Below are 459804 nucleotides of genomic sequence, written 5' to 3'. Positions count from 1 at the left end.
GTTGATGCACAGCTCGGCGCCCAGCCGCTGGGCCAGTTGCAGCTTGGCCGAATCGATGTCCACGGCTGCGACGTGAAAGCCCATCGCGCGTGCGTACTGGACGGCCAGGTGCCCGAGACCGCCGATGCCGACGACGGCCACCCATTGCCCCGGCCGGGCGTCCAGTACTTTCAGGCCCTTGTAGACCGTCACGCCGGCGCACAGGATGGGCGCGAGGGATTCGAAGGACAGGCCGTCGGGCAGATGGCCCACATAGGCCGGATCGGCCAGCACGTATTCGGCGAAGCTGCCGTTGACCGTGTAGCCGGTCATCTGCTGGTGGTCGCACAGCGTCTCCCAGCCCGTCAGGCAGTGCTCGCAATGCCCACAGGCGGTGTGCAGCCAGGGCACGCCCACGCGATCGCCTTCGCGGATGCCGCGCACACCCGCGCCGACGGCGGCGACATGGCCGACGCCCTCGTGGCCCGGAATGAAGGGCAGCGGTGGTTTGATCGGCCAGTCGCCGTCGGCGGCATGCAGGTCGGTATGGCAGACGCCGCAGGCGGCCACCTTCACGAGGACCTGCCCGGCGGGGACTTCGGGGATGGCCACTTCCTCCAGGCTGAGGGGCTCGCGGTAAGCGCGGACGACCGCAGCTTTCATCATGGGCATGGCAACTCCTTGGACGGGACGGCGTCGAGGTATTCGGGTACCGAGGCCGGCCAGCCCAGGCCTTCCTCGATAGCCTGGCGCAGCGCGTCGGCGGCCTGGGGCTCGCCGTGGGTCACGTAGACGTGGCTGGGCGGGTGCGGCAGCGTTTGCAGCCAGGCCAGCAGCTGGGGTTGGTCGGCGTGCGAGGACATGCCGTCGATGGCGGCCACCTCGGCGCGCACGGGCACCCACTGGCCGTGCATGCGGATGCGGTCGGCGCCGGCCAGCAGGGTGGCGCCGCGCGTGCCGGCGGCCTGATGGCCGACGAAGACGATGCTGTTCCTGGGATCTGGCGCCAGTGCTTCCAGGTGGTGCAGCACGCGGCCGCCGGTGGCCATGCCGCTGGCGGCGACGATGACGCTCGGATAGGTGGGACGGTTCAGCGCACGAGATTCCTCCTCCGTGCGGACGTAGCGCACCTTGTCGACGAGGTCGCGGCGCTCAGGCTCGGTCAGCCTGTGTTCATCAGCATGGACCTGCACCAGGCGCGTGACCTGCGTGGCCATGGGGCTGTTGAGGTAGATGGGCAGGTCGGCGATGCGCCCGGCGGCTTTCAGGCGCAGCAAGGTGTGCAGGATGGCCTGGGCCCGCCCGACGGCGAAGGCCGGGATCAGCGTCGTGCCGCCGCGGGCGGCGGTGCGCGAGATGACGTCGCAGAGCTGGTCTGCGCTGGGCGTTTGAGAGTGCCGCCGATCGCCGTAGGTGGACTCGATGACAACGACGTCGGCCGCGGGCGCCGCGGCTGGCGGCAGCATGACGGTGTCGTCACTGCGGCCGAGGTCGCCCGAGAAGGTGATCGAGCTGGAAGCCGTTGCGAGGTGGACGCTGGCGGCGCCAATGATGTGGCCGGCATGGCTGAACGTTGCCGTCAGGCCGGGGACGGGTTCGAAGACTTGGCCGAAAGCGTGCCGGCGTACCTGCTTGAGGCTGTGCAGGGCCTGGGCCTCGGTGTACAGCGGCAGCGCCGGTGAATGCTTGCTGAAGCCGTGCCGGTTGGCGTAGCGGGCGTCCTCCTCCTGCAGCCGGCCCGAATCCGGCAACAGCACTGACAGCAGGTCGCTGGTGCCAGGCGTCGCGTGGATGGAGCCGCGAAAGCCCTCCGCCACCAGGCGGGGCAGGAAGCCGCTGTGATCGATATGGGCGTGCGTCATCACCACGGCATCGATGGACGCCGCCGGCACCGGGAAGGGGGCCCAATTGCGCAGGCGCAACTGCTTCAGGCCCTGGAACAGCCCGCAGTCGACGAGCAATCGCCGGCCGGCGAATTCGACGAGGTAGCGGGAACCGGTCACGGTGCCTGTTGCGCCGAAGAAGCGCAGTCGAAGCTCGTCCGTGCTCATGGCCGGTATCCCGGCAGCCGGTACACCGGGCCGTGGCCCACAAGCAGGCGGAGTGCGGGTTCCACCGATCCGACATTGATGACCATGGGGGCCTCCCGACCTGTTGAAGTCAGGTCCAGCGTAGGCCGGCGCACTGCCGGTGGCCTTGCGCTGGATCAAGCCGCGCGTGAACGGCCCTAGCTGGGCGTGGACGGGCGCTCGACGCCCCAGCGCCGGTACAGCTCGATGGCCGAGCCGGTGCGCAACCACTGTTCGAAGGCCTGGTCGTAGCGTTGCGACAGGGCCTCACCGCCGGCGCTGCGTGCAAAGGCCATATGCCCGTGCAGCACGTCCAGCGGTGGCGAGCAGCGCGCAACGGCGTCAGCCAGGCTCAGGCGTTGCAGCACCGGCTGGCAGTTGCGGTCGTTCGCTGCGAACAGCTCGATGCGCCGCTTCATCAGCATCTGCAACCCGGCGTCGACGCTCTGCACCCAGGTCAACTGGTTCATGCCCGTCTTCATGCGCTCGAAGCGGCTGCCGTAGGCCCAGCCGCGCACAGCGGCCACGGGGGCCTGGGCCAGCTCGCCGAACTCACCCGTCCAGCGCGCCTCCTCGCCGCGGCGGGCGTACCAGACCATGGCGTCCGAGTAGAAGGAGCGCACGCTGAACAGCATGCGGGCCTCGCGTTCCGGCGTGCGGTAGGGGCCGATGAGGATGTCCGCCTCGCCCTGCTCCAGCATCAGCTGCGCGCGCGGCCAGGGCAGCCATTCGCAGCGTACGTTGTCGCCGAACAGCATGCCCAGCAGATCCACCGCCAGGCCCTTGGGCGCCTGGCCCTCGGCGCCCTCGAAGATGCGCGCGAACTGCGAGCCCACCGCGCGCAGCGGTGTCGCGTGGGCCGGCCGCGCCAGCCCCAGCCCCGCCATCCAGCCCAACCCCGCCTTGCACCACACGCGCCGTGTCGTCATGGCTCATCCCTCCGTTGGAGACGCCGTTGATGATGCGCGCCGCGGAGGGTGAGATCAAGGAATGTCGATGTCGTGCAGCGCAAAGCCGCCACCCTGGCGGCGGTCTTCGAAAAAGCAACGCAGCGTCTCGCGTGTCGTCTTGAAGGCGATCTCGCCCCAGGGGATCTCTTCTTCGCTGAAGAGCCTGGCCTCCAGCGACTCCGGCCCCGGGTTGAACTCGGGCGAAAGCAGCCGGGCGCGGTAGAAAAGGTGGACCTGGCCCACCCGCACGACGTTGAGCACCGTGTACAGCGGCCCCATCTCGATGTCGGCGCCGGCTTCCTCCTGGGTCTCGCGCAGGGCGCCCTCGGTGGTGGTCTCGTTCAGCTCCATGAAGCCGGCCGGCAGCGTCCACAAGCCATGCCGCGGCTCGATGGCGCGCCGGCACAGCAACACGCGGCCGTCCTCCCAGACCGGCAGCGTGCCCACCACGTTCAGCGGGTTCTGGTAGTGGATGGCGCCACAGCCCGGGCAGACCGCGCGTTCGCGGTTGTCGTCGTCGGGGATGCGGTATTCCACGGCGGTGCCGCAGTTCGGGCAGTGTCTGAGCGGGCTGGGAAAGGGCATGTGGCCCAGTTTATGGCGAGCAGAATGACAGCCATGAAGCTCTACAACTACTTCCGCTCTTCCGCCTCGTGGCGTGTGCGCATCGGCCTGGCGATCAAGGGCCTGGACTATGACTACGCGGCCATCCACCTCGCAAAGAACGAGCAGTTCGCTGGCAGCTTCGCTGAGCAGCAGGTCTCCCACCTGGTGCCGGCGCTGGTGCTGGACGACGGCCCCTGGTTGAGCCAGTCCATGGCCATCCTGGAGTATCTGGAAGAGACCCATCCCGAGCCGCCCTTGCTGCCCAAGGGTGCCGTCGCGCGGGCCCAGGTGAGGGCGCTGGCCCAGGACATCGGTTGCGACATCCACCCGATCAACAACCTGCGCGTGCTGCGCTACTTGAAGAACGACCTCGGTCAGGAGCAGGCGATCGTCGACCGCTGGTACCGCCATTGGGTGGCGACGGGCCTGAGCATCGTCGAGCAGCGCCTGGCGGCCACGGCGGGGGAATACTGCTTTGGCGACACGCCGGGCCTTGCTGATTGCATGCTCGTGCCCCAGGTCTACAACGCCCAGCGCTTCGAATGCCCGCTGGACGACTTCCCGACCGTCATGCGCGTGAACGCCGCCTGCCTGGCCCTGCCGGCCTTTGCCAATACGCATCCCAGCGTCTGTCCCGATGCAGCCTGATCCGAACTGGCTGCGCCCGGATTGGCCGGGCGTGACGGCCTTCATGACCACTCGCGGTCCCAACTTCGGACGCAAAGCGGGCGACCCCGAACTGGCCAAGGCCAACCGCATCGGACTCGCCGAGGTGCTCGGCGCGCGGCCGGTCTTTCTCGATCAGGTTCATGGCGCCGACGTTGTGCGCCTGCGCGCCGACTGGCACGACGACAACGCGCCCAAGGCCGATGCAGCCGTGTCGACCGACCCCCAGCTGGCCGTGGCCATCCTGGTCGCCGACTGCCTGCCGGTGCTGTTCTCGGCGCCGGGCGGTGTGGCCGGCGCGCATGCCGGCTGGCGCGGCCTGGCGGCTGGTGTGCTGGAGAACACGGTGGCCGAGCTTTGCGACGCCGCGAACTGCGAGCCGCATGAAGTGAAAGCCTGGCTGGGCGCCTGCATCGGCCCCGCGGCCTTCGAGGTGGGCCCAGAGGTCGTCGCCGCCTTTGGGCGTGAGCCCATCGAGTGCGACCAGCCCGGCTTCGTCTACCGGCCCAACCCCGAGCCTCGCTGGCGCGCTGATCTGCCCCTGTTGGCTCGCGAAAGATTGATCTCGGTCAATATCACCCAAATCAGCGGCGGCACCTGGTGCACCCTGACCGATGATTCACTTTTCTTCTCGTTCCGGGGCGAGGCCGTCGGCCGGCCCCGCGGCCGGATGGCCGCCTGCATCTCCTTGCGCGGCTAGCTCGGCAGCACGCCGCCGACGCTTGCGGCCGGGCGTGCCGAGGATGTAGAGCAGCAGGCCCAGTGGAAGGACGCCGTAGAGCATCAGCGTGACGAAGGCACCGAACAGCGAGCCCTGAGGGCTGATCGCTTCTGCTGCCGCCATCATCAGCGCGACGTAGGCCCACGCGATGGCAACGAGGTACATGATGGGGGTGTCATTGGCGCGTCAGTGCGCAAGAGTACAAACAGGGTCTGCGAGATGTGGCAAGCTTATTGCAACGGATCGAGACAACACCGCTGACGCGGGAGCTCCGAGGAAGACATGGCCACACGCAAGAAGAACGACGCCCCGCCCGCTATGGAGGGGCCGGCTGTATTCGCGGACCTGATGCAGCAGATGGCGCATCTGCCGCAGATCTCACCCACCGCACTGGCCGAATTGCAGGCCGATTATCTGAAGCAGGCCACGGCGTTGTGGAACACGTCGCTGGGGCAGGGCGAGGCTCCGGCCATCGGCGACCGCCGCTTCGCCGCGCCCGAATGGCGGAGCAACCCGGCCGCCAGCTTCATGACCCAGCTCTACCTGCTCAACAGCCAGACGCTGGGCCGGATGGCCTCGGCCATCGAGGCGGACGACAAGACCAAGGCGCGCATCCGTTTCGCCGTGCAGCAGTTCGTCGATGCCGTGTCGCCCAGCAATTACCTGGCGTTGAACCCCGAGGCGCAGAAGCTGGCGCTGGACAGCCAGGGCGAGACGCTGACCCGTGGCCTGCAGCAACTGTGGGGCGACGTGCAGCGCGGCCATGTGTCGCAGACGGACGAGAGCGCCTTCGAGGTCGGCAAGAACGTGGCCACCACGGCCGGCAGCATCGTTTTCGAGAACGAGCTGTTCCAGCTCATCGAATACGCGCCGCTGACGAAGGAAGTGCACACGCGACCCTTCCTGCTGGTGCCGCCCTGCATCAACAAGTTCTACATCCTGGACCTGCAGCCGGACAACTCGCTGATCCGCTACGCCGTCTCCGAAGGCCATCGCGTCTTCGTCGTCAGTTGGCGCAACCCGGATGAATCCATCAAGCAGCTGGGCTGGGACGACTACATCGAGACCGGCGCCATCGAAGCCATCCGCGTCGCGCAGGAGATCTCGGGCCAGGACAAGATCAACACTTTAGGCTTCTGCGTCGGCGGCACCATCCTCGCCACGGCGCTGGGCGTGCTGGCCGCGCGCGGCGAACAGCCGGCCGCCAGCGTCACGCTGCTGACCACGCTGCTGGACTTTGCCGACAACGGCATCCTCGACATCTTTGTCGACGAGGCCATGGTGAGGCTGCGCGAGGCGACGCTGGGCCCCGAGTCGCCCAAAGGCCCGCAACTGCTGCACGGCCAGGAGCTGGCCACGACCTTCAGCTTCCTGCGCCCCAACGACCTGGTCTGGAACTACGTCGTCGGCAACTACCTGAAGGGCGAGCAGCCGCCGCCCTTTGACCTGCTGTACTGGAACGGCGACTCGACCAATCTGCCCGGGCCGATGTACTGCTGGTATCTGCGCCACACCTACTTGCAAAACGAGTTGAAGCAGCCAGGCAAGCTGACGGTCTGCGGCGAGAAGCTGGACCTCGGCGCCATCGAGGCGCCGGTCTACATCTACGGCTCGCGCGAGGACCATATCGTGCCTTGGACCAGCGCCTACCGCAGCACCCAGATCCTCAAGGGCAAGAAGCGCTTCGTGCTGGGTGCGTCGGGTCATATCGCCGGCGTCATCAACCCGCCCGCCAAGGGCAAGCGCAGCCACTGGATTGCCAAGGGAGCAGCCCTGCCGGCCGACCCCGAGGCCTGGTTGGCCAGTGCCGCCGAACACCCCGGCAGCTGGTGGCCGGACTGGTCCGCCTGGCTGGCCTTGCATGCCGGCGCCAAAAAGGCCGCGCCCAAAGAGCCGGGCAACCGCAAGTTCAAGGCGATCGAGCCCGCGCCCGGTCGCTATGTGAAGGTCAAGGCCTGATCGTTTTTAAGGAGACATCCATGAGCAAAGAAGACATCGTCATCGTCGCCGCCGCACGCACGGCCATCGGCAAGTTCGGCGGCACGCTCGCCAAGACGCCCGCCACCGAGCTGGGCGCTGCCGTCATCCAGGACCTGCTGCGTCGCACCGGCCTGGCCGGCGACCAGATCAACGAGGTCATCCTCGGCCAGGTGCTGACCGCTGGCGTCGGCCAGAACCCGGCGCGCCAGTCCGTCATCAAGTCCGGCCTGCCCAACGTCGTGCCAGCCATGACGATCAACAAGGTCTGCGGCTCGGGCCTCAAGGCCGTGATGCTGGCGGCTCAGGCCATCCGCGATGGCGACAGCGACATCATCATCGCCGGCGGCCAGGAGAGCATGAGCATGAGCCCCCACGTGCTCAACGGCTCGCGCGATGGCCAGCGCATGGGCGACTGGAAGATGGTCGACACCATGATCGTCGACGGCCTGTGGGACGTGTACAACCAGTACCACATGGGCATCACGGCCGAGAACGTGGCCAAGAAGTACGGCATCACGCGCGAGCAGCAGGATGCGCTCGCACTGGGCAGCCAGCAGAAGGCCGCCGCGGCCCAGGACGCGGGCCGCTTCAAGGACGAAATCGTGCCGTTCAGCATCGCGCAGAAGAAGGGTGATCCGATCGTCTTCGCCGCCGACGAGTTCATCAACCGCAAGAGCAACGCCGAAGCCCTGGCTGGCCTGCGCCCGGCCTTCGATAAAGCCGGCAGCGTGACCGCAGGCAATGCCTCGGGCCTGAACGATGGCGCCGCCGGCGTCGTCGTCATGACGGCCGCCAAGGCCGCGGCCCTGGGCCTGACGCCGCTGGCGCGCATTGCTTCCTACGCCTCGGCCGGCCTGGACCCTGCGCTGATGGGCATGGGCCCCGTGCCCGCGGCCCGCAAGGCGCTGGAGCGCGCCGGCTGGAAGCCCGCCGACCTCGACCTGCTGGAAATCAACGAAGCCTTCGCCGCCCAGGCCTGTGCCGTGCACAACGAGATGGGCTGGGACATGAGCAAGGTCAACGTCAACGGCGGCGCGATTGCGCTGGGCCACCCCATCGGCGCCAGCGGCTGCCGCGTGCTCGTCACGCTGCTGCACGAGATGGTCAAGCGCGATGCCAGGAAGGGCATCGCCTCGCTGTGCATCGGCGGCGGCATGGGTGTCGCACTCACCGTCGAACGTTGATACCCTCACCCAATCACAACAGGAGACATCCATGAGCAAGAAAGTTGCCTACGTCACGGGCGGTATGGGCGGCATCGGTACCGCCATCTGCCAGCGCCTGCACAAGGAAGGCTTCAAGGTCATCGCCGGCTGCGGTCCGAGCCGCGACTTCAAGAAATGGCTCGATGAACAGAAGGCGCTCGACTACGACTTCTACGCCTCCGTCGGCAACGTGGCCGACTGGGACTCCACCGTTGAGGCTTTCTCCAAGGCCATCGGTGAGCATGGCGCTATCGACGTGCTGGTCAACAACGCCGGCATCACCAAGGACCGCATGTTCTTGAAGATGACGCCGGACGACTGGCATGCTGTCATCGACACCAACCTGAACAGCATGTTCAACGTGACCAAGCAGGTCGTGCCGGGCATGGTGGAAAAGGGCTGGGGCCGCATCATCCAGATCAGCTCGGTCAACGGCGAAAAGGGCCAGGCCGGCCAGACCAACTACTCGGCCGCCAAGGCCGGCATGCACGGCTTCACGATGGCGCTGGCGCAGGAGCTGGCGTCCAAGGGCGTGACGGTCAACACCGTCAGCCCTGGCTATATCGGCACCGACATGGTCCGCGCGATCAAGCCCGAGGTGCTGGAGAAGATCGTGGCGACGATTCCCGTCAAGCGCCTGGGTACGCCCGAGGAGATCGGTTCCATCGTCGCCTGGCTGGCCAGCGGGGATTCGGGCTTCTCGACCGGCGCTGACTTCTCCTGCAACGGCGGCATGCACATGGGGTGAGAGCCGGGCGGCTCCCATCTGCAAAGCCGGCGCCAGCCGGCTTTTTGTTGCTTGCACCGCATTGGGGCGACACGGCAACAATTCCACGCTTGCCCGCGCAACGACCTGCGCTTGTGAACTTATCCCCTGAATCGGGAAGGCGGCCTGACTACATTCCGGCATCTGTGCCAAGCAACTGGCGCATTAGCAATGGGAAGAGCCGGATGAACCTTGTCTTTCTGCCTGCCGTGAGCCTGATGCGCCGCCTGCCGATGGCGCACAAGTTCTTCATCGTCTGCCTGTGCTTTGCGATTCCGCTGGTCTACCTGCTGGTGGCGCTGGCGGGCGATCGCTCGGACGCCCGCGACTTCTCGGCCAAGGAACTGGTCGGTGTTGCCCAGGTGCGCCAGGTCAGTGGGCTGCTGAACGCGGCCATGGTGCTGAGAGGGAGCTCCATCGGGGTGAGCGTCAAGATGCCGGGCGCCAAGGCCAGGCGCGACGAAGCCCTGGTCAAGTTCAACGCGCAGGCCCAGGCGCTGGAGAAGCATATCGGCGCGGAGCAGGACCCGCTCAAGCTCGGCGCCGGCCTGGCTGCCGCGCGCGATAAGGCCAAGGCGCTGATCGCCCTTGGCGCGGCCGAACCCGAGTCGGTCGTCGTGGCCAGCTTTGCGCTGACCGACGCGGTGCAGTCCCTCGTCGAGCAGGCCTCGTCCGAGTCCAACCTGGCCCTGGACCCTGACGCGGATACCTACTACCTGATGCTGAGCGTCACCGATGCCTTGCCACGGCTGCGGGATGCTGTCGGCCGCATGCGCGCCCTCGGCGCCGCCGCTGCTCAAATGGGCTCGCCGCCCGCTGGCGTGCTGCAGCGCCTGCACCAGGCCGACACGGTGACCGAGGAATACCTGACGCGCCTGACCGCCGCACTGAACCGGGTTGCGGCGGCCAATCCCGAGGCCGTGAAAGGCCTGGACGTGCAGCTCGTGGACCGGATCCGCAAGGACTTTCGCGAGAAGTTCGCTCAGGGCTTTGTGCTGGGCGAGCCGCCCAAGGTCGATGCGGCCGAGTGGTTCGCGCTGGGCACGGCGCAGATTGCCGCGTGCGACAAATTGGAGCGCGCCGCGGAGGCGAAGCTGGCCGAACTCGTCACCGCGCGGGTCCAGCGCCTGACGCGCGACCTGTGGACGGCCATGATCCTGGCCATCAGCTTTGTCACCATTGCCGCCTATGCGCTGGTGAGTTATTACCTGGCGTCGCGCAGCAGCTGCGCCGTGCTGGGCCACCGCATCGAGGCCCTGGGCGCCGGCGATCTCAGCGAGACCCCGGCCCTGGCCGGCCGCGACGAGGTCGTGCTGGCGACGAATGCCTTGCGCGAAGCCACGCTGCGCCTGAGTGGCCTCGTGCACGAGGTGCGCGCGGGCGCCGAACACATCTCCACGTCGGCCACGCAGATCTCGGGTGCCAACCAGGACCTCTCGGCGCGCGGCAATGCGATGGCTTCGGTCGTCGAGCAGACCAGTGCCAGCACCGGCGTGCTGGAACAGACCGTCGACCACAACATGAACAGTGCCCGCGAGGCCCATGACCTGGTGCAGGGCGCGGCCGAGCTGGCTGGGCGCGGCGGCGCCATCGTGCAGCGCGCGGTGAACTCCATGGAGGAGATCACCGCGAGCTCGCGCAAGATCGGCGACATCATCCAGGTCATCGACTCCATCGCCTTCCAGACCAACATCCTGGCGCTGAACGCCGCCGTCGAGGCCGCCCGCGCGGGCGAGCAGGGCCGCGGCTTCGCGGTTGTGGCGAGCGAGGTGCGCTCGCTGGCCCAGCGGTCGGCCGAAGCCGCGCGCGAGATCAAGACGCTGATCAACTCCTCCATCGAGACCGTCCACCAGGGCGAGGCCTATGTGGCCCAGGCCGGCGGCTCCATGGGAGAGATCGTGCAGGCCATCCACCGCGTGGCCACCATCGTGGGTGACATCAGCAGCCAGTCTTCCTCCCAGGCCGATCAGGTCCGCCAGCTCGCGGCTGCCATTCGCGAGGTGGATTCGACGACGCAGCAGAATGCAGCCCTCGTCGAGGAGACGGCGGCTTCGGCGTCGATGCTGGAAGACCGTGCCGGTCAGCTGCGCGAGGCGGCGGCGAGGTTCAGGACAGCGATGGCTTGACCGGGATCCGGCGTCGCTGCCAGTGGTCCACGGCATCCACGACCGCTTCCCAGGCGCGGCGGTCGTAGGTGACCGCGGCGAAGAGGTTGTCCGCGCTGGGTTGCTGGCGGACTGCGGTGAGGGCGAGCCGCTCCAGCGGCTCACGCGCCGCCGCGACGCAGCCCGTCAGATCGGCGAATCCCGCGCCGACCCTGTGAAACAGCACCGCGCGGCGCAACTCGGTGGCCTTTAACGAAGGTGACTCGAGCACCCTCAGGAAGATTCGCGCCTGGCCTTCGCCCCGCAATTCGACGCAGAACTCCCTGCGCCAGCCGGTCAAGGCCTGCTCCGCCGTCAACTCGGGCTGGAGGTCATCGATCTGTAGTGTCATCGGCTGCAGTCTGGGGCATCGAGCGGGCGCGCAAGGCGTTCATGTATCTCGATGCTTCCTTGCGGCGCTGGCCGATGCACAGGGACACAAATTGGCGGCCCGTCATCGGGCGCCACGGCAACGGCTTGCCGGGCCCGAAATCCCTGACGCCGCCGCACGGCGCCGACACCCGCATGTCGCCCTATCATCCAGGCCGTTTTTTATCGCCGGGAGGGCCACATGGCCATGGATGTTGTCGACTATGAGATCAAGGGTGCCGAGATGCAGTTCGTCGAGATCGAGCTCGATCCCGGCGAGGCGGCCATCGGCGAGGCGGGCTCGATGTTCTTCATGGACTCCGCCATTGGCATGGACGCCGTTTTTGGCGACGGCTCGGCCAACCAGGGTGGCTTCCTCGGCAAGCTGCTGGGCGCGGGAAAAAGGCTGCTGACGGGCGAGTCGCTGTTCACGACCATTTACACCAACAACGGCGCCGGCAAGCAGCGCGTGGCTTTCGCGGCGCCCTATCCGGGCAAGATCATCCCCATGGATCTGTCGGCGCTGGGCGGCACGCTGATTTGCCAGAAGGACGCCTTCCTGTGCGCGGCGCGTGGCGTGTCCCTGGGCATCGCCTTCCAGCAGAAGCTGTCCGCCGGCTTCTTCGGCGGCGAGGGCTTCATCATGGAGCGCCTGGAGGGCGACGGCCTGGCCTTCGTGCACGCCGGCGGCACCATCGTCCGGCGCAGCTTGCAGCCGGGCCAGACCCTGCTGGTGGACACGGGCTGCGTCGTCGCCTACACGCCCAACGTCAATTTCGAGATCCAGTACGTCGGCAAGATCAAGACGGCGCTGTTCGGCGGTGAGGGCCTGTTCCTGGCCAAGCTGACCGGCCCGGGCGAGGTCTGGCTGCAGAGCCTGCCTTTCTCGCGCCTGGCTTCGCGCATCTTTGCGGCGGCGCCGCAGATGGGCGGCCACAAGGAAGAGGGCTCGGTTCTCGGTGGTTTTGCCGGCGGTGGGCTGCTGGGAAGCATCCTCGGCGGCGACGACGAGTAAGCGCCCCGGTAAACTGGCGCGTTGTGGAGGGCGGCGGCTGCCGCCCTTTTTGCTTTTAAGGACTCCTGGAATGTTTCGTCGCAGCGCGTTCGCGCTCCTGATGGTCCTGGCCGGCCTGGCCCAGGCCAATGCCCAGGGCAATGGCCGCCCCCCTGTCTTCGTGCTGAACTCGCTGGACGCCGACATCTCCGTCGTCGACCCGGCCAGCTTCACCGTCATCAAGCGCATCCCGACCGGCAAGGAGCCCCACCACCTCTACCTGTCGCCCGACGAGAAGTCCCTCATCGTCGCCAATGCGCTGGCCGATTCGCTGACCTTCATCGATCCGCGCACGGCCGAGGTCCAGCGTGTGGTGCGTGGCATTCCCGACCCCTATCACCTGCGCTTTTCGCCGGACATGAAATGGCTCGTCACGGCGTCCAATCGACTGGACCGCGTCGACCTCTACCGTTGGCAGGGCAGCGTTGCGGCCGAGCCGCTGCAATTGGTCAAGCGCATCCCGGCGCCGAAGACGCCGAGTCACCTCAACATCGACACCAAGAGCACGACGCTCTACGCCAGTCTGCAGGACAGCGACGAGCTACTGGCCATCGACCTGGCGACGCAGACCATCAAGTGGAAGCAGGCCGTCGGCAAGATGCCGGCCGACATCTACCTGACGCCGGATGACCGCTTCATCCTCGTCGGCCTGACCGGCGACAAGTTCGTCGAGGTCTGGGACGTCAGCGGCGGAGGCGCACCCAAGCTTGCCAAACGCATCCTGACAGGCGCCGGTGCCCATTCCTTCCGTGCATGGGGCGACAAGCGCCATGTGCTGGTCAGCAACCGCGCCGCCAACACCATCAGCAAGATCGACCTGACGACGCTGACCGTCGTCGACCAATATCCGGCGCCGGCAGGTCCCGACGACATGGAGCTGCTGACCGATGGCAAGACGCTGCTCGTCACCTCGCGCTGGGCCGGCAAGCTCACGCAGATCGACACCGCCACGCGCAAGGTCGTCAGGCAGGTCAAGGTGGGCAAGTCGCCGCACGGCATCTGGACGCTGGATCACCAACCTCGTCTATGAAAGCCTGGGCCCTGGCGCTGGTGGTCACTGCGGCCACCGCGCAACCGTCTTGCGACAAGCCGGTCTACCTCACCTTCGACACCGGCCACATGGGTGTTGCGCCGCTGATCGCCGAGACGCTGAAGAAGCACAACGCGAAAGCGACCTTCTTCCTCGCCAACGAACCGACGCTGACCGGCGGCACGACGCTGGACGACACCTGGGCGCCCTGGTGGCGCGAGCGTGCAGCCGAGGGCCATGACTTCGGCGCCCACACCTGGGACCACGACATCTTCATGGAAGACGTGCTGGATGCCGACGGCAAGGTGGTGCGCTTCAAGGTGAAGACGCAGGCCGGCGTCAACCCGCCTGTCGTTCACGAGGTCACGCCCGAGCAGTATTGCGAGAGCCTGAAGAAGGTCGGCGAGCGCTTCACGGCCATGACGGGCAAGTCGCTGGGCCCCATCTTCCGCGCGCCGGCGGGACGCTCGTCCAAGGCCCTGCTGAATACCGCCAAGGCCTGCGGCTTCACCCATGTGGGCTGGAGCAGCGCGGGCTTCCTGGGCGATGAACTGCCCAGCCAGAGCCACCCCAACGCGCAGCTGCTGGACAAGGCGCTGCGCGACATCAAGCCCGGTGACATCCTGCTCGCCCACCTTGGCATCTGGGAACGCCAGGACCCCTGGGCGCCGGCCGTGCTGGAGCCGCTGATGACGGGATTGGAGCAGCGGGGCCTATGCTTTGCACTGCTGCGCGAGCATCCCCGCTACGCCCCACTGTTCAAGGCCGCCGACACCAAGGTCGCCCTGAAGATCGAACCCAAAACCTACGCCCGCAAGCCGTGATCGACTGGATCGCCAACGCCTTCGACAGCCTGCAGCTGTGGCTCTACGAGTCCGTCGTGCAGCCGGTCGTGTTCGGACTGGGCTTTGGCAACCTGCTGGAGGACGCCTTCGATGCGACCGGCTGGCTGCTACTGGGGCTGATCCAGATCGTCGTCATCGTTTTGGGCATCGGCATCCTGGAGCGGCGCTGGCCGGTCGAGCCGGTGACTGACCACGCGGCCGTGCGCACCGACGTCATCTACACGCTGATCCACCGCCTCGGCCTCGTTCGCCTGTTGATCTTCTTCAGCATCGAGCCGCTGTGGGACGGCATCGCTGGCGAACTGCGCATGGCGGGCCTGCCGACCTGGCAGCTCGACGGCATCTGGCCCGGCGTGACCGATGTCGCCTGGGTCAGCCTGCTGCTCTACCTCGCCGTCTTCGACTTCGTCGGCTACTGGCTGCACCGCGCCCAGCACCAGTTCAACTGGTGGTGGGCCCTGCACAGCCTGCACCACAGCCAACGCCAGATGACGATGTGGAGCGACAACCGCAATCACCTGCTGGACGACGTGCTGCTCGGCACGGCGCTGGCCCTGCTGGCCCGCCTCATCGGTGTGGAGCCGGGGCAGTTCGTCGCCATCACCGTCATCACCCAGCTGCACGAGAGCCTGCAGCATGCGAACGCGCGCATCAGCTTTGGGCGCATCGGCGAGCGCCTCTTGATCAGCCCACGCTTCCACCGCCTGCACCACAGCATCGGCATCGGCCACGAATCCGGTGGCCGCGGCACGCTGGGCGGCCACAACTTCGGCGTCCTGCTGCCGCTATGGGACCTGCTGTTCCGCACCGCCAACTTCGAGAATCGCTTCGACGCCACCGGTGTGCGCGACCAGTTGCCCGAGGAAGGTGGCCGCGACTACGGCGGCGGCTTCTGGCACCAGCAATGGCTGGGGCTGACCCGCCTGTTCCGCTCGTTCAGGAAAGCCGCTTGATGCAAAGCCTCGTCGACTCCTTCTGGCGCGCCGCCGCCTACTGCCTGCATCCGCGCGTTATCGGGCTGTCGTTGCTGCCGCTGCTCATCTGTGGCGTGCTGGTGTTCGGCTTCATGTTCTTCTTCTGGGAGGGCGCCATTGCCGCAGTGCGCGCGACGCTGGAGAGCTGGCGCCTCATCGAGAGCCTGCTGCAGTGGCTGGACAGCTGGGGTCTGCAGGCCTTCCGCAGCGCGTTGGCGGCCATCGTCGTGCTGGCTGGCGTGCTGCCGGTCGTCATTCTGATGAGCCTGCTGCTGGTCGCGCTGCTGATGACGCCGGCCATCGTCCGCCTCGTCGCCCAGCGCCGCTTCCCGCTGCTGGAGAAGAAGCGCGGCGGCACGCTGATGCAGAGCGTCGCGGCCTCGCTGGGCGCCACCGTCATCGCGCTGGTGCTCATCCTGCTGTCCATGCCGCTGTGGCTGATCCCGCCCCTCGTCATGGTGCTGCCGCCGTTGATCTGGGGCTGGCTGACCTACCGTGTCTTCGGCTTCGACGTGCTGGCGGACCATGCCTCCGCCGAGGAGCGCCGCGCATTGCTGAAGGAGCACCGCATCCCGATGCTGGCCATGGGCGTGGTCTGCGGTTATCTCGGCGCAGTGCCGTCACTGATCTGGGCCGTTTCCGGTGTGGCCGCCGTCATCTTTGCGCCCTTCGTCGTGCTGCTGGCGATCTGGCTGTACACCTTGGTCTTCGCCTTCTCGACCGCCTGGTTCACCCATTACGCGCTGGGCGCCCTGCAGGCGCGGCGGGCGGCGGAGCCGGTGGCTGAATCTGCCGTCCTCATCGAAAGCTGAAGCTATGCAAGTGGGTCTCATCATCATTGGCGACGAGATCCTCTCGGGCAAACGCCAGGACTCGCACCTGGCCAAGTTCATCGAGTTGCTGGGGCAGCGCGGCATGCAGCTCGCCTGGGCGCAATACCTGGGCGATGACCGTGAGCAGCTTGTCGGCAAGCTGCGCGAGGCTTTTGCGAGCGGTGATCTCATCGTCAGCTGTGGCGGCATTGGCGCGACGCCCGACGATCACACCCGCCAGTCCGCCGCAGCGGCGCTAGGCCGGCCGCTGGCCCTGCACCCCGAGGCGCGCGAGCTGATCTGGCAGCGCATCCAGCAGATGGCGGCCGAACAGGGCAAGACGGTGACGGCCGACGAGCCCGACACGCTGCGCCGGTTGGAGATGGGCGTCTTCCCGGAAGGCGCCGGCATCGTGCCCAACCCCTTCAACAAGATCCCCGGCTTCTTCGTGGGCAACGTCCACTTCGTGCCGGGTTTTCCGGTCATGGCGCATCCGATGATGGCCTGGGTGCTGGACCGCTTCCCGCAATTGCATCGCCAGGCCGGCGTCATCGAGCGCTCGCTGATCGTGCAGGGCGCGATGGAGGCCAGCCTGACGCCGCTGATGGAGGCCATCGAGGCCGAGTTCGCCGGCATCAAGGTCTTCAGCCTGCCGAGCGTCGACCATCCGCAATGGGGACGCTGTATCGAGTTGGGAGTGAAGGGGGAGGCGCAAAGCCTCGACGTCGCCTATGACGCCCTGAAGCGGGGCGTGATCCAGTTTGGTGCAACCATCGGCACCGAGCTGGTGCGATAGTTCTCGCGCTGTCACGGGCCCCGCCACATAATCCCCGGCGATGCCGGGCAGCAACCCATGTCGGTGCATCTGGCATGCAACCTGCTTTAAATCCCCCCGTGGCCGCTGGCGCGTGTGCGTCGGTGGCGGCATTCCACCCCTGTCCAGATCCCGCTAGGAGCTATTGATGGCCAAGACCGTCGCCGATGTGATGAACATCGTCAAGGAAAACGAAGTCAAGTTCGTTGACTTCCGCTTCACCGATACCCGTGGCAAGGAGCAGCACGTCTCCGTGCCGGTCTCCCATTTCGACGAAGACAAGTTCATTTCGGGCCACGCCTTCGACGGCTCCTCGATCGCCGGCTGGAAGGGCATCGAAGCCTCGGACATGCTGCTCATGCCCGATCCGAACACCGCCAACATCGACCCCTTCTTCGAAGAGCCGACGCTGATCCTGTCCTGCGACGTGGTCGACCCGGCCGACGGCAAGGCCTATGAGCGCGACCCGCGTTCGCTGGCCAAGCGCGCCGAGGCTTATCTGAAGGCTTCCGGCCTGGGCGACACGGCTTATTTCGGCCCGGAACCCGAGTTCTTCATCTTCGACAGCGTGCGCTGGGGCAATGAAATGTCCGGCTCGTTCTTCAAGATCGAGTCCGAGGAAGGCGCCTGGAACTCCTCCAAGGAATACGAGCACGGCAACTCCGGCTACCGTCCCACCGTCAAGGGCGGCTACTTCCCCGTGCCCCCGGTCGACAGCGGCCAGGACATGCGCTCGGAGATGTGCCTGATCCTCGAGCAGATGGGCATTCCGGTCGAGGTGCATCACCACGAAGTGGCGAACGCGGGCCAGATGGAAATCGGCACCAAGTTCAGCTCGCTGGTGCAGCGCGCCGACTGGCTGCAGCTGCAGAAGTACATCATCCAGAACGTCGCCCATGCCTATGGCAAGACCGCGACCTTCATGCCCAAGCCCCTGGTGGGCGACAACGGCAGCGGCATGCACGTTCACCAGTCCGTCTGGAAGGACGGCAAGAACCTGTTCGCCGGTGACGGTTACGCCGGCCTGAGCGAATTCGCGCTGTACTACATCGGCGGCATCATCAAGCACGCCCGCGCGCTGAACGCCATCACCAACCCCGGTACGAACTCGTACAAGCGTCTGGTGCCCGGCTTCGAAGCCCCGGTGAAGCTGGCCTACTCGGCCAAGAACCGCTCGGCCTCGATCCGCATTCCCTACGTCGCCAACCCCAAGGGCCGCCGCATCGAAGCGCGCTTCCCGGATCCTTCCGCCAACCCCTACCTGGCCTTCAGCGCGCTGCTGATGGCCGGCCTGGACGGCGTGGAGAACAAGATCCATCCGGGCGAAGCCGCCACCAAGGACCTGTACCACCTGCCGCCCGAGGAAGACGCGAAGATCCCGACCGTCTGCCACAGCCTCGACCAGGCGCTGGACTACCTGGACAAGGGCCGCTCCTTCCTGACCAAGGGTGGCGTGTTCACCGACAGCTACATCGATGCCTACATCGAGCTGAAGATGCAGGAAGTGACGCGCTTCCGCATGGCCACGCACCCGGTCGAGTTCGACATGTACTACGCGCTGTGATGGCCATGGGCAGCACACGCGCTGCCTGTGTCATCCCCGTGGAAGGGGGCCGCTGGTGCGGCCCCTTTTTTGTTGCCGACGCTGAGCCACAATCCCGCCATGCTGAATCGATTGCTGGCTCCGTTGTTCGTCCTGGCCAGCCTGGGCGCGCAAGCCCAGGGCACGGTCTATCGCTGCCCCGGGCCGCCGGTGCTCTACACCGATGCCTTGAGCGCGAAGGAAGCCAACGAGAAGGGCTGCCGCACGATCGAAGGCACGCCGATCACCGTCTTGCAGGCACCCAGGCCGCGCGCCAGCGCTTCGGCGGCACCGGTGGCCGAGGGGCCGCGCGGTGCTGAAAGCCGCATCGACGCCGGCCAGCAGCGCGTGCGCGACGACGAGCGCCGCCGCGTGCTGCAGACCGAGCTGCGCCAGGCGGAAGAACGCCTCGCGGCCGCGCAGCGCGAGTTCAACAACGGCCAGGGTGAGCGCCGCGGCGACGAGCGCAACTACCAGAAGTACCTCGACCGCATGGCCGAGCTCAAGGACAGCATCGCCCGCCACGAGTCCGACATCCAGGCGCTCAAGCGCGAAATCGCCAAACTTCCCTGAGGCGCAGAGCGCCTCCGGCGCTCCATGACCGATACCTTTTTGCTGCCGGCGGAATTTGCCGGCCTGGACTTGCTGGCGACCATGGTCGTTGTCACCAGCGCGGAGGGCGAATGCCTGTTCGCCAATGCCGCCTTCGAGAACGTCATGCGGCTGTCGCGCCGCAGCGTGCAGAAGGCCCAGTTGCCCGACTGGTTCGATGACGCCCAGCGCCTCACCGAGACCCTGGCCGGCGTTGCTGCCAACCATTACTCCAGCAGCCGCTTCGACGCCTTGCTGCGCCGCGGCTCCTGGGCCCACGAGGATGGGCTGCCCGTGCATGTCATCGTGTCGCAGATGGATGCGGGCGACGACGACGTGCCGCGCGTGCTGGTGGAGCTCATCGAGATTGCCCAGCAGGCGCGCCAGGACCGTGACGAGCGCAGCCTCGACCAGGTCCAGGCCACCAAGGAGCTGACCCGCAACCTCGCCCACGAGATCAAGAACCCGCTGGGGGGCATCCGCGGTGCAGCGCAACTGCTGGCGCTGGAACTGCAAGACGGCAATCCCGAGCTGACCGAATACACCCAGGTCATCGTGCATGAGGTGGACCGCCTGCAAAGCCTGGTCGACCGCCTGCTGGCCCCGCATCGCCGCGCCCAGGTCGTCGGTGATGCCAACATCCACGAGATCTGCGAGCGGGTGCGCGCGCTGGTGCTCATCGAGCATCCCAAGGGCCTGGTCATTCACCGCGACTACGACACCTCGCTGCCGGATTTCCGCGGCGACCGCGAGCAGTTGATCCAGATGGTGTTGAACATCGTGCAGAACGCCGCGCAGGTGCTGGGTTCGCGCATCGCGGCCGGCGACGCCCAGATCGTTTTGCGCACGCGGGTGGCCCGGCAGGTGACCATCGGCAAGCAGCGCTGGCGCTTGGCATTGGAATTGCATATTGAGGACAACGGTCCCGGCGTCCCCGCCGAGATCCGGGATCGCATCTTCTTTCCCCTGGTCTCAGGGCGGGAGGGCGGCTCGGGACTCGGACTCACGCTTGCGCAGACGATCGCCCAGCAACATCAGGGCATGATCGATTGCGAAAGCGAGCCGGGCCTGACGAATTTCCGAATCACGCTGCCCTTGCCTTGACGCCACAAGCCGACAGGATGGGCTGAGGAACCGCATGAAATCCATCTGGGTTGTTGACGACGACCACTCGATCCGCTTCGTGCTCGAGAAGGCCCTGGCCCGCGAGGGGCTGCCGGTGCGCAGCTTCAGCAATGCGCGCGACATGCTCGCTGCTCTCGACGACGACAGTCCGCAAGTGCTGGTGTCTGACATCCGCATGCCCGGCGGCTCGGGCCTGGAACTGCTGGCCAAGGTCAAGGCGCGGCTGCCGGCGCTGCCCGTCATCATCATGACGGCCTACTCCGACCTCGACAGCGCTGTGTCGGCCTTCCAGGGTGGCGCTTTCGAGTACCTGCCCAAGCCTTTCGACCTGCCGCGTGCCGTCGAGCTGATCCGTCGCGCGCAGGAGGAAAGCCAGCGCGAGGCCGGCGAGCAGGAGGCCGCCGCGCAGGTGCCCGAGATGCTGGGCCAGGCGCCGGCCATGCAGGACGTCTTCCGCGCCATCGGCCGCCTGTCGCAGAGCAACGTCACCGTCATGATCACGGGCGAGAGCGGCTCGGGCAAGGAACTGGTCGCCCGCGCGCTGCACAAGCACAGCCCGCGTGGCGAAGGCCCCTTCGTTGCCATCAACACCGCGGCCATCCCGAAGGACCTGCTGGAAAGCGAGCTCTTCGGCCACGAGCGCGGTGCCTTCACCGGTGCCCAGGCCTCGCGGCGCGGCCGCTTCGAGCAGGCCGACGGCGGCACGCTCTTCCTCGACGAAATCGGCGACATGCCCTTCGAGCTGCAGACGCGCCTGTTGCGTGTGCTGTCTGATGGCCAGTTCTACCGCGTCGGTGGGCACAGCCCGATGCGCAGCAATGTGCGCGTCATCGCCGCCACGCACCAGAACCTGGAAGACCGTGTGCGCCAGGGCGTGTTCCGCGAGGACCTGTTCCACCGCCTCAACGTCATCCGCCTGCGCCTGCCGCCGCTGCGCGAGCGCCGCGAGGACGTGCCCTCGCTGGCCCGTCATTTCCTGCAGCGCAGTGCGACCGAGCTGGGTGTCGAGGCCAAGCGCCTGTCTGACGCCGCCCTCGTCGTGCTGACCAATTTCGACTTCCCTGGCAATGTGCGCCAGCTGGAGAACATCTGTCACTGGCTCAGCGTCATGGCGCCCAGCCAGACCGTCGAGCCCAAGGACCTGCCGGACGAGGTGCAGCCCGGCTATGTCCCGGCGCCTTCCACGACGGCCATGACAAGCGTGCCGGCTGCGCAGTCCAGTGCCGCTGCGCCCCTGCCGGCCGCCGCGCCGGCCAGCACCAGCAGCGGCGAAGGTTGGCTGGCCGACATGGCTGCCGATGCGCGCGCAAGGCTGCTGGCGGGTGAACCTGACGTGTGGGATGCGCTGACGAAGAAGTTCGAGGCACAGCTCATCCTGACGGCGCTGGACATCACGCGCGGCCGCCGCATCGAGGCCGCCCAGAAGCTCGGCATCGGCCGCAATACCATCACACGCAAGATCCAGGAGCTGGGCCTGGACGTTTGAGAAACGCCGCTCCCCGGTCTGCCGGGGAGCCGCTACAGCGTGTCCACCATGATCGGCCTGCCGGTCAGATAGCCCTGGATCAGGCGAAAGCCCATCTCACGGCAGACCTGGGCCTCGGCCTCCTGTTCGACGCCTTCGGCCAAGGGCACCGAGCCCAGCTCCAGCACCATGCGCACCAGGTCGCGCACCATGCGTTGCTTGCGCTCGCTGGCCTCATGCAGGTTGCGCACGATGCCCATGTCGAACTTGACGAAGTGCGCCGGCACCTCGGCCAGCTCGTTCAGCCTTGCCTGGCCGGCGCCGAAGTCGTCGTAGGCGAATTCCACGCCGATGCCGTTCAGGCGCTCGGCCAGCTCGCGCATGCGGTCGACTTCGACCACAGCGCTTTCGTGCACCTCCACCACCAGCTGTGGCCGCGTGGGCAGGGCCAGCAGCCCCTGCAGGGCCTGGAAGAACTCTTCCGAGAAGGTCTCGCTCGGATGGGCGTTGACGAAGACGCGCATCCCCTGCGCCTTGGGTGCCAGCGCCGCTACGCCATGGGAGCGGAACGCTTCGCTCAACTCGGCCTCGCGCCGCAGCGTGGCGGCCATCCGGAACAGGTGCATCGGCGAGCCGGGCAGCTCAGGGTGCGTGCAGCGGCCCAGTAGCTCGTAGGCGAACAGCCCGCCCGTGCGCGCGTCGACGATGGGTTGCGCCGCTGCTGTCAGGCCTCGGCCGGCCAGGAACTCCAGGAACTGCGCCTCCAGGCGCACGAAGTTCTGGCTGAGGGGGTTCATGCCCGGTGAGACCACCATCGTGCGCATGGGCAGCGGGCCCGCCACGGTGGCCGCAGCAAGCGTCTCGTCGTGGGTCAGGCGGAACTCGGCGGTGCAGAAATGGATGATGTCGTTCGGTGCCAGCTGCCGCGGGCCCACCAGGCGCTCGTGGTTCACGAAAGTGCCGTTGGTGCTGCCCAGGTCGACCACCAGCAGGCCGCCCGCCTCGTCGGCCTGCAGTTCGGCATGCCGTCGAGACAGCCCCTGCGCCTCGATGGTCAGGTCATTGCCGGCATCGCGACCCACGCTGAACGGCAACCGGTCGATGCGATGCGTGACGCGCGATCCATCGGCGGCCACGCTCTCCAGAAACCACGGCGTACTGCCCATTCAAGCCCCTCCACGCTCCTACCGCCAACCTGCGGCGTACACACTTTCGGCGCGTGCTGCGGAATGAGCACATTCTGAAACACATTCACTGGGCAGGAGCACCGGTCCTTCCCTCGGTTGGGGGTCAGCTGCCGCTCAGCCTCAATCCCAGCAACACCAGCGTCGCCAGGCCGAAAACCAGCGTCAGCACGCGCCAGAACAGCAGCGGATGGCGCTGCTGCAGCGGCGTGCGGTCCCGGCTCATGAATTCGGGGCCGGGTGCATAAAGGTCATGCGCCAGCTCTGACAGTGCCTGCTGACGCCGTGAGGGTTGGGGATGCAAGGCCTTGCGCAGCACGCGGTCCAGCCAGTCGGGCAGGTCGGGGCGCCGGGTGCGCAGCGGCACGTATTGCAGCTTGTGCAGGTCACGGGGGCCACGCACCTGGGGCACCTGCAGGCCGTAGGGCAGGGCGCCGGTCAGCATCTGGTAGGCCAGCACGGCCAGCGAGAACAGCTCGGACACCTGCGTGCCGCCGTCGCCGGTGAAGTATTCCGGCGCGGTGTACTGCAGGCTGCCGGCGATGTCGGTGGCGCGCGCATCGCCCAGGCCCTCGTTCAGGCCCGCCACATGGGCCGAGGCGAGGTCGATGAGGATGACAGTGCCCTGGCGGTCGATCATCAGGTTCTCGGGCCGCAGGTCCTGGTGCAGCATTTCCTTGCGATGCAGGGCTTGCAGGCCACGGGCGATCTGGTCGACGAGCTGGCGCACCTCGTCGAGCCCAGGCTTCGGGTGATCGGTCATCCACTGGGCCAGGGTCTGGCCGGTGATGAACTCCATCGCGGTGAAGAGGTGCTCGCGGCGCTTCTCGGCCGGCGCGGCCTTGATGACGTGCGGGCTGTCGACGCGCCGCGCCACCCACTCCTCGATCGCGAAGCGGTCCAGGGCCCGGCTGTCGGTGCCCATCTCGGCGGAGGGCAGCTTGAGCGCCCATTCGCGCTCCTGGGCATCGACGGCCAGCACGACCTGGCTCCTTGCGCTCGCATAGAGCTCACGAATGACGCGGTAGCCCTCGAACTCCATGCGTGGGGCCAACCGTGGCGGCAGGCGCAGGCGCTCCCGCTGCACGGGCGGCGCGAGCTGATCGGGCAGGGATTCAACGCGCGCCAGCATGACGGTGGCGTTGTCCTGGCTGCCCCGCGCCAGCGCCACGGCCACGAGGGCCTGGGCGGCGGCCTGCAGCTCGGCGCCGTGGCGGCTGACGGTGCTGACGACGAGCGCCGGGTCCAGGTGCTCGTAGGCGCCGTCGGTGGCCAGCAGATAGGTCTCGCCGACTTCGGTGGGCCAGCAGGCGTGGTCGATCTCGAGATGCGGGCTGATGCCCAGTGCCCGGCCCAGATAGGTCTGGCCGCCGTCCAGGCGCACGCGGTGGTCGTGGCTCAGCTGCTCCAGCGCGGTGGGATGGATGCGGTAGGCGCGCGTGTCGCCCACATGCAGCAGATGCACCTCGCGGCCCTTGAAGACCAGGGCGCTGAAGGTGCAGACATGGCCGCGGTCCTTGTCGAAGCGGCCTTCGCCGAGCTGCGTCTGGGCGTGCAGCCAGCCGTTGGTGGCGGCCAGCACGCATTGGGCGGCGCGGCGCACTGTCCAGGCCTCGGAGGTGCCGTAGTAGTCCTCCAGGAAGCCGCGCACCGCCGCCGCGCTGGCGATCTGGCTGACGGGGCTGCTGCTGATGCCGTCGGCAATCGCCAGCGCAATGCCGCGCGAGCGGCGCTGCGCGTCGGTCGGCAGGGCTGCGCCGTGGAAGTCCTGGTTCAGCGGCTTGACGCCGGCCTCGGAGTGCTGGCCGACTGCGACCCGTAGAGTCATGCAATGACACCGGAGCGTTTCGGGCCGAGCGCCGGGCCGCTCCCAAGCCGGCCCGCTTTGGCGATGTGCTTGCGGCTCGATGCCGCAAGCATCGCCGTCCCCTCGGGGGACCGGCCAAGGTACTCCTTGGACGAGGGGCTCACACGATCACGCGTTTGGGAGCGGTCTTGTAGTGCGTCGAGTACAGCGACAAGCCGACGAAGGTCAGGCCGCCGACCAGGTTGCCGACCACGGTGGGAATTTCGTTCCAGATCAGGTAATCCATGATCGTGAACTTGCCGCCCAGCATCAGGCCCGAGGGGAACAGGAACATGTTGACGATGCTGTGCTCGAAACCCATGTAGAAGAACACCATGATGGGCATCCACATGCCGATGGCCTTGCCTGAAACCGAGGTCGACATCATCGCCGCGACCACGCCGGTGGACACCATCCAGTTGCACAGCACGCCACGGATGAAGAGGGTCAGCATGCCGGCAGCACCATGGGCCGCGTAGCCCACCGTGCGGCCTTCGCCGATGGTGCCGATCTTCTGTCCGACCGCGTTGGGCGCCTCGCTGAAGCCGAAGGTGAAGATGATGGCCATGAAGACGGCCACCGTCAGCGCCCCAGCGAAGTTGCCGAAGAAGACCAGCGTCCAGTTGCGCATGACACCGCCCCAGGTCGCGCCGGGCCGCTTGTCCAGCACGGCCAGCGGCACCAGCGTGAACACGCCGGTCAGCAGGTCGAAGCCCATCAGGTAGAGCAGGATGAAGCCGACCGGGAACAGCAGCGCGCCAACCAGCGGGTTGCCGGTGTTGACGCTGACCGTCACCGCGAAAGCCGCAGCCAGCGCCAGGATGGCGCCCGCCATGTAGGAGCGGATCAGCGTGTCGCGGGTGGACATCAGAAGCTTGGATTCACCGGCATCGACCATCTTGGTCACGAACTCGGTGGGTACGACGTAGGCCATGGTTTGTCTCCTCTTTCGCCAATCAAATAGTCAACGCAGCGCGACGAGCACGCGGCCGTCCTGCACCTGCACGGCATGGGCGCGCACCGACTGCTCGGGCGCTTCCAGGCACTCGCCGGTGTTCAGGTCGAAATGGTTCTTGTAGAGCGGCGACGCGACGACGATGCGCTCGCCCAGGTTGCCCACCAGGCCGCGGGCCAGCACGCTGGCGCCGGAGCGCGGGTCGATGTTGTCGATGGCGTGGAAGCTTTCCTGGCCGACGCGGAACACGGCCACGTGGTGGTCACCAACGCGAGCGGCCACGCCGGTGTTGGGCAGGATGTCGTCGACGCTGCAGATGGGGGTGTAGTTCATGTCGATTCCTTGATCAGGCCGTGGCTTCTTCTTCGCGCTCTTCGGCACGCGCCGGGCGGATCTGGCCGCGCTCTTCCACGAAGATGATTCGCTCGTCCGGCTTGTCGCTGTTGACGAAGGAGCGGAAGCGCTGGCGCACCTCGGGCGTCGTGACGGCCGTCTTCCATTCGCACTGGTAGGTGTCCACCACGGCCTGCATCTGCGCCTCCAGCTCGGCGGCGAGGCCCAGGCTGTCATTGATGACGACGTCCTTCAGGTAGTCCAGGCCACCTTCGAGGTTGTCGCGCCAGGTGCTGGTGCGCTGCAGGCGGTCGGCCGTGCGCACATAGAACATCAGGAAGCGGTCGATGTACTTAAGCAGGTCGGCCTTGCTCAGGTCGCTGGCGATCAGCTCGGCGTGGCGCGGCTTCATGCCGCCGTTGCCGCAGACGTAGAGGTTCCAGCCCTTTTCCGTCGCGATGATGCCGACGTCCTTGCCCTGGGCCTCGGCGCATTCCCGCGTGCAGCCGGAGACGCCGAACTTGATCTTGTGCGGCGCGCGCAGGCCCTTGTAGCGGTTCTCGATCTCGACGGCCAGGCCGACCGAGTCGTCGACGCCATAGCGGCACCAGGTGCTGCCCACGCAGCTCTTCACCGTGCGCAGCGACTTGCCGTAGGCATGGCCGCTCTCGAAGCCGGCGGCGATCAGCTCTTCCCAGATGAAGGGCAGCTGCTCGACGCGGGCGCCGAACATGTCGACGCGCGCGCCGCCGGTGATCTTGGTGTACAGGCCGTACTTCTTGGCCACCTGGCCGACGGCGATCAGGCCATCGGGCGTGACCTCGCCGCCCGGCATGCGCGGCACGACGGAGTAGCTGCCGTCCTTCTGGATGTTGCCGAGGTAGTAGTCGTTGCTGTCCTGCAGCGCGGCCAGCTTGGGCTCCAGCACGAACTCGTTCCAGCACGACGCGAAGATGCTGGCTGCCGCGGGCTTGCAGATGTCGCAGCCCAGGCCCTTGCCGTGCTTGGCCATCAGGTCGCTGAAGGTCTTGATGCCGCCCACGCGGATGAGGTGGTACAGCTCCTGGCGCGAATGCGGGAAGTGCTCGCAGATGTGGTTGTTCACGGCCATGCCGCGCTTGGCCATCTCGAACTTCATCACCTGGGTAACGAGCGGCACGCAGCCGCCGCAAGTCGCGCCGGCCTTGGTGCAGGCCTTGAGTGCGCCGATGGTGGTCGCACCGTCGCCGACGGCCGAGCAGATCTGGCCCTTGCTGACGTTGTTGCACGAGCACAGCTGGGCGCTGTCGGGCAGGGCGTCCGGGCCGATGCCGACCTTGGCCTTGCCGTCGCTGCTGGGCAGGATCAGGAACTCGGGGTCGGCCGGCAGCTTGATGCCGTTCAGCTGCATCTGCTGCAGCGTGCCGTACTCGGCGGCGTCGCCCACCAGCACGGCGCCGAGCAGCTTCTCACCGTCCTCGCTGACGACGATCTTCTTGTAGATCTGCTTGCGCTCGTCGACGTACTGGTAGCTGCGGCAGTTCGGCGTCTTGCCATGAGCGTCGCCGATGCTGGCCACGTCCACGCCCATCAGCTTGAGCTTGGTGGACAGGTCGGCGCCGGGGAAGGCGGCCTCGGCATCGCCCGCAATATGGCGGGCTGCCACACGGGCCATCTCATAGCCAGGGGCGACCAGGCCGTAGGTCTGCTCGTTCCAGGCCGCGACCTCGCCGACGGCGTAGACATTGCGGTCGCTGGTGCGGCAGTGGTCGTCGATGACGACGCCGCCGCGCGGGCCGATGGCCAGCACGCACTGGCGGGGCAGTTCGTCACGCGGGCGGATGCCGGCGGAGAACACGATCATGTCGGTCTCCAGCCAGGTGCCGTCGGCGAACACCATGCGGTGGCGGGCCATCGCGCCGTCGGTGATCTCCAGGGTGTTGCGGCCGGTGTGGACCTGCACGCCGAGGTCTTCGATCTTCTTGCGCAGCACGCGGCCGCCACCCTCGTCGATCTGCACGGCCATCAGGCGCGGTGCGAACTCGACGACGTGCGTCTCCAGGCCCATGTCGCGCAGTGCCTTGGCGCACTCCAGGCCCAGCAGGCCGCCGCCGATGACGACGCCGGTCTTGGAGACCGCGCCGCTGGCTTTCATGCCTTCCAGGTCTTCGATGGTGCGGTAGACGTGGCAATGCGGCCGATCGCGGCCGGGCACTGACGGCACGAAGGGGTAGGAGCCCGTGGCCAGCACCAGCTTGTCGTAGTGGACGACTTCGCCGTCGGCCAGCGTGATGGTGTGGTCGCGGCGCTCGATGGTCACGGCCTTGGCGGCCAGGCGCAGCTTGAAGCCGGGGTGGTTCTCGAAGAAGCCCTCGGGCACCAGGGACAGGTCCTCGGCCGATTTGCCCGAGAAGAATTCGGACAGGTGCACGCGGTCATAGGCCGGGCGCGGCTCCTCGCACAGCACCGTCACCTGCACGTCGGCGGCAGCGGGGCCCTCCGCGAGGGACTCGAGAAATTTCTGGCCCACCATTCCGTGGCCGATGAGGACGATGTGCTGCATGTGTGTTCAGGGCGAAGCAGGCTGCGCCGACGGGCTTGGAAAGGCCAGATCGGAGCCACCAGTAAGAAGGCCCCGAGAGCAGCGGTCTGCTCGGTCGGGGCCGGAAGATGAGGTTCGCCGCCTTTGGCGATGCTTCTGCGGAAGCAGAGGGCCGCGTCAGCGCAGCACCTCATCTCCTACGTCGCAAGGACCATGCCTGCGCCAGAAACGGGCATCGCCCATGAGCCGGCATGCACCACGCAGGGGTGGCACAGAGGCGGTGCGAGGCGACGCACCGCGGCGGGGCGCATCGCCCCGTCAGCGGGCCGGGCGGTCCAGCATCACCTCGAGGCCTTGCGCGTTCAGCTCGGCGTCCAGGGCCAGCCAGTCGGCGGCCTCGGCGTCAGCCGGGTGGCCGTGGCTGCGCAGGCGTGCGAGATAGCCATCCAGCAGGCCGGCCTTGAGCTGCTCGTGACGGCGCGGCGCGGCGCGCAGGGACTCGGCCAGCGCCACCATCTCGTCCACTTGCTCCAGCATCAGCGAGGCCAGGCGACGCACTTCGTCCACCGAGCCGCCGATGCAGCCGTAGTGGGTGACCTGCATTGCAAGCGGCTCGGCCGCCAGCAGCCGCGCGACGGTGGACTTGAGCGCTTCGGGCTCGAACTGCACCGGCGTGCTGGTCGGCAGGATCCAGGCGCGGCCGTCGACGTCGAAGGCGCGGTAGGACAGGCCGAAGGTGTCGCCCGTGAACCAGCTGCGGCTCCTCTCGTCCCAGATCGCGTGGTGATGCCTGGCGTGGCCGGGGCTGTCGATGAGGCGCAGGGGCCGGCCGGCGAGGTGGATGACCTGCTCGTCATGGCTGGCCTCGGCGCGTTCAGCCGGCACGGGCACGAGCTTGCCGTAGCTGCGCTGCATCTCGGCCTCGCCGTAGACGGCGAGCGCTCCCAGCCATAGCGCCTTGGGGTCCACCATGTGGCGCAGCCCACGCGGGTGCACCAAGGCGCGGGCCTGGGGCAGGGCCTCCATCAGCAGGCCCACGCCACCGGCATGGTCGAGGTGGACGTGGGTCGGGATCACCCAGTCCACTGCCTCCGGTGACAGCCCCAGCGCGTTCAATGCCGCCAGCAAGCGCGGCACGGCATGGTTGGTGCCGGTATCGATGAAGGCGGCGCGGCCGTTCTCGACCATCAGATAGGCGGCATCGAAGCGCGGGCGCTGGAAGCCGGTGTCGATGGCGTAGATGCCGTGGCCGAGGTCTTCGATGAAGTCAAGCATGAACGGGGCTTCCTAGAATCACCGATCACGATAGCCCAAGGAGGCCGCAGTGGCGGTGCACGAGATTTTGAAGATGGGCGACCCGCGCTTGCTGCGCGTGGCCCAACCGGTCACCGCCTTCGGCACGCCGGAGCTGAAAGCGCTGATCGCCGACATGTTCGAAACCATGGCCGCCGCCAATGGCGCGGGTTTGGCGGCGCCGCAGATCGGCGTGGACCTGCGCCTGGTCATCTTTGGCTACACGAAGAATGTGCGCTACCCGGATGCCCCGCCGGTGCCGCCCACCGTATTGATCAATCCGCAGATCGAAGTGCTGGACGGCGGGCGCACCGAGGGTTGGGAGGGCTGCCTGTCGGTGCCGGGGCTGCGCGGCGTCGTCGAGCGCGATGAACGCATCCGCTACACCGGCTTCGATGCCGATGGTGCGGTGATCGACCGCATCGCCGAGGGTTTCCATGCCCGCGTTGTGCAGCATGAGTGCGACCATCTGGATGGCACCCTCTACCCGATGCGGATCAAGGACTTCACTCGCTTCGGCTTCACGTCCGTGCTCTTCCCGGAGCTCGACCCCGCGTCCGACGACGATTGAGAGATGGAAACACTTGTAAGTGCGGTGCACCGCACCCGGAGCTTGTGCGTTGCGCAGGCGCAAAGGAGCATTGGCTCATGACCACGTCCATCGAATCCAAGCTTGTCCTGAAGCGCAACAGCTGGCGCATGCTGGCTCTGGCGCTGTTCATTGCGATCGCGCCTGCCGTCAAGGCACAGGACGCCGACCGTGATCCTCCGACCCGCGCGGCCCGAGTCGTCGACGTTGTCGGCGATGCCTGGCTGTTCGACCACGACACCCGCGAATGGACGCGGCTGTTGCGCAACCAGACCGTCGGCGAGGGCGATCGCGTGCGCACCGACGACCGCGCCCGCATCAGTTTGCGTTCCGGCTCGACGTCAATCTGGGTTGACGAACGCAGCGACCTGGAGCTGAGCCAGCTCGATGAGGGCCAGACACTGCTGCAGATTGACCGCGGCGACGTTGCCGTGCGCCTGCGCAACTCCGAGAACGCCGCCGAAACCCGGCTGCGCACCCGTGAGGGTACGGCGCAGCCCGAGCGCGAGGGCCTCTACCGCGTGGAGCAACTCGACCGCGGCAGCAAGGCCTATGTCTGGCAGGGGCGCCTGCGATTTGAATGGGCTCGCGCCGCCTCGCCCGTGACGCTGGGCACCGGCGAGCAGGCCGAATTCTGGTGGCCCGACGGTCCCCGCGCCGAGCGCAGCCCGCTGTTCAGCGACGGCTTTGGCGACTGGGTGCTGGCCGAAAGCCGCGAGGAAGGTGACCGCCCCGTCGCGCGCTACGTGTCTCCCGAGATGACCGGCGCCGAGGACCTGGACCGTTATGGCCGCTGGGAGACGGCGCCTGAGTACGGCACGGTCTGGATTCCGACGACCGTTGCCGTCGCGGACTGGGCGCCCTACCGCTATGGCCGTTGGACCTGGTCGCGTCATTGGGGCTGGACCTGGGTGGACGACGCGCCCTGGGGCTTCGCGCCCTTCCACTATGGCCGCTGGGTCAGCTGGGGCGGGCGCTGGTGCTGGACGCCGGGCGCCTATGTGCACCGCCCGGTCTATGCACCGGCCCTGGTGGGCTGGGTCGGCAGTGGCTCCGTCAGCATCGGCATCAGCGTGGGCAGCCGCCCGCCGCCGCCACGCTTTGGCTGGTACCCGCTGGCACCGCGTGAGGTCTATGTGCCGGCCTACCACCACAGCCCGCGCTATGTGAACCGCGTCAACGATCCGCGCGACGTGCGCGACCCCGTCACCGTGCGGCGCCCGCACCGATACCGCGATGCACCGGCGGCCGTCAGCACCTTGCCCGCCCCCGGCGCGGCCATCCAGCCGCTGCCGGTGCGTGGCCCCGACCGTCGCCCCGAGCCGGGCTGGAACCGCCCGCTGCCGACAGCGCCGGGCCGTGGGGACCTGGCAGCCGTGCTGCCGGCGGCACCCACCCGGCCGCCGGAGACCGAACTCCCGCGCCGCAATCCCCGCGCGCCGGAGGCCAGTATGGGCTGGCGCAGCGAGGGCAACCAGCGGCCCCAGCGCCGCGATCAACGCGGTACTGACGTGCAGCCGCAGGTGCCTGTGCCTGCGGCGGCACAGCCGGCCGTTCCGGCCATCGCCCCTCAGCCTCAGGTTCCCCAGCAGCAGCGCCCCGGCGTCGAGCAGCCGCAGCGCAGTGGCGACAACATGCCTTGGCGCGCGCAGCAACAGCAGCAGCAGCAGCAGCAGCAACAGCAACAGCAACAGCAACAGCAGCAGCAGCAGCAGCAGCAGCAGCAACAGCAACAGCAACAGCAACAGCTGCAACGGGAAGCGCAGCAGCGCGATACGCAGCATCGCGAAGCCCAGCAACGTGAGGTTCAGCAGCGTCGCGAGGAGATCCAGCAGCGCGATACGCAGCATCGCGAAGCCCAACAGCGTGAGACGCAACAACGCGAGATGCAGCAGCGTCGCGAAGAGCAGCAACGCCGCATCTCCCAGCCCGAGCCGCAGCGCCAGATCGAGGTGCCACGCCCGCAGCCTCAGCCGCAACCGCAGGCGCAACCCCGCGCACAGCCGCGCGAAGAAGGCCCGAAGCGCGGCCGCCAGGACGGCGTGCCGACGCGCGGCGACAAGCAGCCGCGGGACCCCCAGCAGCAGGAGCGCTGAAGCCGCGGCTTGGTACGGCCGCCTAGAGCAGCGGCTTCAACGCCGGCCAGACGTTGTCCAGCATCAGCGGATGCGCCTTGGCCAGCGGGTGGATGCGGTCGCCCTGGAACCAGTCCATCGCGTCCGCCCGGTCCGCCACGCCTTTGAGCAGGAAGGGCACGAAGGCCGCGCGGGCCTGCCTGGCGACCTGCTCGAACAGGTCGGCAAACTCCTTGCCGTAGGCCGTGCCGTAGTTGGGTGGCACCTGCATGCCGGCGATCAGCAGCTTGGCGCCGCTCTCCTGGGCGGCCCGCGCCATGGCCAGCAGGTTGTCGCGCGTGCTCCCCAGCGGCAGGCCGCGCAGCGCGTCGTTGCCGCCCAGCTCGAGGATGACGATGGCCGGCTTGTGCGTGCGCAGTGCGGCTGGCAGCCGGCTGCGGCCACCTGCCGTGGTGTCGCCGCTGATGCTGGCGTTGACGACGCGGTAGGGCTTCTTCTGTTCGGCCAGGCGCTTCTGCAGAAGGGCCACCCAGCCGTCGCCGGCCTTGAGGCCGTATTCGGCGGACAGGCTGTCGCCGACGACCAGGATGACCGGTGCCTCGGCGGCCGCGGCCGCACCTGAGATCCCTGAAGAAAAGCCGGCGATCACCCCCAGGCTAAAGTGCGCCAACACCCATCGCCGCCGCAGTCCCGACATGCCCGAAGCCCTTGTTCAAGTTGACCAGATCACCAAGCGCGTGCGTGACGCGACCGGGGAGCTGACGATTCTGCATGACATCAGCTTCGAGCTGACTGCAAGGGAATCGGTGGCCATCGTCGGCGCTTCCGGCTCCGGCAAGAGCACGCTGCTGGCCATCCTCGCCGGCCTGGACACGCCCAGCGATGGCTCCGTCACGCTGCGCGGCCAGGATCTCTTCACGCTGGACGAGGACCAGCGCGCCGCCGTGCGCGCCCGCGAGCTGGGCTTTGTCTTCCAGAGCTTCCAGCTGCTGCCCAACCTGACGGCGCTGGAGAACGTCATGCTGCCGCTGGAGCTGCGCGGCGACCGCGACGCGCGCGAGCAGGCCGCCGCCATGCTCACGCGCGTGGGCCTGGGCGAGCGCCTGGGCCACTACCCGCGCGTGCTGTCGGGCGGCGAGCAGCAGCGCGTGGCGTTGGCTCGTGCCTTCGTGTTGCGCCCGGCGCTGCTGCTGGCCGACGAGCCGACGGGCAGCCTCGACTTCGCCACCGGCGCCTCGGTGATGGAGCTGATGTTCGAACTCAACCGCGAGGCCGGCACGACGCTGGTGCTCGTCACCCACGACCGGGAGATCGCCTCCCGGTGCGAGCGCCAGTTGCGCATCGAGGCCGGCCGCCTGGCGGCTTGAGCCCCTCGCCCGCTCCTGCCCCGCTGAACGCGGGCATGCCCGGTCGGTCCCCCGAGGGGACGGCGATGCTGCCCGGTTCGACCGGCCAGCACATCGCCAGACGGGCCGGCTAGGGAGCGGCCCGGCGCTCGGCCCGGCAAACGAAGTCAGTCAGCGAGCGCCTGGTCGAAGTCGGCGATCAGGTCTTCGGGCGCTTCCAGGCCCACTGACAGCCGAACCAGACCTTCTGCGATGCCCATGGCGGCTCGCGCCGCCTGGCCCATCTCCCAGAAGATGGTCGGCGCCACCGGGATGATCAATGTGCGTGTGTCAGCCAGGCCGGTGGCCTTGAGCGGCAGGCGCAGCCGGTTCAGCACCTCGACGAGGCGCTCGGGGTCGCGCAGCTCGAAGCTCAGCATCCACGAACCGCTGCCGAACCAGTCGCGCGCGCGGTCGTGCTCGGGATGGGTCTCGAGCATGGGGTAGTGCACCTGGGCTATGGCCGGGTGGGCGGCCAGGTGACGGGCCAGCGCGAGGGCCGTGTCGCTGCTGCGTTGCAGGCGCAGCGTCAGCGTCTCGGTGCCGACGAGGATGCGGTGGGCGGCCTCGCTGGACAGCGTGCCGCCCATGTCGCGCAAGCCCTTCTTGCGGATCTGCTGCAGGCCCCAGCCGCGCGCGTCGCCCTGGCGGTAGGCCGGGAAGATGTTCGGGTAGGTCGACCAGTCGAAGCAGCCGGTGTCGGTCACCGCACCGCCCAGGGCCTCGCCATGGCCGGCCAGGGTCTTGGTCTGGGAGTTCATCACCAGGCCGGCACCGAAGCGGCGCGGCTGGCACAGGGCCGGCGAGGTGACGGTGTTGTCGACGACGTAGAGCAGGCCGCGCTCACGGCACAGCGTGCCAATGCCTTCGAGGTCGGGAATGCGGGTGCTGGGGTTGGCGATGGTCTCGACGAAGACCAGCCGGGTCTCGGGCCGCAGCGCAGCCTGCACCGCGGCGGCCTCGCCGGCATCGACGCGGCTGACCGCGATGCCCAGGCCCTCCAGCGTCTGGAAGAGGCTGTTGGTGTTGCCGAAGACGCGGTTGCTGGTGACGAGGTGGTCGCCCGCCTTCAGCAGCGTCAGGAAGAGGGCGCTCAGGGCCGCCATGCCGGTGGCGAAGCTGACGGTGCCGATGCCGCCTTCCATCTCCGTGACAACCGCTTCGAGCGCGGCCGTCGTCGGTGTGCCCTGGCGGGCGTAGTTGAAACTGCCTTTGCTCTTGCCCTGGAAGACGGCGATCAGGTCCTCCACCTTCTCGTAGGCGTACTGCACGGAAGGATGGATGGGCGTATGGACGCCGCCGAACTGGCGGTCGGGGCCGCTGGCGTGGACGAGACGGGTGCTGAGGGCGTCGGGCATGGTTTATCGGGTCCAGATGGCAGAAGACCCGCCGTAGCGGGTCTTGCAACAAGTGATCGGCGGGCCGGCTTACTTGCTGAAGGTGTAGTCGGTCTTGGCCTTCTTGATCAGGCTGTCCTGGAACTCGGCCATCTTCTGCTGCTCGATGCGCTGCTTGATCTGGGCCTTGACGTCGTCGAAGGCCGGGAAGGTCGCGGGGCGGGTGTCTTCGAGCTTGATGATGTGATAGCCGAACTGGCTCTTGACCGGTTCCTGCGTCATCTCGCCCTTTTGCAGCGCCGTCATGGCCTTGCTGAATTCGGGCACGAAGTTGTTCGGGTTGGCGAAGTCCAGGTCGCCGCCCTTTTCCGCAGAGCCGGTGTCCTTGGAGTTCTTCTTGGCCAGTTCCTCGAAACTGGCGCCGCCCTTGATCTGGGCGATCAGGGCCTTGGCGTCCTCTTCCTTCTCGACCAGGATGTGGCGGGCGCGGTATTCGTTGCCGGTGTTGGCGGCCTTGAACTTGTCGTACTCGCCCTGGGCTTCGGCATCCGTAACCGGGTTCTTGGTCTTGAAGTCGTCCATCAGGCCGCGGATCAGCAGCATCTGACGGGCCAGGTCCATCTGGACCTTGTAGTCGGCGGTCTGCGGAACGCCGCGCTTCTCGGCTTCCTGCATGAAGATCTCGCGGCGCACGACCTCGTCCTTGACCTGGGCTTCCAGCTCTGGCGAACGCTGCTGCTGGCCGCTCTTGGTGACTTGCTGGATCAGCGTCTCGACGCGCGCCTTGGGCACGGGCTTGCCGTTGACGGTGGCGACGTTCTGCGCGACTGCAGCAGCCGGCAGCAGGGCCGAAATGGTGGCCGCGACGACGGCGGCGAGCGCAAACTTCTTCATGGGTGGGGGAATTTGATTCAGGCTAAAAAAATCGCGCCCGGTGCCGGGCGCGCGGTTCTTCAATCACGCACGATCTGATCAGTGTTCACCCGGGGCCCGGGCGTCGATCGCCAGCGCGTGGATGCCGCGCTGCATCAGGTCGGACAAACAATGATAAACGAGGCGGTGCCGGGCCAATCTTTGCAGTCCGGTAAAGCGATCCGACACGACAGCCACGTGAAAGTGGCCGCCCTCGCGGGCACCGGCGTGGCCGGCGTGCTGGGCGCTGTCGTCGCGGATGCTGAGTTCCAGTGGCGCCAGCTCCGCGCGCAGGCGGGCCTCTATCTCTGCGCTGATCATGGCTTGCTGTCCTCTTCCGGCGGCAGGTGCTTGCTGAGATACAGGCCTTGGGCGAGTGTGAACAGCACGATGAGGCCCGTCACGCCAAAGACCTTGAAGTTGGCCCAGGCCGACGTCGAGAAGTGGTAAGCCACATAGAGGTTGAGCACGCCCATCGCGGCGAAGAACAGCACCCAGGCGCGGTTCAGCTTGAGCCAGATCAGGTCGGGCAGGGCGAGTTCGCTGCCGAGCATGGACTGGATCAGGTTCTTGCCGAACGCTGCCTGCGAGATCCACAGCGTCAGCGCCATGGCGCAGTACAGGCCGGTGGGCTTCCACTTGATGAAGGTCTCGTTGTGGAACCAGATCGTGGCACCGCCCAGAGTCACGACCAGCACGAGGCTGATCCACAGCATCAGATCGATCTTCTTGCCGCGCAGCTTCAGGATGGCCGCCTGCGCCAGCGTGGCGATCATGACGACCAGCGTGGCCAGCAGAACCGGCGCTTCCTGGGCGCCGACAACGCCGCCGGAGACCAGGAAGCCGAAATGCTCGGTCGAGAACGCTGCCGCTGCATCGGCGTGCCCTTCAGCGCCTTTGAAGACGATGAAGAAAAGGATCAGCGGAAGAAAGTCGAGCAGCAGTTTCATGCGCCGGGATTGTCTTTCACGAAATCGATGGAGGCGGAGTTGATGCAGTAACGCTCACCCGTCGGCTCGGGGCCGTCCGGGAAGACGTGTCCCAGATGCGAGCCACATTTGTTGCAGCGGACCTCGACCCGCACCATGCCGTGGCTGCTGTCGACGATGCGCTCGATGACTTCGCTGTTGACCGGGGCCCAGTAGCTCGGCCAGCCGCAGCCGGCGTCGAACTTGGTGTCGGACTCGAACAGCGGCGTGCCGCAGCCGATGCAGTTGTAGTGGCCGTCCTTGAAGTGATCCCAGTACTTGCCGCTGAAGGCGCGTTCCGTCCCCGCATGGCGGGCGACCTGGTACTGCGTGGCGTCGAGTTGCTCGCGCCATTCGGCATCGGTCTTCTGGACGGGGTAGGTCTTGCTGGAATCGTGGCTCATGATGAAAAGGACACTTCGGGGCTTGGGGCCCGGTCAGGCGGCAGGGCCGCGTCGCCGGGAAGAGCGGGTTCGTCGAACGGGCGACTCAGAACTTTCATCAGCCGGCCAGTTTAGTGAGAGGGCCGAAGGCCTCGCTCACCCGGGTGTTTCCCCGGGGTGCAAGGGTCGCGGTTGTGACGTTCAGGTGTTGGACCCGGGGGCTAGACTGGCCGGAACCTGTTCGCAGTCTCCCCATGGCGCCCGTTGCCCCGCAAAGGCAGTGGCTGCAAGACGCAAACCGCAGTCGGGCTGGTTGCCCGGCGAGGATTTGCAACGCCGCAGACGCTGCCTTTGCGGGGCAACCCGGAGGGCAAGGCAGCACAGGGCCGCACTCGGCGTTGCGCACCTGGGTCGGGCAAGAGCCCGACCGGCGGCGCGCGCCTTGATTGCGACCCTGTGCTGCCTTGCGGGCGCCATGGGGAGACTGCAAACAGGTTCTACAAGACCGCCAGGAGACAACCATGGCATTGATGGGCCGGATGATGTCGGATCCGCTGCTGATCTCGTCGCTGCTGAAGCACGCCGAGCGGCATTCGGGCGAGACCGAGATCGTCAGCAAGCGGGTCGAGGGCGACCTGCACCGCAGCAATTGGCGCGAGCTGGCGCGGCGTTCGCGCCAGGCCGCACAGGCTTTTGCACGCCTGGGTTGCGAGCCCGGCGACCGCGTCGCGACGCTGGCCTGGAATGGCCACCGCCACATGGAGATCTACTACGGCAGTTCGGGCTCCGCGCTGGTCTGCCACACGATCAACCCGCGCCTCTTCCCCGAGCAGATCGTCTGGATTGCCAACGACGCGCAGGACCGCATCCTCTGTTTTGACGCCACCTTCCTGCCGCTGGTCGAGAAGATTGCGCCGCTGCTGAAGAGCGTTCAGCACTTCGTGCTGATGACCTCGCGTGCCCACATGCCAGCAAGCAGTGGCATCCCGAACCTGCTGTGCTTTGACGACCTGCTGGCCGCCGAGACCGGCGACTACGCCTGGCCGCAGTTTGACGAGAACACCGCCTCCAGCATCTGTTACACGTCCGGCACCACCGGCAACCCCAAGGGCGCCATCTACAGCCACCGCTCGACGGTGCTGCATGCCTATGCCGCCGCGCTGCCGGACGCGATGGACTGCTCCAGCCGCGACGTCATCCTGCCCGTCGTGCCGATGTTCCATGTCAACGCCTGGGGCCTGCCGTACAGCGCGGCCATCGTCGGCTGCAAGTTCGTGCTGCCCGGGCCGCATCTGGACGGCAAGAGCCTGTATGAGCTGTTCGAGGGCGAGAAGGTGTCTTTCAGCGCCGGCGTGCCCACCGTCTGGCTGGGCCTGCTGAACTACGTCAAGGCCAACAACCTGAAGTTCTCGACCTTCAAGCGCACCGTCATCGGTGGCTCGGCCTGCCCGCCGGCGATGATGAAGTCGCTGCAGCAGGACTACGGTGTCGAGGTCATCCATGCCTGGGGCATGACCGAGATGTCGCCGCTGGGCACGCTGTCCAAGTTGACGACACGCCAGCTCGACCTGCCACCCGAACAGCAGCAGCGCCTGCTGGAGAAGCAGGGCCGCGTCATCTACGGCGTGGACATGGCCATCATCGACGACGAAGGCCGTTCGCTGCCCTGGGACGGCGTGAGCTCGGGCAATCTGGTCGTGCGTGGGCACTGGGTCATCGCCCGCTACTACAACCACGACGAATCCCCGCTGGTCAGTGTGGATGGCGAGCCAGGCTGGTTTCCGACCGGTGACGTGGCCACCATCGACGCCGACGGCTTCATGCAGATCACCGACCGCAGCAAGGACGTCATCAAGTCGGGCGGTGAGTGGATTTCCTCCATCGACCTCGAGAACATCGCGATGGCCCACCCGGCCGTGCACGAGGCCGCCGTTATCGCTGCCAGGCACCCCAAGTGGGACGAGCGGCCGCTGCTGGTCGTCGTGAAGAAGCCCGACGCGACATTGACGTGCGAAGAGTTGTTGGCCTTTTACGAGGGCCGCATCGCCAAGTGGCAGATCCCGGACGACGTTGTCTTCGTTTCCGAAATTCCGCATACGGCCACTGGCAAGGTGCAGAAGCTCAAGCTGCGCGACCAGTTCCTGAGCCACAAGCTCCCGACGGCATGAGCGCGATGACCGGTCAGGGGTAAGCCCGGGACTGCGGCGTGGCCGCGCTGGATTAACTTCCGTTCACATTCAGACCCACAACAGGAGACAAGCATGTTCGACATCACTTCGGCCCATGTCCCACGCCTAACGCGCGCATTCACGGCAGTCGCCGTGCTGGCCTTGGCGGCCGGGGCCGCCCAGGCGCAGAAGGGCGAGACAGTCAAGCTGGCCTATATCGACGCGTTGTCCGGGCTGATGGGCCCGGTGGGCCAGAACCAGGTCAAGACTTTCCAATTCCTCGGCGAGAAGACCAACAAGAGCAACCCCGCCGGCGTGAAGTTCGAGATCGTCACCTTCGACAACAAGTTGAGTCCCGCCGAATCGCTGAACCTGCTGAAGGCCGCGGCCGACCAGGGCATCCGCTACATCATGCAGGGCAATGGCTCCAGCGTGGCGCTGGCCCTGAGCGACGCCGTCAGCAAGCACAACGAGCGCAACCCGGGCAAGGAAATCCTCTACCTGAACTACTCGGCGGTCGATCCCGACCTGACCAACAGCAAGTGCAGCTACTGGCACTTCCGCTTCGACGCCGACACGTCGATGAAGATGGAAGCGCTGACGACCTTCATGAAGGACCAGGCCGACGTCAAGAAGGTCTTCCTGCTGAACCAGAACTATGCCCACGGCCACCAGGTCGCCAAGTACGCCAAGGAGATGCTGGCCCGCAAGCGCCCCGACGTGCAGATCGTCGGCGAGGACCTGCACCCGCTGGCCCAGGTGCGCGATTTCGCCCCCTATGTCGCCAAGATCAAGGCCAGCGGTGCCGACACTGTCATCACCGGTAACTGGGGCTCGGACCTAGCCCTGCTCGTCAAGGCCGCCAACGAGGCCGGCTACAACGGCAAGTTCTTCACCTACTACACCGGTGTGACCGGCACGCCGACGGCACTGGGCACCGGCGGCGCGGGCCGCGTCTTCCAGGTGGCCTACAGCCATTACAACCTGGGCGGCCAGGCGCAGAAGGACGCCGAGGAATACAACAAGAAGTTCAACGACGACATGTACACGCTCAGCGTGCAGCACATCTACTCGCTGCTGAGCCAGGCCATGGCCAACGCCAAGTCGACCGACCCGGTCAAGGTGGCCGCGGCGATGGAAGGTCTGACAGTCAAGAGCTTCAATGGTGAAGTGACGATGCGCAAGACCGACCACCAGCTGCAGCAGCCGCTGTTCATCTCGGTCTGGCAGAAGGCCGACGCCAAGTACCCCTACAGCCCCGAGAAGACCGGCATGACGCTGGCGCCGGTGAAGATGTACGACAGCTACGTGTCGTCGACGCCGACGTCCTGCCAAATGAAGAGGCCCTGAGCCCCTGGGTGCCTGACTCGACCGCGCCCCGCTCGCGAGCGGCGGCGCGATCCTCCTGACTTTGCCGGCCACCGCCTTGGATCAAGTCTTCATCAATCTGCTGAACGGCCTGTCGTCCGGCCTGCTGCTCTTCATGCTGAGCTCGGGCCTGACGCTGATCTTCAGCATGATGGGCGTGCTGAACTTCGCCCACGCCAGCTTCTACATGGTGGGCGCCTACATCGCCTATTCGCTGGTGGGCATCATGGGCTTCTGGCCGGCGCTGCTGTTCGCGCCGCTGGCCGTTGGCGTGCTGGGTGCAGGCTTCGAGAGGCTGGCGCTGCGGCGCGTGCACAAGTTCGGCCATGTGCCGGAGCTGCTGATCACTTTCGGTCTGTCCTATGTGGTGCTGGAACTGGTGCAGCTGATCTGGGGCCGCACGGCCGTGACGTTCACGCCGCCGGCGCTGCTGGAGGGGTCGGCCCTGACCATCGTTTCGCGCGCCCAGGAGGGCATGTCGCTGGTGCTGGGCAAGGCCTCGCCCGAGGTCTGCGCGGTGGCCAACTGCTCGACCTTCCCGGCCACCAAGGCCTTCATGATGTTGGTGGCCCTGCTGATGCTGCTGGCGCTGTGGCTGCTGCTGACACGGACCCGCGTGGGCCTGATCATCCAGGCCTCGCTGACGCATCCGGAGATGGTCGAGGCGCTCGGCCACAACGTGCCGCGCGTGCTGATGCTGGTGTTTGGCAGTGGCTGCGCGCTGGCAGGCCTGGCCGGCGTCATCGGCGGCATTACCTTCGTGACCGAGCCCAACATGGCGGCCTTCATCGGCGCCATCATCTTCGTCGTCGTGGTCGTCGGCGGCATCGGCTCGCTGGCGGGCGCCTTCGTCGGTTCCATCGTCGTGGGCCTGCTGCAGACGCTGCCCCTGACCATCAACGGCTCCCTCGCCACGCTGCTCGGCAGCCTCGGCTTCACCGTCACCCAGGCCACGCCGGGCTACCCGCTGCTGCGCCTGACGATGGCCGAGGTCGCGCCCATCCTGCCCTATCTGCTGATGGTGCTGATCCTGATCTTCCGGCCCAAGGGCCTGCTGGGCACGCGGGAAGACTGATCCGATGAGCAAGTCCAAGGATTTCCATTTCAAGCCCCACAACGTCGGGCGCTGGTTCGTCTGGGGTTTCTTCGCCCTCATCCTCTTCGTCGCCCCGCGCATCTGGACGACCGGCCTGGCGCAGACCATGCTGACGCAGATGGGCATCGGCGTCATCGCCTGCCTGGCCTACAACATCCTGCTGGGCCAAGGCGGCATGCTGAGCTTCGGCCACGCTGTCTACAGCGGCATGGGCGCCTTCCTCGCCATCCATGCACTGAACATGGCCGGCGCCGGCACGCTGGGCATTCCCGTCAGCCTGATCCCGCTGGTGGGCGGCTTGGCGGGCCTGGTCTGCGCGGCGCTGCTGGGCTACGTGTCGACGAAGAAGGCCGGCACGCCGTTCGCGATGATCACGCTCGGCATCGGCGAGCTGGTGTTCGCGCTGACGCTGATGCTGCCCGAGTTCTCGGGCGGCGAGGGCGGCGTGTCCAGCAACCGCGTCATCGGCAAGCCCTTCATGGGCATCAGCTTCGGCCCGCAGATCCAGGTTTACTACCTCGTCGCCGTCTACTGCTTCATCTGCACGGCGGCCATGTTCGCGCTGACGCGCACGCCGCTGGGCCGCATGCTGAACGCCGTGCGCGACAACCCCGAGCGTGTCGAGTTCGTCGGCTACGACACGCACTGGGTGCGCTTCATGGCCTTCGCCATCTCGGGCTTCTTCGCCGGCGTGGCGGGTGGCCTCGGGGCCATCAACGCCGAGATCGTCAACGGCAGCGACGTGCTGCACGCGGCGCGCTCGGGGGCCTACCTGCTGTTCACCTTCCTGGGCGGCGCGACCTTCTTCTTCGGTCCCATCATCGGTGCCGTGCTGATGGTCTTCTGCGGCGTGCTGCTGTCGGAGCTGACCAAGGCCTGGCTGCTGTACCTGGGCCTGATCTTCCTGTTCATGGTCATGTATGCACCGGGCGGCTTTGCCAGCCTCATCCTGATGAACCTGCGCGTGGCGGCCTTTGGCAAGTTGAAGAAGCTTTGGACCTCGTATCTCGCCCTGGCCGGCACGGCCCTCGCGGCCCTGGTCGGCGCGGCGACCATGATCGAGATGCTTTACCACCGCCAGCTCAATGAGGCGCTGGGCCCCGAGCTGCGCTTCATGGGCGCGACGCTGAACAGCGGCGGCCTGGACGCCTGGTTCGGCGCCGGCTTCCTCATCGTTGTCGGCGCGGCTCTCTTCGAACTGGTGCGCCGCCACTATGTGCACGAGTGGGGCGAGATCCAGGAAGACATCGAAAAAGAAATCAAGCGGAGGGAAGCGCTATGAGCTTTGCCCTCGAACTGCGCGACCTGCGCAAGAGCTTCGGCAAGAGCGAGATCATCCGCGGCGCCAACCTGGCCGTGCAGGCCGGCGAGCGCGTCGCCATCATCGGCCCCAACGGTGCGGGCAAGAGCACGCTGTTCAACCTGATCAGCGGCCGCTTTGCGCCGACCTCGGGCGAGATCCATCTGCATGGTCAGCGCATAGCCGGCAAGAAGCCCTACGAGATCAACCGTCTGGGCCTGTCGCGCAGCTTCCAGGTCTCCAACCTGTTCACGCGACTCTCGGTGTTCGAGAACATCCGCTGCGCCGTGCTGTGGAGCCTGGGCCACCGCTACGCCTTCTGGAAGTTCCTCGCCGACCTCGAGGATGCCAACGACCGCACCGAGCAGATCCTCGAGATGATCAAGCTCGACCGCAAGCGCGACGTGCTGGCCATGAACCTCACCTATGCCGAGGCGCGGGCGCTGGAGATCGGCATCACCATCGCCGGCGGCTCCAGCGTCATCCTGCTGGACGAACCCACGGCCGGCATGAGCAAGAGCGAGACCAAGCGCTTCATCCAGTTGATCCGCGACGTCACCGTTGGCAAGACCCTGCTGACCGTGGAGCACGACATGGGCGTCGTCTTCGGCCTCGCGGACAAGATCGCCGTGCTGGTCTATGGCGAGGTCATTGCCTTCGACACACCCGAGGCCGTGCGCGCGAATGCACGCGTGCAGGAGGCCTATCTGGGCTCGGTGCTTGCAGAAACTCAGGCGGCGGCGGCATGACCCAGCAGCGCATCCTCAAGCTGGACAACGTCCACGCCTTCTACGGCAAGAGCCATGTGCTGCATGGCGTCAGCATGGAAGTGAAGCCGGGGGAGATCGTCAGCCTGCTGGGCCGCAACGGCGCTGGGCGCTCCACGACGGTCAAGACCATCATGGGCCAGGTCGATGCCAAGGGCTCGGTGTGCTGGGGCGACACGGAGCTGGTGGGTCGCAAGGCCTACGAGATCGCCCACATGGGCCTGGGCTATGTGCCCGAGAACCGCGACATCTTCCCCAAGCTGACCGTGCACCAGAACCTGATGCTGGGGCAGAAATCCAAAGCCAAGAACCCGCGCTGGGGCTTCGAGGACATGTACAAAATGTTCCCGCGGCTGCGCGAGCGCCAGCACACCGAGGCCGGCGTGCTGTCCGGCGGCGAGCAGCAGATGCTGACACTCTGCCGCACGCTGATGGGTGACCCCGACCTCATCATGATCGACGAGCCCACCGAAGGCCTGGCACCCAAGATCGTCGAACTGGTGGCCGAGTACCTCAAGGAGCTGAAGAACCGCGGCATCGCCGTGCTGCTGGTCGAGCAGAAGCTGGCCATCGCGATGGAGATCTCCGAGCGCTGCTACGTGATGGGCCACGGCCGCATCGTCTTCGAGGGCTCGCCGGCGGACCTGCGCGCCAATGCCTACATCCGCAAGGAGTGGCTGGAAGTGTGAGGAGCGCTGCTCAGTCGCCCCCAGCCGCCGGCAGGTTCGCCCGCGCCGCTTCCGCCAGCTCGGCGCCGTTGCGCCCGGCCTGCGGGAACACGGCGGTGCCCAGGCGCACACCCACCTGCATCAGCCGGCCGTCGACGCCATAGGCGCCTCTGAGAGCCTGCCGCAGCCGCTCCTCGACGAGCTCAGCCTCGGGCGCGCCGGCCGCTACCAGCAGCACGGCAAAGCAGTGCTCTCCCATGTGCACGACCTCGTCCGCGCTGCGTACACGGTTGCGCAGGCGCAGGCTCACGGTCTGGATCAGGTTGTCGCGCTCGGCAGGGCTCAGGGTGTCGTCAGGCCGTGCCAGCAACTCGACCTGCAGCCACAACAAGGCCAGCTGCTCGCCCTTGCGGCGGCACTGCGCGAACTGGCGCGACACGCGCAGGCCGAATGCGCCGAGCGAGTCCACCTTGGGCACCTGCGTGAACGTGCCGGCGCGATCGGGCAGGGGAGGGTCGTCGGCGAGCTGGGAATGGAGCATGGCATCACGCGTTGGATTGGACGGCGCTGGCGGCCACCTGGCCGTTTCACAGCGGGGTGAGGAGCAATGAATGGGCGGCCCGCGGCTTTTGCCGGCTCCCTGGCTTGGCTTGGACATCGCTCCTCATCCTCTTAAACGGGGGATGACCGCCAAACCCGACATCGGGATGCAAAAAAGTTGCCGCTTACCGGCAGCAGGCTCGTAACCAACCCCTGCGCCGGCGTTACCAGCCGTTAGAGTGCGGCCGGTGCAAGCCATCACCCAATTGCTGCAGGCCGCCGGCCAAGGCGACCGCGCCGCCGCCGACCAGGTGGTGGCCCAGCTCTACGTCGACCTGCAGCGCCTGGCGCGCCGGCATGTGCGCGACGCGGGTCATCTGACGTTGCTCGACACGACGGCCCTGGTGCACGAGGCCTGGATGCGTGTGGCCGGCGCCCAAGGCGCTGACTTCCCGGACCGGCGCCACTTCCTGGCCTATGCCGCGCAGGCCATGCGTTCGGTGGTCGTCGACCTGGTGCGCGCCCGCCGGGCCGAGCGCCGTGGCGGTGGCGAGTTGCATCTGACGCTGGACACCGCCATCGCCGACCAGTTGCCCCATGGCGACGCCGACGTGCTGCGAGTGCACGAGGCTCTGGACGAGCTGGCCCAGGTGGAGCCCCGCCTGGCCCAGGTCGTTGAGATGCGCTATTTCGCCGGCCTGAAGGAGCCAGAGATCGCCAAGGCTCTCGGCGTGACCGAACGTACCGTGCAGCGCGACTGGCAGAAGGCCCGCCTGTTCCTGTCCATGAGCCTGGCGGGCTAGTCCATGGACAGGCAACGCTGGCTCGCCCTGAGCCCTTTGCTGGATGAGCTGCTGGACCTGCCCCCGGCTGCCCGCGAGCATCGCCTGGAGCGGCTGCAGACAGAGGACGCCGACGCAGCCGAGCAACTGCGGCGCATGCTGGCGCGCGCCGAGGAGTTGCAGCAGCAGGGCTTCCTGAGCGAGCCCGTCGTGGCGCAATGGCAGGAGGCGTTGGCCTCGGTGCCCGACGACACACCGCCGCCCGACCTGGCCGGCCAGGCCATTGGTCCCTATCTGCTGGAGCGCCAGCTGGGGCAGGGCGGCATGGGCACAGTCTGGCTGGCGCGGCGCGCCGACGGTCGTTTCGAGGGCCAGGTCGCGGTCAAGTTCCTGATGGCCGGCCTGTTCGGGCGTGGTGACGCGGGTCGCTTCGCGCGCGAAGGCGAGATCCTGGCCCGCCTGTCCCACCCTCACATCGCCCGCCTGCTGGACGCCGGCCTGCACCAGAGCCAGCAGCCCTATCTGGTGCTGGAGTACGTCGATGGCCAGCCCATCGACGTCTACTGCCGCCAGCAGCAGCTCGATGTCGAGGGCCGGGTGCGCCTGTTCCTCGACGTGCTGGGCGCCGTGGCACATGCCCATGCGCGGCTGATCCTGCACCGCGACCTCAAGCCCAGCAACATCCTCGTGACGCGCGAGGGTGACGTGAAGCTGCTGGACTTCGGCATCGCCAAGCTGCTGGCCGACGCCACCCAGGCGGAGCAGGGCGCGGCCGCCACCGAACTGACGCAGCGCGCCGGCAGCGCCTTCACGCCGCAGTTCGCCGCACCCGAGCAGGTGCAGCAGGCCGACGTGACGACGGCCACCGATGTCTATGCCCTGGGTGTGCTGCTTTATCTGCTGCTGGGCGGCCATCACCCGACCGCTGACGACACCCAGACGCAGCTGGACCGGCTCAAAGCCGTCGTCGACCAAGTGCCACGGCGGCTGTCGGACGTGGCGGCCAGCCAGGACGACACCGTCATCGCCGGCCAGGCGCGGCAGCTGCGCGGCGATCTCGACACCATCGTCGCCAAGGCGCTGAAGAAGGCCCCAGCCCAACGCTATGCGAACGCGCAGGCGTTGGCTGAGGACCTGCAGCGCTGGCTGGACCATGAACCCATCCGCGCCCGCCCGGACAGCCGGCTCTATGTGCTGAGCCGGTTCGTGCGCCGCCACCGCTTGGCCGTGGCGGCTGGCGGTGTGGCCGTGGCGGCCCTGCTGGCCCTGACGACCACCAGCCTGCTGCAGGCCCGCCGGGCGGAACAGGCCGAGCAACAAGCCCAGGCGCGGCGCCAGCAGGCGGAGGATGTGCTCAGCTTCATGCTGGGTGAATTTGCCGACAAGCTGCGCCCCATCGGCCGCCTGGAGTTGCTGGACAGCGTCGGCGGCAAGGCACTGAAGGTGCTGGACAGCTCCGGGCCGCTCAGTGCGTCTGATCGGCTGCAACGGGCCAAGGCCTTGACCGTGATCGGCGAGGTCAGGGTGTCGAAGCGGGACCTTGAGGGCGCGCAGGAGCCGCTGCAGACGGCCACCGAGCTGCTGCAAGGCGATCCTCCCGCAGCCGACATGACGGCGGCCTGGCGCAAGGCTCAGGGCGCTGCGGCGTTCTGGCAAGGCGAGGTGTTCTTCCGGCAGCGCCAGCTCGAACCCGCCGAGAAGCATTGGGCCCGCTACCGCGACGTCAGCGCGAAATGGCTGCGGGCCGATGCGAAGAACGCGGACGCGCAACTGGAGCTGTCCTATGCCGAGAACAGCCTGGGCAGCCTGTGGTTGAGGCAGGGGCAGCCTGCGCAGGCGGAAGAGGCGTTCCGGCGTTCCCTGCAGCTCAAGGAGGCGTTGCTGCTGCAGCGACCCGACGACGCGGCCTTGCAGAGTGACTGGGCGGACACCGTCAGCTGGCTGGGCGGGCTGCTGCAGCAGACAGGGCGCTATGTGAGTGCCGCCCAGGCTTTCAATCGCGCCTTGCCACCCGTTCAGTCACTGCGTCAGCGCCATCCCGCGGACCTCGAATGGCTGAAGCGCGAGACCGGGCTGCTGCTGAATCTGAGCGACACGCAGACGGCCGCCGGCCAGAGTCCTTTGACGGTCCTGAGCCAGGCCAGGTCTGCGGCGGATCAATTGCGGCGAGGTGACCCCGCCAATGTGAGCTGGGCTTTCCTGGCCCTGGAGATTGACGCCAACCTGCTGGCGCAACGGGCCGACTTGCCGCCAGCTGCCCGCGCCGTACAGGCCTTGGCCCTGCTGCAAAAGCTGGAGAGTCTGCGACCGGGCAAGCCGCCCCTGGACAGCTGGCTGCCTCGTTCAGTCCGGCTGTTGGAGCTGGCGGCCAGTCCGGCTTGTGCACACCCGGCGTGCGAGGCGCGCGACCAGGCGCTGGCGCGAGTCGAGCAGCGCTTGTCCGCCGTGATGGCCAAGCGCCCCGTATCGCTGGAAGCCTTGAACGCAGCGGTGCGGCTGCAATTGTTAAAGGCGAATCTGCATACCGCAGAGGAGCCCGCAAGACGGGCGGCTTGCGGGCAGGCACAGGAGCTGCTGCAGCTTCGCAGTGGCTGGTTGCAGGCGCATGCCGAGTTGACTCAACGTTGGCTCGAAGTGCAGAAATGCCTGGACCCGCGAGTCGTCGACCAGCCCGACTGGCAAGCAGGCCGTGCCTGGCTGCATCGGCAGCGTGACCTGTAGCTGCCACCTCTTTCCCACCACAACCAGAGAAGCCCCTATGTCGACCTTCGTTCCTCCCTACACCGTCACCGTCACCGGTACCGCCGGCGGATTGGCGAAATGCGCTTACGTCGATGGCAATGGCCAGCCCGTGCCGTCGGGCACGGTGCTCACCACGACGACTCCTGCGGGGCAGGACGGTGAACTGCCGTTCTCCTTCGTTGAAACGACAGTCGACGGCATGAGCCTGCGCCTGGTGGGTGCCGCGGTGAAGACGGTTGGCAACGATCCGACCATGAACCCCTACAACTACCTGGCAGCCAGCAGAACCGAGTCGGACGGCGCCTGGTGGGACGCCGTCACCATCCCTTGGTCGGCCGACACCTACACCCGGCGTGGCGTGGTGCTGTTGTTCGCCCAGGTCAGCAGTTCCGGCGACATGGTGAATTTCTATCCCAGCTCGGACCCGCAGACGCAGAACGACCAGTCGCAAGGCGATGACTGAGCCTGCGAGCCGCCGCCGGCAGCGCCAGGCTCAGCCCAGACCCAGCCCGGTCATGCGCTGGTAGCGCTTGCGCAGGAAGTCGGCGGCCATGCGGGCGTCGCTGCCGACGCGCTCGCCGATGTAGAGCTCCTGGCGGCGCTCGGCGATCTGGGTGCGCAGCCGCGCGGCCATGATGTCCAGCGGGCGCATGCCGCCGGTCTCTGCCCGTTCGATGGCGATACGCAGCTGGTGCATCTGCAGGTTCTGCAGCACCGCCGTCTGCGCCTGCACGATGCGGATGCGGCCTTGCACCAGGTGCTCGCACAGGCCCAGCCAGGCGCGCACCGCATCAGCCGGGCCGCCAATGACCTTCTCGGGCAGCTCGCCGGCAGCGAGCAGCAGCGTTTCCAGACGGTGGCGATCGCTGTTCGCGTAAGCCTCGTTGACGATCATCATGCGCTGCTCGCAGACCTCGCGCTCAGGTCCGGAGGGCGCCAGGTCGGGGTGGAAGCGCATCGCCGCGCGCCGGTACAGCGTCTTGAGGCTGGGCGGGGGCAGGTCGGTCAGGGGGCCCGTGGGTTCGGGCGGCAGGGGCGTCGCGTCGGGCAGGGCAGGCACATCGGGCCAAGCCTTGGCGCGCTGGGATGCCGAAACCGGGGCGTCGACACCCTGGCGCTTCAAGGCCTCGGACAACAGGGCCGTGGCCTGGTGCAACTGGGCGTCGATCTCGTCGAGCTCGCGCATCAACGGCCCCAGGGTCTCGAGATAGCGCTGGCGAAAACCAAACAGCTTGGCGCGGGCGCCGTCGTGGTCGGCCTCCAGCACGGCGAGGTAGCGCTGCAGATCCTGCAGTTGTTCGCGTCGCCGCGACAGCGCGTGCCTCGTGATTGCCATGCTCGCCATGAGCCGCGATTTTGCCTGGGCCAGACGTGGAAACGGCCCGAGAAGTCTGATTTCTCGGGCCGTTATGCCAGGGATTTACCTGGGTGTTACTGAGATGCGGCCGACGCGGGCATCTCCGCGGTGCTGGCCGCCGGTGCCGCCACGACAGCCGGGGCTGCGACGGGCTCGGGGGCCTTGCTGCCCGCAGGCAGCGGCAGCAGCGGCACGATCAACAGGGCCACGATGTTGATGATCTTGATCAGCGGGTTCACGGCCGGGCCGGCGGTGTCCTTGTAGGGGTCGCCCACGGTGTCACCGGTGACGGCGGCCTTGTGCGCTTCCGAGCCCTTCTTGTGCAGCACGCCCTTGTCGTCGGTGAAGCCTTCCTCGATCAGCTTCTTGGCGTTGTCCCAGGCGCCGCCGCCGGTGCACATCGAGATGCCGACGAAAAGGCCGGTCACGATGGTGCCCATCAATAGGCCACCCAGCGCTGCCGGGCCGAGGATCAGCCCAACCAGGATGGGTGCCACCACGGGCAGCAGCGACGGCACGATCATTTCCTTGATCGCGGCGGTGGTCAGCATGTCGACCGCGGCGCTGTAGTCGGGCTTGCGCTGGCCGGCCATGATGGCGCCATCGGCGAACTGCTTGCGCACCTCGACGACAACGGCACCGGCGGCGCGGCCGACGGCTTCCATCGCCATCGCGGCGAACAGGAAGGGGATCAAGCCACCGAGGAAGAGGCCCAGGATGACCTTGTGGTCGGACAGCGAGAACACCTCGTGCATGCCACGCGCTTCCAGCGCGTGCGTGTAGTCGGCAAACAGCACCAGCGCAGCCAGGCCAGCAGAGCCGATGGCATAACCCTTGGTGACGGCCTTGGTCGTGTTGCCCACGGCGTCCAACGGGTCGGTGACGTCACGCACGGAAGCCGGCAGCTCGGCCATCTCGGCAATGCCGCCGGCGTTGTCGGTGATGGGACCGTAGGCGTCCAGTGCGACGATGATGCCGGCCATGCTGAGCATGGAGGTGGCCGCGACGGCGATGCCGTACAGGCCTGCCAAGGCAAAGGCCGCGTAGATGGCCGCGCAGACGAAGAGCACCGGCCAGGCGGTGGACTTCATCGACACACCCAGGCCGGCGATGACGTTGGTGCCGTGCCCGGTGGTGGAGGCCTGCGCCACGTGCTGCACCGGGTGGTACTGGGTGCCGGTGTAGTACTCCGTCACCCAGACCATGGCCGCCGTCAGCGCGAGGCCGACCGCGCAGGCGCCGAACAGGGCCATTGCGCTCGTCGTGCCACCCGTGCTCAGCTCTATGGGGCCGGGGAACATCGCCTTGGTGACGAAGAAGAAGGCGATCAGGCTCAGCACGCCGGCCACGATCAGGCCCTTGTACAGCGCCGGCATCACGTTCTTCATGCCGGGGCTGGCCTTGACGAAGTAGCAGCCGATGATGGAGGCAATGATGGACACGCCGCCGAGCGCCAGCGGGTAGACGACGCCGGCCAGCGCGCTGCTGCCGGTGATCATCAACGCGCTGAGCGCCATCGCGGCGATCAGCGTGACCGCGTAGGTCTCGAACAGGTCGGCCGCCATGCCGGCGCAGTCGCCGACGTTGTCACCGACGTTGTCGGCAATGACTGCCGGGTTGCGCGGGTCGTCCTCGGGGATGCCGGCTTCGACCTTGCCCACCAGGTCGGCACCGACGTCCGCACCCTTGGTGAAGATGCCGCCGCCCAGGCGCGCGAATATGGAGATCAGCGAGGAGCCGAAGGCCAGGCCCAGCATGGGCTTGAGCGCCGTGCTGTCATGCCCGCCGCCGATGGCCATGTAGAAGCCGCCCACGCCCAGCAGGCCCAGGCCCACGACCAGCATGCCGGTGATGGCGCCGCCCTTGAAGGCGACATCCAGCGCCGGGCCAATGCCCTTGGAGGCGGCCTGCGCGGTGCGCACATTGGCGCGCACCGAGATGTTCATGCCGATGAAGCCGCAGATGCCCGACAGCACCGCGCCGATAACGAAGCCGATGGCCGTCGTCGTTCCCAGGCCCGACACCGCGATGGCGATGGCCAGCACGACGCCGACGATGCCGATGGTGCGGTACTGCCGGCCGAGGTAGGCGGCGGCACCTTGCTGGATCGCCGCGGCGATCTCCTGCATGCGGGCATTGCCCGCATCCTGACTCAGGATCCAGCTTCGTTGGATGAAGCCATAAAGAACGGCCGCGAGGCCGCAAGCCAGCGCGAAATACAGCGCCACTTCTGTCGACATGTATGAGTCTCCTGTTTAGCGTGTCATCTGTGGCCCGCGGCAGGGTATGCCGGGGCTCGGCGGCCGAGCTTAAGGGCCGGGTTTGACGGCCGGGTTGCACGTTTACCAGCGATGTTGGGGAAACCTAGAATGCGGGTTTTCCTTAGCCCTAAAAGACGACCATGAGCCTGCACAACGTGACCCCCGGCGCCAAGGTGCCTGACGAGTTCAACGTCATCATCGAAATCCCGATGAATGCCGACCCGATCAAGTACGAGGTGGACAAGGAGAGCGGTGCGCTGTTCGTCGACCGCTTCCTGACGACGCCTATGTACTACCCGTGCAACTACGGGTACATCCCCAGGACGCTGGCGGACGACGGTGACCCGGTCGACGTGCTCGTCATCACCCCCTTCGCGCTGACGCCCGGCGTCGTCGTGACCTGCCGCCCCCTGGGCGTGCTGATGATGGACGACGAGGCCGGTGGCGACGCCAAGCTGCTGGCCGTGCCCACCAGCAAGATCCTGCCCATGTACGACCACTGGCAGAAGATCGAAGACGTGAACCCGGCCCGCCTGTCCGCGATCCAGCACTTCTTCGAGCACTACAAGGACCTGGAGAAGGGCAAGTGGGTCAAGGTCAAGGGCTGGGAAGGCCCGGAGAAGGCCAAGTCCGAGATTGCTGAAGGCCTGGCGAATTACGCCAAGGACCTGCCGAAGTAAGAGCGGGCCGTCCGGCCGTTGAAGAGCGCCTGAGCGGGTCTGAGGCGCTCTTTTTCATGGCGTCGCCGCGGGGCTGAAGTGCTCGGCCAGCAAGGCGGCGGCGTTGACCGGCTTGTAGAGCGTGGCGTCGAACAGGCCCGCCAGTTCGGATGCGAGCGGGCGATCGACGAGGGCGATGCACCGGCGTGACGCACCGCTGGCACGCCAGTGCTGCACCTGTGCAAGGCCGTCTGCATCCAGCAGGCAGGGGTCGCACAGCAGCAGATCCGCCGGCGCAAGCAGCGCGCCGGGCGCGGGCCGCAGCACCTCGACGTTGGCGGCGAATAGCAGTTCGGCGACGCGGTCGGCATGGCCCTGCGGCGCGTCGATCAGCAGCGCAAGCAGGTCGGTCTCGGCGGTCTCGACAGGTGTGACGCCGTCGGCGGGCATCAGGACCTCCTCGGCGCGACCTGCGCTCAGCGGCAGCAAGAACGAGAAGCGGCTGCCCTGGCCCACGGCGCTGTGCAGTTCGATCTGGCTGCCCATGGCCTCGACGATGTGTTTGGCCACCGCCAGGCCCAGGCCCGAGCCAGCCTCGGCGCGCTGATTCTCTTGCGGCGGAGCTTGCCAGAAGGGTTCGAACAGCCGGGCCTGGTCCGCGGGCGCAATGCCGCTGCCGGTGTCAGCCACTTCGAAGCACCAGACGCCCGGCGCCGTACTGCTTGGCATGACGCTCAGTTCGATCTGACCGCCGGTAGTGAACTTGGCGGCGTTGGACAAGAGGTTGAGCAGCACCTGGCGCAGGCGCTTGGCGTCGGCCAGCACCACGGCCGGCAATTCCGGGTCTATGCCTGCCCGAAAGGCGTTGCGGTGCTGGCGCGCCAGCAGCTCGCCTTGCTTTGCCAGCTCGTGCAGCAGGCCGTGGATGTAGAGCGGAGCGGGCACCAGGTCCAGCTCATGCAGCTCGCCGCGCGAGAACTCGACGAGCTCATCGATCAGCGCCAACTGGTAGCCCACGCTGTGCTCCACGCTGGCGCGCAGTTGCTGGTCGCGCCGGCCGCCGCCGCCGAGCAGGCGCAGATAGCTCACCGTCGCGGCCAGCGGTGCGCGCAGGTCGTGGCCAATGAAGGCCAGCAGGCGGCTGCGCTGCTGGTGCTGGCTGCGGGCCTCCTGCAGCGCATCGCGCAATTCGCCGGTGCGCTGTGCCACCTGCCGCTCCAGCTCCTCGCTGCGCGCGGCCCGTTCCTGCAGCAGCTGCGCCTGCGCGGCCAGCTCGGCGCGGCGCTGCTGCACCACCTGCTGCACCAGGGCCATCAGCAGGATCAGGTGCGACAGCAGCAGCACGACGGGCGTGGTCAGCCACATCACCGGCCCCAGCTCCAGCCAGCCCAGCACATAGGCGTAACGCGGCAGCGCGCCCACCACCGCAGACGCCATCACCAGCGCGGCCCAGCCGGCCAACGGCAGGCGCCGCCACCAGGCCCAGCCAGCCAGCACCAGGGTCAGCAGGCCGCACAGCCCCGTCAGCGCGTTGACGAGCGGCGCCACGGCCCGGTAGTCGCCCCACAGCGCGGTCAACAGGGCGGCGCCGATGGCGAGCCAGGCGGCAGCCAGCGCCCAGCGCAGCGCCGCCGCGGCGCGGCGCAGTGGCAGGATGGCTGCCACGGCCAGCGAGTTCAGCAGCTGTGCCGTGCCCATCAGCACCACCAAGCTGCGCGGCGCCCAGCCGGTGGCGTTGGGCCAGAGGTACTGAAAGCTCAGGCCGTGCAGGCTCAGCTCGTAAAGGCCGTAGGCCGCCACCGAGCCCGCCATCAGCGCGAATGCCGCCCGGCGCCAGAAGAAGAACAGCAGCAGATAGCCGGCGGCGGCCAGCATCTGGTTGCCGGCCAGCACGGCGATGGCCAGGGTGGTGTCGCGGTTCTCAGTGAAGCAGTCGCGCGGCCGGCACAGCAGCGCGTCGAAGGAGGCGTAGGTGCGGCCCGACTCGCGCAGCATCAGGCGCAGCGGCCGGCCGGGCTCCGGGCGCAGCTCGAAGCTCACGTCGCTGGTGTCCAGCGGCCATTGCTCGTGAGGCACCCGCAGGCCAGCTTGCGTGTAGCGCCATTGCCCGTCGGGCGCCTGGACCCACAGCTGCGCGTGCTCGATGCGCGTCAGCGTCATCACCAGCCAGAGCGTCTCCGGCTGGGCGTTGGCGGGCAGCTCCAGCCGGGCCCACAGCGCGGTGCGCGTGTAGCCGGGGGTGCGCAGATGGCCGGTCGGTTGGTGGGGCTTGAACTCGCCGGCTCGCGCCTGTACGTCGTCCAGCGTCAGGGTGCCACCAGGGTCTTCAAGCAGCTGCCAGGCCGGCTGAGGTGCGGGCTGCGCGTGCAGCGGCGCCCAGGCCGCCAGGCTCAGCGCGATACAGAAGAATCGGTACAGCCAGCGCCGGATCAAGAGGCGCCGCCGTCGCGCTGCAGCTGGCGCCAAGCCTGCGGCGTCAGCCCCAGTCGCTCGCGGAAGGCGGTGGAGAAGTTGGACGCCGTGGTGAAACCCACGTCGAAGGCAATGTCCTGCACGCTCATGGGCGTGGCGGCCAGCAGGTGGCAGCCGACGCGGATGCGCTCCTCGCTGATGAAACCCGACACCGTCAGGCCGAGGTGCCTGCGAAACAGCGTGGACAGGCGTCGCTCGCTCAAGCCCAGGCGCTCGGCCAGGTCGCCCACCGAGGGCAGGTCCTCCAACTGCTCGCCAATGAGCTGGGTAGCTGCGTTGACGAAGGCCAGTTCGGGGTCGTGTGCGCCATCGCAGCGCCCCGGCGCGGTCTTGGCGCGCGGCAGATGGACGTAGACCCGCGCCAGCACCTCGTCGGCCAGAAAGGGCTTGGCGATGTAGTCCACCGCCCCCAGGCGCAAGCCGTCCAGCCGTTGCTGCGCGTTTGCCTGGGCAGAGAGAAAGATCACCGGGATCTCACAGGTGGCCGCATCGGCCTTCAGTAGCCGGCACACAGCATGCCCGTCCATGCCAGGCATCACGAGGTCCAGCAGGATCAGGTCGGGCCGCTGCGCCTGGGCGCGGTGAAAGCCGCCGAGCCCGTCGGCGGCATGGAGCAGCCGGTAGTGGCGGGCCAGCAGATCGCTGAGCTGGCGCAACTGCTCGGGCGCATCGTCGATCAGCAACAGCCGCGCCGCGCCTGGCGGAGCCATGTCGTCATGCGTGGCGAGAGCTTCACTCATCGCGGCGATTGTCAACCGTCTTTGCAGGCCGTTTACATCTGGTTATTTTTGCTAGACGACGAACCAGCACAGGTTTTCTGCGGTTTGGCAAAGGTGGGTTGGCCAGAGTGCGGAGAAAGTCACGCTGCACCGCTATCAGGGAGAGCCACCATGAAGACACGCCAGCCCGGCAAGACCCAGCCTGCCCGCCACCCGCACACCGTCCGCGTGATGCCGGCGCTGTCGCGGCTGAGCCTGCTGATCGGCCTGGGCCTGATGCCGGGCCTGGCGGCCCAAGGCACCACCCTCAGCGACCAGGTCAGCTTCAGCGCCACGGGCCAGAGCCTGTGGGGCAATGCCGGCGGCACGGCCACCGCGAGCTATGCGCTGCAGACCAGCTGGGGCACCTATGCGGGTGTCGCCGCGCAGGAGTTGTTCAACTTCGGCGGCTTCACCAACGTTTACGACCCGATCTTCAACACGTACCTGGGCCGCTACGGCGTCGCGGCCAGCATGCAAAGCTCGGGCCGGATCGGGCTGGAGTTCTCGGCCAGCGCGCGGGGTGGATCGATGGATTTCAGCCAGAGCTTCAACCCCGTGCTGACCCTGCCCGACAGTTTTACCAAGGGGCAGAACTTCATCGTCAAAGCCCGCGACACCCTGAAAGCGGCGGCCACCCTGACGCCCTATCTGCCCAGCGTGCAGGCCTCCGTGTCCGGTCTGTTCAATTTCGATGCCAAGGTCGCGGTGCAGGGCTGCTTTGTCGATTGCACCAGCACCAGCTTCGAGTTCGGGGTGAACCCGGGCAAGTTCTCGCTGCTCAACTTCGACAGCGCCGCGAGCGCCATGCTGACGGTCCTGGGCAAGCCGGTGGCGGTGCCGGCCCTGGGCCAGGATTTCCTGATCGGCAGCACCAACACCTTCATGCTCGACACCGTCAAGGCCGGTAACTGTTCGGCGCTGACGGGCGGCGCCCTGCATTGCGGCAACGAGGTGCTGCGTGGCGGCTGGGAGCTGGGGGCCATGCTGCCGCCCCTGTACGGCGTCGCCAACCCGCTGCGCTTCAGGGGCTCCGAAAAAGGCTTCAGCCTCGAGACCAATTTCCTCAGCGTGAATGCCGGCCCGTCCATGGGCATGAACTTCGACTTCGCGCCCACCGCGCCGGTGTTCGTCAAGCTGGTGTTCGATCAGCCGGTGCAAGAGGTCATCACCGGCGCCGGCGGCGCCGAGTCCTTCATCGACCATCTGGACGGCAAGGTCAGCTTTGCTCTGGGCAGCGACATCAAGCTGCGTTTTGCCGGCACCCCCGGCAAGCTGGTGGGGCGCAACTACTTCCTCGGCGACGCCAGCATCCAGACCTCGCTGAGCGCCGACCTGGACCAAGACCTGCGTGGCCACTACGGCTGCGGCTTCGAGGTCAAAGCGGTGGGCCTCAGCCTGGGCGACACCGGGCTGAACAACTGCCTGTACGAGAGCAACTCCAACATCAGCCGCGACACGCTGAAGGTCTATTCGGGCTCGACCACGCTCAGCGGCGTGCGCACCAGCCTCACGCTGGAGGGCAACCCCACCCGCATTGACGACCTGGTGGTCACCGGCACCACCGCCTACCGCGGTGGGTCGATGCTGAGCAACCGGGGGCGCGGCGTCCTGGCCACCTTCGCAGCCGGCAGTCGCACCGAAATCAGCGATGCCGGCAGCCGCATCGACAATGGCGACCATGCGCGAGCCCTGTTCGACAGGAGCTCCTCGGTCCTTGTGATGGCTGGCGGCCGCATTGACAACAGCGGCGGCGCGCAGATCGAGATCGAGCGCGACGCGGTGGTCAACGTGCTCGCCGGCGCTACGCTGTCCAATGAGAAGGCCTCGCCCGGCTACGGCGACAGCCTCATCAGCAACCGCGGCACGCTATCAGTCGCCGGCAAGCTCAGCAACCACGGCGTGATCGACAACCAGGGCAGCCTGTCCCTGGGGTCAGGCTTTGTCATGGACTCCGCCGGTGGCACCCTCAACAACGGCAACACGCTGGAGCTTCACGGCAACCTGGTGCTGGGTGCAGCCGAGGCCGGCAGCTTCAATCTGCTGGCCGGCAGCAGGCTCAATGTGTATGGCTCGCTGGGCATTGCCGCCGGCTACACACAGATCAACAGCGGCTTCCTGTGGCTGGCGCCCGGTACAGGCACGCTGAACATCCAGGGCACGCTTCAGATCGGCCAAGGTGGCAGCGATGGCCAGCTCAACGGTGACAGCACACTGGGCCCAGGGGGCAAGCTCGTCTTCAATCTCGCCGGCAACCAGGAGCATTTGAACCGGATCAGTGGTGAAGGCAGCGTGTGGAAGACGGGGCCCGGTACGGTGAACCTGAGCGCAGCCGGCCTTTACACCGGCTCCACCATCATCGACGGCGGTACGCTGCGGCTGAGTTCGACCACCCTGTCCCGCCAGTTCGACATCGGCACCAGTGGCGTGCTGGAGCTGAACCTGAACAGTGGCACGCGCGCGTTCACCAGCGACACCCGCTTCACCGGCAGCGGCGTGCTGAGCATCGTCGGCGGGGGTCAGGCGATCTGGCAGGGAAGCGCCGCCAGCTTTGCGATGGGCGCCGGCGGCCTGATCGATGTGCAGTTGGGCACCCTGGTGGGCGGCTCCTTCGGCAACGACGACTGGACCGCCAACCAGTCCCAACTGCGCGTCGGCACTTACGCGACCTTTCGTGGGGTGGAGGCGAATGTGCGGGTCGACACCCTGAGCGGCGAGGGGCTCATTCAATCGGGTTACCAAGGTGCCGGCTACCGCAGTTTTACCTTCGGCGTGGCCAACGGCTCGGGTTCCTTCGAAGGGGTGCTGGCCGACACCGACACCGCCCAAGGCCAGATCGGCAACTTCACCAAGGTCGGCAGCGGCACCCAGACCCTCCTTGGCAACAACAGCTTTACCGGCACCCTGAGCATCGAGGCCGGCACCGTGCGTGTGGGCGAAGGCGGTGTGCGCGGCTCGCTGGCCACCCGCAGCATCGTCAACAACGGTGCCCTGGTGTTTGCGCGCAGCGGCGACATCGGCTATCAGGGCGTCATCTCCGGCAGCGGCAGCCTGCACCAGCAGGGCGCCGGCATTCTGCGGCTGAGCGGCAACCAGAGCTACACCGGCGCCACCAACGTCGAGGCCGGCTGGTTGGTGCAGGAGGGCGCATCGCGTTCAAGCGCCTTCAACCTCAGCGGCAGTACGGTGCTGGAGTTGCAGGTGAATCAGGGCACGCGCGACGGCGCAGTGGACGTGAAATTCGCCGGCAGCGCCGCCACGCTGAGAAAGACCGGCGCCGGCATGGCGGTTTGGACCGGGTCCAAAGCCGTGTTCGCGCTGGACGAGTTCAGCACCATCGACGTGCAGGGCGGCACCCTGGTCGGGGGGTCCTATGGCAACGAGGACTGGAGCGCCAACAAGAGCCGGCTGAATGTGGCTGCTGGCGCTACTTTTGAAGGTGTGGAAGCCAATGTCCGCGTGGACTCCCTCAGCGGCGCGGGCACCATCAAATCCGGTTTCAACGGCGCGGGCTACAGCGCGTTCACGATGGGCGTGGCCAATGGCTCGGACGTTTTCTCCGGCGTGCTGGGGGGCTCCGGCAACTTCGTCAAGGAAGGAACGGGCTTCCAGGGGCTGACCGGCGCCAACACCTTCACCGGCCGCCTGACCATCAACGGCGGCATGGTGCAGATCGGCAACGGCGGCATCACCGGCTCTCTGGCCACCGCGCTGGTCACCAACAACGGCACGCTGAGCTTCGCCCGCAGCGACAACATCAGCTTCGCTGGCGCGATCGACGGCACGGGCGTTCTCGTCAAGCAGAGCGCGGGTGTGCTGACGCTGGGCGCGGCCAACACCTACACCGGCCAGACCCAGGTACAAAGCGGCGTGCTGCTGCTGCAAAACAGCACCCGCTCCGCTGAGTTCTTCATCACATCACCGACCGCCACGGTGGAGCTCAATGTGGCCAGCGGCACCCGCGCCAATGCCGCCGACACGCTGTTCTCTGGCAAGGGCACCCTGCGCAAGACCGGCGCCGGCGTGGCGACCTGGCAGCAGGGCAAGGCGACTTTTGCAATGGGCAGCGGCAGCCTGATCGACGTGCAGGCCGGCACTCTGGTCGGCGGCTCCCACGCCAATGAGGACTGGACCCGCAACCAGAGCCGACTGAACGTGGCCGCCAATGCCGTCTTCGATGGCGACGAGGCCAATGTCCGCGTCGATGCGCTCAGCGGCGCCGGCCGCATCAAGTCTGGCTACAACGGCTCGGGCTACAGCGCTTTCACGATGGGCGTGGCCAATGGTTCCGGCAATTTCTCCGGCGTGCTGGCGAACAGCGAATCCACCGGCAACTTCGTCAAGACGGGCACGGGCACGCAGACGCTCAGCGGCATCAACACCAACACCGGCACGACGCGGGTGCAGGCCGGCCAACTGACGCTCAACGGCTCGTCGCTGAGCAGCGCCTTCAGCGTCGACGCGGGCGCCTCGCTGGGCGGCAGCGGTGCACTGGGCAGCCTGGTGCTGGCCGGCAAGCTCGCGCCCGGCAACTCGCCGGGCCAGTTGAGCGTGGCGGGCAACGCGACGTTTGCCGAGGGCGCCAGCTATCTGTGGGAGATCGCCAATGCCAGCGCCGCCGCCGGGCTGGGGTACGACCTGCTGAGCGTCGGCGGCACGCTGAGCCTGGACGCCAGCGCGGCCAACCCGTTCACCGTCACGTTGAAGTCGCTGCTGGCGAACGGCGGCGCGGGGCTGCTGGCCGGTTTCGACGCCCGGCAGGATCACAGCTACACCCTGGCCTACGCGAGCGGCGGCATCCTGGGCTTCTCGGCCAAAGAGTTCAGCATCGACGGCAGCGGTTTCGCCAATTCGCTGATGGGCGGCCACTGGTCGGTGGCGGCCACCGGCAATGCGCTGAACCTGAACTTCACCGCCGCCGTGCCCGAGCCCGAGAGCTACGCGATGTTGCTGGCGGGCCTGCTGGTGGTGGGGCGGGTGGCCAGGCGTCGGCTGGGCGGAGTGGCTCGACCCTGAGATCGGCCATGGCCGGGTTCAAGGCACTGACTTGAACGGTTGGTGCTCGCCCAGCTCGTCGATATAGCCCGCCATCGCTTCGCCCTCGCGTGCCAGGAAGTCATTGACGGCATCGGCAAAGGAGGGGTGGGCCAGCCAGTGGCTGGACGCCGTGGGCGTGGGCATCAGGCCGCGCGCCATCTTGTGCTCGCCCTGGGCACCGCCCTCGAAGCGCTGGTAGCCGTTGTCTATGCACCAGGCCAGCGGCTGGTAATAGCAGGCGTCGAAATGCAGGTTGGGGATGTGCTCGACGGCGCCCCAGTAACGGCCGAAGGCGGCGCGGCGTTCGGGGTCCAGCGCGATCAGCGAGGTGGCGACGCGCTCGCCCGCCCGCAGCGCCGTGAACATCAGCCAATGCTCGGGCATGTCGCTGGCCATGCGGGCGAAGAAGTCGCGGCTCAGATAGGGCGTGCTGTGGTGTTCGCGGTAGGTCTGCTGGTAGCAGCGGTAGAAGAAGTCCCAGTCCTCGACGCTGATAGCGTTGCCGGCGTTTGCCTCGAACAGGACACCCGCTTCGCGCACGCGGCGCTGCTCCTGCTGGATCTTCTTGCGCTTGTCGCGCTGCAGGCGCGAGAGAAAGGCCGTGAAGTCGGCGTCGCCCTCGGCCGTCCAATGGAACTGCACGCCAGCCCTTGCCATGCAGCCGGCTGCTGAAAGCGCCGCCTGGTCAGCCTCATCGCCGAACAGCACGTGCAGGGACGACGCCTCAGTCTCCCTGGCCAGGGCCCGCAGCGCCTGCGCCAGCAGTGCCCGTGCTTCATCGTCCACGGCCAAGAGCCGGCTGCCCGGCACGGGCGTGAAGGGCACGGCCACCAGCAGCTTGGGGTAGTAGCTCAGCCCATGGCGCTGGTAGGCGTCGGCCCAGGCCCAGTCGAAGACGTATTCGCCATAGCTGTGGGTCTTCAGATAGGCCGGGCAGGCCGCCAGCAGCTCCTCGCCCCGCCACAGCGAAACGAACTGCGGCTGCCAGCCCGTGCCGGCCCCGGCGCTGCCGCTGGCATGCAGGGCGCGCAGATAGGCCAGGCGCATGAAGGGCGTGGGCCGCGCCTGGGCAGAAAGCAGGGCGTCCCAATGGTCTTGCGGCAAGGCGTCGGGTGAAGCGTCGACCCGAATGACAATGCTGCTCTCGTGTTCTGAATCGCTGTCGCCCATGCCCTCGCCCTTGAAGATTGCCCTGGCCCAGATCAATGTCGTCGTCGGCGATCTGGTGGGCAACGCGGACCGCATCATTGCCCAAGCGCGCGCGGCGCACACGGCTGGGGTTGATCTGCTCGTCACGCCGGAGCTGGCGCTGTGCGGTTATCCGCCCGAGGACCTGCTGCTGCGCCCGGCCTTTCTTGAGGCCTGCGACGAGCAGTTGCAGCGCATCGCAGCTGAGCTGGCGGGCTGCGAAGGGCTACATGTCGTGGTTGGACACCCGCGCGAGCGCGAGGGAGGGGCGGTGCGGGAGCGCAGCTGGTCTCTGCCACCCTGCCTGAACGTCGCCTCGGTGCTCGCGGGCGGCCAGGTCGTCGCCAGCTATGCCAAGCGCGAACTGCCCAACTACCAGGTCTTCGACGAGCGGCGTTATTTCTACTCTGGCAGAGATGCCGGGCTTGGCGCTGTCGTCGTCGACGTCAGGGGCCACCGCGTGGGCCTGCTGATCTGCGAGGACGCCTGGTTCGAGGAACCCGCCGCTGCTGCCAAGGCGGCCGGAGCCGAACTGCTGTGCGTCATCAACGCCTCGCCCTTCCACATCGGCAAGGTCGAGGAGCGCGAGGCCCACATGGCCGAGCGCGCCCGCGCCGCGGGCCTGCCGCTGCTCTACGCCCACCTCGTGGGCGGGCAGGACGAGATGGTCTTCGATGGCGCGTCCTTTGCGGTGCAGGCCGATGGCAGCGTGGCGGCCCGTGCGCCGATGTTCGAGGAGGCGCTGGCCATCATCGAGCTGGACGGCGGCCGGCTGCGTGGCGACATCATTCCGGTGCCGGAGTACGAGGCCCAGGTCTGGCAGGCCCTGGTGACCGGCGTGCGCGACTACCTCGGCAAGAACGGCTTCCCGGGCGCGCTGATCGGCTTGTCGGGGGGCATTGACTCGGCCCTGGTGCTGGCCATCGCTGTGGATGCGTTGGGTGCCGACAAGGTGCGCACCGTGATGATGCCTTCGCCCTACACGGCCGACATCTCCTGGATCGACGCTCGCGACATGGCCGAGCGCCTGGGGGTGCGCTACGACGAGAAGTCCATCTTGCCGATGTTCGATGCCTTCAACACCACGCTGGCCGAGGAGTTCAAGGGCCTGCCGCTGGATGCCACCGAGGAGAACATCCAGGCCCGCATCCGCGGCACGCTGCTGATGGCGCTGTCCAACAAGTTCGGCAGCATCGTGCTGACGACCGGCAACAAGAGCGAGATGGCCACCGGCTACTGCACGCTCTATGGCGACATGGCGGGCGGCTTTGCCGTCATCAAGGACGTGGCCAAGACCCTGGTGTTCCGCCTCGCCCGCTGGCGCAATGCGCAAGGCGCCGAGATCATCCCCGACCGCATCATCACCCGCCCGCCCTCGGCCGAGCTGCGCCCCGACCAGAAGGATGAGGACAGCCTGCCGCCCTACGCGGTGCTGGACGCCATCCTGGCCCGCTACATGGAGCAGGATCAGTCGATCGCCGAAATTGTTGCCGCCGGTTTCAAGCCGGAGGACGTCGAGCGCGTCACCCGGTTGATCAAGATCAACGAGTACAAGCGCCGCCAGGCGCCAGTGGGCATCCGCATCACCCACCGCGGCTTTGGTCGCGACTGGAGATATCCCATCACCTCCAGGTTCCGTGCGTAAACTTGGGTGAACCTCGCAAACTGGAGCGCTCGCAATGAAGCAAATCACCGCCATCATCAAACCCTTCAAGCTCGACGAAGTGCGCGAGGCGCTGGCCGAAGTAGGCGCGTCGGGCCTGACGGTCACCGAAGTCAAGGGTTTTGGCCGCCAGAAGGGGCACACCGAGCTGTATCGCGGCGCTGAATACGTCGTCGACTTCCTGCCCAAGGTCAAGGTCGAGGTCGTCGTGAAGGACGACGAGGTCGACCGCTGCATCGACGCCATCCTGAAGGCCGCCAAGACCGGCAAGATCGGCGACGGCAAGATCTTCGTGCTGCCGGTCGAGCAAGTGGTGCGCATCCGTACCGGCGAGACGGACGAAGCCGCCGTCTAACGCTGCGTCAGCGCGAGCTTCGCGCCCAGGGCGACGAAGGTCGCTGCAAAGCTGCGGCGCAGCCAGGCCATCGCGGTCTCGCTGCCGAGCACATGCTCGCGCATGCGTGCGGCGAACGCGCCGTAAAGGGCGAACACCCCGAAGGTCATGGCCATGAAGAGGGCCGAGAGCTGCAACATCGCCAGCGTCGGCGCTGCTTCGTCCTTGGCGATGAATTGCGGCAGGAAGGCCAGGAAGAACATGGACAGCTTGGGATTGAGCAGGTTCACGAGCACAGCGTGGCGAATGACCTCCCCATCGGATCGAGTGGTGCCATCGGCTTCGACCTTCAGCACCCCCTGTTCGCGCCAGGTCATCCAGGCGATGTAGAGCAGATAGGCCACGCCGGCGAACTTGACGGCCTCGAAGGCCAGGCTGCTTGCATGCAACAGCGCCGCCAGGCCCGTGATGGCCGCCAGCATGTGGGGCACGACGCCGAGCGTGCAGCCGAAAGCCGCGATGACGGCCATGCGCGCGCCGCGCGATAGGCCGGTGGCGATGGTGACGGCCGCACCCGTGCCCGGTGAGGCGACAACGAGCAGGGACACGGTCAGGAATTCGAGGTTCATGGGGCACTCCTTGATGGAGGCGCCATGCTGCGGCGGATGCGGCCAGTGGGTCTTGAACGAAATTTCAGCGGCTGCGCGCCAACGCCCCGGGCGTCAAGCCGAAGTTGCGCACAAAGCAGCGCGTCATGTGGCTTTGGTCCGCGAATCCGCTGGCCGCGGCGGCCTCTGCCAGCGACAGGCCTTGGCGCACCAGCCGGCGCGCGCGCTGTACGCGGCGCTGCAGCAGGTAGGCGTGCGGTGGCAGGCCGGTCAGGCGTGTGAACGCGCGCAGGAACTGGTAGCGGCTCATCGCCGCGTCGGTGGCCAAGCCTGATAGCGTCAGTACGGCAGCGGGATCGTCGTCAATGCGCTCGCGCGAGGCGGTGACACCGGCACTCACGGCGGGGCGCTCTACCGAAGAGGGCTTGAGAAGCCGCGCGGTCAGCGTCAGCAGTTCGGCGTCGGAGTGCAACGCGTCGTCCGTGGTGACCGCGTCGAACAGGGCGCGAAAGCGTGCCGTCATGAGGGCATCACGAATGACGGGCGCCTTGAACTCAAACGATGAACCTGGCGCGATGTCCGCTGCCGCATCCAGCAGCCGGGCCGGATCGACATAGAGCATGCGCCAGCACCGCCCGCTCGCATCAAAGGGCGTGCCGTCGTGCACCTCGCCGGGGTTGACCGTGATCAGGTCGCCCGCACCAGCCTCGACGACACCGCGCCCGCTGGCCGATTTCTGCGCGCCTCGCTCGATGAGGCCAATGCCGAACTCGTCATGGGTGTGGCGGCCGAAGGCCAGTGCCGAGTCGGCCACGACCACCTCGACGCCGTCGACGTGGCTGGGGATCAGCTTGAAACCGCGGGCCTGCATGGCCCGACTGTGGCATGTCAGTGCCGCCCGGCCGTCCGAAGGCGCTGACGCGCCCCCTCGGGGGCAGCTCATGAAATGCGCGTGGGGGCTGCGTTGCCTCAGCGCAGGTGCTGCCAGACGGCGGCGGCCCAGATGCCGCCAGCAAGCACCAGCGCCATCAGCACGGCGGCGCTGGCAATGTCCTTGGCGCGCTTGGACAGCTCATGCCGCTCGAAGGACACACGGTCAACAACCGCTTCAATGGCGGAGTTCAGCAACTCGACGATGAGCAGCAGCAGCAGCGAGCCCAGCAGCAGCGCCGCTTGCTCCCAGGTGTTGGCCAACCAGAACGCCAGCGGCGCGGCAATGATGCAGAGCCAGGTTTCCTGGCGGAAGGCGCTCTCGCCGGTGTAGGCGGCCTTGAGACCGGCCCAGGAATAGCCGGCGGCGTGGATGATGCGGTCCAGGCCGGTCCGGCCCTTGTGCGGGTTGGTCATGGGGCACCCTTAGGCCTGCGGCCTTGTCCCGCCAGGCGGGAGCGAGTTTGCTTGGGACGGCCCGGCGCTGCGCTCATGAGCGCACGGGAAGTTGGGTGATGACGCGCGAACCGCAGAGGGCGTCGTGCAGGAATTGTCGCTGCGGGTGCAGGCGTGCAATCAGCAGGTAGCCGGCGATGCCGGCCAGCAGGCTGCCGATGATGGCACCGCCGCCGTGCAGGCCCAGCGCCCAGACGCTGATCAGCGCCGGCAGGAACCACAGCCAGCTCAAGCAGTAGCGCAGCAACGCACGGCCCCAGCCCAGCGGCCGGCCGGCGGCGTCGGTGACGCGCAGATGCCAGGTCTTCATCGCCAGCGTCTGACCCGAGCGCGTCCAGAAGCCGACGAAGTACAGGCCCAGCACGGTGAAAAGGCTCACGGCCATGCCCGTGCGACCCTCCAGCGCATGCTGCTGGCGCGTCAGCACCGAGTAGAGGAAGCCGGCGAAGAAGACCACGCCGAACAGCAGTACGCCTTCGTAGAGAAAGGCCGCGAAACGTCTCGCCAGGCCCGCAGGCGCGGCGTTCGTGTCGACCAACGCCGTCATGTGCGCGGTACGGACGCGGGTGGCGCCTTCAGCGATTTTGGCAGCAGCGTCTTGGGGTCCACCAGGGCCGGATCGGCCACCACCTTGGTCTCACCCGCTGCGTGGTGGGCCGGCAGGACGAGGCCGCGCGTGATCAGGACCGTCGTAGCACCCGGCTTGGCCTGGATGAGACTGCCTGTCACGGGTGTCGGCGTGACGAGCTTGGGCGCCGCGGGCACGATATTGGACTTGGGCACCGCAGTCAGCGGCTTGGCCACCGGGCTGGCGGCCTTGGTCTGGGCCTGACGGCGCGCAACGGCCTTGTCGGCAAGCTCCTGGCGTTTTTCCTGGGGCAGCGCCTGGTAGGCCTCCCACTTGGCCTGACGCTGCTCGGAATCCACCTGTTTGGCCACCTGGAAGCCGATGCGGGCATCGACTCGCTCGCCCGGCGTCAGATTGGCCCAGTCACGCATGCGTTCATGCAGGCGGTTGAGTTCGGCAGGCGGCAGCACGGCCAGACGCGGCGTCGCATTCAGCCACTTGCTGCGCTGGTTGGGGCCGAGCTTGTCCCAGTCCTTCGCCAGCGGTGCGAGGAGGTCGCGCTGCGCTGGCGTCAGTGCCTGCCAGGTCGGTGCGGCGGCCAGCGCGGAGACCGGCGACATGACAGGTGCTGCCGGTCGAACTGCGGGAGGGGAGATGGCCGCGCTTGCTGCAATGGCATCTGGCGCCGAAGCCGCGTCTTGTGCCTGCGCAAAAGCAGAAAACCCCGCTGCGGTGAGCAGCAGGGCAATCAACGGGCGGAGAGGGGCGGGAGGCCTCCGCGCGGCTCGGCTCATGGGCATCCGGTCATTCTTGACCGTCTCTCAGGAATTCGGCGAAGCCCGGATCGCTGAAGGCGGAGGGCGGCAGGTTGTCGCTGAGCAGCGCCGTGTCCACCTCAGCGGCGGCGACGATCTGTTCATGGATCTGGCCTTGTTGCATCAACAGCAGCCCGGCCAGCAGCGCCAGCAGCGGGAGGGCGGACGCAAGCTTGGACCATAGGCCGTTGTTGCCGCCGGCACCGCGCGGGCCGCCGCTCAGGGCCAGCGTCGAACCCATCTGCACCACCCCAGGGCTGGCCGTGCTTACCGAGGTGCGCGCAGCGCGGGCCTGGGCGGCGCGGGCCAAGGCTTGCTCACGTGCGAAGCGCAGACGTTCGGACACGTCATGCGGCAGTGTGGCGTTGCGCTCGGTCAGGCCAGCAGCGACACGCAGGCCAAAACGCGTGACGCGAGCATCCAGGTCGGCAGGGAAGGTGGAAAATTTCGACGGCGACTTCATAGCGTGATCCCCTTGGCCTTGAGCGACTTCGCCAGCGAATGGACGGCGCGGGAACAGTGAGTTTTGACACTGCCTTCCGAGCAACCCATCACAGACGCGGTCTCTGCAACATCCAGTTCCTCCCAGTAACGCAGCAGGAAGGCTTCGCGTTGACGCGTCGGCAGCTGTTCGACTTCCGTCTCGATGCGCTGCAAGATCTGCGCCCGGCTGACCTCATCCGCGGCGCTCAAGGCGCCCATGGCGCCTTCCTGGGTTTCAAGGATCTCCAGCAGGTCGAAATCACCGTCACCATCGCCGCCGCCCTCGAACTCCGACATATTCGTCATGACGGCCCGGCGCGTCTTCTGGCGACGGAAGTAATCCATCGTCGCGTTCGACAGGATGCGCTGGAACAGCAGCGGCAACTCGGCCGCGGGGCGGTCGAAATAGTTCTCGGCCAGCTTGATCATGGCGTCCTGGACGATGTCCAGGGCGGCATCGTCGTCTCGAACCACGTAGGCCGTGCGCTTGAAGGCGCGGCGGTCGACGGTACGCAGGAAATCGTTGAGTTCTTTGTCGGTGGCCAAGGCGGGGAGGCAGGTCCGGGCGGCAGCTCGGATTATGGCATTCGTCTGATACGAAGGCTCACACGATTTTGCTCGGCATAATGTTGCTTCGCACAAAGAGTCAATGGTCTCTCAGTGGCCGCCCGACTGGGGCTCCATCTGTTGATCGCGCAGGTTCCAAATCCGCTTCACGAGAGCGAGAAGAGGGACACCAATGGTTTTTCGTTAGAGAAATTCACAAAGGTTCTAAAAATGGACATGTCTGCCGCGGATATCAAGCGCGCCGCCCTGGCGCAGCCGAATTCCCAATCCCCCAATTCCACCGCGGAGCTCAACGGCTCCGAGATCCTCGTTCGCTGCCTGCAGGCCGAAGGGGTGCGCCATCTCTGGGGTTACCCCGGCGGCGCGGTGCTCTACATCTACGACGCCCTCTACAAGCAGGAAAGCATCCAGCACGTGCTGGTGCGCCACGAGCAGGCGGCCGTACACGCCGCCGACGGCTTTGCCCGGGCGACCGGCGAAGTCGGTGTGGCGCTGGTCACCTCGGGCCCAGGAGTCACGAATGCCGTGACCGGCATCGCGACGGCCTACATGGACTCGATCCCGATGGTCATCATCACGGGTCAGGTGCCTAGCGCGGCCATCGGCCTGGACGCCTTCCAGGAGTGCGACACGGTCGGCATCACGCGCCCCATCGTCAAGCACAACTTCCTGGTGAAGGACGTGCGCGACCTGGCGCTGACGCTGAAGAAGGCCTTCCACATCGCCCGTACCGGACGCCCCGGCCCGGTCGTCGTGGACATTCCGAAGGACGTGTCGCTCGCGAAGACGACGTTCAGCTATCCGGACCGCATCGAAATGCGCTCCTACAACCCGGTCAAGAAGGGCCATAGCGGCCAGATCCGCAAGGCGGTCCAACTGCTGCTGCAGGCCAAGCGCCCTTACATCTACACGGGCGGCGGTGTCATCCTGGGTGAAGCCACGGCGGAGCTGCGCCAGCTGGTCGACATGCTGGGCTTCCCCTGCACGAACACGCTGATGGGCCTGGGTGCCATGCCCGGCACCGACCCGCGCTTCCTGGGCATGCTGGGCATGCACGGCACGTACGAGGCCAACATGACCATGCAGCACTGCGACGTGCTGCTGGCCGTGGGCGCGCGCTTCGATGACCGCGTCATCGGCAACCCCAAGCACTTCGGTTCGGTCGAGCGCAAGATCATCCACGTGGACATCGACCCCTCGTCGATCTCCAAGCGCGTGCGCGTCGACATTCCCATTGTCGGCGACGTGAAGGACGTGCTGCAGGAGCTGATCGCCCAGCTGAAGGAAGCGCAGGCCAAGCCGGATGCGGACGCCGTCAACGCATGGTGGAATCAGATCAATGAATGGCGCGGCCGCGACTGCCTGGTCTACAAGGGCTCGGACGAGGTCATCAAGCCGCAGATGGTCGTCGACACGCTGTGGAAGCTGACCCGCGACCGCGACACCTACATCACCAGCGACGTCGGCCAGCACCAGATGTGGGCCGCGCAGTACTACAAGTTCGACCAGCCGCGCCGCTGGATCAACTCCGGCGGCCTGGGCACCATGGGCGTGGGCCTGCCCTATGCGATGGGCATCAAGCTGGCCAAGCCGGAGTCGGATGTGTTCTGCATCACCGGCGAAGGCAGCATCCAGATGTGCATCCAGGAGCTGTCGACCTGCTTCCAGTACAAGACGCCGGTCAAGATCGTCTCGCTGAACAACCGCTACCTGGGCATGGTGCGGCAGTGGCAGCAGCTGGACTACGGCGGCCGCTACTCGCACAGCTACATGGACGCGCTGCCCGACTTCGTGAAGCTGGCCGAGGCCTATGGCCACGTCGGCATCCTGGTCGAGAAGCCCAGCGACGTCGAGCCCGCGCTGAAGGAAGCGATGCGCCTGACCGACCGTACCGTCTTCCTGGACATCCGCACCGATCCGACCGAGAACGTCTGGCCCATGGTCAAGGCGGGCAAGGGCATTTCCGAGATGCTGCTGGGATCGGAAGACCTGTGAGCGCCTGAAATCGGCAGCTCTGGCTGGCGTTACCGCGCCAGTCGGGGTTGCCGCTGAAAAGCGCAAGCAGTCCGACACCCGCAGCGATCCACTCCACTCGAACCCGCAGCCAAGGTCCGCTGGTTACCGCCAGCGGCACTGAAGAGCGCGAAGGACGAAGAACCCATGAAACACATCATTGCTTTGCTCATCGAGAACGAGCCGGGTGCGCTGTCGCGCGTCGTCGGCCTGTTCTCGGCCCGCGGCTACAACATCGAGAGCCTGACCGTCGCGCCGACCGAGGACCCGTCCCTCTCGCGCATGACCATCGTGACGACGGGCAGCGACGAGGTCATCGAGCAGATCACCAAGCACCTGAACCGCCTCATCGAGGTCGTCAAGGTCGTCGATCTGACTGAAGGCAACTACACCGAGCGTGAGCTGATGCTCATCAAGGTGCGCGCCGTCGGCAAGGAGCGCGAGGAAATCAAGCGCACCGCCGACATCTTCCGTGGCCGCGTCATCGACGTGACCGAGAAGACCTACACGATCGAGTTGACCGGCGACGCCGGCAAGCTCGACGCCTTCATCGATGCGATCGACCGTGCGTCCATCCTCGAAACCGTACGCACCGGCGCCAGCGGCATCGGCCGCGGCGAGCGCATCCTGCGCGTCTGATCCGCCTTCACCCCAACACACCACAGTTTTTTCCTGGAGCGACCCATCATGAACGTCTACTACGACAAGGACGCCGATCTCAGCCTCATCAAGGGCAAGAACGTCACCATCATCGGCTACGGCTCACAAGGCCATGCCCACGCGCAGAACCTGAATGACAGCGGCTGCAAGGTCACCGTCGCGCTGCGCCGCAGCGGCGCGTCCTGGTCCAAGGCCGAAGGCGCGGGCCTCAAGGTCGCCGAGATCGCCGACGCCGTGAAATCGGCCGACGTGGTCATGATCCTGCTGCCCGACGAGCAGATCGCCGACGTCTACAAGAACGAGGTCGAGCCCAATATCAAGCAGGGCGCGTCGCTGGCCTTCGCACACGGCTTCAACGTCCACTACGGCCAGGTGCAGCCGCGCGCTGACCTGGATGTCTGGATGGTCGCTCCCAAGGCCCCCGGCCATACGGTGCGCAACACGTATCGCCAGGGTGGCGGCGTGCCCCACCTGATCGCCATCTACCAGGACAAGACCGGCAAGGCCCGTGACCTGGCCCTGAGCTATGCCGCAGCCAACGGTGGCGGCAAGGCCGGCATCATCCAGACCAGTTTCCGCGAAGAGACCGAGACCGACCTCTTCGGCGAGCAGGCCGTGCTGTGCGGCGGCGCCGTGGAACTGATCAAGGCGGGCTTCGAGACGCTGACGGAAGCCGGCTACGCCCCCGAGATGGCCTACTTCGAATGCCTGCACGAGCTCAAGCTCATCGTGGACCTGATCTACGAAGGCGGCATCGCCAACATGAACTACTCGATCTCGAACAACGCCGAGTACGGTGAGTACGTGACCGGCCCGCGCGTCGTCACCGAAGACACCAAGAACGCGATGCGCCAGTGCCTGAAGGACATCCAGACGGGCGAATACGCCAAGAGCTTCATCCTCGAGAACAAGGCCGGCGCTCCGACGCTGATCAGCCGCCGCCGCCTGACGGCCGAGCACCCCATCGAGCAGGTCGGTGAGAAGCTGCGCGAAATGATGCCCTGGATCAAGGCCAACAAGCTGGTGGACAAGGCGAAGAACTGATCGCCAGCCCGCTCGCTACAGATTGAAAGGCCGGTGCCGAAGGGCGCCGGCCTTTTTTGTTGGGGAACCGATCCGCTGCTTTCCGTCACGAAGGCTGGTGATGGCAGGCGCGCCTGCGCCGACGTTCAACTGTGGAGGTGCCTGATCTTGGACAAGTCGCTCCCTGAAACGACCGCTGTGCGCGAGGTGCTGGAGTCGATCAAGAGCACCGAGGTCGTCGTCGATGAAATAGTTGCGCCCGGTGCCGTGTCCTTGAAGATCGAGGCACGTGGTGGCGGCCGGGTCGTGGCCGCGGAAGCCAACGTGCCACTGCGGCTCACGGTCACGGTGATGGGAGCAAGCGGGCCGATGGAGGCGGTCGCCACCGATGTCGTCCTGTCCTCAGACGGCAAGCTGTCCGGCGACGTGACGCTGCCGGCCAGCGCCTTTGCTCGCGGCATCGCCGATGCCCAGGTGCAGTTCACCGAGGCGGCCCAGGGCGTCACGCTCACCGCTCGAAGTGGCGACCTGACGGCTGTCACCGCCCGGTTTGTCGTGATGCCCGCGTTGGTGCCGTTCACCGGCCGCGGGCCCTTGGTGGCGAACAGAAACGAGATTCAGGGCAAGACCAGGAAGGCTCGCGCCGTGCTGCTTGAGCCGCCGCGCAACCCGGGGTCCGAGGCGCTGGCCATGCTGCGTGCCAGGCGGCCGATCGCTGGCCTGAATTCGGCCGGCCCCAACTCGAAAAAGTCAGAAGACGAACTCGGGGCAGGGCGGTCTGGCGATGCGGGAACGAACTGCCTGTGCTGCACGATGGGTGCGATCACGGGGCAGACGACGACGGCGCTGGTGCACGCAATGATCCGCGACAAGCTCGGCCCCGACATCCGGGCGGGGCTGGATGAATCGTGGAAGACCCAGGACAAGGAGCTTGTGGACGCCGAAGTGCAGCGGCGACTTGAAACGTTGATCGCCGATTACGGGACCATGCAGGACGAAAAGATCTGGTGGCGGCTGGAGAGCCTGAAGAACTTCATGACCAAGGCCTCGGACAAGGTGCCGGGCGAGGACGTCTCGGGGGATGCACAACTGCGCGGTACGCGCGGTCTGATGGTTTCTGAGGCCAAGCGCCGCAACGCGGAGGCTGGCACCGATGGCATCCGCTACAAGGTCGTCCAGGACGGGGTGGCTGACACCGACCCGTTGAAGAGCAAGACCTATGCGCTGGATGGCGAGATGCAGGCGCAGATGGGCAAGTATCCCGACGGCACCCAGTTCCAGGTGTTCGTCTATGGGTCGATGCATCACTGGCTGTTCGCGGAAAAATACAATGGAAAGGTGGTGATGGAGGACTACCAAAAGTCCAAACCACCGGTCGGCATCAAGGCCTCAGCCAGCGGACCGACGGGCTACACGGGTGACGACGTGCCGCACCATCCGGTCGCTCAGGAGCAGTCAGGCGTTTTCACGCAGGGCTATTTCCTTGCCATCTGCCCGGAGTCGTTCGACGCCAGCCAGGCCTGGGCCGGCAACAGGGACTGGCCGCAGGTCTCGATGTAAGGAACCGGCTCGCGAATCACCCCCGCGGGGCGCCGGCCAGCAGGCTCAACGTCGCCTCATCCCGCTCCCCGTTGTAGAGCTTCTCCAGCGTCCGCCCAAACAGGTGGTCCGGCTCGCCTGCCACCGACTCGAACAAGGTCAGGCAGGACTTGAACTTCATCGCGTCCAGGTCGCCCAGGATGCGCTCGGCCGACTTGCCCTCGTGAGCCTGCATGGCTTGCACACAATCACGCAACCGCGCGCCCAGCACCGGATGGGCGAGATAGGCCTCGGCTTCCGCGCGGCCTGCGATGCCGTATTCATGCGCCATGGCGCTGCGCCCCAGCCCGCGCAACTGCGGCAGCACGAACCAGATCCAGTGACCGGTCTTGCGGCCGGCCTTGAGCTCGGCCAGCGCCTGCTCGTACCGCCCCTGCTGAGCCTGAACGAAGCGGTCGAGTGTGCTCATGGCATGCCGTTGTGGGCTCGCAGCGCCTCGACGGCTTCATCGGGCAGCCAAAGCAGCGTGTTCAGATAGTCGTCCAGGCAGTCCACCAGTGCCGCACGCGGCCCCTCTCGCCAGGCAGCCGAGCCATAAAAGGCATCCTGCTGCGCAACCAGTTGTTCCCGGCTGTCGAACGCGCGGATCAGGAAGAAGCTCTCGTGCTCATGATCCGAGCGCCCAAAGGCCACGACGTCCATGCCGCTGGCGCGCACCAGCGGCAGCGCAGCCTGTACTGCAGGGACGAAGCGCTCGGCGCAGCTGGGTTTGAGCTTGTAGGTGCGGACCTCGATCAGTTTCATGGTCATGAGTTGGAGTGGATGCGCACTGCATGCTAGGCCTTCGCGAATGCCGAAGCAGGGCCCCCTGAGCTATCCTGCCGCCCATGATTCCCGAGCCCACCGAGGACGACGAGCCCAGCCTCGCCGTCCGCCCCCGCCGCAAAGGCATCTACGCTCTGCCCAACGCGATCACGCTGGGCGCGCTGTTCAGCGCCTTCTATGCCATCGTCATGGCCATGAACGGCCGCTTCGAGGTGGCCTGTGTTGCCATCTTTGCCGCTGCCATCCTCGATAGTCTTGATGGCCGCGTCGCACGCATGACCAATACCCAGTCAGCCTTCGGCGAGCAGATGGACAGCCTGTCCGACATGGTGGCCTTCGGTGCCGCGCCGGCGTTGATCGTCTACATGTGGGCGCTCAAGGACATGGGCAAGCCGGGCTGGATTCCGGCCTTCGTCTATATCGCCGGCGCTGCACTGCGGCTGGCACGCTTCAACGTCAACATCGGCGTGGTGGACAAGCGCTATTTCCAGGGGCTGCCAAGCCCCGCGGCAGCGGCGATCGTGATGGGCCTGATCTGGGCCGTCGTGGATCGGAAGGAGTACACCGGTGTCCAGCCCGGGGGTTGGGTCGCCTGGGTGGCTTACGGCATCACCTTGTTCGCCGGGCTTTCGATGGTGACGAACGCTCCGTTCTACAGCTTCAAAGTCTTCGACCGGCGGCGCAGCGTGCCCTTCATCGTGTTGGTTGTGATCATGCTTGGCATCGGCCTTGCCGCACTCGATCCATCGCGCGTTCTCTTCGGTGTCTTCTGCGTCTATGGCCTGTCGGGGTATGTCATCTATGGCTGGCGCAAGTCCAAGGGCAAGCCCGTCAGCGTCATCTCCACCAGCACCGACGAGCCGGATGAACGTGGCTTGCATCAATAGCCATTCATGCTAGATTCCCGACCCATGAGCCGCGCCACGCGAATTAGCCTGCTACTAGCCCTAGAGGAACCACGGGTTCGCTAGTCAGTCGCGCACGTACGCTCACACCTGACCCCAACGGCCCGTATGCAACCGCAGCGGGCCGTTCGTGTTTTCAAAGGCTGCTGGTTGCGCCACCCACCCTCGGATGGAACACCCATGTTGAAGCAACCGCAGCAAAAGTACCGCTCCTTCGCCCCGATCGCATTGCCGGACCGCCGCTGGCCCGATGCCGTGCTGACCCGCGCGCCGATCTGGCTGAGCACCGACCTGCGTGACGGCAACCAGGCGCTGATCGAGCCGATGGACATTGCCCGCAAGCTGCGCATGTTCCAGCAGCTCGTGAAGATCGGCTTCAAGGAGATCGAGGTCGGCTTCCCGTCGGCGTCGCAGACCGAGTTCGACTTCATCCGCCTGCTCATCGACGGCGGACACATCCCCGACGACGTGACCATCCAGGTGCTGACGCAGGCGCGTGCCCACCTGATCGAGCGCACTTTTGAGTCGCTGGATGGCGTAAGGCGCGTCATCGTCCACGTCTACAACGCGGTCGCACCCATCATGCGCCGTGTCGTGCTCGGCACGGACGAGGACGGCATCGTCGAGCTCGCGGCCTCGCACGCCCGCCAGATCAAGGAGCTGGCCGCCGCACGGCCAGGCGTGGACTGGCGCTTCGAGTATTCGCCCGAAATGTTTTCTGGCACCGAGCTGGCCTTCAGCAAGCGTGTCGTCGATGCGGTGACGGCGGTCTGGCAGCCGACGCCCGAGCGCAAGTGCATCATCAACCTGCCGTCCACCGTCGAGCACAGCACGCCCAATATCTTCGCGGACATGATCGAGTGGATGCACCGCAACCTGGCGCGCCGCGAATCCATCGTGCTGTCCGTGCACCCGCACAACGACCGCGGTACCGGCACGGCGGCTGGTGAGTTCGCGCTGATGGCGGGCGCTGACCGCGTCGAGGGCTGCCTGTTCGGCAACGGCGAGCGCACCGGCAACGTCGACCTCGTCAACATCGCGCTCAACCTTTACACCCAGGGCGTGGACCCGCAGCTCGATTTCTCCGACATCGACGAGGTACGCCGCTGCGTCGAGCATTGCACGCAGATCCCTGTGCATCCGCGCCACCCTTACGTGGGCGACCTCGTCTACACCTCCTTCTCGGGCTCCCACCAGGACGCCATCAAGAAAGCCTTCGCAGCCCGCCGGGAGGGGGAGATTTGGGACATGCCCTATCTCCCCGTCGACCCCAAGGACCTGGGCCGCAGCTATGACGCCGTCATCCGCGTGAACAGCCAGTCAGGCAAGGGCGGCATCGCCTATCTGCTGGAAGCGGAATACGGCCTGGAGCTGCCGCGGCGCCTGCAGATCGAGTTCAGCCAGGTCGTACAACGCGTCATGGACGACGCCGGCAAGGAACTGACGGCCGCAGACATCTATGCCATCTTTGAACGCGAGTACGGCATCGGTGACGCTGGCGCGGCCGTCGTGCAGCCGCAGATGACCGAAGTAGCGGGCGGCGCGATGCGCCTGTCGGCCGAAATCGTGTTGGGTGGCTGGATGGGCCATGTGCAGGGAGAGGGCAACGGTCCCATCGATGCCTTCGTCAACGCGCTGTCGACACGCCTGGGCCAAGAGGTGCGTGTGCTGGACTACCACGAGCATTCCATCGGCAGCGGCGCCGATGCGCGCGCGGTGGCCTATCTGGAGCTTCGCGTGGGCGACGTGACTCGCCATGGCGTCGGCATTGATGGCAGCATCGTGCGTGCGTCCATGCAGGCCATCCTGTCCGGCCTGTCTCGCGCACCGGTGGCCGTGCCCCAGATTCGAGAGGAAAACGTGCGATGACCGACAAACTGATCATCTTCGACACCACGCTGCGCGATGGTGAGCAATCGCCCGGCGCGTCCATGACGCGCGAGGAGAAGCTGCGCATCGCCCGCCAACTGGAGCGCATGAAGGTCGACATCATCGAGGCCGGTTTCGCGGCATCGAGCAATGGTGACTTCGAGGCGGTCAAGGCCATTGCCGCGGCGGTCAAGGACAGCACGGTCTGTTCACTGGCCCGCGCCAACGACCGTGACATCTCACGAGCGGCCGAAGCGCTGGCACCTGCTCACCGGGCTCGCATCCACACCTTCATCGCCACCAGCGAACTCCACATGGAGAAGAAGCTGCGCATGACCCGCGAGCAGGTGCTGGAGCAGGCCATGCTGGCGGTGCGCTTCGCGCGCAACCTGTGCGGCGACATCGAGTTCTCGCCCGAGGACGGCTACCGCTCCGACATCGACTTTCTCGCCCGAGTCTGCGAGGCCGTCATCAAGGAAGGCGCCGGCACCATCAACATCCCCGACACGGTGGGCTATGCCATTCCCGAGCTGTATGGCGACTTTCTGCGCCGCCTGCGCGAGAAGGTGCCCAACTCCGACCAGGCCATCTGGAGCGTGCACTGCCACAACGACCTGGGCATGGCGGTCGCCAATTCCCTGGCCGGCGTGAAGATTGGCGGCGCTCGCCAGGTGGAATGCACCATCAACGGCCTGGGCGAGCGCGCCGGCAACTGTTCGCTCGAAGAGGTCGTCATGGCCGTCAAGACGCGGCGCGACTATTTCGGCCTGGATGTCGGCCTCGACACGTCTCAGATCGTGCCGGCCTCCAGGCTGGTATCGCAGACGACCGGCTTCGTCGTGCAGCCCAACAAGGCCGTCGTCGGCGCCAACGCCTTCGCGCACGCCTCAGGCATCCACCAGGACGGCGTGCTGAAGGCGCGCGACACCTATGAAATCATGCGCGCCGAGGATGTGGGCTGGGCGGCCAACAAGATCGTGCTGGGCAAGCTGTCTGGCCGCAATGCCTTCAAGGCGCGGCTGCAGGAGCTTGGCATCCAGTTGGAGAGTGAAGCCGAGGTCAATGCGGCCTTCCAGCGTTTCAAGGATCTGGCCGACCGCAAGAACGAGATCTTCGATGAGGACATCGTTGCCCTCGTGATGGACGAGTCGGTCATCAACGACGCCGAGCACTACCGCCTGCTGTCGCTCGCCCAACGCAGCGAGACCGGGGAGCGCCCGCACGCAGCCATCGTCTTCGCCGTGGGGCTCCAGGAGCATCGCGCGGAAAGCGACGGCAACGGTCCGGTCGACGCGACGCTGCGCGCCATCGAGTCGGTCGTGCAGTCGGGGGCAGAGATGCTGCTGTATTCCGTCAACGCGATCACGGGTGGCAGCACGGAGTCACAGGGTGAGGTGACGGTGCGGCTGCAGCATGCCGGTCGGGTGGTGAACGGGGTCGGCGCCGACCCCGACATCATCGTGGCGTCGGCCAAGGCCTACTTGAGCGCACTGAACAAGCTGCAGAGCAAGGCCGAGCGCGTGGCAGCCCAAGGCTAGCCCGCCGTCGCGCCCAGAAGCGTCGAGTTTTTTGACAGTCGCAGCGCGGCATTGGCAGCGTCCTTTGCTAAACCGTTGATCGCTCTGAGTTTTTCCATCAATCTTGTGGATGGTCCGGAAATTGCGTGACGTCGGCGTCCGCATCCGAAACCCTGGAGTACCCATGTCGTCGATCGCCCGCCTTCTGAAAGCCTTCACCCTCTCCGTCGGTATCTTGGCTGGTAGTTTGGCTGGTGCAGCGCCCACGATCAGCTATTCGGGCGGCGTTGCAGTCGGCATCCAGGACCTGGAGGTCGATGGCCTGACCTATGACGTTTCCTTTGTCTTCGGGCCCTACAACACGGTCTTTGCCTCTGACGCCCCGACCTTCCTCGGCGACGAGGCGGCTGCGAATGAGGCGGCGGACGCCCTGCTGGCGGTTCTGGGGGCGCCTCCCACCGTCGTCATCGGCGACCCGTCGAGCTGCTGCGGGGTTCTTTGGGTGGCGTTCGCTGACCAGTTCCAAGGCAATATTGGCCAATATCAGGCAACGCAGACGGGCTATCAGGATGGCACCGGCGCCACCTGGCAGCGTTTTGGGTCGTTCGTGGACTCGAAGACGGCCAACCGCACCGAGAACAATTGGGCCTTTGCCGTGTTCACCCCGAACACCGTGCCTGAGCCGGGCTCGCTGGCCCTTGTTGGCTTGGCAATCGCGGGTCTCGGCGTCGCGCGCCGCCGCGCTTCCTGATCGGCTAAGGATGGCGCCACGCCGCGCCAACATCCCGCACCCCCATTGCTGCTGTAACCGCCGTGATCCCTGTCACGGCGGTTGCAACCGTTTCCATGTCCCCGTGGAATTTGGCGCGCAAAGCAGCCGCTGCTCCTGCTTCAAAAGGCAGCCTACCGCCCGAGAATGACGCCCTGAGGCACTCGCAGGCAACGAGCGGGTCGACTGAGCGGCAATCCTTGGTATTCGGGGCCGACCCGATTCCCAGACGCTGTCAGCCAAGGCCTACTTGCATGCGTTTGGAGCCCGTTGCGAAGCGAAGAGCCGGTGGCAAGCCCTGAGGTGACGGCCCGTCAATACGGGACAAGAGTTCACTTGAGGTATTTCACTTAAGTTCTTATCTTGTCGGTACTTTTGGCGTCACGTACACTGCCGCCTGCGTTGGGGACCTCCGTTGAAGACATTTGCCGCCGCTTTCCTGAGCCTCACCTTCCTGGCCGCGCTGCCTGGCGCCGCCACGGCCGCCGCCGACACGACCCAATCCAGGGCCATCCGCACTCCCGCCAAAACCGCCGCCGTGCCCACGCGCAAGGTGCGCTCGGTCGTGCTGCGCAGGGCGGTCTCACCCGTTATCTCGGCTGTGCCCACCTTCGGGCAGGTTGCCGGCCTGCACCAGGTGGATGACCCGCTGGCCCTGAAGTCCAGCGTGGCCTATGTGCTGGACCAGGACACCAACGAGGTGCTGTTCTCCAAGAATCCCCAGGCCGTGCTGCCCATCGCCTCCATCACCAAGCTGATGACGGCGTTGGTGGTGGTCGAGGCCGGGCTGTCGCTGGACGAGAAGATTTCGGTCACCGATGACGACATCGATACCGAGAAGTTCACCCGCTCCCGCCTGGCCGTCGGCACGACGCTGACGCGCGGCGACATGCTGCACCTGGCCCTGATGGCCAGCGAGAACCGCGCCGCCCATGCGCTGGGCCGCAACTACCCCGGTGGCCTGGACGCCTTCGTCGCCGCGATGAACGCCAAGGCCGAGAGCCTGGGCATGGCCGACACCCACTATGTCGAGCCCACCGGCCTGTCGAGCCGCAACCAGAGCAGCGCCGCTGACCTGGCCAAGCTCGTCAATGTGACCAGCCAAGTGCCGCTGCTGCGCGACCTGTCCACCTCCCGCGAAGCGCGCGTGGCCCTGGGCAAGCGCCTGGTGCAGTTCCACAGCACCAACGGCCTGCTGTCCAACCCGCTGTGGGACATCGGCCTGCAGAAGACCGGTTTCATCAACGAGGCCGGCAAATGCCTGGTCATGCAGGCCAGCATGGCCGGCCGCAAGCTGATCATGGTGTTCCTGGATTCCAGCGGCAAGGCGTCGCGGATCGCGGACGCCGAGCGCATGCGCAAGTGGCTGGCCAGCCAGGGCGAGACGGCGACCGCCTCTGCCAAGCTCTGAGCGGTTGAATCCAATGAAAACACGGCGCCTCGGCGCCGTGTTTTGCTTTGGCTTCAGACGCGGTGGCCCAGCGCCGACGAGATCTGAGAGGCCGTTTCCTTCAGCCGGACGACCCAACTCTCCTCCAGCCGGTCGGCCGGTGCTGAGATCGACAAGCCGGCCACCAGCTTGGCTTGGTCGTCATAGATGCCGGCCGCCATGCACCGCACGCCCAGCTCCAGTTCCTCATCGTCGCGGGCAATACCGCGCTGGCGCACCATGGCCAGCTCGCGCTCGAGTGAGCTGATGTCGGTCAAGCTGTTGCGCGTGTGACCCGACAGGCCGGTGCGCGTTGCGTAGGCGCGCACGCGCGGGCTGTCGTCGCTGGCCAAGAAGAGCTTGCCCACTGAGGTGAGGTGCAAGGGCGCGCGGCCGCCCACGGCGCGCACGACCTGCATGCCCGAGCGTTCGGAGTAGGTGCGTTCGATGTAGACAATCTCGTCGCCCTGGCGCACCGACAGGTTGACCGGCTGGTGGGTGAACTTGTGCAGCTCGCGCATGGCCGGCAGGGCGGCGTCGCGCACATCCAGCCGCGCCTTCACGAGGTTGCCCATTTCCAGCATGCGCATGCCGAGTCGATAACTACCGGCTTCGGGGCGATCCACGTATCGACCGAGGGTCAGGTCATTGAGAATCCGGTGCGCCGTGGAGGGGTGCAGCCCGGTGGCCTCGGACAAGGCCTTCAGCGACACCGGGTCCTGGTGGCTCGCCAGCACGTCCAGCAGCGAGAACATGCGCTCCAGCACCTGGATCGCCGGGGTCTGCTGGGCCTCTTTGGATTTCATGGCTTCATTGTGGGGGAGATTGCCAGTGTTTTGTATGGCGAAAGCGGGCTTCAGGAGGTGGCAAGTGGGCCTTGCCCTGGCGATAGCCAGCATGGGCGCAGCCCAGGCCGCGGAGCCGGCTTCTGCTGCGCCGGCCCCTGGCGAGTCACGTTGGGCCCGCGCGCCGCGGTTGTACGGCCGCATCACGGCCAATGAGTTGGGCCTCGTCATCAACACGGCCGACCCCTATTCCGTCACCGTGGGTGAGTACTACGCCAGGCGCCGCGGCATCCCGGCCGAGCAGATCCTGCGGGTGCAACTGCCGCTGCGCAACAGCCTGACGCGCGAGGAGTTCACGGCGCTCGACCAGGCCATCCGCAGCCAGATGCCCGAGCATGTCAACGGCCTGGCCCTGGCCTGGGTGCAGCCCTATGCCGTGGACTGCAATTCACTGACAAGCGCTCTTGGCGTCGGGTTGCAGCCCAATGTCTGCGCTCAGTCCTGCGCCGCCACGCGCATCAGCCCCTATACGGGTTACTTCGGCGCCAAGCCGTGGCTGGTCATCGGCGTGCGGCCGACGATGCAGCTGGCGGCCCGCTCAGTGCCGGCGGCCATGGCCATGATCGAGCGCGGCATCGCGGCGGACCACATATTGGCCGGCGGCGCGCCGGAGTCGGCCATGGCCTATCTCGCAGCGACACCGGATGCCGCGCGCAATGTGCGTGAGCGCCTGTTTCCCCCGGCCGGTGCCGTCCCGGGTGTGGCCGGCCTCGAGGTGGCTCGCGTGAAGAGCGATGCCTTGCCAGCGATGCGCCGCATCCTGGTCTATGAAACGGGCCTGATCCGCGTGCCCAAGCCACTGGGCGGGGAATGGCTGCCGGGCGCACTGGCCGACCATCTGACGTCTGCGGGCGGCCTGCTCGACAAACCGCCGGCTGATGAGGGGCAAATGAACATCCTCGACTGGATCGACGCCGGCGCGACGGCCAGCTACGGCACCGTCAGCGAGCCCTGCAACCATCTGCAGAAGTTCCCGCACCCGCAGATGCTGATCCAGGCCTATGCCCAAGGGGTGAGCGCGCTGGAAGCCTATTGGCACAGCGTGGCGTGGACGGCTCAGGGCGTGTTTGTCGGCGAGCCGCTGGCGGCGCCTTTCGCCGCCATTCCAGCCTCCGCGCCGACGCCCTGAGCGGCCGCCAGGCCTGCGCGCACGGCGCCTTCGAGCGTGGCGGGGTAGGGGCCGGCGATGTAGTCGCCGGCGGCCCACAAGCCCGGTGCGATGCGGGCCGGCGCGCGTGCCAAGCCGGGCGTGCAGGCAAAGGTCGCCCGCTTCTCTGTCAGCACCTTGTCGATGACAGGTGGCGTGGCCCAGCTCAATTCCCGCTGCGCCTGCGCGAGCACGGCCTCTGCGCAGCCACCTCGTTTAACCCAGGCTGCAGCGCCGCTGACGACAAAGGCAAAGCGCCCGGGCGCGCCGCCAAGGGCGCCATGGTCGAAGACAAACTGGGCTGGCGCGTCTGGCCCCTCACGCAGCGCCAGCATGGGTGCGGGCAGGGCGCTGCCGGGGCTGCTCAGGTAGACGGTGATGATGGGCTCAAAGCCCAGTGCGCCAGCAGTCGCCGACCAGGCGGGTGCGATGTCAGCGGTCAGCCGAGCTGCCTCGACGCTGGTGCAGGCCAGCACGACTCCGTCGAAGGCTTCGCCATCGACACGCCAGCAGGGCTCGATCTTCTGCACCCGTGAGGCCAGACGCAGCCGCTCGCCCAGCCAAGCCGTCGCCGGCCCGGCAAGCAGTTCGGACAACGGTCGCCGTGGCAGGAGCAAGTCCGCACTGCCGGCGCCACTGAAGAGCGCGTCCTTCAGCACACGCAAGAAGACCTGGGCGCTGGCCTGGGGCGCCGGCGTGTTCAGCGCGGCCACGCACAGCGGCTCGATGAGATCGCGTTTGACTGCGGCCGGGAGGCGGGCGCACAGCTCGGCGACGCTCAGTCGCGTATCGCAACGGAAGCCCCGCGCCAGCCAGCCGCCCGCCGCGGTGAGCAGGCCCAGACGCGCCGACAGCGGCCAGCCATGCTGCGCCAGCACGCCGCGCGCGAAGGCGATCAGTGGCGGGCCCGGCGGCAGTTGCAGGCCAGGCTCGCCCGGGTAAGGCAGGGCCAGCGGCAGGCGCTTCAGCACGGCGTTCGGGTCGATGCCCAGGCGGCGCATCAGCGCCAGGCTGTCGCGGTAGGCGCCGATAAGGATGTGCTGGCCGTTGTCGTACGGTGGCTCGCCCGCCACGCTGCGCGCGCGGCCGCCGAGCTGCGGCGCCATCTCGAAGACGGTGATGTCGTGGCCGGCATCGGCCAGCGCCACAGCCGCCGCAATGCCGGCCCAGCCGCCACCGACGATGGCGACGTGGCTCACCGCCCGCGCCAATTCGTTTTCATCGCGATCCAGAGCTTGCGCAGCGGCGTCAGCGCGATGCGCTGGTGCAGCACCTGGAAGTTCTCTCGCTCGATCTCCACGAGCAGGGCACGGTAGATGTTGGCCATCATCAGCCCAGGCTTCTGCGCGGCCCGGTCGACCTCGGGCAGCAGCGCCAGCGCCTCGTCGTAGAGCTGATGGGCGCGCTCGGCTTGGAACTTCATCAGCGCCGTGAAGCGGTCCGAATAGCCCCAGGGCTTGCTGCGCAGCAGGATCTCGCTGGCCTTGACGCCGAACTGCTGCAGCTCGTTCACCGGCAGGTAGATGCGGCCGCGCCGGGCATCGTCGCCGACGTCGCGGATGATGTTGGTCAGCTGCATCGCCAGGCCCAGCTTGTGGGCGTAGTCGACGGTCTGCGGCCGCGTCCGGCCGAAGATGCCGCTGGCGACTTCGCCGACGACGCCGGCCACCAGATGGCAGTAGCGCTGCAGTCCCGGAAAGTCGAGATAGCGCGTTTGCTGCAGGTCCATTTCGCAGCCTTCGATGACGGCGTTGAGATGCTCCAGCCGGATGTCATGGCTGGCCGTGTGCGGCATCAGCGCCTTCATGACCGGGTGGCTGGGCTGCCCGGCAAAGGCGCTGGCCACCTCCTTGCGCCACCAGGCCAGCTTGGTCGCCGCGACACCGGCGTCCTGCGTCTCATCGACGACATCGTCCACCTCGCGGCAGAACGCATAGAAGGCCGTGATCGCCGCCCGCCGCGGTGGCGGCAGGAACAGGAAGGCGTAGTAGAAGCTCGAGCCGCTCGCGGCGGCTTTCTCTTGGACGTATTGTTCGGGGCTCATGGTGCGGCCCGCATTGTCAGGGCGCGCCACAGCAGCCGCGGCAAGTTCAGAACCCCCAGGGCAGGGCGGTGCACAAGACTGTCGTGATGACGGGCCGCGATCTTGTCGAGGATGCGCAGGCCACCCTGGACGACCAGGCGCAGCTCCCAGCCCGCGCGGCCGGGCAGCGCAAGGGCCAGCGGTGCACCCTCGAGCATCAGCGCGCGGGCCCAGGCGCAGAGGTCGGCGATCAAGGCGCGAGCGGCAGGGCTGTCACGGCAGGCGAGCACATCCTCGGCGCTGATGCCATGGCGGCTGAGGTCGGCCTGCGGCACATAGAGCCGGCCATTGGGTCCATCACGACTGAAGTCCTGCCAGAAGTTGATCAATTGCAGGGCGGAACAGATCGCGTCAGAGCGGCGCAGCGACACGGCGTTGTTCACGCCATACAGGCCCAGCAGCAGCCGCCCCACCGGGTTGGCTGAGCGGCGGCAGTAGTCGAGCAACTGCTCGCGGTCGGCGTAACGCGGCGGTGTCAGGTCCTGCTCGAAGGCGTCGAGTAGGTCATGCAGCAGGGGCGGCTGCAGCCGGTGCATTTCTCGCGCCAGCGGTGCGTAGACGTGGGGCCAGCGCGACGACGGTGCCTGGCCGGCCACCACGGCGTCCAGGTCGGCCCGATAGTCGCGCAACGCCTGAGCGCGCTCAGCCGCGGAAGCGTCGCCCTCGTCGGCCAGATCGTCCGCCGTGCGTGCAAAGTGATAGATCGCGACGACTGCCGGCCGCAGCGCGGGCGGGCACAGCACGGAGGCAACAGGAAAGTTCTCGTAGTGGTCGACGCTGCTCAAGCTTTTTCTCAAGTTCCGCTTGCAAAGCCCGGATATGTCAACGAGGTTTGACAGTTGTCACAGGGTCTGAATACATTACTGACCCGCCGGTCATTAAATTTTAGGCCGGCCGTTCCATCTGCCGAGGTCTGCATGCCCCATCTTCTGCGTCTCGCTCCGCCCCTGCTGTCGGCAGCGCTGCTTTTTGCACTGTTGTCAGGTTGTGGCAAGCAGCCCGCCGCTCCCGAGCCGGAACGCGCGGTGCGCACACAACTCGTCAGCGCGGGCGCGGCCAGTGCCAGTCATGAGTATGCGGCCGAGGTGAAGGCGCGAGTCGAATCACGCCTGTCTTTCCGTGTCAGCGGCAAGCTGCTGAGCCGGGCGGTGAATCTGGGCGACACGGTCAAGCCGGGCCAGGTGCTGGCCCGCATCGATGCCCAGGACCTCAGGCTGGCTGAGGCTGCCGCGAGTGCTGCCGTCATGGCCGCTCGCACCAACCGCGATCAGGCCGGCGCCGACTACAAGCGCTTCGTCGACCTGCAGCGCCAGGGCTTCATCAGCGCCGCCGAACTGGAGCGACGCGACTCCGCCTTCAAGGCGGCCCAGGCCCAGCTGGAACAGGCCAAAGCCCAGTCAGATGTGCAGGGCAACCAGTCCGGCTACGCCCAGCTGACGGCCGATGGCGCCGGCGTCGTGACCGGCGTCAACGCCGAGCCCGGCCAGGTGCTTGCGGCCGGCACGCCGGTCGTGAGCGTGGCGCTGGATGGCCCGCGTGACCTCGTCTTTTCAGTGCCCGAGGATCAGGTCGCCCGCGTGAAAGCCGCCGCCGGTGTGGCCGGTGCGCTGAAGGTACGCCTCTGGGGCGCCGACAAGACCTACCCGCTGACGCTGCGCGAGGTGTCTGCCGCGGCCGATCCGGTCACGCGCACCTTCCTCATCAAGGCCGATGCCGGCAAGCTGGACGTCAGGCTGGGCCAGTCCGCCACCGTCGTGCTGGAGCTGCCGCAGATGGCCGGCGTCATCAAGCTGCCCCTCGCGGCCGTGCTGCAGCAAAGCGGCAAAAGCTCGGTGTGGGTGCTGGATGGCGCGTCGATGACGGTCAAACCGGTGGCGGTGCAGATCGGGGGCGCCGAAGGCAACGATGTTGTCATCGCCGGCGGGTTGACGGCTGGCCAGGAGGTCGTCGTCGCGGGTGTGCATGTGCTCAACCCGGGCCAGAAGGTCAAGCGCTATGTGCCGCCGCGCACCGTGAATGCGCCGGCAGCCCCTGCGGCCTCACGCTGAGCCGGGGCGCACATGAATTCCCCGATCACCAAGGAACTCCGCGTCGGCGGCTTCAATGTCTCGCGCTGGGCGCTGGAGCATCCGGCCCTGACGCGCTACTTGATGGTGGTGCTGATGCTGATGGGCTTCGTGGCCTACTTCCAGCTCGGCCAGGACGAGGACCCGCCGTTCACCTTCCGCGCCATGGTCATCCAGGCCTTCTGGCCGGGCGCCACGGCCCAGCAGATGGCCGACCAGGTCACCGACAAGATCGAGAAGACGCTGCAGGAGGTGAACCACGCGGACAAGATCCGCTCGTACACCAAGCCCGGCGAGTCGCTGACGGTCTTCCAGGTCAAGGACAACACGCCGCCCAAGGAGGTCGCCGACCTCTGGTACCAGACGCGCAAGAAGATCGGCGACATGCGCAGCTCGCTGCCCGCGGGTGTGCTGGGCCCCGTGTTCAATGACGAGTTCGGCGACGTTTACGGCTCCATCTATGCGCTGTCGGCCGACGGCTTCAGCCGCGAGGAGCTGCGTGAGCATGCCGACCGCGTGCGCCAGGCCCTGCTGCAGGTCAAGGACGTGGCCAAAGTCGAGATCTTTGGCGTGCAGCCCGAGAAGGTCTTCATCGAGATTTCGCAAAAGCGCCTGGCCCAGCTGGGCCTGGATTTCAGCCAGGTCATCAACCAGATCGGCACGCAGAACGCCGTCGAGGGTGCAGGGGTGCTGAACGCCGGCAGCGCCAACTTCCAGGTGCGGGTGCAGGGTCAGTTCACGACGGCCCAGGCCCTGGCCGAGGTGCCCATCCGTGCCATCAACCCGCAGACGGGCGTGGCCAGCCAGATGCGCCTGGGCGACATCGCCACCATCAAGCGCGAGTACGTCGACCCGCCAGCCACCAAGGTGCGCCACCAGGGCAAGGAAGTGCTGGCCCTGGGCGTGTCCATGGCCAAGGGAGGCGACATCATCGCGATGGGCAAGGCGCTGAACATCGCGCTCAAGGGCATCGAGCGCGAACTGCCGGCCGGCATCCAGCTCGAGCAGGTGCAGGACCAGCCCAAGGCCGTCACCACCTCGGTGGGCGAATTCGTGCATGTGCTCATCGAGGCTGTCGTCATCGTGCTGGCGGTCAGCTTCATTTCGCTGGGCCTGCACACCAAACCGCTGCGCATCGACATCTGGCCCGGCCTGGTCGTTGGCATCACCATCCCGCTGGTGCTGGCCATCACCTTCACGACGATGTTCTATTGGGGCGTCGGCCTGCACAAGATCTCGCTCGGGTCGCTGATCATCGCGTTAGGCCTGCTGGTGGACGACGCCATCATTGCCGTCGAGATGATGGTGCGCAAGCTCGAAGAGGGCTACGACAAGATGCATGCCGCCACTTTCGCCTACGACGTCACCGCCATGCCCATGCTGACGGGCACGCTGATCACGGCGGTGGGCTTCCTGCCCATCGGTTTGGCCAAGTCGACGGTGGGTGAGTACACCTTCGCGATCTTTGCGGTGACGGCCGCGTCGCTGATCATCTCCTGGGTCGTCTCGGTCTATTTTGTGCCTTACCTCGGCGCCTTGCTGTTGAAGAGCAAGCCGGCGGCGGACGGCGAGGTGCACGAGCTCTTCGACACGCCCTTCTACAACCGCTTCCGCGGCGTGGTGCGCTGGTGCGTGGAGAACCGCTGGAAGACCATCGCCATCACGCTGCTCGTGTTCGCACTCGGCATCTTCGGCATGGGCAAGGTGCAGCAGCAGTTCTTCCCCGATTCGAGCCGCCCCGAGGTGCTCGTCGACCTCTGGCTGCCCGAGGGTTCGACCATCCAGGAGACGGAGCTTCTCGCGAAGCGCTTCGAGGCGCGCATGCTCAAGGAGCCGGGCATCGCCAGCGTGACGAGCTGGATCGGCTCCGGTGTGCCGCGTTTCTACCTGCCGCTGGACCAGATCTTCCCGCAGGCCAACGTCACGCAGTCCATCCTGCTGCCCAAGGACCTGACGGCGCGCGAGGAGTTGCGCAAGCGCCTGCCGGCCGTGCTGGCCGAGGAGTTCCCGGAGGCGCGCGGCCGCGTCAAGCTGCTGCCCAATGGCCCGCCGGTGCCCTACCCGGTGCAGTTCCGCGTCACCGGTGCCGACCCGAAGATCGTGCGCGACTGGGCCGACAAGGCCAAGGACATCCTGCGCACCAGCCCCAATATGCGCGGCGTCAATGACAACTGGAACGAAAACGTCAAGATGCTGCGCCTCAAGGTCGACCAGGACAAAGCGAGGGCGCTGGGCGTCACGAGCCAGAGCCTGGCGCAGTCGGCGCGCACCCTGCTGTCGGGCAGCGTCATCGGCCAGTACCGTGAAGCGGACAAGCTGGTCGACATCGTGCTGCGCCAACCGCTGGACGAGCGCGCCGTCATCACCGACATCGCCAACGCCTATGTGCCGACCAGCACCGGCCGCTCCATTCCGCTGACGCAGATCGCCAAGGTCGAGTTCGACTGGGAGCCTGGCGTCATGTGGCGCGAGGGCCGTCTCTACGCCGTCACGGTGCAGGGCGACGTCGCCGAGGGCCTGCAGGGCGCAACGGTGACCAAGGAGGTCTGGCCCCAGCTCGACGAACTGCAGAAGAAGATGCCGGTCGGCTACGGCATCCAGATCGCGGGTGCCGTGGAGGAAAGCAGCAAGGGCACAGGCTCGATCGGCGCGGGCGTGCCGATCGCGCTCTTCATCATGCTGACGCTGCTGATGCTCCAGCTGCACAGCTTCGTCCGCGCGGCACTGGCATTCCTGACGGGCTTCTTCGGTATCGCCGGCGTTGCGTTCGCGCTGTTGGTGCTGAACCGACCGTTTGGCTTTGTCGCCTTGCTGGGCGTGATCGCACTGTTCGGGATGATCATCAGAAATTCCGTGATCCTCATCGACCAGATCGAGCAGGACCGTGCCCGAGGTGTGCCGGATTGGTCGGCCGTCGTGGAGTCGGCTGTGCGGCGTTTCCGTCCTATCGTGCTGACGGCCGCCGCGGCGGTGCTGGCCATGATTCCGTTGTCGCGCAGCGTCTTCTGGGGGCCGATGGCCGTGGCCATCATGGGCGGGCTCATCGTCGCAACTGCGTTGACACTGCTCGCGCTGCCGGCGATGTATTCCGTGGTCTTTCGCGTCATGCGCCCTGAGGAGCACAGCCGGCTGCACAGCCGCTTCGTTGACAGCGAAATTCCTGGCCAGGCCTGACGAGGCGCAAGCCTTTTCGTCAGGGTTTTGCCGCCCCGTGGACCGGGGCGGCGGGCAAGCCACGCAGGATCGCTACAATCGCCGGTTTGCCGAATCGCCTACGGGGTTGCTCTTGAGCAACCCAATCAGAACCAACCCGTTGCGCGGGTGGCGAAATTGGTAGACGCACCAGGTTTAGGTCCTGACGCCTTCACGGGCGTGCCGGTTCGAGTCCGGCCCCGCGCACCACTGTCAACAACCGTTCTCCCGAGTCCATCATGGCCGTCACCGTCGAAACCCTGGAAAAGCTGGAACGTCGCATCACCTTGCACGTCGCGGCCGCTGAGATCAACAGCGAAGTCGAAGCCCGCCTGAAAAAGCTGGCCCGCACCGTCAAGGCCGACGGCTTCCGTCCCGGCAAGGTGCCGATGAACGTCGTCGCCCAGCGCTATGGCTACTCGGTGCAGTACGAAGTCGTCAACGACAAGCTCGGCGCCGCCTTCAACAACGCCGCCAACGAGGCCCAGCTGCGCGTCGCTGGCGCGCCGCGCATCGAGCAGAAGAACGAAGCGCCTGAAGGCCAGATGGCCTTTGACGCGACCTTCGAGATCTACCCTGAAGTCAAGATCGGTGATCTGGCGGCTGCGGAAGTCGAACGCGTCACCAGCGACGTGACCGATGAAGCCATCGACAAGACCATCGAGATCCTGCGCAAGCAGCGCCGCAGCTTCGCCCAGCGCCCGGCGGCCGACGTGGCCCAGGTTGGGGACCGCGTCACTATCGACTTCGAAGGCAAGATCGACGGCGAGCCCTTCGCCGGCGGCAAGGCCGAGGGTTTTCAGTTCCTGATCGGCGAAGGCCAGATGCTGGAGCAGTTCGACGCCGCCGTGCGCGGCATGAAGTCGGGCGAGAGCAAGACCTTCCCGCTGCAGTTCCCCGAGGACTATCACGGCAAGGACGTGGCGGGCAAGGAAGCTGACTTCCTCGTCACGGTCAAGAAGATCGAAGCCCAGCACCTGCCTGAAGTGAACGAGGCATTCGCCAAGTCCCTGGGCATCAAGGACGCGACGGTTGAAGGCCTGCGTGCCGACATCAAGAAGAACCTCGAGCGCGAAGTGAAGTTCCGCGTGCTGGCGCGCAACAAGGGTGCCGTCATGGACGCCTTGGTCGCGGCCTCCGAGCTGGAAGTGCCGAATGCCCTGGTGCAGGGCGAAGCGGCGCGCATGGTCGAGCAGGCCCGTGAAGACCTGAAAAAGCGCGGCGTCAAGGATGCCGACAAGGCCGAGATCCCCACCGACATCTTCAAGCCGCAGGCCGAGCGCCGCGTGCGCCTGGGCCTGGTGGTTTCCGAGTTGGTGCGCGCCAACAACCTGCATGCCAAGCCTGCCCAACTGCAAGCCCACATCGAAGAGCTGTCGCAAAGCTACGAGAAGCCCGCCGAAGTCATGCGCTGGTACCTGGGCGACCGCGAGCGCATGGCCGAGGTCGAGGCCGTCGTCGTCGAGAACAATGTCACCGACTTCGTCCTTTCCACCGCCAAGGTGACCGACAAGGCTCTGCCTTTTGACGAGCTGATGGCCACCGGCAACTGAAGAGTCCTGGCCTCACGAAGGCGCCGTGCCGCAAGGCCGGCGCCTTTTTACTTGCATCGCCATAATCTGCCCCCATAACGGCTGTTACCGGTTTAGTTTTCAAGGATCTGAATGAGCGCTCTCGAAACCAGCAATCTGGGCCTCGTGCCCATGGTCATCGAAACGTCGGGTCGCGGCGAGCGCGCCTACGACATCTACTCGCGCCTGCTGCGCGAGCGCATCGTCTTCCTGGTAGGGCCCGTCAACGACGCGGTCGCCAACATCGTCGTGGCCCAATTGCTGTTCCTGGAAAGCGAAAACCCCGACAAGGAGATCTCGCTCTACATCAACAGCCCGGGCGGTAGCGTGTCGGCCGGCATGTCCATCTACGACACGATGAACTTCATCAAGCCGGAGGTGTCGACGCTGTGCATGGGCATGGCGGCCAGCATGGGCGCCTTCCTGCTTGCGGCCGGCGCCAAGGGCAAGCGCTTCTCCCTGCCCAATGCCAAAGTGATGATTCACCAGCCGCTGGGCGGCGCTCAGGGGCAGGCTACGGATATTGAAATCCATGCGCGTGAAATCTTGAAGACTCGCGACACCTTGAATCGCATCCTGGCCGAGCGCACCGGCCAGACCCTGGAGAAAATCCAGTCGGACACCGAGCGCGACTATTTCATGTCCGCTGCCGAGGCTCAGAACTACGGCCTGATCGACCAGGTGCTGGAACACCGGCCCTGAGTTGTGAGGGGCCGTAACTGCCCCCCGGATTCGCGGTGAAATCGGGGCCCTTATCCCTACGAGGGCCCCGAGATCGTTTGGACTATCATCATTTCAGGCACCCGCCTGTCCACTGGCATCCCCGAGCAGACCCATGGCCGACAAAAAAGGCACCTCCAGCGAAAAAGTTTTGTACTGCTCGTTCTGTGGCAAGAGCCAGCATGAAGTCAAGAAGCTGATCGCCGGTCCGTCGGTCTTCATCTGCGACGAATGCATCGAGCTGTGCAACGACATCGTCCGTGACGAGATCCCGGCGCCGGCCCCCGCTGCCCGTGCTGGCAAGTCCGACCTGCCCGTGCCGAGCGAGATCAAGTCCAGCCTCGACCAGTACGTCATCGGCCAGGACGTCGCCAAGCGCACCCTCGCCGTGGCCGTCTACAACCATTACAAGCGCCTGCGCCACATGGCGTCGACCAAGGATTCGGTCGAGCTGTCCAAGAGCAACATCCTGCTGATCGGCCCCACGGGCTCCGGCAAGACGCTGTTGGCGCAGACGTTGGCGCGCCTCCTGAACGTGCCCTTCGTGATCGCCGATGCGACGACGCTGACCGAGGCCGGTTACGTCGGCGAGGACGTCGAGAACATCATCCAGAAGCTGTTGCAGAACTGCAATTACGACGTCGAGCGGGCGCAGCGCGGCATCGTCTACATCGACGAGATCGACAAGATCTCGCGCAAGGCCGATAACCCTTCCATCACGCGGGACGTCTCCGGCGAAGGCGTGCAGCAGGCGCTGCTCAAGCTCGTCGAAGGCACGATGGCTTCGGTGCCGCCGCAAGGTGGCCGCAAGCACCCGAACCAGGACTTCCTGCAGATCGACACGACCAACATCCTGTTCATCTGCGGCGGTGCTTTCGACGGCCTGGAGAAGGTCATCCAGAACCGCAGCGAGAAGTCCGGCATCGGCTTCGGCGCGACGGTGAAGAGCAAGAGCGAACGCCGTGTTTCTGAGGTGTTCCGCGAGTGCGAGCCCGAGGACATCATCAAGTTCGGCCTCATCCCCGAACTGGTCGGCCGCCTACCCGTGGTCGCCACACTTGGCGAGCTGACCGAAGACGCCCTGGTGCAGATCCTGACCGAGCCCAAGAACGCGCTGCTCAAGCAATACCAGCAGCTGTTCCAGATGGACGGTGTCGAACTCGAAATCCGCAAGCCGGCGCTTGTTGCCATTGCTCGCAAGGCCCTTGCCCGCAAGACCGGCGCCCGCGGCCTGCGTTCCATCATGGAGCAGTCGCTGATCGACACCATGTTTGACCTGCCCGCGCTCGATGGCGTCGAAAAGGTTGTGCTCGACGAGCACAACATCGAGGACACGTCGGCACGTCCCTTGCTGGTCTACCGCGAGCAAAAGGCCAGCGCCTGAGCCCCTACTAAGCCCTCAACTTGCAATCGCCCCCTCAGGCCGCACATCGACCTGAGAAAGAGAGGTCTTCATGTCCGGACATCCCATCCTCCCCGCCGACCCCATCACGCTGCCGCTGCTGCCGCTGCGCGATGTCGTCGTCTTCCCGCACATGGTCATCCCGCTGTTCGTGGGCCGGCCCAAGTCCATCAAGGCGCTGGAAGCCGCGATGGAAGCGGGCCGCCAGATCATGCTCGTGGCCCAGAAGGCCGCCGGCAAGGACGAGCCCAAGCCCGAAGACATGTTCGAGGTCGGCTGCGTCTCCAGCATCCTGCAGATGCTCAAGCTGCCCGATGGCACCGTGAAGGTGCTGGTCGAAGGCCTGCAGCGCGCTACGACCCTGTCCATCACCGAGCCGGGTGAGCACTTCGTTGCTGAAGTCACGCCCATTCCGCCCGAGACCGAGCATGCGCCTGAAGTCGAGGCCCTGCGCCGCGCCGTCACTCAGCAGTTCGACCAGTACGTCAAGCTCAACAAGAAGATCCCGCCCGAGATCCTCACGTCCATCGGCGGCATCGACGATCCGGGTCGCCTGGCCGACACCATCGCCGCCCACCTGCCGCTCAAGCTTGATGCCAAGCAGGCCGTGCTGGACCTGGCCGAAGTGGCCAAGCGCCTGGAAAAGCTGCTCGACCTGCTCGAGCACGAGGTTGACATCCTGCAGGTCGAAAAGCGCATCCGTGGCCGCGTCAAGCGCCAGATGGAGAAGAGCCAGCGCGAGTACTACCTGAACGAGCAGGTCAAGGCCATCCAGAAGGAGCTCGGCGACGGCGAAGAAGGCGCCGACATGGAGGAGCTCGAGAAGAAGATCCTCGCGGCCCGCATGCCCAAGGAAGCGCGCAAGAAGGCCGACGCCGAGCTGAAGAAGCTCAAGCTGATGTCGCCCATGTCCGCCGAAGCGACGGTGGTGCGCAACTACATCGACACGCTGGTCAACCTGCCCTGGAGCAAGAAGACCAAGATCAAGCACGACCTCAAGAACGCCGAGGACGTGCTCAACGAAGACCACTACGGCCTTGAGAAGGTCAAGGACCGCATCCTTGAATATCTCGCGGTGCAGCAGCGCGTCGAGAAGGTCAAGGCGCCCATCTTGTGCCTGGTCGGCCCTCCGGGCGTCGGCAAGACCTCGCTCGGCCAGAGCGTGGCACGCGCCACCGGCCGCAAATTCATCCGCATGGCGCTGGGCGGCGTGCGCGATGAAGCCGAGATCCGCGGCCACCGTCGCACCTACATCGGCTCCATGCCGGGCAAGGTGCTGCAGTCGCTGACCAAGGTTGGCACGCGCAATCCGCTGTTCCTGCTCGACGAGATCGACAAGCTGGGCATGGACTTCCGCGGCGATCCGTCCTCGGCGCTGCTGGAAGTCCTGGACCCGGAGCAGAACCACACCTTCGGCGACCACTACATCGAGGTCGATTTCGACCTGTCCGATGTGATGTTCGTGGCCACGTCCAACTCGATGAACATCCCGCCGGCCCTGCTGGACCGCATGGAAGTCATCCGCCTGTCGGGTTACACCGAGGACGAGAAGGTCAACATCGCGCAGACCTACCTGCTGCCCAAGCAACGCAAGAACAACGGCGTGCTGGACGAGGAGTTGGATGTCACCGAGTCCGCCGTGCGCGGGATCATCCGCTACTACACGCGTGAAGCCGGTGTGCGTTCGCTTGAACGCGAGATGTCCAAGATCTGCCGCAAGGTGGTCAAGGGCATCCAGCTCAAGACCTACGAAGGCAAGGTCACCGTCACTGAGGACAACCTCAACGACTTCCTCGGTGTGCGCAAGTACGACTTCGGTCGTGCCGAGAAGAAGAACCAGGTCGGCCAGGTGGTCGGTCTCGCGTGGACCGAAGTGGGCGGCGATCTGCTGACCATCGAAGCCACCGCGATGCCCGGCAAGGGCAACATCATCCGCACCGGTTCGCTGGGTGACGTGATGAAGGAGTCCGTCGAGGCTGCTCGCACGGTGGTGCGTTCGCGCGCCCGTCGCCTGGGCATCAAGGACGAGGTCTTCGAGAAGCGCGACGTGCACGTCCACGTGCCCGACGGCGCAACGCCCAAGGACGGCCCGAGCGCGGGTGCCGCGATGACCACTGCCTTCGTGTCTGCACTGACCGGCATCCCGGTGCGTGCCGATGTCGCGATGACTGGCGAAATCACATTGCGCGGCGAAGTCACCGCCATCGGTGGCCTGAAAGAAAAGCTGCTCGCCGCTCACCGTGGTGGTATCAAGACCGTGATGATTCCGGAAGACAACGTCAAGGACCTGCAGGACATCCCCGAAAACGTGAAGAACCAGCTCGAGATCGTGCCGGTCCGATGGATCGAACGCGTACTCGAAGTCGCCCTGGAAGCCATGCCAACGCCGTTGCCCGACGAAGAGGTGGCCGTTGCCGCCGCCAAGCCGGAAGAGGCCGCGGCCAAGAGCACGGTGGTGCCGCACTGAGTGCGACTGGCTTGTCATCCGACCAAAAATTGGATTACAATGCCAGCTTCGCTAGATAGGCAGCTGCATAGCTGACTGACTAGAGAAATGAAGGAAACAAAGCGGGATTAGCTCAGTTGGTAGAGCGATACCTTGCCAAGGTATAGGTCGAGAGTTCGAGCCTCTTATCCCGCTCCAAGATTTTCCGAAAGGGAAGCCCAGGCTTCCCTTTTCCGTCAGGGTCGCACCAAACGACTCTGGCTTGGGTTTACGGCGGCGCGATAGCAAAGCGGTTATGCCCCGGATTGCAAATCCGGTTAGTCCGGTTCGACTCCGGATCGCGCCTCCAAAAAAGCACCATGCGGGTGTAGCTCAGTTGGTAGAGCGCAACCTTGCCAAGGTTGAGGTCACGAGTTCGAGCCTCGTTACCCGCTCCAAAAAATCGGTCGCACCGATGTTCAGCTGCAAGGCCGAATGAAATGCGCGGGTGTAGCTCAGTTGGTAGAGCGCAACCTTGCCAAGGTTGAGGTCACGAGTTCGAGCCTCGTTACCCGCTCCAATTCACGGGAGATTCGATCAGTCGGATCTCCCGTTTTCTTTGGCACTTTGCGCGCAGCCTCTGACACGCAGGGGTTTGTTGGCTGCATCTAACGGTACTCCGTGAGGCAACGCGCAAAGCGCCTGATCTTTTCTGCGGCCCGGATAATTCCGCTCGCCGCCCGGGTGGCGAAATCGGTAGACGCAGCGGACTTAAAATCCGCCTTCTGGAAACGGAAGTACGGGTTCGAGTCCCGTCCCGGGCACCAAGCCTTCAAACGGTCAGCGCGTGCTGGCCGTTTTTGCTTTCCGGCTGCCACGCCTGAACGGCTATGTCTTTCCAGCCCAGCACCTGCGCGAGCCACGCGCGCAGCGCCGCGGGGTTCCCACTCGTTTCGACGGCGAGGGACGGCTCTCCCGTGCTGGCTCCCCAGAGATCGGCCGCACGTCGCGCGACGGCGGTCTCGATGCGTAGCAATTTGACGGATGGACCGAGCGCCGCCTGCCACAGCGGCTCGATCAGCGGATAGTGCGTGCACCCCAGCAGCGCCGTGTCCACGCCGGCAGCGCGCAGCGGCGCGCAGTAGTGCTCGACGAGGGCGCGTAGCTCAGCGCTGGCGAGGTCACCAGCTTCGATGCGGTCGACGACGCCGGGGCAGCCCTGCACGACGACTTCGTGCGCACCGGCGTGCCGCTCGACCAGCGCAAGCAGCCGAGCGCTTGTTGCCGTGGCCGGCGTGGCCAGCAGGCCGATCCGACCATTGCGCGTCGCCGCAACCGCGGGTTTGATGCCTGGCTCGGTGCCCACGAAGGGAAGGGTGGGCCAACGCGCGCGCAGCGCCTCGATGGCGTGCGCCGTGGCCGTGTTGCAGGCAACGACGATGAGCTCGGCGCCGCTGGCGATCAGATGTTCGGCGATGACCAAGCTGCGCTGTTGGATGTCTTCGGGCGTGCGAGCACCGTAGGGGGCATAGGCCGTATCGGCGAGGTAGCGCAGGCGCACACCGGGCAGCAGCTGGCGCAGTTCGTGCAACACCGTGAAGCCGCCGACACCGGAGTCGAAGATGCCGATTTCTCGGCTCGGGGAGGGATCGATCTGCATGGGCGCGAGCAGTCTAGCTTCGCGATTCGAGAGGCCTCCCCAAAAAGAGTTCCCCCAGCGCTGTCCGGCGTCTGGCTAGAATCGAACGATCGTGCTTTTTTAAGCGCAGCTCTCCCGAAGAGCGCCCGTAGAATCTGGTTAACGTTTACGTCAATTCGAGCTGGAGTTTTCGATGAAGGTCTTGGTTCCTGTCAAACGCGTCGTCGACTACAACGTCAAGGTGCGCGTCAAGAGCGACGGCACGGGCGTCGACATTGCCAATGTGAAGATGTCGATGAATCCCTTCGACGAGATCGCCGTCGAAGAGGCCGTGCGCCTGAAGGAGAAGGGCGTCATCACCGAGGTGATCGCCGTGTCCTGCGGCGTCACGCAGTGCCAGGAGACGCTGCGCACGGCCATGGCCATCGGCGCCGACCGCGCCATCCTGGTGGAAGTGCCCGCCGACCTCGAACTGCAGCCGCTGGCCGTCGCCAAGCTGCTGAAAGCGCTGGTCGACAAGGAGGGCCCGAGCCTGGTCATCCTGGGCAAGCAGGCCATCGATGATGATTGCAACCAGACCGGCCAGATGCTGGCCGCGCTGACCGGCATGCCGCAAGGCACTTTCGCGTCCAAGGTGGAGGTGGCGGGCGACAAGGTCTCCGTCACGCGCGAAGTCGACGGCGGCCTCGAGACCGTGTCACTGACCCTGCCGGCCGTCATCACGACCGACCTGCGCCTGAACGAGCCGCGTTACGTGACGCTGCCCAACATCATGAAGGCCAAGAAGAAGCAGCTTGACATCGTCAAGCCGGCCGACCTGGGTGTGGACGTGACGCCGCGCATCAAGACGCTCAAGGTCAGCGAGCCGCCAAAGCGTGGCGCTGGCGTGAAGGTGGCTGACGTGGCTGCCCTGGTGAACAAACTGAAGAACGAAGCGAAGGTGATCTGATGACTGCCCTGGTTATTGCCGAACACGACAACGCCCACATCAAGGGCGCCACGCTGAATACCGTCACTGCTGCGGTCGCCACCGGCGGTGAAGTGCATGTGCTGGTGGCAGGCCACAACGCCGCCGCCGCCGCCGCCGCTGCCGCGCAGATCGCCGGCGTCACCAAGGTGCTGCATGCCGATTCCGCCGCCCTGGCCGAAGGCCTGGCCGAGAACGTCGCCGCGCAAGTCATCGCGCTGGCCTCGGGTTACAGCCACCTGCTGTTCCCCGCCACCGCTGCCGGCAAGAACGTCGCGCCGCGCGTCGCCGCGCTGTTGGACGTGGCCCAGCTGAGCGACGTGACCAAGGTCATCAGTGCCGACACCTTCGAGCGCCCGATCTACGCCGGCAACGCCATCGCCACCGTGCAGAGCAGCGATGCGACCAAGGTGCTGACCGTTCGCACGACGGGCTTCGACCCGGCCGCTGCATCCGGTGGTTCGGCTGCCGTCGAAACCGTGGCCGCCGCCGCCGACAGCGGCAAGAGCAGCTTTGTCGGCCGTGAGGTGACCAAGAGCGACCGCCCCGAGCTGACCGCCGCCAAGATCATCGTGTCAGGTGGCCGCGCGCTGGGCTCGAACGACAAGTTCATGGAAGTGCTGACCCCGCTGGCTGACAAGCTCGGCGCGGCCCTCGGCGCTTCGCGCGCCGCCGTCGACGCCGGCTATGCGCCCAACGACTGGCAGGTCGGCCAGACCGGCAAGATCGTCGCGCCGCAGCTCTATGTTGCCTGCGGCATCTCGGGTGCCATCCAGCATCTGGCCGGCATGAAGGATTCCAAGGTCATCGTCGCGATCAACAAGGATCCGGAAGCACCGATCTTCTCGGTGGCCGACTACGGCCTGGAGGCCGACCTGTTCACGGCCGTGCCGGAACTCGTCGCCGCGCTGTAAACCCACGCGCCACCGCACTCCGGGCGCCCCGACTTCGTCTGTCGCGGCGCCCTTTTTGCCTCTTTCAGGAGTAACCAATGAGTTACCGCGCCCCCGTCAAGGACATGCTCTTCAACATCCAGCACCTCGCCGGTCTGGAAACCCTAACGAAACAAGTCCCTGCCTTCGAGGACTTCGGCCTGGACACCGCCGCCGCCGTGCTGGAAGAGTGCGCCAAGCTGACGCAGGACGTCATCGCGCCGCTGAACTTCGAGGGCGACAAGAACCCGTCGAGCTGGAAGGACGGCGTGGTCACGACGACACCCGGCTTCAAGCAGGCCTTCCGCGCCTACGCCGAGGGTGGCTGGCAAGGCCTGGTCCACCCGACCGAGTTCGGCGGCCAGGGCGCGCCGAAGACGATCGCGGCGGCCTGCAACGAGATGCTGCAGTCGGCCAACATGAGCTTCGCGCTGTGCCCGCTGCTGACCGACGGCGCCGTCGAGGCGCTGCTGACCGCGGGCAGCGACGAGCAACGCTCGGTCTACATCCCCAAGCTGCTGGACGGCTCGTGGACCGGCACGATGAACCTGACCGAGCCGCAGGCCGGTTCCGACCTGGCTCTGGTGCGCACGCGCGCCGAGCCCCAGGGTGACGGCACCTACAAGGTCTTCGGCACCAAGATTTTCATCACCTACGGTGAGCACGACATGGCCGAGAACATCGTCCACCTCGTGCTGGCGCGTGTGGTGGGCGCGCCCGAGGGCGTGAAGGGCATCAGCCTCTTCCTCGTGCCCAAGCTCCTCGTCAATGCGGACGGCTCGCTGGGTGCCCGCAACGACGCGCACTGCGTGTCCATCGAGCACAAGATGGGCATCAAGGCGAGCCCGACGGCCGTGCTGCAGTTCGGTGATCACGGCGGCGCCATCGGCACCCTGATCGGCCAGGAGAACCGCGGCCTGGAGTACATGTTCATCATGATGAATGCGGCCCGCTACGGCGTCGGCCTGCAGGGCATCGCCGTGGCCGATCGCGCCTATCAAAAGGCTGCGGCCTATGCGAAGGACCGCGTCCAGTCGCGCCCCGTGGATGGCTCGGTGGCCGGCAGCGCCGCCATCATTCACCACCCCGACGTGCGCCGCATGCTGATGACCATGCGCTCGCTGACCGAGGGCTGTCGCGCGATGGCGAGCACGGCAGCGGCTGCATTCGACGCGGCCCACCACCATCCCGACGCGGATGCGCGCAAGCAGAACCAGGCCTTCTACGACTTCATGGTGCCGCTGGTGAAGGGCTACAGCACCGAGATGAGCCTGGAGGTCACTTCGCTGGGCGTGCAGGTGCATGGCGGCATGGGCTTCATCGAAGAGACCGGTGCGGCGCAGTACTACCGCGACGCCAAGATCCTGACCATCTACGAAGGCACGACGGCCATCCAGGCCAATGACCTCGTGGGCCGCAAGACGGCGCGCGATGGTGGCCAACTGGCCCGCGCCGTGGCCGGCCAGATTGAAGTGACGGAAGGCGAACTGGCCAAGCGCGACAGCGTCGCCGCTCGCGCTGTGCTGAAGGCCCTGCGCGCCTCGCGTGAGGATTTCCTCGCCGTGGTCGACTTCATCGCCGGCTCGGCCAAGAGCAATCCGAATGCGGCCTATGCCGGCTCGGTGCCCTATCTGATGCTGGCGGGCAACCTCGTCGCTGGCTGGCAACTGGCCCGCGCTTTGATGGTGGCGGAAGACGCCTTGGCGACTGACAAGGAATTCATGGCCGCCAAGATCGTGACCGCGCGCTTCTATGCCGAACACATCCTGCCGCGTACCAGCTCACTGCGTGCCGCCATCATTGATGGCGCCGACAGCGTGACGGAACTCAGCCTCGAAGCTTTCTGACGGAGTCCAACTTGGCCCTGCCTCCCATCCTGAAGAACCTGCCGCTGCCCGCCATCGGCTCGCCGCTGTTCATCATCAGCAACCCCAAGCTCGTCATCGAGCAGTGCAAGGCCGGCATCGTCGGCTCCATGCCGGCGCTCAACGCGCGGCCGGCCGAGTTGCTCGACGAGTGGCTGGCCGAGATCACCGAGACGCTGGCGGCCTACAACCGCGCCAATCCGGACAAGCCCGCCGCGCCGTTTGCCATCAACCAGATCGTGCACAAGAGCAATGAGCGGCTCGAGCACGACATGCAGGTCTGCGCCAAATACAAGGTGCCCATCGTCATCACGAGCCTGGGTGCGCGTGAAGACGTGAACAACGCCGTGCATGCCTGGGGCGGCATCGTGCTGCACGACATCATCAACAACAAGTTCGCGAAGAAGGCCATCGAGAAGGGTGCCGACGGCCTTATCGCGGTGGCGGCGGGGGCGGGTGGCCATGCTGGCGTGAAGAGCCCGTTTGCGCTGATCCACGAGATCCGCGAATGGTTCGACGGCCCGCTGGCGCTGTCGGGCTCGATGGCCACCGGCGACGCCATCCTGGCCGCCCAGGCCATGGGCGCCGACCTGGCCTATATCGGCTCGGCCTTCATCGCCACCGACGAGGCCCGCGCGACCGACGCCTACAAACAGATGATCGTGGCCAGCAACAGCGACGACATCGTCTACAGCAATCTCTTCACCGGCGTGCATGGCAACTACCTGCGCGGCTCCATCATTGCTGCCGGCATGGATCCGGACAAGCTGCCCGAGAGCGACCCGAGCGCCATGAACTTTGGCGGCAGCGCGGCCAAGGCCTGGAAGGAAATCTGGGGCAGCGGCCAGGGCATCGGCGCGGTGCGCGAGGTGCTGCCGGCTGCGGAGCTGGTGGCGCGGCTCAAGCGCGAGTACGCGGCAGCGCGGGCGCGCCTGGCGCTGAACTGACGCGGCGCCTGGCTTGCCACGACGGCCGCCTGCGGGCGGCCGTTCTTCTTGGTGGGATGGAGCCCACCAACCCTAGGCTCAGGCGCGGAGGTTCGTCGCTACCATCGCGGCCCCCAACCGTTTTCATCGATCCGCAGATGCCCTTGAAGCCCAAAGCCATCCTCGTCTACAGCGCCGCCCTCCTGTTCAGCCTCCAGGCCGCCGCCCAGGAGCCCCAGCCGCCCCAGCCTACGGAGGCCCCGGTGGCGGCTGCGGCCGAGCCAGCGGCAAGGCCCGCTTCGGCGAGTGACGCCAAGGTGCTGCCCCGCTTGGCCGTGCGTTGGGACTGCGGCGACTGCGAGCAGAACCCCAAGGTCGGCCCGCTGATCGAGCAGACCTACGAAGCGCAAGCGACGTCCAAGGGGTACAGCGTCGCCCCCGCCGAGAGTGCCGAGGTCGTCATCAAGGAATACCGCCAGCGTCCCCCGGCTGCACGCGTCATGCTGGGCATCTTTGCGGGCAAGGACAAGCTGGCCACCAGGCTGAGCTTTCGCGGCAAGGAATACGTCGCCAGCGACTATTCGGCCAATGCCTTCCAGGGCATGAACAGCCTGTGCGAATCCGTGGCGAAACAGGCGCTGGCTCAGGTGCTGTCGGCGATCAAGGAATGAGCGAGTTCCACTGACCGTGGTCTGCCACCTGATGTGACGGCCGCCCTCGGGCGGCCGTTTCCTTTGGTGGGTTTCCTGTCCCAGAAGCGGGCGACTCATGAAAACGTCGCGCACGGGTTTTCCATGAAACCGCTTTCTCGCCTCTCCCAGGAGGATGCGACGCAAATTTGAAAGCGCTTTCAATGCGCTTTTGAATAGCGACCTGACCCCGGGAGCGGCTGCATGCCGGGGCGCGCAGTAGGTCTTCGCAGTCGAGACACCGGCCAGGGAAGGGCCATGCCGCCCCTCCCAGCGTTGGGACCCCGAACGATCCGCCGATCCCCACGACGAGCGGGCAAGGAGACAAAGGTGAATCTTGTTTTGCGTTGCTTGCGCCTGCTCGGCGTTTGCTGGTTGCTGGCTATCTCAGGTCTTTGCCTGCTCGGCACCACCTCGGCCCTGGCCCAGGACTACACACAGGGTGTCGAAGTCAGCGGCACGACAGCCACGATCTGGTTCAAGTCCAACGTGTCGACCACCTGGGTCGACGCCCACTACACGGTCAACAACGGCCCGCAGCAGAACATCCGCATGACGGCCGCCAATGGCCGCCATGAGCAGAAGGTCACCGTCGCCACCGGCAACGTGATCGGCTACTGGTTCACCTACAACAACGGCACGCCGGCCTACGACACGCCCAAGTTCAGCTACACGGTGGGCACCAGCACGGCCGCCGGCCCCGTCTGCTTCTACGCCGATGTGAACTACACCGGCGACAGCTTCTGCGCCAGCGCGGATTCGAGCTGGATAGGCGCTGCCTGGAACGACCGCGTGTCGTCCGTGAAGGTGCAGGCCGGCTACCAGGCCACGCTGTTCAACGACGTCAGCTACGGCGGCGGCTCGCTGGTGCTGACGGCCAACGAGCCCAATCTCGTCAACCGCGGCTTCAACGACCTGACCTCGTCCTACCGCGTCGGTACCAGCACCAACACCGGCAGTTGGAACGGCCGCACCACCTTCAACATCGTCAACCAGACCGCCGGCCGCTGGCCCGATGACCAGGTCTATTGGGCCATCATCGGCAAGGACTGGGACACGGGCAAGTTCGTGCGCGTGGATGCCGCGGGCAACTTCATCCCCATGGCAACAAGCGACAACGGCGCGCTGACCAAGGGTGGTCAGACGTACACCAACTACTTCCACAAGCTCAGCAACACCCGCTCCATCACCATCCCGGCGCTGAACTCGGCCCGCGTGCTGATGTCGGTGGGCTCGCCGATGTACATCAAGGTCGTCGTCGACGGCAACGGCAACATCGGCTATGCCGGCGCCAACATCGAGAACCCGACCGACCCCAACATCGACGTCTACTTCGACTTCGGCGAGATGGCCATCATCCCGCTGGGCAAGCCGGACCAGGGCATCTTCATCAACACCACGCGTGTCGATCACTTCGGCTTCCCGCTGAAGCTGCGCGTGCAAGGCCTTGGCGGCTACGACCAGACCGTGGGCGAGGCCCTGGCCGAAACGCGTGACCAGCTCTTCAGCAAGTTCATCGCCGAAGTGCCGGCGCAGTTCAAGCCACTCGCGCAGGCGCCGTACTCGCCCTACCGCATCATGGCCCCGGCCCACGGCACCTTCAAACCCGGCCAGGCCAACGCCAGCTACCTGCAGCCCTATATCGACGCCGTCTGGGCCCGCTACCGCAACGAAGACCTGGTCTTCACGCTGCAGAACCTGGGCACCTTCCGCGGCCGTGTCAGCGGTGACCGCTTCACCTTCACCGGTGGCTCGCCGGCGGGCACCTTCTACATCAACGGCAAGCCCGACACGGCCATGGTGCTGCTGGGCGCCGGCCTGCTGGCGGACGCGAGCGGCAACCCGACCAACACGGGGACGCAGCTGCAGATCCAGGCCCAGATCTGCGCTGCGCTGAACCGCCACGTGATGGAGCAGCCGGCCAACTGGTATGTGCAGACCGCGCACTACCCGGCCGGCCAGCTGGGCAACTGGTACGCCAAGTTCTGGCATGACCACAGCATCAACAAGAAGGCCTATGGCTTTGCGTACGACGATGTGGGCGACTTCAGCCCGTCGCTGCACACGACGGCACCGACGACGGTGACGTACACGATCGGCTGGTAAACCGGTCGAGTCGGGCTTCAAGCCCGATCCGGCGGACGCCTCGCGCAACTGCGCAGGGTGTCCGCCTTGCATTGGGGAGCTGGAGCAGCGGCTTCAAGTCGCAAGCATCAGCGCTGCGACTCAGGGTCGTCGGCGATGCGATTCAGCAGTGGACCCAGCGTGCCGTCCGGGAAGACGCGCCGCCAGCCTTCAGGATCCGCCTTGTACATGGGCGGTGCCGGCTCGGCCATGAACTCGGGAACGTAGCCGACCGAACAGGTCTCGCAATACAGGCCTTGGATGAAGGGCCCCTGGTGGGCAAATTCGGGCTTCAGGTCGTCGACGGAAAAGCCCTCGCAGGCGCAACCGTGCCGCCAGATCGATGGCGACGCGTGGGGGTGGTCGTCGGCTGGGTTGATCAGCAAGAGTTTGTGACTGACGCGAGTGGCCAAGTTGCAGCGAGGGCAGGCTTCGAGTTGAAGGGCGTGCGCATTCATCGTGAAGTGCTCGTCGTTATCAGCGCTTCGCGTTGATGCGCCAGGCCGGCAGCGTCCAGCCCGTCCACAGGGCCAGGCCGCGCAGCAGCACCGCTGTCGCGGCCGCTGCGCTGATGACGACCCACTGCGGCGCGTCCAGCCGCACGGCCGCGACGAGCACCCAGCCGCCGACAAAGCTGCACAGCGCATAGGGCCGGTGGTCGTGGAACGCGGCGGGGATCTCGTTGCAGACGATGTCGCGCAGCACGCCGCCGAAGACGGCGGTGATGACGCCCATCAGCACGGCCACGATGGCCGGCATGCCTGCGTCCAGCGCCACCAGCGTGCCGTTGGCCGTGAACAGGCCCAGCCCCAGTGCATCGGGCCACTGGATGGCCTTCTCCGTCAGCGCCAGGTGGCGCCGGCGCAGGAAGAGCATGGCGGCGAAGGACAGTGCCATCAGCGCCCACAGCCAGTCCGCATGCTCGACCCAGAAGAAGGGCCGGCGGTCCAGCAGCACATCGCGCAGCGTGCCGCCGCCAAAGGCCGACAGGCCCGCGACTATGCACAGGCCAACGACGTCGAGATGCTTGCGCGCGCCGGCCAGCAGGCCGGACAACGCGAAGGCCAGGGTGGCCGTGATCTCGACGACGGACTGGATCGTCGAGAAGTTGATGATGGGCGGCTTGATCACCCCAGCGTCATCTTCCACCGGGGTTGCTTGCGGGCCGAGCGCCGGGCCGCTCCCTAGCCGGCCCGCCCAGGCGATGTGCTTGCCGGTCGAACCGGCAAGCATCGCCGTCCCCTCGGGGGACCGGCCAAGGTATTCCTTGGACGAGGGGCTTCACTTCACTGTGGCCCATTTGGCTTGCGGGGCATCGTTGGCCGAGTGCGGGATGGTCAGACCGGCCTTCATGGCCCAGGGGCGCACCTGGTGGTGGATGGGGATGAAGAGGAACTCGTCGCGCGTGCGCTTCAAGGCTTCTTGCATCAGCGCCAGGCGCTTGGGCACGTCGGTCTCGACCTTCATCTGCTGCACCAGTGCGTCGATCTTGGCGTCACTGACCTTGGAGAAATTGCCCTTGCCGTCGGCGCCGCCGGTCTTGGTGTGGACGATGTCCTGCAGCGTGTACTGCGCATCGAACGTCGTCACGCCCCAGCCGTACATGTACAGCGGCAACTCGTAGCGTTGCATGGCGGCCGAATGCTGGGTCATCGGCTGCGTCGACAGCTTGGCCTTCACGCCGATGCGCGTCCACATCGACACCACCGCCTGGCAGATCTCCTCGTCATTGACGTAGCGGTCGTTGGGGCAGGCAAGCGGCACCTCGAAGCCTTCGGCATAGCCGGCCTCCGTCATCAACTGCTTGGCGCGCGCCACGTCGGGCTTTTGCACCGTGTCCAGCTCGGCCGAGTGGCCGTAGGCGACGGGCGCCACCATGATGGCCGCCGGCACCGACAGGCCGCGCATCAGGCTGCGCTTGATGGCCTCGCGGTCGATGGCCAGTGACATCGCCTCGCGCACGCGCTTGTCCTTGAAGGGGTTCTTGCCCTTCACGTTGCTGCCCTTGATCTCTTCGCTGCCCAGGTCCAGCGCGAAGAAGATGGTGCGGTTCTCGGGCCCGTCGATGACCTTGAGCCGCGGGTCGGCCTTGAGCTTGGCGACGTCCTGGGGTGGCAGGTCGGTCAGCAGATCGAGGTCGCCAGACAGCAGGGCGGCCACGCGGGTTGCGTCGGACTTGATGGGCAGATAGGTCAGCTCTGAGATATTGCCCTTGGGCTTGTCCCACCAGTCCTTGTTGGCCACCATGCTGATGCGCTGGTCCGGCTGCCAGGCCGTGATCTTGAACGGCCCCGTGCCCATCGCGTTGCGGGAGGCATAGGTGTCCTCCTTGGCCTTGAAGTCCTGCGGGTTCTCGGAGCGGTTCTTGGTCGCCCAGGCCTTGCTGACGATGCGCACATAGGTCAGGTTGCGCGTCAGCACGGGGTTGGGGCCTTCGAGCATGAAGTCCACCGTGTGGTCGTCGATCTTCTTCACCTCCTTGATGCCGGAGGCATAGATGATCATGTTGCTGGCCGGGTGCTTGATGCGCTGCAGGCTGAAGACGACATCATCCGCCGTGAAGGGCGTGCCGTCATGGAACTTGACGCCGCGGCGCAGGTCGAAGCGCACCTGCGTGGGCGTCACAAAGGTCCACTTAGCGGCCAGTGCCGGCTCGACGTCGAACTTCTCCGTGTAGCGGGTCAGGCCTTCATAGGCGTAGCCGGTGATGGTGGACGTGGCCGAGTGGTTCTGCGAATGCGGATCCAGCGTCTGGATGTCGTTCTGGGCCGCCCAGCGCAGTGGGTCGGCCGTGGCGGTCAGCGCGGTGGCCAGCCAGGCGGCGGCCCAAAGGGTGGAGATTTTCATGAGCTTCATGGAAGGGTGGTGAAGCGGGCCTCGAAGGTGTCGTTCGAGCGGTGCAGGGTGTTGACGCCGGGTTTCATGGCCCAGGGCCGGATCTGATGATGCACCGGAATGAAGAGGAACTCGTCGCGCACACGCAGCAAGGCCTCGCGGATCAGCGCGTTGCGGGCGCTCGCGTCGGGCTCGAACTGGATGCGCTCGACGAACGTGTCCAGCGCCGCGTCGGCGAGGCGGTTGAAGTTCTGGCCGCCGTTGCCGCGCGCATCGCGGCTGTGGCCCCAGGCCTGCAGGCCCTGATGGGCGTCGTAGGTCGGCATGGAAATGCCGATCAGGTAGAACGGCGACTCATAGCGTTCCAGCGCCTGGATGTGCAGGCTCATCGGCTGGGCGTTGAGCCGCACCCGCACGCCGATGCGGGCCCACATCGCCACCGCGGCCTGGCAGATCTGCTCGTCGTTGACGTAGCGGTTGTTGGGGCAGCGCAGCGGCAACTCGAAACCCTGCGGGTAGCCAGCCTCGGCCAGCAGCTTGCGGGCCTTGTCGGCGTCGAGCTTCAGCGGCGTATCCAGCGCTGCGTCGTAGCCGGTGACGCCAGGCGGCACCATCAGCGCTGCGGGCACCGACAGGCCGCGCATGATGCTGCGCTTGATGGCCTCGCGGTCCAGAGCAAGGTTCAGCGCCTCGCGCACGCGCTTGTCCTTGAAGGGGTTGCGGCCCTTGACGCTGGAATCGCGCAGTTCCTCGCTGCTTTGGTCCATGGCGAAGAAGACGGTGCGCACCTCGGCGCCCTCCATCAGCTTGAGGCGCTTGTCTGTCTTGAGCCGCTGGTAGTCCTGCGGCGGCACGTCGGTGACGAGGTCGACATCGCCCGACAGCAGTGCCGCCACGCGCGTGGGCGCCGACTTGATCGGCAGATAGGTCAGTTCGGTGATGTTGCCCTTGTTGCTGTCCCACCAGTCCTTGTTGATGACCATCTGCACGGCCTGGTCGGGCTGCCAGCTGACGAGTCGGTAGGGGCCGGTGCCGTTGGCGTTGCGCGAGGCGTAGTTCTCCTCCTTGGCCTTGAAGTCCTCGACATGGCTGGCGTGGTTGCGCACCGCCCAGGCGCGGCTCAGGATGGCGAAGTTGACGAGGTTCTGCAGCAGCAGCGGTGCCGGTGCCTCCAGCATCAGGTCGACCGTGTAGTCGCCCAGCTTGCGGATCTCGCGGATGCCCGACACATAGGCCTGCATCGCGCCCTGCGGCTCGCGGATGCGGGCGAAGCTGAAGACGACGTCATCCGCTGTGAAGGGGCTGCCATCGTGGAACTTCACGCCGCGGCGCAGCTCGAAGCGCACCTGGGTGGGCGACACATAGCTCCAGCGCGTCGCCAGCGCGGGCTCGGGCTGGTAGTTCTCGCCCCGCCGCGTCAGGCCCTCGTAGACCTGGGCGGCAATGGTCAGCGAGGTGGTGTGGTTCTGCGAATGCGGATCCAGCGTCAGGATGTCGTTCTGCGCGGCCCAGCGCAGCGGGGCCGCGCTGGCGGACAGGGCGGCAAACAGCCCGCAGGCCAGGGCCGTGAGAACGCCATGTCGCGCCCTCACTTGATGGTGGTGTAGCGAGCCTCGAAATAGTCGTTCGAGCGGTGGATGGTCTCGACGCTCGGCTTCATCGCCCAGGGCCGGATCTGGTGGTGGATGGGCACGAAGAGGTATTCGTCGCGGATGCGCAGCAGGGCTTCCTTGATGAGGGCGTTGCGCTTGGGCACGTCGGGCTCGAACTTGATCTTCTGGATCAGGCCATCGAGCGTCGCGTCGCTGACCTTGCCGAAGTTGAAGTTGCCGTCCGCGCCGTTGGTGCGCGTGTGGCCCCAGGCCTGCATGCCGTAGAGGGCGTCATACGTGGAGACGCCCCAGCCCAGCATGTAGAACGGCGACTCGCCGCGCTGGAAGGTCTGGCTGTGGGTGGAGAAGGGCTGGGCGATGAGGCGCACCTTGACGCCGATCTTGGCCCACATCGACACCGCCGCCTGGCAGACCTGCTCGTCGTTGACGTAACGGTTGTTGGGGCAGTGCAGCGGCACCTCGAAGCCCTGCGGGTAGCCGGCCTCGGCGAGCAGCTTGCGGGCCTTGTCGAGGTCGGGCTTGAGCGGTGCATCGAGTGCTGCGTCATAGCCGTTGACACCCGGCGCAATCATCAGCGCCGCCGGTACCGACAGGCCACGCATGATGCTGCGCTTGATGGCCTCGCGGTCCAGGGCCAGGTTCATGGCCTCGCGCACTTTTCTGTCCTTGAAGGGGTTCTTGCCCTTCACATTGGACTCGCGCAACTCCTCGCTGCCCTCGTCCATGACAAAGAAGACGGTGCGGATCTCCGAGCCTTCCAGCAGCCTGACCTTGCCTTCTTCCTTGAGCTTGAAGAAGTCCTGCGGCGGCAGGTCGGTGACGATGTCGACGTCGCCCGACAGCAGGGCCGCCACGCGCGTCGGCGGAGACTTGATCGGCAGATAGCTCAGCTCGGTGACATTGCCCGGGTTCTTGTCCCACCAGTCCTTGTTGGCCACCATCTTGACGGCCTGGTCGGGCTGCCAGCTCACCAGCTTGTAGGGCCCGGTGCCATTGGCATTGCGGCTCGCGAAGTTCTCTTCCTTGGCCTTGTAGTCCTGGGTGTTGGTCGTGTTGTTCTTGGTCGACCAGACCTTGCTCATGATGGGGAAGCTGATGATGTTCTGCAGCAGCATCGGCGTCGGCGCCTCGAGGATGAAGTCGACGGTGTGGTCGTCGATCTTCTTGACCTCCTTGATGCCCGAGACATAGGTCTGCTTGGTGCCCTGGGGCTGGGTGATGCGGCCGAAGCTGAAGACGACGTCGTCGGCCGTGAAGGGCGAGCCGTCATGGAACTTGACGCCCTTGCGCAGGTCGAAGCGCACCTGGGTCTGGGAGAGGTAGGTCCACTTGGTCGCCAGCGACGGCTCGGGGCGGTACTCCTTGCCCAACCGCGTCAGCCCCTCGTAGATGTGCGTGCCGATGGCGTTGGAGGTGTTGTGGTCCTGCGAGTGCGGGTCCAGCGTCAGGATGTCGTTTTGTGCGGCCCAGCGCAGTGGGGCGGCAGTGGCCACTCCCAGCGTCAGTGCGGCCAGCAGGGGCAGGAGTCGGAGCAGAGATTTCATGCGGCTTTCCTTGAGAATGGCAGGACGGCAGAAGCCAAAAATACTAGCCGCGACCCCGGGGGTGCCGGCTACGGTTTTCCCTCGGGTTCTAGTGAGCAATCGCAACCGGCACCCGCGGCGATCCAGCGCTTCACCAGCCAGCCGCCCAACTTCCCGATGAAGCCGCTCGGTTGCGCCGCTAGTGCGCCGCACACATAGCGTGCGCCGTCCCAGCGCAGTGCGACGCATGCACCTTTGAGGCGCCGGCTCAGCACGACGCCCAGCGGGCAGGGCTCGGCCAGGCAGCAGACGCCGCAGCCGTTGCAAGCCTGGCCGAACGCGGGCTTGGGCGGCGCGTCGGGGTGGATTTGGATGATCCGTGTCTGGCCCATGGGTTGAATCATGGGCCAGAAGATGGCCCGGACCGCAGCGCCTGCCGCAATCGGCCTGCCACCTCGCCCGCCTGTTCGGTCCTGACATTGGTGAAGCCGATCAACAGGCCCTGGCCGGCCTCGTGCTGGACGGCATGGGCAGACAGCGCGGACGGCGCCAGGCCCTGAGCGCGGGCGCGCCGGACCAGGCCGGTGTCCGGCTCGTGTCCGGGGAAGCGGGCCAGCAGCGTGAGGCCGCCCTCGGGAGCCGCCAGCGCGATGCCGTTACCGAATTCAGCTTGCAGGGCGCGGGTCAGCGCCACGCTGCGTTCGGCATAGCGAAGCCGCATGCGGCGCAGGTGCCGGGCGTAGTGGCCACCGGCCATGAAGGCGGCCAGGGCGGCCTGTTCCTGTTGGGCATGGCCGCGGTGGGACAGTTCGCAGGCGGCGGCCGTGGCCTCGACCCAGGCCGCGGGTGCGACGAGATATCCCAGCCTCAGCCCGGGGAACAGCGTCTTGCTGAAGCTGCCGGCATAGAACACCCGGTCGCGCCGGTCGACGCTTTTCAGTGCTGCCGGTTTGCGGCCGACGTAGTGGAATTCGCTGTCGTAGTCATCTTCCAGCACCCAGGCGTCGGCGGCCTGGGCCCAGTCGAGCAGCGCCTGGCGGCGTTGGAGTGACAGCGCCACGCCCAGCGGGCTCTGGTGGCCAGGCGTGACGACGGCGAGCCGGGCGGCCGGGTGGTATTGCCGGGCATAGGCCACGTCCAGGCCGGCCGCATCGACCGGGATGAAGGTCAACTGCAGTTGCGCCGCTTCCAGCGCGCGCCGGGCGAAGCGGTAGCCGGGATCTTCGAACCAGACTTCCGTGCCAGGCGGCGCCACCAGGCCGACGACCAGTTGCTGCGCGGCCTGGTAGCCGGCCGTGACGAAGACCTGAGTGGGGTCGCACGCAATGCCGCGCGACACCAGCAGGTAGGCCGCGATGGCGGCGCGCAGTTCCGGCAGGCCGCGCGGGTCGGGGTAGCAGAAGCGCTGCGCGTCCAGACGCCGTGCCGCGCCGGCCGTCAGGCTGGCCCAGAGCGTGCGTGGGAACAGGTCCAGCGCCGGCAGGCCGCCGCGAAAGGGCCAGAGGTAGTCGTCGGGCAAGGTGAAGGCCGCTGCCCGCGCGATGGCAGGCGTCGCGCCCTGCATCAGGCTGCCCGGCTTCAGGTCGGGCGCCACCACGGTGCCGGCAGCGCCGCGCCCCAGGATGCAACCCTCACCGGCCAGCCGCCCATAAGCCGCGTCTACGGTGCCGCGTGCGACATTGAGCTGGGCGGCCAGGCTGCGCGTGGACGGCAGGCGCGCGCCCGGCGCCAGCCGGCCGTCGGCGATGGCCTCACGGATGCGCTGGTAGACCTGCTCCTGCAACGGTTGGGCCGACGCGGTTTCGAGGCGCAGCGCATCCAGCGGGGAGAGTGATGGCGGTGCGCTCATGGCCCAGTCAATTCGCGCGGATTTGGCTCTGTTGGATCGGGCCATTCTCCGGGAGAGTCTGGGTCATGGACACGCAGCTTCGATCCTCCACCGCCGACATGGGCGCCAGGGCACCGCTCTCCGCGGCCCGGCAGGCCCTCGCACTCGCGCCGGCCCTCGCGGCGATGAGCTACCCGTTCTGGCTGCGGGCCTTCCATGCCGTCGGCACGCAATGGCCTCTCGCGGCGCTGCCGCTGCTGGCCGCCTTCGCGATGCCACTGGTCGCCGCGCTGCTGTGGTTGCGCGCAGCCTGCGCGGCGCCCGGCTCGGTTTTCGAACTTCGGGTGCGCCGGCTGGCCCTGCTGGGCGTCGCGGCGCCGCCGCTGTTCGTGTTCTGCGCCTTCCTGTTGGGCGTGCTGGGCCGCCCGATCTCCGAGCCGCTGGCTTGGATGGCCGCATGGTTGGCCGCCGGCCTGTGGGCGTGGGCGGCCCCCGGTGGGGCCGAGCCCGTGACCGCCCCGCCGGCGGACATGACCGCGCGCGCTGCCCATGGCGTGGTGGCGGCGATGGTGCTGGCCTTCATCGGCTTTCACCTTGTCAACCACCTGTTCGGGCTGCTGGGCCCGCAGGCGCATGCGGCCGTCATGAAGGCTGGGCGCGGCGTCTACCGCATGCCCGCGGCCGAAGCCATGCTGGTGGCGCTGCTGTTGCTGCAGCTCTGCCTTGGCGCGTGGCTGGCCTGGCGCTGGAGCCGGTTGCGCATGGATGTCTACCGCGCCGTGCAAGTGATGACAGGTGTCTATCTCGGCTTCTTCCTGCTCACGCACATGAACTCGGCCCTGGTGTCGGCGCGCACCTTGCGAGGCATCGAGACCGACTGGGCCTGGGCCTCGGGCGCGCCGCAAGGCTTGCTGCTGGACGCCTGGAATATCCGCCTGCTGCCGCACTATGCGCTGGGCGTGTTCTGCGTGCTCGCCCACCTGTGCTGCGGCCTGCGCAGCGTGCTGCTGGCGCATGGCTGGCGGGCGGCGAGCGTCAACCGCGGCTGGCTGGCGGGTTTGATCGCCGCGGTCGCGGTATCGACACTCATCGTGGCCGGCTTGTGCGGCCTGCGGTTGCCCGGCGCTTGAGTCCACGCTGCGAGACGCTAGGCTCCACGCAGGCACCGTCCCTCCCACCACACCGCACGACAAGAGAGTTCAAGATGTCCAAGGTCAGAGTCGCGGCATTCAGCATTTCCATCGACGGTTTCGCGGCAGGGCCGTGCCAGAGCCTGGAGGCGCCGCTGGGCGCAGGCGGCGAGCAACTGCACGAGTGGATGTTCCCGACCCGCACCTTCAAGCAGATGGTCGGCAGCGAAGGGGGCAGCACCGGCGTCGACGACCGCTTCGCGGTGCGCAGCTTCGAGGGTGTCGGCGCCTGGATCCTGGGCCGCAACATGTTCGGCCCCGTGCGCGGCCCCTGGCCCGACGAGACCTGGAAGGGCTGGTGGGGTGCCAATCCGCCTTACCACGTACCTGTGTTCGTGCTGACCCACCACGCCCGGCCGCCACTGCAGATGGAAGGCGGCACGACCTTCCATTTCGTGACGGACGGAATCGAAGCCGCGCTGCGGCAGGCGAAGCACGCCGCCGCGGGCAAGGACGTGCGCATCGGCGGCGGTGCTCAGACGATCCGCCAGTACCTGCAGGCCGGTCTGATCGACGAGATGCACCTGGCCATCTCGCCGGTGCTGCTGGGCAGCGGCGAGTCGCTGCTGGGTGGCCTGGACATGCCGGCCATTGGCTGGCGCGTCACCGAGCACGAAAGCTCGGGGCAGGCGATGCATGTGGTGATGGCGAGGTGACGTGGCTTCAAGGCGCGGCGGCGACGCCGCAGGTCGCGCGAGCGTCGATGGCGACGTCCAGTGGAGCGGTCGCGCAAGCGGCTTGATGTGCCGCGCCCCAGCGACGGATTTCCTCGGCCACCGGCAGCACCGACAGCCCGTGCGGCGTGAGTGCGTATTGCACGACGGCCGGCACAGGCCCCGTGCGCTCGCGGCTCACCAGCCCGTCGGCCTGCAGCTCGCGCAACTGCTCCGCTAGCACCTTGGCTGATACATCCGGAAGGCTGCGCCGCAGTGCGGCGAAGTGCAGGGGGCCGTCGGCCAGCCGGTACACGACAAACAACTTCCAGCGCCCACCGATGGCCGCCAGCGCCGCCGTCAGCGCGCAGCCGCGGATGGCGTTGCCACGCGCCGGGCGAGGACGGTTACCTGCAGGTGCCTTCTTGGCAGTGGACATGGTGCTGCATAGAGTGAACCGGGTCAGTCTAGTCACCCATCCGAGTTCATGCCTTCCCAACACACTCGCCGCACCGCCGCCGCGCTCATGGCCACCGGTGTCAGCGCCATCGCCGCGCCCGCTTCCGCCGCCTCCGCGCCCCTGTTGCCTCCAACGCCGGTGGGCGCGCCGCAGGACTTCGAATTCGAGCACGGCAACTGGGACACGTCGCTGCGCCGCCGGCTGCGGCCACTGAGCGGCTCGGACGTGTGGGCGGAGTACGTCGGCACCACCCTCGTGCACCCGTTGCTGAGCGGCCGCGCGAATCTCGTCGAGCTGGATGTCTCGGGCCCCGAGGGGCGCATCCAGGGTCTGTCGCTGCGGCTCTTCGAGGTGCAGCAGCAGCGCTGGACGCTCAACTTCTCCAACGCAGCATCGGGCACGCTCGCCGCGCCGATGGTGGGCGGCTTCGGCGGCAGCCCGCGTGGCCTGTTCTACAGCGCCGAGGGCTTCAATGGCCGGCCTATCCTGGTGCGCTTCATCATCGAGTCCCTGAGCGTCGACCGCTGCCGCTTCGAGCAGGCGTTTTCGGCTGATGGCGGCGTCACGTGGGAGATCAATTGGATTGCGGTGGATACGAGGAGGTCATACTGAAGCGATGGAGAGACCCACGAGCGAACAGATAGCAGCGTTGCCGCCTTACCCCGCGTTGCCGCTCGACCGGATCCACGTGCTTCGCGACGCGGACCAATGCGACTTCGCTGAAGCAGAACTGCGCTTGGCCGGCCAGGTCGGCTTCGACACCGAGAGCAAGCCCATGTTTGTCGCTGGCGGTGAGCAGACAGGACCGCACATCGTGCAGTTCGCGACTGCGGGGCATGCCTTCATCGTACATACGGAAGCGCCGGAGACTGCAGGCTTCCTGCGCGCCATCCTTGAGTCTGAGGTCATCGTCAAGGTGGGGTTCGGCATCGTGTCCGACCGCGTGCCCTTGCACAGGAAGCTGGGCGTGCAGCTCAGCGGTGGGGTCGATGTTTCGCACATGGTGCGGCGACTGGGTTTCCAGCAGGCCGTCGGCCTCAGGGCCGCCGTCGCCATCGTGCTGGGCCAGCGCATGCCCAAGTCCAAGAAAGTCACCACCTCCAACTGGGCCACCCGCAAGCTCAGCCCCCAGCAGCTGCAATACGCGGCCAACGACGCGCATGCGTCGCTGCTGGTGTATCAGGCGCTCCAGGCGATGCCAATGGAGCTTGCGAGAGCTTCATCTCCATGAGTGGCCCTGCCAACGGCCACCCTCCAGCCGTCCGAGTTCTAAACTCAAGAGATGAAGCCGGTCCTGACTTGTCTGGTGGCGACCCTGTTCGCCAGTGCTGGACTGCAGGCCCATGAGACTCCCTGCGGGCCGTATCAAGTGGCCTTTTACGAAACGGGCTTGCTGTATTTCAAGAATGCCGCAGGCGACTACGTCGGCATCGACCGCGACGTCGTCGAGGAAGTCAGCAGGCGCACGGGCTGCTCCTTGGTGCGAGTCATGGAGTCCCGCGTGCGAACCTGGACGGCGCTGGCCGGGGGTACGCTTGACATGACGGTCTCGGGCATAGAAACGCCTGAGCGGCAGAGGTTTGCGCACTTCGTTCCTTATGTCCTGAACAATCGCAACTACCTGATCGTGCGCAACGAACTGGCTGCCACGACGAAGACCATGGACGAGTTCCGGGCGCGAAAGTTTCTGCGCCTGGGTGTAGTCAAGGGTTTTGTCCATGGCGCAACGCTGGACCCCTGGATCGAAGCGCTCCGTCGCGAAGGCCGCATCGATGAAGTGGCAGATCTGGAAGTTCTCGCCAGAGTCTTTGCTGTCGGGCGCGTCGATGCCTTCCTCAGCCAACCGGTGGTCTGGGCCCCACTACTCACGCGCAACCAGCTGGACGGAAAGGTCCAAATCCTCGACTTCGCGCCGCAGGACAACGCAGTCCTGGGGCTCGTGCTGTCGCGCCAGCGGGTTGCGGCCGTCGACGTCGACAAGATGCGCAACGCGATCGAGCTGATGCGCACCGACGGCACGCTTGAGACGATCTTTGCGCGCTATGTTGACCGGCCGACAGCCCGAGCGCTTGCAGCGCGACCCAGCGGAAAGTAGCGGCGGGCAAGCGCCCGTGGCGCCCTTTGCACTGAAGGCAGGCCTTCAGGTCTTCACGCCCAACTCGCGCAGCCGCTCGTTCAGATAGCTGTCGGCCGTATAGCGATCGCTCAGCACGACGTTGTCGCGCGGATGCAGGAACAACGGCAGCGACACGCGGCTCTTCTTCGCGCCTTCGCCGGTCGGGTTCACCACGCGGTGCTGGGTCGATGGGTAATAGCCCTCGGAGGCCTCCTGCAGCATGTCGCCGATGTTGATGGTCAACGTGCCGAAATCGCAGGGCACGTCGTGCCAGGCGCCGTCGGTGCCCAGTACCTGCAGGCCCGGCTCGTTGGCGGCGGGCAGGATGGTCAGCAGATTGATGTCGCCATGCGCTGCGGCGCGGATGGAGCCCACCGGCTCTTCGCCCGTCAACGGCGGGTAGCGCAGCACGCGCAGCAGGGTCTTGCTGCTGCCCTGGATCATGTTCGACAGCGGCTCGCGGTACTTGGCCGCGATCTCTGGCGGCGTGTAACGCTCCACCCAGCCCAGCAGTTCCTCCGCCAGCGCATTGGCTTCGCGGTAGTAGGTGAGGGCGTCTTCCTTCAACTGCTCGGGGATGCGGCCCCAGGGGTAGACGTGGAAATACTCCTTGATGTCCTTCTGCTTGGAACCCTTCGCGGTTTCCGAGATGGCGGTCGAGAAATACCCATCCTGGGTTTCCTTGGAAAACGCGTAGCCATGCTTGGCCTCGCTGTTGAAGAAGGCCAGCCAGTCGGCATAGATCTTCTCGACCAGGGTTTGGCGGATCGGGTGGTTGGTCAGCACGCCGAAACCGGTCTCGTGCAGGGAGCGGGTGAACTTCTCCGCGGCGTCGGGCGCGCGGTAGTCAACGACCTGGACTTGCATCTGGGATCTCCTGAATGTCCCTCGCGTTCAACCATTCAATCTCGGGGCTGGCGCGACCACCAAGTTTACGGGCCAGTCAACTTTGCTGCATCCCGGTGCGTGAACTTTGTCGCACCCCGTCCACCTTGTCGGGCAAACCCGGAGTGCTAGAGTCCGCCCCTGATACTTTTATTCCTTCCCGTCCCTTTTGCAGTTGCCCCTGGCAACAGCAGAGGTGGGTCGCAATCCGCCAACCGGTCGAGCCGTGTCGCGGAAGGTTCTTCAACCAGCCAACTCCCTGGAAACCGGGGCATGAGGTGAGCGAAAGATGATGCAGCAATACAGGTCCAACTCCTACCTGTTCGGCGGAAACGCGCCGTATGTGGAGGAGATGTACGAGGCCTACCTCGACAACCCGGGTTCCGTCCCGGACAACTGGCGCGCCTATTTCGACGCGTTGCAGCATGTCCCCGCGGTGGATGGCAGCGAGGCGCGCGACGTGGCCCATGCGCCGGTCGTCGAATCATTCGCCCAGCGCGCCAAGGCCAACGCCTTCGCCAACAAGGCTTCCAGCGCCGATCTGGCCGTCGCCCGCAAGCAGGTGCACGTGCAGTCGCTGATCGCGGCCTACCGTTTCCTCGGCAACCGCTGGGCCGAGCTGGACCCCCTCAAGCGCGCCGAGCGCCCCAAGATTCCCGAGCTGGACCCGGCGTTCTACGACCTGACCGAGTCCGACATGGACATCTCGTTCAGCGCCGTGAACAGCTATTTCGGCGGCGAGACGATGACGCTGCGCCAGATCGTGCAGGCCCTGCGCGAGACCTATTGCGGCTCGATCGGCTCCGAATTCATGCACGGCTCCGACCCCGGCGAGAAGCGCTGGTGGCAGGAGCGCCTGGAGAAGGCGCGCGGCAAGCCGACCTTCTCGGCCGAAGAGAAGAAGCACATCCTCGACCGCCTGACCGCGGCCGAAGGCCTGGAGCGCTATCTCCACACCAAGTACGTCGGCCAGAAGCGTTTCTCGCTGGAAGGCGGCGAGAGCTTCATCGCGGCGATGGACGAAGTGATCCAGCGTGGCGGCGAGCGCGGCGTGCAGGAAATCGTCATCGGCATGGCCCACCGCGGCCGCCTGAACGTGCTGGTCAACACGCTGGGCAAGATGCCTGCCGACCTGTTCGCCGAGTTCGAGCACAAGGCTGCCGAAGACCTGCCGGCCGGCGACGTGAAGTACCACCAGGGCTTCAGCTCCGACGTGTCCACGCCTGGCGGCCCGGTGCACCTGAGCCTGGCCTTCAATCCGTCCCACCTGGAAATCGTCAACCCGGTCGTTGAAGGCAGCGTGCGCGCCCGCCAGGACCGCCGCGGCGACAGCGAAGGCGCCCAGGTGCTGCCGGTGCTGGTGCACGGTGACGCGGCCTTCGGTGGCCAGGGCGTCGTGCAGGAAACGCTGGCGATGGCGCAGACGCGCGGCTACCGCACCGGCGGCACGGTCCACATCATCATCAACAACCAGATCGGCTTCACCACCAGCGACCCGCGCGACCTGCGCTCCACCTGGTACTGCTCCGACGTCGTCAAGATGATCGAAGCGCCGGTGCTGCACGTGAACGGCGACGACCCCGAGGCCGTCGTCTGGGCCACGCAGCTGTGCATGGACTACCGCGCCGAGTTCAAGAAGGACGTCGTCCTGGACATCGTCTGCTTCCGCAAGCTGGGCCACAACGAGCAGGACACGCCGGCGCTGACCCAGCCGCTGATGTACAAGAAAATCGCCGCCCACCCCGGTACGCGCAAGGTCTATGGCGACAAGCTGGTGGCGCAGAACGTGCTGCCGGCCGAAGGCCCGGACGACATGGTCAAGGCCTACCGCGCCGCCATGGACGAAGGCCGCCACACCGTCGACCCGGTGCTGACCAACTTCAAGAGCAAGTTCGCCACCGACTGGTCGCCCTTCCTGGGCAAGAAGTGGACCGACAGCTGTGACACCGCCATTCCGGTGGCCGAGTGGAAGCGCCTGGCCGAGAAGCTGACGACGCTGCCCAAGGACTTCGCGGCCCACAACCTCGTTGCCAAGCTCTACGCTGACCGCGCCACGATGGGTCGCGGCGAAGTCAACATCGACTGGGGCATGGGCGAGTCCATGGCTTTCGCGTCGCTGGTGGCTTCGGGCTACCCAGTGCGCCTGTCCGGCGAGGACAGCGGCCGCGGCACGTTCACGCACCGCCACGCCGTGCTGCACGACCAGAACCGCGCCAACTGGGACGCCGGCACCTACATCCCGCTGCAGAACGTGGCCGAAGGCCAGGCACCGTTCACCGTCATCGACTCCATCCTGTCTGAAGAAGCGGTGCTGGGCTTCGAGTACGGCTATGCCGCGGCCGAGCCCAACACGCTGACGATCTGGGAGGCGCAGTTCGGCGACTTCGTCAACGGCGCCCAGGTCGTCATCGACCAGTTCATCGCCTCCGGCGAAGTGAAGTGGGGCCGCTCCAACGGCCTGACGATGATGCTGCCGCACGGCTACGAAGGCCAGGGCCCGGAGCACAGCTCGGCGCGCCTGGAGCGCTTCATGCAGCTGGCCGCGGACAACAACATGCAGGTCGTGCAGCCCACCAACGCCGCGCAGATCTTCCACGTGCTGCGCCGCCAGATGCTGCGCATGTTCCGCAAGCCCCTGGTCATCATGACGCCCAAGAGCCTGCTGCGCGCGAAGGATGCCACCTCGCCGCTGGCCGATTTCACCAAGGGCGATTTCAAGACCATCATCGGTGAACAGGACGCCGCGCTGAATGCCGAGAAGGTCAAGCGTGTCATCGTCTGCTCGGGCAAGGTCTATTACGACCTGGTCAAGGCGCGGGCCGAGAAGAAGTCCGCCGACGTGGCCATCGTGCGCGTCGAGCAGCTCTACCCCTTCCCGCACAAGGCCTTCGCGGCCGAGTTGAAGAAGTACCCGAACGCCACCGACATCGTCTGGTGCCAGGACGAACCGCAGAACCAGGGCGCCTGGTTCTTCGTGCAGCACTATGTGCACGAGAACATGAGCGAAGGCCAGAAGCTCGGCTATGCCGGCCGTCCGGCCAGCGCCAGCCCGGCCTGCGGCTATGCCCACCTGCACCAGGAGCAGCAGAAGGCGCTGCTGGATCAGGCGTTTGCCAAGCTCAAGGGCTTCATCCTCACCAAATAAGGACCGCAATGCGCAGCGCCCCGATCGGCGCTGCGCTTGCTCGCGCCTGCACCATCACACCGAATAAAGAACACGGAGCCTCCCACCATGGCCATCGTTGACGTCCAAGTTCCCCAGTTTTCCGAATCCGTTTCCGAGGGCACGCTGCTGACCTGGAAGAAGAAGCCCGGCGAAGCTGTCACCATCGACGAAACCCTCGTCGAGATCGAGACCGACAAGGTCGTGCTCGAAGTGCCCGCACCTGCCTCCGGCGTGCTGGCCGAAGTCCTGGTGGCTGACGGCAGCACCGTCGTCAGCCAGCAACTGCTCGCCAAGATCGACACCGAAGGCAAGGCCGGCGCTGCTGCAGCCGCACCTGCCGCTGCTGCTGCCGCACCTGTGGCCGCCGCTGCTCCTGCTGCCGCCAACAAGGGCGATGTGGCCATGCCCGCCGCCGCCAAGATCCTGGCCGAGAAGGGCCTGGCTGCCACCGACGTGGCCGGCTCCGGCAAGGACGGCCGCGTGACCAAGGGCGACGCCCTTGGCGCTCAGCCCAAGCCTGCTGCCGTCGCCGCGCCGCTGGTCGTGCCTGCGTCGCCCGCGGTCGCCAAGCCGCTGCCCGCCGTGGCCGCGCCGGCCCAGCAGAACCTGGGCGACCGCCCCGAGCAGCGCGTGCCCATGACCCGCCTGCGCGCCCGCATCGCCGAGCGCCTGGTGCAGTCGCAGTCGACCAACGCCATCCTGACCACCTTCAACGAAGTCAACATGGCCCCGGTCATGGAGATGCGCAAGAAGTTCCAGGAGAAGTTCGAGAAGGAACATGGCGTCAAGCTCGGCTTCATGAGCTTCTTCGTCAAGGCAGCCGTCGCGGCGCTGAAGAAGTACCCGATCATCAATGCCTCGGTCGATGGCAACGACATCGTCTACCACGGCTACTTCGACATCGGCATTGCCGTCGGCTCGCCGCGCGGCCTCGTCGTGCCGGTGCTGCGCAATGTCGACCAGATGAGCTTCGCCGACATTGAAAAGAAGATCGCCGAGTTCGGCCAGAAGGCCAAGGACGGCAAGCTGTCCATCGACGACCTGACCGGCGGCACCTTCTCCATCTCCAACGGCGGCACCTTCGGCTCCATGCTGTCCACGCCCATCATCAACCCGCCTCAGTCGGCCATCCTGGGCGTGCACGCCACCAAGGACCGTGCTGTCGTCGAGAACGGCCAGGTCGTCGTGCGCCCGATCAACTACCTCGCCATGTCTTACGACCACCGCATCATCGACGGCCGTGAAGCCGTGCTGGGCCTGGTGACCATGAAGGAAGCGCTGGAAGACCCGGCCCGCCTGCTGTTCGACATCTAAGAAGAACAAGGAACGATCAGCATGAGCACCAAGCAATTCGATGTCGTCGTCATCGGCGGCGGCCCTGGCGGCTACATCGCCGCGATCCGCGCGGCCCAGCTGGGCATGAACGTGGCCTGTATCGACGAGTGGAAGAACGACAAGGGCGGCCCCGCCCTCGGCGGCACCTGCACCAACGTCGGCTGCATCCCGTCCAAGGCGCTGCTGCAGTCCAGCGAGCACTACGAGCAGCTCAACCACCACTTCGCCGACCACGGCATCACGGCGGACAACGTCAAGATGGACGTCGCCAAGATGCTGGCCCGCAAGGACCAGGTCGTGAAGCAGAACAACGACGGCATCGTCTACCTGTTCAAGAAGAACAAGGTCACGTTCTTCCACGGTCGTGGCTCCTTCGTTGCCGCCAAGGATGGCGGTTATGAACTCAAGGCTGGTGAGGAAACCATCGCGGCCAAGCAGGTCATCGTCGCCACGGGTTCCAACGCCCGCGCGCTGCCCGGCGTGCCGTTCGACGAAGAGAACATCCTGTCCAACGACGGTGCCCTGCGCGTCGGCTCCACGCCCAAGAAGCTGGGCCTGATCGGCGCCGGCGTCATCGGCCTGGAGATGGGTTCGGTCTGGCGCCGCCTGGGCGCTGAAGTGACCGTACTGGAAGGCCTGCCGGCCTTCCTGGGCGCGGTGGATGAGAGCGTCGCCAAGGAGGCCGCCAAGGTCTTCAAGAAGCAGGGCCTGGACATCCAGCTCGGCGTCAAGGTCGGCGAGATCAAGTCGTCCAAGAAGGGTGTCAGCGTCGCCTACACCGACGCCAAGGGCGAAGCCAAGACGCTGGAGGTCGACAAGCTCATCGTCTCCATCGGACGTGTGCCCAACACCATCGGCTTGGGTGCTGATGTGGTCGGCCTCAAGCTGGACGAGCGCGGCGCCATCGTCGTGGATGACGACTGCAAGACCAGCCTGCCGGGCGTCTGGGCCATCGGCGACGTCGTGCGCGGCCCGATGCTCGCGCACAAGGCCGAGGAAGAGGGCGTTGCCGTGGCCGAACGCATGGCTGGCCAGCATGGGCACGTGAACTTCAACACCGTGCCCTGGGTCATCTACACCAGCCCCGAGATCGCCTGGGTCGGCAAGACCGAGCAGCAGCTCAAGGCCGAAGGCGTCGCCTACAAGGCCGGCCAGTTCCCCTTCCTGGCCAACGGCCGCGCCCGTGCGCTGGGTGACACGACCGGCTTCGTCAAGTTCCTGGCCGACGCCAAGACCGACGAGATCCTGGGCGTGCACATCATTGGCCCGTTCGCGTCGGAGCTGATCTCCGAGGCGGTGGTGGCGATGGAGTTCAAGGCCTCGGCCGAGGACATCGCACGCATCTGCCACGCGCATCCGTCCTTGAGCGAAGCGACGAAGGAAGCGGCCCTGGCCGTCGACAAGCGCACGCTGAACTTCTGATCGCACGTAGCGAATCGAAAGGGGCGGCCAGACAGTCGCCCCTTTTTTTGCGATGACCTCAGTCACTGAGCTTTACCAGCAGACCCTCGCCGAGCGCGGCTTCACGGCCGACGCTGCGCAGCTGCGTGCCATCGAGGCCCTGCAGCGCTGCCAGGACGAATGGGCCAGCTACAAGGCGCGGCGCGCCAATGCCGTGACCAAGCTGCTGGTGCGCCCGCCCATCCCGCGCGGCGTTTACATGTACGGCGGCGTAGGCCGAGGCAAGAGCTTCCTGATGGACTGCTTCTTCCAGGCCGTGCCGCTGCAGCGCAAGACTCGGCTGCACTTCCACGAGTTCATGCGCGAGGTGCACCGCGAGCTGCAGGAACTCAAGGGCATTGCCGACCCGCTGGAGGAACTCGGCAAGCGCATCGCGCGGCGTTTCCGCCTGATCTGCTTCGACGAGTTCCACGTCGCCGACGTGACCGACGCGATGATCCTGCACCGCCTGCTGGACGCCCTGTTCCGCAACCGCGTGTCCATCATCACGACGTCCAACTTCCACCCCGACGGGCTCTATCCCAACGGCCTGCACCGCGATCGCATCCTGCCAGCCATCGAGCTGCTGAAGGCCAACCTCGAGGTCATCAATGTCGATGCCGGCACCGACTACCGGCGCCGCACCCTGGAGGACATGAACCTCTACCTGACGCCGCTGAACGAGTCGACGGAAGCGGCGCTTACCCAGGCCTTCGAGTCCCTCGCAGAAGCGCAGGACGAGGACCGCAAGCTGATGATCGAGCACCGCGCCCTCTACGCGCGTCGGCGTGCCGGCGGTGTCGTCTGGTTCGATTTCGCAACGCTTTGTGGTGGTCCGCGCTCGCAGAACGACTACCTCGAGCTGGCCAGTCAGTTCCATACCGTCATCCTGTCCGACGTGCCGGAGATGCCGGTGCGCCTGGCCAGCGAGGCGCGCCGCTTCACCTGGCTGGTGGACGTGCTCTACGACCGCCGCGTCAAACTCATCATTTCGGCCGCGGTGCCAGCGGAGCAGCTTTACACCGAAGGGCCGCTGGCTCACGAATTCCCGCGCACGGTGTCGCGCTTGCAGGAAATGCGCTCGGCCGAATACCTCGCCTTGGCCCGTCGCGAGGTTGATACTTCGCTCACATGAGGCCACCCCCTACTCGCTTCGCGCACCTTGCAGGCCGCGCCGACCCCGGAGGGGCCGACCCTTCGGCAGGCGCAAACGGCGTGCCGTTTGTGTCCGGCCTCAGCCCCCTTCGAGGGGGCGCCGCCAGTGGCCCGGCAAAGCCGGTTCCACGGCGGCCGCTTGATGTGGCCGCCGGCTGTCGCGGCGGCCTGCTGGTGGGGCTCTGGCTCGCGGCCGTGGTGGCTTGTGCGGAAGCACCTCAGCCGGCCACGCGTGCCGAGGTCGCTGTCCAGCGCGCCGCCATCGAGCAGCGCTTCGCGCAGGAAAAGCTGGACTGCGAGCAGCGCTTTTCCGTCGCTGCCTGCCTGGATGAGCTGCGTCGGCGCCGCCACGAGGCGTTGGCACCGCTGGTGCGACGGGAAAATGAACTCGCGGCCGAGGAGCGTCGTGCCCGCGCGGCAGCCCAGACCCAGCGCGTGCGCGAACGCGAGCTCGCCGCGTCTCAGGACGAGGGCCAGAAGCGCGAGCGCATCCTCACGGCGCCGCCGCCAGCCCCACCTGCGGTGGCCGCCTCCCGCACGCCCCGCGCGCTCGGCCCGGAAGATGCGGCACGGCGCCGTCAGCAGGCCGAAAACAAGTCCGAGGCCGAGGCGGCCAAGCGCCGCGAACAGGCTGAGGTGCGCGAGAAGCGTCAGCAGCAGCGCATTGCCGAGCACGAGGCCAGACAGAAGGCCAGGGCCAAGCCGCTGGCTGCGCCCCTGCCGTTGCCGGGCGCATCAGCCGCGTCGCGGTAGCGGCCGCTAATCGAGGTTCTCGAGCTTGACGATGGCGACGGACAGGTTGTCGCCGCCGCCCCGGGCGCGCTGGCGCGCCTTGCTCACCAGCAACTCGGCCGCTTCCCGCGGCGGCAGGCTGTAGAGCACGCTGCCCAGCTCCTGGGCGGTGAAGTAGTGCCAGAGCCCGTCGCTGCAGCACATCAACGTGTCGCCGACCTCCAGGTTCTCGAAGCGCTCTGACGTCGACGTCGGATCCTGCACCGTGCCCAGGCAGGCCGTCAGCAGATTGCTCTGCGGATGCGAGCTGGCCTCGGCCTCGGTGAGCTGGCCCTCGTCGACGAGGCGCTGCACATAGGAGTGGTCCATGGAGCGCTTGACCAGGCGCGCGCCGCGGAACCAGTAGATGCGCGAGTCGCCGGAATGGATCCAGTGCACGCAGCGGTCGCTGGTGATGACGAAGCCGGCGATCGTGCTGTGCGGTTCCTCCTCGGCGGAGATGGCCGTCAGCTTGATCATCAGGTGCGCCTCCGCCGTGATCTGGCTCAGCAGCTCGGCAGGCAGCTCATCCTCGGGCGAATAGCGCTCGAACAGCTGGTGCGCCGTCAGGATGACCTGGTCGGCCGCCTTGCGCCCGCCGCTCTTGCCGCCCATGCCGTCTGCCACGATGCCCATCATGCAGCCCGCTATGCGCGGGTGGGCGATGACGGCCACCTGATCCTGCTGATAGGCCCGGTCCCCGCGATGGGTGCCGGTGGCGGCGTTGAGTCGGAAACCGACGGCGGTGGGGGAGGGCATGCCGAAAACTATACTGGTCGGTGAGCTTGTGCCCGCATCGAACCGCCTTCGTAAACCCTTGGATGGATGAACAACTTCACTCGTTGCCCCGGCGGCTCATCGAGCTGCGCATGGAGCATGGCGACCTCGACGCGATGATCGACCGACTGGTCGAACAGTCGCCGGTGGACGAGTTGGCACTGCAGCGGCTGAAGAAGCGCCGCCTGGTTCTGCGCGACATGATTGCCCGGTTGGAGGCCGCCACAGAACCCGATGAACCCGCCTGATCTCGACGACTGGCTCGACGCCCTCGATCAGGCCACCCCTCCCGCCCCGCCCGCTGCTGACGAACTCGAACAGGCCGTTTTGGCCGCTTTCGACCTGGACGGCCCCTTGGCGCGCCTGGACCGGGGCTACAGGCCCCGCGCGCCCCAGTTGGAGATGACCCGTGCCGTCGCCCGGGCGCTCAGCCGCCGCCAGGCCCTGGTCGTCGAAGCGGGTACCGGTGTCGGCAAGACCTTCGCCTACCTCGTCCCGGCCCTGCTGGCGGGTAGCCGTGCCCTCATCAGCACCGCCACCAAGAGCCTGCAGGACCAGCTCTTCCTGCGCGACCTGCCGCGACTGACCAAGGCCTTGAACACGCCGGTGCGCCTGGCGCTGCTGAAGGGGCGCAGCAGCTACCTCTGCCTGCACCGCATGAAGGAGGCGCGCGTGTCCGGCGAGTTCCCGGACCGCCGCACCGCGCTGTCGCTGGCGCGCATCGAGCGCTGGGCCCTGGGCACGACGACGGGCGATTTTGCCGAGATCGACGGCTTGGACGAGCGCTCGCCCATCATCCCCATCGTCAGCTCCAGCCGCGAGAACTGCCTTGGCCAGGAGTGCCCGGACTGGAAGAGCTGCTACGTCGTCAAGGCGCGACGCGAGGCGATGGAGGCCGATGTCGTCGTCGTCAACCACCACCTCTTCTTCGCCGACATGACGCTGCGCGACACCGGCGTGGCCGAGCTGCTGCCCAGCGTCGAGATCGCCATCTTCGACGAGGCCCACCAGCTCGCCGAGGCCGGCGTGCAGTTCCTCGGCACGCTGCTGGGTACGGCCTCGCTGATCGATTTCGCGCGTGATGTGCTGGCCCAGGGCCTGGCCCATGCACGCGGCGTGCACGACTGGCAGGGCCTGCATGCGGGTGTCGAGAAGGCGGCGCGGGAGCTGCGCCTGGCCGCGGCCGGCCCGCTGGCCACCGCCGGCCGCGAGCTGCGCGGCACACTCAAGCTGGGCTGGAAGGAGAGGGCGAACCAGCCCGGTTTCGCCACGGCGCTGGCTGGCGTCGAAGTGGCGACGGCCAAGGCCTTGGAGGCCCTGACCGCCGTGCGCGAGGCCGCGCCCGATTTCGCGCGCCTGTGTGAGCGGGCCCAAGAGTTGCGTGAGTTGGCCAAACAGTTCGCCACCGACCCTGATCCGGGAGACGTGCGCTGGATCGACATCAGCCCGCATGCGGCCCGCCTGGTCGAGTCGCCCCTGGACATCCGCGACGCGATGCAGCAGCAGCTGGAGGGGCCGCCCAAGGCCTGGGTGTTCACCTCGGCCACGCTGGGCGACGACGAAGGATTGACGTGGTTCACCGAGCCCGCTGGCCTGACCGAGGCCGAGGTGCTGCGTGTCGGCAGCCCCTTCGACTATCCGACTCATGCGCGCCTTTACGTGCCGCGCGGTTTCCCAAAGCCCAGTGAGCCCAGCCATCCGCCGAGCGTTGCTCTGCTGGCGTCACGCCTGGCACGGGCGCTAGGCGGTCGCACTTTCGTGCTGACCACGACGTTGCGCAATCTGCAGACCGTGGCCGACGCGCTGCGTGAGCGCTTCGAGGAGGCCGGCGACGCGATCGCCGTGCTGCAGCAGGGCGCTGCCCCCAAGCGTGTGCTGCTGCAGCGCTTCATCGACAACCCGGCGTCGGTCCTGGTCGGCTCGGCCAGCTTCTGGGAAGGCATCGATGTGCCCGGCGACGCACTGCAATGCGTGATCATCGACAAATTGCCCTTCCCGCCGCCCAACGACCCGCTCGTGGAGGCGCGTGTGCAGCGCCTGGAGGCCCAGGGGCGCAATGCCTTCTCGGAATATTTCGTCGCCGAGGCGGCGATTGCGCTCAAGCAGGGCGCCGGGAGGCTGATCCGTACCGAGACCGATCGTGGCCTGCTGGTGGTGTGCGACCCACGCATGGCGGGCATGAACTATGGACGCCGCCTGCGCGCGGCGCTGCCGCCGATGACGGCGGTGGCCAACGAAGCCGAGGCCCTGGCCTGGTTGCAGTTGCTGAATGCAGAACGGGCGTGACGTGACGACCCCTCGCCCAACCTTGCATCGCTGAACGCGAGCAAGTCTGGTCGGTCTTGCAGACCGCGCAGCCGACGGGGCGGCTGCTCTTCGGCAGGCACGCCAAGTCCACAGGACTTGCCGTGTCCGGCCTCAGCCCCCGCGGGGACGGCGATGCTCGCGGCATCGAGCCGCGCGCACATCGCCGGTCGGGCCGGCTTGGGAGCGGCCCGGCGCTCGGCCCGGAATAGAAAACGGGCCTGAGCGGCCCGTCCAATTCAACTTACCAGAGCTGCCACCAGGGCTTCTTGCGGTTGGCGCCGTTGTTGGCGTACTGGCTGTCGGGGAAGTTCTTGTCGAGCACGCGGCGGGCGTCGTCACGCAGCTGGGTCAGGCCGAGCTTGTCATAGCTCTCGCCCATGATGAAAAGGCCTTCCTCGATGCCGGGCGCGTACTGGAACTCGGCCACGGCTGACTGGGCGCGGTTCGCCGCGGCGACGTAGGCCTTGCGGTTGAAGTAGTAGCGCGCCACGTGGATCTCGTAGGCCGCCAGCGTGTTGGTGATGAAGTTGATGCGCGTCGTCGCCTCGGCCGCGTACTTGGACTCGGGGAATTGCTCGACGAGCTGGCGGAAGGCCAGCAGGGCTTCTCGCGAGGCCTGCTGGTCGCGCTCGGACACGTCCTGGTTGGCCAGGCGGCCGAACAGTCCCAAGTCCTCGTTGAAGTTGACGATGCCCTTCATGTACAGGGCGTAGTCCATCGCCGGGCTGGACGGGTTGAGCTTGATGAAGCGGTCCAGCGTGGCAATCGCCTGGGCGCGCTCGCCCGTGCGGTAGTACGCCCAGGCCACATCCAGCGTCGCCTGCTGGCCCATCGTCGTGCCGGCGGCGCGACCTTCGATCTTTTCGAGCGCCTTGATGGCGCGGTCGTAACTGCCGGCGTTCAGGTCGTCCTTGGCGTCTGCATACAATTTGTCCAGCGCCGCCTGGGAGTTCGGATCCTCCTTGGCCGTGGAGCCGCAACCGCTCAAGCCCAGCGCGAACGCCATCAGGACAGTGCCAGCGACGACGCGGGCGGTCTTGAATTTCTCAACAAACATGTCTGAAGTCGACGGCGATGCTGCCGGCTGGTCACAGGGAACAATGGACGCGGAGTATAGGGTGGGGGGTCAGGACGAATTCGAGCCGGGGGTCGAAGAAGCCGGCGACGCTGAACGGCGCACGGCAGATGTCGATGCCGCCGGCCATGGCGAGCGCCTGGACCGCTGGCTGACGACACGGGCGCCGGAGTTCTCGCGCAACCATCTGCAATCCCTGATCGAGCGCGGCTGCGTGACGGTGGACGGCAAGGTGCTGGAGAAGGCCGCCCACAAGCTGCGCGCCGGCCAGCGCGTCGAGATCGAATTGCTGCCGACCGACGAGAGCCGTGCCTTCCGTGCCGAGGCCATGGCGCTGGACTTCGTCTATGAGGACGAGCACATGGCGGTGGTCAACAAGCCTGCCGGCCTGGTCGTGCACCCGGCCGCGGGCAACTGGTCGGGTACGCTGATGAACGGCCTGCTGGCCCATCACGCCGCCGCAGCGACGCTGCCGCGCGGCGGCATCGTGCACCGGCTGGACAAGGACACCAGCGGCGTCATGGTCGTCGGCAAGACGCTGGCGGCCGTCACGGCGCTGATGCGCCAGATTTCAGCGCGCGAGGTGCACCGCGAATACCTGGCTCTGGCCTGGGGGCGTGTCGAGGAGCCTTTCGTCGTCGACCAGGCCATGCGCCGCGACCCGGTGTCGCGCGTCAAGATGTCCATTGCCCCCGCCAACCTCGGCAAGCCGGCGCGCACCGATTTCTTTCCGTTGGGTGTCGGCGAAGTGAATGGCCGGGCCATCAGCGCGGTGCATTGCGTGCTGCACACGGGTCGCACCCACCAGATCCGCGTGCACCTGACGCACAGCGGCCACCCCATGCTGGCGGACGTGCTCTATGGCGGCGCGCCGGCCCTGGGCCTCACGCGCCAGGCCCTGCATGCGGCACGGCTGTCCCTCACCCACCCGACCACCGGCGAACCTCTGGTGCTGACCGCGCCGCTGCCCGCCGACCTGGCCTCCGCCTGGGCCCAGATCGGTGCCGCCGACCTGCCCGGCTGACAGGGCTATACAATGCACCTCGGTTGTCGTGGCAGCCAGCGCGCCAAATGTGCGCGACCCGTGCGGTTAGCAGTTCATCCGCCCGCCCGGTCAACCACCCCGATCGCGTTTCGCTGGAAGGCTGTTGAGCCCCACCGTGACGCCCGGACAGACCCCGTCCGCATTGCCTGCCGAACGCTGTGAGCGCCCAGGCCCGGACGGATTGCCAAGCCAGGCTTGATTGAGGGCGCGATTGCGTTCATGAACACCCAGGATGCCAAGCGCGTCCTCGAGACCGCACTGATCTGTGCTTCGCAGCCGCTGACGCTGCGCGAGCTGCGCAGCCTGTTCGCCGACGAACTCGGCGCCGATACCGTGCGCAGCCTGCTTGACGAGCTGAGCCGCGATTGGGAAGGCAAGGGCGTCGAGCTGGTGGCGCTGGCCTCGGGCTGGCGCTTCCAGAGCCGCCCCGAGCTGCGCGAGTACCTCGACCGGCTGCATCCCGAGAAGCCGCCGCGCTATTCGCGTGCCGTGCTGGAGACGCTGGCCATCATTGCCTACCGCCAGCCTGTTACGCGCGGCGACATCGAGGACATCCGTGGCGTCGTCGTCGCCAGCCAGATCGTCAAGCAGCTTGAGGACCGCGGCTGGATCGAGGCCATCGGCCACCGCGAGACCCCGGGCCGCCCGGCGTTGTACGCGACGACCAAGTCCTTCCTGGACGACCTGGGCCTGGCCAGCCTGGAACAGTTGCCCGCCCTGGACATTGGCGGCGAAGCCCCGCCAGCCTTCGAGGCGCTGCAGGGCCAGCTGCTGGACAACTCAGAAGACGCTGAGTTGCCGGCCGAGGCTTCCGCTGAAACGCTCGCTGAAACGCCCGCCGAAATCCCTGCCGAGCCGCCTGCCGAAGAGATCGTCCCGAGTCTGAGCCTGTTTGGCGACGACGGCACGCCCGCACTTCCCAATCCCGACCCCACCGACCCGCCCCCGCAACCCCAGCCCGAATCCGCATGAACGACGCTGCCGACCAAGACAAGTCCCTGCCTCCCGACGCCGACGCCGAAGCGCCTGCCGCGCCCAAGCGGCGCCGCACGACGGTCAAGGCACCCGCCGAGACCGCACCCGAGGCCGAAGCGCCCGTGGCGGTGAAGCGCACCCGCCGCAAGGCCGCTGAGGCGGTGGTGGAAGAGGCAGCGCCTGCGCCCGAGGCAGCGCCCGCCGACGAGGCGCCTGCGCCGGCCCGCAAGCGCGCGCCGCGCAAGGCTGCCGCCGCTGAGGGGGCGACCGCGCCTGCCGAAGTGCCCATCTTCACGTTGGCGGAAGAGGCGTCGGCCGCTCCGGCTGCGGCGAGTGGTCAGGCGGATGACGAAGGGAATGACGGCGAGGCGGGTGAGGACGGCGAGCGTGGCGGCCGAGGCCGCAACCGTCGCCGCAACCGCAAGGACCGTGCGGAGCGTCAGGACGCCCCGGTCGCGGGCGGGGATGAACTGCCTGGCGCGGTCGTGGCGCCAGAACTCGTCGAGGCCGCGGGGGCGCGCTTCGCCGATGTGCTGTCGGGCAATCTGGACGCCGAATCCGAAGGGCCGGTGGGCGAGCCACCACAACTGCGGCCCGAGGCTGACGAAGCGGTGGAGGAGGGTGCTGAGGGTGAAGCCAAGCGCGTGCTGGCGCCGGATGCCGATGCCCCCAAGCTGCAGAAGGTGCTGGCCCAGGCCGGTATCGGCTCGCGTCGCGACATCGAGGAATGGATCGCCGAGGGCAAGATCGAGGTGAACGGCGAGGTCGCCCACGTCGGCCAGCGCATCTCCTTCGGTGACCGGGTGCGCGTCAATGGCAAGGAGGTGCGCGTGCGCATCTCGCCGCCGAACCCGCGCATCCTGGCCTATCACAAGCCCACAGGCGAGGTCTCGACCTTCAACGACCCGGAAGGCCGCCCGACGGTGTTCCGCTCGCTGCCGCGCGTGCAGGGCCAGAAATGGCAGTCCGTCGGCCGCCTGGACATCAACACCGAAGGCCTGCTGCTGTTCACCAATTCCGGCGAACTGGCCAACCAACTGATGCATCCGCGCTTCGGCGTGGAGCGTGAGTACGCGGCCCGGGTGCTGGGGGCGCTGAGCGACGAGCAGCGCGCCAAGCTGCTCGAAGGCGTCAACGTCGAAGGTCAAGTGGCCTCCTTCAAGAGCATCGAGGACGGTGGCGGCGAAGGCGCCAACCGCTGGTACCGCGTCGTCATCACCGAGGGCCGCAACCGCGAAGTGCGCAAGCTCTTCGAGGCTGTCGGCATGGTCGTCAGCCGCCTGATCCGCATCCGCTACGGCACCGTCGTGCTGCCGCGCGGCTTGAAGCGTGGCGTCTGGGTGGAACTGGGCGACGACGACGTGCGCGTCATCCGCCGCCTGGCCGGTCATACCTCCAACAGTGGCCAGGGCCAGAACTTCGGGCAAGGGCAGGGCAAGGGCCAGCCGCAACAGCAGCAGGGCCAAGGCAACAAGAACGACCGCAACAAGCGCCGCAACGACGAGCGCCACAGCGGCAGTGGCGGCCCGCGCCCGAGCCGCCCGCCCGAGGCGCCGCAGCCGCAGCAAGCGCGTCCGCCGCGCGAGGAGCGCGCCGCGCGCCGTGACGATGAGGAGGATGACGGCTTCATTCCGCATCACGTCAACCCGCTGGAGCAGACCTTCGACCGCCGCCATGCGACGAGCGGCAAGCGCGGCCTGCCTCAGGGCTTTGGCGCCGGTGGCAGCCAGCAGGACAACAGGCAAGGCAAGGGCGGTGGCAACAAGGGTAATGGCCCGCGTGAACCCGATCCGATGCAGACCTCGGTGGGCTATATCGGCGGCGACGCCTTCCTGCGCCGCGGCGGTGGTGGTGGCCGCGGTGGCAAGGGTGGCGGTGGCGGTGGTGGCGGCGGTGGTGGTCGCTCCGGCGGCGGCTACGGCGGACGTCGCTGAAACCGGGCAGGCGATACAACTAGGGTCATCCCTGCCCGCTACAATCACAGGCTTTGTCCAATACAGCCCTTCAGGAGAACTCCATGGCGATCGAAACCACCCTGTCCATCATCAAGCCCGATGCCGTGGCGAAGAACGTCATCGGCCAGATCTACGCCCGTTTTGAAGGCGCCGGCCTGAAGATCGTGGCTGCCAAGATGGTGCACCTGTCGCGCGTCGAAGCCGAGCAGTTCTACGCCGTCCACAAGGCCCGCCCCTTCTTCAACGACCTGGTCAGCTTCATGATCTCCGGCCCGGTCATGATCCAGGCCCTGCAAGGCGAAGGCGCCATCCTGAAGAACCGTGACCTGATGGGCGCCACCGATCCCAAGAAGGCCGAGAAGGGCACCATCCGCGCCGACTTCGCCGACAGCATCGACGCCAACGCCGTGCACGGCTCCGACGCCGCCGAAACGGCCGCTGTCGAAGTGGCCTTCTTCTTCCCCGGCATGAACGTCTACGCCGGTCGCTGATCAAGCCCACCCCTACCGGCTGACGCCGGCCCCTCAAGGGGCACTGCTAGCGGCCTGGCAAAGCCAGTTCCGCTGCAGTCGCTAAGTAGGACACTAGCCGGCGACGGCGGGGCGCTTGGAGGTTTGCAATGGATACGGTCAACCTGCTCGGATTCGATCTTCCAGGCCTGGCCGCCTACTGCGAGCAACTGGGCGAAAAGAAATTCCGTGCGACCCAGCTGTTCCGCTGGGTCCACCAGAAGGGCGCGTCGGACTTCGACCAGATGTCCGACCTCGCCAAGTCCCTGCGCGAGAAGCTCAAGGGCCGTGCCCACATCGCGGCGCTGCCTGTCATTTCCGAACATGTCTCGACGGATGGCACCATCAAGTGGCTGTTCGATGTCGGCGCTGGCAATGCCGTCGAGGCCGTCTTCATCCCTGAGGATGATCGCGGCACGCTGTGCATCTCCAGCCAGGCCGGCTGCGCGGTCGGCTGCCGCTTCTGCTCGACGGGCCATCAGGGCTTCAGCCGCAACCTGACGACCGCCGAGATCACGGCCCAGCTCTGGTTTGCCGAACACAACCTGCGCAAACGCCTCAACACGACGGAGCGGGTGATCTCCAACGTCGTCATGATGGGCATGGGCGAGCCGCTGCAGAACTACGACCAGCTCGTGCCGGCGCTCAAGACCATGCTGGATGACCATGGCTATGGCCTGAGCCGCCGCCGCGTCACCGTGTCGACTTCGGGCGTCGTGCCCATGATCGACCGGATGCGCGAGGATTGCCCGGTGGCCATGGCCGTCAGCCTGCACGCGCCGACCGATCCGCTGCGCGACCAGCTCGTGCCGCTGAACAAGAAATACCCCATCGCCGAGTTGCTGGACGCCTGCAACCGCTACCTCGAGAAGGCGCCGCGCGACTTCATCACCTTCGAGTACTGCATGTTGCAGGAGGTGAACGATTCGCCCGAGCAGGCCTATGAGCTGGTCAGGCTGTTGAGGAACAAGGTCAACTGCAAGATCAACCTGATCCCCTTCAACCCCTTCCCGGCCTCGGGCCTCACGCGCAGCACGAATGCGCGCGTGCAGGCCTTTGCCGAGGTGCTGATCCAGGCAGGTATCGTGACGACGGTGCGCAAGACGCGCGGCGACGACATCGACGCCGCCTGCGGCCAGTTGGCCGGCGAGGTGCAGGACCGCACCCGCGCGCATATCCGCATGGTCAGGGCACCCGTCACGGTGGCCAAATCCACCTGATGCCCCCTGGTGCCACCTTCGAGGAATTGATGAAGCGACTGTTGATCGTTCTGGCCGCCGCCCTCCTTGCTGCCTGCGCCGGTACCACCGCGCCCAGCGCCGACCGCGAGATCAAAACCGACTCGGACCAGACCGACGGCGACCGCCGCGCCGCGATCCGGCTCGAACTGGCCCAGGGCTATTTCTCGCGCGGCCAGTTCAACACGGCCCTGGACGAGCTCAAGATGGCGCTGCAGCTCAAGCCCGACATGCGTGAAGCCGTCAACCTGCGCGGCCTCATCTACGCCGCCATGGGCGAGCACCAGCTTGCTGAGGAGGCCTTCCGCCGCGCCCTGGTCGTCTATCCCAATGATCCCGACACGCTGCACAACTACGGCTGGTTCATGTGCCAGCAGCAGCGCTGGCCGACGGCGGACTCACTGTTCGACCAGGCCCTGGCCCAGTCCACTTATCGCGCGCCGGCCCGCACCCTGCTCGCCAAGGGCGTCTGCGAGGCCCGTTCGGGCCGCATGCTGGTCGCCGAGAAGACGCTGGCGCGCGCCTTCGAGCTGGACCCTGGCAGCCCGGCTGTCGCCATGAATCTGTCCGATGTGCTGTTTCGCAACCGCGAGCTGGAGCGTGCCCGTTTCTATGTGAAGCGTGTCAACAGTCAGCCCGAGCAAGTCAATGCCCAGAGCCTGTGGCTGCAGTTGCGCATCGAGCGCAAGCTCGGCAACAGCGGCACGGTGGACGATCTGGCCATGCAAATGCGCCGCAAATACCCCCAGGCCCCGGAGACCCAGTCCCTGGACGCCGGCCGTTACGACGAATAAGCCGTGACTGCGGCGCACAGCAAGAACGAGACGATGGAACCCACCACCGAGGGACTCGCCAGCCAGGCCGCCACCGCGGGCGCCTGGCTCAGGAACGCGCGCCAGCAGCGCGGCCTGCACATCGCCGCCCTGGCGGTCATGCTCAAGGTGCCGCAGGCCAAGCTCGAGGCCCTGGAGGCCGACCGTTTCGACGAGCTGCCCGACGCCACCTTTGCCCGCGCGCTGGCCACGGCCATGTGCCGGGCGCTCAAGGTGGACCCGGCACCGGTGCTGGCGATGCTGCCGCGCACGCGCGATCGCGAGTTCGACGTGCGCCCCGGGCTCAACCAGCCCTTCCGTGAGCGCGGTGCCGGCCCCATTGATGGCGGCGTGCTGGGCCTGGCGACGAGGCCCGTCATCTGGGGACCGGTGCTGCTGCTGGTCGCCGCGGCAGCCATCTACTGGATCCCAGCGGGCTGGTTGCCCGAACGCGGCGCCAGTGTGGTGGCTCCAGCGGCGTCCGGCACCGTTGTCACGGCGAGCGCGCCGATCGTCGAATTCGTGCCCGCACCCTCCGCCTCCGAACCAGCAACGACGTTGCCAGAACCTGTGGCATCTGCGCCGCTGCAGGTGCGTGATGTTGCACCGCCGCCCGCCGCCATGCCCGCCTCTGCGCCGCCGGTGAAGGCGACGGTCACCGCTTCGCCCGGCAGCGCGCTGCGCGTGACGGCGACGGCCGATACGTGGATCGAGGTTGCCGACGCCAAGGGCCAGCCGCTGCTGTCGCGGGTGCTGCGTGCGGGCGAACAGCAGGAGTTCACGGGCGCCGCGCCCTACAAGCTGCGCATTGGCAATGTGCGCGGCACCCAGGTCGAATGGCGCGGTGCCGCCGTCGACCTGGCGCCGCTAGCCAAGGACAACATCGCTCGACTGGAGTTGAAATGATGAGCGAATGGATCATCCCCGAGGCCGCACCTGCGCCGCGCAGGAGCCGCCAGGCCCGCGTGGTCTGGGGCAGCCGTGTCGTCACGGTCGGCGGTGACGCACCGGTGCGCGTGCAGTCCATGACCAACACCGACACGGTGGACGCGATCGGCACGGCCATTCAGGTCAAGGAGCTGGCCATCGCCGGCTCGGAGATGGTGCGCATCACCGTCAACACGCCCGAGGCGGCGGAGCAGGTGCCCTACATCCGCGAGCAGCTCGATCGCATGGGCATCGACGTGCCGCTGGTGGGCGACTTCCACTACAACGGCCACCGCCTGCTGACCGAGCATCCGGCCATGGCCCAGGCCCTGTCCAAGTACCGCATCAACCCCGGCAATGTGGGCAAGGGCGACAAGAAGGACCGCCAGTTCGCCATGATGGTCGAGGCCGCTGCCAAGTACGACAAGGTCGTGCGCATCGGCGTCAACTGGGGCAGCCTGGACCAGGAGCTGCTCGCGCAGTTCATGGACGAGAACGCCAAGCGTGCCCAGCCCTGGGATGCCAAGCCGGTCATGTACCAGGCTCTCGTCGAATCGGCGCTGACGTCGGCCGCCTATGCCGCCCAGCTGGGTCTGAACCCCGACAACATCATCATCAGCTGCAAGGTCAGCGGCGTGCAGGACCTGATCTCGGTCTACCGCGAGCTGGCCCGCCGCTGCGACTACGCGCTGCACCTGGGCCTGACCGAAGCCGGCATGGGCACCAAGGGCACGGTCGCTTCCTCGGTCGCGCTGGGCATCCTGGCCCAGGAAGGCATCGGCGACACCATCCGCGTCAGCCTCACGCCCCAGCCGGGCGAGTCGCGCACCCAGGAAGTGGTCGTGGCGCTCGAGATCCTGCAGGCCCTGGGCCTGCGCCACTTCAACCCGAGCGTCACCGCCTGCCCGGGCTGCGGCCGCACGACCAGCACGACCTTCCAGGAACTGGCCAAGCAGATCGACGATTTCCTGCGCCTGCAGATGCCGGTCTGGCGCGACAAATACCCCGGCGTCGAGGAGATGAAGGTGGCCGTCATGGGCTGCATCGTCAACGGTCCCGGCGAGAGCAAGCATGCCGACATCGGCATCAGCCTGCCCGGCACCGGCGAGGCCCCGGCGGCGCCCGTCTTCATCGACGGCGAGAAGGCGCTGACCCTGCGCGGCGACAACATTGCGGCCGAGTTCCACGCGCTGGTCGAAAACTACATCGAGAAGCGCTTCGGCGCCACAGCCACGGCCTGAACCCGGATTCCATGAGCGAGACCAAGAAGTTGCAGCCGCTGCAAGCGGTGAAGGGCATGAACGACATCCTGCCGCCGGAATCGGCGCGCTGGGAGTGGCTGGAGGCCAAGATGCGCAGCGTGCTGCAGCGCTATGGCTACCAGAACGTGCGCGTGCCCATCGTCGAGCCCACGGCGCTGTTCGTGCGCGGCATCGGCGAGGTGACCGACATCGTCGAGAAGGAGATGTACGCCTTCGAGGACCGCGCCGACAAGCATGGCCAGGCCGAGCACCTGGCCTTGCGCCCCGAGGGCACGGCGGGCGTTGTGCGCGCCATGGTCGAGCACAGCTATCTGCGCGACAGCCCGCGTCGCCTGTACTACATCGGCCCGATGTTCCGCCGCGAGAAGCCGCAGAAGGGCCGTTACCGCCAGTTCCACCAGATGGGCATCGAGGCGCTCGGTTTTGCCGGTCCGGACGTGGACGCCGAGGTCATCCTGCTGGCCCGCACGCTGTGGCGCGAACTGGGCCTCATCGAAGGCCAGGACGTGACGCTGGAGATCAACTGCCTGGGCCAGCCCGACGAGCGCCGCGCCCACCGCGAGGCCTTGATCAGCTACCTCGAGCAGCACCAGGACGTGCTGGACGAGGAAGCCAAGCGCCGCATGTACGCCAACCCGCTGCGCGTGCTGGACACCAAGAACCCCGCCATGCAGGCCATGGCCGAGGGGGCGCCCCAGTTGCTGGACTTCCTGGGCCCCGAATCCCAAGCCCACTTCGACGGTGTGCGTGCACTGCTGGACTCGGTGGGCCTGGCCTACCGCATCAACCCCCGTCTGGTGCGCGGGCTGGACTACTACAACCTCACCGTGTTCGAGTGGGTCACCGACAAGCTCGGCGCCCAGGGCACGATCTGCGCCGGCGGCCGCTATGACGGCCTGGTGGAGCAGTTGGGCGGCAAGCCCACGCCAGCCGTGGGCTTCGGCATGGGCATGGAGCGCCTGCTGCTGCTGCTGGAGACGCTGGGCCTGCAGTCGCCCACGCTCGTTCCTGACGTCTACGCCGTCGTGCCCGACCCGGCCGAGTTGCTCCGCATCCTGCCCACGCTGGAAGCGCTGCGCGCGGCCGGTGTGGCCGTGCAGATGCACGCCGGTGGCGGCTCGTTCACGTCGCAGTTCAAGAAGGCCGACCGCTCGGGCGCGCGCTTCGTGCTGGTGTTCGGCGCCGACGAACTGGCCCGTGGCGAGGTGAGCGTCAAGCCGCTGCGCGACGGTGGTGAACAGCTCAGCCGGCCGATCGCCGACGTGGCCTCCTGGGCCGCCGATCTCCTCCCCGCATAATCCCGGGCCTCCCGAGACCCTTTCCTGAAGTTTTCCCATGGCTGCCCATCTCGACCTCGAAGAACAAGAACAACTCGAACAACTCAAAGCGTTCTGGAAGCGCTGGGGCAACCTCATCACCTGGGTGCTGACCGCCGTCCTGGCCGCCTTTGCCGCCTGGCAAGGCTGGAACTGGTATCAGCGCGACCAAGCTGCCAAGGCCGCCGCGATGTACGACGAATTCGACCGCGCCCTGGCCGCCCAGGACGTCGACAAGGCCGCCATCGCCGCGGGCGACCTGAAAGCCCGTTACGGCGGCACAGGTTATGCGGCCCAGGCCGGGTTGCAGGTTGCCAAGCTGCAGCTGGACAAGGGCAAGGCCGACGACGCCAAACAGAGCCTGACCTGGGTGGCCGAGCAGGGCGCCGAGGGCGGCCCCTACCGCGACGTGGCCCGCCTGCGCCTGGCCGGCCTGCAGCTCGACGCCAAGGCCTATGACGAGGCCGCCAAGACGCTGGACGCGATCAAGACGACCGAATTCGCCGCCCTGGTGGCCGACCGCCGTGGCGACCTGCTGCTGTTGCAGGACAAGCGCGACGCCGCCAAGGCCGAGTACCAGAAGGCCCTGGCCGGCATGGAGAAGACCCAGGACTACCGCCGCATCGTCGAGGCCAAGCTGGCGACGCTGGGTGTGCCGACCGCCATCGAAGCCGCCGGAGCCGCGCAATGAGGCGGGTTGCCCTGATCTCGCTGCTGGCGGCTTCGCTGACCGGCTGTTCCACGATCAGCTCGACGTGGACCTCCTGGTTCGGCAGCGAGAAGGACAAGCCGGCTGCGCTGGAGACCCTGTCCGGCCCGGCGAGCGGCCGCATCGTCTGGAGCGCCAAGGGCGACAACATCGGCTTCCCGCTCAGCATCGCGACGCCTGGTGACCGCTTCGTCGTCGCCAGCAGCGATGGCAGCGTGCGCGCGCTGGCCGCCGCCGATGGCCGCGAGCTTTGGCGCGGCGATGTGGGCGCCAAGCTGTCGGCCGGGATCGGCAGCGATGGCCGCTTTGCCGCTGTCGTCAACCGCGACAACGAACTGGTCGTGCTGGACAACGGCAAGGTGGCCTGGAAGAAGGCCCTGCCGACGCCCGTCGTCGCTGCGCCCTTGGTGGCTGGCGAGCGTGTCTTCACATTGACGCTGGACCGCCAAGTGCTGGCCTTCGACGTGCTGGATGGCCGCAAGATCTGGGAGCTGAAGCGCCCCGGCGAGCCGCTGACGCTGGCCAAGGCCGGTGTGCTGCTGGCCTACAAGGACACACTGGTGGTTGGCCAAGGCCCGCGCCTGGCCGGTGTCGACCCGGTCAAGGGCCAGTTGCGCTGGGAAGCCAGCGTGGCCACGCCGCGTGGCACGAATGAAGTCGAGCGCCTGGCCGACCTGGTTGGCCCGGCTGTGCGCCAGGGCGAGGTGATCTGCGCGCGCGCTTTCCAGTCCTCGGTGGGTTGCGTGAACGCCGAGCGCGGCAGCGCGCTGTGGAACCGCGTCGTCGGTGGCACCAACGGCATCGGCGCTGACGCCCAGGTCGTCGTCGCCGGCGACGCCTCCGACCGCCTGTCGGCCTGGAAGCTGGCCAACGGCGATCTCGCCTGGTCGGCGGACCAGTTCCAGCGCCGCAAGCTGTCCGAACCCGTGGTGACGGCCAAGCAGGTGCTGATCGGCGACTTCGAGGGCCAGATCCATCTGATCGACCGCGACACCGGCAAGACGCGTTCGCGCCTGGCCACCGACGGCTCGCCGGTCGTCACGATCGCGCTGCAGGGCGACACGGCCCTCGTTGCGACCAAGAGCGGCGGCCTGTTCGCGATCACCGCCGAATGAAACCTGTCATTGCCCTGGTCGGCCGCCCCAATGTGGGCAAGTCGACGCTGTTCAACCGCCTGACCAAGTCGCGCGACGCCATCGTGGCCGACTTCGCCGGCCTGACGCGCGACCGCCACTACGGCGACGGCCGCATGGGCGACCGCGAGTTCATCTGCATCGACACCGGCGGCTTCGAGCCCGACAGCAGCACCGGCATCGTCAAGGAGATGGCCAAGCAGACCAAGCAGGCCGTGGCCGAGGCCGATGCGGTCATCTTCGTCGTCGATATCCGCCTGGGTTTGTCGGCGCACGACAGCGACATTGCGCGCTATCTGCGCAGCGTCAACAAGCGCGTGCATCTGGCCGTCAACAAGGCCGAGGGCATGAGCGAATCGCCTTTGCTGGCCGAGTTCCATGAGCTCGGCATGGGCGAACCGCATCCGATCTCGTCGGCCCATGGCCAGGGCATCCGCAGCCTGCTGGACGCGGTGCTGGAGCCCTTCGAGGACGCCACCGAGGAATTCGGTGCCGGGCCGCAGCAGGACGGCGTCATCCGCCTGGCCGTGGCCGGCCGGCCCAACGTCGGCAAGAGCACGCTGATCAACACCTGGCTGGGCGAAGAGCGCCTGGTCGCCTTCGACATGCCGGGCACGACCCGCGACGCGATCTCGGTCGATTTCGAGCGCAACGGCCAGAAATTCAAGCTCATCGACACGGCCGGCCTGCGCCGCAAGGGCAAGGTCTTCGAGGCCATCGAGAAGTTCTCGGTCGTCAAGACGCTTCAGGCGATTGCCGACGCGCACGTCGTGCTGCTGCTGCTGGACGCGACCCAGGGCGTGACCGACCAGGATGCCCACATCGCCGGCTACATCCTCGACAGCGGCCGTGCGGTGGTGCTTGCGCTCAACAAGTGGGACGCCGTCGACAGCTACCAGCGTGAGACGCTGCAGCGCCAGATCGAGCAGCGTCTGACCTTCCTGAAGTTCGCGCCGATGCACAACATCTCGGCGCTGAAGCGCCAGGGCCTGTCGGCGGTCTGGAATTCGCTGGCCGACGCCTACGCCTCGGCCTACCGCAAGATGACGACGCCGGTGCTGACCCGCCTCATCCAGGAAGCCACGGAGCATCAGCAGCCCAAGCGCTCGGGGGTTTCGCGCCCCAAGATGCGCTATGCCCACCAAGGCGGCCAGAACCCGCCCATCGTCGTCATCCACGGCAATGCGCTGGACGGTGTCACCGAGGTCTACAAGCGCTATCTGGAAGGCCGCATCCGCGCGCACTACAAGCTGGTCGGAACGCCGCTGAAGATCGAGCTGCGTTCTTCGAAGAATCCCTTCGACGAAAAGACCTAGGCTGACCTCTGGAGGGCCTGAGACGCTGTGTTAAGGTCTTACCCGTAGTCCCCCATCCCCCCGAATAACTCGGAGCATACCGATGAGCAACAAAGGCCAACTTTTGCAGGACCCCTTTTTGAACCTGCTCCGCAAAGAGCATGTGCCCGTTTCGATCTACCTCGTGAACGGCATCAAGCTCCAAGGCCACATCGAATCGTTTGACCAGTACGTCGTCCTGCTGCGCAACACTGTGACGCAGATGGTCTACAAGCACGCGATCTCGACTGTCGTGCCGGGCCGTGCGGTCAACTTCCACGCCGGCGACGCTCCCGCGGACGCCTGATCCCCACCCCTTGTCCTCGACCTCTGCCCACGACGCGACGCCGCCCTCCGAGGCGGCGCGCGCCATTCTTGTGGGTGTCGATTTCGGTCGTCACCGCAACGCCCAGGGTTTTGACGAGAGCCTGGATGAACTGGCCCTGCTGGCGGAATCCGCCGGTGACACGCCCGTCGCCAAGGTCATCGCCCGCCGCCCGGCGCCTGACGCCGCCCTGTTCGTCGGCTCCGGCAAGGCCGACGAGATCAAGCTGCTCGTGCTGGCCCACCAGGCCCACACGGTGCTGTTCGATCAGGCCATTTCGCCGGCCCAGCAGCGCAACCTGGAGCGCGTGCTCGGCGTGCCCGTTGCCGACCGCACCGCGCTGATTCTCGAGATCTTTGCCGCCCGTGCGCAAAGCCACGAGGGCAAGCTGCAGGTCGAACTCGCGCGCCTGCAATACCTGGCCACGCGCCTGGTGCGGCGCTGGAGCCACCTGGAGCGCCAGAGTGGTGGCATCGGCATGCGCGGCGGCCCCGGCGAGGCTCAGATCGAGCTGGACCGCCGCATGATCGACGAGCGTATCAAGAAGACCAAGGAACGCCTGAAGCAGGTGCAGCGCCAGCGCGGCACGCAGCGCAAGGCGCGCTCGCGCAATGGCGTCTTCAAGGTTTCGCTGGTCGGCTACACGAACGCCGGCAAGAGCACGCTGTTCAACGCGCTGACCAAGGCGCGCGCCTATGCGGCCAACCAGCTGTTCGCGACGCTGGACACGACGACGCGCTCCCTCTACCTGGAGCAGGCCGCGGCCAGCGTCTCGCTGTCTGACACCGTGGGCTTCATCCGCGACCTGCCGCACAAGCTCGTCGAGGCCTTTCGCGCCACGCTGCAGGAGGCGGCCGACGCCGACCTGCTGCTGCATGTCGTTGATGCCGCCAGCCCGGTGCTGGAGGAACAGATGGCGGAGGTCGAGCGCGTGCTGGCCGAGATTGGTGCGGCCGACGTGCCGCAGATCCTGGTTTACAACAAGCAGGATCTGCTGCCCGGCGATCAGCGCCCGCGCGAGATCGTCGACGCCGTGCTGCGCGCCAATGGCAGTACCGAGCCGACGCCGCGAGTCTTCGTCAGCGCCCTGGATGGCAGCGGCCTTGCCGAGTTGCGCCAGCTGATTGCGACCGCCATGCAGGTCCAGCCCTTGATTCCCGACGAACGGGACCCACGTTTCGACACTGATTCGTCGGATCCCGAAACTTCTTCCTCAGACCCCTCCCAGGCATGAGCAGCACTCCTCACACCACGCCCCGCAGCACCTGGGCCCAGCGTCTGATGACGCCGGTCGCCCGTGCCGCGAGCCGGTTGCTGAACAACGGCCGCAACGACGGCCCGCCCGATCTCGATGAGCTCTGGCGCGAATTCAATCGCAAGCTCTCGGGCATGTTCGGTGGCAAGTCCAGCGGGCCATCCGGCCCCAGCGGCTCCGGTGGCTCGCCCGACATGAAGGGCGCCGGTATTGGCCTGAGCCTCATCGCCGGCGTTGTCGTTTTGGGCTGGCTGGCCAGCGGCTTCTTCATCGTGCAGGAAGGCCAACAGGGCGTCATCACTTCCTTCGGCAAGTACAGCAAGACGGTCGAAGCTGGTTTCCAGTGGCGCCTGCCCTATCCCTTCCAGGCGCATGAGATCCAGCCGGTCTCGCAGCTGCGCCAGGTCGAGGTTGGGCGCAGTTCGGTCGTCGCCGCCACCGGCCTGCGCGACTCGTCGATGCTGACGCAGGACGAGAACATCGTCGATATCCGCTTCACGGTGCAGTTCACCATCCGTGACCTGCGCGACTTCCTGTTCGAGAACCGTGACCCCGAGCAGGCCGTGCTGCTGGCCGCAGAGTCGGCGGTGCGCGAGATCGTCGGCAAGAGCACGATGGATTCGGTGCTCTATGAGCAGCGCGACGCTATCGCCGCTGACCTGGTCAAGTCCATCCAGGTCCAGCTGGATCGCCTGAAGGCCGGCATTCAGGTCGTCAATGTCAATGTCCAGAGCGTGCAGCCGCCCGAGCAGGTTCAGGCGGCGTTTGACGACGTGCAGAAGGCCAACGCCAACCGCGAGCAGTTGAAGAACGAGGCCCAGGCGTACGCGAACGACAAGATCCCGAGTGCGCGAGGCGATGCCGCCCGGTTGCGCGAGCAGGCCGAGGGCTACAAGGCCCGTGTCATCGCAACGGCCGAGGGCGATGCGGCGCGCTTCAAGAGCGTGCTGACCGAGTACCAGAAGGCGCCCCAGGTCACGCGCGACCGCCTCTACATCGACGCGATGCAGCAGGTCTACACCAACGTCAGCAAGGTGATGGTGGACAGCAAGAGCGGCTCCAACCTGCTCTACCTGCCGCTGGACAAGCTGCTGCAGCAAGGCAGCAGCGGCACCGTGACCGTGTCGGCACCGCAGCCGACCACCGTGCCCGAGCCGCAGACGCTGCCCAGTGCCAACGACCTGCGCAGCCGTGACAACCAGCGCAGCCGCGACGGCCGCTGATCGAGGACCATCCGAATGAACCGTATTGCCGCCATCGTCGCCGGCGCCATCGTCGTCCTGATGCTGCTGTCGTCGATGCTCTTCATCGTCGACCAGCGCCAGTTCGCCGTCATCTATGCGCTCGGCGAGATCAAGGAAGTCGTTACCGAGCCGGGCCTGAAGTTCAAGCTGCCGCCGCCGCTGCAAAACGTCGTGCTGCTGGACCGCCGCGTGCAGACGCTTGACAGCACCGAGTCGCGGCCCGTCTTCACAGCTGAAAAGAAGAGCCTGGTCATCGACTGGCTCATCAAGTGGCGCGTCGCCGAGCCACGCCAGTTCATCCGCAACAGCGGAGCCGACATGCGCAACGTCGAGAACCGCCTGGTGCCTGTCGTGCAGGCGGCCTTCAACGATGAAGTGACCAAGCGCACCGTCATCGCCGTGCTGGCCACCGAGCGCGAGAAGATCATGCAGGACGTGCGCAAACGCCTGGCCGACGAGGCCAAGCAGTTCGGCATCGAGGTCGTTGACGTGCGCATCAAGCGTGTGGACTTCGCGGCCAGCATCACCGAGTCGGTCTACCGCCGCATGGATTCGGAACGCAAGCGCGTGGCCGCCGAGGCCAGGTCCACCGGCTCCGCCGAGGGCGAGCAGATCAAGGCCGATGCTGATCGCCAGCGCGAAATCATCGTTGCCGAGGCCTTCCGTGATGCCCAGCTCATCAAAGGCGAGGGCGACGCCAAGGCCTCTGCCCTGTACGCCGAAGCCTTTGGCCGTGATCCCCAGTTCGCCCAGTTCTACCGCTCGCTGGAGGCTTACCGCGCCAGCTTCAGCAGGAAGAGCGACGTGATGGTGGTCGATCCATCCAGCGACTTCTTCAAGGCCATGCGGGGCTCCGGCGCCGCGGCCGCCGCCGCACCGGCGCGCAAGTGAACGAACTCCTCACCGCGCTCGCGCTGGTGATGGTCATCGAGGGGCTGATGCCCCTGCTCAGCCCGGCGCGCTGGCGCGAGGTCTTCAGCCGCATCCTGGCGATGAGCGATGGGCAGATTCGTTTCATCGGCCTGGCCAGCATCCTGATGGGTGTGTTCGGACTGCTCTGGTTGCGCTGATCTGAAGGCTGGGCCCGGGAGGCACCGGTAGAATGCCGTTTTTAACCGCCTGCCTTCGCCCATGTCCTCTGCTTGGCTGCTGCCCGAGCACATCGCCGATGTCCTGCCTTCGCAGGCGCGCCACATCGAAGAGCTGCGTAGAGAACTGCTCGACATGGCCCGCAGCTACGGCTGCGAGCTCGTCATTCCGCCGCTGCTGGAGCATCTCGACTCGCTGCTTTCCGGCACGGGCAGTGGCTCCGAAATCAAGCTCTTCAAGCTGGTTGACCAGCTCTCGGGCCGGTCGCTTGGCCTGCGTGCCGATACGACGCCCCAGGTCGCCCGCATCGACGCCCACCTGCTGAACCGCCAGGGCGTGACCCGCCTGTGCTACTGCGGGCCCATCGCGCACACGCGGCCGGATGGCCTCAACACCAGCCGCGAGCCCTTGCAGTTCGGTGTCGAGATCTATGGTCATGCCGGCCTGGAAGCCGACCTCGAGGTGCATGAATTGGCCTTGGACGCGCTGCGCCGAGCCGGCTTGAGCGACGTGATGCTGGACCTTGGCGATGCACGCCTGCTGCAAGGCGTGCTGGAAGGCATCAAGCTGGCTCCCGAGACGCTGGAAGCGCTGACGGCGGCGCTGGCCGCCAAGGACCTCTCCGCACTGGCCGCGCTGAGCACGGGCATGCCGGCCGTCACACGCGATGCTTTGCTGGCCTTGCCCAGTCTGTTCGGTGGCCGGGAAGTGCTGGCAGAGGCAGCGCGGCGCCTGCCGGATCACCCGCTCGTCAAGGCGGCCCTGGCCGACCTGGACTGGCTGGCCGGCCATCTGGCTGCTGTTCATCCCGAGGTCAGCCTGGGCTTTGACCTGGCCGACCTGCAGGGCTATGCCTACTACACCGGCATCCGCTTCGCCGCCTATGCCTCGGGCTGCTCCGACGCCGTGCTGCGCGGCGGGCGCTATGACGAGGTCGGCGCCGCCTTCGGCCGCCGCCGCCCGGCCGTCGGCTTCAGTCTGGACCTGAAGACGCTGGTGGCCCTGGTGCCGGCCACGCCTTTGCGCGCCGCCGTGCGCGCACCGTGGGGCGAGGATGCTTCACTGCGCCAGGCTGTACGGGCCTTGCGTGAGCAGGGCGAGACCGTGGTCTGCGTGCTGCCGGGCCATGAGCACGAGGCCGATGAATTCGACTGTGACCGCGAACTGGTTCGCGAGCACACTGACTGGATCGTCCGCGCGCTTTGAGCGCCGGCGGCCCTTCCCAATCCAAAGCTAGCAGGCAAACAAGATGCAGAGCCAAACCGCGCGTGGACGCAATGTGGTCGTCGTCGGCACCCAATGGGGTGACGAGGGCAAGGGCAAGGTCGTGGACTGGATGACGGATCACGCCCAGGGCGTGGTGCGCTTCCAGGGCGGCCACAACGCAGGCCACACGCTGGTCATCAGGGGCGTGAAGACCGCGCTGCAGTTGATCCCCAGCGGCATCATGCGCGACGGCGTGGCCTGCTACATCGGCAATGGCGTCGTGGTGGACCCCACCCATCTGCTGACGGAGATCGAGCGCCTGGAAGCGGCCGGCGTCGAGGTGCGTTCGCGCCTGTTCATCAGCGAGTCCTGCCCGCTGATCCTGCCCTTCCACGTCGCCGTGGACAAGGCGCGCGAACAGCTGCGCGAGACCAGCGGCAGCGGCAAGATCGGCACCACCGGCAAGGGCATCGGCCCGGCCTACGAGGACAAGGTCGCCCGCCGCGCGCTGCGTGCCCAGGACCTGAAGCACCCCGAGCGCTTCGCCAAGAAGCTGCGCGAGCTGCTGGACCTGCACAACTTCGCGCTGTCGGGCTATCTGAAGGGCGAGCCGCTGGCCTTCGAGCCCATCTTCGAGCAGGCGATGAAGATGGCCGAAGCCATCAAGCCCATGCTGGCCGACGTCGGCTACATGATCCACAAAGCGAGCAAGGCTGGCGCCAACATCCTGTTCGAAGGCGCCCAGGGCACGCTGCTGGACATCGACCACGGCACCTATCCCTACGTGACGTCCAGCAATTGCGTGGCCGGCAATGCCGCCGCCGGCGCTGGCGTCGGCCCGCAGATGCTGCACTACATGTTGGGCATCACCAAGGCCTACACGACGCGCGTGGGCTCCGGGCCCTTCCCGACCGAGCTGGACTGGGAAACGCCCGGGACCGTGGGCTACCACCTGTCCACCGTCGGCCAGGAGCGCGGCACCGTGACCGGCCGCGCGCGCCGCTGCGGCTGGCTGGACGCCGCTGCGCTGAAGCGCTCCATCATCATCAATGGCATCACCGGCCTGTGCCTGACCAAGCTGGACGTGCTGGACGGCCTGACCGAGATCAAGATGTGCGTGGGCTACCAGCTCGATGGCAAGCTGCTCGACATCCTGCCGCTGGACGCCGACGAGATCGAGGCCTGCGAGCCCGTGTTCGAGACCTTTCCGGGCTGGCCCGAGACGACCTTCGGCGTCACTGCCTGGGACAAGTTGCCGGCCAATGCGCGCAGCTATCTGAAGCGCGTGGAAGAAGTCATCGGCGCGCCCATCGACATGGTCTCGACCGGCCCCGACCGCGAGCACACCATCGTGCTGCGCCACCCCTATTCGTCCTGAAATTCGCCCGACACTTCAAACCTATTCGACGGAGACCCCGCCATCATGCTGACCGACGACGGCAAACACCTCTACGTGTCCTGGGACGAGTACCACCTGCTGACCGAGCGCCTGGCCCTCAAGGTGCACGCTTCGGGCTGGCAGTTCGACCAGATCCTCTGCCTGGCCCGCGGTGGCATGCGCCCGGGCGACGTGCTGTCGCGCGTCTTCGACAAGCCCCTGGGCATCATGTCGACCAGCTCCTACCGCGCCGAGGCCGGCACCATCCAGGGTCGCCTGGACATGGCCAAGTACATCACCATGCCCAAGGGCGAACTGGCCGGCCGCGTGCTGCTGGTGGATGACCTGGCCGATTCGGGCGTCACGCTGAAGGCCGTGGTGGAGCGCCTGCGCGGCATGCCGTCCATCACCGAGTTGCGCTCGGCGGTCATCTGGACCAAAAAGGTTTCTGCCTACATGCCGGACTACTACTGCGAGATGCTGGAAACCTCGCCGTGGATCCATCAGCCGTTCGAGGAGTACGACGGCATGGGGCCGGAGCTGCTGGCGAAGAAGTTCGCTGTTTGAGGGGAACGAGGGCGTGGCACGACAGAACTCGGTTTGTGCCACCACTCGCCGAAGCGCCCATCGAGGGCGCATCGGCGGGGACTCGGTCACCTCCGGCGACCCCGGCAGGCGGCTTCGCGCTTGCAAGCGCGAAGCCTTCATCGAGGCGTCGGGCAAGCCGCGGGGCTTGCCCTCGGTCCTCGGTGACGTGCCCTTCGAGTCCTCTCCTGGGCGCCAAAAGACAAAAGGCCAGCACTTGCGTGCTGGCCTTTTGTCTTTTGTTTTGGTGCCCAGGAGAGGACTCGAACCTCCACGGAGTTACCCGCTAGTACCTGAAACTAGTGCGTCTACCAATTCCGCCACCTGGGCTAGTTGCTCAAGACTTCAAACGAAGTGCCTGGGCCGTTTCAGGAAAGCAAGGATCATATCATTAAAAACTTGAAGAACTCAAACCCGTCGACTAAGGGCGAAGGTGCCGGCCTGCTCGGCGAAGTCGAAGGCACGTTGCAGGGTCATCGCGATGGCCATGGTTTCCTGATCCCCGACGACGGTGCCGCCGACGTCTATCTGTCGTCGCAGGAAACGCATGCCGTCATGCACGGCGACCGGCTGCGCGTGCGCGTCGTGCGCTTCGACAAGCGCGGTCGTCCGGAGGGCAAGGTGCTCGAGATCCTCGAGCGCAAGAAGCGGCCGCTGATCGGCCGCCTGTTGCTCGAGTCCGGTATCTGGCTGGTTGCGCCCGAGGACCGGCGCATGGGCCAGGACATCCTGATCCCCAAGAACGGCATCGCCAACGCGACCGCAGGGCAGGTTGTTGCTGTCGAGTTGACTGAGCCGCCGTCGCTGTACTCGCAACCTGTCGGTCGTGTCGTCGAAGTGCTCGGCGAGATCGACGATCCCGGCATGGAGATCGAGATCGCGGTGCGCAAGTACGACGTGCCGCATCGCTTCAGCCCCGAAACGTTGACGCAGAGCGCCAAGCTGCCTGAGAAGCTGCGCGCCGCCGATCTCAAGCACCGCATCGACCTGCGCGACGTGCCGCTGGTCACCATCGATGGCGAGGATGCGCGCGACTTCGACGACGCCGTCTACTGCGAACCCTTCAAGCAGGGGCGTGGCAAGAAGGCCGTCGAGGGCTGGCGCCTGCTGGTGGCCATTGCCGACGTGTCGCACTACGTGAAGCCCGGCGAGCCGCTGGACGCCGATGCCTACGAACGGGCGACGTCGGTCTACTTCCCACGCCGTGTCATCCCGATGCTGCCCGAGAAGCTGTCCAACGGGCTGTGCTCGCTGAACCCGTATGAAGACCGGCTCAGCATGGTCTGCGACATGCTCGTGTCCACCGATGGCACGGTCAGCGCCTACCAGTTCTATCCGGCCGTGATCTGCTCACACGCGCGTTTCACCTACACCGAGGTCGCGGCCGTCCTGGCCAACACCCATGGCCCCGAGGCCGCCAAGCGCCGCGAACTGGTGCCGCATCTGCTGCACTTGCATGAGGTGTACCGCGCGCTGCTGGCGGAGCGTGGCCGCCGTGGCGCCATCGACTTCGAGACCACCGAGACGCAGATCGTCTGCGACGACAACGGCCGTATCGAGAAGATCATCCCGCGCACGCGCAACGACGCGCACCGGCTGATCGAGGAGGCGATGCTGGCCGCGAACACCTGCTCGGCCGATTTCATCCAGTCGTCCAAGCACCACTCGCTCTACCGCGTGCACGAAGGTCCGACGCCCGAGAAGCGTACGACGCTGCAGAACTATCTGCGCTCGCTGGGCATTGGCATGGGTGTGTCCGACGACCCGACGCCGCGTGAATTCCAGGCGATCGCCCAGGCGACCAAAGACAGGCCCGACGCGCAGCAGATCCACACCATGCTGCTGCGCTCCATGCAGCAGGCCATCTACACCGGCACCAATTCCGGCCATTTCGGCCTGGCCTACCCGGCCTACACCCACTTCACCAGCCCGATCCGGCGCTATCCCGACCTGCTGGTCCACCGCGTCATCAAATGCCTGCTGGCGAGCAAGCGCTACACGCTGGACGCCAGCAAGATGAACGTGCCGCAGGCGCCCAAGCGCCCCGGCCGGCCAGCGCCGCCCAACCCGGCAGACGCCCGCAACGAGGCCGAGCGCTGGGAGGTCGTGGGCGCGCATTGCAGCGCCAACGAGCGTCGTGCCGACGAGGCCAGCCGCGATGTCGAGGCTTGGCTGAAGTGCCGCTACATGCGCGACCGTCTCGGCGAGGAGTTCGCCGGCACCGTCAGTGCGGTCACGTCCTTCGGCCTCTTCGTGCAACTGGATGCGCTCTACGTCGAGGGCTTGGTGCACATCACCGAGTTGGGCGGCGAGTACTACCGCTTCGACGAGGTGCGCCAGGAACTGCGTGGCGAGCGCACTGGCATTCGCTACGCGACCGGCGCCCGCGTGCAGGTGCAGGTCAGCCGTGTTGACCTGGACGGCCGGCGCATCGACTTCCGCCTGGTGCGCGACGCCGAAGACGCGCGCTCATCCGGGCGCGGCGGGGCATCCAAACCCACGGGCAAAGCCCCGGGCAAGACACCAGCCCGCAAGCGCGCGCCCAAGACGGCCGTCGAGACGCTGGACGATGTGCGCCAGCAGGATCGCGACGTGAAGAAGAGCCGCAAGGAAGTCGTCGCGTCCCTGCATCCGGTCAAGGCCGCACAGCAGGCCGCCAAGCGCGCCGCCAAGAAAACGGCTGCCAAGGCCGCGCCGCGCAAACGCCGCTGAGCGTCAGCGCAGCGCCGCCAGGCGCTCGATGAGCTCGCCGGCGCGCAGCACGCCGCCGTACTCGCCCGCGCGGCCGTGCGCGTCCACGCCGGTGCAGGCGATGGCGTGAGCCGTGGCGGATGGTTGCTGAGCCCACAGCCCGCCCAGCCAGCCGGCCAGCACATCGCCGCTGCCGGCTGTAGCCAGGGCCGGGCCGCCGCTGGCGCAGAGCGCCGGCCGTTCGGCCGGTGAGGTGATCACGCTGCCCGAGCCCTTGAGGACGACGGTGCAGCCCAATTGCAAGGCCAGTTCCTGCGCAGCGACGAGGCGGTCGGCCTGAATGGCGGTTGTGCCGCGATTCAGCAGGCGGGCGGCTTCGAGCGGATGCGGCGTCAGCAGCGTGGAGCCTGCTGGCCTTGTGCGCACGAGGGACTGCAGAGTTGTGTCGGCGGCGATGGCGTTCAGCGCGTCGGCATCGATGACGAGGCGCGGCAGCGTTTGCAGCAGTGAGGGCAAATGGGGTGTGATGGCGTCGCCAGCGCCACAGCCGATGACGCCCACTGCCTGGGGCAGCTCCGTGAGCCGGCCGCGCATCAACTCGAGCCAGCCGGAGTCAGCGACCTCGGCGGGGCCGAGCCCCAGCAGGTCCAGATAGACCCGTCCCGCGCCACACGCCAGGGCCGCGCGGGCGGCCAGCCGGGCGGCGCCCTGCATACCCGGTGCTCCGCCCACGACCAGCACCTGGCCGTGGCTGCCCTTGTGGCTGGTCGGGCTGCGATGCAGGGCAGCGCCCAGGCCGAGCAGGTTGGCCGTGGGCGGCTCGTCGGGTGCAATGCCCAACTCGTCGAACCAGATCCGTCCTGCGTGCGCGCGTCCCTCGCCGGTGAAGAGGCCGGGCTTGAGCGTCAGCAGTGTCAGTGTGTGATCGGCGCGCACGGCGTGTTCGCCTGCGAGTTGGCCGGTGTCGGCGAGCAGGCCGCTGGGCAAATCAACGGCGAGGACGGGCGCGCCGCAATTGCCCATTGCGACGATGGGTGCCAGCAGCTCGGGTGAGGGCGCGCGATTCAGGCCCAGGCCAAGCAGCGCGTCGATGACGAGGGAAGGGTACTGCGGCGCGTCGTGGCTCACGTGGGTTGGGACACCGACCTCGGCCAACCGTCGCGCGGCGACGTGGCCGTCGCCGCCGTTGTTGCCGGGGCCGCAGACCACCCATACTGGGCCGGCGCCCCGGCGCAGCGCCAGGGCGAGCTTGGCGACGGCCAGTCCTGCGCGTTCCATCAGGTCGGGCGAGTGGGCGAGCGCGCGCGCCTCGATGCGTCGGCTCGCTGCGACATCGAACAGCGGCAGCGTGGAGGTTGTGGGCAGCACCGGATGCATGCCCATGAGCTTAGAGCAGTCGTTGCGGCCCGAGTGCGGCGATGTCCAGCGCGGGTGCTAGCCCGGCGATCTGCTGGGCCAGGATCTGGGCGCTGCCACAGGCCAGGCCCCAGCCCAGTCCGCCTGGCGAGATGTTGAGCCACAAGCCCGCGCGACCGCCGCTGCCAAGCACGGGCAGGCCATCGGCCGGCAGCGCGCGGCGGCTCTGGCTCTGCTGCACTTGGCTGTGCAGCACCGAGCCAGGGAACCAGTGTTGCAGGCCGCGGTGCAGGGCTTCGAAGTCCGGGGTCACTCGGGTTCGGGCGCCGGCGACGGTGAGGCCGCCGGTCACGCGTACGCGCTGGCCGGTGCGGGCAATGGCCAGGCCCAGCGTCGGGTCGATCCAGCCAGCCTTGGGGCCCAGGTCGGGATGGGCTTCGAGCAGCCGCAGCGGTGCCGTGACCGAGGCTTCGTGCTGCGCCGCCAGGGGCAGGCGTTGGCCCGACAACGTGGCGGCGTCCAGGCCGTTGCACAACACCACAGCGTCGAAGCGTTCGTCCTGAGCGCCGGGCAGCTGCGGCAGGGTGTCTCCGGCGTCGCGCTCGGTGCCGCGGATCGGCGCCTCCAGCGGCGGTGTGTACTCGTGGCGCAGCATCAGGCCGGTGCCGTCGGCGGCGATGGCGATGGCGCGCACGGTGGTGTGGAAGCGAAACCCTGCGCCCAGGCGCTGGGCTTGCAGGCGCAGTTGCTGGGCGAAGAGGCGCGGATTGCCGGCACCGCCGCGGGCGAAGGCCAGCGCCGCGGCCAGCGGGGCGTCAGCGTTCAGGCCGGGTTCGCGCAGCCGAGCCTCGCCCGCCTCGATGAGCTCGACCTGCAGGCCCAGGGCCTTCCAACCCTCCAGTCGGGCCTGGGCGGTTGCGACGCGCTTGGCGTCAGTCAGCGCGACGAGAAGGCCATCGGTCGCTTCATCGTCCAAGCCCAGTGCGCGGCGCAGGTCAACGGCACGGGCCAGACCCAACTGGCTCAGCGCAACAAGTTGGCCTGCTGCGTCACCCGTGCTGCGCCCCGCGCGCCAACGACGAAGTCGAAAGGCCAGAGGTGCCGGTGACGTGGTGTCTGCCAAGTTGGGTGTAAAGGGCGAGAGCAGGGCGTTGCTGGCGAAGCTGGCCTGCTCGGCGACGCTGCCGCCGCGCTCGAAGACCTGCACCTGGAGCCCCAAGGCGGCCAGTTCGTAGGCCGTCGTCACACCGGCCAGGCCGGCACCAACCACCGCGACGCGGCGGGTCAAGCGCACACCCGGAGGGACGCCCTGACGGGCAAGCTTGCGGCCGCTGCAAAGCGGCGTCGGCTGGGAAAGGCCATGGGTTTGTGTATACTCTGCGGGTTTTGCCGGAGGTGCTGCGCTGTTTTAGGCGTTGCAAGACTCGGCAGAACGGTTGTGAGGGTGTTGTGGCTGAACTTCTCGGTCGCCACCGTCGCAACAAATCGCAAACCGGCCACTCAAAGGTGTTGTAGTTTGCGGCCTGGATTTCGCTTGAGAAACAAGCGTTTCCAGATGCTGCAACGCAATTCGGGCCGGATTTTAGACACAACCTTCGGAGTAAGACCCATGTCTGTCACGATGCGCGAGATGCTGGAAGCCGGCGTCCATTTCGGCCACCAAACCCGCTTCTGGAATCCCAAGATGGCCCCGTATATCTACGGCCATCGCAACAAGATTCACATCATCAACCTCGAGAAGACGCTGCCTGCGTTCAACGACGCGATGAAGTTCGTCCGCTCGCTGGCTGCCAAGCGCGGCACCATCCTGATGGTCGGCACCAAGCGCCAGGCCCGTGAAGTCGTCGCCCTGGAAGCCCAGCGCGCCGGCATGCCCTACGTCGACTCGCGTTGGCTCGGCGGCATGATGACCAACTTCAAGACGGTCAAGACCTCGCTGAAGAACCTGAAGGACATGCAGGCCCAGATTGACGCCGGCACCCAGCCCGCGATCAAGAAGGAAGCGCTGATGTTCCAGCGCGACATCGCCAAGCTCGAGAAGAACATCGGTGGCATCCAGGACATGACCGCACTGCCCGATGCCATCTTCGTCATCGACGTCGGCTATCACAAGATTGCCGTTGCCGAAGCCAAGAAGCTCGGCATTCCCGTCATCGGCGTGGTGGACACCAACCACTCGCCCATCGGCATCGACTACGTCATCCCCGGCAACGACGACTCGGCCAAGGCTGTGGCGCTGTACGCCCGCGCCGTTGCTGACGCCGTGCTCGAAGGCAAGGCCAACGCCACGAACGAAGTGCTGGCTGCGGTTGCTCCCGCCGGCGACGAGTTCGTCGAGGTCTCCGAAGAGGCTTAAAGCCCTTCCGCCCTGCATTTGAAAGGGGCCGCGAGGCCCCTTTTGCCAACCGAAATCTGGAGAAGAGAAATGGCTGCTATCACCGCAAGCATGGTGGGCGAACTGCGTGCCCGCACCGACGCCCCGATGATGGAGTGCAAGAAGGCGCTGACTGAAGCCGAAGGCGACCTGGCCCGCGCTGAAGAGATCCTGCGCGTCAAGCTCGGCAACAAGGCCGGCAAGGCTGCCTCGCGCATCACCGCCGAAGGCATCGTCGCCTCGGCCGTGGTCGGCGGCAATGGTGCCCTGATCGAAGTCAACTGCGAGACCGACTTTGTCTCGAAGAACGACGCTTTCCTGGCCTTCGTGAACGCGCTGGCCGGCCTGGTTGCTGAAGCCAACCCGGCTGATGTGGCTGCGCTGTCGGCGCTGCCGCTGTCCCAGGAAGGTTTCGGCCCGACGGTGGAAGACGTGCGCAAGGGCCTGATCGGCAAGATCGGCGAGAACATGTCGATCCGCCGTTTCCGGCGCTACAGCGGCACCAAGCTGGCGTCCTACCTGCACGGCACCCGCATCGGCGTGATGGTCGAGTTCGAGGGTGACGACGTCGCCGCCAAGGACGTTGCCATGCACGTGGCCGCCATGAAGCCGGCAGCGCTGTCCAGCGCCGAAGTCTCGGCCGACCTGGTCGATAAGGAGCGCCGCATTGCCACGGAGAAGGCTGCCGAATCCGGCAAGCCGGCCGACATCGTCGCCAAGATGGTCGAAGGCTCGGTGCAGAAGTTCCTGAAGGAAGTCAGCCTGCTGGACCAGGTCTTTGTGAAGGCTGCCGACGGCAAGCAGACCGTGGCGGCCTACCTGAAGTCGGCCAACACCACGGTCAAGGGCTTCACGCTCTACGTCGTTGGCGAAGGCATCGAGAAGAAGGTCGACGACTTCGCGGCCGAAGTGGCTGCCCAGGTGGCAGCTGCTAAGGGTCAGTAAAGACGCTTGCGAAATCGTACGAAATGAAGGGGCGCCAAGTTGGCGCCCTTTAAACTTGCGGCCCACCATAGGCCCCCCAAACCTGAGGACACCATGCCCGCGTACAAGCGCATTCTGCTCAAACTCTCCGGCGAAGCCCTGATGGGCGACGACGCCTATGGCATCAATCGCGCGACCATCGTTCGCATGGTGCAAGAGATCCGCGAAGTGACGCAGATGGGCATCGAGGTGGCCGTCGTCATCGGCGGCGGCAACATCTTCCGCGGCGTGGCTGGCGGCTCGGTCGGCATGGACCGCGCCACCGCCGACTACATGGGCATGCTCGCCACGGTCATGAACTCGCTGGCCCTGGCCGACACGATGCGCCAGGAGGGCATGACTGCCCGCGTGATGTCGGCCATCGCCATTGAGCAGGTCGTCGAGCCCTATGTGCGCCCGAAGGCGCTGCAATACCTCGAAGAGGGCAAGATCGTCGTCTTCGCTGCCGGTACCGGCAACCCCTTCTTCACAACCGACACGGCTGCGGCGCTGCGTGGCGCCGAAATCGGCGCCGAGATCGTGCTGAAGGCCACCAAGGTCGACGGCGTCTACTCGGCCGACCCGAAGAAGGACCCGACCGCCACGCGCTATGCGCGCATCAGCTTCGACGAGGTCATCACGCGCAATCTGCAGGTCATGGACGGCGCCGCCTTTGCGCTGTGCCGCGACCAGAAGCTGCCGATCAAGGTTTTCAGCATCTTCAAGCCCGGCGCACTGCGTCGCGTGGTGCAGGGCGAGGACGAAGGCACGTTGGTGCACGTCTAAAACCTTAGTCAGTTGGGGGCAGAGCTGCTTGCTGACGCTCGGGCGGTCTGTCCCGCAAATTCATAGGTATCGATCATGAGCATTGCCGACATCAAGAAGAACGCCGAGGCCAAGATGGCCAAGTCGGTCGAATCCCTGAAGAACGACCTGCACAAGATCCGCACTGGCCGTGCCCACCCCGGCATCCTCGACCAGGTCAGCGTCGACTACTACGGCGCCATGGTGCCGATCTCGCAGGTGGCCAACGTGACGTTGCTGGACGCGCGCACCATTTCCGTCCAACCCTGGGAAAAGGGCATGGGCGCCAAGATCGAGAAGGCCATCCGCGAGAGCGATCTGGGCCTGAACCCGGCGTCCCAGGGCGACCTGATCCGCGTGCCGATGCCGCCGCTGACCGAAGAGCGCCGCCGTGACCTGACCAAGGTCGTGCGCAACGCCGGCGAGGACGCCAAGGTGGCTGTTCGCAACCTGCGCCGTGACGCCAACGAGCATGCCAAGAAGATGCTCAAGGACAAGGAAATCGGCGAGGACGACGAGCGTCGCAGCCTCGATGAAGTGCAAAAGCTCACCGACCGGGTGATCTCGGAGATCGACAAGCTGATCTCGGGCAAGGAAGCCGAGATCCTGGCGGTTTGAGCGCCGTGCTCATGGCGCAAGACCGCCCGGCGCCGCCGCGCCATGTGGCCATCGTCATGGATGGCAATGGCCGCTGGGCCAAGAAGCGCTTCCTGCCGCGCTTCTTCGGCCACAAGGCCGGCGTGGACAGCCTCGTCAAGGTCGTCCAGGCCTGCATCGACCGCGATATCGAATACGTCACCGTCTTCGCCTTCTCCAGCGAGAACTGGAAGCGTCCGAGCGACGAGGTCTCGGGCCTGATGGGCCTGGTGCTGGCTGCGGTGAGCCGCTACCTGGCCAAGATGGGTGCGATGGGCGTGCGCATCCGCATCGTCGGCGACCGTGACGCCGTGTCCGACAAGCTGCGCAACGCCTGGAACGAGGCCGAGACCAGCACCCTGCACAACACCAAGCTGACGCTCAATGTCGCCTTCAATTACGGCGGCCGCTGGGACATCGTGCAGGCCTGCAAGGCCGCGATCAAGGCGGGTGTGAAGCCTGACGAGCTGACCGAAGCCAAGCTGTCGGAGTTCATGGCCATGAGCTATGCACCCGACCCCGACCTCTTCATCCGCACCGGTGGCGAGGTGCGCATCAGCAACTTCCTGCTCTGGCAGGCGGCGTATACCGAATTCGTGTTCTCGGACTGCCTGTGGCCCGAGTTCGGCGAGCGTGAGCTGGACGCGGCCATTGCGGCCTTCCACGAACGCGATCGCCGCTTCGGCGGCGTCAAAGAGGTGGTATGAGCCCACCCCGTACCGGCTTCGCCGGCCCCCTCAAGGGGGCACTGCCAGTGGCCCAGCAAAGCCGGATCCACGGCAGTCGCCTCGGCAATGCCTTGAAGGAGGCGTAATGCTTAAGACCCGCGTCATCACCGCCGTCGTGCTGCTGGCCGTCCTGCTGCCGGTGCTCTTCCAGGCTTCGCCCTGGCCCTTTGCCTGGGTCACGGTCGTCATGATGGGCGCGGCCGGCTGGGAATGGACGCGGCTCAACGGCCTGCCCGGCACCGGTGCGATCGCGGGCGGTGTGGCGCTGGCGCTGGCCTGCGTATGGACGCTGCTGCTCGGTGGCCTGAACGCGCCGCCGGCCTGGATCTGGTCGCTGGCCAGCCTCCTGTGGGTGCTGGGCGGCGCCTATGCCTTGCGCGCCGGCCCGAGCGGCTGGCCGCGCATCGCGCGCGGCGCGCGGCTGGCCCTGGGCGCCGTGCTGCTGTGGGGTGCCTGGCTGGCCATCGTTCAGGCCAAGGTGCATGGCGTCAATTTCATCCTGTCGGTGTTCTGCCTCGTCTGGATGGCCGACATCGCCGCCTATTTCGGTGGCCGCACCTTCGGCAAGCGCAAGCTGGCGCCCAGCATCAGCCCGGGCAAGAGCTGGGAGGGCGTCTGGAGTGGCCTGGCCGGCGTCATCCTGCTCGGCTTCATCTGGGTGCATGTCATCGACGTGAAACTGGCCGTGGATTCGCCCAGTCTCTACACGCTGCTGGTCCAGCGCCATGGCTGGGTGTCGTTGCTGGCTCTGGTCTTCCTCGGCGCGATGAGTGTCGTCGGCGATCTGTTCGAATCCCTCGTCAAGCGCGCCACTGGCGCAAAGGACAGCAGCAACCTGCTGCCCGGTCACGGCGGCGTGCTGGATCGCATCGACGCGCTGCTGCCCGTGTTTCCCTTGGCGCTTGCCTTGATCAGCTTATGAACCGTCGCCAACGCGTCTGCGTCCTCGGCTCGACCGGCTCCATCGGCGTCAACACGCTGGATGTCCTCTCATGCCACCCAGAGCGCTATGAAGTCGTTGCGTTGAGCGCGATGAGCCGAGTTGACGAGTTGCTCGCCCAATGCCTGGTGTGGAAGCCGCGTTTCGCCGTCATGCCCGAGCGGGACGCTGCTGGCCGCCTGCGCGAGCGGCTGCGTGAAGCCGGCAGCCGTACCGAGGTGCTGGACGGCGCTCAGGCGCTGGCCGACATTGCCGCCCATCCCGAAGTTGATACCGTCATGGCTGCCATCGTCGGCGCCGCCGGCCTGGCACCGGCCATCGCCGCGGCGCGCGCCGGCAAGCGCCTGCTGCTGGCCAACAAGGAGGCCATCGTCGTCGGCGGGGCCCTCTTCATGCAGGCGGTGGAAGAGGGCGGAGCCACGCTGCTGCCCATCGACAGCGAGCACTCGGCCATCTTCCAGTGCCTGCCTGAGGACCGCGCGGCCTGGCACGAACGCGTCGACCACATCGTGCTGACAGCCTCCGGTGGCCCCTTCCGCAGCCGCGACCCGAAGACGTTGGCCGATGTGACGCCGGCTCAGGCCTGCGCCCATCCCAACTGGGTCATGGGCCGCAAGATCTCGGTCGACTCGGCGACGATGATGAACAAGGCGCTGGAGGTCATCGAGGCGCGCTGGCTGTTCAACCTCACGCCCGAACAGATCAAAGTGCTGATTCACCCGCAGAGCATCATCCATTCGATGGTGGTCTGCCGTGACCAGTCGGTGCTGGCCCAGCTCGGCACGCCCGACATGCGCGTGCCCATCGCCTACGGCCTGTCCTTCCCCGAGCGCATCACGTCTGGTGCCAGCCGCCTGGACTTGCTGACGACGCCCAACCTCACCTTCGAGGAGGCCGACGCCGTGCGCTTCCCCGGCTTGCACCTGTCCTGGCAGGCCCTGCGCGCGCCGGAAGGCAGCACCACGGTGCTGAATGCGGCCAATGAAGTGGCGGTGGATGCCTTCCTGAACGGCCTTCTGCGCTTTGACCGGATCCACGCGATCAACTCGCAGTGTCTGGCCGACATCCAGCCGGGCGATTGCGCCAGCATCGAAGCGCTGCTGGCGCTGGACGCCCGCACCCGAGAGCATGCCAGGAGCCTGCTGTGACGATGACGTTGGGCATCCTGCTGGCGCTGGCGGTGCTGATCCCCATCCATGAATGGGGCCACTACCGCGTGGCCCGGGCGTGTGGGGTCAAGGTGCTGCGTTTCTCGATCGGTTTCGGCCCGGTGCTTTGGCGTCGTATCGGCCGCGGCGGCACCGAGTTCGCGCTCAGCGCCATCCCGCTGGGCGGGTATGTGCTGATGCTGGACGAGCGCAACGCGCCCGTAGCGCCGCACGAGCGCGAGCAGGCCTTCAATCAGCGCCCGCTGCGCCAGCGCGCCGCCATCATTGCGGCCGGGCCGTTGACCAACTGGCTGCTGGCGATCGTGCTGTTCGCCGTGGTGGCCTGGATGGGCATCGACCAGCCCAAGGCCTTGCTCGGTACCCCGACCAGCGGCTCCTTGGCGGAGCGAGCTGGTCTGCGTGCGGGTGACACCGTGCTGGCTGCCTCCGACACGGAAGGAGAGTGGCAGCCCGTCCGGTCACTGCCCGACCTGCAGGCGGCGATGCTGCGCGCCCAGGTGCTGGGCGAAAGCCTGCACCTGTCGGTCAGTGACGCCCATGGCCGTTCGCCGCGCAGCGTGCGCCTCGAGACCGAGCGCCTGGTGGGCCGCGCGCCGGATGCGCAGCTGATTGCGGACATCGGCCTGACGCCGTTTTCGCAGCCGGTGATCAGCCGCGTGGCTGACGGCGGCGCGGGAGCCGCGGACGGCCTGATGGCAGGCGATCGTGTGCTGACCATCGATGGCCGTGCCGTGCCCGACGCTGCCTTCCTGCGCGATGCCATCCGCCTGGCGCGCGATGGCGACACGCCGCGCACCATGCAATGGCGGATCGAGCGAGCCGGCCAGGTGCTGGAATTGGCAACGACGCCGCGCCTGGTGCAGGAGGCGGGCCAGCGCGTGGCGCGGCTGGGCATTGGCGTGGGGTCGCCGCTGGAGCGCGTGAGCATCAGCTACGGGTTGGTCGACGGCCTGTGGCAGGGCGTGACGCAGAGCTGGGACATGGCGGTCACCACGGTCCGGATGCTGGGGCGCATGCTGACCGGCCAGGCCTCGTTGAAGCTGCTCAGCGGGCCGCTCACCATGGCCGAGGCGATCGGCGATGCCGCCAAGGCCGGGCCCAGCTACTACCTGGAGCGGCTTGCGCAGATCTCGCTCGGCCTGGCGATATTGAACCTGCTGCCGCTGCCGATGCTCGACGGCGGGCACCTCATGTATCATCTTTTCGAGGGTTTGAGTGGCCGCCCCGTCTCCGAATGGTGGCAACGGCAACTGCAGCGCGCTGGCGCGCTGATCCTGATGCTGATGATGGCCTTGGCCCTTTCCAACGACGTCGCCCGCCTCGCGGGCTGGCACTGACACTCCCCGGTTCCCATGTCCTTTCCTTTCAGTTCGGGAGCGAAGCGTCGCCCCTTCCGCCTCGGCTTGCTGGCTTTGGCTGTCACGGGGATGTTCCAGTCGGGGCTAGCCTGGGCGGCAGATCCCTTCGTGCTGAAGGACATCCGCGTCGAAGGCCTGCAACGGACCGACCCGGGCACCGTGTTCGCGTCGCTGCCCTTTCGCATCGGCGACACCTACAACGATGAAAAAGGCGCTGCCGCGCTGCGAGCCTTGTTCGCCACGGGCCTGTTCAAGGACGTGCGCATCAGCATCGACGGCAATGCCGTCGTCGTCATCATCGACGAGCGGCCCATCATCGCCAACGTCAACTTCGTCGGCCTGAAGGAGTTCGACACCGAGGCGCTGACCAAGTCGCTGAAGGACGTCGGCATCGGCGAAGGCAAGCCCTTCGACAAGGCCTTGGCCGACCGTGCCGAGCAGGAACTCAAGCGCCAGTACCTCACGCGCAGCCTCTACGGTGCCGAGGTCACGACGACGATCACGCCCATCGAGCGCAACCGCGTCAACGTCAGCTTCAATGTGACGGAGGGCGAGCCGGCCAAGATCGCCGAGATCCGGATTCTGGGCTCCAAGGTGTTCTCCGAAAGCACGTTGATGGGCCTGCTCGAGCAGACCACCACCGGCTGGCTGACCTGGTACACCAAGACCGACCGCTATTCGCGCGCCAAGCTGAACGCGGACCTGGAAACCATCCGCAGCTATTACCTGAACCGCGGCTACCTGGAGTTCGCCGTCACCTCCACGCAGGTGACGATCTCGCCGGACAAGCAGAGCATCAGCATCGCCATCACGGTCAGCGAAGGCCAGCCCTACACCGTCACGGGCGTCAAGCTCGAGGGTGATTACCTGGGCCGCGAGGAGGACTTCAAGCACCTCGTCTTCCTCAAGCCCGGCCAGGCCTACCAGGGCGAAGCGGTGGCCAACACCACGCGCGCCTTCAGCGACCTGTTCGGCACCTATGGCTATGCCTTCGCCCGCGTCGACAGCCGCCCCGACATCAACCGCGAGACCGGCCAGGTCGTCGTCACCTTCGTCGCCGAGCCGCAGCGCCGCGTCTACGTGCGCAAGGTCATCATCTCCGGCAACTCGCGCACCCGTGACGAAGTCATCCGCCGCGAATTCCGCCAGTTCGAGGCGGCCTGGTACGACGGCCAGAAGATCAAGTCCTCGCGTGATCGCGTCGAGCGCCTGGGTTACTTCAAGGACAAGGAAGTCAGCATCGACACCCAGGAGGTGCCGGGCGCCCAGGATCAGGTCGACGTCATCCTGACCGTCGTCGAGCGCCCCACCGGCGCCATCACGGTCGGTGCGGGCTACTCCAGCCAGACCAAGCTGTCCTTCACCGGCTCCATCCGCCAGGACAACGTGTTCGGCTCGGGCAACTACCTCGGCATCGACTTGGCCACCGCCCGCACGGGCCGCCAGGTGCAGGTCAGCACGGTCGACCCCTACTTCACGGTCGACGGTGTGTCGCGCTCGCTCGATGTGTTCTATCGGACCACGCGCCCTATCAACACGCTGGGCGAGGAATACCAGTACGTCACCAAGGGCGGTGCCATCCGCTTTGGCGTGCCCTTCTCGGAAATCGACACCGTCTTCTTTGGCCTTGGCTACGAGCAGACCGACATCACGACGTCCAAGGGTCTGCCCAACAGCTATCTGCTGTTCGTCAACCAGTTCGGCCAGCGCAGCAATTCCATCCCATTCACCATCGGCTGGCAGCGTGACAGCCGCGACAGCGTCATCTCTCCGCTCAAGGGCAAGTACCAGCGCGTCAACGTCGAGACCAGCGCCATCGGCGACGCCCGGTTCGCGCGTATCAACCTGCAGTACCAGCAGTATTTCGAGGTCACGAACAAGATCACGCTGGGCATCAACAGCGAACTGGGTTGGGGCGTGGGCCTGGGCGGCAAGCCCTATCCCATCTTCAAGAACTTCTACGGCGGTGGCCTGGGCTCCGTGCGCGTCTTCGAGGCCGGCTCGCTGGGCCCTGTGGACCCGACCGGCTCCTACATCGGCGGCAACCGGCGCTTCAACACCAATGCCGAGCTCTACCTGCCGGTGCCCGGCAGCGGCAACGACAAGAGCTTCCGCATCTTCGGCTTCGCCGACCTCGGTGGTGTCTGGGGGCCGGACGCCAAGCTCAACTGGAACACGCTGACCAACGGCAAGGACAATGAGGGCCGCGACATGCTGCGCATGTCCGCCGGTATCGGCCTGTCCTGGATTTCGCCGATGGGCCCGCTGCGGCTGAGTTACGGCAAGCCCGTTCGCAAGGCGCGGACGGATAGAATCGAAAAATTCCAATTCCAGATCGGGACTGCATTCTGATGATGAGCAAGCTCTTGCAATCGATGGCCCTGGCCGCATCGATGATGGTGGCCACCACGGTGGTGCAAGCCCAGGAACTGAAGATCGGCTACGTCAACAGCGAGCGCGTGCTGCGCGAGGCCAACTTGGCCAAGGCAGCCCAGGTCAAGCTGGAGACTGAGTTTGGCAAGCGCGAGAAAGACCTGCGCGATCTGGAGACCAAGCTGCGCGGCGCTGCCGAGAAGCTGGAAAAGGACGCGCCCACGCTGTCCGAAGCTGAGCGCAACCGCCGCCAGCGCGACATCGTCGAGCAGGAGCGTGACTTGCAGCGCAAGCGCCGCGAGTGGCAGGAAGACCTGACCCAACGCAAGAACGAGGAGCTGTCGGCCGTGGTCGAGCGCGCCAACAAGGTCATCAAGCAGATCTTCGATGCCGAGAAGTACGACCTCATCCTGCAGGACGCGATCCACTTCAGCGCGCGTGTCGACATCACCAAGAAGGTGATCGACGCGCTGAACGCGCAGAAGTAAGTCGCCAGTTCCATGAGCTCGACGACCGTCGCGCTCTCCGAGTTGATCGCCGCCTTGGGCGGCGATTTGCTTGGTGGGCCCGACATGCGCATCACGCGTATCGCGCCGCTTGACGAGGCTGACGACACGAGCATCAGCTTCCTCGCCAACCCGCGTTACCAGGCCCAGCTGGCCACCACGGCGGCCGCCTGCGTCATCGTTGCGCCGGCTTTTGCCGAGGTGGCGTCAGCGCGTGGCGCGGCCATCGTTACGCCCGATCCCTATCAGTACTTTGCGCGGCTGACGCAGTGGTGGGCAGCGCGCACGCGCCCGGCCCCGAAGGCCGGCGTGCACGCCAGCGCCGTGGTGTCACCCGATGCAAAGCTGGGGCAGGGCGTCGAGATCGGTCCGCTGGCCGTCATCGAGGCTGGTGCCGTCATCGGCGACCACGCCCGCATCGGCGCTCACTGCGTCGTCGAGCGCGAGGCGGTCGTGGGCGCGCACACACGGCTGGCGCCGCGCGTCGTGCTGGGCTATGGCTGCCGGATCGGCGTGCGTGGCCTCGTGCACGGCGGCGTGGTCATCGGCGCCGACGGTTTCGGCTTCGCGCCCAGCAAGAGCGGCTACGTGAAGATCGAGCAGCTCGGCAATGTCGCCATCGGCGATGACGTCGAGATCGGCGCCAACACCTGCATCGACCGCGGCGCGCTGGCCGATACCGTCATCGAAGACGGCGTCAAGCTCGACAACCTGATCCAGATCGCCCACAACGTGCACATCGGTCGCAACACGGCCATGGCCGGCTGTTCGGCGGTCGCCGGCTCGACAAGGATCGGTGCGAACTGCACCATTGGCGGCGCGGCCAACATCATCGGCCACCTGACCATCGTCGACGGCGTGCACATCTCCGCCGCCACCACCGTCACCCGCAGCATCACCGAGCCGGGCGTCTACAGCGGCCCCTATCCCTTCGAAGAGAATTCGAGCTGGCAGAAGAACGCGGCCACCTTGCGACAGCTCAGCACCCTGCGCGAGCGCGTGCGCGCGCTGGAGAAGAAATAAATGAACGAACCGACCCAGACCTCGACCCAGACTCAGGCCACCGTCCCGACGACGATGGACATCCACGAAATCCTCAAGCGCCTGCCGCACCGCTACCCCATCCTGCTGGTGGACCGCGTCGTCGAGCTGATCAAGGGCGAGCGCATCCGCGCCATCAAGAACGTCTCGATCAACGAGCCCTTCTTCCTCGGACACTTCCCCCACCGCCCGGTCATGCCGGGCGTGTTGGTGCTGGAAGCGCTGGCCCAGGCCGCGACGCTGCTGGCCATCGAGACCGTGGGCATCGTGCTGGACGAGAAGTCGGTCGTCTACTTCGCCGGTATCGACGGCGCCCGCTTCAAGCGCCCGGTGGAGCCAGGCGACCAACTGGTGCTGGAAGTGACGCTGGGCCGCGCCAAGGCCGGCATCTACAAGTTCAATGCCCGTGCTCTGGTGGGCGGGCAGTTGGCCGCCGAAGCTGAACTGATGTGCACCATGCGCCGCATCGAAGCCTGAGCCTTTCAACGATGGCCATCCACCCCACCGCCATCGTCGACCCCGCCGCCGAGTTGGACTCGTCGGTCGAGGTCGGTGCCTATTCGCTGATCGGCCCGCACGTGAAGATCGGCGCCGGCACCAAGGTCGGCCCGCATGTCGTCATCGAAGGCCACACGACCATCGGCCGCGACAACACCTTCTTCCAGTTCAGCTCCATCGGTGCTGCCAACCAGGACAAGAAGTACGCGGGCGAGCCGACGAAGCTGGTCATCGGCGACCGCAACACGGTGCGCGAGTTCTGCACGCTGAACATCGGCACCGTGCAGGACCGCGGCGAGACGACGGTCGGCAACGACAACTGGATCATGGCCTACTGCCACCTGGCCCATGACGTCGTCGTCGGCAACGAGTGCGTGCTGGCCAATAACGCCACGCTTGCGGGCCATGTACAGGTGGGCGACTGGGTCACCATTGGCGGCCTGACCGGCGTGCTGCAGCGCATGCGCATCGGCGACCACGCCATGATCGGCTTCCAGGCCCATGTGGCCCAGGACGTGCCGCCCTTCATGACCGTGGACGGCAATCCGCTCGCGGCGCGTGCGGTCAACATCGTCGGCCTGAAGCGGCGCGACTTCAGCAGCGAGCGCATCGGCGTCATCCGCCAGATCTACAAGCTGCTCTACCGCAGCGGCCACACGCTGGATGAGGCCAAGGCCGGCATTGCAGCGCTGCGTGGCACGGAAGCGGGCGCGGCAGATGGTGACATCGACCTGATGCTGAACTTCCTCGCCGCCTCCACGCGCGGCATTGTTCGGTAGCCCAATGCAGACCGCGCCCCGCCTCGGCATGGTGGCCGGCGAGGCCAGCGGTGATCTGCTGGCCGGCCTGCTGCTGCAGGGTCTGCGTGCCCGCTGGCCGGCGCTGACAGCGCAGGGCATCGGTGGGCCGAAGATGATCGCCCAGGGCTTCGAGACCTGGTGGCCGCACAGCAAGCTCTCCATCTTTGGCTATGTCGACGCGCTGCTGAACATCCGCGAGCTGCTGTCCATCCGCAAACAACTGGGCATACGCCTCATCTCGAACCGGCCCGATGTCTTTATCGGCGTTGACGCGCCCGACTTCAACTTCGGCCTGGAAACGCGGCTGCGCGAGGCCGGCATCAAGACGGTCCACTTCGTCTGCCCGTCCATCTGGGCCTGGCGGCCGGAGCGGGTCGTGAAGATCAAGGCGGCGGCCGATCACGTGCTGTGCCTTTTCCCCTTCGAGCCTGAGATCCTGCACAAGGCTGGCATCGGCGCAACCTACGTGGGCCATCCTTTGGCGGATGCGATTCCGATGGAGCCACCACGCGCCGCAGCGCGTGAGGCGCTGGACCTGGCCGAAGCCGACACCGTCATTGCCCTGCTGCCTGGTAGTCGCAAGAGCGAGATCAACTACATTGCGCCGGCGCTGATCGGTGCGGCGAAGCTGCTCGCCGGGCCCGGCCGCCGCTTTGTCATGCCCGTCGTGCCGGGCCTGCGCGGTCTCATCGAGCCCATGCTGACGGGGGTCGACATCCAGCTCATCGACGGCCAGTCCCACACGGCCCTGGCGGCCTGCGACCTGACGCTGCTGGCCAGCGGCACCGCCACGCTGGAGGCGGCCCTGTTCAAGCGTCCCATGGTCATCGCCTACCGCATGAACGCGCTGAACTGGTGGCGCATGAAGGGCCGCGGCCTGCAGCCCTGGGTGGGCCTGCCCAACATCCTGGCGCGCGAGTTCCTGGTGCCTGAATTGATCCAGGACGCCTGCACACCCGACAACCTGGCGCGGGAGGCGGAAGGCCTGCTTGCCGATGCAGCGCGCCGTGCCGCCCTGCACGAGCGCTTTGTCCAACTTCACGAGCTGCTGCGGCAAGACACCGCGCAGCGTGCCAGCGATGCCATCGCGACGCTCATCCAAGCCTGAACAGGTGTCCCTCGACTGGACACCGCCCGGCCTCGTCGCCGGCGTGGACGAGGCCGGACGCGGGCCGCTCGCGGGCCCGGTGTTCGCGGCGGCCGTCATTCTGGACGACCTGCAGCCCATCAAGGGCCTGGCCGACTCCAAGGTGCTGACACCGGCCAAGCGCGCGCGGCTGTACGACGAGATCCGTGCCAAGGCGCTGTGCTGCTGCATCGCGCATGCGACGCACGAAGAGATCGACCGCATCAACATCCTGCAGGCCACGATGCTGGCGATGCAGCGCGCGGTGACGGGCCTGCGGCTCAAGCCAGCGCTTGTGCGCATCGACGGCAACCGGTTGCCGGTGCTGGCCGTACCGGCAGAGGCCATCGTGCAGGGCGACGCCACCGTGCAGGCCATCTCGGCTGCAAGCATCCTCGCCAAGGTGGCGCGGGACCTCTTTTGCGAGCAGATGCATGCCAGCCACCCGCAATACGGCTTCGCCGCGCACAAGGGCTATGGCACGCCGGAGCACCTGGCGGCACTGAAGGCGCACGGCGCCAGCCCTTGGCACCGCCGCAGCTTCGCGCCGGTGCGCGAGGTCTGCATTGACGTGACGATCAATCCGCTGGCATGAAGCTGGACCACATCACCTCGCGCGACAACCCGGCGCTGGTTCGGCTGCGAAAGCTGACGGCGGACGCCAATGGCTACCGCAAGACCGGCAGCGTCTGGATCGAGGGCGACCACCTGCTGCGTGCGGCCCTGCAACGCGGCTGGCAGCCGGCCCTGGTCGTGCTGACGGAAACAGCGATGCAGGAGGCTGCCCTGGCCGCGTTGGCCGAATCCGCACCGCGCGCTCTGGTCGTGCCGGTGGCGCTGTTCAAGGGCCTGAGCGGCCTGGAATCGCCGGCGCAGATCGGCGCCGAGCTGACGCTGCCCGCGGCCTCCCAGATCGACGCCAATGCCGCCAGCGTGGTGCTGGACCGCCTGCAGGACGCCGGCAACGTCGGCGCCATCCTGCGCAGCGCGGCGGCCTTTGGCGTGCGCCAGGTGCTGGCCCTCAAAGGCACTGCGGCGCTGTGGTCGCCCAAGGTCGTGCGCGCAGGGCAGGGCGCCCATTTCGGCCTGCGCCTCGTTGAAGGCCTGGCGGCCGATGACCTCGCGGCGCTGCATGTGCCCATGATCGCGACCAGTTCCCACACCGAGCATGTGCTGCATCGCGTCGCCTTGCCCTCGCCTTGTGCCTGGGTCATGGGCCACGAAGGCCAGGGCGTGTCGCCCGAGCTGATGGCCCGCTGCGCGCTGACCGTGGGCATCCCGCAGCCAGGCGGTGAAGAGTCGCTCAATGTGGCGGCGGCGGCGGCGATCTGCTTGTACGAGAGCGAACGGCAGAAGGGCTGAGAACGCGCGGAAGCTTTGCCTTGTGCCGGGAGCCACTGGGCTGACCCCTCGATTGCCGCTTGCAATCGAGAATGATTCTCATTACAGTGACTTGATGCTCACTGATTCCTATCCGCCAAAGCCTGCGGCACAGCCGGAAGCTGTGATCCTGGGCAGAGGCCAGGCCCGCCAGATCGACAGCGCCACGCTGCTCGGCCCCATGGGCGAAGTCTTCATCGTGCATCAACAACAGGTCTACCGTCTGCGCATCACGTCCCAGGGCAAGTTGATCCTGACCAAATAGCCCTCGCTCGTCATATCGCGCCAGCCAGCCGTCGCCCGCCCGCGCTTCTCCCCTGGAGATTCCCGAATGGCCGACACCTGCTGCGCCGCGCATGCCGCGCTCCCCTCCCTCACCGGTTCGCGCCGGCGCCGCCTGTGGGAGCTGGGCAGCCATGCCCATTGCCCCGTCATCGGCGTCTGCGTGCCGCTGGAACGCGTGCGCATCCTGGCCAGGAAGCTACTGGTGCTGCAGGGCGACGAGGACGACTACACGCTGCATTGCAGCCTCGTCACTGCAGCCGCGCGCCGCAACGCGGTGTCCGAGTCGTTGCAAAAGGATCTGGAGCAGCGCTTCGCGCTCGACGTGCGCAACGCCGCCCAGGCCAAATGCCGCGAAAGCCTGATGAGCTGGTGGCGCAACCGCGCCGTCCAGGGCGAAATTGCCGGCGCGCTGTGGGCCACGCTGACGCACGCACGGTGCGACGAATGGCTGGAGATGCGCGTGCTGGGCCAGGTGCACATGCTGCAGCACCAGGTCGGCGCCGCGCAGCGCATGGACTTGGCTGCCCACCGTGAGCTGTCTGCCGAACATCAGGCGCTGGCGCGCGACTATGCCGAGGTGCAGCAGCGCGTGACTGGTTGGAGCCTGGAGCGCGCCCGCGAGCAGCAGGCCTGGGAGCAGGAGCGCATGCAGTTCCGCGCCACGCAGATCGGCCTGCAGACCCAACTCGCCCAGGCGCAGGAGCAACTGCTGCATTGGCAGGCCGCGCGCCCCGATCTGCCCGAACGCGAGGCCCTGCGCGAGCGCCTGGCCGAACAGTTGGAGCGCAACCTGGCGCTGCAACGCGAGGTCAACCGACTCGCGTCGCGCACACCGGCGGTGGCGGATGCCGCCGAACCCGCCGCCGCATGGGTCGAACAAGAGGTCCGCGTTGAGACCGTGAAGCTGGAGCACCGGGTCGTGCTCTGCGTCGGTGGCCGCAGCGGCAGCGTGCCCCAGTACCGTCAGGCCGTGGAAGGCTGTGGCGCGCAGTTCCTGCACCATGACGGCGGCAGCGAGCACAAGCCAGCCCAGCTGGAGCCCCAGCTCGCCGCGGCCGATCTCGTCATCTGCCAGACGGGTTGCATCAGCCATGACGCCTACTGGCGCGTGAAGGACCATTGCAAGCGGCACGGCAAGCGTTGCGTCTTCGTCGAGACGCCCAGCCGCAGCGCGTTTGAGCGCGCGCTGGCCCTGGCGGCGGTCGAAGAAGGGGCAAATACGGCGGTCTGAGGGGAAGCCCCCAGCGAGGCGGCAAACTGCCTGCCGCAAACTGCAATTGTTTGCAGCCGGAGACTGTCATGCCCCCCGTCGCCTCGCCCCACCAGCTCGCGCGCCGCGCCATCGCCCTCGTCCTGGCCGGTGGCCGCGGCTCGCGGCTCAAGCAGTTGACCGATTCGCGCGCCAAGCCGGCCGTCTACTTCGGCGGCAAATTCCGCATCATCGATTTCGCGCTGAGCAACTGTGTCAACAGCGGCATCCGTCGCATCGGCGTCGTCACGCAGTACAAAAGCCATTCGCTGCTGCGCCACATCCAGCGTGGCTGGAGCTTCCTGCGCGCCGAGCTCAACGAGACGGTCGACCTGATGCCGGCCCAGCAGCGCACCGACGACGAGAGCTGGTACCGCGGCACCGCCGACGCGGTGTTCCAGAACCTGGACATCGTGCAGAGCACCGGCGCCGACTACATCGTCGTGCTGGCTGGCGACCATATCTACAAGATGGACTACTCCAGCATGCTGGTGGACCATGTCGCCACAGGGGCGGGTTGCACCGTGGGCTGCATCGAGGTGCCCAAGGGCGAGGCGAGTGCCTTCGGCGTGATGGCCGTGGACGACGAGCGTCGCATCACGGCCTTCAAGGAAAAGCCCGCCGACCCGCCCTGCATCCCGGGCCGCGATGGCGTCTGCCTGGCCAGCATGGGCATCTACATCTTCAACGCCGACTACCTGTACCGGCTTCTGGCCGAAGACCTGGCCGACCCCAGCTCCAGCCATGACTTTGGCAAGGACGTGATTCCCAAGGTCGTTGCCGAGAACCGCGCCGTGGCTCACCCCTTCGGCATGAGCTGCATCATGAATCCCAACGGTGCCACGCCCTACTGGCGCGACGTCGGCACGCTGGACGCCTTCTGGGCCGCCAACCTCGACCTGGCCTCCATCAGCCCCGAGCTCGACATCTACGACACCGACTGGCCGATCTGGACCTACCAGCGCCAGCTGCCTCCGGCCAAGTTCATCCCCGACCACAACGGCATGCACGGCATGACGGTCAACACCATCGTCAGCGCGGGCTGCATCGTGTCGGGCTCGCATGTCGTGCAGTCGGTGCTGTTCAACAACGTGCGCATCCGCTCCTTCTGCAACATCCACCAGTGCGTGCTGCTGCCCGGCGTCGAGATCGGGCGGCATTGCCGGCTGACCAAGGTCATCGTCGATCGCGGTTGCGAGATCCCCGATGGCCTCGTCGTCGGCGAGGACGCGGTGCTGGATGCCGAACGCTTCGAGCGCACGGAAAACGGCGTCGTGCTGATCACCAAGCAGATGCTGGCCAGGCTGTGACCAGAGTCTTACAGGTCAGCGCGGAGCTGTTCCCGCTGTTGAAGACCGGCGGGCTGGCCGACGTGGCTGGTGCGCTGCCCGCGGCGCTCGCTGCAGCGGGTGCCGAGCCACGGCTGCTGGTGCCGGGGTTCCCGGCCATCCGCGATTCGTTGACCCTGGAATGCGCCGTCGTTCCCGTCGCACTGCCATGGAGCGAAGGAAGGGCGGCGCTGCTGCGCGGGCGGCTGCCGGGCTTCGACATGCCCGTCTACGTGCTGGACGCTCCTGGTCTTTTCGACCGGCCCGGCAACCCTTACGCGGATGAGAGCGGCGTCGCATACGCGGACAACCACCGTCGCTTCGCGCTGCTGGGCCTGGCGGCTGCCCGTCTTGCCGAGGGCGTGGATGCTGCCTGGCGTCCGCAGATCGTGCACGCCCATGACTGGCACGCGGGCCTTGCCTGCGCCCACATCGCCGCCAGCCGCTCGCGCCGCCGCACCGAGGCGCGGACGGTCTTTACCGTGCACAACCTGGCCTACCAGGGCCTGTTCCCGGCCGACCATTTCTGCGATCTCGGCTTGCCACCCCAACACTACGCGGTCGAGGGCGTGGAGTTCTATGGCCAGGTCAGCTTCATGAAGGCCGGCCTGCATTTCGCGGACGCGATCACCACGGTCAGCCCGAGCTATGCACGCGAGATCCAGACGCCCGAGCAGGGCTGTGGTCTGGACGGCCTGCTGCGCCATCGCGCCGAGGTGTTGCACGGCATCCTGAATGGCGTCGACTACGGCGTGTGGTCGCCCGCCCACGACCGCAGCATCGCACGAGCCTATGACGTCGACAGCGCCGAAGACAAGGCCGTCTGCAAGGCCGCGCTGCAGCGCGAATGTGGGCTGGATGTGAAGGCGCAGGCGCCGTTGTTCGGCGTAGTCAGCCGCCTGACCGAGCAGAAGGGTCTGCCTCTGGTGATCGAGGCGCTGAACGACCTGATCGACGCGGGTGGGCAGCTTGTCATTCTTGGCAGCGGCGACGCCCGCCTTGAAGCAGCGTTTGGCGAAGCCGCCGCCAGGCACCCGGGCCAAATCGCCCGCCGCATCGGCATGGATGAAGGGCTGGCACACCGCATCTATGCCGGCAGCGATGTGATGCTGGTGCCCAGCCGCTTCGAACCTTGTGGCCTCACCCAACTCTATGGCCTGAGCTATGGCACGCTGCCGTTGGTGCACCGCGTCGGTGGGCTGGCCGACACGGTGGTCGACTGCACGCTGGAAGACCTCGATGCCGGCGCCGCCACGGGCTTTGTTTTCAACGCCTTCACGGCCGACGCCTACCGTCGCGCGCTGCGCCGTGCCTTTGCGCTGTGGAGCCGGCAAGAGTGCTGGGGTCGCGTGCGCTTGGCGGCGATGCGACAGCACTTTGACTGGAACGCCGCCGCGCAACGGTATGCGGATGTGTATCGCGGTGTGCTGGGTCATTGATGTGAAACTGGACTGCGCACAGACAAGCGACTTCATGCGAGGCCTGTCCCTGTTTCTCGGGCACCAACTCGACTCAATGACCGGTGATTTCAGGGACGGGAGCGTCACCTGCTTGATCGCCACGACGAGGACACGGCTGCTTGAGCACTGTGAGTCCTATGGCTGGACGGCTGCACATCTTCCAGGCATCAAGCCGACATCTTGCGTCGTGATTCGGAAGCCCAATATGCAACCGGAGTTGTGGGTGCGATCGCGATATCGCGGGTATCGAAAGGCCTTCCGGCTTTTCCTGTCCGAGTGGGGCGGAATCGGCGATGACGGCATCCCGCACAACCTGCAGGTGGATCACCTGCATCCGGCCTCGCGGTTCACGCCCAAGAACGATCACTACTTTGTGCGCCTCGCCCTCATCGAGCGAGGCGTCAATGCGTCGTACGGAGCGGGCTTCGAACGCTTGTTGTATGAGCGTGAGCGTGAGAGAGCGCTTTCCGGTGGCGTGCATATGGATTGGATGGCCTACCTGAAAGTGCGCGGTATTCGTTTGCCTGCCAAAACTGCAGGGAAGGCCGTTTGGAAGGCCTGGTCCTGGCAATGCGCCAAATCACTGGGTCCCGAAGGCTTCGATCCAGTTTTTACATACGTCGGGCTGACGACGATGCTCAACCTGGCCTTTCTGAACATCTGGCGCCCGCTTCCGCCTGACGACGCTTTCAGGCCCGAGGTCGAGGCGCACCCGTCCTATCCTTGCGCGCCTCAACTGGCAGAGGTTTGACGTGGTCGCGAGGTGCCATGGCGCGGCGTGTCACGATGCAGCCATTCCTACCGTCAAATGGCCAGCGCGATGACTCCAACCCCAATCAGCGCGGCGCCGGCGATACGCCAGCCTCGTTCGCCTTCGCCCAACAACTGCCCGCCCAGCAGCGCCGCAAACAGCATAGACACCTCGCGCGCTGGCGCTACGCGTGACAGCGGCGCCTCGCGCATGGCCATCAGCACCAGGATGTAGGCCAGCGGCCCCAGGCCTGCGACGGCAAGCACGCCACGCCATGAGCGGCGCAGCTCCGGCCAGAAGCTCTGCGGGTTGCGCAGCAGCGTCGGCAGTTGCAGCGGCACGCGCAGCACATTGCCGAAGTAGTCCAGCATCAGCGGCGACACGGCCAGCACCTTGACGGCATAACCGTCCAGCACCGTGTAGCCGGCGATCAGCGTGCCGGTGGCGGCGCCCCAATAGACGCCGCGGCGGCGGCGCATGGCTGCCTCGGCATCGTGGTCCACACCGCGGCCGATCAGGCGCGGCCCCATGGTGATCAGCAGGATGCCGCCGACGACGCCGGCCAGGCCCAGCGCGCCATAGACGCCCAGGTGCTCACCCAGCAACACGACGGCCGCAAGCGCCGACAGGAAAGGGCCGCTGCCGCGTGCGACCGGGTAGACGACGGTGAGGTCGCTGGCCCGGTAGCCGGCGATAAGGCAGTTGAAGTAGCCCAGGTGGACCACGGCGCTGGCGGCGACAAAGCCCCAGGCCAGCAGTGACCAGTGCGGCAGCTCATCCAGGCCGACCAAGAGCACAGCAGGCAGCCACAGCACCACCACACCGAGCGCACAGCTGAAGACGAAATGCGTGCCCCCGCCCCACTTCTTGGCGGCGAGGTTCCAGACAGCGTGGAGAAGGGCGGCGGTGAGGACCAGCGCGAGCGCGTGGAGCGGCATCAGTACATCAGCCTGTCCGGGCGGATGTCGCGCAGGATGGTCGTCGCGATCTCTTCGATGGACTTGTGCGTGGACGACAGCCAGGAGATGCCGTCGCGTTTCATCATGGCCTCGGCCTCGTTGACCTCGTAGCGGCAGTTCAGTACGTCGGCATATTTGCTGCCGGGACGGCGCTCGTTGCGGATGGATGAGAGGCGCTCGGGGTCGATGGTCAGGCCGAAGCACTTGCGCTTGTGCGGCAGCAGCGGTGCGGGCAGCTTGCGGCGCTCGAAGTCCTCGGGGATCAGCGGGTAGTTGGCGGCCTTGATGCCATGCTGCATGGCCAGGTACAGCGAAGTCGGCGTCTTGCCGGAGCGCGACACGCCGACGAGGATGACGTCGGCCACGTCGAGGTTGCGCGCCGACTGGCCGTCGTCGTGGGCCAGCGAGAAGTTGATGGCCTCGATGCGGTCGTGGTATTCCTTGCTTTCGGCCACGTCTGAGAAGCGACCCACGCGGTGGTTGCTCTTGATGCCGAACTCGTCTTCCAGCGGCTCGATGAAGGTGCCGAACATGTCCATGACGCGGCCCTGGCAATGCTCGCGCACGATCTTGAGCACGTCGCGGTCCACCAGCGTCGCGAAGACGATGGGCCGCTGGGCCTCGCGCACGGCGACTTCATTGATCTCGGCGACGACGGCGTGCGCCTTGTCGGCCGAATCGACGAACGGCCGGCGCACATGGCGGGCCTTGATCGAGAACTGGGCGAGGATGGAATTGCCGAAGGTCTCGGCGGTGATGCCGGTGCCGTCAGAGACGAAGTAAACGGTTCTGGCGGTCATGGCGGTATTCCATCGAGTTACGGCGCGGCCATGATAGCCAGCACCCTGCTTTCGCCCTGCAACCTCGGACACATGGATCACATCTTCCAGGTCGTGCGATTGATCTCCTGTGCGGTGGCTTCGTCGCTGCTCACGCGGGCATCGTGCACAGCCAGGGCTCCCTTGGCCTGACCCGCATCAGTCGGCCGTCAACGTTTTCATGCCACCCCGAAAGAGGGGACACGGCGCCGAGAAGGGACTTATTGCACATCCCCCCGCCGTACCCGGATGAAACCCGAGGCCTAGAATCCGCGGCAATTCATCGCGATCAGCCCATGCGCGCCTCCCTCCTCCTCAAAGAATCCAGAAATGGACGGAGCTGCGCCTGCCTTGAGCATCTTGGCTCGGCACTGGGCGTGGACGACGCGACGACACCGGTTTTTCAACCTCCCGGAGTTTCCCCATGTCCACCCTGTTCGAGGCGACCGCCCTGGTCGTACCGTTTGAGAACCTGAGGATGAGCGATGTCGAGGCAGTTGGCGGCAAGAACGCCAGCCTCGGCGAAATGATCTCGCAGCTCGCCGCCAGCGGCGTGCGCGTCCCCGGAGGGTTCGCCACCACGGCGCACGCCTTCCGGCAGTTCCTCAAGCACGAGGGGCTGGACGCGCGCATCGCGGCGCGCCTGGCCACGCTCAACACCGACGACGTCCGCGCGCTGGCCGAGGCCGGCGCCGAGATCCGCGGCTGGATCGAGAACCAACCCTTCCCGGCCGACCTGGAAGCCGGTGTGCGTGCGTCCTTCGCGCAGCTGACGGCCGACAACCCCGGCGTGTCCTTTGCCGTGCGCTCGTCCGCCACGGCCGAAGACCTGCCCGACGCCTCCTTCGCCGGCCAACAGGAAACCTTCCTGAACGTCGTCGGCATCGACGAGGTGCTGCACAAGATGCGCGAGGTGTTCGCGTCGCTCTACAACGACCGCGCCATCAGCTACCGCGTGCACAAGGGCTTCGCGCACAACGACGTGGCGCTGTCCGCCGGCGTGCAGCGCATGGTGCGCTCCGACCTCGGCTCGGCCGGCGTCATGTTCACCATCGACACCGAGAGCGGCTTCCAGGAGGTCGTCTTCATCACGTCCAGCTATGGCCTGGGTGAGACGGTGGTGCAGGGCGCTGTGAACCCGGACGAGTTCTACGTGCACAAGCCGGCGCTGAAGGCCGGCAAGCTGGCCATCATCCGCCGCAACCTCGGCTCCAAGCTGATTCGCATGGAGTTCGCGTCGCCCGAGGAAAAGGCGGCTGCCGGCAAGCTCGTCAAGACCGTCGACACGGTGCCCGAGCAACGCAACCGCTACTCGCTGAACGACACCGAGGTGACCGAGCTGGCGAAGTACGCCCTCATCATCGAGCAGCACTACGGCCGCGCGATGGACATCGAGTGGGGCCGTGACGGCGTCGACGGCAAGATCTACATCCTGCAGGCCCGCCCGGAGACGGTGAAGAGCCAAGCTGCAGGCCAGGTCGAGCACCACTACAAGCTCAAGGCCCACAGCGCCGTGCTGGCGGAAGGCCGCGCCATCGGCCAGAAGATCGGCACCGGCCCGGTCCGCCTGGTTGATAGCGTGGCCGAGATGGAGCGCGTGCAGCCCGGCGACGTGCTCGTCACCGACATGACCGACCCGAACTGGGAGCCGGTCATGAAGCGCGCCAGCGCCATCGTCACCAACCGCGGCGGCCGCACCTGCCACGCGGCCATCATTGCGCGCGAGCTGGGCATCCCGGCCGTGGTCGGCTGCGGCGACGCGACCGAGAAGCTCAAGGACGGCCAGCTCGTCACGGTGGCCTGCTCCGAGGGCGACACCGGCTATATCTACGACGGGCTGCTCGAGACCGAGATCAGCGAGGTGCACCGCGGCGAGCTGCCGTACTGCCCCATCAAGATCATGATGAACGTCGGCAACCCGCAGCTGGCCTTCAACTTCGCGCAAATGCCCTCTGGCGGCGTGGGCCTGGCGCGGCTTGAGTTCATCATCAACAACAACATCGGTGTCCACCCCAAGGCCATCCTGGACTATCCGAACATCGATGCCGACCTGAAGAAGGCCGTCGAGTCCGTCGCCCGCGGCCACGCCTCGCCGCGCGCCTTCTATGTGGATAAGCTGGCCGAAGGCATCGCGACGATTGCCGCCGCCTTCTTCCCGCGCCCGGTCATCGTTCGCCTCTCTGACTTCAAGAGCAACGAGTACCGCAAGCTCATCGGCGGCAGCCGCTATGAGCCGGACGAAGAGAATCCCATGCTGGGTTTCCGCGGCGCCTCGCGCTACATCAGCGGCGATTTCCAGGACGCCTTCGCGATGGAGTGCGAGGCCCTCAAGCGCGTGCGCAAGGAAATGGGCCTGAACAACATCGAGATCATGGTGCCCTTCGTGCGCACCGTGAAGCAGGCCGAAAAGGTCGTTGCGATGCTCGCGGAGCGGGGCCTGAAGCGTGGCACGGACGGCCTGCGCATCATCATGATGTGCGAAGTGCCGAGCAACGCCATCCTGGCCGAGCAGTTCCTGGAGCATTTCGACGGCATGTCCATCGGCTCCAACGACCTGACGCAGCTCACACTCGGTCTGGACCGTGATTCGGGCCTGGAGCAGCTTGCCGGCGATTTCGACGAGCGCGACCCGGCCGTCAAGGCCATGATCTCGCGCGCCATCCGCGCCTGCCGCGCCACCGGCAAATACATCGGCATCTGCGGCCAAGGTCCCAGCGATCACCCGGACTTCGCCGACTGGCTGGCCGAGGAGGGCATCGTGTCGATCTCGCTGAACCCGGACACGGTGATCGAGACCTGGCAGCGCCTGGCCGCCAAGTAAAGCGCCAAGCAAGTCTTCGCGATTGACGACCAGCCCGGGTTCTCCGTAAGGGGAATCCGGGCTTTTTATTGCCATGATCGCGGCCGTGTCCGCCAGCCCCCTGCGCCGCCGCTATTTCCTGTTCGCACTGAGCTTCATCGCCCTGGTGGTCGGCCTGGGCCTGGGCGAGCAGCGCGGCCTGCCCAAGGTCTGGATCGGCTACACCTTCCTCGGCGCGACTGTCGCCGTCTACGCCGTCATCGGCATCCTTTGCCGCACCACCGACCCGGCCGAATACTTCGTCGCCGGCCGGCGCGTGCCGCCGCTGTACAACGGCATGGCAGCGGGCGCCGACTGGATGAGCGCGGCCACCTTCATCGGCCTGGCCGGCACGCTCTACGCCAGCGGCTACGCGGGCCTGGCCTATGTGTTGGGCTGGACGGGTGGCTTCGTTCTCGTGGCGCTGTGCATCGCGCCCTATCTGCGTCGCTTCGGGCAATTCACGCTGGCGGACTTCCTCGCCGAACGCTTCGACAGCCGCGCCTTGCGGCTGGTGGGAGCCGGTGCCGCCATCCTGGTGTCCTTCGTCTACCTGGTCGCACAGATCTACGGCGTCGGCCTCATCACGACGCGGCTCACCGGCCTGGGCTTCGAGGTCGGCGTCTTCGTCGGCCTGGGCGGCGTGCTGGTCTGCTCCTTCCTGGGCGGCATGCGTGCCGTCACCTGGACCCAGGTGGCCCAGTACCTGATCATGATCCTGGCCTACCTGGTGCCGGTCATCTGGCTCAGCGTCAAGCAGACCGGCTGGCCCCTGCCGCAGCTCGTCTACGGCCAGCAGCTGCATCAACTGGCCGAGCGCGAGCGTGAGCTGATGCGCGATCCGGGCGAGCTGCAGGTACGCGCCATCCACCAGCGGCGTGCCGATGCAGCCGCCGCGCGCCTGGCCGACGTGCCCCAGGCGCTGGCCGACGAGCAGGGCAGGGCGGCCGCTCAGGTCGCCGCGCTAAAGGCCGAGGGCGCGCCGCTGGCCCGCATCCAGGCCGCCGAGAAGCAGCGCGCCGCGCTGCCGCGCACAGCCCCCGAGGCCGAGGAGCGCTGGCGGCGCGAGCAGGCGGGGGAGGCTCAGCTCGCCCAGCCGCTGTCCGGCCTCGTGCCCCATATGCAGCCCTTTGCAGGCAACCCCGACGGCAGCCCGCCCGAGCGCGAGCAGGCCAGCGCGGCACGCCGCAACTTCATCGCCCTGGCCTTTTGCCTGATGGTCGGTACGGCCGGCCTGCCGCATCTGCTGACGCGCTACTACACGACCAGCTCCGTCGCGACGGCGCGCCAGTCGGTGGCCTGGTCCCTGGTCTTCATCTGCCTGCTCTATCTGACGGCGCCGGCCCTGGCCGTCATGGTCAAGACCGAGGTCTTCAACAGCCTGGTGGGTACGTCCTTCGACCAGCTGCCTGCCTGGATACGCCAATGGCAGCGCGTCGACCCGACCCTGTTGTCGGCCGTGGACCTGAACGGTGATGGCCGCCTGCAACTGGGCGAACTGCGCCTGCACCCCGATCTCGTCATGCTGGTCATGCCCGAGCTGGGCGGCCTGCCCTATGTCATCTCGGGCATGGTGGCAGCCGGTGGGCTGGCGGCGGCGCTGTCCACCGCAGACGGCCTGCTGCTGGCCATCTCCAGCGCGCTGTCCCACGACCTTTACTACAAGGCCATCAACCCCGAGGCCTCGCGCACGCGGCGGGTCACGCTGTCCAAGGCCTTGCTGCTGGCGGCAGCGCTGGCGGCGGCGGCGGTGGCATCCAGCCGGCCGGCGGACATCCTGGCCGTCGTCACGGCCGCTTTCTCCATCGCCGGCTCGACCTTTTTCCCGGCCCTGGTCGCCGGCGTGTTCTGGCGTCGCGCCAACCGCGCTGGCGCCCTGGTGGGCATGTTGACCGGCCTCGTCGTCTGCCTGATCTATCTCGTCATCGCCCACCCCGGCGCGCGGGCTCTGATCGGCCTGCCCGGCCCGGCGACATTGATCTGGGGCATCCAGCCGGCCTCGGCCGGCCTCTTCGGCGTGCCCGCCGGTGCGCTGGTCCTGGCCCTCGTCAGCCTGCTGACAGCCGCGCCCAGCCAGCGCGATCGTGATTTCGTCGACAAGCTGCGCAGTCGGCCGGTGGCCTGATCAACGAGAGTGAAGGGGCGGCGATTTGGTCATTCACCCCTTCCGGGCTAGAATCCTTGGTTCCCCCTTGCCGTACCGCGTGTAGACGCCGTGGCGCGGCTTCCTCAGACCGGCAACCCTGTCGGGCTGGAATCCACAAGGAGTAAATATGCGTCACTACGAAATCGTTCTGCTGATCCATCCGGATCAAAGCGAACAAGTTCCGGCCATGCTGGAGCGCTACAAGGGCCTGATCACCACCGGTGGTGGTGTCGTGCACCGAGTTGAGGACTGGGGCCGTCGCCAGATGGCTTACCTGATCCAGAAGCTCGCCAAGGCCCATTACCTGTGCCTGAACATCGAGTGCAGCAAGGAAGTCCTGGCTGAACTCGAGACCGGCTTCCGCTTCAACGACGCCGTGTTGCGCCACCTCACCGTGGTTCAGGACAAGGCCATCGCGACCCCCTCGGTCATGATGAAGGCCGTCGAGCGCGAAGAAGCCCGCAAGGCGCCGCAACCGCAAGAAGCGGCCTGAGCACAGGTCATCGCTAAAGAACCAGGTTTTTCGAGCAGCGTGCCCCTGGCGTGAACCAGCTTCACCTCCAGGCGCAGATCCAGCAACTCGGACAAGTTCGCTACACACCCGCCGGGCTGATGGCCCTGGACGCAAGCCTCAAGGCCGAGTCCGAAGTCATCGAAGCCGGCAAGCCGCGCAAGATCTCGCTGGAGATCAAAGCGGTTGCGGTGGGCGAGGTGGCCAAGCAGTTGCAGGCGCTGGGAGTCGGTGGCATCGCGGTCTTCCGCGGTTTCCTGACCCATCAGCGCAACGGCCGGGGCTTCATCGCCCACGTCACCGTGATCGAACCCGCTGCTTCCTAGAACCCGGAATTGATTGAATCCGGATAGATTTAACAGAGGTCCTCTATGCCCCCGCCACGTGGTAAAGGTCGCTTCTCCAAAGACAAGAAGCCCAAGCGCAACCAACAATCGTTGCTGTTCCGTCGCAAGCGTTTCTGCCGCTTCACCGTCGCCGGTGTCGAGCAGATCGACTACAAGGACATCGACACGCTGCGCGATTTCATCTCCGAAAACGGCAAGATCACGCCCGCTCGCCTGACCGGCACGCGCGCCTTCTTCCAGCGTCAGCTGACGGTGTCCATCAAGCGTGCGCGCTTCCTGGCCCTGCTGCCGTACAGCGACCAGCACAAGGTCTAAGGAGCTGACGACATGCAAGTGATCCTGCTCGAAAAAGTATCCAACCTCGGCAACCTCGGCGACGTCGTCAAGGTCAAGGACGGTTATGCCCGCAACTTCCTGATCCCGACCAAGCAGGCGCGCCGCGCCACCGAGGCCGCGATCAAGGAATTCGAAGTCCGCCGCGCAGAGCTCGAAAAGGCTGCTGCTGCCAAGCTGGCCGAAGCCCAAAAGCTGGGTGAAGCCATCGCTGGCAAGACCGTGCGCATCGCCCAGAAGGCTGGCGTTGACGGCCGCCTGTTCGGCTCCGTGACCAACGCCGACGTGGCCGAAGCGCTGACCAAGTCTGGCAGCGCCATCGCCAAGTCGCAGGTGCGTCTGCCCAACGGTCCGCTGAAGACCGTCGGCGAGTTCCCGGTCCAGGTCGCGGCTCACACCGACGTCGTGGTCGAGATCACCGTCCAGGTGGTTGCTGAAGCCGAGTAACGTCGGAGTAAGCGCCCTTGCGCTGCGGCGTCTGACGCCGCAACATTGAAGAAGGCCGAGGCCCCACAGGGTTTCGGCCTTTGGTTTTTCTGGGACGAGTTTTCCCGCTTCGTCCACCGTCTGCTCCCAGTTCGTTCACAGCTTTATCCACAGGCATGTCCGCGATCTTTCCTGCTTCTTCTTCCGCAGCGCCGTATGACGATGAGGTCGCACGCCTGCGTGTGCCGCCGCACTCGGTCGAGGCCGAGCAGAGCGTGCTCGGTGGCCTGCTGATCGACAACTCGGCCTGGGACAAGGCGGCCGACTTGCTGACCGAGACCGACTTCTATCGCTTCGAGCACAAGCATGTATACGCAGCGGTCGGCAAGCTGATCAATGCGGGCAAGCCGGCCGACGTCGTCACCGTCTTTGACGAACTGACCTCGGTGGGGCGCGCCGAGGAATGCGGCGGCCTGGCCTATCTGAATGCGCTGGCCCAGAGCGTGCCGAGCGCCGCCAACCTGCGCCGTTATGCCGAGATCGTTCGCGAGCGGGCCATCCTGCGCAAATTGGTGGCCACCAGCGACGAGATCGCGACCGCCGCGATGAATCCGCAGGGCCGTGCCGTCTCGCAGATCCTGGACGAGGCCGAAGGCAAGATCTTCCGCATCGGCGAGGAGGGCTCGCGCAGCCGCCAGGGTTTCCAGAGCATGGACCAGCTCGTTGTGCAGCTGATCGACCGCGTCAACGAGCTGGCCGAGAGCGGCGCCCAGGACGTGACCGGCGTGCGCACCGGTTTCTACGACCTGGACCGCCAGACCGCCGGCCTGCAGGGCGGCGACCTCATCGTGCTGGCCGCGCGCCCGTCCATGGGCAAGACCGCGTTCGCGGTCAACATCGCCGAGAACGTCGCCATCAACGAAGGCCTGCCCGTCGTCATCTACTCGATGGAAATGGGTGCCGCACAGCTCGCGTTGCGTATGGTCGGTTCGATCGGCCGCATCGACCAGAGCCATCTGCGCACCGGCCAGCTGAAGGACGACGAATGGGGGCGCCTGTCGGAGGCCGTCGACAAGCTCGGCAAGGCCAGCATCTTCATCGACGAGAGCCCCGGCCTGTCGCCCAGTGAGGTGCGCGCCCGTGCACGCCGCCAGGCGCGCATCTGCGGCCAGCTCGGCCTGATCGTCATCGACTATCTGCAGCTGATGAGCGGCAATGGCGGCGGCAGCGAGGAAAACCGCGCGACGGTGCTGGGCGAGATCTCGCGCGGCCTGAAGGCCCTGGCCAAGGAGCTGAAGTGCCCCGTCATCGCCCTGTCGCAGCTGAACCGCTCGGTGGAGCAGCGGCCCGACAAGCGGCCGATGATGTCCGACCTGCGTGAGTCCGGCGCCATCGAGCAGGACGCTGACATCATCATGTTCATCTACCGTGATGAGTACTACACGAAGGACGAGTGCAAGGAGCCGGGCGTGGCTGAGATCATTATTGCGAAACAGCGTAATGGCCCGGTCGGGACAGTCAAGCTGATGTTCCAGCGCATGCACACCAAGTTTGAGAACCTCGCACCTGGGTATGTGGGTGTGGAGCGTGACGAGTACTGAGGCGCGCGCTATTTCTCGGCCAGATTGGCCACCAGCAGGATGAGCTCGGCCACGTCGAAAGGCTTGGCCAGATGGGCCTGGAAGCCGGCCAGCAGCGAGCGCTTGCGGTCCTCGGCCCGGGCGAAGGCCGTGAGGGCCAAGGCGGGGATGCGGGAGTTCCGCGTCTCGGTCGCCCGCAAGGTACGGATCATCTGATAGCCGTCCACGCCGGGCATGCCCACATCGCTGACGATGACGGTCGGCCGTGACAGCTGGACGGCCTTGAGCAACTCCTGCGCCGAGGCAAAGGCCACCACCCGGGCTCCCTGATCCTCCAGGATGCGGCACAGCAGGCTGCGTGTGTCCTGCTCGTCGTCCAGCACGAAGATGTGCACGCCGTCCAGCTTGGGGAGGGCGAGATTCTCGCTGGCCCGCGCATCGGCAGAGGCAGGATCCTCGTCACGCTCTCCGGCCGCCTGCAGGGCGGACAGCGGCAACCTGACGAAAAAGCTCGCGCCCCGGCCCTCGCCGGCGCTCTCGGCGCGGATGTTGCCCCCGTGCAGTTCGATGAGCTGCTTGCAGATCGCCAGGCCCAGGCCCAGGCCGCCGTGGGCCCGCGAGGTGGAACCGTCCTGTTGTGTGAAGCGATCGAACACCTGAGGCAGGAAGGCGGCTGGGATGCCGATGCCGGTGTCGCTGACACTGAATTCCACCTGGGAGTTGACGCGCTGCAGCAGCACCTGCACCCGGCCGCCCGCGGGCGTGAACTTGATGGCGTTGTTCAGCAGGTTCCACACCACCTGCTGCAACCGTCCGCTGTCACCGTTGACCATGGCCGGGCCGGTATCCAGCAGGGATTGCAGCTCCACCCCCTTGGCCGATGCTGACGGAGTGACGGTTTCGACGGCCGCCTGGATGACGTTGGCCATGCTCAGTTGCTGCAGGTCCAGCCTCAGCTTGCCGGTCATGATGCGGTTCAGGTCCAGCAGGTCGTCGATGAGCTGCACCTGGGCACGCGCATTGCGATCGATGACCTCGATGGCGCGCTGCAGATTGACGCGCTCATCGCCCGGCTTGGCCCGCAGCAGCACCTGGGTCCAGCCGAGGATGGCCGTCAGCGGCGTGCGCAGTTCGTGCGACAGCGTGGCGAGGAACTCGTCCTTGATGCGCGTGGCGCGCTGGGCGGCAATGCGCGCATTGCGCTCGGCGTCCAGGATTTCCTCGTGTTCGCGGTTGGCGATTTCCATGGCCTCGATGCGCATGCTGGCCGTCAGGTCGCGCGTCAGCTTGGCGTAGCCGATCAACTGCCCGGTCTCGTCCCGCAGCGCCGTGATGCTCACCTGGGCCCAGAAGCTCGTGCCGTCCTTGCGAAGCCGCCAGCCCGTGTCGACGAAACGCCCGATCTCCTGGGCCTGCTGCAGCTCGTATTCGGGCCAACCGCTTGCGCGCACTTCGGGCGGGTAGAAGATGGAGAAATGCTCGCCCAGGATGTCCTCGGCGGCATAGCCCTTGATGCGCTGCGCGCCTTCGTTCCAGGACGCCACGCGGCCATTCACGTCCAGCATGAAGATGGCGTAGTCGGCCACGCCCTCGACCAACAGCCGGAAACGCTCCTCGCTGCGCTTGAGCGCCTCCTCGTGGTTGCGCCTTTGCGTCAGGTCACGCGTGACCTTGGCGAAACCCACCAACCGTCCCGTCGGGTCGCGCATCGCCGTGATGACGACATTGGCCCAGAACAGCGAGCCGTCCTTGCGCACGCGCCAACCCTCGTCCTCGAAGGCGCCTTCGCGCGCGGCCATCTCGAGTTCATGAGCAGGCAGCTGCCGGGCCAGCGCCTCCGGCGGGTAGAACCGCGAGAAATGGCTGCCGATGATCTCGTCCGCCTTGTATCCCTTGAAGCGTTCGGCGCCGGCGTTCCAGGTCAGCACATGGCCGGCGGGATCCAGCATGAAGATCGCATAGTCGCGCACGCTGTCCACCAGCAGGCGAAAACGCTCCTCGCTGCGCTGCAGGCCTTCGTCATCGACTTTCAAGTTCGTCCTTCCGTGTTGAGGGCGGTCCAGGGGCAGGCAGTGTGCCCGTGTCTCGTCCGACGTCATGTGCCGGGCGGCCCTTCGTCCTTGTCCCGGCGGGCAGGCTTCTTCTCGTCGTATCGCAGTACCGACAACTTGCCGTCGCCCTCCAGGTAGGCCGCCCGCACCGCGCCGACGTCCTCGACGCCAGCCTGGCGCAATTGGGCCTCCAGATCCTCGCGCGTCAGGAACTCCTTGCGCAGATTGCGGCCCAGCACGCGCCCCGCCTTGACGAGCTGCAGTGGCGCAGGCTCGGTGAGCTTGTGCACGAGGGGCCAGCGGCAACTGGCCCAGTCCAGCGCATAGTTCCAGAACACCAGCGTAGCGACCAGGATCCAGCCCTCGGCCACTGTGTCGTAGCTGCCCGACATGGCGTTCTGCGAGGCATCTGCGATCACGACCACCATCAGGACGTCGGCGACGCCGAAGGAGCCGGGGTCGCGCCGCAGCACGAAGCGAAAGATCAGCAGCAGGAACCAGTACATCAGCGTGCCCCGCAGCATCAGCTCCAGTGGCGACACGTGGATGGCGAAAAGCCCCGAGACGTCCATGTTCACCTCCTCATCTTGTCGGGATTGAAGGGTTGGATGCGGACGCTGCTCATGTGATGGGCGATGGGCAAGCCGTGTGCCTGGCGGCGTTCCGAAGCGTTGGGCAAAAAGAGAACGCTCGACGCGAGGCGTCGAGCGTTCCGCCGTTGGCCTGTTGAGCGGCCTGTTGAGGCTACAGCTCCTGGCTTCCGACCGTTCAAATCTAGTCGCCGGCGCGTGGGCCAGCCATCTCGCCGAGGCCGCGTGGAGATGTAGGTCGTGGCCTACGCGTAGTCGGCGCGATCAACGCACCAACGTTTCGCGCGACTCGGGTTGCAGGCTGTCTCGCCGTGCCAGCGCCGGGAAGACCTTGAACCAAAGCGCGACGATGGCCACCGTGCCGATGCCGCCGAGCAGCACTGAGCCGACCGGGCCAAGCAGGGCCGCCGTTGCGCCGGACTCGAACTCGCCCAACTGGTTGCTCGCGCCGATGAAGACCGAATTCACGGCGCCGACGCGGCCGCGCATCTCGTCCGGCGTCTCGAGCTGCACCAGGGACTGGCGGATGACGACGCTGAACATGTCGGCCGCACCGCTGACGGCCAGCACGGCGAAGGCGACCAGGAAGGAGGTCGTCAGCGCAAACGCGATCATCGTCAAGCCGAACACCGCCACGGCGCCGAGCAGCCAGTGGCCGGCGCGGTGTGCGATGGGGTGGCGGGCCAGCCAGACGCCGACGACGACGGCGCCCAGGGCCGGGGCCGAGCGCAGCAGGCCCAGCCCCTCGGGGCCGGTGTGCAGGATGTCGCGCGCGAAGATGGGCAGCAGGGCCGTGGCACCGCCGAGCAGCACGGCGAACAGGTCCAGCGAGATTGCACCGAGCAAGACGGGCCTCTGCCAGATGAAACGGATGCCGGCCGTCAGCTGCGCCAGGTCGGGGGCCGCACGGCGCAACGGCGCAGCGCGATGGCGGATCGTCAACACGCTGGCTATCGCCGCGGCGAGCAACAGCAGCGAGACGCCGTAGACGATGGCCGCGCCCCAATGCGCCGCATCGCCGCGCGCGGCAGCACCCGTCGCCCAGGGCCCGAGCGCATAGAGCACGCCGCCCAGGGCCGGGCCCGCAATGATGGCCACCTGCATCGACGAGCTGGCCGCCGCCACGGCACGGGGCAGCAGCATGGGGGGCACAAGCGTCGGCATCAGGGCCTGCTGCGATGGCATCTGCAGTGCGCGGGCGCAGCCCAGCAGCACGGACAGCATCAGGATCATGTTCGGCCCCACCCAGCCACTGGCGCTGGACAGCGCCAGGCAGGCCGCGGCAACGAGTTGCAGGCCCAGGCTGGCGGCCAGCAGCAGGCGCCGGTCGTGCTGATCCACGACATGGCCGGCCGGCAAGGTGAGCAGCAGGGCAGGCAGGAATTGCGCGAGGCCGACCAGGCCCAGGTCCCAGGCGCTGGAGGTGAGGTCGTACATCTGCCAGCCCAGGGCCACCATCAGCATCTGGTTGGCTGCGCCGCCGGTCACGCGGGCCCCCAGCAGGCGCATGTAGTCGCGCTGATCGCGCAGTCGGGCGGGGGTGCCGGGAATCGCTTCGAGAGGCATTGGGCGGACGAGGGCACCTGCCAAAAGGGCAAAAGTCGCCAAGGGGAAAGCGGGCGGATTATCTCGGCCGCGTTCTCGCGGTCGCGGCTGCGTTTCAGGAGCCCGGCTTGCAGTGATCGCCGGTGAGTGTCCAGCGCTCGGTCAGCGTCGTCGTCCACGTCACGCCACTGCCGCCTTGGGCGGCTTGCAGGGCGGCCAGTTGCTGGCGCGCGGCGGCTGCTTCCTCCGGCTTGCCGTTGCGGATGGTGGCCTCGATCTTTTCGTAGACCGGCGCCATCGCGGCGGCCCGGCCCTGGGCCGAGGGCAGGGCCGCGATCGCCGCGCGGGCTTTGGCGGCCTCGGCTGGCGACAGGCCCCGCTCGACCATGGCCAGAGCAGCCGCGGGGTCGCTGCCACCGCCTCCCGGCGCGAGCGTGAGGCGCATCTGCCGCTCCCAGGTCTTGGCGTCGAGCTGCTTCCATTGCTCCTGCAGCCGGCCGGCCTGGCACTCGGCCTGCAGCAGGGTGCCGCCCTGTGCCGGCCACCAGCGTGTCTTGCAGCGGTCGGGCAACTGGTTGGGCGGCACCGAGGCAGCCGGCACGCACCAGGTCACCGGCTCGGTGCCGGCATAGGTCTGTTGGTGGGAGCGGCCGTCGGCCCGCGTGGTGATGAAGCGGTTGCCGTTGCTGCCGTCCCAGCGCTCGACGCGTTCGACCAACAGGGGGCCGCTGCCGCTGCGCATGGTGGCTTCGCCATCGATGCGGTAGTGCCCCGGGGTCGGCAGGGGTGAGGCGGCGCCGCAGGTCGCGGCCAGGGCAAGAAGCAACAGCGGCCAGGGCCGCGCAAGTGGATGGGGCATCGGGCGGACTCTACGCAAGGCGTGTCACGCCACCATCCCGAGGAGGCGCGGGGTTTGCCTGGAATATCGTCAAAATACTGTATATATTTACAGTATGTCGCCTGCTCCCACCCGCATTGCCGCCGCCCAGCCGGCCCTCGTCCCGATCGACTCCATCAAGGGCCGTGGCACGGCCACCGCCATGCCCCATCGCTTCGAGCAGCGCGAGCGTGAGCAGTACGACGACGGCTGGGGTTCGCTGGACCAGGAGGCCGGCGAAGAGCATGTGCCGGTGGCCACGCAGATCATCGAAGAGCACGCCAAGAAGATCGTCACCAGCAACCAGTCGCCCGACATCTCCTTCGACTACTCCATCAACCCGTATCGAGGCTGCGAGCACGGCTGCATCTACTGCTTTGCGCGGCCCACGCACAGCTATCTGAATCTGTCGCCGGGGCTGGACTTCGAGACCCGCATCGTGGCCAAGGTCAATGCGGCCGAGCGTCTGCGTGAAACGCTGGCCGGTGCCAAGTACGTGCCCAAGTCGCTGGTGCTGGGCACGGCCACCGATGCTTACCAACCGGTTGAACGCAAGCTGGGCATCACGCGCCGCATCGTCGAGGTGCTGGCGGAGTGCAGCCACCCGTTCTCGGTCGTCACCAAGAGCAGCGGCATCGAGCGCGACCTGGACCTGATCGCGCCGATGGCCGCCCAGGGCCTGGTGTCGGTCTATCTGTCGGTGACGACGCTGGACAACGACCTCGCCCGCATCCTCGAGCCACGCGCTGCGGCACCCGCGCGGCGGCTGCGCACCATCCAGGCACTGGCCGAGGCTGGCGTGCCCGTGGGCGTCAGCGTGTCGCCCATCATTCCCTTCATCAACGAGCCCGAGCTGGAACGCATCCTCGAAGCCGCTGCTGCGGCCGGGGCGAGTTCGGCGTTCAGCATCCCGGTGCGCCTGCCCTGGGAGGTGAATCCGCTGTTTCAGGACTGGCTGCAGCGCCACTTCCCCGACCGCGCCGAGCGTGTCATGGCGCGCATCCGCGACATGCGCGGCGGCAAAGACAACGACGCTCGCTTCGGCACGCGCTTTACCGGCGAAGGCGTGTGGGCTCAGCTGCTGCAGGCGCGCTTCCAGCGGGCCGTCCACAAGCTGGGCCTGCGCAACAAGCGGCGGCCGGTGCAACTGGCGCTGTTCACACCGCCACGCAAACCGTCAGCGCAGGGGAGCCTGTTCTAGCGCCGGCAGCCGGCGAGCAAATCCCAATCGGCCTTGTAGACGTCCGACCGAGCGCCCACCCAACCCATCGCGGTGTGGAAGAGGTTGTCGTGCGAGGCGGGCTTGTCGCGCAGGCCTTGCAGGCAGCCGGGCTTCAGCGACGCAGCCAGCCCTCCACCCTCGGGCACCCACAGCACCATGGGCACATGCGTTTGCTCGGCCGGCGCCATGGCATAGGGCATGCCGTGCAGATAGAGGCCGTTCTCGCCCAGCGACTCGCCGTGGTCAGAGACGTAGAGCATGCCCACATCGAAGGCTTGTTGCGCCTGCAGCCAGGCGATGCTGCGCGCCAGCAGCCGGTCGGTCGTCACCAGGGTGTTGTCATAGCCATTGACGACCTGCTCGCGCGGGCACTGCTGCAGCGCGTTGCTCTTGCACTCGGGCTGGAAGGGCTTGAGGTCGGGCGGTGAGCGCTTGAAGTAGGCCGGGCCGTGACTGCCCATCTGGTGCATGACGAGGACGAGGCCACGCTTCACACGCGCCGGATCCAGCGCCGCGATGCGTTTGTCCAACTCATGCAGCAAAGCTTCGTCGAAGCATTCTTCGCCATCGCACAGGCCCGCCGGCAGCGGAGCCGCGCCTTCAGGCAGCTTGGCTGTTGAGCTGTTGGGCACGCGGTCGCAAAGGCCTTTGCAGCCGCTCTGGTTGTCCAGCCACAGCACGGCCAGGCCGGCGCGTTGCAGCACGTCGAGCAGGTTTTCCTGCGTACCCTTCACGTCGCCAAAAGCCTCGCGGCCCAGCGGCGAAAACATGCAGGGCAGGGAGGCCGCCGTGGCGGTGCCACAGGAGGTGACCTGGCGCAGGCTGATCAGATTTGAGCTTGGCAGCTTGGCCAGCTCCGGGTTCGTTTGCCGTGCGTAGCCGTTCAGGCTGAAGTTCATGGAGCGCGCCGTCTCGCCGACGACGAACAGCAGCAACGGCGGCCTGGCCCCTTCCGCGCGCGGCAGCAGCCGGGCGTCGACGCCGATGACGGCGGGCGGGCCGCTGGGTGCGGCCTGGCGGCGCAGCGCGGCACTGCTGATCGAATAGACCGCGTTCAGCGGCGTGACCATGTAGCGGATGGTCTTGTAGTTGCGCATCGTCGATGACAGATCGGCAAACACGCTCAACGCCAGCAGCACCATCGCGACGAGGCCGAGGCCAAAGGCGACGACGTTGCCGCCCAGGCGCTTTGGCAGGGCCTGCCGCGGCGCGGTGGGCCGGCGCAGCAACCACCAGGCGGGCAGGGCGCCCAGCAGTCCGATGCTGACGAGCAGCCGCCAGCTCAGCAGGTCGCGCGTTTCGCGCACGTCGGTCTGCACCATGTTCGTGACCATGGTGGGGTCGAAGACGATGCCGTAGCTGCCGATGAAGTGGGCCAGCGCGCCGGCGCTCAGCAGCAGCACGACGAGCAGGCCCTTGATGAAGCGCGGCCAGGCCAGCAGGCTCAGCAGCGCGCCGGTCGCGGCGGTGACCATGCCGGCAAAGGCAAGGATGAAGAAGGGGCGCACATCGGCCATGCCGTGCAGTTGCTGCCACAGCGGCCAATTGGCCAGCAACCCCATCCACAGGGCGGCCAGCCAGGCCTGGGTGAGGGGACGCGAGGTGTCGGGCTGGAACCAGGCCAGCAGGCGCTTGAGCAAAGGCATCAGGAGGCGGAAAGAGGCGGAAAGAGGCGGCGACGCATTCTCGCGGCCCCGCGCGGGCTGGCGTCTCGGGTGATACGTGGCCGACAGCGCCGGGTCAGCTCAAGCGGCGATTTCGGCCGTCGCCGCGCGCAGCGTGACGCCGCCCGCGGCCCGCGCCTTGCCTGGCCCGCCGCCCATGGGCTTCACATAGCGCCCGTGCAGGTCGTCGATCTGTTCGGCAAGGCTTGAAGCGCCTTCGATCTTCTCGGCATGGCGTTTCAGCACCAGGCCGGCCATGTCGATGAGCTTGGCGTTGCGCGTGGCCTCGCCCTGCTGGATCAGCAGCTCGACGGCCACCTTGGCACTGCCGCGCAGCGAGTGGCGCATGGCCGTCTCGGCGACATTGAAGATCTGCTGGTGACAATCGCGGAACTGCTCGGCCGCGCCCTGGTGGCCTTCGGACATGGACACGAGGATCTCGGTGCTGGCCTTGGCCGAGCAGTAGCGCGTGCCCAGGCCGCGCAGAATGGGCATCATCTCTTCAAGCTCGACCTCCTGGCTGGACAAGCGTATCCACAGCGCCGTCAGCAGCGAGGCCGCCTCGAGGTCGAAGTTGCCGCTCTGGGCATGCTCGGTGACCTCGCGTGCCATGACCAGGGCCTGGCCGACACGGCGCTCCAGCAGGAAGGCCAGGCCGCGCAAGACCAGGTCAAAGCGCTGCAGCCGGATGGAGCCCGGCGCGCGTTCCAGCGCGGCGGCCAGCGCGTCGTGGGTGTACTTGAAGCCCTTGTGGTCCTTCGCGTCAAAGCGCATCAGGCCGATCAGCACGAGGCTGAGCATGTCGAAGAGCTTGGAGCGCAGGCCCTGGGACATGGCGCGCTCCAGCATCTTCAGCGCCTCGGCGCGCTGGCCGGCGTAAAAACCCAGTGAGCCGCAGCGCTGCAGGCGCAGCAGGCAGCCGGGCGTCAGCGTCGCGGCGGTCTGATAGGTCTTGAGTGCCTGGGCGAGGTCGCCCTGTTCCATCTGCACATGGCCCATCAGGTCATGCGAGTCGGCGTAGTCGGGCAGGTCGCCGGTGAGGTTTTCCAGCGTGCGGCGCGCGGCCTGCAAATTGCCGCTGGCCACCTCGGTACGCGCCACGCCCAGTCGCGCCCAGGGCACGGTCTTGGCAGCGATGATGGCCTCGTACAGCGTGCGCGCGTCGTCGAAGCGCTTCAGCCGCAGCAGCAACTCGGCACCGATGCGCGCGGCATAGAGCCAGTACTTGTCCTTGGCATCGAAGCGCGCCAGGCAGAGGTTGGCAGCGGTCTCGAAGTCCTGGTTCTCGATGGCCTCGAAGATGCCCTTGAGCACGCGCTTGCGGTGGCGCGCACTGGCCAGGCGCTCGGCGAGGTTGGCGCTGGTGTAGGGCTTGATGAGGTAGGCGTCGAGCGCGGCTTCAGCGGCCTCGGCCACCTTGGCGTACGTGGCCTCGCTCGTCACCATGACGAAGACCGTGGAATAGGGCAGCAGGCCTTCACGACGGAGTTCGTCGAGCAGGTCCTGGCCCGAGGTGTCGCTGCTGTCGAAGTGGTAGTCGCACAGCACGATGTCAAACGTCTGATGCTCCAGCATCACCCGCGCATCCTTCACGCGTGGCGTCTGGCGCACGGTGCCGACACCCAGGTCGCGCAACTGCGCCGACATCAGGCTGCGTGAGTTGGCGTTGCTGTCGATGATCAACGCCGACGCCGTCTGGATGGTCTGGTCCATCAGGAACATGCGGCCTCCCGCCCCGGCGCCGGGCCGTGGATTTTGATCGGGAGACGCGCAGAAGAAGTCACTTATGAGTCATTGGGGTGACAGTCGACGGACTTTAGGGTTTATGAGTCAAGTCGGGAGATCTCGTTTACTCGCTCTTTTGGTGCGCGGCGTGATTTACGACGCAGGCGGGCTGCGCGTGACAGGCGTAAAAAAGCCGCGGCTCCTTGCGGAAGCCGCGGCTCTGACCGGTTTGGTGCTCGCTTACTTGAACAGGTCCTTGACCCGATCCGTCCAGCTCTTGGCGTTGGGCGAGTGGCGCTCGCCCCCTTTCTTCAGCGACTCATCGAGCTCCTTGAGCAGCTTCTTCTGATGCTCGGTCAGCTTGACCGGCGTCTCGATGGCGATGTGGCAGTACAGGTCGCCCGGATAGCTCGAACGCACGCCCTTGATACCCTTGCCACGCAGCCGGAAGGTCTTGCCGTGCTGGGTGCCTTCGGGCAGTTCGATCTCCGCCTTGCCGCCGAGCGTGGGGACTTCGATGTTGCCGCCCAGGGCGGCGGTGATCATGGACACCGGCATCGTGCAATGCAGGTCATCGCCATCGCGCTCGAAGATCTCGTGCTGCTTGATGCGGATCTCGATGTAGAGGTCGCCGCTGGGGCCGCCATTCACGCCCGGCTCGCCATTGCCCGCCGAGCGGATGCGCATGCCCTCGTTGATGCCGGCTGGGATCTTCACTTCCAGCGTCTTCTGCTTCTTGACCTTGCCCTGGCCGTTGCAGGTGGTGCAGGGGTCGGGAATGATCTTGCCGCTGCCGTGGCAGTGCGGGCAGGTCTGCTGGATGCTGAAGAAGCCTTGGCGCATGTGCACCGTGCCCGAGCCCTGACATGACCCGCAGGTCTTGGCGCTGGTGCCAGGCTTGGCGCCGGTGCCGCCACAGGTCTCGCAGCCTTCCCAACTGGGAATGCGGATCTGCGTTTCCTTGCCGCGGGCGGCTTCCTCGAGCGTGATCTCCATCGCGTAGCTGAGGTCACTGCCGCGGTAGACCTGCTGGCCGCCGCCCGCACCACGGCGCTGGCCGCCTTGGCCGCCAAAGATGTCGCCAAAGATGTCGCCGAAGGCCTCGGCAAAGCCGCCAAAGCCTTCCGCGCCCGGGCCGCCGCGGCCGGCGCCCATGTTGGGGTCGACGCCGGCATGGCCGTACTGGTCATAGGCCGCGCGCTTTTGCGCGTCGGACAGCATCTCGTAGGCCTCCTTGGCCTCCTTGAAGCTTTCCTCGGACTTCTTCGCCCCGTCGCCCTGGTTGCGGTCGGGGTGGTGCTTCATGGCCAGCTTGCGGTAGGCCTTCTTGATGTCTTCCTCGGTCGCGTTTTTGGCGACGCCGAGGATTTCGTAGTAATCGCGCTTGGACGCCATCGTCTTCTTTCAAGGGCAAAGGCCCGGGCACGCTTGTCGCGGTCCCGGGCCAGGGGTCATGCGGGACTTACTTGCTGTCCTTGACTTCCTTGAACTCGGCGTCCACGACGTTGTCGTCGGCCGGGCGCTTGGCTTCACCTTGCGGTGCGGCCTGGGGCTGTTCAGCACCACCGGCGCCTGTGGCCGCTGCCGCAGCGGCCTGCGCGCCTTGTTGGTCAGCGTAGATCTTTTCGCCCAGCTTCTGGCTGGCCGTCATCAGCTTCTCGGTCTTGGCCTCGATGTCGGCCTGGTCGTCGCCCTTGATGGCTTCTTCCAGGTCCTTCGCCGCGGCTTCGATCGCTTCCTTCTCGGCCGCTTCGAGCTTGTCGCCATGCTCGGTGACCGACTTGCGCACGCTGTGCACCATGCCGTCGGCCTGGTTGCGGGCCTGCACGAGTTCGACCTTCTTCTTGTCCTCGGCCGCGTTGGCTTCGGCATCCTTCACCATCTTCTCGATCTCGGCCTCGCTCAGGCCCGAGTTCGCCTTGATGGTGATCTTGTTTTCCTTGCCGGTGCCCTTGTCCTTGGCGCCGACGTGCAGGATGCCGTTGGCGTCGATGTCGAAGCTGACCTCGATCTGCGGCGTGCCGCGCGGCGACGGCGGGATGCCTTCCAGGTTGAACTCGCCCAGGCTCTTGTTGCCTTGCGCCAGTTCACGCTCGCCCTGGTAGACCTTGATGGTCACGGCTGGCTGGTTGTCGTCGGCGGTGGAGAAGGTCTGCGCGAACTTGGTCGGGATGGTCGTGTTCTTCTTGATCATCTTCGTCATCACGCCGCCCAGGGTCTCGATGCCCAGGCTAAGCGGGGTGACGTCCAGCAGCAGCACGTCCTTGCGCTCGCCGCCCAGGACCTGGCCCTGGATGGCGGCACCGACGGCCACGGCCTCGTCGGGGTTCACGTCACGGCGCGGTTCCTTGCCGAAGAACTCCTTGACCTTGTCCTGCACCTTGGGCATGCGGGTCATGCCGCCGACGAGGATGACGTCGTCGATGTCGGTCAGCGCAACGCCAGCGTCCTTCACCGCGGTGCGGCAAGGCGCAATCGTGCGTTCGATCAGCTCGTCCACCAGCGACTCCAGCTTGGCGCGGGTCAGCTTGACGTTCAGGTGCTTCGGACCGGTCGCATCTGCCGTGATGTAGGGCAGGTTGACGTCGGTCTGCGACGAGTTGGACAGCTCGATCTTGGCCTTCTCGGCGGCTTCCTTCAGGCGCTGCAGGGCCAGCACGTCCTTGGTCAGGTCGACGCCTTGTTCCTTCTTGAACTCGGTGACGATGAAATCGATGATGCGCTGGTCGAAGTCCTCGCCGCCCAGGAAGGTGTCGCCGTTGGTCGACAGCACTTCGAACTGCATCTCGCCATCGACGTCGGCGATCTCGATGATGGACACGTCGAAGGTGCCGCCGCCGAGGTCATAGACGGCGATCTTGCGGTCGCCCTTGCCGTGCTTGTCCAGGCCGAAGGCCAGGGCCGCGGCGGTGGGCTCGTTGATGATGCGCTTGACGTCCAGGCCGGCGATGCGGCCGGCGTCCTTGGTGGCTTGGCGCTGGGCGTCATTGAAGTAGGCCGGCACCGTGATGACGGCTTCGGTCACTTCCTCGCCGAGGTAGTCCTCGGCCGTCTTCTTCATCTTGCGCAGCACTTCGGCCGAGACCTGGGGAGGCGCGAACTTCTTGCCGCGCACTTCCACCCAGGCGTCGCCGTTGTCGGCGGCGGCGATGGTGTAGGGCATCAGGTCGATGTCCTTCTGCACTTCCTTCTCGGCGAACTTGCGGCCGATCAGGCGCTTGACGGCATACAGCGTGTTCTTCGGGTTGGTGACCGACTGACGCTTGGCGGAGGCGCCGACGAGGATCTCGCCGTCTTCCTGGTAGGCAATGATGGACGGCGTGGTGCGGGCGCCTTCGGCGTTCTCGATGACGCGCGTGGTGTTGCCTTCCATGACGGCCACGCACGAATTCGTGGTGCCCAGGTCAATGCCGATGATCTTTCCCATTTGGAACTCCTGAAGATTTGTTGGATGTATTCGATTTGTGGATAACTCGCCGTCCTTCAAGGGCGGCAGGCTGTGAATTAGTGGGGACAGAGCATGTCGCTTCGCGCCAAGGTCTGTCCCCAGGTCCTTAGCGAGGCGCCGACACGGTCACCAAGGCCGGCCGCAGCACGCGGTCGGCGATCAGGAAGCCCTTCTGCAGCACCGCGACGACCGTGTTGGCGTCCTGGGTCGGTGCCGGCACTACGGAGATAGCCTGGTGCTGGTGCGGGTCGAACTTGGCGCCTTGGCCGGGGTTGATCTCCACGACCTTGTTGCGCTCCAGCGCGCTGGACAGCTGGCGTCGCGTGGCGTGCACGCCTTCCAGCACCGTGTCGACGCTGGCGCTGGGCGTGGCGATGGCCGCCTCCAGGCTGTCCATCACCGGCAGCATGGCCTCGGCGAAGGCTTCGACGGCGAACTTGCGGGCCTTGGCCACGTCCTCATCCGCGCGGCGGCGGGCGTTCTCGGTCTCGGCCTTGGCACGCAGATAAGCGTCGCTCATTTCGGCGAGGCGCCCTTCCAGCTCGGCAATCTTGATTTCGGGGTTCAGCTCGGCGGCCGTGGGCTCGGCGGCGCCGGCTGCGTCTTCGGGCAGGGGGTTTTCGGTCGTCATGGCAGAAAAGGAGGGGATCGCGTCGACATGGGGCGCGATGCCCTGGTTTCAAGAGGGGAGATTCAAAACGGATTATCCGGGTCAACCCGGATCTTCATCATCCAGCGAGACGGACCATCGGTCCCAGTCTGCCAAGCGGCGCCGGTCCTGCTTTGTCGGACGACCTTGCATGATCGTGTCGGCCGGTTCCGGCGCCAGGCGGCGCGCCTCGGCGGCCGCCTCCCGGGCGGTGATGCTGGCCTGGGTTTCGGCGTACAGGGCCTGGGCTTGCGGCGCCGGGCCACGCAGGTTGGACAGGCCCAGGACTTCGACCTCGCGGCTCAGCGTGCCGATGCGGATGCTGAGCAGGTCGCCGACCTTCACGTCGCGCGCCGGCTTGACCGGCTGGCCGCCCACGCGCACGCGGCCGAGATTGATCTCGTCGACGGCAAGGGCGCGGGTCTTGTAGAAGCGCGCGGCCCAGAGCCATTTGTCCAGGCGCATCGAAGTCGGGGAATCGGGCACGGGCGAAAAAGGTCCTCAGGTTTAGGGATGATTGTCGCCAAGCCCGCCGGTAGCGTTGCGCAGCCCGATAGGGGCGCTGCTTGGGGGAGGTTCGCAATGAAAAAGCGTGCGTGGGTGGGCCGTGCAACGGCGGTGGCGGCGATGCTGGCCTGCGGGGCGGCGACGGCGGATGTGATCGTGACGGGGGCCTACAGCGTCTACCCGACTTTCACGGCGCCCGGACCGGGCGATACCAACCTGGGCGGCAACACGCTGGGGCTGGGCGGCAACGGCACGGCGCAGCTGCTCGTCAATGGTGGCTCGCGCCTGAGTGCAGCCTCGGTGCGCTTCGCCGACGGCGGCACGGGCATCGCGACGGGCCTGGTCACTGGCGCCGGCTCGCTGCTGACGATCAATGGCAACGGCAGCACCAACCGGCTGGAGCTCGGCGCCTGGGGCCAGGGGTCGCTGACCATCGCCGACGGCGCCACGCTGGACGCGCGCGCCGACAGCGCCCGATGCCTGCTGGGCCCGCAGTGGTGCCACAACTTCATCGGCAATGCCGCCGGCAGCGACGCGACGCTGACCGTCACCGGCGCCGGCTCCAGCGCGAGCTTCCTGCGCGCCTTCGTCGTCGGCGGGCTGGCAGTGTTCCGCCCGCCGATCGAAACCTTCACCTTCGGCACGCCGGGTGGCATCACGCGCGGACGCGTCGAGGTGCTGGCGGGCGGCCTGCTGACGACCGACGGCGGCTCGATCGGCGTCGCGCCGGGCGGCTCCAGCCCGCTGGGGAGCGAGCGCAGCTTTGCCTCGGTCGTCGTCGACGGCGTCGGCTCGATATGGCGAGTGACCGGCCCGACGCTGGGCAACGGGTCTGCCTTCATCAACCTCGCCGAGCACGCCAATGCCTGGGGCACGCTGGACGTGACCGGCGGCGGGCAGGTGCAGATCCAGGGCCGCGCCGGCATCTACAACGGCATCAACGTGGGCTCGACCGGCGGGCGGGGCGACATGCGCGTGGCCGGCGCCGGCTCGGCCGTCGTCTATAGCGGTGACGCTGGCTATCTGCAGGTGGGGCGCAACAACGCCACCGGCCTGCTGCAGTTGCAGGACGGCGGCCAGGTGAGCGGCCTGTTCTACGTGGCCATCGGCCGGGACGGCGGGCATGGCGAGCTGCAGGTAGACGGCGCGGGCTCGCAGCTGCGCATCGACGGCCTGGGCTCGGCCGCCGCCAACGGCGTCCTGACCGGCCCGGTGCTGGATGTCGGGCGCAATGGCACGGGGCGGGTCACGGTCAGCAACGGCGGCCGCATCGATCTCGTCGCCACCACGGCCCAGCCCTCGGGCACGGCGCTCAACCTCGGTCGTGAGGCGGCTTCGTCCGGCACGCTGAACATCAGCGGCGCCGGCTCCGTCGTCTCCATCTCGGCCGCTTCGGTGCTGCCGGGGGGAGGCGCCGGCGAGGCCTTCAATCCCATCATGCGCGTGGGCCGCGACGGCTCAGGCTTCCTGAACATCAGCGCGGGCGGCCAGCTGATCCTGGACGGCCAGGCGGTGTCCACCGCGACCAACTCGCGCAGCACCAGCCTCTACATAGGCGGCACCAGCGACACCCAGCCCGGTGGCCGTGGCGTGGCCGTGGTGACCGGCGCGGGCTCCGAAATACGCCTGATCGGTACCGACAGCTATATCGGCGTCGGCCACGGCCCTCAGAGCTTCGGCCAGCTGACGGTGGCGGACAACGCGCTGGTCAGCGCCATCGGCATGAACGTGGGCCGCTCCGGCGGCGTGGGCGTGCTCAGCGTGGACCATGCCAGCCTGAGCTTCAGCGGCCAGCAGACCGGCAGCACCTTGTCGGGCGCTTTCCTGTCCATCGGCCGCTCTGATGGCACGGGCGTGGCGACGATCACCAACGGCAGCCATGTGACGCTGGTCAACGCGGGCAGCGCGGGGGCATCGCTCAACCTCGGCGGCACCAGCGTGGGCCCGGGCGGCGACGGCACTCTGACGCTGTCGGGCGCTTCCAGCATCAGCATCCAGGCCGCACCGGGCCAGAGCGCGATGACCATCGGGCGCGAAGGCACCGGGCTGATGCGCGTCAAGGGCGGCAGCAGCGTGGACGTGGCCGGGGGCGGCATCTTCGTCGGCCGCCTCGGCGGGTCGGACGGCACGCTGCTGATCAGCGAGGGCTCCAGCGTCAGCGCTAACTGGATCGGCGTCGGCCGCAACCGGACCGCCGGCGGCTCGGTGGATGGCGGCACGGGCACGTTGGTGGTCAACAACAGCACGCTGACCGCGAACACCATCGTCATCGGCACCAACGGCTTCCTCGGCGGCAACGGCACCATCATCGGCGCGGTGACCAACTACGGCATCTTTAGTCCGGGCAACTCGCCTGGCCAGATGCGCATCGACGGCAGTTTCACGGCCGCGGCCGGCAGCCGCCTCATCATGGAGGTGCAGGCTGACGGCAGTGGTGGCTGGCGCACCGACAGCGTCGTGTTCGGCAATGGCACGGCCCTCGACCTGAGCCATCTGAGCGTGGAGTTCCGCTTCCTGGGCAATACCGATCCGAATGCCTTCCAGGCCAGCGGCGGCTTCAACGTCGACACCTTCTTCCAGACCTCGGGCGGCCAGGGTCTGGGCCATCAGGCCTTCGCCGGGGCGAGCTTCAGTGCCCGGGCCGATGCCTACCAGTTCACCAGCTTCAGCTTCAGCGCCAATGACGGGGCGGTGTTCACGGCGGCCGCCGTGCCCGAGCCGGGCGCCGGCGTGATGGCGCTGGCCGGGCTGGCAGTGCTGGCCGGCGTGGTGCGGCGGCGGCGCCGCTAGTTCTTGGCGCCTGCCGCCAGCGCGCGCTGGCGCTGCAGGGCCAGGGTGTCGGGATGCGGGGCTTCACCGGCCCAGCCCTGCAGGTGGCGCTCGGCCAGCTTGGCCAGGGCGCGGATGCCGGCCGGGTGGTCGTTCAGGCAGGGGATGTAGGCAAAGCGTTGGCCACCGGCGGCCAGGAAGGCGGCGCGGGCTTCCTGGGCAATCTCTTCCAGCGTCTCCAGGCAGTCGACCGCGAAGCCGGGGCAGATGACGTCGGCGGACTTGAGGCCGCCCTTGGCCAGCTTGACCAGCGTGGGCTCGGTGTAGGGCTCCAGCCACTTGGCCTTGCCGAAGCGGCTCTGGAAGGTGACCAGCCATTCACCGTCTCGCAGCCCCAGCGCCTCGGCCAGCAGGCGGCCGGTCTTCAGGCATTCGCAGTGGTAAGGATCGCCGAGGTGCAGGGTGCGCTCGGGCATGCCGTGAAAGCTCATGACCAGCTTGTCGCCACGGCCCTCGCGCTGCCAGTGCTCGCGCACGGTCTGGGCCAGGGCGGCGATGTAGCCCAGCTCATCGTGATAGCGGTTGATGAAGCGCAGCTCGGGCAGGTGACGGGTCCGCAGCGCCCAGCGGGCGACGTCGTCGATGACGCTGGCGGTGGTCGCGCCCGAGTACTGCGGGTAGGCGGGCAGCACCAACACGCGGCGCACGCCTTCGCGCTTGAGGGCGTCGAGCGTGGCGGCAATGGCAGGCTGGCCATAACGCATCGCGAAAGCGACGCGCGCGCGGCCGCCCAATGCGCCTTGCAGCAGCTTGGCCTGCTTTGTTGTCCAGACCTTGAGCGGCGAGCCCTCGGGCGTCCATACCGTTGCGTACTTGGCCGCTGACTTGGCCGGCCGCACGCGCAGGATGATGCCGTGCAGGATGGCCAGCCAGATCAGCCTGGGGATCTCGACAACGCGCGGGTCGGCCAGGAACTGGGCGAGGTAGCGGCGCAGGGCAGGGGCATCGGGCGCGTCGGGTGTGCCGAGATTGCACAGCAGCACGGCCACATCCGGGCCAGCGGGCGCGACGCCGTGGCGCTGCGGCGGTTCGGGAAGAAAGGCCATGAGTCAGCGCCTGGAGCGAGGGCCGCCGAAGGGCTGGGGCTCGGTGTCGTAGAAGTGCAGCACCTCGAAGCGCACGATGGGCGACTGCTCGTCCGTGGGCATGCCGCCCAGGCCGATGACGCCACTGCCGTGCAGCGTGCAGCTGCCGCGCTTGAGGCTCAGCAGCTCGCCCGAATCACCGAAGCGCACATACGTGCCGTTATAGGACAGGTCGGTCAGCTCGAAGCTGCTGCCTTGCCAGTCGATGCGGGCATGTGAGCGCGACACGCGGGCGTCGGTGATGCAATAGGTGGCCTGCACGCTGCGGCCCAGCACGATGGGCATGGCACCGATGTCGAAGACGCGGTCCAGGTCCTGCCAGATCAGGCGCATGCCGTCCGGCTCGGTCGAGCGCATCGGCTCGCCGAACTGGGTGGCGGTGTCGTCGGCGCTGACCAAGGGCGCTGCGTCCATGCGGTAGACGTGTACAGGCTCGACGCGGCCGCGCACCGAGATGCGGTCCAGGCTGCGAAAGCGCCCCTTGGACGCATGGTGCAGGCCCGTCAGCACCTCGGCGGTGATGAGGATCTCGCCGTCGCCGGCATGGTCGATGAGGCGGGCGGCGACGTTGACGGCGTCACCGAAGCAGTCGCCGTTGAGCTCGACGACCTCGCCACGCGCCAGCGCCACTTGCAGCCGCATGGCCAGCATGGGCGGGTTGCTCTGGCGGCGCGCGCGTTGCACGGTGCGTTCGAGCATTTCCTGCATGCGCTGGGCGGCACGCACGCCATCGCGCGGCGTATCGAAGGCGGCCATCAGGCCATCGCCCAGAGTCTTGATCAGCTGGCCGCCGCTTTCCAGCACGGCTTCGCTGATCTGGCCGACTGTCTGGGTGACCATGCCACTGGCTTCGGCATTCCCGAGGGCCTCGTACAGCCCGGTGCTGCCGCGCAGGTCGGCAAAAAGGACGGTGCGCTCGCGGATCGCGGTCATGGGGGCAGTTTATCGACGTAAGAAAGGCCGGACAGGCCGGCCTTTGTTGCGAATACAGCGATTAGAGGTTGTCGAGGTAGGTACGCAACTTGTCGCTGCGGCTCGGGTGCTTCAGCTTGCGAATCGCCTTGGCCTCGATCTGGCGGATGCGCTCACGCGTCACGTCGAACTGCTTGCCGACTTCTTCCAGCGTGTGGTCGCTCTGCATCTCGATGCCGAAGCGCATGCGCAGCACCTTGGCTTCGCGCGGCGTCAGCGAGTCGAGGATGTCCTTCACCACGTCGCGCAGGCCGGCCTGCATGGCCGCTTCGATGGGCGCCGTGTTGTTGGTGTCCTCGATGAAATCGCCCAGGTGGCTGTCGTCGTCGTCGCCGATCGGCGTTTCCATGGAGATCGGCTCCTTGGCGATCTTCATGATCTTGCGGATCTTGTCTTCCGGGATCTCCATCTTCTCGGCCAGCGTCGGGGCGTCCGGCTCATAGCCGAACTCCTGCAAGTGCTGGCGCGAGATGCGGTTCATCTTGTTGATCGTCTCGATCATGTGAACCGGGATGCGGATGGTGCGGGCCTGGTCGGCAATGCTCCTCGTGATGGCCTGGCGGATCCACCACGTGGCATAGGTCGAGAACTTGTAGCCGCGGCGATATTCGAACTTGTCCACCGCCTTCATCAGGCCGATATTGCCTTCCTGGATCAGGTCCAGGAACTGCAGGCCGCGGTTGGTGTACTTCTTGGCGATGGAGATCACGAGGCGCAGATTGGCCTCGATCATTTCCTTCTTCGCGTCACGAGAGGCCTTCTCGCCCTCGTTCATCTTCTTGTTGATGTCCTTGAGGTCGTCCAGCGGCACCACGGCCTTGGCCTGGATGTCCGTCAACTTCTGCTGCAGCTCCTGCACCGGCGGCAGGTTGCGGCTCAGGATGATGCTGTACGGCTTGCCGGCGGCGACTTCCTTCTCGGCCCACTTCAGGTTCAGTGCGTTGGGCGGGAAGGTCTTGATGAAGTGCTCTTGCGGCATGCCGCACTTGTCCACCACGATCTTGCGCAGCTCGCGTTCATAGCGGCGCACGTCGTCGACTTGGCTGCGCAGGATGTCGCACAGCTTCTCGATCGTCTTGACCGTGAAGCGGATGGTCATCAGCTCCTGGCTGATGGCCTGCTGGGCCTTGTTGTACGGGATCGACTTGTAGCCGTCCTTCTCGAAGGCCTTGCGCATCTTGTCGAAGGCAGCGGACATCGAGTCGAGCTTGACCAGCGCGGCGTTCTTCAGCTCTTCGAGCTTCTTGGTCAGCGCCTTGGAGCCGCCGTTGCCGTCGTCGTCGTCTTCCTCGTCGAACTCGTCGAAGTCTTCCTCGGCCACGTAGTCGTCGGCCTCGTCCTCGGCCACGAAGCCGTCGACGACGTCGGAGATCTGCATCTCGCCAGCGCGGATCTTGGTGGCGAACTCGAGGATGTGGGCGATGGTGGTCGGCGAGGCCGAGATGGCCAGCATCATGGCCTGCAGGCCGCCTTCGATGCGCTTGGCGATCTCGATTTCGCCTTCACGGGTCAGCAGTTCGACCGTACCCATCTCGCGCATGTACATGCGCACCGGGTCGGTCGTGCGGCCGAACTCGGAGTCCACCGTCGACAGCGCGGCTTCGGCGGCTTCTTCGGCCTCTTCCTCAGTCGACGTGGCCGTGGTGTTGCCCTGGATCAGCAGCGTGGCGGCGTCGGGCGCCTGCTCGTAGACCGCGATGCCCATGTCGTTGAGCATGGAGATGATGGCCTCGAGGATTTCCTCGCTGACCAGCTTCTCGGGCAAGTGGTCGTTGATCTCCTGGTGTGTCAGGAAGCCACGCGTCTTGCCCATCTTGATGAGGGTCTTCAGCTCGGAGCGGCGCTTGACGGCTTCTTCTTCCGTCAGCGCGGTCTCTTCCAGGCCGAATTCACGCATCAGCGCGCGCTCCTTGGCGCGGCTGACCTTCATGCGCAAGGGCTTGGCCTTGACCGTTTCTTCCTCGACCGCAGCCACTTCCTCGACGACTTCGGCCTCTTCGCCTTCGATTTCGGCCTCGATGTCGGAGAAGTCTTCCTCGTCCTCGGCTTCCTTCTTGCTGCCGACCTTCTTGGTCTCGGTGGCCGCCTTGGGTTTGCGGCCGCGCTTGGGCTTGTCCTCTTCGGCCACGGCGGTCTTGGCCGTCTTCGTGGCAGGCTTGGCCGCCGCCTTCGCGGTCTTGGCGGGCGCCTCGGCAGCGGCCTTCACGGCCGTCTTCTTCTTGAGTTCTTCGGCAGGAGCGGGGCTGGCCTTGGGCGCGGTCTTCTTGGCGGTCATGCAGGTCCTTCGTATTTGCGCGGTCAATTCAGAAATGCGGCAGCCACCGCGGCCAACCCGGGCTCGGCGTCAAGCCGGCGGGGCAGGGGGCGGTGGCTTTCGTCGTCAAGGTATCAATCAGCGAGTGATCGAGGGACCCTGGCGTGGCGCGAACAAGCTGGCGTGATCGTTTGGTATGCAGAGCTGGCGGATGTTTTGGCCATTAAAACCCTGATGGGTTACCCAGTGTCGCTGGGTGGCCGGGGCCGGCATCTCTCTGCCGTCACTCTTGTTGACGCGCGCGGAAAACGCAAGATTATCAGCCATTTGCGGCTGAATTGCAAAACCGTGACAGGTAAACCCTAGCTTTGCACGCCATGGCGCTCGCGCAACCGGGCCAACGCCTCCAGCGCCAGGCGCCGTTCCTCGTCGGTGGCGCCGCTGCCGCCGGGCAATGCGGCAGGGGCTCGGGACCGCAGCGCGGTGATCGCGCTGGCGAGGTCGCCAGCCGGGTCGGACTCCTCGATGCCCAGTTCCTGCACGCTGCGCACCAGCCGATGCACGGCCTCCGCATGGCCCTCCGCCGCCAGGCCAGCCTGGACGACGGCCCAGGGGCTGGCGCCGTGGTGGGTCAGGTGGCGCTCCAGCCAATGGACGAGTTCGCCATGGCCGCCGGGCAGGTCGTGCAGCAGGACGCGGTCCTCGTCGGGCAGGCTGTCCCAGAGCTCGCTGTGCTGCAGCAAGAGTCGGGTGGCGTGGTCGGCGGCGGTCGCCGGCGTAACCCGCGGACCGGCGGGGCGAGGCTCGGCATCGCGGCGCGACTTCCAGTCGCCTTTGCCTTTCCATTCCCCCTTCGGCTTCCATTCACCTTTGGGCTGCCAACGCGGCTTTTCGGCGGGTGCCGCCGTCTCCTTGGTGGCACCCGCGGCAGGTGCGGGTGCGCCCAGCCACAGCGCTTGCAGCTCGGCCTCGGGCAACTGCCCCTGGCGGGCGAGTTCGCCGAGCAGCTGGCGGCGCAACAGACCTTCCGGCAGCAGGGCCCAGAGGGGCTTGGCCTGGTTCAACATGCGGGCGCGGCCTTCGGGTGTGCCGAGGTCGCAGCCCTCGGCGGCGACCGTGATGAGCTGGCGCGACAGCGGTACGGCACCCTCGATGCAGCGTTCGAAAGCCTCCGCGCCTAGCTCACGCACATAGGAGTCCGGGTCGTGCTCGGTGGGCAGGAACAGGAATTTGACGGCGTGGGTTTCGGTCGCGTGGGGCAGGGCGGCTTCAAGCGCCCGGCCGGCAGCGCGGCGGCCAGCGGCGTCGCCGTCAAAGCTGAAAACGACCATGTCCGTATGCCGGAAGAGCTTGTGCACATGCTCGGCCGTGCAAGCCGTGCCCAGCGTTGCAACGGCATTGCCGATGCCGTATTGAGCGAGGGCGACGACATCCATATAGCCTTCCACGACCAGGGCATGGCCGCGCTGGCGCATTGCCTGGCGGCCTTCGTAGAGGCCGTAGAGTTCGCGGCCCTTGATGAAGACGGGCGTCTCGGGCGAGTTCAGGTATTTGGGCTCGCCCTTGTCCAGCACACGGCCGCCGAAGCCGATGACCTCGCCTTGCACGTTGCGGATGGGAAACATGATGCGGTCGCGGAAGCGGTCGTAGCGCTTGGCATCCTCGCCGGGCTCGACGTCGGGCGAAATCACCAGGCCGGATTCGACGAGTTGCGGATCGTCGTATGAGGGGAAGCCGCTGGCCAGCGAACGCCAGCCTTCGGGCGCATAGCCAAGGCCGAAGCGGGCTGCGATCTGGCCGGTCAGGCCGCGGCCCTTCAGGTACTGGACGGCCCGGGGCGCCTGGCGCAGCTGGGCCTTGTAGAACTCCGCCGCGCGGGCCAGCACATCGGTCAGGCTCTGCTGCCTGGCTTTGTCGGCTTTGGCGCGCTCGCGCTGTTCGGGGCTGCGTTCGTCCTGCGGCACCTGCATGCCGACCTGCTGGGCCAGGTCCTCCACCGCTTCGACAAAGGTCGCAGCGGTGTGTTCCATCAGGAAGCCGATGGCATTGCCGTGCACGCCGCAGCCGAAGCAGTGGTAGGTCTGGCGGCTCGGGCTGACGATGAAGCTCGGCGACTTTTCCCCATGGAAGGGGCACAGACCCTTGTGGTTGATGCCCGCCTTTTTGAGCTCGACATGGCGACCCACCACGTCGACGATGTCGACGCGGGAGAGCAGGTCCTGAATAAAGCCGGGCGGGATCACCCGTGGATTTTAGAGATTGGCCTGGGACGGGCTGCGCAACTGCGCAATCCAGTCGCTGTTGCCGAAAGTTTGCATCCAGACGGGCAGCGCCGAAGCGGGCATGGCTGCGGCAATGCCGTTGCCCTGGCCGAGGCGGCAGCCCAGGCGCAACAGCTCGCGCGCATGGGCGCGGCTCTCGACACCCTTGGCCAGCACGGCACAACCGATATTGCGCGCCAGGCCGATGACGCTCTCGACGAGCGACAGGTCCTGGGCATCGCCCAGCATGCCCTGCACATAGCTACGGTCGAGTTTGAGGGTGTCCACAGGCAGACGCTTGAGTGAACTGAGCCGCGAGTAGCCGGCGCCGAAGTCGTCCAGCGCGATGCCAATGCCCAGGCTCAGGCAGCGCTGGATGAGGGCTTGGGTGGCGACCGTCTCGACCAGTGCGTCGGACTCCAGCACGTCCAGGTGCAGCAGATGGGCGACCTCAGGCGACTGGCGCTGGATGAGTTCCTGCAGGCGCTGCGGGAAGTCGTGGCGGCGCAGCTGGCGGGCGCCGACGTTGACGCTGACCGGCAGACCCTTGCCATCGTTGACACCGGCGCGCAGCCAGGCCATCGCCTGCGCCAGGGCCTGCTCGATGACCCAGTCGCCGATCTGCACGGCCAGGCCGGTCGCCTCGACCAGCGGCAGGAAATGCGCCGGTGCGAGCAGGCCGCGCTCGGGGTGCTGCCAGCGCAGCAGGGCTTCCACACCCATGACCTGGCCGCTGCGCAGGTCGATCTGCGGCTGGTAGTGCAGCAGCAGTTCATTGCTGTCCAGGGCGCGTTGGAGTCGCGCGACGGCAATCATGCCGGCCTCATCGCGCTGGTCCAGCGTCGGGTCATGGAACTGGATGCCGCCGCGGCCTGCATGTTTGGCGCGGTAGAGGGCGTGGCCGGCGTGGCGCAGCAGCGTTTCCGGGTCGGCGTCGTCCTGGGGATAGAGGGTGGCGCCCATGCTGGCGCCGATTTCAATGGCCAGGCCGCTGCCGACACGGTTCTCGCGGATGGCGACCGGCGTGGACAGCACCGCCAGCAGGCGGTCGGCGGCGCGCTGGGCCTCTTCGGGCGTCTGCACGCGCATCAGCACGGCGAACTCGTCGCCATGCAGCCGGGCCAGCTGGTCGGCGGTATCTGGCGCGGCGCCACGCGAGCCGCGCAATGTGGCTTGCAATCGGCCACTGAGTTGAAGCAGCACGGAATCCGCGACAAGCTGGCCGTGCTCCGCGTTGACGCGGGCGAAGTCGTCGAGGTCGATGAGGCCGACAATGAGCCTGAAGCCGTCGCGGTTGGCCGCGACCAGGGCCAGCTGCAGCCGCCGCATGAACTCGTCGCGGTTGGGCAGGCCGGTGGCGACGTCAAAGCGCAGGCTGCGGCGCAGCAGGTCCTGCTGGCGCAGGCTCTCGCCGAGGTCGGTCAGGCTGAGCAGCCGCCACCTCGGGCTGACGCCGTCGGGCTCCGGCACGGGGCTGAGTTTGGCCGAGAAGACGTGTCGGCCGCCGTCCTCAAGCTCGGCCTGCAGCTGGCCGCTCCATGACAGGCCATCATTCAGCGCTGTCTGCAGCTCGACGGTCTCGTGGCCACTGCGCTGCAGATTGGCGATGCTCAGCGGTGTGGCCGGCCGGCCGACGAGAGCCTCGCGCGGTGCATGCAGGATGTCGCAATAGGCTGAGTTGACCTCGACGACGCGCCACTGCGTGTCGATGACAGCCAGACCCTCGCTGGCCTGCTGGAAGAGGGTGGCCGACATGCGCTCGCGTTCCTCGGCCGTGTGGCGCCAGCTGACATCCGCCAGCGTTGCGATGAGGCCACGCGCGCGGCCCTGGCGGTCGCGCAGCGGGACATGGGCCTGCAGCTCATGCCAGCGCCAGTCGCCGCCGTCGGCCGCCAGCCGCAGCGACACGCCCAGTTGGTTGAGCTGCGGGTCGGCCAGCAGCTCGCGCAGCGCACGGCGCACCGGTTCGCGGTCGCGCGGGTGAGCCAGGCGTACCCAGTCCAGCGGCGCAGTGCCGGCTGCGGTGCCGTCGACGGGCGTCGTCAGGGCCTGCCAGCGCGCCGACGCGTGGCGGCGGCCCTCGGGCAGGCGCCACTCGGCCAGGGCCAGGCCCTGGGCATCCAGGGCGCTGCGCCAGCCGTCCCGGTCGCGCAACTGGTGGTGGCTCAGCGCGATATGGACCAGTGGCAGCAAGGCGAAGCCAGCGCCCAAGGCATAGGAGAGCAGGGCCGGCGGCGCGCTGAGTGCCCACAGACCCAGCAGGCCGGCACCCAGCATGGCATTGGCGCGAGGCGAGGCTTGCAGGGCATGCAGACAGAGGAGCAGATGTGGCAACAGCAGCGCGGCGCCGGCCTCCGGCAGCCAGATCAGGGCCGCCTGGGCAAGAACGGCCGCTGTGGCCAGCATGCGGGCGGCCCAGCGGCCGCCGCGGCGCGGGCGTTGGGTGCTGGCCTGCAGGCAGGTACCGGCGCAGAGCAGCCCAAAGCCCCAGGCGGCCGCGAGTTCCAGCGCGCCACCAAGCGCGCCGCTCCGGGTCAGCCCCGCGGCCATCGAGGCTGCCAGTGCGAACAGGCCAGCCAGTACCGGTGCGGCCAGTCCACCCAGCAGGCCGAAAAGAAGGACTTCGCGGCGACCAGTGAGCCGGCCCGTCAGGCGCAGCCGGCGCATCAGCGTGCGATTCAAAGCGATCGCGAGCAGGGGCAGGGCCAGCGCCGTGAGCACGGGTGCCGAGATCAGCAGGTCCAGTGCTGCTGCCGGATCCGCGGGCGAGCGCGCCAGCAAGGGCAGCCCGGCGCCCAGCAGCAAGCCCGCCATGACCAGCGGCAGCACCCAGGCGCTCAGCCGCCATAGCGTCAGCAGGCCCAGAGCCGCCAGCAGCATGGGCACCAGCAGGTCCTGCGCTGGCATGGCCGCAGCGGGCTGGGGAATGCGCAGCAGAGGCGGCAGTGCATCGGCGGCGAGCCCCCAGGCGGTAACCAGGCCGCCCCCCAGGCCGGCCAGCGCGGCCAGGCCGACGCGGCGCAGACGGCGCCAGCCGCGGCGGCGGTCATGGATGCGGCGCGGGCCAGGTGGCAGGGTCGTGGAGGGCGGCGCCTGGACGCTCAGGTCTGGGGCGTGTTCGTCGGATTCCGGGTGGCCGGAATGCAGATCCATGGCCGGGGCCTCAGGCCGATACCTGGGTCAGCGCGCGCACGCAGGGCGCTGGCCAGGTGAATGGGTGGCAAAAATCCGGCATCGCCGCAATCTCGTCGCCGCCATGGCGCGACGATCCCTGGGAAAACCCCAGGCACAGGGTCGCTGGCAGCGTGACGAAAGGCATGGCGCAGTTTAGGCGGGACCTGCACCAAAAAGGAAAAGGGCCATCCCGTAGATGGATGGCCCTGGTCGGTCGCGCCAGCGGGCGCCGGCAGCGGGAATCTGTTCAAACCCCGCAGTCAAATCGCCGGCGTATGCCGGGCAATTGGCCTGCAGGAATTGCCGGTCAGACGGAGAAATCGGTCAGCTTGGCACCGCCTGCAACGGCAGCCTTGAGCCATTTGGGCTGCAGGCCCCGGCCACTCCAGGTTTCACCGGTGGCCTGGTTGCGATACTTGGCGGCCACCTTGGACACCTTGGCCGGCTTGGGCGTGCGCGTGCTGAGGTCGGCCACCGTCAGGCCATATTCGCTCATCAGGGATTTCACCTTGGCCACCGCTTCGCTGCGTTCGCGGTCCTTGGTTTGGCTGATCTGTTGATCAAGTGCCTCGCGCTGGGCCAGGAGTTCTTTCAGAGTGGACATGCTGCTATTCCTCTTGCGATTTGAGCGGGGAGACTCGCGACATTGACCGCCGCGGCCCCGGAGCCTTGGGGCCGATTGACCGCGAGTATCTCCGTAGGCGAATTAAATCCCGACGGGCAGCATAAATGCAAGAGTTTTCGTTGGTCGGTTGCGACGAGTTTCTTGCTGGTTCGGGCTATTTGCCGATTTGGCGGGGCCGGCCGGCGTTCTGCTGCGACGGCAGCCTTGCAAAACTGAAAGAGAAAAGGCCGGCGACTTGCGTCCCGGCCCTGCACATATGCGGTGATTTGCGCTTATTCGTTGGCCGGCGGCACGTAGCCGGCCACTTGTTCCGCACCGGTACCAAAGAAATTGTTGGTGGCTGCATCACCTGCGCTGCGCGCAGATGAGCATCCCCCACAGTTTTTCACCTGAGCTGCGCTCAGGCCGATGGCGGTACATAGCCCGCCACCGCTTCGGCACCTGTGCCGAAGAAAAACTGTTCAGCCTGGCGCATCAGGTATTGGCGGGCACGCTGGTCGGCGAGGTTGAGGCGGTTTTCATTGACTAGCATGGTCTGATGCTTCATCCAGGCCGCCCAAGCTTCCTTGCTGACGCTTTCCCACACCTTCTTGCCGAGTTCGGTATGAGCCGGGTAGGGCGGGAAGTCCAGCCCTTCGGCTTCCTTCTTCAGATAGGCACATTGAACGGTGCGGGGCATGGCGGACTCCTACAAACACGAGAAATGAGAAACGGCCGGCACTTTAGCGCGGCGGCCGTTTGGGCGAACCCGGCGGGGCTTAGTTGAATCGTTTGACCAGCACCAGCGAGCGCCGGTCCCAGTTGTATTTGCGCTTGCGCTCTTCGGGCAGCCATTCCGGGTCCACCTGCTGGAAACCGCGCTTGATGAACCAATGCATGGTGCGCGTCGTCAGCACGAAGATGCTGTCCAGGCCCTGGGCCTTGGCGCGCTGCTCGATTCTTTTCAACAGGCGGTCGCCGTCGCCCTGACCTTGTACTTCGGCGGAGACGGTCAGTGCGGCCATCTCGGCGGTGCGCGCCTCGACATAGGGGTAAAGGGCGGCGCAGCCGAAGATGACGCCGTCGTGCTCGATGACGGTGTAGAGCTCGGCGTCGCGCTCGATCTCGGTCCGGCTGCGCTTGACGAGGGTGCCGTCGCGCTCGAAGGGCTCGATGAGCTGGATGATGCCGGCCACGTCGTCGGCGCTGGCCTCGCGCAGGCTCTCCAGCTTCTCGTCGACGACCATGGTGCCGATGCCGTCATGGGTGTAGACCTCCTGCAGCAGCGCGCCATCCACCGCGAACGGGATGATGTGCGAGCGCTCGACGCCGGCACGGCAGGCCTCGGCGCAATGGCGCAGGTAGAAGGCGACATCGGTCGGCTGGGGCGCCGGGCCGGCCTTGGCCAGCATGCGGTCGGCGTCGGCCACGGCCAGCTCGGTATCGATGGGGCTGTCCGGGTCGTCCGGGTTCTCGGGCACGCCGTCGACCTCGCAGACGAACAGCAGCTTGTCGGCCTGCAGCGCGATGGCTGTGGACGTGGCCACGTCTTCCATCGACAGATTGAAAGCCTCACCCGTGGGTGAGAAGCCGAAGGGGGACAGCAGCACGATGGCGCCAATGTCCATGGCGCGCTGGATGGCCGCGGCGTCGACCTTGCGCACCAGGCCTGAATGCTGGAAATCCACGCCGTCGACGATGCCGACCGGTCGCGCGGTCAGGAAATTGCCGGAGACGACGCGCACCGTCGCATTGGCCATCGGCGTGTTGGGCAAGCCCTGGCTGAAGGCCGCCTCGATCTCGAAACGCAGCTGGCCGGCGGCCTCCTGGGCGCAATCCAGGGCCACGGCGTCGGTGATGCGGCGGCCATGGCTGAAGCGGGGCGTCTGGCCCTTGGCAGCGAGTTGCTCGTTGACCTGCGGCCGAAAGCCGTGCACCAGGACGATCTTGATGCCCATGGCATGCAGGATGGCCAGGTCCTGCACGAAGGCATTGAGCTTGCCTGCCGCGATCAGCTCGCCCGGCATGCCGACGACGAAGGTCTCGCCGCGGTAGGCATGGATATACGGCGCCACGGCGCGGAACCAGGGCACGAAGGTGTGGGGAAAGACAAGACCGGTCATGGGCCGAATTGTCGCCCGTGACGCGGGTCACTTGACGCTGTCATGTTCGGCCCCGACGATGGCCGCCCCACCACCCGGAGACCGCGATGAAGGACTATCAAGACGTCTACATGACCCCCGGCGCCTTCAGCTGGAATGAGTTGGGCACGCCCAACCCCAAGGCCGCCTGCGAGTACTACGGCAGCCTGTTTGGCTGGACCTTTGACACGATGAACATGGGCCAGGGCGATTACCACGTCATCAAGGTCGGTGACGTCGCGGTCGGTGGCGTCATGACGCCGCCGGCACCCGGCCCGGCCATGTGGGGTGCCTATGTCACGGTCGAGTCCTGCGACGCGACCGTCGAGAAGGCCAAAAGCCTCGGCGGTACGGTCTGCGCCGGCCCCTTCGACATTCCGACGATCGGCCGCATGGCCGTGTTGCAAGACCCGCAGGGCGCCGTGATCCAGGTCATCAGCTACTTCCCGCGCAGCGAATAAAGCGCTTGCGGGACAATCCCGCCGCAATGACAGCTCCGAATCCCGAGAGCCGGCCCGTGAAGCCGGCTCTCTCCATTTCATTCCCTGAATCCCTGCCGGTCTCCGCGCGGCGCGATGAGATCGCCGCGGCGATGGCCGAGCACCAGGTCGTCATCGTCTGCGGCGAGACCGGCTCTGGCAAGACCACCCAGCTGCCCAAGATCGCGCTGGCGATGGGCCGTGGGCGCATCAACGGTGGCGGCCTGATCGGCCACACCCAGCCGCGGCGCATCGCCGCCAGCAGCGTGGCCAAGCGCATTGCCGAGGAGCTGAAGACGCCGCTGGGCGACGTCGTCGGCTACAAGGTCCGCTTCCAGGACCGCCTGGCCAAGACCGCCTCGGTCAAGCTGATGACGGACGGCATCCTGCTGGCCGAGACGCAGAGCGACCCGCTGCTGAAGGCCTACGACACCCTCATCATCGACGAGGCCCACGAGCGCAGCCTCAACATCGACTTCCTGCTCGGCTACCTGCGTGAGCTGCTGCCGCGCCGGCCGGACCTGAAGATCGTCGTCACGTCGGCCACCATCGACGCGGACCGGTTTGCGCGGCATTTCGAGTCGAGCAAAGGTCCCGCGCCGGTGCTGACGGTGTCGGGCCGGCTGTTCCCCGTCGAGCAGCGCTACCGGCCCTTCGAGGAAAGCCGCGAGTACGACCTGAACAACGCGATCACCGATGCGGTGGACGAGCTGTGGCGCGAGGGCGGCGGCGATGTGCTCGTCTTCCTGCCCGGCGAGCGCGAGATCCGTGAGGCGGCCGAGGCGCTGCGCAAGCACCATCCACCCGGCGTCGAGGTGCTGCCGCTGTTCGCGCGGTTGTCGCCAGCAGAGCAGGACAAGGTGTTCGAGCCGCACGGCCAGCGCCGCATCGTGCTGGCCACCAACGTGGCCGAGACCTCGCTGACGGTGCCGGGCATCCGTTACGTCATCGACCCCGGCCTGGCGCGTGTGAAGCGCTACAGCTACCGCAACAAGGTGGAGCAGCTGCTGATCGAGCCGGTCAGCCAGGCGGCCTCCAACCAGCGCGCGGGCCGCTGCGGGCGGGTGAGCAATGGCATCTGCATTCGCCTCTACAGCGAGAAGGAATTCAACGAGCGGCCCAAGTTCACCGACCCGGAAATCCTGCGGTCGTCGCTGGCGGGTGTGATCCTGCGCATGAAGGCGCTGCACCTGGGCGAGGTCGAGCGCTTCCCGTTCCTTGAGCCACCGCGGCCGAAGGCGATTGCGGACGGCTACCAGCTGCTGGCCGAGCTGGGCGCCACCGATGATGACAACGAGCTGACGCCGCTGGGCAAGGAGCTGTCGCGCCTGCCGCTGGACCCACGCGTGGGCCGCATGATCCTGGAGGCCAAGACGCGTGAGGCGCTGTCGGAAGTGCTGGTCATCGCATCGGCGCTCAGCGGCCAGGACGTGCGCGACCGGCCGATGGAAGCCGCCCAGGCCGCCGACGAGAAGCACAAGAAGTTCGACGACGAGAAGAGCGAGTTCAGCGGCTACCTGAAGCTGTGGAAGTGGCTGGAAGAGTCGAAGGGCGGTGGCACGGAGCACAAGCTCAGCAACCGCCGCCACGAGCAGTTGCTGCGCGAGAACTTCATCAGCATCCGCCGCGTGCGCGAGTGGCGCGACGTGCATTCGCAGCTGCTCACGGTCGTCACTGAGCATGGGTGGCGGCTGAACCAGAGCCCGGCCACCTACGAGCAACTGCATCTGTCCATGCTGGCCGGCCTGCTGGGCAACATCGGCCAGAAGAGCGACGACGAGGACTGGTATCTCGGCGCGCGCGGCATCAAGTTCTACCGCCACCCCGGCGCGCATCTCTCCAAGAAACCGGGCCGCTGGATCGTCGCGGCCGAGCTGGTGGACACCTCGCGCCTGTACGGCCGCGGCATCGCCAACATCGAGCCACAGTGGCTCCCGCCCATCGCTGGCCACCTGATCAAGACCCAGCTGCTGGAGCCGCACTGGGAGAAGAAGGCCGCCGAGGTCGTGGCGCTGGAGCGGGCGACGCTGTACGGCATCGTGCTGTACAGCAACAAGCGCGTGAACTTTGGCCGTGTGGACCCCAAGGCCGCGCGGGAAATCTTCATCCGCGAGGGCCTTGTCAACGACGACCTGCCGGATGAGCTGGTGCGGCAGCTGCCCTTCCTGGCCCACAACCGCCGCCAGATCGCCAAGGTCGAAGCGCTGGAGCACAAGTCACGCCGCCAGGACGTGCTGGTGGACGACGAGCTGATCTACGCCTTCTACGACGACAAGCTGCCGGCGAACGTGTTCTCCGGCGCGACGCTGCTGAAATGGTGGCGCGAGGCCAGCAAGGGCAACGACAAGCTCTTGCAACTCAGCCAGGACGAGCTGATGCGCCACGAGGCCGCGGGCGTCACCAGCGAAGCCTTCCCCAAGGTCATCCGCCTGGGTGGCGTGGACTGCGCGGCGACCTATCTGCACCAGCCCGGCGACGCCCGCGATGGCCTGACGGTGACCGTGCCCATCTTTGCGCTCAACCAGGTCAGCGAGGAACGCGCCGAATGGCTGGTGCCGGGCATGCTGGCGCAAAAGGTGACGGCGCTGCTGAAGAGCCTGCACCAGAAACCGCGCGCGCGGCTGACGCCGCTGCCGGATTTCGTCGCCGAGTTCATCGAGCTGCAGCCGTTCTGCCAGGGTGGACTGGTGGACACGCTGCTCAGGGCCGTGAAGGACCGCAGCCAGATCGCCGTGCAGCGCAACGACTTCAAGCTCGAGCAACTGGCGCCCCACCTGTTCATGAACTTCCGCGTCGTCGACGAGCATGGCCGCCAGCTCGGCCAGGGCCGCCAGCTCGCCGCGTTGAAGGCGGAGCTGGGCGGGCAGGCGCGATCGGCCTTCCAAGCATTGGCCGCCCTGAAGCTGCCGGCGGCGGAACCGGCTCCGAAGTCCCAGCCCGAACGCGGCATCCGCGCCGAGATCGTCAAGCCCGCGGCACCCGTGCGCGATGCCGCTCAGGCCTACACCGACTGGACCTTTGGCGAACTCCCCGAGCTGCTCGAAGTCCAGAAACCGGGTTCTGGCGGCCAGACGCTGATCGGCTTCCCGGCGCTGATCGACAAGGGCGCCCACGTCGAGATCGAGGTCTTCGACGAACCCGAGGTCGCTGCCGCGAAGCACCGCGCCGGCCTGCGCCGGCTGATCGCACTGCAGCTCAAGGAACCTTTGAAGTTCCTGGAAAAGAACATTCCCGACCTGCAACGCATGTCCGTGCTCTACATGGGCCTGGGTACGGCCGAGGACCTGCGTGACCAGATCATCGGCGTGGCCCTGGACCGCGCCTTCCTGGCCGACCCTCTGCCGACCGATCCGATCAGCTTCAAGAAGCGCATTGAAGAAGGCCGCAGCCGCCTGAATCTCATTGCGCAGGAAGTGGCCCGCGCTGCGCATGCCGTGCTGCAGGAGCTGGCCAATGCGAGTCGCAAACTGAAAGACTCTCGGCCAGCCAAGGATGTCGGCGATGACATCACTGCGCAGTTGCAGCGCCTGGTGCCCAAGCGTTTTGCGCTGGACACGCCCTGGGCCCAGCTGCAGCACCTGCCGCGCTACCTGAAGGCCATCACCGCGCGCTTGGACAAGCTGCGCGCCGACCCGGACCGAGACGCCAAGCTGATGAGCGAGGTCAAGCCGCTGGAGCAGCGCTACACGCGCCGCATGGCAGAGCTGAAGGGTGTTCGCGACGCGAGGCTCGACGACTTCCGCTGGCAACTGGAGGAACTGCGGGTGAGCCTGTTCGCGCAGGAACTGCGCACGCCGCAACCCGTCAGCGTGAAGAGGCTGGACAAGGTTTGGTCTCAGCTGACGGGCTGAGATCGAACCTTGCGGCGCAGACTCACTTGCCGCAGGCAAGTTATGTCGCAGCCACAAAGTCTGGAGTCAGCTCACAGCCTGAAGCCGGATTGCGGCGACGGCCTACGCATCAGGCGCAATGCCGGTGTAAAACGGACACGATCCGGGCCAAGATGTGAGCTGATGCACGCAAGACCTGGACTGCCAGGGAATTCCGTCGCATTTCGACGCTTGCCTGCAAGCTGGACCCTCCTGGCCTGGAGTCCAATGCAGGAACACCATCTGTTACACCCCGCCCACGTCTGCCGTGCCTGATTCCAGTTCCAGCCCCGCCGCCCCACCGCCGAAGAGCTTTGGCCGCTTCGAGCTGCGCGCGTTGCTGTCCAAGAGCGCCCGCAGCCTGATCTGGGGCGTCTTCGACCCCCGCCATGGCCAGGAGCTGATGCTCTGCATGCCGCGTGACAAGCCCAACAGCGCGGCCGCGCTGGAGCATTGGCTGCGCATGGCCCAAGGTGCCGAGCGGGTGCAGCACCCCAACCTGGCACGTCCGTTCGAGATCGGCCAGATCGAGAACTGGCCTTATGTGGCCTACGACCGCGCCCTGGGCGAGACGCTGGACGAGCGCCTGGCGCGCCAGAACGCGCCCCTGCCCATCGACGCGGCCGGCTGGATTGCCCAGTTGCTCGAAGGCCTGGCCTTCGCCCATGAGGCCGGCCACGCCCACCGGGACATCCAGACCGCCAGCCTCGTCATCGACGCCGGCGACAAGGTGCGCCTCATTGGCCTGGAAGTCGCGCAGGAGGTCTTCCCGGCCACGGTGGATTTCAACGCCGTGACGCGCCGTGCGGTGCGCGAGTCGGCCGAGGAGGACGTGCTCTGTGTCGGTCTGCTGCTCAACCGCATCCTCAGCGGCAAGCCCGTGCTGGAGGAAAACGACCTGCAGCACGTCGTGCAGCAGATGCAGCCCCTCGGGCGTGAAATGGTGCGCCTGGGCTGGGAGACGCCTCACCCCATCGCCGACCCGCTGCGCGCCATCTGCAACCGGGCGACCGAGCGCCAGCTGCGCCAGCGCTACCACCTTGCGCGCAGCTTCTGGCGTGCACTGGACGGCTGGCGCACGTCGGCGGCGCACGACAGCGGCGGCCCCGTCGCATTGCTGATGGACAAGCTGCAGCGCATCGGCCACCTGCCGACGACGATGACCGGCTTGCACCGCTTCACGGGCGGTTCAGGCCTGGAGTCTCAGCATGCCAGTGCGCTGTCCGAATTCGTGCTGAAGGACATGGCCCTGAGCCTGGAGCTGGTGCGCCGCGTGAACAACGCGCTCAGGCAGAGCGGCCACCACGGCGAAACGGTGCTGAACATGCAGCGCGCCATCCAGATGCTGGGCCTGGACGGCGTGCAGCTCGCGGCCAACGCGCTCAAGCCCTGGCCGGGGCCGCTGGCGCCGATGGCTGCCGAGATGCTGCGCCAGCTGATGGCTCGCGTCACCAAGGCTGCCCAGGTCGCGCAGGCGCTGCGCCCGGCGGGCTATGACGGCGAGGTCGTGCACCTGATCACGGTCATGCAGAACCTGGGCCGCCTGCTGCTGCAATACCACTTCCCGGATGACGCCCAGCAGATCCGCCAGCTGATGGTGCCGCCCGAGCCCACCGAAGAGCAGCCCAACCCGCCCGCGATGAGCGAGCAGGCGGCGGCCTACGCCGTGCTGGGCTGCGACCTGGACGCCATGGGCGCCGCGGTGGCGCGGCACTGGGGCCTGGGTGACGAGCTGCTGCAGATGATCCGCCGCCAGCCGCTGGACGGTGCCGTGCATCCGGTGCGCAGCGATGCCGACGCCATCCGCCTGACCTGCAGCTTCGCCAACGAACTGGTCGACGCCCTCGGCCTGCCCGAGGCGCGGCGCCGCCCGGCGCTGGAAGTGGCCACGCGGCGCTATGCCAAGGCGCTGGGCGTCGGCCTGCGCGAAGTCATGGAAGCCTTGAACCCGGGCGCGCACAAGCCGCCTGCGACCGCGCCGGCCGACGATGGCGCGCCGTCGTCCTCGCTGCGCGAACGTCTGTCCGCCCGCGGCGGCTCCTGAGCTGGATTCATGGCCGACGACGACCTGCCCCCCCAACTCGGTCGCTTCCGTCTGCTGCAGCGCCTGGGCGAGGGCGCGCAGGCCACGGTCTGGCTTGCCCACGACCCGTTGCTGGACCGCGAGGTCGCCGTCAAGCTGCTGAAGGCCCAGTTTGCCGATTCCAGCGAGCCCGGCACCCTCGACGAGTGGCTGCACGAGGCCCGCGCCGTCAGCCGGCTGACCCACCCGAACATCGTGCCGGTCTTCGAGGCCGACGCCCAGGGTGGGCGTTCCTATCTCGTCTTCGAATACGTGTCCGGCGGCACGCTCAGCCAGCGCCTGCGCGCCGGCCCCCGCCCGACGGCGGCCGAGGCCGTCACCCTCATGCTGGGCATCCTGGACGGCCTCACCGCAGCGCACGCCGCCGGCCTCGTGCACCGCGACCTCAAGCCCAGCAACATCCTGCTCGACGCTCGCGGGCGGCCGCGCGTGATGGACTTCGGCATCGCGGCGCGGGTTTCGACCGACACCAACGCACCATCACGCATCGTCGGTACGCCGGGCTATATCTCACCCGAGGCCGCGCGCGGTGCGCCGCCGCATCCGCAGATGGACGTGTTCGCTGCGGCCATCATGCTGGCCGAGATGCTGAGCGGCCAGCGCCTCAACCACGACCCCGATCCCTGGCGCACCATCCAGCGCGTGCAGACCACCGACCTCATGCTGCCGTCGGGCCTGGACAGCAGCGTGGATGACGCCTTGCGCGCCATCGTTCAGCGCGGCCTGGCGCGCGAGCCATCGGCGCGCTGGCCGAGTGCGGCCCTGCTGCGCGACGCACTGGCCGCCTGGCTGCGCCCTGTCGCCGAGCCCGACGCCGAGGCCCAGGACGCGCCGGTGCTGGACTTTCTGCTGCGCCGCATGCGCCACAAGAGCGATTTCCCGGCGCTGTCCGACGCCATTCAACGCATCCAGCGCCTGACGCAGTCCGAGAACGAAAGCCTGGCCAGCCTGTCCAACGAGATCCTGAAGGACGTGGCGCTGACGCAAAAGCTGCTGCGCCTGGTCAACACGGCCCAGTACCGGCACGCCGGTGGTGGCGGCATCAGCACGGTGTCGCGCGCGGTGGCCCTGATCGGCTTTGCCGGCATCCGCAACCTGGCGCTGAGCCTGGTGCTGCTGGAGCGCATGGAGAACAAGGGCCACGCCAAGCGGCTGCGCGAGGACTATCTGCGCTCGCTGATGGCGGCGTCGCTGGCGCGCGAACTCTGCCCCAACCCGCGTGAGGCCGAGGAGGCCTTTCTCGGCGCGATGTTCCATCACCTCGGCCGCTCGCTGACCGAGTTCTATTTTCCCGAAGAGGCCGACGCCGTGCGCCGCCTCGTCAGCCCGACTGAGGACGGCCAGCCCGCCATCAGCGAGGCCGCCGCGTCGGCTCAGGTGCTGGGCATGAGCTACGAGGCCCTGGGCCTGGGTGTGGCCCGGCAATGGGGCCTGCCCGACAGCCTGCAGCGCGCCATGCGCCGCCCGGTGGGCGAGGCGCCGCAGCGCCTGCTGGAAGACGGCACCGAGCGCCAGCGCTGGCTGGCCCGCGCCAGCAACGACATGGCCGACCTGATCCTGAACACGCCGCCCGAGCAGGCGCACGCCAAGCTGCGTGCCATGGCCCAGCGCCATTCGCGCGCCCTGGGGCTCAGCGCAGAAACCTTCGAGAAGGCCGCGGACACGGCGCGCCAGCACCTCGCGCAGATGACCGAGGCGCTGGAGCTGCACCTGCCCAAGGACTCGCGTGCGCAGCGCTTGCTCGCGCCGTTGACGCCCTCGGCGCACGACTCGCTGACAGCGCACGAACTCGCGCCCACCCAGGTGCTGGAGCGCACCCAGGACCAGCGCGCGGTTTCGCCCGCCGATCAGGCCACGCAGTTGTTGGCCGCCGGCGTGCAGGACATCACCGACGCGATGGTCGAGCAGTTCCAGCTCAATGCCGTGCTGCGCATGATCCTGGAGACCATCTATCGCGCGCTGGGCTTTCGACGTGTCCTGTTCTGCCTGCGCGATGCGCGCGGCCAGGCCCTCACCGGGCGGCTCGGCGTGGGCGCCGATGTGGAGCGCCTTGCGCCGCTGCTGCGCATCGACCTGACGGCCCAGCCGCTGGACCTGTTCGCCGCCGTCTGCCTGAAGGGCGCCGACACGCTGATCCAGGATGCGCGTGCCGCCAACATCGCCCCGCGGCTGCCGAGCTGGTTCCGTGGCGAGTTGCAGGCGCAGAGCTTCCTGCTGCTGCCGCTCATGCTGAAGGGTTCGCCCCTGGGGCTCATCTACGCCGACCACGCTCTGGCCGGCGCCGTGCAACTGGGCGAGAAGGAACTCTCGCTGCTGCGCACCCTTCGCAACCAGGCCGTGATGGCCTTCCGCCAAGCCACTGGCTGAGGCGCGTGCGGCCCTAACGCCGCTGTAGGGCAAATCCCACACCGCTTGAGGCCCCACGCTGACCGGTGCCGCACCGGCCCTCCGACTGGGGCCGGGCCCTCCGTCGCGAATACTCGTTAGGCATCCTGAGAGAACCCGAACCGGCGGGTGGCGATGCTCGAACGCCGGGTATGTCAAACAACAGGAGTTCGTATGAATCACCATTCGATGAATGGCCGAGGGGTCGCGTTGGCGGTGCTTGCCGCTGCTGCCCTGGCCGCATGTGCCACGACGGGCGACGCCCCGAAGGAGCAGATGGCGGTGGCCAATTCCGCTGTCGACCAGGCCAGCGGCAATGCCGCAGAAGCACCCGCGGAGCTGTCCACGGCCCGCGACAAGTTGGCCCGTGCCAACGTCGCCATGGCCCGCAAGGACTATGTGGCGGCCCGCCATCTGGCCGATGAAGCCGCGGCCGATGCGGCCCTGGCCCAGGCGACTGCCCGCACCGCCCGCTCCAGCCGCGCGCTGGCAGAGGTGCGCGAAAGCATCCAGCAGTTGCGGGCGCAGCTGAACCGTTCCTGATTCATTGAAAGGATTGCCATGACTTCCCCTACCCGATTTGTTTCGACACTGACCGCCCTGGCCGCTGCAACCGCCCTGTTCGCGGGCTGTGCCAGCGCCCCCACCGTCACGCCCGCCCTGCAACAGGCTCGCTCCAATGTGCGCAGCGCCGAGGCTGACCCGGCCGTGCTGAAGTACGCCTCGCTGGACGCCAAGAAGGCCGCTGATTCGCTGCGCCGAGCCGAAGAGCTGAGTGCCAAGCGCGAGTCGCCCGCTGACATCGACTCCGCGGCCTATGTCGCATCGACCCAGGCGCGCACGGCGATGGCCATCGGCCGCGCTGCCACGGAAGAAGAGGCCATCAAGTCCGCCGAGGCCGACCGCGAGCGCGCCCGCGCCGATGCCAATGCCAACCGCGCCAACGTTGCCCAGAACCAGGCCGCCAACGCTCAGATCGCAGCCGCCAATGCCAATGCCGACGCCAACGCCGCTCGCCAGCAGGCGGCCGCCGCCAACGTGGACGCCGCCCAGGCCCAGGCCCAGGCTGCCGCACTCGCGCAGGAGCTGGCCGATCTGCAGGCCCGCCAGACCGACCGCGGCATGCTGGTCACGCTGGGCGACGTGCTGTTCGAATTCGGTCGCGCCGAGATCAAGCCTGCCGCGCAGACGTCCATCGCCAAGCTGGCCCACTACCTGACCCAGCATCCCGACCGCCGCGTGCTGATCGAGGGCTTCACCGACAGCGTCGGCAGCGACTCGGCCAACCTGACGCTGTCGCAGCGCCGCTCGCAGGCCGTGGCCGAAGCGCTGCGCGCCCAGGGTGTCGACCCGACCCGTGTCGCGACCCGCGGCTATGGCGAGGCCTACCCGGTGGCCAGCAACTCAAGCACGTCCGACCGCGCAATGAACCGCCGCGTCGAGGTTTACATCTCTAACGATAACCAGCCGGTCCGCGCGCGTGGCTGATCGCCACATTGCGCCACATCGCTGTCATCACGCATCACAGGAGATTGAGATGACCCAGTACCACAGCTCACGATGTCGCCTGGCCACCGCCTGGCTGGCCGCCGGCCTCATGGCCATTGGCGGCATCGCCCAGGCAGCGCCCCGGGCCAAGAACGTCGACCCTCAGCGCCTGCAGTACGAGCGCGAACGGGCCAACTGCATGACCGGCCAGACCAACCAGCCGCGTGACGTCTGCCTGCGCGAGGCCGGCGCGGCCTATGCCCAGGCGCGCCAGGGCAAGCTGATCTCGCCAGGCGACCGTCCTGAGCAGTGGGCGGCGAATGCGCTCAAACGCTGCCAGGCTCAGCCCACCATGGAAGATCGCGAGATGTGCGAACGCCGCGTGCGCGAAGGCCAGGTTGTGGGCAGCGTGGAGGCCGGCGGCCAGATGACGACGCTGACCGTGCGGACCGTCGAAACCCCAAAAAATCCGGGTTGATCGCCGGGTTGATCGGAACGCAATGAAGACTGGGGGAGGGTGACGAGCCTTACCCCCGGCACTGGTTGCAACGCTTAGGGCTGCTTGGTTCCCCACCTGACCCGGTTGGGCGCGCTTCCATGCGGGGAGGCCCGTCGAGCGAGATTCTAACCGGGGAGAAATTGCCGGTTGATCGAAAGGTCCATCGCGAGGGTCAGCAGGGCCAGTGCGGTGAGATAGCCCAACAGATGCAGGCGCGCCTGGCTCATGGCCCAGTGGCCGCAGATCATGTAGCCCACGAGCGCGATGAGCTTCGCGCCCAGCCACCAGTCGCGGATGGGGTGGTAGCCGATGGAACCCCACAGGCTCAGGCCCGTGACGACGAGGCAGGCATTCACGCCGAAGACGAGCACCAGCAGGCGGGCGTCCTTGGCAAAACCCTGCAGCTGTGGGCTGCCGAACTGGACCAGCAGGCCGCGCACGAAGAACAGGCCCACGCTGCACCAAGCCAGCAGCACATGCCACTGGATCATCTGCGTGTAATACCAACTCATGGAGCCCCTCGCCCGGTCTCGCCGCGCTGAACGCGGGCGACCCCGGTCGGTCCCCCGAGGGGACGGCGATGCTTGCGGCATCGAGCCGCAAGCACATCGCCATGGCGGGCCGGCTCGGGAGCGGCCCAGCGCTCGGCCCGTGGAGCGTCACACCACATATCAGCGCAGGTGTAGGTCGTCTTCGCTGAAGCGGATGTCCAGCGGCTCGATCAGCAGTTGCTTCTCGCCCGCTTCCACCGTGCCGGCCACCCAGGCCTCAATGCCGCAGTCGCGCGCCACCTGCGCAGTGCGCTCGGCGTCCTCGGCCTTGACGAAGATGGCAAAGCCCGCGCCCATGTTCAGCGTCGAATAGGCCTCGCGGTCGTCCTGGCCGGCTTGCTTCTGGATGAAGTCCAGCACCGCCGTCTTGGGCGGCACGGTATGGATGCGGTAGGTCAGCTGGCTCGGGTGGCGCAGCAGCTTGCGCCAACCGTGGCCGGTGATGTTGGCGCAGTAGTGCGGCGCGATGCCGGCCTTCCACAGCGCTTCGGTGACGGGCGAATACAGGGCCGTCGGCGCCAGCAGGGCCTCGCCGTAGCTGACGCCCGGCTCGATCTCGGTGAGGTAGCCCTGGGGCAGGCGCTCGGCCAGCTTGCGTGCCAGGCTCAGGCCGTTGGCATGGATGCCGCTGGAGGCCAGCAGCACGATGGCGTCGCCGGCACCGAGCTTGTCGCCCACTGACAGGCGTTCCTTCGGGTTGATGAGGCCGGTACAGGACGCGGCCAGGTCGATGCGGCCGTCCTCGACGATGCCGGCCAGGGCCGGCGTCTCGCCGCCACCCCAGGCGACCTGGCAGGTGTCGCAGGCGGCCTTCCAGCCGGCCACCAGGGCCTGGGCGCGCTGGGCGTCGCCGAACCAGTCGCTGCCGCCGGCGGCCCAGTAGGCCTGCACGACCAGCGGCGTGGCGCCGACGGTGATCAGGTCGTTGACGGCCATCGCGATGGTGTCCTGGGCGATGCCGGCGAAGAAGCTCTTGCCCGTCAGCTTGGCCATCTCGTCGGCCACCAGGGTCTTGGTGCCCAGGCATTCGACGATGGAGGCCAAATAGAAGGGCCCCACGTCGACGACATAGGCCGACTCGCCACGCGAGGCCTTGACCTCGGTGAAGCCGTGGCCGGCGAGGTGGGTCGCCGTGGCGGCGGCGGCGCGCTGGGCCGTGATCTTCAGCGGGTCGATCAGGTCGTAGTTGACGCCGGCTTGGTCGTAGGTGAGGGGGGCTGCGGTACTGGTCATCCGCCAATTATCGACGGAGGGCCCCTCATAGAATGACCGGCATGAGTTATCAGGTCCTGGCCCGCAAATACCGCCCGCAGAGTTTCGAGCAGCTCGTCGGGCAGGAGCACGTCGTGCAGGCCCTCGCCAATGCCTTGACGCAGGGGCGCCTGCACCACGCCTATCTGTTCACCGGCACCCGCGGCGTCGGCAAGACGACGGTGTCGCGCATCCTCGCCAAGAGCCTCAATTGCACCGGGCCGGACGGCACAGGCGGCATCACGGCCCAGCCCTGCGGCGTCTGCCATGCCTGCCGGGATATCGATTCGGGTCGCTTCGTCGACTACGTCGAGCTGGACGCGGCCTCCAACCGCGGTGTCGAAGAGATCTCGCAACTGCTCGACCAGGCCGTCTACAAGCCGGTCGTCGGGCGCTTCAAGGTCTACATGATCGACGAAGTGCACATGCTCTCGAACACTGCCTTCAACGCGATGCTGAAGACGCTGGAGGAGCCGCCCGACTACTTGAAGTTCGTGCTGGCGACGACCGATCCGCAGAAGGTGCCGGTCACCGTGCTGTCGCGCTGCCTGCAGTTCAACTTGCGGCCCATGGCGGCGGCGGACGTGCAGATGCACCTGGGCAATGTGCTGGGCGCGGAGAGCGTACCGGCCGAACCGGGCGCGCTGCGCCTGCTGTCGCGTGCGGCTCGCGGCTCGATGCGCGACGGGCTGTCGTTGACCGACCAGGCCATCGCCTTCGGCGCGGGGTCGCTGACTGAAGCCGGCGTGCGCCAGATGCTGGGCAGCGTCGACCGCGGCCATGTCGTGGCCATCGTGGATGCGCTGGCTGCGGCGAGCGGTGAGGCCGTCGTGGCCCAGGCCGATGCGCTGCGTGGCGCGGGCCTGTCGGCCGCCGGCACGCTGGAGGACCTGGCCACGCTGCTGCAGCAGATGGCCCTGGCCCAGGCCGCGCCGATGGCGCTGGACGATGCCGACACCGAAACCGCCGAGATCCGCCGCCTGGCTGCTCTACTTCCGGCCGACGAGATCCAGCTGATGTACAGCATGGCCCTGCATGGCCGCGCCGAGCTGCATCTGGCGCCAGACGAATATGCGGGTTTGTTGATGGTGCTGCTGCGCATGCTGGCCTTCCGGCCGGCCGGCACGAGCCCCAAGCCCATCAAGGCCGCGGCCCTGGTGAGGCCGGCGGCAGTGGCCAAGGCGGTTGTCGCCGTGCCGCTGCCCAAGGTGGCGCCACCGGCGCCGGTGGCGGTGCCCAAGGTTGTCGCGCCGGTCCCGGTGGTCGCGGCGCCCGTGGTGGCCGAGCCGGCCGCCCCCAGGCTCAGCGACCGACTGCGCCCGCGCCCGGTCGAAGTCGAGGCGCAGGCCGATGACGACATGGATGGCCCGCCGCCCGACGATGCGCCGCCGCCGTGGATGGAAGCGGATGACGCGCCCGCGCCGGTGGCTGCTGCGGCTCGCGAGCCCGAAGCGCCGCGCCGCGCCGAGCTGCGCGAGACGCCCGAAGGTGCGCAGTGGGCCGAGCGCATCGCGGCCCTCAACCTGGTGGGCATGACGGGCGAGCTGGCCCGCCAGGCCCAGGCCCTGGGCTGCGCCAGCGCCGACGGCCGCGAGGTCTGGACGCTGCGCGTCGAGCGCGAATCGCTGCGCGCGCCGGCCCTGGTCAGCAAACTCGAAGCGGCCCTCGACGCAAAGCTCGACATTGAGGTCGGCGTGGCCGAAGACTCCATCGCCCTGCGCACGGTCGCCCGGGCCGAAGCCCAGCAGCGTGCGGCCGAAGACCTCGCCGCCCAGCATCCGATGACGCGGACACTGCTTTCCCAATTCCCGTCGGCACGCATCCTGCCCGGTTCGGTGCAGCCGCTGACGCCCACTCCGTAGACAAGGACACGATCATGATGAAAGGCCAACTCGCCGGCTTGATGAAGCAAGCCCAGGCGATGCAAGACAACCTGAAGAAGGCGCAGGACGAACTCGCCAACATCGAGGTCGAGGGCCAGAGTGGCGCCGGGCTCGTGAAGGTGCTGATGACCTGCAAGCACGAGGTTCGCCGCGTGACCATCGACCCCAGCCTGCTGGCCGATGACAAGGACATGCTGGAAGACCTCGTCGCCGCCGCCTTCAACGACGCAGCCCGCCGCGCCGAGGCGACCAGCTCCGAGAAGATGGGCAAGCTGACTCAAGGCATGCCGATGCCCCCCGGCATGAAGTTCCCGTTTTGATCTCGACTTGACCGCGCTCGAGACCCTCATCGAGGCGCTCAAGCGCCTGCCCGGCGTGGGCCAGAAGTCGGCCCAGCGCATGGCCTACCACCTGCTGCAGCATGACCGGCTGGCCATGCCGCGTCTGGCTGATGCGCTGACGGCGGCGGGCGAGCACATCAAGCATTGCGAGCGCTGCCATACCTTCAGCGAAACGCCGATCTGCAGCGTCTGCGCGGACGCCGACCGCGACGCGCGGCTGCTGTGCGTCGTCGAGACGCCGGCCGACCAGGCGGCGCTGGAGCGCACCGCGTCCTATCGCGGCTACTACTTCGTGCTGCTGGGGCGGCTGTCGCCGCTCGATGGTGTGGGCACGCGCCAGATCGGCGCGGCCGAATTGCTGGCGCGGGCGAGCGAGGAAGGTGTCGAGGAAGTCATCCTCGCCACCAGCTTCACCGCCGAGGGCGAGGCCACGGCCCATGTACTGGCCGAGGCGCTGCGCGCCCGGAGCATCAAGTCGACGCGGCTTGCGCGCGGCGTGCCGGTTGGCAGTGAGCTCGAATACGTGGACCTGGGCACCATAGCTCATGCCTTGACTGATCGACGCTGAGGAAGCCCGGATGACGATTGCCCAACTCTGCCTGCTCGTCGCCTGCCTGCTGCCCCTGGGCTGCACATTCCTGGCCAAGTCCAAGGGCTTCGGCAAGCGCAGGCGTGATGGCGGTTTCGACAACAACCAGCCGCGCGAATGGCTGGCCAAGCTCGACGGCTGGCAGGCGCGGGCCAACGCGGCCCAGGCCAACAGCTGGGAGGCCCTGCCCATCTTCGTCGCCGGCCTCTTTGTCGCCCATCAGCACCAGGCCGCGCAGGGCAGCGTGGATGCGCTGGCCGTGGGATTCGTCGCTGCGCGCCTGGCCTTTATTGGCCTCTATGTGGCGGACCGCGCCTCGCTGCGCTCATTGGTGTGGGCTGCAGGCCTGGCGGCCTGCGTCGCACTGTTCCTCGTTCGCTGAAATAAGGCTCAGGGCGTGGCCGCGGCCACGACGGTGCGGCCCTTGCCGCCCTTGCCCTTGGGCTGCGCCTTGGCGGCCACCTTCACGACCTTGGCGGGCGTCGCCTTGGCCACCGGCGCCTTGGCCGGCGAATAGGCGGTGTAGACGACGACGGCCTGGCCCGGCTTGAGGCGGCCGTTGGCGGCCAGCTTGTTCCACTGCGCCACCTGCTCGCTGCGCACCTTGTAGCGGGCGGCGATGGTGGCCACGGTGTCAGCCTTGCCGGCCTTGTGTGTCACGCGGCGCAGCGGCGGCGCGTCGGGCGCGAGGTTGAGCGCGGCGGTGTCAGCCAGGCGCTCGGACACGTCGGCGACGATGTGTTCGCCGCGCGGCACCAGCAGCGTCGAACCGGCCTTCACGAGCATCTTGGGCGGAATCTTGTTGATGTCGCGCAGCAGCGCTTCGCTGGTGCCGGCACGCTTGGCGGCCTCGCCCGGGCTCATGGTCTTGGGCACGACCCAGGCCGTCCAGCTCGCGAGCGGGCCGCTGTGGCGGGCCAGGTTCTCGGCGAAGGCACTGGCCTGGTCATAAGGCAGCAGCACCTGGGGCGTGGCGGCGGCCAGGATGACCGGCTTGTTCATCTGCGGGTTGAACTGCTGGAAGGTTTCCAGCGTGATGCCGGCAAGCTGGGCGGCCAGGGCCACGTCGATGTCGCGCTCGATCTTCACGCTCAGGAAATACGGGTGGTTGGCCACCACCGGCAGCGTCAGCGCATAGCGATCGGGTGCGAAGACGATGTTCTTCACCGCCTGCAGCTTGGGCACGTAGTAGCGCGTTTCATCGGGCATCTTCAGGCTGGCGTAGTCGGTCGGCAGGCCGAGCTTTTGATTGCGCGCCACCGCCTTCTGCACATTGCCCTGGCCCCAGTTGTAGGCCGCCAGCGCCAGATGCCAGTCACCGAACTGCTTGTGCAGGCGGCCGAGGTAGTCCAGCGCGGCGCGGGTGGAGGCCAGCACGTCGCGTCGGTCGTCGCGGAAGATGTTCTGCTTGAGATCGAAGTCGCGCCCGGTGGCGGGCATGAACTGCCACATGCCGGTGGCCTTGGCGGTGGACACGGCATGCGTGACGAAGGCGCTCTCCACGAAGGGCAGCAGTGCCAGCTCGGCCGGCATGCCGCGCTTCTCGACTTCGTCCAGGATGTGGAAGAGGTAGCGGCTGCCGCGCGTCGTCATGCGCTCGACGTAGTCGGGGCGCGCGGTGTACCAGGCCTCGGCCTTGCGCACCCAGTCGTCGTCCAGGTCCTGCAGCTGGAAGCCCTTGCGCACGCGGGCCCAGAGGTCGGCGTTCACATCCGGCGCGTCGAGGTCGACCTTCTCGCCGGGGCGCAGGTTGTCCTCGAGCAGCTCGGCCGCGATGGCGCGCACCGGCGCGGGTGCCGCGAGCGTCAGCGGCGCGGGGGCAGGTTCAGCGGCAACGGGGAGTGGGGTAGGCGGGGTGTCGAGGCTGGCGGGATCGACCGGAGCGGTGGTGGCGCAGGCGGCAAGCAGGGCAGCCAACACCAGGGGAGAGAGTCGGTGAATCAGGGTCATCGGAATCCGTTCTTCCATTCGCGCAGGGTGGCGAACACATCGACCGGGCTGGGCGCGGCCGGGAGTTTGAGGGGGGCGTGGCGGCGAGCGGCCTCACGCAGAGCGGCTTCGGTACAACGCAGGAAAGGGTTGATGCGCACCTCGTTGCCGATGCGGCCGGGCAGCGTGGGCCGGCCGGCGGCGCGTTCGGCCTCGCACCAGGCGGCATAGGTCGCCAGCGCCGCGTTGGCCGGGTCCACCTCGCGCGCAAAGCGCAGGTTGGACAGGGTGTATTCATGGGCGCAACAGACCTGGGTCTCGGACGGCAGCGCGGCCAGGGATTGCAGCGAGGCATGCATCTGCGCCGGCGTGCCTTCGAAGAGGCGGCCACAGCCGGCGCTGAAGAGGGTGTCGCCGCAGAAGAGCAGGGGGTCGCTGCCAGGGACGTCAGCAGCAAAGTAGGCGATGTGACCCGCGGTGTGGCCGGGCACGTCCATGACGGCGAACTTGAGGCCGAGCAACTCGACCGCATCGCCGCCATGCAGGCGCTGTACTGGCTCAGGCAGCTCCTCGTGGACGGGGCCGTAGATGGGGCCTTGCAGGCGCGGCCGCAGTGCGTCGACGCCACCGACGTGATCGCCATGGTGGTGGGTCAATAGAATGCCCGCCAGCGTCAGGCCCCGGGCATCCAGCGCCGCAGCCACCGGCGCGGCGTCGCCGGGGTCGACGACGAGGGCCTCGCGGCCGTTGTCCAGCAGCCAGAGGTAGTTGTCGTCGAATGCAGGAAGCGGCGTGAGCGTCAAACTGAGCGTCAATGGCGCCAACCCATGACAGATAAAGCGCCGAGTATAGATTTGACAGCCTGGCTGCAAACCCCGCCCGGGCACCATCTGCTTGCCTGGGAGCAGGCCCAGGTCGACGCAGCCGTGACCGATTTGTTCGGGTTTCACGCCTTACAACTCGGCCTGCCCGAACTGAACGGTCTGCAGACCAACCGCATGCCCCACCGCTGGCTGGCCGGTCGTGACCTGCTTTGCGATTTTGACGCGCTACCTTTCGAAAGCGCCAGCCTCGACCTCGTGCTGCTGCCGCACGCGCTGGAGCTGGCGCCCGACGCCCACGCATTGCTGCGCGAAGTCGAGCGCGTGCTGCGGCCCGAGGGGCGGCTCATCGTCTTCGGCCTGAACCCGGCCAGCCTCTGGGGCCTGCGCCAGAACCTCGGCCGCCTCAAGCGCCGCGGCGAGCCCTATCTGCCCCGTGATGGCGACTTCATCGGCTACTGGCGGCTGCGCGACTGGCTCAAGCTGCTGAGTTTTGACGTCGAGGCGGCGCGCTTCGGCATCTATCGGCCACCGCTGCGCTCCGAGGCGTGGCTGCAGCGCTGGCGCTGGGTCGACGGCATCGGCTCGCGCTGGTGGCCGGTGCTGGGTGCGGTCTATTTCATCCAGGCGGTCAAGCGCGTGCACGGCATGCGCATGATCGGCCTGGCCAAGAACTCGCGTGCAGCGGCAAAAAAGGCGCCCGCCGTTGCGCTGAACAACCACCACAAAAAAGAATGACCGAACCGACCCCCAAGCCCACCACCCTTATCAAGCGCCCGCAGGTCACCATCTACACCGACGGCGCCTGCAAGGGCAACCCCGGCCCTGGCGGCTGGGGTGCCTGGCTGAGCAGCGGCGGCCACGACAAGGAGCTCTTCGGCGGCGAGCGCGAGACGACCAACAACCGCATGGAGCTGACCGCGCCCATCGAGGCCCTGGCCTCGCTCAAGCGCAGCTGCGACGTCGTCGTCTACCTGGACAGCGAATACGTGCGCAAGGGCATCACCGAATGGATCATCAACTGGCAGCGCCGTGGCTGGAAGACGGCCGACGGCAAGCCGGTCAAGAACGCCGACCTCTGGCAGCGGCTGGACGCGCTGCGCAAGTTGCATACGGTCGACTGGCGCTGGGTCAAGGGCCATGCGGGCGACCCCGGCAACGAGCGCGCGGACATGCTCGCAAACAAGGGTGTCGCCTCCCTCAGTAAAGTCCGCGCCACCTAAGACAGAAACCGCCTCATGAAGCTGCTGCCCTTGCTGTTCGCGCTGTGTGTTGCCGGCGCTGTCCAGGCCCAGACCTACACCGTGGTGTGTGCCAAGACCGCCTGCGGTCACCTCAAGGTCACCGAAACGGCCACCCGCCTCGAGACCGACTACAGCTACCGCAACAACGGCCGCGGGCCCGACCAGAAGGAGGTGCTGGAACTGGCCGCAGACGGCACTTGGGCGGCCTACCGCACCGAGGGCGTCTCAACCTACGGCGCGCGCATCGACGAAAGCTTCGAGCTCAAGGACGGCCGTGCCAGCTGGCGCTCGCCCGTGGACCGCGGCGACAAGCCCGGCGTGGGCCGCGATCTCGTCTATCTGCCCGTGCAGGCCAGCCCGGCCTGGGCCGGCCGCCTGGCGCGCACCCTGCTGCAGCGCTCCGACCACCGCGCGGCCGCGTTGCCGGTGGGCCAGATCAGCATCGAGCGCGTGCAGACGCTCAAGCCGGCCGGTGCCAGCTTCGAGGTTGGCCTGTACGCCATCGACGGCCTGGATCTCGATCCCAGCTACCTCTGGCTGCGCGAGGACAACCAGGCGCTGTTCGCCCAGGTCTCGCCGGGCTGGGGCGGCACGCTGCTGCAGGGCTTCGAGGCCGAGATGGACCGGCTGTCCGACGTGCAGAAGGCTGCGCAACTGGCGCGGCTGGAGCGCCTGGCCAAGACCCTGCCCAAGCCGCTGCCCGGCTTGACCGTCATCGAAGGCGTGCGCTGGTTCGACTCGCAGGCCGCTGTGCTGCGCGGGCCGTCCGATGTCTACCTGCTCGAGGGGCGCATCGCGGCAATAGCCAAGCCCGGCAGCCTGAAGAACGCCGAGCCTGCCCAGCGCATCAGCGGCAAGGGCCGCACGCTGCTGCCGGGCTTCATCGACATGCATGCCCACCTGGACGCCAGCGCGCTGCTGCTGAACCTGGCCGCGGGCGTGACGGCCGTGCGCGATGTCGGCAACAGCAATGCCGACCTGGCCGAACTGAAAGGCCGCATCGAGCGCGGCGAGGTGCTCGGCCCACGCATCGCGGCCAATGGTTTCATCGAGGGCAAGAGCCCGTTCTCTTCGCAGTCCGACTTCGTGGCCGACAACCTGGACGAGGCCCTGGCCGCCATTGATTGGTACGCCGCCCACGGCTACCGCCAGCTCAAGCTCTACAACTCCATCCGCCCCGAGTGGGTCAAGCCCATGGTGGCGCATGCGCGCGAGCTGGGCCTGCGCACCGGGGGCCATGTGCCGGCCTTCATGACGGCGCGCCAGGCGGTCGAGGCGGGCTATGACGAGCTGCACCACATCAACCAGGTCACGCTGAACTTCCTGGTCAGCAAGGGCGACGACACGCGCACCCTGCTGCGTTTCAACCTGCCCGGCGACAAAGCGGCCGACCTCAAGCTCAATGACCGCCGCACGCAGGACTTCCTGGCCCTGCTGAAGAAGAAGGGCACGGTCGTCGATGCGACGATGACGGCCTTCGAGGCCCAGTACACGCAGCGCCAGGGTCAGCCCAATCCCAGTTATGCAATGGTGTCCGCGAACTGGCCGGCTGTGCTGCAGCGCAGCTATCTGTCGGCCGAAGTCGACATGGACGACACCAAGGCCCGGCGCTGGGGCGCGAGCTGGAAGGTCATGATGGACTTGCTGCGCCGCATGCATGCAGCCGGCATCCCGCTGGTGGCGGGTACGGACGCAACGCCCGGCTTTGCGCTGCAGCGCGAGCTGGAGCTCTACGTGCAGGCCGGCATCCCCGCCGCGCAGGCGCTGAAGATCGCGACCTGGAACGGCGCCAGATACAGCGACCGCCTGAGCGAGATTGGCAGCATCGAGCGCGGCAAGCGCGCCGACCTCGTGCTGATCGACGGCGACCCGGTGGCCGACATCCGCGCCATCCGGCGCATTGCGCTGGTCATCAAGGGCGAGCAAGCGCTGCCGCCCTCGGCCCTCTACCAATCCATGGGCATCCTGCCCTTCGTGCCCTCGGCGGAGATCATCAAGTGAAGCCGGAATTGAAGCGATTGGCCGCACTGCTGCTGGCCCTGCCGCTGATCGCCCAGGCCGACACGACGCTGCGCTTCTGCGCCGCCGGCAGCCCCAAGACCTTCGACCCGGCGATGACCGACAGCGGCATCGACCATGTCGCCCACATGCCCATCTTCAGCAACCTCATCGAGGTCAAGCGCGGCACGGATCAATTGATTCCTGGCCTGGCAACGAGCTGGAGCATCAGCCCCGATGGCCTGGCCTACACCTTCGAGCTGCGCCGAGGCGTGACCTGGCATACCGTCGAAGGCTTCAAGCCGACGCGCGAGTTCAATGCCGACGACGTCATCTTCACCTTCGGCCGCCTGTTGAGCCGTGACAGCGCGTTTGCGAAGGCCCTGCCCAGCGTGTCGCCCTATGTGATGTCCTTCGGCTGGGAGAAGCTCGTCACCAAGGTTGAGAAGCTGGGCGACCACCAGGTGCGCATCACGCTGGCCGAGCGTGACGCCTCCTTCCTATCGGCGCTGAGCTTCGCCTTCACGATGATCCAGTCGGCCGAGCTGGGTGCCCAGCTGCTCAAGGCCGGCACGCCGCAGCGCATCACGCAGATGCCCGTCGGCACCGGCCCCTTCCAGTTCAAGAGCTTTCGCGCCGACAGTGTCATCCGCTACGTGAAGCACCAGACGTGGTGGCGCAAGGACGAGAGGCCGCGCGCCGACCAGCTCGTCTTCGCGATCACGACCGATGCCAGCGTGCGCGCCCAGCGCCTCAAGCGCGACGAATGCGACATCGCCTACCCGGTCGGCCCGGCCGAGCTGGACGAGTTGAAGAAGGACCCCAACATCAAACTGGCGACAGCGGCCGGCATGAATATCGGCATCCTGGCCTACAACACCAAGCGCCCGGCCCTGTCCAAGGTCGAGGTGCGCCAGGCCCTGGACATGGCCATCGACAAGGCGGCCATCGTCCGCACCGTCTACGGCGACGCCGGCGTGCTGGCCAGCAGCGTCATCCCGGCCGCCAACTGGGCCCATGACGCCACGCTCAAGCCCGTGCCCCACGACCCTGCCAAGGCCCGTGCCATGTTGCAGAAGGCCGGCGTGCTGCCACTGGACATCACGCTGTGGGCCATGCCGGTGGTGCGCCCCTACAACCCCAACGGCCAGCGCATGGCGCAGATGATCCAGTCGGACTGGGCCAAGGTCGGCGTCAACGCGCGCATCGTCACCTATGAGTGGGGCGAATACCTGCGCCGCATCGATGCCGGCGAGCATGAAGCCGCGCTCAGCGGCTGGAACGGCGACCCCGAACCCGCCAACACGGCCGGCCAGCTCGCCTGCGGCTCCGCCAGCGGCAGCTTCTGGTGCAACCCGGCCTACGACAAGCTGCTGGCCGAAGCCAGGCAAGCGTTGAAGCAGGAAGACCGCAAGGCCATCTACGCCAAGGCCCAGCGCATCGCGATGACGGAGCTGCCCTGGACACCCATCGCCCACGGGCGCCTGGCCGTGCCCGAGCGCGCAGCGGTCAAAGGCTTCATCCTGGATCTGGATGGCGGCATGTATTTCGACGGCGTGACGCCGCGCTAAACAAGGAAAACGAGATGAGTATCAAGAGCGACAAATGGATCCGCCGCATGTGCCAGGAGCACGGCATGATCGAGCCCTTCGAGCCCGGTCAGGTGCGCGAGCAGGACGGCCGCAAGATCATCAGCTACGGCACATCGAGCTACGGTTACGACATCCGCTGCGCGCCCGAATTCAAGGTCTTCACCAACATCCACAGCACGGTGGTGGACCCGAAGAACTTCGACGAGAACAGCTTCGTCGACATCAACAAGGACGTCTGCATCATCCCGCCCAACAGCTTCGCGCTGGCGCGCACGATGGAGTACTTCCGCATCCCGCGCAATGTGCTGACGGTGTGCCTGGGCAAGAGCACCTATGCCCGCTGCGGCATCATCGTCAACGTGACCCCCTTCGAGCCCGAGTGGGAAGGCTATGTGACGCTGGAGTTCAGCAACACCACGCCGCTGCCGGCCAAGATTTACGCGGGCGAAGGCTGCGCCCAGGTGCTGTTCTTCGAGAGCGACGAGGTCTGCGAGGTCAGCTACAAGGACCGCGGCGGCAAGTACCAGGGGCAGGTGGGAGTGACGCTGCCCAAGGCATGAACTTGACAGCCCCTCGTCCGGTCTCGCGCCGCTGAACGCGGGCGAACCCAGCCGGTCCCCCAAGGGGACGGCGATGCTTGCGGCATTGAGCCACAAGCACATCGCCAAGGCGGGCCGGCTTGGGAGCGGCCCGGCACTCGGCCCGCAAAGGCTCACCCACCTATCACCGCCAGATATTGGACCAACCCGATCCGACCCGCCCGCATCACCCGCTTGTGATTCCAGCGAAACAAGGGCGCCAGCACCGGCGCCAGCCAGCGCAGGATGCCTGGCGGCAGGGTGACGCGCCAGACGAAGGTGACGTCGGTATGCCCGCCCGCCTCCGGCAGGGCTTGCTTCATCAGCCAGATGCCTTCCCCTGCCAGCGTGCCGCCCGCCCGGGCGCGCAGGCGCTCTTCGCGCAGCACTTCCGTCACCTCCAGCACCAGGTGCAGCCGGTAGCCCAGGCCGGTGCGGAAGGTGAGCTGCTGCTGGCGGCCCACGCCCTGGGCGTCGCCGTCGACGAGGCGTTTCACGGCGACGACCCCTGGCCACCACAGCGGCCAGTGTTCGGTCTGGGTGATGGCCTGCCAGACGCGGGGGACCGGCGCATCCAGGCGCCAGTGGCTGACAAGGTCAAAAAAGGCGACTTGAGGCATGCAAAGGGGATACGCCAGGCTACCCAGGGTAGATGCCTAGGTTTACGCTGCATCCGGAATTCTTACCGCTGCGTATCAGCCTTACATGACCTCGACCATCGCCACCCCCGCCCAGGCCCGCGCCATCCGCCGGCGCCTGCTGGAGCGCGTGGCCGACACCGACGACAGCCACCTGACCGTGCCCGCGGGTGCGGCCGGCTGGCAGCCTTTCGGCGACGGCGTGCAGATCAAGGTCTTGCATGAGAACGAGGGCATTCTGAGCTATCTGCTGCGCTTGGCGCCCGGCGCCCGGCTCGAGGCCCACCGCCACCCGGTGGATGAGGAATGCCTGGTGCTGGAAGGCACGCTCAAGGTCGGCAGCCAGATCGAGGTTGGCCCCGGGGGCTACCACCTGGCCCGCGCGGGCAGCCTGCACGCCAGCATCAGCACCGAGACGGGTGCCACCATCTTTCTGCGCGGCGCCGAGCCGCATGCGGACCAACTGTTGGTTTGAGGACATCACATGACCCTGCCACACCCCACCGAAGCTGTCGACGAGCCACCCAATGCGGCGCTGCTGTTCGACGACGTCGAGCTGCCGGACGCCGATATGGAAGAGGGCGGTGCCATCGAGGCGGCTGCCGCCAAGCCCGGCTGCCCGTCGCTGGACGATGCCCAGCTTGCCGCCTGGATCGAGGGCATCGTCGACCACGACGAGCGCGCGTTGCTGGCCCTGTATGAAGCGACGCTGTCGCGCGTCTACGGTCTGGTGCTGCGGCTGGTACGCCGCAGCCAGCTGGCTGAAGAAGTGGCCGAGGAGGTGTTTTTCCAGGTCTGGCGCCAGGCGCCGCGTTTTGACCCCGAGCGCGGTCGGCCGTTGACCTGGCTGCTGGGCATGGCCCGCTCGCGCGCCATCGACGCGATCCGCCGCGAGGCTCGCTTCCAGCATGAGGAGCTCGACGAAGAGAGCGTGCCGTTGTCGGCGCCCGCGGCCGAGTCCGGCGACGAGCTGCTGTCCGTGGCCCAGGGCCATGCCGAACTGCATCGCGCCCTGCTGCTGCTCAAGCCCCAGCCGCGCCAGCTCGTCGCGCTGGCCTTCTTCAATGGCCTGTCGCATGAAGAGATCGCCAGCCAGACCAGCCTGCCGCTGGGCACCGTCAAATCCCAGATCCGCCGCGCCTTGATCACACTGCGCGAGGCCTTGGGCGACACTGGCGCGCATGCGCTGCCGGCCTGAAGGGAGGACGCCATGACGACGCTGCCCCCTACCTCCAAATCCGCCCCCGAATCCAGCCCCGAATCCGATGCGGGTGACGACATGACGCCGTTGCTCAGTGAACCCTTTGCAAGCGCCTGGGCGGCCCCCGCGTCGCCCGGCCGCCTCGGTGAACGCCTGAGCGGCCGCCTGCAGCAATCGCTCGACGCCGAGCGCGGCATGGTCACCGTGCGCCGTCGCCGCACCGAGCCCGAGGCGCTGGCCGACGGCGTCCATCAACGCTGGCTCTACCGTGCCCCCGAGGGCCAGGCGTTGCGCCCGGGCGAACCGCGTGCGGCCCGCGTCATCGAGCTGCAGCCCGGCGCCCGCCTGGACCTGGCCGCTGCCGGCGCACGCGAATTCCTCGTCGTGCGCGGCAGCGTCGATGTGGATGGCGAGCTTCTGGGGCTGCGCGACTTCCTGCTGCTGCCCGCCGGCAATACGCCGCAGCTCGCCACCCGCGATGGCGCCCATGTCTTCGTGCGCGAGGCCGAGGGCCACGCCAGCGAGCGCACGCTGGTGCGCGACGCCGAGGCCGGCTGGCCCGAGTTCGCGCCCGGCATCCGCCGGCGCGTGCTGTGGGCGGGCGGCGGCCAGGCCGCGCTGCTCTACCGTGCCGACCCCGGCGCCAGCGTGCCCGTGCACAGCCACGGCCATGACGAGGAATGCCTGATGGTGCAGGGCGAGCTCTTCCTCGATGACGTCCTGCTGCAGCAAGGCGACTACCAACTGGCCCCCGCGGGCACCGGCCACCGCATCACCGAGACTGACACGGGCGTCATCATCTACGCGCACGGCGATCTCGACCTGCAGTTCACTTGAGCGGCATCAGCGCGGACAAGCCCGGTCTTTTCGGGCTTTATCCGGTCTTTGTTTTGCCGAGGCCCCGGCACGATGGCAGCCATCACAGCCAAGCTGTCCGAGGCCCGTCATGCTCATCCCGCTGCACCTGATCCCCATCCCCGCCGACGAACCCCGCGGCCTGGGCGACCCGGGTCATGCCTGGAGCGGCCTGAAGATCGCGCAGGGCGTCAATCTCGGCGACATCCGCGCTCTCGGCCTGACGGTGGCGGGCGCCACCAGCGGTCCGGTCAACAGCCGCGACCTGCTGCGCTTTGGCCAGCTGATGAACGATGCCGGCCTGGCCATCAACCCGACGCGCATGCTCTACGACCGCCAGTACGCCTACGAGCGCCTGGCCGACGGCCACGCCAGCGACCACCCCGGCCTGCGCGAGCTGGCGTTGGACCTGTTCGAGGCTTATCAATCCGCCGGCGAATGGATCGGTATGACGCATTGAGGGGCTGACCGTCCCCTGATCGCGGGGCTTCCCGCCAGCCGAAGCCTGCCTTTCCTCACCCCGGGGATTTGCCGCCCCCGAGTTACCCTCGCGGTTTCGTCTTTTTGCCGAACCGCTCCATGAAACGTCACTCCCTTTCGCTGCTGGCCCTCGCGGCCCTGGCCGCAGCCACCGCCCATGCCGACGAAGGCATGTGGATGCCCAAGCAACTGCCGCAGATCGCCAAGAGCCTGAAGGCCGGAGGTTTGGCCATGGACCCGGCCAAGCTCAAGGATCTGACCGACTTCCCGATGGGTGCCGTGGTGTCGCTGGGTGGCTGCACGGCCAGCTTCGTGTCGCCCCAGGGCCTGGCGGTGACCAACCACCACTGCGCCTACGGCAGCATCCAGTACAACTCCAAGCCCGACCGCGACCTGCTGAAGAACGGCTTCTACGCCGCCACGCTGGCCGATGAACTGCCCGCCGCGCCCGGCAGCCGCATGTGGGTGACCGTGGACCTGAAGGACGTCAGCACCGAGATCCTCAACGACAAGACCCGCGCCCTGACCGGCAAGGCCCGCACCGACGCCATCGAGGCGACCGAGAAGAGCCTCGTGGCCGCCTGCGAGGCCGACAAGGGCCACCGCTGCAACGTCTACGCCTTCTTCGGCGGCCTGCAGTACCAGCTGATCAAGCAGCTCGAGATCCGCGACGTGCGCCTCGTGCACGCGCCGGCCACCGGCGTGGGCCTGTTCGGCGGCGACGCCGACAACTGGGTCTGGCCGCGCCACACCGGCGACTACAGCTTCTACCGCGCCTATGTCGGCCCGGACGGCAAGCCGGCCGAGTTCAGCAAGGACAACAAGCCCTATCTGCCCAAGCATCACCTGAAGATGGCGAGCAGCCCCCTGAACGCCGGCGACTTCGTCATGGTGGCCGGCTACCCGGGCCGCACCGACCGCCACCGCCTGCCCACCGAGGTCGACTTCGCCTTCGGTTGGCAGCAGCCCACGCAGGCCCGCGTGATGGGCGAGGCCATCGACCTGATCAAGGCCGAGACCGCCGGCCGCCGTGATGGCGAGATCAAGATGGCCGCGCGCATGCAAGGCCTGCAGAACTACTACAAGAACCTGCAGGGCCAGCAGCAGAGCTACGACGGCAGCGACATCCTGGCCCGCAAGAAGGCCGAGTTCGACAAGCTCAGGGCCTGGGTCAACGGTTCGCCGGAGCGCAAGGCCCGCTATGGCGCCGATGTCGCCGCGGCGCAAAGCCTGCTGGCCGAGCGCGAGGCCATCACGCGCGCCGAGCTGCTGGCCAATTTCATGACGCCCGCCCTGCTGACTTCGGCCCGCCAGCTCTACCTCGTGGCGCAGGAGCGCGCCAAGCCTGATGCCGAGCGCAAGTCCGGCTACCAGGAGCGCGACCTGCCGCGCCTGCGCGCCGCCCAGCAGACGCTGGACCGCCGCTACGACGAGCAGACCGACAAGCGCCTGGCCTCGCACTTCCTGGCCCAGTACCTGGCCCAGCCGGCCAACACGCTGAACCCGGCCTGGGTGGATGCATACGGCCTCAAGACTGGTCAGGACGAAGCCAGCATCCGTGCCCAGCTGGACAAGCTCTACGCGGGCAGCAAGCTCTCCGACACCGCCGTGCGCATGGCCTGGCTGGACAAGGACGTGGCGGCCTTCAAGGCCAGCGACGACGCCTTCATCAAGGCCGCCGTCGCGCTGTACGACGATGATCGCCGCCTCGAAAACCGCGACAAGGAACTCGGCGGCAAGCTGCAGAAGGCCTACGCCGGCGTGCAGCAGGCCATGATCGACTACCACGCCAGCCGCGGCGAAGCCGTCTACGCCGATGCCAACAGCACGCTGCGCATCAGCTACGGCAAGGTCGAGGGCCGTAACCCCGGCACAGACGGCAGCACCTGGACGCCGTTCACGACGCTGCGCGGCATCGTCGCCAAGCACAAGGGGCCCGACGAGGCCGGCGGCGAGTTCAATGCGCCCGCCGAGCAGCTTGCCGCCATCAAGGCGCGCAACTTCGGCAAGTACTACGTGAAGGGCCTGGACTCGGTGCCCGTGAACTTCCTGTCCACGCTGGACACGACCGGTGGCAACTCCGGTAGCCCGGTGCTGAACAAGAACGCCGAACTGGTGGGCCTGTTGTTCGACGGCACGCTGGACGCGGTGATCTCGGACTGGAGCTTCGACCCCAAGATGGTCCGCAGCATCTCGCTGGACGCGCGCTACATGCTTTGGCAGATGAGCACGGTGGACAAGACGACGCGGCTGCTCGACGAGATGGGTGTGAAGTAAGCTAGCGCGTCCAATGCAAACCGGCCTCCAGGGGCCGGTTTTTCGTTTTCATGCGGACCGAGCGCCGGGCCGCTCCCTAGCCGGCCCGCGTAAAGCGATGTGCTTGCGGCTCAATGCCGCAAGCATCGGCGTCCCCGCGGGGGACCGACTGGACTCGCCCGCGTTCAGCGGGGCGAGACCAGGCGAGGGGCTTCATCACTCCTTGACGACGGCCTCGACCTGGATGCGCAGGTTCACATCCATCTTGAAGCCCCAGTCCTTGCCCGCGGTGAGGCCGAAGTCTTCGCGGTTGAACGAGCCCGAGGCGTCGGCACCACACCAGTCCCGCTTGAACATCGGGTGGGGCATGCACTTGAGCTGGTGGATGGCCAGCGTCATCGGCTTGGTCTTGCCGTTCAACGTCAGCTCGCCAACGAGCCGGGTCGGCACGCCGCCTGTCGCGCCCTCGAAGCGGCCCTTGAAGCTGGCGCTGGCCGGGCTCTTCTCCAGGTTGAAGAAATCCTTGCCCTTGGCCCAGCCGTTCATGGCTTCCAGACCGAAGTCGATGCTGGCCAGGTCCATCTGCACGTCGACGCTGCCGCTGCCATTGGCCTTGTCGAAGACGATGGTGCCCGAGTTCTTCGTCAGCTTGCCGCGCCAGAAGGACATACCCATGTGGTCGGCCTCGAAGCTGGGGTAGGTGTGGGCCGGGTCGACGACATAGGTGGCGGGTGCGGCCTGGGCTAGCGTGGCGGCGAACAAGACGGGGAGCAGAGTCAGTCGGTTCATGGGAATCTCCTGTGAAGGGTGATGAAAGGCGCTTGCCTGACACTATGACGAAGCGGGCCGCGCGATTTCGACAGCAGCCTGCAAATTTCCCTGCCCCATGATCGCCCGTCTCCTCCTCACCCTGCTCGCGCTCGCCCTTGCCGCCTGTGCACCCCTGAAGCCCCAGCCAACCACCGAGAAGCGCTACAGCGCCGCCGAACTGCTGGCGCTGCGCCCGGTCGATTTCAGCTGGCCCGCCATGTCGACGGCGGGCGAACGTGCTCAGCGCGAGGCGGCCCTGGCCGACATCCGTGCCCGCATCGCCCTGCCGCCCGGCCCCGAGCGCGACGCGGCGCTGCCCAAGCTGTTTGACCTGGTGGCGCAGTACAACCTGGAGATCGACGCCGCCCGGCCGCTGCTGCTGCAGGCCCTGCCGACTCTGGCCAGCCGGGACGTGGACTACCAGCGTGCGCTGCTGACCGCGGCGCGTGCTCTGTACGCGGCCCCGAACGAAGCTGCAGTGCAGGCCGCGTTGCAGCCGCTGCTGACCCAGCTCACGGCGAGCAAGCCTTTTGCCATCGCGGCCTACACGCTGAAAGCGATGAACCCCGGCTACGCGGAATTCATCCGCGACCTCGTGCCGCGCCAGTTCCCGCAGTGGCGCGACGACCCGCGCCTGGTGGCGTTGATGGACGACGTGGCCCCGGTGCGCATGGCCCAGCCGCCGCTGGCCGACCTGCTCGCCGCGCCGCTGCGCCCGGGCCTGCCCGTCATCTACAGCCTGCAACGCCGTGGCCGTGCCGACATGGGCCTGGTGCTGGTGCGTGCTGCCGACGGCCGTTTCGTGCGCGATGCGCGCGGCCAGCTCTTCGCCCAGCCCCAGCTGGCGCTGTCACGCAGCGGCCTGCCCGGCACCATCACCAATGGCAACACGCCGCAGGGCGTCTTCACCATCGTCGGCGCCGGCACGGCCACCAATCCCAACATCGGCCCCACGCCCTATCTGCACAGCAAGCTGCCCGTCGAGGCGACGGTGGCCGAGTTCGAGCATGCCGACACGCCGGCCGCCTGGAGCGAGGCGCTGTACGAGAGCTTTCTGCCGCCCAGCTGGCGCAGCTTCGCCGCCATCAAGGAAGCCTGGCTGGCCGGCCGCGCCGGGCGCGACGAGCTGCTCATCCACGGCACGACCCTCAATCCGGCCTACTACGCCGGCACGAGCTACTTTCCCGGTACGCCGCAGCAGGGCTGCATGATCTCCAACGAAGACTGGGACCCCGCCACCGGCCGCCTTCTTGCCAGCCGGCAGCTGACGCTGGCGCAGACCTATGCGGCCGCCAGCCCGCGCAATGACCTGGCGGGCTATCTCGTTGTCGTCGAGCTGGCGGGCGAGGGGGCCGTGAGCCCAACCGAGGCCGCCGCGCTGGTGCAGGCGGCCGGACGATGATGGAGACCGTATGCGAACCTGCGTGATTGCCGCCTTGGCTCTTGCTCTGGCCATGCCTTGCGCCGTGATGGCGGAGGACGCCGCTCCCAAGCTCACGCCCAGTGCCGATGGCCAAGAGCTGATCGACGCTGCCGCCGGGCTGGCGTGGTCACGCTGCGTGGAGGGCAGGCACTGGGATGGTCGACGCTGCGACGGCGAGATCAAGCTCTTCACCCATGCCGAGGCGCTGGTGTCGGCCCGCACACGCAGCGAGGCCGAAGGCCGGCTCTGGCGCGTGCCCCGCGCGCAGGAGTTCAAGCGCCTGCCCGAACACATGGGCGGCAAGCAGCAAGCCGCCGTGCTCATGCCCGATGCGCCCAGTGGCTGGTACTGGACCAGTACCGTGCGCATCGAGAGCGAAGCCGTGAACACCTACAGCTACGCCAACGTGCAGCGCGGCACGACCGAGCGGCAGGTCGACCGGCTGTCCCCTCAGACGGGTTGGGTGGTGGAGCAGCCTGGCGGCGCGGTGCGCAGCAGTCCCAAGCGCGAGAAGCAGCTGGTGCGTCTCGTGCGCACGCTGGCGCCCTGACGGGCTCCTTCAGCGGGGAACTCAGGTAGGACGTGCCCGATGTGACGTTCGCCTCGCCGGTAAAGTGGTCGCCACCACGTTTTCCCGGTTCTGCCATGTCACTGCGTAGCCTTGCGATTGCGACGATTCTTCTTGCCGCACTCGGCCTGGTCTGGCAGAAGCAGGAACAGCTTCAGGCATGGCTGGGGGCAGCGCGCGCGTCAAGCACATCGGCACCGAGCCTCGGCGAGCCGTTGGTCGCCGCCCGCCCGGCGGCCGATGCCGCTACCTCCACGTCGGCCAGGTCCCGGCCGGCAGGCTTGCGCAAATGTGTCAAAGGCCAGCAGGTTTCGTATACGAATGTCGAGTGCCCGCCCGGCCACCAGGAGCTGGCCGTGACCGCAGCGCCCGTCAACGTGCTGCCGGCCACGCCGGTCAGCAAGCCGGCCGAATCCAGCAGCGGACCGTCGTCGCTTCACAAGGCGTTGGACCTGACGCGTGACGACACGCTGAGGGAGCGGGCCATAGAACGGGCAGTCAACGGGAGCCGCTGAAGTGGAGCAGCCGCCAGCTAAAGTCTCAACATGACTAGACAAGCTACCACCCCCCGTCTGGCCGGCCACAAGCTGGTCGAGGCACTGATTGCCCAGGGCGTCGACACGGCCTTCGGCGTTCCTGGCGAGTCCTACCTCGCCGTGCTCGATGGCTTCCACGAGTACGCCGACAAGATCCGCTTCATCGCCTGCCGCCAGGAGGGCGGCGCGGCCTTCATGGCTGAGGCGCAGGGCAAGTTGACCGGCCGGCCCGGCATCTGTTTCGTGACCCGCGGCCCGGGCGCCACGAACGCCAGCATTGGCCTGCACACGGCCTTCCAGGATTCGACGCCGATGATCCTCTTCATCGGCCAGGTCGCCAGCGATCAGCGCGACCGCGAGGCCTTCCAGGAGGTGGACTACCGCCAGATGTTCGGCCCCGGCACGCTGGGCATGGCGAAGTGGGTGGGCGAGGTGCACGACGCCGAGCGCCTGCCCGAGTACGTGGCTCGTGCCTTTCACACCGCCATGCAGGGCCGGCCCGGCCCGGTTGTGCTGGTGTTGCCCGAGGACATGCTGACCCAACCCATCACGGCGCCCGTGCTGCCGCCCGTGCGTCCCGCCGAAGCGGCGCCGACGCCGGCCGCCCTGGCCGAGCTGTGCGAGCGCCTGGCAGCGGCCAGGAAGCCTTTCGTCATCGCCGGCGGCGGTGGCTGGACGCCTGAGTCCACCGCCGCGCTGCAGGCCTTTGCCGAGGCGTGGAGCTTGCCGGTCGGCTGCGCCTTCCGCTTCCAGGACCTGTTCGACAACCGCCATCCGCTGTACGCCGGCGACGTGGGCATCGGCATCAATGCCCGGCTGGCCGCGCGCGTGAAGGAGGCCGACCTCATCCTCGCCATCGGCCCGCGCCTGGGCGAGATGACGACCGGTGGCTACACGCTGCTGCAGGCGCCAAGGCCCGCTCAAGCGCTCATCCACATCCACGCCGGTGCCGAGGAGTTGGGCCGCGTCTACACGGCCGAGCTGCTCATCAACGCGAGCATGAGCGCGGCCGCCCCGGCCCTGGCCGCGCTGACGCCGCCCGCCGACATCCCCTGGCGCGCATGGGCTGAGTCGGCCCATGCCGACTACGAGGCCAACCTCGTGCCCGTGCCGGTGGCGCCGCTGGACATGGCCGAGGTCATCCGCCTCATCGACGCCAAGCTGCCCGAGGGCACCATCTTCACCAACGGCGCCGGCAACTACAGCGGCTGGCTGCACCGCTTCCATCGCTACACGGCGCTGCACCGCGAGGGCCGCAGCCAGCTGGCGCCAACCTCGGGCGCCATGGGCTATGGCGTGCCCGCCGCGGTCGCTGCCTCATTGCTGCAGCAGGACCGCTGGGTCGTCAACATCGCCGGCGACGGCGACTTCCTGATGACGGGCCAGGAACTGGCCACGGCCACCGGCTATGGCGCCAAGAAGCTGCTCGTCGTGGTCGTGGACAACGGCACCTACGGCACCATCCGCATGCACCAGGAGCGCGAGTACCCGGGCCGCGTGTCGGGCAGTGACCTCTTCAACCCCGACTTCGCCCAACTCGCCGAGGCCTTCGGCTTCGTGGCCTTCAAGGCCGAGAGCACGGAGCAGGTCGGCCCGGCATTGGATGCGGCAATAGCGGCGGGCCGGCCGGCGCTGATCCACCTGCGGCTGTCGTCCGACGTCAGCACCTCGCGCACGACGCTGACCGCCATCCGCGAAGCGGCGCTGAAGGTCGGTCACGCTTGAGCTGACATTGCACGCGGCGGTGCAAAACGGCGCGACCCAAGAAAAAACGGCGGCCCGAAGGCCGCCGTTTGGGCGTGAGCTGAAGCTCTATCAGGCGCGGCGACGGCGCACCAGGCCCAGGCCCAGCAGCGAACCGGCGACGAGTGCCAGGCTGGCCGGCTCGGGCAGCTGACGCACTTGTTCCTTGGTGCCGATCGTGAAGCTGTCGAAGGCGAAGATGTCGCCGGAGCCGACGGTCGACAGGAAGCGAATCCGGTCGAATTCTTCAGAGGCGTTGGAGGCGATCAGGCCGAAGTACAGGACGCTGCCGTCAGCGACGTTCTGCGCTGCGGTGGTGACGACTTGCGAGCCGACCACGACGCCGCCCTTGGAGAGTTCCAGCGTCAGGGTGCCGCCGAAGTCGCCCAGGTCAATGCCGTAGAAGCCGAAGGCTGCCAGGGAATTGGTGAAGTCGACTTGGAAGGGGCTGCCGCCGCCGGCAGACACTTCCCAGTAGCGGGTGCCACCGGGGACAGAGTAGCGGCCAGCGCCGTTGGTGTTGCCGGCGGTGTTGGTGGCGACAGAGCCAGCGCCGTTCAGCGTGGCGGTGCCGGCAGCGCCGAAGTCCAGGGCCAGCGGCGCGCCGCCAGCACGGGTTTCGAAGTTTTCCGTGCCAACGCCGACGAGGTTGCTCTTGAAGCTGGTTTCAGCAGCGCTCGAATTCGTGGGAGCGACTTGTGCGCTGGCATTGCCGTTGTTGTCGACGCCGGTGAAGACGAGGTAGGCGTTGGCGCTGCCAGCGGCCATCAGGCCTGCGGCAAGTGCCACGGAGGTAAGGAACTTGGTCATCGAGAACTCCCTTGAGGGTTGCTGAAGATGCGGAAAAAACCGCCAGACAACCTCCGTTAGCACCACCCGTGCCAAGTTACCTAAGTCATTGTTGGTACACACTAATTCCTATTCACGGGTGTGTCCGAATGAAATGACTGTCAATGTTTTCGACATAGATATTCTAGGGGGGTGGGAATAAATGATGACCTTGCGCGGGCCAGCATACGGCCACGTGGAGCAGCGCGCGCGGGAGCGCGGCGACGACAATCCCGGCATGCCTGCCATCGACCTCCCACTGCGCGGCGAGTTCATCGAACTCGACAAATTGCTCAAAGCCACCGGCCTGGCGGACAGCGGCGGCCAGGCCCGCGCGCTGATCACGGCCGGTGAGGTGAAAGTGGACGGCCAAGTCGAGTTGCGCAAGACGGCCAAGATGCGCGCCGGCCAGCTCGTTGAGTTTGGCGGTCAGCAGGTCAGGGTGATCCAGGGGCCGAGCGGCGATTGACTCGGCCGTCATGACGGTGAGGCGTTCATCGTGCGAGCGGCCGACAACGCTGCCTGCGGGTTCGCCTCGCCCCCTGAACAAATGCCCTCAGGGATTGCCCGGCGTTGACCGTCAATCCCAAAAACGAAACACTGTTCCAACTGCTCGCTGAGCCGAAACCGCTGACCGGATACCGCCGGGTGGCCGGGGTTTCGTCAGCCGACGCAGTGCGAGGCGCCTGCTGTGCCCGCTCCCCTGTTTGACGCCCAAGCGAGCCGGTGCCGCGAGGGCCGAAGCGCCATCTCGGCCTGCCGCCGATCCCCCGTCCCCTGCCATTGCTGAAGCGCTGCGCGCCTGACCCCTGACGGGTCGGTGCCAGGCGGGCCTGCGCCTGCTTCCTTGCGAACGCTCGAGCCCAGGGGGCGGCATGCCCAACAAAGACAAAGCGCGCGCTGTACGAGCGCGCCAGGAGACATGCCATGACCCCAGTCCACCGAATCAGGGGGCTAGTGCCCCCCGTGAGCGGCAAAACGGCCGCAATCGAGGCGAAACGCGGAGCCAGGTTGGACACCTGGCGAGCAGTTTCAACGACGAGTGCGGCCGTTTTGCCGCTCACCCTTCGGGCCGAGCCGGGAAAGGGGGCAGGGGGGTGTTGCGACTCTAGCCCAGGCTCCCAGCCTGAGCTGCAAGCCGCGCCTACCCCAGCCCCCTTTCTCGACTCGGCGGGGGGCACTAGTCCCCTGATTCGGTGGACTCGGCCCAAGCTGGGCCTGCTGGCCTCGTCCATCTCGCTTGGCCTGTTGGCCTGCGGGGGAGGCCAGGAGAACCCCGCGAGCATCGCCTCGCCGCAGTCGAGCGAGCAGGCCTCGGCTAGCCGCCTTGATGCACCGGCAGCCAGCACTGAGACGGCAACCGCCAAGGCCCTGGCGGTGCGTGACCCGCGCCCGGTACCGCCGCCGCCCGCGCCGGTCATCGACGCCGTCAACCTGACCGACACGACCGCGCCGCTGCTCTTCGACGTCGGCACGCGCAGCTACGCGGCGCCGGTCACCATCAGCGGCCTGCACAACCCGAGCAACTATCGCGCGGCGCCCAAGCTGCCGGCCTGGCAGTTCGCCACCGTCGACCCGACCGGCGGCCAGCTGACCTTCGAGCGCGAGACGGCACCCGACACCGGCTGGCACAACCGGTCGCGCAAGGGCAGGGTGCTGGTCACCGGCGGCTCTTCGGCCGCGGCGAACCGCGTCTATACGGTGTTCAACAAGGAGCAGCTGCTGGCGGCTCTGCGCGAGGCGAAGAACGAGCCCAAGATCATCCGCATCGTCGGCCACATCGATTTCCGCTGGCGCGATGGCAACACGGTGTTCGAGGAATACACGGGCTTCCTGGACCAGAAGAACGGCGGCTCCTTCTCCATCCCGTCCAACACGACGTTGGTCGGTATCAACGACAGCAACGGCCGCCCGGCGCGCATCACCGGCACGCAACTGCTGATCGGCATCGAGGCCGCACTGGCGCCCGGCGGCGACCCCGAGGCCGATTTCAAGACCTGGGTCGCGGCGGGCAAGGACCCGGAGGCCTACCCGACCTGGACGCGCAACATCATCCTGCGCAACCTGGCCATCGACACGCCCTGGGACGTCAACCCCGAGGACAGCGACAACGCCTACATGGACGGCCTGACTGTCACGCGCGGCCAGCAGATCTGGCTCGACCACGTGACCATCAGCGATGGCGACACGCCCGATTCGCTGGCCAGCGACACGCGCCACGACGGCGCGCTGGACGTGGTGCGTGGCAGCGACTACGTGACCGTCTCCAACAGCGTCTTCAGCAAGCACCACAAGAACAGCCTGATCGGCAACGGCGACTCCGGCCGCGCCTGGAGCGACGCCGGCCGCCTGCACGTGACGCTGACCGGCAACTGGTGGAACTACGCCTACAGCCGCCTGCCGCTGGTGCGCTTCGGCCAGCTGCACATGTACAACAACCTCGTCACCGGCAGCACGACGACGAGCGACAACGACATGAAGTTCGGCTCGGGCCTGGACGCGCGCTACCAGTCCGACGTCATCAACGAGAACAACTTCTACGAATTCACCGGCCTCAAGCCCAAGGAGGTCTGCGGCAAGCTGGCCGGCGGCAAGGACGCGATCTCGATGCGCAGCAGCGGTCATCGCTTCATCAGCGACAAGGACGACCTGGGCAAGCCGATGACCGCCGTTGTCGACATCGAGCTGCAGGGCTGCGAGGGCGTGCCGGTGGCGCAAAACTGGGTGCCGCCGTATGCCTACACGCTGCGCACGGCCGACGCCGCGCGCGGTGCCGTGCAGGCGGCGGCCGGTGCCGGTCGCGTGGGCCTGTTCGCCGCACAGGGCCCCGTGCCCGCGCCGCTGCCCGGTTCGCCGGCGCCCAGCCCATCCCCGACGCCCAGCCCGACGCCAAGCCCCGCACCCAGCCCATCGCCCACGCCGGCGCCAGCCCCGACACCCGCGCCCAGTCCGTCGCCCAATCCGCCGCCCTTGATTCCAGGCACGGCCTGCACCGTGACCCTGCCTTGCAGCACGGGCAGCGGCGAGCAGGCCATGAGCCCGCTGGTCACCGCCATCGTGCCCGCTGCCGCCTATGTGCAGGCCACCGGCACCTACACGCTGTCCGGCGCTGGTGCCATCAACACCGGCAGCCCCTACACCTTCAACTTCAAGTACACGGCGCTGACAGGGGACTTCACCTTCACGGCCCGCGTCGTGACGCAGGGCGGCAATGCCGACTCGGCGCGTGCCGGTGTCGTCGCGGCGGATGGCATCACGGGCAGCCCGGTCTACGCCTGGACGGCGCGCTACTCGACGACCGGCGAGATCCGCGCCGCCATCAACGGCAACAACAAGTCCAACCTGGCTGGCTTTGCAGCGTCCACGCCGCCCGTCTGGGTGCGCGTGCAGCGGCGCGGCAATGCGCTGTATTCCGCCGCGTCCACCGACGGCGTGACCTGGGCCGAGAAGACCAACGTCAACGTGACGGCCGCCAGCCTCTACGTCGGCCTGGCCCTCTCATCGGGCAGCAACAGCGCGGTCGTCACGGCCGATTTCGACAACGTCAGCATCGTCGGCGGCGGCCGCTGAAAAAAGGAGACCACAACATGCGATTCCGACTTCAACCCCTGGCCGCGCTGCTGCTCGGCCTCACCGTGAGCGCGGCCCAGGCCGGTGCGACGAACGAGGTGGCCTATGCCTCGCTCGGCGGTGCCGCCGTCACCTTCTCCGAGCTGACCGATGGCGCTGCCATCGATGGCCTGCTGAGCAGTGGCGGCATGCAGTTCGGCGAGCGTTTCGCCGGCCAGGAGCTGGCCGTGACCAAGGCGCCGCGGCCGGGCGCAGTGGCGCAGGACTGGTTCGACGACCTCAGCATCGGCGCGCCCAGCGTGGGCCTGACGCTGCTGGCCGGCGCAGCCGGCGCCAACCTCGGCGCCTACAACTATGGTGACGCCGACGGCCTGGCCCTGTTCGGCGTCGGCCCGCAGGCCGGCGCGGCCGACGGCTTCGGCGCGATCTCGGCCCGCTTCGCCTCGCCCGTGTCGGCCCTGGGCTTGCAGCTGCGCGATGCCGACGGCGGCGCGATCACGCTGAGCCTGTACCGCACCGACGGCAGCCTCATCCAGGCCGTTGATCTGAGCGGCCGCAGCGATGGCCGCTATGCCTTCGCACGCACGGGCGGGGCGGCCGACATCGCCGGCTTCTCGCTGACCAACCGCGACAGCTACTACGGCGTGTCGCTCGACAACCTCGTGCTCGCCGCCGCCCCCGTTCCCGAGCCGGGCTCGGCCCTGCTGGCCCTGGGCGGCTTGCTGACCCTGGCCGTCGGACGCCGGCGCGCCCGCTGATTCCAACCACGACAACACAACGGAGACCATCCATGAACAAGTCCCTGACCCTGATCGCCCTGGCCGCTTCCATCGGCACCGTCCAGGCTGCCGGCACCTCGCTGAGCAACACCCAATTCGCCTTCACCGGCGTGAATGGCAACACGACGGTCGGCGGCTGGTCCTTCGTCAGCTTCGTCGACATCGCCGCGGGCACGACGATCTACTTCACCGACACCAACGTGCTGCAGACGACGTCGGCCGCCGGTGTGTTCTCGACGACGGCAGAGACCTTCTGGTCCTGGACGGCCAGCGCCAAGGTGAATGCAGGTACGTCGGTGGCGCTGCTGGGCACGGGCGTCAACGGCCAGTACGCGGCCAAGTCCGGCACGGCCGGCGGCACTGCCAACGGCGTGGTCGTCAACCTGAACGGCGGCGCGTCCAACATCTCCAGCGGCGGCGACATCCTCTACGCCTTCCAGGCCGCGTCCTATGCGACGAACTACCAGGCCTCGGCCATCACCTTCCTGGGCGCACTTTCCAACCGCGGCACCTACACCTCGTCCGACAATCCCACTGCCGCGACCGGCCTTTCCGGCATCCAACTGCGCGAGTACAAGGTCGACGCCGCGACGGCGACGCGCTACACGCAGTTCACGGCGCAGGTCACGACCAACGACGCGCCTTTCAGCTCGATGGCGCAACTGAAGTCAGCCCTGGCCGTGAACGCCAACTGGACGACCGTCGCCGGGTCCAACTCGACGCCCATCGTCGCCGACGTGCTGGCCGTCACGGCCGTGCCCGAACCCGAGAGCTACGCGTTGATGCTGGCCGGCCTGGCCGTCATGGGTGGCGTGGCGCGCCGGCGCCTGCGGGGCTGATCAGCGGTAGCGTGCGAGCACCCGCTCCACGCTGCCGTCGCTGACGAGGCGGTCCAGCACCGAGGCCAGCTCGGCGAAGGGCACACCCGAGCGCGGCGAGAAGGCGCAGCGCGCGTCGAACTGGTTGATGACCCAGGCGATGCGCACCGGCGCGTTCGGCTGCTCGCGCAGGAAGAACTGCAGCGAGGTTTTCTCCACGAGCGCATACCGCACCTTGCCCGCGGCCAGCCGCCGCAGGTTGGCCGCCATGCCGGGCACGTCGCTGCGCCTGAATCATTTGCCCAGCGCCTGCTCTGCCCGCGGATAGCTGTAGCCCTGCACCGTGCCCAGGGGCTGGCCGGCGACCTGCTCCAGCGTCTTGAGCGCCGGGGCGTCGGCATGGGCTGCGACGAGGCTGGCATCGGGAATGAGGCCGCGCGTCCAGCGGAAGTCGCCCTGCAGCCATTCCGGCAGCACGAAGCAGACGGCGTCGGCCTCGCCGGCCAGCAGGGCGGCGCTGACGCGCTTGCCCGCCATCGGCACAAAACTGACCGGGCGGTCCAGGCCGGCTGCAATCAGCTCGCCCAGATCCTTGACCATGCCGCCGACCAGGCGCCCGTTAGCGTCGAACTCGGCGATGGGCAGGGCGTTGTTGGTGGCCGCAACGAATCGCAGCGGGGGTGGTGAAGGCAGCGGCTGCCCCGTCGCCGTGCCCGCGAGCACGGTGGCCAGCAGCAGCGCCGCCAGCCGCCTCACGGTCTGAGCAGCTCCAGCAGCCGCTCCAGGCCGCCTGTGTTGATGGCAATGCGTGCCTGCTCGCGCACCTTGGGCTTGGCGTGATAGGCCACCGACAGGCCCGCCGCGCCCATCATGGGCAGGTCGTTGGCGCCGTCGCCGACGGCTATTGATTGGTCGGGCCGGCAGCCAACTGACTCGCAGCTCTGCAGCAGCATCAGGCGCTTTTGCTCGCCGTCGCAGATGTCGCCCCAGTCCTGCATGACGACGCGGCCGGTGAGGGCACCATCGACGATTTCCAGCTCGTTGCTGCGCACGAAGTCCATGCCCAGCTCGGCTGCGACGAAGCGGGTGAAGAAGGTGAAGCCGCCGGAGACGAGCACGAGCTTGAGCCCGGCCGCCTTCAACGCCGCGCACAGCTCGCGCGCACCGGGGTTGAACGTCAGCCGCTCGGCCAGCACGCGGTCCAGCACGGTCGCCGGCACGCCCGCGAGCAGGGCCAGGCGGCGGCGCAGGCTGTCCTTGAAGTCGGTGATCTCGCCCCGCATCGCCGCTTCGGTGATGGCGGCGACTTCGGAGCCCTTGCCGGCCAGTGCGGCGATCTCGTCGATGCACTCGATGCTGATCAGCGTCGAATCCATGTCGAAGGCGGCAAGCTTGAAATGGGACAGCGGCGGCAGCGCGGGGCCGTCGCGCAGGACGAGGCCGTCAGAAGCGGGGGAGGTCACGGAGTCAGGATAGGGCAGGCCATCAATGGGCCGCATTATCCCGATGCGCTCATGCGCGGCGCCGGGCAAGCAAAAGCGCGAGACCGCCCAACAGCAGCGCGGCGCTGGCCGGCTCGGGCACGGGCGCCGTCTGCAGGTCGAGCTGGAAGAAGGCCTGGCTCGCCAGTGGCAGGCCGCGCATGTCGACCTGCACGCTGTGAGCGGTGAAGCTCAGCCGTGACGCGTCCAGGCCGGCGATGCCATTGCTCGTCAGCTGTACGCCGGTGATGGCGGTGCCACTGCCGAACAGGCTTTCGAAGCGGAAGTGGTTGACGGCAATGTTGTCGAAGCCGCTGCCCGGGCCGGTGTAGTCATAGCGGACGCTGCTGTCGCCGAAATCCAGGGTCTGGGTCGGCGACGTCAGCACCTGGCAGACCTGGGCGGCGCCCGGGCAGCTCAGCTCGGTGCCGGCGCCGACAAGGACGCTGTCCTGGGTGTGAAAGACGGTTGTGCCGTTGTCGAAGTCATAGCGCAGGTCCACCGTCGTGCCCTCCAGGCCGGCGGCGCTGGCCAGGGTGGGCAGCAGGACTGCAGCAACAAAAGCCAGCTTCTTCATCGCGATGCTCCGGTCGGCAGGGTGGCGCAGTCTAGGCAGGGACGCGGGCGCAGGCAGCCCCTAGCTTGAGACGGTGCAGAGACGCTGGTCGCGCAGAGTCCGCCACGTCCTCAAGCCGTGGAGTTCGCTCATGTCTCGCCTCGCCTCTGTTTCTGTCGCCGGCCTTGCGCTGGCACTCGCCACGCATGCCGCCGCCTCGGGCCTGAGCCTGCAGGTCGGTGACTTCCATGCCGCCGACTGGAGCCTGGTCCAGATCACCGACGATGGGCCGGCGGACGCCAACATGGTCATCGACGCCAACCTGGGCAACCCGGGCTCGCACTGGGTGATCAGCTACGTCACGCCGAGCAGCCCCGGCCTGTCCAGCTCGGCGAACCGGCTGGGTGCCTTCTATACGGCGCTGGCCTACGACCCGGCGCAGTTGGGCGCGCTGCAGAAGCTGGAATTCAGCGCCGACATCCGCGGGCTGTCCAGCAGCTTTGCCTTCGACACGCTTGGCAGCATCCGGCCGGCCCTGATGCAAAACGGCGTGACCTACACCGTCATCGGCAGCGACCTCGTGACTGGCAAGGCAATGATCAAGCCCGACTACCTGTCGCAGCAGTGGTCCTTCGTGGCCGCGGCGGCCGACTGGGTGCCACCGGTGGCCGGGTCCGCGCAGCGCCCCGACTTCAGCGCGGGCGCCCTGCCGATCTACGTGGGCTTCCGCTACACGCTTGGCACCAGTTGCAACAGCGTCAACGGCTGCACCGGCGGCAGCGCCTTCCTCAGCCTGGACAACTTCTCCGCCACGCTGACGCCGGTGCCCGAACCCTCGGCATGGCTGATGTTGGCGGCCGGCATCGGCTTGCTGGTATTGCGCCGCCGCCGCGCTTGACCGCGGGAAGCGCCACGGCACACTGCGCGCCATGCTCAAGCTGCTGGGAGCGCCGGCCTGGCAGGCCGATGCCGCTGAAAGTCTGCCTCTGCCCGCCACACTGCCGGGCTGCCTGCTGATCCATCTGGCCTGCCTGGGCCACTGGGTGGAGCGTGGCCAGCTTGCGGCGCTGTTCTGGCCGGATGCCGATCGCGAACAGGCCCGGCACCATCTGCGCATCAACTTGCACCGGCTGCGCCAGCTGCTGGCCGGGTTCGGCCAGGCCGATGCCTTGGTGGCCGAGCGGCAGCGCGTCTGTCTCCAGCTGCCGCACGACCTGGCCTTGCTGGAGATGGCCTGCGCCGAGGCCGACGGCGCCGAGCTGCTGGCCCGTCCGGCCATGGCCTGGCTGCAGGGTTTCAGGTTTGCCGGCTTCGACGAGTTCTGGCGCTGGGCCGACGACCATGGCGCGCTGCTGCAACGCCGCTGGGACGAAGCCGCTCGGCGCGCTTTGCAACGCGCCGGCACCGCAGCCTGGCAGGCGCCGCTGCGTGTGCTGCTGGAGCGGGGCGGGGCGCCGCCGACCGAAACCGATCAGGCGCTGTGCGGCCGCGCTGAATGGCTGGGCCAGATCCGCCGCGAGGCCGCGCCGGCGCTGGTGCTGCTGGGCGAGGCCGGCGTGGGCAAGACCAGCGTGCTGAAGGCGGCCTTCCCCGGCGCCCCCGTGCTGCAAGGCCGCGAGGGGCTGGCGCAGATGCCTTACCGGCCCGTCGTCGAACTGCTGCTGCCGCGCCTGGACACGTTGCGGGCGCTGCTGCGCCAGCCCGAGCGCGGCCTGGCAGCCTACCGGTTGGACCTGGCGCGGCTGCTGCCCGAGCTGGCCATCGACGAGCCCTTGCCGCCGCTGGACGCCTTGAGTGCCCGTGCCCGGCTGCTGGAGGGCCTGGCGCGCGTGCTGGAGGCGCTGGGGCCGCTGTTGCTGGTCGATGACCTGCAATGGGTGGACGCGGCCAGCCTGGAGCTGCTGGCCCTGCTGAGCCACCGCGGCCGGCTGCGCTGGCGCGGTGCCGCGCGGGGCGAAGAGCTGCCGGCCGAACACCGCGACTGGCTGGCCCGGCAGCAGGACGTTCGTTGCCTGGCGCTGCCGGGGCTGGCGCTGGAAGCTGTGCAGCAGCTGCTGAATCGCGCCGGCCAGCGCGCCGCCGACGCGCCCGCGCTGCTCGCGGCCAGCCACGGCAATGCCTTTGTGCTGGGTGAGCTGCTGCGGGCCCGGGCCGACGGCGCGCCCGTGTCCCCGCGCGTGCATGAGTTGCTGTTGCGGCGCTGGCAGGCCCTGAGCCCGGCGGCGCATGGCCTCGTCGGCGCGGCAGCCGTGCTGGCCCGGCCGCTGCCGCTGGCGGTGCTGGGCAGCGTGGCCGCGGTGCCCGATGCCGAATTGCTGCCCGCGGCCCGGTTGGCGCTGCAGGCCGCATTGCTGCGCGAAGAGCCCGACGGCGCCCTGCAATGCCGGCATGACCTGGTGCGCGAAGCGGTTCTCGCGATGCTGCCGGCCTTCGAGGCGCAGGCGCTGCGACAACGGGCCGCATTGGCGCTGGGCGCGCGCGCGGAAGGCGCCGCCGAGCCCCTGGCCGTGGCCGCGCTGTGGCAGGGCGCCGGCGAGGCGCAGACGGCGCTGGCCTGGCTGCACCGCGGCGCGGCTCAGCAGAAGCTGCGCGGCCGCTACGACGAGGCCCAGGCGCTGTGGCAGCGCGTTGCCGCCGAGTCGCGCGAGCCGGCGCTGGCGCTGCAAGCCCGGCTCAGTCTGGCCGAATGTGCGCTACTGCATGACCTGCCTGCCGGTCGCCAAGCGCTGCAGCAGGTGCTGGAGCTGGCCGGCGCCGTGGCCGACCCGGCGCAGCGCGAGCAGATCCAGGGGCAGGCGTTGGCCGGCCTGGTGGACAACGCCGTGTTCTCGGGCGACCTGGCGCATGCCGCCACGCTGGCCGAGCGCCTGCGGCCGCTGTTGCCGCGGCTGCCGCTGGCCGAGCGCTGCAATGCCTGTGAGGTGTTGATCGAGCTGGCCATGCGCGAGCCCGACATCCCGGCCGCCTGGGCGCTGCTGGGCCAGCTGCGCCAACTCGCACCGGCGCGGCCCTCGCTGCTGAGCTACGAAGGCCAGATCCACTGGTTCGGTGGCCAGGTGCGGGCCGCGCGCGATGCCTTCGAGCTGCTGCTGGAGCGCCATCCCGACTACTGTCGGGGCCTGACCATCGAGAGCGACCTGGGCGTGATGCTGCAGGCGCTGGGCGAGCTGGATCGCGCCGAACAGATGGCGCGGCGCAGCCTGCTGAGCTGGCAGGGCGTGGCGCATACCGAGACCTTGTCGCTGCTGATGCTGGGCCTCACGCTGACCAGCGCCGGCCGCTACGGCGAGGCGCGCGGCGTGCTGGACCGCGCGCTGGAGCTGGGCCGCTCGCAAGGTTCGGCCCTGTTCGAGGCCGAGGCGCTGACGCGGCGCGCGCGGTTGTACTGGCAGAGCGGCTGCCTCGATCTCGCCGAAGCCGACTTGGGCTTGGCCGAGCCCTTGCTGGCGAGCAGCCGCGACCCGCTGCGCGTGTCACACCTCGCCTGGCTGCGCGGCCTGCTGCGCGAGGCCCGCGGCCTGCCGCCCGACCCCACTCTGGCCGAGCGCTTGCGTGCGCTGCTGCCACGCAGCCAGCACCCGCTGCTGCTGATCCGCCTCGCGCGGCTGGACCTGCTGGCCGGCGACGCGGCCGCTGCCGCCCGCCAGGTGGCCGTCGCACGCGACGCCGGCCTGCTGGAGCCGCTGGCCGAGGGGCTGCTGCTGCAGGCCGAGGGGTTGCCGGCGCGCGACGCGCGGCCCTTGCTGCTGGAGGCGGTGGAGCTGGCGCAGCGCCAGGGCTTTGCCGAACTGCTGAACCGCGCCGATGCCGCGTTGCGCGGGCTGGCGCCGGTTCAAGGACGCTAGGGCTTAATCGGTCTTGATCGGCTGCCCCAGCAGCCTCAGCACCTCCCGCACGGCCTGGGCGCGGTCCTGCGGGCTGGAGAGAGCCTTCTCCACGCGCAGCTTCTCGTTGCCAACCAGCTTGATGTTGCGGTTCTTCTGCACCAGCTCGATGACGCGCATCGGGTCGATGGGCGGGTTGGGGCGGAAGTTGATGTTGATCAACGTCGGTGCCGCGTCGATCTTGCTGACGCCGTAGGGCTTGGCCAGCACACGCAGGCGGTGAGTGTCGAAGAGGGTCTGGCCCTGCGTGGGCAGCTTGCCGAAACGGTCGGTGATCTCTTCGAGCATGGCGTCGATCTGCTCGTTCTTCTCGGCCGTGGCCAGGCGCTTGTAGAGGGACAGCCGCACCTGCACGTCGCCGCAGTAGGCATCGGGCAGCAGGGCCGGGGCGTGCAGGTTGATCTCGGTTGTGGCGGCAAACGGCGACAGCAGGTCGGGCTCGCGGCCGGCCTTGAGGGACCGCACGGCTTCGCTGAGCATGTCGTTGTAGAGCTGGAATCCCACCTCCATCATGTTGCCGCTCTGGTGCTCGCCCAGCATCTCGCCGGCGCCGCGGATTTCAAGGTCGTGCATCGCCAAATAGAAGCCCGAGCCCAGTTCCTCCATGGCCTGGATGGCGTCCAGGCGCTGCAGGGCTTGCTTGGTCAGGCCCTGCATGTCCGGCACCATCAGGTAGGCATAGGCCTGGTGGTGGGACCGCCCGACGCGGCCGCGCAGCTGGTGCAGCTGGGCCAGGCCGAACTTGTCGGCACGGGCAATGATGATGGTGTTGGCGCTCGGCACGTCGATGCCGGTCTCGATGATGGTCGAGCAGAGCAACAGGTTGTGCTTGCCGGCCACGAACTCGCGCATGACGCGCTCCAGCTCGCGCTCGGGCATCTGGCCGTGGGCGATGACGATGCGCGCCTCGGGCACCAGCTCTTCGAGCTTCTGGCGCCGGTTCTCGATGGTCTCGACCTCGTTGTGCAGGAAATAGACCTGGCCGCCGCGCTTCAACTCGCGCAGCACCGCCTCGCGGATGGTGCCGCTGCTTTCGGCGCGCACAAAGGTCTTGATGGCCAGGCGGCGCTGCGGCGCGGTGGCAATGACGCTGAGGTCGCGCAGGCCTTCCAAGGCCATGCCGAGGGTGCGGGGAATCGGCGTGGCCGTCAGCGTCAGCACGTCGACCTCGGCGCGCATGGCCTTCATCGCCTCCTTGTGGCGCACGCCGAAGCGGTGTTCCTCGTCGATGACGAGCAGGCCCAGGCGGTTGAACTTGACCTCGGCGGACAGCAGCTTGTGCGTGCCGACGACGATGTCCAGCGTCCCGTCGGCGATGCCCTCCATGGCGGCCTTGATCTCCTTGGCCGAGCGGAAGCGGCTCATCTCCGCCACCTTGACCGGCCAGGCGCCAAAGCGGTCGACGATGTTCTGGTAATGCTGCTCGGCCAGCAGCGTGGTGGGCGCCAGGATGGCGACCTGCTTGCCGCCCATCACCGCGACGAAGGCCGCGCGCAGCGCCACCTCGGTCTTGCCAAAGCCCACGTCGCCGCAGACCAGGCGGTCCATGGGCTTGGGGCTGATCATGTCCTGGATGACGGCGTGGATGGCGGCACGCTGGTCGGGCGTTTCTTCAAACCCGAACGACGCGGCGAAGGCCTCGTAGTCGTGGCCCGAGTAGCGGAAGGCATGGCCCTCGCGGGCGGCGCGGCGGGCGTAGAGGTTGAGCAGCTCCGCGGCGGTGTCGCGCACCTGCTCGGCGGCCTTGCGCTTGGCCTTCTCCCATTGGCCCGAGCCCAGCTTGTGCAGCGGCGCTTCCTCGGCGCTCACGCCGGTGTAGCGGCCGATCAGGTGCAGCTGGGCCACCGGCACATACAGCGTCGCCTTGTCGGCGTACTCCAGGTGCAGGAACTCCGAACTGCCGTCGCCCACGTCGATGTTGACCAGGCCCTGGTAGCGCCCGATGCCGTGGTTGATGTGCACGACCGGATCGCCCACCTTCAGCTCGGACAGGTCCTTGATCAGCGCGTTGACGTCGCTGACCTGCTCCTGCTTGCGCCGGCGCCGCGTGGTGGGCGTGGTCGCGAACAGTTCGGTCTCGGTGAAGAGCTGGACCGGGTGCTCGGCGTCGTTCCAGAAGAAGCCCTCAGCCAGCGGCGCGGCGGTGATGGCGAACTTCTCGCCGTCCTTGCCCTGCGCGAAGAACTCGGCCAGGTCCTTCACCGAAGGCGTGTCGATCTTGCTGTCGCGCAACTGCTCCAGCAGGCTCTCGCGCCGGCCTTCGCTTTCTGCCAGCAGCAGCACGCGCTGCGGCGTGGCCTTGATGTGGGCGGCCAGGCGGGCCAGCGGCTCCTGCGCGCCACGCTCGACGCTCACGTCCGGCAGCGGCCGCGCGAACTCCACCGGGTCGTTGCCGCGCACGGACAGCACGGCATGCGGGTGCGTCAGGCCGAAGAAGTCCTCGGTCGTCAGGAAGATCTCCTGCGGCGGCAGCAGCGGCCGCTCGGGGTCGTGCTGCAGGAAGCGGTGGCGCTCCCTGGTATCGGTCCAGAAGCGCTGGATGGCCTCGTCAACCTCGCCATGCAGGGCCAGGCCGGCCTCGCCACCCAGGTAGTCGAAGACCGTGGCTGTCTGCTCGAAGAACAGCGGCAGGTAGTACTCGATGCCGCCGCTCGCCAGCCCCTCGCCGATGTCGCGGTAGATGCGCGCCTTGCTCGGGTCGCCGTCCATCTTCTCGCGCCAGCGTTCGCGGAACTTCTTGCGCGCCGCCTCGTCCATCGGGAACTCGCGGCCGGGCAGCAGGCGCACATCCGGCACCGGGTAGAGGCTGCGCTGGGTGTCGGGGTCGAAGGTGCGGATGGAATCGACCTCGTCGCCGAACAGGTCGACGCGGTAGGGCACGGCCGAGCCCATCGGGAACAGGTCGATCAGGCCGCCGCGCACGGCGTACTCGCCCGGCTGCACGACCTGGCTGACGTTGGTGTAGCCCGCCAGCGTCAGCTGCGAGCGCAGCGATGCTTCGTCCAGCCGCTGCTTCTGCTTGAAGTTGAAGGTGGTGCCGGCCAGGAAGCTGGGTGGCGCGAGGCGCGTCAGCGCGGTGCTGGCCGGCATCAACACCACGTCGATGCTTTTCGTTTTTTTGCTTTGCAGCAGCTCCCACAGCGTGGCCAGGCGCTCGGAGATCAGGTCCTGGTGGGGGCTGAAGCTGTCGTAGGGCAGGGTTTCCCAGTCGGGGAAGACGGCGACCTTGAGTTCGGGCGCGAAGAACTTCAGCTCGTCTTCCAGGCGCTGCGTGTCGCCCGGCTCGGCCGTGAAGATGGCGGCCATGCGCCCGGCGTCGCGCTGCTGCTGCACGAAGCGCGCGAGCAACAGGGCGTCGGCCGAGCCGACGGGGCGGGGGTGGGTGAACTTCTTGCCGGGTTGAACAACGGGCAGCGAGGGCAGAGTCATGCGGACCTAGAAACGACAACAGCCCCGCAAAGGCGGGGCTCGGGCAAATTGTAGGGAAGCCATGCCCTTTGGCTGTCAGCAGGTCTATGGCTAGCATCGCGCCACTTCGAAACTGGAGACCTCATGCGTCGTCGCCTTGCCCTGAGCCTGCTTGTCGCCAGCCTGCCCGCGTGGGCCGCCCCTTCTGAAAGCGAACGCTTCCACCAATGGCTGGACGCCCAGTGGGAACTGACGCTGCAGCGCCAGCCCATCCTCGCCACATCCCTCGGCGACCCGCGCTACAACGACCGCCTCATCGACACCACGACCGCGGCCTACCGCGTCCAGGCCAAGCGCGAGTTGCAGGAGCAATTGAAGGCCCTGACCGGTTTCAGCAAGGCCAAACTGGAACCCAGGGACCGCGTCTCCTACAGCATCCTCAGGCTCGACCTGGAGCAGAACCTGGCTGGCGAGCGTTTCCCGGACTGGATGCAGCCCATCAGCCAGATCGGCGGCCTGCCCAGCTTCCTGGCCCAGATGGGCACGGGCCAATCCATCCAGCCCTTCAGGACGACCAAGGACTACGACGACTGGCTCAAGCGCCTGGCCCTGGCGGTGCCCCTGTTCGACGGCAGCATCGCCAACATGCGTGACGGCCTGAAGGCTGGCGTGACCCAGCCGCGCGCGGTCATGGAAAAGGTGCTGCCGCAGCTGACGGCCCTGGCCGTGACCGACCCCGAGAAGAGCCTGTTCTGGGGGCCGATCAAGAACTTCCCCGAGGCGGTGCCCGCTGCCGACCGCGAGCGCATTGCGGCCGAGATGCGCAAGTTGCTGTCGACGGGCGTGTTGCCCGCCTATGCCCGCCTGCTGGCCTTTGTGCGCGACGAGTACATGCCCAAGGCGCGCAAGAGCACGGGCTGGTCGGCCCTGCCCGATGGCAAGGCCTGGTATGCCCACCGTGTGCAGCAGTCCACCACGCTGAAGCTGACGCCCGACCAGATCCATGCCATTGGCCTGAAGGAGGTCGCGCGCATCCTCGGCGAGATGGAGGGCGTGCGAAAGGAGGTCGGCTTCCAGGGCGACCTGAAAGGTTTTTTCAAGTACCTGCAGGACGACCCCAGGTTCTACTTCAGCAAGCCGGAGGACCTGCTCAATGGCTACCGCGACCTGCAGAAGAAGATCAACGGCCTGACGCCCAAGCTCTTCGACATCCAACCCAAGGCCGACTACGAGGTCAAGGAAGTCGAGGCCTTCCGCGCCGAGAGCGCCGCCGGCGCTTCCTACCAGAACGGCACGACCGACGGCTCGCGGCCGGGCGTGTTCTACGTCAACACCTTCAACCTGAAGGCCCAGCCCATCTTCGGCATGGAGACCCTGTCCCTGCACGAAGCCTCGCCCGGCCACCATTTCCAGATCTCCATCGCGCAGGAAGATGCGACGCTGCCGGCCTTCCGCCGCTTCGGCAGCAACTACACCGCCTACGTCGAAGGCTGGGCGCTCTACGCGGAGAGCCTGGGCAAGGAACTCGGCCTCTTCACCGACCCCTATCAGTGGTACGGCCGTCTGTCGGACGAGCAACTGCGCGCCATGCGCCTGGTGGTGGACACCGGCCTGCATGCCAAGGGCTGGACGAGGGAGCGGGCCATCAAGTTCATGCTGGACAACTCCTCCATGGCCGAGAGCGATGTCGTCTCCGAAGTCGAGCGCTACATCGTCTGGCCCGGCCAGGCGCTGGGCTACAAGATCGGCCAGCTGGAGATCACCAAGCTGCGTGCCGAGGCGACCCAGGCGCTGGGCCCGAAGTTCGAGGTCAAGGGCTTCCATCGCGTCGTGCTGACCGCCGGCCAGGTGCCGCTGCCGGTGCTGCGCGAGTTGGTCATGGAGTGGGTCGCCCAGCAGCGCTGAGCGCGGCGGCGGATCTCCGCCAGCGGCGGCTGCGCGGCGTCATGCTCGGCGGAAATCCGCCGAAGTGACGGGGGGGCGTGCATCGCGCGCCACCCTGGCGCACGGCCACGCACGGTCTTGGCACGCAAGCTGCTCATCCTGGGGCACACAACCCAGGAGACAAGCCCCATGTCAGCGATCTATCCCCCGGCTTCGGCCGCTGTGGCGGCAGCGCCCGACCGCATCGAGTTCAGCCGCCTGAAGGCCATCCTCGTCGGCTCCCTCGGCAACCTCGTCGAGTGGTACGACTTCTACTGCTACGCGGCCTTCTCGCTCTACTTCTCGTCGTCCTTCTTCCCATCATCCGACCCGGTGGCCCAGTCGATGTCGACGGCGGCCATCTTCGCTTTAGGCTTCTTCATCCGGCCCGTCGGCGGCCTGCTGTTCGGCTACATCGGCGACCGCCACGGCCGGCGCCTGGCGCTGATGGCCTCGGTGCTGCTGATGTGCGGCGGCTCGCTGCTGATCGCCTGCTCGCCCACCTATGCCGCCGTCGGCGTCTGGGCGCCGGCCATCCTGCTGTTCGCGCGCCTGCTGCAGGGCTTGAGCCTGGGTGGCGAGTACGGCTCCAGCGCCACCTATCTGTCGGAGATGGCGACGTCCAAGCACCGCGGCTTCTATGCCAGCTTCCAGTACGTGACGCTGATCGGTGGCCAGCTGACGGCGCTCGTCGTGCTGCTGGTGCTGCAGAACTTCGTGCTCGACGCCGCCCAGCTCAAGGCCTGGGGCTGGCGCATCCCCTTCTTCATCGGCGCGCTGCTGGCCATCGTGGCGCTGGTCATGCGGTCCGACCTGCCCGAGACCCAGGCCTTCCAGGCTGAGAAGAAGCGCAACAAGGACCGCATGGGTGGCTTCAAGCTGCTGCTGCAGCACCCGCGCGAATGCCTGATCGTCATCGGCCTGACCATGGGCGGCACGCTGGCCTTCTACGTCTACACGACCTATATGCAGAAGTTCCTGAAGCTGTCGGTGGGCCTCACCGACGCGCAGACCACGGCCGTGTCCGCCGCCAGCCTGGTGTTCGCGGCCCTGCTGCAGCCAATCTACGGCGCGCTGTCGGACCGCATCGGCCGCAAGCCGCTGCTGCTGGGCTTTGCGGTGTTGGGCACGATCTTCACCGTGCCGCTGTTGACGGCGCTGCGCCACGCGCAAGGGCCGTACGAGGCCTTTGGCCTGATCGCCTGCGCCTGGCTCATCGTCAGCGGCTACACCTCCATCAACGCGGTCGTGAAGGCCGAGCTCTTCCCCGCTTCCATCCGCGCCACCGGTGTCGGCGTGCCCTATGCCATCGCCGTGTCGGTCTTCGGCGGCACCGCCGAGTACATCGCGCTGTGGTTCAAGCAGCAGGGCATGGAGAGCGGCTTCTATTGGTACGCTACCGCGGTGATCGCCTGCTCGCTGCTCGTCTATCTGTTGATGCGTGACACGCGCCAACACTCAAGGATCGATGCCGAAGCTGCCCACCACTGACGCAAACAAGCCGGCCCGCTGGCGACGCAGTCTCGGGCTGTTGTTGCTGGTGGTGCTGGGCGGCGCAGCGGTCGCGTACGCGGCCTGGCGGCTGTCGCTGGACCTGGCGCTGGCCCAGACCCGCGACGACGCGCAGCGCCATCTGCGCTTTGTCGCGCACGAGCTGACCGGCGCACTCGACAAGTACGAGGCCGTGCCGCAGGTGCTGGCCCGCCACCCTGCGCTGGCCGGCCTGCTCGCGGAGCCGGACTCCAAGGCGCAACAGGCCGCCGTCAACGCGCTGCTCGAAGGCGTTGCGCAAGACGCCTCCGCAGCGGCCATCTTCCTGATCGACGCGCAGGGCCTGACGCTGGCCGCCAGCAACTGGCGCGACCCGCAGACCTTTGTCGGCCAGAACTACGCCTACCGGCCTTACTTCCGCGACGCGATGGCGAGCGGCGGCGGCCACTTCTATGCGCGCGGCTCGACAACCGGCACGCCGGGCTACTTCATCGCCCACCGGCTGTCCGGCCCCACGGCGGGCGTCGTCGTGCTGAAGGTGTCGCTCGACGAGATGGAGGCCAACTGGGCGCGCAGCGCTGGCGAGCTGATGCTGGCCGATGCGCGCGGCGTGGTTTTCCTGGCCAGCCGGCCGGAATGGAAGTACCGCACGCTGCAGCCGCTGTCCGATGCCACGCGCAAAGAGCTGCACGACACCCAGCAATACGGCGACCTGCCGCTGCCTGCGCTGGGGCGCGAGCCCTCACGCGCGGCGACCGAACTGCGCATCGAGCGCATCGCCACGGCGGCTGCCAAGCTGCGCGCCCTCGTCACCGAGCAGCCGGTCCAGGGCCGCGGTTGGACGCTGTTGTCCTTCACCGAGATCCGCGGCGCCGAGCAGATCGCCGCCGGCCGTGCCTGGGCTGCCGCCTTGGGCTGGGTATCGCTGTTGCTGACCTTGGCCTACCTGCAGCTGCGCCGCCGCCGCGCCCGCGAGCGCCTGGCTGCCCAGGGCGAGCTGCGTGCCGCCTACGACAGCCTGGAGACGCGCATCGCCGAGCGCACCCGCGAGCTGCAGGCGCGCGTGGACGAGCTGCACCGCACCGAGCAGACGCTGCGCGCCACACAGGACGACCTCGTGCAGGCCGGCAAGCTCGCCGTGCTGGGCCAGATGGCCGCCAGCATCACGCACGAGATCAATCAGCCGCTGGCGGCGCTGCGGGCGCTGAACGACAACGCCCGCGTCTTTCTCGAACGCGGCATGCAGGCCGACGCCGAGACCAATCTGCAGTCCATCGACAGCCTGACCCAGCGCATCGCTGCCATCGTTGGCCAGCTCAAGGGCTTTGCGCGGCGCGACGAGCTGCGCGTGCAGCCGGTGGTGGTGGTGGAAGCCTTCCAGGCCGCGGTGGCCCTGGTGAGCGCCGAGGCGCGCCGCCAGCGCGTCAGGCTCGATTGCCTGCCCGTGCCCGAAGGCCTGGCCGTGCTGGGCCAGCAGGTGCGCATCGAGCAGGTGCTCGTCAACCTGCTGCGCAACGGCATCGACGCCAGCGCAGAGAAGGGCGGCGGCACGGTGACGCTGCAGGCCGAGGTCGATGCCGGCCAGGCGCTGCTGCGCGTGAGCGACGACGGCCCCGGGCTGAGCGACGACGTGCAGGCGCGCCTGTTCGAACCCTTCTTCACGACCAAGCGCCGCGGCGATGGCCTGGGCCTGGGCTTGTCCATCTCGGCCTCCATCGCCAACGCGCTGGGCGGCTCGCTGCAAGGCGGCAACCGACCGGAAGGCGGCGCGCAGTTCACCCTCAGGCTGCCCATCACACAATCACCGCATGGCGTCGCCTGAACCCACCGATGTGCTGCTCGTCGAGGACGACGAGCACGTCCGCCTGGCCACCACGCAGAGCCTGCGGCTGGCGGGCTTGCAGGCCCAGGGCGTGGACTCGGCCGAGGCGGCGCGCGCCTGGCTGCAACCCGGCTTTGCCGGCATCGTCGTCTGCGACGTGCAACTGCCCGGCGACAGTGGCCTGGCGCTGCTGCAAGGCCTGCGCGAGCAGGACCCCGAGCTGCCCGTCATCCTCGTGACCGGCCACGGCGACATCGGCATGGCCGTGGAGGCCATGCGCGACGGCGCCTGGGACTTCATCGAGAAGCCCTTCTCGGCCGAGCACCTCGTCGAGGTCGTGCGCCGCGCGCTGGCTCAGCGCCGCCTGGTGCTGGAAAACCGGCGGCTGAAGGCCCAGCTTGCCGGCGGACCCGCCGACGGCTTGCTGGGAGCGAGTGCCGCGATGGAGCAACTGCGCACGCTGATCGCCACCCTCGGTCCGGCACGTGTAGACGTGCTCATCCACGGCGAGACCGGTGCCGGCAAGGAGGTCGTCGCCCGCGCCCTGCACGCGGCCAGTGGCGCAAGCGGCCCGTTTGTCGCCATCAACTGTGGCGCCCTGCCCGAGAGTGTGTTCGAGTCCGAGATCTTCGGCGCCGAGGCCGGGGCCTACACGGGAGCGGCCAGGCGCCGCATCGGCAAGCTGGAGTTTGCTGGCGACGGCACCGTCTTCCTCGACGAGATCGAGTCCATGCCGCTGGCGCTACAGGTCAAGATGCTGCGTGTGCTGCAGGAGCGCAGCGTCGAGCGCCTGGGCGCCAACACGGCCGTGCCGCTGGCCTGCCGCGTCGTCGCCGCGACCAAGGTGGATCTGCTGGAGCTGGCGAGGGAAGGGCGCTTTCGCGAGGACTTGTTCTACCGCCTGGACGTGGCCAGCATCGCGCTGCCACCGCTGCGCCAGCGCCGCGAGGACATCCCGCTGCTGCTGAGCCATTTCTGCGCCCAGGCTGGCGAACGCCTGCAGCGCCCGGTGCCGGCCTGGAGCGCCGCCCAGCTAGCGGCTTGGGCAGCGCGCGACTGGCCCGGCAATGTGCGCGAGCTGCGCAACTTTGCCGAGCGCTGGGTGCTGGGCCTGGTCAGCGAAGCCACACCGCCCAGGTTGCCGACGCCCAGCGAGCCCGCCGCCCTGCCGCAAGCGCCGCTGGACGAGGCGCTGGCTGCCGTCGAGCGGCAGTGGATCGTGCAGGCCTTGCAGGAGAGCGGCGGCAATATCGCCAAGGCCGGCGAACGCCTGGGCCTGGCGCGCAAGACCCTGCACGACCGCATCCGCCGCCTCGGGCTGGACGCCGACGCCTATCGCTCGAGCTGAGGCGCGCCGGCACCGCCAAGCAGTTCCGCGTCGTGCACATCAGCCCGCATGGCGATGGCGGTGCCCGCTTCGAGATGGCGCGCATCGCTTTGGGCAACTAGAAGCGGCTGGCCCTGGTCAGTCCTTGCCGCCATCCAGCAGGGCATCGCGCAGCTGCGTGTCGGCCGGCGAATCGCCGAACCAGATGCGCAGCACCAGCGTGAAGAACTCGTCGTCGCCGACCGGCTCGCCCTGGGCCTGGCCGGAGATGTAGAACTGCGTCCCCTTGCCCGGCACGAAGTCCATCGCGAAGGTGTCGCCGGGCAACAGCTTGGGCTTGCCCGAGAAGATCTCGATGAGCCGGTTCGTGGCCAGGGTGTGCCGCGTCAACTGCTGGCTGGGCGTGTTGTCGCTGATGCCACGCAGGAAGAGCCGGCCCAGGTCGGTGCCGGGCAGTTCACGCAGTGCAGTGAACTGCAGCCGCTTGGCGCCCGGCAGCGCAAACAGCTCTGCCGCCGTGCTGACATGCTTGCTCGTGTACAGGCCCATGTCGTAGGCCTTGAACACGAGGCGCACGCGCGTGCCCTTGCCATTGAGCTGCAGCGTGCTGCCGCCCAACTGAGCCGTGGGCGCGAACTTGCTGACCGTGGGCGCGGCCGTGGCTTGCAGGCACAGGGCCGTGCCGGCGATCAAAGCGGCGCCGCGGGCGCGCGCCACCAGCATCTGAAGCTGAGTCATGTCTCTCCTCCAAGTGGAATGTCTTCTCGCACCGGGCTGTCCGGTGTGGCGTCGGCATTCTGCGGGCAGGAGGTGACACCGTTGTCACCGCTGGAGGCCTCAGCCTTCGGATTTCAAGCGTGAATCCTCACCACCCGCGCGGGCCGGCCCACCGCCTCGCGGGCGCGCAACTGGCCGCAGCCACCTTCCACGTCCTGGCCGGCAGAGTCGCGCAGCTTGGTCAGCACGCCGCGTGCGCTCAATTCAGCGGCGATGGCCCGGGCGCGTTCCCAACTCGGCCGCGTGAAGGGCAGGCCTTCGGCGCTGTTGAAGGGGATCATGTTCAACAGGCCATAGCGGCCCTTGAGCAGGCGCACGATGCCGTCCAGCTCTTCGGGCCCGTCGTTGACGCCGTCCAGCAGCGTCCACTGGTACTGGATGGGATAACCGCTGGATCGCGCATAGGCGTCGGCCGCCTCGACGAGTTCCTCGGGCGTCAGCCGAGGCGCGCGAGGCAGCAGCTCGGCGCGCTTGGCGGGGTCGGTCGTGTGCAGGGATAGCGCCAGGGCCGGCTTCACCTCGGCCTCGTTCAGCGCGGCGAAGGCGCGCTCATCGCCCACCGTCGAGAACACCAGCTGCTTGTGCGCGAAGCCACCCTCGCGGCCCAGCAGCGCGATCGCATCCAACACGTTGGCCAGGTTGTGCGAGGGTTCGCCCATGCCCATGAAGACGACCTTGCGCAGCTTGAGGTTCTTGCGCCGGGCCAGCACCACCTGGGCCACGATCTCGGCACTGCCGACCTGGCGGATCAGCCCGTCCACGCCCGTCATGCAGAAGCGGCAGCCCACCGCGCAGCCCACCTGGCTGGACACGCAGACGCCGTCGCGTGGCAGCAGCACGGTCTCCACGGTCTGGCCATCGTTGAGGCCCAACAACAGCCGAGCCGACTCGCCATCGCCGCCGGCGTGCTCGCTGCGCAGCGTGACGAGGCTGTCCAGCTCCGCCATCAGTCCCGGCAGAGCCGCCATGACCGCCTTGGGCAGGAAGCCCTGCAACGGCCGTTTGCCCCCTTCCAGCGGCAGCAGGCGCACCCAGTGGCGCAGCACGCGGCTTTCGTGGTCGGGATTGGCGCCGAGCGCGCGCAGGCGCTGGCGGAGGTCGGCAATCAGCATGGGAACGGAGGTGACAACAGCCCGCGATTGTCGGCGCTATGCTGGATCGACCCTTTTCACGAGGAGACACCATGGCCAAGCCCGACAACTGCGCCCCCGAAGAATGGGCCGTCCGCTGCGACCTCGCCGCCCTCTACCGGCTGGCGGCCCTGCACGGTTGGGACGACCTGATCTTCACCCACATCTCGGCCCGCGTGCCCGGCCCCGAGCATCACTTCCTCATCAACCCCTACGGGATGATGTTCGAGGAGATCACGGCCAGCAGCCTCGTGAAGGTCGATCAAGCGGGCGAGAAGGTCGCGCCCAGCGACTACAACGTCAACCCGGCCGGCTTCATCATCCACAGCGCCGTGCATGAGGCCCGCGAGGACGCGAAGTTCGTCATGCATCTGCACACGGTGGCCGGCGTGGCGGTCAGCACGCAGCGCGAAGGCCTGCTGCCGATCTCGCAGCACAGCCTGTTCCCGCTGGCCAGCTTGAGCTATCACGGCTACGAAGGCGTGGCGCTGAACCCCGACGAGAAGGTCCGCCTGGTCGCCGACCTCGGCAACACCTCGCTGATGATGCTGCGCAACCACGGCCTGCTGACCCTGGGCCGCAGTGCGGCCGACACCTTCCTGAAGATGTTCATGCTGCAGCGCGCCTGCGAGATCCAGATCGCGGCCCAGGCTGGCGGCGGCGAGCTGATCCGCATCCCGCAGCAGATCCTGGCCGGCATCCGCGCTCAGAGCGACAAGGTCATGCGCGGCTCCGGGGCCGAGCTGGCCTGGCCGGGGCTGCTGCGCCGCCTGGCGCGCCAGAACCCCGGGCACGACGACTGAGCCTTGGTCCCGCAGCCGGGCTGAGAATGGCGGGGATGACTGATCCCCGCTTGTTCGCCCTCGTTCCAGCCGCTGGTATTGGCGAGCGCTCAGGCGCCGCCGGCCCCAAGCAATACGTGCCCATCGCCGGTCGCCCGATGCTGGCGCACACGCTGGCTGCGCTCGCGGCCGTGCCCCGGCTGGCGCAGACGCTGGTTGTCTTGTCACCTGGCGACGATCGCTTCGAAACCGCTGTACCTGGCTACGCTGGCTGGGTTGCTCGCGTGGGTGGCGCAAGCCGCGCCGAGAGCGTGCTCGGTGGCCTGGCCGAACTGAGGCGACGTGGTGCGACCGACAACGACTGGGTGCTGGTGCATGACGCCGCCCGCTGCCTGCTGCGCCCGGACTGGGTCGATGCGCTGATCGATGCCTGCGAGCACGACGCCGTCGGCGGCCTGCTCGCCCAGCCCATCGCCGATACGCTGAAGGCCGGCGACGCCGACGGACGCGTCACGGCCACCGTCGACCGCCGCGACAAATGGGCTGCGCAGACGCCGCAGATGTTCCGCCTTGGACTTGTCGAGCGCGCGCTGACGGCGATCGGTGCGGCTGCGACGGACGAGGCCAGCGCCGTCGAAGCCCTGGGCCTCTCGCCGCGCCTGGTGCGCGCGTCGATGGCCAACTTCAAGGTGACCTGGCCCGAGGACTTCGAGTTCGCCGAGCGCTGCCTCAGAGTCTGAGTTCCAGATCCTCGCCGCTGAGGAAGTCCCCATTGGCCGGCACGTCCAGCCCGCGTTCCAGCTTGCCCTTGAGCTTGAGCTTGGCCGCCTGTTCGGGCGCAATGCGCAGCCGCAGTGCGCCGGGCGTGACCTGGTGGAAGAGGTAGTAGCCGTCGGCCGAACTGGTGGTCGTGGCGATGACCTCGTCCTTGCCGTTGACCAGTTCCACCTGGGCGTCGCCGATGCCGCGTTTCTTGCCGCCGGCCTCGACCAGATAGATGGTGCCTTCGACCTCGGAGCTCAGCACGACCGGGAACTCCAGCTGCTCGACGCGGCCAGGCCGCGGCAGCACGCGCACGCCGGGCGTCAGCGGCTTCCATTGCGGGTCCTCGAGCGTGGCGGGGTCGAGCGCGATGTCGGCATAACGGCCTGGCGCCAGGCGGTTCAGCAGCGCGACGCCACCGGCATCGGTCAGCCGCGGGTGGCGGCCGCCGCCGTTGAGCAGGAAGCCGGCATTGGCCACGAAGTCCTCGCCGGGGTCGCGGATGCCGTTCATGTTGCGGTCGACAAAAGCGCGTGCCGACACGGCGCCGCTGCCGGCAAGCGGCTGGCCATCGAGCTGCCAGCGACCGCTGCGCGGGTCGCGGTCCAGCGCCACAAAGAGCTGCAGGCCCATGGCCAGTTCATGCTGGCTGGAATAACTCGCGCTGACGGCCAAGCCGAAGCTGCCGAGGTTCTTGGCCAGGCCGCCCGACACCAGCGTCAGCCCCGAGTCCATGCTGCGCAGCAGGCCGGCGTTGATCTGGTAGCCGTCGGCGAGGTTGCGGTCGGCGCTGATGGCGACGGCCTGCAGGCTGGCACCGGGCTGCAGCCGGTACATGAGCTGGGCGTTCAGGCCGACGTCGGCCACGCGTCGGCTCAGCTGCAGCGCGCCGTCGGTGGTCGTGAAATCACCGCTGCGCTGCCAGCGCAGGCTGTTGGACAGGGCCGTGCCCCACAGCATGAGCGAGGTGCGCAGGCCGAGCTGGACATTGGACGGTCCCTGGTCCAGCGCATTGCGCACGGCGTTGAAGTCGATGACCAGGCGCGGCAGGCCGCCCAGGCGCACGCCACCCTGCAGCCGCAGCTCCTGGCGCTGGCGCACGCCGCCGGCCACGTCGGCGAACTGGTCGTTGATGAAGCCGCCCTGGCGCTGGGTGTGCAGCAGGTCCAGCGCGAAGCCGCCCAGGCGCGTCTTCATGCCCAGCTCACCCAGGGCGCCGCCGCCGCGCATGCCGGTGAGCTGCGAGCTGAGGATCATCGAGTCGAGATAGGCCAGCAGGCCGAGCTGGCCATAGTCCAGCGCCTCGGCGACGACGCCGGCCACCAGGCGCGGGCGGCGCACCAGGCCGACCTTGCCGGTCAGCTTTTTGCCGATGCCGATGTCGGCCTGGGCGACGCTGCGCACCGAGCCGTCGTCGGCGACCTGCGAGGCCAGCGTGTAGAACACCTCGCCGGGCTTCACGCTGGCCTGGTCGAGCAGGAAGCTCTGCTTCTCCACGCGCAACTGCCCCAGCGGACCGTGGAAGACGAGGCGGAACTCGTTGGCGCCGAAGGACAGCGGCAGGTCATCGAAGGCGTAGAGGCCGTCGGCACGCGAGGACTGATAGCCCAGCAACTGGTCGTTGTAGTACAGCGTCACGTCCCAGCCCGGCGGCAGGTCGCCGCGCAGGCTGTGTCGGTCGAAGCTGTTGGGCTGGTCCAGCGGCCGGTTGCTGACCGACACACCATTGCCCTTGGCGCTGCCCTGCATGACGTTGCGCACGCTGGGCAAAGCCAGGTTGCCCAGGGCGACGGAGCGCGCCCGCAGCGGCCCGAGCAGGCCGGCATCGGGGTCGTTGCGGGCCAGCGTCAGGCGCAGGTCGGGCGTGGCCTTGTCGTGGGTCTTGAGTACATAGGCGGAGCCTTCCATGCCGAGCAGGTCGCTGGTGATGTAGGCCGTGTAGGCCGCCTTGTACTGGCGCGAGTTCTTGCCGCGGCGCGCGTCGGCGCCGAAGGATTGGTCGATGGAGGGCACGTCGACCAAGCCGGGTGTGGAGCGTGCATAGGGGTAGTTCGGCCGTTCGGCGGGTTGCAGGCCAGCCAGGGCCGCGGCCAGGCGCTCGCGCTCCAGCCTTTCCTGCAGCGGCAGCTTCTCGCGCGGGACGACCTTGAGCTTGAGGGTCGCGAGGTCGACCTGCAGGTCCATCGGCAGCCAGCGCGTCAGCAACTGGCGCGACACATAGATGTCGTCGCCGACGACGCCGGCCAGGCGGGGCTCGAAGTTCTGTTCACGGCCGCCGAGGCTGACCAGGGACTCGGCCAGGTTCAGCGCAAAGCCGCGCTCGCCGGGCAGCCGGCCGTCGGCGCTGCCGCGGTCGGGCTTCACCTGGACGGCCAGCATCAGCAGGCGCGACAGCTCACCCAGCGGCAGCAGGGTCTGCGTGCCGTCCTGGTAGGCGGCCAGGCTGTCGGACACCACCTGGCCATCCAGCACCACCTCCAGCACCAGCAGGTTGGTCTCGTCGATGCGGCGCGGGCCTGTTGGCAGGGACGGCCGGGAGGGTGGCGTTGGCGGCACGGCGGCGACGCTGTCGCGCGCGCGCAGGCGCAGCTGCCAGTGCGGCAGGTCCACGGCCAGTTCCAGGCCCAGCCAGCGGCCCAGCAGCTGCGTCGACACATAGATGTCGCCACCGATCGCCTGGGCCAGCCGCGGCTCGAAGGACTGGCGCCGTTCGCCGATGCGAATGGTCGAGTCGATCAGGTCCAGGCAGAAGGGCTCGCCCGAGCCCGGCAGTGTGCCGGCGGCGCGGCCCGATGCGGTCTGCACGCGCAGGTCCAGCCCGAGCAGTTTGGAGACGGCCCCAAGCGGCAGCAGCACCTGGTAGTCGGTTTGATAGGCGTCGAGCGGCTCGGCCAGCGTGCGGCCATCGAGCTGCACCTCGAGCTGGCGCAGCGGCTTCGGCGCGTCGTCGGGCGCGGCATGGGCCAGCAGCAACGGCGCAACCAGCAGGGCTGCGGCGGCGACGCGCTGGAGGATGCGGAGCGGAGCCATGGCGCCGAGCGGCGGGCGCCGGTCCGTCAGGGAAGGGCGAGGCTGGTCTCGGCCAGCAGCTTGCCGCCAGCCTCGGGCCGCTCGCGCAGGGCGAGCTTCAGCGTGCCGGCGGGCAGGGCGTTGCCGGAGGGCAGCTGCAGCGGCAACTGCACACGCCGGGCCGCGTTGGGCACGTAGACGGCCACGCCGCCGGCGCGCGCCACCTCGAAGGTGACGCCGGCCGTGGTTGTGAAGGTGGCGAGCAGGTCGCCATAGAGGGAGCGGTTGCCTTCGCGCTTGATCTGGAAGGACAGAGTGCCGGGGCTCGTTGCCGAGGCCGGCTGCAGGGCCAGCTCTGACAGCTCGGCCTTGGCGTGGGTCTCGCCCTGGCGAACGATCACGGGGATGGATGCGCCGACCAGGGCCTGGATGACGATGCCGACGTCCTTGCCCTCGCGCTTGGCCACGTCCTCGACGCTGCTGTTGCCGCTGGCCTCGGCCACGCGGTCGAACTGCAGATGCGAGCGGTATTCGCCAATGGCCAGCTCATCGGGCTTGCGCAGCAGGATGCGCACGATCTGCGAGCCGCCGGGCGGGATGGTGACCTGGCGTGGCGAGTAGCGCAGCATGGCATCGGCGAATTGCTCGCCGGGGCCGGGCGCGTCGATGGCGATGAACTCGCCATTCGGGCCCATGCGGCGGTTGACGAGGTTGATGCGATAGGTTTCGGGCGTCTTGCCCTGGTTCATCAGCTCGACCTGGGCGGCGCGCTGCTGCTTGTCGAAGACGATGCGCGTCGGGAACAGCATCAGGTCGGCCTGCGCCGCGCGCGCCAGCAGCAGCAGCCCGAGGGCCGCCAGCCGGATGAACTTGGTCTTTGCACGCATACCGGCATCGTCGCCAGGACTTGAGCGGTGCAAAGCTCGCAAAAGCACCGGAGTTGCCGGTCTTTACTGGTAGTTCACGGTGACGTTGAAGGAGCCGGAATAGCTGCCCGTGGCCTGCAGGTTGCTCACGGTCAGCGTGGCGCCGACGTTGATTTGCTGGGTGCCACCGCCGCCCAGCACGCCTGTGCCGGAGGGGCTGCTGACGAAGCTGTTCAGCGCCATGCTGCCGCTGGCGCCATCGGTGAGGAAGACGGTGCCGTCCGCCGGCAAGGTGATGACGAACACCGCGCTCGGCGTGCCGGTGATCGTGAACTGGGCGGCACTGGCCGTGCCGGCCTGGTTGACGAGGATGACGCTGCCCGTCTTCAGGCGCGCGCCGCCCGGGCTGACGCTGACCGTGCCGCCGCTGCCGGCCGTGAAGGCGCCGAAAGACAGGGCGCCGTTGTTGACCAGGGTCTGACCGGGCGCGGCCGCGCTGGCGACCAGCAGCAGCGCGGCCAGGGCGCGATGACGGGTCAGCCCGCGCATGGCCTCAGTTGAAGGCAACGGTGATGACGAGAGGGCCCTCGCCATCGCCGCCTTCCCCTGCAGGCAACGCGGCGGCCACGGACACGGCTGCAGCCGGGCCACGCGCCAGCAGCGCCGCGCTGGCCGCGGGGACGATGTCAGCGCCAAAGGCCTGCCTGGACTCCACCGCGCTGCCGATCCACAGGGGCAGGGCGCGCAGGATGGCCGGCGTGGTCGCGCTCGCCACGCGCGTCACCAGGTCACCCGTGGCGGGGCCGGCGGGGGCGTCCCGCGCCAGCAGCAGGTCCTGCACGCTCACGGGCACGCCCAGCCAGGCCCTGACTGCGACGGGCACGATGACGGCTGCGCTGGCCTGGGCAGCGGCACTGGCGGCCAGGGCAGATGGCAGCGGCCACAGCGTGCACAGCGTGCACAACAGTGCACTGGTGGCGCGAAGGCAGCGAACGGGAAAACGGCGGGCGGTCGTCATGGCCGCAAGGAGGATAGGCCTCAGTTGTAGGCGACGGTCACCTTGACGATGCCCGTGTAGGTACCCGCGGCCTGGGCGGCGCCAACCGTCAGCTTGCCGCCGACAAAGATATAGGCGGCGCCGGCAGCCAGCGTGCCTGTGGTGGCGTCGGTGGTTTCGTCGGTCTTGCCGGTCGCCGTCGCGGTCGCGACCGCCTCGGTGATCCAGTCGATGGCCATCGTGTTCGCGCTCGCGTCGGTCAGCACCGTGTCGCTGCCGGTGTAGTCGATGGAGAAGGTGTTGGTGCCGGCGCCGGTCACGTCAAAGCGCGCGGCCACGGGCGCGACGCCAGTGGGCAGGACGGCCGTGCCGGACTTGGTGCGGGTGCCGTCGGTGGCCAGGGTCACGACGCCGTTGCCGGCGACCAGATTGCCGAACACGAGGTCGGCCGACTTGGTCACCGCGATGGGCTGCAGCACGACGGCGGTGGCGCTGGCGGTCGCGTTGTCGGCGGCCTGTACGCCGCGCATGCCAGCGGCTCCCAGCAGCACCAGGGCGCTCAAGGCCAGCAGGCTTTGCGGACGAACGGATCTTTTCAACGATGTGTTCATGGGGCGCTCCTCGGCTCCTGGATGTGCCGGCCCGCGAATGCTGCGGGCCCGCTCAACAGGCTTATCGGCCGATCAGCGCCGAGCTTGACGGTCATTTCTTTACCAGCTCGGCCCCAGCAGCAAATAGGCCGCTGTCTCGCCGCCGCGCGTCGTGCCGAGCGCCAGGTAGAACGGCCCGAATCGCGTGTCCACGCTGAGAAAGCCGCTGGCGGCCTGCTTCCAGCCGCTGCTGGGGATGTTGGACAGCTTCAGGCCGGCGCCGGCGCCGATGGCACCCGTCTCCAGCGAGAAACCGACGCGCACCGCGCCGCCCAGGCCGACAGGCATCTCGCCGATGCGCCGCGCCATGACGACGCGCAGCAGGGCCATGTTTTCACCCACCAGCGACGCATCGGGCGTGCCAGACAGGCGCAGATAGCCCCCGAGAGAGCGCGCCTGCCCGCGTTCGGCGTGGGCGAACTCGCCGTAGAGCTGGCCGGCCCACTCGCCCAGCCGCAAGGCCGACAAGCCGATCAGCGAGGCGTTGATGACGCTGGCCTCGCCCCGCGGATGCAGCCATTCGATGCGCGCCGTCGTCCACTGACCGCGGCTGGGGAAGGCGAGGGAGTCCAGCGTGTCGGTGTGCAGTTCCAGGTATTGCTGGCCATAGCTCTGCGAGCGGCGGCTGCCCTCTGGGACGACGGGCAGCACCACCTCGTCGCTGGCACGCAGGCGGCCGATGCCGAGCCGCAGGTCGCCCAGGCCGGCGATGCGGTGGCCGAGTTCCAGCTGCGCGCTGGTCAGGCTGCTGGACAGGCGCAGCGCGCGCTGGCCCTGGTCGAAGACGTCGTTGCTGCCGGCCGTGTAGGCAAGCTTGGCGCTGGCGAACCAGCGCGAGCCCGGGCCGAGCGGCTGGTAGAACTCGGTGTTGAGACCGCGCGAGGAGCCGATGCGGGCGACCGAGCGCAGCTCCGCGCCCCAGGGGTTGAGCCAGTTGGCGACGTGCATGGCCACCAGCGAGTAGCTGTTGGCATCGGCGAAGTTGCTGTACAGCTCCAGGCCGAAGCGCACACGGCTGGCGGCCCAGTCAGCCTCGGTGAGCTTGAACTCGACGCTGCGCCGTCCGTCGCGGTCGTCGATCTCGGTCTCGATGCGCTCGAAATCGCCGGTGCCGTCCAGCCGCTCGACGGCCCGGGTCAGGTCGGCGCGGCCTACTGTGTCGCCCGGCTGCAGGGCCAGTTCGGCCCGCAGCGCCTCGGCGTTGACCCGCTGAGCGCCGGTAATCTTCAGCTCGGCCAGCGGCAGGGCACTCAACGCTGACTCGGGCGGGCCGAGGCGGCGGGCCTGCAGGGCCGCGTGGGCAGCAGGCGCGGCCAATTCCGCCAGGCGCTCGCCGGCGGCCAGGGCCGCGCGCCGGCCGGTGGCCATGGCCTCGTCGGCGCGGTAGAAGTCCATGAAGCCCATGCCGGGCAGGTCGGGGTCGATGACGATGTCCCGGGCGTTCAGCTCGCGCAGCGAGCGCTGCACGTTCTGCTCGGTCAGGATCTGCAGCATCTGGTTGGCCACCATGACGGCGCTGCTGATCTCGCGGTCTTCGAGCAGCGGCGTGCCGACGTTGACGGCGATGACGATGTCGGCGCCAAGCTGGCGGGCCAGGTCGACCGGGAGATTGCGCACCAGGCCACCGTCCACCAGGGGGCGGCCGTTGACGCGCAGCGGCGCGAACACGCCCGGCACGGCCATGGAGGCGCGCAGAGCTTCAAACAGCGGCGTGTCGGCTTGGTCGAGCATGGCGCCGGAGAGCAGGTCGGTCGCGACGGCACGAAACGGGATGGGCAGCTTGCGCAGCGGGTCGTCGGCGCGCGTAGCGGGGATGAGGGAGGACAGCGTGGCCTCCAACTGGCCGTTGGCGGCGGCACCGCCGGGCAGCATGGCGCCGCGCTGCGGGGTGAAACCGAACTCGATGCGCGAGGGCAGACGTTCGTCGTCCTCGCGGCGGCGGATGGACAGGCGCTCGCGTGCCGGCCGGTCGGCCAGGATGGCGTTCCAGTTCGCGCCCTTCACCAGGACCTCGAGCTCATCCAGGCTGCGGCCCGAGGCATAGGCGCCGCCGACCACCGCGCCCATGCTGGTGCCGACGATGAGGTCTACCGGCACCTGCATCTCCTCCAGCACGCGCAGCACGCCGATATGGGCCAGGCCGCGGGCGCCGCCGCCGGACAGCACGAGGCCGATCCTGGGGCGCTGAGCGGGAGAGGGTTCGGCGGCCAGTACGGAACCGGCGATCAGGCAGCAAAGAAGGAGCAGGCGTTTCATGGCGGCCCGCACCATAGCAGCGTCAGCGCAGGCCGAACTCCGCCAGCTCGCCCTGGCGGCGCAGTTTCTGGATGGCCTGGTGCAGCTTGTCGACCGGCTCCTGCGGCGTGCCAAGGTGGCAGGCCACATAGGCGTCCACGCGGCGCAGCGTCAGGACGTTCTTGACCGGCGCGCCGCCCTCGGCGCGGATCACGGGTTCGGCAGCGAGTTCGTTGGCGAACCAGAAGTCCACGCGCCGCGCCTGCAGCATGCGCAAGGCCGACACCGAGTTGTTGGCCTCCTGGGCGGCGATGCCCTGCTCGCGCAGCGATGCGGCGGGCGCAGACTCGCGCTGCACAACAACGCCGTGGCCGCGCAGGTCCTGCAGACCGTGCAACGTCGGTGCTTCGTCGGCGCGTGCGTAGATGACCAGCGCACCGCTGGCCAGGGGGCCGGCCCAATGGAAGGCGGCCTCGCGCTCGGGTGTGCGGGACAGGCCCACCGCGCAACTGCCGGGCGTGCTGCTGGCGGTCGCCAGTGCGCGCGGGATGGGCATGGCCAGGATGCCCAGCTGCAGGCCGCTGGCCCGGCCTATCTTGGCGAGCAACTCCGCGCCAGGTCCGCTGACCGTGCCGTCAGCAGCTACGTCGAACAGGCCGGGATTGGGAAAGACCAGCAGCTGGAGCTGCTGTGCCTGGGCCGTGCCACAGAGCAGCGCAAGCAACACAAGCAGATGCCGCATGCCGAATCTCATTGCCCTCCTTGAAGTGGCGCGCAGGGTAGCGCGTGGCTGCGCCCCTGTCTCCCCGACAATGCCCTCATGACCATCCCGAACGCTTTGAGCTCCCTGCGCATTGGCGAAGGCTGGGACACGCACCAGCTCGTCACCGGCCGCCCGCTGATCCTGGGCGGCATCACCATCCCGCACACGCACGGCCTGCTCGGGCATTCGGATGCCGACGCGCTGGCGCATGCCGTCACCGATGCGCTGCTCGGCGCCGCGGCGCTGGGAGACATCGGCGGGCTCTTCCCCGACACGGCCGTCGAGTTCAAGGGCGCCGACTCGATGGTGCTGCTGGCCGAGGCTTACCGACGTGTTCGCGAGGCGGGCTGGCAGCTCGTCAATTTGGACACGACCCTCATTGCCCAGGCGCCCAAGATGGCGCCCCACATCCCGGCCATGCGCGCTCGGCTGTCCGAGGTGCTGGGTGTGGACATCGGCCAGATCAATGTGAAGGCCAAGACGGCTGAGAAGATGGGGCCGGTGGGCGAGGGGCGGGCGATCGAGGCGCGGGCGGTCTGCCTTCTTGCCGCTTCGGGGGTTCGCTAACATCGCGCCCCAACTTCCCAAGCCCGCGCACATGCACGTCGAACCTCCCGGCCACGCCCCGACCAATTTCAAGGAACTCGGCGTCCACTACGTGATGATCGTGCTGGGCATCCTGACCGCTCTGGGGCTGGAGGCGGGCTTCGAGGCGCTGCACCACCGCAAGCTGGCGCGCCAGACCATCGAACAGGTTGATTCAGAGCTGCAGGCCAATCTGACCGAGGTGCGCTCCACGATCATGCAGAACCGCACCGTGATGGAAGGCGTGAACGCCCTCTACGGCGAGGTGAAGAAGCTGGCCGAGCAGGGGCAGGCCAAGCCCGCGACGCTCAAGACCCTGCTTAGCGAGCGCCTGCACATCAGCGTGTTCACGCCGGGCCTGCGCCGCGACGCCTGGGACACGGCGTTGGCCGACCAGGCCCTGGTGCACCTGCCGCACGCCGACCTGCGGCGTTTGTCCGAGGCCTACACCGCGCAGCGCGATTCGCAGCAGGTCATCCAGTCCAGCTTCAGCGCGATCGGCTCGTTCACGCGGCTGACGGATGCGCTGGTCGATGCCGAATTCGGCCGCGGCGACCCGGTGGATCTCATCAAGGCGCTGCATGCCTACCGGCTGACGCTGAACGTGGTCATCGGGGTCGAGAAAGGGCTGGAGAAGCAGCTGGCGCAGTCGCTCGGCGAGGCGGCAGTGCCGGCGCCCGCCGCGAGCGCTGCCTCGGCCCACTGAGCGGCTCAGCTCAGGCCCCTTGCAGCTTGAGCACCGTGATGAGGCCGCCGCCCTGCGCATTGCTGATGGACAGCGTGCCGCCCAGGCGCTGCACTGATTTCTCGACGATGGCCAAACCGAGACCGGCACCGCTGGCGGCGGTGCGAGCGGCGTCGCCGCGGTAGAAGGGCACGGTGAGGCGCTGCAGGCGGTCGGGCGGCACGCCGGGGCCATGGTCGCGCACGCGCAGCTCCACCCAGGAGCCCTGGCGCGTGGCGCTCACGTCCACGCGCGCCGGCTCGCCTTCCGCATGGCCGTAGCGGCGCGCGTTCTCGAACAGGTTGAGCAGCACGCGGCCCAGCTCGGTGTCGTCGACGAAGACCTTGAGGGCCTCGCTGACCTGCACGCGGAAACGGATCTGGTCGGGGTCGCGGAAGCCCTGCACCTCGCGCTCGACGACGTCGGTCAGCCGCGTCTCGCGCAGCTGCGTCTCGTTGGGCCGCGCATAGTCCATGAACTTGCTGATGATGGCGTCGAGCTGGTCGATGTCCTGGGCCATGAAGTGACGCGCCTGTTCGTCGCTGACGCTCATTTCGGTTTCGAGTCGCAGTCGGGCGAGTGGCGTGCGCAGGTCATGCGAGATGCCGGCCAGCATGACGGCACGGTCTTCCTCCAGCTTGGCCAGTTCGCGCGCCATGCGGTTGAAGCCCATGTTGACCTCGCGGATCTCGCTGGTCATGGTGTTCTCGTCCAGGCGCGAGTCGTACTCACCATCACGGATGCGGCCGGCGGCTTCCGCCAGCTCGCGCAATGGCTGGTTGATGAGGCGGGCGATCAGCGCCGAGCCGACGACGGTGGCCAGCAGCGCAATGACCACCCACCACCAGTTGCTGGCCAGCGAGATGGACAGAGGCGTTGCGCTGGTGCGCAACCAGAAGGCGTCCTCGCCGACGACATAGCGCACCCACAGGCCCGATACGTCGTTGACGTTGCGCGCGACGACGGTATCGGGCCCGAGCGTGTTGCGCAGCTCCGAAGCGAGCTGCTTGGCGAAGGGGCTGGTGTCGTAGGGCAACCAGCGGTCGCTGGTCTCGGCCACGCGCACCTGCACCGTGTCCCCGCGCGACATCGAGCTGATGACGGCGACGCGGTTGATGGGGTCGGTGTGCTCCAGCGCGATGCGGCTGAGCTTGACGAGGCCTGCCAACTGCTCGGCCGACTCCAGCGCGCGCGGCTGGGCCTCCAGCAGCTTGAAGGTGTATTGCCATGCCAGCACGGCGCCGGCCAGCAGCAGGGCCAGCCAGGCGAAGGTGCGCCAGAAGAGGTTCAGTGCGAGATGCGGACGGGCCATCACGTAGTCGAGTTGTGTTTGGGCCGAGCGCCGGGCCGCCCCAAGCCGGCCCGTCTGGCGATGTGCGAGCGGCTCAATGCCGCAAGCATCGCCGTCCCCTCGGGGGACCGACCAAGCTTGACTGCGTTCAGCGAGTCAAGGATGGGCGAGGGGCTCACGTTCTACGCGTTTTCGTCGGGCACGAACACATAGCCCACGCCCCAGACGGTCTGGATATAGCGCGGCTGGGCCGGGTCGGCCTCCAGCATCTTGCGCAGCCGCGAGATCTGCACATCCAGGCTGCGGTCAAAGGGCTCGAACTCGCGGCCGCGGGCGAGCTGGGCCAGCTTGTCGCGCGACAGCGGCTGGCGCGGGTGGCGCACCAGGGTCTTGAGCATGGAGAACTCGCCGGTCGTCAGCGGCAGCTGCTCGCCGTTCTTGGTCAGGCGGCGCAGGGCCAGGTCGAACTCGAAAGGCCCGAAGGTCACCGTCATCGGCTCCTTGCTCGGCGCACCCGGGGCCTCCGGCGGGGGACGACGACGCAGCACCGCGTTGATGCGGGCCAGCAGTTCGCGCGGGTTGAAGGGCTTGGCCAGGTAGTCGTCGGCGCCCACTTCCAGGCCGACGATGCGGTCCACGTCCTCGACCTTGGCCGTCAGCATGATGATGGGCGTCTGGTCGTTGGCGGCACGCAGGCGGCGGCAGATGGTCAGGCCGTCTTCGCCGGGCAGCATCAGGTCCAGCACGATGAGGTCCACCGTCTCGCGGGTGAGCTGTTTGTTCAGCGCCCGGCTGTCTTCGGCGAGCAGTACTTCGAAGCCTTCTTGTGTCAGATAGCGCCGGAGCAGATCGCGGATGCGGGCGTCGTCATCGACGACAAGGATACGGTTGGGACGGGGTGTCGCGCTGCTGTTCATCGCGTTTCCTGAATTTGTAACAGCGGCATTGTGAGCAGGTTTTGAAACCCTGCTTTGTAGGACATCACGCACAGGTTACAGCTCGTTGCCAACTACCCCGGCTAAGCTGGGCTTTCCCTCCTTGCAAAGAGATTTCCCCATGCGCGCAGTCCTCGTCCTCACAAGCCTTGCATTGACCCTGTCTGCCCATGCAGCCACGGAAGGGCCGCCGCGCGAGCGGCTGAGCCTGTCGGCCAGCGCCAGCGCCGAGGTGACGCGTGATGTGCTGGGCATTGCCTTCTCGACGACGCGCGAAGGTGCCGACGCCGCGGGCGTGCAAGCGGCGTTGAAGCAGGCCCTGGACGCCGCCCTGGCCGAAGCGCGCAAGGTGGCCAAGCCAGGGCAGGTCGATGTGCAGACGGGCAGTTTTTCGCTCTATCCGCGCCACGACCCCAAGACCGGCAAGCTCAGCGGCTGGCAGGGCAGCGCCGAGCTGCTGGTCGAGGGGCGGGATGCGGCAGCCATCGCTCAGCTGACGGGGCGCATCAACACGCTGAGCATCGCCCGCGTCGGCTACAGCCTGTCGCGCGAGGCTCGCGAGAAGGCGGAGGCCGACATCACGGCCCAGGCGATTGCGCGCTACCGGGCCAGGGCGGCGGACTACGCCAGGCAGTTCGGCTACGGCAGCTACGTCGTCGGTGAGGTCAGCATCAACAGTGACGAAGCCGGACCGCGCCCGATGATGGGCGTGATGCGCATGAAGGCCGAAGCCGCCGACATGGCGCTGCCGACCGAAGCCGGCAAGGCGACCGTGACGGTGAATGTCAGCGGTTCAGTGCAACTGACGAAATGATCAAACTGCGGTCCAGCCGCCGTCCATGGCCCAGGCCTGGCCGCGCACATTGATGGCGGCGTCCGAGCACAGGAAGACGGTCAGGGCGCCGAGTTCGTCTGGCGTCGTGAACTGCAGCGACGGCTGCTTCTCGGCCAGCAGGCGGCGCTTGGCCTCGTCGTTGCTCACGCCGTCCTTTGCGGCCAGCGCGTCGACCTGCTTCTGCACCAGCGGCGTCAGCACCCAGCCGGGGCAGATGGCGTTGACGGTCACCGGCGATGTCGCCGTCTCCAGCGCGATGCTCTTGGTGAAGCCGACCAGGCCATGCTTGGCGGCCACATAGGCCGATTTCTGCGCCGACGCCACCAGGCCGTGGGCCGAGGCCATATTGATGATGCGGCCCCAGTTCTTCTTCAGCATGCCGGGCAGCGCCAGGCGCGTCGTGTGGAAGGCGGAGGTGAGGTTGATCGCGATGATGGCGTCCCACTTCTCTACGGGGAAGTCCTGCACCGGCGCGACATGCTGGATGCCGGCGTTGTTGACGAGGATGTCGATGCCGCCGAACTCGGCGTCGGCATAGGCCACCATGGCCGCGATGTCGGCCGGCTTGCTCATGTCGGCGCCGTGATAGCCCACCTTGACGCCCAGCGCCGCGACCTCGGCCTTGGGGCCTTCTACGTCGCCGAAGCCGTTCAGGATCAGGTTGGCGCCCTGGCGCGCGAGCGCGAGGGCCACGCCCAGGCCGATGCCGCTGGTGGAGCCCGTGACGAGGGCGGTCTTGCCTTTCAACATGGAGGGTCCTTCTTGGTTGCTAGGATGACTCAAAGGATTGCATCATGACCCAGCCCCAACTGCGCTTCGTCAATTGCCTGGACAGCACCGGCCTGCACCGGATGGCTTATTGGGAGTGGGCCGGCCCGAGCGCCGACGCACCGGTACTGGTCTGCGTGCATGGCCTGTCACGGCAGGGGCGGGACTTCGACGCCCTGGCTCGCGCCGTGAGCGACCGCTATCGCGTCATCTGCCCCGATGTCGTCGGCCGCGGCCGCTCCGACTGGTTGCGCCAGCCCGCTGGCTATCAGATTCCGGGTTATGTTTCCGACATGGTGGCGCTGCTGGCGCGGCTGGATGTCGAGCAGGTCGACTGGGTCGGTACCTCCATGGGTGGCTTGATCGGCCTGGGCCTGGCTTCGCTGCCGCGGCCCGACGGGTTGGCGAGCCCGATCCGCCGCCTGGTGCTCAATGACGTCGGCCCGGCCATCCGCATCGAGGCCCTGCAGCGCATCGGCAGCTATCTCGGCAAGGCGATGCGTTTCAAATCGCTGGAAGAGGGCGCGGCCTATCTACGCAGCATCTCCGAGGGCTTCGGCCCGCACACCGACGAGGAATGGCTGGCCCTGTCCGAGCCACTGTTCCGCCAGGAGGGTGGCGAGTGGAAATCGCATTACGACCCGGCCATCGCGCTGTCCTTCACGGCCGTGACGCCCGAGCTGGTGGCCGCGGGCGAGGCTGCACTCTGGGCGGCCTATGACCAGCTGAGCTGCCCGACGCTCTTGATCCGCGGCGCGGAGTCCGACCTGCTCAGTGCCGAGACGGCGCGCGCCATGACGCAACGCGGCCCGAGCGCTCGCCTGGTCGAGTTGCCCGGCATCGGCCATGCGCCCACGTTGATTCATGCCAACCAGATTGCCGTCGTGAGGGATTTCCTCAGTTCATGAAGACCGGCTTGATGCCCGAGGGCGCCGCGACGGCGCCCATCGTCGCGCTGCTGGACGCAGGCGCCGAACATTCCAATGCCGAGGTCGTTCGTGCCCGCGCCGTTGCCGAGCCGCTGCTGGCCGGCGAGTTGCTGGACACCGGCGAGAACGCGCTGTCTCACGCCGACGGCGTGGCGGCCATCCTGCGCGCCGTGGGCAGCGCACAGGAGCTGCAGGCTGCGGCCTATCTGGTCTATGCGGCTGACTTCCTCAGCAAGCCGGAGGAGGTCGTCGCCAAGGCCTTCGGCGACAGCTATGCCAGCCTCGTCACGCACACGCGCCGCCTCGTGCAGCTGCAGCGCACCACGCGCGACGCCAGGTTGCCGGCCGACAGGAAGCACGACCTGCGCGCCGAACAGACCGAGCGCGTGCGCAAGATGCTGCTGGCCTTCTCGCGCGACCTGCGCGTCGTGCTGTTGCGCCTGGCCTCACGGCTGCAGACGCTGCGTTGGTACGCCGCCAGCAAGCAGCCTTGCCCGCAGGACCTGGCGGCCGAGTCCCAGGCGGTGTTCGCGCCGCTGGCCAATCGCCTGGGCATCTGGCAGATCAAGTGGGAGCTGGAGGACCTGGCATTCCGCTTCCTGCAGCCGCAGGCCTACAAAGCCCTGGCCGGCGCCCTGCATGAGACCCGCGTCGAACGCGAGCAGCGTGTTGAGGCCGCGCGCGCGGCTCTGCAGGCCGACCTCTATGGTCAGGGCATTGCCGCCGAGGTGCAGGGCCGCCCCAAGCACCTCTACAGCATCCACAAGAAGATGCAGGGCAAGGACCTGTCGCTGGACCGCGTCTTCGACCTGCGTGCGCTGCGCGTCGTCGTCGCCAGCGTGGCCGATTGCTATGCCGCGCTGGCCCGGCTGCATGAGGTCTATACGCCGGTGCCCGGCGAGTTCGATGACTACATCGCCAAACCCAAGCCCAACGGCTACCAGTCCCTGCACACCGTCGTGCTCGGGCCCGACGGCCGGGCGATGGAGGTGCAGATCCGCACGCGCGAGATGCATGAGCACGCCGAACACGGCGTTGCCGCCCACTGGGCCTACAAGGAGGCCGGTGCGCGCGGCTATGCCGGTGTCAGCGCGGCTGGCGAGTTCGAGGAGCAGGTCGCTCGAGCCCGCAAGGCCGTGCTCAACCAGCTGCTGGCCTGGGAGCGCGACACCGTGCAGGGCGCCGAGGGCGGCCCGGTGTTCGACGACCGCATCTATGTCTTCACGCCGCAGGCCACCATCGTCGAGCTGGCGGCCGGCGCGACGCCGGTGGACTTCGCCTATGCGGTGCACACCGACCTCGGCCACCGCTGCCGCGGCGCGCGCATCGACGGCCAGATGCTGCCGTTGAACACGCCGCTGCAAAGCGGCCAGACTGTCGAGATCATCGCGACCAAGGAAGGCGGCCCGTCGCTGGACTGGCTCAACCCAGAGCTCGGCTATCTGCAGAGCCCACGCTCGCGCGCCAAGGTGCGTGCGTGGTTCAACGCGCTGCAGCAGGCGCAGACGATTGCCAAGGGCCGCGACCTGGTCGAGAAGCTGCTGCAGCGCGAAGGCAAGACGGCGCTCAAGCTCGACGAGCTGGCTGCGCGCCTGGGCTTCAAGGGTGCGGATGCGCTGTTCGAGGTCGTCGGCAAGGACGAATACTCGCTGCGCAACATCGAGCTGCTGCTGCGACCGCCCGAGCCGGCGGTGGATGAGAACGAACTGCTCGCGCAGCGGCACACGCGCAGCGCCAGCAGCAACCGTGGCGGCGTGCTCGTGGTGGGCATCGACTCGCTGCTGACGACGCTGTCGCGCTGCTGCCGGCCCGCGCCGCCCGACGCCATTTCCGGCTTCGTCACGCGCGGCAAGGGCGTGGCCATCCACCGCAGCGATTGCAGCAACCTCGCCGAGATGAAGCGTCGCTCGCCCGAGCGCGTCATCGCGGTGGAGTGGGGCGGTGGTGAAACGGTGGGCAAGGGTGCGCCCGTCTATCCCGTGGACGTGCTCGTCGAGGCCGGTGACCGCCAGGGCCTGCTGCGCGACGTGCTGGAGATCTTCGCCAAGGAGAAGATGAATGTCGTCGCGGTGAACACGCAGTCGATGAAGCCCGGCGCCGTCAAACCCCGCGCGGGCGGCGGCGACACGGCCTGGATGAGCTTCACGCTGGAGCTGTCTGATGCATCCAGGTTGGCCAAGGTGCTGCGCGACCTCTGCGCCATCTCTGGTGTGCGCTCGGCACGCCGCAAGTGAGCCTGGACGAGGACCTGAAAAACCTGCTATAGTGCGCAGCTCTTCAGGCGCGTAGCTCAGTTGGTTAGAGCACCACCTTGACATGGTGGGGGTCGTTGGTTCGAATCCAATCGCGCCTACCAAATATGAAGACTGACCCAGTGGGGGCAGTCCGACGGTAGGTTAAAAATGCCTCAGATCTTCACGGATCTGAGGCATTTTTGCTTTTGAAGTCAACGATTTACCAGTGTCGTGGTGCTTGAGCCAAGCTGTGACGCAGCAGTGCTGAGCCGCGACCACGTCAAATTCCTTCCGAGCCACGCCCTTCAGCATGGCGTCGAGCTGAGGCCGATCCTTACGACCCTTGGCGCCGCTGTACCTGTCGATACAGGCACGCCGCGGTCGACGTCTGCAGTTTTCCGGCAGTTCGTGATGGATTCTTGTGCGCGCCAGCCCGTGGCGGGAGGATGGCTGACACGCGTTGGCATGCCGGTCCGAAAATTGGTCATGCAGTGGTTGCCGCTGTAGTGGGGTCGGTGTGGCAGTTCTTTGGAATGGGTACTCCGGAACAGGCGGGCCTCGGCGGCGCACGGGTCCGGCGCGGCTGCGAGTGCGAGCGCTGTGGATGGCGGTGTTTGCTTGGCAAGGACTGGCTTTCGCGCTCACCCCGAGCGTGAGTGCCTTTGACCAGCAAGTACAGGACGTCCAGACATTCGCGCCCCGCACCGAGTTCCTTGCCTTCCTGGAGCGCAGCCGTTCGCAGGCCAACGCCAGCGGCGACCCTCTGCTGGAGGTGGCGGCCCTGCTGGAGCAGGGTAGGCAGTTGCGGCATTCGGATGGGGGGCGCGCCAGCGAACTGCTCGATCGGGCGGCCGGCCTTCTGCGGCAACACCGCGACCCGGTGCTCGAGTTCCGCCATCGCCTGCTGCGCATCGGCCAGCTCAAGGCTCGGCAGGAGCTGGACAAGGCCGTGCCGGAAGGCATGCGCCTGCTCGCCGAGGCGCGGGCCCGCGGCGACTGGCATGACGAGCTCCGGGTGCTGCTGGTGCTGCAGGAGGACTGGAAGCAGTTCCACGCTCTCGGCCGCTACACGCAGGAGGCCAGGCAACTGGCCATCCGGCATCCCGCCGACAAGGTCACTTGGTGGGCCCGTGACGAATGGGCGGACCGGCTCCGCTCGGCCGGCAAGCTGGACGAAGCGGAGCGGGAGCTGCTGGCCGTGCTGCAGGAGCAGGAGGCGGTGGACGACGGCGTGGAGCAGCTCAGGACGCTGGTGCTGCTGAACGACATGTACCGGGCAACCGGCGAGTGGGACAAGCTACGCCCGCTGGGACCACGGGCGCAGGAGATCGCCCGCAAGTTGGGGCGCACGCCCTACATGCTGGTGAACTTCCTGTGCAACCAGTCGGACGCCTTGCTGAAGGCCGGGCTGCCGGCGGCGGCGCTGGAGATGGCCGACGCCGCGATCGTCGCGGCCCGGGGCGACGCTGACACGACGCGCGTCGCCAGATTCAACCGGGGCAAGGCACTCAACCGTCTGAGCAGGCACGCTGAGGGCCTGGCCATCTTGGAGGCCGAAGCCCAGGGCAGCGACCGTTGGGAAATGCTGGACGAGGTGGCCGAGGAGTACGCCTTCGCGCGCCGCCACGACGAGGCCTACCGCGCGCTGGCGGAGCACCTGCAGGGCCTGCGCAAGAGCCTGGACGAATCGCATCGGGCCGGACTGACGCTGGACCAGGCCCTCGCGAGTGCCGAGCGTGAGCGCGCCCAGCGCCAGGCCAGCGAGCGCCAGACGCAGCGGACCGTCGTTGCGGCCGTGATCCTGGCCGCGCTCGCCTGCAGCGCTGCGGCACTGCTGGTGGTGAGGGCGACACGCCGGCATGCGAGAACCTTGGCAGCCGTGAACCGCCAGCTCCAGGACATGGCGGTCACCGATCCGCTGACGGGCCTGCGCAACCGCCGGCACTTCATGGCCCAGGTGGATTCGCACGTGGCTGCCGCGGACCGCTCCCATGCGGGCCGCGAGACGGTCGCGGCCGAGCCGGTGGACCTGCTCTTCTACCTGATTGACCTCGACCACTTCAAGCGTGTCAACGACAGCTTCGGCCACCCTGCCGGGGACGCCGTGCTGCGGCAGGCGGCGGAGCGCCTAAAGGGTGTGTTGCGAGGGGAGGACGAGCTCATCCGCTGGGGCGGCGAAGAGTTCCTGCTCATGACGCGGGGAACGCCCCGCGGGCATGCGGCGCAGCTGGCCGAAAGGCTGCGCAAAGCCATTGACGGGAGCCCGGTCGAGCTGCCGGACGGGCAACCTCTGAAGATCTCATGCAGTATCGGCTTCGCCCCATATCCTCTCGTCCCCGGCGCGCAGCACGGCGGCTCCTGGGAGCGATCGGTGGAGCTCGCCGACGAGGCGCTCTACCAAGCCAAGGCTCGTGGACGCAACGGCTGGTTCGGCGTCGGGGCGCCGTCCGCGGCTGGCGCAGGCGCCAAGCCCACTGAAGGCAGCCTGCAGGAAGCGATTGCCTGCGGCTCAGTGGTGCCGCTGCACAGTTGACGCTCGATGGGCGCCAGCGCTGGATAGGTGATCCGCATGGCCATCCTGCTTCCCCAGCCCAGAAACGTGCGAAAAATGGGGTGTGGTTTAGGAAGCGGGTCGGGACGTATAAGGGAAATTTCTCCTGTGAAATCAATGTCCTAGCATGTCCCGTAGCCCCATTTCCTCACCTTGCCACGGTGGGTTGGTTCGAATCCCAATCGCGCCTATCAAATTTTGAAGATTGGAAGCCCCCGAATCGAAAGGTTCGGGGGGCTTTTCTTTGCCCACGCGCTGGCACGCCTGCGCCCAATTGCGGCGTTTGGTGAGTTTCCTTGGCGGACAGCTCGGTTCACCAGCCCCAGGTAAACCCGTTCGGAACGGCGGTCAGGCTCTGCCTAGAATTTGCTGCACTGCACAGGAGACCCACGCATGGCGACTGCCCGCAAGAAAGCGGCATCCGAGCAAGCCCAGTCCGGCGACACCAAGCCCGGGCTGCGCATCCTCAAGAAATACCCCAACCGGCGCCTCTACGACACGCAGACCAGCAGCTACATCACGCTGGCCGACGTCAAGCGCATGGTGCTGGAAGGTGTCGAGTTCGAGGTGCATGACGCCAAGACCCAGGAAGACCTGACGCGTTCCATCCTGCTGCAGATCATCCTGGAGGAGGAGACTGGCGGCGTGCCGATGTTCTCGACCAGCTCGCTGGCCCAGATCATTCGCTTCTACGGCCATGCCATGCAGGGCGTCATGGGCGGCCTGCTGGAGCGGCAGATGCAGGCCTTCACCGACCTGCAGTCGCGCTTCACGGAGCAGACGCCCGGCGGCATGCCCTTCACCCCCGAGGCCTGGACCGGCCTGATGGGCGGCTATGCCGAGCAGTCCAAGACGCTGATGAACCAGTGGCAGGAGCAGCTCAAGCAGGCGGGAGTGATGTTCCCGTTCACGCCCAAGAAATAGGCTGTCGGCCGCAGTTGCGGCTCGCTCGGCTACGTAACGCGCGTGAGGGCAGGTAAGCGTGCCTTGACCAGGCGGGTGCCGCCCGCAACTGTGCTGTTCCTATGTCGAGGAGCGAGCATGACTGAGAAAGAGCACCAGCGGCGCATCTACGTTCCGCAGGGTCACCAGCTGAGGGCGACGGGTGCCGAATCGGTCCAGCGTGATGGCGTGGAGACCCGCATCTCCTATTTCGAGGTGGTCGATCCTGAGGGGGTGCGGGTCGGCAGCTATGTCGTTCGCGAGGCGCAGTCCATCAATCCCCCATTTGCAGCCTCCGTCACGGTGGAAACTGTCGAATAGCGGCCTGCCTTTCCAGTGAAGTTCGGTCGTTTCGGACAGCTGCATGGCCGCTGGAAAGCCGCCGGTTCGTCACATCGCCGAAAATACGGTGATGAATGAACAGATCACCCCCGCCGCCATTCCGAAGATTGGCTTCGTCAGCCTCGGCTGCCCGAAGGCTTTGACCGATTCCGAGCTCATCCTCACCCAGCTGCGTGCCGAGGGCTACGAAACCTCCAAGACCTTTGCCGGCGCCGACCTTGTGATCGTCAACACCTGCGGCTTCATCGACGACGCCGTCAAGGAAAGCCTGGACACCATCGGCGAGGCCCTGGCCAAGAACGGCAAGGTCATCGTCACCGGCTGCCTGGGCGCCAAGGCCGGCGCCGGCAGCAGCGATGCCGGCAGCCTGGTGCGCGAGATCCACCCCAGCGTGCTGGCCGTCACCGGCCCGCATGCGACCCAGGAGGTCATGGACGCGGTGCACACCCATGTGCCCAAGCCCCACGACCCCTTTGTCGACCTGGTGCCCAGCTACGGCGTCAAGCTGACGCCCAAGCACTACGCCTACTTGAAGATCAGCGAAGGCTGCAACCACCGCTGTTCCTTCTGCATCATCCCCAGCATGCGCGGCGACCTGGTGTCGCGCCCCATCGGCGACGTGCTGAACGAGGCCCGCGCGCTGTTCGAGAGCGGCGTCAAGGAGCTGCTCGTCATCAGCCAGGACACGTCGGCCTATGGCGTGGACGTGAAGTACCGCATGGGCTTCTGGGACGGCAAGCCGGTCAAGACCCGCATGCTGGACCTGGTCGCCCAGCTCGGCGAGATCGCCAAGCCCTACGGCGCCTGGGTGCGCCTGCATTACGTCTACCCGTATCCGCACGTGGATGAGGTGCTGCCGATGATGGCCGAAGGCCTGGTGCTGCCTTATCTGGACGTGCCCTTCCAGCATTCCCACCCCGATGTGCTCAAGCGCATGAAGCGCCCGGCGAACGGCGAGAAGAACATGGAGCGCATCCTGCGCTGGCGCGAGAGCTGCCCGGAACTGGTGATCCGCTCGACCTTCATTGCTGGCTTCCCCGGCGAGACCGAGGCCGAGTTCCAGCATCTGCTGGACTTCATGCAGGAAGCCAGGATCGACCGCGCGGGCTGCTTTGCCTATTCGCCGGTCGAGGGCGCCAGCGCCAACGAGATCCCCGGTGCGCTGCCCAAAGAGGTGCGTGAGGAGCGCCGTGCGCGCTTCATGGCCGTGGCCGAACAGGTCTCGGCCGCCAAGCTGCAAAGCCGTGTTGGCCAGACGCTGCAGGTGCTCGTCGACTCCGCGCCGGCCCTGGGCCGCAAGGGCGGGGTGGGGCGCTCCTACGCCGACGCGCCCGAGATCGACGGCACCGTGAAGATCCTGCCGCCCGAGAAGGCCAGCAAGACGATGAAGGTGGGCGACTTCGTGCGCGCCCGCGTCGTCGCAGCTGATGGGCACGACCTGGTGGCGAGCCTGGTCTGATGAGCAAGAAGGCTCCCAGCACTCAGCTTATTCACCACCCTTACCGCGCCCCCGAAGGCTGGGATGCGGTGCCCGTGCCGGTGGCCAAGGCCTCGACCGTGCTCTTCAAGAATACGGCCGATCTGCACAAGCCTAAGCCGCGTGACGGGCTGACCTACCGCTACGGCCTGCATGGCACGCCCACCAGCTACACGCTGGCCGCGCGCATCGCGACGCTGGAGCATGCCGAGCATTGCCTGCTCGTGCCGAGTGGCTTGGCGGCGGTGACGCTGCCGTCGCTGGCCGTGCTGCGGCCCGGTGACGAGGTGCTCGTGCCGGACAACGTCTATGGCCAGAACCGCTACCTGACCGAGTCGTGGCTGCCTCAATGGGGCGTCACACACCGCTTCTACGACCCGCTGACGGTGCCCAAGCTGCGTGACAACACCAAGCTGGTCTGGCTGGAGGCGGCGGGGTCGATCACGTTGGAGTTCCCTGATCTGCTCGGGACGCTTGCCGCCTGCCGTGCGCGTGGCATCACCACGGCGCTGGACAACACCTGGGGCGCCGGCCTGGCCTTCAACGGTTTCGAGCCGGCACCCCAGACCCACCCGGGCCTTGGTGCCGACATCGTCATGCAGGCGCTGACCAAATATGCCAGTGGCGGTGCCGACGTGCTGATGGGGTCGGTCTGCACGCGCGACCGCAAGCTGCACGACCGGCTCAACCACGCCCACGAGCATCTGGGTTATGGCCTGGGGCAGAACGACGTGGAGCTGGTGCTGCGTGGCCTGCCGACGATGCCGCTGCGCTATGCGGCCCAGGACCGTATGGCACGCGAGCTCGCGAGCTGGATGGCCGGTCGGCCCGAAGTGGCGCAGGTTTTCCACCCCGCACTGCCTGGCTCGCCGGGCCATGAGAACTGGCTTGCGGTTGGTGGGGCGGGCGCGGCCTGCCTGTTCTCGGTCGTCTTCAAGCCGGACTACTCAGCGGCGCAGGTGGATGCCTTCGTCGACGCGCTGCAGCTATTCGGCATTGGCTATTCCTGGGCCGGCCCGATGAGCCTGGCCGTGCCCTACGACATGAGCCGCAGCCGCGACCTGCCGCTGCCGTTCAATGGCGGCACGCTGGTGCGATTCGCGATCGGCTTGGAAGATGGGGCCGACCTGAAGGCCGACATCGAACAGGCGCTGTCAGCTCTTGTTTGAGACCTTGTGCCTCATCAATTGCCCCTTTTGGCGAAAGAGCCAACGAGCCGCTGGGGCGCCTCGTCAGTCCTTGCGGCCTGTTGATGCGTGCCGCATCAACTGTCCCTTTTGGCGAAAGGTCCAATGAGCCGCTGCGCGTCTCAGGCCTTGCGGCCTGTTGATGCGTGCCGCATCAACTGTCCCTTTTCTCGTTCCCAGTCCCGCTTCTTCTCGGTCTCGCGCTTGTCATGCTGGGCCTTGCCCTTGGCCAGCGCGATGTCGGCCTTCACGCGGCCGCCTTTGTAGTGCAGGTTCAGCGGCACCAGGGTGAAGCCGCGCTGCTCGATCTTGCCGACCAGCCGCTTGATCTCGGCCTTGTGCATCAACAGCTTCTTGGTGCGGTCGGCCTCGGGCGTGACGTGGGTTGACGCGCTGCGCAGCGCATTGATGCGGCAGCCGATCAGGAACAGCTCGCCGTTCTTGATCATCACGTAGCCATCGGTCAGCTGGACCTGGCCCGCGCGGATGGCCTTGATCTCCCAGCCGGACAGCACGACGCCTGCCTCGAACTGTTCTTCGATGTGGTAGTCGTAGCGGGCGCGGCGGTTCTCGGCGATGGACATGGGGTCGCAAATGGGGGCGAAGCCCCTCAATACAATTTGTGGATTCTATGAAGCAGGTCAAAAAGTCCGTTCTGCTCTGGTACACACCCCGCGAGATGTACGAGCTGGTCACCGCGGTGGAGCGCTATCCCGAGTTCCTGCCCTGGTGCAACAAGGTCGAGGTGCTGGGCCGTGAGGCAGACACCGTCACGGCCCGCCTGCACCTGGCGTACGCTGGCGTGCGCCACGCCTTCACCACGCGCAACCACAACGAGGACGGCCGCAGGGTGCGCATGGAGCTGGTCGACGGCCCCTTCTCGCATCTGGACGGGCTGTGGCAGTTCCAGCCCTTGAACAAGCCCGGCACGGATGCCGAAGCCACGGCCTGCAAGATCGCCTTCGAGCTCAGCTATGCCTTCAGCAGCGGCGCGCTGGAGGCTGTCGTCAGCCCGGTGTTCGACCGCATCGCCAACACCTTCGTCGACAGCTTCGTGCAGCGTGCCGAGAGTCAATATGGTCCGCGTTGAGCTGGTGTGGAGCCCGCGGGCGGGTGATGTTCAGCACCGCTGGCTGGAGGTGGAGGAGGGCGCCACCGTCGACACCGCCTTGCGCGCTTGCGTCGATTTCATGGCCGCCCAGAGCCAGCCTCTGGATCAATTGCACATCGGCATCTGGGGCCGTGCGCGGCCGCTGACGACGCCGCTGCGCGAGCGTGATCGCATCGAGGTCTACCGCGCGCTGACCGTCGACCCCAAGGAAGCGCGGCGTCTGCGCTACGCCAAGCGTGGCGAGCGCATCGTGTCGCGACATCGGCCCAAACACGCGGGCTGAGCCGACGGCTGGACGCGTTGGCTCAGCGGGTCACTTGCACTCGCTGGTGATGGTGTCGCGCGCGCGGCTGACCTCGGCGGAGATCTGGGCCTCGTCCATGAAGACGCGCTCGCCCTTCTCGTTGGTGCGGGTCAGGCGCGTGCCGCTCTGCAAATCGCGCAGATTGGCCTGGGCGCGGGCGCAGTTCTCGCGGCGCTGCGCGGCGACGCGGCGTTCCTCTTCCTTCTGCTTGGCGGTCTCGCCATCCTGGTCCTTCTTCTGGCGTGCAGCGGCCTCCTGCTCGGCCTTGGTCGGCGCGCTGGCGGGCGGCCTGGGCGCGGAAGCAGCGCTGGCCTGAGTGCTGGGCGGCGCGACGACGATGGTCGGCTTCGCCACATAGGGGCGAAGCAGGATGTCCTTGTCCGGTGTGCCGGGCGGCGGCGGCATGTCGCTGTACTGCACATTGCCCTTGGCATCGCGCCACTTCCACTGGGCCTGAGCGGCGCCGGCTGCAGCGAGGCAGAGCAGGACGAGAAGAGCTTGGCGAAAGGCTTTGCGAGGCATGCGGTCAGTTTAGGGCCTGTTGACGCAGAGGCAACGGCCCCTGCGTGACCCTCCGTATAATGCCGCTTTGCGTCTGGAGCTTTCCTCATGCGCCTTCTCGGCAAAGCGCTCACCTTCGACGATGTTCTGTTGGTGCCAGCGTTCTCCCAGGTGTTGCCCCGTGACACCAGCCTTGCGACCCGCCTGTCGCGCAACATTCCCCTGAACCTGCCGCTGGTGTCCGCCGCCATGGACACCGTGACCGAAGCTCGCCTGGCGATCGCGATCGCGCAGGAGGGCGGCATCGGCATCGTGCACAAGAACCTCAGCGCCGAATCCCAGGCGCGCGAAGTCGCCCGGGTCAAGCGCTACGAGAGCGGCGTCGTTCGCGAGCCTCTCACCATCGGCCCGAACGCCACGGTCCGCGAGGCGATGGAGCTGACCCGCCAGCACGGCTTCTCGGGTTTCCCGGTCGTCGAGGGCAAGCGCGTCATCGGCATCGTCACCGGCCGCGACCTGCGCTTCGAGACCCGCATGGACGCCCGCGTCAGCGAGATCATGACGCCGGCCGAGAAGCTCATCACCGTCAAGGACGGCGCGTCCACCGACGAGGCCAAGGCGCTGATGCACAAGCACAAGCTGGAGCGTGTCGTCGTCGTCAACGACGCCTTCGAGCTGCGCGGCCTGATGACCACCAAGGACATCACCAAGCAGACCAGTTTCCCCAACGCCGCGCGCGATGCCCAGGGCAAGCTGCGCGTCGGCGCGGCAGTCGGCTTCGGCGACGACACCGAGCAACGCGTCGAACTGCTGGTGCGTGCCGGCGTCGATGCCCTCATCGTCGACACGGCCCACGGCCACAGTGCCGGCGTGCTGGAGCGGGTGCGCTGGGTCAAGAGCAACTATCCGAACGTCGACGTCATCGGCGGCAACATCGCAACCGGCGCCGCAGCGCTGGCGCTGGTGGAAGCCGGCGCCGACGGCGTCAAGGTCGGTATCGGCCCCGGCTCCATCTGCACGACCCGCATCGTTGCGGGTGTCGGCGTGCCGCAGATCACCGCCATCGACAACGTCGTCACGGCGCTCAAGGGCACCGGCGTGCCCGTCATCGCCGACGGCGGCGTGCGCTACTCCGGCGACCTGGCCAAGGCCATCGCTGCGGGCGCCGACTGCGTGATGATGGGCGGTGCCTTCGCCGGCACCGAGGAGGCGCCCGGCGAGGTCATCCTCTACCAGGGCCGCACCTTCAAGAGCTACCGCGGCATGGGCTCGATGGGCGCGATGGCCAAGGGCAGTGCGGATCGCTACTTTCAGGACACCTCGGCCAACAACCCGAACACGTCCAAGCTCGTGCCGGAAGGCATCGAAGGCCAGGTACCCTACAAGGGCTCGGTCGTGCAGGTCATCTTCCAGATGGCCGGTGGCCTGAAGGCGTCGATGCACTACTGCGGCTGCGGCTCCATCGCTGACATGCAGGACAAGGCCGAGTTCGTCGAGATCACGACGGCGGGCATGCGCGAGAGCCATGTCCACGACGTGCAGATCACGAAGGAAGCACCGAACTACCGCAGCGAGTGACTGTGGCCCCCGGTTTGACCGTTGACGGTCAAACCGCCCCCCGCGGGGGCGCAAATCGTTCTAGGGGCGGCCCGTCGAACGCTTTGCTGCTGCCGACCGAGACAACGGGGCGAACGAGAGTCGCCCCGTTGCGCTTTTCAGGAAGACGATGAGTTCCTCCACGCAACGCACCCCGGCCATGGGTTTCATCATGGCCGCGGTGCTGATCGACATGATCTCCATCGGGCTGATGGTGCCGGTGCTGCCGCATATCGTCGGCACCTTCACCCACAGCAACGACGAGCAGACCTCGGCCTTCCTGATGGTGACCATGGCCTTCGGCGTGGCCAACTTCATCGGCTCACCCGTGCTTGGCTCGCTGTCGGACCGCTTCGGCCGCCGGCCGGTGCTGCTGATCGGCTTCGCGGGCCTGGCGCTGAGCTTTTTCGTGACCGCCGTGGCCACCGCGCTGTGGATGCTCGTTGCCGTGCGCCTGTTCTCAGGCGCCATGCAGGCCAATATCGCCATCGCCAACGCCTATGTGGCCGACATCACGCCGGCCGAAGACCGAGCGCGCCGCTTCGGCCAGCTGGGCGCGATGTTCGGCGTCGGCTTCATCCTCGGCCCCGTCATCGGTGGCTGGCTGGGCCATTACGACGTGCACTGGCCCTTCCTCGCCGCCGGCTGCATGGCCGTGGTGAACTGGTGCTACGGCTTCTTCGTGCTGCCCGAGTCCCTACCCGTTGACAGGCGCACGGGCTTCAACTGGAAGAAGGCCAACCCGGTGTCGTCCCTGCGCGGCCTGGCGGCGCTGAAGGGCGTCGGGTCGCTGGTCGTCGTCATCGCGCTGGCGTCGCTGGCGCAGTTCATGTTGCACATGACTTGGGTGCTCTACACCAAGTTCAAGTTCGGCTGGGGGCCGCTCGAGGTGAGCTGGTCCCTGTTCGCGGTAGGCATCGTGTCGGTGCTGAGCCAGGGCGTGCTGCTCAAGCCGCTGCTGGCGCGCTTCAGCCCGCGGCGGTTGGCACTCATCGGCATGGGCTCTGCATCGCTGGCCTATCTCGGCTTCGGCCTCGCGACCGAGGGCTGGATGATGTACGCCGTCATCGCCTTCAACCTGCTCGGCGGCGTCGCGACCGCGGCGGTGCAGAGCATCATTTCCAATGCGGCTGGGCCGACCCGGCAAGGCCAGGCCATGGGTGCCGTGTCGTCGCTGAACAGCCTGATGGCCGTCATCGCGCCCGTCGTCGGCCTGACCTTGCTGGGCTGGGTGTCACACCGCCCGGCCACCGACCCGCTGATGGGCCTGCCCTTCTACACCTGCGCCGCCCTGCAACTGATCGGCCTGATCGTCGCCTACCGCTTCTTCCACGGCCAGCGCACCGCTTTGCAAACCGCCTGAGTTCACCATGCAACACGACAAAGTCCTCATCCTCGACTTCGGCTCCCAGGTCACCCAGCTCATCGCCCGCCGCGTGCGCGAAGCGGCGGTGTATTGCGAGATCCACCCGAACGACGTGTCCGACGACTTCATCAAGTCGTTCGCACCCAAGGCCATCATCCTCAGCGGCAGCCACGCCTCCACCTACGAAGACCACGAGCTGCGCGCGCCGCAGGCCGTGTGGGACGCCGGCGTGCCGGTGCTCGGCATCTGCTACGGCATGTTCACGATGACGGTCCAGCTCGGCGGTGAGGTCGAGGCCGCCGATCACCGCGAGTTCGGCTATGCCGAGGTGCGCGCCCATGGCCACACCAAGCTGCTGGAAGGCATCCAGGACTTCGAGACACCCGAGAAGCACGGCATGCTCAAGGTCTGGATGAGCCACGGCGACAAGGTCACCGTGATGCCGCCGGGCTTCAAGCTGATGGCCTCCACGCCCAGCTGCCCCATCGCCGGCATGGCCAACGAGGAGAAGCGCTACTACGCCGTCCAGTTCCACCCCGAGGTCACGCACACCGTGCAGGGCGACGCGCTGCTGCGCCGCTTCGTGCGCGACATCGCCGGCTGCAAGGGCGACTGGCAGATGGGCAGCTACATCGACGAGGCCGTCGCCAAGATCCGCGAGCAGGTCGGTGATGAGGAGGTCATCCTCGGCCTGTCCGGCGGTGTCGACTCGTCGGTGGCCGCCGCGCTGATCCACCGCGCCATCGGCGACCAGCTCACCTGCGTCTTCGTCGATCACGGCCTGCTGCGCCTGAACGAAGGCCAGATGGTCATGGACATGTTCGTCGGCCGCCTGCATGCCAAGGTGATCCGCGTCGACGCGAGCGAAGTCTTCCTCGGCAAGCTGGCCGGCGTGGCCGACCCCGAGAAGAAGCGCAAGATCATCGGCGCCGAGTTCGTCGAGGTCTTCCAGGCCGAAGCCAAGAAGCTGAGGAACGCCAAGTGGCTGGCGCAAGGCACCATCTACCCCGACGTCGTCGAGAGCGGTGGCACCAAGACCAAGAAGGCCACGACGATCAAGAGCCACCACAACGTCGGCGGCCTGCCCGAGACGCTGGGGCTGAAGCTGCTGGAGCCGCTGCGCGAGCTGTTCAAGGATGAGGTGCGGGCGTTGGGCGTGGCCCTGGGCCTGCCGGCCGACATGGTCTACCGCCACCCCTTCCCGGGCCCGGGCCTGGGCGTGCGCATCCTGGGCGAGATCAGGAAGGATTTCGCCGACCTGCTGCGCCGCGCCGATGCCATCTTCATCGAGGAGCTGCGCAACACCATCGATCCGGCCACGGGCAAGAGCTGGTACGCGCTGACCAGCCAGGCCTTTGCCGTGTTCCTGCCGGTCAAGAGCGTGGGCGTGATGGGTGACGGTCGCACCTACGACTACGTCGTGGCCCTGCGCGCCGTGCAGACCAGCGACTTCATGACCGCCGACTGGGCCGAGCTGCCTTATGCGCTGCTCAAGCGCACCAGCGGCCGCATCATCAACGAGGTGCGCGGCATCAACCGCGTGACCTACGACGTGTCGAGCAAGCCGCCCGCGACGATCGAGTGGGAATGATTCAAAGGCCAACGTCACCTGGCGCCACTGCACGGGCGGCGCGGCGGTGGCGTGGAGCGCGACTTGGTAGTCATTCGGCCAGGCGAGCTGCTCAAAGGCCAACCTAATTCAAAGGCTCATCAGCTCGCTGGAGGTGCAGTCCCGACCGCGTTCCTTCGAAAGATAGAGCGCATCATCAGCGCGCTCGAGCACGCAGTCCAACGTCTCATCCGGGCGAGCTTGCGCGACACCCGCGGAGAAGGTGAAGGAGATGCCCGCGGTCGGCCCCATGGTGCTGCGCACGCGTTCAAGTGCCGTGCAGGCGTCAGCCAACTCCGTGCCCGGCAGCAGAAGCAAGAACTCTTCACCGCCGACTCGCCCGAGAGATTGGCCGGATCGCAAGTGGGTGCGAATGTGCTCGCAGAAATGACGCAGCACTGCATCTCCGCCGGCGTGGCCGTGTGTGTCGTTGACTTTCTTGAAGTGATCCAGATCCAGCAACGCCACGCAGACGGGATGCGAATGCCGGCGTGGGTCCGCGAGAGCGCTAGCGGCAAGCTTCAAAATATGGCGCCGGTTCGGGACACCTGTCAGTTCATCAGTAAATGCTGCCTGGACCGCAAGTTCGTGTGCATGCGCCAGTTCGGCTGCCATGCGCTGGTTGGCCCGTAGCAACCGCTCGAGGTCATCCTTCTCGTCGCGCAGCGACTTGCGCTGCAGGTACAGCGCTACGAAGGCTGCCACCTTGCTCTGCATCACAAGCGGCGGAACGGGCTTCATCAGAAAGTCAACCGCACCAGTTTCATAGCCCTGAAACGTTCGCTCGGTGTCGATGCTGGCCCCGGTCAAAAAAATGATGGGCACCTCATTTGTGCGTTCATCGCCGCGCATTGCCGCGGCGAGCTCGAAACCATCTACGCCAGGCATGTTGACGTCGATCAACGCCAAGGCGAACTCATATTGACGCAGTAACTCCAACGCCACCGCTGCCGACAGCGCAGATACAACCTCAACGCCTGGCCGATCCAAGATCAGCTTGGTTGTTACCAAGCTGTCAGGATGGTCATCGACATGAAGAACGAAGGCGATGTCGCGGGTAGGCAGCGCTAACTCCCGAAAACTGTGCCTTTGCACGTTAGCAAGAGCCAGAGCCAACGATGTTGCTCAGGATAAGAATTTTTCAATGCGTTACTGATGGGCGCGAATTGCTATCTGCTGGCCAGCAGATGCGATGCTTGGTGGGCAATGACGTTCAAGACACCCGAGCTGAAACGTTCCGTAAAAGAACCCCGTAGCGGGGTTCCTGCCACGATTTCTCGGGGCGCAGCCCCTACAAACGCGCGCTGACCGTGGTGCATGGGCCTGCGGCATTCAACGCAGTTTGAAGGACCTGATGACCGCTACGCACGACCCGCATCCCGCCCTCGCCCGGCGCTCCCTGCTTGCAGGCCTGGGCCTGCTGCCCGCTCTGCCGCTGCTGTGCAGCGCGCCGGCGCTCGCCGAGACCCGCCCGGTGCCCGCCTCGGCCAGCGGCGTCTTCCGCCACGCCGGCCTGTTGGTCACGGAGGACGACTTCAAGCGCATCCGTGGTCATATCGCGGCCGGCGAGCAGCCCTGGACGGGCTGGTGGAACAAGCTGTGTGCCGACCGCCTCACTTCACTGGACGCCTGGCCGAGCGCGCTGCCGGCGGTCTACCGCCAGGACAGAAGCAAGGCCTCGCTGTACCGCGACATCCAGCGTGCCTGGTGCCTGGCACTGCGCTGGAAGCTGTCGGACGACCCCCGCTATGCCGACAAGGCGGTGGAGACCCTGGATGCCTGGGCGCAAACGCTGAAATTGGTCGCGACCAAGGCCGAAGGATCGACTGCCCCTGACGATCACACCTACATCTTGATGGCCGGCATGCAAGGCCACCAGTTTGCCCAGATCGGCGAGGTGATGCGCAGCTACCCCGGTTGGGCGCCGGCGAGCCTGGCGCGCTTCCAGCAGATGCTGCTGGATGTGTTCGGCAGCATCTGCTCGGGGTTTCTCAAGAAGGTCTCCCTCGGCTCGCATGCCAACTGGGACATGGCCTCGTTGTGTGGCGCCATGGCCATCGGCGTGTTTTGCGACCGGCCCGAGTTGTACAGGCAGGCCTGCGACTACTACGCGGGCAACAACAAGGGCGAGCTGGCCATGTTCGGCAATGGCTCCATCGTGCACAGCGTGTACTTCATGCACCCGGGTCATTTCGGGCAGTGGGAGGAGAGCGGGCGCGACCAGGGGCATTCGACGCTGGGGATGTCGCTCGGCGGCGACCTGCTGGAAATGGCCTGGAACCAGGGTGACGACCTCTACGGCATGTACAACAACCGCTTCCTCGCGGCGGCCGAGTACGTGGCGCGCTCCAACCTCAAGGACGAGAACGGCAACGTCTACGCCGTGCCGTACGCGCCGGAACACAACCCCTCGCAGCCCCATACGGCGCGGTGGACGGAGGTCAACCAGTCCTTCCAGAACTACCGCAACGCCTGGGAACCCATCTACAACCACTACGTGAACCGCATGGGGCTGGCGGCGCCCAACGTTGCGCGCATGCTGCCCCTGTGCGAGCCGAATTACGGGTCGGGCAATGGCGACGACATGGTGTACCCGACGCTGACGCAGCGCCGGCCCGCCTATGCCGGGCCGATGAAGGCGCCCTCCGGCCTCACGTCCCCGGTGCACGACGGTCGCGTCGTGCTGTCGTGGTGGGGCAGCGTCGGTGCGACGTCCTATGTGGTCAAGCGGGCCGCCCGTGCCAACGGGCCCTTCACCCATCTGACGACCGTCGCCGCCGACCAACTCCTCACCCACACGGACACGCCGCCCAAGGGCGTCTGGTTCTACCAGGTCACCGCCCTGGGCAGCGCCAGCGCCAGCGCCGCCTCCACCGCGGTGCGGGCCGCCGTGCCCGGCGAGCGGCGCTTCTCGATGCCGCTGAATGGCAGCAACGGCACGGGCACCATCGGCGCGTTGCAGACTCCCGCCGGCCAGTGGAAGGCCGTCGCGGGCGAGCTGCTGGACGGCGCGACCTGGGGCGACGGGCGGCTGAACGACAAGGCCATCGTCTTCGACGGCAAGTCGGCCGGCCTGCAGCTGCCCGAGGGGCTGTTCAGCGGCCTGGGCGACTTCACCTTGTCCCTGTGGGCCAATGCCAATTCACTGCGCACGGACAGCTGCCTGTTCTTCGCCGGGCACGACGGGTTTTCCTACATGCGCCTCGTGCCCAAGGGCCGCGTGGGGCTGCAGTTCGCCATCACCGGCGCGGGGTTCAACGACGAGCAGAACCTGGTCGCGCCGTGGTTCATGCCCATTCGCCGCTGGGTCCATCTGGCCGTCACGCTCAAGGGCACCACTGGCCGGCTCTATGTCGACGGCACAGAGGTGGCGAGGTCCGACGCCATGATGCTGTCGCCGCGCCAGGTCGGCGACCAGGTGGCCTTCCTCGGGCGCGACTGGGGCCATGCGTCATTCAACGGCCGCATCCAGGGCTTCCGCATCGAAGCGGGGGCCTTGAGCGCCGCCGAAATCGCGGCTCTGGCGAAGTAGCGGTCGGCGGGGGCGCACCGGCGCGCCGTGCGCGTGCGCCTCATTCCCGCAGTGCTCACCGGCGCCGGTACCCGGCCCGGCAGGGCAGCTGCTGGGCGGCTGGCTCGCGACAGGTCACTGCCGATAGCCGGCTCCGGACGCTGGCATTTGATCTATGTCAAACCGCGTCACGGCGGCGTTTCTAGAATTTGATGCATCAAAAATGCATCTTTAGAGGCGCCCATGTCAGTCCCTTCCCTTCAGTTCGACTCTCGCGGATTCGCAATGAGTGACCGCGCCCCAGCGATCGTCGCCAAGCTTGACGTCCTGGCCGCCAACGAAACGCTGGAGCTGTTGATGGACGGGGAGCCCGGCTCGCTGGAGGCCCTGCTCAACGTTCACAGGCCCGGGATGTTCAGCTGGCAGAGCGTCGACCGCGGCCCGGACTTCTGGCGGGCGCGAGTCACAAGGCTTGGCTCTGCGCGCGGCACGTGCTGCGGCGCTTGCGGCGGCGCCTGACGTTCAACTGTTCCTGGCGTTCCAAGGAAATCACCATGAAATCCCGTAGCAATCTCTGGCGCTGGCTGGGGCTCATCTTCGTGCTGTCGTTCGGCGCCCTGGGCTACCTGGGCTGGCAGATCTATCTTTCCGCCCCACCCATCCCGAACCGGGTGGTCAGCGCCGACGGCGAGCTGTTGTTCACCGGCGAGCAGATCCAGCTCGGCCAGCAGGCCTGGCTGTCGGCCGGCGGCCAGCAGCTCGGCACGGTCTGGGGGCATGGCGCCTATGTCGCGCCGGACTGGTCGGCCGACTGGCTGCATCGCGAGGCGGTGGCCCTGAAGGCCCGGCGCCTGGCGGAACAGCAGCAAAGCGGCCTGACGGTCAGCGACGCGCAGCGCGCCGCCGTCGACCAGCTGGTGCGCGAGGAAATGCGCCGCAACACCTACGAAGAGAGCAGCGGCGATGTGCGCGTCACCGCCGCCCGCGCCCAGGCCATCCGTGAAGTCGCTTCGCACTACGACGGCCTGTTCGGCACCGAACCGGCGCTGGACAAGCTGCGCGACCAATACGCGATGACGGCCGGCGCCTTGCCCGAAGCCGAGCACCGCAAGGCGCTGGCGGCCTTCTTCTTCTGGTCGGCCTGGGCGGCCGTGACGGATCGCCCTGGCGAGGCCGGTCTGTCCTACACCAGCAACTGGCCGCACGAACCGCTGGTCGGAAACACGATGAGCACGTCGGCCGCGATGTGGTCGATGGTCAGCATCGTGCTGCTGCTGGCCGGCATCGCCGCGATGCTGTGGCTGCACCAGGGCGACGAAGAGCTCGCCGTCGTGCCCAAGGCCGACCCGCTGCTCGGCGCCAAGGCCACGCCGTCGATGAAGGCCACGCGCAAATACTTCTTCGTCGTCATCGGCCTGATGCTGCTGCAGATCGGCATGGGCGCCATCACGGCGCACTACGCGGTGGAAGGCCAGGCCTTCTTCGGCATCCCGCTGGCGCAGATCCTGCCGTACACCGTCACCCGCACCATCCACACGCAGATCGGCATTTTCTGGATCGCAACTGCCTGGCTGGCCACGGGCCTGTACGTCGCGCCGCTGCTATCGGGCGCCGAACCCAGGCTGCAGAAGCTCGGTGTCGATGCGCTGTTCTGGGCCCTCATCGTCGTCGTGCTCGGCTCGACGATCACCGGCTGGCTCGGCACGCTGCAGCACCGCGGGTTCGATTTCAGCTTCTGGTTCGGCAACCAGGGCCTGGAGTTCACGAGCATGGGCCGCTTCTGGCAGATCCTGCTCTTCGTTGGCCTGCTGTTCTGGGTCTTCCTGCTCGGCCGTGCGCTGTGGCCGGCGCTCAAGCGGCCTTCGGAAACCCGTGGCCTCATCGCCATGGTCTTCCTGTCGGCGACCTGCATCGGCGGCTTCTACGCGAGCTCGCTGACCTGGGGCCAGCACACCCACTACTCGATGGTCGAGTACTGGCGCTGGTGGCTGGTGCACCTGTGGGTGGAGGGCTTCTTCGAGGTCTTCGCCACGGCCGTCGTCGCGCTGATCTTCACCAACCTGGGCCTGGTGCGCGCCGCTTCTGCCAACCGCGCCATCGTCGCGGAGACCATCGTCTTCCTGTTCGGCGGCATCCTGGGCACGTTGCACCACCTGTACTGGACGGGCACGCCCACATCGGTCATTGCGGTCGGCTCAGTGTTCTCCGCGCTGGAGGTGGTGCCGCTGACGCTGATCGGCCTGGAAGCGCTGCAGACCTATCGCCGCGCCAAGGGCGTGGCCTGGCTGGGCGCCTACAAGTGGGTCATCCTGTCCTTCGTCGCCGTGGGCTTCTGGAACACGGTGGGCGCCGGCCTGTTGGGCTTCGCCATCAACCCGCCGGCCTCGCTGTACTACGTGCAGGGCCTGAACATGACGGCGGCCCACGGCCACGCGGCGCTGTTCGGCGTCTACGGCATGCTGGGCATCGGCCTGATGCTGTTCTGCCTGCGCGGGCTGTACGACCGGGCGCTGCATGCCGACCGATTCCTCAAGCCCGCCTTCTGGAGCCTGAACATCGGCCTGGCGATGATGGTCTTCCTGTCGCTGCTGCCGGCTGGCATCTACCAGGCCTACCAGAGCATCACGAAGGGCCTGTGGTACGCCCGCTCGCCAGAGGTCATCCACTCCAAGGTGATGGAGACGCTGGTGTGGCTGCGCGTGCCGGGTGACATCGTGTTCGCCGCCGGCAGCGTCTTCCTGGCCGTGTATGCGCTGTACCTGCTGCGCCGCCCCGCGGCGGACCGCCTGCCTGCAGGCGCCGCTCCGGCCCGTGGGCGTTGAAAGGATTGAAAGATGAGGCTCACCGCCTTCACCGACTACAGCCTGCGCGTGCTGATGTTCCTGGCCGCCGAGCCCGACCGGCGGGCCACGGTGGGCGAGATCTGCGCGGCCTTCGACGTGAAGGCCAACCACCTCACCAAGGTCGTGCACCACCTCGCAAAGCGCGGCTGGGTGAGCACCGTGCGCGGCAAGGGCGGCGGCCTCACGCTGGCCCGGCCGGCGGCGCAGATCCGCATCGGCGAGGTGGTGCGTGACACCGAGGGCCAGGCCCTGCCGGCCGAGTGCTTCTCGGCCGAGGCCAGCCATTGCGCCATCGTCAGCCACTGCCGGCTCAAGGGCGTGCTGGGCGAGGCGGTGCAGGCCTTTCACGCCGTGCTGGACCGCTACACGCTGGCCGACATCACGGCCAACCGTCAGCAGTTGGTACAGCTGCTGCACTTCATGGCGCCGGCGAGGTCGGCGCCATGACGGGCATGGCCTATCCCTACGAAGGGCCGGAGGAACTTCGGCAACCCATCCTGGCGGCGCTGCGCCGCGTGGTGGACCCCGAAGTGGCGATGTCCATCGTCGATGTCGGCCTGGTCTACGGCGTGACCGTCGAGGCCGAGCGCGTCAAGGTGCTGCTGACCATGACCTCGGCCGCCTGCCCGGTGGTGGACGTCATCGTCGACGACGCCTGCACCGAGCTCGACAAGGTCGTGCCGGTCGACCAGCGCATCCATGTCGAGGTGGTGTGGGAGCCGCCCTGGACGACCGATCGCATGAGCGACCGGGCCAAAGCCTTCATGGGCTGGTAGGGCAGGGGATGCGACGCGCTCCGGGTCTGCTGCCGCGACTGGCCTTCGCGGGCCTCGCGGTGGTGGCTCTGGTGGCCGGCATTGCCGGCGGCCTGGTGCGAGCCGGGGTCGCCGTGCCCGTGGCGAGCGCGGCCGTCGCTACCCATGCCTTCCTGATGATCTGCGCCTTCATGGGCACCGTCATCGGCATCGAGCGCGCCGTGGCCCTGAAGCATCCGGCGGGTTTTGCTGGCCCGCTCGCCTCGGGCGCTGCGGGCCTGGTGATGCTCTCCGGCGCGCCAGGCCTGGCCGCATGGCTGGCCGCGGGCGCGTCGCTGGCCTTTGTCGGCGTGAACCTGGCCGTGGTCAGGCGGCAGCGGGCCGCGCACACGCTGCTGTTGCTCGCCGGCGCAGTAGCCTGGGCGGCCGGCAGCCTGCTGCACGCGCTCGGCCTGATGGCCGGCGCCGTGGTGCCGCTGTGGTTCTGCTTCCTCGTGTTCACCATCGCCGCCGAGCGGCTGGAGATGACGCGGCTGATGCGCCGCCATGCCGGCGCCGGCCCGGCCTTGCTTGCCATCCTGGCCGTGGCGGCCTGTGGCGCGGTGTTGTCCGGCCTTGTCGCTGACGTGGGCGGCCTGCTGTATGGCTTGTCTCTGGCAGCGCTCGCCAGTTGGCTCGCGGTGTTCGACATCGCACGCCGCACGGTCCGCGCCGCGGGGCTGAGCCGCTACATGGCCCTGTGCCTGCTCACCGGCTACTTCTGGCTGGCCGTTGCCGGCCTGGCCTGGGCGGGCACGGCGCTCGGCCTGCCATGGCGCGACGCCGCCCTGCATGGCCTCGCGCTGGGCTTCGTCTTCAGCATGGTGTTCGGCCATGCCCCGGTCATCCTCCCCGCCGTCGCCCGCGTGAAGCTGGCGTTCGGCTGGCCCTTCTATCTGCCGCTGGCGCTGCTGCATGCGTCGCTTGCCGTGCGTCTCTTTGGCGGCTTGTTCGACGCCCGAATGACGGCCGCAGGTGCCACCGGCAACGCGCTGGCCATCGCTGCATTCGTGCTGACGCTGGCTGGAGCAGCCATTGCCTGGCGAGCTCAACGGAAACCAACACATGATGCCCTTGCTGAGAATCGATGAGCCCCCGCCGGCCGCGCCCGCGGGCTTTGCACTGTTCGCGCTGGGCTTTCGGCCCTTCTACCTGCTGGCCAGCGTGTTTGCCGCGCTGTCCGTGCCGCTGTGGGCGCTGCAGTTCTCGGGTCTGCTGGGCCACGCCTATCTGGCCGGCCCGATCTGGCATGCCCACGAGATGCTGTTCGGCTTCACGCTGGCCGTCATCGTCGGCTTTCTGTTCACGGCCGGCCGCAACTGGACCAACCTGCCCACACCCACCGGCTGGAAGCTTGCCGCGCTTGCCGCGCTGTGGGTCGCCGCCCGCGTGCTGGTGCTGACGCCTTTTGCGCTGGCCGCTGCCGTTGCCAACGTCGCCTTCCCGCTGGCCGCGGCCATCAGCCTGGCCTTGCCTTTCGTGAAGGCTGGCAGCCGGCGCAACTACTTCTTCATCGGCCTGCTCGCGCTGCTGGCGCTCGCCGCCGGCTGCGTGCACCTGGCGCAGTTCGGCGTCGACTTGGTGCCCGGCTGGCTAGGCATCCAGGTTGCGCTGGACGTGGTGCTCTTCATCCTGGCCGTCATGGGCGGGCGCGTCATCCCGATGTTCACGAACAACGGCGTGCCAGGTGCTGGCGCGAGCCGCAACGCATGGGCCGAAAGGGCGGCGCTCGGCGGCGTGCTGGCCCTGCTGGCTGCCGATGTCGGGGGCTTGCACGGCTGGCCGCTGGCTGCTCTCACGACCACCGTCAGCGCGGCTCATGCGTGGCGCTGGGCGTTGTGGCGGCCCTGGCGCACGCTGCGTGCGCCGCTGGTGTGGGTGCTGCACCTGGCCTACCTGTGGGTGCCGGTGCATCTGCTGCTGCGCGCGCTGGCCGAAGCCGGCTGGCTGATGCCGTCGCTGGCCACGCATGCGCTCACCGTGGGCGCCGTCGGCGGCCTCGTCATCGGCATGATGACCCGCACCGCGCGTGGCCACACCGGTCGGCCCTTGAAGGCTGACCGCTTCGAGGTCGCCTGCTATCTGCTGGTTGCCGCCGCGGCCGCCGTGCGCGTGCTTCTGCCTTTGATCGCGCCTGCCCAGATCGTCCACGCGGCCCTGGCCTCGGCGCTGCTGTGGTCGGCGGGCTTTGGCCTGTACGCGGTGCGCTACTGGCCGGTGCTGTCCCGCCCGCGCCTCGACGGCCGACCCGGCTGAAATCAACGAGACCCAACATGAAACTACCCAGCTACTTTGACGAAGTCCCCCGCCTCACGATGCAGGACCCGCTGGCCCGCGTGCTGGGCTGCGCCGAGGACGGCATCCTCGACTACGGCTTCGCCGACGCCGTGCGGCTGACGGGCCATTCCTGCGTGGCCGTCGCGTCGGCCTACTGGCTGACCTGGCTGGCGCTGGAGCAGCTCTACCCGGACGGCCTGCCGCAGCGCGGCGGCATCAAGGTGGAGTTCCGCGACGATGCGCGCTCCGGAGGGACCGGTGTCGTCGCGACGGTCGTGCAGATGCTCACGGGTGCGGCGGGTGGGTCCGGCTTCAAGGGCCTGGGTGGGCGCTTCAGCCGGGCCGGCCTGATCCGCAGCAAGCCCGACCTGGTGCTGGCGCTGCGCTTCACCCGGCTCGACACGCAGGCCGCCGTGGACGTGGGCGTGGACACGACCTCCCTGCCGGGACAGGCGGAACTGGATGTGCTGGTGGCGCTTCTCGCCTCCGGCAAGGCGACGCCTCAGGACGAAAAAGACCTCGGCGAGCTGTGGCAGGCGCGCGTGCGCTCGCTGCTGCTGGAACGCGGGCGTGATCGCACGGTGTTCATGGTCCGGCCGGTGCATCGGCTGCGCGGCGCGGCCGGCTTTCCCCACATGCCGGAGGCCGCAGAGGCGTTCGCGTGAGCAGGAAGTTCCCGATCCGGCCGGCCAACCCCGGGCGCATCTGCTGGGGCTGCGACCGCTACTGCTCGGCCGAGTCGCTGCAATGCGGCAACGGCTCGGTGGCAACGCCGCATCCCAGCGAACTGTTCGGCGACGACTGGATGAGCTGGGGCCTGGATGCCAGGGTGGCCGCGGCCGAACCCGCCGGGCCTGCGGGAACGGTAGCGGAGTGATTCATCGCCTTCCTTGCGCGAGATCAAGCTCACCCCGGAACGGCCTGCCCAGAATCCATTGCATGTCCCAAGGCTGGCATCGCGCGCGTCTCGCCACCAAGGTCGGCATCCTCGGTGCCGCCTTGCTGTGCATCGCGCTGGCCTCGATCGGCTTGACGCTGTGGATAGGCTGGCAGCTCGAAGGCGGCGCGGCGGCGGTCAACGAAGCGGGGCGGCTGCGCATGCAGACCTGGCGCCTCGCCCACCAGAGTGCCGGCGGCGGCAGCGAATCCCGGCGCTTGCTCGTCCAGGCGTATGACGCCTCGCTGCAACTGCTGGTGGACGGCGACCCCGCGCGCCCCCTCTTCCTGCCGCGCGACGGACACACCCTGCAGGCCTGGCGTGGCGTGCACGAGGGCTGGCAGCAGCTGAAGTCGACCGCGGCCGATGGCCTGCCGGCGCCCACCGGCGCCCAGGCCGAGGTCCAGGTTCGGCGCATCGACGTCCTCGTCGACGCCGTCGAGGCGCGCATGGCAGGCTGGAGCTCGCTGCTGTCCAGCGTGCAGCTGGCGCTCGTCGGCATGGCCATCGCCGCGGCCCTGATCTTCCTATACGCCTCGCACCTCGTCGTGTTCGCGCCGGTGGACCGGCTGCGCCGCGGCCTGCAGGCGCTGGAGCAGGGCGCGCTTGGCGCCCGCGTGGCCGAGGACTCGCAGGACGAGTTCGGCGACCTGGCGCGTGGCTTCAACCGCATGGCGCAGCGTCTCGAAGCCGTCTATCAAGGCATGGCCGATGAAGTGCGCGCCAAGACGGCCGACCTGCGCCTGGAGCAGCAGCGGCTGGCCACGCTGTACGAGGCCACGTCCTTCGCCGCTGGCGCGTCGTCCGTGCGCGACCTGGGCGCCGGTTTCGCCGAGCGCATGCGCCGCGCGGCCGGCGCCGATGCCGTCGCGATGCGCTGGCTGGACCCGAGCCAGCAGCGCATGGTGCTGCTGGCTTCGCAGGGCATGCCGCCCGCGATGGCCGAGGCCGAACGCTGCGTGACGCCTGGCGCCTGCCATTGCGGCAGCCCCGGGCCTCATGCCAAGGTCATTCCGATCACCCGCGAGAGCGATCACAGGTCGCACTGCGCCAAGGCCGGCTTCGTCGCCGTGACGGCGGTGGCGTTGACGGTGCAGGGCCGCGTGATGGGCGAGGTCGACCTGCTGTTTCGCGACCCGCCCCAGCCCAGCCAGGCGGACCGCGAGTTGCTGGACAGCCTGGCGAGCCATCTGGCCAGCGCCATGGACAGCCTGCGCAGCGAGGCGTTGCAGCGCGAAGCCGCTGTGGCCGAGGAGCGCGGCATGCTGGCCCGCGAGATGCACGATTCCATCGCACAAAGCCTGGCTTTCATGAAGATCCAGCTGCAACTGCTGAAGGACGCGCAGCGGGGCGGCAAGGCCGATGCAGCCGTGCGCCTCATCGACGAGCTGGAGCTGGGCCTGAAGGAATGCACTGCCGACGTGCGGGCGCTGCTGATGCATTTCCGCACCCGCACCGATGGCGACGACCTGCTGCCCGCGCTGCAGCAGACGCTGCAGAAGTTCCGCCTGCAAAGCGGCCTGCAGGCCGAGCTGGAGGTGGACGGCCACGGCGCACCGCTGCCGGCCGACGTGCAGGTGCAGCTGCTGCACGTGGTGCAGGAGGCGTTGGCCAATGTGCGCAAGCACGCCCAGGCCAGCCAGGTCCACGTGCGGCTGGCGCACCAGCCGCACTGGCAGATCGACGTGCGCGACGACGGCCGTGGATTCGACATGGCCCTGGACTCGCCCGACGACAGCCACGTCGGGCTGCGCATCATGCGCGAGCGCGCCGCCAAGGTGGGTGCCGCCGTGGCGCTGGAATCCCAACCCGGGCGCGGCACGCTGGTGCGCGTCTCCCTGCCCGAATACGAGACGGCCAATACATCATGAATGCCGAACCCATCCGCGTCCTTGTCGTTGACGACCACACGCTGTTCCGCCGCGGCCTGATCGCGCTGCTGGCCACGCAGTCGCAGTTGCAGGTCGTTGGCGAGGCCGGCGACGCCGGTGCGGCCGAGCGCCTGGCGGCCGAATTGCAACCCCAGGTCATCCTGCTGGACAACCACCTGCCCGGCGTCACCGGCGTGCAGGCCCTGCCGGCGCTGAAGGCGGCCGCGCCGGGTGCCCAGGTGCTGATGCTGACGATGAGCGAGTCGGAGGCCGACCTGGGCGCGGCCCTGCGCGCCGGCGCCTGCGGCTATCTGCTGAAGACGGCGGACAACCACGAGCTGACCCAGGCCATCGAGCGCGCGGTGCGCGGCGTGTCCAGCTTCAGCGCCGAGATGGCCGGCAAGCTGGCCACGGCCTTCCGCCACGAAGCCGAGGCAGCGTCCACCGCCGCCGCCGTGCCGCCCGACCCGCTGGGCACGCTGTCGCCGCGCGAGCGCGAGATCGTCGACCTGATCGCCCGCGGCGATTCCAACAAGCACATCGCGCGCGAGCTCGGCATCGCCGAGACGACGGTGAAGATCCATGTGCAGCACTTGCTGCGCAAGCTGGACCTGGACTCGCGCGTGCAGGCCGCCGTGCTGGTCACGCAGCAACGCACGTAGTTCTTTAGGACGAGGCCGCCCGGGCCGTCGTCCTCCCTGCGGGCGGTGCCCCGCTGCCCCTCTGGTGAATGTGCGGCGCGCAGGCTGCGCGGGACAGTCTCCTCATGTTCACTGAGGAGGAAACCGCATGACTGCGCCCCCTGTCGACCGCAAGGCCTGGTCGGTGCTGATCGTCAGCACCTTGGCCTTCACCGTCTGCTTCATGGTCTGGATGATGTTCGGCGTCATCGGCATCCCCATCAAGAAGCAGCTCGGCCTCAACGCCACCGAATTCGGCCTGCTGACGGCCATGCCGGTGCTGACCGGCTCTCTCGTGCGCGTGCCGCTGGGCATCTGGACGGACCGTTATGGCGGCCGCATCGTGCTCACGCTACTGATGCTCGCCACCGTGCCGGCCATCTGGCTGATGGCCTACGCGACGCAGTACTGGCACTTCCTCGTCATCGGCCTCTTCGTCGGGTTGGCGGGCGGCTCCTTCTCGGTGGGCACGCCGTACGTCGCGCGCTGGTTCCCCAAGAGCCGCCAGGGCATGGCCATGGGCGTCTATGGCGCGGGCAACTCCGGCTCGGCAGTCAACAAGTTCATCGCCCCGGTGCTGCTGGTCGGCTTCGGCTGGGCCATGGTGCCCCAGGTCTATGCGGCCATCATGGCCGGCACCGTCGTGCTGTTCTGGCTGTTCAGCCACAGCAACCCGGCCCACCTCGTCACCAGCAACGTCAGCTTTCGCGAGCAGCTGAAGGCGCTGAAGGACCCGCGTGTGCTGAAGTACTGCCAGTACTACAGCATCGTCTTCGGCGGCTATGTGGCGCTGGCGCTGTGGATGGTGCAGTACTACGTCGGCGAGTTCAGCCTGGATATCCGCGTGGCCGCGCTGCTGGCGGCCTGCTTCAGCCTGCCCGGCGGCGTGCTGCGCGCCGTCGGCGGCCTGCTGTCGGACAAGTACGGCGCCCACAAGGTCACCTGGTGGGTGCTGTGGGTGAGCTGGATCTGCCTGTTCCTGCTGAGCTACCCGCAGACCGACTTCACCATCGTGACGCTGGCCGGCGCCAAGACCTTCCACATCGGCCTGAACGTCTACACCTTCACCGCGCTGCTGGCCGTGCTGGGCGTGGCCTGGGCCTTTGGCAAGGCCTCGGTCTTCAAGTACATCAGCGACGACTACCCCGGCAACATCGGCGCGATCAGCGGCATCGTCGGCCTGGCCGGCGGCTTGGGCGGCTTCGTGCTGCCCATCCTGTTCGGCGCGCTGCTGGACCTGACCGGCATCCGCTCCAGCGCCTTCATGTTGATGTACGGCGTCGTCTGGATCTCGCTGATCTGGATGTACTGGACCGAGGTGCGCCGCACCGAAGTCATGGGCCGCAACGCGCCCGAATTCCACCTCGCCGGCTGAGCGCCGAAAGGACCCGCATCATGAGCAAGAACGACATCGCGGACTGGCGCCCCGAGGACGACGCCTTCTGGGAAAGCACCGGCAAGCGCATCGCCTACCGCAACCTGTGGATCTCCATCCCGGCCCTGCTGTGCGGCTTCGCCGTCTGGGGCATGTGGGGCATCATCGCCGTGCAGATGCTCAACCTGGGCTTCCCCTTCACCCAGGCCGAGCTCTTCACGCTGACGGCCATCGCCGGCATTTCGGGCGCGACGATGCGCATCCCGGCCTCTTTCCTGATCCGCATGGCCGGCGGGCGCAACACCATCTTCCTCACCACGGCCATGCTGCTGGCGCCGGCCATCGGCACCGGTGTCGCGTTGCAGCACAAGGACTGGCCGCTGTGGGCCTTCCAGCTGATGGCGCTGTGGTCGGGCGTGGGCGGCGGCAATTTCGCCAGCTCGATGTCCAACATCAACACCTTCTTCCCCAAGCGCCTGCAGGGCACGGCGCTGGGCCTGAACGCGGGCCTCGGGAACTTCGGCGTGACGACGATGCAGGTCGTCATCCCGCTGGTGATGACGGTCAGCTTTTTCGGTCTGAGCGGCGACCCGATGACGCTGGTGAAGGCCAGCGGCTGGATCTTCGGCAAGATCCCGGCCGGCACGCAGACCTGGATCCAGAACGCCGGCTTCGCCTGGGTGCTGTCGCTGGTGCCGCTGGCCGCGCTGTGCTGGTTCGGCATGAACAACCTGAAGACGGTGACGCCCAACGCCGGTCATCCGGTGGTCGCCTTCCTGAAGATCACCTACCTGTACTCGCTGGCCTTCGTGCCGTCCATCGGCATGCTCTACCTCTACCTGCCGGCGCCCACCGGCCTGGGGCTGTTGAACATGTGGGTGGCCATCCCGCTGGACATCGTCGCGGCGCTGCTCGTCATGCGCCTGGCTGCCTTCGGCGCGATGAAGGAGAACGTGGCCAAGCAGTTCGCCATCTTCCGCAACAAGCACACCTGGAGCCTGACGGCGCTGTACGTCGTCACTTTCGGCAGCTTCATCGGCTTCTCCATGGCTCTGCCACTGGCGATCACGGTGATCTTCGGCTTCCAGCACATCCCTGATGCGGCCGGCGTGCTCACCCACACGCTGAAGAACCCGAACGCCCCGTCTGCGCTGACCTACGCCTGGATCGGACCCTTCGTCGGCGCCGCGGTGCGGCCCGTCGGCGGCTGGATCTCTGACAAGGTCGGCGGCTCCATCGTCACGCAGGTCATCTCTGCGGTCATGGTGTTCGCGTCCGCCGCGGTCGGCTATGTGATGCAGCAGGCCTACGGCTCAGCCACGCCGGAGCAGTTCTTCCCGGCCTTCATGGGCCTGATGGTGCTGCTGTTCGCGGCCAGCGGCGTCGGCAACGGCTCGACCTTCCGCTCGGTGGGCGTCATCTTCGACCGAACCCAGGCCGGCCCCGTGCTCGGCTGGACGTCGGCCGTCGCGGCCTATGGCGCCTTCGTCGCGCCGGTGCTGATCGGCGAGCAAATCAAGGCCGGCACGCCGCAGTTCGCCTTCTACGGCTTCGCGGCCTTCTACGCCGTCTGCCTGGTGTTGAACTGGTGGTTCTATCTGCGCCGTGGCGCGGAGATCAAGAACCCCTGAGGCGAGCCAAAGGCCGCTCATAAAGGCCCGGAGGCATCGCCTTCGGGCCTTCTTGCTTTTCAGGCCTGGCGCGCGCGCCTCGTCCGAAAGAACGATGCCTTCACTTGCCCGCCTCCTCCTTCCGCGCCGGTCCTACCCGACCTGCGGTGGATGGGCAGATGGGCCCCCGCCGCGGAGCATGACCATCGTGCCAAAGACCCTCTCACTTCCACTGCGCTGGAATCCGGAAGACCCGGATTTCTGGACCGGCCATGGCCGGGCGGTGGCGCTGCGCAACCTGTGGATCGCCGTTCCCGCGCTGGCGCTGTCGTTCGCGGTGTGGATGCTGTGGTCGGTGCTCGTCGTGCACCTGCCGGCGGCGGGTTTTCGCTACAGCACCAACCAGCTGTTCTGGCTGAGCGCGCTGCCGGCTCTGTGCGGCGCCACTTTGCGCATCTTCTACGGCTTCGCGGTGCGCTGGGTCGGCGGGCGACGCTGGACGGCCTTGTCCACGGCCAGCCTGTTGCTGCCCGCCGGCGGTATCGCGCTGGCGGTGCAGGACCCCGCCACGCCCTATGAATGGATGGTGGTGTTGGCCCTGCTGTGCGGCCTGGGCGGCGCCAACTTCGCTAGCGGCATGGCCCACATCAGCGCCTGCTTTCCGGCGCGCGAGCAGGGCAGGGCGCTGGGCCTGGGCGCCGGCTTCGCCCACCTGGGCGTGGGCCTCGTGCAATGGGCTGTGCCGGTGGTCATTACGCTGGACCTCTTCGGCCTGCCCGCTCAATCGGGCGGGCTGTGGCTGGCCAATGCCGGCCTGGTGTGGCTGCCGCTGATCGCGCTTGCCAGCATGGCGGCCTGGTTCGGCATGGACGACCTGCCCTCGGCCGGTGTTGGCATGGCCGAGCAGGCCCAGCTCTTCACGCACCGCCACAGCTGGCTGATGAGCTGGCTCTACCTGGGCAGCTTCGGCAGCTTCATCGGCTTCGCGGCGGCCGGCCCGCTGCTGTTGCGCAGCCAGTTCCCCGGCTTTGAGGGCGCGCAGCACCTGGTGTGGCTGGGCCCCTTGCTCGGCGCGCTGGCGCGGCCGCTGGGCGGCTGGGTGGCCGACAACTTTGGCGGCGCGCGCATCAGCCTGGCCTGCTTCGGCGGGCTGGCGCTGGGCGTCGTCGGTGTGCTGGCCAGCCTCGGCATGGAAGGCGGCGCTTGGCTGTTCGGCGCCAGCTTCCTGCTGCTCTTTGTCGCCGCCGGTATCGCCAACGGCAGCACCTTCCGCATGGTGCCGCTGGGCTTCGTGTGCGAGGCGCAGAAGAGCCAGCGCCCCTTGCCCGAAGCGCAGGCCCAGGGCGCCGCGGCACTCGGCCTGTGCTCAGCCGTCGGTGCCTACGGCGGCTTCTTCATTCCCAAGAGTTTTGGCAGCGCGATCACGCTGGCCGGCGGCCCCGAGGCCGCGCTCTATTGCTTCCTGGCGTTCTACCTGAGCTGCATGGCCATCTGCTGGTGGTTCTACGGCCGTCGCCACGCCCCCCTGTCCTGCTAACGGAGAAATCAATGTCCCATTTCCTGGATCGACTGACCGCCTTCCAGCTGCCCAAGGAGGTCTTCGCCGGTGGCCACGGCGTGAGCACCGGCGAGGACCGCACCTGGGAGGACGCCTACCGCAACCGCTGGGCGCACGACAAGATCGTGCGCAGCACGCACGGCGTGAACTGCACCGGCTCCTGCTCATGGAAGATCTACGTCAAGGGCGGCATCGTCACCTGGGAGACCCAGCAGACCGACTACCCGCGCACCCGCCCCGAGCTGCCCAACCACGAGCCGCGCGGCTGCGCGCGGGGCGCGAGCTACAGCTGGTATCTCTACAGCGCCAACCGCGTGAAGTACCCGATGGTGCGCGGCCGCCTGCTCAAGCGCTGGCGCGAGGCGCTGGCGGTCTCGAAGAGCCCGGTCGATGCCTGGGCGCTGATCCAGAGCGACGAGAGCGCCCGGCGTGACTACCAGCAGCTGCGCGGCATGGGCGGCTTCGTGCGCTCCACCTGGGACGAGGTCAACGAGCTGATCGCTGCGGCCAACGTCTACACGATCAAGGAGCACGGCCCGGACCGCGTCATCGGCTTCTCGCCCATCCCGGCGATGTCCATGATCAGCTACGCGGCCGGCAGCCGCTACCTGAGCCTGATCGGCGGCGTCTGCATGAGCTTCTACGACTGGTACTGCGACCTGCCGCCGGCCAGCCCGCAGGTCTGGGGCGAGCAGACCGACGTGCCCGAGTCGGCCGATTGGTACAACAGCAACTACATCATTGCCTGGGGCAGCAACGTGCCGCAGACGCGCACGCCGGACGCCCACTTCTTCACCGAGGTGCGCTACAAGGGCGCCAAGACGGTGGCGGTGACGCCCGACTACTCCGAGGTCGCCAAGCTGGCCGACCTGTGGCTGCACCCCAAGCAGGGAACCGACGCGGCACTGGCCATGGCCATGGGCCACGTCGCGCTCAACGAGTTCTATTTCAAGGAGCGCAGCCCCTATTTCGACGACTACGCGCGCCGCTACACCGACCTGCCGCTGCTCGTCATGCTGGAAGAGCAGACCCTGCCCGACGGCCGCAAGACCCGCGTGCCCGGCCGCTACCTGCGCGCCAGCGACCTGGCCGGCCAGATGGGCCAGAGCAACAACCCCGAGTGGAAGACGCTGGCCTATGACGCCACCGGCCGCCTGGTGCTGCCCCATGGCTCCATCGGTTTCCGCTGGGGTTCAGAGGGCCGCGACGACACCGGCAAGTGGAACCTGGAGGCCAGGGAGGCCGAGGGCGGCGGTGACGTCAAGCTCAAGCTCTCCCTCGTCGAGGACGGCGAGCAGGCGCACGAGATCGTCGATGTCGCCTTTCCCTATTTCGCCGGCAGCGCCAGCGCGCACTTCACGCCCAACCCGCAGCAGGATGGCGTCAGCCACTGCGCCCGCGTGCCGGCCACCACGCTGAAGACGCAGGACGGCGAGGTGCTTGTCGCCACCGTCTTCGACCTGCAGGCCGCCCAGTACGGCATCGACCGCGGCTTCGGCTCGGGTGCCGCGAGCTACGACGACAACGCCCCCTACACGCCCGCCTGGCAGGAAGCCATCACCGGGGTGCCGCGCGCGCAGGTCATCCGCGTGGGGCGCGAGTTCGCCGAGAACGCGCACAAGACCAAGGGCAAGTCGATGATCATCATCGGCGCCGCGATGAACCACTGGTACCACTGCGACATGAACTACCGCGGTGTCATCAACCTATTGATGATGTGCGGCTGCATCGGCCAGAGCGGTGGCGGCTGGGCGCATTACGTCGGCCAGGAGAAGCTGCGCCCGCAGACCGGCTGGACGGCGCTGGCCTTCGCGCTGGACTGGATCAGGCCGCCGCGCCAGATGAACAGCACCAGCTTCTTCTACGCCCACACCGACCAGTGGCGCTACGAGAAGCTGAACGTGGACGAGGTGCTGTCACCACTGGCGACCGAGGCCGAGCGTGCCGAGTTCGCCGGCAGCCTGATCGACTGCAATGTGCGCGCCGAGCGCATGGGCTGGCTGCCCAGCGCGCCGCAGCTCAAGACCAACCCGATGCAGGTGGTGAAGGATGCCGCTGCCGCCGGCATGGAGCCCAAGGACTACGTCGTGCGCGGCCTGCGCGACGGCTCGCTGCAGATGAGCTGCGAAGACCCCGACGCGCCGCAGAACTGGCCGCGCAACATGTTCGTCTGGCGCTCCAACCTGCTGGGCTCCAGCGGCAAGGGCCACGAGTATTTCTGCAAGCACCTGCTCGGCACCGAGAACGGCGTGCAGGGCAAGGACCTCGGCGTGGACGACGCCAAGCCCAACGAAGTGCGCTGGCATGCCCAGGCGCCGCAGGGCAAGCTGGACCTGCTCGTGACGCTGGACTTCCGCATGAGCACGACCTGCCTGTACAGCGACATCGTGCTGCCCACCGCCAGCTGGTACGAGAAGAACGACCTCAACACCAGCGACATGCACCCCTTCATCCACCCGCTGTCCGCGGCCGTGGACCCGGTCTGGCAGTCGCGCAGTGACTGGGAGATCTACAAGGGTTTCGCCAAAGCCTTCAGCAAGGTCTGCATCGGCCACCTGGGCGTGGAGAAGGAAGTCGTCCTGTCGCCGCTGATGCACGACACGCCGGCCGAGCTCGCCCAGCCCTTCGGCGTGAAGGACTGGAAGAAGGGCGAGTGCGACCTCATCCCCGGCAAGACGGCGCCCACCATCGCCGTCGTCGAGCGCGACTACCCGGCCACGTTTGAGCGCTTCACGGCGCTGGGCCCGCTGATGGAGAAGCTGGGCAACGGCGGCAAGGGCATCGGCTGGGACACCAAGACGGAGGTGGCCCAGCTCGCCGAGCTCAACGGCGTGAACGCCGAAGGCCGCGCCCGCATCGTCAGCGACATCGACGCCTGCGAGGTCATCCTGCAACTCGCGCCCGAGACCAACGGCCATGTCGCCGTGAAGGCCTGGGAAGCCCAGGGCCGGGCCACCGGCCGCGAGCACGTGCACCTGGCCCTGCACCGCGAGGACGAGAAGATCCGCTACCGCGACATCCAGGCGCAGCCGCGCAAGATCATCAGCTCACCGACCTGGAGCGGGCTGGAGAGCGAGAAGGTCTCCTACAACGCCGGCTACACCAACGTGCATGAACTGATTCCATGGCGCACGCTGACCGGCCGCCAGCAGTTCTACCAGGACCACGCCTGGATGCGCGCCTTCGGCGAGGGCTTCAGCAGCTACCGCCCGCCGGTGGACCTGAAGACGACGGCCGGCATCCAGAACATCAAGCCCAACGGCAACCGCGAGATCGTGCTGAACTTCATCACGCCGCACCAGAAGTGGGGCATCCACAGCACCTACAGCGACAACCTGCTGATGCTGACGCTCAACCGCGGCGGTCCCGTCATCTGGCTCAGCGAGGACGACGCGAAAAGCGCCGGCATCGAAGACAACGACTGGGTGGAGCTGTTCAACATCAACGGCGCCATCGCGGCCCGTGCGGTGGTGAGCCAGCGCGTGAACCCCGGCATGACGCTGATGTACCACGCGCAGGAAAAGATCATCAACACGCCCGGCAGCGAGATCACCGGTGTGCGTGGGGGCATCCACAACTCGGTGACACGCATCGTCACCAAGCCCACCCACATGATCGGCGGCTACGCCCAGTACAGCTACGGCTTCAACTACTACGGAACCATCGGCACCAACCGCGACGAGTTCGTCGTGGTGCGCAAGATGAAAAAGGTGGACTGGCTCGACACGCCCCGCGACGACCACCTCGCCCCCGCCTTCCAGGCGCAAGGCGAAAACCCCTGAAACGCGAGGAGCACGCAATGAAGATTCGCGCACAGATCGGCATGGTCCTGAACCTGGACAAGTGCATCGGCTGCCACACCTGCTCGGTGACCTGCAAGAACGTCTGGACCAGCCGCCCCGGCGTCGAGTACGCCTGGTTCAACAACGTGGAGACCAAGCCCGGCATCGGCTATCCCAAGGAGTGGGAGAACCAGGACAAGTGGAACGGTGGCTGGATCCGCAAGCCCGACGGCAAGCTGGAGCCGCGCCAGGGCGGCAAGTGGAAGCTGCTGATGAAGATCTTCGCCAACCCCAACCTGCCGGAGATCGACGACTACTACGAACCCTTCACCTTCGACTACGACCACCTGCAGTCGGCCCCCGAGATGAAGCATGCGCCCACGGCCCGCCCGCGCAGCCTCATCACCGGCCAGCGCATGGAGAAGATCGAGTGGGGCCCGAACTGGGAGGAGATCCTCGGCGGCGAGTTCAGCAAGCGCAGCAAGGACAAGAACTTCGACGACATCCAGAAGGACATCTACGGCCAGTTCGAGAACACCTTCATGATGTACCTGCCGCGGCTGTGCGAGCACTGCCTGAACCCGGCGTGCGTGGCGAGCTGCCCGTCGGGCTCGATCTACAAGCGCGAGGAAGACGGCATCGTGCTGATCGACCAGGACAAGTGCCGCGGCTGGCGCATGTGCGTGTCGGGCTGCCCCTACAAGAAGATCTACTACAACTGGAAGAGCGGCAAGGCCGAGAAGTGCATCTTCTGCTACCCGCGCATCGAAGCGGGCCAGCCCACCGTCTGCTCCGAAACCTGCGTTGGCCGCATCCGGTATCTCGGCGTGCTGCTGTACGACGCCGACCGCATTCTCGAGGCCGCCGCCACGCCCAACGACAAGGACCTCTACCAGGCCCAGCTCGACCTCTTCCTGGACCCCTTCGACCCCGCCGTCATCAAGCAGGCGCGGGCTGACGGCATCCCGGAGAACTGGCTGGAGGCGGCGCGCAACAGCCCCGTCTACAAGATGGCCGTGGACTGGAAGGTGGCGCTGCCGCTGCACCCCGAGTACCGCACGCTGCCCATGGTCTGGTACGTGCCGCCGCTGTCGCCCATCAGCGCGGCGGCCAACGCCGGCCAGCTGGGCGAGGTGGGCGAGCTGCCCGACGTGAAGCAGTTGCGCATCCCCGTGCAGTACCTCGCCAACCTGCTGACCGCGGGCGACACCGTGCCCGTCGTCGGCGCGCTGGAGCGCATGCTGGCCATGCGCGCCTACCAGCGCGGCGTGCACGTGGACGGCGTGAAGAACCTGGCCGTGCTCGATCAGGCCGGCCTCTCCGAAGCCCAGGTGCAGGACATGTACCGCGTGATGGCCATCGCCAACTACGAGGACCGCTTCGTCATTCCGACGACGCACCGCGAGTACGCCGAGAACGCCTTCAACGTGCGCGGTGGCTGCGGCTTCAGCTTCGGCAACGGCTGCTCCGAGGGCGTCACCGAGACCAGTCTCTTCGGCTCGGAGAAGAAGCGAACCATCCCCATCAAGGCAACGATCTGAGGGCCGCCATGTTCACCAAACCCACCCACGCCCCCTACAGCCTGCGCGTGCTCGCCGCGCTGCTGCGCTACCCGGATGCGGCCTTGCGTGCCGCCGTGCCCGAGCTGCAGCAGGCGCTGCGCGCCGAGGCCGCGCTGCCGGCGGCTCGCATCGACGAGCTGTGCGCGCTGCTGCAGCATCTTCATCGCGACGACCCCTTCGCCGTGGAAGCCGATTTCGTCGACCTCTTCGACCGCGGCCGCGGCACGGCCCTGCACCTGTTCGAGCACATCCACGGCGACTCGCGCGAGCGTGGCCCGGCCATGGTCGACCTGCAGCAGACCTACGAGCGTGCGGGCCTGTACCTCGCGCCCGGCGAGCTGCCCGACCACCTGGCCGTGGTGCTGGAGTACGCGAGCACGCAGCCGGCCCGCGAGGCACACGACTTCCTCGCCGAGATCGCTCACATCACGCGGTCCATCTTCAGCGCGTTGAAGCGTCGCCAGAGCCCCTATGCCAGCGTGCTGGCCGCCGCGCTGGAGTTGGCGGGCGAGCGCGCCGAGCGCGTCGAGATTCCGCCCGAGCCCGAGCTCGACGAAGACTGGGCCGAGCCCGAGGCCTTCGGCGGCTGCTCGTCGGCCGGCCAGTCGCGGCCCGAGCAGCCGCAGCCCATCCACATCGTGCGCAAGCCCAGTGCGCATCAACCGGGAGCCCAGGCATGAACGCCGTCCACAACTTCCTGTTCGTCGTCTACCCCTACATCTGCCTGGCCGTCTTCCTGATGGGCAGCCTGGCCCGCTTCGACCGTGATCAGTACACCTGGAAGAGCGACAGCTCGCAGCTGCTGCGCAGCCGGGGCATGAAATGGGGCAGCAACCTCTTCCACGCCGGCATCCTGTTTCTGTTCGTTGGCCACACGGTAGGCATGCTGACGCCTCATGCCGTCTACGAGCACTTCATCAGCCCTGCAACTAAGCAGATGCTGGCCATCGTGGCCGGCGGCGTGGCCGGCACGTTCTGCTTCATTGGCCTGTCGATGCTGATCTGGCGCCGCATGACCGATCCGCGCATCCGCCTCACCAGCCACCGCACGGACCTCGCCATCCTGTGGATCCTGTGGGTGCAGCTCAGCCTGGGCCTCATCACGCTGCCGTTCTCGCTGGCGCACGCCGACGGCACGGTCATGCTGGTGTTGAGCGACTGGGCGCAGCGCATCGTCACCTTCAACCCCGACGCGAGCGGCCTCGTGGCCCTGGCCTGGCCCTACAAGGTCCACATGGTGCTGGGCATGACGATCTTCCTGCTGTTCCCGTTCAGCCGCCTGGTGCACGTGTGGAGCGGGCTGGCGTCGGTGTTCTACGTCTTCCGCCCCTACCAGGTCGTGCGTTCGCGCCGCCTGAACCTGCCGAAGTGAGGTCCACCATGGCTCATGTGAACCACATCGAGATCGCCGCCGTCGAAGAGGCGCTGGACGAGGCCGCGCTGCGCCAGCGCGCCTGCACCGAGCTGCTGCGCCAGCGCGCCATCGAGCTGGGCCTGCTCGCAGCCGACGACCCCGCGCCGCGCGAGGGAGCGCTGAGCGAGGCGGCCAGCCAGGCCATCGAGGCGCTGATTGCCCGGGAGCTGGCCGGCCCCGAGCCGGACGAGACGGCCTGCCTGCGCCACTACGAGGCCAACGCCAGGCACTACGCGCAGGGCGAGCGCGTGCAGGTGCGCCACATCCTGTTCGCCGTCACGCCCGGCGTGGACGTGAGCCTGCTGCGCCAGCGCGCGGAAGGGCATCTGATCCAGCTGCGCGCCAGCGACGTGGCCGCTTTTGACGAAGCGGCGAAGATGCTGTCCAACTGCCCGAGTGGCGCCGAGGGCGGGCGGCTGGGCTGGCTGACGGCGAACGACTGCGCGCCCGAGTTCGCCAAGGAGCTGTTCGGCCGCAGCGAGATCGGCGTGTTGCCGCAGCTGCTGCACAGCCGCTTCGGACTGCACATCGCCGCCATCGACGCACGCGAGCCGGGGCGGCTGCCGGCCTTCGAGCAGGTGCGCGAGGCCGTGGCCCAGCGCATGCGCCAGCTGCATCAGATCAGCGCGCTGCGCCAGTACCTGCAGACACTGGCCGCGGACGCGCGACTGGAAGGTGTCGAGCTTCAGCAAGCGAGTTCACCATTGGTGCAGTGATGCCCGACGAGCTGCTCGAACGCCTGCGCCGCTTCCAGACCGATGCCTTCCCGCAGCAGCGCTCGCTGTTCCGGCATCTCGTCGACGACGGCCAGCATCCGCTGACACTCTTCATCGGCTGCTCGGATTCGCGCCTCGTGCCCTATCTGCTGACCGGCGCCGGCCCGGGCGAGCTTTTTCTCGTTCGCAACGTCGGCGCCTTTGTGCCGCCGTACGACCAGAGCCAGGGCTTCCACGGCACGGCGGCGGCCATCGAGTACGCGGTGCTGAACCTGCAGGTGCACCGCATCATCGTCTGCGGACACAGCCATTGCGGCGCCATCCGGGCGCTGTACGGCGAGGTGGCGCCGGCCGCGCAGAACCTCGCCCGCTGGCTGGACCTGGGTCGCGAGGCCGCGTTGCCGGTGGCCGAGCCCGGCCCCGAGGTGATGCGCCGCACCGAGCAGCGCGCCATCGTGCTGCAGCTGGAGCGGCTGATGGACTACCCGATGGTGCGCGAGCGCGTCGAGGCGCGGTCGCTGACGCTGCACGGCTGGCACTACGTCATCGAGGACGGCGAGGTGCACGTCTTCGACGTGGCCGTTGGCGCCTTCGTGCCCGCCTCGCGCGCCGACAACGCCGGCACCGGGCCCTACCTGCTGAGCAGCGAGGAAGACGGGATGGACGCCAGCGGCGTCCCCATCGTTTAGCCGATAAACACGGTCTCGCCAGTCGGGTTGAACGACAGCAGCCCGCCGAACTCACCGGTCTCCACGCGCTTGGTCAACAGCTCCAGCATGCGCTGGATCTCGCTGGTGGTCGTGCGGCCGGCCAGGGCAGCGGTGAACATCAGTTGCCAGGCCGGCCCGGCGTGGCGCGCCTCGGCGGCCAGGGTCGCAAAGTCCTGCAGCTCGGCCGGGTCCTTGTCCACGCACATCAGCGGGCGCAGCACGCCGCCCTCGCCGGCGGCATGGGCGGCCCGCTGCTCGGGCGTCGCGTCGGGTTCGCACTCGGCCGTGGTGAAAACCATCAGCAGCCGTTGCGGCTCGGGCTGGGCACGGGCCATGGCCAGCAGGTCGTTGAAATGCTCGATGTTCATGGTCGACACCGTAACGCGCTGCCGCCGCGGCGTGCGCGGCGGGCGGACGAGGCGGCCATCGCCCGAAAGGAGTAGGTCGCCGGTGCCCTCGTCCTGCCACGGCCGGATGGGCCGGGCCGGGGCCGCTGCCCAGAATGCCGGCATGGACGCAAGGACAGCCCCTTTGCTTTGGATGCCCCGTGTGATCGCCTCGCTGGCACCGCTGGACGGCACGCTGCACGACCGCCGCCAGCGCCCCTGGCGCGACCTGCGCATCTCGCTGACCGACCGCTGCAATTTCCGCTGCAGCTACTGCATGCCGCGCAGCCGCTTCGGCCCCGGCCACCGCTTCCTGCCGCAGTCGCAGCTGCTGAACTTCGAGGAGATCGCCCAAGTCGCCCGCCAGGCCCTGGCCCTGGGCGTGCGCACGCTGCGCCTGACCGGCGGCGAGCCGCTGCTGCGCCGCGACCTGGCCACGCTCGTGCGCCAGCTGGCCGCGCTGCGCACGCTGGACGGCACGCCGCCCGACCTGGCGCTGACGACCAACGGCAGCCTGCTGGCCGGCCAGGCCGCTGCGCTGCGCGACGCCGGCCTGAACCGCCTCACAGTGAGCCTCGATGCGCTGGATGACGCCGTCTTCCAGCGCATGAACGACGTCGGCTTCCCCGTGGCCGAGGTGCTGCGCGGGCTGGAGGCGGCGCAGCGCGCGGGCTTCGAGCGCATCAAGGTCAACATGGTGGTGCGCCGTGGCGTCAACGACGGCGAAGCGCTGCCGCTGGCCGGGCACTTCCGCGAGCACTTTGGCTCGAGCGTGGTGCTGCGCTTCATCGAGTTCATGGACGCCGGTTGCCACAACGGCTGGAAGATGGACGAGGTGCTGCCCAGCGACGAACTGCGTGCGCGCATCGCCGCGCGCTGGCCGCTGCTGCCGCTGCCCGCCACCCGTGGCGGCGAGACGGCGCAGCGCTGGCGCTACGCCGACGGCGCGGGCGAGATCGGCTTCATCAGCAGCGTCAGCCATGCCTTCTGCGGCGACTGCACGCGCGCCCGGCTGACGGCGGACGGCCGCCTCTTCACCTGCCTGTTCGCACCCCAGGGCCACGATCTGCGCCCGTTGCTGCGCGCTTCCCAGGGCGGCGAGACGGAGCTGCGGGAGCACCTGGCCGGCATCTGGGCGCAGCGCGGCGACGCCTACTCCGAGCAGCGCGACAAGCTGCGCCTGCTACAGCCCGAGCGTGCGGACATGCATGTGCTGGGCGGTTGACGAATCCACCTGACCTTGCACCAGATCAAAGTGGTGCGTGGCGCTTGCGCCCAGCATCGCCCCTTCCGCCTTTCATCCGCCTACGCCATGACCACTCCTTCGCTTCTCGACCGCATGGCCATGGCCAGCCTGAAACCCCTGCTGATCCGCGGCCGGCAGTTGCTGCCCATCGTGCAGGGCGGCATGGGCGTGGGCATCTCGGCCCATCGGCTGGCCGGCAGCGTCGCCGCGCAGGGCGCCTGGGGCACCATCGCCTCAGTGGATCTGCGCCGCCACCACCCCGACCTGATGGCGCGCAGCGAAGGCATGCGCGACAGCGACGAAAACAAGAAGACCGTCATCCAGCAGGCCAACCAGGAGGCACTGGCGCGCGAGATCCGCCTGGCCCGCGGGATTGCCGGCGGGCGTGGCCTGCTGGCCGTCAACGTGATGCGCGCGGTGAGCGACTACGCGGCCTCGGTGCGCACGGCGCTGCAGGAGGGCGTGGACGCGCTGGTGGTGGGTGCCGGCCTGCCGCTGGACCTGCCCGAGCTGGCCCAGGATCACCCCAATACGGCCCTCGTGCCCATCCTCAGCGACGCGCGCGGCGTGGCGCTGCTGTGGCGCAAATGGGAGCGCCGCCAACGCATCCCCAGCGCCATCATCATCGAGCACCCGGGCCATGCCGCCGGCCACCTGGGCGCGGCGCGCGTGGCCGACCTGAGCGACGCGCGCTTCGACTTCGAGACCGTGCTGCCTGCGGTGCGCCAGCTGATCCGCGACGCTGGCGTGGAGGGCCAGGTGCCGCTGATCGCCGCCGGCGGCGTGCGCTGCTGCGAGGACATCCAGCGCCTGCAGTCCCTGGGCGCCGACGCGGCCCAGCTCGGCACGGCCTTCGTCGCCACCGAGGAGTGCGACGCCCACCCCAACTTCAAGCAGGTGCTGGTGGAAGCGCGTGACGAGGACCTGGTCGAGTTCACCAGCGTGGCCGGCCTGCCCGCCCGCGCGGTGATGACGCCGTGGCTTCGCAAATACCTGAAGGCCGAGGAAAGGCTGCAGGCCGTGGCCCAGCTCAAGCAGCGCTGCACGATGGCCTTCGACTGCCTGAGCCAGTGCGGCCTGCGCGACGGCCTCAAGGGCTGGGGCCAGTTCTGCATTGACCAGCGCCTGGGGTCGGCATTGCGGGGCGAGGTCAACAAGGGTCTGTTCTTCCGCGGCCGCGGCGGGCTGCCCTTCGGCAGCCAGATCACCAGCGTGCGGCAGTTGCTGGAGCGCCTGCTGACGCCCGGCATCGCCGTTGGAACTCCTGTGTGATGCCGGCGTCCTGGCTTGACCGTGGTCACGGGGAGCTCCTATCCTCGCGCCCCATCCCGCCGGAGGCCCTGCGGCCTTGACGCCCCGAAGGAGCGCTCCCCATGTCCACGCCGCCCGACCAGTTGCCCAAGCGAGGAGGCGCCCGGACCGCCGTGCGCGAGGTGCTGGAGTCGGTCGACGCCAAACCCACGAAGAACGACCCGGTGGCCACGGCCAAGGGCAAGTACGACGCCGCCAAGCTCAAGCTCGAGCAGGGCGATCTGGCCAAGGTGCCCGGTGCGGCGCCGCCCGGCGTGGAATCAGCGCATGCCGCCGTGCAGAGCGCCCGCAATGGCCTGGTGGCTGACCCCAAGACCCTGCAGGACTTCATGCTGGCTGCCAAGGCCCTGGACGTGCTGGGCAGGAAGGTGGCTGACTACCTCAAGGCCGAGACCAAGGCCATGCAGCAGCTGAAAAAGAAATACGACGACACCAAGGCGGAGATCGACAAGGCGCTCAAGGCCCTGCCGGCCACGGCACCGAGCGGATTGACGGCCGCATTCGATGCGGTCACCCAGGCCAAGGCCAAGCTGCCCGCCGACCCCAAGACCATCACGGCCTATGTCGACGCCATCAAGGCCTTGCCGGAATTCAAGACTGCCGTGGCCGACTGCGCCAGGGCGGTAGCGCGCAAGGCCAATGTCGACAGCGGCACCGCAAAGTTCGGCTCGACGGGCACCGAGCTGAAGCAGCTCAAGGGCTCGGCCAAGCTCAACGACGAGCAAAAGCGCATCCTCGACCAGGCGCTGAAGAACCAGCTCGGCAAGACCGACAAGCCGATGTCGGACAGCGAGCTGAAGAAGTTGGCCCAGACCGTGGTCGACAAGACCAACCAGCTCGCCGAAACGCCGCTGGAGAAAGTGCCCAAGGGCAGCAAGACCATCAAGAAGGGGCTCAAGGGGATCAACGAGAAGCTGGCCCAGTCGCCCACGCTCAAGACCAATATCGTCAAGCTGCAGCAGGACAAATGGGTCATCAAGCTCAACGAGCCGGGCGGGGGTAGCTACTGCGACAAGGTCAACAAGACCATCGCCATCGACCCCAGCGACCCGCTCGACGAGGCCCTGGGTGGGCTGGCGCACGAGACCGGCCACGCGCTGTTCATGCCGCCGCCCAAGCCCACGCTGAACAGCGTGGCGGACGGGCTGGAATATGTGCGCAAGGCCACCGAGGTGGACTTCATCGACGAAGGCGAAGCCCAGCTCGTGGCCTGCCGGGCCGCCAAGGAGCATGCGGCCGAGGGCGTGGTGAGCGAGGTGCCGGCCGACGCCTCCGGCAAATTCATGGCGATCTACGACAAGCTGGAAAAAGGCGACATCGACGAGGCCACGGCGCGCCAGGAGATGGCCAAGGAGTTTGGCGACCTCATCACCAGCACGACCCATGAAGACTACAAGACCTACTATGGCCGCGGCCATATCGACACCTGGAACAGTGCCCATGCGTCCGATCCGGCCAAGCAGCTCGATTACGCTGACCTGAGCGGCGTGACCCTCTTCCCCTGATCTTTGAAGCCCGCATCCCTTTCGGAGCGCCAGCCCATGAGCGACCTGACCCTCTTCGCAATGATTGACCAGTTGGTGGCCGAGCCAGCGCTGGATCCCGCCAAGGTCTCAAGCCTCCTCGGCGTCACCCTGGTGCGGGACCCGGATGCCGACACAGCCGCCATCGAGGCCTGGGCGCCGGCTGCAGGCAAGGGCGGGGCGTATGAGGTCATCGACCTGCGCATGCCCGACCCCGACATAGGCGACGGCACGATCTTCCTCAGCGCGACACCGCGCGAGGGCGGGGGCATCGACGGCACGGCCATCGGCGCGCACTACGGGCTCGACTTCAAGACTGAGATCCCGTCGCCGCGCTTTCGCCCCGGCAGCGTGCCGGTCTATCTGGTGTACGAGCGGGACTGGGGCACGCTGTCCTTTGGCGTCACGGCGGACGCGCAGCGCCGGCTGGTTCGCTTCGTGGTGTCGACGCGCCGCCGTTGACGGTCAGGGCTGGCGCGCCGCCACCTGCTTGCGGATCGCGTTGACCATGTTTGCATCCGCGCCGGCCAGCATGGAGGTGCGCGCCGTGATGCGGCCTTCGCCGTCGAGCAGGATGAGCTCGGCGCTGTGATTGAACTCTCCGTCGGGCAGGGCGCGGTACTGGAACTTCAGCAGCGCGGCGATCTTGCGCACCGTGGCCGGGTCGGTGCGGGCCAACGTCCATTGCGAGGCGTCCAGCCCACGCTCCTTGGCCATGGCTTCCAGCTTGGCCGGCGTGTCGCGCGCCGGGTCGAAGCTGATCAGCAGCACCTTCACGCGCCGGCGCTCGGCCTCGGTCAGAGCCGCCTCGGTGTCGCGCGCCGCGTCGATCAGCATCGGGCAGACGAACTGGCAGGAGGTGTAGAACATGCTGACCAGCACCGGCTGGCCGCGTCCGCCATCCAGGCGGATCACCTGGCCCTGTTGGTTGGTCAGCCTGGCATCCAGCTGGTAGACCGAATCGCCGGGCAGGGCGGCCATGGCCGCGCCGGCCAGCAACAGCCAGGCCCAGATCAGAAATCGTTTCATGGCTTTACCTCGCGAGCACATCGAAAGCCCAGGCTGCCGGTGCTGTCGGCCGCGCTGAGAGAAGAAAGCAGCGCCACGCGCATCAGCACGGCGTAGTTCTGGCGGTCCTGCAGGTCGATGGCGCCGGCGCCACAGAACTTCAGCCGGTCCGGGTCACTGGCGCTGCGGCTGTCAGCGTTGACGAGCAGGGCGTTGAAGTCGTCCACCCATTCCCAGGCCACGCCGTGCAGGTCGCGCACGCCGTAGACGTTCGCCGAGCCCCCTACTGCTGGCAGCGCGCGGTTGGCCGGGCGGGCATACCAGCCCAGGATGCGCGCCAGCCAGGCCGGATCGCCGCGCGCGTCGGTGCGCGTGGCGTCGGCCGCGGCGGCGTATTCCCATTCGTACCAGGTCGGCAGTCGGCCGCCCTCGGACTCGCAATAGGCCTGGGCGGCGAACCAGCTGACCTCGGTGACGGGGGTGTCATCACCGCCGGTCTCGGCCCAATGGCGCAGATAGCCGGCACCGGCGAAGGCCTCAGGCGCGCGGCTGGCCTGCCATTCGGTGTGGGTGGACAGAAAGCGGCCGAACTCGCTACGCGTGACGGGCGTCTCGCGCATCTGGAAGGCCGCGACGCGCGTCGGTTCGCGGTCGGTGTCGCGGGCCAGCACGCTGTTGAGCGTGCCGGCCGGCAGGGCCACATAGGCCGCGCCGGCCAAGCCCAGCAACGCGCTGGCCAGGGCCATCAGTGTGCTGCCTGGTTGGTGGTGGCGGGCTTGGCGGCACGCTGCTTCTTGACCTCGTCGGCCGAGACGCTGCCGCCCACATTGCCCCAGCTGTTCAGCACATAGGTCAGGATGTTGGCGACCTCGTCGTCGTTGAGCTGGTTCATCGGCGGCATGACCGAGTCGTAGTCCTTGCCGTTGACCTTGACCTTGCCCGACAGGCCGTGCAGCACGACACCGACGGCGCGCTTGGCGTCCTGCCCCAGCCAGTCGGACTTGGCCAGCGGCGGGAACACGCCCGGCAGCCCGGCGCCGTTGGCCTGGTGGCAGACCGAGCAGGTGCCGGCGAACAGCGCCTGGCCGGCGGCGATCTGGTCCTTGGCCGTCAAGGTGCCGCCCGCGGCGGCCGCGGTGGCGGTGGTCACGGCGCCGAGGTTGGGAGCGGCGCGGTCACCCAGGTAGACCGAGTCGACCTCCTTGCCGGAATAGATGCTCTTGTCCTCGGGACCGTCGATCTTCAGGATGGCCAGCGCGCCCTTGTTGAAGGCGCGGAAGATGGAGTGGTCGACCATCACATAGCTGCCTGGCACCTTGGCCTTGAAGTCGACGATGGCCGCGCCGCCGGCGGGGATCAGCGTCGTCTGCACGTTCTTCTGCGCCAGCGTGCCGCCCTCGAAGCGCACGTTGTCGAAGATGGCGCCGATGACGTGGAAGCTCGACACCAGGTTGGGGCCGCCGTTGCCGACGAACAGGCGCACGCTCTCGCCCACCTTGGCCTTGATCGCCTTGTCACCGGTCAGCGCACCCTCGGCGCCGTTGAACAGCACATAGGTCGGCTGCTCGGCGATGGCCTTCTCCATGTCGAAGGGCTGCTGGCCCTTCTCGCGGTATTTGCCGGTCGTGTAGAAGTCGCCCTGCATGACGTAGAACTCATGGTCCACCTTGGGCAGGCCCTGCGGCGGTTCGACGAGGATGAGGCCGTACATGCCATTGGCCACGTGCATGCCCACCGGCGCGGTGGCGCAGTGGTAGACGTAGATGCCTTCGTTGAGGGCCTTGAAGGTGAACTGCGATTCATGGCCTGGCGCCGTGAAGCTGGATGCCGCACCGCCGCCGGGGCCGGTGACGCCGTGCAGGTCGATGTTGTGGGGCATCTTGCTGCTCGGGTGGTTCTTCAGGTGGAACTCCACCGTGTCGCCCTGGCGCACGCGGATGAAGCTGCCCGGCACGGTGCCGCCAAAGGTCCAGAAGGTGTAGCTGACGCCCTCCGAGATGGGCATGTCTTTCTCGACGACCTCCAGCTCGACGATCACCTTGGCCGGCGACTTGCGCCCGGTCGGTGGCGGCACGAAGGGCGGGCTGGTCAGCTGAGCCTGTACAACTGGCAGAGCGGGTGCGCCCTGAGCCAGCGTGGACGTGGTGATCGCGGCGAGCAGAAGCAGGCGCAGCAGCATGGCGGGTCTCCGTTGTGGTTCGGGCCATGCTAGGCAGCACAGGTAGGTGCGGCCTTGCGCTGGATCAAGCGAGGCAGCAGGGGGCTGTGCATCTCATCAACTCAACCACATCCCGCCATGCAAGCGGCCCTCCGCCTTCTCGCCCTCGTCATCCTCGCGGCCATCGTGCTGTCGCGGTTCGGTCGGGCGAGCGTACCGCCGCGCGATCAGCGCTCGTTGACCTTCGCCTGTTGCATCAGCAGGTCGAGCTTGGCCTTCATCCGGTCCTGCGGCGTGCCGGTCTCGGCGCGGTACTGGAAGGTATAGAGGACGTCCGGGGCCGGCTGGGTATCCGCAACGCCATAGATCGTGCTGATCATTTGCCTGTCGTTCGCGGTCAGCGCAACGCTGTCGTAGGGGTGGGCGTGATGCAGCCGTTTGCGCCATTCCGTCTTCGCAGCCTCGCTCCCGGCCTCTGCGGGTGTCCCATGGCGGAAGACGTCGATCTCGGTCTTCTCGTCGGCGTTGTAGGCCACGATGCCTGCGATGCCCAACTGGGCATCCGCGGCGTCACGGGTGAATGCGAAGTCCAGCCGCAGGCGGCCGTCCTGATCGATCTTCTGCAACTCGGGCCCGTAGCTGAAAGCCAAGCGGCGATCGTCGAAGGCGAAGCTGCGGCCAAAGTCGATATGCAGCACCGATGCCGCCAGCGGCTTGGGCAGCAGGGGCCGCTGTGACAGGAAGCGGTCCCATTGCGAGAGCTTTCCTTCGTAGGACGCCGCGAAGAAGCCGGTCAGCAGCTTCATCCGCTCGATCTGGAAATCGCGCCCCAGCGTGGAGACCCTGCTCTCGAAACCGACCGTACCGTCGGGCACGGGCAGGTCGAATTCGACCAGCCAGTCGCTGCCGAACCAGGTGGTGATGTGCCAGGCGCGCACTTGCCAGACCCGGCCCCAGGAGTCGGTGAAGAGGGTGTCCTCGGTGGGAGCGCCCATTGAAACGATCTTGGCATTCTCGGCATTGATGTGGATCGTGGCCGGGGACGCCTTGAGCACCACCTCCCTGGCCATCTGGGCGTCCGAATACCACTTCGCCTGATTGACGTTGTTCGGCTTGTGCCGGTGGAACACGAGGTATCCCTTGAAGTTGGCCGAGTCCTGCCAGCCCTCGCGGCCAAGATCGAGCCGCGTGTAGCTCGGCTGAGTGAAGATCCAGTTGCCGTTGCCGTTCTGCACGACGATGGCGGGCGCGCTGCGCTCGTAGAGGCCGTGAAGCAGCCGTTCGCTGCCGCTGCCGCGGGGGAAAGTCTCGTTCGCGTTGTCGGCGAGCAGCCCGCGCAGCTGCGCCGTATTGAACTCGTCCGCCGCCTTCATATAGGCCACCGACAGCTCGGCGAAGCTCTTTGGCGCAGTGATGTCCGTCTTGAATCGTCCCGACCGCGTCTTGTCGAAGACGGCAAAGCCGGCGACGGCGCGCGAATCCACGCTCACCAGGTGGTCTGGCGCGCTCTTCACGAGTGCGGCGGGAACGGCAATGTTCAGCGTGTTCTCGGAGGTGCGCATGGCGCGCACGAGACCGATCACGCTGCCCTTGACGTCGATCAGTGGTCCGCCGCTGTTGCCGCCCGATATCGGCGCGGAGAACCGCATCCACTTCCAGCGCCCGCTCTCGTCTTCCGGCGTGTCCGACGTGTAGTTCCCTTCCCGCATGACGACGCCCTCGCCGAGTGCGTTGCCGACGGCGTAGACCGTCTCGTTGAGCTCAGGCTTGTCATTCAGTTCCAGGAAGGCGGAACGATCCGGCTGCTTGGCCAGCGTGAACACCGCGAAGTCCTGGTCGATAGAGCCCTTGGTGATCTGCGCGATCGGATAGAGCCTGCCGTCCGCGTCGCGCAACATCGGCTCGCCGCGCGAGTCGCCGAACGCTGCGATCAGCACGTGCATCGCCGTGGCGTACTGGTTCGGGCCGATGGCGAAGGCAGTCCCTATCGACACGTACTTGTCGGAGCGCAGCTGGTAGGGAATCAGCTCCTGCCAGGGCTTGTCGTAGGTGACGGACTCCTGGGCCGGCTTGGGCAGGACGACTTCAAAGGTCGCCTCGCGCACTTTGCGCTGGATGTCGGCCTCCAGCGGCGCCGCGCACGCGCCGACGCAGAGCTGCAGAGCGAGAACCACAGCCCCGCCGATGCGAGCCGCCGCTATCAATGACTTTTGCATACGCCTCCCTTCTGGTGACGGCCCGAAGAAGGCTGGGCCGCCGAGGGATGCTGCGGTGGGCAGGCTGCCGGCTGGTATCGAGCGGGTGAAGAAGGATGAAGTGCCTGACGGGTGCCTGACTTGTGCCTGTCGGCCCGGCACCCCGCGCCACGCCCTTCAAACGCGACGATTCGGCCTGCGAGTTCGCCACGCCAGCACAGGCAGCCCGATCAGCAGCAGCCATGCCGCGACAGGTTCGGGCACCGCCGATGGCACGGCGTAGGTGAAGCCGCTGTCGCTTTGCAGCGTGATGCCCAGCGCGGGGTCCAGGCCGCCCATGTAGAGGTAGGCGGAGTTGCCGTAGTCGGCACTGTTGTTGCGCCCATTGAGCACATCGCCTGGCCCCCAGCCGTTGGAAAACATTCGCGTAAAGGCCACGAGCCCATAGGTGACGCTGACCTTTTCACCCACTTTGGCGGAGAAGGTCGTTTCGTAGTCCTTCAACGCGTCGCCGCCGAAATCGTCCGACACGTCCACGTTTTGATTGAACTGGTTGATGCCGAAGGAGAGCCGCCCGCCGCCTTGCCCGCTCACGTCCATCAACACCTTGACCGACACGGGGGTTCCGGCGGGCAGCACGGTCGAGTTGATGGTCACGCGATCCGTCAATTGCGCCGTGGCGCGTCCACCGATGGAGACGTCGTTGCCGCCCGCACCTTGAATCTGGACGAAGGTGGACGCGTGCAGTTGGCCGAAGGATGCGAATGCGTGTGCCCTGGCGTTCATCACGAAGTTTGGCACCTGCGAGACGTTGCCGGCGTCGAATACCGAACGCAGATGGGTCACAGTGCCGGCGTCCGTCGTTGGCGAGCCGAGCCCGATGAACCGACCGAACCCCACGCACTCGAAAGAAGCGGTGCTGCCGGGTGTGCAGGAGCCGGTCGTGATGACGTTGTCGGCACTTTGCGTGAGCAGGAGCGCCTCCACAAAGACACCGGCCGCCGTCGCTGAAAGCGACAGGGTCAGCAATGAGGCCGCCGCGGCAAGTCGTGCGCATCTGATCAGTAACGGCGCCCTGCGTGTTGTCAGCCGGCGCCGGGCCAGCCTGCCCACCAGCCACGGTTCAGGCACGACCGCAGCCACGGTCCAGTCGATGCCGTTGTCGGTCTGGGCGCTGCCGGCCGGCAGGCCGGCCATCAGGAATGCGATCAGTTTCATGGCGTGCTCCGAGATGCGGTGCCGCCACGGTAGAACGCGGCCGTTGCCGCGCCGTTGCGGCGCGCCTGTTCAGAGCCAGGTGGTGCGCAAGCTGGCCTGGATCTCGGGCCAGTCGGCCAGGCTGGCGCCCAGGCGTTCCAACCGGGCTGCGAGCACCTTGCCGCCCAGCGCCTGCGCCAGCTCCAGCGCGGCGGTGGCGTTGGTGCGGGGGTCATCGAGCACCGCCCGGGCCAGAGCCAGCTGTGACGCGTCGGCACCGGCGCGGCAGCGCACCGCCAGCATGCGCAGCCTCAGTTCGTCGTTCATGCCCGGCGCGTCGTCGTCGGGCAACCGCGCCAGCGCGCCGGCGAGGTCGCCTTCGCAGCAACAGCGTTGGGCGTCCACGAGCGCGAGCCGCTGCCGGACACGTGGGTTCTCGAGTTCGTCGGGCGGCCCCAGGCGCCGCAACCAGCTTCGCGCTTCACTCACCTCACCGCGCAGCAGCGCGCCCACCGCGCAAGCCAGCCAGACCGGCTGCCCAGCCTGCGGCGACTGGGCCAGCGCATCGTGGTCCAGCGCCGCGAGCAGGGCCGCGGCGCGTGGCCACTGGCCCAGCACCGCCATCGGCTCCAGCACCGCCATCGCAATGCCGGCGATGGACATCGGCTGACCGATGGCGATGATCTCGTCGATGGCCGGCTCGATGTGGGCCCAGGTGCGGCCCCAGTCGCCGAGCATGAAATAGGCGTCGATGAACAGCGCGCGGAACATCGTCCTGGCCTCGCTGCCCTTCTGGTCGGCGCACAAGGCCCAGCCTTCCAGGGCCACCGGCAGCGCGTCGCCGGGGCGCGTTTGCTGCAGGAAAGTGACCGCCAGGTTGTACAGGGAGAACAGCTGCGTGGGCCGGTTGCCAAAGCGCCCGGCCAGCGCGGCGGCTTCACGCAGGTCGGCCTCGGCGGCGTCCACGTTGCCGCGCTCGGCCTGGAAGGCGCCGCGCAATTGCAGGCTGCGGGCGATTAGCATGCCGTCGCCGCGCTGCCGGCTGGCGGTGACGAACTGGTCGGCACGCGTGACAGCCGCATCGAAATGCGCGGCGGAGAACTCCAGCATGGCCAGCGATGCCAGCAGCTCCGCGCGCTCGGGGTGGGCGGGGTGGACGAGGGCCAGCGCCTCATCGCCCAGCATGCGAGCCTCGTCGATGCGGCCGTGCCGTTGCAGCGCGTCCATGCGCAGCGACAAGCCGCGCAGCCGCTGGCTGTCGTCGGTCGGCAGGGGCAGCGCGTCGAGCAGGGCGAGTGCGGCCTGGGCGCCCTCGCCGCGCACGAGATAGCGGGCGAGAGCGTGGCCCGCGTCCACCTCGACATCGGGCGGCAGTGCGGTGCCTGCGCGCAGGTCTTCCAGGCGTTGCCGGCAGGCCTCGGCCTCGGTGCGGCGGCCCAGGCCGTTTTCAGCCTCCAGCAAACGGGCCAGCAGCATGGCGGCCTGGGGCGGCGTCGGCTCGTCGGCCAAGCCGTGTTGCCAGTGCCGCGCCGCTTCGCCCAGTGCCGCCAGCGCGCGGGCGGCATCGCCAGCGGCCAGCCGGTGGGCGACGGCACGTCGGGGCTCGCCGCAGGCTTCGAAATGGCGCGCGGCCTCGGCGGTTGCGCCCAGCGCTTCGGCCCCCAGCGCCAGGCGGTGGTGCACCAGGCGCCGCCGCACCGGCTCCAGGGCCGAGTCCAGCGCCTGGCGTGCCAGGTCGTGCGCCCAGGCATAGCCGCCGGCCGCATGGGCCCGCACGAGCTGGGCGCGTGCTGCCTGCTCCAGCGCCTGCACCGTCTCGAGTTCCGACAGCGCGCAGGCCGAGGCCAGCCAGGCGGCACCGAAAGGCTCACCGGCCAGCGCGGCCGCTTCGAGCAGGCGTGCCGTCTGCGCGTCCAGTCGGCGCACCCGCGCCAGCACGGCCTCGCGCACGCTGGCGGGCATGGGCAGCTCGCGGTAGTCCTGCGTCACGGCGTCGAACGGAGTGCGCCAGCGGCCTTGCTCGTCGACGTCCAGCACCGCAGTCTCGGCCAGGTCGCGCAGCGTCTCCGAGATGAAGTAGGGGTGGCCGCCGGTGGCGCTGCACAGGCGCTCGGCAAAGCGCACCGGGTCGGCGGCGCCGGACAATTGGCGCACCAGCTCGTACACCGCTTCCGCCGACAAGGGACCGAGCGCGACCGTCTCGGCCGCGAGTGCCGCGCTGAAGCCCAGCAGTTCGGGGTCGTCGCTGGCGCCGCGCCAGCAAACCAGCTCGATGGTGCCTTCCGAGCCGGCCTCGCGGCGGCGTGCGGCGGCGCGGGCCAGCAGCGTGCGGCTGGCGGGGTCGGCCAGCTGCCAGTCATCCAGCACGAGGGCGTCGAAGGCGCCGCGCGACAGCGCCAGCCAGGCCTGGATGCAGGCCTCGTCGAAGCGCAGCCGCTCGGCCTGCGTGCGCAGCGGCGCCGGTGCCGGGCCCAGTTCGGGCAGCAGCCGGGTCACTTCGGCCACGATCCAGTCGTCCAGCCCGCGCAGGTCGGGCGGCTCGCCAGCCAGCACGCGCAGCACGCGGGCACAGGCACCGAAGGCGATGTCATGGTCGCCGCTGCGGCAGCGCACCAGCGCATAGGCGCCCTGCGAGGCCGCGAAATCGGTGGCCAGGCGGGTCTTGCCGACGCCAGCCTCGCCGACGATGACGACTGCGGTGCGGCGCGCCCAGGCGCCTTGCAGCCGCGCCACCTCGGTGGCCCGGCCGACGAAGGGCAGGCGCTCCGGCCAGGCCTGCGGGGGGCGGATGGGCAAGGGCGGGGCAGCCGGCGCGCTGCCGCGCAGCGACTGCGCCAGCGCCACGGTCTCGGGCATGGGCGCCAGCCCCAGCTCGGCCGCCAGCATGGCCTGGCAGCGCTCAAACTGGCGCAATGCCGCCTCGCGCTGGCCAGTGGCAGCCAGCAGGCGCATGGCCTGGCGGTGATGCCGCTCCTGCAGGCCGTCCTCGCTCAGCAGGGTCTGCACATAGCCCAGCGTGGCGGGCAGGTCGGCGCGCACCTCGGCGGCTGCGGCCGCGGCCTCCAGCGCGCGCAGCCGCAGTCGCAGTGCCCGCTCGCGCGCGGCGCTCAGCCACGGCGCGAACTGCGGCGCGTCGTCCAGCTGCAGGCCGTCCGCCAGCTCGCCCGGCCAGCCCGCAAGCGCCAGCTCGGGCATGGCTTCGGCCAGCAGCAGGTCGCAACGCAGCGTATCGCCAGGGTGCAGATGGTCGTCATCGGCCCGAAAGGATTCGGGCACGCCCGCCTCGCGCAGCCGCGCCAACTCGCGGCGCAGGTTGCGGCGCGCGCTGGGTTCGTCCAGATCCGGCCACAGCAGCGCGCACAAATGCGGGCGGCTGGCGCCGCCGTCCAGCGCGAGCACCAGCAGCAGCGCCTGCGTCTTGCGGTTCGTCAACGCCACGGGATGGCCACCGCGCCAAAGGCGCACCGGCCCCAACACGCGCAACTCCAGCTCGGCACCCGACGGTTCTTGCATGCGCGGATTGTGCGAGGTCAGCGCAGGCCGCTCGACGTGGCCGGTGCATTCGACATAGGGGTGCTCAGGAAGCGCGCCAGCTCGAAGGGGCTGTCGAAGTCGCGCTGGCTGCCATCGTCCAGCACCACGCGGGCGCTGAACGCACCCGGCCCCGGTGCCCACCAGGTGAGCAGACCGCAGCGCGGCGCCGCGAGTGCTCGCAGCCGGGTGGTGTTCTCGTCCATCGACATGCAGCGACTGTGGTGGCCAGGCGTTGCGGCAGCGTTGCGTGGCACGTGGGCTTCAGGGTTCGCGGCCGGAGCGTTAAGCTGCCGCGCCTTCACGGAGCAATTCATGCGCGCAGCCTTCAGCCTTCTCGCCCTCGTCATCGTCGCGGCCATCGTGCTGTCGCTGGTCAAGAAGCAGGCCTCGGCCTTGAAGCCGCCGCCTGGTTCACCGGCGGCCAGTGCCGCCCTGCCCATGCCAAAGGCCGTTGGCGAGCAGGTGCAGAGCAGCATCGACGAAGCCGCCAAGCGTGCGGCCGAGGCCGCCTCCGCTGCCACCAATTGAGGCCGTGGCCGGCCACAAGCTCTTCTTCGCGCTGCGGCCGGATGAACAGGCGGCCGAGCGCATTGCGCGCGCCGCAGCCGCCGAACATGTGGCGCGCGGCCTCGTGCCGCGGTTCAGGCCGAGCCGCATCTTCCACATCACGCTGCACTACTTCGGCCGCTTCGAGGGTGAGCCTGACCCGCAGCTCGTGGCGCAGGCGATGCGCGCGGCGGCCGAGCTTGTCTGGCCGGCCTTCGACGTCGGCTTCGAGCGCTTTGCGAGCTGGGGTCGCGAAGGCGCACGCCAGCACCCCTTCGTCCTGACCGGCGGCCAGAGCCTGGAGGCGGTGCGCGAGCTGCGCGACGCGCTGGCTGATCGACTGGTCGACCATGGCCTGCCGGCAGTGAAGGACTATGAGCCCCATCTGACGCTGCGCTACGACAAGCGCCCGGCGCCTGCCTGGGAGGTCGACCTGGCGGGCTGGACGGCGAGCGAGCTCGTCCTCGTTTCCAGCCCCCAGGGCCTGACGCAGCATGACGTCATTGCACGTTGGCCGCTGCAGGGCTGAGGTCTGCTCCTACAGCCCTTGAAGCTGGCGGCCGACGGGCGCGTGGTTGCGGATCGACCACGATCAAGCAACCCCTGCCAGCGGAGGCCACCATGATCCTCAAGCCCGTTCTTGCCGTCCTCGCCACCTCGGCCCTGACCATGAAGCTGGTCCAGCACCTGGGCCAGAAGCATCACCAACGCCGCGTGCGCCACGACGGTAAGCAGCATCGCGAAGATGTCAGTCGCTGGGAAGCAGAGGGCGGCAATCTGCCGGAGCCCCAGCTGCCGGCCAAGCGCTGAGTCAGCCGTCGACGATGGCTTGAGCGAGTGCCCGAACGCTCAGCGGCGCCGAGCCTTCGGCCTTGTTGGAAATGGTGATGAAGGCGTCCTGCCCGGCGCCCGCGGTGCCGCGGATGATGCGGGCCAATTCGGCGCGCGTCTCGGAGTCGGGGTCCAGCATCTCGTTGAACTCGCCATAGCGCTTCTCGGCCTCTTCGTAGCCATAGGGGCCGTGCAGGCGGTTCAGGTTCCATCGCACCACCAGCGGCCCCGGCCACAGCGCGCGCAGCAGCGGCAGTTGCTCGGCCAGCGGCGGCAGCTTGGGATGCAGGCCGACGCAGTAGCGCGCGCCCGTGTCGCGCAGCAGGGCCGCGAGATCCGGAGTCAGCCAGGCCGCGTCGCGCACCTCGACAGCGATGACGCCGGCGGGTGGCTTGGGCAGGGCCAGCAGCAGTGCATGCAGCCGGTCGAACTGCTCGCTCATGCGCGCAAGCAGCGGCCCGGGCAAGGGGCTGAGCTGGAAGACGAGGGCGCCTATCGTGGCGCTCAGGCCTTCGAAAGCGGGCTCGATGAAATCCTGCATTGCCGCCGTCGGATCCAGGAACAGCGGGTTGAGTTCCTGGCCGCGTCCGTCCTCGCTGCGCAGCAGCGCATCCGTGACGAGGCTGGGTGCCTTGACCGTGAATCGAAAGCCCTTGGGCACCTGCTGCGCGTGGCGCTCGAAGTCGCTGGCCGCAATCGGCCGGTAGAAGCCGCGGTCGATGCCCACGGCGCGCAGCAGCGGGTGGGCGGCATAGGCCGTGAGGCCGGTCTTGGACAGCGTCGCCTCGCTGTGCCTGCCAGCCCAGACCAGCCCCTCCCAGCCGGGGTAGCTCCAGGTCGACGTGCCGAGATGGATGTGTGGCGACAGACTTGCTGCCAGCGCCAGGTCTTCGGGCACCGGCGGCGCGGGTTGCACACCGCGCGGCCGCTTCTCGGGCGGGCCGCCGAACAGCTCGTCCTGCATCAGAACATCAGCACCTTGAGGAGGACGATGTTGACGCCCAGCAGCATCAGCGCCGTGGGCCATTGCGCGCGGATGACGGCGTTCTTGTCCTTCAGCTCGAGCAGGGCGGCGGGGATGATGTTGAAGTTGGCGGCCATGGGCGTCATCAGTGTGCCGCAGTAGCCGCAGAACATGCCGATGGCGGCCATCACGGCCGGGTTGCCGTGGTGCATGCCAAGCAGGATGGGGATGCCGATGCCGGCCGTCATGACCGGGAAGGCCGCGAAAGCATTGCCCATGACCATGGTGAACAGCGCCATGCCCAGGGCGTAGGCTGCCACCGCGAACAAGGCGTTGTCGACGGGGATATAGCTGGTGGTGAGATGGGCCACGGCCTTGCCGACACCAGCATCGGTGAACAACAGGCCCAGCGTGGCCAGCAGCTGCGGCAGCAGGACCGCCGGCCCCATGGTCTCCAGCAGGCGGCGCGCCTCGCGCAGGGCCTGCATGGGACGTTCGCGCGTCATCCACAAGGCGCCAACCAGGCCGACCAGTGCGCCGAGGCCGACGCTGATCAGCGTGACGTTCTTGGGTTCGACGAGCAGCAGGCCGCCGACGTGGACGTCCTTCAAGGTCAGCGTGCCGACCAGCGCCAGTGTCGTGATGGCCAGGATGGGCAGGAAGAGCTTGTTGCCCAGGCGCGCCGCGCTGGCCTGGCGCTCGGCGGGCTCGCGTGCCGGATGCTTGCCGAAGGACACGCCGCCCAGGCCGCCGAGTGCGGCAAGCATGAGGACGATCAACCCGCAGACGACGGGCGGCAGGTTGTCGCCGACCAGGTAGATGACGGCCCACAAGGCCCAGAGCAGGCCGCTGCTCCAGCGCCGCGGGTTGCTGTGGTCGCGGCAGGTCAGCCAGGCGACGATGAGCAGCGCGGCGCCGGTCAGCAGGAAGAGCTGGTCGAGCTTGAGGAGGGCGGTCATGGCTTGGCTTCCTCTTCAGCACGGGCGCGGGCGATGTCCTGCGGCAGGCGATGGTCCATCCGGATCAGCCGCGCGGCGTGGATGACGAAGGCGGCGATGGCGGTCGGGATGCCCCAGAGGGCGATGTGCAGCGGGTCGGTGACGATGCCGTTCTCGGCCAGGAAGGTCTGCATCAGCACGATGGAGCCGAAGGCGACGAAGATGTCCTCGCCGAAAAAGAGGCCGACGTTGTCGGTCGCTGCGGCCATGGCCTTCCACTTGTCGCGCACGGCCTGCGGCACGGGGCCGTGGGTCTTCTCGGCGGCGGCTTCGGTCATGGGCGCGACCAGGGGCCGAACCATCGGGGCATGGCCGCCCAGCGACGTCAGGCCCAGCGCCGCGGCGGTCTCGCGGATGAAGAGGTAGACGACCAGCAGACGGCCCGCCGTCGCCGAGCGTATGCCTGCGATCCAAGTCTGGGCACGTTCGCGCAGGCCGTGGCGCTCCAGCAGGCCGATGATGGGCAGGGGCAGCAGCAGGGTCAGCGGCAGGTTGCGCGTCTTTACGAAGCCGGTGCCGAGCTTGGCGAGGATGAGGTCCGGCGGCAGCTTGGCCGCGAGGCCGGTCGCGATGCCGGCCACCGCGACGACGAGGACGGGGTTGAAGCGCAGCACGAAGCCGACGATGACGACGGCGACGCCGATCAGCGGCCACAGGGAAACGTCTGCAGTCATGAAAAAGACTCCGGTCAGGGGCGCAGTTGCACGCCGGCTTGGGTGAGGGCTTGGTTCAGCGCCCGGGCGAAAGCGAGGGCGTGGGCGCCGTCGCCATGCAGGCAGATGGTCTGGGCCTGCAAGGGAACGATCTCTCCGGTGACGGCCTGCACGACACCTTCGCGCACCATGCGCAGCGTGCGGGCGACGGCTTCGTCGGTGTCTTCGACGAAGGCGCCGGGCAGGCTGCGCGGCACCAGGCTGCCGTCGGCGCGGTAGCCGCGGTCGGCAAACACCTCGGCCACGGCGCGCAGGCCGGTGCGCTCGGCCGCTTTCAGCAGTTCACTGCCGGCAAGGCCGTAGAGAGCCAGTGCTGGGTTGACGTCGAGCACGGCGGCGGCGACAGCATCGGCCAATGCCGGATCACGCGCGGCCTGGTTGTAGAGGGCGCCGTGCGGCTTGACGTGATGCAGTCGGCCGCCGGCCGCGCGCACCAGGGCGTCGAGGGCACCGATCTGGTAGATCAGGTCGGCTTTCACATCGGCCGGTGCGAGCTGCATCTCGCTGCGGCCGAAGTTCTCGCGGTCGGGGTAGCTGGGGTGGGCGCCGATGGCCACGCCGCGTTCCAGTGCTGCGACCACGGTCGTCTGCATCAGCCGCGCACCGCCGGCATGCCAGCCGCAGGCGATGTTGGCGGAGCTGACGAGGGCCAGCAGCTCGGCGTCGTCGGGTGCGCCTTCGCCGAGGTCGGCGTTCAGGTCGACATGCATAGGGCAGTCCTCAGTTGGGCCAGCGTGGCCTGGCGCTCGCGCAGTGCGGCGAGGGCCTCGTCGGTGGTGCAGGGGGTGAAGCGCAATGTGGCGCCGAGGCGCAGCTGGCCGAGCTTCCACAGGTCGGCGCGGATGACGACGCCGATCTTGGGATAGCCGCCTGTCGTCTGCGCATCGGCCAGCAAGACGATGGGCTGGCCCGAGGGCGGCACCTGGATGACGCCAGGCAGCACGCCGTGCGAGGCCAGCTCGGCGCCGCGCTCGCGCTTCAGGGCGGGTCCGGCAAAGCGGTAACCCATGCGATTGCTTTGCGGCGTGAGCTGCCAGTCGGCCGCCCAGAAAGCTTCGCGCGCAGTGGCAGAGAAGTCCTTGTGCTCGGGGCCGGGCAGCACGCGCACGCTCGCGCCCCAGTCAGGCGCGCGGATGCCGATGCTGCGAGCGGGCAAGCGCTCGGGCGCGGCCAGCGGCAGCACATCGCCATCGCGCAGCGCGCGACCACCGAGCCCGCCGAAGCCGGCCTTGAGGTCGGTGCTGCGCGAGCCCAGGGCGGCGGGCAGCGCGATGCCGCCGGAAACCAGCAGATAGCTGCGCATGCGCTCGCGCGGCGCGGCGAGCTTGAGCGTCTGGCCGGCCTGCACGCGCTGCCGCCACCAGGGGCGCAGCGGGCGGCCGTCGAGGCTGGCGTCGGCATCGGTGCCGGTGACGGCAATGCAGCAGTCGGCTCCAAAGCGCAGTGTGGCGGGGCCGAGGGTGAACTCGAGGCCGGCGTCGTCGACGGGGTTGCCGACGAGCAGATTGCCCCAGGCGAGCGCGATGTCGTCCAGCGCCCCGCAGCGGCTGATGCCGCGGTCGCGCCAGGCCTCGCGGCCGAGGTCCTGCACGGTGGTCAGCGGGCCGGCGCGCAGCAACTCGATCATGCGAGGTCCGCCACGAAGCGCACGCGGTCACCCGGTGCGAGCAGCGTGGGCGGCTCGGCCTTGGGGTCAAACAGGGGCAGGGCGGTGTGGCCGATGAGCTGCCAACCTCCCGGCGTGGCCAGCGGATAGATGCCGGTCTGCGCGCCGCCGATGCCGACGCTGCCAGCCGGCACTGCCGTGCGGGGCTCGCTGCGGCGCGGCGTGTGCAACGAGGCGTCCAGCCCGCCGAGGTAGGCAAAGCCGGGCTGGAAGCCGATGAAGTAGACGATGTACTCGGCCTCGGTGTGGCGTTGCACGACCTCGTCGACCGAGAGGCCGCAGTGCGTGGCGACGTCGCCCAGGTCGGGGCCATGCGCGCCGCCGTAGTTGACGGGAATCTCGACGAGGCGGCCCGCCTGCTGGCGCCGCAGCGGCCTGGCCCAAAGCGCGCGGGCGGCCTGCTCGAGCGCCTGACCGTCGGTGTGCAGCGGGTCGAAGGTCAGCGTCAGGTTGTTCATGCCCGGGATCAGGCCGAGTACGCCTTCGGCCTGCGCCAGGCCTGCGCCGAGTTGCCAGATGCGCTGCTGGTGTTCGATCGCGATGGGTGCATCGACCGCGCAGCACAGCGCCGCTTCGCCCAGGGGGCGAATGAGGAGGTCGGGCAGCGCGGTACTCATTTGAATTTCAATAAAACGTATACGATTTGTATTCGAGACGTGTTTATCATGTCAATCATGGTTCGCAGCATCGTGTCTTCCTCGCATCTGGTGTCTGAAAAGAGCGCCGAGCTGTCGGAGTTCGAGTTCGGCCTCATCGTCGTCAGCAATGCCTTCAACCGCTGGATGGTGCGCTGCATGGCCGCCGCCGGCATGAAAGACCTGGCGGCGCTGGACATTTCGCTGCTGCACCACGTCAACCACCGCGACCGCAAGAAGAAGCTGGCCGACATCTGCTTCGTGCTGAACGTGGAGGACACCCATGTCGTCGCCTACTCGCTGCGCAAGCTGGTCGGCATGGGGCTGGTGAGCAGCGAGAAAATCGGCAAGGAGGCCTTCTTCTCAACCACCGAGCAGGGCCAGGCGCTGTGCGAGGCCTACCGCCAGGTGCGTGAGCGCTGCCTGATGGAGGCGCTGGCGGACAGCGGCCAGCAGAACCAGGACATCGGCGACAGCGCGCAGCTGATGCGGTTGCTGTCGGGGCTTTACGACCAGGCGTCTCGGTCAGCGGCATCGCTCTAAACTGCCTGCCTTCATGACAGTGCCTATCTTCACGCCAGCCGACGAGCAAGCCATGCGGCTCGCACTGGACCAGGCGCAGAACGCCTGGCTGGTGGGTGAGGTCCCGGTGGGCGCCGTCATCATGCGCGGTGATCAGGTCATCGCCACCGGCTACAACCGCCCGATCACGACGCATGATCCGACGGCCCATGCCGAGATCGTCGCGCTGCGCCACGCCGCCACTTTGCTGGAGAACTACCGCCTGCCCGAGTGCGAGCTCTTCGTGACGCTGGAGCCCTGCGCGATGTGTGCGATGGCGCTGATGCATGCGCGCTTCAAGCGCGTCGTGTTCGCGGCGCGCGACCCGAAGACGGGCGTGGCCGGCTCGGTCATCGACTTGTTCGGCCAGGCGCAGCTCAATCACCACACCGCCGTCGAAGGCGGGCTGTTGGCGGACGCGTCGGCGCAGCTGCTGCGCGACTTCTTCACCGAACGCCGCGAGGCCGCACGTGCGCGCCGTGCCGAACGTCAGGGCTTGATCCCGACCGGCGAAGCGACCGAACTGGACGAATAGGGCCTGTTGAAGCCAAGGAAGTCGGATGCGTTGCCACTCAAAAGCCCGCGAGCAAGGCGCGAAGTCGAAGCTGGGGTTGATCCCAGCGAGGCTTCGCAACGCCGCGCGCGGGCTTTTGAGTGACAACCCTTCGGGAGAGGGCCTGCACGGGCTCATGGCGTTGTTGTGCGCCTGGCCTGGGCATGAGCCCAGGCGGCGTCGCACGCCTAGCCCTGCACCCGCGCAAGCCCTCTCGCACCGATTTCCTTGACTTCAACAGGCCCTTTGATGACCTCACTCACGTTGTTCACGCCGTCGGGTGTCCTGGCCAAGGCCGAGCCGCTGAAGCGCGCCGCCAGGCGGCTGACGCAGCTGGGCTTCGAGGTCAGCACCGACGCCGATGCGCTGGCCAAGCATCAACGCTTCGCTGGCGACGACGCGGCGCGCCTCGCGGCCCTGCATCGCATTGCCGATGCTGCGCCTTCGGTGGCACTGGCCACGCGTGGTGGCTACGGCCTGACGCGCCTGCTCGACCAGCTCGACTGGGGCCGCATCGCGCGCAGCATCGAGCAGGGCACGCGCTGGGTCGGCTACAGCGACCTCACCGCGCTGCAGAACGGCCTGATCGCCCGCCACAAGGGGCTGTCCATGTGGGCCGGGCCGCTGGCTTGTGACGACTTCGGCCGCAGTGAGGCCGATGGCGGTGTCGACGAGGTCACCCGCGATTGCTTCCTGGAAGCCATGAGCGGCGCGCTGGAGGCCGTAGGCTTCCGCGAGCCGACCGGTGGCTTCGACGGCCTGGAGGCGCGCGGGCGGCTCTGGGGGGGCAACCTCAGCGTGCTGTGCTCGCTGCTGGGCACGCCGCACTGGCCCAAGGTCAAGGGCGGCATCCTGTTCCTCGAAGACGTCAACGAGCATCCCTACCGCGTCGAGCGCATGCTGCTGCAGCTGCAGCAGGCCGGCGTCATCGATGCGCAGGCCGCAGTGCTGCTGGGCGACTTCAGCGGCGCAGCCAAGTCGCCGCTGGATCGTGGTTATGGCATCAAGGACGCCGTCGCCGCGCTGCGCGCCCGCACCAAGACGCCGGTGCTGACGGGACTGCCTTTCGGCCATGTGCGCACCAAGGTCTGCCTGCCGGTCGGTGGCACGGTGGAGCTCTATGTGCAGCGGCGCGAGGCCATCCTGGGCTGGCAGTCGGACCCGCGCCTGGCGCACGGCGCGCATCACCACGATGACGACTGCGGCGACGACTGCGGTCACGACCATCACCATCACTGAAGTCACCCCGGGTTTTCCTCGCCGCTTTCTCGGGGGCGGGCAGCGTTGTATAGACGAGTGCCCGACTATGATTCCCGCTATCGCCTCGGCCTGCCGCCGGGGCGCTTGTCGTTTGAGGGTGTCGGCGTGGCGGGAGTTTTCGGTTGGGCGGTGAGAGCCTTGAGCGCGTTGGCGTTCGGCCTGCTGTCCGGTTGCAACAACAGCCCCCATCCTCTCGGCGCCGAGCGCGAGAACACGCTCTACATGGCCTTTGCCGAGCGCTCGCCGCGCTATCTGGATCCGACCTCGTCGTACACGGCCCCCGAAAGCACCTACACCTACGAGATCAGCGAGCCGCCCTACGGCTACCACCCGCTGAAGCGGCCCTACACGCTGATCCCACGCGCGGCCGCCGGACTGGCGCAGCCCTACTACCTCGATGCCAAGGGCCAGCGCCTGCCCGACGACGCGCCGGACGAGCAGATCGCCGAGGCGGTCTACGACATTCCCATCCGCCCGGGCCTGAAGTGGTCGCCCCACCCGGCCTTTGCGAAAGACGCCAAGGGCGGCTACCTCTACCACCACCTCACGCCCGGCGAGCTGGGTGACAAGCGCAGCCCCTTCGATTTCAAGCAGCTGGGCACGCGCGAGGTGGTCGCCGAGGATTTCGTCTATGCGCTCAAGCGCCACGCCAACCCGCGCATCGAGACCCCGGTCCAGGCCGTGTTCTCCGAGCATGTCCTGGGCCTGAAGGACTATGTTGCGCAGATAAAGCGCGAAAGCGCCAGCCAGCTGGCCGGCCAAGCCGAGAGCCTGGCGGACAAGCCCTTCCTGGACTTGCGCCGCTGGCCGCTCGCCGGTGCTCAGGCCGTGGGCGACCACCTGCTGCGCATCCGCCTCAAGGGCCGCTACCCGCAGTGGCGCTACTGGCTGGCCACCAACTTCACGGCCGCCATCCCCTGGGAGGTGGACGCCTTCTACGCCCAGCCCGGCATGGCCGCCAATTCGCTGACCTGGAATCAGTGGCCGGTGGGCAGTGGCCCCTTCATGATGACGGAGTATGTGCAGGACCGCCGCCATGTGATGAGCCGCAACCCAAACTATCGGCCCGACACCTACCCCTGCGACGGCAGCCCCGGCGACGCTGAGGCCGGGCGGCTGGCGGATTGCGGCAAGCGCGTGCCCTTCGTCGACAAGGTCGTGGCCATCAACGTGAAGGAGAAGGTGCCGATCAAGGAGCTGTTCAAGCAGGGCTATCTCGACCTGCCCGAGATGGACCGCGCCGACTGGGGCGTGAACCTCGCGGTCGACCGCGACGACTCCGACGAAGTGCGAGCCTTCTTCGAGCAGCGTGGCTTCCAGCTGCCGATGGATGTCGACATCAGCAGTTGGTACCTCGGCTTCAACTGGCTGGACCCGGTCGTTGGCAAGGGCGACACGCCCGAACAGCAGAAGCGCAACCGCGCGCTGCGCCAGGCCATCTCGATTGCCATCGACTGGGAGGAGGGCTATGGCCGCATCTTCCGCGACAAGGGCGGCGACGCGGCCCACGGCCCCATCCCGCCGGGTGTGTTCGGATCGAAGGAGGGCGAGCCCGGTGAGTTCAACCCGGTGACGCACACACTCGTCAACGGCAAGCCCGTGCGCCGGCCGCTGCAGGACGCCCTCAAGCTGATGGCCGAAGCCGGCTACCCCGACGGCCGTGACGTGAAGACCGGCAAGCCGCTGGTGCTGAACTACGACTTCCAGCGCGTCATCACGCCCGAACTCAAGGCCGAGAACGACTGGATGGTGCGCCAGTTCGCCAAGCTCGGCATCCAGCTCGACATCCGTGCGACCGACTTCAACCAGTTCCAGGAAAAGATCCTCAAGGGCAAGCACCAGATCTTTTGGTGGGGTTGGTTCGCCGACTACCCCGATGCCGAGAACTTCCTGTTCCTGCTCTATGGGCCCAACAGCAAGAGCCTGCACGAGGGCGAGAACACGGCCAACTACGCCAACCCGGAGTTCGACCGCCTGTTCCGCAAGCTGCAGTCGCTGGAGGACGGGCCTGAAAAGGCGCGGGTCATGGCGCAGATGAACGACGTCGCCCGCCAGGACTCGCCATGGGCCTGGGGTTTCTGGAGCTACTCTGGCGTGGCTTTCCAGCGCTGGGTGCACAACGGCAAGCCGGGCGTCGTCGTGCGTGACCGCGCCCGCTACCTGCGCGTGGATGCGCAGGAGCGCACGCGCAGCATCGCCGAGTGGAATCGGCCGGTCTGGTGGCCGCTGCTGCTGCTGGCAGGCGGTGGGCTGGCTGTCTTCATCGCGACGCGTCGCGCCTGGCAGGCCCGTGAACAAGCCACCGAGAGGAAAGCCTGATGCTGGGCTTCATGCTGCGCCGCCTGGGCTATGGCCTGGCCATCCTCGTCGGTGTCAATCTCTTCACCTTCTTCCTGTTCTTCTCGGTCAACACGCCCGACGACATGGCACGGCTGAACATCGGCGGCAAGCGCGTCACGCAGGAGCAGATCGAGAAATGGAAGACCCAGCGCGGCTATGACAAGCCGCTGTACTTCGACGCCAGCAAGCCTGGGGCGGAGCGCGTTACGCACACCATCCTGTGGGACCGTTCCATCAGCCTGTTCGCACTGGACTTCGGCAAGAGCGATGCGCGCCAGGCCATCAACATCGGCCACGAGATCAAGGTGCGCATGGGCGTCAGCCTGCAGCTGGCACTGCCTCTGTTCATCCTGCAGGTCATCGTCAGCATCGCCTTCGCGCTGCTGCTGGTGTTCTTCCGGCACAGCAAGATCGACTTCTGGGGCGTGGTGCTGTGCGTGCTGATGCTGTCCATCAGCAGCCTGTTCTACATCATCGTCGGCCAGTTCCTGTTTGCGCGTGTGCTCAGGCTGGTGCCGATGAACGGCTTCGCGCCGGGGCTGGATGCGGTCAGGTTCCTGGCCCTGCCCATCCTGCTGTCGCTGCTGTCGCGGCTGGGTGGCGAGGCGCGGCTGTACCGCGCGATGTTCCTGGAGGAGATGGGCAAGGACTATGTGCGCACCGCACGCGCCAAGGGCCTGAGCGAGGGCCGGGTGCTGAGCCGCCATGTGCTGCGCAATGCCCTCATTCCCATCATCACCAGCGCCGGCAGCTATCTGCCCTACGTTTTCCTCGGCAGCCTGGTGTTCGAGAGCTTCTTCGGCATACCGGGCCTGGGTGCCTTCGTCATCGAGGCCATCACGGGTCAGGATTTCGCCATCGTGCGTTCCATGGTCTTCCTCGGCGCGCTGCTCTACATCGCCAGCAATGCGTTGATCGACATCGCCTACACCTGGGTGGATCCGCGGGTGAGGCTTTCATGACGATGGCCCTCACGTTCACTTCGTTTACTGCCCCCCGAGGGGGCGCTCATGCCCTTCGGACGGCCGCGCGGACATGAAACTGGTGCTGCTCTGGACCGACATCGCGCTGTGGCTGGTGGCAGCGGCCGTCGTCGCTTACGCGTTGCGGGTGAGGCGCCAAGCCAATCTGCGTGCGACGTGGCGGCGCGTGCTGCGTGATCCGGTCGCCGCGTGTGCCGGCGTTGTCATGGCGCTCTTCCTGCTCCTCACGCTGGCCGACAGCATCCACCTTCGGCATGCGCTGCTGTCGGGCCAAGGTGAGGCCGCCGTCTACGACACGCGCACGCTGTCGCTGCTCGACCTGGTCCTGCAGCGCCAGATCGGCATGCGTGAGGTCAGCTACTCATTGCCGCTGGGCACACGTGGCTTCAACAAGGAAAGCGTCACCGACGCCCAGGGCCAAGTGAGCCGCGACTACCCGCGCCTGCAGTTCGGTGGCGCGCACCTGACCGACCCGGCGACGCAATGGTCGGCCGACGTCGTTGCGCGCGCTGGCCTGGGCCTGGCGGGCGGCCTGCTGGCCGTCGGGGTGATGGTCGTTCTGACCGCCGCGGCCCTGGCCCGTCATCACGGTGGCTGGCGCCACGGGCTGGCCGATCTTGCTGCCGACCGCACCTACTACCCGCTGCGTGCCATGCTGATCATGCTGGCCGTCATCGCGCTGCTGGCCGGGCCCGTCATCGCGCTGATGCCGCACTACCACGTCTTCGGCACCGACCGCACCGGCAATGACGTGCTCGTGCAAGCCCTCAAGAGTGTGCGCACGGCCTTCGTCATTGGCGCGCTGGCTACGCTGGCCACACTGCCCATCGCGCTGCTGCTCGGCGTGCTGGCCGGCTACTACAAGGGCTGGGTCGACGAGGCCATCCAGTACCTCTACACGATGCTGAGCTCGGTGCCCAATGTGCTGCTGATCGCCGCCTGCGTGCTGATGGTCCAGGTCTTTCTGGACAAGAACCCCGAGCTCTTCGAGACGGCCGCCGAGCGCTCGGACCTGAAGATGCTGATGCTCTGCCTCATCCTCGGCCTGACCGGCTGGGCCGGCCTGTGCCGCCTCGTGCGCGCCGAGACCTTGAAGCTGCGCGAGCTTGACTACGTGCAGGCGGCGACGGCCTTTGGCGTCGGCGACTTGGCGATCATGGCCCGCCACATCGTGCCCAACGTCATGCACCTGGTGCTGATCACGGTCGTGCTCAGCTTCTCCGAACTCATCTTGTACGAAGCCGTGCTGACCTATGTCGGCGTCGGCGTCGACCCGGTCATGAACAGCTTCGGCAGCATGATCAACCTGGCCCGCGCCGAGATGTCGCGCGACCCGGTGGTCTGGTGGAGTTTCGCGGCGGCCTTCGGTTTCATGGTTGGCCTGGTGTTGGCGGCCAATCTGTTTGCCGATGGCGTGCGCGACGCTTTCGATCCCAAGGCCCGCTCCACCCGGCCGCGCGTCTTCCAGCGCAAGGGGGTCGCCGATGCTTGAGATCGACGACCTGCGGGTCCAGCTGGATGCCGACGCGGGCCTCGTGCGTGCCATCGACGGCCTGCATCTCGCGCTGACGCGCGGCGAAACCTTTGCGCTGGTCGGCGAAAGCGGCTGCGGCAAGAGCATGACGGCGCTGGCGTTGATGCGCCTGCTGCCCGAGAACGGCCGCATCGCCGGCGGTGCCGTGCGCCTGGACGGGCAGGACCTGCTGGCTCTGCCCGAGAGCCGCATGCGCGAGGTGCGCGGCGGCCGGGTGTCGATGATCTTCCAGGAACCCTCGACCAGCCTGAACCCGGTCATGCGCGTGGGTGACCAGATCGTCGAGGCTATCGAAGCCCATACGCCGCTGCGCGGCACCGCGGCGCGTGCCAAGGCCATCGACTGGCTGGCCCGGGTCGGCATTCCCGAGCCGCAGCGCCGCATCGACGACTACCCGTTCCGCCTGTCGGGCGGCCAGAAGCAGCGCGTGATGATCGCCATTGCGCTGGCGGCCGAGCCGGAGTACCTGATCGCCGACGAGCCGACGACGGCGCTGGACGTGACCATCCAGGCGCAGATCCTCGACCTGATCCGCGACCTGCAGCGCGAGCGCCAGCTCGGCGTGCTGCTGATCACCCATGACCTGGCCGTCGTCAGCGGCATGGCCCACCGAGTGGCGCTGATGTATGCGGGCCAGATCATCGAGGTGGCGCCAGCCGCCGAGTTCTTCGCGGCGCCCAAGCACCCCTATGCCCGGTTGCTGCTGCAGGCTTTGCCCGGTGCTGCCCGGCGCGGCGAGCCGCTGGCGGCCATCGCCGGCACGGTGCCGCCGCTGTGGATGGCATTCGCCGGTTGCCGCTTTGCGCCGCGTTGCGACAAGGCCATGAGCCACTGCGCAACCACCGCACCGGCGCTGGCCGAAGAAGGCCCGCAGCACCAGGTGCGCTGCCTGCTCTACAGCCAGCCGGGCGAGGCCTTGCCGCGAGAGCCTGTGGTCGCCAGGGTGTTGATGGCAGCGGCGCCGGGGCAGGGCGAGCCGCTGCTGGACGTGCGCGACCTGTGCGTGCGCTTCGCGCTGAAGGCGCCGCTCTTTCACCGCGGCCCGCGCTATTTCAACGCGGTGGACGGCATCAGCTTCCAACTCCATGCCGGCCGCACGCTGGCCCTGGTCGGCGAATCCGGTTGCGGCAAGACGACCTCGGGCAAGGCCATCGTGCAACTGCTGCGCCGACAGGCCAGCATCAGCGGCCAGGCTCTCTTCGAAGGCCAGGACCTGTTCAAGCTGGGCGGCCCGGCGCTGCAGCAGGCGCGGCGCTACATCCAGATCATCTTCCAGGACCCGTTCGCGTCGCTGAACCCGCGCATGCGCGTCGCCGACGTGCTGGAGGAGGGCTTGATCGCGCTGCGCCCCGACCTCGACGCCACCGCCCGCCGCGAGCGCCTGCACACCCTGGTCGACCAGGTCGGCCTGCGCCGCGACGCCCTGCAGCGCTGGCCCCACGAGTTCTCCGGCGGCCAGCGCCAGCGCATCGCCATCGCCCGCGCGCTGGCGGTCGAGCCCAGGCTTATCGTCTGCGACGAGCCGACGTCGGCGCTGGACGTCTCCGTGCAGGCCCAGATCCTCAATCTGCTGCGCGAACTGCAGCGCGAGCAGGGCCTGGCCTATCTCTTCATCACGCACAACATTGGCGTGGTCGAGTACATCGCTGATGAGGTCGCCGTGATGCAAGCGGGCCGCATCGTCGAGCGCGGAAGGTGTGATGAAGTACTCAGACAGCCAACTGCAAGCTTTACGCAAGTTTTACTGAAGGCGGTGCCCCGGTTGGTCTCGATCACGTCGCGCGTAGACAACGGCTAGGGTTTGACACTAGGCCTCGTAACTCCGAGAAACCGTTTCGTATCAATGGCTTACCGCCGATTGGCGCGGTCCTAGGTGCATGTACGGGGAGGGGGGCGATGCTGCGACCGCACAAACTTCCGGCACCCCAAATCTGAGCTGATCGCTCAGGCCAAGGATCGGCCCTACCCAGGGCCAGCACCGCCTCACCACAAAGGCGGGCATCCATCCATTCAGGAGTGTCAATGTTCAAAAAATCCATCATCACCAGCGCCGTCCTGGCCTTGGCCGCAACGAGCGCGCTGGCCCAGGATGCGCAGAAGCTCGAACGCATCGAGGTCACCGGCTCTAGCATCAAGCGCATCGATGCTGAAACCGCGGTGCCTTTGACTATCGTGACCCGAGAGTCAATTGACAAGTCCGGCGCGTCCAACGTTCAAGAACTTGTGGACCGCCTGAGTTCCAACAATGGTGGTGGCCGCTCCCTAGGCGAGTCCATCGGCGACTCGGCTGCCACCGGCCAGTCTGGCGCCTCCCTGCGCGGCCTCGGGCGTGAACGCACGCTGGTGCTGCTGAACGGCCGCCGCCTGGCCATCTATCCCTTTGCAGGCGCTGGCGTCGACTTGAACGCTGTTCCCCTGGCTGCCATCGAGCGAATTGAAATCCTGCGCGACGGCGCGTCGTCCACCTATGGCTCCGACGCCATCGGCGGCGTCATCAATTTCATCACCCGCAAGGACTTCCGCGGTGGCGAGGTGACGGTCAGCTACGAGCAGCCTCAGCACACCGGTGGCACGATTGCGTCGGCGCAGGGCGGCATCGGCTTCGGTGACCTCGCCAAGGACAAGTTCAACATCCTGGGCACGTTCAGCTTCCAGGAATACGACGTCATCCGTGCAGCCGACCGCCCCTTCGCCAAGACCGGCAACCGGCCGGACCTGGGTGTTGTCAAGTCGTCGGGTAACACCTTCCCTGCCAACGCCTATAACGCTGAGACCGGCGCCTACATCCCTGGCGTCGCCGGCTTCCCGAATTGCGCGCCTCCGGACAGCTTCCCTGGCGGCTCCAACTGCCGTTACGACTACACCAGCAAGATCGACATCGTGCCGGCCTCCAACCGCATGGGCGGGTTGCTGCGCGGTACGGCTGAACTGAGTTCCGACCATCTGCTGTTCGCAGAGCTGTCCTACTCGCGCAACGAGATCATCCTCGGCTCTTCGCAAACGCCGTCCAGCACCTCGGGCCGTGACGATTACCTCTACCCCGCGGGCGGAAAGTACTACCCCACCGCTGCTGTGGATGCGTCTTCCAGCAAGGGCTACCGCGGCGACCTCGTCATTGCCTGGCGCATGGTTGACGGCGGCCAGCGTCTGACCAAGGTCACCAACGACATGACCCGCGCCCTGGTCGGCGCCGAAGGCACGCTCGCCGGCTGGGACTACAAGGCCGGCCTGATGCGCGCGTCGTCCAAGGCCATTGAAGACTTCCTGACCGGCAATTTCTCCGACACGGAACTTGTCCGCGTGCTCAAGACCGGCCTCGTGAATCCCTTCGGGCCGAACGACGCCGTCGGTCTGGCCAAGCTGAAAGAGGCCGAGTTGCACGGCAACAACCGGGCCTCAAAGACGACGTTGGACGCCTTCGACTTCTCGCTGTCGCGCGAGTTGTTCCCGATGGCGGGCGGCAACGCCGCCATCGCCACCGGCCTGGATCTGCGCAAGGAGAAATACCTCGACGGCTACTCCGAAATTGCGGGCTCGGGCGACATCGTCGGCGGCTCGGGCACGGCCGGCAAGGTCAGCGGTGAGCGCAAGACGCTGGGCATCTACGCCGAGCTGAACCTGCCTGTCATCAAGAACCTGGAATTCAACGCCGCCGTTCGCGCTGACCGCTACACCGGCGCCAAAGGCGAATCGCGCGACGGCGCGTTCAGCTCGCCCAATCTGTCCTCCACCAGCCCCAAGGTCGGCATGCGATGGACGCCAATGAAGGAGCTGCTGGTCCGCGCCTCCTTCGGCAAGGGCTTCCGTGCACCGGCGCTGGACAACCTTTACGCCCCAGCTGCCTTAACCAACACGGGCGGCAACTTCAACGATCCGTACTACAACACGCTCAAGGGTTGCGCTGGATTCCCCAACACCAACTACTGCGACACGCAGTTGACGGTGAAGAACAACAGCAACCGCGACCTCAAGCCTGAAAAGTCCAAGACCGGCACCATCGGCGTCGTCTTTGAGCCGATCAAAGATCTGTCGATGGAGGTCGGCTACTTCAGCATCAAGATCACCGACGGCATCAAGACTTTGTCGGGCGACGACATCCTGAAGGACTGGTACAAGAACCAGACTGGCCCGACGACCAGCACTTCGGTCTACGCCAACCGGCTTATCAAGAATTCGCAGGGCTATCTCGACTACGTCAACGCGTCTCTCGAAAACGTCGGCCAAGCCACGGCTCAAGGCTTCGATCTGTCTGCCAAGTACCGCATGCGTACCGGTTTCGGTAACTTCACGCCGAACTGGGAAGCCACGGTCGTGACCAAGAGCAGTGAGACCAATGTGGTGACTGGCGACGTCGAGGACAACCTCGGCAAGTACCTGCGCGGCGGCCCGGTGGTTCGCGTCAAGCAAAACTTCAGCCTCGACTGGGATACCGACGCCTGGGCGGCTGGTGTGCGCTACTTCCGTCAAAGCGGGTACCGCGACTACGACGAAGTTCATCACGTGCCGAAGTACGACCTCTGGAGCCTTCAAGGTCAGTACAAGGGCGTGAAGAATCTGACCCTCACGGCCGGCGTTCTGAACCTGCTCGACAAGAAGCCGCCGGTCACGGTCCAGGAAGACTACTTCCAGGTGGGCTTCGATCCGACCTACGCCGACGTCAAGGGCCGCAGCTTCTACGTGCGAGCCAACTACAAGTTCTGATCCGCATCGATCGAACAGAATCCAGCAGGCCTTCGGGCCTGCTTTTTTATTGACGTTCAACCTTTCCATGGACTACATCAATCCGGCTCTCGACCTGAACCAGCTCACTGCACAGTTCGGCCGTGACCGCCGCCTACTGATCCGCGACTTCTTCAAGCCGGATGTCGCCGATGCCTTGGCTCGCGCCGTCGAAGCTATCGACTGGAGCTTGTGCTATCGCGACGCTGAGGGCGACCGTCGGCTGACGGGCGAGCAACTGCGCGGGCTCGGCGAAAACCAGCGAAACCATCTGAGCAACGGCATCATGGAAGTCGCTCGCCGCCAATTTCAGTTCTCCTTTTTTACTGAATCCCTCGCGGATTCATTGAATCGCGGCGAAACCGGGCTACTGGCACGTTTCATACGCTGGATGGCCGATGAGAACTTTCTGAACGTGATGCGCGACATCACCGGCGTGCGGGAGGTCAACCGCGTGTACGCCCAGGCGACGATGTATGCCCCGGGGAGCTTCCTGCTCGCCCACGACGATCACGTTGACATCGAAGACCGACGCCTGGCCTATGTCATCAACCTGACGCGGCAATGGCGACCGGACTGGGGCGGTCTGCTGAACTTCAGCGAGCGCGACGGCACCGTCAGCGACAGCTTCTTCCCGCATTTCAATTCACTCTCGCTGTTTGCAGTGCCGCAAACCCACTTCGTCTCCTATGTGCCGCCGTTTGCCCAGGGCCAACGCAACGCCATCACCGGGTGGTTGATTGCTGCTTGAAAGGGTGGCCTCGCCTGAACCCTCCGGCTTTGTCCGCCTTTTGTGTCCAGATGCATGTAATCGCGCTGTTTCGCTTGCCCGGGTTAGCCCCAGGAAGTCGTGACAAAAGCGACGGCTAAGATGCCGGCATGGCCAGATTTGGCCGGTGGTGTAGTCTCTCGCTGCGCCTGGTTCGTGGCGATGAAACGCGTGCCCGACGGCTCTACTGCCACCGGGCGTTTTTTTTGCCTTGAACAGGTGTAAAGAGGCTTTACACACCGGCGGCACTGCGTGTTTTCGACGAGGCGGAATCGTTGCTTCCGCGATTTAGAATCCACGCCCTTCGGGAACCAGTTCACGGCAGGAGCGCAACTTTCGCCGTGGCGGTGGCCGCTTGTCCGAGAAGAGTCATTGACTGTGATTTGTAGTTGCAAGAAGGAGCGCGCATGAATTTTGCGCAGGAGAAGCAGGGCGCATCCCGGTTCACGGGCTTCGGCATCGTCGTCCTGATCCACGTCGTGGCCATCTACGCGCTGGCCAGCGGTCTGGCTCGCGATATCGTCAAGAAGGTCACCGGTCCCATCGACGTCAAGGTGATCGAAGAGAAGGTCAAACCGCCGCCGCCGCCAGAGAAGGTGGTGCCTCCGCCGCCGGATCTCAAGGCGCCGCCTCCGCCTTTCGTGCCGCCGCCCGAGTTCCAGGTGACCGCACCCGCGCCGCCGGCCCCGGCCATCGTTTCCACGCAGGTTCAACCGCCAGCCGCCGACATTCGCCCGGCACCGCCGCCGGTGGTCGCTGCACCGCCTCCGCCTGCTCGCACAGGCCCCGTCAAGGCGGCCATGGTCTGCACCAAGATGGGCAAGCCTGAAATGCCGTCGGTCAACTGGAGCGGCGAAGCTCTGTACAAGGCTATCGCCACCGTGAAGGCAGGCCGTGTCACAGCCGTTGAAATCACCTCGCAGCGTGGTGGCGTGGATCGCAAGGCGCAGCGCGCCCTGATCCAGGCCATCGAAGCTACTCTGCGTGACACCTACGAATGCCCGGGCGATCACGTGTTCGAGCAGGAGTTCCAGTTCAAGATCGACTAAGAGACCTGCTTAGAACCCGGCGCCAGACCGGCGCTTTCAGAACCGCATCAAAACAGAATTTTTCCTAGGAGTTGACTCCATGATTTCTCGCATCACCGGCTTCCTTGCCGCCATCGCCATGGTCGCGACCCTGGCCGTTTCGCCTGCCCACGCGCAAGATCAGAAGCCGGCCGACGCCGCCTCGGCCGCCGTGGTTGACGCCGCCGCCGCTCCGGCTGCTGCCGCCTCCAAGCCGCAAGACAACCCCTATGGTCTGGCCAACATCGTTGCCCATGGCAACGTTGTCGACCAGGTCGTGCTGTTCATCCTGGCCATGATGTCCATGGGTTCCTGGTACATCCTGGTCGTGCGCCTGTGGGACACGAGCAAGCTGTCCTCCGAAGCCAAGGAAGTCCGCGCCACCTTCTTCAAGAAGGCCAGCCTGGCCGATGGCATCCGCAGCCTGAAGGAAGAAAGCGCCTTCCGCTACATCGCCACCACCGCCATCGAGGCTTCGGAGCACCATGAGGGCGCCCTGACCGAGAACATCGACCACAGCAGCTGGGTGACGATGAACGTCGACCGCGCCGTTGCCGACGTCAACACCAAGATCTCCGCCGGCCTGGGCTTCCTGGCGACCGTCGGCTCGACCGCTCCCTTCATCGGCCTGTTCGGTACGGTGTGGGGCATCCTGAACGCGCTGACCGCCATCGGTCTGGCTGGCCAGGCTTCCATCGACAAGGTCGCCGGCCCCGTGGGCGCCGCGCTGATCATGACCGCTATCGGTCTGGTCGTCGCCGTTCCGGCCGTGCTGGGCTACAACTGGCTGGTGAACCGCAACAAGGGTGTCATGAGCCAGGTTCGTTCCTTCGCCGGCGATCTGCACGGCGTGCTGATGGGCAACCGCTCGGTCGCCAAGCGCTAATTCATCCCTGAGCAGCCGCTCGTAAAGGAGCCAATGCCATGGGCATGAACGTCGGATCCTCTTCCGGCGATGACGAGGTGGTCTCGACCATCAACACCACGCCCCTCGTGGACGTGATGTTGGTGCTGTTGATCATCTTCCTCATCACCGTGCCGGTGGTGACGCAGTCGATCGCGGTGAATCTCCCCAAGGAGACCAACCAGATTCGCGTCACCAAACCGGAAAACATCGAAATCTCGGTCAGCAAGGACGGCGACGTCTACTGGGGTACCAAGCTGATTCCCGACATGGAGGAGCTGGTCAAGCGCCTCGGCAAGGAGTCGGTCAAGAACCCGCAGCCCGAGGTGCATATTCGCGGCGACGACAAGGCGCGCTACGAGTCGGTCGGTCGCGTGATCTTCGCCAGCCAGCGTGCCGGCATCATGAAGGTCAACTTCGTCACCGAGCCGCCGGCTCGCAACTGATCCCAGGAGTCAAACATGGGAATGAATGTCGGAAGTTCGTCGGGAGATGGTGACCCCGAAGTCATGATGGACGTCAACACGACGCCGCTGATTGACGTGATGCTGGTGCTGCTGGTGATGCTCATCATCACCATCCCCATCCAGCTGCATACGGTCAACCTGGACATGCCACCGCCGAGCACGACGCCGCCTCAGCAAGACCCGGTCGTGCACACCGTCATGATCGACTTCGACGGCACTGTCTACTGGGATGAAGCTGCGCTGGCGAACAGCAAGGACGCAGTCGACGCCAAGATGCAGGAAATCGGCGCGATGCCGATCAGCGATCAGCCTGAAATCCATATCAAGCCGAACAAGCTGGTGGACTACGGCGTCGTTGCGGCGGTAATGGCCTCGGCCCAGCGTAACAGCGTCAAGAAGATGGGCATGGTTGGTAACGAGCAATTCGTCAAGTGACGTCTGCGGGACCGCTGACCACGATACTGTGATGCGCGCTGCCCGAAAGGGCGGCGCGTTTTTGCTTTGCAGGAGAGCAAGTTGAAGACTCTGAAAACCATGGTGGCCGTCGCCGTTGGCGCCCTGGCCCTGACCCTGAACGGCGCGCCCGGCGCGGAGTTCGGCTTCAGCCAGGCGGCCGCCCAGGACAGCGTGCGCAAGGAAGTCGGCACGCCGCTGACCGAGGCCAGCAAGTTGGTCAAGGCCGGCAAGTACAAGGAAGCGCTGGGCAAGCTGCGCGATGCCGAAGCCGTGGGTGGACGCACCGCCGGCGAAACCAACGCCATCGAAGGTGTGCGTTTCTCCGCCGCGATGGGCGCCAACGATCCCGACACGATGGCGCGCTCCTTTGACGTGCTCAAAGGCGCGGGCAAGCTGGGCCAGGCCCAGCAGCTGCAGTACATGGAGGCCATCGCTGGCACCTATCTGCGCAACCGCGACAACGGCAAGGCCCTGACCTGGGCGCAGCGCTACTTCAAGGAAGGCGGCAACAGCCCGACCATGAAGCAGGTGCAGCAGAACGCGCAGTTCCTGTCCGGCGACATGACATCGACCATCAAGGACACGCTGGACGAAATCGCTGCCGACGAGCGTGCCGGCCGTGCGCCACCCAAGGACAAGCTCAACCTGCTGCTGTTCGCGGCCCAGAAGAAGGGCGACGGCAACGCGGAATCCGTGGCGACCGAGAAGCTGCTGAACTTCTATCCGGATCCCAAACTGTGGGCCCAGATCCTGGGCGGCCTGCCGCAGAAGAAGAGCTTCGACAGCAGCCGCTACGCGCTGGATCTTTATCGCCTGCGCCTGGTCACGGGCAACATGTCGCGCGGTGCCGAGGACTACATGGAGATGGCCCAGCTGGCCGCTCAGGCCGGCTATCCGGAAGAGGGCAAGCAGGTCGTCGACAAGGGCATGGCTGCGGGCGTGCTGGGTCAGGGAGCCGAAGGCGCCCGCCACAAGCGCCTGGCCGACCTGATGGTCAAGAAAATCGGCGAAGCCAAGGCCGCTGCAGCGGCCAACGAGAAGGCTGCCGCGGATGCCAAGGACGGCAACGAGTTCGTCAAGCTGGGGCTGGCCAATGCCTTTGGCGGCAACGCCAAGAAGGGCATCGAGCAGATCGAACAAGGTATCGCCAAGGGCGATCTGAAGCGCCCCGAAGACGCCAAGCTCTACCTCGGCCTGGCCCACCAGCTGGCTGGCGAAAGCGCCAAGGCACAGGCGGCCTGGAAATCGGTCAAGGGCAATGAAGGCGCCGCTGACCTCGCGCGCCTGTGGGTCATCCAGTCGCGTTCAGCCAAGCGCTGATCGTTGGGGATCTCTAAATGAAAAGGGCCTGGTGCGAACCAGGCCCTTTTTCATTCCGCTGCCCGGCCTGCCATGGGCCAGAGGCCCATGGCCTTCCGTAGGCACAAGCAGTCCGCAGGGACTGCTTGTGTCCGACTCCAGTTCACCGAGCCGGCCCGCTTGGCGATGTGCTTGCGGCTCGATGCCGCAAGCATCGCCGTCCCCTCGGGGGCTGAGGCCGGACACAAGACGCCCAGTGGGCGTCTTGTGCCTGCCGAAGAGTTGCGGCATAGCCGCAGCGCGGTCTGCAAGACCGGACGAGGGGCGTTATTTCGGTGCCAGGCGGATCGCGCCGTCCAGGCGGATGACCTCGCCGTTCAGCATGTCGTTGGTGACGATCTGGTGCACGAGCTTGGCGTAGTCCTCGGGCTTGCCCAGGCGGCTCGGGAAGGGGACGCTCGCGGCCAGCGCGTCCTGCACCTCCTGGGGCATGCCGAACAGCATCGGCGTGCCGAAAATACCTGGGGCGATGGTCATGTTGCGGATGCCGTTGCGAGCCAGGTCGCGGGCGATGGGCAGCGTCATGCCGACCACACCGCCCTTGGACGCCGAATAGGCCGCCTGGCCGATCTGGCCGTCATAGGCCGCGACCGACGCCGTCGAGATCAGCACGCCGCGCTCTCCAGTCGGTTCCGGCTCGTTCCTGGCCATGGCCTCGGCGGCCAGGCGGATCATGTTGAAGCTGCCGATCAGGTTGACCGTGATGGTCTTGCTGAAGGCCGCCAGCGGGTGGGCGCCATCCTTGCCGACTGTCTTGATGGCCGGCGCGATGCCGGCGCAGTTGACGAGGCCGACCAGCTTGCCCAGGCCCGTGGCTGCAGCGACGGCAGCTTGACCATCAGCCTCCTGGCTGACGTCGCATTTGACGAAGAGGCCACCGAGCTCGGCGGCCACGGCCTGGCCACGTTCGGCCTGCAGATCGGCGATGACGACCTTGGCACCGTGGGCCGCCAGCATGCGGGCCGTGCCTTCACCGAGGCCCGAGGCGCCGCCGGTGACGATGAACACCTTGCCTGCAATTTCCATGATGAGGATCTCCTGGGTATGGGGAACGGTTGACGTAAACGTCAATTGTGGACGACAAAAAAGCCGCGGGGCATGCGCGCCGCGGCTTGTTCTTGGGGTGAGAACGCTCAGGCCAGCGCGGCCAGGGCCTTCTTCATGATGTCGTCGACCGAACCGACGCCTTCGATGCGGCGGTACTTGGGTGCATTGGCATCGCCCGTGGCGGCCCACTGCGAGTAGTAGTCGACCAGAGGCCGGGTCTGGGCCGAATAGACATCCAGGCGCTTCTTGACCGTCTCTTCCTTGTCGTCCTCCCGCTGGACCAGCGGCTCGCCGGTCTCGTCGTCCTTGCCCTCGACCTTGGGTGGGTTGAACTTGACGTGGTAGGTGCGGCCTGAGGCCACATGCACGCGGCGGCCGCTCATGCGTTCGATGATGGCGTCGAAGGGCACGTCGATCTCGAGCACGTAGTCCAGCTTGACGCCGGCGGCCTTCATCGCGTCGGCTTGCGGGATGGTGCGCGGGAAGCCGTCGAACAGGAAACCCTTGGCGCAGTCGTCCTGGGCGATGCGTTCCTTGACGAGGCCGATGATGATGTCGTCGCTGACGAGGGCGCCCGAATCCATGACGGCCTTGGCGGCCAGGCCCATTTGTGTGCCGGCCTTGATAGCGGCGCGCAGCATGTCACCGGTGGAGATCTGCGGAATGCCGAATTGCTTGCAGATGAAGGCAGCTTGGGTGCCTTTGCCGGCGCCTGGCGCGCCCAGAAGGATCAATCGCATGGGTCTCCTCGTCTCGTCAGGACTGTGAAAAAGTCCTGCATAAATCAGCGGTCAAGTATCGCATGCGGCCTTATCTGAGCCTGACGCCGCAGACCCGCGTCAACCCTCGATGAGACGCCTCACGCGCTCCAGATCCTCGGGTGTGTCCACGCCTGGTCCGGGCCGCTCGTCGCTCACATGCACGGCGATGCGCTCGCCGTGCCAGAGCACGCGCAACTGCTCCAGCGACTCGATCTGCTCCAGGGGGCTGACGGCCAGCGTGGGGAAGCGACGCAGGAAGCCGGCGCGGTAGGCATACAGGCCGACATGGCGCAGCGCGCCGTTGGGCTGGCCGCCGCCGTCGCGCCACCAGGCGATGGGCGCGCGTGAGAAATACAGCGCACGGCCGGCCTTGTCGGTGACCAGCTTGACGACATTCGGGTTCGCGAACTCAGAAGGATCGGTCAGCGCATGCGCGACGGTGGCCATCACGCAGTCGGCCTGGGCGGCCAGCATCAGTGCGCAGGCGTCGATCATGGCCGGTGCGATCAGCGGTTCGTCACCTTGCACGTTGACGACAACGGCGTCGTCAGCCAGCCCGAGCTGCTCGACGGCTTCGGCGAGACGGTCACTACCGGACGGATGGTCGGCTCGCGTCATCAGCGCGCGCACACCGTGGGTGGCGCAGGCGGCCGCGACTTCGGGCGCATCGGTCGCCACGACGATCTGGCTGGCACCGGACTCGGCCGCGCGGCGCGCCACGCGCACGATCATCGGCAGGCCGGCAATGTCGGCCAGCGGTTTGTTCGGCAGCCGCGTCGCTGCGGCCTTGCCTGGCCGACAGCGCGGCCAGGCGTTCGCCAGGCATGGGATGCCCACAGGGCATCCCATGTCCGGGCTCACTCCCGCCAAGCGGGAGCGAGCTTGCTTGGGGCGGCCCGGCGCGGCGCTCATGGCGCCAGTACGACCGGTGGCGCGGGGGCGTCCGGGTCCCAGGCCTTGGCCTCGCTCTCCAGCATCAGCGGGATGCCGTCGCGAACGGGGAAGGCCAGGCGGTCGGCGCGGCAGGCCAGGGCCGGCAATTCCAGTCCGGCACCTTCACGCAGCAGCGTCAGCGGCCCCTTGCACAGCGGGCAGACCAGCATTTCGATGAGGCGTTGATCCATCAGGCGAGAGCGAAGAGTTTTTGCAGTTGGGTGTCCAGCGCGGCCTCGAAGCCGGCACCGGGCGAGAAGTCTAGCGCCACGACCCAGACGGGCAGGGCGCCGACGCGCTCGGGCGACAGCTTCACGGCGTCTTTCTCGGTCAGCAGGACGGCGGCCGCGTCGGGGGGCCAAGGCAGGCTCCCGAAGTCGGCGTGGTCGGGCAGGGCCAGGCTGTCAAAGCGCAATCCAAGCGCTGCCAGCATGTCGAAGAAGCGCTGCGGCCTTGCCACGCCGGCAACGGCAAGCAGCCCCGGCCGCTCGCGCAAGGCCAGCAGCGTGTCCATCTGCGCCGGTTTGCCGGCCCACCAGTCGGCCAGCGTCACCGCGCCAGCCAGGCGGCGCCCGGCGACGAAGCCGGGCAGGGCGGTGCTCGGCTGCGGCGCGTTGTAGACGACGAGCTCGTCAGCCGCCAGCGTCGCAGGCGGCTGGCGCAAGGGGCCCGCGGGCAGCAGGCGGCCATTGCCCAGGCCGCGCTCATCGAAGACCAGCAAGCTCAGGTTGCGCGGCAGCCGCCAATGCTGCAGGCCGTCGTCGCTGACCAGCAGCTGCAACCCGGGCTCGGCAGCCAACAGGGCGCGCGCCGCGGCGACGCGGTCGCGGCCAACCGCCACAGGCACGCCGCTGCGCAGATGGATGAGCAGGGGCTCATCCCCGACTTCACGGGCCGTCGATACACCAGTGACGAGACGCACGCCGTCACTCTCGCGCCCGTAGCCACGCGAGACGACGCCAGCGCGCAGGCCGCGCGTGCGCAACATCGCCAGCAGGGCCAGCGTCGTCGGCGTCTTGCCGGCACCGCCGACGATCCAGTTGCCGACGACGATGACGGGCACAGGCAGCGTTTCGACGCGCTTGAAACCAATGGCATAGGCCAACCGGCGCAGCGCCAGCAGCGTGCGGTAGAGCCAGCTCAGCGGCAGCAGGGCGACCGACAGCGGCCCGCCGGTCAGCCACTCTTGCTGGAGGCGGTCAGCGAGCGTCGGTTTGGGCAGCGAAGGTGACACGCGTCAGGCCGACACGGCGCGCGGCGTCCATCACGTTGATGACGGCCTGGTGAGGCGTGGCGGCGTCGGCCGAGATGATCAGCGACGCGTCGGCGTTGCCGCCGGAGGCCTGGCGCAGCGCGGCGATCAGGATGTCCACCGAGCGGCCTTCCACCGGCTGGCGGTTGATGACGAAGCGGCCATCGGCGGCGATGCCGACGATGACCTCCTGCGGCCTGTCCTTCAACTTCTCCGCATCGGCCGAGGGCAGGGTGATCTGCAGCTCGGTGAACTTGGAGTACGTCGTTGACAGCATCAGGAAGATCAGGATCACCAACAGCACGTCGATGAACGGGATGAGGTTGATCTCCGGCGGCTCGCGGTGTGGGGAGCGGAATCTCATGATGTCAGTTCATCCGTTGTGTGCAGCGCCTCACGCCGCGGACCGGCGCCGGGCCGCCCCTAGCCGGCCCGCAGGCGATGTGCTTGCGGCTCAATGCCGCAAGCATCGCCGTCCCCTCGGGGGACCGGTTGGGCGCGCCCGCGTTCAGCGGGGCGAGACCAGACGAGGGGCAGTCCATTTCAGGCCGTGTAGCGGCGCAGTTGGCCCAGCAGACGGTCTGCAGCGGCTTCAAGCTCCAGTACATATTCCTCGATGCGGCCGCGGAAGTAGCGGTAGAACATCAGCGAGGGGATGGCAATCATCAGGCCGAAGGCCGTGTTGTAGAGGGCGATGGAGATGCCGTGCGCCAGCTGCGCGGGGTTCCCGCCGCCGGGTGTCTGGCTGCCAAAGATCTCGATCATGCCGACCACGGTGCCCATCAGCCCCAGCAGCGGCGCGGCCGTGGCGATGGTGCCCAGGGTGTTCATGTAGCGCTCGAGCTGGTGCACGGCGCGTCGGCCGGCAAATTCGAACACCAGCCGCAGCTTGCCCTCGGGCATCTGCGGCTCGGCCGTGACGGCGCGCAGGCCGGAAGCCAGCACCTCGCCGAGCAGCGAGTTTTCGGCCAGGCGGTCGACCATGTCGGGCGCGGGCAGTTGCTGGGCGCTGACGTTCATGACGTCCTCCAGCAGCCGCGGCGGCAGGATGCGGCTGGCGCGCAGGCTGGACAGCCTTTCGATGATCAGGGCCAGGGCCACCACGGAGCACAGGAGCAAGGGCCAGATCGGCCAACCGGCGGCTTGTATGATCGAAAACAAGGGCGTCCCCGTCGATAAAAAGGCCAGCAGGCCGGTCACAAAAACGGCCGCTGACGGCCGGATGAGTGCGCGGGATTATGGCCCCAGCCTTGCGCGCCTCGGCCGATCTCCGCCACTGCGAAAGCGTTCTCACAATCCACCGTTACTGTGGATAACTTTGTGGGCAACGCAGCGGCGCTGGCCTGCAGAGGCCGTCAAATCAAGGCCTTGGACAAGTTGCCTCAAGTTTGAGCAGTGGAATTCGAATTGAAAAACAAGGCCTTATGTGCTCATGACAGCTCTGTGACGGGCGAAATGAGCCGAAATTGCCCGCCAGCCCAGTATTGGCGCGGCTGTGGACTTCCCGGCCCGCGCCGGCATTGGGTTTGCGCGTGATTGAGCCCCGCGAAGCCGCTTCAAATCGTCGTGTCTGGGGCGTGGCTGGTTTGCTGGAGGCGGTGAGCCAGAGCCTGGCTGAGCGCTTCTCGGTCGTCGCCGTTGGCGGCGAGATCACTGGCTTCACGCGCGCCGCCAGCGGCCACTGCTATTTCGGACTGAAGGACGCCGACGGCCAGGCCGCCAGCCTGCGCTGCGCGATGTTCCGCCGCGCCGCCGCCATGCTGGACTTTGCGCCGGCCGAAGGCGTGCTGGTCGAGGTGCGCGGCCGCGTCGCTGTCTACGAGCCGCGCGGCGAGCTGCAGTTCGTCGTCGAGGCCATGCGCCGTGCCGGTGCCGGCACGCTGTACGAGCAGTTCCTCGCGCTGCGGGCGCGGCTGACGGCCGAGGGCCTGTTCGATGCCGACACCAAGCGCGCGCTGCCCACCCACCCGCGCCGCATCGGCGTCATCACGTCGACGGCCGGTGCAGCCCTGCACGATGTGCTGACGGCGCTGGCGCGGCGAGCGCCCCAGGTCGAGGTGCTGGTCTACCCGAGTCCGGTGCAGGGCGTCGAAGCGCCGCCGGCGCTGGTCGAAGCGCTGAGGCGCGCCAACGAGCGGGCCGAGGTCGACGTGCTGCTGCTGGTGCGCGGCGGCGGCTCGCTGGAGGACCTGTGGGCCTTCAATGACGAACGCGTCGTCCGCGCGGTGGCCAATTCGGCCCTGCCCATCGTCTGCGGCGTCGGCCACGAGACCGACGTGACACTGTGCGACCTGGCCGCCGACCTGCGCGCGCCCACGCCCACGGCCGCCGCCGAGCTGGCGGCGCCGTCGCGCGCCAGCCTGCTGCAGCACCTCGGTGCGCTGGAGCGCAGCCTGACCCTGCGCATCGACCACCGCCTGCAGACCCTCGCCCAGCGCCTGGATCGACTCGCGCTGCGCCTGTCCCGCCCCAGTGACGTGCTGGCCCGCCAACGGCGCCTGCTGGATCTGCTGGCCCAGCGTGCCGGCGCGGCGCCACGCCGGCGCGTCGAGTTGCAAGGCCAGCGGCTGACCCACCTGGAGCAGCGCCATGAACGCGCGCACCACGAGATCCTGGCGCGCCAGCACACCCGGCTGGACGCGCTGCAGGCCCGGCTGCAGGCCCTGGACCCGCAGCATGTGCTGGCGCGCGGCTACGCCTGGCTGGACGACGGCGCCGGCGGCGCGGTGACGTCCGTGCATGCCTTGCTGCCCGGCGCCGAGGTGCGCGCGGTGCTGGCCGACGGCAGCCTCGACTTGCGCGTTCTGGGGGTACAGCCTTCGCCGCAGGGGTGATTGGCTCTCCCTACAATCTTTGCGTTTCCCTTCCCCCCAACACCTGAGGACTCCACGATGGAACACACGCTGCCCCCGCTGCCTTACCCGATCGACTCGCTGGCCCCGCACTACAGCAAGGAAACGCTGGAGTTCCACCACGGCAAGCACCACAACGCTTACGTCGTGAACCTCAACAACCTGCAAAAGGGCACCGAGTACGAAGCCCTGACGCTGGAAGAGATCATCAAGAAGGCACCGAACCCGGGTCCGATCTACAACAACGCCGCCCAGATCTGGAACCACACCTTCTTCTGGAACTGCATGAAGCCGCAAGGTGGCGGCGAGCCCAGCAGCGCGCTGGCCGACGCCATCAACGCCAAGTGGGGCAGCTATGCCGCCTTCAAGGAAGCCTTCGTCAAGAGCGCCGTTGGCAACTTCGGCTCGGGCTGGACGTGGCTGGTGAAGAAGGCCGACGGCTCTGTCGACATCGTCAACACCGGCGCCGCCGGCACGCCGCTGACCGGCGCTGACAAGGCGCTGCTGACCGTCGACGTGTGGGAACACGCCTACTACATCGACTACCGCAACCTGCGCCCCAAGTTCGTCGAGACCTTCCTGAGCAATCTCGTGAACTGGCAGTTCGCTGAAGCCAACTTCGCCTGAGCGATTCGCCCCGAACAAAGGCCGGCCGATGCCGGCCTTTTTCGTTGGTTCGGCCTTTCGGGCCGAGCGCTGGGCCGCTCCCGAGCCGGCCCGCGTTGGCGATGTGCTCTCGGCTCGATGCCGAGAGCATCGCCGTCCCCTCGGGGGACCGACCAGATGCGCTCGCGTTCAGCGACGCGCAACTGGGCGAGGGGCGCCTATTGCGACACCTGAATGACGTGCCGCACCAGCGGATAGACCTGGTGCTGCCAGCGCCGCCCGCTGAACACGCCGTAGTGGCCGACGTTGGGCTGGATGTAGTGGGTGCGCATATAGGCGCGCAGGCTGCTGGCGAGGTCCTGGGCGGCCAGCGTCTGGCCGACAGCGCAGATGTCGTCGCGCTCACCCTCCACGGTCAGCAAAGCGGTGCGGCGGATGGCCGCCGGGTTCACACGCCGGCCCCTGAAGAACATCTCGCCGCGTGGCAGGTCGTAGGTCTGGAAGACGCGCTCCACTGTTTCCAGGTAGAAGTCGGCCGCGAGGTCGGCCACGGCCAGGTATTCCTCGTAGAACACGCGCGTGACCTCGGCCTTGTCGAACTCATCGGCGACGAGGTGCTTGTAGTAGTCCTTGAAGGCGTTGGTGTGCCTGTCCTTGTTCATGCTCATGAAGGCCGACAGCTGCACGAAGCCCGGGTAGACGCGCCGCCCCGCGCCCGCGTGCTGCCAGGGCACATGGCTGATCAGGTTCTTCTTGAACCACGAGATGGGCTTGCTGGTGGCAAGTTCGTTGACGGCGGTGGGGCTGACGCGGCAATCGATGGGGCCGGCCATCAGCGTCAGGCTGGCTGGCGTGGCAGGGTGGTCGTCCTCGGCCATCAGCGCCACGGCCGCCAGTGCGCTGACACAGGGCTGGCAGACGGCCACCACGTGGGCCTGCGGGCCGATGGCGGCCAGGAAGTCGATCAAGTGGCCGGTGTACTCGTCCAGCCCGAAGCGGCCGGCCACCAGCGGCACGTCGCGCACGTTGTGCCAGTCGGTGATGTAGACATCATGGTCCTGCAGTAGCGTGCGCACCGTCTCGCGCAGCAGCGTGGCGAAGTGGCCCGACATCGGCGCCACCACCATCACTTTGGGTTGCTCAGGCGCGCCTTCCTTGCGAAAGCGCAGCAGCGTCGCAAAGGGCGTGGTCAGCGTGGCTTCTTCGGTGACAGGCCAGCGCTCGTCGCCGCTGACGATCTCACCAATGCGCCAGGGCGGGCGGGTGTGGGTGATCTGAGCCAGCTCGAAGACCTTGCCTGCCGCCGACCACTGGCGCGCTGGCAACCAGCTGGCGTCAGCAATGCCGGGCTGCTGCAGGAAGGGAATCGACATGCGCGTGGCCATGCGCAGCGGCCACAGCAGATCGGTATGGGCCTGGTAGGCGGGGTACATGGTTGCTCCTGCAAGGCCGGTGATGCCAGGAGCGACGCAAGGAGCGCGCCAGCATGGCATGGGCCTTGCGTCGATGGGGTGCCCAGACCGAGAAGGAGACGCCATGCCTGTTGCCACGCCGACCCGCCCCGCCGCCAAGGCGGTGAAAACCGCTCCAGCACCGGCGCGAAAATCCAAGGCCGCGACACCCGCGGCCACGCTGACGCTGAGCAGCAAGAACTACTCCTCGTGGTCGCTGCGCGGCTGGCTGCTGACGCGCTTCGCCGGCCTGGCCTTCGATGAGATCATGGTCTCGCCCGACGATGAGGATGCGCGCAAGGAACTGCTGCTGCTGGCGCCCTCCATCCGCGTGCCCTGCCTGCGGCATGACGGCGTGACGGTCTGGAACAACATGGCCATTGCCGAGTATCTGAACGAGCTTTTCCCCAAAGCCGGCCTGTGGCCCGCGGACCGCGTCGCGCGGGCCCATGCGCGGGCCATCTGCGGCGAGATGAACTCCGGCTTTGCCAATTTGCGCGCGTCGCTGCCCATGAACCTCAAGGGCCACTTTCCGCGCCACAAGATCTGGGCCGGGGCCAAGCCCGACATTGAGCGCATCACCGAGATCTGGACCGACTGCCTGGCGCGCTACGGCGGCCCCTATCTGTTTGGTGCCAAGCGCGGTGCGGCCGACGCCTTCTTTGCGCCGGTCGTCACGCGCTTCATGACCTATGACGTGCCGTTGAATCCCGCCTGCATGGCCTATTGCAAGGCCATCAGCGCCATGCCGGAGCTCAAGGAGTGGACGGCCGCGGCCCGGCTGGAGCCGGACGAGATCGAGCAGCTCGACATGGATTTCTAGGGCCAGGTCGAAGGCGCCGGCACTTCACAAGGCGCCGGCGCGTCCACCGTCTTGAAGTCCGCCGGCGAGACGATCTCCAGGTACTCCATGTCCGGCGAGTAGTCGAACAGGTAATGCACGATGCCGGGGCGCTGGTGCACGCAGTCGCCGGCCTCGACGAGCGTCACCTGGTCGCCGTACATGAACTTGGCCCAGCCCTTGGTCATCAGCACGATCTGGAACTCCGCCTCATGGCGGTGCCATCCCGTGCCCTTTTCAGGGGCCATGTTCGCCTTCACAAGGTGCGCGATGACCTTGCCCGCCGTGGCCTCGGCCACGCCCAGGTCGCGGTAGAGGAAGAAATCTCTCAGCCCGTCGGGGCGCCAGGGCGTGTCCCCGGGCTTGACATGGGAGAACTGTGTGGCGGACGCGTCGTTGGCGGCGTCCACGGGTATCGACAGATCCGACATGAGTGACCTCCTGAAGTGCTGCAGGCGGTGGAGCACACGCAATATGTGTTCCCGCAAAAGCTTGACCCAGGTCATGGGGGCGGCGGGGCGGGCCATCTAGATTGGCGGCGTGAGTGCACCCCCTCCCGGCTTGTGTGCGGCTGATGCCGACGCCCGCCTCCTCGCCCCCTTCACGACCTGGCCCGATGGCCCGGGCGGTGTGGCGCTGTCGCAATTCCAGGTGGCGGGCATGCATTGCGCGGCCTGCTCGGGGTTGATCGAAGCGGCGCTGCTGACGCTGCCAGGCGTGCGCGGTGCCAGTGTCAATCCGGCGTCGGCCCGGCTGGCCTTGCAGTGGTTGCCTTCACAGCTCACGCTCGCCGACGTGCTGGCCGCGCTGCAGGTGGCGGGCTACCGGGCCACGCCCGACGTCGCAGCGCCGGCGCGCGAGCTGCGCAGGCAGGAAAGGCGCCAGGCCCTGTGGCGGCTCTTTGTCGCCGCCTTCCTGATGATGCAGGTCATGATGATGGCGACGCCGGCCTACGTTGCCGCCCCGGGTGAGCTCAGCGCCGACCTGGACCGCCTGCTGCGCTGGGCCAGCTGGGTGCTGACGCTGCCTGTCATGGCCTTTTCGGCCGCCCCCTTCATGGTTGGCGCCTTGCGGCAACTGAGGGCAGGCCGGCTGGGCATGGATGTGCCGGTGGCGTTGGGCATCGCCGTCACCTTCGTGGCCAGCACCGGCGCCTTGTTCGACCCCGGCGGGCCTTTGGGCCACGAGGTCTACTTCGATTCGCTGACGATGTTCGTCGCGCTGCTGCTGCTGGCGCGCTGGTTCGAACTGGGGGCGCGGCATCGTGCGGCGGATGCGCTGGAAGCGGTCGCCGGTGCGATGCCAACGGCGGCCGAGCGGCTGCGTGATGACGGCAGCAGTGAACGCGTCGCGCCCGAGGCGCTGCGCGTGGGTGATCGCATCCGCGTCGCGGCCGGCGAGGCCTTCGCGGCCGACGGCCGTGTGCTGTCCGGCCAGGGCTGGGCCGACGAGGCCCTGCTGACGGGCGAATCCGCGCCGGTCGCCAAGACGGTGGGCGATGCGGTCGTGGCGGGCAGCATCAACCTCGACGGCTCGCTCATCGTCAGCGTGCTGCGCGTGGGTGCAGACACGACGGCGCAGGGCATCGTGCGATTGATGCAGCAGGCCCAGAGCCAGCGGCCTTTTGTCAACGGCGTGTTGGACCGCGTCGCCGCGGGCTTCACGGCGGTCGTGCTGCTGCTGGCGCTGCTGGCGGGCGTCGGCTGGTGGTGGCTGGATCCTTCACGCGCCATCGCAGTGGCCGTGGCCGTGCTGATCGTCACCTGCCCCTGCGCGCTGACCCTGGCCGCGCCTGCGGCCTGGCTCGCGGCCAGCGGCGCGCTTGCTCGGCGCGGGTTGCTGCTGACGGACCTGGCGGCGCTGGAACGGCTGTGCACCATCGACACCGTCGTCTTCGACAAGACCGGCACGCTCAGCGAGGACCGGCTGCAGCTGCGTCGCCACTGGGCCCAGGGCGCCGATGCCGACGCGCTGCTGAACGTCGCCCGCAGCCTGGCCGGGCTGTCGCGCCACCCGGTGGCGCAGGCGCTGGCCGACGGAAGTGCCGGCAGCTGGGCGGACGTGCGCGAAGTCGCCGGCCGCGGCGTGGAGGCGCGCGACGCGACCGGCCGGGTCTGGCGCCTGGGTGCGCCGGCCTGGGTCAGCGCGCGGCCCGATCCGGCTGCGCGGCTGGCGTTTGGCCCCGTGGGCTGCGGCGACTGCGTGCTGTGGCTGGACCTTGCCGAGGCACCACGCGCCGATGCAGCGGCAACGATCAAGGCCTTGCGCGCCCAGGGCAGGCGCGTGCGCCTGCTATCGGGCGACCAGCCGGCGGCGGTCGCGCGCATGGCGGCGTTGCTGGACATTGCCCACTGGCGCGCGGGCGCCACGCCCGAGTCCAAGCTTGCTGCTCTGCGTGACTGGCAGGCGCGCGGCGAGCGCGTGCTGATGGTCGGCGACGGCATCAACGACGCGCCGGTGCTGGCCGCGGCGGACGTGCGCATCGCCATGGGGCAGGGCGCCATGCTGGCGCGCGGTGCCGCAGATGCGCTGCTGGTGTCCAACCAGCTGATGGCCATCCCGCAGGCGCTCGCGCTGGCGCACAGGACGCGCCGCGTGCTGCGTCAGAACCTCGCCTGGGCGGCGCTCTACAACCTGGCCTGCGTGCCGCTGGCGCTGAGCGGCTGGCTGCCGCCGCTGGCGGCGGGCCTGGGCATGGCAGCGAGTTCGCTGTTCGTCGTGCTCAATGCCCAGAGATTGGCGCGCTGATGGACATCCTGTATCTCCTCATCCCCTTCTCGGTCGTGCTGGTGCTGCTCATCGTGGCGGTGTTCGGCTGGGCTGTGCACTCCGGGCAACTGGACGGCTTCGAACACGAGGCTGAACGCATCCTGCTTGACGAGGATCAAGGCGTCTAGGAGCCCCCGCGCGAAGAATCGTTTGCATCAGACTGAAGGAGTCGCGATGGCGAACGAAAAGGCGCTGGCCACCACTGGGGCGGTATACGAAGACGGACCGGTACGCGCATTTGCGCTGGCCGCCGTTCTGTGGGGCGTGGTGGGCATGCTGGTGGGCGTCATCATTGCGGCGCAACTGGCCTGGCCCGATCTCGGCGCAGGCATCCCCTGGTTGAGCTACGGGCGGCTGCGGCCCCTGCATACCAACGCGGTCATCTTCGCGTTCGGTGGCTGCGCACTGATGGCGACCAGCTACCACGTCGTGCAGCGCACCGGCCAGACCCGCCTGTTCGCGCCGGGCCTGGCGTGGTTTCACTTCTGGTGCTGGCAGCTGGTCATCGTGGCTGCGGCCATCACGCTGCCGCTGGGCTTCACACGCGGCAAGGAATATGCCGAGCTGGAATGGCCCATCGGCGTGCTGATCACCATTGCCTGGGTGTCCTACGCCATCGTGTTCTTCGGCACCGTGGGGCGCCGCAAGATCCGTCACATCTACGTGGCCAACTGGTTCTTCGGTGCCTTCATCCTCGCTGTGGCCCTGCTGCACCTCGTCAACGGCGCGGTGATCCCGGTCAGCTTCTGGAAAAGCTATTCGGCCTACGCCGGTGTGCAGGACGCCATGGTGCAGTGGTGGTACGGCCATAACGCGGTGGGCTTCTTCCTGACCGCGGGCTTCCTCGGGATGATGTATTACTACATCCCCAAGCAGGCCGAGCGCCCCGTCTACAGCTACCGCCTGTCCATCGTCCACTTCTGGGCGCTGATCTTCACTTATATGTGGGCGGGCCCCCACCACCTGCACTACACGGCGCTGCCGGACTGGGCGCAGAGCGTCGGCATGATCTTCAGCCTGGTGCTGCTGGCGCCGAGCTGGGGCGGCATGATCAACGGCGTCATGACGTTGTCGGGTGCCTGGCACAAGCTGCGTGACGACCCCATCCTGAAGTTCCTCATCGTCGCGCTGTCGTTCTACGGCATGTCGACCTTCGAGGGGCCGATGATGTCCATCAAGACCGTCAACGCGCTGTCGCACTACACCGATTGGACGGTGGGCCACGTGCACAGCGGGGCGCTGGGCTGGGTGGGCCTCATCTCGATGGGCTCGCTCTACCACCTGATCCCGCGCATGTTCGGCCGCACGCAGATGTACTCCAAGCGTGCCATCGAGTTGCACTTCTGGATCGCGACGCTGGGCATCGTGCTCTACATCGCCGCGATGTGGATCGCCGGCGTCATGCAGGGCCTGATGTGGCGCGCGGTCAACCCCGACGGCACGCTGGTCTACACCTTCGTCGAGAGCGTCAAGGCGACCTGGCCCTTCTACGTGATCCGTCTCAGCGGTGGCCTGCTCTACCTCGGCGGCATGCTGATCATGAGCTGGAACGTCATCAAGACCGTGCAGGCCGGCAATTCGCAGTCCGTGCGCATCCCGGTCCCCGCGCTGGCTCACGCCTGAACTGACATGCAGCCCCTCGTCCAACGAGTACGTTGGCCGGTCCCCCGCGGGGACGGCGATACCTGCCGGTTCGACCGGCAGGTACGTCGCCCAACGCGGGCCGGCTTGGGAGCGGCCCGGCGCTCGGCCCGCAAATTTCAAGCGCCGCTACACGCGGCGGAGCAAATGACATGAGCACACAAACTTCATCCGTCTCCGGCCACCAGCGCATCGAGACCAGCAACCTGCTGATGATCGTGCTGGTGCTGCTGACCGTGCTGGTTGGCGGCGTCGTCGAGATCGTGCCGCTGTTCTTCCAGCGCTCCACCACCGAGGCTGCGCCCGGCCTCAAGCCCTACACGGCGCTGCAGCTTGCCGGGCGCGACATCTATCTGCGCGAGGGTTGCTACAACTGCCACTCGCAGATGATCCGCCCGCTTGCCGCCGAGACGCTGCGTTATGGCAAGTACTCTACTGCGGGCGAGTTCGTCTACGACCACCCCTTCCAGTGGGGCAGCAAGCGCACCGGGCCCGACCTGCATCGCGTCGGCGCCAAGTACAGCGACGACTGGCATCGCATCCACCTGAACAACCCACGCGACCTGGTGCCCGAGTCCAACATGCCGGCCTACCCCTGGCTGGTAAATGCACCGGTGGACGCAGCCGGCATGCCGGCGCGCCTCGCGGCGATGCGCATGCTGGGCGTGCCCTACACCGAGGCGGAGGTGAAGGCCTCCTCCCAGGACGTGACGGGCAAGACCGAGCTCGACGCGCTGGTGGCCTATCTGCAGGTGCTTGGCACCGCGAACAAGTAAGGAGCCCGCACCATGGGCATCAACGAACTCCGTGTGGCCGTGACTCTCGTGTCGCTGGCCGTCTTCCTCGGCATCATCGCCTGGGCCTGGCGCGGCCGCTTCGACGACGCCGCCCGCCTGCCCCTCGAAGGAGATGAGCAATGAGCGACTTCTTCAACGGCGGCTGGTCCCTCTTCATCGCCATTGGCACCATTGGCGGCCTCATCTTCTGCGGCATTCTGCTCATCATCGCCAGCCGCCGCCAGGTGATGGCCTCGGACAACACGACGGGCCACGTCTGGGACGAGGACCTGCGCGAACTCAACAACCCGCTGCCGGCCTGGTGGATGGGCCTGTTCGTGCTGACCATCGTCTTCTCCGGCATCTACCTGGCGCTCTATCCAGGGCTGGGCAACCAGGCCGGCAAGCTGGGTTGGACGAGCCTGGGCGAGCACGCCAACGACCTGGCACAGGCGCGCGCCACCATGGCGCCGGTCTATGCCGCCTTCGCCGACAAGACCCCGGAGCAACTCGCCAAGGATCCCAAGGCCCACGCCATTGGCGAGCGGCTGTTCGCCAACAACTGCGCGCAGTGCCACGGCGCCGACGCCAAGGGTTCCAAGGGCTTCCCCAACCTGACCGACACCGACTGGCTGTGGGGCGGCTCGCCCGAAACCATCACCGAGACCATCACCAAGGGCCGCGAGGGCAACATGCCCGTGATGGCCCCGGCAGTGGGCGCGGCGGAGGATGTGCGCAACGTCGCCCACTACGTGCTGTCGCTGTCGGGCAGCCCGCACAACGCGCTCTACGCCCAGCTCGGCAAGCCCAAGTTCACCGCCTGCGCGGCCTGCCACGGCCCCGGCGGCCAGGGCAACCCGGCCCTGGGGGCGCCCAACCTGAGCGACAAGGTCTGGCTGCATGGCTGGGGTGAGGAAGCCGTCACGGCCATGGTCAACAACGGCAAGCACAACGTGATGCCGGCCCATGGCGAGCGGCTGACGCCCGAGCAGATCCGCGTGCTTGCGTCCTATGTCTGGGGTCTGTCGCAGTCGCAAGGCGTCATCGCTTCCCCCTGAGTCCCATGCCTGTTCCCTCCGCGCCCGGTCCGGGCGATGCCGTCCAAGTCATCCGCCTCTACAAGTCGGAGGACAAGATCCACCCGCGGTCGGTGGACGGCTTCTACGCCCGCTGGCGCTGGGCCATCGTCGCGCTGACCCAACTCGTGTTCTACGGCCTGCCCTGGCTCAGTTGGGGCGAGAGGCAGGCCGTGCTCTTCGACCTGGGCTCGCGGCGCTTCTACATCTTCGGCCTGGTGCTGTATCCGCAGGACTTCGTGTACCTCACGGGCTTGCTGATGATCTCGGCCTACGCGCTCTTCCTGTTCACCGCCGTGGCCGGGCGCCTGTGGTGCGGCTACGCCTGCCCACAGACGGTCTACACCGAGCTGTTCATGCTCATCGAGCGCTGGTTCGAGGGCGACCGCAACGCGCGGCTGCGGCTGCAAAAGGCGCCGTGGTCCTGGACCAAGCTCTGGCGCAAGGCGGGCAAGCAGTCCGCCTGGATCGCGCTGGGCCTGTGGACCGGCTTCACCTTCGTTGGCTACTTCACGCCCATCCAGACACTGGCGCGCGAGGTCCTCGCGTTCGGCATGGGACCGTGGGAAACCTTCTGGGTGCTGTTCTACGGCTTCGCCACCTACGGCAACGCCGGCTACATGCGCGAGCAGGTCTGCAAGTACATGTGCCCGTACGCGCGCTTCCAGAGCGCGATGTTCGACCGCGACACGCTGATCGTCAGCTATGACCCGGAGCGCGGCGAGCCGCGCGGCAAGAACGCGCAGCGCGGCAAGAAGGGCGAGGTGCGCAGCGCCGCCGCTCCCGTGGGGGACTGCATCGACTGCAACCTGTGCGTGCAGGTCTGCCCGACCGGCATCGACATCCGCGACGGCCTGCAGTACGAATGCATCGGCTGCGCGGCCTGCATCGACGTCTGCAACGGCGTCATGGACAAGATGGGCACCGAGCGTGGCCTCATCCGCTACGACACCGAGAACGGCCTGGAGCAGCGCCTGACGCGCGCGCAGCGCTGGCAGCATGTTTTGCGACCGCGCGTGCTGATCTACACCGCCGTGCTGCTCGTCATCTGCACGGCCCTGATGTGGAGCCTGCTGTCGCGGCACAGCTTCCGCGTCGACATCGTGCGCGACCGCGCTTCGATGGCCCGACTCGTCGAGGACGGCTGGATCGAAAACGTCTACCGCCTGCAGGTCATGAACGCGACCGAGTCGCCCCAGCGCTACCGCATCGAAGCCGAGGGCCTCCCCGGCCTGGCGCTGACCCAGGCCGCCACCGTGGACCTGGGCCCCGCCGAGGCGCGCTGGGTGGCGGTGGCCCTGCGCGTGCCGCCCGAGACGGCGCAGCAACTCAAGGCCGGCGCCCATCCCATGCGCTGGCGCATCAGCCGCTTCAGCCGCATCAGCGATGACACCGGTGGATCGGCCGCCGAGACCGTCGTCGAGAAGTCCACTTTCGTGCTGCCGCGCTGACGGCGAGGAGAACCCCATGTCCGCCCTGAATCCCTCCTCCGCCTGGCGCGAGCCCATGGTCTGGCTCGTGGTCGGGGGCCCGGCGATCGTCGTCGTTGCCAGTTTCTTCACGCTGGCGCTGGCCATCCGCCACCCCGACCCGCCGCTGGAGCTGCACCGCACCGCCCAGGCTGCCGATGCCACCGAGCCCGCCGACCTGCGCGCCCGTGCCGGTGATGCGGTACCGGCCCTGGTCGCCCGCAACCATGCCGCCACGGGCACGGCGGGCCTGAAGAGATGAACGGCGCCGCCGGCCCCACGCGCATCAAGCGCTTTGCGATGGCCGTGGCCTGGTCGTCCTTCCTTGCGGCTGGCGTGCTGGAGGCCCTGGTGTTCGCCGTCGTCGACCCGGCCGACCTGCGCTGGTTTGGCACTGCGCCCGTGCAGTTGTCGACCCAGGCCGTCTACACCCTCAGCTTCCTGATCTTCTGGGCCGTCATCGCCTTTGGCGCCAGCCTGGCGCTGCTGCTGATCAGCCTGCCCGGCGACGAGGACAAGCCTGGGCGTCACGCGCCGGGCTGGCCTCGCTGAGCCCGGCGCCTGCCACCACGCGTGCGTTGCGGTCATGCGTCCAGTAGGCCCAGGCCCAGTCCACCAGCACGACGAAGCGGTTGCGGAAGCCGATCAGGAAATAGACGTGGGCGAACAGCCAGAACAGCCAGGCGGGCAGGCCCGAGAAGCGCAGCGACCCGGCCGGCGTGCCCAGGTCGACGACGGCGCTGTGGCGGCCGATGGTGGCGAGGTTGCCGTAGTCGCGGTAGCGAAAGGCCTGCGTCGCCTCGCCGCGCAGCCGGCGCTGGATGTTGGCGGCGGCGTGCCGGCCCATCTGCTTGGCGCCGGGTGACACGCCGGGCACGGGCTTCGGAGGCTGGCCGGGTGCGTGGCTCTGCGCGGCGGCGAGGTCGCCGATGACCTGGATGTTGGCCTGGCCCTTCACGCTCAGGTCGGGCTCGACGACCACACGGCCGGCGCGGTCCAGCGTGCAGCCGGTTGCATCGGCCAGCGCACGGCCCAGGGGCGAGGCCGCCACGCCGGCGGCCCAGACGACGCAGCGGCTGTGCAGGCGCTCCGGGCCGGTTGGCGTCGTGATGTCCAGCCCCTCGGCGTCGATACCGGTCACACGGGCGTTCAGGCGCACGTCCACGCCGAGCGCGCCCAGTTGCTCGCGGGCGCGTTCGCTCAAGCTCTCGGGCATGGCCTGCAGCACACGCGGGCTGCCCTCCACCAGCAGCACGCGCGCCTGTCGTGGGTCGATGCGGCGGAATTCACCGGGCAGGGTGTGGCGGGCGATCTCGGCGAAGGTGCCGGCCAGTTCGACCCCGGTCGGCCCGCCGCCGACAACGACGAACTGCAGCAGGGCGGCGCGCTGGGCGGGATCGTCCTCGCCATTTGCTTCACGTTCGGCGGCCTCGAAGGCCAGCAGCACGCGGCGGCGAATCTCGAAGGCGTCGCTCAGCGTCTTCAGCCCCGGCGCGTGCTCGGCCCAGTCATCGCGGCCGAAATAGCTGTGCGTGGCGCCAGCGGCGACGATGAGGTGGTCCCAGCGCAGCGTGGCGCCATCCTTCAGCGTGGCGGTTCGCGCGGTGGCGTCGATGGCGACGATCTCGCCCATCAGCGTCGTCACATTGCGCTGGCCGCGGAAGAGGTGGCGGATGGGCGCCGCAATCGACGGCGCCGACAGGCCCGCCGTGGCCACCTGGTAGAGCAGGGGCTGGAAGAGGTGGTGGTTGGTCTTGTCGACGAGGGTGATGTCGACGTCGGTGGTGCGCAGGGCGCGCGCCGCCTCCAGGCCGCCGAAGCCGCAGCCAATGATCAGGACTTGAGGACGCATGGACAGCCATCCTACGCTCGGTTTGTTGCGCCGCAGCATGGCTGTTTTTCAAATGGCGGCAGGCTGGTTGCATCGTGATGCAAAGCCAGCCGGCGAGGTCCGATCACGTGCCGTTTGCGCACCTAGGATGCGGCGCCCAAGATGTCCTCCGCCACGCTGGCCGCTGCCTCCTCCGCACCCGAACCGACCTGGCAACGCCCGCGCGGCGGTGGCCTGCGCGGGCTGTCCTTCCACCAGTGCCTGCTGGCCGCCTTTTTGCTGATCACGGCGCTGCTGGGCGGCGCGGCGGCCCAGGCCATGTTCGCACTCGAGCATGTCGCCCTGCAGAGCCGCGAAGCCGCGCAGGACGCCGCCAGTCTGAGCGCCCAGGTGCAGCGGCTGTCCGAACGCACCGTGGCCATGGAGCGCAGTGCGCGGCAGTTCCTGGTGCTCGACGACGCCAGCCTGCGCGAACGCTTCCAGGCCGCCTGGGCAGACGCCAAGGCCACGCAGGCGACATTGGCCGGCACGCTGACCGAGCCGGCATCGAAGCAGCTGTTCGCCGACTGGGGCAGGCAGGCCGAAGCGGCCTGGGAGGTGCTGCAGAACCCAGGCCCGACCCGCACTCGGTCCACGGCACTGCGGCGGCTGACACCGGTATTCGCGCGCCTGCACGGCCTCAACGAGACCCTGACCGAGCAGAGCCAGCGCGCCGTGGACCGCCGCAGCGACGCGGTGCTGGCCGAACTGGAGCAGCAGCGGCGCCTCATCAGCGCCCTGGTGCTGGGCGCCATCGCGCTGGCCGTGCTGCTGGCGCTGGGCTTTGGACACTGGCTGCTGCGGCCTCTGGCCCATGTCGAGGCGGCCATCGGCCGGTTGGGCGACAACCGCTTCGACGAGCCCGTGGAGGTGCGCGGCCCGGCCGACCTGCGCCGGCTCGGGCGCCAGCTGGAGTGGCTGCGCCAACGCCTGGCCACGCTGGAGTCGGACAAGACGCGCTTCGTGCGCCACATCTCGCATGAGCTGAAAACGCCGATGGCCTCCATCCGCGAAGGCGCGGCCCTGCTGCGCGAGGGCGTTGCCGGCCCGCTGACGCCGGATCAGACCGAGATCGTGCGCATCCTCGGCGACAACAGCGCCGCCCTGCAGGGCCAGATCGAGGACCTGCTGCGCTACCAGACGCTGGCCTCCAACTCTGCGCAACTGCAGCGCCGCGCGACCGACCTCAAGGCGTTGCTGGCGCGTGTGGTGGATGAACAGCGCCTGCTCTGGCAGACCCGGGGCCTGCAGGTACGCATTGACGCCGCGGCCTGCAACGCCCTTGTCGACGACGCCAAGCTGGCCATCGTGCTGGCCAATCTGCTGGCCAACGCACTGCGCTTCAGCCCGCCCGGGGGCGTCATCGTGCTGACCCTGGAACAGGACGACCGCAAGTTTTGCATCGACTGCATCGACGCCGGTCCCGGCGTGGCAGCCGAGGATGCCGAGCGCATCTTCGACCCCTTCTACCAAGGCCGCAACCAGGCGCCCGGCGCGCGCCGCGGCAGTGGCATCGGCTTGTCCATCGTGCGCGAGATCGTGCAGGCCCACGGCGGCAGCTGCCGGCTGCTGGCCAGCGATGGCGGTGCCCATTTCCGGATTGAGATACCCCATGCGAAGACTGCTTGAGATTGGCTCATTGCTGCTGCTGGCCGCCTGCCAGACGGCCCCGCCAGCGCCCGTGCCGGCTCCGCCGCCCCCTGCGCCTGTCTGCCCGGAGCTGCCCGCGCCACCGCCGCAGGTCGACGATCTGAAGGCGCTGGTCGGCTATGCCGAGGATCTGCGCAAGGCCCTGGCCCTGAGCCAGGGGCGCAGCAGCGCAGACCAGGCCCAGGCTGCGGCGCAGATCGACCTGATCGCCAATGCGACCGACGCGTCGGCCGAACCGATCAAGCCGCTGGCCGCGCTGATGGCCACCCGCCTGGCCGAGCAGCGGCGGCTGCAGGACAACATCGACAAGCTCAACCAGCAACTGCGCGAGAGCCAGCGCCGCAACGAGCAGCTCAACGAGAAGCTCGAGGCCCTCAAGGCCATCGAGCAGACCCTGCCGGGCAAGCCCGGTGCTCCGCGATAAAGGGGCAGCAATGACCACGCAAGCCACCATCCTCCTCGTCGACGACGACGCCGACCTGCTGCGCCTGATGACGATGCGGCTGACCGCTGCCGGCCATGCCGTGCAGGCCGTGGCCAGCGCCGAAGCTGCGCTCGCCCACCTCGCCGTGCGGCTGCCGTCCCTCGTCATCACCGATGTGCGCCTGCCGGGGCTGGACGGCCTGGCCCTGTTCGACGAGGTGCGCGCCCGGCACCCGTCGCTGCCGGTCATCCTGCTGACCGCCCACGGCAACATCCCCGATGCGGTCGAGGCCACGACGCGGGGTGCCCATGCCTATCTGACCAAGCCCTTCGACGGCAAGGGGCTGCTGGACAAGATCAACCAGGCGCTGCGGGTGAACGTGACGGGGCCGGCGCCGCTGGACGGCGATGCTGCGTGGCGCAGCGAGATCATCAGCCGCAGCCCGCGCATGGCCGAGGTGCTGTCCGAGGCGCGGCTGGTGGCGGCGACCGACGCGAGCGTGCTGATCTCGGGCGACAGCGGCACCGGCAAGGAGCTGCTGGCGCGCGCCATCCACCGCGCCAGCCCGCGCGCAGCGAAGCCCTTCATCGCGGTGAACTGCGCCGCCATCCCCGAGGCGCTGCTGGAATCCGAGCTGTTCGGCCATGTGAAGGGCGCCTTCACCGGCGCGCAGGCACAGCGCCAGGGGCTGATCCCCGCGGCGCAGGGCGGCACGGTCTTTCTGGACGAGATCGGCGACATGCCGCTGGCCTTGCAGGTGAAGTTGTTGCGTGTGCTGCAGGAGCGTGTCGTGCGGCCGGTGGGCAGCAACGAGGCGGTGGCGGTGGACGTGCGTGTGCTGTCCGCCACCCACCGCGACCTGGAGCTCGCCATGGCCGAGGGTCAGTTCCGCCCCGACCTCTATTACCGGCTCAATGTCGTGCAACTGCGCCTGCCCCCGCTGTCGGAGCGGCGCGAGGACATCGCACTGCTGGCCCAGCACTTCCTGCAGACCTTGGCCGAGCGGCACCGCCGGCCGGTCAAGGGTTTTGCGCCGGATGCGCTGGAGGCGTTGGTGACTGCGCCCTGGCCGGGTAATGCGCGCCAGCTCTACAACGTCGTCGAACAGGTCTGCGTGCTGGCCATGGCGCCGCTGGTGTCGCTGACCCAGGTGCAGCGCGCGCTGCAGACGCCGTCGCTGGAGGTGCTGAGCTACCAGCACGCCAAGCAGCGCTTCGAGCGCGACTACCTCAATCAATTGCTGAAGCTGACCTCGGGCCATGTGGCCGAGGCCGCGCGCCTGGCCGACCGCAACCGCACCGAGTTTTATCGCCTGATGCAGAAGCACGGGCTGGATCCGCAGCTCTTTCGCGCCGACCCCCTAGCTGCCGCGTCGGATTCGGGCGACAGAAAACCGTCAGATGAATCAAGCACTTAGGCCGGCATCGCCATGCGGCGTCGCCGCCCGGCGACAAAATGGCCGGTGCTGATGGTTGCTGAAGGGTCCCGTCGCACCGGGTTTTGTCCTAAGTCATTGATCTGCTGAGTAAATCTGAAACTGGCACGGGCCTTGCGCTGAACCTGTTCGTGGTGCCCCCCGGTATCGCTTTCGATTCACGCATCCTCAGGAGATCTGCATGCGACAAACATCCACCTTCGCCCGACTGCTGTCTGCCGCCTTGATGGCTGGTAGTGCCACTGCAACCTTTGCCGCTGACCAAGCACCGGCGACGCCGGCCCCGGCCGAACAGGTTGCTCAGGCGCAAACCGCCGGCGACACGACGATTGCCAGCCAGGCCCAGGCCGTATTGCAGCAGGACAAGGATCTGGCAGCCCTGCCGCTGACCGTGAGCAGCAGCGCTGCTGGCGTGGTCGTGCTCAAGGGCGCGGCACCCAGCGCCGACCTGGCCCAGAAGGCCATCAAGCTGGTTCAGGCCGTGCCCGGCGTGAAGGAAGTGCGCAACGAGATCAAGGTCGGCTGACCGCCGTTTCCTCGATCTCGAGGCCCTGCGCGCCCCCGCAGGGCCTTTTTTCGTCTGGCTTCAGCAGCGGCTGTTGTTCACCAAGACCTGAAGCCCGGCCTGGTCGAGGATGCGCAGCTGGCGCTGCTTGACCTCCAGCAGCCCGTCCTCCTGGAATTTGGAGAAGGTGCGGCTGACGGTTTCCAGTTTCAGGCCGAGGTAGCTGCCGATCTCTTCGCGCGTCATGCGCAGCACGAGGCTGGATGCCGAGAAGCCGCGTGCCTGCAGGCGCTGGGTCAGGTTCAGCAGGAAGGCCGCCAGGCGCTCCTCGGCCCGCATATTGCCGAGCAGCAGCATGACGCCGTGGTCGCGCACGATCTCCCGGCTCATGATCTTGTGAAAGGAGTGCTGCAGCACGCTGAATTCGCGTGACAGCTCCTCCAGCTGGGAATAGTGGATGACGCAGACGGACGAGTCCTCCAGCGCGACGGCGTCGCAGTGGTGACGGTCGCTGCTGATGCCGTCCAGGCCGAGCAGCTCACCGGCCATCTGGAAGCCGGTGACCTGGTCGCGGCCATCCTCGCTGCCGACGCGGGTCTTGAAGAAGCCGGTGCGCACGGCGTACAACGCTTCAAAGCTCTCACCGTTGCGAAACAGATACCCGCCGCGCGGCACGCTGCGTCGCATGGCGACGAGGCCATCCAGGCGGGTCAGGTCGGCGGCCCGCAAGCCCACAGGCAGGCAGAGCTCGCGCAGATTGCAGCTGGCGCAGGCGACCTTGAGCGGCTCGAGCGCGGCGGTGGGGCAGGGAAGACTCATGGGTTGGCATTCTTGGACCGGGCCGGCACTGCGCGCTTGACCTGGATCAAGGCCGGCGAGCCGCGGTATCGGCACAGTTGCCGCATGGCTGCTGTGACCGAAAGACCGCTGGACCCCGACCTCCTTGACGCCAACATCAGGCGCCACGACGTGGCCGGCCCGCGCTACACCTCCTACCCGACGGCCGACCGCTTCGTCGAGGCCTACCAGGCACCCCAGCACCTGCAGGCCCTGGCACAGCGCGGCGCGGCGCAGCCGCTGTCGGTCTATGTGCACATCCCGTTCTGTGAGCAGCTCTGCTACTACTGCGCCTGCAACAAGATCATCACCAAGCACCACGAGCGCGCCCAGCCCTATCTGGCCGCGTTGAACCTGGAGATGGACCTGGTGGCCGAGGCCCTGGGCGGCCACGCGCCCGTCTCGCAACTGCATCTGGGCGGTGGCTCGCCGACCTTTTTGTCGGACACTGAACTGAGCGTGCTGATGGACGCGTTGCGCCGGCGCTTCAAACTGCTGCCCGGCGCCGAGTTGTCCATCGAGGTGGACCCGCGCACGGTGGATTTGGCGCGCCTGGCGCACCTGCGCCGGCTCGGGTTCAACCGCCTGTCCTTCGGCGTGCAGGACTTCGACCCGGCCGTGCAGAAAGCCGTGCACCGCGTGCAGCCGCTGGCCTCTGTCGCGGCCCTGATGCGCGGGGCGCGTGAGCTGGGTTTCGCCTCCATCAGCGTCGACCTGATCTATGGCCTGCCGCTGCAGACGCCGGCGTCCTTCGCGCGCACCATCGCCCAGGTCGCCGAGCTCCGGCCCGACCGCATCGCGATGTATGCCTATGCCCACCTGCCGCAGCGCTTCAAGCCGCAGCGCCGCATCGTCGCCGAGTTGCTGCCGCCGGCGGGTGACAAGCTGGCCATGCTGTCGGGCGCGATCAGCGCATTGCTGGGCGAGGGCTATGCCTACATCGGCATGGACCATTTCGCGCTGCCCGACGACCCGCTGGCCGTGGCCAAGCGCCAGGGCCTGCTGCACCGCAACTTCCAGGGCTATTCGACGCAGCCTGATTGCGATCTCATCGGCCTGGGCGTTTCGGCCATCAGCCGCGTCGGCGCAACGTATGCGCAGAACGCCAAGACCCTGGCCGAGTATGAGGATGCGCTGAACCAACACCAGCTGCCCGTGCAGCGCGGCCTGGCTTTGACCCGCGACGACCTGTTGCGCCGCGCCGTCATCATGGCGCTGATGTGCCAGGGCCGGCTGGAGTTCGAGTCCATCGCGGCGTCCTATCTCGTCGACGTTGCCACCTACTTCGCGCCGGAGCTGGAGCGCTTGTCCCGGCTGGCCGACCAGGGCCTGGTCGAGCGGCAACCCGACGCCTTGCAGGTCACGCCGCTGGGCTGGTATTTCGTGCGCGCCGTCGCGTCGGTCTTTGACCGCTACCTGCAGGCCGACGCCAGCCGCGAGCGCTTCTCCAAGATCATCTGATGGATGCGGCCCTGGTCCTGTCCGCCACGCTGATGGGGCTGGCAGGCATGCCGCACTGCGCGGCCATGTGCAGTGCGCCTTGCGCCCTCGCCGCGGGGCACCGGCCCGTGCGGCTGCTGGCCGGCCGACTGCTGGGTTATGCCGCCGGGGGCGCGGTGGCGGCAGCGTCCGCCCAGGCGCTCGCACGTGTCTCGCAGAGCGTGACGCTGCTGCAGCCCGCCTGGGCCTTGCTGCAGGCGGCACTGCTGCTGTTCGGCCTGACGCTGTTGGTGCGTGGCCGCGTGCCGGCGTGGCTGGGCGCCGTGCGCTGGCGCCCTCAGCCGCGCCATGCCTTCGCTACCGGCATCGCCTGGGTGGCCATGCCCTGTGGGCTGCTGCATGCGGCGCTGCTGCTGGCCGGGCTGTCAGGCTCGCCCGTGAGCGGCGCTGCGGCAATGGCCGGCTTTGCGCTGGCCAGCACGCCGGGCCTCGTCATCGCGCCGCTATGGCGGGCGCGGCTGCTCAAGCAGGGCGCGGGTGGTGAGGTGCTGGCGCTGCGCCTGGCCGGGCTCATGCTGGCCGCGGGGGCGGCGTGGGGGCTGGTGCACGGCGTGTGGCAGCGGCTCCTGCTGGCCTGCTGAGCCGGCCATAAACTCGCCGGGTTTCGTTTCCTAGTCTCGTCTCTTGCGCGGAGCCCACACGTCATGTCCCAACACATCAAGGTGCCTGAAGGCGGCCAGAAGATCACCGTCAACGCCGACTTCACGCTGAACGTGCCCGACCAGCCCATCATTCCCTACATCGAAGGCGACGGCACCGGCCTGGACATCACGCCCGTCATGCTCAAGGTGGTGGACGCGGCGGTGGCCAAGGCCTACGGCGGTGCGAAGAAGATCCACTGGATGGAGGTCTACGCCGGCGAGAAGAGCACTCGCGTATACGGCCCCGATGTGTGGCTGCCCGAAGAGACGCTGCAGGCCGTGAAGGAATACGTTGTCTCCATCAAGGGGCCGCTGACCACGCCCGTCGGCGGTGGCATCCGCTCGCTGAACGTCGCCCTGCGCCAGGAGCTGGACCTGTACGTCTGCCTGCGCCCGGTGCAGTATTTCGACGGCGTGCCCAGCCCGGTGAAAGAGCCGCACAAGGTCGACATGGTCATCTTCCGCGAGAACTCGGAGGACATCTACGCCGGCATCGAATACGAGGCCGAGAGCGACAAGGCCAAGAAGCTCATCAAGTTCCTGCAGGACGAAATGGGCGTCAAGAAGATCCGCTTCCCAAACACCTCGGGCATCGGCATCAAGCCTGTCAGCCGGGAGGGCACCGAGCGCCTGGTGCGCAAGGCCATCCAGTACGCCATCGACAACAACAAGCCCAGCGTCACCATCGTGCACAAGGGCAACATCATGAAGTTCACGGAGGGCGGTTTCCGAGATTGGGCCTATGCGCTGGCTCAGAAGGAGTTCGGCGCCCAGCCCATCGATGGCGGCCCGTGGTGCAAGTTCAAGAACCCCAAGACGGGCAAGGACATCACCATCAAGGACAGCATCGCTGACGCCTTCCTGCAGCAGATCATCCTGCGCCCGGCCGAGTACAGCGTCATCGCCACGTTGAACCTGAACGGCGACTACATCTCCGACGCGCTGGCCGCGCAGGTGGGCGGCATCGGCATCGCCCCGGGCGCCAACATGAGCGACTCCATCGCGATGTTCGAAGCCACCCATGGCACGGCGCCCAAGTACGCCGGCAAGGACTATGTGAACCCCGGCTCCGAGATCCTGTCGGCCGAAATGATGCTGCGCCACATGGGCTGGATAGCCGCCGCAGACCTCATCATCAGCGCGATGGAAAAGGCCGTCCTGAGCAAGAAGGTGACCTACGACTTCGCGCGCCTGATGGACGGCGCGACGCAGGTGTCGTGCTCCGGGTTCGGGCAGGTGATGATTGACCAGATGGAGTGACACGGTTTCGCCCCGAACGCCTAGACTTTGGGCATGCCGGACTACATCAACACCTACGTTGACGAAAATCAGCTCCTCATCTACGAGGGGGCGGACTTCGACGAGGTGTATCTGGCTGACCGTTCGGGTGAGCGCGGTGCACAGGTGTGGTGTTGGACTCGTCGTGAGACGGACCTCAACAAGGCCAGCTGGCTGCGGCTGATCGTGTCGGTCGATGACAAGGATTCCGCTGCCGCCGTGGAGCGGGTCCGTGGCGCGTTGAAGCCGAATCCTGTGCCGGATCCGTTTCGCAAGCCCGTGCCGCATTGAGGGCGCCGGCTTTTGTTGCCAGGTGCACAAAAAGAAACCCCGGCGCGGAGGCCGGGGTTTGGGGCGACCCGTGGTGCTTCACGTGTCGCCTGTCAGAAGGCTTTGCAGGAGCAAACGCCTGGTATCAGACTGTAGTAAATATTTTGGTCGTTGGGCTTGCTGTTTCATTGCGGAATACCCGCCAACGTGAAATCGCAACGCGTCATGAGGCGTTGCAAGCAAAACGGGGCGCCGATGGCGCCCCGTTTCTTCGTTCAGCGGTCGATCAGCTGGCCAGCGATTGCAGCGCCGCGTTGAACGTGGCGCTGGGGCGCATGATCTTGTCGAGCTTGGCAACGTCCGGCAGGAAATAGCCGCCGATGTCGGTCGGCTTGCCTTGGACGGCCTTCAGTTCCTCGGCGATCTTGGCCTCGTTGGCGGTCAGCATCTCGGCCAGCGGCTTGAAGCGGGCCGCCAGTTCGGCGTCCTCGGTCTGCTCGGCCAGGGCCTGAGCCCAGTACAACGTCAGATAGAAGTGGCTGCCGCGGTTGTCGAGCTCGCCGGTCTTGGGGCTGGGGCCCTTGCCGTTGTCCAGCAGCTTGCCGGTGGCGGCATCCAGGGCCTTGGCCAGCACCTTGGCCTTGGCGTTCTTGGTCTTCATGCCCACGTCTTCCAGGCTGACCGCCAGCGCCAGGAACTCGCCCAGCGAATCCCAGCGCAGGTGGTTTTCCTCCACCAGCTGCTGCACGTGCTTGGGCGCCGAGCCACCGGCGCCGGTTTCGTACATGCCGCCGCCAGCCATCAACGGCACGATGGACAGCATCTTGGCCGAGGTGCCCAGTTCCATGATGGGGAAGAGGTCGGTCAGGTAGTCGCGCAGGATGTTGCCGGTGGCGCTGATGGTGTCCTGGCCGCGGATGACGCGCTCCAGCGTGTAACGCATCGCGCGCACCTGGCTCATGATCTGGATGTCCAGGCCGGTCGTATTGTGCTCATGCAGGTACATCTTGACCTTGGTGATGAGCTGCGCCTCGTGCGGGCGGTAGGAGTCCAGCCAGAACACCACCGGCATGCCGGAGTTGCGGGCGCGCGTGACGGCCAGCTTGACCCAGTCGCGGACGGCGGCGTCCTTGCACTGGCACATGCGCCAGATGTCGCCCTGCTCGACGTCCTGGCTCATCAGCACCTCGCCGGTGGCGAGATCGGTGATGTTGGCCACGCCGTCCTCCGGGATCTCGAAGGTCTTGTCGTGCGAGCCGTATTCCTCGGCCTGCTGGGCCATCAGGCCCACGTTGGGCACCGTGCCCATGGTGCGCGGGTCGAAGGCGCCATGCCATTTGCAGAAGTTGATGATCTCCTGGTAGATGCGGGCAAAGGTCGACTCCGGCATCACGGCCTTGACGTCCTTCAGGCGGCCATCGGCGCCGTACATCTTGCCGCCGCTGCGGATCATCGCGGGCATGGAGGCGTCGACAATGACGTCGTTGGGCGAATGGAAGTTGGTGATGCCCTTGGCCGAGTCCACCATCGCCAGTTCGGGGCGGTGTTCGTGGCAGGCGTGCAGGTCGCGCTTGATCTCGTCCTGCTTGGCGCTGGGCAGCGTGGCGATCTTGGTGTACAGGTCCACCATGCCGTTGTTGACGTTGATGCCCAGTTCGTCGAACAGCTTGGCGTGCTTCTCGAACGCGTCGCGGTAGAAGATGCGCACGCAGTGGCCGAACACGATGGGATGGGACACCTTCATCATGGTGGCCTTGACGTGCAGCGAGAACATCACGCCGGTCTTGCGCGCGTCCTCGATCTCCTTTTCATAGAAGGCCAGCAGGGCCTTCTTGCTCATGTACATCGAGTCGACCACTTCGCGGTCCAGCAGCGAGACCTTGGCCTTGAGCACAATGGCCTTGCCGCTCTTGGTGATGAGCTCCATCTTCACGTCGCGTGCGCGGTCCAGCGTGATCGACTTTTCACCGTGATAGAAGTCGCCGTCGTGCATGTGCGAGACGTGCGAGCGCGAGGCCTGGCTCCAGTCGTCCATGCGGTGCGGGTTCTTGCGGGCGTATTCCTTCACCGCCTTGGGCGCGCGGCGGTCGGAATTGCCCTCGCGCAGCACCGGGTTCACGGCCGAGCCGATGCACTTGTTGTAGCGCGCGCGGATGTCCTTCTGCTCATCCGTCTCGGGCTTTTCGGGGTAGTCCGGGATCTTGTAGCCCTTGTCCTGCAGTTCCTTGATGGCGGCCTTCAACTGCGACACCGAGGCGCTGATATTGGGCAATTTGATGATGTTGGCTTCCGACTTCAACGTCAGCTTGCCCAGGGCGGCCAGGTTGTCGGGCACGCGCTGCTCTTCGGTCAGCAGTTCCGGGAACTGGCCCAGGATGCGGCTGGCCACCGAGATGTCGCTGCTGACGACGTCGATCCCAGCCGACGCCGCGAAGGCCTTGACGACCGGCAGCAGCGAGGCAGTGGCCAAGCGGGGGGCTTCGTCGGTCAACGTGTAAACAATCTGGGTCTTTTCGGCGGTCATGAGCGTGTTCCGGTAGATGGCAATCCGTGCTGCACACAGCGCCAGGAGGCGGCGCGCAACACGTAACTCTAGCAAGCCGGGCGCGCGCTTGCTGCGCGAGCCCGGCGGCGCCAATGCAAAAGCCCCGTGGCGTCAGGCCACGGGGCTTTTGATTTGTGAGCTCAGCTCAGGACGCCAGCTGGGGCTGTTGCTGCTGCTCGGCGGCGCGTGCAGCGGCTTCCATCGGCGTGATGTTCTGCGCAAGCTGGCCTTTGGGGCCCTGCACCAGGTCGAACTGCACCTGGCTGCCCTGCTTCAGCGTCCGAAAGCCTTCCATCTGGATCGCTGAAAAATGGGCGAAGACATCATCTCCGCCGGCTTCCGGCTCGATGAATCCGAAGCCCTTGGCATCGTTGAACCACTTGACTTTGCCCAGTGCCATCATCTTGTCTCCATTCTTTGTGGCACCTCCTGGGGAGGCGGAGGCAGATTCTGGTAGCGCAATAAAAAGCGTCAATTCGGGACCTTCCCGGCCGGGTTCACCCTCAGAACCTTCCGCCCCGCGCTTGCAATTTCCAGGAGCGTCGCCAACTGCCCGCGGTCGGCGAGGGGAAGCCCCCGTCGATAGAATCCCGACATGCCTGTGCTCCCCGTCTTTTCACCGCGAAACCAGTCGCCCCCGCCCCCGCCCGCGCCCCCTCTGAAGCCGGGCAAGGACGAAGGCGAGGGCGCGGTCGTCGTCGAGCGGCAGACCCAGAAAACCGAGCCCCCCCGGCTCTACCAGGTCCTGCTGCTGAACGACGATTTCACGCCGATGGAGTTTGTTGTCATGGTTCTGCAGGAATTTTTCCGGCATGACCTCGATACGGCGACGCAGATCATGCTCAAAATCCACCATGAGGGTCGCGGGGTCTGCGGTGTCTTCACCAAGGACGTCGCCGCGACCAAGGTGGAGTTGGTTCTGGCCGCCTCACGGCGTGCCGGCCACCCCCTGCAGTGCATTATGGAGGCCGCATGATTGCGCAAGAGCTTGAAGTCAGTTTGCACATGGCGTTCGTCGAAGCACGCCAGCAGCGGCACGAATTCATCACCGTCGAGCACCTGCTGCTCGCTTTGCTCGACAACCCCAGCGCCGCGGAGGTGCTGCGCGCCTGCGCGGCCAACCTGGACGACCTGCGCAAGAGCCTGACGCAGTTCATCAAGGAAAACACGCCGATGGTGGGCGGCAGCGACGAGGTGGACACCCAGCCCACGCTGGGCTTCCAACGTGTCATCCAGCGCGCCATCATGCACGTGCAGAGCACCGGCAGCGGCAAGAAGGAAGTGACCGGCGCCAACGTGCTCGTCGCCATCTTCGGCGAGAAGGATTCGCACGCCGTCTACTACCTGCACCAGCAGGGCGTCACGCGCCTGGACGTCGTCAACTTCATCGCCCACGGCATCAAGAAGACCGACCCCGAGCCGCCCAAGAACCCCGAGGGCCAGGCCCCCGGTAGCCAGGAAGGCGAGCGCGAGGAAGGCGAGGGCGGCAGCGCCAAGGCGTCGCCACTGGAGCAGTTCACGCAGAACCTGAACCAGCTGGCCAAGGACGGCAAGATCGACCCGCTGATCGGTCGCGAGTCCGAGGTCGAGCGCGTCGTGCAGGTGCTGTGCCGCCGGCGCAAGAACAACCCGCTGCTGGTCGGCGAGGCCGGCGTGGGCAAGACGGCCATCGCTGAAGGCCTGGCCTGGAGGATCACCGAGGGCGAAGTCCCTGAGGTCCTCGCCGACGCCGTCGTCTACTCGCTGGACATGGGCGCGCTGCTGGCGGGTACCAAGTACCGCGGCGACTTCGAGCAGCGCCTGAAGGCGGTTCTGAAGGCGCTGAAGGACCAACCCAGCGCCATCCTCTTCATCGACGAGATCCACACGCTGATCGGCGCCGGTGCGGCCTCGGGCGGCACGCTGGACGCGAGCAACCTGCTCAAGCCGGCGCTGTCCAGCGGCGCGATGAAGTGCATCGGCGCGACCACCTTCACCGAGTACCGCGGCATCTTCGAGAAGGACGCGGCGCTGAGCCGGCGTTTCCAGAAGATCGACGTCGCCGAGCCTTCGGTCGAGCAGACCATCGAGATCCTGAAGGGGCTCAAGAGCCGCTTCGAGGAGCATCACTCGGTCAAGTACGCCCTGGGCGCGCTCCAGGCGGCCGCCGAGCTGTCGGCCAAGTACATCAATGATCGCCACCTGCCGGACAAGGCCATCGACGTCATCGACGAGGCCGGTGCTGCCCAGCGCATCCTGCCCAAGAGCAAGCAGAAGAAGACCATCACGCGCGTCGAGGTCGAGGACATCGTCGCCAAGATCGCGCGCATCCCGCCCGCATCGGTCAACAGCGATGACCGCAGCAAGCTCAAGACGCTGGACCGCGACCTGAAGAGCGTCGTGTTCGGGCAGGACCCGGCGGTCGACGCGCTCGCCGCCGCCATCAAGATGGCGCGCTCGGGCCTGGGCCGGCCCGAGAAGCCGGTGGGCTCCTTCCTGTTCAGCGGCCCCACGGGTGTCGGCAAGACGGAGGTCGCCAAGCAGTTGGCCTACATCCTGGGCATCGAGTTGATCCGCTTCGACATGTCGGAGTACATGGAGCGCCATGCTGTCAGCCGCCTGATCGGTGCGCCTCCGGGCTATGTCGGTTTTGACCAGGGCGGCCTGCTGACCGAGGCGGTCACAAAGAAGCCGCACTCGGTGCTGCTGCTCGATGAAATCGAGAAAGCGCACCCGGATGTCTTCAACGTGCTGCTGCAGGTCATGGACCACGGCACGCTGACCGACAACAACGGGCGCAAGGCCGACTTCCGCAACGTCATCATCATCATGACGACCAACGCGGGTGCCGAGGCGCTGAACAAGGCCACCATCGGCTTCACCAACTCGCGCCAGCAGGGCGACGAGATGGCCGACATCAAGCGCCTGTTCACGCCGGAGTTCCGCAACCGCCTGGACGCCATCGTGTCCTTCCGCCCGCTGGACGAGGAAATCATCCTGCGTGTGGTCGACAAGTTCCTGCTGCAACTGGAAAGCCAGCTGCAGGAGAAGAAGGTCGAGGTCAGCTTCTCCGACGCGCTGCGCAAGCATCTGGCCAAGAAGGGGTTCGATCCGCTGATGGGTGCGCGGCCGATGCAGCGCCTCATCCAGGACACCATCCGCCGCGCGCTGGCCGACGAACTGCTGTTCGGCAAGCTGGTCGATGGCGGGCGCCTGAGCGTGGACGTGGACGACAAGGGCGAGACGGTGCTGGACATCCAGCCCACGCCGCCCAAGCCGGCCAAGGACAACAAGCCCAAAGCCGAGCCAGCGACGGCCTGAACCTGCTGCGCATCCCGACAAGGGCGCCTCGGCGCCCTTTCTGCTTTCTGGACGCTATATTCCGCCCCTCAAAAATGACATCCACAGAGGGAGGATGAAATGGCACCACGAATGATGCGCGGTCTTCGCGCGGCATGGGCCTGCGTGATTCTGGCCGGCTGCGGTGGCGGTGGGTCAGGTGGCAGTACGGGCAATCCCGATTCCGCGTCCGCTCCAGCTGCGTCGCCGGTCAGTGTCGGCAATGTGCAGTTCCAGCCCATGGAATATGAGGCCTTCGAAGGCGACGACCCCATTCCGGCACTGACCATCACGGCGGATGTGTCCGGCGACTTTTCCAAACTGCAGGACCGAACGGTCTACGTGGGTGTCGAAGACCCTGGTCAACTCTTCGGGGCTGCCCCATCGGTGAGCTTGGCCCCCAACGGCCTCGGCATCCAACTGATGCTTCTCACCCGGAGCCCAAACACCAAGACCGGGGATTTCCGCAGCGAGATCAAGGTCAACGTCTGCATGGATTCGGCGTGCCGGCAGCAATTTGCCGGTTCACCCTTCAAGGTGCCCTATCACGTCAAGGTCTTGCCGGGTTTGAAGTTCGTGGAGCAGGGCAACATCAATCTCGCTGCAAAGTTCGGCAGCGTACCGCTGCCGAGCTGGAGCACGGTAGTCGTCTTGCCAGCTGGTGCGACAAATCTCCGCGGCGCAGTCTTCAAGAGAGGGTTCAAGATCCTGTCGGATGCGGCGGAGGTCAAGACGGAAGGGGCCACGGTGACGCTCCAAGCGCGGCCGGTCCACGTGACCTCGCGTGAGCTGGACCTTTACGTCGAGGCAGAAGCGGTGACGTCGACGGGGCGAAAAGTGATGCTGTCGGAGACCCGTCCGATCACCTACAAAATGACGGCGCCCGATCAGTCCGCAGTGGTCTACACACCGGCCAGCGGGAGGCTGGTGCGATCCTCGACCTCTGTTGAGGTAATGGGCGGCATTTTCCAGATGATGAGCCCGCAGGCTGAGCCGTTCTATGTTTCTGCCAGGGTCGAGTATTTGGACGCCTCCAATGGCGGGCTGGACGATGCGAAGGGCAAGGCCTGGCTGGTACCAAACAGGGTCAACACTGCGAACAACGCCTCGGACCTGCTCTTTCCCGCCGAGGTGCGCTATGGCCTCAATGAGCTTTGCATGCTGTCTGGCCCTCGGTGTATGGCGCCCGGGCACTATGTCGCCAAGGTGATTCTTTCCACGGCGACTGGCCAGGACGCGCCTCAGTCGTTCCTGGTGCACCTCGACATGGAGCCCTGACGGCGCCGGCTCACCGACTCAACCCGCCGGGGTTCTGCCTGAAGAACCCGGCAAGCAGTTCGTACATCGCCGGCTCCTCCGCCCGCATAGCGGCCGGGGCGACGAAGAAGGCCTCGACGGCGACGGCGAAGAATTCCTCGACGGCCTCGCCGCCGTAGGGGTCGATCAGCGTCTCCTCGCCGGCGTCGATGCGGGCGCAGAATTTCTCCCATTCGGCGTCGATGACCGTGGTCCAGCGCTCGCGTTCGTCGGCGTCCAGCGGGGGCGCGCCGTCAGCCAGCCCATCTCGCATGTCGATGACGTGGGCGAACTCGTGGATGACGACGTTGAAGACCGCGTCCGCGCCGAACTCGGCCGGGTCGTCGCTGACGGCGATGGCATTCCAGGTCAGCATCAGCGGGCCGCCTTCCATGGCTTCGCCGGCCAGCTCCTCGTCGTACTCGTGGACGACGCCGTCTTCGTCCTCGAAGCGCCGCTGCGCCACGACTTCGCCCTCGTGCATGACGATGCCGACGAAACCGTCATACCAGGACAGGCCCAGCCGCAGCACGGGCAGGCAGGCCTGGGCCGCGACGGCGACGGCGACTTCGTCGGTCACCTCGAAGCCGCCGACACCGTGGAACTCCTTGGTCGACAGGAAAAGGCTCGACAGCCGGCGCAGCTCGGCGAGGTCGTCCTCGCCGCGCTGGGCCAGGAAGGGGTAGCGCAGCAGGGTCAGCTGCCATAGCGCATCTGGAATCGCATGGCGTTCGACGGCGCGTTGCTCACGCCAGTTGCGCAAAGCTTTCAGGATCACAGGGAAAGGCGTTGCAGGCCGGCTGCGGACAGGCGGATGACGTCGCCGCGCGGTGGGGTGCCATCGAGATCCCAGTCCGACAGCACGACGCGCCTGAGCCCGTCGCCCAGATCGTGCTCGGCAGGGCGGTGTGTGTGACCATGGATCATCGTCGTCGCGCCGGCTTCGTTCAGCAGCGCGCGGCAAGTCTCGGCGTCGAGGTCGGTGGCCATCAGTTGCGCGGCTTGCGCCGCGCGGCTACCTTTGCGCATCTGGCGCCCCAGCGCCTGGCGGGCTTCGAGCGGCTGCGCCAGCACCTGGGCCTGCCATTCGGGCGAGCGCACCTGGCGGCGAAAGGCCTGGTAGGCGGTGTCGGCAAGGCATTGCGCATCGCCATGCACCAGCAGCCAGCGCTGGCCAAAGGCATCGAGCACCGTGGGATCGGGCAGGGCGGTCATGCCGGCGTCCGCCAGCAACTCCGCGCCGACAAGGAAGTCGCGGTTGCCGTGCATGAAGAAGAGATCCAGGCGCCGCGACGCATCGCGCAGCAGGCGTACGACACCGGCCTCGAAGGGCTCGTTCCGGGCGTCGTCGCCGACCCAGACCTCGAAGATGTCGCCGAGCAGCAGCACCGCTTGCGCGGGCGTCTGCGCAAGGTGCTGCTCAAGCCGGGCCAGCGTGCCCGGCGTGTCCGGCCCGAGGTGCAAGTCCGACAGCAGATCGATCTGCCGCCACTGCGCCGGGGCCGTCAGCGTGTGGATCAAACCTCGACGGCTTTCTCGATGATGACGTCTTCGACCGGCACGTCACCATGGCCGCCACGCGTGGCGGTCTTGGACTTCTCGATCTTGTCGACGACGTCCTTGCCCTCGATGACCTTGCCGAAGACGGCATAGCCCCAGCCCGACGGGCTCTCGGACTTGAAGTCCAGGAAGCCGTTGTTGGTCGTGTTGATGAAGAACTGCGCCGTGGCCGAGTGCGGCGCGTTGGTGCGCGCCATGGCCAGCGTGTAGTGGGCGTTCTTCAGGCCGTTGTTGGCCTCGTTCTGGATGGCCGCCTCGGTGGGCTTTTGATTCATGCCGACCTCAAAGCCGCCGCCCTGGACCATGAAGCCCTTGATGACGCGGTGGAACACCGTGCCGTCGTAGTGGCCCTTGCGGACGTAGTTCAGGAAGTTGGCGACCGACAGCGGCGCCTTCTCGGCATCCAGCTCAATGAGGATGTCGCCGTGGTTGGTGGTGAGTTTGACTTGGCTCATTTTTTGACGGGCTCAACGAGAGCCTTGGTGATGAAGATGGGCTTGACCGGGAAATGCTGGTGCATGCCGTGCGGCGTGACCTCGACGGCGCGGATCTTGTCGACGACGTCCATGCCCTCAATGACCTGGCCGAAGACGGCATAGCCCGACGCCGGATTGTCCGGCTCGCCGTCGAGCATGGGGTTGTCCACCACGTTGACGAAGAACTGCGAGGTCGCCGAGTTCGGGTCGTTGGTGCGCGCCATGGCGATGCTGCCGCGCACATTGGGCAGGCCGTTGTGTGACTCCAGCGGGATGGGCGGCTTGGTCGGCTTCTGGTTCAGCTTGGCGTCGTAACCGCCGCCCTGGATCATGAAGGTTGCCATGACGCGGTGGAAGACCGTGCCGTTGTAGTGGCCGGCCTTCACATATTGCAGGAAGTTGGCGACCGACTTGGGCGCCTTCTGGGCGTTCAGTTCGATGCGGATGTCGCCTTCGGTGGTCTGCAGCTTGACGGTTTGGGCCTCGGCGCCCAGCGTGGCCAGCAGGCCGGCGAGAAGGAGAGGAAGGATTTTGGTCATGGGAGGCGAGTGGTTAGCGGGTGCGCAATTCGCGGGTCAGGGCCAGCGTGCGGTTGATCTTGCCGGCCAGCGTGTCGCTGGGCATCAGGGCCGACTTCTGGGCACGCTGGTAGGCGCGCAGAGCCAGGCGTACCAACACATCGCCAAGATTTTCCTGGGCCTGGGCATGGTCGGGATGCAAGCGCAGGGCCTGCTCCAGCGCGGCCTTGGCTTCGTCGAGTTCGCCGGCGGCCGCGTGCAGTACGGCGAGATTGTTGTAGGGGTCGGCCAGGTCGGGGAAGTCCTGCGTGAGGCGGGTGAAGATGGCCGTCGCCTTGGCAGGCTCGCCAAGTTCCATGCGCATGACACCCAGTGCGAAGCGCAGTTGCAGATCATCAGGTTGACGGGTCAGGGCCTGCTCGACCTGCTCGACGGCCTGGCTCTTCTGGCCGGCCAGCCAAAGCCGCTGGGCGCTGGCAAGGTCGTCGGCGCGAACCGGCGTGGTTGCCAGCGCCAGGATCAGCAGGCAGGGCAACGCGAGGGTGGGGAAGGGCAGGCGCATGAGGGTTGTAGCGGGGGGCGGCGTCAGGGTCGGCCGCTATACTGAATTCATTCTATGAGCCCCGCCTGGGCGGACCCGGTGCGGGGCTTCTTGTTGGTGGCTGCTGCCCTCGTTTTTCATGTCCCTGCGCGTTCACAACTCCCTCAGCCGAGATCTCGAAGACTTCCAACCGCTCGTGCCTGGCCAAGTGCGCATGTACGTTTGCGGCATCACGGTCTACGACCTCTGCCACATGGGGCATCTGCGCATGAACATGGCGTTCGACGTCATCTACCGCTGGCTGCGTGCCAGTGGTTACGGCGTCACCTATGTGCGCAACATCACCGACATCGACGACAAGATCATCAAGCGTGCCGTCGAGCGCGGCATCACCATCCGCCAGCTCACCGAAGAGATGAGCGCGGCGATGCACGAGGACTTTGCAGCTGTCGGCCTGCTGCGCCCGGACCACGAACCGCGCGCGACCGAGTACGTGCCGCAGATGCTGTCGCTGATCGAGCGCCTGGAAGAGCGTGGCCTGGCCTACCGTTCTGATACTGGCGACGTGAACTACGCGGTGCGCAAGTTCGAAGGCTACGGCAAGCTCAGCGGCAAGAGCATCGATGACCTGCGCGCCGGCGAGCGCGTGGCCGTGGACGACGGCAAGCTGGACCCGCTGGACTTTGTGCTCTGGAAGGCCGCCAAGGCCGAGGAGCCGGCGGACGCCAAGTGGGCAGCTCCCTTCGGCGAGGGCCGCCCGGGTTGGCACATCGAGTGCTCGGCAATGAGCTGCGCGCTGCTCGGCGAAAGCTTTGACATCCACGGTGGTGGCACCGATCTGCAGTTCCCTCACCACGAGAACGAGATCGCCCAGAGCGAGGGTGCGGGCTACCCCTTCGCGCGCTACTGGCTGCACAACGGCTTCCTGAACGTCGATGGCGAAAAGATGTCCAAGAGCCTGGGCAACTTCTTCACCATCCGCGACGTGCTGCAGAAGTTCGACGGCGAGACGCTGCGCTTCTTCATGCTGCGCACCCACTATCGCCGGCCGTTCAACTTCAGCGATGCCCACCTCGAAGACGCCCGAGCCGCGCTGACGCGGCTGTACACGGCGCTGGACGCCGTGCCGCCGTCCGAAGTCGCCATCGACTGGAGCGAGCCCAGCGCCGCTGCCTTCAAGACGGCGATGGACGAGGACTTCGGCACGCCCGGTGCCATCGCCGTGCTGTTTGACCTCGTCAACGAAGTCAACCGTGATCGCTCACCCCAGCGTGCCGGCTTGCTGAAGGCGCTGGCCGGCGTGCTCGGCGTCTTGCAGCAGGAGCCGCGCGCCTATCTGCAGGGCGGCTCGGGCATTGACGACGCGGCCTGGATCGAGGCGCGCATCGCGGCCCGCGCTGCCGCCAAGGCCGCCAAGGACTTTGCGGGTGCCGACGCGATCCGCGCCGAGTTGACGGCCAAGGGCATCATGCTGAAGGACGGTGCCGACGGCACGACCTGGGTGAAGAGCTGATGCCGCCCGAAGTGATCCCGGCCTACTGGGACGAGGCCTGCAAGCACCTGGTCAAGCGCGACCGGGTCATGAAGAAGCTCATCCCGCAGTTCGGCGAGGCGCGGTTGCAGAGCCGCGGCGACGCCTTCGCGACGCTGGCCCGCTCCATCGTCGGCCAGCAGATTTCGGTCAAGGCCGCCCAATCGGTCTGGAACCGCTGGATCGCGCTGATGACCAAATTCCAGCCGACCGCCGTGCTGGGCCTGGGTGTGGATGAGCAGCGCGCTGCCGGCCTGTCCGCCCGCAAGGTCGAATACCTGCGCGACCTGGCGGAACATTTCGACACTGGCCAGGTTCATGTGCGCCAATGGGCGCAGATGGACGACGAAGCCATCATCGAAGAGCTCGTTGCCATTCGTGGCATCGGCCGGTGGACGGCCGAGATGTTCTTGATTTTTCACTTGATGCGCCCCAATGTGATGCCCCTGGATGACATCGGCTTGTTGAAGGGCATCAGCCAGAATTACTTTTCGGGCGAACCTGTCTCGCGCGCCGAGGCGCGCGAAGTCGGCGACGCCTGGGCGCCCTACCGTTCGGTAGCGGTTTGGTACATTTGGCGCAGCCTCGACCCGCTGCCTGTGGACTATTGAGGTCATTGTTCAACCACCCAGAGCGGGCCGCACGCCGGGACGCTCCAAAGCCGACAGACACCCGTCAAGGGATCAGCCGGCGTACTCACCGGACGAGGGGATCCATTGAGCAAAAAACATTTTCTGGAATTCGAGCAGCCCATCGCCGAGCTCGAGACCAAGATCGAAGAACTGCGCTATGTGCAGAGCGAGTCTGCGGTCGACATCTCCGAGGAGATCGATCGCCTCTCCAAGAAAAGCCAGCAGCTGACCAAGGAGGTCTACGCCAACGTCCTGCCCTGGCAGGTCTACCAGATCGCCCGCCACCCGCAGCGCCCGCAGACGCTGGACTACTGCTCGGAAGTTTTCACCGAGTTCCAGGAACTGCACGGTGACCGTCACTTCGCCGACGACGCAGCCATCGTGGGCGGCATCGCGCGCTTCAACGGCCAGGCCTGCATGGTCATCGGCCACCAGCGCGGCAGCGACGCCAAGGAGCGCACGCTGCGCAACTTCGGCATGCCGCGCCCCGAGGGCTACCGCAAGGCGCTGCGCCTGCTGAAGCTGGCCGAGAAGTTCGGCCTACCGGTCTTCACCTTCATCGACACCATGGGCGCCTATCCTGGCATCGGTGCCGAGGAGCGCAGCCAGAGCGAGGCCATCGGCCGCAACATCCTCGAGATGGCGCAGCTCGAAGTGCCCATCATCGCCACCGTCATCGGCGAGGGCGGCTCGGGTGGTGCGCTGGCCATCGGCGTGGCCGACCAGGTGCTGATGCTGCAGTTCGCGGCCTATTCCGTCATCTCGCCGGAGGGCTGCGCGTCCATCCTGTGGAAGAGCAGCGAACGCGCCTCCGAGGCGGCCGAGGCCCTGGGCATCACGGCTCACCGCCTGAAAGCGCTCGGCCTGATCGACAAGATCGTCAGCGAGCCGGTGGGTGGCGCGCACCGCGACGCCAAGCAGATGGCGTCCAACCTGAAGCGCGCGCTGAGCGACGCACTGCGCCAGGTCAGCGACCTCAAGACTCGTGAACTGGTGGACCGCCGCTACGAGCGCCTGCAGGCCTATGGCCGATTCGGCGACACCAAGAACAGGTGATGCGGTCGCCGTCGCCTTCAGCGGCGGCCTGGATTCCACGGCCCTGTTGCATGCGACCGCTCGCGCGGCGCAAGGCAGCAGGGTCGTTGCCCTTCATGTCCACCACGGCCTGCAGCCGCAGGCCGACGACTGGGTCGCGCATTGCGAGCGCGTGGCGCATGAGTTCGGAGCGGCCTATGTCTGCACGTGGCTGAGCGGATCGCCGGCGCGCGGCGACAGCGTGGAGGCCTGGGCTCATGCGGGCCGGCATCGCGCCCTGCACGACATGGCTGTTGCGGCGGGGGCCGACCTGCTGCTGCTGGCCCATCACCGACAGGACCAGGCCGAGACCTTCGTGCTGCAGGCTTTGCGCGGCGCCGGCACGGCGGGCCTTGCTGGCATGCCCAGGGCGCAATGGCGCGACGGCGTCTGCTGGGCACGGCCCTGGCTTGATCAGCCGCGCGACCTCATCCGCGCTTACGCCGAGCAGCATGGGCTCAGCTGGATAGAAGATCCGAGCAATGCCGATGCGCGCCATGCCCGCAACCGACTGCGCCAGACGCTGTGGCCGGCCTTTGCGGCGGCCGAGGCGGGCCTGGCCCAGTCGGCGCGCTGGGCGCAGCAGGCTGAGGAACTGGCTGCGGAAGTCGCGGCATCCGACCTTGCGGAGCTCGCGACCGCCGAGCGGCTGGATCTGGCCGCCGTGTTCCGCCTGTCGCCCGCCCGCGCAAGCAACGCGCTACGCGCCTGGCTGTCGCGGTACGCGAGCGTGCCGGCCAGCCTGGTCGAGCGCCTGCGGTCTGAATGGCATTCGGGCGCCACGCTGTCCTGGCCCGCGCCCGGTGGTGCCGTGCACGCCTATCGCGACGGCCTTTACTGGGCCGCCGAATCGGCCGCCCCGCCGCCTGCGTCGATGCTGAACCTGAGTCGCCCCGGCCTGCATCCTCAGCCGGCCTGGCAGGGCGCATGGCTCGTCGAGCCGGCCTCGCCCGGCATCGCGGTGGGGCGACTCGCCCAACTGACCCAGCGCGCTCGCGCCGGCGGTGAGCAATTCCAACGGGCCCCGGCCTCCGTGCAGCGTGCCCTCAGAAAGGCCTGCCAGGAAGCCGGCCTGCCGCCGTGGCGGCGCGGCGGGCCTCTGCTTTTTGACGCGCAGCAGCGCCTCATTGCCGTCGCCGGGCTTGGCATGGACGCCCGTGCCTTCGCCGATCAAGATGAGCCGAAGCTGTCCTTGCGCTGGCTGGAGGACGCAGCCTTGCCGCAGAGCGAAGGCGAGGGCGGGACTGCCGCATAAAATCGGGGGTTTGCGAGCATCCGTCCCGGCAGCTCACTCTTCCAGCCTTCGCTCAAACACATGGCTCTGATCGTCCACAAGTACGGCGGCACCTCGATGGGGTCCACCGATCGCATCCGCAACGTGGCCAAACGCGTCGCCAAATGGGTGCGCGCCGGCCACCAGATGGTGGTCGTGCCCTCGGCGATGAGCGGTGAAACCAACCGCCTGCTCGGTCTGGCCAAGGAACTGTCACCGGCCAGCATGACGCCGGCCGTGATGCGCGAGATGGACGCCATCGCCGCCACCGGCGAGCAGGTCTCCGTCGGCCTGCTGGCCATTGCGCTGCAGGCCGAAGGGCTGGAAGCGGTCAGCTATGCCGGCTGGCAGGTGCCGGTGGCCACCGACTCGTCCTTCACCAAGGCCCGCATCGAGAGCATCGACGATGTCCGCGTGCGTGCTGATCTGGCCGCTGGGAAGGTGGTTGTCATCACCGGCTTCCAGGGCATCGACCCGGAAGGCCACATCACGACGCTGGGCCGCGGTGGTTCCGACACCTCGGCCGTGGCGATTGCTGCGGCGATGAAGGCTGCCGAATGTCTGATCTACACCGACGTGGACGGCGTCTACACGACCGACCCGCGCGTGGTGCCCGAGGCGCGGCGCCTGAGCACCATCACGTTCGAGGAAATGCTGGAGATGGCCTCGCTCGGCTCCAAGATCCTGCAGATCCGCTCCGTGGAGTTCGCGGGCAAGTACCGCGTGCCGCTGCGCGTGCTGTCCAGCTTCACACCCTGGGACATCGACATCACTGAAGAGGCGGCCTCCGGCACGCTGATCACTTTCGAACAAGAGGATGACAACATGGAACAAGCCGTCGTTTCGGGCATTGCCTTCAACCGTGACGAGGCCAAGGTGACGCTGCTCGGCGTGCCCGACAAGCCCGGCATCGCCTTCCAGATCCTGGGACCCGTGGCCGAGGCCAACATCGACATCGACGTCATCATCCAGAACGTCTCCCACGACGGCAAGACCGACTTCTCCTTCACCGTGCACCGCAACGACTACGCGCGCACGATGGAGCTGCTGCAGAACACGGTCGGCCCGGCCACCAACGCCAGCAAGGTCGTGGGCGACCCCAAGATCTGCAAGGTCTCCATCGTTGGTATCGGCATGCGCTCGCATGTCGGCGTGGCCAGCAAGATGTTCCGTGCGCTGAGTGAAGAGGGCATCAACATCCAGATGATCTCGACCAGCGAGATCAAGACCAGCGTCGTCATCGACGAGAAGTACATGGAGCTGGCCGTGCGCGCATTGCACAAGGCCTTCGACCTCGATCAGGAAGCCGCTACCGCGGCCTGATTTCTGTCTGAGATTGCTCCGCACTGGTATAGAATGCGGGGCTGTGCTGGAGACGTGACCGAGTGGCCGAAGGTGCTCCCCTGCTAAGGGAGTATTTGCGCTAAAACGCGAATCGAGGGTTCGAATCCCTCCGTCTCCTCCAAACACATCAAAGCCCGTCCTCGTGACGGGCTTTGTCTTTTCGGCGTTCAACAGGCGCTTTTGGGCGATTCGTCACGAATTGATCGTTTCAAGTCCAAATTTGCCAAATCTCCCGTTGATTCGGTTATTTATGATCGCCACGTGGCGGTCAAGACAATAAATCGGGTGAGGCAGGGCTTCGCTACCCTGCTGGTGCTTGCCGGGGCGCTGCTGGCCGCTGCGGCCGCGCGCGCCGTGCAGCCCATCACTCATGCTCTGCCGGTGTCGCCGACCACCGTCCGGCTTTTCGTGCCCTTCATGGCTGGCGGTGAGGCCGACGGCTCGGCGCGCAATTTCGTCCAGAGCGCGACACGCGTTGGCGGCGTGGGCTTCGAGATCGTCCATCTGACGGCTGAATCGGGCGCCGCAGCGGGGCGGGCTGTCAGGCAAGCCGCGCCCGATGGCCTGACGCTGTTGCTGGCTCGGGTGGGCAGCGTTGCCATCCTGCCGGCGCTGTCGCCACGCACGGCCGCGCCATTGAGTGACTTCACGGTGTTGGCCGTGCTCGACCAGGCGCCGCTCATCTGCGCCGTTCGCAGCGGCACGCCCATTGTGTCCATGCGCGAGTTGCTGGCAGCCATCGCCGCGACGCCAGCGCAGTTGCGCTACAGCACGAGCGGTGCCGGCACCCTGCAAAACCTGGCCGTGCGCTATCTGTTGGCATTGAACGGCCTGCCGGGCGACGCGGCCAAGCCGGTGCATTTCGGCCAGGACTCACTGGCCACCCAGGCCCTGCTCAACGGCGAGGTGGATTTCAGCTGCAACACCGCGCGCAGCATCATGCCGGCCGTGCAGTCGGGCGCCCTGCGTGGATTGATGACGACGGCCCACGGGCGGCTGAGGTCGCTGCCGCAACTGCAGAACGCCGCCGAGCTCGGCCTGCGCGATATGCAGCAGTTGCAGGGCTGGTCGGCGCTGCTCGGGCCGGCGGGCATGCCGGCCGAGGCCGTTCTGCGCTGGCGCGCACTGCTCGACAAGGTCGCTGCTGAGCCCGAGTGGCAGGCCGGCACCGAAGCGCTGAGCGCGTCGGCCCGCATCCACGCAGTCAAGGACCCGACGCAGTACTTGCGCCAGCAGGGGCAGTTCTACGAGCGCCTCGTGACGACGCTGGAGGCCCGGCCATGAGCCTGGGCAGTCCCTCGCGCCGTCGACTCTGGCCCTGGATCGTGGACGCGGCGCTGGTCGTGCTCATCTTGGTGATGGGCCTGGCAGGTAGCGTGGGCGCCTACCGCTCGCTGGCGCTGAAGGCTGCGGGCCAGCAGCGCGAGCTGTTGAACGCGATGGGGCAGAGCGTCGTCGGCGCCTTTGATCTGCAATTGGTGAGGGTGGTGGAGACGCTGCAGGCGGCCAGCCGGATGTTGTCGGCCCAACCAGGGCTGACGCGCGCTCAATTCGCACGCTATGGCGCCGGCTTGGTCACCGATTCCTCGGCCCTGACCCTGCTGGAGTGGCAGCCCGTCGTGCCGCATGCGCAGCTGGCTGAGTTCGAGAGGCAGGCGAATCTGGAGCAACCGGGCTATCGCGTCGTCGAGCCGGCGCCGCAATACCAGGGCGATGGGCTCATCGCCGCGCGCGAGCGCGACATGCATGTGCCGGTGCGCTATTCCTGGCCCGAGAACGGCTCCGCCGTCGGTGTGGACATGGCCTTCGACCCGCGCCGCATGCGCTCCAAGCTGCTCGCCCGCGATGCCGGCGTGCCCATCGCGTCCGAGACATTTCCGTTGATCCGGCTTGGCCAGCAGGCGGCCGCCATCAGCGGCTTCGCGGTGTCCGCGCCGGTCTACCGGATCTCGCAGCCGACGGGCGTCGAGGCGCGTCGCCGCGAGCTGACGGGTTTCCTGGCCGGCGTCATCGAGCTGCCGACGCTGATGGCCGAGGCGGCGCTGCGGGCCGACGCCAATGGCCTGGATGTCTTCGTCTTCGACCAGGAGGAGAAGCACCGGCTCATCTATTCATCGGCCGGCAGTGAACCCTTCCAGTCCGACGAGCGCGACACGGCGCTGAGCATCGACGTGGGCGGGCGCCCCTGGCAACTGGTGCTCAGGCCCCGGCCCGGCGTGCTGGCTGGGGAAGGTGACAGAACACCGCTACTGGTCCTGGCCGCAGGCAGCCTGGCAAGCCTGCTCGTCGCGTTGGCGGTGGCGCGCAGCCTCGTCGTCAGGCGCCGCCTGGAGCGGACCGAGGCTGACCTGGCCGAGGATCGCCAGCGCATGGCCAATGTGCTGGACGGCACGGCGGCCGGCACCTGGGACTGGCATATCGACACCGGCCGGCTCGACATCAACGAGCGTTGGGCCCGGATGCTGGGTCGCAGCCGCGCCGAACTCGAACCTGTGACGAGCACGACCTGGGAAAGACTCTGCCATCCCGGCGACCTCATCGAGTCCAACCTGGCGATGAAGCGCCATTTCAGCGGTGCGGACGAGCGCTACACCGCCGAGTTCCGCATGCGCCATGCCGAGGGCCACTGGGTCTGGGTGCAGAGCAACGGCAGCGTCTTCGAGCGTGACGCCCAGGGGCGCCCGCTGCGATTGGCCGGCACGCACATGGACATCTCCCGCCGCAAGGCTGACGAGCAGCGGCTGTATGACGATGCCCGCGCCCTGGAGGCGGCAAACCGCCAGTTGCGCGACCTGGCCATCGTCGACGCCCTGACCGGCGCCTTCAACCGGCGTCATTTCAATGATGTCTGCCTGGCCGCCCTGGCCGGCGCCCAGCGCGGCCAGGCCGTGGCCTTGTGCATGCTCGACGTGGATCATTTCAAGGCCTACAACGACCGCTACGGCCACCAGGCCGGCGATGCCGTCCTCAAGGCCCTGGCGCAGACGCTCAAGGACTCCCTCAAGCGCTCGACCGATGCGCTGTTCCGCCTGGGCGGCGAGGAGTTCGGCGTGATCTTCTCGGCCACGTCGGCCGAGACGGCCGAGCATTTCGTCAGCCAGCTCAGCGCTGCCCTGCACGCCCTGGCTCTGCCTCACGAGGGCAGCCCTCAGCGCGTTGTGACCGCCAGCTTCGGCCTGGCCTGGTGGGCCGCGCCGAGCTCCAACCTGACGCCGGAGGCCATGTACGCCGCGGCCGACGACGCCTTGTACGAAGCCAAGCGCTGTGGGCGCGATCAGGTCGTCATGCGCTGCTTCCTGGCCGGCGAAGGCGAAGGCGAAACCCGAACGTCAGAGCCGATGGCGCTGAGCGGCCGTCAGGCGTAGCGCGTCGCGCGGCCCTCGCGCACGAAGGCCCAGAGCTCCAGCCCCAGGCCGCGCGCCGTCGCGATGGCCAGGCTGCTGGGGGCCGACATGCAGGCCAGCAGGCCGACGCCGGCCATCGCCGTCTTGTGCACGAGCTCGAAGCTGGCTCGGCTGGACATCAGCACGAAGCCCTTGCGTGCGTCGGCATCGCAGCGGGCGAGGGCGCCGGTCAGCTTGTCGAGTGCGTTATGGCGGCCGATATCCTCGCGCACCAGCAGCAGTTCACCGCTGGGCAGGCACCATGCCGCACCGTGCAGGCCACCGCAACGCGCATTCAGCACCTGGGCGGCGGGCAGGGCGGCCAGCGCCCGGTCCAGCGCCTGCGGGGCCAGCGTTGGCGCGCTGACAGCAGCGGGTTGCAGCGCGCCAAGCAGGGCCAGGCTTTCGACGCCGCACAGGCCGCAGCCGGTGCGGCCTGCCAGGGTGCGCCGGCGCACCTTCAGGCGCTGCTCGCAGGCGGCGGTCACCGTCAGGGCCAGTTCGATGCCTTCGGGCCGGGTCTCGATCTCGACGTCCAGCAGTTCGCGCCGCGACGTGAACCAACCTTCCGCGAGGCCGAAGCCGAGGGCGAAGTCCTCCAGATCGGCCGGCGTGGCCAGCATGACGGCCTGCGAGATGTCGTTGACCGTCAGCGCCACGGGCACCTCGGCGGCGACCTCTTCGTCAGTCGCCGTATTCAGGGGTTTCAATGTCCGCAGCGCGGCCTCGGTTTGCATGGCGGCGATGATAGAAGCCTCGTTTTGCTGGAGCCACCGTGTACCTGCCCGCCCATTTCAAGTCTGCCGACCTCGACCATGCATTGCGCCTGATCGCCGAGCATCCGCTGGCCTTGCTGATCGGGCCGGATGCGCAGGGCGAGAGCTTCGGCAGTCATCTGCCGCTGGTCGTCGTGCCGCAGCAGGACGGCCTTGTGCTGGAAGGCCATATGGCACGCGCCAATCCGCACTGGGGTTGGCTGTCACAGCAGAAGAGCCTGCTGGCCGTCTTCAGCGGCCCGAGCGCCTACATCAGCCCGAGCCACTATGACGCGGTGCAGAACGTGCCGACCTGGAACTATGCGGCCCTGCATGCCTATGGCGACATCGAGTTGATCGACGGCCAGGTCGACAAGGATGGGCTGCTGAAGCGGCTTATCGGCCGCTTCGAGCCCGAGTACGCCGAGCAGTGGCGCGGCCTCAACGAGGACTACCAGCGCAAGCTGCTGGGTGCCATCGTCGGCTTTCGCATCCGCGTGACGCGCTGGGAGCTCAAGCTCAAGATGAGCCAGAACCGCGCGGCGGTGGAACGCCAGCGCATTCGCGAGGCGCTCGCGGCCTCCGAGCGGGCCGAAGAACGCGCTACGGCTGAATGGATGACGCGATTGGAGGCCTAGACAGGGACCTCTTCGCCCAGCGCCCGGCGCAGCGCCATCGCGGCATGCGGCGCCCGCTCCTTGGCACCGCTGATGAAGTAGACGAAGACATCGCGCGGCGCCGTGCTCGCCGTGGGTGCGGGTTCGATGCGCGGCACGCCCTCGGGCTCGCCGCCCTCGCTCCAGATGCGCGCCGACCCAGCCAGTTGCGGGAAGACCTCGGGCTTGCAGCCCAGCGCCTCTTCCGAGTGCGTGCGCATGATGCGCGTGTAGACGAAGTCGCCCGTCGGCTCGGCAATCGGCGGGTAGTCGTCGGACTCGGTGAACACCGTCGCGGCCTTGTACTGGCGGGCCAGCGCGAGGTATTCGGGGCACTGGAAGCTGGCATGGCGCACGTCCAGTGCATGGCGCAGCTTCAGGCCATCGACTTGAGCAGGCAGCAGTTCCAGGAAGGCCGTCAGATCGCCAGCGTCGAAGCGGTGCGTCGGCGCCAACTGCCAGACGATGGGCCCGAGCTTGTCGCCGAGCTCGGCGATGCCGCTGTCGATGAAGCGCTTGATGGAGTCCGCCCCGTCGGCCAGCACGCGGCGCTGGGTCGCGAAGCGGATGGCCTTGAGCGAGAACATGAAGCCGGCGGGTGCCGTATCGCGCCACTTGGCGAAGGTGGCGGGCTTCTGCGCGCCGTAGTAGGTGCTGTTGATCTCGATGGCCGTGAGGCGTTGGCTCGCATATTCCAGCTCACGGGCCTGCGGCCAGCCCTTGGGATAGAAGTTGTCGCGCCAGGGCTCGAAGTTCCAGCCGCCGATACCGACCCTGATGGTTCCGTTGCTCACGCCGACTCCTGGCTGATGGCTGTATGAAAAAACAGTCTATCGGCCAGGGTGCTTGCATTGCAAGAGGGCTTACATGCCCGCGTAGTTCGGCCCGCCGCCGCCCTCGGGCGTGACCCAGACGATGTTCTGCGTCGGGTCCTTGATGTCGCAGGTCTTGCAGTGCACGCAGTTCTGCGCGTTGATCTGCAGCCGCTCGCCGCTGCCGCCCTCGTTGGGCACGAACTCGTAGACGCCCGCCGGGCAGTAGCGGCTTTCGGGGCCGGCGTATTTGGCGAGGTTGACCTGCACTGGTACCGAGTTGTTCTTCAGCGTCAGGTGGGCGGGCTGGTTTTCCTCGTGGTTGGTGTTGGAGATGAACACCGATGAGAGGCGGTCGAAGGTCAGCTTGCCATCGGGCTTGGGGTAGCTGATGGGCTTGCATTCGGCGGCCGGGCGCAGCGACTGGTGATCGCCCTTGTGGTTGTGCAGCGTCCAAGGTGGGTTGTTGATGCCGAGCTTGGGCAGCAGCCACTGCTCGATGCCCGTCATCAGCTGGCCGGTCGTCTTGCCCTTCTTGAACCAGAGCTTGAAGTTGCGCGTCTGCTGCAGTTCCTCGTTCAGCCAGCTCTTCTCGAAGGCTTCGGGGTACGCGGCGAGCTCGTCCTGGGCGCGGCCGGCGTCCAGCGCGGGTGCCAACGCCTCGGCGGCCAGCATGCCGCTCTTGATGGCTGCGTGGCTGCCCTTGATGCGCGCGGCATTCAGGTAGCCGGCATCGCAGCCGATCAGGCAGCCGCCCGGGAACACCGTCTTGGGCAGGGCCTGCGGCGTGCCGTTGTTGATGGCGCGGGCGCCATAGCCGATGCGCTTGCCGCCTTCGATGTGGGCGCGGATGGCCGGATGGGCCTTCCAGCGCTGCATCTCTTCAAACGGGCTCATGAAGGGGTTGTCGTAGTCCAGGCCGATGACGAAGCCCAGCGTGACCTTGTTGTTTTCCAGGTGGTAGAGGAAGCCGCCGCCGAAGGTGTCGCCCTCCATCGGCCAGCCGGCCGTGTGCACGACCTTGCCGGGTTGGGCCTTGTCCGCCGGAACCTCCCACAGCTCCTTCACGCCGATGGCGTAGGTCTGCGTGTCCTTGCCTTCGGTCAACTTGAACTTCTCAAGCAGTTGCTTGCCCAGATGGCCGCGCGCGCCTTCGGCAAACACCGTGTACTTGCCGAGCAGTTCCATGCCGAGCTGGAAGTGGTCGGTCGGCTCGCCGTCCTTGCCCAGGCCCATATTGCCGGTGGCCACGCCCTTCACACGGCCCTGTTCGTCGTACAGCACCTCGGCGGCGGCGAAGCCCGGGAAGATCTCGATGCCCAGGCCTTCCGCCTGCTGCGCCATCCACTTGACGACGTCGGACAGGCTGATGACGTAGCAGCCGTGGTTGTGGAAATTGCGAGGCACGAGCCAGTCGGGCGTGCGCTGGCTGCCCGTCTCGGACAGAAACAGCACGTCGTCGCCGGACACGGCCTGGTTCAGCGGCGCGCCGAGTTCCTTCCAGTTCGGGAACAGCTCCTCCATCGCACGCGGGTCCATCACGGCGCCCGACAGGATGTGGGCGCCAGGCTCAGAGCCCTTCTCCAGCACGACGATGTTGGCATCGGGCTTGAGCTGCTTCAGGCGGATGGCCGTAGCCAGGCCGGCCGGGCCGCCACCGACGATGACCACGTCGTATTCCATGGACTCGCGGGGGCCGAACTGGGCGAGGATCTCTTCGGACGTCATGCAGGTTCTCCGTCAGCTTTTGAATTGCGCGCGATTCTAGAGAGGCTGGATTGCGAATCGAACGATCGTGCTTTTTTAGGTTGGGCGGTCTAGACCGGTAGGATGGACGCAACCCACTCGGAAGGCAGTCCCATGAGTTACTCCATCAATCTCGAAGGCCGCGTGGCCTTGATCACCGGTGCGTCCAGCGGCCTGGGCGCGCAATTCGCCAGGACCCTGTCCCAGGCCGGTGCCTGCGTCGTGCTGGCGGGCCGGCGAGTCGAGCGGCTGAAGGACCTGCGCGCCGAAATCGAGGGCAATGGCGGTGACGCCCATGTGGTGCAGCTGGACGTGACCGACGTGGCCAGCATCAAGAGCGCGGTGGCCCACGCCGAGACCGAAGTCGGCACGCTGGACATCCTGATCAACAACTCCGGCGTGTCCACGACGCAGCGCCTCACCGACGTCACCGAGAACGACTACGACTACGTGATGGACACCAACACGCGCGGCGCCTTTTTCGTCGCGCAGGAGGTGGGCAAGCGCATGCTGGCCCGCGCGCGCGGCTCGGCGCCGGGCACCTTCATCGGTGGGCGCATCGTCAACGTCGCGTCCATGGCCGGCCTGCGTGTGCTGGGCCAGATTGGCGTCTATGCGATGAGCAAGGCCGCGGTCATCCACATGACGCGAGCGATGGCGCTGGAGTGGGGCCGCTACGGCATCAACGTGAACGCCATCTGCCCGGGCTATATCGACACCGAGATCAACCACCACCACTGGGGCACCGAGCAGGGCAAGAAGCTGGTCGACATGCTGCCCAGGAAGCGCGTCGGCCAGCCGAAGGATCTGGATACGTCACTGCTGATGTTGTGCGCCACCGAAAGCCATTTCATCAACGGTGCAGTGATCCAGGCTGACGACGGCTTCGGAGTTTGATGTTGAAGCGAGACCTGACCCCGCTGGAGGCCCGCGTCCTCGCCGTTCTTGTCGAGAAGGAAAGCACCGTGCCGGACAGCTATCCGCTGTCCGCCAATGCGTTGACCGCGGGCTGCAACCAGAAGACGGCGCGCGACCCGGTCATGGACGTCAGCGAGGCCGAGGTGCTGGCCACCGTGGAAGAGCTGAAGGCGCTGCACCTCGTCAATACGGTCAGCGGCAGCCGCGTCGTGCGCTACGAGCACAACTTTGCGCGCGGCATGGGCGTGCCCGGCGCCGCGATGGCGCTGCTGACCCAGCTGATGCTGCGCGGCCCGCAGACGGCGGCGGAACTGCGGCAGAACACCGAGCGGCTGCACCGCTTTGCCGATGTGTCGTCGGTGGAGGGCTTTCTGGAGGAGCTGTCTGAGCGCGAGCAGCCGATGGCCGTCAAGCTGCCCAAGGCGCCCGGCGCCCGCGAGGCGCGCTGGGCGCATCTGCTGTGCGGGCCGGTGGCGTCGTTCGAGCAGGCCGCGGCGGTGGGTCAACCTCGCGATGAAGAGATCGCCTTGCTGCGCGCCGAGGTCGCCGCGCTGCGCAGCCTCGTCAACCGCATCGCCGCTGACCTCGGCATCACGCCGTGAGGTATCTCGTCCCTGTCGACAAGAAGCTCACCTATGAGGTGCGCATTCCCATGCGCTGGGGCGACATGGATGCGATGGGCCACATCAACAACACGCTGTATTTCCGCTACCTGGAGATCGCGCGTGTGGACTGGCTGACGCAGATCGGCGCCGCGCCCAATCCGGGCGGGCAGGGGCCGGTCATCGTCAACGCCTTCTGCAACTTCTATCGCCAGCTTAAATGCCCGGGCGAGGTGCTGGCCAGGCACTACGTCAGCGACGCGGGCCGCACCAGCTTCGAGACCTGGATCACGCTGGAGCGCGCCGACGAACCCGGCGTCATCTGCGCCGAGGGCGGCGCGACGACGCTGTGGTTCGACGCCCAGACCGACAAGGCCATTGCCCTGCCGGACTGGGTGAGAAACCTCGTCACCTGAAGGCGTACTTCAAGCTGGCGTAGATGTAGCGCCCGCGCGAGTCGGTGTAGCTCGGGTCGTAGCCGGACAGGAAGAACCAGGCCTGCTGCGAGAACGGCGGCGCCTTGTTGAGCATGTTCTGCACGCCGACGCGCAGGGTCGTCGACTTGCTGGCCTCCCAGCCTGCCGACATGTTCCACAGCGAATAGGCCGACACCTTGCGATCGGGCTTGCCGATGATGTGCTGGTCGTTGTAGCCCTGCAGATAGCTGTTGGACAACGTCATAGACACGGGGCCAGTTTCCCAATCCAGGCTGACCGTGTGGCGCCAGCGCTGCACGACGCCGTCGTTGATGAAGACGCCCAGGTTGCTGACAAAGGGGTCGCCGTCGCCGGTCTGCTGCTGCGACTTCAGCGTCAGCGTGCCGTTGATGCGCAGGCCGAACTGCCCGAAGTCGGTCTTCAGGCCGCTCAGGTTCACGCCAAGGTCCAGGCCGGAGATGCGCTGCTTGCCGCGGTTCTCCTTGAAGAGGTCGACGGCCTCGATGGCGTCGTCTTCATCGCGGTGGACCAGGCTGCCGTACTTGGCCAGGTTGCCCAGGATGACGTCCACGCCCAGTGTGCTGATCAGGTTGGTCTTCTCGATGTTCCAGTAGTCGGCATTGAGGCTGACGCCGCGCCGGGGCTCGAAGACGATGCCCAGCGAGAACTGGCGCGATTTCTCGGGCTTGAGCTTGGCATTGCTGAAGTTGCGCGTGACCCAGATGTCCGAGCAGTCGGTGGGCGTATTGGTGGGGTCGGCTGCCAGGCAGACCGGGTCCACCAGCGTGGCCGAATTGCCTTCGGTGACGGGGCGGTACAGGTCCGACAGGCTGGGCGCGCGGAAGCCCCTGCCGATCGAGGCGCGCAGCAGCAGCTCCGGCATCGGCACGTATTTCAGGCCCAGCTTGGGGCTGGCTGCGCCGCCGCTGACCTGGTAGTGCTCATAGCGCAGCGCGGCCGACAGCTCCAGCTGCTTGGTGATGGGCGCGCTGAGCTCGCCGAACACGGCACCGACCTTGCGCGACTTGCCGAAGTCGGAGTCGGGGCCTTGCGTGGTCTCGCCGAGGATGAGGTCCTGCTTGAGCGCGTCGGACTGGTGGTAGTTCTGCTTCTCGCGCCGGTACTCGCCGCCGATGGCCACGGCCAGGTCGCCGCCCGCCAGCTTCGTCAGCGCCTTGGAGGCCTTGAAGTCCAGGCTGTCCATGTTGCCGGTGGCGTGGCGCACCTCGCCGCGGATCTGCGACTTCTCATACAGCGCCAGGCCGGCGGCGCTGGAGGGGCCAAAGGCATTCAGCGTGCCATTCGCGAAGCCGTCCAGGATCATCTGCTCGTTCAGGTAGCCCTGGAAGTCCCGGTCGGAGACCTTGCTGGTGCTGTGGTTCAGTGCCCACTCATAGTCCCAGCCGCTCACCAGGCCGGTCATGCCGGCCACGACCCGCTGGGTGGTCGACACCAGCTCGCTGGTGCGCAGGCCGGCTTCGGACAGGCGGGTGCGCACGGTGATGATGCGTTCCTCGTCGTCGGCGTCCAGACTGTTCAGCGCGCTGCCTGCAAAGGCCGGCACGCGCGACACGTCCATGTCGGCGTCCACGCGGTTGGGCGTGCCGGTGTAGAGGGTGCGAGCCCTTGCCAGCGACACCTCGGCAAAGGCCTGGTGGCCGCCACCGAGGTTGAAGATGCCGCGGCCGAAGATGCTGCTTTTCTTCGACTTCGGATACAGCTCGATATCGCGCATGTAGTCAAAGGTGCAACCGTCCGCGCCACCAATGCCGTCAGGCAGGTAGAGGCTGGCGGGCGGGTTGCAGCCCGCGGCGGCGGCCGGGTTGACGGTCTTGGAGTCGATGACCGTGCTGCCGTTGCTGCTGTAGCCCTCGCCGATCAGCGTGTCGCGCTGGTAGTTGGACAGCCGGATATTGCCGGGGAAGCTCGCGCTGGACAGCAGGTCTGGCAGCCGGCCGGGGATGTCCAGGTCCTTGATGAACTGGCGCTTGGACGCGTTCAGGCTGCTGGTCTTCTGCACGTCCAGTACACCGAAGACATTGAAGCCGTCGCGACCGAAGTCGCCGAAGCCACCGGCCACGGTCGCCGAGCGCTTGGCCGCGCCGTGGCCTTCGGTGGTGCTGCCGGCCAATGCGTTGATTTCGATGCCGGAGAAGTCCTTGCGGGTGATGAAGTTGATGACGCCGCCGATGGCGTCCGAGCCGTACAGCGACGAGGCGCCGTCGAGCAGGATCTCGACGCGCTGGATGGCGGCGGCCGGGATGCTGTTCAGGTCCACGCCGGCCGCGTCGCCGGGCGAGGCGAAGTTGGCCACGCGCCGGCCGTTCAGCAGCACGAGGGTGGACGACACGCCCAGGCCGCGCAGGTTGGCGGCGTTGAAGCCCATCTGGTCCCGGAAGCCGCCATAGGCCACGCTGCCGCCGTCGGTCAGGTTGTTGGCGCTGGCGCTGATGCGGGCGATCAGCTCGGCGGCCGTCGTCACGCCGGCCTTGTCGATTTCGCCCCGCGTGATGACCTGCACCGGCAGCGCTGTCTCGCCCTCGATGCGCTTGATCGCCGTGCCGGTGATCTCGACGCGCTCCAGCGTCGACTGGGCCTGGGCAGCGCAGCTCAGCGCAAGCAGGGCCGCTGCAGCAGCAGTGACGGCAATGCGGGAAGGGCAGGGGGTTTTCATGGGCGGCTCTCCGTGGTTCGGGCGAGTCTAGGCACGGCGGCGCTAGCTGCCGGGCTCCAAGCCGGCGATTCGTCTCGTGCGCGCCACGCCCTCGTCGTTCGAATTAGGGGCGAACGGTCATCGGCGCTCTGTCATCATGCGCGGTCTGACCAAGGAGGGGTGTGGGCATGAGGGCATGGATCTGGGCCGGTGTGGCGGCAATGGCGGCAGCCATGGGCGTACAGGCGGCTCCGCCGGCGACGGCACCGGCGGCGAGCGCGCCGCAAGGCTTCAGGCTGCTGCGTCCGTCGGCGCCGGCCTCGGCATCGGCATCGGCACCACGCGCTGCGGCACCGGCGCCCGCCAAGGCCGCGTCGGCCGTTCAAGCCGGTCCGGCACAGGCCTCAGGGGCGCTGCAGCCGCTGCCCGAGTCCGAGCCCGCCATCCGCGGCTATGCCGTGCCTATCGGCGGCGCGCTGAAGGCCGACAACGAAGAGGTCTGGCAACGCATCGTTCAACTGGCCGGCGGCAAGGGCGCGCGCTTCGTCGTTTTCGGCACAGCCAGTGAGGATCCCGAGGCCAGCGCCAAGCAGATCGTGGATCTGCTGCAGCGCCGAGGCGCCGTGGCCGAGGCCTTGCCGGTGGCGCCCAAGTTCCTGTGGGTGGACCTGAGCAAGGTCGTGCGCGACCCGGCCCTGATCGCCAAGGTCAAGGCCGCCAAGGGCATTTTCTTCACGGGCGGCGTGCAGGAGCGCATCGTCGATGTGCTGCAGCCCGGTGGCCAGAGCACGCCCATGCTGGAGGCGATCTGGGACGTCTACCGCAAGGGCGGCGTCATCGCCGGCACTTCCGCCGGTGCGGCCATCATGAGCACCGTGATGTTCCGTGACCCGCCCAGCAACATCAACATCCTCAAGGGCCGCTTTTCGGATGGCAAGCAGATCGATCGCGGGCTGGGCTTCGTCGGCCCTCATCTGTTCGTCGACCAGCATTTCCTCAAGCGCGGCCGCTTCGGCCGCATGATCCCGCTGATGATGGCCAAGGGCTACAAGCTCGGCCTGGGCGTGGACGAGAACACCGCCGCCATCATCCGCGGTGACGAGATCGAGGTCATCGGCGACCGCGGCTGTCTGGTCGTGGACCTCACCGAGGCCAAGAGCGATCCCTCGCTGGGCGCTTTCAACGTGCAGGGCGCTCGCCTGTCCTACCTCGAGCACGGCGACCGCTACCACCTGCGCGCGCGCTCGGCGACGCCGTCGGCGCCCAAGCTGCGCGGCGAGTTGCACGACGCCGAGTCGCCTAACTTCAAGCCGAGCTACATCGACGATGTCTTCCACCTCGACATGATGGGCGACTCGACCATCTCCAACGCGATGACACGCCTCATCGACAGCGTGCGCAAGGAGGTCAAGGGCCTGGCCTTCGACGTGCTGCCGCGCACCAACGACCCGCTGGCCGAGCTCGGCTTCCTGTTCCGCCTCTACAAGGGCTCGGACTCGCTGGGTTGGAGCACCGAGGAATTCGGCGGCGAACAGTTCACGGTCACCAACCTCTACCTCGACATCAGCCCCGTGCGCCTGCCGATGCCGCTGTATGGCGGCTGGTCAGGGCCGCCCAAGCCTGCGGCCAGCCTGCCCGCCACGAGCGTTCCCGCAGCGTCGGCGCCCTCGGGCCAGTGAATCGGCAGCCGGTTGCAGCGCTTGGTCACAAGCGTTGCTTTTCCTCGGGCCTGACCCGCTGTCGGATTGCGCGGGAGCCTGCCAAGATGTCGGGCTCGTGAACTGCGCCAGCCCGGCACCCATCTTGCCCAGCCACTCCCCCGTCGGCACCGTCATCGTCATCGGCGGCGCGCTCAAAGCTGACAGCGACGCCGTCTGGCAGCGCATCGTCGACGAGGCCGGGGGCGCCGGTGCGTCCATCGCCGTCTTCCCGACCGCGGCCTATGAGCCCGAGCGCGTTGCGGCCCAGATCGCCGCCGCGCTGGAGCGCTGCGGCGCGCACGCCGAGATCATTCCCGTCGCCCCCAATCTCGAAGCAGGAGATCTGCAGGGAACGCTGCACGATACGGCCCTGATCGCCCGCGTCGCTGCCTGCCGCGCCGTCTTCTTCTCCGGTGGCGCCCAGGAGCTCATCGTCGACACGCTGCAGCCGGGCGGCGAGCCAACGGCCATGCTGGCGGCCATCCGCCAGGTCTTCGAGCGCGGCGGCGTCATCGCTGGCACCAGTGCCGGTGCCGCGGTCATGAGCCGCATGATGTTCCGCGATGCGATGGACAGCCTGGCCGTTCTCAAGGGCCAGTGGCGGGCGGGCCTGGAATACGACCGGGGCCTGGCCTTCCTCGGCCCCGACCTGCTGATCGACCAGCATTTCCTCAAGCGCGGCCGTATCGGCCGCATGCTGCCGGCCCTGCAGTCCCTGGGCTGCCGCCTGGGCCTCGGTGTGGACGAGAACGCGGCCGTCGTCATCAAGGGCGGGCAACTCGAGGTCATCGGCGGCAGCGGCGCCGTCCTTGTCGACCTCGGCGACGCGACACGCGACGCCGCGCTGCCGGCCTTCAACCTGCAGGGCGTGCGCCTGTCCTATCTCGACCATGGCGACTGCCACGACCTGGCCAGCGGCGAGACGACGCCGGCGCCGCACAAGCAGCGCGAGCCCCGCATCGACCCTGGCGCCCCGGACTTCAAGCCGCGCCTGCAGTCCGACCGGTTCTTCCTCGACATCCTCGGCGACGGCTGCATCCTCGGCGCGCTGACGCAGCTGCTGGACGGCCCCGAGCCCGAGGTGGGCGGCCTCGCCTACCGCGCCCGTCCGCACGCCGACGATCCGGCGCCCGACGTCGGCTTCGAGTTCCGGCTGCGCCGTGCCCCCGGCTTCGTAGGCTGGCGCAGTGCCGTCCGCGGCGGCGGCGAGGACTACACGGTGCTGCAGGCCCGACTGGATGTCATCCCCGTGCGGGTCGCCAAGCCACTGTTCACACCCCTCGCCGCCGAGGGGCAGCCCGTGGTCGAATCGGCGTTGGCGAGCCGGCCCGGCTCGAAGGAGAGTGGTGATGGCGACGGTCAGCGGTGAGTTCACGGTGGGGATGACGGCCCAGGCTGCCGAGGCGGCAAGTCCGGCCCTCGGCCGGATGGTGCTGGACAAGCAATATCGCGGCGCTCTCGAGGCCCGTGGCGCCGGCCAGATGCTGGCCACGCACGGCAGCATCGCCGGCTCGGCGGCCTATGTGGCGCTGGAGACCGTGACCGGCAGCCTGGAGGGCCGCGAGGGTAGCTTCGCCCTCGTGCATCACGGCCTGATGGAGCGCGGCACGCCCAGCCTCGCCATCACCGTTGTGCCAGACTCCGGCACCGGTGCACTGGCCGGCCTGGTGGGCCGCATGAACATCCGCGTTGAAGGCCACCAGCATTTCTACGATTTCGATTTCACGCTGCCTGAAGCTTGAAACCTGGCCTGAAGCAAGGAGACACCATGAAGAAGATCCTGCCCCTCATCACCCTGCTGCTGATTGCTGGCGCCGCCCAGGCCACCGACGTCGGTGTGTCGGTGCAGATTGGCCAGCCTGGTTTCTACGGCCGCATCGACATCGGCAACACCGCGCCGCCGCCTGTCATGATGGCTCAGCCTGTCTGGGTGCAGCGCCAACCCGTGCATGTCGCGCCCGTCTATATGCGCATCCCGCCGGGCCACCAGAAGCATTGGGAGAAGCATTGCGCCCAGTACAACGCTTGTGGCGTGCCGGTCTACTTCGTCAAGGAGGACTGGTACCAGGAGCGTTATGCCCGGCCGCAGAACGACAACGACCAGGGCGGGGATCACGGCAAAGGCAAGGGCCACGGCAAGGGGCATGGCAAGGGCAAGGGCCACGACTGATCGAACTGCCGGCGCTGGCCGCGACACAATCGTGGCCATGGCAGACACCGACCCCCGGCCCGAAGGCTTCCAGCGCGTCAGCGCCGCACTTGCGGCCCTGGCCCATCCCCACCGGCCGCTGTGGCTGGACGTTGCGGCCCGCACCGCCCAGGAGGCCGCCGACGCCCTGGGCGTGACCCTGGGCCAGATTGCCAAGTCCGTCGTCTTCCGGCGCAAGGCCGATGACGCGGCCGTTCTCGTCATCACCTCGGGCGACAGGCGTGTCGACGAGGCCAAGCTCAAGCCCCACACGGGCGCTCTGGGCCGCGCCGACGCCGACTTCGTCAAGGCGCGCACCGGCTTCTCCATCGGTGGCGTGTCACCGGCCGGCTTCGCACCCAGTGATGGCGCGGCACCCCCTCAACTCTTCATCGACCGCGAGCTGTTCCGCTTCGACATCATCTGGGCCGCGGCCGGCCACCCGAACGGCGTGTTCAAGCTGACGCCCGGCGAGCTGGAGAAGCTGACGGGCGCGCCCGTCATCGACGTTGTCCAGGCATGAAAGCCGTCGCCGCGTCGCCGTGCGTGAACGTCTGCCAGATGGACGCGGCCAGCGGCTGGTGCCGCGGCTGCGGGCGCAGCATCAATGAGATTGCCGGCTGGGGCGGAGCGCCCGAGACCGTGCAGCGCCACATCCTCGACCAGTTGCCCGAGAGGCGCGTCGAAATGCATCGCCACGGCCTTTGGCTGGGGCCCTGGCCCCACAGCGAGGAACAGGACCGATGAAGCAGCTGACCTTCTATTTCGACCCCATCTCGCCCTACGCGGCCCTGGGCTTCGAGGCCCTGCCCGAAGCGCTGGCGGGCCACAGCGTCGAGGTCGTCTACCGGCCCATCCTGTTCGCGGCGCTGCTGCAGGCCCTGGGCCAGAAGGGCCCGGCCGAGATCGAGGCCAAGCGGCGCTGGACCTTCCGCCAGGTGGCCTGGCTGGCGCATGCCCACGGCCTCGTGCTGGATCCGCCGGCCCAGCATCCCTTCAACCCCTTGCCGCTGCTGCGGCTGGCCTGGGCCTGTACGGCGCCGCAAGGGCAGCCGGGCGACACGCCGGGGCGCTGGGTCGTCGAGCAGCTGTTTCATCACGTCTGGCGTGGCGCCGGTGCCGACGCCAGTGACGCCGCCCGCATCGCCGCGCTGACCGAACGCCTTGCGCCCGCGCAGGATCCGGCCGGCGAGCCCGTCAAGCAGCGCCTGCGCAGCGAGACCGAGGCGGCACTGGCCCTGGGCGTCTTCGGCGTGCCGACCGTCGAGTTCGAAGGCCGGCTGTTCTGGGGCCAGGATGCGCTGCCGATGCTGCGTGCTGCGCTGGACGGCGACCCCTGGTTTCGCAGCGGCATTTGGGAATCAGCGGCCCAGGCCCGGCCCGGCATCACCCGGAAACACTGAGCGCGGACCAAGAACAAGCCCTGCGGCTTGTTCGACGCCTCGCGAAGGACTGCCTGCATGCAGGCCGGCAGACATGATTCAAAACGTCTCAGGATTTACCCGCGAGGGTCATCTGATCTCGCATTGAGAAATGCTGACTGCGGGTTCCTGCGGAGTTTGTCAGCCTCGATTCAGACTGGCGTCAGAACACGGTCAGAGGCGGTGTGAATAGTCGCGGTGAGGGAAGCCTGTGGGGCGGCCCGACAACTGATGGAGACATATCAATGGCAACTGCGACTTCGACGGCCGCGACGCCGATGACCAAAGAGGAGAAGAAGGTCATCTTCGCCTCCTCGCTGGGCACGGTGTTCGAGTGGTACGACTTCTACCTTTACGGTTCGCTGGCGGCCGTCATCGCCAAGCAGTTCTTTGCCGGCCTGGATCCCAGCGCGGCCTTCATCGCCTCGCTGATGGCCTTTGCCGCCGGCTTCATCGTGCGCCCCTTCGGCGCGCTGGTGTTCGGCCGCCTCGGCGACATGATCGGCCGCAAGTACACCTTCCTGGTCACCATCCTGATCATGGGCCTGTCGACCTTCATCGTCGGCGTGTTGCCCACCTACGCGACCATCGGCGCCGCGGCCCCGGTCATCCTGGTCGGCCTGCGTCTGCTGCAGGGCCTGGCCCTCGGCGGTGAGTACGGCGGTGCCGCCACCTACGTGGCCGAGCATGCCCCTCACGGCAAGCGTGGCGCCTACACCTCGTGGATCCAGACGACGGCGACGCTGGGCTTGTTCCTGTCGCTGATGGTCATCCTCGGCGTGAAGAACTCGATGTCGGACAAGGACTTCGGCGAATGGGGCTGGCGCATTCCCTTCATCGTGTCGATCCTGCTGCTGGGCGTTTCGGTGTGGATTCGCCTGTCGATGAACGAATCGCCCGCCTTCCAGAAGATGAAGGCGGAGGGCAAGACCTCCAAGGCACCGCTGTCCGAATCCTTCGGCCAGTGGAAGAACCTGAAGATCGTGCTGCTGGCGCTCTTCGGCCTGGTGGCCGGCCAGGGCGTGGTCTGGTATTCGGGCCAGTTCTACGCGCTGTTCTTCCTGACGTCGGTGCTCAAGGTGGACCTCACCTCGGCCAACATCTGGATCGCCATCTCGCTGCTGCTGGGCACGCCCTTCTTCGTCATCTTCGGCACGCTGTCGGACAAGATCGGCCGCAAGCCCATCATCATGGCCGGCCTGCTGCTCGCCGCGCTGACCTACTTCCCGCTGTTCAAGGCCCTGACCGCTGCGGCCAACCCCGACCTCGCCAAGGCCCAGGAGACCGCCAAGGTCACGCTGACCACCAACATGGCCAGTTGCTCCTTCCAGGGCAGCCCGCTGGCACGCGAGGTGGACTTCACCAGCGCCTGCGACATTGCCAAGCGTGCTCTGGCCCAGTCGTCGGCCAGCTCCGAGACCATCGAGGCTCCCGCAGGTGCACCAACGGTCGTGAAGGTCGGCGAAAAGGAAATCGCCGTCCCGACCGCCACCAAGCTGACCGAGCACAAGTTCGACGAAGCCAGTACCAAGGCCATCGCCGGCTTCAAGAAGGAGCTGGGCGAAGCGATGAAGGCTGCCGGCTATCCGGCCAAGGCCGACATGGCCAAGGCCAATGTGCCGATGGTCATTGCCATCCTGTTCGTGCTGGTGCTGTACGTGACCATGGTCTACGGCCCGATCGCGGCCATGCTGGTGGAGATGTTCCCGACCCGCATCCGCTACACCTCGATGAGCCTGCCGTACCACATCGGCAACGGCTGGTTCGGCGGCATGCTGCCCTCCATCACCTTCGCGATGGTGGCGCAGAACGGCAACATCTATCACGGCCTCTGGTACCCCATCATCATCGCGGCGGCGACCTTCGTCATCGGCGTGCTGTTCGTGCGCGAGACCAAGGACGTGGACATCTACGCCCGCGACTGATCATGTTTTTCCCGGGGAGTTCCCGGGATGTCTACACGAGGCCGGCTTCATGCCGGCCTTTTTCGTTCTGGCTAGCCCTGCTTGTCGATGGCAGTCTGCCCTGCGACGATGCCGCTGATGCCCAAGTCCAAAGACCCTTCTGACAGCAGCGCCGGTGAGCAACGCCGGCTGCAGATGGTCGACATCGCCCGCCTGGCCGGCGTGTCGGTGTCCACCGTGTCACGGGCCTTGAACGGCAGCGAGCTCGTCAACGCCGAGACGCGCCAGCGCGTCGCCGAACTGGCGCGCTCGCTGAACTACTCGATCAACTTCGGCGCGCGCAACCTGCGCCTGCAGGAGAACAAGACGGTGGCCGTCGTCGTGCCCTACGACGCCAAGTCCCGCCAGCACATCTCCGACCCCTTCTTCCTGTCCATCGTCGGCTCCATCGCCGACGCGCTGACCGACCGCGGCTACGACGTGCTGCTGTCGCGCGTCGACGCCGAGCGGCTGGACCTGGCCTCGCACTGGTTCGACTCCGGCAAGGCCATTGGCGTCGTCCTCATCGGCCAATGGCGCCACCACGACCAGCTCAACGACATGGCCGCGCGCAAGCTCCCGCTGGTCGTCTGGGGCGGCGAGATGCCGCAGCAGCTCTACTGCAGCGTGGGTGGCGACAACGTGCTGGGCGGCACGCTGGCCGCGCGTCATCTGCTGCAACTGGGCCGGCGCCGCATCGCCTTCGTGGGCGACGCCAATCTGCCCGAGGTCTGGCTGCGCCGCCAGGGCTACGCCCAGGCGCTGCGTGAGGCGGGCCTGGACGTCGACCCCGCGCTGGAGCTGGCCGCGCCCTTCGAGCCCGGCGTGGCGACCGAAGTGCTGCGCGAGTTCTGTTCTGCACAGCGTGGCTTCGACGGCGTCGTCTGCTGCAGCGACGTGCTGGCGCTGCTGACCATCCAGGCCTTGCGCGCCGTGGGCCGCAGCGTGCCGGGCGATGTGGCTGTCATCGGCTACGACGACATGCCGTTGGCCGCCTACTGCGACCCGCCGCTGACCACCGTCCACCAACCGGTGGCCGAAGCGGGTGCTGAGCTGGTGGAAGCACTGCTGGGCCAGCTGCGTGGCGAACGCGCCGGGCCGCGCACGATGCCGGTCTACCTGACGCTGCGCGAGAGCGCTCCCCACGCCTGACGGCAGCACCCTGACCGCGCGGCCCGCGCCGCCCGGTCAGCGCAGCTGTGGGCCGAAGCACGGCTGCCTATCGTTTTCATTCGGTCAAATATCAGTACCAATGATGTTTGTCGAATACGTGTTTCTACTGAAATGCAATCGATTGCAAAACAAACGACGGCGACGCAGAATGGCGGCACGGATCGGCGCTCGACAGGGCGGCCAAGCCGCTTCGCCCCGCAGAGGGCGCTCAAACACCGACACCAGGAGACTCCATGCCCAGCCCCCATCCGACCGCCGCGCGGTCCAGCCGCCGCCCGTCTCTGCAACCCCTGTCCGCCGCCGTGGCCCTGGCGCTGTTGAGCGTGGCCGCGCAAGGCCAACAGGTCGCCGCTACCGCCGCTGAATCGGCCGATGGACTCAAGCTCGACGCCGTCGTCGTCACTGGCACTTCGACGGCCAAGTCCAAGATGCGCTCCAGCGTGGCCATCTCGACCATCGAGAGCGAAGGCGTCGCGGCCGTCACCGCCGCCAGTGCGACGGACCTGCTGCGCGGCGTGCCCGGCATCCGCGCCGAGGCCAGCGGCGGTGAGTCCAACGCCAACGTCGCCGTGCGCGGCATCCCGGTCTCGGCGGGCGGCGCGCGCTACATCCAGTTCCAGGAGGACGGGCTGCCCGTGCTGCAGTTCGGCGACATCGCCTTCGCCACGCCCGACACCTGGATGCGCGCCGACGCCGGCTTCGAGCGCCTGGAGGTCGTGCGCGGCGGTTCGGCCGCGCTGCTGGCCACCGGTGCGCCCGGCGGCATCATCAACTTCATCGGCAAGACCGGCCTGGAGCCCGGTGGCAGCCTGCAGCTGACCAAGGGCCTGGACTTCGACCAGACCCGCGTCGACTTCGGCTACGGCGGTCGCCTGGCGGCCAAAACGCGCTTTTTCATCGGCGGCTTCTACCGCGTGGGCGACGGCGGCCGCAAGGGTGCCGACGGCACCGAGAACGGCGGTCAGGTGCGCGCCAACGTCACCTTCGAACTGGAGGGCAAGAGCTATGTGCGCTTCAGCGTCAAGCACCTGGACGACCACAGCCCGACCTTCATGCCCACGCCGGTGAAGTACGTGAACGGCAGCATCCAGGAGATTCCCGGCCTGGACCCGCGCCGCGCCGCCTTCTACGACGTCGCCTGGCCGCTGGACAGCACGCTGACCAACACCAACAGCCGCGCCACCAGCAACATCCGCGATGGCCTTTCGGCCAAGAGTGATGCCTTTGGCGCCGAGATGGACCTCGACGCTGGCGGGGGCTTCCGCCTGCAGAACAAGTTCTCGTGGAGCCGCAACTCGGGCCGCTTCATCGGCATCTTCCCGGGCGACGACGTGGCCGCCGCGCCGGCCGGCACCACCCTGGCCACCGGCCCCGATGCCGGCGCGGCCTTCACGGGCAACAAGTTCACCGCCGTCGTCTTCAACACCAAGGTCGACAACGCCGGCCTGATGGCCAACGACCTGAAGTTCTCGCGTGACTTTGACCTCGGCGCGGGCACCAAGTTCAGCGCCGTGGCAGGGCTCTACACCTCGGTGCAGAAGCTGGACCTGACGTGGAACTTCAACCAGTACTCGCTGTCGGCCAGCCAGGACGGCGCCCGCGTGCTGAACGTGCCTGGCGTCGTCAACGGCTCGCCGGGGTTTGGCGGCTGCTGCAGCAACACACAGGACAGCAAGTACACGACCAACGCGCCCTACGTGGTGCTGAACTACGAGGCCGGCCCGCTGTCGGCCGACATCGGTGTGCGCCGCGACAACCAGAAGGCCAGCGGCGCCTACTACCAGTCCAACGCCGGCGTCAGCTACGACCTGACCAAGCCCAACGCCATTGATTACGACTTCGGCCACACCTCGTATTCGCTGGGTGGCAACTATGCGCTGAGCAAGGATCTGTCCGTCTTCGCCCGCTATTCCGACGGCGCTGCCTACAACGCCGACCGCATCACCTTCTTCAACAACCCCAACCTCGTCAACGGCAAGAGCCCGACCATCCCGACCAACAAGGTCAAGCAGGCGGAAGCCGGCGTGAAGATCCGCGGCGGTGGCATGAGCCTGTTCGCCACGCTCTTCCACGCCAAGACCGACGAGGTCAACGTCGACGTGACGACCAACCCCATCGTTGCCAAGGCCAACAGCTACCGCAGCAATGGCCTGGAGCTGGAAGGCTCGGCCCGTTTCGGCGTCGTCAGCGTGCTGGGCGGCCTGACTTACACCGACGCGAAGCAGGCCGACGGCCGGGCTCCCAAGCGCCAGGCCAAGGTCGTCTACCAGCTCACGCCCACGGTCAACCTCAACGATGCACTGAGCTTCGGCGTCAGCATCGTCGGCACGTCCAAGAGCCTGGACGATGGCCCCACCGGTGCGCTGACCATCACGCTGCCGGCCTACACCGTCGTCAACGCGTTTGCCAGCTACGCGCTCACCGACCGCGCGACGCTCTCGCTGGCGGCCAACAACCTCTTCAACGAGCTGGCCTACACCGAGAGCAACGACGGCCGCGGCGCCGCGCGTGCCTACACGGGCCGCACCGTGAAGGCCTCGCTGCGCTACAGCTTCTGAGCGCGATGAGTCCCATCCTGGTACTGGGCGAGGCCCTCGTGGACGAGTTCCACGACGGCCCGGTCGCCGGGGGCGCGCCCTTCAACGTGGCGCGCTCGCTGGCCGCGTTGGATGTGCCGCTGCGCTTCGTCAGTCGCGTCGGTGCCGATGATGCGGCCGGCCGCCTCGTGCTGGAAAGTGCAGCGCGCTACGGCCTCGCCATCGACGGCATCCAGCGCGATACGACCCGTGCGACTGGACGCGTCAGCGTGCATGAGGATGCGGGCGGCGGCCACCGCTTCGAGATCCATACCGACGCGGCCTGGGACCACCTCGAAGCGCCGGCCGTGGGTGACGCCGGCATCGTCTACTTCGGCAGCCTGGCCCAGCGCCACGCCGTCTCGCGTGCAGCCATCCGCGCCACGGTCAAGCGCATGGCCGGCCCGCGTCTGCTGGATCTCAATCTGCGCCCCGGCACCGACACGCCCGAACTGGCCGCTGAAGTGTTGATGCTGGCCGACTGGGTCAAGCTCAACGAGGACGAACTCGGCTGCCTGCTCACCTGGTTCGAGCCCACGCTGCCGGCGCTGATGGCCCGCTTTGCGCTGCAAGGCCTGGTGCTGACGCGCGGCGCCGCCGGCTACGTGCTGCACGGCGAGCACGGCCGCGTGCTGGCGACAGGCGAGGGCGTGGCCCAGCCGGCTTTCGTCGACAGCGTCGGCGCCGGCGACGGCTTCACGGCGGTGTTGCTGGCCGGGCTGGCGCTGGGTCGTGACCTGGGTGCGACCCTGCACCTGGCCAACCGTTACGCCGCGATGATCTGCGGCGTGCGCGGTCCGCTGCCGCCAGACCCGGCAGCGCTGGCCCCCTGGCGCGAGGCCTTGCACGCGCTGCCGGCCGAGGAATGAGATGAACAAGCCCCACCTGTCGCCGCATTTGTCGTTCACGCAGATCGTGAACATGAACATCGGCTTCCTCGGCATCCAGTTCAGCTTCGGCCTGCAGCAGGCCAACATGAGCCCGATCTACCAGATGCTGGGCGCTGACGGCAAGAGCCTGCCCTACCTCTGGCTGGCAGGCCCTATCACCGGCCTGCTGGTGCAGCCCGTCATTGGCGCCATGAGCGACCGCACGACCCACCGCCTGGGCCGGCGCACGCCTTATTTCCTCATCGGCGCGCTGATCTGCTCGCTGGGCCTGCTGGCCATGCCCTTCAGCCCTGCGCTGTGGTTCGCGGCCGGCCTGCTGTGGATCCTGGACGCCGCCAACAACGTGACGATGGAGCCCTACCGCGCCTACGTCAGCGACCGGCTTCGCGAAGAGCAGCACGCCAGCGGCTTTCTCACGCAGGCCTCGTTCACCGGCCTGGCGCAGACGCTGGCCTATCTGACGCCCAGCCTGCTGGTCTTCTTCGGCATGAACAAGGACGCCTTGGGCGCCAACGGCATCCCGGTCGTCACGACGCTGGCCTTCGTCATCGGCGCGCTGCTGTCGTTCACGACGGTGTGGTGGTCGGTGCGCCGGGTGCCGGAGCTGCCATTGCCGGCTGAAGAGATCGCCCGCCTGCGTGCGCTGCCCCATGGCCTGGGCGCGACGCTCACCGAGATATGGGCCGCGCTGCGCGGCATGCCCGCCACGATGCGGCGGCTGTGGTGGATGGCGCTGTTCCAGTGGTACGGAATGATGTGCTACTGGATCTACATCGTGCCGACGCTGGCCGCGACGGTCTTCGGCACGGACGACCCGCACAGCGCCGGCTTTCGCGACGCGGCGTTGCTCAACGGACAGGTCGGCGGCTTCTACAACGCCGTCGCCTTCGTTGCCGCCTTCGCGATGGTGCCGTTCACCAAACGACTTGGCGCGAAATGGGTCCATGCCTTCGCACTCGCCTGTGCGGCCGCCGGCATGTGGGCGCTGCCCGGCATCCATGACAAGACCTGGCTCTTCCTGCCCATGGTCGGCATTGGCCTCGCCTGGGGTTCCATCATGGGCAACCCCTATGTGCTGCTGGCCGGCAGCATCCCGCCCGAGCGCGCCGGTGTCTACATGGGCATCTTCAACATGTTCATCGTCATCCCCATGCTGATCCAGGCGGTGACCCTGCCCTTGTTCTACGACAGCCTGCTGGGCGGCCGGCCCGAGAACGTCATCCGCCTCGCCGGCGTGCTGCTGGCGCTCGCCGCGCTGTGCGTGCTGGCGGTCAAAAGTCCCAAGTCCCCATGAAGAACCAAGTCCAGCTCATCACCTATGTCGACCGCCTCGGCGGCGAGCGCGACGGCGCCGACCTGGCACGGCTGCGCAAGCTGCTCTGTGAGCCGGGCTCGCCGCTGCACGGCGTGTTCGGTGGCGTGCACCTGCTGCCGTTCTTCCATGCCATCGATGGCGCCGACGCCGGCTTCGACCCCATCGACCACACGCAGGTTGACCCGCGCCTGGGCAACTGGGATGACATCAAGGCGCTGACCAAGGATCTGGACGTGATGGCCGACGTCATCGTCAACCACATGTCCAGCGAGTCGCCGCAGTTCCTCGACTACGCCGAGAAGGGCGAGGTCTCGGCCTACGCGGGCCTGTTCCTGACGCTGGACGCCGTCTTCCCGGAGGGCGCCAGCGAGCGAGACCTGCTGGCCGTCTACCGCCCCCGCCCCGGCCTGCCGCTTACCTATGCCACGCTGAAGAACGGTGAGCGCCGCATCCTGTGGACGACCTTCACTGCCGCGCAGGTGGACATCGCCGTGCGCCACCCCCAGGGCCGCGCCTACCTCGCTGGCATCCTGCGCACCTTTGCCAGCAACGGCATTCGCATGGTGCGGCTGGACGCCGTCGGCTACGCCATCAAGAAGGCCGGCGGCAGCTGCTTCATGATGGCCGAGACCTTCGACTTCATCGCCGAGTTCGCGGGCGAAGCGAGGGCGCTGGGCATCGAGGTGCTCGTCGAGATCCACGCCTATCACCAGCGCCAGATCGAGATCGCTGCCAGGGTCGACTGGGTCTACGACTTCGCGCTGCCGCCACTGGTGCTGCACGCCTTCAACTTCCACACCGCCGCCGCGCTGAAGCGCTGGATCGACATCCGCCCGACCAACGCGCTGACCGTGCTCGACACCCACGACGGCATCGGCATCATCGACATCGGTGCCGACGCGAGCGACCGCGCGGCCCACCCCGGCCTCGTGCCACCCGCGGAGCTGGACGCGCTGGTGGAGCGCATCCACGCGGCCAGCGGCGGCGAGAGTCGGCGCGCCACCGGGGCCGCGGCCAGCAATCTCGACCTCTACCAGGTCAACTGCAGCTTCTTCGACGCGATGGGCCGCAACGAGACGGCCTATCTGCTGGCCCGTGCCATCCAGTTCTTCCTGCCCGGCGTGCCGCAGGTCTATTACGTCGGCCTGCTGGCCGGCCACAACGACATGGCCCTGCTGGCACGCACGCAGGTCGGCCGCGACATCAACCGCCATCACTACAGCGAAGGTGAGATCGCGCGCGACTGCGAACGCCCCGTGGTGCGCCGGCTCATCGAGTTGATCAGGCTGCGCAACCAGCACCCGGCGTTCTGCGGCGAGTTCCGCGTCGAGCCCAGTGGCGACGACGAGTTGCACCTGCGCTGGCAGCAGCACGGCGAGTGGGCGGCGCTGCGCGTCAACTTTCGCGACCTCACCCACGAGTTGAGCTACAGCGGCGAGGGCGGTCGCCGGGAGACCTTCGCCTTCAGTTGAGCGTCAGCCTCGGCCGCCAGAATGCGCCGCAGTACAAACCTGTGGAGACCCGAGCATGTGGAAGTTGATCGTCGGCTTTATCGCTTTTGCCGCGCTGGCGCTTTTCATCCTGACCAAGAGCGGCGGCAACATCGACCTGAGCGGTGAGAAGCATGACGTGACGGGTGGACACGAGCCTGCCGCTTCTGCAGCGGCTTCGGCCGCCGTCGCCGCTGCGGTCGAGGCGGCGTCCGCCCCGGCCTCTGGCGCGTCGCAGTAAGCCTATGCCGGCTCGCCGCTGGCGCGTTGCGGTGCGTTGAGCGGCAGCCGCATCAGCATCTGCGTGCCTTCGCCCGGCGAGGAGCGCACCTCGATCTGGCCGCCCAGCACATTGGTCACGATGCTGTGCACGATGTGCATGCCCAGACCCGAGCCGCCGGTGCCCAGCTTGGTGGTGAAGAAGGGGTCGAAGATGCGCCGCCGCACGGACTCGTCCATGCCGCGGCCATCGTCCGTCACGCTGAGCTCGACCTGCTCTTCGTCCAGCGCCGCGCAATAGACCTTGACGTGCCCCTGTGCCGCGCTGTCGAAGCCGTGCAGCAGCGCGTTCATCAGCAGATTGGTCAGCACCTGGCCGAGCGCGCCGGGATAGCTGTTCATCACCAGGCCATGGCAGAGCTCGGTGTCGATGACGAAGGGCGTGTGCTTGAAGCTGGGCTCGACCATGACGAGCACGTCCTCGACGACCTTGGCCAGGTCGAAGTCGCGCCTGAGGTCGGCCGTCTGGTCGATGGCCACCTGCTTGAAGTCGCGCACCAGGTCGGCGGCCTTCTGCACGTTGCGCTGCAGGATGTCCTGGCCGCGCCGCGTGTCGCGCGCCAGTTCCTCCAGTGTGCTGCGGCGCATCTGCACGCTGCCCGACAGCATGGCCTCGAGCTGCTTGTAGCGGTCGTCCAGGGCCGACACCACGGTCAGTGCATTGCCCAGCGGCGTGTTCAGCTCATGGGCAACGCCCGCCACCAGGCGGCCTAGCGACGCGAGCTTCTCCGACTCGACCAGCTCGCGCTGCGCCTTCTGCAGCGTTTCCAGCGCCTCGGACAGTTCGGCATTGCTGGTCGTCAGCTCGGCCGTGCGCTGGGCCACGGTCTCTTCCAGGTTCACGTTGTGCTGGCGCAGCGCCTCGAAGGCCGACAGCAAGGCCTGGCGCATGCGCTCCATCGCCACGCCCACGCGTGCGATCTCGTCGGCGCCGGCCACACGCAAAGGCTGGTCCAACCGCCCGGCCGCCAGCGCCTCGGCTGAGCCGGTCAACTCGGTCATGGGCCGCATCACATAGCGCTGCAGCACCCACAGCATCAGTGCCAGCGACAGTGTCAGCGTCAGCATGCTGCGCCAGACCGTGCGCCAGACCTCGGCCTGCTTGGCCTGCAGCAGCGGCGCGGCGCTCATGCGAACGGTCAGCTTGGCGATCTCGCGGCCGTCGCGCTGGATGGGCCGGGTCTGGCTCAGCACCAGATCGCTGTCGCCCTGCTCGCCAGCGCGCTGCTGCGACAGGAAGGGGGCCGATGACGCCGGCTCGACGACCTGCACCGACACGAAGCGTGGATCGTCCATCTGCGCCTTGACCATGGGGTCAGCCAGGTCCGGCGAGACCTGCCAGACCGGCTCGGCCAGCGACAGGGCCATCACCTCGGTGGCGCGTGACAGGTCGCGCTTCAAGTCCTCCATCGCGGTGGCGCGGGTCTTCTGGCCGTCATAGAGCAACACGGCCGTTGTCGGCAGCAGCAGCCCCAGCAGCAGGGCCAGCACGACGGCGAAGGTCAGGGAACTGCGCTGCCAACCGTATGCAGGTGCGGGCGTGCGGGGCAAGGCGATAGGCGGCAAGGGGCTTTCCGGCATGGGCGGCGCGGAGACGAGCGCTGGCAGCGCGAACACGGCACCGAGGCGGCCAGAGTGTAGGCCCGCCAAAAGCGGTGCAAATGCGCATTCAGACCCGGTGGAGGGCGGGTTTTTCCTGGGGGAGAGGGGCTGCTGGGGGCGGGGGGGCTGGCCCCACAATCCGCGGCCATAAACGCGCCCCGGTGGCGCTTGTCCTGGAGAAAAACAGTGAAGCGTTGGGTTGGCCTGGCGGCCTTGTTCGCTGCCTGTATTGGTATGAATGGCGCATTCGCGCAAAGCACCCTGCGCATCGGCATGGTGGCGGGCTTTTCAGGGCCCGTGGCCGGCATCGTGCAGGAGAGCGCCGAGGGGGCGAAGCTGTACTTCGACTCGGTCAATGCGCAGGGCGGCATCAAGGGCCAGAACATCGAGCTCGTCACGCAGGACGACAAATACGACCCGGCGACCGCCGTGGCCGCTGCCAAGTCCCTGGCCAGCCAGGGTGTGCTGGCGCTGATGCTGAGCCGTGGCACCGGCCCGACCGAGGCTCTGCTGCCCGTGCTGAAGGAGAACAAGCTGCCGCTGATCGCGCCCGCCACTGGCGCCATCAGCCTGCGCGAGCCGGTCCAGCCCTGGGTCTACCACTTGCGCGCCAGCTACCAGAAGGAGGCCGAACGCGCGGTCAAGCACCTGGCCGGCATTGGCGTCAAGCGCATCACCATCGTGCAGGTCAACGACCCCTTCGGCAATGACGCCGGCAAGGGCGCCATCAAGGGCCTGGACGACATCAAGCTGCGCGCCATGTCCAACCTGCGCTTTGACCGCAACAAGCCCGATCTCGCACCGACGATGCAGGCCATCGCCAAGGCCGGCATCGAGGCCGTCGTGCTGATCGGGCCGGCCTATGCGGTTGTGGAGGGCGTGCAGGCGCTGCGCGCGGCCGGCTCCACGGCGCACGTGGCCACGCTGTCCAACAACGCCTCGGCCGATTTCGTGAAGGCGCTGGGCAATGACAGCCGTGGGGTCATCGTGACCCAGCTCTTCCCCTACGAGCGCTCGACGGCCAACCTGATGGTGCGGGAGGCGCTGAGCCTGGCCAAGTCCGCCGGCCGCAACGAGCTGACGCCGGCCCATGTTGAAGGCTTTGCCGCGGCGAAACTGATCGTCGAAGCCCTCAAGCGCACACCGGGCAAGGAGATCAGCCGCGACAGCCTGGCCAAGGCGCTGGACGGCGCCCGCATCGACCTGGGCGGTCTGCAGGTGCACTACTCCGAGAAGGAGCACAGCGGCCTGGAGTACACCGACGTGTCCATCGTGGGCGAGGACGGCAAGTTCAAGCGCTGAACTCGGCGCGCAGCACCCTCGACCGCGCGATGATGCGGGCCTGTCAAGGCGGCGCATGGCGATCGAGGAGCTGACATGGATCTGGGTTTGAAAGGCCACTGGGCGCTGGTCTGTGCGGCGAGCAAGGGCTTGGGCCGAGGCTGTGCCGAGGCGTTGGTGGGTGAGGGCGTCAACGTCGTCATCACGGCGCGCGGCGAAGCCGAGCTGCTGGCGACAGCTGATGCGCTGCGGGCCCTGAACCCTGACGCCGAGGTGCGCGCGGTGGCCGGCGACATTGCCACTCCCGAAGGCCGAGCAGCGGCGCTCGCGGCCTGCCCGCGGGTGGACATCCTCATCAACAACGCCGGCGGCCCGCCGCCCGGGGATTTCCGCGACTGGGGCCGCGAGCAGTGGATCGCCGCGCTGGACGCCAACATGCTGGCACCCATCGAGCTCATCAAGGCGACGGTGGACGCGATGGCGGCGCGCGGCTTCGGTCGCATCGTCAACATCACCTCGGGCGCGGTTAAAGCGCCCATCGACACGCTGGGTCTGTCCAACGGCGCGCGTTCCGGCCTGACGGGTTTCGTCGCCGGCGTGGCCCGCCAACCGCGCCTGGCCGGCGCCAACGTGACGATCAACAACCTGCTGCCGGGTGCCTTCGATACCGACCGGCTGAAGAAGGGCTTCGCCGCCGGCGCCGCCAAGGCGGGCGTCAGCGCGGATGAACTGGCGGCCAGGCGCCGCGCGGCCATTCCGGCGCGGCGCTTCGGCAACGCCGCCGAGTTCGGCGCCATCTGCGCCATGCTGTGCAGCGCCCAAGCCGCCTACCTGACGGGCCAGAACATCTTGCTCGACGGCGGCGGCTACCCGGGGACATTCTGATGAGGTGGCTCAAGCGCATCCTCCTTGCCCTGCTGGCCCTCATGCTGCTGCTCGCTCTGGCGCTGTGGCTGACGCTGCGTGGCAGCCTGGCCCAGCTCGACGGTGAACGTGCCATCGCCGCCCTGAGTGCGCCGGCCGAGTTGCAGCGCGACGCGCGCGGCTACCTGACCATCACGGCCGAGAACCGCCTGGACGTGGCCCGGGCCCTGGGCTTCGCACACGCTCAGGAGCGCTTCTTCCAGATGGACCTGATGCGCCGCAACGCGGCTGGCGAGCTGTCCGCGCTGGTGGGCGCGAAGGCGCTGCCGCTGGACAAGTCGCGCCGCCTGCATCGCTTCCGCCACCGTGCTGAAGCCGGCATCGCGGCCTTGGCCGCAGATGAGCGCGCGCTGCTGGACGCCTACGTGAGCGGCGTCAACGCTGGCCTGGCCGGCCTCGGCGCACGCCCGCCCGAATACCTGCTGCTGCGCCAGCAACCCCAGCCCTGGGTCGCGGCCGACACCGTCCTCGTCGCCTATGGCATGTACCTCGACCTGCAGGGCGCCCAGGGCCGCGACGACGTCGCCACGGGCTTGCTGCGCGAGGCCGTGCCGGACGACTGGTATGCCTTCCTGACTCAGCACAGCGCCGACTGGCAGGCCGCCATGGACGACAGCCGCGTGACTGCCGTGCCCCTGCCAGCGGGGCCGCTGCCGGCCGCATTGCGCGCTGCCAAGACGGCCTGCAGCGACTGCAGCCTGCGTGACGCCCGTGACATCGGCAGCAACAACTTCGCCGTCGCGGCCGCGCATGGCACCGGCGGGCGGGCCATCCTGGCCGACGACATGCACCTGGGCCTGCGCTCGCCCGGCACCTGGTTCAAGGCGCGCATGAAGTGGAAGGACGCGGCCGGCAGCCATGACGTGGCTGGGGTGACCCTGCCCGGCGCGCCGCTGCTGGTCGTCGGCAGCAATGGCCACGTGGCCTGGGGTTTCACGAACACGACCTCCGACTGGGCCGATGTCGTCGCGTTGAAGCTCAACGCGGCTGGCACGCACTACCTGGCTGGCGGCGCTGAGAAGCCGCTGCAACGTGCCGTCGAGCGCATCGAGATCGCGGGCGAGGCCCCGGTCGACCATGTCGTGCTGGAAAGCGAATGGGGCCCCGTCATGCCTCAAAAGGCAGCGAGCGGGCAGGCCTATGCGCTGCGCTGGGTGGCCCATGACCACGAGGGCATGAATTTGCGCCTGATGCACATGGAGACAGCCGCCAATGTCGACGAGGCCGTGCAACTGGCCGCGGGCGCCGGCATGCCGGCCCAGAACCTGCTGGTGGCCGACGCCGGCGGGCGCATCGCCTGGACCGTCATCGGCGCGATGCCCAAACGCGTCGGCGCCGAGGATATGGACCGCCCCCAGGACTGGAGCGACGGTCGCTCGCGCTGGCAGGGCTATCTTGGCGCGGCCGAGCAGCCGCGCATCGTCGACCCGGCCGACGGGCGGCTGTGGACGGCCAATTCGCGCATGGTCGGTGGCGAGGCGATGAAGCTGCTCGGCAACGGTGGCTGGGATCTCGGCGCCCGCGCCCAGCAGATCCGCGATGACCTGCGCGCCCAGGACAAGTTCGACGAGGCCGGCCTGCACGCCATCCAGCTCGACCACCGCGCGCTCTTCCATCAGCGCTGGCGCAAGCTGCTGCTGGAGCAGGTGCTGACGCCCGACTTCGTGGCCAACAACGGCCTGGCGGACTATCGCGCCGAGGTCGAGAAGGGCGCCGACGCAGCCCGCCCGGACGCGGTCGGTTATCTGCTCGTGCGCTCCTTCCGGTTGCAGGCGCTGAAAAACGTCTTCGACCCGCTGGCTGGCTTGCTGGAAGCGCAAGGCGCGAAGCTGTCCGACCTGAAACTGGTGCCCGAGACGCCCGGCTGGGCGCTGATCCAGGCGGCGCGGCCTGACACCCTGCCAGGCAGCTTCAAGACCTGGCCCGAGCTCCTGCAGCGCGCCGCGCTCGACAGCCGCAAGGAGCTGCTGAGCAAATACGGCAGCCTCGCCGCAGCCACCTGGGGCGCCGACAACCCCACCAGCGTGCGCCACCCGCTGAGCGTCGCCGTGCCGGCGCTCACAAGCTGGCTGGACCAGGCCTCCCAGGGCATGGCCGGCGACAGCCACATGCCACGCGTGCACAACCACGGCCATGGCCAGAGCGAGCGCATGGTGGTGTCGCCCGGCCATGAGGAAAGCGGCATCCTCGTCATCCCGGGTGGCCAGAGCGGCCACCCGATGTCGCCCTTCTACCGGGGCGACCATGCCGCCTGGCTGGCCGGCGAGGCCCTGCCTTTCCTGCCCGGCGAGACCGTGCACCGACTCGTGCTGCGCCCCTGATCCAGGCGACCCTATTCCCGCGGAATGGGGACGCCAGCCGAACCGCCCGCTGGGCACAATCCCTGTCACCCGATAACGAAGCGAGGATCACGATGAACAACAAGACGCTCAGCAGGGCCGTGCTGGCTTCTCTGGCTTTTGCCGCGGTGGCCGCGCAGGCCCAGGAGGCAGGCTCCAATGTCGAGAAGTGCCCCAAGAAGCTCGGCGTGCTGGCCGTGGCCGAGCCCCAGCACGGCTGGAACCACCTGTCGCACTATGGCCTTGGCTCCCCTGCATCGCTGCTGCGCATGATGGTGCAGCAGTCAGGCTGCTTTGACGTCGTCGAGCGCGGCGTGGCCATGCAGAACCTGCAGCAGGAGCGCAACCTCGCCGCCGCCGGCGAGATGCGCCAGGAATCCAATGTCGGCAAGGGCCAGATGCAGGCGGCCGACTTCGTCATGACGCCCAATGTGCTGGTGGCTGCCAGCAACACCGGCGGTGTCGGCGGCGCCATTGGTGGGCTGCTGGGCAACCGGCTGGGTGGCATTGGCGCCATCGCCGGCGGGTTGAAATTCAAGGAGGCCAGCACCAGCCTGCTGATCGCCGACGTGCGCTCCAGCATCCAGGTCGCTGCCGCTGAAGGCAAGGCCACCAAGACCGACTTCTCCATCGGCGGCTGGGGCTACGGCGGCGGCGCGCTGGGCGCCGCGGGCGGCTACACCAGCACGCCCGAAGGCAAGCTCATCGCTGCCAGCCTGCTCGACAACTACAACAAGATCGTGCTGGGCATCCGCGACCAGCAGAGCCTGATCCGCACCGGCAGCGCCGCCGGCGACGCGAATGCGGGCGCCTCCACGCAGGCGGGCGCACCCGTTCCGGCGGGCCAGATGCTCGTGGCCAAGATCTCCAACGTGAAGGCCTACGCCGCCCCGTCGCGCGACAGCAAGGTCGTCGCCACGCTGAACCGCAGCGATGAACTCGTTGCCACCGGCGAGGTCAAGGACGGCTTCGTCAAGGTCGACGCCGCCAACTTCAGCGGCTGGGTACAGCGCACCCTGGTGTCGCCGAGCGGTCGTTGATGAAGGTCGCTCTCGTCACCGGTGCTGGCTCCGGCATCGGCAGGGCCGTGGCCCGCGCTCTGGCCGCCGAGGGCTGGACGCTGGCGTTGATGGGTCGTCGCGAGGCGGCCCTGCGCGAGACCCTGCCGGATGCGCTGGCCCTGCAGACCGATGTCTGTGTCGAGGCCCAGGTCGACGCCGCCTTCGCGACGCTGCGCGAGCGCTTCGGCCGGCTGGACCTGCTGTTCAACAACGCCGGCATCTCCGCGCCGGCCGTGCCCATCGATGAGCTGACGGTGGCGCAATGGCGCGCAGTCGTCGACACCAACCTGACCGGCAGCTTCCTCTGCGCCCGCGCGGCCTTCGCGCTGATGAAGGCGCAGTCGCCGCGCGGCGGCCGCATCATCAACAACGGCTCCATCTCGGCCCACGCGCCGCGGCCGAACACGGTGCCCTACACGTCCACCAAGCACGCCATCACCGGCCTGACCAAGTCGCTGAGCCTGGACGGCCGCGCCTTCGACATTGCAGCCGGCCAGATCGACATCGGCAATGCCGCCACCGAGATGACCGAGAAGATGACGCGCGGCGTGCCCCAGGCCAACGGCTCCGTTGCAGTGGAGCCGCGCATGGACGTCGAGGATGTGGCCCGCGCCGTCGTCTACATGGCCGGCCTGCCGCTGTCGGCCAATGTGCAGACGATGACGGTGATGGCGACGAGCATGCCGTTTGTCGGGCGGGGCTGAGGGGTGACGATCGTCACGGCCCCAGCGGGCGCTCAGCGTTCAGAATAGGGGTCATGTCGCTGTTCCGTTTGCTGCTTCGCCTGCTGATGCTCGTCGTCGGCGCCTTTATCGGCCTGGGCCTCTTCCTGATCGCCGTGCTGGCCTTCCTGGCCTTCCTGCTCGTCAGCTTGCTGACCGGCCGCAAGCCGAATCTGCAGTTCCGTGTCAACAAGAACCCGTGGGCGCAGCGCCGCCAGCCGGCGGGAGAAGTGGTGGACGTCGAAGCGCGTGAAGTGCACGACGCCGCGCCACTATCGTTGCGCTCACCCGACCAGCGCTGAGCTATTTCAGTTCCACGGGTCCGTACCAGGTGCGGGCCGACGCACGGCTGTTATCGCTGTCGGTCATGACGGCCATCGACGTCAACGGGCCCGGCGCCTCGCCGAAGGCCAGGCGGAAGTCGGCGGCCAGGTCGCGCCGATGCTCGCGCCAGCGGCGCAGCTCGGCCGGGCCGGAGTCGACGACGATCTTGCGGATGCGGTCGCTGCGTGGGTTGATGACGACGGTGCCGACCGGCAGCTTGCTGTCCCAGACATACATCAGCGTCGCATAGGGCGGCAGCTCGCCGGTCAGGGCCTGCGCGAGTTCGAACTTCATGCGCGTGCGCAGCGGCAGTTTGTCGATGTCGCCGGCGAAGCCGAAGATGACGCGGGCGACGGCGTCCTCGTGGTCGATGTCCGAGACATTGGCACCCGGGATCAGGCTTTGCACCCACCACGAGAAGCTGACCTCGCCGACGTTGGGCGGCGCCGGCTCCAGCCGCTTGCGCCAGATGCTGGCCGAGCGGTCCGAAGCAGCTTCCAGCGCGGGGCGGCCGTCCTTCTCCGTCCAGCTGTACTGGGTGAGCTTCTTGCCGGGCAGGGCCAGCGGCTGCCAGCCTTCGGCGGCTGGAGGCGGGGCGACGGTCGTGGCGCAGCCGGCCAGCAAGGCCAGGGCGCTGAAGGCGAGTGCGCCGCGCATCACCAGGTCTTGCGCTGCAGCTCTTCGAGGATCTCGCCGTAGATGCGATAGCGGCTGGCGCTGATCAGCCCCGCTTGAACCGCCGCGCGCACGCCGCAGTCGGGCTCGTGGATGTGGCTGCAGTTGGCGAAGCGGCAGTTGGCGTGCTCGCGCAGGTCGGGCATGTAGCGCCACAGCTCGGCGGCGTCGATCTGGCGCAAGCCGAATTCCTGGAAGCCGGGCGAGTCGATCAGCGCCGTCGTGCGTGTCTCGTCGGTCCAGTACCACTGCGTCGTCGTCGTCGTGTGGCGGCCGGAGTTCAGCGCCTGCGAGATCTCGCCGATCTGGGCCTTGGCGTCTTTCACGAGCAGGTTGATCAGCGTGCTCTTGCCCGTGCCACTGGGGCCGAGGGCGAAGGTGCGTTGGCCGGCCAGCCAGGGGTCCAGCGTCGCGCGGGAGCCTTCGGGGTCGGCCTTCAGCGCGACCTCGAACATCTTCAGGCCCATGGCGCGATAAGGCGCCAGGCGCTCGCGGGCCGAATCGGTGCCCGGCAGGTCGGTCTTGTTCAGCGCGATGGCCATGCTGATGCCGGCGGACTCGGCGGCGATCAGGGAGCGCGTGAGCTGGCTCTCACTGAACACCGGCTCGACAGCGACGAGGACAAGCAGCTGGTCCAGGTTGGCTGCGAAGCTCTTGGTCTTCCACTCGTCCTGGCGGAACAGCAGATTGCGCCGAGGCTCGACGGCTTCGATGACTCCCTCATCGCCGGAATCGGCGAAGCGCACCTGGTCACCAACGACAGCCTCGCTCTTCTTGCCGCGCGGGTGGCAGACGAAACGCTTGCCCTCCGAGTCCTCGACGATGTAGTGGCGGCCATGGCCGCGCACGACAAGTCCCAGGTCCAGCGCCTGGAATTTACTCATGTACCGGTCGCTTCGGGCAAGGCGCTCACTTGTGCCGCACAGATCGCGTCATTCAAGGTCAGCCCGCCGCGCGAATGCGTCGTGAAGCTGACCGTGCAGGCGTCGTAGCCGACCAGCATCTCGGGGTGATGGTCCTGCGCATGGGCGATCTCGGCGACCGCGTCGACGAAGGCCATGGTCTGGTAAAAGTTCGCGAAGCCAAAGCGTCGGCCGATCAGCTTGTTCTCGGGGTCGGGCAGCCAGCCGGGCAGGGCGGCCAGCACGCGGTTGCGCGTGTCGGCATCCATCAGCGGGGCCTTGGGGTCACATTGGGCAAGCAGCAGATCGTTCATGAGAGGGGCCTCTTGAGGGCTCGGAGATCGGTGCGAGAGGGTCTGCGCGGGTGCAGGGCTAGGCGTGCGACGCCGCCTGGGCTCGTGCCCAGGCCAGGCGCGCAACGACGCCATGCGCCCGCGCAGACCCTCTCCCGAAGGGTTGGCACTCAAAAACCCGCGCGCGGCGTTGCGAAGCCTCGCTGGGGGCGACCCCAGCTTCGGCATCGCGCCTTGCTCGCGGGCTTTTGAGTGACAACGCATCCGACCTCCGAGCCCTCAAGAGGCCCCAAGCGCTGCAAGCCTCTCAGCGGCCGGTGGGTGGGAGTAGTAGAAGCGCGCGTAGACCGGGTCCGGCGTCAGCGTGCCGGCATTGTCCTCGTGCAGCTTGAGTAGGGCCGAGGACAGGTCGGCGCCACTGGCCTGGGCGCGGGCATAGGCGTCGGCCTGGAACTCGTCGCGGCGCGAGAAGTGGCTCGCCAGCGGCGTCACGAAGAAGCCGAACACCGGGCCGGCGAGCAGGAAGAGGATCAGCGCCAGCGCGTCATTGGGTGCGTCGAGATTCGGCGTCGCACCCAGGCCCAGGTAAAAGGCCGGCTGTTGCGCCAGCCAGCCCAGCAGCGCAAAGCCGGCCAGGCTCATAGCGAACATCAACACGATGCGCTTGGTGATGTGCTTGTGCTTGAAGTGGCCCAACTCATGGGCCAGCACGGCCTCCACCTCGCTGCCGTTGAGCTTGGTCAGCAGCGTGTCGAAGAAGACCACGCGCTTGGCCGGGCCGAAGCCGCTGAAATAGGCATTGCCGTGCGCCGAGCGTCGGCTGCCGTCCATGACGAACAAGCCCTTGGCCGCAAAGCCGCAACGCGCCATCAGCTTCTCGACGCGATCCTTCAGCGCCAAATCGGTCAGCGGCTCAAACTTGTTGAACAGCGGTGCGATGACGGTCGGGTAGATGACCATGATGAGCAGGTTGAAGCCCATCCACGCGCCCCAGGCCCACAGCCACCAGAGCGGGCCGGCCGCGCCCATCAGCCAAAGAATGAAGGCGACGATGGGCATGCCCATCAGCACCCCCACGGCGAGGCCCTTGGCCATGTCGGCGAAGAAGAGCTTGAGCGTCGTGCGGTTGAAGCCGAAGGCCTGCTCGATGCGGAAGGTGGACCACAGCTCCCAGGGCAGGTCCAGCAGCGACCCCGCCAGCACGAAGACGGCGACCAGGCCGAGCTGGTAGCCCATGCCTTGCCAAGCTTCGGGCAGCATGCGGCTGGCTTCCAGCGCCCAGCTGTTCAGAGCGTTCAGGCCGCCCAGCAACGTCCAACCGAGCAGCACGGCCGCATTGAAGGCCAGGGCCAGCAGGCCGAAGCGGGAGCGGGCGACCGTGTAGTCCGCCGCCTTCTGATGAGCCACCAGCGTCACGCTGCCTGCGAAGGCTGCCGGGACCTGGCCGCGATGGGCGGCGACATGGCGGATCTGGCGAGAGGACAGCCAGAACTTGACGAGGGTCGAGGCGGCGAGCGCGGCCGCAAAAGCAAGGGACAACAGCAGGGGAGACATAAGCCTCAAGTTTAGGCTGCGAGAATTCCGCATCTTCAGAGTGAGCCCAGCATGTCCGACACCCTTGCCCTCAGCGAAAACAACCTGATCTGGATCGACCTCGAAATGACGGGTCTGTATCCCGACACCGACCGCATCATCGAGATTGCCGTCGTCGTGACCGACGCCAACCTCGAAAAGCGCGTCGAAGGCCCTGTCTTCGCCGTGCATCAGAGCGACGCGACGCTGGACGCCATGGACGCCTGGAACAAGGGCACGCATGGCAGGAGCGGCCTCATCGACCGCGTCAAGGCCTCCACCGTCTCCGAGGCCGAGGCCGCCGCCCAGACCATCGCTTTTCTGAAGCAATACGTGCCCAAGGGCAAGAGCCCGATGGCCGGCAACAGCATCTGCCAGGACCGCCGCTTCCTCGCCAACTACATGCCCGAGCTGGAGAGCTTCTTCCACTACCGCAACCTGGATGTGTCCACGCTGAAGGAGCTGGCCAAGCGCTGGAAGCCGGCGGCGCTGGAGGGCTTCAAGAAGGCCCAGGCCCACACGGCCATGGCCGACATCCACGAGTCCATCGACGAGCTCGTCCACTACCGCACTCATTTCCTGAACCTGGCCTGACCGGGCCGCACGGCGCTTGCTGCACGCCGCTTTCGACTTCCCCCGCCACCCGCTGGCCCGCGAGGACGGCGAGCGGCTGCGCGGCTGCTGGGCCACGCCGCCGACGCGCTGGCTGCGGGCGACGCGGCTGGATGAGGTGCGCGGCGTCATCGCCGAGGCCGAAGCCGCGGCACGAGCCGGCGCGTGGGTGCTTGGGGGGCTGCGTTACGAGGCCGCCGCGGCTTTCGACGCCGCACTGAAGACGCACGGCGCCACCGCGCCGCTGGCCGAGTTCGCTGTCTACGAGTCGCCCCCTGAGCCCTGGCCGGAGCTGCCTCCAGCCTACAGCGGCTTCCTGGGCTGGAATGACGCCGAGCCGGACGGCACGGCGGCCATCGAGCGCATCCGCACCTACATCCGTGACGGCGATTGCTACCAGGTCAATCTGACCACCCGGCTGCGCGCGGCGGCCGGCGCGCTGGACGCCGAGCAGCTCTTCCTCGCCCTGCACGCCAGCCAGCCCGGCGGCTTCAGCCTGTTCTTGCGCGAAGCCGGCGCGGCCAGCGTGTCACCCGAACTCTTCTTCGACTGGCGTCCCGTGCCCGGTGCCAAGGCGAGCTGGCTGTTGGCGGCCCAGCCCATGAAGGGCACGGCGCCGCGCGGCCGCGACCGTGTCGACGACGAGGCGGCTCAGGCGCACCTGCGCACCAGCGAGAAGGAGCGCGCCGAGAACCTGATGATCGTGGACCTGCTGCGCAATGACCTCAGCCGCGTCGCTCAGCTCGGCACCGTGCGCGTGCCGCGTCTGTTCGAGCTGCATGCGCTGCCAACGGTCTGGCAGATGACATCCACGGTGACGGCCGTCAGCCGCGGCGGGTTGACGTTGGCCGATGCCTTCGCGGCACTTTTCCCCTGCGGTTCGGTGACCGGCGCGCCCAAGATCCGCGCGATGCAGATCATCCGCGAGCTGGAGCCGACGGCGCGGGGTTGGTACTGCGGCGCGCTGGGCCTGATCCAGCCCGGCGGCGTCGCGACCTTCAATGTGCCCATCCGCACCGTCGAGTTCCACGGCGATGCGTTGACCTGCGGTATCGGCAGTGCCATCACGCTGGACAGCGAACCGGCCGCCGAGATCGCCGAATGGCGGGCCAAGTCGCGCTTCCTGGCGCGCGCCGAGGCGCCCGTCGAGGCGCTGGAGACGCTGCGGCTGGAGGGCGGCGTGGCGGTGCGCGGCGACGCTCACCTGGCCCGCATGCAGCGCACGGCGCGCCACTTCGGCCTGCGCTTCTCGCTGGCCGAGGCGCGGGCCCACCTGAAGGCGGTGGCTGAGGCCCACGCGCAAGGCAGCTGGCGCCTGCGCCTGACCGGCGACGCCGAAGGGCGCCTGCGTCACACGCTGGCCGCCTTCACTCCGATGGCCGAGCCGGTTCTGCTGGTGCTGGCCGATCAGCCCATGCCCACGCTCGGGCCCAGTGCCGAGTTCCTGGCCCACAAGACGACACGCCGCGAGCTGTATGCCGTCGACAAGCCGGCCGAGGCCTTCGACGTCATCCTCTGGAACGAGGCGGGCGAGCTGACCGAATGCAGCTTCGGCAACCTTGCCCTGCGGCTTGACGACCAGTGGCTCACACCGCCGCTGGCCGCCGGGGTGTTGCCCGGCGTGCTGCGTGCTGAGCTGCTGGCCCTGGGCCGTCTCAAGGAAGCACGGCTGACCCGGCAGGATCTGGCCCGTGCCGAGGGCCTGGCCTTCTTCAACAGCCTGCGCGGCTGGCTAGCCGCCGAGTTGACGTAAGGCCCGCATCAGCGCCATCGCGTCCTCGCCCGGCCGCGCCGGCAGCTTGGTGTAGACCGAGCTGTCCGTCGTGCGCGCCATCAGGCTTTGGGTGACGAGATCACGGCGCAGCGTGCAGTAGTCGCCGAAGCAGTGCCAGGCCGTCAGGATCTGGTTGACCTCGCGCTCGCGGTAGGGCCGCTTGGCGTCGAAGCGCATCCACAGGCCCCACAGGGCCATCAGCTGCAGTGATCGCTTGACGGGCAGGCGCTGCAGCCGGCCCTGATCGTCGAACAGGCGCAGCGTGCGGCGAACGATGTCGCTGTGCTCCGCGCGGGCAGGGGTGGTGGTCCGCGGCAGGGCCGGCGGACGCGCCTTCAGCATCTGCAGATTGCGATGCCCGGCTGCGCGGGCCAGCATGTTCAGCAGGGTCTGGTGGCCCGGCGTGGCGGGGTGCGCCAGCAACTGCGTGCGCAGAGACTTGGTGAAGGTGGACAAGTCGTCCACGACGAGGGGCAGGGATTCACGGGCCATGATGGCACTCCATGCGCACGCCAACGACGAAAGAGGCTGGGCTTGCCGACTTGCAGCCAGGGCGCACGCGAGGTTCACGTGAACGAAGGCGGTATGCGTGGCAGGTTTAGCTCGCGACGGATGCCGCGCGGCAAGGCCTGGGTGTTCTGCCGACCCGGGCCGCAAGTGTGCCAGAGCGCACACCCGCGCCTCAGGGGTGGATTCCGTGAAAACCCTGATCTGTGCTACAGTCGCAGCTTCGCTCGGTTCCAACCGAGCTTCGTACGTCTCCTCTGACCTCGTTCGGCCCGTAGTTCATACGGCTTCTCGAACACCCCTCGTGGATCGGTCGGCGGCGATGAAGCCGTCGCTTTGACTGTTCCCCCGTGCCGCACCCGACTGCAACCAGCAGCCCGAGCCGCCCGACACGAGCTTTCTCCCAGCGACTTTGACTGCTGAACGGCATGGTCTGTTCAGCGCCCGCGTGTCCGCCCTCACTGATTTCCAGGCGGCATGGACGGGCTTTTGACTGAAAGAACGACATGAGTTTCGATACCCTGGGCCTGAACGAAGTGGTCCTGAAGGCCGTGAAAGATTCCGGCTACGAGAACGCCACCGACGTGCAGACGCTCGCCATTCCCGCTGCCATCGCCAACAAGGACCTGATGGTCTCGGCGCGCACGGGCTCGGGCAAGACCGCCGCCTTCATCCTGCCGGCGCTGGAAAAGATCCTGGCCGCACGTGGCGACGACAGCAAGAAGCGCGAAAAGGGCAAGGTCTATGGCCCCAAGATCCTGGTGCTGGCCCCCACCCGTGAGCTGGCTATGCAGGTCGCCAAGGCCGCACAGACCTACGGCCGCTTCATCCCGGGCCTGAAGGTCGCCACCGTGCTGGGCGGCATGCCCTACCCGCTGCAGATCCGCCAGCTGATGGGCCCGCTGGACATCCTGATCGCGACCCCCGGCCGCCTGATCGACCACATCAACTCCGGCAAGTGCGTGCTGGGCAATGTCGAAATGCTGGTGCTGGACGAAGCCGACCGCATGCTGGACATGGGCTTCATCGACGACATCACGATGATCGCCGGCAATACCCCTGCCGAGCGCCAGACCGTGATGTTCAGCGCCACGTTCGCCGGCCACGTCGGCCGCCTCGCGCAGAACCTGCTGAAGGATCCGCAGCGCATCGAGGTCGCCAACCACACCGACACGCACGAGAACATCGAGCAGCGCCTGCACTGGGCCGACAACCCCCACCACAAGGACCAGCTGCTGGAATCCATCCTGGCCCTGCCGGAGATGGAGCAGGCAGTGGTCTTCACCAGCACCCAGCGTGACGCCGACTGGCTGGCCGAGCGCCTGGCCGAGATCGGCCACTCGGTGGCACCGCTGCACGGCGCGATGCCGCAAGGCAAGCGCAACCGCGTGCTGCAGGCTCTGCGCAGCAAGCAAGTGCGCGTGCTGGTGGCCACCGACGTCGCGGCCCGCGGCATCGACGTGCCGACGATCAGCCACGTCATCAACTACGGCCTGCCGATGAAGGCCGAGGACTATGTGCACCGCATCGGCCGCACCGGCCGTGCCGGCCGCCAGGGCCTGGCGATCACGCTGGGCCTGCGTGACGACGTGTCCATGATCCGCCGCATCCAGCAGTTCACGACGCAGACGATCCCCGTGCAGCAGATCGCCGGTCTTGAGCCCAAGACGCAAGAGCCGCGCATCTTCCCGCCGCGCCCGGCTGGTTCCTTCGACGACCGCGGCCCACGTGGCCACTTCGGTGGCGGCCGCCCTGGCTTCGGCAACAAGCCTTTCCGTCGTGAAGAGGGCAGCCGCCCCTTCCACGGTGGTGGCAAGCCTTTCAATCATGGTTCTGGCGGCCAGGACCGTGGCTTCGCCCCGCGCGATGACCGTGGCTTCGCCCCGCAAGGCGACAACCGTGGCTTTGCTCCCCGTGAAGATCGCGGTTTTGCGCCGCAGGGTGATAACCGCGGCTTTGCTCCGCGTGAGGATCGTGGTTTCGCACCGCGTGATGATCGCGGCTTCCAGCCCCGTGACGACCGTGGCTTCGCGCCGCGCGGCGAGCGCTCCTTCCAGCCGGCCGGCAAGCCCAGCTTCGGCGCCAAGCCGGCCTTCGGCGACCGCCGCCCGCCGAGCGGCCCGCGCAAGGGTGGCTTCGGCCGCTGATCCCGCGGCGGCATCTGCCGCCCGGCGATGATGGAGGGCCCGCTGTGCGGGCCCTTTTTTTATGACCAGTTTCAGCGACAGACAGACCGGCACCCTCATCCAGTGGGACGACGCCAAGGGCTATGGCTTCATCGCGCCGGATGGCGGCGCGGCCCGCCTCTTTGTCCACATCCAGGCCTTCACTGCCCGCGCCCAGCGGCCGGTGGTGGGTGAGCGATTGAGCTTCCATGCGGGTTCTGACGCCCAGGGCAAGCCGAGGGCGCTGGCCGTGCGGCCTATCAAGGCGCCGCCGCCGCCCGCAGCGCCGCGCGATCGCAGCCGTGTGCTGCTGCTGGTGCCGGCCTTTGCCGGCTTTGTGCTGGCCTGCCATCTCCTCTGGGGCTTGCCGAATTGGCTCTGGGGCATCTATTCCGCCATGAGCATGGCGACCTTCATCGTCTATGCGCTCGACAAGCGGGCCGCCAGGCAGGAGGGAGCTTGGCGCGTGGGCGAGAAGACCCTGCATGGGCTGTCGCTGGCCTGCGGCTGGCCGGGCGCGTTGCTCGCCCAGCAACTGCTGCACCACAAGAACGTGAAGCCGTCGTTCCGGCGCATCTACTGGCTGACGGTGATCCTCAACATCGCGGCCTTCGCTGCGATCTTCACGCCGCTACTGAAAAGCTGAGTTCGCCCAGGCCCTCGAAGGCCAGCGTGCCGCTGGCCGCACCCGTCAGCGGATGCAACCCGCCCCAGGCGCCGGTCGTCACGATGGTGCCGGCTGGCAAGGTGGCGCCATGGCGCGTGGCATGGCGCAACCAGGCCGGCAATACGGCGGCCGGATCGGCCAGGGAATGCCCGCCGCGGCGGACGACATCGGGCTGGCTGGCGAGGCTGAGACGCCATTCGAGCTGAGCCCACCGCAACGGGCGATAGGGTTGCCAGGCACCGAGCAGCAGACCGGCATTGGATTGGTGGTCGGCCATGCGCAGCAAGGCAGGCGCGTCCAGCCCTTCCTGCCAGCGCGAGGCGACCAGTTCAACAGCGACGCACATGGATTGCGCCCTCCCATCCGCGTCAATGCGCAGCGCCACCTCGGCCTCGACGCCAAGCAGTGACGTTCCGGGGACGGGGTTGACTGGCGAATGGCTGAACGGACCCTGGGCGCTGGCGCCGCCGGACTTCCAGCGGTCGAAGCGCCAGTCCAGCGCCCGGGCGATGCCGTCTTGCACGGCATAGGCATCGGCCTCGTCACGTACGGCGTGGGTCCAGTCGGCGGCACTCAAGCGGCTGCCGTCACGGTGGCAGGCAACCAGGGCATCGATCAGGGCTTGCGTCATGGCTTGAAGTGGAGCAGCGAGTGGCCTTACTTCTTCTTGGCGTAGCCGGGTTGGTCGACTTTGCCGGTGGCCCAGAGAATGCCTTGGGTGACCAGGTCCAGATAGCGGGCGTCAGCGACGGTGGCCGTGGTGTGACCGAGCGAGGTGCTGAACACGCGCGTCTTCTTCGGGCCGAATTCGTTCGTCCAGACGACGACCGTTTCGACGGCCTGTGCTTCTTCGGTCACGCTGCCGTCGGGCTGCCGCCTGCTTTGCTTGACGATCTGCCTGCCCTTTGCGAGCGCTTTGCCATCGAGGCTCTGGACGTTGTTGTAGAGCTCCTCATTGACGGTGGTCCAACCGTCGAGCGTCCTCGTGATCGGGTGATCCTTGTCGACGAAGGTGATCGCGATGGGCTCGAGCGGTCCGTGGCCGGTCGATTGCAGGCCGACGTATTCGTACCACTGGGCGTTGTCCGCACCGCGGGCTACCGGCTGGGTGTAGTCGCCAGAGCGAAAGCTGTGCATCGCGCAGTGCAGATTGACGCCGGGCATGCCGTCCAGATGGGGTTTCAAGACGCTTTTGAACGAGCTGGGGTCGCGCGGGTCGGCTGCGCACTCGTCGTGGATGACCACGTCGTAGCCACGCGCGTAGTCGGGGTTGCCGAAGAGGGGCAGCGGGGGGCTGCCGGTGGTGTTGTCGCTGTGCATTTGATCCACGACGATGTTCGCGCGCGCCTCAATGCCCGATTTCAGCAGGTCCTTTTGCGCACCGTAGTCGTGGCAGCAGCCGCCGGTGATGAGCAGGGCACGGATGGGTTTCGGTGCGTCCGCCGCGAACGCGGGGAGGGCGGCGAACGCAAAAGCCAGGGCAAGGACGTGAGGAGGTTTCATAAGGACCTGTGGCGAGGAAGCGGCGTGGGCGAATCTAGCACCCAGGCGCTCCTCGCGATCAGGCCTGCACGGCGAGTCATCCGAAGCGGAAACTCGACGCCGTCACGCCGCCCATGAATTCAGTCTCGTGATAGTGGC

At 67.4% G+C, this 459804-nt stretch carries 411 protein-coding genes, 9 tRNA genes and 1 other RNA gene (2 of these 421 only partly in view); 276 read left to right on the top strand and 145 right to left on the bottom strand.

Annotated features, from left to right (window positions below):
- From adhP to ASC91_RS15915, 4 genes are all read right to left on the bottom strand, one after another.
- Positions 1-651, bottom strand: the 5' portion of a protein-coding gene (gene adhP / locus ASC91_RS15930; protein ID WP_056198426.1) for an alcohol dehydrogenase AdhP. It extends 372 nt beyond the left edge of the window; the window shows 651 of its 1023 coding nt (coding positions 1-651); its start codon is at positions 649-651; the stop codon falls past the left edge of the window.
- Positions 642-2030 (bottom strand): MBL fold metallo-hydrolase RNA specificity domain-containing protein, encoded by a 1389-nt coding sequence (locus ASC91_RS15925; RefSeq protein ID WP_056198423.1) that lies wholly within the window; start codon positions 2028-2030, stop codon positions 642-644. The genes adhP and ASC91_RS15925 overlap by 10 nt, the downstream gene beginning before the upstream one ends.
- A 176-nt stretch (positions 2031-2206) precedes the next feature.
- Positions 2207-2977, bottom strand: a complete 771-nt coding sequence (locus ASC91_RS15920) for an ABC transporter substrate-binding protein (protein WP_082532719.1) — start codon at positions 2975-2977, stop codon at positions 2207-2209.
- 54 nt (positions 2978-3031) lie between these two features.
- On the bottom strand, positions 3032-3583 hold the full coding sequence (locus ASC91_RS15915) for an NUDIX hydrolase (RefSeq protein WP_056198418.1): 552 nt from the start codon (positions 3581-3583) through the stop codon (positions 3032-3034).
- 33 nt (positions 3584-3616) lie between these two features.
- On the opposite strand from ASC91_RS15915, the gene maiA reads away from it, so the two are divergent.
- Together maiA and ASC91_RS15905 are read left to right on the top strand one after the other, a co-directional pair.
- The gene (gene maiA, locus ASC91_RS15910; RefSeq protein ID WP_056198415.1) at positions 3617-4252 is read left to right on the top strand and encodes a maleylacetoacetate isomerase; all 636 of its coding nucleotides are present in this window, start codon (positions 3617-3619) and stop codon (positions 4250-4252) included.
- 43 nt (positions 4253-4295) lie between these two features.
- Positions 4296-4970, top strand: a complete 675-nt coding sequence (locus ASC91_RS15905; RefSeq protein ID WP_235532003.1) for a polyphenol oxidase family protein — start codon at positions 4296-4298, stop codon at positions 4968-4970.
- Here the strand turns inward: ASC91_RS15905 and ASC91_RS28875 are convergent.
- Positions 4890-5156 carry a hypothetical protein gene (locus ASC91_RS28875; RefSeq protein ID WP_082532718.1) on the bottom strand — a complete coding sequence of 89 codons (267 nt, stop codon included), beginning with the start codon at positions 5154-5156 and terminating at the stop codon, positions 4890-4892. The genes ASC91_RS15905 and ASC91_RS28875 overlap by 81 nt on opposite strands.
- 183 nt (positions 5157-5339) lie before the next feature.
- On the opposite strand from ASC91_RS28875, the gene phaC reads away from it, so the two are divergent.
- From phaC to ASC91_RS30785, 4 genes are all read left to right on the top strand, one after another.
- A complete protein-coding gene (gene phaC / locus ASC91_RS15900) occupies positions 5340-6950 on the top strand; it encodes a class I poly(R)-hydroxyalkanoic acid synthase (protein WP_056199665.1) in 1611 nt (536 codons plus the stop codon).
- 20 nt (positions 6951-6970) lie between these two features.
- Positions 6971-8155, top strand: a complete 1185-nt coding sequence (locus ASC91_RS15895; protein ID WP_056198411.1) for an acetyl-CoA C-acetyltransferase — start codon at positions 6971-6973, stop codon at positions 8153-8155.
- 31 nt (positions 8156-8186) lie between these two features.
- Complete coding sequence (gene phbB / locus ASC91_RS15890; RefSeq protein WP_056198408.1) at positions 8187-8924, top strand: acetoacetyl-CoA reductase; 738 nt, start codon at positions 8187-8189, stop codon at positions 8922-8924.
- A gap of 203 nt (positions 8925-9127) precedes the next feature.
- Entirely contained in the window at positions 9128-11068 is a 1941-nt protein-coding gene (locus tag ASC91_RS30785; RefSeq protein ID WP_056198405.1) for a methyl-accepting chemotaxis protein, read from the top strand.
- Here ASC91_RS30785 and ASC91_RS15880 read toward each other — a convergent pair.
- Positions 11049-11438: a hypothetical protein gene (locus ASC91_RS15880; protein ID WP_056198402.1), complete on the bottom strand. Its 390-nt coding sequence runs from the start codon at positions 11436-11438 to the stop codon at positions 11049-11051. The two genes, ASC91_RS30785 and ASC91_RS15880, sit on opposite strands and share 20 nt — an antisense overlap.
- Positions 11439-11657: 219 nt before the next feature.
- On the opposite strand from ASC91_RS15880, the gene ASC91_RS15875 reads away from it, so the two are divergent.
- The 10 genes from ASC91_RS15875 (at position 11658) to ntrC (ending at position 21768) form a co-directional block, all read left to right on the top strand.
- Positions 11658-12470 (top strand): TIGR00266 family protein, encoded by an 813-nt coding sequence (locus tag ASC91_RS15875; RefSeq protein ID WP_056198399.1) that lies wholly within the window; start codon positions 11658-11660, stop codon positions 12468-12470.
- A gap of 70 nt (positions 12471-12540) precedes the next feature.
- Positions 12541-13539: a hypothetical protein gene (locus ASC91_RS15870; protein WP_082532716.1), complete on the top strand. Its 999-nt coding sequence runs from the start codon at positions 12541-12543 to the stop codon at positions 13537-13539.
- The gene (locus ASC91_RS15865; RefSeq protein WP_082532715.1) at positions 13536-14363 is read left to right on the top strand and encodes a polysaccharide deacetylase family protein; all 828 of its coding nucleotides are present in this window, start codon (positions 13536-13538) and stop codon (positions 14361-14363) included. The genes ASC91_RS15870 and ASC91_RS15865 overlap by 4 nt, the downstream gene beginning before the upstream one ends.
- Positions 14360-15337: a sterol desaturase family protein gene (locus tag ASC91_RS15860; protein WP_056198396.1), complete on the top strand. Its 978-nt coding sequence runs from the start codon at positions 14360-14362 to the stop codon at positions 15335-15337. The genes ASC91_RS15865 and ASC91_RS15860 overlap by 4 nt, the downstream gene beginning before the upstream one ends.
- A complete protein-coding gene (locus ASC91_RS15855; RefSeq protein ID WP_056198393.1) occupies positions 15337-16170 on the top strand; it encodes an EI24 domain-containing protein in 834 nt (277 codons plus the stop codon). The genes ASC91_RS15860 and ASC91_RS15855 overlap by 1 nt, the downstream gene beginning before the upstream one ends.
- 4 nt (positions 16171-16174) lie before the next feature.
- On the top strand, positions 16175-16966 hold the full coding sequence (locus ASC91_RS15850) for a molybdopterin-binding protein (protein ID WP_056198390.1): 792 nt from the start codon (positions 16175-16177) through the stop codon (positions 16964-16966).
- Positions 16967-17132: 166 nt separating this feature from the next.
- Positions 17133-18548 carry a type I glutamate--ammonia ligase gene (gene glnA, locus ASC91_RS15845; protein WP_056198387.1) on the top strand — a complete coding sequence of 472 codons (1416 nt, stop codon included), beginning with the start codon at positions 17133-17135 and terminating at the stop codon, positions 18546-18548.
- A 99-nt stretch (positions 18549-18647) separates the two neighbouring features.
- Complete coding sequence (locus tag ASC91_RS15840; protein WP_056199659.1) at positions 18648-19139, top strand: hypothetical protein; 492 nt, start codon at positions 18648-18650, stop codon at positions 19137-19139.
- Between the two features lie 24 nt (positions 19140-19163).
- On the top strand, positions 19164-20261 hold the full coding sequence (glnL, locus tag ASC91_RS15835) for a nitrogen regulation protein NR(II) (RefSeq protein ID WP_056198384.1): 1098 nt from the start codon (positions 19164-19166) through the stop codon (positions 20259-20261).
- A 34-nt stretch (positions 20262-20295) separates the two neighbouring features.
- Positions 20296-21768 carry a nitrogen regulation protein NR(I) gene (ntrC, locus tag ASC91_RS15830; protein WP_056198380.1) on the top strand — a complete coding sequence of 491 codons (1473 nt, stop codon included), beginning with the start codon at positions 20296-20298 and terminating at the stop codon, positions 21766-21768.
- A 32-nt stretch (positions 21769-21800) separates the two neighbouring features.
- Here the strand turns inward: ntrC and ASC91_RS15825 are convergent, their stop codons facing one another.
- The 6 genes from ASC91_RS15825 to ASC91_RS15800 form a co-directional block, all read right to left on the bottom strand.
- A complete protein-coding gene (locus ASC91_RS15825; protein WP_056198377.1) occupies positions 21801-22913 on the bottom strand; it encodes an EAL domain-containing protein in 1113 nt (370 codons plus the stop codon).
- Between the two features lie 124 nt (positions 22914-23037).
- The gene (locus ASC91_RS15820; RefSeq protein WP_056198374.1) at positions 23038-24759 is read right to left on the bottom strand and encodes a bifunctional protein-serine/threonine kinase/phosphatase; all 1722 of its coding nucleotides are present in this window, start codon (positions 24757-24759) and stop codon (positions 23038-23040) included.
- A 139-nt stretch (positions 24760-24898) separates the two neighbouring features.
- Positions 24899-25711 carry a formate/nitrite transporter family protein gene (locus tag ASC91_RS15815; RefSeq protein ID WP_056198371.1) on the bottom strand — a complete coding sequence of 271 codons (813 nt, stop codon included), beginning with the start codon at positions 25709-25711 and terminating at the stop codon, positions 24899-24901.
- 30 nt (positions 25712-25741) lie between these two features.
- On the bottom strand, positions 25742-26065 hold the full coding sequence (nirD, locus tag ASC91_RS15810) for a nitrite reductase small subunit NirD (RefSeq protein ID WP_056198369.1): 324 nt from the start codon (positions 26063-26065) through the stop codon (positions 25742-25744).
- A gap of 13 nt (positions 26066-26078) precedes the next feature.
- Entirely contained in the window at positions 26079-28607 is a 2529-nt protein-coding gene (gene nirB, locus ASC91_RS15805) for a nitrite reductase large subunit NirB (protein ID WP_056198366.1), read from the bottom strand.
- A gap of 297 nt (positions 28608-28904) precedes the next feature.
- Positions 28905-29861 carry an MBL fold metallo-hydrolase gene (locus ASC91_RS15800; RefSeq protein WP_056198363.1) on the bottom strand — a complete coding sequence of 319 codons (957 nt, stop codon included), beginning with the start codon at positions 29859-29861 and terminating at the stop codon, positions 28905-28907.
- Between the two features lie 49 nt (positions 29862-29910).
- On the opposite strand from ASC91_RS15800, the gene def reads away from it, so the two are divergent.
- Both def and ASC91_RS29450 read left to right on the top strand, forming a co-directional pair.
- Positions 29911-30450, top strand: coding sequence for a peptide deformylase (gene def, locus ASC91_RS15795; RefSeq protein ID WP_082532714.1), 540 nt, complete (start codon positions 29911-29913; stop codon positions 30448-30450).
- Positions 30451-30527: 77 nt separating this feature from the next.
- Complete coding sequence (locus tag ASC91_RS29450) at positions 30528-32564, top strand: DUF6600 domain-containing protein (protein WP_056198355.1); 2037 nt, start codon at positions 30528-30530, stop codon at positions 32562-32564.
- A 22-nt stretch (positions 32565-32586) separates the two neighbouring features.
- On the opposite strand, the gene ASC91_RS15785 is transcribed toward ASC91_RS29450, so the two are convergent.
- Positions 32587-33240, bottom strand: a complete 654-nt coding sequence (locus ASC91_RS15785) for an arylesterase (protein ID WP_056198352.1) — start codon at positions 33238-33240, stop codon at positions 32587-32589.
- Between ASC91_RS15785 and ASC91_RS15780 the strand changes: the two genes are divergently transcribed.
- Positions 33239-33910, top strand: coding sequence for an ABC transporter ATP-binding protein (locus ASC91_RS15780; RefSeq protein ID WP_056198349.1), 672 nt, complete (start codon positions 33239-33241; stop codon positions 33908-33910). The genes ASC91_RS15785 and ASC91_RS15780 overlap by 2 nt on opposite strands.
- Positions 33911-34056: 146 nt before the next feature.
- On the opposite strand, the gene ASC91_RS15775 is transcribed toward ASC91_RS15780, so the two are convergent.
- From ASC91_RS15775 to msrB, 5 genes are all read right to left on the bottom strand, one after another.
- Positions 34057-35286 carry a cystathionine gamma-synthase family protein gene (locus ASC91_RS15775; protein ID WP_056198345.1) on the bottom strand — a complete coding sequence of 410 codons (1230 nt, stop codon included), beginning with the start codon at positions 35284-35286 and terminating at the stop codon, positions 34057-34059.
- Positions 35287-35355: 69 nt separating this feature from the next.
- Positions 35356-36159: a peptidylprolyl isomerase gene (locus ASC91_RS15770; protein ID WP_056198343.1), complete on the bottom strand. Its 804-nt coding sequence runs from the start codon at positions 36157-36159 to the stop codon at positions 35356-35358.
- A 78-nt stretch (positions 36160-36237) separates the two neighbouring features.
- Positions 36238-36498, bottom strand: a complete 261-nt coding sequence (locus tag ASC91_RS15765) for a BolA family transcriptional regulator (protein WP_056198339.1) — start codon at positions 36496-36498, stop codon at positions 36238-36240.
- Complete coding sequence (locus tag ASC91_RS15760) at positions 36495-37127, bottom strand: septation protein A (RefSeq protein ID WP_056198336.1); 633 nt, start codon at positions 37125-37127, stop codon at positions 36495-36497. The genes ASC91_RS15765 and ASC91_RS15760 overlap by 4 nt, the downstream gene beginning before the upstream one ends.
- On the bottom strand, positions 37124-37549 hold the full coding sequence (msrB, locus tag ASC91_RS15755) for a peptide-methionine (R)-S-oxide reductase MsrB (protein ID WP_056198333.1): 426 nt from the start codon (positions 37547-37549) through the stop codon (positions 37124-37126). Before msrB ends, ASC91_RS15760 begins: the two co-directional genes overlap by 4 nt.
- A gap of 500 nt (positions 37550-38049) precedes the next feature.
- On the opposite strand from msrB, the gene ASC91_RS15750 reads away from it, so the two are divergent.
- From ASC91_RS15750 to ASC91_RS15725, 6 genes are all read left to right on the top strand, one after another.
- Positions 38050-39696 (top strand): 3-(methylthio)propionyl-CoA ligase, encoded by a 1647-nt coding sequence (locus ASC91_RS15750; RefSeq protein ID WP_056198330.1) that lies wholly within the window; start codon positions 38050-38052, stop codon positions 39694-39696.
- A gap of 93 nt (positions 39697-39789) precedes the next feature.
- The gene (locus tag ASC91_RS15745) at positions 39790-41046 is read left to right on the top strand and encodes a branched-chain amino acid ABC transporter substrate-binding protein (RefSeq protein ID WP_056198327.1); all 1257 of its coding nucleotides are present in this window, start codon (positions 39790-39792) and stop codon (positions 41044-41046) included.
- A 133-nt stretch (positions 41047-41179) separates the two neighbouring features.
- Complete coding sequence (locus ASC91_RS15740; RefSeq protein ID WP_235532019.1) at positions 41180-42139, top strand: branched-chain amino acid ABC transporter permease; 960 nt, start codon at positions 41180-41182, stop codon at positions 42137-42139.
- Between the two features lie 4 nt (positions 42140-42143).
- Positions 42144-43442 carry a branched-chain amino acid ABC transporter permease gene (locus ASC91_RS15735; RefSeq protein WP_056198322.1) on the top strand — a complete coding sequence of 433 codons (1299 nt, stop codon included), beginning with the start codon at positions 42144-42146 and terminating at the stop codon, positions 43440-43442.
- The gene (locus ASC91_RS15730) at positions 43439-44209 is read left to right on the top strand and encodes an ABC transporter ATP-binding protein (RefSeq protein ID WP_056198319.1); all 771 of its coding nucleotides are present in this window, start codon (positions 43439-43441) and stop codon (positions 44207-44209) included. The genes ASC91_RS15735 and ASC91_RS15730 overlap by 4 nt, the downstream gene beginning before the upstream one ends.
- On the top strand, positions 44206-44916 hold the full coding sequence (locus ASC91_RS15725; protein WP_394326324.1) for an ABC transporter ATP-binding protein: 711 nt from the start codon (positions 44206-44208) through the stop codon (positions 44914-44916). The genes ASC91_RS15730 and ASC91_RS15725 overlap by 4 nt, the downstream gene beginning before the upstream one ends.
- 10 nt (positions 44917-44926) lie before the next feature.
- Here ASC91_RS15725 and ASC91_RS15720 read toward each other — a convergent pair whose 3' ends face one another.
- A complete protein-coding gene (locus ASC91_RS15720; RefSeq protein ID WP_056198317.1) occupies positions 44927-45436 on the bottom strand; it encodes a diguanylate cyclase domain-containing protein in 510 nt (169 codons plus the stop codon).
- A gap of 247 nt (positions 45437-45683) precedes the next feature.
- Between ASC91_RS15720 and ASC91_RS15715 the strand changes: the two genes are divergently transcribed.
- Genes ASC91_RS15715 through ASC91_RS15705 form a run of 3 tightly spaced genes read left to right on the top strand, consistent with a single transcriptional unit; the run spans position 45684 to position 49422 of the window.
- On the top strand, positions 45684-46238 hold the full coding sequence (locus ASC91_RS15715) for an ECF-type sigma factor (protein ID WP_200955292.1): 555 nt from the start codon (positions 45684-45686) through the stop codon (positions 46236-46238).
- Positions 46239-46241: 3 nt separating this feature from the next.
- Positions 46242-48938, top strand: coding sequence for a serine/threonine-protein kinase (locus ASC91_RS15710; protein ID WP_056198311.1), 2697 nt, complete (start codon positions 46242-46244; stop codon positions 48936-48938).
- Between the two features lie 37 nt (positions 48939-48975).
- Positions 48976-49422, top strand: coding sequence for a hypothetical protein (locus tag ASC91_RS15705; protein WP_056198308.1), 447 nt, complete (start codon positions 48976-48978; stop codon positions 49420-49422).
- A 30-nt stretch (positions 49423-49452) separates the two neighbouring features.
- Here ASC91_RS15705 and ASC91_RS15700 read toward each other — a convergent pair whose 3' ends face one another.
- Complete coding sequence (locus ASC91_RS15700; protein WP_157281654.1) at positions 49453-50295, bottom strand: J domain-containing protein; 843 nt, start codon at positions 50293-50295, stop codon at positions 49453-49455.
- Positions 50296-50390: 95 nt separating this feature from the next.
- On the bottom strand, positions 50391-52556 hold the full coding sequence (locus tag ASC91_RS15695) for a sodium-translocating pyrophosphatase (RefSeq protein ID WP_056198303.1): 2166 nt from the start codon (positions 52554-52556) through the stop codon (positions 50391-50393).
- 161 nt (positions 52557-52717) lie between these two features.
- On the opposite strand from ASC91_RS15695, the gene ppa reads away from it, so the two are divergent.
- Positions 52718-53257, top strand: coding sequence for an inorganic diphosphatase (ppa, locus tag ASC91_RS15690; protein WP_056198301.1), 540 nt, complete (start codon positions 52718-52720; stop codon positions 53255-53257).
- Between the two features lie 54 nt (positions 53258-53311).
- Here ppa and ASC91_RS15685 read toward each other — a convergent pair whose 3' ends face one another.
- Together ASC91_RS15685 and ASC91_RS15680 are read right to left on the bottom strand one after the other, a co-directional pair.
- Positions 53312-55669 (bottom strand): ATP-binding protein, encoded by a 2358-nt coding sequence (locus ASC91_RS15685; protein ID WP_056198299.1) that lies wholly within the window; start codon positions 55667-55669, stop codon positions 53312-53314.
- A complete protein-coding gene (locus tag ASC91_RS15680; protein WP_056198298.1) occupies positions 55666-56448 on the bottom strand; it encodes a DNA-binding response regulator in 783 nt (260 codons plus the stop codon). Before ASC91_RS15680 ends, ASC91_RS15685 begins: the two co-directional genes overlap by 4 nt.
- Before the next feature lie 150 nt (positions 56449-56598).
- Between ASC91_RS15680 and ASC91_RS15675 the strand changes: the two genes are divergently transcribed.
- Positions 56599-61482 carry an autotransporter-associated beta strand repeat-containing protein gene (locus tag ASC91_RS15675; protein WP_056198296.1) on the top strand — a complete coding sequence of 1628 codons (4884 nt, stop codon included), beginning with the start codon at positions 56599-56601 and terminating at the stop codon, positions 61480-61482.
- Between the two features lie 18 nt (positions 61483-61500).
- Here ASC91_RS15675 and ASC91_RS15670 read toward each other — a convergent pair whose 3' ends face one another.
- Positions 61501-62673, bottom strand: coding sequence for a GNAT family N-acetyltransferase (locus ASC91_RS15670; protein ID WP_056198294.1), 1173 nt, complete (start codon positions 62671-62673; stop codon positions 61501-61503).
- Between ASC91_RS15670 and ASC91_RS15665 the strand changes: the two genes are divergently transcribed.
- Together ASC91_RS15665 and ASC91_RS15660 are read left to right on the top strand one after the other, a co-directional pair.
- Positions 62672-64336 (top strand): NAD+ synthase, encoded by a 1665-nt coding sequence (locus ASC91_RS15665; RefSeq protein WP_056198292.1) that lies wholly within the window; start codon positions 62672-62674, stop codon positions 64334-64336. The genes ASC91_RS15670 and ASC91_RS15665 overlap by 2 nt on opposite strands.
- A gap of 34 nt (positions 64337-64370) precedes the next feature.
- The gene (locus ASC91_RS15660; RefSeq protein ID WP_056198291.1) at positions 64371-64709 is read left to right on the top strand and encodes a P-II family nitrogen regulator; all 339 of its coding nucleotides are present in this window, start codon (positions 64371-64373) and stop codon (positions 64707-64709) included.
- Here the strand turns inward: ASC91_RS15660 and ASC91_RS15655 are convergent.
- From ASC91_RS15655 to ASC91_RS15625, 7 genes are all read right to left on the bottom strand, one after another.
- Positions 64706-65317: a LysE family translocator gene (locus ASC91_RS15655; protein ID WP_056198289.1), complete on the bottom strand. Its 612-nt coding sequence runs from the start codon at positions 65315-65317 to the stop codon at positions 64706-64708. The genes ASC91_RS15660 and ASC91_RS15655 overlap by 4 nt on opposite strands.
- 64 nt (positions 65318-65381) lie before the next feature.
- Positions 65382-66167, bottom strand: a complete 786-nt coding sequence (locus tag ASC91_RS15650; protein ID WP_056198287.1) for an AraC family transcriptional regulator — start codon at positions 66165-66167, stop codon at positions 65382-65384.
- Between the two features lie 98 nt (positions 66168-66265).
- Positions 66266-66643, bottom strand: a complete 378-nt coding sequence (locus ASC91_RS15645) for a diacylglycerol kinase (RefSeq protein WP_056198286.1) — start codon at positions 66641-66643, stop codon at positions 66266-66268.
- A gap of 73 nt (positions 66644-66716) precedes the next feature.
- Entirely contained in the window at positions 66717-67229 is a 513-nt protein-coding gene (locus tag ASC91_RS15640; RefSeq protein ID WP_056198283.1) for an RDD family protein, read from the bottom strand.
- A complete protein-coding gene (locus ASC91_RS15635) occupies positions 67226-67870 on the bottom strand; it encodes a DUF3106 domain-containing protein (protein ID WP_056198281.1) in 645 nt (214 codons plus the stop codon). The genes ASC91_RS15640 and ASC91_RS15635 overlap by 4 nt, the downstream gene beginning before the upstream one ends.
- 184 nt (positions 67871-68054) lie before the next feature.
- Positions 68055-68528, bottom strand: coding sequence for a DUF3619 family protein (locus tag ASC91_RS15630; protein WP_082532708.1), 474 nt, complete (start codon positions 68526-68528; stop codon positions 68055-68057).
- On the bottom strand, positions 68525-69094 hold the full coding sequence (locus tag ASC91_RS15625; protein WP_056198279.1) for an RNA polymerase sigma factor: 570 nt from the start codon (positions 69092-69094) through the stop codon (positions 68525-68527). The genes ASC91_RS15630 and ASC91_RS15625 overlap by 4 nt, the downstream gene beginning before the upstream one ends.
- 231 nt (positions 69095-69325) lie before the next feature.
- Here ASC91_RS15625 and ASC91_RS15620 point away from each other — a divergent pair, with 231 nt between their 5' ends.
- The 4 genes from ASC91_RS15620 to ASC91_RS15605 all read left to right on the top strand — a co-directional run bounded on the left by ASC91_RS15620 (position 69326) and on the right by ASC91_RS15605 (position 74371).
- Entirely contained in the window at positions 69326-71110 is a 1785-nt protein-coding gene (locus ASC91_RS15620) for an acetolactate synthase 3 catalytic subunit (protein ID WP_056198277.1), read from the top strand.
- Positions 71111-71275: 165 nt separating this feature from the next.
- Positions 71276-71767, top strand: a complete 492-nt coding sequence (ilvN, locus tag ASC91_RS15615) for an acetolactate synthase small subunit (RefSeq protein ID WP_056198275.1) — start codon at positions 71276-71278, stop codon at positions 71765-71767.
- A 48-nt stretch (positions 71768-71815) separates the two neighbouring features.
- Positions 71816-72832: a ketol-acid reductoisomerase gene (gene ilvC / locus ASC91_RS15610; protein WP_056198273.1), complete on the top strand. Its 1017-nt coding sequence runs from the start codon at positions 71816-71818 to the stop codon at positions 72830-72832.
- Positions 72833-72979: 147 nt separating this feature from the next.
- Complete coding sequence (locus ASC91_RS15605) at positions 72980-74371, top strand: hypothetical protein (RefSeq protein ID WP_056198271.1); 1392 nt, start codon at positions 72980-72982, stop codon at positions 74369-74371.
- Positions 74372-74387: 16 nt separating this feature from the next.
- On the opposite strand, the gene ASC91_RS15600 is transcribed toward ASC91_RS15605, so the two are convergent.
- Positions 74388-74819: a DUF1810 domain-containing protein gene (locus ASC91_RS15600; protein ID WP_056198269.1), complete on the bottom strand. Its 432-nt coding sequence runs from the start codon at positions 74817-74819 to the stop codon at positions 74388-74390.
- On the bottom strand, positions 74816-75160 hold the full coding sequence (locus ASC91_RS15595) for an NIPSNAP family protein (protein ID WP_235532002.1): 345 nt from the start codon (positions 75158-75160) through the stop codon (positions 74816-74818). The genes ASC91_RS15600 and ASC91_RS15595 overlap by 4 nt, the downstream gene beginning before the upstream one ends.
- A gap of 77 nt (positions 75161-75237) precedes the next feature.
- On the opposite strand from ASC91_RS15595, the gene pssA reads away from it, so the two are divergent.
- The 5 genes from pssA to pbpG all read left to right on the top strand — a co-directional run bounded on the left by pssA (position 75238) and on the right by pbpG (position 81646).
- Positions 75238-76062 carry a CDP-diacylglycerol--serine O-phosphatidyltransferase gene (gene pssA, locus ASC91_RS15590; protein WP_056198267.1) on the top strand — a complete coding sequence of 275 codons (825 nt, stop codon included), beginning with the start codon at positions 75238-75240 and terminating at the stop codon, positions 76060-76062.
- A gap of 198 nt (positions 76063-76260) precedes the next feature.
- Positions 76261-77949 (top strand): 2-isopropylmalate synthase, encoded by a 1689-nt coding sequence (gene leuA / locus ASC91_RS15585; RefSeq protein WP_056198265.1) that lies wholly within the window; start codon positions 76261-76263, stop codon positions 77947-77949.
- Positions 77946-79487 (top strand): 2-isopropylmalate synthase, encoded by a 1542-nt coding sequence (locus ASC91_RS15580; protein WP_056198264.1) that lies wholly within the window; start codon positions 77946-77948, stop codon positions 79485-79487. Before leuA ends, ASC91_RS15580 begins: the two co-directional genes overlap by 4 nt.
- A 163-nt stretch (positions 79488-79650) precedes the next feature.
- Positions 79651-80217 carry a PEP-CTERM sorting domain-containing protein gene (locus tag ASC91_RS15575; RefSeq protein WP_200955291.1) on the top strand — a complete coding sequence of 189 codons (567 nt, stop codon included), beginning with the start codon at positions 79651-79653 and terminating at the stop codon, positions 80215-80217.
- Positions 80218-80650: 433 nt separating this feature from the next.
- Positions 80651-81646, top strand: a complete 996-nt coding sequence (gene pbpG / locus ASC91_RS15570; protein WP_235532001.1) for a D-alanyl-D-alanine endopeptidase — start codon at positions 80651-80653, stop codon at positions 81644-81646.
- A 53-nt stretch (positions 81647-81699) separates the two neighbouring features.
- On the opposite strand, the gene ASC91_RS15565 is transcribed toward pbpG, so the two are convergent.
- Positions 81700-82470, bottom strand: coding sequence for an IclR family transcriptional regulator (locus ASC91_RS15565; protein ID WP_056198258.1), 771 nt, complete (start codon positions 82468-82470; stop codon positions 81700-81702).
- Between the two features lie 64 nt (positions 82471-82534).
- On the opposite strand from ASC91_RS15565, the gene ASC91_RS15560 reads away from it, so the two are divergent.
- The gene (locus ASC91_RS15560; protein WP_235532000.1) at positions 82535-83638 is read left to right on the top strand and encodes a TIGR03790 family protein; all 1104 of its coding nucleotides are present in this window, start codon (positions 82535-82537) and stop codon (positions 83636-83638) included.
- Here ASC91_RS15560 and hpnE read toward each other — a convergent pair.
- The 3 genes from hpnE to hpnC are packed head-to-tail and all read right to left on the bottom strand — an operon-like array spanning position 83566 to position 86524.
- Positions 83566-84855 carry a hydroxysqualene dehydroxylase HpnE gene (gene hpnE / locus ASC91_RS15555; RefSeq protein ID WP_056199648.1) on the bottom strand — a complete coding sequence of 430 codons (1290 nt, stop codon included), beginning with the start codon at positions 84853-84855 and terminating at the stop codon, positions 83566-83568. The two genes, ASC91_RS15560 and hpnE, sit on opposite strands and share 73 nt — an antisense overlap.
- Entirely contained in the window at positions 84852-85700 is an 849-nt protein-coding gene (gene hpnD / locus ASC91_RS15550) for a presqualene diphosphate synthase HpnD (protein WP_056199644.1), read from the bottom strand. The genes hpnE and hpnD overlap by 4 nt, the downstream gene beginning before the upstream one ends.
- On the bottom strand, positions 85697-86524 hold the full coding sequence (gene hpnC / locus ASC91_RS15545) for a squalene synthase HpnC (RefSeq protein ID WP_235531999.1): 828 nt from the start codon (positions 86522-86524) through the stop codon (positions 85697-85699). Before hpnC ends, hpnD begins: the two co-directional genes overlap by 4 nt.
- 132 nt (positions 86525-86656) lie before the next feature.
- On the opposite strand from hpnC, the gene ASC91_RS15540 reads away from it, so the two are divergent.
- From ASC91_RS15540 to ASC91_RS15485, 12 genes are all read left to right on the top strand, one after another.
- Entirely contained in the window at positions 86657-87787 is a 1131-nt protein-coding gene (locus ASC91_RS15540) for an efflux RND transporter periplasmic adaptor subunit (protein ID WP_056198252.1), read from the top strand.
- Between the two features lie 12 nt (positions 87788-87799).
- On the top strand, positions 87800-90979 hold the full coding sequence (locus ASC91_RS15535; protein WP_056198250.1) for an efflux RND transporter permease subunit: 3180 nt from the start codon (positions 87800-87802) through the stop codon (positions 90977-90979).
- A 141-nt stretch (positions 90980-91120) separates the two neighbouring features.
- Positions 91121-91207: transfer RNA gene (locus ASC91_RS15530), tRNA-Leu, on the top strand.
- A gap of 29 nt (positions 91208-91236) precedes the next feature.
- On the top strand, positions 91237-92550 hold the full coding sequence (gene tig, locus ASC91_RS15525) for a trigger factor (protein ID WP_056198245.1): 1314 nt from the start codon (positions 91237-91239) through the stop codon (positions 92548-92550).
- A 111-nt stretch (positions 92551-92661) separates the two neighbouring features.
- Entirely contained in the window at positions 92662-93270 is a 609-nt protein-coding gene (clpP, locus tag ASC91_RS15520) for an ATP-dependent Clp endopeptidase proteolytic subunit ClpP (RefSeq protein ID WP_056198242.1), read from the top strand.
- 133 nt (positions 93271-93403) lie between these two features.
- Positions 93404-94672, top strand: coding sequence for an ATP-dependent Clp protease ATP-binding subunit ClpX (gene clpX / locus ASC91_RS15515; protein ID WP_056198240.1), 1269 nt, complete (start codon positions 93404-93406; stop codon positions 94670-94672).
- A 70-nt stretch (positions 94673-94742) separates the two neighbouring features.
- Positions 94743-97157 (top strand): endopeptidase La, encoded by a 2415-nt coding sequence (lon, locus tag ASC91_RS15510; protein ID WP_056198238.1) that lies wholly within the window; start codon positions 94743-94745, stop codon positions 97155-97157.
- A gap of 101 nt (positions 97158-97258) precedes the next feature.
- Positions 97259-97334, top strand: a tRNA-Gly gene (locus ASC91_RS15505).
- Positions 97335-97411: 77 nt separating this feature from the next.
- Positions 97412-97485: transfer RNA gene (locus ASC91_RS15500), tRNA-Cys, on the top strand.
- A 12-nt stretch (positions 97486-97497) separates the two neighbouring features.
- Positions 97498-97573 (top strand) — tRNA-Gly (locus ASC91_RS15495).
- 46 nt (positions 97574-97619) lie between these two features.
- A tRNA-Gly gene (locus ASC91_RS15490) sits at positions 97620-97695 on the top strand.
- A 158-nt stretch (positions 97696-97853) separates the two neighbouring features.
- Positions 97854-97942, top strand: a tRNA-Leu gene (locus ASC91_RS15485).
- 5 nt (positions 97943-97947) lie between these two features.
- Here ASC91_RS15485 and murI read toward each other — a convergent pair.
- Positions 97948-98775, bottom strand: a complete 828-nt coding sequence (gene murI, locus ASC91_RS15480; protein WP_056198236.1) for a glutamate racemase — start codon at positions 98773-98775, stop codon at positions 97948-97950.
- A 172-nt stretch (positions 98776-98947) separates the two neighbouring features.
- Between murI and ASC91_RS15475 the strand changes: the two genes are divergently transcribed.
- From ASC91_RS15475 to ASC91_RS15450, 6 genes are all read left to right on the top strand, one after another.
- Positions 98948-99703 (top strand): electron transfer flavoprotein subunit beta/FixA family protein, encoded by a 756-nt coding sequence (locus ASC91_RS15475; RefSeq protein ID WP_056198235.1) that lies wholly within the window; start codon positions 98948-98950, stop codon positions 99701-99703.
- Entirely contained in the window at positions 99703-100635 is a 933-nt protein-coding gene (locus tag ASC91_RS15470) for an electron transfer flavoprotein subunit alpha/FixB family protein (RefSeq protein ID WP_056198234.1), read from the top strand. The genes ASC91_RS15475 and ASC91_RS15470 overlap by 1 nt, the downstream gene beginning before the upstream one ends.
- Before the next feature lie 77 nt (positions 100636-100712).
- Positions 100713-102500 carry an acyl-CoA dehydrogenase gene (locus tag ASC91_RS15465; protein ID WP_056198232.1) on the top strand — a complete coding sequence of 596 codons (1788 nt, stop codon included), beginning with the start codon at positions 100713-100715 and terminating at the stop codon, positions 102498-102500.
- 11 nt (positions 102501-102511) lie between these two features.
- A complete protein-coding gene (locus ASC91_RS15460) occupies positions 102512-103465 on the top strand; it encodes a nitronate monooxygenase family protein (protein WP_056198230.1) in 954 nt (317 codons plus the stop codon).
- A 143-nt stretch (positions 103466-103608) separates the two neighbouring features.
- Positions 103609-104115: a hypothetical protein gene (locus tag ASC91_RS15455; protein WP_157281652.1), complete on the top strand. Its 507-nt coding sequence runs from the start codon at positions 103609-103611 to the stop codon at positions 104113-104115.
- A 348-nt stretch (positions 104116-104463) separates the two neighbouring features.
- The gene (locus tag ASC91_RS15450; RefSeq protein WP_162247799.1) at positions 104464-106239 is read left to right on the top strand and encodes a beta-1,3-glucanase family protein; all 1776 of its coding nucleotides are present in this window, start codon (positions 104464-104466) and stop codon (positions 106237-106239) included.
- Between the two features lie 107 nt (positions 106240-106346).
- On the opposite strand, the gene ASC91_RS15445 is transcribed toward ASC91_RS15450, so the two are convergent.
- The 7 genes from ASC91_RS15445 to ASC91_RS15415 form a co-directional block, all read right to left on the bottom strand.
- Positions 106347-106643, bottom strand: coding sequence for a hypothetical protein (locus ASC91_RS15445; protein WP_056198224.1), 297 nt, complete (start codon positions 106641-106643; stop codon positions 106347-106349).
- Between the two features lie 91 nt (positions 106644-106734).
- Positions 106735-107490: a trimeric intracellular cation channel family protein gene (locus ASC91_RS15440; protein ID WP_082532705.1), complete on the bottom strand. Its 756-nt coding sequence runs from the start codon at positions 107488-107490 to the stop codon at positions 106735-106737.
- Positions 107491-107538: 48 nt separating this feature from the next.
- Entirely contained in the window at positions 107539-109104 is a 1566-nt protein-coding gene (locus ASC91_RS15435) for an ABC transporter substrate-binding protein (protein WP_235531998.1), read from the bottom strand.
- A 5-nt stretch (positions 109105-109109) separates the two neighbouring features.
- Positions 109110-110684: an ABC transporter substrate-binding protein gene (locus ASC91_RS15430; RefSeq protein WP_056198220.1), complete on the bottom strand. Its 1575-nt coding sequence runs from the start codon at positions 110682-110684 to the stop codon at positions 109110-109112.
- The gene (locus ASC91_RS15425) at positions 110681-112249 is read right to left on the bottom strand and encodes an ABC transporter substrate-binding protein (RefSeq protein ID WP_157281650.1); all 1569 of its coding nucleotides are present in this window, start codon (positions 112247-112249) and stop codon (positions 110681-110683) included. The genes ASC91_RS15430 and ASC91_RS15425 overlap by 4 nt, the downstream gene beginning before the upstream one ends.
- Before the next feature lie 68 nt (positions 112250-112317).
- The gene (locus tag ASC91_RS15420; RefSeq protein ID WP_157281759.1) at positions 112318-112620 is read right to left on the bottom strand and encodes a hypothetical protein; all 303 of its coding nucleotides are present in this window, start codon (positions 112618-112620) and stop codon (positions 112318-112320) included.
- Between the two features lie 8 nt (positions 112621-112628).
- Positions 112629-114077, bottom strand: coding sequence for a PLP-dependent aminotransferase family protein (locus ASC91_RS15415; RefSeq protein ID WP_056198216.1), 1449 nt, complete (start codon positions 114075-114077; stop codon positions 112629-112631).
- A 65-nt stretch (positions 114078-114142) separates the two neighbouring features.
- Here ASC91_RS15415 and ASC91_RS15410 point away from each other — a divergent pair, with 65 nt between their 5' ends.
- Together ASC91_RS15410 and ASC91_RS15405 are read left to right on the top strand one after the other, a co-directional pair.
- Positions 114143-115186 carry a hypothetical protein gene (locus ASC91_RS15410; RefSeq protein WP_056198214.1) on the top strand — a complete coding sequence of 348 codons (1044 nt, stop codon included), beginning with the start codon at positions 114143-114145 and terminating at the stop codon, positions 115184-115186.
- 74 nt (positions 115187-115260) lie between these two features.
- Entirely contained in the window at positions 115261-115902 is a 642-nt protein-coding gene (locus ASC91_RS15405) for a dihydrofolate reductase family protein (protein ID WP_056198212.1), read from the top strand.
- Positions 115903-115909: 7 nt separating this feature from the next.
- On the opposite strand, the gene ASC91_RS15400 is transcribed toward ASC91_RS15405, so the two are convergent.
- The gene (locus tag ASC91_RS15400; RefSeq protein ID WP_056198210.1) at positions 115910-116338 is read right to left on the bottom strand and encodes a helix-turn-helix domain-containing protein; all 429 of its coding nucleotides are present in this window, start codon (positions 116336-116338) and stop codon (positions 115910-115912) included.
- 48 nt (positions 116339-116386) lie between these two features.
- On the opposite strand from ASC91_RS15400, the gene ASC91_RS15395 reads away from it, so the two are divergent.
- Genes ASC91_RS15395 through ASC91_RS15385 form a run of 3 tightly spaced genes read left to right on the top strand, consistent with a single transcriptional unit; the run spans position 116387 to position 118454 of the window.
- On the top strand, positions 116387-116971 hold the full coding sequence (locus ASC91_RS15395) for a hypothetical protein (protein WP_056198208.1): 585 nt from the start codon (positions 116387-116389) through the stop codon (positions 116969-116971).
- A 4-nt stretch (positions 116972-116975) separates the two neighbouring features.
- On the top strand, positions 116976-117590 hold the full coding sequence (locus ASC91_RS15390; protein WP_162247798.1) for a 3'-5' exonuclease: 615 nt from the start codon (positions 116976-116978) through the stop codon (positions 117588-117590).
- A gap of 51 nt (positions 117591-117641) precedes the next feature.
- On the top strand, positions 117642-118454 hold the full coding sequence (locus ASC91_RS15385; protein WP_056198204.1) for an ABC transporter substrate-binding protein: 813 nt from the start codon (positions 117642-117644) through the stop codon (positions 118452-118454).
- 45 nt (positions 118455-118499) lie between these two features.
- On the opposite strand, the gene ASC91_RS15380 is transcribed toward ASC91_RS15385, so the two are convergent.
- Positions 118500-119342: an isopenicillin N synthase family oxygenase gene (locus ASC91_RS15380; RefSeq protein WP_056198202.1), complete on the bottom strand. Its 843-nt coding sequence runs from the start codon at positions 119340-119342 to the stop codon at positions 118500-118502.
- Positions 119343-119649: 307 nt separating this feature from the next.
- Between ASC91_RS15380 and ASC91_RS15375 the strand changes: the two genes are divergently transcribed.
- From ASC91_RS15375 to ASC91_RS15355, 5 genes are all read left to right on the top strand, one after another.
- On the top strand, positions 119650-122505 hold the full coding sequence (locus ASC91_RS15375) for a 2-oxoglutarate dehydrogenase E1 component (protein WP_056198200.1): 2856 nt from the start codon (positions 119650-119652) through the stop codon (positions 122503-122505).
- Positions 122506-122592: 87 nt separating this feature from the next.
- Positions 122593-123840 (top strand): 2-oxoglutarate dehydrogenase complex dihydrolipoyllysine-residue succinyltransferase, encoded by a 1248-nt coding sequence (gene odhB / locus ASC91_RS15370; protein ID WP_056198198.1) that lies wholly within the window; start codon positions 122593-122595, stop codon positions 123838-123840.
- 21 nt (positions 123841-123861) lie between these two features.
- Positions 123862-125283 carry a dihydrolipoyl dehydrogenase gene (lpdA, locus tag ASC91_RS15365; protein WP_056198196.1) on the top strand — a complete coding sequence of 474 codons (1422 nt, stop codon included), beginning with the start codon at positions 123862-123864 and terminating at the stop codon, positions 125281-125283.
- A gap of 52 nt (positions 125284-125335) precedes the next feature.
- Complete coding sequence (zapE, locus tag ASC91_RS15360; RefSeq protein ID WP_056198194.1) at positions 125336-126436, top strand: cell division protein ZapE; 1101 nt, start codon at positions 125336-125338, stop codon at positions 126434-126436.
- 164 nt (positions 126437-126600) lie between these two features.
- Positions 126601-127209: a hypothetical protein gene (locus tag ASC91_RS15355; RefSeq protein ID WP_056198189.1), complete on the top strand. Its 609-nt coding sequence runs from the start codon at positions 126601-126603 to the stop codon at positions 127207-127209.
- Positions 127210-127215: 6 nt separating this feature from the next.
- Here the strand turns inward: ASC91_RS15355 and ASC91_RS15350 are convergent, their stop codons facing one another.
- On the bottom strand, positions 127216-127986 hold the full coding sequence (locus ASC91_RS15350; RefSeq protein ID WP_056198187.1) for a PP2C family serine/threonine-protein phosphatase: 771 nt from the start codon (positions 127984-127986) through the stop codon (positions 127216-127218).
- 62 nt (positions 127987-128048) lie between these two features.
- On the opposite strand from ASC91_RS15350, the gene ASC91_RS15345 reads away from it, so the two are divergent.
- Together ASC91_RS15345 and ASC91_RS15340 are read left to right on the top strand one after the other, a co-directional pair.
- Entirely contained in the window at positions 128049-128252 is a 204-nt protein-coding gene (locus ASC91_RS15345) for a YdcH family protein (protein ID WP_056198185.1), read from the top strand.
- Positions 128239-130290 carry an ATP-dependent DNA helicase gene (locus tag ASC91_RS15340; protein ID WP_082532703.1) on the top strand — a complete coding sequence of 684 codons (2052 nt, stop codon included), beginning with the start codon at positions 128239-128241 and terminating at the stop codon, positions 130288-130290. The genes ASC91_RS15345 and ASC91_RS15340 overlap by 14 nt, the downstream gene beginning before the upstream one ends.
- 262 nt (positions 130291-130552) lie before the next feature.
- Here ASC91_RS15340 and ASC91_RS15335 read toward each other — a convergent pair whose 3' ends face one another.
- Complete coding sequence (locus ASC91_RS15335) at positions 130553-131368, bottom strand: outer membrane protein assembly factor BamD (protein ID WP_056198183.1); 816 nt, start codon at positions 131366-131368, stop codon at positions 130553-130555.
- Positions 131369-131411: 43 nt separating this feature from the next.
- Here ASC91_RS15335 and ASC91_RS15330 point away from each other — a divergent pair, with 43 nt between their 5' ends.
- From ASC91_RS15330 to ASC91_RS15235, 20 genes are all read left to right on the top strand, one after another.
- Entirely contained in the window at positions 131412-132410 is a 999-nt protein-coding gene (locus ASC91_RS15330) for an RluA family pseudouridine synthase (RefSeq protein ID WP_056199629.1), read from the top strand.
- A gap of 240 nt (positions 132411-132650) precedes the next feature.
- Entirely contained in the window at positions 132651-133403 is a 753-nt protein-coding gene (gene scpB, locus ASC91_RS15325) for an SMC-Scp complex subunit ScpB (protein ID WP_082532776.1), read from the top strand.
- Complete coding sequence (locus ASC91_RS15320; RefSeq protein WP_056198180.1) at positions 133400-135340, top strand: pseudouridine synthase; 1941 nt, start codon at positions 133400-133402, stop codon at positions 135338-135340. Before scpB ends, ASC91_RS15320 begins: the two co-directional genes overlap by 4 nt.
- An 83-nt stretch (positions 135341-135423) precedes the next feature.
- Positions 135424-135852 (top strand): nucleoside-diphosphate kinase, encoded by a 429-nt coding sequence (gene ndk, locus ASC91_RS15315; protein ID WP_056198178.1) that lies wholly within the window; start codon positions 135424-135426, stop codon positions 135850-135852.
- Positions 135853-135980: 128 nt separating this feature from the next.
- On the top strand, positions 135981-137090 hold the full coding sequence (rlmN, locus tag ASC91_RS15310; RefSeq protein ID WP_056198176.1) for a 23S rRNA (adenine(2503)-C(2))-methyltransferase RlmN: 1110 nt from the start codon (positions 135981-135983) through the stop codon (positions 137088-137090).
- Positions 137091-137119: 29 nt separating this feature from the next.
- Positions 137120-137902: a type IV pilus biogenesis/stability protein PilW gene (gene pilW / locus ASC91_RS15305; protein WP_235531996.1), complete on the top strand. Its 783-nt coding sequence runs from the start codon at positions 137120-137122 to the stop codon at positions 137900-137902.
- A 33-nt stretch (positions 137903-137935) separates the two neighbouring features.
- The gene (locus ASC91_RS15300; protein WP_082532775.1) at positions 137936-138826 is read left to right on the top strand and encodes a RodZ domain-containing protein; all 891 of its coding nucleotides are present in this window, start codon (positions 137936-137938) and stop codon (positions 138824-138826) included.
- Positions 138823-140088 (top strand): flavodoxin-dependent (E)-4-hydroxy-3-methylbut-2-enyl-diphosphate synthase, encoded by a 1266-nt coding sequence (gene ispG, locus ASC91_RS15295; protein WP_157281648.1) that lies wholly within the window; start codon positions 138823-138825, stop codon positions 140086-140088. Before ASC91_RS15300 ends, ispG begins: the two co-directional genes overlap by 4 nt.
- 11 nt (positions 140089-140099) lie before the next feature.
- Positions 140100-141407: a histidine--tRNA ligase gene (gene hisS, locus ASC91_RS15290; protein WP_056198171.1), complete on the top strand. Its 1308-nt coding sequence runs from the start codon at positions 140100-140102 to the stop codon at positions 141405-141407.
- Positions 141408-141444: 37 nt separating this feature from the next.
- The gene (locus ASC91_RS15285) at positions 141445-142116 is read left to right on the top strand and encodes a tetratricopeptide repeat protein (protein ID WP_056198169.1); all 672 of its coding nucleotides are present in this window, start codon (positions 141445-141447) and stop codon (positions 142114-142116) included.
- Positions 142113-143249 (top strand): outer membrane protein assembly factor BamB, encoded by a 1137-nt coding sequence (gene bamB, locus ASC91_RS15280; RefSeq protein ID WP_056198167.1) that lies wholly within the window; start codon positions 142113-142115, stop codon positions 143247-143249. Before ASC91_RS15285 ends, bamB begins: the two co-directional genes overlap by 4 nt.
- On the top strand, positions 143246-144583 hold the full coding sequence (gene der / locus ASC91_RS15275) for a ribosome biogenesis GTPase Der (RefSeq protein WP_056198165.1): 1338 nt from the start codon (positions 143246-143248) through the stop codon (positions 144581-144583). The genes bamB and der overlap by 4 nt, the downstream gene beginning before the upstream one ends.
- Before the next feature lie 82 nt (positions 144584-144665).
- Complete coding sequence (gene hfq, locus ASC91_RS15270) at positions 144666-144908, top strand: RNA chaperone Hfq (protein ID WP_056198163.1); 243 nt, start codon at positions 144666-144668, stop codon at positions 144906-144908.
- A gap of 10 nt (positions 144909-144918) precedes the next feature.
- Positions 144919-146160 (top strand): GTPase HflX, encoded by a 1242-nt coding sequence (gene hflX / locus ASC91_RS15265; protein WP_235531995.1) that lies wholly within the window; start codon positions 144919-144921, stop codon positions 146158-146160.
- Positions 146157-147404, top strand: coding sequence for an FtsH protease activity modulator HflK (gene hflK, locus ASC91_RS15260; protein WP_157281646.1), 1248 nt, complete (start codon positions 146157-146159; stop codon positions 147402-147404). The genes hflX and hflK overlap by 4 nt, the downstream gene beginning before the upstream one ends.
- A 15-nt stretch (positions 147405-147419) precedes the next feature.
- Entirely contained in the window at positions 147420-148316 is an 897-nt protein-coding gene (gene hflC, locus ASC91_RS15255; RefSeq protein WP_056198161.1) for a protease modulator HflC, read from the top strand.
- Positions 148313-148495 carry a DUF2065 domain-containing protein gene (locus ASC91_RS15250; protein WP_056198157.1) on the top strand — a complete coding sequence of 61 codons (183 nt, stop codon included), beginning with the start codon at positions 148313-148315 and terminating at the stop codon, positions 148493-148495. The genes hflC and ASC91_RS15250 overlap by 4 nt, the downstream gene beginning before the upstream one ends.
- Before the next feature lie 61 nt (positions 148496-148556).
- Positions 148557-149720, top strand: a complete 1164-nt coding sequence (locus tag ASC91_RS15245) for an ATP phosphoribosyltransferase regulatory subunit (RefSeq protein ID WP_056198155.1) — start codon at positions 148557-148559, stop codon at positions 149718-149720.
- Between the two features lie 43 nt (positions 149721-149763).
- On the top strand, positions 149764-151098 hold the full coding sequence (locus ASC91_RS15240; RefSeq protein ID WP_056198153.1) for an adenylosuccinate synthase: 1335 nt from the start codon (positions 149764-149766) through the stop codon (positions 151096-151098).
- Positions 151099-151143: 45 nt separating this feature from the next.
- Complete coding sequence (locus ASC91_RS15235) at positions 151144-151665, top strand: phosphoribosyltransferase (protein WP_056198151.1); 522 nt, start codon at positions 151144-151146, stop codon at positions 151663-151665.
- Between the two features lie 263 nt (positions 151666-151928).
- Here the strand turns inward: ASC91_RS15235 and ASC91_RS15230 are convergent.
- Positions 151929-152013: transfer RNA gene (locus ASC91_RS15230), tRNA-Leu, on the bottom strand.
- A 69-nt stretch (positions 152014-152082) separates the two neighbouring features.
- Here ASC91_RS15230 and rnr point away from each other — a divergent pair.
- Entirely contained in the window at positions 152083-154395 is a 2313-nt protein-coding gene (gene rnr / locus ASC91_RS15225) for a ribonuclease R (protein WP_056198149.1), read from the top strand.
- Positions 154396-154398: 3 nt separating this feature from the next.
- On the opposite strand, the gene ASC91_RS15220 is transcribed toward rnr, so the two are convergent.
- Positions 154399-155757: an NAD(P)H-hydrate dehydratase gene (locus tag ASC91_RS15220; protein ID WP_235531994.1), complete on the bottom strand. Its 1359-nt coding sequence runs from the start codon at positions 155755-155757 to the stop codon at positions 154399-154401.
- Positions 155758-155761: 4 nt separating this feature from the next.
- Positions 155762-157018: an FAD-binding oxidoreductase gene (locus tag ASC91_RS15215; protein WP_056198147.1), complete on the bottom strand. Its 1257-nt coding sequence runs from the start codon at positions 157016-157018 to the stop codon at positions 155762-155764.
- Between the two features lie 321 nt (positions 157019-157339).
- Between ASC91_RS15215 and rpsB the strand changes: the two genes are divergently transcribed.
- The 21 genes from rpsB to ASC91_RS15110 all read left to right on the top strand — a co-directional run bounded on the left by rpsB (position 157340) and on the right by ASC91_RS15110 (position 177499).
- Positions 157340-158086 carry a 30S ribosomal protein S2 gene (gene rpsB / locus ASC91_RS15210; RefSeq protein ID WP_056198145.1) on the top strand — a complete coding sequence of 249 codons (747 nt, stop codon included), beginning with the start codon at positions 157340-157342 and terminating at the stop codon, positions 158084-158086.
- A gap of 69 nt (positions 158087-158155) precedes the next feature.
- A complete protein-coding gene (gene tsf / locus ASC91_RS15205) occupies positions 158156-159049 on the top strand; it encodes a translation elongation factor Ts (RefSeq protein ID WP_056198143.1) in 894 nt (297 codons plus the stop codon).
- Between the two features lie 93 nt (positions 159050-159142).
- On the top strand, positions 159143-159853 hold the full coding sequence (pyrH, locus tag ASC91_RS15200) for a UMP kinase (protein WP_056198141.1): 711 nt from the start codon (positions 159143-159145) through the stop codon (positions 159851-159853).
- 75 nt (positions 159854-159928) lie between these two features.
- Positions 159929-160489 (top strand): ribosome recycling factor, encoded by a 561-nt coding sequence (gene frr, locus ASC91_RS15195; protein WP_056198140.1) that lies wholly within the window; start codon positions 159929-159931, stop codon positions 160487-160489.
- 11 nt (positions 160490-160500) lie between these two features.
- Complete coding sequence (gene uppS, locus ASC91_RS15190; protein ID WP_056198138.1) at positions 160501-161214, top strand: polyprenyl diphosphate synthase; 714 nt, start codon at positions 160501-160503, stop codon at positions 161212-161214.
- Positions 161215-161320: 106 nt separating this feature from the next.
- Positions 161321-162157 (top strand): phosphatidate cytidylyltransferase, encoded by an 837-nt coding sequence (locus tag ASC91_RS15185; protein ID WP_056198136.1) that lies wholly within the window; start codon positions 161321-161323, stop codon positions 162155-162157.
- Positions 162154-163323 carry a 1-deoxy-D-xylulose-5-phosphate reductoisomerase gene (ispC, locus tag ASC91_RS15180; protein WP_056198134.1) on the top strand — a complete coding sequence of 390 codons (1170 nt, stop codon included), beginning with the start codon at positions 162154-162156 and terminating at the stop codon, positions 163321-163323. The genes ASC91_RS15185 and ispC overlap by 4 nt, the downstream gene beginning before the upstream one ends.
- 2 nt (positions 163324-163325) lie before the next feature.
- Positions 163326-164681, top strand: coding sequence for an RIP metalloprotease RseP (gene rseP, locus ASC91_RS15175; RefSeq protein WP_157281757.1), 1356 nt, complete (start codon positions 163326-163328; stop codon positions 164679-164681).
- Between the two features lie 15 nt (positions 164682-164696).
- Positions 164697-167054 (top strand): outer membrane protein assembly factor BamA, encoded by a 2358-nt coding sequence (bamA, locus tag ASC91_RS15170; protein WP_056198129.1) that lies wholly within the window; start codon positions 164697-164699, stop codon positions 167052-167054.
- Positions 167055-167056: 2 nt separating this feature from the next.
- Positions 167057-167563: an OmpH family outer membrane protein gene (locus ASC91_RS15165; protein ID WP_394326333.1), complete on the top strand. Its 507-nt coding sequence runs from the start codon at positions 167057-167059 to the stop codon at positions 167561-167563.
- A 12-nt stretch (positions 167564-167575) separates the two neighbouring features.
- Complete coding sequence (gene lpxD, locus ASC91_RS15160; protein ID WP_056198124.1) at positions 167576-168604, top strand: UDP-3-O-(3-hydroxymyristoyl)glucosamine N-acyltransferase; 1029 nt, start codon at positions 167576-167578, stop codon at positions 168602-168604.
- Positions 168605-169099: a 3-hydroxyacyl-ACP dehydratase FabZ gene (fabZ, locus tag ASC91_RS15155; protein ID WP_235531993.1), complete on the top strand. Its 495-nt coding sequence runs from the start codon at positions 168605-168607 to the stop codon at positions 169097-169099.
- 11 nt (positions 169100-169110) lie between these two features.
- Entirely contained in the window at positions 169111-169899 is a 789-nt protein-coding gene (gene lpxA, locus ASC91_RS15150) for an acyl-ACP--UDP-N-acetylglucosamine O-acyltransferase (protein ID WP_056198122.1), read from the top strand.
- A gap of 4 nt (positions 169900-169903) precedes the next feature.
- Entirely contained in the window at positions 169904-171028 is a 1125-nt protein-coding gene (gene lpxB / locus ASC91_RS15145; RefSeq protein ID WP_056198120.1) for a lipid-A-disaccharide synthase, read from the top strand.
- On the top strand, positions 171000-171641 hold the full coding sequence (gene rnhB / locus ASC91_RS15140) for a ribonuclease HII (RefSeq protein WP_056198118.1): 642 nt from the start codon (positions 171000-171002) through the stop codon (positions 171639-171641). The genes lpxB and rnhB overlap by 29 nt, the downstream gene beginning before the upstream one ends.
- Positions 171638-172408: an RNA methyltransferase gene (locus tag ASC91_RS15135; RefSeq protein WP_056198116.1), complete on the top strand. Its 771-nt coding sequence runs from the start codon at positions 171638-171640 to the stop codon at positions 172406-172408. Before rnhB ends, ASC91_RS15135 begins: the two co-directional genes overlap by 4 nt.
- Before the next feature lie 94 nt (positions 172409-172502).
- A complete protein-coding gene (gene hemP / locus ASC91_RS29445) occupies positions 172503-172691 on the top strand; it encodes a hemin uptake protein HemP (protein WP_056198114.1) in 189 nt (62 codons plus the stop codon).
- A 66-nt stretch (positions 172692-172757) separates the two neighbouring features.
- On the top strand, positions 172758-173942 hold the full coding sequence (locus tag ASC91_RS15125) for a DUF2325 domain-containing protein (RefSeq protein WP_056198112.1): 1185 nt from the start codon (positions 172758-172760) through the stop codon (positions 173940-173942).
- A 68-nt stretch (positions 173943-174010) separates the two neighbouring features.
- On the top strand, positions 174011-175270 hold the full coding sequence (gene glgC / locus ASC91_RS15120) for a glucose-1-phosphate adenylyltransferase (protein WP_056198109.1): 1260 nt from the start codon (positions 174011-174013) through the stop codon (positions 175268-175270).
- Positions 175267-176727, top strand: coding sequence for a glycogen synthase GlgA (glgA, locus tag ASC91_RS15115; RefSeq protein WP_056198108.1), 1461 nt, complete (start codon positions 175267-175269; stop codon positions 176725-176727). The genes glgC and glgA overlap by 4 nt, the downstream gene beginning before the upstream one ends.
- 34 nt (positions 176728-176761) lie before the next feature.
- Positions 176762-177499 (top strand): hypothetical protein, encoded by a 738-nt coding sequence (locus ASC91_RS15110; protein WP_157281644.1) that lies wholly within the window; start codon positions 176762-176764, stop codon positions 177497-177499.
- Positions 177500-177552: 53 nt separating this feature from the next.
- Here ASC91_RS15110 and ASC91_RS15105 read toward each other — a convergent pair whose 3' ends face one another.
- Both ASC91_RS15105 and ASC91_RS15100 read right to left on the bottom strand, forming a co-directional pair.
- Positions 177553-178437: an EamA family transporter gene (locus ASC91_RS15105; protein WP_056198104.1), complete on the bottom strand. Its 885-nt coding sequence runs from the start codon at positions 178435-178437 to the stop codon at positions 177553-177555.
- A complete protein-coding gene (locus tag ASC91_RS15100; protein WP_056198103.1) occupies positions 178437-179258 on the bottom strand; it encodes a pyruvate, water dikinase regulatory protein in 822 nt (273 codons plus the stop codon). Before ASC91_RS15100 ends, ASC91_RS15105 begins: the two co-directional genes overlap by 1 nt.
- A gap of 442 nt (positions 179259-179700) precedes the next feature.
- Here ASC91_RS15100 and ppsA point away from each other — a divergent pair, with 442 nt between their 5' ends.
- The 7 genes from ppsA to dnaB all read left to right on the top strand — a co-directional run bounded on the left by ppsA (position 179701) and on the right by dnaB (position 187479).
- Entirely contained in the window at positions 179701-182097 is a 2397-nt protein-coding gene (gene ppsA / locus ASC91_RS15095; protein ID WP_056198100.1) for a phosphoenolpyruvate synthase, read from the top strand.
- An 85-nt stretch (positions 182098-182182) separates the two neighbouring features.
- A complete protein-coding gene (locus ASC91_RS15090) occupies positions 182183-184240 on the top strand; it encodes a sodium:solute symporter family protein (RefSeq protein ID WP_235531992.1) in 2058 nt (685 codons plus the stop codon).
- 148 nt (positions 184241-184388) lie between these two features.
- Positions 184389-184754, top strand: coding sequence for a 30S ribosomal protein S6 (gene rpsF, locus ASC91_RS15085; protein ID WP_056198096.1), 366 nt, complete (start codon positions 184389-184391; stop codon positions 184752-184754).
- A 50-nt stretch (positions 184755-184804) separates the two neighbouring features.
- Entirely contained in the window at positions 184805-185098 is a 294-nt protein-coding gene (gene priB, locus ASC91_RS15080) for a primosomal replication protein N (RefSeq protein ID WP_056198094.1), read from the top strand.
- A 45-nt stretch (positions 185099-185143) separates the two neighbouring features.
- Entirely contained in the window at positions 185144-185434 is a 291-nt protein-coding gene (gene rpsR / locus ASC91_RS15075; protein WP_056198092.1) for a 30S ribosomal protein S18, read from the top strand.
- 12 nt (positions 185435-185446) lie between these two features.
- Entirely contained in the window at positions 185447-185899 is a 453-nt protein-coding gene (gene rplI / locus ASC91_RS15070) for a 50S ribosomal protein L9 (RefSeq protein WP_056198090.1), read from the top strand.
- Between the two features lie 155 nt (positions 185900-186054).
- Positions 186055-187479, top strand: coding sequence for a replicative DNA helicase (dnaB, locus tag ASC91_RS15065; RefSeq protein WP_056198087.1), 1425 nt, complete (start codon positions 186055-186057; stop codon positions 187477-187479).
- 8 nt (positions 187480-187487) lie between these two features.
- On the opposite strand, the gene ASC91_RS15060 is transcribed toward dnaB, so the two are convergent.
- The 4 genes from ASC91_RS15060 to ASC91_RS15045 all read right to left on the bottom strand — a co-directional run bounded on the left by ASC91_RS15060 (position 187488) and on the right by ASC91_RS15045 (position 192503).
- Positions 187488-189491, bottom strand: a complete 2004-nt coding sequence (locus tag ASC91_RS15060; RefSeq protein WP_056198084.1) for a PAS domain S-box protein — start codon at positions 189489-189491, stop codon at positions 187488-187490.
- 62 nt (positions 189492-189553) lie between these two features.
- Complete coding sequence (locus ASC91_RS15055; protein WP_056198082.1) at positions 189554-190081, bottom strand: DUF421 domain-containing protein; 528 nt, start codon at positions 190079-190081, stop codon at positions 189554-189556.
- A 282-nt stretch (positions 190082-190363) separates the two neighbouring features.
- A complete protein-coding gene (locus tag ASC91_RS15050; RefSeq protein WP_235531991.1) occupies positions 190364-191665 on the bottom strand; it encodes an MFS transporter in 1302 nt (433 codons plus the stop codon).
- Positions 191666-191759: 94 nt separating this feature from the next.
- On the bottom strand, positions 191760-192503 hold the full coding sequence (locus ASC91_RS15045; RefSeq protein ID WP_056198080.1) for a hypothetical protein: 744 nt from the start codon (positions 192501-192503) through the stop codon (positions 191760-191762).
- A 94-nt stretch (positions 192504-192597) separates the two neighbouring features.
- On the opposite strand from ASC91_RS15045, the gene ASC91_RS15040 reads away from it, so the two are divergent.
- On the top strand, positions 192598-193722 hold the full coding sequence (locus ASC91_RS15040; protein WP_056198078.1) for a PA0069 family radical SAM protein: 1125 nt from the start codon (positions 192598-192600) through the stop codon (positions 193720-193722).
- Here the strand turns inward: ASC91_RS15040 and ASC91_RS15035 are convergent.
- The 6 genes from ASC91_RS15035 to ASC91_RS15010 form a co-directional block, all read right to left on the bottom strand.
- Entirely contained in the window at positions 193719-195389 is a 1671-nt protein-coding gene (locus tag ASC91_RS15035) for a phosphoethanolamine transferase (protein ID WP_056198077.1), read from the bottom strand. The two genes, ASC91_RS15040 and ASC91_RS15035, sit on opposite strands and share 4 nt — an antisense overlap.
- Before the next feature lie 99 nt (positions 195390-195488).
- Positions 195489-197129 (bottom strand): response regulator, encoded by a 1641-nt coding sequence (locus ASC91_RS15030; RefSeq protein WP_082532698.1) that lies wholly within the window; start codon positions 197127-197129, stop codon positions 195489-195491.
- Between the two features lie 243 nt (positions 197130-197372).
- Positions 197373-198527 carry a molecular chaperone DnaJ gene (gene dnaJ / locus ASC91_RS15025; RefSeq protein ID WP_056198076.1) on the bottom strand — a complete coding sequence of 385 codons (1155 nt, stop codon included), beginning with the start codon at positions 198525-198527 and terminating at the stop codon, positions 197373-197375.
- 67 nt (positions 198528-198594) lie between these two features.
- The gene (dnaK, locus tag ASC91_RS15020; RefSeq protein ID WP_056198074.1) at positions 198595-200559 is read right to left on the bottom strand and encodes a molecular chaperone DnaK; all 1965 of its coding nucleotides are present in this window, start codon (positions 200557-200559) and stop codon (positions 198595-198597) included.
- Between the two features lie 127 nt (positions 200560-200686).
- On the bottom strand, positions 200687-201211 hold the full coding sequence (gene grpE, locus ASC91_RS15015; RefSeq protein ID WP_056198072.1) for a nucleotide exchange factor GrpE: 525 nt from the start codon (positions 201209-201211) through the stop codon (positions 200687-200689).
- Positions 201212-201292: 81 nt separating this feature from the next.
- Entirely contained in the window at positions 201293-201694 is a 402-nt protein-coding gene (locus ASC91_RS15010) for an RNA-binding S4 domain-containing protein (RefSeq protein WP_056198069.1), read from the bottom strand.
- A 117-nt stretch (positions 201695-201811) separates the two neighbouring features.
- Between ASC91_RS15010 and ASC91_RS15005 the strand changes: the two genes are divergently transcribed.
- Positions 201812-204526 (top strand): PEP-CTERM sorting domain-containing protein, encoded by a 2715-nt coding sequence (locus ASC91_RS15005; RefSeq protein WP_157281640.1) that lies wholly within the window; start codon positions 201812-201814, stop codon positions 204524-204526.
- On the opposite strand, the gene hemH is transcribed toward ASC91_RS15005, so the two are convergent.
- From hemH to argA, 8 genes are all read right to left on the bottom strand, one after another.
- Entirely contained in the window at positions 204523-205611 is a 1089-nt protein-coding gene (gene hemH, locus ASC91_RS15000; protein ID WP_056198065.1) for a ferrochelatase, read from the bottom strand. The genes ASC91_RS15005 and hemH overlap by 4 nt on opposite strands.
- A gap of 3 nt (positions 205612-205614) precedes the next feature.
- Entirely contained in the window at positions 205615-206583 is a 969-nt protein-coding gene (locus ASC91_RS14995; RefSeq protein ID WP_056198063.1) for an adenylate/guanylate cyclase domain-containing protein, read from the bottom strand.
- Positions 206584-206644: 61 nt separating this feature from the next.
- A complete protein-coding gene (gene rpoD / locus ASC91_RS14990; RefSeq protein ID WP_056198062.1) occupies positions 206645-208897 on the bottom strand; it encodes an RNA polymerase sigma factor RpoD in 2253 nt (750 codons plus the stop codon).
- Between the two features lie 341 nt (positions 208898-209238).
- The gene (gene dnaG, locus ASC91_RS14985; protein WP_056198060.1) at positions 209239-211119 is read right to left on the bottom strand and encodes a DNA primase; all 1881 of its coding nucleotides are present in this window, start codon (positions 211117-211119) and stop codon (positions 209239-209241) included.
- A 9-nt stretch (positions 211120-211128) separates the two neighbouring features.
- Positions 211129-214290 carry a bifunctional diguanylate cyclase/phosphodiesterase gene (locus ASC91_RS14980; protein ID WP_056198057.1) on the bottom strand — a complete coding sequence of 1054 codons (3162 nt, stop codon included), beginning with the start codon at positions 214288-214290 and terminating at the stop codon, positions 211129-211131.
- Between the two features lie 328 nt (positions 214291-214618).
- A complete protein-coding gene (locus ASC91_RS14975; RefSeq protein WP_056198055.1) occupies positions 214619-214915 on the bottom strand; it encodes an H-NS family nucleoid-associated regulatory protein in 297 nt (98 codons plus the stop codon).
- Between the two features lie 421 nt (positions 214916-215336).
- Positions 215337-215615 (bottom strand): oxidative damage protection protein, encoded by a 279-nt coding sequence (locus tag ASC91_RS14970; RefSeq protein ID WP_056198054.1) that lies wholly within the window; start codon positions 215613-215615, stop codon positions 215337-215339.
- A gap of 79 nt (positions 215616-215694) precedes the next feature.
- On the bottom strand, positions 215695-217038 hold the full coding sequence (argA, locus tag ASC91_RS14965) for an amino-acid N-acetyltransferase (protein WP_056198052.1): 1344 nt from the start codon (positions 217036-217038) through the stop codon (positions 215695-215697).
- An 86-nt stretch (positions 217039-217124) separates the two neighbouring features.
- On the opposite strand from argA, the gene ASC91_RS14960 reads away from it, so the two are divergent.
- From ASC91_RS14960 to ASC91_RS14930, 7 genes are all read left to right on the top strand, one after another.
- Complete coding sequence (locus ASC91_RS14960) at positions 217125-217517, top strand: VOC family protein (protein WP_056198050.1); 393 nt, start codon at positions 217125-217127, stop codon at positions 217515-217517.
- Positions 217518-217543: 26 nt separating this feature from the next.
- Entirely contained in the window at positions 217544-221386 is a 3843-nt protein-coding gene (hrpA, locus tag ASC91_RS14955; protein ID WP_056198048.1) for an ATP-dependent RNA helicase HrpA, read from the top strand.
- Between the two features lie 286 nt (positions 221387-221672).
- Complete coding sequence (locus ASC91_RS14950; RefSeq protein WP_157281638.1) at positions 221673-223448, top strand: HDOD domain-containing protein; 1776 nt, start codon at positions 221673-221675, stop codon at positions 223446-223448.
- A gap of 9 nt (positions 223449-223457) precedes the next feature.
- Complete coding sequence (locus tag ASC91_RS14945; protein WP_056198045.1) at positions 223458-225854, top strand: serine/threonine protein kinase; 2397 nt, start codon at positions 223458-223460, stop codon at positions 225852-225854.
- Between the two features lie 192 nt (positions 225855-226046).
- Positions 226047-226415: a DUF4398 domain-containing protein gene (locus ASC91_RS14940; RefSeq protein WP_082532696.1), complete on the top strand. Its 369-nt coding sequence runs from the start codon at positions 226047-226049 to the stop codon at positions 226413-226415.
- Positions 226416-226433: 18 nt separating this feature from the next.
- Positions 226434-227360: an OmpA family protein gene (locus tag ASC91_RS14935; protein ID WP_056198040.1), complete on the top strand. Its 927-nt coding sequence runs from the start codon at positions 226434-226436 to the stop codon at positions 227358-227360.
- 49 nt (positions 227361-227409) lie between these two features.
- Positions 227410-227838 carry a hypothetical protein gene (locus ASC91_RS14930; RefSeq protein WP_056198038.1) on the top strand — a complete coding sequence of 143 codons (429 nt, stop codon included), beginning with the start codon at positions 227410-227412 and terminating at the stop codon, positions 227836-227838.
- Positions 227839-227876: 38 nt separating this feature from the next.
- Here the strand turns inward: ASC91_RS14930 and ffs are convergent.
- The 3 genes from ffs to ASC91_RS14920 form a co-directional block, all read right to left on the bottom strand.
- Positions 227877-227974: signal recognition particle sRNA small type (ffs, locus tag ASC91_RS28860), an RNA gene on the bottom strand.
- Between the two features lie 10 nt (positions 227975-227984).
- Complete coding sequence (locus tag ASC91_RS14925) at positions 227985-228371, bottom strand: SirB2 family protein (protein WP_162247797.1); 387 nt, start codon at positions 228369-228371, stop codon at positions 227985-227987.
- A 159-nt stretch (positions 228372-228530) separates the two neighbouring features.
- A complete protein-coding gene (locus ASC91_RS14920; RefSeq protein WP_056198035.1) occupies positions 228531-229643 on the bottom strand; it encodes an AIR synthase-related protein in 1113 nt (370 codons plus the stop codon).
- A 41-nt stretch (positions 229644-229684) separates the two neighbouring features.
- On the opposite strand from ASC91_RS14920, the gene dnaX reads away from it, so the two are divergent.
- From dnaX to ASC91_RS14900, 4 genes are read left to right on the top strand one after another with little or no spacing between them, the layout of a single operon-like run.
- Positions 229685-231523, top strand: a complete 1839-nt coding sequence (gene dnaX / locus ASC91_RS14915; protein WP_056199609.1) for a DNA polymerase III subunit gamma/tau — start codon at positions 229685-229687, stop codon at positions 231521-231523.
- A 14-nt stretch (positions 231524-231537) separates the two neighbouring features.
- Positions 231538-231864 (top strand): YbaB/EbfC family nucleoid-associated protein, encoded by a 327-nt coding sequence (locus ASC91_RS14910; RefSeq protein ID WP_056198033.1) that lies wholly within the window; start codon positions 231538-231540, stop codon positions 231862-231864.
- Between the two features lie 7 nt (positions 231865-231871).
- Positions 231872-232453, top strand: coding sequence for a recombination mediator RecR (gene recR, locus ASC91_RS14905; protein WP_056198032.1), 582 nt, complete (start codon positions 231872-231874; stop codon positions 232451-232453).
- A 10-nt stretch (positions 232454-232463) separates the two neighbouring features.
- Positions 232464-232856, top strand: a complete 393-nt coding sequence (locus ASC91_RS14900) for an MAPEG family protein (RefSeq protein ID WP_056198029.1) — start codon at positions 232464-232466, stop codon at positions 232854-232856.
- An 8-nt stretch (positions 232857-232864) separates the two neighbouring features.
- Here the strand turns inward: ASC91_RS14900 and ASC91_RS14895 are convergent, their stop codons facing one another.
- The gene (locus tag ASC91_RS14895) at positions 232865-234424 is read right to left on the bottom strand and encodes a transglycosylase SLT domain-containing protein (RefSeq protein ID WP_056198026.1); all 1560 of its coding nucleotides are present in this window, start codon (positions 234422-234424) and stop codon (positions 232865-232867) included.
- Entirely contained in the window at positions 234421-235206 is a 786-nt protein-coding gene (gloB, locus tag ASC91_RS14890) for a hydroxyacylglutathione hydrolase (RefSeq protein ID WP_056198025.1), read from the bottom strand. The genes ASC91_RS14895 and gloB overlap by 4 nt, the downstream gene beginning before the upstream one ends.
- Positions 235207-235257: 51 nt before the next feature.
- On the opposite strand from gloB, the gene ASC91_RS14885 reads away from it, so the two are divergent.
- The 5 genes from ASC91_RS14885 to dcd are packed head-to-tail and all read left to right on the top strand — an operon-like array spanning position 235258 to position 240618.
- Positions 235258-235962, top strand: a complete 705-nt coding sequence (locus ASC91_RS14885; protein WP_394326323.1) for a class I SAM-dependent methyltransferase — start codon at positions 235258-235260, stop codon at positions 235960-235962.
- Positions 235959-236447 (top strand): ribonuclease HI, encoded by a 489-nt coding sequence (gene rnhA / locus ASC91_RS14880; RefSeq protein ID WP_056198020.1) that lies wholly within the window; start codon positions 235959-235961, stop codon positions 236445-236447. The genes ASC91_RS14885 and rnhA overlap by 4 nt, the downstream gene beginning before the upstream one ends.
- A 15-nt stretch (positions 236448-236462) precedes the next feature.
- Positions 236463-238469 carry an amidohydrolase family protein gene (locus tag ASC91_RS14875; protein ID WP_056198018.1) on the top strand — a complete coding sequence of 669 codons (2007 nt, stop codon included), beginning with the start codon at positions 236463-236465 and terminating at the stop codon, positions 238467-238469.
- A complete protein-coding gene (locus ASC91_RS14870) occupies positions 238466-240037 on the top strand; it encodes an ABC transporter substrate-binding protein (protein WP_056198016.1) in 1572 nt (523 codons plus the stop codon). Before ASC91_RS14875 ends, ASC91_RS14870 begins: the two co-directional genes overlap by 4 nt.
- A 14-nt stretch (positions 240038-240051) precedes the next feature.
- Positions 240052-240618 carry a dCTP deaminase gene (dcd, locus tag ASC91_RS14865; RefSeq protein ID WP_056198009.1) on the top strand — a complete coding sequence of 189 codons (567 nt, stop codon included), beginning with the start codon at positions 240052-240054 and terminating at the stop codon, positions 240616-240618.
- A gap of 152 nt (positions 240619-240770) precedes the next feature.
- On the opposite strand, the gene ASC91_RS14860 is transcribed toward dcd, so the two are convergent.
- Positions 240771-241256, bottom strand: coding sequence for an SRPBCC family protein (locus tag ASC91_RS14860; protein WP_056198007.1), 486 nt, complete (start codon positions 241254-241256; stop codon positions 240771-240773).
- 85 nt (positions 241257-241341) lie between these two features.
- Between ASC91_RS14860 and ASC91_RS14855 the strand changes: the two genes are divergently transcribed.
- From ASC91_RS14855 to ASC91_RS14835, 5 genes are all read left to right on the top strand, one after another.
- Positions 241342-241749 (top strand): cupin domain-containing protein, encoded by a 408-nt coding sequence (locus tag ASC91_RS14855; protein ID WP_056198005.1) that lies wholly within the window; start codon positions 241342-241344, stop codon positions 241747-241749.
- 9 nt (positions 241750-241758) lie between these two features.
- The gene (locus tag ASC91_RS14850; protein ID WP_082532694.1) at positions 241759-242472 is read left to right on the top strand and encodes a sigma-70 family RNA polymerase sigma factor; all 714 of its coding nucleotides are present in this window, start codon (positions 241759-241761) and stop codon (positions 242470-242472) included.
- 12 nt (positions 242473-242484) lie between these two features.
- Positions 242485-243312, top strand: coding sequence for a cupin domain-containing protein (locus ASC91_RS14845; RefSeq protein WP_056198002.1), 828 nt, complete (start codon positions 242485-242487; stop codon positions 243310-243312).
- Positions 243313-243421: 109 nt separating this feature from the next.
- Positions 243422-243790 (top strand): hypothetical protein, encoded by a 369-nt coding sequence (locus ASC91_RS14840; RefSeq protein WP_056198000.1) that lies wholly within the window; start codon positions 243422-243424, stop codon positions 243788-243790.
- A gap of 119 nt (positions 243791-243909) precedes the next feature.
- Complete coding sequence (locus tag ASC91_RS14835; protein WP_056197998.1) at positions 243910-246087, top strand: S46 family peptidase; 2178 nt, start codon at positions 243910-243912, stop codon at positions 246085-246087.
- Between the two features lie 195 nt (positions 246088-246282).
- Here ASC91_RS14835 and ASC91_RS14830 read toward each other — a convergent pair whose 3' ends face one another.
- Positions 246283-246855, bottom strand: a complete 573-nt coding sequence (locus tag ASC91_RS14830; protein ID WP_056197997.1) for a YceI family protein — start codon at positions 246853-246855, stop codon at positions 246283-246285.
- Between the two features lie 97 nt (positions 246856-246952).
- On the opposite strand from ASC91_RS14830, the gene ASC91_RS14825 reads away from it, so the two are divergent.
- The 4 genes from ASC91_RS14825 (at position 246953) to ASC91_RS14810 (ending at position 251128) form a co-directional block, all read left to right on the top strand.
- On the top strand, positions 246953-248278 hold the full coding sequence (locus ASC91_RS14825) for a hypothetical protein (protein ID WP_056197994.1): 1326 nt from the start codon (positions 246953-246955) through the stop codon (positions 248276-248278).
- A 10-nt stretch (positions 248279-248288) separates the two neighbouring features.
- Entirely contained in the window at positions 248289-248849 is a 561-nt protein-coding gene (locus ASC91_RS14820; RefSeq protein WP_082532693.1) for a DUF1566 domain-containing protein, read from the top strand.
- A gap of 95 nt (positions 248850-248944) precedes the next feature.
- Entirely contained in the window at positions 248945-249382 is a 438-nt protein-coding gene (locus ASC91_RS14815; RefSeq protein WP_056197990.1) for a hypothetical protein, read from the top strand.
- 30 nt (positions 249383-249412) lie between these two features.
- The gene (locus ASC91_RS14810) at positions 249413-251128 is read left to right on the top strand and encodes a thiamine pyrophosphate-binding protein (RefSeq protein ID WP_056197988.1); all 1716 of its coding nucleotides are present in this window, start codon (positions 249413-249415) and stop codon (positions 251126-251128) included.
- A 90-nt stretch (positions 251129-251218) separates the two neighbouring features.
- Here the strand turns inward: ASC91_RS14810 and ASC91_RS14805 are convergent, their stop codons facing one another.
- Entirely contained in the window at positions 251219-251956 is a 738-nt protein-coding gene (locus ASC91_RS14805; RefSeq protein ID WP_056197986.1) for a PEP-CTERM sorting domain-containing protein, read from the bottom strand.
- Positions 251957-252212: 256 nt separating this feature from the next.
- Between ASC91_RS14805 and ASC91_RS14800 the strand changes: the two genes are divergently transcribed.
- The 4 genes from ASC91_RS14800 (at position 252213) to ASC91_RS14785 (ending at position 257162) form a co-directional block, all read left to right on the top strand.
- Positions 252213-252443, top strand: coding sequence for an RNA-binding S4 domain-containing protein (locus tag ASC91_RS14800; protein ID WP_056199600.1), 231 nt, complete (start codon positions 252213-252215; stop codon positions 252441-252443).
- A 908-nt stretch (positions 252444-253351) separates the two neighbouring features.
- Positions 253352-255544, top strand: coding sequence for a polysaccharide lyase family 1 protein (locus tag ASC91_RS14795; RefSeq protein ID WP_235531990.1), 2193 nt, complete (start codon positions 253352-253354; stop codon positions 255542-255544).
- Between the two features lie 17 nt (positions 255545-255561).
- The gene (locus ASC91_RS14790) at positions 255562-256302 is read left to right on the top strand and encodes a hypothetical protein (protein WP_056197984.1); all 741 of its coding nucleotides are present in this window, start codon (positions 255562-255564) and stop codon (positions 256300-256302) included.
- Between the two features lie 32 nt (positions 256303-256334).
- Positions 256335-257162 (top strand): PEP-CTERM sorting domain-containing protein, encoded by an 828-nt coding sequence (locus tag ASC91_RS14785; RefSeq protein ID WP_056197982.1) that lies wholly within the window; start codon positions 256335-256337, stop codon positions 257160-257162.
- Here the strand turns inward: ASC91_RS14785 and ASC91_RS14780 are convergent, their stop codons facing one another.
- The 4 genes from ASC91_RS14780 to ASC91_RS14765 are packed head-to-tail and all read right to left on the bottom strand — an operon-like array spanning position 257163 to position 259199.
- Complete coding sequence (locus ASC91_RS14780) at positions 257163-257411, bottom strand: hypothetical protein (RefSeq protein WP_056197980.1); 249 nt, start codon at positions 257409-257411, stop codon at positions 257163-257165.
- Between the two features lie 24 nt (positions 257412-257435).
- Complete coding sequence (locus ASC91_RS14775) at positions 257436-257897, bottom strand: ABC transporter substrate-binding protein (protein WP_056197978.1); 462 nt, start codon at positions 257895-257897, stop codon at positions 257436-257438.
- Entirely contained in the window at positions 257894-258640 is a 747-nt protein-coding gene (gene serB / locus ASC91_RS14770) for a phosphoserine phosphatase SerB (RefSeq protein WP_056197976.1), read from the bottom strand. Before serB ends, ASC91_RS14775 begins: the two co-directional genes overlap by 4 nt.
- A 13-nt stretch (positions 258641-258653) precedes the next feature.
- Complete coding sequence (locus tag ASC91_RS14765) at positions 258654-259199, bottom strand: PEP-CTERM sorting domain-containing protein (protein ID WP_056197974.1); 546 nt, start codon at positions 259197-259199, stop codon at positions 258654-258656.
- Positions 259200-259329: 130 nt separating this feature from the next.
- Between ASC91_RS14765 and ASC91_RS14760 the strand changes: the two genes are divergently transcribed.
- Both ASC91_RS14760 and ASC91_RS30660 read left to right on the top strand, forming a co-directional pair.
- The gene (locus ASC91_RS14760; RefSeq protein ID WP_056197972.1) at positions 259330-260076 is read left to right on the top strand and encodes a PEP-CTERM sorting domain-containing protein; all 747 of its coding nucleotides are present in this window, start codon (positions 259330-259332) and stop codon (positions 260074-260076) included.
- A 31-nt stretch (positions 260077-260107) separates the two neighbouring features.
- Positions 260108-263023 carry an AAA family ATPase gene (locus tag ASC91_RS30660; protein WP_056197970.1) on the top strand — a complete coding sequence of 972 codons (2916 nt, stop codon included), beginning with the start codon at positions 260108-260110 and terminating at the stop codon, positions 263021-263023.
- Positions 263024-263026: 3 nt separating this feature from the next.
- Here the strand turns inward: ASC91_RS30660 and mfd are convergent, their stop codons facing one another.
- Positions 263027-266491, bottom strand: a complete 3465-nt coding sequence (gene mfd / locus ASC91_RS14750; protein WP_056197968.1) for a transcription-repair coupling factor — start codon at positions 266489-266491, stop codon at positions 263027-263029.
- Positions 266492-266614: 123 nt separating this feature from the next.
- On the opposite strand from mfd, the gene ASC91_RS14745 reads away from it, so the two are divergent.
- The 4 genes from ASC91_RS14745 (at position 266615) to ASC91_RS14730 (ending at position 273054) form a co-directional block, all read left to right on the top strand.
- A complete protein-coding gene (locus ASC91_RS14745) occupies positions 266615-268375 on the top strand; it encodes a DUF885 family protein (protein ID WP_056197966.1) in 1761 nt (586 codons plus the stop codon).
- 168 nt (positions 268376-268543) lie between these two features.
- The gene (locus ASC91_RS14740) at positions 268544-269884 is read left to right on the top strand and encodes an MFS transporter (protein ID WP_056197965.1); all 1341 of its coding nucleotides are present in this window, start codon (positions 268544-268546) and stop codon (positions 269882-269884) included.
- Complete coding sequence (locus ASC91_RS14735; protein WP_056197963.1) at positions 269862-271706, top strand: ATP-binding protein; 1845 nt, start codon at positions 269862-269864, stop codon at positions 271704-271706. The genes ASC91_RS14740 and ASC91_RS14735 overlap by 23 nt, the downstream gene beginning before the upstream one ends.
- Positions 271693-273054, top strand: a complete 1362-nt coding sequence (locus ASC91_RS14730; protein ID WP_056197962.1) for a sigma-54 dependent transcriptional regulator — start codon at positions 271693-271695, stop codon at positions 273052-273054. Before ASC91_RS14735 ends, ASC91_RS14730 begins: the two co-directional genes overlap by 14 nt.
- Before the next feature lie 117 nt (positions 273055-273171).
- Here the strand turns inward: ASC91_RS14730 and ASC91_RS14725 are convergent, their stop codons facing one another.
- Positions 273172-273771: a chalcone isomerase family protein gene (locus ASC91_RS14725; RefSeq protein ID WP_056197960.1), complete on the bottom strand. Its 600-nt coding sequence runs from the start codon at positions 273769-273771 to the stop codon at positions 273172-273174.
- Between the two features lie 113 nt (positions 273772-273884).
- The gene (locus tag ASC91_RS14720; RefSeq protein WP_056197958.1) at positions 273885-274922 is read right to left on the bottom strand and encodes an RNA methyltransferase; all 1038 of its coding nucleotides are present in this window, start codon (positions 274920-274922) and stop codon (positions 273885-273887) included.
- Between the two features lie 71 nt (positions 274923-274993).
- Between ASC91_RS14720 and ASC91_RS14715 the strand changes: the two genes are divergently transcribed.
- Together ASC91_RS14715 and ispD are read left to right on the top strand one after the other, a co-directional pair.
- A complete protein-coding gene (locus tag ASC91_RS14715) occupies positions 274994-275743 on the top strand; it encodes a class II aldolase/adducin family protein (protein ID WP_056197956.1) in 750 nt (249 codons plus the stop codon).
- Positions 275744-275778: 35 nt separating this feature from the next.
- Entirely contained in the window at positions 275779-276462 is a 684-nt protein-coding gene (gene ispD, locus ASC91_RS14710) for a 2-C-methyl-D-erythritol 4-phosphate cytidylyltransferase (protein ID WP_056197954.1), read from the top strand.
- Here ispD and ASC91_RS14705 read toward each other — a convergent pair.
- The 7 genes from ASC91_RS14705 to ASC91_RS14675 form a co-directional block, all read right to left on the bottom strand.
- Positions 276452-279514 carry a hypothetical protein gene (locus ASC91_RS14705; RefSeq protein ID WP_056197953.1) on the bottom strand — a complete coding sequence of 1021 codons (3063 nt, stop codon included), beginning with the start codon at positions 279512-279514 and terminating at the stop codon, positions 276452-276454. The two genes, ispD and ASC91_RS14705, sit on opposite strands and share 11 nt — an antisense overlap.
- Before the next feature lie 26 nt (positions 279515-279540).
- Positions 279541-280380, bottom strand: coding sequence for a hypothetical protein (locus ASC91_RS14700; protein ID WP_056197951.1), 840 nt, complete (start codon positions 280378-280380; stop codon positions 279541-279543).
- A 63-nt stretch (positions 280381-280443) separates the two neighbouring features.
- Entirely contained in the window at positions 280444-280908 is a 465-nt protein-coding gene (locus ASC91_RS14695; RefSeq protein ID WP_056197950.1) for a DUF4402 domain-containing protein, read from the bottom strand.
- Between the two features lie 4 nt (positions 280909-280912).
- On the bottom strand, positions 280913-281377 hold the full coding sequence (locus ASC91_RS14690; protein ID WP_157281636.1) for a hypothetical protein: 465 nt from the start codon (positions 281375-281377) through the stop codon (positions 280913-280915).
- Positions 281378-281397: 20 nt separating this feature from the next.
- Positions 281398-281967 carry a DUF4402 domain-containing protein gene (locus ASC91_RS14685; RefSeq protein ID WP_082532691.1) on the bottom strand — a complete coding sequence of 190 codons (570 nt, stop codon included), beginning with the start codon at positions 281965-281967 and terminating at the stop codon, positions 281398-281400.
- Positions 281968-282066: 99 nt separating this feature from the next.
- A complete protein-coding gene (locus tag ASC91_RS14680) occupies positions 282067-284262 on the bottom strand; it encodes a patatin-like phospholipase family protein (protein WP_082532769.1) in 2196 nt (731 codons plus the stop codon).
- 22 nt (positions 284263-284284) lie between these two features.
- On the bottom strand, positions 284285-284983 hold the full coding sequence (locus ASC91_RS14675; protein ID WP_162247796.1) for an ABC transporter substrate-binding protein: 699 nt from the start codon (positions 284981-284983) through the stop codon (positions 284285-284287).
- A 78-nt stretch (positions 284984-285061) separates the two neighbouring features.
- Between ASC91_RS14675 and ispF the strand changes: the two genes are divergently transcribed.
- On the top strand, positions 285062-285571 hold the full coding sequence (gene ispF, locus ASC91_RS14670; RefSeq protein ID WP_056197941.1) for a 2-C-methyl-D-erythritol 2,4-cyclodiphosphate synthase: 510 nt from the start codon (positions 285062-285064) through the stop codon (positions 285569-285571).
- A 31-nt stretch (positions 285572-285602) separates the two neighbouring features.
- The gene (locus tag ASC91_RS14665; RefSeq protein ID WP_056197939.1) at positions 285603-286295 is read left to right on the top strand and encodes a hypothetical protein; all 693 of its coding nucleotides are present in this window, start codon (positions 285603-285605) and stop codon (positions 286293-286295) included.
- Between the two features lie 10 nt (positions 286296-286305).
- Here the strand turns inward: ASC91_RS14665 and ASC91_RS14660 are convergent, their stop codons facing one another.
- Both ASC91_RS14660 and ompR read right to left on the bottom strand, forming a co-directional pair.
- Entirely contained in the window at positions 286306-287625 is a 1320-nt protein-coding gene (locus tag ASC91_RS14660; RefSeq protein ID WP_056197936.1) for an ATP-binding protein, read from the bottom strand.
- Positions 287626-287786: 161 nt separating this feature from the next.
- Positions 287787-288521 (bottom strand): two-component system response regulator OmpR, encoded by a 735-nt coding sequence (gene ompR / locus ASC91_RS14655; protein ID WP_056197934.1) that lies wholly within the window; start codon positions 288519-288521, stop codon positions 287787-287789.
- A 139-nt stretch (positions 288522-288660) separates the two neighbouring features.
- Here ompR and ASC91_RS14650 point away from each other — a divergent pair, with 139 nt between their 5' ends.
- Positions 288661-289353, top strand: a complete 693-nt coding sequence (locus ASC91_RS14650; protein ID WP_056197932.1) for an SIMPL domain-containing protein — start codon at positions 288661-288663, stop codon at positions 289351-289353.
- Here the strand turns inward: ASC91_RS14650 and ASC91_RS14645 are convergent, their stop codons facing one another.
- Positions 289354-290124, bottom strand: a complete 771-nt coding sequence (locus ASC91_RS14645) for a 3-hydroxybutyrate dehydrogenase (RefSeq protein WP_056197930.1) — start codon at positions 290122-290124, stop codon at positions 289354-289356. It abuts the gene before it with no gap.
- 44 nt (positions 290125-290168) lie between these two features.
- Between ASC91_RS14645 and ASC91_RS14640 the strand changes: the two genes are divergently transcribed.
- The 8 genes from ASC91_RS14640 (at position 290169) to ASC91_RS14605 (ending at position 299786) form a co-directional block, all read left to right on the top strand.
- Positions 290169-291050 (top strand): alpha/beta fold hydrolase, encoded by an 882-nt coding sequence (locus tag ASC91_RS14640; protein WP_056197928.1) that lies wholly within the window; start codon positions 290169-290171, stop codon positions 291048-291050.
- Positions 291047-293305, top strand: coding sequence for a bifunctional (p)ppGpp synthetase/guanosine-3',5'-bis(diphosphate) 3'-pyrophosphohydrolase (locus ASC91_RS14635; protein WP_056197927.1), 2259 nt, complete (start codon positions 291047-291049; stop codon positions 293303-293305). The genes ASC91_RS14640 and ASC91_RS14635 overlap by 4 nt, the downstream gene beginning before the upstream one ends.
- A gap of 45 nt (positions 293306-293350) precedes the next feature.
- Positions 293351-293427: transfer RNA gene (locus ASC91_RS14630), tRNA-Val, on the top strand.
- Positions 293428-293957: 530 nt separating this feature from the next.
- Positions 293958-295838 carry a diguanylate cyclase gene (locus tag ASC91_RS14625; RefSeq protein ID WP_162247795.1) on the top strand — a complete coding sequence of 627 codons (1881 nt, stop codon included), beginning with the start codon at positions 293958-293960 and terminating at the stop codon, positions 295836-295838.
- A gap of 411 nt (positions 295839-296249) precedes the next feature.
- On the top strand, positions 296250-296780 hold the full coding sequence (gene phaR / locus ASC91_RS14620; protein WP_082532689.1) for a polyhydroxyalkanoate synthesis repressor PhaR: 531 nt from the start codon (positions 296250-296252) through the stop codon (positions 296778-296780).
- A gap of 117 nt (positions 296781-296897) precedes the next feature.
- Positions 296898-297119 carry a hypothetical protein gene (locus ASC91_RS14615; RefSeq protein ID WP_056197923.1) on the top strand — a complete coding sequence of 74 codons (222 nt, stop codon included), beginning with the start codon at positions 296898-296900 and terminating at the stop codon, positions 297117-297119.
- A 91-nt stretch (positions 297120-297210) separates the two neighbouring features.
- On the top strand, positions 297211-298599 hold the full coding sequence (gene rimO, locus ASC91_RS14610; RefSeq protein ID WP_056199593.1) for a 30S ribosomal protein S12 methylthiotransferase RimO: 1389 nt from the start codon (positions 297211-297213) through the stop codon (positions 298597-298599).
- Positions 298599-299786: a PLP-dependent transferase gene (locus ASC91_RS14605; RefSeq protein WP_056197920.1), complete on the top strand. Its 1188-nt coding sequence runs from the start codon at positions 298599-298601 to the stop codon at positions 299784-299786. Before rimO ends, ASC91_RS14605 begins: the two co-directional genes overlap by 1 nt.
- A 140-nt stretch (positions 299787-299926) precedes the next feature.
- Here the strand turns inward: ASC91_RS14605 and smpB are convergent, their stop codons facing one another.
- On the bottom strand, positions 299927-300388 hold the full coding sequence (gene smpB, locus ASC91_RS14600; protein WP_056197918.1) for an SsrA-binding protein SmpB: 462 nt from the start codon (positions 300386-300388) through the stop codon (positions 299927-299929).
- A gap of 47 nt (positions 300389-300435) precedes the next feature.
- Here smpB and ASC91_RS14595 point away from each other — a divergent pair, with 47 nt between their 5' ends.
- Together ASC91_RS14595 and ASC91_RS14590 are read left to right on the top strand one after the other, a co-directional pair.
- The gene (locus ASC91_RS14595; RefSeq protein ID WP_056197916.1) at positions 300436-300894 is read left to right on the top strand and encodes a type II toxin-antitoxin system RatA family toxin; all 459 of its coding nucleotides are present in this window, start codon (positions 300436-300438) and stop codon (positions 300892-300894) included.
- Positions 300881-301198, top strand: coding sequence for an RnfH family protein (locus ASC91_RS14590; RefSeq protein WP_056197915.1), 318 nt, complete (start codon positions 300881-300883; stop codon positions 301196-301198). Before ASC91_RS14595 ends, ASC91_RS14590 begins: the two co-directional genes overlap by 14 nt.
- Positions 301199-301228: 30 nt before the next feature.
- Here the strand turns inward: ASC91_RS14590 and ASC91_RS14585 are convergent, their stop codons facing one another.
- Positions 301229-301741 carry a DUF4124 domain-containing protein gene (locus tag ASC91_RS14585; protein ID WP_056197912.1) on the bottom strand — a complete coding sequence of 171 codons (513 nt, stop codon included), beginning with the start codon at positions 301739-301741 and terminating at the stop codon, positions 301229-301231.
- An 87-nt stretch (positions 301742-301828) separates the two neighbouring features.
- On the opposite strand from ASC91_RS14585, the gene guaB reads away from it, so the two are divergent.
- The 3 genes from guaB (at position 301829) to guaA (ending at position 306273) form a co-directional block, all read left to right on the top strand.
- Positions 301829-303298, top strand: a complete 1470-nt coding sequence (gene guaB / locus ASC91_RS14580; RefSeq protein ID WP_056197911.1) for an IMP dehydrogenase — start codon at positions 301829-301831, stop codon at positions 303296-303298.
- A gap of 148 nt (positions 303299-303446) precedes the next feature.
- Positions 303447-304679, top strand: a complete 1233-nt coding sequence (locus tag ASC91_RS14575; RefSeq protein WP_056197908.1) for a TCR/Tet family MFS transporter — start codon at positions 303447-303449, stop codon at positions 304677-304679.
- 7 nt (positions 304680-304686) lie between these two features.
- Positions 304687-306273 carry a glutamine-hydrolyzing GMP synthase gene (guaA, locus tag ASC91_RS14570; RefSeq protein WP_056197906.1) on the top strand — a complete coding sequence of 529 codons (1587 nt, stop codon included), beginning with the start codon at positions 304687-304689 and terminating at the stop codon, positions 306271-306273.
- A 108-nt stretch (positions 306274-306381) separates the two neighbouring features.
- Here guaA and ASC91_RS14565 read toward each other — a convergent pair whose 3' ends face one another.
- Positions 306382-307407: a diguanylate cyclase gene (locus ASC91_RS14565; protein ID WP_056197904.1), complete on the bottom strand. Its 1026-nt coding sequence runs from the start codon at positions 307405-307407 to the stop codon at positions 306382-306384.
- Positions 307408-307645: 238 nt separating this feature from the next.
- Between ASC91_RS14565 and ASC91_RS14560 the strand changes: the two genes are divergently transcribed.
- From ASC91_RS14560 to ASC91_RS14465, 20 genes are all read left to right on the top strand, one after another.
- A complete protein-coding gene (locus ASC91_RS14560; RefSeq protein ID WP_056199590.1) occupies positions 307646-309823 on the top strand; it encodes a LamG-like jellyroll fold domain-containing protein in 2178 nt (725 codons plus the stop codon).
- Between the two features lie 222 nt (positions 309824-310045).
- Positions 310046-310321, top strand: coding sequence for a DUF2249 domain-containing protein (locus tag ASC91_RS14555; RefSeq protein ID WP_056197902.1), 276 nt, complete (start codon positions 310046-310048; stop codon positions 310319-310321).
- 35 nt (positions 310322-310356) lie between these two features.
- Positions 310357-312624 (top strand): nitric-oxide reductase large subunit, encoded by a 2268-nt coding sequence (locus tag ASC91_RS14550; protein ID WP_056199587.1) that lies wholly within the window; start codon positions 310357-310359, stop codon positions 312622-312624.
- Positions 312625-312636: 12 nt separating this feature from the next.
- A complete protein-coding gene (locus ASC91_RS14545; protein WP_056197900.1) occupies positions 312637-313092 on the top strand; it encodes an Rrf2 family transcriptional regulator in 456 nt (151 codons plus the stop codon).
- Complete coding sequence (locus tag ASC91_RS14540) at positions 313089-313421, top strand: metal-sulfur cluster assembly factor (RefSeq protein ID WP_056197899.1); 333 nt, start codon at positions 313089-313091, stop codon at positions 313419-313421. The genes ASC91_RS14545 and ASC91_RS14540 overlap by 4 nt, the downstream gene beginning before the upstream one ends.
- A gap of 8 nt (positions 313422-313429) precedes the next feature.
- Positions 313430-314530: a hypothetical protein gene (locus tag ASC91_RS14535; RefSeq protein WP_056197897.1), complete on the top strand. Its 1101-nt coding sequence runs from the start codon at positions 313430-313432 to the stop codon at positions 314528-314530.
- Positions 314505-315695 carry an NnrS family protein gene (locus tag ASC91_RS14530; protein WP_200955290.1) on the top strand — a complete coding sequence of 397 codons (1191 nt, stop codon included), beginning with the start codon at positions 314505-314507 and terminating at the stop codon, positions 315693-315695. The genes ASC91_RS14535 and ASC91_RS14530 overlap by 26 nt, the downstream gene beginning before the upstream one ends.
- Positions 315696-315712: 17 nt before the next feature.
- Complete coding sequence (locus tag ASC91_RS14525; RefSeq protein ID WP_200955289.1) at positions 315713-316381, top strand: hypothetical protein; 669 nt, start codon at positions 315713-315715, stop codon at positions 316379-316381.
- Complete coding sequence (locus tag ASC91_RS14520; RefSeq protein ID WP_056197895.1) at positions 316378-316593, top strand: DUF3079 domain-containing protein; 216 nt, start codon at positions 316378-316380, stop codon at positions 316591-316593. The genes ASC91_RS14525 and ASC91_RS14520 overlap by 4 nt, the downstream gene beginning before the upstream one ends.
- A 62-nt stretch (positions 316594-316655) precedes the next feature.
- Positions 316656-318524, top strand: a complete 1869-nt coding sequence (locus ASC91_RS14515; RefSeq protein ID WP_056197893.1) for a type IV pili methyl-accepting chemotaxis transducer N-terminal domain-containing protein — start codon at positions 316656-316658, stop codon at positions 318522-318524.
- Entirely contained in the window at positions 318521-319186 is a 666-nt protein-coding gene (locus ASC91_RS14510; RefSeq protein ID WP_056197891.1) for a response regulator, read from the top strand. Before ASC91_RS14515 ends, ASC91_RS14510 begins: the two co-directional genes overlap by 4 nt.
- A 127-nt stretch (positions 319187-319313) precedes the next feature.
- Complete coding sequence (locus tag ASC91_RS30655; protein WP_056197889.1) at positions 319314-320579, top strand: nitrate/nitrite transporter; 1266 nt, start codon at positions 319314-319316, stop codon at positions 320577-320579.
- 20 nt (positions 320580-320599) lie between these two features.
- Positions 320600-322210: a hypothetical protein gene (locus ASC91_RS14500; RefSeq protein ID WP_056197887.1), complete on the top strand. Its 1611-nt coding sequence runs from the start codon at positions 320600-320602 to the stop codon at positions 322208-322210.
- Between the two features lie 178 nt (positions 322211-322388).
- Positions 322389-323726 carry an MFS transporter gene (locus tag ASC91_RS14495; RefSeq protein WP_056197885.1) on the top strand — a complete coding sequence of 446 codons (1338 nt, stop codon included), beginning with the start codon at positions 322389-322391 and terminating at the stop codon, positions 323724-323726.
- 11 nt (positions 323727-323737) lie between these two features.
- The gene (locus ASC91_RS14490) at positions 323738-327529 is read left to right on the top strand and encodes a nitrate reductase subunit alpha (RefSeq protein ID WP_056197883.1); all 3792 of its coding nucleotides are present in this window, start codon (positions 323738-323740) and stop codon (positions 327527-327529) included.
- 17 nt (positions 327530-327546) lie between these two features.
- Positions 327547-329070 carry a nitrate reductase subunit beta gene (gene narH, locus ASC91_RS14485; RefSeq protein WP_056197881.1) on the top strand — a complete coding sequence of 508 codons (1524 nt, stop codon included), beginning with the start codon at positions 327547-327549 and terminating at the stop codon, positions 329068-329070.
- An 8-nt stretch (positions 329071-329078) separates the two neighbouring features.
- Complete coding sequence (narJ, locus tag ASC91_RS14480) at positions 329079-329771, top strand: nitrate reductase molybdenum cofactor assembly chaperone (protein WP_056197879.1); 693 nt, start codon at positions 329079-329081, stop codon at positions 329769-329771.
- On the top strand, positions 329768-330463 hold the full coding sequence (gene narI / locus ASC91_RS14475) for a respiratory nitrate reductase subunit gamma (protein ID WP_056197877.1): 696 nt from the start codon (positions 329768-329770) through the stop codon (positions 330461-330463). The genes narJ and narI overlap by 4 nt, the downstream gene beginning before the upstream one ends.
- Before the next feature lie 8 nt (positions 330464-330471).
- Positions 330472-331221, top strand: coding sequence for a peptidylprolyl isomerase (locus ASC91_RS14470; RefSeq protein WP_082532687.1), 750 nt, complete (start codon positions 330472-330474; stop codon positions 331219-331221).
- Complete coding sequence (locus tag ASC91_RS14465; protein WP_056197873.1) at positions 331221-331910, top strand: carbonic anhydrase; 690 nt, start codon at positions 331221-331223, stop codon at positions 331908-331910. The genes ASC91_RS14470 and ASC91_RS14465 overlap by 1 nt, the downstream gene beginning before the upstream one ends.
- Here the strand turns inward: ASC91_RS14465 and ASC91_RS14460 are convergent.
- Positions 331907-332299, bottom strand: coding sequence for a hypothetical protein (locus ASC91_RS14460; RefSeq protein WP_056197871.1), 393 nt, complete (start codon positions 332297-332299; stop codon positions 331907-331909). The genes ASC91_RS14465 and ASC91_RS14460 overlap by 4 nt on opposite strands.
- Before the next feature lie 172 nt (positions 332300-332471).
- Here ASC91_RS14460 and moaA point away from each other — a divergent pair, with 172 nt between their 5' ends.
- The 4 genes from moaA to ASC91_RS14440 all read left to right on the top strand — a co-directional run bounded on the left by moaA (position 332472) and on the right by ASC91_RS14440 (position 336859).
- Positions 332472-333542: a GTP 3',8-cyclase MoaA gene (moaA, locus tag ASC91_RS14455; RefSeq protein ID WP_235532017.1), complete on the top strand. Its 1071-nt coding sequence runs from the start codon at positions 332472-332474 to the stop codon at positions 333540-333542.
- An 87-nt stretch (positions 333543-333629) separates the two neighbouring features.
- Positions 333630-334835, top strand: coding sequence for a nitronate monooxygenase family protein (locus tag ASC91_RS14450; RefSeq protein ID WP_056199582.1), 1206 nt, complete (start codon positions 333630-333632; stop codon positions 334833-334835).
- A gap of 101 nt (positions 334836-334936) precedes the next feature.
- Positions 334937-336379, top strand: a complete 1443-nt coding sequence (locus ASC91_RS14445) for a hypothetical protein (protein ID WP_056197868.1) — start codon at positions 334937-334939, stop codon at positions 336377-336379.
- A gap of 36 nt (positions 336380-336415) precedes the next feature.
- Positions 336416-336859: a hypothetical protein gene (locus tag ASC91_RS14440; protein WP_056197866.1), complete on the top strand. Its 444-nt coding sequence runs from the start codon at positions 336416-336418 to the stop codon at positions 336857-336859.
- 3 nt (positions 336860-336862) lie between these two features.
- On the opposite strand, the gene ASC91_RS14435 is transcribed toward ASC91_RS14440, so the two are convergent.
- The 7 genes from ASC91_RS14435 to ASC91_RS14405 form a co-directional block, all read right to left on the bottom strand.
- On the bottom strand, positions 336863-337426 hold the full coding sequence (locus ASC91_RS14435; protein WP_056197864.1) for an SCO family protein: 564 nt from the start codon (positions 337424-337426) through the stop codon (positions 336863-336865).
- The gene (locus ASC91_RS14430; protein WP_056197862.1) at positions 337423-338151 is read right to left on the bottom strand and encodes a formylglycine-generating enzyme family protein; all 729 of its coding nucleotides are present in this window, start codon (positions 338149-338151) and stop codon (positions 337423-337425) included. Before ASC91_RS14430 ends, ASC91_RS14435 begins: the two co-directional genes overlap by 4 nt.
- Positions 338151-339584, bottom strand: coding sequence for a copper-containing nitrite reductase (gene nirK / locus ASC91_RS14425; protein WP_056197860.1), 1434 nt, complete (start codon positions 339582-339584; stop codon positions 338151-338153). Before nirK ends, ASC91_RS14430 begins: the two co-directional genes overlap by 1 nt.
- 206 nt (positions 339585-339790) lie before the next feature.
- Positions 339791-341668 (bottom strand): serine protease, encoded by a 1878-nt coding sequence (locus ASC91_RS14420; RefSeq protein ID WP_162247793.1) that lies wholly within the window; start codon positions 341666-341668, stop codon positions 339791-339793.
- 267 nt (positions 341669-341935) lie between these two features.
- Positions 341936-342976, bottom strand: a complete 1041-nt coding sequence (locus ASC91_RS14415) for a hypothetical protein (protein WP_056197851.1) — start codon at positions 342974-342976, stop codon at positions 341936-341938.
- A 69-nt stretch (positions 342977-343045) separates the two neighbouring features.
- A complete protein-coding gene (locus ASC91_RS14410) occupies positions 343046-346468 on the bottom strand; it encodes a BTAD domain-containing putative transcriptional regulator (RefSeq protein ID WP_056197849.1) in 3423 nt (1140 codons plus the stop codon).
- Positions 346469-346485: 17 nt separating this feature from the next.
- Positions 346486-346698, bottom strand: coding sequence for a hypothetical protein (locus tag ASC91_RS14405; protein ID WP_157281630.1), 213 nt, complete (start codon positions 346696-346698; stop codon positions 346486-346488).
- A 103-nt stretch (positions 346699-346801) separates the two neighbouring features.
- Between ASC91_RS14405 and ASC91_RS29825 the strand changes: the two genes are divergently transcribed.
- The 3 genes from ASC91_RS29825 (at position 346802) to ASC91_RS14390 (ending at position 347845) form a co-directional block, all read left to right on the top strand.
- Positions 346802-347017 (top strand): hypothetical protein, encoded by a 216-nt coding sequence (locus ASC91_RS29825; RefSeq protein ID WP_056197845.1) that lies wholly within the window; start codon positions 346802-346804, stop codon positions 347015-347017.
- A gap of 4 nt (positions 347018-347021) precedes the next feature.
- On the top strand, positions 347022-347564 hold the full coding sequence (locus ASC91_RS14395; RefSeq protein WP_162247792.1) for a 2'-5' RNA ligase family protein: 543 nt from the start codon (positions 347022-347024) through the stop codon (positions 347562-347564).
- Between the two features lie 92 nt (positions 347565-347656).
- Positions 347657-347845 (top strand): hypothetical protein, encoded by a 189-nt coding sequence (locus ASC91_RS14390; protein WP_056197841.1) that lies wholly within the window; start codon positions 347657-347659, stop codon positions 347843-347845.
- Position 347846: 1 nt separating this feature from the next.
- Here ASC91_RS14390 and ASC91_RS14385 read toward each other — a convergent pair whose 3' ends face one another.
- Genes ASC91_RS14385 through pxpB form a run of 6 tightly spaced genes read right to left on the bottom strand, consistent with a single transcriptional unit; the run spans position 347847 to position 352824 of the window.
- Positions 347847-348830 carry a DUF72 domain-containing protein gene (locus ASC91_RS14385; protein ID WP_056197840.1) on the bottom strand — a complete coding sequence of 328 codons (984 nt, stop codon included), beginning with the start codon at positions 348828-348830 and terminating at the stop codon, positions 347847-347849.
- Positions 348830-349789: a DUF979 domain-containing protein gene (locus ASC91_RS14380; protein ID WP_056197838.1), complete on the bottom strand. Its 960-nt coding sequence runs from the start codon at positions 349787-349789 to the stop codon at positions 348830-348832. Before ASC91_RS14380 ends, ASC91_RS14385 begins: the two co-directional genes overlap by 1 nt.
- The gene (locus ASC91_RS14375) at positions 349786-350502 is read right to left on the bottom strand and encodes a DUF969 domain-containing protein (protein ID WP_056197835.1); all 717 of its coding nucleotides are present in this window, start codon (positions 350500-350502) and stop codon (positions 349786-349788) included. Before ASC91_RS14375 ends, ASC91_RS14380 begins: the two co-directional genes overlap by 4 nt.
- 14 nt (positions 350503-350516) lie before the next feature.
- Positions 350517-351251 carry a 5-oxoprolinase subunit PxpA gene (pxpA, locus tag ASC91_RS14370; protein WP_056197833.1) on the bottom strand — a complete coding sequence of 245 codons (735 nt, stop codon included), beginning with the start codon at positions 351249-351251 and terminating at the stop codon, positions 350517-350519.
- Positions 351236-352168, bottom strand: coding sequence for a biotin-dependent carboxyltransferase family protein (locus tag ASC91_RS14365; protein WP_056197831.1), 933 nt, complete (start codon positions 352166-352168; stop codon positions 351236-351238). The genes pxpA and ASC91_RS14365 overlap by 16 nt, the downstream gene beginning before the upstream one ends.
- Complete coding sequence (gene pxpB, locus ASC91_RS14360) at positions 352165-352824, bottom strand: 5-oxoprolinase subunit PxpB (RefSeq protein WP_157281628.1); 660 nt, start codon at positions 352822-352824, stop codon at positions 352165-352167. The genes ASC91_RS14365 and pxpB overlap by 4 nt, the downstream gene beginning before the upstream one ends.
- A 48-nt stretch (positions 352825-352872) precedes the next feature.
- Here pxpB and ASC91_RS14355 point away from each other — a divergent pair, with 48 nt between their 5' ends.
- The 14 genes from ASC91_RS14355 (at position 352873) to ASC91_RS14290 (ending at position 369775) form a co-directional block, all read left to right on the top strand.
- Positions 352873-353385: a winged helix DNA-binding protein gene (locus ASC91_RS14355; protein ID WP_056197829.1), complete on the top strand. Its 513-nt coding sequence runs from the start codon at positions 352873-352875 to the stop codon at positions 353383-353385.
- A 13-nt stretch (positions 353386-353398) separates the two neighbouring features.
- Complete coding sequence (gene tadA, locus ASC91_RS14350; RefSeq protein ID WP_056197827.1) at positions 353399-353938, top strand: tRNA adenosine(34) deaminase TadA; 540 nt, start codon at positions 353399-353401, stop codon at positions 353936-353938.
- 267 nt (positions 353939-354205) lie between these two features.
- Positions 354206-355195, top strand: a complete 990-nt coding sequence (locus ASC91_RS14345; protein WP_082532683.1) for an LD-carboxypeptidase — start codon at positions 354206-354208, stop codon at positions 355193-355195.
- A gap of 150 nt (positions 355196-355345) precedes the next feature.
- Entirely contained in the window at positions 355346-357535 is a 2190-nt protein-coding gene (locus ASC91_RS14340; protein WP_056199576.1) for an ABC transporter substrate-binding protein, read from the top strand.
- The gene (locus ASC91_RS14335; RefSeq protein WP_056197825.1) at positions 357535-358518 is read left to right on the top strand and encodes an ABC transporter permease; all 984 of its coding nucleotides are present in this window, start codon (positions 357535-357537) and stop codon (positions 358516-358518) included. The genes ASC91_RS14340 and ASC91_RS14335 overlap by 1 nt, the downstream gene beginning before the upstream one ends.
- Before the next feature lie 73 nt (positions 358519-358591).
- On the top strand, positions 358592-360031 hold the full coding sequence (locus ASC91_RS14330; protein ID WP_056197822.1) for an ABC transporter permease: 1440 nt from the start codon (positions 358592-358594) through the stop codon (positions 360029-360031).
- On the top strand, positions 360024-361871 hold the full coding sequence (locus ASC91_RS14325) for a dipeptide ABC transporter ATP-binding protein (RefSeq protein WP_056197820.1): 1848 nt from the start codon (positions 360024-360026) through the stop codon (positions 361869-361871). Before ASC91_RS14330 ends, ASC91_RS14325 begins: the two co-directional genes overlap by 8 nt.
- 224 nt (positions 361872-362095) lie before the next feature.
- A complete protein-coding gene (locus tag ASC91_RS14320; RefSeq protein WP_056197818.1) occupies positions 362096-364774 on the top strand; it encodes a TonB-dependent receptor in 2679 nt (892 codons plus the stop codon).
- A gap of 67 nt (positions 364775-364841) precedes the next feature.
- Complete coding sequence (locus ASC91_RS14315) at positions 364842-365543, top strand: 2OG-Fe(II) oxygenase family protein (protein WP_056197816.1); 702 nt, start codon at positions 364842-364844, stop codon at positions 365541-365543.
- A 425-nt stretch (positions 365544-365968) separates the two neighbouring features.
- Positions 365969-366610, top strand: coding sequence for a hypothetical protein (locus tag ASC91_RS14310; RefSeq protein WP_056197813.1), 642 nt, complete (start codon positions 365969-365971; stop codon positions 366608-366610).
- Between the two features lie 79 nt (positions 366611-366689).
- On the top strand, positions 366690-367514 hold the full coding sequence (locus ASC91_RS14305; RefSeq protein WP_056197812.1) for a MotA/TolQ/ExbB proton channel family protein: 825 nt from the start codon (positions 366690-366692) through the stop codon (positions 367512-367514).
- Positions 367515-367552: 38 nt separating this feature from the next.
- Entirely contained in the window at positions 367553-367978 is a 426-nt protein-coding gene (locus ASC91_RS14300; RefSeq protein WP_056197810.1) for a biopolymer transporter ExbD, read from the top strand.
- A 15-nt stretch (positions 367979-367993) separates the two neighbouring features.
- Complete coding sequence (locus tag ASC91_RS14295) at positions 367994-368434, top strand: biopolymer transporter ExbD (protein ID WP_200955287.1); 441 nt, start codon at positions 367994-367996, stop codon at positions 368432-368434.
- An 81-nt stretch (positions 368435-368515) separates the two neighbouring features.
- Complete coding sequence (locus tag ASC91_RS14290) at positions 368516-369775, top strand: hypothetical protein (RefSeq protein ID WP_157281626.1); 1260 nt, start codon at positions 368516-368518, stop codon at positions 369773-369775.
- A gap of 306 nt (positions 369776-370081) precedes the next feature.
- Here ASC91_RS14290 and ASC91_RS14285 read toward each other — a convergent pair whose 3' ends face one another.
- The 7 genes from ASC91_RS14285 to ASC91_RS14255 all read right to left on the bottom strand — a co-directional run bounded on the left by ASC91_RS14285 (position 370082) and on the right by ASC91_RS14255 (position 374968).
- Positions 370082-370840 (bottom strand): 3-hydroxyacyl-CoA dehydrogenase, encoded by a 759-nt coding sequence (locus ASC91_RS14285; RefSeq protein WP_056197804.1) that lies wholly within the window; start codon positions 370838-370840, stop codon positions 370082-370084.
- A gap of 107 nt (positions 370841-370947) precedes the next feature.
- Complete coding sequence (gene adk / locus ASC91_RS14280; RefSeq protein WP_056197803.1) at positions 370948-371601, bottom strand: adenylate kinase; 654 nt, start codon at positions 371599-371601, stop codon at positions 370948-370950.
- Positions 371602-371700: 99 nt separating this feature from the next.
- Positions 371701-372471: a 3-deoxy-manno-octulosonate cytidylyltransferase gene (gene kdsB / locus ASC91_RS14275; protein ID WP_056197801.1), complete on the bottom strand. Its 771-nt coding sequence runs from the start codon at positions 372469-372471 to the stop codon at positions 371701-371703.
- Between the two features lie 59 nt (positions 372472-372530).
- Positions 372531-372746 (bottom strand): Trm112 family protein, encoded by a 216-nt coding sequence (locus tag ASC91_RS14270; RefSeq protein WP_056197799.1) that lies wholly within the window; start codon positions 372744-372746, stop codon positions 372531-372533.
- A complete protein-coding gene (gene lpxK / locus ASC91_RS14265; RefSeq protein ID WP_082532682.1) occupies positions 372746-373789 on the bottom strand; it encodes a tetraacyldisaccharide 4'-kinase in 1044 nt (347 codons plus the stop codon). Before lpxK ends, ASC91_RS14270 begins: the two co-directional genes overlap by 1 nt.
- Positions 373755-374171, bottom strand: coding sequence for a biopolymer transporter ExbD (locus ASC91_RS14260; RefSeq protein ID WP_056197797.1), 417 nt, complete (start codon positions 374169-374171; stop codon positions 373755-373757). The genes lpxK and ASC91_RS14260 overlap by 35 nt, the downstream gene beginning before the upstream one ends.
- Positions 374172-374350: 179 nt before the next feature.
- Positions 374351-374968 (bottom strand): MotA/TolQ/ExbB proton channel family protein, encoded by a 618-nt coding sequence (locus tag ASC91_RS14255; RefSeq protein ID WP_056197795.1) that lies wholly within the window; start codon positions 374966-374968, stop codon positions 374351-374353.
- A 371-nt stretch (positions 374969-375339) separates the two neighbouring features.
- Between ASC91_RS14255 and xseA the strand changes: the two genes are divergently transcribed.
- A complete protein-coding gene (gene xseA / locus ASC91_RS14250; RefSeq protein ID WP_056199569.1) occupies positions 375340-376641 on the top strand; it encodes an exodeoxyribonuclease VII large subunit in 1302 nt (433 codons plus the stop codon).
- A gap of 57 nt (positions 376642-376698) precedes the next feature.
- Positions 376699-377286, top strand: coding sequence for a superoxide dismutase (locus ASC91_RS30330; RefSeq protein ID WP_056197793.1), 588 nt, complete (start codon positions 376699-376701; stop codon positions 377284-377286).
- Between the two features lie 197 nt (positions 377287-377483).
- Here ASC91_RS30330 and ASC91_RS14240 read toward each other — a convergent pair whose 3' ends face one another.
- Positions 377484-378698, bottom strand: a complete 1215-nt coding sequence (locus ASC91_RS14240) for a polyhydroxyalkanoate depolymerase (protein WP_056197792.1) — start codon at positions 378696-378698, stop codon at positions 377484-377486.
- 103 nt (positions 378699-378801) lie between these two features.
- On the opposite strand from ASC91_RS14240, the gene ASC91_RS14235 reads away from it, so the two are divergent.
- Positions 378802-379539, top strand: a complete 738-nt coding sequence (locus ASC91_RS14235) for a glutathione S-transferase family protein (RefSeq protein WP_082532680.1) — start codon at positions 378802-378804, stop codon at positions 379537-379539.
- Here ASC91_RS14235 and ASC91_RS14230 read toward each other — a convergent pair.
- Entirely contained in the window at positions 379536-379988 is a 453-nt protein-coding gene (locus ASC91_RS14230; protein WP_056197790.1) for a cupin domain-containing protein, read from the bottom strand. The two genes, ASC91_RS14235 and ASC91_RS14230, sit on opposite strands and share 4 nt — an antisense overlap.
- 109 nt (positions 379989-380097) lie before the next feature.
- Here ASC91_RS14230 and ASC91_RS14225 point away from each other — a divergent pair, with 109 nt between their 5' ends.
- The 9 genes from ASC91_RS14225 to ASC91_RS14185 all read left to right on the top strand — a co-directional run bounded on the left by ASC91_RS14225 (position 380098) and on the right by ASC91_RS14185 (position 387840).
- Positions 380098-382305: a cation-translocating P-type ATPase gene (locus ASC91_RS14225; RefSeq protein WP_157281624.1), complete on the top strand. Its 2208-nt coding sequence runs from the start codon at positions 380098-380100 to the stop codon at positions 382303-382305.
- Positions 382305-382454 (top strand): cbb3-type cytochrome oxidase assembly protein CcoS, encoded by a 150-nt coding sequence (gene ccoS / locus ASC91_RS14220; protein ID WP_056197788.1) that lies wholly within the window; start codon positions 382305-382307, stop codon positions 382452-382454. The genes ASC91_RS14225 and ccoS overlap by 1 nt, the downstream gene beginning before the upstream one ends.
- A gap of 46 nt (positions 382455-382500) precedes the next feature.
- Positions 382501-383949 (top strand): cytochrome-c oxidase, cbb3-type subunit I, encoded by a 1449-nt coding sequence (gene ccoN / locus ASC91_RS14215; RefSeq protein WP_056197786.1) that lies wholly within the window; start codon positions 382501-382503, stop codon positions 383947-383949.
- Positions 383950-384119: 170 nt separating this feature from the next.
- Positions 384120-384743 (top strand): cytochrome-c oxidase, cbb3-type subunit II, encoded by a 624-nt coding sequence (ccoO, locus tag ASC91_RS14210; protein ID WP_056197785.1) that lies wholly within the window; start codon positions 384120-384122, stop codon positions 384741-384743.
- 12 nt (positions 384744-384755) lie between these two features.
- Positions 384756-384887: a cbb3-type cytochrome c oxidase subunit 3 gene (locus tag ASC91_RS29440; protein WP_056197782.1), complete on the top strand. Its 132-nt coding sequence runs from the start codon at positions 384756-384758 to the stop codon at positions 384885-384887.
- A complete protein-coding gene (gene ccoP, locus ASC91_RS14200) occupies positions 384884-385801 on the top strand; it encodes a cytochrome-c oxidase, cbb3-type subunit III (protein WP_056197780.1) in 918 nt (305 codons plus the stop codon). The genes ASC91_RS29440 and ccoP overlap by 4 nt, the downstream gene beginning before the upstream one ends.
- A gap of 5 nt (positions 385802-385806) precedes the next feature.
- Positions 385807-387270 carry a cytochrome c oxidase accessory protein CcoG gene (gene ccoG, locus ASC91_RS14195; protein WP_056197778.1) on the top strand — a complete coding sequence of 488 codons (1464 nt, stop codon included), beginning with the start codon at positions 385807-385809 and terminating at the stop codon, positions 387268-387270.
- 16 nt (positions 387271-387286) lie between these two features.
- Positions 387287-387550 carry a hypothetical protein gene (locus tag ASC91_RS14190; protein ID WP_056197775.1) on the top strand — a complete coding sequence of 88 codons (264 nt, stop codon included), beginning with the start codon at positions 387287-387289 and terminating at the stop codon, positions 387548-387550.
- Complete coding sequence (locus ASC91_RS14185; RefSeq protein ID WP_082532679.1) at positions 387547-387840, top strand: hypothetical protein; 294 nt, start codon at positions 387547-387549, stop codon at positions 387838-387840. The genes ASC91_RS14190 and ASC91_RS14185 overlap by 4 nt, the downstream gene beginning before the upstream one ends.
- Here the strand turns inward: ASC91_RS14185 and ASC91_RS14180 are convergent.
- Positions 387782-389140, bottom strand: a complete 1359-nt coding sequence (locus tag ASC91_RS14180) for an NAD(P)/FAD-dependent oxidoreductase (RefSeq protein ID WP_157281622.1) — start codon at positions 389138-389140, stop codon at positions 387782-387784. The two genes, ASC91_RS14185 and ASC91_RS14180, sit on opposite strands and share 59 nt — an antisense overlap.
- Positions 389141-389281: 141 nt before the next feature.
- On the opposite strand from ASC91_RS14180, the gene ASC91_RS14175 reads away from it, so the two are divergent.
- From ASC91_RS14175 to ASC91_RS14160, 4 genes are all read left to right on the top strand, one after another.
- Positions 389282-390787, top strand: coding sequence for a HAMP domain-containing sensor histidine kinase (locus ASC91_RS14175; protein WP_082532678.1), 1506 nt, complete (start codon positions 389282-389284; stop codon positions 390785-390787).
- Positions 390771-391232, top strand: coding sequence for a hypothetical protein (locus ASC91_RS14170; RefSeq protein WP_082532677.1), 462 nt, complete (start codon positions 390771-390773; stop codon positions 391230-391232). Before ASC91_RS14175 ends, ASC91_RS14170 begins: the two co-directional genes overlap by 17 nt.
- A gap of 10 nt (positions 391233-391242) precedes the next feature.
- Positions 391243-392649, top strand: a complete 1407-nt coding sequence (locus tag ASC91_RS14165) for a sigma 54-interacting transcriptional regulator (RefSeq protein WP_056197770.1) — start codon at positions 391243-391245, stop codon at positions 392647-392649.
- A gap of 199 nt (positions 392650-392848) precedes the next feature.
- Entirely contained in the window at positions 392849-393193 is a 345-nt protein-coding gene (locus ASC91_RS14160) for a BON domain-containing protein (protein ID WP_056197769.1), read from the top strand.
- A 60-nt stretch (positions 393194-393253) separates the two neighbouring features.
- Here the strand turns inward: ASC91_RS14160 and ASC91_RS14155 are convergent, their stop codons facing one another.
- On the bottom strand, positions 393254-393991 hold the full coding sequence (locus tag ASC91_RS14155; protein ID WP_056197767.1) for a helix-turn-helix domain-containing protein: 738 nt from the start codon (positions 393989-393991) through the stop codon (positions 393254-393256).
- An 84-nt stretch (positions 393992-394075) separates the two neighbouring features.
- Between ASC91_RS14155 and hemN the strand changes: the two genes are divergently transcribed.
- The 4 genes from hemN to ASC91_RS14135 all read left to right on the top strand — a co-directional run bounded on the left by hemN (position 394076) and on the right by ASC91_RS14135 (position 397719).
- Positions 394076-395470 (top strand): oxygen-independent coproporphyrinogen III oxidase, encoded by a 1395-nt coding sequence (gene hemN, locus ASC91_RS14150; RefSeq protein WP_056199556.1) that lies wholly within the window; start codon positions 394076-394078, stop codon positions 395468-395470.
- Positions 395470-396090 (top strand): sulfite exporter TauE/SafE family protein, encoded by a 621-nt coding sequence (locus ASC91_RS14145; RefSeq protein ID WP_056197765.1) that lies wholly within the window; start codon positions 395470-395472, stop codon positions 396088-396090. The genes hemN and ASC91_RS14145 overlap by 1 nt, the downstream gene beginning before the upstream one ends.
- Positions 396091-396153: 63 nt before the next feature.
- A complete protein-coding gene (gene icd, locus ASC91_RS14140) occupies positions 396154-397410 on the top strand; it encodes an NADP-dependent isocitrate dehydrogenase (protein WP_056197764.1) in 1257 nt (418 codons plus the stop codon).
- Between the two features lie 33 nt (positions 397411-397443).
- Positions 397444-397719 (top strand): hypothetical protein, encoded by a 276-nt coding sequence (locus ASC91_RS14135; protein ID WP_056197762.1) that lies wholly within the window; start codon positions 397444-397446, stop codon positions 397717-397719.
- Positions 397720-397984: 265 nt separating this feature from the next.
- Here the strand turns inward: ASC91_RS14135 and ASC91_RS14130 are convergent, their stop codons facing one another.
- On the bottom strand, positions 397985-400222 hold the full coding sequence (locus tag ASC91_RS14130) for an NADP-dependent isocitrate dehydrogenase (protein ID WP_056197760.1): 2238 nt from the start codon (positions 400220-400222) through the stop codon (positions 397985-397987).
- Between the two features lie 166 nt (positions 400223-400388).
- Positions 400389-400643 (bottom strand): cold shock domain-containing protein, encoded by a 255-nt coding sequence (locus ASC91_RS14125; RefSeq protein ID WP_056199553.1) that lies wholly within the window; start codon positions 400641-400643, stop codon positions 400389-400391.
- Positions 400644-400838: 195 nt separating this feature from the next.
- On the opposite strand from ASC91_RS14125, the gene clpS reads away from it, so the two are divergent.
- The 3 genes from clpS (at position 400839) to ASC91_RS14110 (ending at position 404839) form a co-directional block, all read left to right on the top strand.
- Positions 400839-401219: an ATP-dependent Clp protease adapter ClpS gene (gene clpS / locus ASC91_RS14120; protein WP_056197758.1), complete on the top strand. Its 381-nt coding sequence runs from the start codon at positions 400839-400841 to the stop codon at positions 401217-401219.
- Entirely contained in the window at positions 401216-403543 is a 2328-nt protein-coding gene (gene clpA, locus ASC91_RS14115; protein ID WP_056197757.1) for an ATP-dependent Clp protease ATP-binding subunit ClpA, read from the top strand. Before clpS ends, clpA begins: the two co-directional genes overlap by 4 nt.
- Positions 403544-403642: 99 nt before the next feature.
- Positions 403643-404839 carry a hypothetical protein gene (locus ASC91_RS14110; protein ID WP_157281620.1) on the top strand — a complete coding sequence of 399 codons (1197 nt, stop codon included), beginning with the start codon at positions 403643-403645 and terminating at the stop codon, positions 404837-404839.
- 10 nt (positions 404840-404849) lie between these two features.
- On the opposite strand, the gene ASC91_RS14105 is transcribed toward ASC91_RS14110, so the two are convergent.
- The 5 genes from ASC91_RS14105 to ASC91_RS14085 are packed head-to-tail and all read right to left on the bottom strand — an operon-like array spanning position 404850 to position 407973.
- Positions 404850-405632: a zinc-dependent peptidase gene (locus ASC91_RS14105; protein ID WP_394326332.1), complete on the bottom strand. Its 783-nt coding sequence runs from the start codon at positions 405630-405632 to the stop codon at positions 404850-404852.
- Positions 405632-406378, bottom strand: a complete 747-nt coding sequence (locus tag ASC91_RS14100; protein ID WP_056197751.1) for a UDP-2,3-diacylglucosamine diphosphatase — start codon at positions 406376-406378, stop codon at positions 405632-405634. The genes ASC91_RS14105 and ASC91_RS14100 overlap by 1 nt, the downstream gene beginning before the upstream one ends.
- Positions 406375-406872, bottom strand: coding sequence for a peptidylprolyl isomerase (locus ASC91_RS14095; protein WP_056197749.1), 498 nt, complete (start codon positions 406870-406872; stop codon positions 406375-406377). Before ASC91_RS14095 ends, ASC91_RS14100 begins: the two co-directional genes overlap by 4 nt.
- Entirely contained in the window at positions 406869-407432 is a 564-nt protein-coding gene (locus ASC91_RS14090) for a peptidylprolyl isomerase (RefSeq protein WP_056197747.1), read from the bottom strand. The genes ASC91_RS14095 and ASC91_RS14090 overlap by 4 nt, the downstream gene beginning before the upstream one ends.
- Positions 407433-407445: 13 nt before the next feature.
- Positions 407446-407973, bottom strand: a complete 528-nt coding sequence (locus tag ASC91_RS14085) for a tetratricopeptide repeat protein (protein ID WP_056197745.1) — start codon at positions 407971-407973, stop codon at positions 407446-407448.
- Between the two features lie 118 nt (positions 407974-408091).
- On the opposite strand from ASC91_RS14085, the gene cysS reads away from it, so the two are divergent.
- From cysS to ASC91_RS14045, 8 genes are all read left to right on the top strand, one after another.
- Entirely contained in the window at positions 408092-409465 is a 1374-nt protein-coding gene (cysS, locus tag ASC91_RS14080) for a cysteine--tRNA ligase (protein ID WP_056197743.1), read from the top strand.
- Positions 409465-410094 (top strand): DNA-3-methyladenine glycosylase, encoded by a 630-nt coding sequence (locus ASC91_RS14075; RefSeq protein WP_056197741.1) that lies wholly within the window; start codon positions 409465-409467, stop codon positions 410092-410094. The genes cysS and ASC91_RS14075 overlap by 1 nt, the downstream gene beginning before the upstream one ends.
- Positions 410095-410199: 105 nt before the next feature.
- A complete protein-coding gene (locus ASC91_RS14070) occupies positions 410200-411171 on the top strand; it encodes an acetyl-CoA carboxylase carboxyltransferase subunit alpha (protein WP_056197740.1) in 972 nt (323 codons plus the stop codon).
- Positions 411140-412444 carry a tRNA lysidine(34) synthetase TilS gene (gene tilS / locus ASC91_RS14065; RefSeq protein ID WP_056197737.1) on the top strand — a complete coding sequence of 435 codons (1305 nt, stop codon included), beginning with the start codon at positions 411140-411142 and terminating at the stop codon, positions 412442-412444. Before ASC91_RS14070 ends, tilS begins: the two co-directional genes overlap by 32 nt.
- Positions 412445-412504: 60 nt before the next feature.
- Positions 412505-413785, top strand: a complete 1281-nt coding sequence (locus ASC91_RS14060; protein WP_056197736.1) for an aspartate kinase — start codon at positions 412505-412507, stop codon at positions 413783-413785.
- Positions 413786-413833: 48 nt separating this feature from the next.
- Positions 413834-413927: transfer RNA gene (locus ASC91_RS14055), tRNA-Ser, on the top strand.
- Between the two features lie 164 nt (positions 413928-414091).
- Positions 414092-415090: a tripartite tricarboxylate transporter substrate binding protein gene (locus tag ASC91_RS14050; RefSeq protein WP_056197734.1), complete on the top strand. Its 999-nt coding sequence runs from the start codon at positions 414092-414094 to the stop codon at positions 415088-415090.
- Positions 415087-417171 carry a GGDEF domain-containing protein gene (locus tag ASC91_RS14045; RefSeq protein ID WP_056197732.1) on the top strand — a complete coding sequence of 695 codons (2085 nt, stop codon included), beginning with the start codon at positions 415087-415089 and terminating at the stop codon, positions 417169-417171. The genes ASC91_RS14050 and ASC91_RS14045 overlap by 4 nt, the downstream gene beginning before the upstream one ends.
- Here ASC91_RS14045 and fdhD read toward each other — a convergent pair.
- Complete coding sequence (fdhD, locus tag ASC91_RS14040; protein ID WP_056197730.1) at positions 417162-417926, bottom strand: formate dehydrogenase accessory sulfurtransferase FdhD; 765 nt, start codon at positions 417924-417926, stop codon at positions 417162-417164. The two genes, ASC91_RS14045 and fdhD, sit on opposite strands and share 10 nt — an antisense overlap.
- Positions 417927-417964: 38 nt before the next feature.
- Here fdhD and ASC91_RS14035 point away from each other — a divergent pair, with 38 nt between their 5' ends.
- Positions 417965-418582, top strand: a complete 618-nt coding sequence (locus ASC91_RS14035) for an FMN-binding negative transcriptional regulator (RefSeq protein ID WP_056197727.1) — start codon at positions 417965-417967, stop codon at positions 418580-418582.
- On the opposite strand, the gene ASC91_RS14030 is transcribed toward ASC91_RS14035, so the two are convergent.
- Both ASC91_RS14030 and ASC91_RS14025 read right to left on the bottom strand, forming a co-directional pair.
- Positions 418579-419394, bottom strand: a complete 816-nt coding sequence (locus ASC91_RS14030; RefSeq protein WP_056197725.1) for a DUF72 domain-containing protein — start codon at positions 419392-419394, stop codon at positions 418579-418581. The genes ASC91_RS14035 and ASC91_RS14030 overlap by 4 nt on opposite strands.
- Before the next feature lie 69 nt (positions 419395-419463).
- Positions 419464-421140 (bottom strand): electron transfer flavoprotein-ubiquinone oxidoreductase, encoded by a 1677-nt coding sequence (locus ASC91_RS14025; RefSeq protein WP_056197723.1) that lies wholly within the window; start codon positions 421138-421140, stop codon positions 419464-419466.
- A 132-nt stretch (positions 421141-421272) separates the two neighbouring features.
- Between ASC91_RS14025 and ASC91_RS14020 the strand changes: the two genes are divergently transcribed.
- The 3 genes from ASC91_RS14020 to ASC91_RS14010 are packed head-to-tail and all read left to right on the top strand — an operon-like array spanning position 421273 to position 423094.
- Positions 421273-422055: an SDR family oxidoreductase gene (locus tag ASC91_RS14020; RefSeq protein ID WP_056197721.1), complete on the top strand. Its 783-nt coding sequence runs from the start codon at positions 421273-421275 to the stop codon at positions 422053-422055.
- The gene (locus tag ASC91_RS14015) at positions 422055-422678 is read left to right on the top strand and encodes a YceH family protein (protein ID WP_056197718.1); all 624 of its coding nucleotides are present in this window, start codon (positions 422055-422057) and stop codon (positions 422676-422678) included. Before ASC91_RS14020 ends, ASC91_RS14015 begins: the two co-directional genes overlap by 1 nt.
- A complete protein-coding gene (locus tag ASC91_RS14010) occupies positions 422675-423094 on the top strand; it encodes a thioesterase family protein (RefSeq protein ID WP_056197716.1) in 420 nt (139 codons plus the stop codon). The genes ASC91_RS14015 and ASC91_RS14010 overlap by 4 nt, the downstream gene beginning before the upstream one ends.
- Here ASC91_RS14010 and ASC91_RS14005 read toward each other — a convergent pair.
- Entirely contained in the window at positions 423087-425789 is a 2703-nt protein-coding gene (locus ASC91_RS14005; protein WP_056197714.1) for a TonB-dependent receptor, read from the bottom strand. The two genes, ASC91_RS14010 and ASC91_RS14005, sit on opposite strands and share 8 nt — an antisense overlap.
- A 167-nt stretch (positions 425790-425956) precedes the next feature.
- Here ASC91_RS14005 and ASC91_RS14000 point away from each other — a divergent pair, with 167 nt between their 5' ends.
- The 14 genes from ASC91_RS14000 (at position 425957) to ASC91_RS13935 (ending at position 440705) form a co-directional block, all read left to right on the top strand.
- Positions 425957-427447 carry a cyanophycinase gene (locus tag ASC91_RS14000; RefSeq protein WP_082532676.1) on the top strand — a complete coding sequence of 497 codons (1491 nt, stop codon included), beginning with the start codon at positions 425957-425959 and terminating at the stop codon, positions 427445-427447.
- A gap of 124 nt (positions 427448-427571) precedes the next feature.
- Entirely contained in the window at positions 427572-428837 is a 1266-nt protein-coding gene (locus ASC91_RS13995; protein WP_162247791.1) for a cyanophycinase, read from the top strand.
- Entirely contained in the window at positions 428818-429210 is a 393-nt protein-coding gene (locus tag ASC91_RS13990; RefSeq protein WP_056197709.1) for a DUF3224 domain-containing protein, read from the top strand. The genes ASC91_RS13995 and ASC91_RS13990 overlap by 20 nt, the downstream gene beginning before the upstream one ends.
- Before the next feature lie 26 nt (positions 429211-429236).
- Positions 429237-429638, top strand: coding sequence for a hypothetical protein (locus ASC91_RS13985; RefSeq protein ID WP_056197707.1), 402 nt, complete (start codon positions 429237-429239; stop codon positions 429636-429638).
- 37 nt (positions 429639-429675) lie between these two features.
- On the top strand, positions 429676-430179 hold the full coding sequence (locus ASC91_RS13980) for a YbaK/EbsC family protein (protein WP_056197706.1): 504 nt from the start codon (positions 429676-429678) through the stop codon (positions 430177-430179).
- A complete protein-coding gene (locus ASC91_RS13975; RefSeq protein ID WP_056197704.1) occupies positions 430176-430403 on the top strand; it encodes a DUF1289 domain-containing protein in 228 nt (75 codons plus the stop codon). Before ASC91_RS13980 ends, ASC91_RS13975 begins: the two co-directional genes overlap by 4 nt.
- Complete coding sequence (locus tag ASC91_RS13970) at positions 430400-431059, top strand: 2-hydroxychromene-2-carboxylate isomerase (RefSeq protein ID WP_056197702.1); 660 nt, start codon at positions 430400-430402, stop codon at positions 431057-431059. Before ASC91_RS13975 ends, ASC91_RS13970 begins: the two co-directional genes overlap by 4 nt.
- Before the next feature lie 263 nt (positions 431060-431322).
- Positions 431323-433002 carry an MFS transporter gene (locus ASC91_RS13965; protein WP_056197700.1) on the top strand — a complete coding sequence of 560 codons (1680 nt, stop codon included), beginning with the start codon at positions 431323-431325 and terminating at the stop codon, positions 433000-433002.
- Between the two features lie 117 nt (positions 433003-433119).
- Positions 433120-434172, top strand: coding sequence for a LacI family DNA-binding transcriptional regulator (locus ASC91_RS13960; protein WP_056199551.1), 1053 nt, complete (start codon positions 433120-433122; stop codon positions 434170-434172).
- Positions 434173-434426: 254 nt separating this feature from the next.
- Positions 434427-436751 (top strand): TonB-dependent siderophore receptor, encoded by a 2325-nt coding sequence (locus ASC91_RS13955; RefSeq protein ID WP_056197698.1) that lies wholly within the window; start codon positions 434427-434429, stop codon positions 436749-436751.
- 5 nt (positions 436752-436756) lie between these two features.
- On the top strand, positions 436757-437638 hold the full coding sequence (locus tag ASC91_RS13950; RefSeq protein ID WP_056197696.1) for a PfkB family carbohydrate kinase: 882 nt from the start codon (positions 436757-436759) through the stop codon (positions 437636-437638).
- 1 nt (position 437639) lies between these two features.
- Positions 437640-438953, top strand: coding sequence for an MFS transporter (locus ASC91_RS13945; protein WP_056197694.1), 1314 nt, complete (start codon positions 437640-437642; stop codon positions 438951-438953).
- Entirely contained in the window at positions 438950-440446 is a 1497-nt protein-coding gene (gtfA, locus tag ASC91_RS13940) for a sucrose phosphorylase (protein ID WP_056197691.1), read from the top strand. Before ASC91_RS13945 ends, gtfA begins: the two co-directional genes overlap by 4 nt.
- Positions 440447-440501: 55 nt before the next feature.
- Positions 440502-440705, top strand: coding sequence for a hypothetical protein (locus ASC91_RS13935; protein ID WP_056197689.1), 204 nt, complete (start codon positions 440502-440504; stop codon positions 440703-440705).
- Positions 440706-440707: 2 nt separating this feature from the next.
- Here ASC91_RS13935 and ASC91_RS13930 read toward each other — a convergent pair whose 3' ends face one another.
- Entirely contained in the window at positions 440708-442324 is a 1617-nt protein-coding gene (locus tag ASC91_RS13930; protein ID WP_157281618.1) for a sensor histidine kinase, read from the bottom strand.
- Between the two features lie 207 nt (positions 442325-442531).
- Between ASC91_RS13930 and ASC91_RS13925 the strand changes: the two genes are divergently transcribed.
- From ASC91_RS13925 to ASC91_RS13900, 6 genes are all read left to right on the top strand, one after another.
- Positions 442532-443647, top strand: a complete 1116-nt coding sequence (locus tag ASC91_RS13925) for an ABC transporter substrate-binding protein (protein ID WP_235531985.1) — start codon at positions 442532-442534, stop codon at positions 443645-443647.
- Between the two features lie 75 nt (positions 443648-443722).
- A complete protein-coding gene (locus tag ASC91_RS13920) occupies positions 443723-444511 on the top strand; it encodes an SDR family oxidoreductase (RefSeq protein ID WP_056197683.1) in 789 nt (262 codons plus the stop codon).
- The gene (locus ASC91_RS13915) at positions 444511-446871 is read left to right on the top strand and encodes a penicillin acylase family protein (protein ID WP_082532674.1); all 2361 of its coding nucleotides are present in this window, start codon (positions 444511-444513) and stop codon (positions 446869-446871) included. The genes ASC91_RS13920 and ASC91_RS13915 overlap by 1 nt, the downstream gene beginning before the upstream one ends.
- A gap of 92 nt (positions 446872-446963) precedes the next feature.
- Positions 446964-447929 carry a CsgG/HfaB family protein gene (locus ASC91_RS13910; RefSeq protein ID WP_056197681.1) on the top strand — a complete coding sequence of 322 codons (966 nt, stop codon included), beginning with the start codon at positions 446964-446966 and terminating at the stop codon, positions 447927-447929.
- Positions 447929-448654, top strand: a complete 726-nt coding sequence (locus ASC91_RS13905; RefSeq protein WP_056197679.1) for an SDR family oxidoreductase — start codon at positions 447929-447931, stop codon at positions 448652-448654. Before ASC91_RS13910 ends, ASC91_RS13905 begins: the two co-directional genes overlap by 1 nt.
- Positions 448655-448707: 53 nt before the next feature.
- Positions 448708-448974, top strand: a complete 267-nt coding sequence (locus ASC91_RS13900) for a hypothetical protein (protein ID WP_056197677.1) — start codon at positions 448708-448710, stop codon at positions 448972-448974.
- A 1-nt stretch (position 448975) separates the two neighbouring features.
- Here the strand turns inward: ASC91_RS13900 and ASC91_RS13895 are convergent, their stop codons facing one another.
- The 4 genes from ASC91_RS13895 to ASC91_RS13880 all read right to left on the bottom strand — a co-directional run bounded on the left by ASC91_RS13895 (position 448976) and on the right by ASC91_RS13880 (position 452420).
- Complete coding sequence (locus ASC91_RS13895; protein ID WP_056197675.1) at positions 448976-449653, bottom strand: DUF3047 domain-containing protein; 678 nt, start codon at positions 449651-449653, stop codon at positions 448976-448978.
- Entirely contained in the window at positions 449653-450555 is a 903-nt protein-coding gene (gene rsgA / locus ASC91_RS13890; RefSeq protein WP_056197673.1) for a ribosome small subunit-dependent GTPase A, read from the bottom strand. Before rsgA ends, ASC91_RS13895 begins: the two co-directional genes overlap by 1 nt.
- Positions 450552-450887, bottom strand: a complete 336-nt coding sequence (locus ASC91_RS13885) for a 4a-hydroxytetrahydrobiopterin dehydratase (RefSeq protein WP_157281616.1) — start codon at positions 450885-450887, stop codon at positions 450552-450554. The genes rsgA and ASC91_RS13885 overlap by 4 nt, the downstream gene beginning before the upstream one ends.
- A 258-nt stretch (positions 450888-451145) precedes the next feature.
- Complete coding sequence (locus ASC91_RS13880) at positions 451146-452420, bottom strand: M48 family metallopeptidase (protein ID WP_056197671.1); 1275 nt, start codon at positions 452418-452420, stop codon at positions 451146-451148.
- A gap of 51 nt (positions 452421-452471) precedes the next feature.
- Here ASC91_RS13880 and orn point away from each other — a divergent pair, with 51 nt between their 5' ends.
- Together orn and ASC91_RS13870 are read left to right on the top strand one after the other, a co-directional pair.
- Positions 452472-453032 carry an oligoribonuclease gene (gene orn, locus ASC91_RS13875; protein WP_056197666.1) on the top strand — a complete coding sequence of 187 codons (561 nt, stop codon included), beginning with the start codon at positions 452472-452474 and terminating at the stop codon, positions 453030-453032.
- A 16-nt stretch (positions 453033-453048) separates the two neighbouring features.
- Positions 453049-454803, top strand: a complete 1755-nt coding sequence (locus ASC91_RS13870) for a bifunctional chorismate-binding protein/class IV aminotransferase (protein ID WP_235531984.1) — start codon at positions 453049-453051, stop codon at positions 454801-454803.
- Here the strand turns inward: ASC91_RS13870 and ASC91_RS13865 are convergent.
- Positions 454783-455316, bottom strand: coding sequence for a DUF2087 domain-containing protein (locus ASC91_RS13865; protein ID WP_056197664.1), 534 nt, complete (start codon positions 455314-455316; stop codon positions 454783-454785). The genes ASC91_RS13870 and ASC91_RS13865 overlap by 21 nt on opposite strands.
- Positions 455317-455837: 521 nt before the next feature.
- On the opposite strand from ASC91_RS13865, the gene ASC91_RS13860 reads away from it, so the two are divergent.
- Positions 455838-457478 (top strand): DEAD/DEAH box helicase, encoded by a 1641-nt coding sequence (locus ASC91_RS13860; protein ID WP_056197662.1) that lies wholly within the window; start codon positions 455838-455840, stop codon positions 457476-457478.
- 61 nt (positions 457479-457539) lie between these two features.
- Positions 457540-458142 (top strand): cold shock and DUF1294 domain-containing protein, encoded by a 603-nt coding sequence (locus ASC91_RS13855; protein ID WP_056197660.1) that lies wholly within the window; start codon positions 457540-457542, stop codon positions 458140-458142.
- Here the strand turns inward: ASC91_RS13855 and ASC91_RS13850 are convergent.
- The 3 genes from ASC91_RS13850 to ASC91_RS13840 form a co-directional block, all read right to left on the bottom strand.
- Positions 458120-458794, bottom strand: coding sequence for a hypothetical protein (locus ASC91_RS13850; protein WP_056197658.1), 675 nt, complete (start codon positions 458792-458794; stop codon positions 458120-458122). The two genes, ASC91_RS13855 and ASC91_RS13850, sit on opposite strands and share 23 nt — an antisense overlap.
- 26 nt (positions 458795-458820) lie before the next feature.
- The gene (locus ASC91_RS13845; protein ID WP_056197656.1) at positions 458821-459666 is read right to left on the bottom strand and encodes a ThuA domain-containing protein; all 846 of its coding nucleotides are present in this window, start codon (positions 459664-459666) and stop codon (positions 458821-458823) included.
- Positions 459667-459742: 76 nt separating this feature from the next.
- Positions 459743-459804, bottom strand: partial view of a class III extradiol ring-cleavage dioxygenase gene (locus ASC91_RS13840; protein WP_082532766.1) — the final stretch only. It continues 739 nt past the right edge of the window; the window shows 62 of its 801 coding nt (coding positions 740-801); its start codon lies off the right edge, out of view; its stop codon occupies positions 459743-459745.

The organism is Pelomonas sp. Root1237 (genome assembly GCF_001425055.1).
Taxonomy (GTDB): Bacteria; Pseudomonadota; Gammaproteobacteria; order Burkholderiales; family Burkholderiaceae_C; genus Pelomonas.
Note: the sequence above shows the minus strand (reverse complement) of the source record. Positions and strands in the feature narration are given on the sequence as shown.

Coding starts and splice junctions, on each gene's coding strand:
- ASC91_RS15925 (WP_056198423.1), bottom strand. CDS start 2,030: ATGAGCACGGACGAGCTTCGACTGCGCTTCTTCGGCGCAACAGGCACC.
- ASC91_RS15920 (WP_082532719.1), bottom strand. CDS start 2,977: ATGACGACACGGCGCGTGTGGTGCAAGGCGGGGTTGGGCTGGATGGCG.
- ASC91_RS15915 (WP_056198418.1), bottom strand. CDS start 3,583: ATGCCCTTTCCCAGCCCGCTCAGACACTGCCCGAACTGCGGCACCGCC.
- maiA (WP_056198415.1), top strand. CDS start 3,617: ATGAAGCTCTACAACTACTTCCGCTCTTCCGCCTCGTGGCGTGTGCGC.
- ASC91_RS15905 (WP_235532003.1), top strand. CDS start 4,296: ATGACCACTCGCGGTCCCAACTTCGGACGCAAAGCGGGCGACCCCGAA.
- ASC91_RS28875 (WP_082532718.1), bottom strand. CDS start 5,156: ATGTACCTCGTTGCCATCGCGTGGGCCTACGTCGCGCTGATGATGGCG.
- phaC (WP_056199665.1), top strand. CDS start 5,340: ATGCAGCAGATGGCGCATCTGCCGCAGATCTCACCCACCGCACTGGCC.
- ASC91_RS15895 (WP_056198411.1), top strand. CDS start 6,971: ATGAGCAAAGAAGACATCGTCATCGTCGCCGCCGCACGCACGGCCATC.
- phbB (WP_056198408.1), top strand. CDS start 8,187: ATGAGCAAGAAAGTTGCCTACGTCACGGGCGGTATGGGCGGCATCGGT.
- ASC91_RS30785 (WP_056198405.1), top strand. CDS start 9,128: ATGAACCTTGTCTTTCTGCCTGCCGTGAGCCTGATGCGCCGCCTGCCG.
- ASC91_RS15880 (WP_056198402.1), bottom strand. CDS start 11,438: ATGACACTACAGATCGATGACCTCCAGCCCGAGTTGACGGCGGAGCAG.
- ASC91_RS15875 (WP_056198399.1), top strand. CDS start 11,658: ATGGCCATGGATGTTGTCGACTATGAGATCAAGGGTGCCGAGATGCAG.
- ASC91_RS15870 (WP_082532716.1), top strand. CDS start 12,541: ATGTTTCGTCGCAGCGCGTTCGCGCTCCTGATGGTCCTGGCCGGCCTG.
- ASC91_RS15865 (WP_082532715.1), top strand. CDS start 13,536: ATGAAAGCCTGGGCCCTGGCGCTGGTGGTCACTGCGGCCACCGCGCAA.
- ASC91_RS15855 (WP_056198393.1), top strand. CDS start 15,337: ATGCAAAGCCTCGTCGACTCCTTCTGGCGCGCCGCCGCCTACTGCCTG.
- ASC91_RS15850 (WP_056198390.1), top strand. CDS start 16,175: ATGCAAGTGGGTCTCATCATCATTGGCGACGAGATCCTCTCGGGCAAA.
- glnA (WP_056198387.1), top strand. CDS start 17,133: ATGGCCAAGACCGTCGCCGATGTGATGAACATCGTCAAGGAAAACGAA.
- ASC91_RS15840 (WP_056199659.1), top strand. CDS start 18,648: ATGCTGAATCGATTGCTGGCTCCGTTGTTCGTCCTGGCCAGCCTGGGC.
- glnL (WP_056198384.1), top strand. CDS start 19,164: ATGACCGATACCTTTTTGCTGCCGGCGGAATTTGCCGGCCTGGACTTG.
- ntrC (WP_056198380.1), top strand. CDS start 20,296: ATGAAATCCATCTGGGTTGTTGACGACGACCACTCGATCCGCTTCGTG.
- ASC91_RS15825 (WP_056198377.1), bottom strand. CDS start 22,913: ATGGGCAGTACGCCGTGGTTTCTGGAGAGCGTGGCCGCCGATGGATCG.
- ASC91_RS15820 (WP_056198374.1), bottom strand. CDS start 24,759: ATGACTCTACGGGTCGCAGTCGGCCAGCACTCCGAGGCCGGCGTCAAG.
- ASC91_RS15815 (WP_056198371.1), bottom strand. CDS start 25,711: ATGGCCTACGTCGTACCCACCGAGTTCGTGACCAAGATGGTCGATGCC.
- nirD (WP_056198369.1), bottom strand. CDS start 26,065: ATGAACTACACCCCCATCTGCAGCGTCGACGACATCCTGCCCAACACC.
- nirB (WP_056198366.1), bottom strand. CDS start 28,607: ATGCAGCACATCGTCCTCATCGGCCACGGAATGGTGGGCCAGAAATTT.
- ASC91_RS15800 (WP_056198363.1), bottom strand. CDS start 29,861: ATGCTTGACTTCATCGAAGACCTCGGCCACGGCATCTACGCCATCGAC.
- ASC91_RS29450 (WP_056198355.1), top strand. CDS start 30,528: ATGACCACGTCCATCGAATCCAAGCTTGTCCTGAAGCGCAACAGCTGG.
- ASC91_RS15780 (WP_056198349.1), top strand. CDS start 33,239: ATGCCCGAAGCCCTTGTTCAAGTTGACCAGATCACCAAGCGCGTGCGT.
- ASC91_RS15785 (WP_056198352.1), bottom strand. CDS start 33,240: ATGTCGGGACTGCGGCGGCGATGGGTGTTGGCGCACTTTAGCCTGGGG.
- ASC91_RS15775 (WP_056198345.1), bottom strand. CDS start 35,286: ATGCCCGACGCCCTCAGCACCCGTCTCGTCCACGCCAGCGGCCCCGAC.
- ASC91_RS15770 (WP_056198343.1), bottom strand. CDS start 36,159: ATGAAGAAGTTTGCGCTCGCCGCCGTCGTCGCGGCCACCATTTCGGCC.
- ASC91_RS15765 (WP_056198339.1), bottom strand. CDS start 36,498: ATGATCAGCGCAGAGATAGAGGCCCGCCTGCGCGCGGAGCTGGCGCCA.
- ASC91_RS15760 (WP_056198336.1), bottom strand. CDS start 37,127: ATGAAACTGCTGCTCGACTTTCTTCCGCTGATCCTTTTCTTCATCGTC.
- msrB (WP_056198333.1), bottom strand. CDS start 37,549: ATGAGCCACGATTCCAGCAAGACCTACCCCGTCCAGAAGACCGATGCC.
- ASC91_RS15750 (WP_056198330.1), top strand. CDS start 38,050: ATGGCATTGATGGGCCGGATGATGTCGGATCCGCTGCTGATCTCGTCG.
- ASC91_RS15745 (WP_056198327.1), top strand. CDS start 39,790: ATGTTCGACATCACTTCGGCCCATGTCCCACGCCTAACGCGCGCATTC.
- ASC91_RS15740 (WP_235532019.1), top strand. CDS start 41,180: ATGCTGAGCTCGGGCCTGACGCTGATCTTCAGCATGATGGGCGTGCTG.
- ASC91_RS15735 (WP_056198322.1), top strand. CDS start 42,144: ATGAGCAAGTCCAAGGATTTCCATTTCAAGCCCCACAACGTCGGGCGC.
- ASC91_RS15730 (WP_056198319.1), top strand. CDS start 43,439: ATGAGCTTTGCCCTCGAACTGCGCGACCTGCGCAAGAGCTTCGGCAAG.
- ASC91_RS15725 (WP_394326324.1), top strand. CDS start 44,206: ATGACCCAGCAGCGCATCCTCAAGCTGGACAACGTCCACGCCTTCTAC.
- ASC91_RS15720 (WP_056198317.1), bottom strand. CDS start 45,436: ATGCTCCATTCCCAGCTCGCCGACGACCCTCCCCTGCCCGATCGCGCC.
- ASC91_RS15710 (WP_056198311.1), top strand. CDS start 46,242: ATGGACAGGCAACGCTGGCTCGCCCTGAGCCCTTTGCTGGATGAGCTG.
- ASC91_RS15705 (WP_056198308.1), top strand. CDS start 48,976: ATGTCGACCTTCGTTCCTCCCTACACCGTCACCGTCACCGGTACCGCC.
- ASC91_RS15700 (WP_157281654.1), bottom strand. CDS start 50,295: ATGGCAATCACGAGGCACGCGCTGTCGCGGCGACGCGAACAACTGCAG.
- ASC91_RS15695 (WP_056198303.1), bottom strand. CDS start 52,556: ATGTCGACAGAAGTGGCGCTGTATTTCGCGCTGGCTTGCGGCCTCGCG.
- ppa (WP_056198301.1), top strand. CDS start 52,718: ATGAGCCTGCACAACGTGACCCCCGGCGCCAAGGTGCCTGACGAGTTC.
- ASC91_RS15680 (WP_056198298.1), bottom strand. CDS start 56,448: ATGAGTGAAGCTCTCGCCACGCATGACGACATGGCTCCGCCAGGCGCG.
- ASC91_RS15675 (WP_056198296.1), top strand. CDS start 56,599: ATGAAGACACGCCAGCCCGGCAAGACCCAGCCTGCCCGCCACCCGCAC.
- ASC91_RS15665 (WP_056198292.1), top strand. CDS start 62,672: ATGCCCTCGCCCTTGAAGATTGCCCTGGCCCAGATCAATGTCGTCGTC.
- ASC91_RS15670 (WP_056198294.1), bottom strand. CDS start 62,673: ATGGGCGACAGCGATTCAGAACACGAGAGCAGCATTGTCATTCGGGTC.
- ASC91_RS15660 (WP_056198291.1), top strand. CDS start 64,371: ATGAAGCAAATCACCGCCATCATCAAACCCTTCAAGCTCGACGAAGTG.
- ASC91_RS15655 (WP_056198289.1), bottom strand. CDS start 65,317: ATGAACCTCGAATTCCTGACCGTGTCCCTGCTCGTTGTCGCCTCACCG.
- ASC91_RS15650 (WP_056198287.1), bottom strand. CDS start 66,167: ATGCAGGCCCGCGGTTTCAAGCTGATCCCCAGCCACGTCGACGGCGTC.
- ASC91_RS15645 (WP_056198286.1), bottom strand. CDS start 66,643: ATGACCAACCCGCACAAGGGCCGGACCGGCCTGGACCGCATCATCCAC.
- ASC91_RS15640 (WP_056198283.1), bottom strand. CDS start 67,229: ATGACGGCGTTGGTCGACACGAACGCCGCGCCTGCGGGCCTGGCGAGA.
- ASC91_RS15635 (WP_056198281.1), bottom strand. CDS start 67,870: ATGTCGCCGGTCTCCGCGCTGGCCGCCGCACCGACCTGGCAGGCACTG.
- ASC91_RS15630 (WP_082532708.1), bottom strand. CDS start 68,528: ATGAAGTCGCCGTCGAAATTTTCCACCTTCCCTGCCGACCTGGATGCT.
- ASC91_RS15620 (WP_056198277.1), top strand. CDS start 69,326: ATGGACATGTCTGCCGCGGATATCAAGCGCGCCGCCCTGGCGCAGCCG.
- ilvN (WP_056198275.1), top strand. CDS start 71,276: ATGAAACACATCATTGCTTTGCTCATCGAGAACGAGCCGGGTGCGCTG.
- ilvC (WP_056198273.1), top strand. CDS start 71,816: ATGAACGTCTACTACGACAAGGACGCCGATCTCAGCCTCATCAAGGGC.
- ASC91_RS15600 (WP_056198269.1), bottom strand. CDS start 74,819: ATGAGCACACTCGACCGCTTCGTTCAGGCTCAGCAGGGGCGGTACGAG.
- ASC91_RS15595 (WP_235532002.1), bottom strand. CDS start 75,160: ATGACCATGAAACTGATCGAGGTCCGCACCTACAAGCTCAAACCCAGC.
- pssA (WP_056198267.1), top strand. CDS start 75,238: ATGATTCCCGAGCCCACCGAGGACGACGAGCCCAGCCTCGCCGTCCGC.
- leuA (WP_056198265.1), top strand. CDS start 76,261: ATGTTGAAGCAACCGCAGCAAAAGTACCGCTCCTTCGCCCCGATCGCA.
- ASC91_RS15580 (WP_056198264.1), top strand. CDS start 77,946: ATGACCGACAAACTGATCATCTTCGACACCACGCTGCGCGATGGTGAG.
- ASC91_RS15575 (WP_200955291.1), top strand. CDS start 79,651: ATGTCGTCGATCGCCCGCCTTCTGAAAGCCTTCACCCTCTCCGTCGGT.
- ASC91_RS15565 (WP_056198258.1), bottom strand. CDS start 82,470: ATGAAATCCAAAGAGGCCCAGCAGACCCCGGCGATCCAGGTGCTGGAG.
- hpnD (WP_056199644.1), bottom strand. CDS start 85,700: ATGAGCCCCGAACAATACGTCCAAGAGAAAGCCGCCGCGAGCGGCTCG.
- ASC91_RS15540 (WP_056198252.1), top strand. CDS start 86,657: ATGCCCCATCTTCTGCGTCTCGCTCCGCCCCTGCTGTCGGCAGCGCTG.
- ASC91_RS15535 (WP_056198250.1), top strand. CDS start 87,800: ATGAATTCCCCGATCACCAAGGAACTCCGCGTCGGCGGCTTCAATGTC.
- tig (WP_056198245.1), top strand. CDS start 91,237: ATGGCCGTCACCGTCGAAACCCTGGAAAAGCTGGAACGTCGCATCACC.
- clpP (WP_056198242.1), top strand. CDS start 92,662: ATGAGCGCTCTCGAAACCAGCAATCTGGGCCTCGTGCCCATGGTCATC.
- clpX (WP_056198240.1), top strand. CDS start 93,404: ATGGCCGACAAAAAAGGCACCTCCAGCGAAAAAGTTTTGTACTGCTCG.
- lon (WP_056198238.1), top strand. CDS start 94,743: ATGTCCGGACATCCCATCCTCCCCGCCGACCCCATCACGCTGCCGCTG.
- murI (WP_056198236.1), bottom strand. CDS start 98,775: ATGCAGATCGATCCCTCCCCGAGCCGAGAAATCGGCATCTTCGACTCC.
- ASC91_RS15475 (WP_056198235.1), top strand. CDS start 98,948: ATGAAGGTCTTGGTTCCTGTCAAACGCGTCGTCGACTACAACGTCAAG.
- ASC91_RS15470 (WP_056198234.1), top strand. CDS start 99,703: ATGACTGCCCTGGTTATTGCCGAACACGACAACGCCCACATCAAGGGC.
- ASC91_RS15465 (WP_056198232.1), top strand. CDS start 100,713: ATGAGTTACCGCGCCCCCGTCAAGGACATGCTCTTCAACATCCAGCAC.
- ASC91_RS15440 (WP_082532705.1), bottom strand. CDS start 107,490: ATGCTTGCCGGTTCGACCGGCAAGCACATCGCCTGGGCGGGCCGGCTA.
- ASC91_RS15435 (WP_235531998.1), bottom strand. CDS start 109,104: ATGAAAATCTCCACCCTTTGGGCCGCCGCCTGGCTGGCCACCGCGCTG.
- ASC91_RS15425 (WP_157281650.1), bottom strand. CDS start 112,249: ATGAAATCTCTGCTCCGACTCCTGCCCCTGCTGGCCGCACTGACGCTG.
- ASC91_RS15420 (WP_157281759.1), bottom strand. CDS start 112,620: ATGGGCCAGACACGGATCATCCAAATCCACCCCGACGCGCCGCCCAAG.
- ASC91_RS15415 (WP_056198216.1), bottom strand. CDS start 114,077: ATGAGCGCACCGCCATCACTCTCCCCGCTGGATGCGCTGCGCCTCGAA.
- ASC91_RS15410 (WP_056198214.1), top strand. CDS start 114,143: ATGGACACGCAGCTTCGATCCTCCACCGCCGACATGGGCGCCAGGGCA.
- ASC91_RS15405 (WP_056198212.1), top strand. CDS start 115,261: ATGTCCAAGGTCAGAGTCGCGGCATTCAGCATTTCCATCGACGGTTTC.
- ASC91_RS15400 (WP_056198210.1), bottom strand. CDS start 116,338: ATGTCCACTGCCAAGAAGGCACCTGCAGGTAACCGTCCTCGCCCGGCG.
- ASC91_RS15395 (WP_056198208.1), top strand. CDS start 116,387: ATGCCTTCCCAACACACTCGCCGCACCGCCGCCGCGCTCATGGCCACC.
- ASC91_RS15390 (WP_162247798.1), top strand. CDS start 116,976: ATGGAGAGACCCACGAGCGAACAGATAGCAGCGTTGCCGCCTTACCCC.
- ASC91_RS15385 (WP_056198204.1), top strand. CDS start 117,642: ATGAAGCCGGTCCTGACTTGTCTGGTGGCGACCCTGTTCGCCAGTGCT.
- ASC91_RS15380 (WP_056198202.1), bottom strand. CDS start 119,342: ATGCAAGTCCAGGTCGTTGACTACCGCGCGCCCGACGCCGCGGAGAAG.
- ASC91_RS15375 (WP_056198200.1), top strand. CDS start 119,650: ATGATGCAGCAATACAGGTCCAACTCCTACCTGTTCGGCGGAAACGCG.
- odhB (WP_056198198.1), top strand. CDS start 122,593: ATGGCCATCGTTGACGTCCAAGTTCCCCAGTTTTCCGAATCCGTTTCC.
- lpdA (WP_056198196.1), top strand. CDS start 123,862: ATGAGCACCAAGCAATTCGATGTCGTCGTCATCGGCGGCGGCCCTGGC.
- zapE (WP_056198194.1), top strand. CDS start 125,336: ATGACCTCAGTCACTGAGCTTTACCAGCAGACCCTCGCCGAGCGCGGC.
- ASC91_RS15350 (WP_056198187.1), bottom strand. CDS start 127,986: ATGCCCTCCCCCACCGCCGTCGGTTTCCGACTCAACGCCGCCACCGGC.
- ASC91_RS15345 (WP_056198185.1), top strand. CDS start 128,049: ATGGATGAACAACTTCACTCGTTGCCCCGGCGGCTCATCGAGCTGCGC.
- ASC91_RS15340 (WP_082532703.1), top strand. CDS start 128,239: ATGAACCCGCCTGATCTCGACGACTGGCTCGACGCCCTCGATCAGGCC.
- ASC91_RS15335 (WP_056198183.1), bottom strand. CDS start 131,368: ATGTTTGTTGAGAAATTCAAGACCGCCCGCGTCGTCGCTGGCACTGTC.
- ASC91_RS15330 (WP_056199629.1), top strand. CDS start 131,412: ATGGACGCGGAGTATAGGGTGGGGGGTCAGGACGAATTCGAGCCGGGG.
- scpB (WP_082532776.1), top strand. CDS start 132,651: ATGAACACCCAGGATGCCAAGCGCGTCCTCGAGACCGCACTGATCTGT.
- ASC91_RS15320 (WP_056198180.1), top strand. CDS start 133,400: ATGAACGACGCTGCCGACCAAGACAAGTCCCTGCCTCCCGACGCCGAC.
- ndk (WP_056198178.1), top strand. CDS start 135,424: ATGGCGATCGAAACCACCCTGTCCATCATCAAGCCCGATGCCGTGGCG.
- rlmN (WP_056198176.1), top strand. CDS start 135,981: ATGGATACGGTCAACCTGCTCGGATTCGATCTTCCAGGCCTGGCCGCC.
- pilW (WP_235531996.1), top strand. CDS start 137,120: ATGAAGCGACTGTTGATCGTTCTGGCCGCCGCCCTCCTTGCTGCCTGC.
- ASC91_RS15300 (WP_082532775.1), top strand. CDS start 137,936: ATGGAACCCACCACCGAGGGACTCGCCAGCCAGGCCGCCACCGCGGGC.
- ispG (WP_157281648.1), top strand. CDS start 138,823: ATGATGAGCGAATGGATCATCCCCGAGGCCGCACCTGCGCCGCGCAGG.
- hisS (WP_056198171.1), top strand. CDS start 140,100: ATGAGCGAGACCAAGAAGTTGCAGCCGCTGCAAGCGGTGAAGGGCATG.
- ASC91_RS15285 (WP_056198169.1), top strand. CDS start 141,445: ATGGCTGCCCATCTCGACCTCGAAGAACAAGAACAACTCGAACAACTC.
- bamB (WP_056198167.1), top strand. CDS start 142,113: ATGAGGCGGGTTGCCCTGATCTCGCTGCTGGCGGCTTCGCTGACCGGC.
- der (WP_056198165.1), top strand. CDS start 143,246: ATGAAACCTGTCATTGCCCTGGTCGGCCGCCCCAATGTGGGCAAGTCG.
- hfq (WP_056198163.1), top strand. CDS start 144,666: ATGAGCAACAAAGGCCAACTTTTGCAGGACCCCTTTTTGAACCTGCTC.
- hflK (WP_157281646.1), top strand. CDS start 146,157: ATGAGCAGCACTCCTCACACCACGCCCCGCAGCACCTGGGCCCAGCGT.
- hflC (WP_056198161.1), top strand. CDS start 147,420: ATGAACCGTATTGCCGCCATCGTCGCCGGCGCCATCGTCGTCCTGATG.
- ASC91_RS15245 (WP_056198155.1), top strand. CDS start 148,557: ATGTCCTCTGCTTGGCTGCTGCCCGAGCACATCGCCGATGTCCTGCCT.
- ASC91_RS15240 (WP_056198153.1), top strand. CDS start 149,764: ATGCAGAGCCAAACCGCGCGTGGACGCAATGTGGTCGTCGTCGGCACC.
- ASC91_RS15235 (WP_056198151.1), top strand. CDS start 151,144: ATGCTGACCGACGACGGCAAACACCTCTACGTGTCCTGGGACGAGTAC.
- ASC91_RS15220 (WP_235531994.1), bottom strand. CDS start 155,757: ATGGGCATGCATCCGGTGCTGCCCACAACCTCCACGCTGCCGCTGTTC.
- rpsB (WP_056198145.1), top strand. CDS start 157,340: ATGTCTGTCACGATGCGCGAGATGCTGGAAGCCGGCGTCCATTTCGGC.
- tsf (WP_056198143.1), top strand. CDS start 158,156: ATGGCTGCTATCACCGCAAGCATGGTGGGCGAACTGCGTGCCCGCACC.
- pyrH (WP_056198141.1), top strand. CDS start 159,143: ATGCCCGCGTACAAGCGCATTCTGCTCAAACTCTCCGGCGAAGCCCTG.
- frr (WP_056198140.1), top strand. CDS start 159,929: ATGAGCATTGCCGACATCAAGAAGAACGCCGAGGCCAAGATGGCCAAG.
- uppS (WP_056198138.1), top strand. CDS start 160,501: ATGGCGCAAGACCGCCCGGCGCCGCCGCGCCATGTGGCCATCGTCATG.
- ASC91_RS15185 (WP_056198136.1), top strand. CDS start 161,321: ATGCTTAAGACCCGCGTCATCACCGCCGTCGTGCTGCTGGCCGTCCTG.
- ispC (WP_056198134.1), top strand. CDS start 162,154: ATGAACCGTCGCCAACGCGTCTGCGTCCTCGGCTCGACCGGCTCCATC.
- rseP (WP_157281757.1), top strand. CDS start 163,326: ATGACGTTGGGCATCCTGCTGGCGCTGGCGGTGCTGATCCCCATCCAT.
- bamA (WP_056198129.1), top strand. CDS start 164,697: ATGTCCTTTCCTTTCAGTTCGGGAGCGAAGCGTCGCCCCTTCCGCCTC.
- ASC91_RS15165 (WP_394326333.1), top strand. CDS start 167,057: ATGAGCAAGCTCTTGCAATCGATGGCCCTGGCCGCATCGATGATGGTG.
- lpxD (WP_056198124.1), top strand. CDS start 167,576: ATGAGCTCGACGACCGTCGCGCTCTCCGAGTTGATCGCCGCCTTGGGC.
- fabZ (WP_235531993.1), top strand. CDS start 168,605: ATGAACGAACCGACCCAGACCTCGACCCAGACTCAGGCCACCGTCCCG.
- lpxA (WP_056198122.1), top strand. CDS start 169,111: ATGGCCATCCACCCCACCGCCATCGTCGACCCCGCCGCCGAGTTGGAC.
- lpxB (WP_056198120.1), top strand. CDS start 169,904: ATGCAGACCGCGCCCCGCCTCGGCATGGTGGCCGGCGAGGCCAGCGGT.
- rnhB (WP_056198118.1), top strand. CDS start 171,000: ATGCCATCGCGACGCTCATCCAAGCCTGAACAGGTGTCCCTCGACTGG.
- ASC91_RS15135 (WP_056198116.1), top strand. CDS start 171,638: ATGAAGCTGGACCACATCACCTCGCGCGACAACCCGGCGCTGGTTCGG.
- hemP (WP_056198114.1), top strand. CDS start 172,503: ATGCTCACTGATTCCTATCCGCCAAAGCCTGCGGCACAGCCGGAAGCT.
- ASC91_RS15125 (WP_056198112.1), top strand. CDS start 172,758: ATGGCCGACACCTGCTGCGCCGCGCATGCCGCGCTCCCCTCCCTCACC.
- glgC (WP_056198109.1), top strand. CDS start 174,011: ATGCCCCCCGTCGCCTCGCCCCACCAGCTCGCGCGCCGCGCCATCGCC.
- ASC91_RS15110 (WP_157281644.1), top strand. CDS start 176,762: ATGCGAGGCCTGTCCCTGTTTCTCGGGCACCAACTCGACTCAATGACC.
- ASC91_RS15105 (WP_056198104.1), bottom strand. CDS start 178,437: ATGCCGCTCCACGCGCTCGCGCTGGTCCTCACCGCCGCCCTTCTCCAC.
- ASC91_RS15100 (WP_056198103.1), bottom strand. CDS start 179,258: ATGACCGCCAGAACCGTTTACTTCGTCTCTGACGGCACCGGCATCACC.
- ppsA (WP_056198100.1), top strand. CDS start 179,701: ATGTCCACCCTGTTCGAGGCGACCGCCCTGGTCGTACCGTTTGAGAAC.
- rpsF (WP_056198096.1), top strand. CDS start 184,389: ATGCGTCACTACGAAATCGTTCTGCTGATCCATCCGGATCAAAGCGAA.
- rpsR (WP_056198092.1), top strand. CDS start 185,144: ATGCCCCCGCCACGTGGTAAAGGTCGCTTCTCCAAAGACAAGAAGCCC.
- rplI (WP_056198090.1), top strand. CDS start 185,447: ATGCAAGTGATCCTGCTCGAAAAAGTATCCAACCTCGGCAACCTCGGC.
- dnaB (WP_056198087.1), top strand. CDS start 186,055: ATGTCCGCGATCTTTCCTGCTTCTTCTTCCGCAGCGCCGTATGACGAT.
- ASC91_RS15055 (WP_056198082.1), bottom strand. CDS start 190,081: ATGGACGTCTCGGGGCTTTTCGCCATCCACGTGTCGCCACTGGAGCTG.
- ASC91_RS15050 (WP_235531991.1), bottom strand. CDS start 191,665: ATGCCTCTCGAAGCGATTCCCGGCACCCCCGCCCGACTGCGCGATCAG.
- ASC91_RS15045 (WP_056198080.1), bottom strand. CDS start 192,503: ATGCCCCATCCACTTGCGCGGCCCTGGCCGCTGTTGCTTCTTGCCCTG.
- ASC91_RS15040 (WP_056198078.1), top strand. CDS start 192,598: ATGTCGCCTGCTCCCACCCGCATTGCCGCCGCCCAGCCGGCCCTCGTC.
- ASC91_RS15035 (WP_056198077.1), bottom strand. CDS start 195,389: ATGCCTTTGCTCAAGCGCCTGCTGGCCTGGTTCCAGCCCGACACCTCG.
- ASC91_RS15030 (WP_082532698.1), bottom strand. CDS start 197,129: ATGTTCCTGATGGACCAGACCATCCAGACGGCGTCGGCGTTGATCATC.
- dnaJ (WP_056198076.1), bottom strand. CDS start 198,527: ATGGCGTCCAAGCGCGATTACTACGAAATCCTCGGCGTCGCCAAAAAC.
- dnaK (WP_056198074.1), bottom strand. CDS start 200,559: ATGGGAAAGATCATCGGCATTGACCTGGGCACCACGAATTCGTGCGTG.
- grpE (WP_056198072.1), bottom strand. CDS start 201,211: ATGACGACCGAAAACCCCCTGCCCGAAGACGCAGCCGGCGCCGCCGAG.
- ASC91_RS15010 (WP_056198069.1), bottom strand. CDS start 201,694: ATGCGCCTGGACAAATGGCTCTGGGCCGCGCGCTTCTACAAGACCCGC.
- ASC91_RS15005 (WP_157281640.1), top strand. CDS start 201,812: ATGAAAAAGCGTGCGTGGGTGGGCCGTGCAACGGCGGTGGCGGCGATG.
- hemH (WP_056198065.1), bottom strand. CDS start 205,611: ATGGCCTTTCTTCCCGAACCGCCGCAGCGCCACGGCGTCGCGCCCGCT.
- ASC91_RS14995 (WP_056198063.1), bottom strand. CDS start 206,583: ATGACCGCGATCCGCGAGCGCACCGTCCTTTTTGCCGACCTGCGCGGC.
- rpoD (WP_056198062.1), bottom strand. CDS start 208,897: ATGACCGCCAAGAAGACCGCGCCCAAGGCCAGCCCCGCTCCTGCCGAA.
- ASC91_RS14980 (WP_056198057.1), bottom strand. CDS start 214,290: ATGGATCTGCATTCCGGCCACCCGGAATCCGACGAACACGCCCCAGAC.
- ASC91_RS14975 (WP_056198055.1), bottom strand. CDS start 214,915: ATGTCCACTCTGAAAGAACTCCTGGCCCAGCGCGAGGCACTTGATCAA.
- ASC91_RS14970 (WP_056198054.1), bottom strand. CDS start 215,615: ATGCCCCGCACCGTTCAATGTGCCTATCTGAAGAAGGAAGCCGAAGGG.
- argA (WP_056198052.1), bottom strand. CDS start 217,038: ATGACCGGTCTTGTCTTTCCCCACACCTTCGTGCCCTGGTTCCGCGCC.
- ASC91_RS14960 (WP_056198050.1), top strand. CDS start 217,125: ATGAAGGACTATCAAGACGTCTACATGACCCCCGGCGCCTTCAGCTGG.
- hrpA (WP_056198048.1), top strand. CDS start 217,544: ATGACAGCTCCGAATCCCGAGAGCCGGCCCGTGAAGCCGGCTCTCTCC.
- ASC91_RS14945 (WP_056198045.1), top strand. CDS start 223,458: ATGGCCGACGACGACCTGCCCCCCCAACTCGGTCGCTTCCGTCTGCTG.
- ASC91_RS14940 (WP_082532696.1), top strand. CDS start 226,047: ATGAATCACCATTCGATGAATGGCCGAGGGGTCGCGTTGGCGGTGCTT.
- ASC91_RS14935 (WP_056198040.1), top strand. CDS start 226,434: ATGACTTCCCCTACCCGATTTGTTTCGACACTGACCGCCCTGGCCGCT.
- ASC91_RS14930 (WP_056198038.1), top strand. CDS start 227,410: ATGACCCAGTACCACAGCTCACGATGTCGCCTGGCCACCGCCTGGCTG.
- ASC91_RS14925 (WP_162247797.1), bottom strand. CDS start 228,371: ATGAGTTGGTATTACACGCAGATGATCCAGTGGCATGTGCTGCTGGCT.
- ASC91_RS14920 (WP_056198035.1), bottom strand. CDS start 229,643: ATGACCAGTACCGCAGCCCCCCTCACCTACGACCAAGCCGGCGTCAAC.
- dnaX (WP_056199609.1), top strand. CDS start 229,685: ATGAGTTATCAGGTCCTGGCCCGCAAATACCGCCCGCAGAGTTTCGAG.
- ASC91_RS14910 (WP_056198033.1), top strand. CDS start 231,538: ATGATGAAAGGCCAACTCGCCGGCTTGATGAAGCAAGCCCAGGCGATG.
- ASC91_RS14900 (WP_056198029.1), top strand. CDS start 232,464: ATGACGATTGCCCAACTCTGCCTGCTCGTCGCCTGCCTGCTGCCCCTG.
- ASC91_RS14895 (WP_056198026.1), bottom strand. CDS start 234,424: ATGACCCTGATTCACCGACTCTCTCCCCTGGTGTTGGCTGCCCTGCTT.
- rnhA (WP_056198020.1), top strand. CDS start 235,959: ATGACCGAACCGACCCCCAAGCCCACCACCCTTATCAAGCGCCCGCAG.
- ASC91_RS14875 (WP_056198018.1), top strand. CDS start 236,463: ATGAAGCTGCTGCCCTTGCTGTTCGCGCTGTGTGTTGCCGGCGCTGTC.
- dcd (WP_056198009.1), top strand. CDS start 240,052: ATGAGTATCAAGAGCGACAAATGGATCCGCCGCATGTGCCAGGAGCAC.
- ASC91_RS14860 (WP_056198007.1), bottom strand. CDS start 241,256: ATGCCTCAAGTCGCCTTTTTTGACCTTGTCAGCCACTGGCGCCTGGAT.
- ASC91_RS14855 (WP_056198005.1), top strand. CDS start 241,342: ATGACCTCGACCATCGCCACCCCCGCCCAGGCCCGCGCCATCCGCCGG.
- ASC91_RS14850 (WP_082532694.1), top strand. CDS start 241,759: ATGACCCTGCCACACCCCACCGAAGCTGTCGACGAGCCACCCAATGCG.
- ASC91_RS14845 (WP_056198002.1), top strand. CDS start 242,485: ATGACGACGCTGCCCCCTACCTCCAAATCCGCCCCCGAATCCAGCCCC.
- ASC91_RS14840 (WP_056198000.1), top strand. CDS start 243,422: ATGCTCATCCCGCTGCACCTGATCCCCATCCCCGCCGACGAACCCCGC.
- ASC91_RS14835 (WP_056197998.1), top strand. CDS start 243,910: ATGAAACGTCACTCCCTTTCGCTGCTGGCCCTCGCGGCCCTGGCCGCA.
- ASC91_RS14830 (WP_056197997.1), bottom strand. CDS start 246,855: ATGAACCGACTGACTCTGCTCCCCGTCTTGTTCGCCGCCACGCTAGCC.
- ASC91_RS14825 (WP_056197994.1), top strand. CDS start 246,953: ATGATCGCCCGTCTCCTCCTCACCCTGCTCGCGCTCGCCCTTGCCGCC.
- ASC91_RS14820 (WP_082532693.1), top strand. CDS start 248,289: ATGCGAACCTGCGTGATTGCCGCCTTGGCTCTTGCTCTGGCCATGCCT.
- ASC91_RS14815 (WP_056197990.1), top strand. CDS start 248,945: ATGTCACTGCGTAGCCTTGCGATTGCGACGATTCTTCTTGCCGCACTC.
- ASC91_RS14810 (WP_056197988.1), top strand. CDS start 249,413: ATGACTAGACAAGCTACCACCCCCCGTCTGGCCGGCCACAAGCTGGTC.
- ASC91_RS14805 (WP_056197986.1), bottom strand. CDS start 251,956: ATGACCAAGTTCCTTACCTCCGTGGCACTTGCCGCAGGCCTGATGGCC.
- ASC91_RS14800 (WP_056199600.1), top strand. CDS start 252,213: ATGCCTGCCATCGACCTCCCACTGCGCGGCGAGTTCATCGAACTCGAC.
- ASC91_RS14790 (WP_056197984.1), top strand. CDS start 255,562: ATGCGATTCCGACTTCAACCCCTGGCCGCGCTGCTGCTCGGCCTCACC.
- ASC91_RS14785 (WP_056197982.1), top strand. CDS start 256,335: ATGAACAAGTCCCTGACCCTGATCGCCCTGGCCGCTTCCATCGGCACC.
- ASC91_RS14780 (WP_056197980.1), bottom strand. CDS start 257,411: ATGGCGGCCAACCTGCGGCGGCTGGCCGCGGGCAAGGTGCGGTATGCG.
- serB (WP_056197976.1), bottom strand. CDS start 258,640: ATGCGGCCCATTGATGGCCTGCCCTATCCTGACTCCGTGACCTCCCCC.
- ASC91_RS14765 (WP_056197974.1), bottom strand. CDS start 259,199: ATGAAGAAGCTGGCTTTTGTTGCTGCAGTCCTGCTGCCCACCCTGGCC.
- ASC91_RS14760 (WP_056197972.1), top strand. CDS start 259,330: ATGTCTCGCCTCGCCTCTGTTTCTGTCGCCGGCCTTGCGCTGGCACTC.
- ASC91_RS30660 (WP_056197970.1), top strand. CDS start 260,108: ATGCTCAAGCTGCTGGGAGCGCCGGCCTGGCAGGCCGATGCCGCTGAA.
- mfd (WP_056197968.1), bottom strand. CDS start 266,491: ATGACTCTGCCCTCGCTGCCCGTTGTTCAACCCGGCAAGAAGTTCACC.
- ASC91_RS14745 (WP_056197966.1), top strand. CDS start 266,615: ATGCGTCGTCGCCTTGCCCTGAGCCTGCTTGTCGCCAGCCTGCCCGCG.
- ASC91_RS14740 (WP_056197965.1), top strand. CDS start 268,544: ATGTCAGCGATCTATCCCCCGGCTTCGGCCGCTGTGGCGGCAGCGCCC.
- ASC91_RS14735 (WP_056197963.1), top strand. CDS start 269,862: ATGCCGAAGCTGCCCACCACTGACGCAAACAAGCCGGCCCGCTGGCGA.
- ASC91_RS14730 (WP_056197962.1), top strand. CDS start 271,693: ATGGCGTCGCCTGAACCCACCGATGTGCTGCTCGTCGAGGACGACGAG.
- ASC91_RS14725 (WP_056197960.1), bottom strand. CDS start 273,771: ATGACTCAGCTTCAGATGCTGGTGGCGCGCGCCCGCGGCGCCGCTTTG.
- ASC91_RS14720 (WP_056197958.1), bottom strand. CDS start 274,922: ATGCTGATTGCCGACCTCCGCCAGCGCCTGCGCGCGCTCGGCGCCAAT.
- ASC91_RS14715 (WP_056197956.1), top strand. CDS start 274,994: ATGGCCAAGCCCGACAACTGCGCCCCCGAAGAATGGGCCGTCCGCTGC.
- ispD (WP_056197954.1), top strand. CDS start 275,779: ATGACTGATCCCCGCTTGTTCGCCCTCGTTCCAGCCGCTGGTATTGGC.
- ASC91_RS14705 (WP_056197953.1), bottom strand. CDS start 279,514: ATGGCTCCGCTCCGCATCCTCCAGCGCGTCGCCGCCGCAGCCCTGCTG.
- ASC91_RS14700 (WP_056197951.1), bottom strand. CDS start 280,380: ATGCGTGCAAAGACCAAGTTCATCCGGCTGGCGGCCCTCGGGCTGCTG.
- ASC91_RS14695 (WP_056197950.1), bottom strand. CDS start 280,908: ATGCGCGGGCTGACCCGTCATCGCGCCCTGGCCGCGCTGCTGCTGGTC.
- ASC91_RS14690 (WP_157281636.1), bottom strand. CDS start 281,377: ATGACGACCGCCCGCCGTTTTCCCGTTCGCTGCCTTCGCGCCACCAGT.
- ASC91_RS14685 (WP_082532691.1), bottom strand. CDS start 281,967: ATGAACACATCGTTGAAAAGATCCGTTCGTCCGCAAAGCCTGCTGGCC.
- ASC91_RS14680 (WP_082532769.1), bottom strand. CDS start 284,262: ATGAAACGCCTGCTCCTTCTTTGCTGCCTGATCGCCGGTTCCGTACTG.
- ASC91_RS14675 (WP_162247796.1), bottom strand. CDS start 284,983: ATGCGGCATCTGCTTGTGTTGCTTGCGCTGCTCTGTGGCACGGCCCAG.
- ispF (WP_056197941.1), top strand. CDS start 285,062: ATGACCATCCCGAACGCTTTGAGCTCCCTGCGCATTGGCGAAGGCTGG.
- ASC91_RS14665 (WP_056197939.1), top strand. CDS start 285,603: ATGCACGTCGAACCTCCCGGCCACGCCCCGACCAATTTCAAGGAACTC.
- ASC91_RS14660 (WP_056197936.1), bottom strand. CDS start 287,625: ATGGCCCGTCCGCATCTCGCACTGAACCTCTTCTGGCGCACCTTCGCC.
- ompR (WP_056197934.1), bottom strand. CDS start 288,521: ATGAACAGCAGCGCGACACCCCGTCCCAACCGTATCCTTGTCGTCGAT.
- ASC91_RS14650 (WP_056197932.1), top strand. CDS start 288,661: ATGCGCGCAGTCCTCGTCCTCACAAGCCTTGCATTGACCCTGTCTGCC.
- ASC91_RS14645 (WP_056197930.1), bottom strand. CDS start 290,124: ATGTTGAAAGGCAAGACCGCCCTCGTCACGGGCTCCACCAGCGGCATC.
- ASC91_RS14640 (WP_056197928.1), top strand. CDS start 290,169: ATGACCCAGCCCCAACTGCGCTTCGTCAATTGCCTGGACAGCACCGGC.
- ASC91_RS14635 (WP_056197927.1), top strand. CDS start 291,047: ATGAAGACCGGCTTGATGCCCGAGGGCGCCGCGACGGCGCCCATCGTC.
- phaR (WP_082532689.1), top strand. CDS start 296,250: ATGGCGACTGCCCGCAAGAAAGCGGCATCCGAGCAAGCCCAGTCCGGC.
- ASC91_RS14615 (WP_056197923.1), top strand. CDS start 296,898: ATGACTGAGAAAGAGCACCAGCGGCGCATCTACGTTCCGCAGGGTCAC.
- rimO (WP_056199593.1), top strand. CDS start 297,211: ATGAATGAACAGATCACCCCCGCCGCCATTCCGAAGATTGGCTTCGTC.
- ASC91_RS14605 (WP_056197920.1), top strand. CDS start 298,599: ATGAGCAAGAAGGCTCCCAGCACTCAGCTTATTCACCACCCTTACCGC.
- smpB (WP_056197918.1), bottom strand. CDS start 300,388: ATGTCCATCGCCGAGAACCGCCGCGCCCGCTACGACTACCACATCGAA.
- ASC91_RS14595 (WP_056197916.1), top strand. CDS start 300,436: ATGAAGCAGGTCAAAAAGTCCGTTCTGCTCTGGTACACACCCCGCGAG.
- ASC91_RS14590 (WP_056197915.1), top strand. CDS start 300,881: ATGGTCCGCGTTGAGCTGGTGTGGAGCCCGCGGGCGGGTGATGTTCAG.
- ASC91_RS14585 (WP_056197912.1), bottom strand. CDS start 301,741: ATGCCTCGCAAAGCCTTTCGCCAAGCTCTTCTCGTCCTGCTCTGCCTC.
- guaB (WP_056197911.1), top strand. CDS start 301,829: ATGCGCCTTCTCGGCAAAGCGCTCACCTTCGACGATGTTCTGTTGGTG.
- ASC91_RS14575 (WP_056197908.1), top strand. CDS start 303,447: ATGAGTTCCTCCACGCAACGCACCCCGGCCATGGGTTTCATCATGGCC.
- guaA (WP_056197906.1), top strand. CDS start 304,687: ATGCAACACGACAAAGTCCTCATCCTCGACTTCGGCTCCCAGGTCACC.
- ASC91_RS14560 (WP_056199590.1), top strand. CDS start 307,646: ATGACCGCTACGCACGACCCGCATCCCGCCCTCGCCCGGCGCTCCCTG.
- ASC91_RS14555 (WP_056197902.1), top strand. CDS start 310,046: ATGTCAGTCCCTTCCCTTCAGTTCGACTCTCGCGGATTCGCAATGAGT.
- ASC91_RS14550 (WP_056199587.1), top strand. CDS start 310,357: ATGAAATCCCGTAGCAATCTCTGGCGCTGGCTGGGGCTCATCTTCGTG.
- ASC91_RS14545 (WP_056197900.1), top strand. CDS start 312,637: ATGAGGCTCACCGCCTTCACCGACTACAGCCTGCGCGTGCTGATGTTC.
- ASC91_RS14540 (WP_056197899.1), top strand. CDS start 313,089: ATGACGGGCATGGCCTATCCCTACGAAGGGCCGGAGGAACTTCGGCAA.
- ASC91_RS14535 (WP_056197897.1), top strand. CDS start 313,430: ATGCGACGCGCTCCGGGTCTGCTGCCGCGACTGGCCTTCGCGGGCCTC.
- ASC91_RS14530 (WP_200955290.1), top strand. CDS start 314,505: ATGATGCCCTTGCTGAGAATCGATGAGCCCCCGCCGGCCGCGCCCGCG.
- ASC91_RS14525 (WP_200955289.1), top strand. CDS start 315,713: ATGAAACTACCCAGCTACTTTGACGAAGTCCCCCGCCTCACGATGCAG.
- ASC91_RS14515 (WP_056197893.1), top strand. CDS start 316,656: ATGTCCCAAGGCTGGCATCGCGCGCGTCTCGCCACCAAGGTCGGCATC.
- ASC91_RS14510 (WP_056197891.1), top strand. CDS start 318,521: ATGAATGCCGAACCCATCCGCGTCCTTGTCGTTGACGACCACACGCTG.
- ASC91_RS30655 (WP_056197889.1), top strand. CDS start 319,314: ATGACTGCGCCCCCTGTCGACCGCAAGGCCTGGTCGGTGCTGATCGTC.
- ASC91_RS14500 (WP_056197887.1), top strand. CDS start 320,600: ATGAGCAAGAACGACATCGCGGACTGGCGCCCCGAGGACGACGCCTTC.
- ASC91_RS14495 (WP_056197885.1), top strand. CDS start 322,389: ATGACCATCGTGCCAAAGACCCTCTCACTTCCACTGCGCTGGAATCCG.
- ASC91_RS14490 (WP_056197883.1), top strand. CDS start 323,738: ATGTCCCATTTCCTGGATCGACTGACCGCCTTCCAGCTGCCCAAGGAG.
- narH (WP_056197881.1), top strand. CDS start 327,547: ATGAAGATTCGCGCACAGATCGGCATGGTCCTGAACCTGGACAAGTGC.
- narJ (WP_056197879.1), top strand. CDS start 329,079: ATGTTCACCAAACCCACCCACGCCCCCTACAGCCTGCGCGTGCTCGCC.
- narI (WP_056197877.1), top strand. CDS start 329,768: ATGAACGCCGTCCACAACTTCCTGTTCGTCGTCTACCCCTACATCTGC.
- ASC91_RS14470 (WP_082532687.1), top strand. CDS start 330,472: ATGGCTCATGTGAACCACATCGAGATCGCCGCCGTCGAAGAGGCGCTG.
- ASC91_RS14465 (WP_056197873.1), top strand. CDS start 331,221: ATGCCCGACGAGCTGCTCGAACGCCTGCGCCGCTTCCAGACCGATGCC.
- ASC91_RS14460 (WP_056197871.1), bottom strand. CDS start 332,299: ATGAACATCGAGCATTTCAACGACCTGCTGGCCATGGCCCGTGCCCAG.
- moaA (WP_235532017.1), top strand. CDS start 332,472: ATGCCCCGTGTGATCGCCTCGCTGGCACCGCTGGACGGCACGCTGCAC.
- ASC91_RS14450 (WP_056199582.1), top strand. CDS start 333,630: ATGACCACTCCTTCGCTTCTCGACCGCATGGCCATGGCCAGCCTGAAA.
- ASC91_RS14445 (WP_056197868.1), top strand. CDS start 334,937: ATGTCCACGCCGCCCGACCAGTTGCCCAAGCGAGGAGGCGCCCGGACC.
- ASC91_RS14440 (WP_056197866.1), top strand. CDS start 336,416: ATGAGCGACCTGACCCTCTTCGCAATGATTGACCAGTTGGTGGCCGAG.
- ASC91_RS14435 (WP_056197864.1), bottom strand. CDS start 337,426: ATGAAACGATTTCTGATCTGGGCCTGGCTGTTGCTGGCCGGCGCGGCC.
- ASC91_RS14430 (WP_056197862.1), bottom strand. CDS start 338,151: ATGGCCCTGGCCAGCGCGTTGCTGGGCTTGGCCGGCGCGGCCTATGTG.
- nirK (WP_056197860.1), bottom strand. CDS start 339,584: ATGCTGCTGCGCCTGCTTCTGCTCGCCGCGATCACCACGTCCACGCTG.
- ASC91_RS14415 (WP_056197851.1), bottom strand. CDS start 342,976: ATGAAACTGATCGCATTCCTGATGGCCGGCCTGCCGGCCGGCAGCGCC.
- ASC91_RS14410 (WP_056197849.1), bottom strand. CDS start 346,468: ATGCAAGAACCGTCGGGTGCCGAGCTGGAGTTGCGCGTGTTGGGGCCG.
- ASC91_RS14405 (WP_157281630.1), bottom strand. CDS start 346,698: ATGTCGATGGACGAGAACACCACCCGGCTGCGAGCACTCGCGGCGCCG.
- ASC91_RS29825 (WP_056197845.1), top strand. CDS start 346,802: ATGCGCGCAGCCTTCAGCCTTCTCGCCCTCGTCATCGTCGCGGCCATC.
- ASC91_RS14390 (WP_056197841.1), top strand. CDS start 347,657: ATGATCCTCAAGCCCGTTCTTGCCGTCCTCGCCACCTCGGCCCTGACC.
- ASC91_RS14385 (WP_056197840.1), bottom strand. CDS start 348,830: ATGCAGGACGAGCTGTTCGGCGGCCCGCCCGAGAAGCGGCCGCGCGGT.
- ASC91_RS14380 (WP_056197838.1), bottom strand. CDS start 349,789: ATGACCGCCCTCCTCAAGCTCGACCAGCTCTTCCTGCTGACCGGCGCC.
- ASC91_RS14375 (WP_056197835.1), bottom strand. CDS start 350,502: ATGACTGCAGACGTTTCCCTGTGGCCGCTGATCGGCGTCGCCGTCGTC.
- pxpA (WP_056197833.1), bottom strand. CDS start 351,251: ATGCATGTCGACCTGAACGCCGACCTCGGCGAAGGCGCACCCGACGAC.
- ASC91_RS14365 (WP_056197831.1), bottom strand. CDS start 352,168: ATGATCGAGTTGCTGCGCGCCGGCCCGCTGACCACCGTGCAGGACCTC.
- pxpB (WP_157281628.1), bottom strand. CDS start 352,824: ATGAGTACCGCGCTGCCCGACCTCCTCATTCGCCCCCTGGGCGAAGCG.
- ASC91_RS14355 (WP_056197829.1), top strand. CDS start 352,873: ATGTCAATCATGGTTCGCAGCATCGTGTCTTCCTCGCATCTGGTGTCT.
- tadA (WP_056197827.1), top strand. CDS start 353,399: ATGACAGTGCCTATCTTCACGCCAGCCGACGAGCAAGCCATGCGGCTC.
- ASC91_RS14345 (WP_082532683.1), top strand. CDS start 354,206: ATGACCTCACTCACGTTGTTCACGCCGTCGGGTGTCCTGGCCAAGGCC.
- ASC91_RS14335 (WP_056197825.1), top strand. CDS start 357,535: ATGCTGGGCTTCATGCTGCGCCGCCTGGGCTATGGCCTGGCCATCCTC.
- ASC91_RS14330 (WP_056197822.1), top strand. CDS start 358,592: ATGAAACTGGTGCTGCTCTGGACCGACATCGCGCTGTGGCTGGTGGCA.
- ASC91_RS14325 (WP_056197820.1), top strand. CDS start 360,024: ATGCTTGAGATCGACGACCTGCGGGTCCAGCTGGATGCCGACGCGGGC.
- ASC91_RS14320 (WP_056197818.1), top strand. CDS start 362,096: ATGTTCAAAAAATCCATCATCACCAGCGCCGTCCTGGCCTTGGCCGCA.
- ASC91_RS14315 (WP_056197816.1), top strand. CDS start 364,842: ATGGACTACATCAATCCGGCTCTCGACCTGAACCAGCTCACTGCACAG.
- ASC91_RS14310 (WP_056197813.1), top strand. CDS start 365,969: ATGAATTTTGCGCAGGAGAAGCAGGGCGCATCCCGGTTCACGGGCTTC.
- ASC91_RS14305 (WP_056197812.1), top strand. CDS start 366,690: ATGATTTCTCGCATCACCGGCTTCCTTGCCGCCATCGCCATGGTCGCG.
- ASC91_RS14300 (WP_056197810.1), top strand. CDS start 367,553: ATGGGCATGAACGTCGGATCCTCTTCCGGCGATGACGAGGTGGTCTCG.
- ASC91_RS14295 (WP_200955287.1), top strand. CDS start 367,994: ATGGGAATGAATGTCGGAAGTTCGTCGGGAGATGGTGACCCCGAAGTC.
- ASC91_RS14285 (WP_056197804.1), bottom strand. CDS start 370,840: ATGGAAATTGCAGGCAAGGTGTTCATCGTCACCGGCGGCGCCTCGGGC.
- adk (WP_056197803.1), bottom strand. CDS start 371,601: ATGCGATTGATCCTTCTGGGCGCGCCAGGCGCCGGCAAAGGCACCCAA.
- kdsB (WP_056197801.1), bottom strand. CDS start 372,471: ATGGGATGCCCTGTGGGCATCCCATGCCTGGCGAACGCCTGGCCGCGC.
- ASC91_RS14270 (WP_056197799.1), bottom strand. CDS start 372,746: ATGGATCAACGCCTCATCGAAATGCTGGTCTGCCCGCTGTGCAAGGGG.
- ASC91_RS14260 (WP_056197797.1), bottom strand. CDS start 374,171: ATGAGATTCCGCTCCCCACACCGCGAGCCGCCGGAGATCAACCTCATC.
- ASC91_RS30330 (WP_056197793.1), top strand. CDS start 376,699: ATGGAACACACGCTGCCCCCGCTGCCTTACCCGATCGACTCGCTGGCC.
- ASC91_RS14240 (WP_056197792.1), bottom strand. CDS start 378,698: ATGTACCCCGCCTACCAGGCCCATACCGATCTGCTGTGGCCGCTGCGC.
- ASC91_RS14235 (WP_082532680.1), top strand. CDS start 378,802: ATGCCTGTTGCCACGCCGACCCGCCCCGCCGCCAAGGCGGTGAAAACC.
- ASC91_RS14230 (WP_056197790.1), bottom strand. CDS start 379,988: ATGTCGGATCTGTCGATACCCGTGGACGCCGCCAACGACGCGTCCGCC.
- ccoS (WP_056197788.1), top strand. CDS start 382,305: ATGGACATCCTGTATCTCCTCATCCCCTTCTCGGTCGTGCTGGTGCTG.
- ccoN (WP_056197786.1), top strand. CDS start 382,501: ATGGCGAACGAAAAGGCGCTGGCCACCACTGGGGCGGTATACGAAGAC.
- ccoO (WP_056197785.1), top strand. CDS start 384,120: ATGAGCACACAAACTTCATCCGTCTCCGGCCACCAGCGCATCGAGACC.
- ASC91_RS29440 (WP_056197782.1), top strand. CDS start 384,756: ATGGGCATCAACGAACTCCGTGTGGCCGTGACTCTCGTGTCGCTGGCC.
- ccoP (WP_056197780.1), top strand. CDS start 384,884: ATGAGCGACTTCTTCAACGGCGGCTGGTCCCTCTTCATCGCCATTGGC.
- ccoG (WP_056197778.1), top strand. CDS start 385,807: ATGCCTGTTCCCTCCGCGCCCGGTCCGGGCGATGCCGTCCAAGTCATC.
- ASC91_RS14190 (WP_056197775.1), top strand. CDS start 387,287: ATGTCCGCCCTGAATCCCTCCTCCGCCTGGCGCGAGCCCATGGTCTGG.
- ASC91_RS14185 (WP_082532679.1), top strand. CDS start 387,547: ATGAACGGCGCCGCCGGCCCCACGCGCATCAAGCGCTTTGCGATGGCC.
- ASC91_RS14180 (WP_157281622.1), bottom strand. CDS start 389,140: ATGCGTCCTCAAGTCCTGATCATTGGCTGCGGCTTCGGCGGCCTGGAG.
- ASC91_RS14175 (WP_082532678.1), top strand. CDS start 389,282: ATGTCCTCCGCCACGCTGGCCGCTGCCTCCTCCGCACCCGAACCGACC.
- ASC91_RS14170 (WP_082532677.1), top strand. CDS start 390,771: ATGCGAAGACTGCTTGAGATTGGCTCATTGCTGCTGCTGGCCGCCTGC.
- ASC91_RS14165 (WP_056197770.1), top strand. CDS start 391,243: ATGACCACGCAAGCCACCATCCTCCTCGTCGACGACGACGCCGACCTG.
- ASC91_RS14160 (WP_056197769.1), top strand. CDS start 392,849: ATGCGACAAACATCCACCTTCGCCCGACTGCTGTCTGCCGCCTTGATG.
- ASC91_RS14155 (WP_056197767.1), bottom strand. CDS start 393,991: ATGAGTCTTCCCTGCCCCACCGCCGCGCTCGAGCCGCTCAAGGTCGCC.
- hemN (WP_056199556.1), top strand. CDS start 394,076: ATGGCTGCTGTGACCGAAAGACCGCTGGACCCCGACCTCCTTGACGCC.
- ASC91_RS14145 (WP_056197765.1), top strand. CDS start 395,470: ATGGATGCGGCCCTGGTCCTGTCCGCCACGCTGATGGGGCTGGCAGGC.
- icd (WP_056197764.1), top strand. CDS start 396,154: ATGTCCCAACACATCAAGGTGCCTGAAGGCGGCCAGAAGATCACCGTC.
- ASC91_RS14135 (WP_056197762.1), top strand. CDS start 397,444: ATGCCGGACTACATCAACACCTACGTTGACGAAAATCAGCTCCTCATC.
- ASC91_RS14130 (WP_056197760.1), bottom strand. CDS start 400,222: ATGACCGCCGAAAAGACCCAGATTGTTTACACGTTGACCGACGAAGCC.
- ASC91_RS14125 (WP_056199553.1), bottom strand. CDS start 400,643: ATGGCACTGGGCAAAGTCAAGTGGTTCAACGATGCCAAGGGCTTCGGA.
- clpS (WP_056197758.1), top strand. CDS start 400,839: ATGCCTGTGCTCCCCGTCTTTTCACCGCGAAACCAGTCGCCCCCGCCC.
- clpA (WP_056197757.1), top strand. CDS start 401,216: ATGATTGCGCAAGAGCTTGAAGTCAGTTTGCACATGGCGTTCGTCGAA.
- ASC91_RS14110 (WP_157281620.1), top strand. CDS start 403,643: ATGGCACCACGAATGATGCGCGGTCTTCGCGCGGCATGGGCCTGCGTG.
- ASC91_RS14095 (WP_056197749.1), bottom strand. CDS start 406,872: ATGAGCCAAGTCAAACTCACCACCAACCACGGCGACATCCTCATTGAG.
- ASC91_RS14090 (WP_056197747.1), bottom strand. CDS start 407,432: ATGACCAAAATCCTTCCTCTCCTTCTCGCCGGCCTGCTGGCCACGCTG.
- ASC91_RS14085 (WP_056197745.1), bottom strand. CDS start 407,973: ATGCGCCTGCCCTTCCCCACCCTCGCGTTGCCCTGCCTGCTGATCCTG.
- cysS (WP_056197743.1), top strand. CDS start 408,092: ATGTCCCTGCGCGTTCACAACTCCCTCAGCCGAGATCTCGAAGACTTC.
- ASC91_RS14075 (WP_056197741.1), top strand. CDS start 409,465: ATGCCGCCCGAAGTGATCCCGGCCTACTGGGACGAGGCCTGCAAGCAC.
- tilS (WP_056197737.1), top strand. CDS start 411,140: ATGGCCGATTCGGCGACACCAAGAACAGGTGATGCGGTCGCCGTCGCC.
- ASC91_RS14060 (WP_056197736.1), top strand. CDS start 412,505: ATGGCTCTGATCGTCCACAAGTACGGCGGCACCTCGATGGGGTCCACC.
- ASC91_RS14045 (WP_056197732.1), top strand. CDS start 415,087: ATGAGCCTGGGCAGTCCCTCGCGCCGTCGACTCTGGCCCTGGATCGTG.
- fdhD (WP_056197730.1), bottom strand. CDS start 417,926: ATGCAAACCGAGGCCGCGCTGCGGACATTGAAACCCCTGAATACGGCG.
- ASC91_RS14025 (WP_056197723.1), bottom strand. CDS start 421,140: ATGACGTCCGAAGAGATCCTCGCCCAGTTCGGCCCCCGCGAGTCCATG.
- ASC91_RS14020 (WP_056197721.1), top strand. CDS start 421,273: ATGAGTTACTCCATCAATCTCGAAGGCCGCGTGGCCTTGATCACCGGT.
- ASC91_RS14015 (WP_056197718.1), top strand. CDS start 422,055: ATGTTGAAGCGAGACCTGACCCCGCTGGAGGCCCGCGTCCTCGCCGTT.
- ASC91_RS14005 (WP_056197714.1), bottom strand. CDS start 425,789: ATGAAAACCCCCTGCCCTTCCCGCATTGCCGTCACTGCTGCTGCAGCG.
- ASC91_RS14000 (WP_082532676.1), top strand. CDS start 425,957: ATGAGGGCATGGATCTGGGCCGGTGTGGCGGCAATGGCGGCAGCCATG.
- ASC91_RS13990 (WP_056197709.1), top strand. CDS start 428,818: ATGGCGACGGTCAGCGGTGAGTTCACGGTGGGGATGACGGCCCAGGCT.
- ASC91_RS13985 (WP_056197707.1), top strand. CDS start 429,237: ATGAAGAAGATCCTGCCCCTCATCACCCTGCTGCTGATTGCTGGCGCC.
- ASC91_RS13980 (WP_056197706.1), top strand. CDS start 429,676: ATGGCAGACACCGACCCCCGGCCCGAAGGCTTCCAGCGCGTCAGCGCC.
- ASC91_RS13975 (WP_056197704.1), top strand. CDS start 430,176: ATGAAAGCCGTCGCCGCGTCGCCGTGCGTGAACGTCTGCCAGATGGAC.
- ASC91_RS13970 (WP_056197702.1), top strand. CDS start 430,400: ATGAAGCAGCTGACCTTCTATTTCGACCCCATCTCGCCCTACGCGGCC.
- ASC91_RS13965 (WP_056197700.1), top strand. CDS start 431,323: ATGGCAACTGCGACTTCGACGGCCGCGACGCCGATGACCAAAGAGGAG.
- ASC91_RS13960 (WP_056199551.1), top strand. CDS start 433,120: ATGCCCAAGTCCAAAGACCCTTCTGACAGCAGCGCCGGTGAGCAACGC.
- ASC91_RS13955 (WP_056197698.1), top strand. CDS start 434,427: ATGCCCAGCCCCCATCCGACCGCCGCGCGGTCCAGCCGCCGCCCGTCT.
- ASC91_RS13950 (WP_056197696.1), top strand. CDS start 436,757: ATGAGTCCCATCCTGGTACTGGGCGAGGCCCTCGTGGACGAGTTCCAC.
- ASC91_RS13945 (WP_056197694.1), top strand. CDS start 437,640: ATGAACAAGCCCCACCTGTCGCCGCATTTGTCGTTCACGCAGATCGTG.
- gtfA (WP_056197691.1), top strand. CDS start 438,950: ATGAAGAACCAAGTCCAGCTCATCACCTATGTCGACCGCCTCGGCGGC.
- ASC91_RS13935 (WP_056197689.1), top strand. CDS start 440,502: ATGTGGAAGTTGATCGTCGGCTTTATCGCTTTTGCCGCGCTGGCGCTT.
- ASC91_RS13930 (WP_157281618.1), bottom strand. CDS start 442,324: ATGCCGGAAAGCCCCTTGCCGCCTATCGCCTTGCCCCGCACGCCCGCA.
- ASC91_RS13920 (WP_056197683.1), top strand. CDS start 443,723: ATGGATCTGGGTTTGAAAGGCCACTGGGCGCTGGTCTGTGCGGCGAGC.
- ASC91_RS13915 (WP_082532674.1), top strand. CDS start 444,511: ATGAGGTGGCTCAAGCGCATCCTCCTTGCCCTGCTGGCCCTCATGCTG.
- ASC91_RS13910 (WP_056197681.1), top strand. CDS start 446,964: ATGAACAACAAGACGCTCAGCAGGGCCGTGCTGGCTTCTCTGGCTTTT.
- ASC91_RS13905 (WP_056197679.1), top strand. CDS start 447,929: ATGAAGGTCGCTCTCGTCACCGGTGCTGGCTCCGGCATCGGCAGGGCC.
- ASC91_RS13900 (WP_056197677.1), top strand. CDS start 448,708: ATGTCGCTGTTCCGTTTGCTGCTTCGCCTGCTGATGCTCGTCGTCGGC.
- ASC91_RS13895 (WP_056197675.1), bottom strand. CDS start 449,653: ATGCGCGGCGCACTCGCCTTCAGCGCCCTGGCCTTGCTGGCCGGCTGC.
- rsgA (WP_056197673.1), bottom strand. CDS start 450,555: ATGAGTAAATTCCAGGCGCTGGACCTGGGACTTGTCGTGCGCGGCCAT.
- ASC91_RS13885 (WP_157281616.1), bottom strand. CDS start 450,887: ATGAACGATCTGCTGCTTGCCCAATGTGACCCCAAGGCCCCGCTGATG.
- ASC91_RS13880 (WP_056197671.1), bottom strand. CDS start 452,420: ATGTCTCCCCTGCTGTTGTCCCTTGCTTTTGCGGCCGCGCTCGCCGCC.
- orn (WP_056197666.1), top strand. CDS start 452,472: ATGTCCGACACCCTTGCCCTCAGCGAAAACAACCTGATCTGGATCGAC.
- ASC91_RS13865 (WP_056197664.1), bottom strand. CDS start 455,316: ATGGCCCGTGAATCCCTGCCCCTCGTCGTGGACGACTTGTCCACCTTC.
- ASC91_RS13860 (WP_056197662.1), top strand. CDS start 455,838: ATGAGTTTCGATACCCTGGGCCTGAACGAAGTGGTCCTGAAGGCCGTG.
- ASC91_RS13855 (WP_056197660.1), top strand. CDS start 457,540: ATGACCAGTTTCAGCGACAGACAGACCGGCACCCTCATCCAGTGGGAC.
- ASC91_RS13850 (WP_056197658.1), bottom strand. CDS start 458,794: ATGACGCAAGCCCTGATCGATGCCCTGGTTGCCTGCCACCGTGACGGC.
- ASC91_RS13845 (WP_056197656.1), bottom strand. CDS start 459,666: ATGAAACCTCCTCACGTCCTTGCCCTGGCTTTTGCGTTCGCCGCCCTC.